Source organism: Rhizobium sp. CFBP 13726 (genome assembly GCF_014841925.1).
In the GTDB taxonomy this organism is placed as follows: domain Bacteria; phylum Pseudomonadota; class Alphaproteobacteria; order Rhizobiales; family Rhizobiaceae; genus Neorhizobium; species Neorhizobium soli.
The window spans coordinates 171105-624366 of record NZ_JACYUU010000002.1; the positions used below are offsets into that span (position 1 = coordinate 171105).

The following is a 453262-nucleotide window of genomic DNA, read 5'->3' on the forward strand; positions in this document are numbered from 1 at the left end:
TCTTCAGGTGGCCGATCCCGCAGCCCTGAAGACTGAATCCGACATCGGTAGTAACGTTAGTTCGCCTAGCTGACCGTGACCGCGCCGTCAGTCATCGCCATCCGGAATAAAGACCTCTTCTCTGACCGACATGACACGACCTACTGGTGGCTGGTGCCGGTTCAGGTGCCGATCGACCATGGTCCGGACATCACCGCTTATTCGTCTAGGAACTAGGATCAGCTCAGCATCGAGCGCTCCACATATCGCGTTCAAAGTCGCAGTTTCCGGATTGGCCTTACCTGCCTCAATCGTCGAAATCTTCCCTTGCGAAATTCCAGCTAGGTCGGCAAGCTTCGCTTGGCTCATATTAGCTGCTTCACGCACGATTCGAAATTTGCTGAAATCGACACCAAAGATCATTGCCCCCTCCCCTCTGATTATTCCGTTTAAGGTATAGTCGAATTCTTTTATACCTTAAACGGAATAATTTGCGCCCAGCTGGTATCGCCTGCGATCTGACATCGGATCGCAAGGCGAGGCGGCAAGAATTTCTCGGGGGCTACAGTTGCTTTCCATGCAGATGGCCATGGATCCCTAACCAATGGGTCTCAAGAGCTTGAACTAAGATTGCCATGTCGCCCTCCCCCAAGTCGACCAGCGTTGAGTTATTGCTGGCTAAATATTCACGAAGGCGGTCGGAGGCGCCAGAACGGTGGTGGTCGGAAGGATTAGGAGTCGAGGGACCGACATGTTGATGCAACAGTTGCTCGCGATCGGGCGTGTCGTTAGTCTTCATGCCTTCCCACCGTCCTCCGGGCCACCATACGGGGCACAGGCGCCGCGATGCGTAAGCTTATTCTGGTCCAGGATGTGACAAGTGAACCTTTCCCTAAAACAGATGCCCTTCAACTCGCTCAAACCAAGCAAAGCTGTACCATTGCCATTTGTGCTGAATTCAAACGTGGTCTGGTCGAGCCCTTCGAACGTTGACTCTGCCTCGCTTTGCCGGTCCGCCTTTACATAGACCGTCGCGCCGACCATGACATGACCAGAAAACAATCGATATCGCCGAGGTACGCCACCCTCGCGGTCGGACCGCAAAAACGCCTCGACCGGTCCTCGATCAACCAGCGGCGTGTTTTCAAGTAACGTCCAGTACGTGAAGGTCGTGGCAAAGGTCAGGTTCGCAAGCAAGGGATCGGCGAAGTCTCGATCTGTGAAGAGTTCGTCCGGCGGGATGGTGAGCGGGGTTTCTCTCGCCTGGTCGTTCATTTGTCTGGCTTCAGGCTGATCTTCAGCGACGAAAACAGCAGTAGCGGAGATAAAAATATCGGCGGAATACATCTGCATCAGCGCAGTTCTCAATTTCACTATCAAAAGTGTCATCGGAAAAATCTGACGGCACAAGGGGCCTGGTCCAGTCTTGCACGTCAAAGCTCGGGCGTTTGTAAAAGAAACCATAGGCCGTAGTTGCAGTTACCGAACGGGAATTCTGGTCCACCGCGATATCGGGATTTCGGGCGGCCAGAAGCAAAATATCCTCTTGACGCCTCGCCGTTTCGCCACGACCATCGTGCTACCTCAACAGGCACTCCCAAAATGCATCCATCAATTATCAAGGGTTCATCGCGTGATGAATACTCGCTGAAACTCGTCGGAGAGACAGGTCGCTAAGTCGCCCAATCAGAACTCTGCTGGAACGATACCTCAACTTTCTGCTCTCCGAGCAAGACAACGCCACCTCGCACCCGTGCTCTAGCTATCTCTCCTTGGCTAGACACGATACCCGCGACATGAGCGCGTGGGCGATTGGTGTGTCTGTCGCGGCGGAGGGCATCGCGAAGCTGCTTCCGCCTCCGCCCGCCCAGGACAATGACGATTTCCTGAAACTTCGGACGGACATCCTAAAGTTTATGGAAGCTGGCGCTTATGAGAAACCACTGCAACGAAGGATCGCGGGAATGATGAAGGGTCTTGATTCCGTTGGACCAAAGGGACTGATGTACGCGCTCGTCCCGTCAGGCCATGCGCTGGATGAAGATGTCAAGGCTTGGAGCGGCCTTCGAAATCAGGCCGTGCATACATCTGGAGGGAAGGCACCGGCAGTCTCTGACAACAGCTTTCAGCAACTAATAGACGCGATACATACAGTCTACCGTCTGCTGCACATGATGACCTTCAGCTTGATCGGATATGAGGGGGATTTCACCGACTATGGGTCGCGCGGCTTTCCCACTCGGTCATTTCCGTACAAGGCCCAGAATGAAGCCAAGGCCAAGACCGCAGTCTAAACCGAGATCAATCTTTACTGACCTCTCTCTGAAGAGACGGCAAGCCAATTGTCGCGGATGAGCGCCAACTTCTTTTTGAGGAACACACGGCCGTCGGGCGGCATGGTGTCGGCTACTAGCATCTAGTCTTTGACCTCGAACGAGTTGAAAAAATCTCGTTCAATATTTTCTAATAACTTGGACACCCCTCGGCCGGATCGATCAAAAGTTCGCACAAAATCGGCTCTGTCGGTTTCAACAAGACTTTTTCCGGTCAGGACAAATCGCCATATTCCAGAGAGGAGGTAGGCCTCATGATTATAGGACTGCGACTCTCGCTGCAGCATTGGCGCAGTAATCCCAAAGAATTCATCGATCTCCTCTGTAGTGAGTGTGCGGCGAAAAGCACGTCGGTAAAACTCAGGCCTTAACACCTGCCAAATAATCAATGAGATGATCGCGGTCTGGTAGCCGAAAGGAAAGTCGCCTAGTTCATTGCTCCTTGGAAGCACCACCAGCCGTGTCAGGATTTTTTCGATATCGCGCAGGGTGAACTCTGTCTGAGTTACTGTTAGCTCCAGATGATCGAGGACGATCTCCCAACTCTTGGATCTATGCCCATTGCATCAGCCGCAGAGCGGAAATATCTTATTTGAGCGCGTAAAACGGCGCCATCGCCGACAAACATGGGCAACTGTATCGACATTGAGATGAAGCGTTTGATGTAATCCGGAGCATTGATACCGGCTCCGTATCGGACGCGCACGATTTGCTCCAGCGCATGCATGTTCACGCCGAGAACAAAATGGACACGTTCTACAGCAAAAAAGTGCTTGATGACCTCCAAGGTCGCAAGCGCATAGTCGGGTCTGCAGCGGTCAAGCTCATCAACAACGATAATCAGAACGGAACCGTCCTTTGTGATCTCGGCTAGAGCGTCCCGAAACTGCTGCATGGCCGCACGTCGACCGTCCTCCCTGCGCCAAAAGGCCTCTACGGCCTCCTCGGCTTGCTTGCCTCCAGCTTCGATGGCCGCATCAATCGCTGGGCCGGTAAGCTCGGTTGCTCCTGCCGTCGCCAACGCGGCGCCGATGCGAAGAAGTGGCCGCGCGACTTTGACAACAACATTCCTGGCCTTTTTCCAGCTAACCCGTTGCTTAGCGCTGGGCAGCCGTTCACCGATTGATCCTGTCAGGCCGATCAAGGGGTCCTCGATAAAATCATTTGCGAACGCGTCGAAGTACACGGTCGTTGCCCGACCACCATTTTCGATGGTGTGTGCACCTACCCATCGTTTCAAGAAGTAAGACTTGCCGCTTCCCCACGCGCCCTCGACGGCTAGAACAACTGGGTCATCGACCTTTTCCAGAAGATCGGATACAGGACATCATCACATCGGTTTTCGAAGCAGCAAACTTATTGGAGCAGAAGCGGCAAGGGACAATCACCAGACAACTCGCTGCATGGGCGGCAATTCACGGATACTACGTGGTGCTGGCTGTCATAGTCGCACTGTGCGGGCTACTGCACTATCGGTTCAGAAAAACCGGATGGCTATGACAGCACCTTTTCAATTTACGGGCCTTCGACGCTTCGAACCTGAGACGTGCTTCCGTTTTCGCCCGTCGTGATTTCCACATCGCCCGGAGAGCCAAGACGATCGTCGGCACGTTCTTCGTCCCGGAGATCATCTTCGTCTATCAGCTCCTGCAGCGTTTCATGATCGTCGTCACCCGCTAGCTCATCCATTGCTTGATCCCAATGCCGTTGAGCAGCGCCCTCCGGTCTTCCTTCCAATTCCCATATCTCAAAGGCGCGTTTCTCGACGCGTTCGTAAAGATCGTCGGCCATTGATCCGTCCTCCTTATCAAGCTTGTTCGGGTTTAAGTCACCAATGACCGTAAGCGACAGGACCGACGGAAGTTCGCTTCTGAGTTCCTGATTGACCGCCGTCGTCCCCTGCGCTGCCAGAGGAAGGTATGGCCAAACCATACATTGGTATGAATGCGACCACTGCGCGAATTACGTAGGTTGGTTCGGAGAGGGCTGCAGCAATCCGAAATGCAGCATTACCCGAGAGGACCGAAATGAGAACTTCCCCTACCGCTGATCAGCAACTTGTTCGGGATGGCATCGATCTTCTTCCCGAGATGGTCGACATCGGTTTGGAGCTTCCGAACGAGGAGACTAAGCGGACAGACGATCTGCTTGACGTAGCTCTACGCGAGACATTTCCCGCCAGCGATCCGATCTCATCCGGACACTTTGAGTAAATCCCCGACAATCGAAGGAAAACCTGAAATGGACCAGACCTTGAAGTCACGCCGCACCGCCGCGCTGAATACACCGAGCAGTCTCAACGATGAGGCCGTCAAGGATATCTCCGCAGCAGCCACTACCCTGCTGGCTGACGTGTTCGCTCTTTACCTGAAGACCAAAAACTTCCACTGGCACATGTCGGGCCCGAATTTCCGCGACTACCACTTATTGCTTGACGAGCACGGTGACGAGCTATTCGGCATGACTGATCCACTGGCCGAACGTGTTCGGAAGCTCGGCGGCACCACTCTTCGATCGATCGGCGACATCGCAAACCGCCAACGTATCAGCGACAACGACGCGGACTATGTGCATCCGCACGAGATGCTGGCCGAGCTGCGCGAAGACAACGGCTCACTGGTGGCCAGCATGCGCTCGCTCCATAACGTGTGAGATGAGCACGGCGACATTGCAACAGCCAGCCTCTTGGAAAACTGGATCGATGAAGGCGAGAAGCGAGTCTGGTTTTTGTTCGAAATCCTCCGCAACACAAACTGACATCGACAGGGACGCGGTCTGACCGCGTCCCCAGCCCCATGAAGTTGACATGCCTGAATTCAGCGAGCCCGAGCCGGACACAGGGCTTGGAATTGTGGTAGGGCGACGGGATATCCGCTCGCCATAGACCCATCCAGCGGTTGGTTGGTATCTGCGTCGATCACGATGAACTCGCTGCCCATCGTGGCTGCCCCTGATGGGTTCCGACCGAGAAACACGTAGCTCTGATCCGAGATCGTCGTGAAACGGCCGGTTGTACAGTTTCCGCTGAATCGGTCGCTCAGCTTGATTGCCAGTTCATCCGCGATGCATTTGTCGGTAACATTCTGGACGTAGTCCCGGCAGAACGCGACCGCGTCTTCCCTGCGGTGTTCGACCGAAATGACCGCGTTCGGCGTATTTAGGCCCGTCCGGGACAGCACGGTGACCTGCATCCCGGCACGGCTACCATAGTAAATCTTGTTCTTGTCCCGACCAGCCGCATCGACCGGCTCGCCCAAAATCACAGACTTGTAGGCTCCAATTGCCTTTGTCATAGCAGATTTGAGGCATTCCGCATCGCTGCCACATGCGTTCCGCTCTGAAAGAAGGGAACGCGTCAGCGGCTTAACGGCTGCTGGAGATGCTTTTCTCGCCTGCCGGAAACCAGCGGCCATTGCATCGTCGAGAGCCGAAAGCTCGTCGTTCAAACATATCGCCCTCTCATCAGCGCTGACAGCCTTCCGGCAATCAAAGCTGGCTGCGGAGGCAGATACAGCGACTATCGCGGGAGACATCCCGGCAGCAACCAGCATTGCCAAGATTACAGTCGCCGCCCATGACATCTTCATGATCAATCACTCCTTGGTTCTTTCTGGGAAGCAAGAAAGAGCTGATGTTGCTCCTTCAGGAAGACCGGCGAGGCGTAATGCTCAATCTTACGACCTTGAAATTGCTTGTAGGAACTGTCGAGAAGCTCGGGGGCGATTTCAACCATGCCTGTTTTAGGGTGGATTGCCAGTAGAAGCTTATCAAACAGAACGTGGATGTCTGCCCTCAGGAGAAGACCGTTGCGAATATCGTTTCGAAGCGCGACGTTCTCTGAAAATGGAATGATATGGGCCGCCTGAAGTACCGCGCCGACCGAGCATCGGCTCACCGGGCAACGACCGTTGTACCGCTTGATCAATGCGTGGCGGAACAGGGCTTGCTCTGGCCTCAACTCTTGACTGCCGAACCTTCGCTCAAAGCCTGCGAGCACTCCCGGTTCATCGAACAGGAGAGCCTTTTGTTCGTCGGACATGTATTCGGTGGTGGCCAGCAACTTCTGGCGTTTCGCCATGAATTCGAGAACAATTCGCCGAAACTCTTCAAGCTCGGCGGTTTCAAGCTCGTAGCTTCGAAGATGGCGATGACTGAGAATATGGTCGATGACTGAACTACCGGAAGAGCCACCTTGCCAACCGCGTAGCTGATAATGTGGGCTCAAGAGGCGGACGTTTGTCAGAACGGCGGTCGTTTCTGCATCGCCTTTAATTACCTCACCAGCGACGCCCTCCGCCGTCAGTCCTGCTCCGAGGCCAAATCCGGGGGCTTCATGTGTCCACACAATTAGCGTATCACCCTTTTGGACAGGTCGCCCCGCACCTCCGGCGATCATCCGGGGATTTGGAAAGCGGACGGATGCCCCTTCCCATTCGGACGCAGCCTTCGGTCTCGGGTTTGCTCCACCAAGGTGGATTTTACAGTTCAGCTTCAGCAAGTATGTAGTCATCGAGATCACCCAAATAAAATTGTCAGGACGAAGCGTCTGCATCCCCGCCGTCGGCTCCGCCATAAATGTCCAACAGCAATTCAGGGTTTGACCCCTCACCTCTAAGCTCTTCGAGGACCTGTTCCAGGATAAGGCCGTACTTTGCGAGAGGCCGCGCTCTGTCCTTGTGTCGCAGGTCTGCAATTGTCTTTTCGACGGCCCGTACGAGTCTATCCGCAACCGGGTCCTGTCCTTCGACAAGGGCAAACGGTTCAACGACTCTCCACCGGAGAAGGCCGACGAGCAGCATCGGCGCATACTGGAATCTCGTGTACGTCGAGCCCAAATTCTCTTCGAATTCACGAAGAACACGCTTGGCGATGCGATCGACGTCTTTCCGGGTCAAAAGTCGAGGCGCAGTGTCAGATCTCGACAGGAGAAACGCCATGGCGGCCGTCTCTTTCTGCCATTTCCACAGATCGACGGTCTTGCCCAAGATTTTGTGAATGGCTTGCAGCTCGAAATTCTGGTTACCGGCGACACGGCCCAATCCCTGGTAGGCGAGTTTCCAGCTCGGGCCCGTCGTGAAGATCGGATGGCCACGGACCTCCTTTTCCCAAGCCTGCAGCAGCCACCCCGACACGTCAGGGGGGCATCGACGAAACTGCCAAGTAAGAAATCGAAAGGACTGGGTGCCTACGGGCTGCCCTTTCAGGCCACGCTGTACCTCGTCCAGTGCACGTTCGACCAGACGATCCAACCTGGCGACCGCAGCCGCACCAACGCCCGAAGGGATCGTGCCGTCGCTGGAGATTGCATATTTTCCCCCGGGCCGCGCCGACAACCGGTTTGCGAGCGCGTTCCAGTCAACGTCGGCACGGTCGACGTTCTTTTCGAGGAGCGTGAAGAGACCATCGCCACGCGGACTATCGTTCCACGCCTCGATGCCACAAGCCAGTACCAACCTGCCAGGAATCGTCGGAGCCGGTCTCTGGAACCCTTCAATCAGGGCGTCCCAGCTTTGGTCCAGCTCCGCCGCACCGTCCCAGTCAACCTGGAACTGATGACCGAATTTCTGCGAATGGACAAGAATCTTGGCTCGGCCTGATGCAGGGCTTTGCTCTACCCAAAGTTCGACCGGCACCGTTTGGTCGACTTTCACCCCGATGTTGACCTCCGCCTTGCGCGGGAACTCGGCCGTTTCTTTCCGCAAGAAAATGGAAAACCGATCCTGCCCCGCTTGTATAGCCAGTCGAGCGGGTTTGGGGCTTCGATACACTTCCCCAGCCGGGAGCGTCTCATCGGAGTCGACAAGGTCATAGCTCTCGACCGCGTCTCGCCTCTGAACAATGGTCGATATCTGGGGCAAGAAATCGAAGTAGATTGGGTCACGTTTGCTCAGGCGCCTTGCGGCAGACAGTGCACCATTAGCGACCGCGTCGACCGGCAGGAGCACAACATCGCGCCCTGCGCTTGAAACGACCGCCGACTTAAATGCTGCTCGGATGGGCCCTTCGGTCAGGGTTTCCAGCAAAATGATGTTGCAGTCGGCGATAGTTTGCCGGAGGTTTGGGAGGTCAGATATCCGCTGGTGATCGATTGTCGACGGAGGGTCCAACACCTGCCAATCTCCATTGCCTTGGCGCAGAACCTCAGCTTCTGGGGGCAGACCGAGAGCAAGGCGTCCGTTTGAGCGAGCCCATTCGAGATGATCCGTGCGATCAACTGGCGAGGCACTAACCACGGCTGCCCTCGCGGCCTCCGCGAGCCCCCGGTATCCCCAGTCAGACCTGAACAGCATACCGGTTGAACGGCGCTCAGGCGCCAAGACGGTGTCGCCGTGGCTTCTTTCGCGGCGGACCCTGAGCTTCTGAACCGTAATGCCGTCGGCGGTTTGGGAAACAATTCCGACCGAATGACCCTCACCAACCGTCCCTTCGTCGATGGCGAAGATCGTTGCGAGGACCGATCGCCAGACCAAGAGCGGGGTCGACACCTTTGCCTTCCGCAATGAGGCGAGGAAGCGCTCCTGGAGCAACTCGCTTGTTTCCGCATGGTCATCTAGACTGGCCACGCCAAAGCTTGCACCGGTCGACATGCCTTTCAGTGCGGCAACCAGGTGTGGGACAGATGGCTCCTCGCCTAAGATATCGAGGACCCTTATCCTTTTTCCAGCGCCCCCGATAAGCCCCCATCCGGCCCCAAGACCGTGGGGAGAAATCGACGCCTGCGCCCCGCCGACGAGACCACCGTCGGCCTTCGCACCGGTTTCCACAACGACGCCGAAGATGCCTCCCTCGATATAGGAACTCTCCACCTCTCTCTCTTCGCCGTCTGGCTCGACGATCCAGTTCCTCGCCGCACTGTCGCGCCAACCGTTCAGGTCGTATCCACACAGCTTTCTCATGAGAACGTCGCGTAGAGTTCGCTCCGCGCGAAAGCTCTGATAGCGTCAAGCCCTTGGCGCAACCCGACGCCAGACGCCTCAAAAGCTATGCCGTCGACCCGTGTGCGACCGCCATTTGAATGACAAAATTCATATCGACCGTAAGAGGGCGTTAAAATCAGGCCGTCACGCAGGACCTCTGTCTGGCCGAACGGCTGTATTTCAACCAGGCGCTCGTTCGCCCGCTCGACCGCATCCTTCAGATCAATGCGGTTCATCGCGTGAGGCGTCCAGACGGCTACTCTACGGGGCATACCGCCCTTCTCGATATCTGTGATGCGAAGGGAAACGTGCGCTCTCGTGAGGGCCAGCATCCGTCCAGGCGCTTCGGGCCTGGACTGGACCTCAACAATTCGACCAGTTTCTTTCAGCCAAAAAACAGCGATTGGTCGATCTTGCTCGAACCACCTTCCGAGCGAGGCCTCTGTCCGCCAGACGATCGGCGACTGTGCGACAAGCTCAGCCTCTTCAAGCTCGCTCAGGGCAAGTACCACGGCTAGAACCGAGAAATCTGTCCAGGTCTCGGCCTGCCAAGCCCAAAGGTCGTCTAAGACCTTATCTTCTTCGAGCAGGCGGCGCCATGCATCGTATATGGCGTTGTAGCTGACATCCTGCATGAGAACATAGTTTGGAACGACGCCAGCTTCCGCGACGCTCACTTCAAGGTCGGCCAGCATCTTTGCAAACGCCTTGCAGAAGCGTCCAAACTGCTCAACCTGTCCGTACCGACGGCTGTGCTTTGCGCGTGGGTGCTCCTGCATCCACTCTCGCGAAACCTGGAACGCTAACCTCGAATATGCGTGGAGCACACGGTTCTCGGGCGTATCGAAATTTTCTCTTCTCACCGTAGCGAGAATTCGCTGGCTGGTGCCCGCCCGTTCCGCGATCGTGCGGCCTGGCTGGCGGACGAGCCATCGCATTGACGCCCGATCCATCTCCTGGACACGATCAAGCGAAGTCAGTTCCCTTGTGCGGCGAAGAACCCGCCTGATGCGTGGCTCTAACGCTTTTAGCCGGGGAAGAACATCCTGTGCCTGGCGCACGATCTCGGCCATTCGAGGATCGTCCTCATTCTCAGCAAGTTCCCATGCATCGCGCAGGCGTGGCCAAACATGCAATGGGTCCTCAAGAGCCTCGCCAAGCTCTTGAACGCGTGCCAGGACTTCATTCATTCGGCGAAGCAATTCCCTCGCCCGTACATCGTCGGGTGTCTCATGTTCCTTGACACCACGCGGCCGAACGGGAAAACCGACCCGCTCCGGACGCTGGGCATCAACCGTTTTTGGATACGGGTGAAGGATAAGCTCCACCGGGCCATCGTGTAACCGGGCAGACATCAGCCGGGAGTGTCCACCACCCCGACCGGGGTCACCGCGAACTTCGGTGACCAGGCAATCGTTGGGGCCGAACGTCGCGTCCGGCACCGACCTGCGATCCCATGGCCTGCCAAGATGAAGCATCAGCGTGAAACCCCATTCCACACAAACTGGCCCGAGCCCTCTTTCGCCGACCTGATCGAATCTTCAATGGCTTTTGCGAGGTAGACATCCTGCAGGGTGTCGCCAACAAAACTCATCAATTCTGAGAATGCATGGTCGTTTCCGTCTTCGACTTCGATACCGCGCAGTTTCGGAAGCAGTCGCATCTCAACCTGATCCGCCAGGGGAACGCGTAGATCTTGCGCACGGTCAAACGAAGAGTAATTAGCAACGTAGCCCATGATCGCTCGGCCCAGACGGTGCCCGAAAGGGCGCTTGAACCCCTTCATGAGGCCCACCATCCGCTCGACGCTGTCCGTGACCAGATGATCACCCTCGACTGAGGAAATGGGTTTAACCCATGACCGCCACCGCATCGCGGACAGGGCTTCTGGCTCCGTAACGACGCCGCCCTGTGCTGTCGTGCGGATCGTCGTTGGAGCAGGGAACCGAAGCACGTTTGCACGGTCTACGACCTTGTCAGAGAGAGACTGTGTGCTTTCGTCCTCGTTCATAGTACCCGCAAAGAGCAGGTTGTATCCGGGGAAAATGCGAGGTGCGTCCAGACCCTTGGGCATCGGAATTTCCAATTCAATCTCCGCGTCCTTGCGCAGGGATTTGTCGCCTACACGGGTTGCCGGAGGTCGGCTCTCAAGGCGGCTTAGAAAGTCGGAGAAATAGTATTCGACACGAGCGAGGTTCATCTCGTCCAACAGGATCATCATCATCTGATCCTTGAACTCGCTCTTTTCGTTGTTCAATACGTCAAGATGGTAGAGCGCCCGTGCCATATCGGTCGGCCGATATCTCTTCTCGATGTAATTGTAGAAGCCCATCAAATCTTGCGGGCTATCCCAACGCGGTTGAACCGGGACCTGCAGGAAGCCGATGCCCATTCCAGCAGCATACTGTCGAGGTAGCTGGCTCTTGCCCGTACCGGAGATACCAGCAAGGACTGCCATCTGCGTCGTGTCATTGGTCTTCATGGCGGTATGGAAGGCGTAGACGATCCGCCGATCGTAGTGCAGGCCATTCTGTTCTAATCGCTGCAGCACTCGCTTAACGGCATCGGCTTCGTTTTCTGCCGCTCGCTTGTTCCAAGCCTTCATCTGCGATAGGACCGGAGGCAGAGCCTTCAATTCCTTGAGCCGCTCCTCAACAGCATCTTCTGTCGCCTGCCCCGCTACCCCGCCCGCCTCGGCGACGTCGTTCTCCATACGCGCAACCTGCGCCAACAAAGTCGTACGGCGGTCTTCAAGGGAAATCACGTCGCCCTCGACCGATCGGAACCGCTCCTCAGCGGAGGCGATCTTTGCGGACGTTTGCGTAAACTCAGCATGGGCAGCTGCGGTTGCCCGGCGCTCGACGCTCAGGCTTTCCTGCATTTGGGCAAGCTGCTCGGTCGCAGCACGCTGAAGGCCCTCGATGCGAGCAACATCGCGACCTAGCTCCTGGGACAAGCTTTCCAATCGCTGAACGCGTTCCTGAGCCTCTCTGAGGTGAACGGCCTCCGAGCGCATTTCGGCGATTTTAGTCTCCAAAGCGGCCTGCTCCCGCTTCATTTCGTCGTTCAAGGCGAACAATCGCTCGGCAGCAGCCAGTCGGTCGTGGACGGCATCGAGGTCGGCGCGAGCGGACGAAAGCTCAGCATCAATGGTCTGCTTCTGGATGATTTCTGCCTCTACCTCCTCCCGAAGAGCCCGGATTTCATCCTTGCGGTCATCTTTCTGCAGCCATTCGGCGTTTAACTCGTCGAGCTGCCGTTTCGTGGCGTCGTAGTCTGCCTGGACATCCGCAATGTTCGCCAACGCTTTCCGCCGCTCGCCCAATTCATTATCGATGTCGCTCAGCGCCATCCTCTTGTCAGCGATTGCCGTTTCCAGCGACTCCAGTGATCTAGTCGGGCCAGCGGCGGTGACTGCCCGGTCATGGAGCACGGCAAAGGTCGTCTGAATGATGATCAGCACTACGACGGTAAGCGCAGCAAAGAGCAGGATCACGATATTTCCAGTCAACATGGCGATGCTCTTCTCTTATGGCTTTGCAGGCTGGACGGTTTCAGGTGCTGGTTGAACCGGAGGAGGTGGAGAAGCGGATGGTGCGGAATCCTTCGATGCCTTCGCATCGTTGAGTGCGGTGATTTCCTGGGTCAAGACGCCCTTCCGACCACTGAGGTTCGCCAACTCATCCCTGACGGAAGTCAGTTCGTTCTGCTTCAACTCCAGCTCTTTCGCCAATTGAGCCTGTTTGCCCTGCAGCTCGGTCACCGCTGTTTCCAAGGTGGCTTTCTCTGCACTTGCCCGATCGATATCTGCCTTCTCGATGCTGTTCTTGGCGCGTAATGCCTGCAGACTAATAACCTCAAGCTTGACGCTATCCCGTTGGGTGGTCGTGGCGGCTAGATCTGCCTGGACGTCGGCCAGCTGTGCCTTCGCGATCGGAAGAGACTTCTGGGCTTCCGCCAATGCGTCCTGAGCGACCTTGAGCCTTCCTTCTGCGGCCGCTGCGTCCGCCCTCGCCCGGTCGGCAGATGCTGTCAGGCTGACAAGGTCACCATTCAGGGACATCCTTTTCGTCTCAAGTGCGCTGACCTGACTTGCGAGATCGGCCCGGTTGCTTTCCTGTCGAGCCATGTCTGCGTCTACTTTGGCGCCCGCAACCTTGGCTTTCGAAGCCTGATCTTGCTGTTTCGCAATGCTCGCGTCCAGGTCCTGCGAGGTACGCTGCTTGTCGCTGATGTCCCTGGTGATCTTGGCGATTTGAGACGTCAGGGCGGCTTGGCGGGCGGTCAAATCGGCCACTTGGCGCTGGCGGTCGTCCAAGTCTTGAAGCTGCTGATTGAGCTTGGCCACCTCTGCTTCCTTATCGCGCCGAACCTTGTCGCTGGCAGCAGCGGCGTCGTCAGCGGTGCTCTTTCGTTCCTGTGCTTGCGATAAATCGCTATTAGTCTGGTCAAGTTTCGATTGATTCGCGGCAATCGTCTTCTGTAGATCAGCATTCTGCGACCGCAGATTAAGTAAGGTCTTTTGAGCCGTTGCGGCTTCCGCAATAATATCGGACGCGGCCTTCGCCTGCTCTTGAGACGCCCGCAACTTTTCAGATCCGTCTGACAGCGATGTCGTCTGCTGCTTGATCTCAGCGTTGAGACGGTCCCGCTGGGCGGTGAGATCAGCTATCGACTTTCGAACGCCATCTGCTTCCACGCTCCGCTGTGAGATTTCGGACAGCACGCCGTCGCGGCGGCCAAGCGCTTCGGCCCGCTCGGTATTGTAGCGTTGAATGTCCGAGCGGACAGCGCCATAATCACGTTCAAGGGCATCGACTTGAAACAACGCAACTGAGACGGCCCCTGCCGAAATTAAACCAAGGGCTAAGGCGACATACGTGAACCGTCGCGATTTAGGATAGTTGTTTTGCGACGCGTTCAATGCATCCCTCCAGGTCCTGAGCTAGTTCGTCTACCCAAAAGCGCTGGACTTTCCAGCCAAGGGATTTCAGCTGATGGTCACGCCAATGGTCACCGATTTTCCTCTTTCCATCAGTATCTGCGTGCCAATGTCGACCATCGACTTCGAGGTCGAGCTTGACATCGCCGCTGCCGAAAAGAGCAAAGTCTAGGCGCCGACCGGCTACTTCAAACTGAGCTATCGGATTAAGACCGCGCTTTCTCAGCGCGGCGTCAACAATTCGCTCCCAATTGCTATCGAAAGTACCCTCACCTACACGCCCTTTCGGCTCGGTCGCAGTTGCAGCGAGCCGCTGCAGGCTTCCGACCTTTCCTGAACGGGCATATGCGAGATCGCCAAATACGTGAGCGACTGCCCGTGCACGGCTGATCGCCACGTTCAAGCGCCGCCAGTCTTTCTGGACAAAAGTCACGGCACTGGTCGCGCTCGAATGCCCCAAGGTTGGAGAGAAGAGAATGAGATCCCTCTCTTGGCCCTGGAAGCTATCGACAGTTCCAACGCGAAGCTCTGCCTTTTCACGCAGCTTTTCACCAATTTCAGCAAAGATCGCTTGTTCCAGTGCGAATACTTGGGGCCGGAACGGAGCGATGACCCCGATGGAGCCGCTATAGGCCTGCTCGATGAGGAGCATGCGAATATGTTGGGTGACGGCAGTAACCTCGGAGCTGTTGACGTTCCCGATCATCGGCGATGTCGGGGCGGGTACGTCAGTCCAAGCTATGCCGGGTTTCATTCCCTTTGGTGATCGGAGCTTACCCTGGTCTCCAGCAACCCGGAGCTGTCCGCCGTAAAAGTGCTCGTTTATGTAACCGACAATATCTGCGGCGGATCGGTATTGATCTCTAAGCATAACCTTCGCTGCACCGGGCGTCAGGTCTGCCAGATCGAAGAGTGACTGACGGCTTTGCGCGAAACGCCCCATTTTAGATACTGGAAGGTCTTGAGCCTGCATCAGATTGCGATCATGTGCGATGCCGAGCTGACTGATGAACGAAAGCTGCTTATTATCTCCCACGACGACCACGCGCTTCGCCCGAGCGAAAATCGGAAGCGCTGATGCGATGTCGCACTGGCTGGCTTCGTCGAAGATTGCCAAATCAAACAAGCTATCAGACAAAGGCACCCGACGTGCTGCGCCGAGGACAGACACAAGCCAAAGTGGCCGATGGCTCACAACCTCTCCGGCCAGGTCAGCTGGTAGCGGTCCGGAATTCTGGGTCAGCTCAAGGTTGGCCAACTCTTCACCCAACCTTCGGCGATCGGACTCGGTTAGGCTGACTTGAGACGCTAGAATCTTAGGGAGCAGCTCTCTGGCGACTTCCCCGATCTCATTCGTGATCGCGACCGGATCACCTTTCACCGTGATGGTTGCCAATTCTCCCCGAAGTTTCGCGAGTCGCTGGTTTAGGGTGGACAGCGTCGCATCCTCACCTGTCAGGTGGCCGTTGGGCTTCGACACCAAGCCAAGGGTTCGCAGCGCGGAACCGAGGAGCCTCGCAAGGACGCCGACCTTAGCGATTGCGACAGCTGGCGCAGCGGGCTCGTTGGACCTGACTTGAAGTGCTTCGATCCGTTCCAGCAGCTCTGCGATTGAGCCATGTATCGCCGAGACATGATCAATTTCGTCAAGAACCCGGTTTCGATTTTGGGCGAGTGTCGAAATCTTAGAACGCAGAACTAGGTCCGGCTCCGCCGCGCCCTTGGACGGTTCACTGACAAGCTCATCAAGGACCCGATCGAAAGATTGGTCAATATCGCGAGAAGGATCGAGGGTCCGAACCAAAAATGGCGACTGCGGAGCGATACCCCCGAGCCGCGATTCGACGGCGTCCAGCGCCTGGTGGTTCTTAGAGGCCACGAGGACGCTTCCGCCGTCAGCAATCACAGATGCCGCGATAGAGACGATCGCCTGGCTTTTGCCGGTTCCGGGCGGCCCGGTTACCACTGTGAGAGGAGCAGTAAGCGCCTGCCTGACCGCATCAATTTGCTCTTTGTTGAGATCACCGGTGTTTATGACCGGCGTCAACCTTTCCGCCGCTGGTGCCTCAAGACCAAGGATTGGCGCCAGGGCAGTAGTCGCCAGCTTTTCCTTCGACCAGGAAGCGATCACATCGAGATCGCGTACGGCACCGGCGGTGAAGGTTGTATCGGTGGGAAGAAATAGAGCCGCTATGTCGTAAACGCCCACGCTGTTTAGATCCAACTCGATCCGCATTTGCTGCCCGGAGATTTTCCCCCGGAACGTGCCTGAAACAGCTTCTTTCAAGCGAGAAAGGAATTCATCCTGCCGTAGACCCAGACCCTCAGCCTGAGCAAAAACTTCGCGCAGGCCTGTTTCCTTCCAGTTGGCGCTCTTCGCAACTCCTTTGATCCAGTCCGGGTTCGCAACGATATCATCGGTATCGATGATTACCTCAAGGTGGGTCGAACTACGCTTCCACTCAGCGCTGATTAAGCCTACCGGCCAAACGACAGGAACACCCTGCTTCTTGCCGACCCCAAGTGGCCATCCGACAGCCAGCGTCTGTTCATTCGCCTCCCGCTTTACGAGCGCTTGGCGAAAATCGTCCGGCAACTCGTCAAGTGGGATGGAGAGGGTCAGCACTTGACCGTCTTCGGGTGTCAGCGGACCAAGTCCCGTGAACAGCTGCCATTGCACAGAGTGCCTATCTTCGACCTGGGTGATTGCTCCTCTTGGGTCTGATCGCAGCGCAGACCTATAATATCGGAGCAATGCGTTCGGGTCGATCGAAACAGAGCCTCCGACTGCCTGCGCGTCGCTTACGACAACGCTCGATGACCGGAATGTCGCGTGGACGGGTCGCAAAAGATCATCATCTGCATGATCGGCCGCTGAGGACTGGGGAGCAGCGGGGATTACAACCTTTCCTGCGGTAGCAACGGGCCGCCATCTTCCATCACGGCCCTTGGCAACCTTTCCTGCTTCACTCAGCGCCGAAAGCTCAGCATAAATTGCCGTGCGCTTGCGCGGGTCGAAGTCGATGTTGAGCAATGCCAACAATTCACTGGTTGTTCTGCCTGTCGGGAAGGCCTTGATTGTCCGAAGTAGTACCGACATGAATGCAAATTACCCCCGCTGCATGCTGGCACACGCAGTATTCCCAATGAATCGTCCCCAAAGCTGAGTGTGCAATTGCGCATTCCGGTGTCAACTATTCACAACCGGAAATAATCACACATTTCTGAGATACTAACGTAAATCGTTCAAGCGTGATCTGAACGCCACAAGTCTTTAGAAGAAGCCACCCAATTTGCTCATGCGGCGACTTGGTTCCGACCGCCCCGCTTTGCCCGGTAAAGAGCGTCGTCCGCTCGTGTCATTACGGCTTCGAAGTCTTCTGCCCCTTCTCCAACAGCGATTCCGATACTTGCTGTAACGGCCATGGATTTTTCACCCCATAGGACGGGTTCTGCTGCCATGCGCTGCCTAATTTGCTCAGCGCGAACTGCAGCCTCCTGCCGACTAGACGTCGCCAGCACGATCCCGAATTCCTCGCCGCCCACGCGGGCGATAAATTCACCCTTTTTCAGCAGCTCGTTGGCTCGCGACACGAAGGTGCGCAAAACCACGTCACCGCCTCCGTGCCCAAAAGAGTCGTTTATCCGCTTGAAGTGATCGAGATCAGCTAGGAGAAGCGTTCGAGCCTCCACAACCTTTCCATTCGGAAATTTACCCAGGAGGCCGACGCGATTCAAAGCTCCAGTCAGTTGATCGGTCGCCGCGAGCTGGGTCAAGGCTGCTCGCACCCTTTCCTCCATCATCGCAAAAAGTCCGACGACAAATGCGTTATTCAGGACAAAATCGCTGACGAGGATTAAAATCGACGAAATTCGGCTGTCCCCGTAGACGAGGTCCAGTACGAGGGAGACGACATAGACAGGAGCGTATGCCAGCAGTACCCAGGCCGTCGCCTTCCTCGCGAATGCAGGGCTATGTCGAAGGAAATATGCTCCTGCTGCTGCGACGTTGACTGCGAGAAGCGCTGTCGCCAGGGAATTCGTTCCGTTCTTGCGCCAACGAAAACTAGGGCAAGATGAAGAATGACTGTCGAAGCAGGACATACAGCGAGAAGCCAATGGAACGGCCGACGGCCGTCGAATGCCCTTGCGCCCGCCCAGCAAAGGGAGATGTTTGTCGATACTGCCGCCAACAGTCCAGCGATGACAAACTCGTTGCGGGTCAGGGTGAAACCGTAGACGGCAGCCGAGATAAGCAGAAGGCTCGCTGCCCAAAGCAAAAGATGCGTTTCGCGACGCCGAAGCCACAAAGCGACCAGCATGCCGCCACAGCTCAAATTTAGCAGAGAATTGCACAAATGAATGGTGGCGTAATCAATCGACATGGGCTCGGGCAGCTCAAAAACACTGGCAGAGCAATATCATTGATGGCTTAACGAAGTTGCCGGGCATCGAACACATGAAGAATATTCTTGCCGATTCATACCTCAGTATAGGCTGAGATAAACTCGATCATTATTTCAAAAAGCGTTGTTGGCAGCGATCATCTCCTTACCGAAGCATGCTCGAAGGGTTGACGGAATGATCCGCAATGCAATGTCCACATTCGCCTTGATAGGAATGGTCGTTTCGGATCCTCAACTTTTGCGGCCATCGATCTACGGGCGCCCATCGATGACAGCGTCGCGACCGCCGCAAATATCGTCCTGACATTCGCAGTTCCAGTTGATCCCGAGCGCTCACACGTTGAAGTTTCGGGCGCCTTTGGCGGTGTTCCCGTTGGCGTACTTCGGCAGGGGCCCCGCATAGAGGATCCAATAGTGCCCCTCACTGAGGGCCTGCCATCAGGCACCTATTCGGTAAATTACAAGGCGACCGCAATCGACGGTTCGAAGATGTTCGGGTCGACTTCGATCACCGTCCCGCCGAGTCCAGCCGCACCAACCGGCGCTGACCTGATGGGTGCAAAATGAAGGCGAGATCAATAAAGAGCCCTGCCCGCCGCTCGTTTCCCGGTCAAAGAGCCCTGGATCAGCAGCGTTACACCCGATTGTTCGTGCCAGCCAACACGAACGGCGCGAACGCACCCAACGCTCGGCCAGTCTCTGACGCCGTAGATTTTCAGGAAGGCCCGTTCGTGGAAACGCCGCTGGCATTTGATGCGGCATTGCCTGTGTTCATCACGCTTTTTCTTACCATGGCCATCGCGGTCGAGCTCCTGGTCCTCCTGCCAATCACAAGAGAAGGCTTGCGATGCCTAACAATCCTTTTTCACTGACCAGAACGCGAGACCGATCCCAATTATTTGCCAAGCCAACGGAATTCTTAGATGGCGGCCTTGCCAGTCTTCTTGTCGTAAAGGCACAGGAGATTGATGGTTGGCTTACCTTTTCCGATTGTTCCTCGAAGCAACACGGCGACCTTCTCTACCGAATCTTCAAAAACTACTGGGGCGCTCGCTTCGGGCGTGTTCATTCTTGACTGGCCGATGCATGTCCCGTTCGCCTTTGCGAACAAGGCATTCCACGCGGCGTCACTAGACGCCTTCGTTGGCATGGCTCTATTGTAAACTGAAGGGGCCAGAGCATGTCGCCGAGCGCGAGCAATGTGGAGACGGCTCGATCCTGACATCAGCCCGATAGCTGGCACCGACTAGAAAGGCACCCTTATACGCTCGGATAATGGACTAGCCTGATTTAGCGTTGGCAGGGTCAACGTGTATCAAAGAAGCCGGACCACGGTGGGGATAGAAGAGTTGGTCGACCTGCAGCGATCTTGGTCTCAGGCTAGCGCTGGAGGGTTGCGTTCATACAGGCGCAGCCCATGCATCTCAAATCCTCGGTAAACGAGAAATCGCAGGTTGTTAGGACTCCGCCATGTCATTTATAAAACGTCTGCTCAAGAAACCCTTCATTTCTGCCGAGCTGCATGCCACGGCGGCGCACCACCTAGCCAAGCCTCCGCTCCCGGATGCGATGTATGAGGCTGCAGCTACAATGGTCGGGAAGAAGGGCGTGTCCCTCCTTGACCACTGGCGCTCGACGTTCTCACTTCAGCTCGATGAGATCGCAGGTCAAAAAACCTGGCATGCTCAGCGGTCCATGCTGTTGAGGATCGTTCTGGTCGAAGAAGGCTGGAGCGACGTTTTTACTTGCACCAATGATATTCCTTCGCCTGAGGTCTGGACGCATCTCGTAGCCGAGAACGAGACGTTCAAGCAATTTCCGAAAGAGACCTGGAAGAGCCTATTGTTGCAGCGATACATCCTTGCCCTCCTGAGCGCGGCATGCCTCATGGAAATCGGTATCAAGAACTATGGGATCGACGGCATTAAACAGCTCGAAACCCGTCTGCACAGCGAATATTACCGAGAGATTCTCAACCTTGACCTCAAAATTGGTGCGATGATCAGAGAGATGATCGACAATTACAGCGACGAGGATGCGATGAACGTCGCGGGACTAAAGGACGATGTCATAAATCCCATCATCGCTGATCAATACAAGGTTCTGGCACTAATTGCCGAGCAGATTGCTAACTCGAAGGTCGACATCGAGACCGTCAAGGATAAATTGGCAGGTCTTGACGCAAAGAAGCGCGAGATTGGGCAAGCCCTGGCGGCCGCAGGATCTACTGCAGTGTAGCACGGGACTAGCTTTAGCCCTGCATAATTGAGTCTTTTCACAACATACACTTGCAACGCTAGCAGCAATGAATAGCCTGCCGGACATCAATCGTGGGGACGGTTTTCGATGACGGGCGGCCAAATTTTAATTTTGATATGCGTGCTTGGGTTTCCAATCTGGTCGGTCGCCGCCTCGGTTATTGCCTGGAAGCAATCTCGACGTCGAAAGGCAGCGGAGACTGCTGTCAGCGCGATGGAAGAGCGGTACCGCCCGATCGTGAACGAGGAGGCGGAAGTTCAGCGGCTCCGAGAAGTAGCCAACTCAGTATCGCTCGATATTTCCAACCTGCGAGCATCGTACAGCGAGAAGAAGGCAGTCTTCGACCGTTTGGCCAAGGAAGTCGCTATCTTCGACGAAAAATTGGCTTTTGCTGAGATGGGCGTTTACGAGCCGCACTTCGACTACACCGACAGCGAGCAGTACAAGCAGGCGGTTCTTGAGAACCGTGAGACCCAGAAGCGTATGGTCTCGAATAAGACCGCTGCCGTAGCTAACACCGAATGGACGGTCAGCGGCAGCAAGGCCAAGGGCCAGACGATGAACAATCGGAACGTGAAGCTCGCACTTCGCGCCTTCAACAATGAATGCGATGCCGCCGTCGCCAACGTTCGCTGGAACAACGCGAACGCTATGGAAAAGCGGATCGTCAATGCTCGCCAGCAGATCGACAACCTGAACGCCACAAACGACATCCGAATCACGGACGAATATCTCCGCCAAAAGCTGATCGAGCTGCAGCTCACCCACGAATATCGCGAGAAGCTTAAGGCCGAACGCGAAGAACGGGCCGAGATGGCGAGAGCCGCTCGCGAGGAGCAGAAATTCCTGCGAGATATGGAGCGAGCCGAAGAGGAAGAGGCCAAGTACCAGAAGCTCCTCGACAAGGCGAAGACGGACGCCAGCAAGGCCGCAGCCGACCAAATCGGCGCCTATAACGAGAAAATCCTGATGCTCGAAAAGGATTTAGCTGACGCGCACGCAAAGTTTGAACGGGCCCAGGCGATGGCCGAGAAAACCCGGTCCGGTTATGTCTACATCATTTCAAACATCGGCTCGTTCGGCGAAGAGGTCGTCAAAATCGGACTTACCCGCCGTCTCGACCCGGCTGACCGAGTCCGAGAGCTTGGCGACGCCAGCGTTCCGTTCGTTTTCGACACCCATGCCATCATCTACAGTGACGACGCCCCCGCTCTCGAACGAGCCCTCCATAACGAATTCCAGAAAACCCGGATCAATGCCCAGAACTTCCGAAAGGAGTTTTTCCGGGTATCGATCGATCAGGTCGAGCAGGCTGTGACGCGACTGGCTCCGGGGGCACCGTTCTTCAAGGACGTCGAGGCTCAGGAATATCGGGAGACGCTCGCCCGCCGAAACGCGATGTTGGCCGCTGTCGAGCCGCCCGAGCTTGTTGCGTTCCCTGCTATGATCTGAGTGACGTGATTCAAACTCCTAAAATCAGGCTTAAACGGCTGTTTCGAATCTCAGATCGAGCTTTCCTTTTAAGGCCTGCAGCTTCCGCGTAAAGCAGTGACTAGCGCGGCATCGTCGCGAGGAAATCGTAGATTATCTGGTCAAGCGCCTCAGATGGGTCATTTTCCCGACTGGAGTCATCAGGGTCTGCTATTTGCGCGTCTTTCAATCTTAGCATAGCCTTAAGCTTCTCGTCATCGAGGAAGATAATCAGCTTACCGTTTTCCCGCATGGCCCCTTGAGCAGCCGCAATTGCGTGGTCGGCAGGTAGCTTTCGACATAGGAGAAAGCAGACTGGCCTCAGAGCATCTACACTTAAATATCGTTCGGTTGTGAAGACCTGCATAGCCCCTATCGGGTCGGTGTAGTTCTTGCACTCAAATACAATCACCCTCGCGCGAAAATCTCTTGCCAATGCTGACCAAAACGGACTTTTAGATCGGACACGGTACGTCAGATCCAGGATGCTTAGATCGTCTTCGAGGCGTGGCTGCCTTTTCACATCGGTAAGTTCGTGACCGAAAATGTAGTTGATTATCTCTTCGCACAGCAGCTCGTACCGTTTTGCCCCATCGCGGCCGCCGACGATATCATCCAGTAGCCGGATTAGTTCTTCCGCTCTGGAAACAGCGGGTTGTTCTACAGCGCTCCGCTCTCGCGCGGAAATCGGCGGACTGCCACCGACCTCACCCGCTTGAAGGATCAACTTAACGGAACCAGCAGCCTCAAACAGATTTTTGAACTCATCATGCAATGGAGTGCCGGAAGTTTCAGCCAATATGAAACTGCGATCCCATATCTCAATGCTGAACTCTTCTTGCGCCCATTCCAGCCTTGCTGGGTCCACGTCCCCTGAAACAATCAATACGACCTTGCTGACATCATCCTTGTATCGAGCTACTGCTGCGGCCCAGTCTCTAAGTTGCTTCAGCCGAATATCCGGTCGATGCGTCCAACGAGCTTCACCACACAAAAGAAGATCGCTCTGGTCGTCAACGCGCCTGGCAATGAAGTCGGGACGAAGCACCCCCATCCTCCCAGCGCCTAAAGTGCGGCTCTCTTTCGAAACATTATAACCCATGGATTCAAGGAGCTGATCTACCAGCTGCTCGAAAAGGTAGCCCCGCAAAGCTTCGTCGGGAGACATCAACACCATCCTAGATAACGAAAAAACTGCTCGACTTTAAAAGCTGGCGTCTGCGGTTATCGATCCAAGCCCGGCTTCCAGCCACGCGTCAGGCCACGTCCCACACAATGGCGAGCAACATCGAGCTGCTGACGGAGATATCGGCAGTCCTCGATCAACGTCCCTGGTCGCTCTCATATCGCCGTCATGCCATGCGATAGCTTCGTCGATCACGGTCGGCTAGGGCTGGCATTCTTTTTCGCAGACATAGCAGCTCCTTGGTCGTCGTTTCTAGGCGGGGACAGGGTTGTTGGTCGTCACTGGATAGTTCGAAGGGCGACTCGTGCGCGTCATGCGGCTTATTGAGAAACCTGACGGACCATTCCGATTCCCGCAACCTTCCTGTCAGTGAAAATTTCTGCTTTTCACCTTCAAGGTATCGATATGAAGATCAGGAATGTAGATGTCTCTGGGCTTGATTGGGTCCCGGCTATCGCCGCCGCCGGGCGACCCATGAGCGAACTCTTCGCCCCTAATGGCGATGGGATGCACCAGACTGTGTGGGCCTGATGGTGATCAGTGCGGCATTCGGTTTCCCTGTCTCGACGAAGACACGCGTTAGGTATGGAGGTCGAATTGGAGTTAGACGGGCTAGTCGCCACATCTGAAAGCCTGCCAAACATTCGCAACGGGATGATTAGCACCATTCCATGCGAACCAGATGCCGCACGAAAGGAGCTGGACAACGTTGGGTTCTCCGATCTCCTCGCGATCTACATGAACTGGGTCGATAGGGTAATCGAACCGCGCCCACGCCGAATTTCCTTCTCACCGCATTTTTGGGATGACCGAGCCGCCGCTCAGGTGACGGAAATCATGGCCATCGCGGGCCGAGCGGGAGCATGCCGAAGCCATAGCCCCACGTCAGGATCCAGAAAACAGTCGACGGAAACCACTGCCCGGTCATTGCCAGTCCGAACGCCGAAGCAGATATCAGCAACGAGGTCCCCACGACGCCGCAATATCGTTTTTGTGACTCATCCATCCTGCGAACAAGTTTCCGAAAAAGCCAGTCGCGCCGAGGCTTGATCGAAGGCAACATGATAATCAAGGTCAAGACCACGAGGACAGCGATGGCTCCAGTGACCCCGAACGCCATCCTCCAACCCAACAAGTTACCGATCACAGTTCCGGTAGGAATTCCGGCAATGGTACCCAACGAAACTCCCGGGCCGATATCACTCTGCTTCGTGAATAAACGCCTGCTTCCAGCAAAGACGCGTGCATTCATTGATTTCACAGCCGAAGTTTTCGCAAGGGGAAAATTTCCCGAGCGGTTAGTGGGAGTCTCGGCTAACCGCTTATCCTTCGATTTTCCTGGCGATCCATTGCCTTAGAGCTTTCAACCTCGATGGCTTCGGTGTCACGTCACCAAGAACGTCGCCAACCGGTTGAGAAGCACCTTGTTTGATATTTGGCAAGCCTGCCATGACTGCTAGAAAACACCGTACATAAGCACGCCTTGCAGCATTGATGTCGATCGGAATCTCGCTGGTGCCCTCATGGACAACCTGCCCGCGATACTCCATCAATTTCTGAACTTCACGGAGTAGCTCCGCATGGTCCGGCTCGTTTGCAAGACATAGAGGTACACGCCGCGCGATCCGGTTTTTCACGCCGCCGCGTTGATAGCCGTCGGTGAGGAGGGTCTCAAAGGCTATTGCAATCGAGACAACTGCTTCATCGGCGTTGCTGGCGCTTCGAAACGATTTGTGAAAGTAACTGATTGAAAGAAAGACCTTTCGCAGAACTCTTGCCCGGGTGGACGTTTTCTCGCCTAAGACCCATTCACTCAGATAGCCATCTTCAAGCGCCCTAAGACCTTTTTGTACCTGCGAAAGCAGTGGCTGCTTTTCTGGGTCAGACCAAGAAGATGGGTCGATATCGACATTCATCTCCGCCAGCGAGACAAGATCGGAGCGGGACACATTCATCGGCGTCCGGAGAGGGTTTAGTTCCGGCTTCCCTTCAGTTGCCTCAAAAACCATGTAATGGTTGAAATCGAGCGTTTCAAAATTGTTCGTCCGCGCGGTACTTAGATTACGGGATTCTCGATTCGTCCGGTCAGTCTGCCCTAATGTCGCAAGCATCTGCACGAGAGCGGTTGCGAGCTGAAGCTTGACCATGATTATGAATTGATTTTCGTAGAATCCACTCGTCGTGCTGCTCATTTTGAGTACAAGAAGCGGGTTCTGCGTCGTCCAAGCGAAATGCTCCCGCGTGAACTCAGATCGAAGTGATCCAGGTAAGGAATGCGTAATTCCGAACGCCGCCCTCGCTCGATCAAGAAATGCCAGTGTGCGGTCGATGTTGTTTGTCTGGGAGGAGAGGATCACGCCTGCATCGCGCAGATCGATGTCGGGAATTGTCAACTTCACAAGCCCAGCAAGCCCGAACCCCTGGATACCGAAGGAATGGATTGGGTATAGGACAAAACCCGGATTGTGCAGCTTCCTGACCAACACGAAGTCGAAGAACTCTTTTACAAGGTCGCCTGCTGTTAAATTCGATGCGAGGTGGAATAGAATACGATCCACCGTACCCGAGCTAAGGAAGACATCGTGAGCCCACAGAGCCTTCAGCAGCTCGTTACGTGTCCCGGCAAGCAATTTTTCAACTCGCAAGTATTCCTTGTTCACCGATACCGCTGACCGATTGGCCCCATGAGCTTCAGCCACTTCACCAGCGGTCACAAACTCGTCGATAAAATCGTCGAAATCAGTGTGTGAATTTAGGAATTTTTGATTGCGTCGAGAGTAACCTTCAAGAGGAGAGACGGCGCCCCTGTCAATTTGTGCGACAAGAGCATTGGACTCAAGATTTTCTGCCATCGGACAACCTGATTTTTCACGCCCTTGTAAGAGTCGCAGACGGCGTTTCTGTCAATTGTCTAAGTCGATTTATTCCTTCAGTTTACCTGAGACCCTGAACTTCCTTCAAATTTTGGTAGAGTCCGTCACAACGATGCTCTGGGACCAAACCTTGGACCGCCGGAAGCTGGAGTTTTCCGGCTCTGATCACGATGGCTGACTGGTTGCACCACCGGGATTATGCAGGGCAATCGGGACGTTATATCCGATGGCCGAGTGAGGGCGTTCCTCGTTATAGTATCGACGCCAAGTCTCCAACTTTTCGCGGGAATCCGCAAGGGTCAGGAACCAATGAGCGTTCAGGCACTCCGACCGCAGCTTGCTGTTGAAGGCCTCGATGAAGCCGTTGTCGGTCGGCTTGCCAGGTCGTGAGAAGTCCAGGGTGACGTTGTTGGCATAGGCCCACAGATCGAGATCACGGGAGATGAACTCGCTGCCGTTATCCACCCTGATCGTCTTCGGATAGCCGGTCTTGCGGCAAATGCCTTCCAAGGTCTGGACGACATCCTCGCCGCGATAGGTGAAGCGTGCATCGGCGGTCGGGCAGTAGCGCGAGTGGGTGTCGACCACGGTCAGGATACGCAGCTTCTTGCCGGTTGCGAGCTGGTCGTGAACGAAGTCCATCGCCCAGACGTCGTTCGGCCCGACAGCCTCCTGGCGATCTTCTCTGAGCTTTGCCTTCACCCGGCGCTTGGGATGCTTGTTGCGCAACTGAAGGCCTAACTCGCTGTAAATCCTACGTGTCTTCTTCATATTGATCTTCCAGCCATCACGGCGCAAATGCACATGAACACGGCGGTAGCCATACCGCACGCGTGTCTCACAAATCTCCTTGATGCGTCGTTCGAGTGGGGCCTGTCCGGTGCGGCGGGACTTGTAGTGGTATGTCGAGGCGTCGAACCTCAGGACCTTGCAGGCCCGTCGGATCGATATCCCCCAGTCAACCAGCATCCCGTCGATCAGCTTGCGCTGCCGGGCAGGCCTCAGAGCTTTCGGCGGATGACGTCCTGGAGCATCTCCCGGTCGAGCGTCAGATCAGCGACAATCTTCTTCAGCCTGGAATTCTCATCTTCCAGAGCCTTCAATCGACATCTCGTCAGGCAGCAGACCCGCATACTTCTTGCGCCAATTGAAATAGGTCGCCTGGCTGATCCCAGCCTTCCGGCAGATCTCGGCCACCGGCACGTCGTCGTCGCCCTGCTTCAAAATGAACGCCTTCTGGGCGTCCGAAAACTTCGATGCCTTCATACTTCCGCTCCTTTTCCCAGCCGGGAAATTAACGCGGAAAACTCCAGTTATGAACTGGTCCAGTTTTTGGGGATCAGAGCAATCATCGCGGAACTCAAATTCACCTTCAATTAGGACAACAGTTCCGCCGCTGTCGAGGCTGACAGCTCGAGCTGACACGCCAGCAAGTGCGGGAGAGCATAAAAACAGCACCACCCACGCAGAAACGATGGCAACATGCGTACGCACAAGATTATCCCCAAAGCCACGGCTAACGATAGCTCAACTGCGAGATAATGCAATCTAGCATAGCAGTGGTGACAGCTCGTTCGAGAGATATCTCAATGCGAAACTGGGTCGACTCGGGGACCTCGCGACGGCGGCTGGATCTCAAGCGGAGCCTATCGCCACTCGTAGCTGAGCTGTGTTGATTTCACTGAGAGCTGACCCGGCGCAGCGTCCGGGTGAACGTTGATGACATGCATGAGGACGCCATCGTTATCGCGGAGCGATCGCCAAAGACCGCCTCAGACCACGCCACGGCGCTCACGCACATACGAGAAGGATCGGAGCTGCTTGGTTGAATACAACCGTTCCTCGAAAGGTAATGCGAAATGCCGGACCCGAGTGCCCTTGATTAGTGCTCGAACCAGTAGCCAGAGCAAAGTTCTTCGCATTCTACGAAGCACTTTTTGAGGACTGCAAACGGCACGGTTTCTCGACGGCCGCCTTTCAACATATAAAAAACCGAAAAAGGATACGGGATGAGATGCCGCTACTCGATCGATGCGGTTTGTCCGGAACCAGATGACCAGATCCGCATTTCAACGACAGCAGGCATCGTTTTGGCTCTCCGGTCGTCCGATGTCTGTATCTTGGTGATGGACGAAAGCTCGTGCGGTGGTGGCTCCTTCCGTACGGGCTTTTTTCATTTGGGTCTGCTACCGCCGATCCCATCGCTGTGCGACGTCCGTTGCCGATCTGACAGACTCAATCCCGATTAGATCGGATGATGGGAAACGATACTCGCCACCGTCTTGGCTTACTAAGTAAAGGCCGTCCGGTGACAACATCACCATCGAGCACAAGAACACACGCTCGACATCTTCTTGGAAGACCGTAACGATGTATATGCTGTCCATGTAGATGCGCCGGTCCCCATGCGATCATCCCACGTAGTCGAAAGACTGGAACAAATCTAGTCTCGCTAGCAAACAACGTCGTTGATTAGATCAATCGAATATGATTGCTACAACGGCTTTAAGATCGAGATCTGATTGCCTGGGATAAGTTGAATAACCTTCTGTGCGTCCATTAGACAGACAGCATCTATGATTGCTTCCGGGTCGAACCCCATGTCGATGAGCGGTGCCCCGATGGCGTAGATGTTGACGTTATCGCCCGGCTTTAAATCAAGCTTCCGCAAGCACTCAATGACAGCTTCCACCGCGTCCATGAAGCGCTACTCCCGAACGAACCGTGGCCGCCAGCCCCTCGCCGCTCCGTAAGAGACGAACTTCGATGCTATCAGTAGCTGTCCATGTAGGAAGGATGCGTCAGCAATGACGTGCCTTAGCGCGGCAACCGCATCGCCTTCGTGCGCGGCCAGTAAGGCTTCCGCATGATCGATCTCAACGTCATTTGTTGTTACGGCTTGGATAATTGCTGACATCTCGCACCTGATCTGGACGGATAATGTTCTTGTTGTGTTCTCTTAACTCACATGAGTCAACGGCTTCTTCCGCACAATTATCAATCGGAACTAAACTGACGGTTTGTCATTTCCTCTACAACCATAGGAAAGACTTCATGCCTTATCTGGCCAGTTCCAAAAGACGCACACCCGCCCCGCCCTCCTTGATCAAGCCTCACCAAAACTATCTAATGACGGTTGTTGTAATGAGCGTGATGATTGCTGCAGTCTGCTTGACTTCCGCGTTCTTGGCGTAAGCGATAGAGCGCTCACTCGCCTCACTACTACAACTCACTGACTAGTTAGCAATTACGAATACTCGCATTAATGGCAGAATTGGTATGGTTCGATCAGGGGTTTGAGATGGCCTTCAGTGAAAACGACGTTCCTAACTTAGGGTTCTACAACTGGAACGTGGTGGATAATTGCCTTACCGGCGATGCGATATTCGCCAGTCTCTACGGGTTCACTTTGGATGAGGTGGTTAGAGGTGTGACCATCGAAGACGTCATGGCACGCATCATCCCCGGTGATCGTGAGAGGGTGGCTTTTGAAGTCAACACCGGCATACTCAGTGGTGAGGCTGGCTCCACCTGCTACACCGTATTTAACGGCTTTTGTTTGAAGAAGGTCATGTAGATTGGCAGATGCCTACACGATACTACGGGCTTGCCTTCATTCTACACAGGTACGATTTTCGAGCGACCGGATCGGCAGCAGGACGTTCCGACAGACGTTTCTGGTCATAATGTCGTGCCGTTCCAGCGACTATCGCGCACGGATGTGCCAGCGCCTTAACAACACCTTAAAAAACCCTTGTTGGCAAAAAGTCATAACTGCGGAACCAGTCACGAACATCTGTAGAATAAACGGGACCCTGCCTCTTTGCGCGGGCTACTCGTGAACCTCGCAACGCGAGAAGGGGTGCGGTTTGCGTCCCCCAAAGCATAAAAATAATGAATTGGGTAAAGGTTAGCTTTGCCACCTTATGCAATGGCTATCCTGAAGGTAACTGCTTGACCCTGCCAGATCCGATCGACACCATTGGATACGACTGCCGATCTCTGCGATCCGCTGTATTGATCTGGATGGCGAAGGGAGAAAACTACATCGGACTGTGTGACCCCGTACCGAACGATATTCCAGGGTTTGAAGTGGTGCACGTCATCAACCGACCACCACGAATTTCGTCAAGATGAGTTTCCAGAACCCCTGCCCAGCAAGGGATTCCGGCTGCTATATGCTCGTTATTTCGTCAGATGCCGGAATAGTGCGTCGTACCGAGAATAAAAATGTCGTCAGATCGAGGAAATCTGAAAACCGCTTGACTGACAGGGCACGTCGCACTTTTCAGCAGATCGAAAAGGGGAAGGCTGTCATGGAGACAGAGCCTTCCAAGTCGGAGGTCCGGGTTTGGCTTCGGACCTCCGAAGGAATATCAACGTTACCCTTAAGAGGCAAGCTTACCAACAGGCTGTTTCAACGATTGGGGACTTGGGAAGGCCAACTTTCATCAGCCTTCCCGTTGAAACGGACGCTTCATGCGGGGAGCATGTTGAGGGCTGCCGTTCCAAGATAGAGACAATGGTTCTGACGTCATACCGCTGAACCATCGTCGCTCGTCGCCATAGCCGGAGGAATCAACTCTCGGCAACAACATAAGCGTAACAATGATCAGTGTGAGGAACAATGGTCAGATACGCTTGGTGGCAACAGAACGCATAAGGTGAGGATTGTAGCGGAGCATGTCGGGAGCAGGTACCAATCACTGGCGACATGCTCGCTGGGCTACTGGTATTGCTGCACCAGAGGCAGCGCGAATATGAGTGGTTGTGGTTAAGGAAGCATTGTGGACTGGAAGCCCCGCTATCTCGCGGGATATAGGCGAAGGGCAAGCCGAATAGCCCTGACCTGCCCTCGCCGTTTGAGAAGATCGCAACTTGTAGGGAACGAAGCTTCAAGCCGTCACGATAGATATGACAACGCCTCACAACCTATCAGTGACGGTCAACCCGAGCAAGAGACAGATAATTACCAGTGGGAACCTTCGTAGCCGCCGTCTCCAACGTGAGGCTGATGATCACCGAGCTAACCAAGAAGGCAATGGCTGTGATCTGATACCTTTGCCTTCTTGGAAGCCGACAACGACCGAGACGTTCATGCTTGAAACGCCCGCCCCGGTCGTCACGCATCTCGGCAAGGCGTTGCCAAGACGCTGACTGGTTATCAGGCTTTTGTTTAAGGAATTATTGCGGGCTCATGACCGGTCTTACCCAACCGGTCGTCGTTTTAGCGGGCATGTCGGTAGCCGGTAACTACCAACTCCAACACGCCCGCTCCACCAGCTGGAAAGGCATCCCAGAGGCATGTCGCCGACCACGAGGGGGTGTCGTGCTGGCAATGCACTTATATTAGAATATCCTAAAAAAGTAACAGCAGCCTTCCTGTGAATGAGGCTCCGCCGTCATCTAGCCATTGAAAGCGTTGTTGATACTTCAGCGTGGCCGCATATCTAAGCAGGACAAGGGAGAGACGGGCATGTGCAACCTCTACAATGTCACGACCAACCAGCAGGCCATCAGGGACTTCATAAGCATCACGCGGTTTCGGGAAGGAAACCTGCCACCGTCGATCAACGTCCACCCGGATCGCGAGGGACCGATCATCCGCGTGGACACCAACGGCGAGCGTGAACTGACGATGTCGACCTGGGGCATGCCAACGCCTGAAGTGCATCTCGACGGTAAGCCAGACCGAGGCGTAACTAACGTTCGCAAGACGTTCATTCCCCACTGGCAGCAGTGGCTCCGCGTCGAGAACCGCTGCCTCGTTCCCGCGACGGCATTCAGCGAGTACGAACAGTCGGCTGACCCGGCCACGGGAAAGAAGCCGCTTCGGTGGTTCGTCGTCGGCGAGGACAAGCCGCTGTTTATGCTTGCAGGCATCCATACGAAGTGGATCGGCTCACGGGGACCGATCAAGGCGCCGCGCGAGGGAGAACACGACCTCTATGCCTTCCTGACGACCGACCCCAACGAGATCGTAAAACCTATCCATCCGAAGGCCATGCCCGTTATTTTGACAACGGAGGAAGAATGCGAGATTTGGTTGACCGCACCGTGGAGTGAGGCGAAGGCCCTTCAACGCCCCCTGCCCGCCGACCGAATGACGGTATTGCCGCGTTACACGGAGGTCGGTGGCCTCGGTAGCTTGCCGACATTGACGAAAGACCTGTTCGGCTGATCTTGCGTGGCCACGTCTCTGCGGTAAATTTGGAGCTGGCTGGATCGGCGCTGTAATAACGACCTGCGGAACGTATGCGACATTCCACGTACGACCGGATAATCTAATCGACCGCCGTACGAACCTTGAGACCCGTAAGGATCTGTTCACTTCGAAGAAAGGCCATTGTCGGAAACGCTAAATTAGGCTTTGTTGTTGGCTAATAAGGGGTCTGTCATGGGAAATATGCACAATGGACTGATCGAAGTCGTACTCAACGGTGCAGGGTTCTACTCCTGGTCTTTGACGACGAACAAGCTTACAGCGGATGCGGCATTCGCGGCTATCTACGAGATAAATGAAGCCGATCTGGCGAAAGGGATTCCAGTCGAATCTATCCTTGAACGTATCGTTGCCGAAGATCGCCCTCGCCTAGCCAAGCGCATCCACGAAGTCATTCTTGGAGGGAAACCCTTCGTTTCGCCCTATCGAATCCTGACAAGAGATGGGAGCATGAGATCCCTACTGAGCATGGGGTCTTGTTCGCACGATGAAGATGGTGTGCCCTCGATCTACTCGGGCATCGTGCTTACAGCAGAGAAGGTCGAGATTGGGCTCGAATCCGCCGGGCTCGAAAGCCACATAGAAGCCGCACTCAATCTCGCGAGGAACGACGGACTTGAACTGACCGAACGCTACTTGTCGTCGGCACTACGGTCGCTCTCTTCTGAAGAATCGTAGAACTTACTCAACTGTCTGAGCACTCGAAGGACCATTTCCCTCTTCTCGATGCGGGCATCCTCATCACCTACGGCACGGATTGAAGCTGTCCGAATTCGTACAATCAACTCCGCCAACTTTTCTTCCTCGTTCATGTGCATACCAATGCTCAGACTTACATGGCCATAGCGTGCATCGCGGTTGAGCTATGGCTGTGACGCAAGTCGTAAGCGAGACAGAACAGCAGTCGAGTTGGCACGGAGTAAAGAGTTCACGCCGATGGGATCGGACGGTTAGTATTATGAAATCGGGTCGTCAGAAGGCCAGTCGTTGGCATGTTCCTTGACGTATCGGGTACCGTCTGCCGCAGAATTGATAATTAGGTTGTCGGACGGTTCGGGGGGCTCGCCCTAACACCAGTGGCTTGATCTGCTGATCGCAGAGTCTGTCCATTCCCTCCTGCTAGTATGTCTTCTTGACGTTCTAACTCGCGCTCGACAACTTCATGGGATCGCTCTGCCGGATCTTGCTCTGCAGTACGGTCTTTTCGATCATTTTATTCTCCTTTCCGCATAAACCGACCCGATCATTTTTCGTTCCCTATAGGAGCGTTGATCATCAGTTGCCGTGCGTCACTCAAGCGACAACGGACTTGGGTTTCCCGGACGGAAGAACGCGAGAGTTCGATAACCGTGCCGTGAAGTGACTCGATGGCTTCTCGACGCCGCCTGCTCGCGGGCGAGATGTTGGCTTTGCGCGTATCCGGGAGTTGGGGGTCAGAGAAGACTTCTGGCACAGAAGAGATACCTCTTCTGCAGACTTCTGAGTGATGAATGACGGTGCGAAACGTAAAGTCGCGGAGCGGTCATGACTGGGCAGGCGAAGGCGAGCCGCCCCGTAGCGGCACGATCCAGTTTCGGGAAGTCACTTTCATACAGAAAGCGGTGTGTCGCAACGCCCGAACCGACCGGGCAAACGGCTCATTTCATTGGCGAGAAGTGAGGCTCGCTGCCCGCATGAAGCGTGGTCCGTCTGCAGCGAGCCTCGGCTGCAGTGCCCGGGGTGGGGCAACCGCAGCACGCAACTGTGGGCCTATCAAATACCGGGCGCAACGGCCAGATCTAGCCCACTGGACGGCTAGGCAAACCTGCGGGATCGAAGGTCAATCGTTCCGGTATTTAGGTCGAGGCAGAGGATGCCGCTGTCAGTCAAACGGTAAGGCTCGACGGAAGCGCAAAGACCGAGAGACGCCAGTTTTTCAACGCAGAGAACGTGCTTCGACCCAAGTCGTCGTGGAAGCTGGCCAGCGAGCATCCGTAGCGTTTCGATCTCGTCCCGTATCAATTCGGGCATGAGTTCCTCTAACGCGCGAATAGAACGACGGTGGTAGATCCGTCAACAACACGATGACGTGTCAACGTATTTGATTGCCCGTAGTTATGGCTTTTGCGGACCAACCTTCAGGTGCATAGCACACCGGACACTGGTCGGTAGGTTGACGTCGTTCTGCATTCGTTCCATTTATTTATCATGGTCGGAAATCTCAGAACACTTGCCGAGGCTGTCAGGCACAACATGGTCGTCGTTGCGACGTGCCGCCCATGCGGTCGTGAGGGCAGGTTTCTGGCCCGGGATCTCGCCCAGTACAAAGGATGGAACGCCAACCCCTGGAAATTGAAGTTCCGGTGCAGTGCGTGCGACGGGACCGACATGAAAATCACTTGCGAGTTGTTCGATCCCGATCCCAGAAGCGTCCAGGTGATCTGGAAGCCGATCGAGATAAAGCGCTGATCGCGACGCAGCGAAAAGCGCCGCCTCGCAGTGTTAAGAGGCCCGCACGAAGCGCTGAAGGCGATTGGATTTCTGTGGCTTCACAGTTGTGGCGCACTCGTCTTTTCGGACGTTACTGTCGGCTCGCCCATCGTTTCCCGTCGCATGAACGCCCAGTCGATCAACTCCGCCATCGCGGGGCCGAGCGCGATGCCCATCCCACTCAGCTCGTACTCCACTCGCGGTGGCACCTGAGGGAAAACGGTCCGGGAAATAATCCCGTCTTTCTCCAGTTCCTTGAGCTGTTGGATCAGCATCTTCTGATTGACGCCCTCGACCCTCCTCTCCAGCTCGGAGAACCTCAGAGGTCCCTTTGCGCCGAAAAGCTGGCAGACGATAACGATTTTCCACTTGCCCTCTAGTACGCGCAGGGCATCCCGAGTGGCGGCTGCCCAAACGAGCTGCTGTTTAGGATCGTCGCATCTCCAATCGCGTTCGATGGCCATACTTACCTCGCAGTGGGCTACCCACTTATTAGTAGGTTCTTGTTGTGCTGACTAGCTACACCTAATCTAGGACGTGAAACAACCGTGAAGGAGTGCAGTCACGTGAAGATAGGAATTCTAGGCGTCGGACACATCGGGAAAACCCTGGTTCGGACCCTCAGCGAAGCAGGGTATGACGTGAAGGTCGCCAACTCGCGCGGCCCGGAAACAATCCCGTCCGAGGTGCTTGCCTCAGGCGGCAAAGCAGTCACCGCCGAGGAAGCGGTCAAAGACGCCGACGCTATTATCCTTTCGATACCGTTGAACCGGATACCTGCTCTCAAGCCACTGCTGGCAGCTGTTCCCCAAGACACCGTGGTGATCGACACCTCGAACTACTATCCGATGCGCGACGAGAAGATCGCCGACATAGAAGAGGGTAAAGTTGAGAGCGTCTGGGTCTCCGAACAGCTCGGCCGCCCCATCGTCAAAGCCTGGAACGCAATTGGTTCGGACTCCTTCGCGAGGAAGGGCAAACCAGCAGGAAGCTCTGGACGTCTCGCCATCCCGGTTGCAGCTGACCGAGAGCGCGACAGAGAGGTGGGCATGACGCTCGTCGAAGATTCCGGACTAGATGCCGTTTACTCGGGCACTATCGCGGAGTCGTGGCGGCAACAGCCGGGCGCTCCTGGCTATTGCACCGACCTCACCCGGGAAGAGATGCCCGACGCGCTGGCGAAGACGGAGAAGGCTCGCTTGCCGAAGCGTCGTGATCTAGCCGTGGCTGTCATCCAGGAACGGGTCGGCGACGCGACGACAAACCCCGATGCGGACTTCGGCGTCCGTGTTAACCGTGCGATCTGCATGTAACATCCGTCAAGGAGGCTGGCTGCGGACGGTGGCCAGCCTCGTCTGCCCGTAGCAGCGCTGGTCTCCCTACCCCTCGAAGCTTCATTCCAGGCTGGATCGCGGCATATGCGGCTAGGCCTCTCTAGGCTTCCGCGCTGAGCGTGCGAGTTCCTCTTGGACATTTAGACGTCGTCTCCAGAACGTCAGAGGCAACATGGCGGTGAGACGACTGCGTTTGTCAACGAGACCTGCGCTCGCTGAATCAGATTCCGAAGATAACCCCTCAAGCCATTGAAAAATGATTCGTTTTGACTCGGAACGAATCACTTCGAATCCGATTGGAGTCGCCAACCGGGTGATTCGGAGTAACGCGTATGGCAGGTCATCGAGCGCAGTGGAAAGGCTTCCTGAAGTTCGGAGAGGTAACGGCGGGTGTGACGCTTTATACGGCAGCCTCCACCTCCGAACGCATCACGTTTAACACGATCAATTCGGCGACCGGCAACCGGGTCAACCGCGTCTTCATCGACAGCGATACCGAAAAGCTGGTGCCGAAGGAAGCCCAGACCAAGGGCTTCGAAATCGAAAACGGCAGGTATCTCGTCATCGATCCAGACGAGGTGGCCGCCACGATCCCGGAGAGTGACAAGACACTCGAAATCGAGGCGTTCATCCCCTGCTCCGACGTCGACGACGTCTACTTCGACAAGCCCTACTACCTCACCCCGGATCGCATGGGCTCGGACGCGTTCGCCGCACTGCGCGACGGCATGAGGAAGTCGAAGGTCGCAGCCATCGCCAGGACCGTCCTCTTTCGGAGAATTCGCACGGTTCTCATCCGTCCCCACGGCAAGGGATTGATCGCCACCACACTGAACTACGACTACGAAGTCCGGTCCAGCGAGAAGGCGTTCGAGGATATGCCGAAGCTGGAGATCGAAGGCGAGATGCTCGATCTCGCCAAGCACATCATCAGCACGAAGAAGGGGACATTCGATCCCGCAACCTTCGACGACCGATATGAGGCGGCGCTCGCCGAACTGGTAAAGGCCAAGGTCGAGGGCAAGGCGCTTCCCACGCGCAAGAAGATAGAGGCCTCGCAGCCGAGCGACCTGTTAGGCGCCCTTCGCGAGAGCGCTGGCTTGCTGAAGGCTGCCGAAACCAAACCGGAACGCACTGCCGCCAATGCCAACGCTGGCACGGGTCGGAAACGTCCGGCGCGTGAGGCGGTCGGGAAGTCCGCCGCTTCGAAGGTCGCCCCACAACGCAAGGCAAGCTAGGAGTTTGACGATGGCGATCCGTCCTTACTGGAAAGGCTACCTCAAGCTTTCTCTCGTCACCTGCCCGGTCTCCATGACCCCTGCGACAAGCGAGAGCGAGAAGGTGCGGTTTCATACGCTGAACCGCGAGACGGGCAACCGTGTNCCACCCGGATCGCGACGGACCGATCATCCGCATGGACACCGAAGGCGAGCGCGAGCTGACCATGTCAACATGGGGCATGCCGACGCCTGAGGTGCATCTCGACGGCAAGCCCGACAGGGGTGTTACGAACGTCCGCAAGACATTCATTCCCCACTGGCAGCAGTGGCTCCGCGTCAAGAACCGCTGCCTTGTTCCCGCGACGGCATTCAGTGAGTATGAACAGACGGCCGACCCGACTACGGGGAAAAAGCCGCTACGATGGTTCGTCGTCGGCGAGGATCAGCCGCTATTCATGCTCGCAGGCATTCATACGAAGTGGATTGGCGCACGAGGCCCGATCAAGGCACCCCGAGAGGGTGAACATGACCTCTATGCCTTCCTTACGACCGATGCCAACGAGATCGTAAAACCTATCCATCCGAAAGCTATGCCCGTCCTTCTGACGACGAAGGAAGAATGCGAGATTTGGATGACCGCGCCATGGAGCGAGGCAAAGTCCCTTCAACGTCCCCTGCCCGCAGACCGAATGATGGTGTTGCCGCGTTACACGGAGGTAGGTGGCCTTGGGGGCCTTCCGACATTGACGAAAGACCTGTTCGGCTGAAGGGTCGTCGAACGGCCGTAGTGAAACAGACATCGCTAAGCGTATAGTCGCGTATCTGTCATGGCTGAGCAGATGAAGGCGAGCCGACCTTGGTGGCGGCGATCCGCTCTTCAAGAGTACCCGCCGTACCGAGGGCAGTATGTCGCTTCGAGCCCCTGGACCGACCGCGCAACCGCTCGTATTAATTTACGAGAAGCGAGGCTCGCCGCCCGCTTGGAGCGTGGTCCGTCCGCAGCGAGCCTCGGCTGCAGGCTAGGACCTCGGGCGGGCAACCGCAGCACGCCATTGTGGACCAATCGCCATACGTGAGCAACGGCCATATCTGACCCTCTGAACGCTAGGCGACCCGGCGGGATCGAAGGTCAACCGTTCCTGTGCTTGCCTCGAGGCAGAGAATGCCTCTGTCCGTCAGACGGTGAGGCTCGACAGAAGCGCACAGACCGAAGGACGCAAGTTCTTCTATACAGAGGACATGCTTCGACCCAAGTCGTCGCGGAAGCTGACCAGCGAGCATGCGCAGCGTTTCAATCTCGTCCGGTATCAATTCGGGCATAGGTCCCTCCAACGCCCGAATAGGACGTCGGTGGTAGACAGGTCAACGACACGATCACGTGTCGACGCATCGGCAATGGCCGCCGTGATTCCCACAGCCGGGTTGGCCGTCAGGTATAACGGACTGCGATGCTGGCTTGTAGGTTGACGCCGTTCTGCATCCGTTCCGATTATTCGTCATGGTCGGGAATCTCAGAACACTTGCCGAAGCCGTCAGGCACAACATGGTCGTCGTTGCGGCATGCCGCCCATGCGGTCGCGAAGGCAGGTTTCTGGCGCGTGACCTCGCCCAGTACAAAGGCTGGAACGCCAGCCCATGGAAACTGAAGTTCAGGTGCAGCGCCTGCGACGGGACCGAGATGAAAGTCACTTGCGAGTTGTTCGATCTCGATCCCAGAAGCGTCCAGGTGATCTGGAAACCGATTGAGATCAAACGGTAAGCCTGCATGACGAAACCACGCTGAATCAAACTCGTAAGATATCCGCTCAAGCCATTGAAAAATGATTCGTTTTGACTCGGAACGAATCACTTCGAATCCGATTGGAGTCGCCAACCAGGTGATTCGGAGTAAAGCGTATGGCAGGTCATCGAGCGCAGTGGAAAGGCTTCCTTAAGTTCGGAGAGGTCACAGCGGGTGTAGCGCTTTATACGGCCGCCTCCACCTCCGACCGCATCACCTTCAACACAATAAATTCGGCGACAGGCAACCGGGTCAACCGCGTCTTCATCGACAGCGAGACCGAAAAGTTGGTGCCTAAGGAAGCCCAGACGAAGGGCTTTGAGATCGAGAACGGCCAGTATCTCGTCATCGACCCAGACGAGGTGGCCGCCACGATCCCGGAGAGCGACAAGACGCTCGAAATCGAGGCGTTTATCCCCTGCTCCGACGTCGACGACGTCTACTTCGACAAGCCCTACTACCTCACCCCCGATCGCATGGGCTCCGACGCGTTTGCTGCACTGCGCGACGGCATGAGGAGGTCGAAGGTCGCAGCCATCGCGAGGACTGTCCTCTTCCGGAGAATGCGCACGGTTCTCATCCGTCCCCACGGCAAGGGCCTGATCGCCACGACGCTGACTTACGACTACGAAGTTCGGTCCAGCGCGAAGGCGTTCGAGGACATGCCGAAGCTGGAGATCGAAGGCGAGATGCTCGATCTCGCCAAGCACATCATCAGCACGAAGAAGGGGACATTCGATCCGGCAACCTTCGACGACCGATATGAGGCAGCACTCGCTGAACTGGTGAAGGCCAAGGTCGAAGGCAAGGCGCTTCCCAAGCGCAAGAAGATAGAGGTCTCGCAGCCGAGCGACCTGCTCGCCGCCCTACGAGAGAGCGCAGGGCTGCTGAAGGCTGCCGAATCCAAACCGGATCGCACGGCTGCCAATGCCAATGCTGACGCTGGTCGGAAACGTGCGGCGCGTGGGGCGGTCGGGAAGTCCGCCGCTTCGAAGGCCGCCCCACAACGCAAGGCAAGCTAGGAGTTTGACGATGGCGATCCGTCCTTACTGGAAAGGCTACCTCAAGCTTTCTCTCGTCACCTGCCCGGTCTCCATGACCCCGGCGACAAGCGAGAGCGAGAAGGTGCGGTTTCATACGCTGAACCGCGAGACGGGCAACCGTGTCGTCTCGCAGTACATCGACTCTGTCACCGGGAAACCCGTTAAGGACCAGAACGAAGCGAAGGGGTATGCCCGTGGTGAGAACGACTACGTTATCCTGAGCGACGATGACCTCGACGCCGTCCAGCTCGACACGGTGAAGACAATCGACATCCAGAAGTTCGTACCGTCGCAAAGCATAGAGTGGATCTACCTCGAAAAACCGCACTACTTGATGCCTGACGATGCCGTCGGCCACGAGGCTTTCGCCGTCATCCGTGATGCGATGAAGGCCGACAATGTCGTCGGTGTATCCAAGCTGGTTATCGGCCGTCGCGAACGGGCGGTCGTGCTGGAGCCACGCGACAACGGCATTGTCCTCTGGTCTCTTCGCTTTGGGGACGAGGTACGGCCGGAAGAGGTGTATTTCGAAGACATAGACGACGAAGCAGAACCCGGCCTGATCCCTCTCGTGCAAAAACTGATCAAACAGAAGTCTGCGAGATGGTCGCCTGAGATGGTGAGCGATCCTATCCAGGAGAGCCTGCTGAAGCTGATCGAGGAGAAGAAGAGAACCCTGAAGCCCACACGGAAGGCCTCGAAGACAAAGGAAGCGCCTGCTCCCGCATCGAACGTGGTCAATATCATGGACGCGTTGCGCAAATCTGTCGCGCACGACCTTAAAAGCAGGAAGGCAATCTGATATGGTCGACCATCCCGAAATCACCCTGTGCGAACCAGCACCGTTTCTCTACCACGAAAACGGACAGATCGCGGTGACCGACGGCTCGCAGGTCTGGTCGGTGATCGTGACATGCGAAGCGATCAGAGCGATTGCCAACCCGCCAGAGATGTCGTTGCGTCGTCTGACGCTTAACGCCAACTTTCTCACTGGTCTGGCTGCTGCCGCGATATCTCGCGGGGAAGATATCGGCGGTAAGGTGTTCGTCAGCGAGAGCGATGTACTTTTTGCGCGGATATTGCCAGTTTCATCGGAGGCGCTCACGCCTCTTCACAGGTGACGATCTGTGCGCGATGCAGAGCTGGCATAGAGGCAGTGGTACAGCTTCTAAGCCTACGGTGACTTTGCCTCGCGGATCGACATGCCCGAACTTCCAAGCTTCCTAGACCCGAAGCGCAACCGGGCAGCAGAACCGTAGTGGGGTAGGTGATAGGACTGAACCCGCAACACAATGGCGACGACATCGATACATGCGTCACTCCAATGCACCGAGTTCGCGAAAGGCCCGGCGTTGATCTTCTAGAGTATCTCCATCGAAGAACACACGAAATGCCTTGCCTTGCGATTTTAAATCCCGAGCAGTCTGTAATGCGTCGGTAAATAGCAGCTTCGGCTCATTTTGAGTATCAATGCCATCAGGGTCGGTCGAACTGAGGGGAATTATCTGGAATGTTGCTGCCATGGTCTCTCCTTGAAGACGTTAGCCTTCATTGCCGTCCGAAACAAAGTTCTCCGAGCCGCTGCTTCGGGGAGCTTCTAAGGCTCTCGCCTGAGGCAGCCATTTGGTCTCTAGGATAGACCCGATGGCCAGGACGACCTCATCAACGCTCCAATTGGCGTCTGCTAGTTCATGAATAAGCGCAACTAGCTTATGATCAATGATCTCCAGCAGTTCGCTATCCTGCGATCGTTCTGGCACCATCCCCAAATCCTCCAACTGCTGAAGTCGAATCGCTGAGGATAGACATACCGCGTGAAACGAAGTCAGTTCTCGATACGCTATCCCACACGGAAACGCTCGTGGCACCTACCGCTTCGGAGTAGACGTGTTGGACGCCTCGTCACCATCGTTCTCTTTGGGGCATTGCTGTTTGTCGTCCTGTCGTTTCAGATCACGCTCGATTGTCTCACGTGAGCCCTCAGCGGGATCTTGCTCCGGGTGTTTCTCAGCTTCACTCACATCATTTCTCCCGTTTTTCGGACGCGTTAATTGGCGTAGAAACAGCAACAAATTTATTGCTTGATAGTTCCGCGGGATAGCCACTTCGCGGCCTGGGCTGCTAGACGGTTCACGTGACTACCGAGTCACTGCATTCGCCCGTCGCGCGTCTCACCTACCGTTGAAATCCGATTGGTGAGAACCACAAGCGATGGCTTCAACGTCGTCGACCTCTCTCCTGCTGTCTGATGATAAGCTAGACGCCGCGGAACACATGTGAAGCCGCTGGGTTTCTGCCCTGATCACGAGACGACGACCATTGCTGACCGGGACCAAGATGAATTCGAAATCCGGTCGTCAGAGGGCATGTCCGTCGGCTCGGCGGCGTGAGCGCGTCCTGCTGGCATGTGTGCCAACTCGGCTACCGGAATTTCCCGACGGCTTTTCTTTGACTTACAGAGACTAGAACAGACCACGGTGCGCTCCAGCATCCTGCTGCCTTGCCGCCCGCGCCCTGCGATGTGACAACGTCCGGACCGCCCTGCTCTGCCCATGCATGGATCAAGTCGTCTCTTCGATCGAGACGGAGATGTCCAGCGTCCCCCTCACAGCTGAAAAAGACCGTACTTCAGCGAGTGGTCGCAAGTTCGTGGATGACCAGGGCAAGACCCGTCTGCTCCCTCACCCACGCCCATCCGTGGTACCACCACCCGCACGGCTTGAACGCCGCCGCTTCGTCTGAGGCAAAAGGGCGATCATTCCTTCGCAAAGATCTGGAGACCATTGCGAGCATATGCTATTCGGGATATTATAATATCCACGAAAGGATATGTATCATGCCGCTCTACATCAAAGATCCTGAAGTAGATACGCTTACCGAAGAGCTGATCCGCTTGACCAAGACATCCAAGGTTGATGCCGTGAAGACGGCGCTTAGGCGCGAGATCGCCAGCCGCAAGGGCAGCTTGCCCATGCGTGAGCGCCTGGCTAAGTCCCTCGCGATGGCGAGGGACGCCGGTCCCTTTGCGCCGGGGGATCACAAACGAGAAACTGACGAAATGTGGGGCGAAGACTGATGCTATTCGTTGACGCTTCCGTGGCCGTCGCAATCCTAGCCGGCGAAGACGACGCCGGCGAGCTGATGCACAGGCTTGAACAGCATGACGGCCCCTTTTACGTGTCGCCGGTGGTTCGCATGGAAGCCTCGCTTTCGCTGACGCGGCGTATGGCCGAGGCGACAGGCCGCGACCGTCCCGCTACGCCTGACATGCTCGCTAAGGCGCGAAGGATGGTCGATCAATTCTTCGCGGACCTTGAAGCCAAGGAGGCCATGATCTCGGGAGATGTGGGGACCAAGGCGCTGGACGCCGCACAGCAGTTCGGGAAGATCGTCAATCACCCGGCGAAACTCAATATGGGTGATTGTTTCACCTATGCCTGCGCCAGAGCCTACCGCACGAAGATCGCTTACAAGGGCAACGACTTTACTGAAACCGATCTCGGCTGGTGACCGTCAAACGCGCGAGGTAGTCATGTCTGGAGATGTATCGCAGATTTTTCTACACATATTCTCCATGCCAATGGGACTAAGGCGAAAGACGCTGGAAAGATGACGACGCGGGCTTTGATATCTTCGACACATATGAAGCTGCGAAGGAGGACGCCCTACAGCTACGGGAAGACAGCGTGCGTCATGGCGAAACTGAGTAGACACCCGTCCACATCGAGAAGCTTGTCCTCGCCCATGAACCGGGAAAATCTGCTGCTTCTATTCAATTCGGGCTTTGGAGGCCGCTGTCACGAGCACGAAGTGTTGGACTCGATCGACTAAAGTCAGCCACGACGAGCGGGCTTTTCACATCCGGCGTGGAGCTCCGAGGAGCAAATCCATTTCCTTGGACGTCAAAACATTGCCGGTTTTCAGAATGTAAGCTGCGATATAGGTCAGCTTCTCATTGACCTTGCGCTCACCCTGCGGCTTGTAATGGAGGATTGCGTGTCGGCTTTCCGCTTCTTGCCTCATCAGAGCGTCGTCAGACTGAGCGGCGTCTGCCATCGCGGGGAGCGTGGCGATGTGCTAATCGATCAACTCCTCAAGGCATGTCTAACGGGGCCACCATCCTTCTCGTCGATTAGGTTTCCGGCAAAGATATCGGCATCCTGTCCAGGTGATCGCTCCAGTTTGGCGTCGGACAGACTGAATTTCTGAACCTTCATTTCTACCTCCCTATTCCCGACTGGAGGTAGTGTGGTGGCCGAGATCAGCAAGGCTGACAGTAGAGGAGACGAAGATCACCAAGAGCTCCACCTTACCGACACTCGAACAGCCATTACACGGAGATCAGAGGAGCGGCGGCGCGCACGATGCTGGACAAGGATCACGTCAAGATTGAATCCCCTTCAGGTATGTGGCTATAGAGATCGGTCGACAGAGCAGCGCTTCGGGAGCAACCATGCTGATACAGGTCAGAGACAACAACGTGGATCAGGCGCTGCGCGTTCTGAAGAAGAAGCTACAGCAGGAAGTCGTGCTGCGGGAGATGCGACGTCGCGAGCACTACGAGAAGCCATGCGAAAAACGTGCGCGAGAGAAGGCCGAAGGTATTCGTCGTGCCCGAAAGCTCGCGCAGAAGAAGCTGAACCGGGAGCTCGGCATAGTCCCTGCGAAGTCGAAGCCGGCCCGAGGGCAGTAAGCGCTCCCGCGCCAATGCACCCCTATTGTACTCGTCGAGTTAGCTGCCGCATATGACTGTCTGCGCGAAGAAGCTTCCATGGCGGACCAGCACTTATTTCGCCAACAGACGTCTCGATGCGAACACTGCATCCATCGCTTCCACGACCGCCTGCTCTACCGACTTCTCGAAGATTACTTCCGGTCTGGTCGCCAGAGCCAGAAATGTCGCTTCGATAAGGGCTTCTTTCTCCGGTCCCGCCAGATGGTATCTAAGCGCGAATCGCCCAAGCAGGGATTGAAGCACGAGCTTGTCGTTGTCCGAAAGACTACGCACGGACCTATTCATTCGAACCTCCCAGGCTACGTCCTCCCGACATCGCCCTTCCACTCAAGACCTGCAATCTACAATAAACGTCGATCGCCACAAGCCCGATGCGGGACGACCGGCAATCGACGACTTAGCCTTTCGACCGCCGCACGGGCTCCAGTTGCTGTGCGGACCGGCACACCGTCTAATGCCTCCTAGCAGCGATTGAGTACGATTTTCCATGCCGGCGAGCTAGCGATTGCTCCAACGCTCTCTAGTCGCTCCCGCCGTGAACGACTTGGCTAGCAGACGCGGAACATATCGAATTCCGATGGGTTTCTCCTGCGGCCACGAGGCGGCAACCATGACAGACCTAGACGAAATCATAATTATGATCGCCGGGGAATGTCAGTCGTCTCGTTCGGCATTCCCGCCACCAAGTGACGGGTGAGCCAAAGCGGCCGCCGGAATTCCCGGCGGCTTTCTTTCCCCTATCGAGAACGGAACAGAACCATGGCCGACACCAAAAATCTCGCAGACCTTTTTCATGACACGCTCAAAGACGTGTACTTCGCCGAAAAGAAGATCGTCGATACCCTACCGTTGATGAACGAAGCTGCCAAGAATGGAAGCCTCAAAGATGCTTTCACCCAGCACCTCGCCGAAACTAAGGTTCACATCGAGCGGCTGGAACAGGTATTCAAGATCATTGGCAAGGATCCTGAGCCGAAGACATGCGCCGCTATCCTCGGCATCACCGACGAAGGCGACGAGATCATGAAGGAATATGCGGGTTCCCCCGCGCTGGACGCAGGGCTCCTGGCTGCGGCGCAGGCTGTAGAGCATTACGAAATGTCGCGCTATGGGACATTGCGGACTTGGGCGCTGGAGCTCGGCTTAAGTGATGCGGCCAGCCTTCTTCAGACAACGCTGGACGAAGAGCAGGCGACCGACTTGACTCTGACTTCGATCGCGACATCTGTCGTCAATCAGAACGCCGAAGGCTGATACGAACTCTACGAGGAAGAGGGGCAGCAGCACAGTGCAGCCCCGCTTCCTCACGGACCAGTAAAGACGCACCAAGCCGCGAGACCACTCATGCCGGACTTCGGGAAAGCCATAATAAGGTACCGAGGTTCCGGGGGAAGACTGCCTCTCGGCTCGCCGGGATGAATGACGGCGAGCCAGTTTCGCCCACACTCTCGCAACGTCCAGCGAACTCCCACGAAGGTTCCTGCAGATTTGTCCATCCCGACGCGCCGGCGGGTGGTTTTCGCGGCACTTCAACGTACAGGTTCCACCTGGCGATCGGACGCCTCCTGGTACGCACGGGGACCCCGATCATCTACACGTCTGCGATCGGCGCCGAACAACTGGACGACCCGCTCGAGATCGTAAAGTTTCGGAATGAACTCGACATGGTCGGCAAGGTCCGCTGCTTCCGGTCGTACTCTCGCAGGCGTCACGACCGTGCGAATTTTTGGCCATCGGCTGCACACCAGACAGGACAGCGCCAACGCATCGAGCCTGCCGGGCATGTTGACGTCGGTGAACACGATGTCGATATCGCTTTGGGACGAGAGAAGCGACAGCGCATCGTCCCATGTGAGGGCCTCTATCGGCTCGAACCCGCATTCTCCGAAATAGTCGGCGAAGGTCATTAGTATCAAGGGTTCGTCGTCGACGACAAGGACAACGGTCTTACCGGTCACGGTCTCGGTCATCTAACATTCAGTCTGGCGCCGCGGGGACCGCTGTTCCCGACATCTTCGATCCGCGGGCCGCGGTTTCTAGCAACACGGTTCTCGAAGCATGAGCTGCAGCTTCGCGGAACTTCAATGCCAGTCTGCTTGGATTTTTTTGTTGCCGAGTTTCGTTGCGGAACGAAATCCGCTCGGTTCTGTCCTCCCGCCACATGAGAGCGGGGGATGGCGTCGCGAGTTTCACGACGTCGTATCGCAACTCCTAACGTTCCATATGGCGGACGTCGAAAACGACGACCTAATCAGCCACATCAACGGCAGACCGACACCCCAACCGGAAAGATTGTCGTGCGCCAGGAGAGACCAGATTGCATACCACGAAGCTTTCGGACGCGGAGATCGCCATGGCCGCGTGCCTCCTGACCGCCATGGGCAACAGGAAGCGTATGCTCATACTCGATATCGTCAGCAAAAACGAGACGTCGGTCGGCAAGCTGGCGGTCATGTTGGGCATGGGACAATCGGCGCTGTCACAGCAGCTGACGATACTGAAAAACGCGGAGCTGGTGCAGACCCGACGCGATGGGCACACCATCTACTACAGAACCGATTCCAAACAGGTCAGGATGATCCTTGCGACGCTCTACGAGCTTTTCGATATCGCAGTCCCCTCGCCTCGCGACGGAGAGATAGCGAACGAGATCCTCGTCACGGGATAAGCGGGGAAGGACGATAACCGGGAATATCGGCATGAACATCATCGGGGACGACTTCTACCCCCTCTAACGGTTGCCCGTCGTGAGAACCATAGACGGCTGGCACTAATGCCTCCGACGGCCAGCGAGCACGGCGACATGGACCAGGACAGCTGTCGAAAGCAGGATCGAAGAAACCAGCGCCGCGACCGATAGCAGTCCCCGGTTTGTGATCTCTACCTCCGCCCTTAGGCCGCTATGCCTGGTTACCATTAACGAGACTTCGGCTCTCTGGACATCATGGATCGGCGAGACACACGGGGCCTGATGCTTCTTCTGATCAACGACATTTGGCCCGCCATCTCTCATTTCTTCAGCTTGTCCTCGACCTTGGCACGGCTGTTGCCGGCTTCCTTTACTGTCTCCTTGACCTTCGCCTTGGACACGCCTTCCTTCTTCGCCTCGTATGCGACCTCGTGGTCCTGCCCTGCGGCGACCCGTGTGCTGTCTTGATTGCGCCCGCGTGTTGTCGTTGCCATCTGAGCCTCCCTGGTTTGAGTGGTCACCGATAACTGTGAAGGATTCGCGAAGTTCCCTGACAGGTGAAGTACGAGCCGGCCGTTCTTTAACCTTTCCGTGGTCTCCTTGCGATCATGGCAAGGAAACCCTCGGATCGCCCAAGACCTCAGAGCCTGAAAATCGAGCCCGACGCGCCGTTACGCGGGGGCCGACGGAAGCCACGCGATCCAAGCCAGCCACAGCTACCACTCGACCCCATGCCCGCCCGCGTCGAGCCTTGTCTCGCGCTTTTGACAAGCAAGCCGCCGGAGGGCCCGGCGTGGGGCTACGAGGTGAAGTGGGACGGTTACCGTGTCGCCGTGCATGTTGAACTCGGCGGCAAGGTCCGCATTCTGACGCGCGGCGGACACGACTGGACCGACCGATTTCCAACCATCGCAAAGGCTGTCAGGGAGCTCGGTCCGGGGACGATGATACTGGACGGTGAGGCTGTCATCCTAGACGAACAGGGGCGAAGCGACTTCAACCTGCTCGTGGCGTCTCTCGGCGGTCGAGGGGGCACGAAGGTGTCGTCGGACACAGTGCTGTATGCATTCGATCTTCTTTATCTCGACGGTCACGACATATCGATGCTGTCTCTTGAGGAGCGTCGCATGCTCCTAGATCCGCTGTGGAGCAACGCCTCGGGCGCGATCCGGCTTTCCGAGATGTTCGAAACCGACGGAGCCTCCCTGTTCTCGAGTGCGGCGGAGCTCGGCCTCGAAGGAATCGTTGCGAAGAGGCTCGACGCGCCCTACAGGCCGGGCCGTGGTGGCGACTGGCGCAAGATCAAATGCGTTCAGGCCGACACCTTCGTCGTCATCGGTTACGAGCCTTCCACTTCGTCCACGGGCGCCATCGGCAGCCTGATGCTCGCGGCACGCAAGGGCGACGATCTGCTCTACGTCGGAAACGTCGGGACAGGTTTTTCGGATGCGGTCGCGCGTCGGCTTAGGAAAGAGCTCGACGCGATCGCTACGAAGCGACCGATAACCCGCGTGAAGGCAAAGTCGGCCGTTTACGTCGAGCCGATCATCGCCGCCGAAATCGAATACCGCGCGTGGACAGGCGATGGAAAACTCCGACATGCATCGTTTAAGGGCGTAAGGGAAGCTTCGGACGAAATCACGATCTACGAAGTCAAAGACTGATCGCTGAATTCGGCAGGCCACTTATCGGCTGGCGCCTTCTCGACAGCAACAGCCAGCTGGTGTTCCTCCTCCAGCGTCGACAGACGCATTCGCGGCATCGATTTCGAATAGCCAACGGACGGCCAACGCACCGTCTACCGTCAGCGCCTTCAAGTGTCCGAACCGGCAGTCGCTGTCCTCAGTCGCAAGTTGACAATTCGTTTTCCAGCTCGAGAAGCCTTGTTCTGTGGCACGAAAGGAAAAATGAATTCTGAGGATCACCCTCGCCGGCAAACCCATGAGCGGCCTCGTATTGCTGGATGATCTCCCGCAGTTCTTGGTGGTCTTTTTCCGGCTTTGCCCTGACGATATCCATGCGACGCTCCTTATCGCAGCTGAGAATTTGCAGCGAGCGAAATTGTTCCAACGGCAACGCCGTATGGATAACAGGTCATAATCGCAGCCGAGCTGTGTCGTTGCCCATCTACAGGTTACGCCGGATTACTTGGAAAGCAGGCGCTACGACCCGATATCCAGCACCGCAGCCATTGGCGCTTCGAACGTCGCCATGAACCCCGTAGGACGATAAGACTTCTCGACGTCCCGTGTCCCAGCGTTCGCCGTCCTGATCAGCCTCGATCCAAATCCGCGCCGGATCGGCTCGGAGACGTGAGGTCCGCCGCTCTCGGGAATTTATCCCGTCGACACCGCCCCCATGCGGAGACCGAATTTGGTCATCATCAGACTTCCTGGAGACAGTGCTTGACGAAGTACGCTAATCGCCTCTCTTTCTCGCGGCCTACCAAGAGCTCCTGGTAGTGATTTCGAAGACCTTCTGCTGTGATCGAACCCACAATCCACTTTTCGAGAGCGTCTAGGTACGTGGGATCGTCCTCGAATTGCAATCCAAGTGCGTGGGCTCTGTTTCGGACCGCTTCGACTATCTCGCGGCGTCTCTCAGTCGTCATATGAACCTCAATGTTTCGCTGACGATAGCAACACTCGTCGAAAATGACAGTAACTCACGATTGTACGGGATCGTACCATGGGCTCTGAAGGGGAACGTCTCTGGCTAGAGATGCTTAAGTCTCAGCGGTCGTAAGGTCCGCCGCCTAAAGCGACCGCAGAGCAGGCGACATTCTCAATCGGAGTGTCGCCTGTTTGCTCCTCATGACAGGAAGCCAGGCGCGTACTGAACTGAGAAGGTGAACCCTAGTACCGCTATAAGTCCCCGCGAGGCGTCAGACACCGTTATGGTGATGCTCTCTGCAGGTGGAAACTTACGAGCCACAAAAATGGCTAACGCGTTATAACCATCGTTCACTGCCGTGTGGGCATTCGCGACGTCAATCTCGACCTCTGCCTCGACACCGTCCTGAATATGCAGAATGAACTTTGGCATGCCATCTCCAGAAATTTAAGATTTCAAGGATGGTCATGAAAACTATCGCTACGCCACAGAATTCCGTACTTTCGCGCCTCAAAACCGTTGGCGGCCGGTTTTCGTGCAAAGATGACGGGGAGTGAATTAATCAGTGTCATTGTCGGGCATGCTCCAGACTAGATGAAGCCCTACGAGCATCTGACATTCAGCCCATGGGCGGCGTACCGGCTCAACGGTACTGGCTGGTCCTTCTGGTTTACGCGTAAGGACGTCGTTAATATCTTCCATTTGGACCATCACCTGCGTTGAACGCTCACTCTCGGGTGAATTTCGGCCGTCATCCCCTCGCCGCTCCATAGCTGAGAACGACGATGCCGTCCTTAGTTGCTCGTGCAGAAAGGACGCATCAGCCATAACTTCACGTAAGGCTGCTACGGCATGGCCGTGGTACGCAGCGAGGATAACTTCTACCAGATCGGTCTCAATCTCATCAGGCGCGTTGGCTTGGGTAGTGTGTATCATCTTCAAACCTGACGTGAGTTGGTTTTGTTCGTGCTATGTTCTCACGCCTCTGATGAACGGAGTCCCCACTATCGACGAGGGAAGTCACAACAGAGGCGGAGCTGAATTGCTCTCGTCACGCCATCAGACTGTAGGGGAATCTATCGTGCTACTTCAAGGCTCGGGTACGCCAATGCGAGTGCGACCTGTCTCACCAAAATGATCAAGCCGTTAGGGGTCCTTGCACTGGTTCGCTTAGCCAGATTCTCGCTGCATGTGGGCTGCCTTGGTATCCGGCTCCAACGACATGCGGCAGGCTGCGATTTGTCGGAGTGTCCAAAGCATGGAACCAGCCATCGACATCCGAGTTCATCGCATTGGACGGCTGCGCTACCGGCGACATCGAGCGCTAGGCCAAAGCCTTCCGGCTCATAGCGCGGCGTACTCCATACTCTATTGGAAGTATCAGTGGCAGCCGATCCGCACTTTCACGAGAACTCGCTTACGCAGCGAGGCTTGGCGGTGTACCAGAAGCAGCTTTCTTCAAAAGCTCGCACAACACAGCGAACCGTCGGTCAGCTTTCGCTAACACGCTTGCGTCCGCAATCGGTAGTTCGATTACGCAGTGGAGCGAACGAGCGAGACTTCGAGCCGCCTTCCGAATCTCCGGAGAAGCCAAAGTTCCGGCCTCCCCGATCTCCATAGCGATTGCATACATTTGCCTATGGCTTTTTGCTTCGAAAGCCGCTGCGAGCCATAATCTCAAATGATCGTTGGTCATAAGCGACTGTACGCCCCAATCCGAGATTGGTTGCAAGATATGTGGTACGTAGTCAACCTAACGTTAACCCATGCGTCGAACGCTCATCGGCGAGACGCGACTGCTATCATGGCAGTCAAGCCAATCATAAGCGCTGCCCGGGTCTGAAAAACCGAATGCGTGAATGTCATCATTCAGCCGAACTGCAGCTCGCCGAGACACAAGCTTTGATCGTTCGAAACAATTTCGGTTTGGCTGCTTTCGGGCAATAGTGGATCAGTGGATTCGTGCATCTCGCAAAGGCGACGGTTGATATCCTCGGCCGCGCTTTTGCCTCACCATGTCCAGGAAGTGCTGTAACGCCTGAGACTGTTCAGCGAACAGGTCGATCCTGAGGCGACCACGGCCCCCTACCCTCCCCCAGCCACGTTCTACCGCGTAGTCTCCGAACAAGGTGGGCTCGATCGACACTCTGTAGAAGCGGCACATGTTGCGACTGTTATCGATGCGGACGAGGTGAACCTGAAACTGTTGGGTGCTCATAGCAGTCAGACTGAGAGATAACCCAATCCAGGTCCAACGACAGTTTTGAATCGGTAAGACGTGATCGATTCACAACGTGAATGTCGGGATCTGGAACCCGCCAGCGCAAAAGCCTCCGGCGCTCATGTCGGAATCGAAGCTGGCGAGAATGGAAGGTCCGGGACCCCTGCAAATTTTCCCTGGGATTTCGAAATTCCTGGGCGAGCTTTCCAAGCTTTCTTTCTTACTCAAACTTTACTCTAATACATCATCGAACCCTATTCCCGGAAGAGCCTTACTGCCCCGCGACAAGGCGGGTTGGCGGACGACGCTGCTGTGGGGTACTTGGCTGCGTCGTCGTCGGGGTTCGAAACTGTTGGCTGGAGACAACTTTATTCCGCCCGGATGACTTTGCAGCATAGAGGGCATGATCAGCCAGACCGAAGGCGCGGTGGAGACCCTGAGGTTCTTCGAGAACGGCTGCAAGGCCACAGCTTACGGTAAATGCGCGATCGATTCCGAGACTTGCCCAGTCACCATGCTCGAACGATACTCTGACGAGATTGCCGATGGTCATGGCAGCTTTTAGGGATGCATTGGGCAGGTAGGCGATAAACTCTTCTCCACCTGCCCTCGCGCTATATCCCGACGTCCCGACGGTTTGCCGCAAAACATCGGCCAGCATGACGATCGCCCGGTCGCCGGTTGCATGTCCATACGTGTCATTGACCTGCTTGAAGTGATCGATGTCGAAGATCAGCGCGACTCCGTACGGCGTGTTGCTCCCGAACTTTCTTTCTATGGCCTTCTCAAAGCCGCGACGGTTGGGGAGGGTGGTCAGATGATCTTTCTCTGCATCGCTGCGGTGGCTGTCGATGGCAGCCGAGGCGATTGCACCAAGTGCGGTGAAGGGGAAGATCATGCAGACGGTGATCGTGGAAACGTGGACGGCTAGATTATAGGCCGAATTGGCGAAATCCCCGAGATCGTTGCTCGATTCCGTGAAGAAGGTAAAGAACACGGTTCTGAGAACGGAATCGAACACGACGATCATGCTTGCCGCCACCAGTCCGATATCGATGTAGCGAGAGGCGCGCAACGCAACGGTAACAACGGCGATCCCAAGCAGGAGCGCAAAGGCTGCATCGGTGAGAAACAATTGCCAGACGAGGCTTTGTTCGACAAACACGAGATAGGCCAGCACCGGCGTATAGACCGCTATCAGACTGCGTCTGGCAAGACGGCAATTCGGCACATCGAAATGCGATAGCAGACCGCTGCCATAGCAATAGGCGGCACCGATGAACACCATGCCGGAACTGAACGCGTCAAACATCGGATGGGTGGAAAAGGTCGACAGCACGAAGCCAAGGGCGGTCTGCGCAAACCCGGCTGCCCAATGCCAGGAGGAGATTACCCGGGCTCGCCAAAGGCACAGGAAGGTCAGCGCGACGATATTGAACAATATCGGCGGCACATAGACCATCAGATTGCTTGCCCCCATCGTGTCCACACGCCCCCGTATGCTGCCCGCAACTGATCGACACGGAGGTTGTAGTGTCGAGAGGTTAAGCTTTTCCTTGCTTGCGGGATATCGGCCGGGCCGTGAACTCGCCGGCGGGTCTGACAAATGACCTGGAAATCTGACGCGGTCAGTCTTGATGACAGGTCTGCGAAATGACAGTCAGGGCTTCAAAATAATCGATTCCGGCGCAAACGCCGTTATAGGGAGTAATGGGGGGAATACGCCAATAAATACCGAACGTCGTTTGCATAGAGAGCGCTATAGGCACTCAGGATGGATCGTCGCCGGGTTCGCCAGGTTCCTTGCGTTCGAGGTGGCGTTTGGGCCGAAACGGAAACAGGCCATCGGCATATTTGCGGATCAGGCCGTCGATGACGTCATAGCTTTCGCGATCGTCAAAACCTTGGGCCTCCAGACCAGTGACGATATCCCTTGAGATCTCTTCGAGGAAGGCGGGGCCTGCCACATCTCCGCTCTTGTGCGCATCAGAGATCGTTTTCCACAAAAGCATCCGGGCAACATCGTCACGTGTCGGTCGGCGCAGGTCCTTGGCCTTGTCGCGCACGCTCTGCTGTCGCGTCCGCTGCTCGGCCGTCTTCGTCCGTTTCGATTTGGCGGCCATGCCTTGAGGTCTCCGGCGGCTGGTTGAGGATCACACCATACCGCTCCGCCAATGTTGACAAAACGGAACGGCACGCTCCCCGCTATAGCGAGACCTCCTTTAAAATCTCTCAAGCAAGGCATACCCGAGGTGGTGGTTACCGGAGGTGGTGATTGCCACACGCGGCGGAACACGCGCACCCGTGGCGCGACACCACCCGCCGCTGCAATCGACATTTTCGAGCGGTGAATCGCAAATTCCGTGTCTGGAATCGCGGGATGGTAAATTGAGATGATGTCTGTCGATTTGCCCACAACGTGTCTCGAAGTGCTGGCAGTTCGCCGGGGACTGGACACAGCCTGCACTGGATTTTGGGTAACGCGGATGACGTTGCGGTTCATGCGGGATGATGCGGTATCTCCTGCCAGCCCTGCCAACTATCGTCGTGGCTAAGCCGGTGCTTCTGTCAAACGCTCGATCCCGAACGTGCCTTTGTGGATGCCGTCGGAATCGCAAATGGTGAGGTCGGAATCGAAATCGCAGACTTCTGAATCGATGACCATGAGGCACGAATCGAAAATCCGGACTTTCGAAACAAAAATGCCGAGTTTTGAATCGACGTCCCGTCATCTGGAATCGAGGTTCCGCAGCCTTTGGACCGCAATGCGCTCACTATGGTTCCAGCATTCCTGGCTCTGCCAGTCCAAGCACCTGCCGGATCTCGCGCCCCTCCATGACACCTCTTTCCTGTAACCGACTGGCAATCTCCAGCAAATCGTTGCAGTGGCTCGTCAACAACTCCAAGGCCAGTGTCTCGGCTGAGATCAGACGCTCGTTGACCCGTGCTGCCAGTTCCCGATCGAGGCTGAGAAGATCGAGACTGCCGGAGGGATTGCGATAAAGAAGCGGATTGATCCTGGAAAATCCGAGCCTCGTCTCGGCCGCCAGAGCATAGTCCGTCGCCTGGGCCAGGTCGCTTGTGTCATCGCCACCGGCTCCGGCAACCACATCGCCAAGCACCATCCGTTCGCTGACCCTCCCCCCAAGCAGGCAGGCCATCGTTTGCCTCAGCCAGGTCTCGGTCTGGGCCATATCGTTTCGGCGGCGCGTCAGCACCTGCCCCAGATTTTCCACGCCGACGGTGACGGACAACACCTCACCGACGCCCAGCAAAGACCAGGCGATGGCATGTCCCGCTTCATGCAGGCAAACGCGCCAGAGGACATCGTCAGGCATTCGCTTGCGTCTCCCCTGAAGCGCGATATCCAGATCCTGCCAGGTCAGCAGTCGCCTTTGCCGTCTGGCAGACTGGCGGGCTTCGCGCACCAGTCGTTCGATATCGGCTCCGGTCTGCCCGAGGGCTCGAACCGCAAGCGGCCGCAGTCCGGCATATGTCGATCTGGTCATGTCAGTCATGGAGAGGCCTCCTGTTCTGGTCGATGGCATTGTCAATATCCGGGTCTGCCGTACCCTCCGACGGTGGCTGGCGCACTTTGATGGGAGTGGCGTTCTTCGCTGCCGGCGGGCGCAATAGGGATTGGCCTGATCGGCTCGTCGGGATTGCCACGGGTACGGTGGTCAGAACATGATCGAGATCACCACCAAGGTGATGTGCCAGGATGCCTGTCAGTGCATCGACATCGGGCATCGGGATAACGATGTGCTTTTCCAGTCGCCCGGAGCGCAACAGCGCCGGATCGATCCGCTCGGGGAAGTTCGTCGCCGCAACGACGATCACGCCTTCGGATTTTAAGGCACCGTCGAGCAGCTCCAGCAGGCGGTTGACCAGCGAGGTCCAGTAATCGTCATAGGCGCGATTGCGATCGCCTCCCCCTACCCGGCTGCCAATGCCATCCAGCTCATCGACCAGCAGGATACACGGGGCGTTGGCTCGCGCGGTCTTGAATGCCGCCGACATGCGCTGCAGGACATCGCCGAGATATCCGGGCTCAAGCCATGACGTCACCGAACTGATCACCAGCGGCACGCGCAGCGAATTGCACAATGCCCGTGCAAACGTCGTCTTTCCGGTCCCGGGCGGGCCGGACAACAAAATTTTGGTGCTCATGTCGCTCCAGTCGATCTCTCCTGCCCGCCATTCAACGAGATCTGTCTTCAGATCCAACGCCCAGGATGTCGCATCTCCATAACCGGCCAGCGTTTCGACACGGAGTGCCGGAGCAGGTCGTTTGCGAACAAATCCCGCAGACGAACCGGTCGAACCAAGGCTCGTGGCTGGTTCTTGCTCCTCAGTGATCACGTCGGGCTGGATCATATCGACAGAGACCTGTGTGTCCGTGGCCGTCCTCTTGCCCCCTGCACTCTTGCGGTGTTGTGTTTCACTGTCGCCATTTGCTTCGTCCTCACTGGCGATCGGGCGGGCCAGGATTTCGAGCGCAGTGAGGATGGTGTCGACAGAGCGTCCTTGCCGGACTGCCAATGTCAGATCGTCGAGATGCAGACGCGACAGATCGAACGGTGTCTGGCGGAACTGCCGGAGCGTTTCTTCAACCGGGATGCCGCAGCAGATCGACAACAGCGAAGCGAGGAAGTCTTCATCGAGCGGTCCGCATTCCAGAACAAGATCGGCTGTCTCGACAATACCGGACATCAGCGCAGTGTCGGTTTCGTCCGCGATCATCACCGGCAGATGCGTTTCGCACAAAATGTTGCTGATCTGCCGACGCACCATCGCTTCCTTCGATTTGGCGATCGCCTTGCCCGACGCGACCGCGACCTTTCGGCGTTTCTTGGCCCTTCGCTTTTCGTCATAGCAGTTGGAAAGCGAGATCAGGTGAAACAGGTCCGCGAGCTTTGCCCAGAAAGGCACGATAATGCCCTCCTCCAATGCCTGGCCAAACCGATGCTCGAACCCGCCGACCGGCGCCTTGATCAGGATGAAGGGGTCCGGTCGCGACAGAGCGTCCCGAAGGTCGGCCATTCCCGCAAGACTTGATCCGACGGCGCGGGCAACGAGCAAGGCGACCGTAACCCTGGTGACGTCAGGCGGTGGAAGAAATGAACGCACCAGTGACAAGAGTGGTCGACTGTCGGACGCGCCACCACTCACCGGACGCACGGGCTCATGGTGGAAAGCACGAGCAGCGGCGACGATTGCACGTCGTGCCGGCCTCTCGTCGGCCGGATCCGGCTCGTAGGGGATGCCGACGATCTGATCTGCCGGGTCAGTCCCACCATCATATGCCTGCGTACCCGTTTGTGAGGATTTCAACAAGCGGGCCACAACCTGGCGGTCCCGCTCAGGATCGCCGGTCAGAAGATTGCGTGGGTCTGCGGCGGCCCAAAGGTTGGTCTTCGCTCCACCGAACTCGCCGATCGTGTGCATATCCAGTAGCTCGACGTTCGCGGCGCTGGCATAAAGATCGAGAATGGCCAGGCGGCGGATGCGGCGCAGGAAAAAGCGCAGCAGTCGTTGTTCAAGGGTTTCTGCCGCGCGAGGCGTGATGTTGCCAACCATCAAGCGCCCTCCCCGTTCAGCTCCGGCAGATCTACAAACCTGGCATTTCCGGTCAGCCATTCGCGCACCATGATCGCGGAGGCATCGCCACGGTCGCATTCCTGCACCAGCCAATGCCGTAGTTGCGTGGGCAGACTGGCCATGCTGATGCCGCGGCGGCGGGCAAAGCGGATCGAAGCGCCGACCACGGCGGCCACATGCAGCGCCCGGTCTTCGTCGGTCTCGACCAGAGCCCCGACCGCGAACTCGATCGCAGCAGTATTGGAGGTCAGACCCGCGATGTATTCAGCTCCGGATGTGTTTGCGGTTTCGGTCTGGGGCTGGCGACGGCGCTGGCCCGGAAACTCGATGATGTTGGTCGGTGTCGTCATGTTGACGTCTCCCATTGGCCGGATGCTGCCCGCATCCCGGCTGAAGCCTGACGGAAAAGGTATGGGTCGGTGCGGTCTCAGCCGTCGGTCACCGCAACCCTGAGCCCGGAACTTTCGCAAAGCCGATACGCGGCATCGTCGCGTGCCCGGCAGTTTTTGCCGGATCGTCATCGTTGGCGGGGCCAAGCGCGGCCGATGATGTTCGCTCATTGGTTTCGTCTGCTGTGGCAGCCCCCTGCCCGCCCCCGCCCGAACGGAGATCCGGCCCGCTGTGAAGCTGTCGTGCCTCTGTCCAGTTCGCGGTGATCTTGTCGCGGAACAGTTCGCGCAGTCGCGTCATCGCTGCACCGGCGCCGTTGATCTCGAGCAGATGATCGAGGTGTCCCAGCGGCCAGATGCCGCCATCGATATCCGTCCTCTGGCTTTCGGCATTGACGATCACTACCCTGACGTCTTCTGCCACCAGACGCCGGTGTTCCTTGTACAACAAGTCCGGAACAACAAGAGCTGCTGCCAGCATCCGGCTCTTGAGCGCTGCAATCCGCGACACCTCGTAGGACGAAAGGCTGCGCTTAACATCGATCACATGCGCAATCCTGGTCGGACGATTGAGGATCAAAAGATCCGGCGTGTAGGATTTGCGCCCGCCGCTATCGGCATCGAGCGTCAGGCTGCGATAGAGATGCACGGCATTCTTCTCGACGAGCTGCATGGCGGCCGGTGTCACGGGAAGACGCAGATTGTCGGTCAGAACGACCAGATCGGGATTGATCAATGCAATCAGGCTGATGCCGCGCTCGAGCAGCTTTCCCTCAAGGATCGGAATGGCGCGCAGGATCGCCGACATGCTGTCGATCCCTGCATCGAGGGCGCCGGCCAGCGCATCGGTCGACAGTGCCGATGTAACCTCGCTGACCAGCTGTTCGAACACGCTCGCCATCGCATCGGGATCGACACTGTGTCGATAGAGGCAGGCCGGTGATGGGGCGAGCATGGTGTTTGGAAGCTGTGGGGCGGATGACGGTGTCGCAGATGATGGTGTCGTGGTCATGGAAATCTCCTTGTGGTGAGGCGATCCGGAACCGGGCACAGGTCTGACGATGCGGAAATAATTTCCGCATCGATCGATCACGACGATCGACAGACAGACAGATGGATAAACTGGCCGGTTGGATGGCTGCGATCAGCGCTCAAGCGTGGGCGTGGGTGCCACAGCCGCAGACGATGCTGACCGGTGCGATCCGGCATGCGAGCTCGGCGGGCAGCCGGCTGGCATCGGTTTCAACAGGAGAAATCTTCAGAAATGCTTCCGGAACGGAAGCGAAGCAGTTATGGGTCGACATAGCCCAAGTCCTTCACAGCAAGGTTGCGGGTCAGGCCCTCGTTCGATGTGTCCAGCATCGGCGGGGGCCGCTAAGTAACTGCAGGAGCACGTTAATCCCGCAGTCCTGTTGATTTAGCCCGGAGAACCCGTTCCGGCAAGCCGGTAGAACGCATCCGGAACAGAAAGAGCCTTGGTATGGTTAACGGCGGACGCGGCGCGAAAATGCCCGGACACCGCGCGGGCAGCCGGGCACAAAATTCGCCATTGTCGGCACGGCGGGTCAAAGCATCTTCGACCTCAGCTCCGGCAACGAGGTCACGCTGGTGGGCAGAATTGTAGCCGCCTCATGCGCGAAAGGATCCGTTTGGAGATCTTCCGATGTACGATCCAGGTCAGTCAGACAGCGGATCCGAATTCGAGCATGACCGTCTCGCGATCCAGGCAGGCCCGAACAAAATCTCGGTGCTCGATCAACTCTGCTGAATGGGCGGTCCAGAACGGATCTGTATCCGGTCGCTCGACGATATGGGCAGTCGCATCGTTCAACGACGCCGCGGAGCCCTTTTCGCAATAGGCCTTCAAGCAGTCAGCGAGCTTCAGAACCAGACACATACGATCCGCCCCGAGGTTGATGAGATCAGCGAGACCCTCCCGGTCGGCCTTTGACATCTGCATGTCAAAGAAGTTGCCGAGGAAACGGTGTGCGTAGACAGCGGCATTCAGCGCCGTGGTATCTGTGTCGAAAAGATCAGGTCGATGCACAAGGACGCAGTCGTGTTCGAAATCGCGTTGATGCACACAGGTCTCTGACAGACCGCGACACCGCTCGATAGCAAGTTCGTGATCTGCCAGCGAGTAGATACCGAAGCTGTTGCGATGGCCGTTGAGGATATCACGCAGCAATGCGTCGCCGTCGGAAACCAGATCAACCGTCAAAGCCTTCGCGTGATAGTGCCTCCGGTTGACGAAAAGCAGAGGTTGCTTGGTTTTACAATACAGGATGTCGTCGACCACGATTAGACGATCACTGCGGTCAGCGAAGGTATCAAGCTGACTTTGGGCAATTTCGTTATCGAGATCCCGGATACCGAGACCCGGCAGGTTAAGAGTATTAGCAGGACGTTTCAGGTCAACGTCCCCATTGAATCCCACAGTACGCCACAGGTCGCGATAAACCGACCAATAGTCGGTAACGTTGATCAGCGGGCGGTTTGACGGATATTGGTGAATGCATAGTGTCGCGCCTTCCTGTGGCACATCACCGGCACTCTGGAAAAACGCGCCATTCAGCGCCCGCAGTTTACCATCAGGCAGGGTCGCGGCAATTGGTGCTTCGTCGGTGTCGATAATCGCAACGTCGATCTCTCTGGTGAGAGTGGCGGTGATGATTTTCCGATTTCGCGCCCGCCGAGGATAGCCCGTGGTGGCGACGGGAATTTCAAAGTTGATGGTGACTGGCACGGCATATTCCTTCAGCGTTTCGGCAGGTGGGGGTTGATCGAGTTGGCCCGCTTTCGGGTTTTCACGGTTCCATGCGCGGCGGCCCGCGGCTTTCCGCAAGAGCCCAGCGCATCGCGTCTCCACGTTCGAGACGAGCACCTCTTGGAGCTTGTTGGGCCATGCCACTGATCGATGTCGCCGAGGTAGGAAAGCACTGGGATCTTTTCTCCCAGCGGTTGAGCGTGTTCCACTCGCCATGGTGCTCGCAGGCTTTGAGCCCGCGAGACGATACCTTGGCAGGCTCGCGCCTCGCCATGCGAGCTTCCCGTACCGCCGGCGACACTGCGCCGGCGGTCTTCTTCTTCCTCCCATCAGACATTCGCGGCACTTTCGGCCTGAACCTCAGGCTCTGGCGCGGAAAGCTCGATAGGTGCGATGGAGGGCACGTTGGCGAGACGCGTTCTTGCCGGTGCCTCCTTGGCATGGTCCCCTGCCCCACCATTGATCTCCTCGTTCAGAAGCCCGTCTGCGACGGCGGCCGTCGCCTGATCAGCGTCATGCTCCGCGGTATCGTTTTCGCCATCATCCGCGATGTCCACAGCGACCTGACCGATCAAGCCGGCAGTGCCGGGGAACGCTTCGCCGAGAACCACGAAACGCAGCGCCGGCAGCGCCGCATCGACGACCCAGTCGTGGAACTCTTCCCGGCCGGGGTAGCGCGGAGAATCCCCAAGACGGGAGATGATCTGCCGTGCCTTTTCCCATTCGACCGGAAGCGGAGCGTCAGAGCCGCGTGGCGAGATCACCGCGCTCAGCAGAATGCCCGCCTTCTGGCAGTCGGCTTCTACCGCTGTTGCAAGCCTGGTTTTCGGGACGTGCTTGCCCTTGCGGATGTCGGCGACGATCAGTTCGACAGCCTTGAGCGAGCGCTTGACGAGCTTGTTGATCACCTCCAGATCTACCTTCACCCTGGCGTCGACGGCACGGCGAAGGCCGTTAGCGCCGCCACCTTCTGTTGCAGCCTTCGCCGGCGTGTCTCCCTTGATCCGCTGCTTGACCTTGCTGACAGTGAACTGCTCGCCCGAAAGGATCCGGCCGAGCAGTTCCGTGATCACTGGCGCATCCGCCGTCGCGATGATCGTCATCACGGTCGGCTTCACAGCGGCAGCGATCAGCAGCTCCTGCTGCTCCACGGTGAACTTCTCGACGCGGATAGTGTGGTTCCACGCATTGCGGACTGTCATTCCGCACTCCAGCTTCAGCCACTTGCCGAAGGACTTTTCCGGCAGCACCGACTTGACGCGAATGAGCTGCCGACCGAGCTCGAGCGCTTCTGCCGCGTCCCGCCGGCCGAGAGAAGCGATGAAGCCGCTCACCTCCGACAGAAGCGGCCGGTGCTCCTCCGGTGCTACGAACGTTTCTGCCGTCTTGCTTGCCTTGGCCTTATTGGCCTTCTGTGTTTTCTGCATCTGGAACTCCTTTGATGCGATTGGGGTAGCCGAAGCACTGGGCAATGCTCCTCGCTGACGCCTCCTGCGAGCGATGGCGTCAAAATGAAGCATTGATGTTGTATGGATCGTCAGACCCTGCCGCGCCGTGCGGACTTACGCCGATGGCAGCAGGGCGCCGACTAGATCACTTCATGACGGGGCGGCTTCGGTCACGCAGCGGTGCTGCCAATGCTCCTGGGTCCGCATGTATGCCGCACGTCGCGCGACCCAGTCGCCACGGACCAAGCAGTCGAGAAAGGCGGTCCGATAGGATGCGATCATCGCATCCTCATGCGCGCTGAGCGCTTTGCCGGACACCTGAGACTGGCGCAGGATGTAAAGGATGAGAGCTGGCAGCGGGTAGAACCACATCGCGACGCGCAAGTTTGACAACATGGTGCCCGCCGGCAAGTCGATCGCGATCGAGCCTGGATTTGCGGTACCGAAACGCAAATACAGTGTGTCATTGGGGTCAGCCACCAGTGCCATACCGTCCAGGCAGAGGTCACCCTTCCGGCCGGAAGTGTCATCGACCAAAGCGCGGGAAGAACCGGGGGCCTCGTGAGCCATGTCTGCCAGTGCCATGATAGCAGGAGAGAAAATCATGCCTTGTCCCTTCCGGTATTGTTGATGGAGTTGCCGTTTCCGCGCGTCTGCTCAGAGTCGCGGGCCGTGCGATTGGCGGCCCGATAAGGCCCGAGCGAGAATGCCCGGTTCCAGCTGTCGCGCAGCCATTCCAGAGCCTCGGAATGATCGCCATGCTCGATCACGTTGATGAACGCCTTGAGCTTCGCATCAACCTTCCCTTGCCAGCCCTCGGCATCAGGATCAAAGCCCGGCAGATGGCGCAAGCTGTGAAGAAGCAGGTCAGGTGTCATGTCGACAAACAACGTCGCCAGCAGATCACCGAGTGTCCTGGATGCAGGCAGTGCGATATAAACGGCGTGCTCGACAGGCTGGCTAAGCACCGCTACGAGCCGAATTCCGTGAAGTGCAGAGACTTCGAGAACGTGTCCCTTCAAGCTCCTGGAGAACTGGCTTGGCCGGAAGGTCGTCGCGAAATCCTGCGTTGCACCACGCGCGGTGTGCAGGTTCCAACGAAGGTGATGGAGGTGTTCATTGGACAGTTTCTTGGTTTTGTGGGTCGAATTTTTGGTCACAGACTCTCCTTCGGCATTTCGATGCCCTACTGAGTGATGGAAATTTGGGTGGGAACCTGCTTGATCGTGAGGATGCGAGCCGGAGCTACACCGGCGCCTAGCCGTGCTGTCCGATCTTACGCACCGCCGCCTCATTGAGACGCTGCCGAGCGATGTCCACGTACGCGCGCTCCTTCTCGATCAGGATCGAGCGGCGTCCATGACCGTTGCAGACGGCTCCAACCGTGCCGGCCCCCGCAAACGGATCGAGAACCAAGTCGCCCGGCGCCGTCAGCGCACGCACGAAGCGTTCGACGAGTGCCTCCGGGAACTGGCACGGGTGCGCGGTTTTTTCGGGATGGTTGTGTTTGACATTGGGGATATCCCAGACGTCGCCGGGATTCTTACCGAGTGGATTTCCGCTCAGCTGCCCCTTCTTCGGTCCCTTGAAGTGACGCTTTCCCGGATATTTTTGCGGCACCCGGATCACATCCAGATCGAAGTGGTAGGTGTCAGATTTGGTAACCCACACGATCGTCTCGTAGCGACCCGAGAGACGGCGCGAGCAGTGCAGACCATGTCCGAAGGTCCACACAACGCGGTTGCGCACTTTCATGCCAAGCGCGCGAAACATCGCAATGAATTCCAGATCGAGCGGAACCACCTCGCCGGCGTGAACATAGTTTCCGAGCTGCCAGCACATCGATCCATGGTCCGACAAAACGCGATGGCATTCGCGGATGATCGGCTTCATCTGTTCAAGATAAGCAGCCAGGGACGTCGAGCGCTCGTACGCCTTGCCAATGTTGTAAGGCGGGCTTGTGAAGATCAGATCGACACTCTTGCTGGGAACCCGAGCCAGGACAGCCTCAGCCTCGCCGTGGCGGATGTCGCAAAGACCGTGCACGAACGAAATGTTTGGCTTGCTGCGGACAACCGCAGGGAGCGGGGTCTCTCCATTATTTGCTGTCGAAGTCGATTTTCTCGGGGGAGGGCCGAGTGGAGTTGACATTAGCGGTGTCGTCAGTCCAATTGTGTGTTTGAGGCATTGCGTCGGCATCCAAGGGCTCCACGTTGTTTGTCCGGTGCCACCTTAAAGCACCGACAGGGGGCCTTGATCCATGCAGAACGTTCACAGCACAAACTGACATTTAAGCAGTTGATATTGCTGTAGAAAATTGACCTTTTAGGTTCCTCACATCGTTTCACACGGATAGCTTTAAGCCTTGGCTAAGCAACTCCCTTGGAGCCTTGTTAGCCTGTGGAGGGTAGACCTTCATTTGAAGCCAGCGAGGTGAATATGACGATTGACTTGACCGCGATGATGACGAGGCCGGTAAACGAGGAAGCCTTAGAGGCTTACAACGATGGAACTGCTGAAAGCAGTGCGGATCTTGAAGATATCTATCCCGACGACCCTCGATTTCCAAAATATCCACGCGAACTTAGGCTTGAAAAACTTCGTGATAAGATCGAACTAGGAGTGCTTATGGGCCGATTGACGCCGGAGGAAGCCGAGCGTCGAGCCGAAAAAATGGGGTTAACCCCGTTTAAGTCTGTGCCCGCGAAAATCTCGGTTGATGGTCTTCCTGACCTCTGGACGCCGGAGATGGCGGCAACATGGATTGCCACTAAAGACCCAATGAAAGCACTTCGTCATCACTTTGAAAGTTGTCAGTCGTCAGCGGTCTGGTTGCGGAACATGCCTGGCCGCTATCATTCTGGTACGGCAAAACTACTAAGTCGGGCCGCTCCGTCGAGGCTTTTCAAACCCGGGTCGATACACGCAAATGGGTACAGTAAGGTATCTCTTACTAAGACAAGCTTTTTCGACAGCTACTACGATTTTGATGGCGAACTATGCGCGTTCCCCCCGTTCCACGAATGGTTCAAGGAGGTGAAGGAACTCCTTGTTGCCGAGCAGATATCTTCCTGGGGAATGGTTTCTGACGATGATCCAGGTCGCAAAATTCGTCCTGATGAATGGAGTTTCGCAAGTTTTCGTCAGGGACGCAGCGGTAAGGTTATTCTTTATATTGGAAGTGCACCAGTTTATGTTCAGATATATTTTCTCGGGTCCGAAATCCTGGAGAAATTTAGTTTGGTGGGTTCGAAGTATCGAGCTTGGCGGACGGATACAAAGGCGCTTCGTTCGTTATCTATGACCAGACGCATTTTGATAGAGTCCATGCAAAAAAGCGACAAATTTGCGCCCGGATTTCCAATTAACCGCTCATCCAAAAAGGAATTAAATCGGGAAATATGGGATTGTATAACAGACGATGGTCTGAAGAAAAAATACGCGATCACAAGCGATCCGAAGTTTTACAACTTCATTGACGAAACGTTTAAAGCGTATTTTGAAGAGAAAGACGCTTGATTACCTCATGGTCCGCCTCCCCTTCCCGGTTCGCTCAATGGAGACGACGAGATCGACGGCTTCGCCGATCACCTCGTGCATGGGCTGCTGGCTGACTTCCGCCGTCAGTTGCTCCAGCCGGCGCAAGGCTGAAATCGCCGTGTTGGAATGAATTGTGGTGACGCGCCGGGATGGCCTGTGTTCCAGGCCTTGAGCAGCGTCAGTGCCGCGCCGTCGCGGACCTCGCCGACAGTGATGCGGTCGGACGCAGGCGCATCGTGCTTTTCAGCGGGCGGGCCATGTCGATAGTATCGCTGGTATGCAGTGACACGGCGTTCTCGGCCGCGCATTGAATTTCGGCGGTGTCTTTCAGGATCACCATCCGATCGACCGGGGTCGCGGTGACGATCTCGGCGATGATGGCGTTGGCGAGTGTCGTCTTGCCCGATCCCGTGCCACCTGAGATGACGATGTCCATCCGAGCGTCGATCGCGCTTCGAATGGCAGATGCCTGGGCTTCGGTCATCACCTTCGACTTCACATACTCGGTCAGTGGAATAAGACGCGAGGCTCGGCGGCGGATGGTGCATGCTGGTCTGGAGACCACCGGCGGTAACAGGCCCTCGAAGCGGTGTCCGCCAATCGGAAGTTCACCAGAGATGATGGGCCGCTCGTCGTTGGTCTCCGACTGCAGCGCATGCGCAACACTGCCGATGACAACTTCGGCTGCGGCGGTGCTAATCGCGCCAGCGGGTGCCAAGCCGTGCCCCAGCCGTTCGATGAAGAGACGGCCGTCCGGATTGAGCATGATCTCGACCACGGTGGCGTCGTCGAGCGCGATGAAGAGCTGGTCACCGAGTGCGCCCTGCAGTTTGCGGACCAGGCGGGGATGGGAGCGCAGTTGGATCACGCAGCGCTCCTGAGCATTGCTCCGTCGGTCCGATGGAACGACTGATAACCTGGCGGGCATACCTGCTCGAAGCTGACGCGGTCGGCCGGCAGGCTCCCGTTAATGGCGATGGTGTTGCCGATCGGAGCAGGTTCGCCGAGACGCCGCATCGGCCATCCCGCTCGCTTCGGGATGCGCTCGAAGCGGAGATCGGTGGCCGTGGCGATTCCGCTGTAGCCGCTCGCCATCGACCATTCGATGATACCGGCATACATGGTGAGCGTCGCAAGATGGAGCTGGCCCCCTCCCCTTCCCGCGGCCAAGGACGTATCGACGCAGAAGCGCGAACTCTCGACCATGCCAGAATGAGGGCGGAGCGAACCGCATCGAGAAGCTGGCGGAAGGTCTGCTCCAGCATTGTCGGGCCAGAAGCTGGAAGGAGACGAACGCAACCTGCGACCGTTCCACGGTCGGCAATTGCCAGAAGATAAGTCGGTCTGCAATCATCGTACTGGTCGCGCTCTTCTCCTGCGGTGTTAGAGACGTCCCAGGCGAGACGTACGCCAAATACCGTCGCTCAAAGACGGTGCATCTGTCTCAGGAAGTCGCGATGGCGCTCTTCACCGCTTGCCTACGTGCAGATCTGCACCTCAGGTGATTCTAGCAACTCGCTGGTCCGGCTCTTAGAAAGGGAGCTCGTGGTGGGCTACGATGAGGAGATTTATGTGCAAATCTGCATTTTGCCGTTGCAGCGCCAACAAGAGAGAACAGGTGGAAATCCTTGAATCATCGTCAGTAAATCGAGTTGAGCTGCTTATCCGACGGAAATTCGTTCACTTCTTGTTAACTCTAATTCTCTTGCAGCACTGATAGAATCGTGCGCTATCTTGAGACGGCATACGCGCGTCTGACGCTTGCAAACCGTCTTGAACTTGAGGCTACATTGAACGTGATCGACAGGCACATAAACAGGGCAGCAACGTCCGCGCATATCACGCAGCGTGCTGAGGCGCTATCTGCGCGACTTCGTGCGGTTGGCGAACGCGCTTTCCCACCGACAGCGCAAAAGTCGCTTCGCTCATTCACTTCTGGTGAAGTTGCCGAAATAGTTGGAATTTCTGATGGGTACCTGCGCCAACTGTCGCTGGATGGTCTCGGGCCCACTCCCGACATTGGTACCGGAGGGCGCCGCTCGTATACCCTTGAGCAGATCAACGAGTTGCGGCGATACCTCGCTGAAGCGCGCCCGAAAGAAGCTGGGCGATTTTGGCCGCGCCGTCGGGAAAGTGACAAACTTCAAATCATCACAGTCGCGAACTTCAAGGGTGGCTCCGCCAAAACGACCACCTCACTTTATCTCGCACAGGGTTTAGCGCTGCAGGGTTACAGGGTTCTCGCAATCGATCTGGATCCTCAGGCCTCGCTCTCCGCGATGTTCGGGTATCAACCCGAGTTCGACGTTGCTGAAAATGCCACCATTTATGGCGCAATAAGATACGACGACCAACGTGTGCCGATGAAGGATGTGATCCGTTCGACTTACTTTACGGGCATCAGCATCGTCCCCGGCAATCTCGAACTGATGGAGTTCGAGCATCAAACGCCGCGCTTCATGCTCCAGAACCGCGGACGGCCGGAGGACCTGTTCTTTAGACGTGTCGCGAGCGCAATCAATCAAGTCGAAGACGAGTACGACATCGTTGTTATTGACTGCCCTCCCCAGCTGGGCTTCCTCACCATGGGCGCTTTGAACGCAGCTACCAGCATGATTGTCACCGTTCATCCGCAGATGGTGGACGTAGCGTCTATGAGTCAGTTCCTTCTCATGACATCGGATCTTGTCTCCGTCATTGAGGAAGCTGGAGGCAAGCTCGATTACGATTTCTTACGCTTCCTGGTTACTCGCCATGACCCGCGAGACGTCCCGGAACAGGAAATCGTCGGCCTGCTTCGTGATGTATTTGGGACGGATGTCATGGCTGCAGCAGCTTGGAAGTCAACGGCGATCGCCAATGCCGGTTTGACCAAACAATCGCTCTATGAGTTGTCGCGCGGCGCAGTCGGGCGGTCGACCTACGACCGCGCCATGGAATCAATCAATGCCGTCAACCACGAAGCTGTCGGTCTAATTAACGATGTGTGGGGCAGATAAACATGCTTCACCCTCAAGAAAATCAACCGCTTACCTTGTTGTCAGCTGACGACACGATGCCGCTGGGTCGGCAAGCGAGATGTTTTGATCGGGGAGACCATAGATGAGCAAACGAACTCAGTCAGTCCGCAATCTCTTTGCCGCTGGGCCAGATGTCGTGCCGACGGCGGAGACCCGCCAACCGATGCAGCGTGTAGCATCAGGCGCGGTGCGGTCCCTGAAGGACACTTTCTCGGAAGTTGAAAGAGACTACGAGGAACTCAAGCGGCAGTTTGCAGAAGGCGCTCTGCCGATTGACCTCGATCCGTCCCTTATTGACCCCTCCCCTTTCGCCGATCGTTTCGCGGACCAAGACCTGTCCGCTCTGGAAGCGCTCAAGACCTCTTTCTCGGAGCACGGGCAGGAGATACCAATCCTCGTTCGTAACCATCCGAGCGAGACAGGCCGCTACCAGATTGCCTATGGCCATCGTCGTGTGCGTGCGGCCAATCAGCTTGGCATCAAGGTCAAAGCTTATGTACGCGAGCTAGGAGACGATCGCCTCGTTGTTGCGCAGGGGATCGAAAACTCTGCGCGCGAAGACCTTACCTTCATTGAGCGCTCAATATTTGCGTTGAAACTCGAAGACGGTGGCTTTGACCGGACGCTCATTCAGACGGCTCTTTCAGTTGATCGCCAAGAGGCATCAAAGCTTATCAACGTGGGCCGAGCAGTTCCCGGCTGGTTGACCGAAGCGATTGGCAGAGCTCCGAAAATTGGCCGCCCCCGGTGGCAAGAGCTTGCTGACATTCTGAAGGCCGACGGCGTCGATGTCAAAGCGCGGAAAGCGACGAATGATAAGTCGTTCAGCCACAAGTCCTCAGATGATCGCTTCATTGCAGTCCTTCGTGCAGTTAAGGCAGTCGATAAGCCGAACTCGGTAAGACCCACGGCCCTAATCGCGAAGTCTGTAGATGGAGAAGAGATTGCGACTCTCGCTGTCACAGGCAAGGTCTGCAAGATCCAAATCGATAGAGATCGAGACGAGGCTTTTGCCAAGTTCGTGATGGATCGTATCCCCGATCTTTACGAGAACTTCCGGAAGACCACGTCCGGCTCCGAGAGCTAGAAAAGGAAGAAACCGCAAAAGAAAAAGGCCCCCAAACGTTGCCGTCATGGAAGCCTCTCTCATTGGTCTAAGCAGCCTGAGAATCGCATTTTCATGAATCACAGTCAAGAGTCTTGGCACCGTTTTGGTGAGCGGATTTCTTTTGCCGATCGAGAGGTAGAAGAAAAATGCATAATGGAAGTGTAACGACGCCCTTCGGGCGGCGGCCTATGACGCTTGCGTTGGTCAGAGCCCAATTCAAGACATCCGAGATTCGGGATGGAAAGTCTGCTGATAAGTGGAAAGTGTACCGTGACGTTTGCGATGCGCGAGCGATTCTTGGTTTGCGCGATCGTGCGCTTGCCGTACTCAACGCTCTCATTTCATTTTTTCCCGAAACGGAACTGAACCACGGCAAAAACCTCGTCGTCTTTCCGTCTAATGCCCAGTTGATCACTCGAGCAAACGGTATCGCGGGCACGACCTTGAGAGAGAACCTAGCTGTGCTGGTAAATGCTGGGTTGATCAATCGCAACGACAGCCCCAATGGCAAGCGTTACGTGAGGCGTGCAAGGGACGGTGCTGTCGAGACCGCTTACGGATTCAGTCTTAGCCCCCTACTTGCAAGGTCGGAGGAATTCGCGCTCATGGCGCAACAGGTTGCCGAAGATGCCCGACGTCTAAAGTTCGTCAAAGAACGCACGACTATCGCCCGCAGGGATGTCAGAAAGCTCATTACTGCTGCGATTCAAGACGGCGCGGCTGGTGACTGGGCGACGATCGAGACCACGTATGTAGCGGCAGTAGGGCGGCTGCGGACAGCCAAATCGAAAACGGACTTTGAAGCAATCCTGGACGAACTGTCGCTTTTGCGTGACGGCGTTCTTAACATACTGCAATGCCAAGTTTTTCCGCAAGAATCCGACACCAGTGATAGCGGTATCCGTCACCACATACAGAATTCAAATACCGACTCTATAACTGAACTTGAACCGAGCTCTGAAATGGAGTTGGGCAAAACGGCCGTGCAAAATCGAAGCCTTCAGGCCGAGCCTTTAAAAGCTTTCCCAATTGGGTTGGTTATGCGGGCATGCCCCGAGATAGAGTCCTACGGGCCGGGAGGCGAAGTCCGAAATTGGAGGGACCTTATGTCGGCCGCGGTGGTTGTGCGCTCGACTTTGGGTGTGACCGCGTCGGCCTATCAGGACGCTTGCGAGGCGATGGGACCCGAAAACGCCGCGGTTGCAATGGCAGCGATACTTGAGCGAGCAGGGCACATCAATTCGGCCGGGGGATATCTACGTAATTTGACATCGAGAACCCGTCGCGGTGAGTTTTCGCTTGGTCCCATGTTGATGGCGCTGCTGAAAGCAAACTCAGGCGGCGAGATGCGGGCCTAAGATAATCCGGCGGTCGCAAAGGTTGAGGGCGTTCAGAAAGCGAACGATGTCGTCAGCTGACAACATCGCAAAGCATTGATTCTATTGATAAAGGACAATGTAGCGAAGACGAGTGATTAAAGTAGCTACCAGCATGCGAACCAGTCTGTCAGAGGCCTACTTCAGCGGAGGATTCTAATCATCGTATGGCCTGTCGCTGACGGTGCGTTAGTCCAGGACAGTCGGATCGACCCACAGGCTGTCGGAGCGAAGGTGCAAGACGCGCGAAATTTATTATCGGCTCGTTTAATCGACGCACTCGCTTCGGAACTTACAAGGAACGGCTCCAGTCTCTCACCTTGGAGCTCCCGTCAAATTTGGTCCGGTTCAGTCCGGCGTTTTTCCGCAGCAATTGTGAACCATCGGATAGCCCTGACCTTAATCCATGCGCATAAAGCTCCCGTGTTCCAGCCCAGCCTACGCCGCTCTATGTTTTGACGATCACATTGGCCGTACTCTGATCCAGTGCCCGCTTCGAAACATTGCCCAAGCGATCGAGCTTTAGAAAATTGCTCCCGCTTTCGATCTTGGCAACCGCAAGCCAGCCACCGAGCGCATCCACAGGACAGCGCTCGTCGGGCGCATACGCTACCATCAAAATTGCCCGGTTGCGGTGCCTACCGTGCGGTTAGGCGTATCGTGGATTTCAGGGCAGTGGAGAAAGAGATGCCCGACAGCCCGCGTTATTTCATCAGCATCGACCAGCTGACGAGCTGCCGTCGCACAGTATTGGCCACATGTGGTACCGAAGATCGAGATTAGCCTTGCTCGTGCAAACCAGCCGGCATCCGTGGCGAGGATCGATGTCGCGCTGTTCCGGTCTGCACAGATGGTTCGCGAAGACTTTCAGAGCCTGGGCTTCTGGTGCAGGCCAGCGGGAGGGAAGCGCTGGTCGCGGAGCGACTAGGCCTGCAGATAGGCAAGGGACGTGAATGCCCGAAGCGTGTTTCTGCTCATGCGCTCGTAGATCCGTTCAGCGGAATTTTCTGAATTGGCTGCAGCGAGACAACTCCTCCTCTTAACCCTGATGGGAAAGACGCGATATAGGATGTTCACGTGCGCTTCGCAGGCTGTAGTTTACCGGTATCCAACAGCCCGAGAGGCCGAGCACGACGAGACATTCAGGCCACTGGAGCGAGCAAGGACATGTATGGGAACGATGACAAATCATCGACAATCGTCGTGTTTGATACGGACTGTGTGCTTTGCTCGTCATGGGTTCACTTCCTCCTCCGTCACGAACGCGATCAGACGATGAGGTTTGTTTCCGCGTGGTCTGACGAGGGAACGCAGATGGCTGCGCGGCACGGACTGACGGCTGATGATCTCGATGAAACTTATCTGGTGATCGAAGGCGATCGCGGACTTGTGCGCTCCGATGCCGGACTGGCCCTGATGTGGCACCTCTCGATGCCCTGGCGCGCTCTTCGCATCCTCTCCATCTTTCCCCGTTCTCTTCGCGACATCGTCTACGCATTCATCGCCCGCAATCGCTACCGCTGGTTCGGTCATCGCGCGCGCTGTTTCGTGCCGCCTCACGGACAAAGCCATAGGTTCGTCAACGGCGCGTGGTCAGCGCCGCGTTCGCCATCTTAAAACGAGGCCCCCGGCAGGCCGGAGCGAGAACCGAGCCACCGGTTTCGGCGACTGGTCGCACTGTTCTAGCAGCATGCGCTGCAGCACGGTCGCCAGCACCAGTCCCGTTTCCATCAGGCCAAAATTCTGTCCGATACAGACACGCGGTCCGGCGCTGAAGGGCAGGTAGGCGTAGGGCGGCCAATCCGGCTCGCGCATGAAGCGGGCAGGCTCAAATCGTTCGGCGTTCTCGAAGACGCGCTCATCGCGTTGCGTGATGTCGGGAATGACCTGAACAAGGTCTCCGCGACGGATCCGATTTCCCTGGATGTCGACATCGCGCAAGGCTTCACGGAGAAAAAGCGTATAGGCGGGCGGAAAAAGCCGTAGAGTCTCGTTGAGTATTGCCGGGATCGTCGGCAGCCGAACGAGGTCGGATTGCAGTTGCGGTGCAATGCGGGCGCCAGAGTGGCAACCACTCCGGAACGGCGTTGCGATAGTCCGCCCAGGACTGGGGAAACCGCTGCTGCAGGTCATTTCGGTGGTGCCAGCACAATGCCTTCCACGAAAATCCAGGCCATGACGGCAGCCGCGGCGATCCATATGTTGTCGAGGAACGCTCCGAGGACGACCCAGGACAACGCTGCCGACAGCTGCATCGGGTTCCGGATATAGCTGTAGATCCCCGTCGTGACCAGCCGCCGCGTCGGGTCGAGTGGTATCGCGGTGCCAAGGCCTTGAACCGCAAGCATCTGCACGGCCGACAGACCGATGACGAAGCTTATCAAAAGACCGATGAACAGACCAGCCCAGCGCCAGGCCGGAAGCCCCGTGATGGGACGCTTATCAGCGAGACGGCTGGGCGGAAGGCGTTGGCTCGCGAGGCGGTCATTCATCCTCTCGCTTTCGGCGGACGCTAAGGATCTCTAAGAGACCTACGCCTAAAGGCAGTTGGTCCTCGGACCATCGAGATTAAAATCAGGCGGGGTGAGAAACAGCGCAATCGGGAGGGTTATGCTCCGTGCCCTCAATGACGCATGAAACCGAACCGATGCACCCGATCATCAGCGGCAGATCGGGATTGAGAGGGGTGGTTCGGAAAGGCAGCAACCTCGGTTCCTCGCTGCAGCCTTGAACAGCAAGTGCAAATCGCGTATTGTCAGACAAAGACCGATAATGTCAGACATTACTGTGATCTCTGGAGACGTCTATGACAAAACAAGGCCGCGAAAAAACCATCACATCGTCGTCGCCCGACGGCGTTCTCACGGCGGCCGCCCGGTCCGCGAAGGCTGGACAGTTTGTAACCGTCAGCAAGGCCCGGTTCGAAGCCGTGATGAAAGCCGCTGAGCATTCCGGCTTGCTGGGTGAAAAGAGCAAGCGGATCGGCGGCCGTATCAGTCCTGCTCTCATTGAACAGGCAAAAAAACATACGGGTATTGAGACAGACACGGATCTGATCGAATTTGCACTGGCAAATGTTGCCCTGGACGACAATTTCGGAGCCACGTTCCGCAAGACGCAAGGTACAGTAGATCCCGATCTGAAGCTGGGTTTCTAATTTGTCGGACTTTGATTTCGACGCGGCGCTCCGCTGGGCTCGGTTTGATCCCTATCGCACTTTAGCAAGACGGCAGGACGAGGAACTCCCGTTCGTCAGTGATCGGGCAGACAGTGGCCAAGATATTCTTCTGGATACGTGTGTCTATATCGACGGCCTGCAGGGACGTGCGCCGGAGGTCGTTGCCGATCTCCTCGATATCAGAATAAGCAATCATTCGACTGTGGCTATTCAGGAGTTGATGCACACTGTCGGCGTCCTGGATCCCAAACACCCCGGCACCAAGGGAGCGGTCCGGCAGATAGGTGTGACCATCATGGACATGAAGCCACACCGTATTTTCGCGCCCGATCCTGACGTGTTGGGGCGGGCCGCACTCCTATCCGGCATGCTGTGCCGCCTTCAGGGCTATGAAAAAGATGCGCGCCTGCGAGCACTTCAGGACTGTGTTCTCTTTCTACAGGCGCAGAAATTGGGCTTTACGGTACTCACAGCCAATGTCAGCGATTTTGACTACCTTCTGCAGTTGATACCCACCGGACGGGCTTTGTTTTACAGAGCTGCGCAGTAGTCCTGAGTTATCAAATGTTAAGGTCTGTTCAATAGCTTCGGCTGGCGCGTAAAGTTGTGCGTACGCGCGATTCTTTGCATATCTCGGCCCAAAAGCTGTTCTGGCAGCATTTGATAGATACGGCCGCGTCTCACTATGGAATAATCGGTTACAGCAAAAGGCGGGCAGCCCGTCCTGTTCGCCTGCTTGCGTTGTTGTAATAACTGGAGGCCTGCTGGACCGATCTATGTCGGGACTGCTCCATTGCTTCTGGCAAGGGAACGCCACGATTGGCAGCCTCCGTGAGATAACCCGACCGCAGCCCGTGCGCCGAAAACTCCCCAGGCTCCAGTCCAGCCATCTCCGCCCGTTGTTTGACGATCTGGTTGACTGCACTCGGCTCCAGCGCGCGCTTCGAAACATTCCCCCAGCGATCGATCTTCCGAAAAATGCTCCCCGCCTCGATCCTTCCGGCCGCAAGCCAGGCATTCAGCGCATCCACAGGTCTACCCGTCAGATAAACGACCTCATCGCTTTCGGCACCTGACGTCTTGGTGCGACCGAGGTGAATGGCGAGAGAGGGGAGGGGAGGGGCCCCCTCGACGGTGATTGGTGGCTCGGCGGTGAGCTGCTCCCTGCGCAGACCGGCAATCTCACTGCGACGCCGTCCGCCCGAGGCAAAAGCCACCATCAGGATTGCCCGGTCGCGGATATCACGAAGGTTGTCGGTGCTGCAGGTCGCGAGCATTTTTGCCAAGACGTCGCCGGTCACCGCCTTGGCGCTTTTGCGTTTCCTTGGCCGCGGTGTCGCGCGGACAGCAAGACGGATCGCGGACTTCAGCGAAGGGGAGGAGAAGACACCCGTCAGCCCGCGCCAGTTCGTCAGCGTCGACCAGCTGGCAAGCCGCCGGCGCACCGTATCGGGCGCATGCGGCCCTAACGATCTGAGAAACCGTTGTTCGCGCAGGCTCTGCTCGACATCAGCCGGCATTCCGTGTTGGGGGTCGATGTCGCGCTGATCAGGCTGCCAGAGATGGTGGGCGACGAATTTCAGAGCCAAGGCTTCGGGTGCCGGCCAGGGGAGGGAGGCACCGGTTGCGGCCAGCGACCAGGCTTGCAGATAGGCAAGGTCGGAGGTGAGCGCGCGCAGGGTGTTTTCGCCCATGCCTTCGTTGACCAGATGGCGCAGCGTTTCGATATCCTGGTCGGTGAGCAATTCAGCCAGTTCGTCGCGGCGGTCGATAGGCAGCACGCTGGCGATGGTGTCGAGCTCGTCGGCCCGGCGATCGACGGCGGTCTTTGAACGGGGCAGCATGGCCATAGCGAACCTCACGATCGACGGTTTCGACGGCCGAGCGGCCAGGGACTTACCGGATTCTTTCTGATTTGCTGCCCGAAATCAATCACCCTCGATAATAGGTACTTATCGAAGGTTAGATCACCAACAGAAAATCATACCATGTGAGGAACTCAAATATTGATATAGCGTTCCTTTAAGAACTCATTTACCATAAAATCAATGGCTTACGATCTCGCGAAAATCAGCATTTCAAACTTGGTTGGGCCCGCTTTTGATGTGGCGGTCGCCCTGACCCGTCTCGACGAGCGTATTGCCCGCTCACCCGTCGGCGCCGGTTTTCTCGAACGCCAAAACTTCGCCGACGCCTGCGCATCGCTTTGGATCGACGGCGAACTCGTCCACCTCGAAGACCTCGTCCTCCACGACGCCTTTCACGATACCCGCACACCCACCCACGAACTCACCATCGCCCGTGACGTTTTGCGAACCCGCCGGCGCATCGGTGGCCAGTCGCCGGACTGGGCTTTGTCGCCGGATGGTATCCGCACTTTGCGACAGACATCGGACATCAATCCCGTCGGCTTCGACGCGGCGGAGCCGGCCAGCGCCACTCAGCGTGCGGGCGTAATAGAATTTTTGGAAGGGGAGGGGGCTGACGGCGACGACGTCGAAAGTCTCCAGGGCGTCGATCTAGCGGCCATCGATGCGGTGCTCGCACGGTCCGAGGCGGCAATCGAGAATGCGACCCGCCCCAACCGCGCCGGCAGCAGCCGCGCCGAAAAGGATCCTCTCGTTTATGACCTCGACTGGGATGAGGATGCCCGGCTCGACGAATGGCGCGGCGTGCTGCGCCAGGCACAAGATCTGCCGGCGATACTGCAGGGGATTGTTGCCCTCGATGCGTGGAGCGAGCTGTCCGTCCTGCAGCACGCGCCCTGGCTCGGCCGTCTGTTAGTTGCATCGATCCTACGGGTAGCCGGCATCACCACCGTGGCCCATCTCGCCGCTCTCAACCTTGGCCTCAAAACAATTCCCGTCGATCGGCGCCGAAGTCGTGATCGGGAAACGCGGCTGCTCGCCATTGCTCAGGGGATTCTGGCGGCCGCCGACATCGGCATGAAAGAGCATGACCGGCTGACGCTGGCGAAAACGATGTTCGAGAGAAAACTCGAAGGACGGCGGACGTCCTCAAAACTGCCGGAACTGGTCGAGCTGGTGATGGCGAAGCCATTGGTGTCGGCCGGGATGGTGGCCAAAACGCTCGAGGTCACGCCACAGGCGGCGCGGCGGATCGTTTTGGAACTTGGCCTTAGAGAGATGACGGGGAGGGGGAGGTTTCGGGCGTGGGGAATCTTATAAGCATAACGCCGCGCGGTCCGACTGACATTGTGCACCCAATTAATACGAAGTATTTGCGCCAAGGCGGAAGGTGGTTGGTCAATCGCTAAGCTTGGTGGACTTCAATGGCGCTCTTCCCACTCCCTTGTTTGTTCACCGCGATACGCGTGGGGATACGCTCCTTCATCGCTTCGACATGGCTGATGACACCCACCTGCCGACCTTGTGACTGGAGGCTTTCCAGTGCATCTATCGCCAAGTCTAGGCTGCCTGCGTCGAGTGATCCGAAACCCTCGTCGATGAACAATGTCGATGAAAGGCCGCCCTTGCCTCCCATTCGTGAAAGAGCGAGCGCAAGGGCGAGGGACACCAGAAAACGTTCGCCACCCGAGAGACTGCGTGTGGCACGGGCTTCATCACCCATATCGCGGTCTTCGACCTGCAGCGCAAGGTCAGCCGCACGGCGCAAGCGGTAACGTGGATTAAGGTCGACAAGATGATGGTTGGCGTGATCGACCAACACGTCCAGCGTGATTGATTGCGCCACCCTGGCGAATTTGTCGCCGCTTCGAGAACCTGCCGCGTGGTTCACGGCCTCCCACACGTCAAGTTCTGATTGTGCCTGTTTGATTTCCGTTTCTAGGTCGGTAAGGGCGGCCCGGGCCACTACATCGCGTTGGAGTTCGCTGTCGATTCCGCCGATGCGTTCGGCCCGCGTACGGATAGCTGCATCGAGTGTGGACAGCGCGTCTGACAACGCTTCCGGGGGCTCTTCCGGCATGCCTGCCGCTTCCGCTTCGGCATGATCCATGCGACGCGAATTCAGCGCGGCGCGGGCTGAAATGACATCGTCGTCAAGCTTGCGAAGACGTTGACGCAGGGCGACGATCTCTGTTTCTTCGAGAGCAAATATTTGGTCCAGATCACCCTGGACCAAATCCAATAGGGCGAATGCATTCGCAAGCGCCGCTTCCGCCGTCTCAAGCGTTTTTTGGGCGCCAGATAATGCATCAGCGGTATTTTCGGCCTTAGCCTGCGCAGCCGCCGAACCATTCATGGCTGTCGCAAAGGCTTGGCGGGCGGTGTCCAATGCAGCTGCCGCCGCTTTGCGCGCTTCGTTGTGGCGGGTTCTATGCGTCGATGTGGCTTCGCCACCTAGGAGCGGCGCACGTTCCGCCTGCAGGCTCTGCAATGCATTCAAACGTGTGGCGACTGCTTCATTGCCCACATCACGGTTTTTGGCGGAATTTTCCGCCCGGCTTTCAGCGGTTGCCATCAGCGGAGCAAGGGAAATGAGTGTGCCCGCGGTTGTTTCGCGGGTTTTGCGCAGTCCGGCGATCTTCAAGACCCGGTTTTCGAGCCGGTCAAAGAGTTCGGGATCCCCCAGTGTTTCGCCAAGTTGCTCCAGCAGCGGCGAAATCGCTTTCGCATGGCGGGTAACTTGTGCCTCGGCAGTTTCGGCCGCGCGCTGGCTGAGCGCGCGATTGCTGGAGGCGAATGCGAGCTTGCTGTTCAGGTCTTCCCGTGCGGCGGCATGGCCTGCAATGATTTTGCGCAGGTCTTCGCGCATGCGGGACACGTCAGCAAGTTTTTGTCGCAGCTCGGCCAGTTTCATTTGAGCTTCAGCCTCTCCGCTCCGTGCGGAGTCCGCCGCAGCCAGTAGGGTGTCGAGCCTGGATACGCCTTCGCCTATTTGACCCGGCAGGGAAGGGCACAGGGGAACTCTCGCTGCCCTGCCCTGTGCTTCCTGCCAATCGGCCAATGCGGTCGTGATTTTTGCATTGGCTGTCTGTGCATTTTTTCCGGCCAGCTCAAGTTCTTTTTGTGCGCCATCCTGAGTACGTTGAGCTGCCGCCTGCTTGTCCCGCGCCGCCTCAACAGCGGCCCGAGCAGCGACAAGGTCGGCACGAAGACTTGCGGCGAGATCCGCCAGGGCACTATCGGCATGTGTCGGGTGATCCTCGGAGCCACAGACCGGGCAGGGGATTCCGGGTTCAAGACGCAGACGGAGTTGTTGGGCAGCTTCGGACACGGCCATGTCGGCGCGCTGGGCGGGAGCGGTGAGGGCGGCGGCCTGCGCGCTCGCCGTTGCCATTGCCTGACCGGCAGAGGCAGCGTCGGTTTTGGCGACATCGATGGCTTCCCTGGCAAGCTTGGCGCTTGTCTCCGCTGCAGCAGCATCCGACCGGGCAAGATTGTGGTCGTGTTCGGCGCGACGCATATCGGCAAGGGCTGTCGCGAGCGTCTGATGCTCCATTCCGCGGCCCGGTGGATGATTGGCTTCGGTGGCGCTCACCATATCTGTATGGTCGATCGTTTCCTGATGAAGTCTCGCTTCCTCCCGCGTGTCCGCCTGTGTCTTGATTGCCAGTTCGGTCAGTGCAAGGGTTAAGTTCCGGATCTGCTCATCATGGGTGGCAATGTCCGTTGTCGCCTGTGTCAGGCTGGATTGCGCTTCGTAGTGCTCGGCAATGTGCTGGCGGGTCTGTGCCCAGCTATCCGCCAATGTGCAATCAGGGGAAAGGCCGGCCAGTTCGGCTTCGGTCACCCGCAGAGTTTCGCGGGTTTCGGTCTCTTCCCGTTGCAAGGTCTGAAATGTATGGAGGGCGTCTGTTGCGTCCTGCTCCAATGCCGCGGTTTGCGAGCGGGAGGCGTCCAGTTCGGACATGGCCGAAAGGATGCGGTTATCCAGCGTGGCTGACTGATCCCAAAGCGGGCCGAATTGCTTGAATCTGTCCTCCTGTGCAGAATGTTCGGCCTCTGCCTTGCAGGCCACGTCTTTCAATACATCGGCATTTGCCACAGCCTCATCAGACAGGATTTTGTGCTTCGCGGCGAGGTCCGTCACCTGTATTACGCGGGTTTTGCTGTTTTGCACTGTCTGCCACGGAGCACGCAGCGGGCCTGCCAGCTCGATGCGCGCAAGCTGGGTGTGATCGGCATCAGCATCGCTTTGATGGGTAACCGCCTGTTCAAGTTCCGCTTCGGCGAGTGTGACCAGCCGGGCTGTTTCAGCATGGCGGGTGTGCCGAGCCAATCCGGCCTGAATTGTCTTTGTTTCCTCGCCTGCCAGGTGATTGGCCTCTAATGCGACAAGCCGTTCCGCCTCCAGTGCCGCACGGCTCTCATCCGTCAGAATGTTGTGGCCCTCGCGTCGCTGTACCAATGCCGAATGCACCCGGCGAGCAGCCTCGGTACGATCATAGATGCGCGATGAGACCGCTCGGTAGAGGCCCGTACCGGTTACCTTTTCCAAAAGGCCGGCACGATCATTGGTGTCGGCGCGAAGAAATGCATCGAAATCGCCTTGTGCGAGCAAGACTGTGCGGCGAAACTCATCATATGAAAAGCCCGTCAGCGCAGCGATTTGTTCGGCGACGATCGAGCTCTGGCCGGCAATGATCTGCCCGTCGGAAGCGCGCGCCAGCGATCGCGAGACGTTCTGCAATTGTCCATCGACCCGATCGCGGGCACGCCGCGCTTGCCAACGAGCAATATAATCCTGCCCGTCGCGTGCGGTGAAACGAACCTCGGCCCAACCCTGTGCGGCGCCGCGGCGCAAGACCGAGCGAGAATCTCTGGCTCTGATGCTCCTGCCGGACGGGTCAGGCACTTCGTCGCTTGCTGATCCTGCAAGACGTGGTGCGTCGCCATAGAGTGCGAGACACATTGCGTCCAGGATTGACGATTTGCCCGCTCCTGTTTCGCCGGTGATCACGAAAAGTCCGGCACCCGCCAGCGGCTCTGTTGTAAAGTCGATAGCGAACGGCTGGGCAAGGCTTGCAATATTCTGACCGGAAATAGAGAGGATGCGCATGAGATAAAAAATTCCCGTTCAGATTTCGGACAGGGCATCGCGAAAGGCGGCCAGATGCGCGGGATCGGGATCGATGCCGTGGGATTGGTTGAAAGCCATAAAAAACAGATCTTCCGGGGACGTATCGGAGAGGCTTGGCGGTGGCGGTTCAGGTGCGGTGACGGCCCCGGGTTTGGTGATCGAAAGGCCGGCAAGGCGAACTGGAAGCGCTTCGATAAGCGCTTCGGCCTCAGCGGCGATCTGGGTTATCGGCCGGTCGGCGATCAGCGAAAGATAAACGAAAGGTTGCGCATGGCGTGGTGTGTCTGGCGACAGATTCAGACTGTGCAGAGCAGACGAGACGTCCGCCAGCGATGCGACACCGTTTTTGGGCAGGCGATGCATTTCTACGGGTCGGGTTAGAGGGATATGCCGCGGTACAAACCCATGATCGAGATCGAGCAGCGTTACACCGTGATCATAGCCAATTTCTGCTGCCGACAAAGGGAAGGGCGAGCCGGAATAACGCACCCGTCCACCGTCAAGCGATTGATGTCGGTGTAAATGGCCGAGAGCGACATAGGATAGAGCGGGCGGGAAGATGTCGGGCGGGACTGCGTGTTCACCACCGATAAGGATACGCCGCTCCGCCCCTTCGGATTCGAGACCACCGGCGCAGGTCAGATGCCCCATGGCAATGAGTGGCAATCCAGCGGCGCGAACCGTCGCGGCATCCGACATCGCTATGTGCAAAGCGCGGACTGCGGCGGTAACCGCGGGTTCGGCTCCGCCTGTCGCACCTAACTGCAGCCCCGGCAGGTCAGCCTGACGCAGGAAAGGCACAGCCAGTACATGCAAGCGAACGACACCCGTGCTGTCACTCAATGGGATGAGGTGCCGGTCAATGTCCACACCACTGACCCCGCGCCGCAATGTGCCCAAAACGTGCACGCCGAGCTCTTTCAATACCGCCTCAGGCGCCTCGAGTCGCTGCGCGGGATCGTGATTTCCGGCGGTCATCACGATTTGCAGCTTGGGATTTGCACGCAAGAAACCCGCGATGGCGGAATAAAGCAATCGCTGTGCTTCGCCCGACGGATTGATGCCGTCAAAAACATCGCCTGCGATGAGCAACACATCAACACGTTCCGTCAAAATTACATCACACAGAGATTCAACAAAAGCCGCGTGTTCATACTGACGAGACCAACCGTTCAGGGTTTGGCCAATATGCCAGTCAGCCGTGTGCAGGATACGCATTGATTGTCTCTCCGGCTTTTTGTCGGACTGCTTCGTGGTAGTGGGGTGGCTCTACACGGAAATTTTCAAAAGTCCTGGACGATCACAACGAGTAATGTTCGGTCAAGGATTGCTGATCCAGAACTATCGCTTCGATGCATACAGTTTGGCCACGTTTTTGTTGATGTAAGAGTTCAAACCGTCACCAGCATCCGCAAGGCGCTTCATCTGTTCAATATGCCTGGCCCCTGCGCTGGCGTAAGTATAGTATATTGGCGCTGGATTCCGCGCTGGAACTCAACTTCAATCCAGTCCCCGCCATAGCGATAGAAAACTACTCCTGAATCGCCGTCAAAGTCGCGATAAGCAGGCATGCCTCACCTCATTTACCTGGGTTGAAAAGATCCAACGTAAGGTCGTCTCGGCGCCGGCTCATCCCTTCACCGAGATGTAGGCACCAATGTTTCGTGTTCCTCAGCTCCTGCCTCGCCTCGAAATGAACCCAACCGCCTCTCGGCATGCGAACGCTGATGACTTCCGTCCTGCAATGGGGGCAAGGGTGATGGTAGGCTCCACGCTTGGATGTTTCATCCGCCGAGTGGCAGACGATGGTCCCGCATACTGAGGTGATCTTCCCGGAGCGAAGACGCCGCGTGTGCGATTTCCTGGGACTCCACCGATGGGTCATCGTGACAGCTCCGTACTCGTTGTTCCGTACGTGTATTTTTTATACGTGTAATTTTTAAATAGACCAAAATACGGAGTCAAGCTAGTTAAATTCCATGAAGATCGATGACCTCAAGTATGCTCAGCGCGAGCGCGTGATTTTTCTGGACAGGTGCTTGACTTGGCGGGGTGCAGCAAATCGGCGGGACCTTATGGAACGGTTTCAGATATCTAGCGCTCAAGCGGCGATTGATTTTCGAACGTACCTGCAGCTTGCTCCGGTTCCACCAGAGTATGACGCTGTGCGGAAGGCCTACATCGCGCGTACAAATCACCAGTCACTGATGCCACCCAGCTTGACGAGCGACTTTGAGGTCTTGGAAGATGCTGAAGACGTCAAAGATGGTTCGGCTTCTGTGCCAAGGCCTTTTCGTCAGGCCGATGCGGCAATCGTGGCCCGACTCTACGATGTGATGAGAACCGGAAAAGCGGTTCATGTTCGATACACATCTTTGACGACAGGCGTCGACGAAGGACAGTGGTTGGTACCGGTGCGGTTCACATCGGATGGAGAGAACGTCCACCTCAGGGCCTTCAGCTTCAAGCACAACGCCTATCGTGAATATCTTCCGATCCGCTTTAGCCCGAAGAGTTCGTTCGACGAACGCCAATTAGAGAGCGCTCTGCCTTTAGATGAAGAGTGGCGCACGCGAGCTCGCATTTTCTTGACCCCGAATGCAGCTCTTTCCTCCGAACAGGCGGCGGTGGTGCGCAAGGAGTATGGTTTTTCAGGTGAGTTTCTAGTGGTAGTGGTTCGTCAGGCGCTGGAATTCTATCTGAAGCGACGATGGCGTCTTGAAGAGAAAAATACACGACTACAGATTGTCAAAACGGAATATGATGTTTGGCCCGAAGGGGGGATCTAGGAATGTCATTAATCAATGAGAAAGGTCGCCTTCTCCAAGCGGCCCCGCTGCGGATTGGAATCTCGACGCGAGCTCTCTTCGATCTTGAGGAAGAGCATGCTGTCTTCATGCGCGATGGCGTGTGGGCATATGCAGAACTCCAGCTGAAACGCGAAGGTCTTCCCATCAACAAGGGCACGGGCTTTGACGTCATCGAGCGGCTTCTCCGACTAAATATCGAAGGCGAGCGCCCATTTGTCGAGGTGGTGCTGCTTTCAAGAAACTCCCCAGATTTGTCGCTACGCGCCTTCAATTCGATCCAGTCTTATGGGCTTGGGATCAAGACAGGAAGCTTCACGAGCGGGCGCCCGATTGGCCCTTACGTTTCTGGTTGGGCAATCGATCTTTTCCTTTCGAACGAAGATGCGGACGTTCGTGCTGCTGTAGGGGCCGGTTCGGCCGCCGCGAAGCTCGGTCCGCCTCCAGTAAATCCAATCGAAATTTCTGAAGACGAAGTTCGAATTGCGTTTGACGGTGATGCGGTCGTATTCAGTGCAGAGTCCGATGAGATCTATAAAAAGCAAGGATTGCCGGCATTCTTGGCGCACGAGCGCGACAACGCCACGAGGCCAATGTCTGGCGGTCCCTTTGGGAACTTCTTGAAGAAGCTTTCGATCCTTCGAGAGATTTACATGGATGATAAGGGCTTCAGCAAAGTTAGAATTGCTATCGTCACAGCACGCAATGCTCCAGCCCATGCACGCGTCGTTCACACTTTGCGCGCATGGGGAACGCCGGCAGACGAAGCGCATTTCGTCGGCACCTTCGAAAAGGCGCCGATTCTCAAGGCATGCGGCGCTCACATCTTCTTTGACGATCAGGAAAAACACGTACTCGGTGCGTCGGCGGTCGTTCCAGCAGGCCACGTTCCGGGCCCCCACCAGGCAGACCATCCAGTCATTCCAGCCGCCTGATTTATCGGTATGTTACCCAACATACTGTGACTGAGACGAATGTGACGCGGGATCATCCTCACCAAAGAACTCGGAAACGTGACCTGTCCTACATTGGACAGGTCACTATCAGTATTTAACAGATTACGCTGAGTTGGAAAACGGGCACCAGGGTCGTCAGTGGCGTGCTGCGACGATGATCACCGGGACAGTGCAGAAGTACAGGTCGAGCATGCAGTCACGCGCCTGCCCGAACGGTGACTGCTTATAGCGCATTGGGTTGGTTCAGTATCTTGGTGTGGCGTGGTAGCGGGTAGTATGTTCAGATTCCTTCATGGCCGGAAGTAGGCATTGAGCTATTTGTATGGTCAAATATTGTGCCTCCGCACCACCTACGCTTTTCCCCCGATTATCAGGTCGCGCAGTCTAGCCACCACTTGCGAGCTGTTTGATACGTCGATGCTTGCAGTCTCGAGGATCGTATCATGGCCGGTGATGCAGTAACGCGAATGAACGGCGTCGTCGGCACCAAGACCGGGATGGTGAGGGTAAAGCAGTGTCAGGCGTGGGGCGAGATAGAGCTGGGCATAGGCCATCATCTGATAGACATCCGCCTGCGAAACACCCTGCTTGGGATCTTCAATCCGAGCAGCGATGCGTTTCCACTTCGTGTCGATAACATGGGCGACCCTGCCACCCTGACGAATGAGGATATCAGGCTTTGTTTGGAACAAGGCGTGTCCGCTGTCCTGCGCGCTTAGGCAAAACAGCCGCCCGCCTTGCAATGAAACTGTGAGCCCCGTTCCCGCTAGCGCCCGGGCGATCAAGCGTCCAACATACTCTTCGAACAGGGCATTCATTTCAAACAGCATCGCTGTGCCCTGACCGGCACCGCCTGTCGTTGTCTGATAACGGTTCTGTAAGAAGAGCCGGGCCATGGCAAAAAGTTCCTGCCAAGACCGGTTGGTGCGGTCGATGACAACCTGTTCCCAGCCCAACGCGGAGATTGGCACGTCCGCGATGTCGGCATAAACGAAAGCTAGCTCACGCAAACGTTGCTGATTGGCGGAACGCCGTGAGATGCGAGTGAGGCACATCACTGCCGCTTTCATAATGCGATTGAGCGGGGTGTCCTCGGACAGGAGATCAAAGCGGCTGGCCAAGCGTGATGGATTGGCAGCATGACGCGTGAACTGACGGGCAATGTCGAGTTGTCCGCGTAAGGTCGGCAGGTCTTCCTCGCAGTTCACATAGCGGCGGGGCATGCCCTTGCGTAAAGCCTCGGTCAACTTGTCGCAGAAGATACGGATCAGGATTTCGAGCAGGGTTTCCCGCTGCCAGGCAATATTGGCAATGACCCCTAGATCGATTTTCAGATCCAGCGCGACCGCCAGCATATGCACTAGGCGCTTGCGGATCGCTGCATTTTGATGATCGGTTGTTTCGCCAGGCGCGACATCAATCTTTGGCAAGATCTCCAGGCTTATATCGCCTGCCGCTAGAATCCCGACGACACCCCGTGCACGCAAGGCATGCCGGCCATGCTCGAGCACGCCGCCACCGCCGCGCCCGGCAAAGGTCGACCGGGCCGCCAGTGCCGCCAGCCTGTCTGCTTGGAGGGCAGGTATCTGACCTTCGTCTTCGCCATAGGGCAGCTTGTCCCACTCGCGAACCGTATAGGCCGGCATCAGGCGGCAAAATCCGAAAAGTCGAAACTGGCTTTGACGCTCCAGCGTATCTTGTCGCCACCAAGTTCATCATCGCCAAAGCCAATGGGCGCAGCCAGCCTTCTGGCCTCGACGAAGCGGGAAGCTTTGGCGTCGGCGCTATCGCCCAGGACAGCTGCCACTTTCGACCAGTCCTCGTAGAAGTATTCAGCCAGAAGCGGAATAACCTTGTGTCGAATGACATCCTCGACATCGGCACGGCTACGGCAATTGGTGAAATATGCGTGGCCGATCTGATGCTCTCTATCGAAGAGATACTCAATCCGTTCGTTGATCGTGTTCAGCAACTTGCACAGGTCTATGCCCTGAAGGTCTGCAGCATCGAGCCCTCTGTTCGCCAAGGCTAGGCGCAGCTTGTCGATATCAGGCATCAGTTCGAGGAACGTGAAGCGGCGGCGTAAGGCGGTGTCGAGCAGCGCGATCGACCGGTCCGCCGTGTTCATTGTGCCAATGATATGGAGGTTGGCCGGTACGCCAAACAAAGTCCCTGAATAGGGAAGTCGGACCCTGATCTCGTTTTCGCAGCCAAGCCGCTTGTCGACTTCGATAAGTGTGATGAGCTCGCCAAAAACTTTGGAAATATTGGCCCGGTTGATCTCGTCGATGATCAGGACGTAAGGTCGGGCTTCCGCGACCGGGCGCTCGGCATGGGGATCAACCACCACCGCTTCGAGGGCATCCCAATCGATCAGGTCTGGATCAAGGCGGTAGACCGATTGTTGGCGGAAATATCGGGCGTAAAAAGGTGCGCGTTCGGCGCCATTTGTATCGCGCCAGATCCAATCTATGCGCCGACGGTGTGGGTGGAAGCTCGCATCCGGATCGAAATAGTAATCGCTGGTTACCCGACCGAAAGCACGGTAACTGTCACGACCATCGGAGATCACGACATAGTCCCCGACTTGGAGTCCTGCGCGGAAAGAGTAGAGCGTTTCGATATTCGGATCCTTCCCGGAAGCATCGGGGTCCTTCTCCTCCTTCCAGGTTTTCCGGATTTCTTCGAAATCGTCGAAGCGCTCATCTGACCAGTCAATATCGCCTCCCCAGCCAAGATGAATCAGGCCATGGTCGAGTCCGTCGCGGATCCGGTCTTCTTGGCTACCGCGTCGACCGAGTGCGATCTTGTAGATTTGGCGCGAACGATCAAGGCGCTTTGCCGGCGCATCACCGGTATCGAGTCGCGCCCTCTCGCTGATGGTCTTGAACACGCCAGCATGGGGTTTGAGACTAAATCCGCCTGATGTGCTTGGACCATCGGTGTCACCTTCCTGTTCGCTCGCTGTCGTCGGTCGAAGTCCTTCAACGAAGTCTTCGTAGGAAAATGATTGGTGGAAGGTGACAAATTCGATTCGTCCCTCGGCAACCAGACGACGATACTCAGCCATCAGTGCATCTCGGTCTTCGCGTAGCGGCTCGGCCACGGCATCGCCAAGGCAAAGCCGCACGGCGTTCAAGGCCGTGGAGTAGGTCTTACCGGTTCCGGGCGGGCCATAAAGGATCAGATTGGTGGCGCGAGACATTTCGGTCAGGGGGGCAAAGGACATGCTTTGGTGGCCTTCCGCTGTAGAGAGCAGGTAGGTGAAGACGGTCGAACTGCTTGGATTTGGCAGCGTGTGCGAAGGCTCTGGAACATTGGCAAGCTTCTGAAACTTCTCGCCGCCGAGCGCGCTGCATATAACGGGGAATGCGTCGCGCAGACCAATGTCGCGGCCGACATCTCCAGCGCGGATTACAGCCTCTGCCATGCCGTTTTCACGGCTCGGTTCTATATAGTAGTTGCGGGCGCAGAGCCGGATGCGATCGGCGTCGCCGATCAGATGCGCATAGCCCTGGGGCGGGGCGACAGGCAAGTTAGCGCCGTCAACGACGATGTATCCAGCATTGTAAAGTCGTGAAGCTGCATCCCCTTTATCCCGCCAGCCGTCATTGAGTTCTGTCTTGCCGCGTAAGAAGCCGACGATGGGTTTGGAGGGATAGATCCGATTGAGCCGCTGGCGCGTCGAGCGCACCCAATTTTCGTGCGGCTCAGCGAATGGCTCGAAACTGGAGACATGCTCACCTGACTGGCGATAGCTGTCATAGGCGTCCATGGCCGCCTCGATCGCCTCGCGCGAAAAAATCACAGCATCCTCTTCCTTGTAATTGTGCACGATCCACAGCGCGCTTTGGATATCGATCATATCGCGCGGCGCCAGACCTCGATCGGCAAACGCCCGGAAGACCGCCTGCATGAAGCGCCTTTCGTCACGATACGTGTCAGCCATGGACGGATGATTAGGAAACCGGCTACCAACAGATTCCAGCCACAGGTCCTGACGTACGGAATGCCGAATGTAGATGCCGTCGTTCGGCGCCAGATGTAGAAGCAGGAATTCGGCGATCTGGCGCGCCGGATCCGGTTTGCCGTCCGGGACGGCTGCAATCCATGTGTCAACAAAACCTTCAAGGGCGGCCGCATGAGATTCAGCCGGTCCAAGCGCAGCATCAATTAGCGCGCGTAAGGCTGGCCAGAGTCTATCGCCGTCGGCATCACCCTTGGCCGACATGGGCCAATAGACACGCCACTGCAGCAGATTGCTTCTGGCAAACACAGTGTTGATTGCATTCGCCAATTCCTGATCGGAGGGACGCTGCGCAATCGTTCTTTTCAGCTCGTCAGCGCTCTCCAGCTTGTAGGTGCGCTCCGCGTCGTCAAATTGAAAGTCCGGTACATCGAACCGTTCGAAAGTTGGAAAAAGGGAGCGTAACCGGTCGATCCAGCGCGTTATCGCAGCCGGGTTGAGAGCCAAGGCGTCGCCCGACTGCGACAACATGCCGAGCACTTGGCGCAAGGCCTCTTCGTCATCGATGGACACGGCCAGACAAGCGCCTTTCCCGAACGCCCAACTGCTATTGAGCCCGGTATGCCTGCCACCCCCAGTTCCTTTGCTTTCGTCGAATGCCCTCGGTCTGGCGGTGATGCCGTTTTCCTCCAAAAGACGTTGCCAGTTGGAACTGAGATAAAAGGTTTGCGCTGAGCCCTCGATACCCCACAGCAGACGCTCACCTGCACCAAATTCGAAGGGCAGCATTTTCTTGGCATGGCCATCGCCCGGGCGTAGGCCGGTGCTGCGGATTATTTCAAGATAATTCTGGCGTTGGGTTGCGTACCTTGAATCATTTTCATCGAGGCGAGCCTCGAATGTCTTCCACATGCACTAATCTCCAAATTCAAGTACGGACGACTTGCTGACATTTGCCAACTCCAATCGCCCATGATCGACCCAGAACACTGCCAGCCCATTTAGTGGATGCTGCGGGAACAACTTTGCCACTAATCCCGCATAGCTAGACAGCTGAGGCCAATACGGACCGAGGCCCTCGCCGATGCCGCCGGATTTGTGATCGATGAGGAGGCACCCCTTTTGACCGATGGCGAGAAGGTCAATTGTGCCTGGGATCTCGGCACCTTGTTGCGTGAAACCGAGAACCGGGATTTCGGCAGCGACGTCCGTATAGCCTTCTGCCGCCAGCCAGTTTTTCAGCGCAGTGGCACGCTCTGAAATCAGCTCGAGTGTATACTCATCCAAAGCCGTGGCAGATGCCAACGCAGAAGTCAGGTCAGGTCGGGTGAGGTAGGTGCGCAATGCCAAATGCAGTGCCGTGCCACGTGCCGCGTCGTTAAGGGTCTTTAACCAAGGCGTGCCAAGAGCGATGCTGTCGGTTTCGGGTACCACTCCTGCGCTTCGGCTTTGCGATGGTTGCAGCCGCCAGGGCGAAAGTGGAATTTCCGCCAGAGGCGTAGCTTGACCAAACCGGAGCGCAACGCCGCCTGCGCCATCGGTATATTCGGTGAAACCCGCAAGCTCTGGCAATTGCTTGATGACCGCAGGGCACTCAATGCCACTCACCGTCAATGAGTTTGTCCCGATCTGGGGCGCGCAGTTGTCTGCAAGAACATGGAAAAGGTTTGTCGCCCCAGGCGCTTCGTTCTCTCGCTCTTTCAGGAAACTCGGCCATTCCAGAACAAGTCGGTCTCGCGCACGGGTGAGGGCAACGTACAACAAATTCTTCGCATTACCCTCAAAATCTGCACGCCGATCTTCGAAAAAGCGGCGCGTAGCCTCAGGAGCTGCGAATCCGGGTGTGTGAACGAGCGCGGCCGAACCAAGCACTATTGCCATATTGTCGAGCCGGTCCAGTGCATCGAAACGTGCCGTCGTGGAACCGGGCCAGTCCTCGATGCCGTTGTCGAATTCAGCGACAACGGTGATTGGCCATTCGCGCCCCTTCGAGGCGTGCCACGTAACAATCTCGACCGCCTCGGCGTTATTGGCGGACGGGTCAGGTCTCCGATCAAAATCCCGCTCACCCGCGCGAGCGTTGAGCCAGCCGAGAAACACCTTTACTGTTTCACCATGGAATCCTGAGGCAGCTTTCAGGTCGCGGTGAGCGTTCTCGAATTCGCTCGCCTCAGCCTCCAGCCGCAAGAGATCTGCGCGCGACCCCGCTGCGTCAGGCTGGCTCTCTGCCCAAAGCCGCAAGCCTGCGACCGACAGCACCAAGTCCAACGCCGTGGTAACAGGCAGACTTGCCACTTGATCGGACAGGGCTGCGAGACGTCTCAGGACCGGGTCGTCTGTCAACCGACCTTCAGTTTGGGCGGAAAGTGTGGCTTGCAGAGAAAGCGGATCGGGGCCAAGCGTACGCAAGACCATCCCGGAATGAACGTCTCCGGGGTTGGCCGCAAACGCAAGTGCCGCTCGTGCCGCGACAATAACAGCGCTCCCAGCCCAGCCGTTCTCGCTGATACGGACTGGGATGCCACGGGCGCGGAGCTCTTCGGCATAGCGGGCAGCTGTGGCGTGCCGGCAGACCAGCAGCGCGATATCCGATGGTCTTGCTGGACGAGCCGTTTTTGTAAAGCGGTCGGTTATTGTTTCCCCATCCTTCAGGATGCCGGCAATGCGCTCGGCGATATGTTCATGTGGTTTTGATGCAGTGCGGACGCCGCGTGATTTAACCGCATTAAGTACCTCTAGTGCCGGACCAGAGATAGAATCGCGCGTCGGCGTCAACGAGTTGTAGCTCTCGGCGAATAGGCCGGCTCCCATCGCGTTGACAAATTGCATCACGGACGGGGTCGATCGCCAGTTACGATCAAGTGGTTGTGTTGCCTGCGGGTTCGCTGCCGCCAGTGCCTGAGACAATCGCGGGTCGGCACCCTGAAACCCCATGATGGATTGCTTCACATCGCCGACCAGCAGCGTGCGGGTCGCATGTGCACCAAGCTGCCACAGGAGGGCGAATTGCACCGGATTGGTATCCTGGAACTCATCGATGATGACACAATCGATCTCATCGAGCACAGCTTGGCGCACAGCGGAATCCGTGCGCAAAAGCCGTTCGGCTCCCGTGATCATGTCCGCAAAATCGATCAACCCCAGGGCTTTTTTACGGCTCTCATAGGCCTCCATCACCTCTTGCGCACAGGCGATCAGGCACGACAGGTGGAGTTTCGCATCAGCAAGAGGTCCGGGGTGGGTGGGCAGTACGTTGGCGGCAGCCATGATGGCGGTGGCAAGATCATCATAACCATCGGGTGTCTTGCTCGTGCGGTTTGACACGAACAGGCTGCGCAGGTCATTCCAAAGCTTCCAGTCTCGATCCAGAAGATCGGGCGAGCGATGAACCCGTTTGAACAGCGCAAGGTTCTTTTCGAGTTTTTCGACATTAGTTTTGGCTGTTATGTGGGCCATGCCGCCTTCCGGGAAGGTGACGAGCATCGTCTGGATAGCTGCTGACAGCGCATTGGTGGCAGCGGTTGGATCTGACAATACCGTGCCATAAACCGTATCCAATCGCGACAGCGCGGGTGCGAGCAGGCCGCGATCGCGGCCTTTGTCTCCAAGACCGCGTAAGAGATCAATCATCGACAGCACCCGGCTGCGCAGAGAGTCCTCGATCGTTTCACCTTTCTGCCAGTTTGCTTCATAGCCAAACCGCTCAGGCTCAGCCTTGATCGGATCCAGCGATTTCGCGTGTGCAAGCGCTTGACGGATCAACAGGTCTCTTTCCGCATCGCCGAGATGGCGTGGTTGCGGTGAGGCACCTGCTGCGAACGCGTGTTCGGTCAGAAGCCTCAGGCCTAGCCCATGGATAGTCGAGACATACGCGCGCTCAACCGCCATAGCTTCAGAAACGAGACCATCCGCGAGGAGCCCGGCACGAATACGTTCACGAAGCTCGCCTGCTGCGGCCTCAGTAAAAGTCACGGCCAGAATACGTTCGGGCTTGACCACACCGCGCTTGATCCAATCAGAGAGCTGGGTCTTGATGCGGTGGGTCTTGCCGGCGCCGGCGCCGGCGGGAACGATCACCAATCCATGATCCATGCTTAATTCTCCTCAATCTGACGAATAAAGGCAGTCACGAGGGCAGAACCATCGGTCAGCGCGTAGGGAGTGAAACCGGCCTCTTTTTTGAAAAAGCTTTCATCCACGGATGTGTTCAATACCACCCGGCCAGCCCCGAGCTCCGCTAGCCGTGCGGTCAGCCTTTCCACTGCGCTGTCACTCACGGCGTCGCCCATGTCTCGAGCGGGGGAGCCTTCGGAAAGCGCTAACCCGGAGGTAAGGAGCCCTCCGTCATTCATCAGGTGATACGCAACAGCAATCCTGCGGCCAATTAACGGATCCATCCCGTCGTTCTCGCGTCGGAGTGGTCGGGAGATCATGTCGCGGTAAAGCCCGGCCTGCAGGTCCCAGGCTGCCTCCATCCGCTTGCGCCGACCAGAAGTGCCGCTTTTCTTGTGGTCGACGACAAGCAGTGTGCCATCTGGCAGCTCGAGGATTACATCTGCCTTGCCATGCAGTTGAATGCCGTGTGCCTCTCCAGCCAGCCAGATTTCATTCCCGACTATCTTTGCATTCAATGCCAAAAGATGATCCCGCCAGCGCAAAGCGGCATGCAGAATTTCACGTTCGAGGCCTCTACGCTCCATCTCCCATGATGGGCTACGCATATATCCGGCATGGCGTGTCAACGCGCGATCATAGGCCTCCGCAACCGCAGCGGCCAGTGTTTCTGGATCTGAGATAGGTTGATCCTTTAAAAAGATATGTTCGAAGACGTCATGGGCGATGTTGCCCTTGGCCATGACATCAAGTTCTTCGGCCGACCAAGACATGTCTTCTGCTCCTATTTCAGCCAGGAACCAGGCAAGCGGGCTGACGAGCAATGTTTCCAGCCGCGAAGGTGATTGCGGCTTTGCTGCTCCTTCATCCGTGCGGCGAAGGGAAAGAAGATCTTGACCGGGAAAGTCCAGAGCCTCGGGCAAATCGAGTTGCGTGGGTAGTGGCGGAAGATGATGATGCGCAATCGGCCAATCAGCTGGCGCGATACGCGATAGGTCGGTGATCAGATCGCTCGCCTCGTCGATGCCATGGATGGACCGTGCAACAAGTGACAGTCCTGCGGAAGGCAGCAATCTGGCGCCAGCGAGATCGCGCCACGGGATCAGAAACGTTACGCTTTCTGAGGTTGCCTGCAGTTGATGATCAAGAATCGCAAGCCCTTGTGCCAGACTCTCGGCCCGCCCGCGCAACGCGAGGCCAGCGAATTTACGAATCACGGAGATTTCGCTGTCCAGAAACATTGGATTGGCGCGTGGGCGTGTTGGATAAAACCCATCGGTGAAGTCGGAGATGATCAAATGGCGGCAGGGGCGCCATGGGCTTTCATGCGCGAGCCACAGACTGACGCCTTCCAGATTGCGGGCTGGATCGGGGCTCGCAGGTGGCATCACCTGAATCCCACGCAGAATTACCTCCCAATCAGGCGAGCCGTCGCCCGGAGGGACCGCGAGCCGGGCTCGAACACGCTCACCTTCGGTAATCTGATCGCAAATACGGTCGAGAAGGAAACGCAATTGCGCCAAACTGCTCGCCGAAGCATGGATATCATCCCACAGTGCTTTATGCGCCGAGTTTGGCGTGAGGATTCCTCCCCGGAAATCTCCGCCCATCAGGATTTCCGCCAAATCTCGCCCAGTCTGAGCAGACCAAGGCATGAGAGGTGAGAGCACGAGGCTTGCCAGTACCATTGCGGGAGTTGGCGGACGTTTCGCGAGTGCCAGATGGAGCGCAGTCTCACCAATGACATCGCGTTTCGGCAGGTCTGCAGGCAGACCGGAAAGCGGTATACCTTGCGCAGAAAAAGCTCGGGCGATCTGGTATGGGCTACCGCCGGTCAGGACAGCAATATCGCGCGCAGGAGTGCCAGCATCGATCAGCGCGCGTGCATGGGCGGCGGCGAAATCTGCGCAGGCCGCAGGATCGCGCAGGCCGTGGAAGGCGAGGCTGCTATCGATTGGGCCAGCCGTGATCTGACCGCTGGCGATTCCGCCTTGTAGTGCGTGCAGTCGGCTGCCAACGGAAGCCGGTCGGTCGCGCGGGGCCGCTGGGACTGAGCCGAACTCACTCTTTAGACGGGCATAGAGCGCCGCCAATGAAGGTGGCGCTAGTGGATCCAGTGAACCTTCGACAACAAGAGTTGGGGTCAAGAAGCATCCATGCGAAAGGTTTAGAACATGGCGCACCGGAGCCAAGCCTTCAGGCAAGGCGTCCCCCAGCTCCCGCCAGAGTCCGACCAATGCCGAGAGATGCTGTTTTGCTCGACTATCAGGCAGACCATCTACTTCAGGTATCCTCAGGTCCGATGTTGCAAAGACCAGATCCTCCAATGCTGCCGTCACTGAGGACATCGTTTCAATTGGCGCATTGGCGAGACTGTCAGACCATACCGGATCGGAGTTGTTGGCGATAACGCGCCCGGGAACCCAGTCGGACGCTTTGGGAGCGACAGACAGTTCCGCTAGACCAGTATCTGTCAGTCTGTAATGCAGTCCGGAGCGTGGATCGGCGACGAGGAACGAATAATGCATAGCAGTCCTTGGGAATGTCTATCTGTTTCAGGCAACATCGTTCGTAACGATGCACAGTATTAATCCGAGATAAGCAAGCGCGTATCGACAGCTTGTAAGTTCGAACATAGTGTGCGTGGGTGTCAATATCTGACATGGTCGTTGTCGAAGGAATTTCGTCGTGTCGTTTTCTAAGTCTCAAGATCTTATCCGACTTGCGCGACTGGCTGCCACCCAGCGGTCTGGGATCAGCCTCAATGAAATTCGCGAGGAATTCGGGATCTCGCACCGAACGGCACAGCGTATGACTGAAGCACTTGAGACTCTTTTTCATAATGTGGAAGTGCGCGTCGGACCTGATCGTCGAAGACGCTGGCGAGTTGATGACCCAATCATGGAAAAGCTGCAACTGCGGCAAGAGACAGCAGTCGAGGCGCTGGAAATCGCGAGCAGAACAGCCCGCAGCGATGGTCGTGTCCGCCACGCTGCAGCGTTAGATGGCCTTCGCGGTGGATTGCTTGCCCGCTTAACCCCAAAAGACGCTCTCCGCACCGAGGCAGATGTCGAAGCGGTTCTTTTGGGAATGGGCTCGGTGGCGCGCCCTGGGCCGCGGGTTAATCTGGTCCCGACTGTGGTCGATGCGGTTATCGAGGCATTGCGGGGACCATTCAGATTGCGGATCAGATACGGAACCAAGGATGCGCCTGAGCGTGTGGTCGAGCCACATGGTTTCTTGCTCGGGCACCGAAGCTATCTCGTGGCACGTCAACCAGAACGCGGCGACGAGATGCGGAATTTTCGAATGGACCGGATACTCAGCGCTGAGAGTTTGGATGAGAGCTTCAGTATCACGTCGGGCTTCTCTCTCGAAGACTACACTGCGAAATCATTTGGGGTCTTTCAGAACCCAAAGCAGTATGACGAGGTTATTTGGCGTTTCGCTCCCCATGCCGCAGCGCGAGCCGCTGAGTTCTCCTTTCACCCGAAGCAGGTCGTAGAGACACAGGAGGATGGAAGTCTCCTGGTTCGCTTTCATGCGGCGGGCTGGCTCGAAATGGCTTGGCACCTTTATTCGTGGGGAAATGAAGTCGAGGTCGTCGCGCCAGAAGGACTGCGTAGCTTCATAAAGGATCATCGAAGAGCCGACTTCGATTCATTGCCTTAGGAATTACCAAACAGTCTATTAGAAAGGTGGGAGCCGGTGATCTCGGTCTTGGGTGACAGTTTTTGACACCCACTTTTGTTACTCTCGAATTGCCCAGATTCGTGGGCATATCGAAGAGGAACAGATTGATGGCAAAGGCAAAAAGAAGCGGCAGCTTTTTCCGCAGCGCAGTTACGGGACGCTTCGTCACCGTAAAGCACGGGCGTGCAAATCCGCGGACCACTGTCCGTGAAGTGGCGGGAGGCGGTAGCACAGGCGGCACTTACAGAAGTGCCATTTCCGGCAGGTTTGTCACTACGAAATATGGAAAGTCGCACCCGCGTTCGACGATCAAAGACAGCTGAATGTCCGGTTTGGAGGGATTTTCAAATGGCTAAATGTACAGCACCGAGCGAAGGCCATCGCTCAGCAAGCGCCGCAGCAAACTGCCCAGCATGCCGCAGCGGCCGGCGTTATGGTGGCTATAACAGCTACAATAGTGGTTATGGGTCGTATTCGTCGTACTCTCCGTCCTATAGCTCTTCGCCAGGAAGCATCAGCGGCGGATCAGGTCGTGTAAGAGCGAAATGGTCGAAATCCAGTTCGTCCATATTATACACACCTGCGGAAGTCCGTGCACTTACACCGATCCGTCAGACTGCTGAGACCAGAGCGCAATTACCTGATCTGCGCGACGTGTTCCTATGTCATGCGTGGGACGATCGGCAGGGTGATGCCAAAACGTTGCACGATATGCTGGAAGCACGGGGTGTTTCAGTCTGGTTCAGTGAAAAGGACATTGCCCTTGGGACGTCATTGCTTCGTGAAATCGACAAAGGCTTGGTAAAGTCGCGGGTTGGGATTGTGTTGGTCACACCAGCATTGCTGCGCCGTCTTCCAGCAGCTGGCGTTGCTGACAAAGAACTTTCAGCACTCCTTGCGACCGAACAGCTCGTGCCGATCGTCCATAACACAACGTACGAGGCTCTTCGAAACGTAAGTCCTCTTTTGGCATCGCGCAGCGGTCTCAGCACCTCTGAGGATACGATGGAAATGGTGGCGGACAAGCTGGCAGAGCTCGTTGCGATTTAGCTTCATTCTGGATAGTTACATGCTGAAAACACAGACCCGACAAGCGAATTGGCGGCGAGCCAATCCGGCCAAATATAATGCTCATCTTGCCGTTCAACGGGCGGTGAAGTGTGGGGATCTGGAAAAGCTAACGTGCGAGGTTTGCGGGGTTGAAGCGGTTGACGCCCATCATGACCGATATGATCAGCCGCTGAAGGTACGTTGGCTATGCCGACTACATCATACCCGTTTACACCACCGCGGTGAGGACCTGTTTCCGCTTCGGCCGCGCGAAAATGCGTAGGCAGATTTTCATGCAGGCGTGGTTGAAAACCTGACATGACAGGAGAATAACCGAGACCTAATAGAAATCAGGCGCAGTTCAGAACTTAAGCAGTAGCGATATAGGTGCCGGTGCCGCTCTGCGGATTGGCGTTCGTTCTGCAGTCTTCGCAACACCACCGCCGTAATAAATAGGACGGCTTTGTTGGCGCCTCTGAGCTTGCTCGTGAAGGCGCGCCGGATACTATCAACAGCAGTTTATGCACGGGAGAATGCTGAATGCTTTCAATGAAGGATTTCCTCACAAAAATCGAAGCAGCGGAACCAGGTCTGCTTGGAAGCAAGGGTGCAAGCCACGAGGTGGTTGGCAGTCGTGTTCATCTCATTTCCAAAGATCATCCAGATGGTGACGTTGAGGTGTGGATCTACCCAAACGCCGATGGCACATTCAGCTACCAGCGCGGAAATGAGGTCGAGATCAGGAACACCATAAATGATTTGATCGAAGCTGTATTCGGCAACGATCCGGGGGAGACTGCAGCAGGTGAATATTGGTGACCATTGGCCTGGTCGGCATAGTCCGCGCCCCCTTTTGATCAGATCCAGAACGCCCGGTTCGGTCATGCTTTGGGTGTTGAGCTGCCCTTTGTTCTTCTGAAGGTTGCAGCTGTTTTCGCTATGCATCCGGATAGTGCTTTCGCCGGTCGCTTTTCATATCCCAAGGCGTACATCCGCTGCCCCACAAGATAGCCAGCTGTAACCGTGCTCTCGTTGTGACTGCCATAGTCGGCGCCCAGTGCGTTTGCGATCTGAGGATCAATCGGCTCAAGTGCTGGACGGCCTCTTGCCGTCGCATCCAGCATGAGTTTTGTGTTTTCAACCGTGTTGATAATCAGTTCTATCTTCCGATAGATGGGGTCGCCTGCTGAGATAGGTGTAGCTTTAATGTAAGGGAGACCAGCAGCCTCTAACTGGGCAAGAATTTCATCTGCTTTGGCACCAGGACGTTTTAGGCAATTTCGATAAAGAGTGTCACGCTGCTCGAGTGTCATACTTTGAAGTTTTACAATCGTGTAAATCATTGGGGGCCTCCAGCTTCGAGTATACAAGAATCATCAACGACTTTCCGAGACTGAATACCATGTCCATTTTTCAGATGATCACCAATACGGTTGATTGCAATCACTGATAGGTTTCAGGATTTAACCCTGCATCCGGGATTGAGTTTGTTTTCGATCAAGCCAGGTCTTGTCGATCGGTTGAAAAGCGCGAGTGTCGGACGGCGCGTGGAGGGCATTATTGCATTTGGTTCGGCGAGGCATCAGAGGTGGGCGCAGCTTCAGCGCTTGACGCCAAGCGACTTCCTATCGTGTCTTGCGAAGCAGGAGTTTCCGATTCGTCGCCGTTTGACTCAATGATTGATGAGGGAGGCTTCCGCCAAGACAAAGCCTTCACGGGTTGTCGGCTTCTGATCTACGGCCGGCAAGAGAGGATTAGATTGAATTAGTTCTTGTTGCCCCTTTGACGGCACTGATTTTCGCGTAGGCGACCAAAGTGAAAGGATGTCTATCATGACTGTACATTGGGGCTTGCTTGCGAAGGAGAACGTACATCCGGCGCGCCGGAGGCTAACCCTCGGCCTTGGTAGAGCGGTCATGCTTTACAATGAGGCTGCCGCTCCCGGACTGGGCGGCGTGTGGTTTATCCGCCAAGCGGCACTTGCGTTGCTCGGCATTCAGGTTGCAACGGAGGTGCCGGACGCTGGCACCAAGATCGCGGTATCAAATGCCATCGAGGCGCTCGCCTGCTGGATCGGCTATGAAGATCAGCGCTGGGAACGCGGCGATTGGCGTTTGCGCGGTCCACGCAAGCTCAGGGTGTTGCAGGAAGCCGGCAAGGCCAAGGATTTCCAAGTCCTGACAGGGGCGTCGGCCTACGTCACGCAGCCCATGCGTATGGGCTGCGTAGAAGCCCTAAGAGGACTCGGTCTGGTCGATGCCGATGGGGTAAGGTACAACAGTTTTTCCGTTAATGCGCGAGGCCGCCTCCTCATTGACGCAGTCTTCGGCGACGGTGGCCCGGGGCAGAAACACCTACCGAAATATCTTCGTGACTGGGTGAAACGCAGCAATGTGAAATTCACCGGGTCATTGCGATCTAAACTGAATCCAACCAGCGATGCAGGGGAGGATGCACGCAAGGTGATGCGTGAAGCGATGGGCTTCGCGAAAAATGCCGGGAGCGGCTTCCAGGATGCAGGCGCACGCCGGCGCAATGCCATGGCGTGGATGCGCAGGATAGATGCTGGAGAGTTCGGCGCAAATCCTCACGCTGACTGGGATGACTGCCCTCATGAAATCGCAAAGGATCACTGGCAGGACCTGCGCGCTGGCGCGGCGCTGCTGCAAACCCGCGATACCGCCATCGATGTCCTGGCGCAAATCGAACAACACCTGATCCGCCAGCCACGTATCGATCTTGGTCGGCCGCTACCCGAAAAAATTCTCGGTGCGCTTAATGCTTGGCGAGAGCAGGCCAGGAGCTTCTGTGCTCTGGACAGCCATGGCCCTAAGGAGGCCGCAAGCGCGGCGGAGGCGTTCTGCGCAGAGGCGCTTCAATCTGACGCTGCCGCAATTACGCTGCTGGTTAAGCGCGAAAACCACATGCTTAGGGTGACAGGCGGCGCGGTCCTGCCCACCGCAGCCTGGAGAAGCGATGCCGCGCTGGCAATTCAAGAGATAGATGCCATCGAAGACGAAACCGAGGATACTATCGACGGCGCGCCGAAGCGCGCGGAGCGCGACCTTCTACCGCCATATATATCTGTACGCATGATCCATCTGCGGCGCCTGACACTCGACTTAGACGGGCGACTTGATACCTATATCCGGGAACAGAGACAGCAATGACGATCGATCCGCACCACCCGTTATCGCTAATCGAGCATGCTGCACCACCAGAAGGAATGCGCGGCCACGCTGGCTGGGTCTGCGGCTTTTCAGCGGATGCCGATTTCATGGACGCCTTCGCTGAGCGATTTACCGGCCTCGGGAAACGGGCTCGCGCCGATCTTGGGCGTACATTCATTTGTCTGTGCCTTGACAGTTCGCAGCCGCAGATACCGCCCGGCGAAGCGCCTGGCGTCTTACATCTACCGGCCCGCAACGAAATACCTCCTTATCGACTGATGCATGCCAAGGTTGCGCTCTTGGCGTTTCGAGATCTGGCTGATGAAAGCAGCTGGGCCCTGCGCCTGCTGGTGGTGACGGGCAACTGGACCCGGCAGACCACTCAGGACAGCATCGATCTGGTCTGGCGGCTGGATTTAACCGCCAATGAGCGGGAGGCCGGAGAGGGCGGGCAGGCATTTTTGGCCGGCTTGGCAGACATGTCGGCAGCGCGGGACTTCTGGCGCTGGTTGCGACAGCATTATCAGTGCGGCCTTTTTGACGACAAGGCTATCGGAGGTAAGGCAGTAGCCACGCAACGTGGTGCCTTTGACGAGATGGATCGCTGGGTTGATGCGATTAGGCCGGACAATGATTTTCCTCCACGTTTCGTCCATACTGCGCAACAGGCGCTCGTCACGCAGCTCGACGAGCGCGTCAGAGTTCAGGCAGGGTCTCAGCGACGCAATACACTGGTTCTCGGCTCTGGTTTCTGGGAGGGCGTACCGGATGACGGCGTCCCGGTTGTCCCAAGTGCAATCATCAATACGCTGACGGATGGTGGTCTGCTGACACGCGGTGCGGAAATCAACCTTGTCGTGGAGAAGGACGGCTGCGCTGCCTTGGCCGACGAAAGCGTCTTCGCCCACATGCAGCAAAAAAGATGGAAGCTTCGTCCCGCCTTAAAATATCCGTTTAAGGGTGGCGAAGATACGCGACGCCTTCACGCGAAGTTTCTCTTCTCGGCCAACTACCAGGAAAGCAGCGACAGATGTACTGCCGCTTGGGTCTATTTGGGGTCTGGCAACTTGACGCGGGCGGGCTTTCTGGACGCGCCGCGGCGAGGCGGCAACCTCGAGGCCGGCATCATCGCGGCCGCTCCCGGCTTACTCTGGAACGAGAGCAAGACGCCAGCCGTCACGCATCTGGGCAAGGTCTTGCCGATCAGCTGGGATCACGAAATCACGGAGGTTTCAGACCTCAAGCCTGGCGACGGGCCGCCTGATCGCGAAACGCGTTTCATCGCTGCACCGATTTCGCATTTGCTATGGACCGAAATGGAGGCGACGGGTCTTCTCACTGTACCGGAGGGCCAAGACGGCTCCGGGATCGTCGTGATCGGGCCCGGCGGCGATCCGATCGCTGTAGATGGTATGGGGCGGTTTCCTTGGCCAGGCGAGCAACCGGCACAGGTTGGTGTGCAGTTCGAGAACCGGCACGCTGGCGGACCAGTTGTTCTGGTCCCCGTGCTGGACATCTTTGGCAGGCTTGCGGCAAGTCCGCTCGAGGCGATCGATATCGAGCGTGCGATCGAGCTTCTTGAGCGCTTTCCAGCATCCCCGGGAGGTGACAATGAGGAAGAGACATCCTCGAGTAGCAGTGACAGTCAGGGGGCGGGGGGTGGCGGCGGTGCCGGGACAGATACTCGCTACGCCATTCGTCGGACAATGCAGCTGATCGAATCGATTGCTGAGCGCCAGACCATGGTGCCTAAAGCGGACTGGTCGTCTTGGACGCAGCGTCTGCAATGCGTTCTTTCGCAACTGGGCAATCTGCCGGGAAACAATCGCCGCAGTGAATTAGGCCGGCCCGCACATGCTGGGCTCCTCGTTCAAGCGTTGGTGAAGCTTAAAACCAATCCGCTCACCTGTCTTCGCCTAGCACCGTTCCTGCCGAACCATGTTGTCCCTGGAAGCAAGGCATTTGAAGATCTGGATGCCGCGCTTGACGCGGTCGAGGCCAATTGGGGCGTAAAGGATTTCTGCGGGTTCGAGGATAGGAGTTCACATGCCGGCTAGAGTAAGCAAGTTTGCTGGCTGGGATGCCGTGGCGAAATCTCTGGGCGCGATGCACGAGCGGCAGCTGGTTCCGTCGAGCTATCTCGACCAAGGCCAGATATACGGTGTCAAAGCTCTTGCAACATCGCTGAAAGACCATGGCGCAGTCCTTGCCGACGAGGTCGGTATGGGCAAAACGCGCATTGCCGTTGCCTTGGCACTTGCAGTGAACCAATGCGGCGGCCGCGTTGCCATCGTCATACCCCCCATCGTTGAACCGCAATGGCGCAAGGAATTCGCCGACACTGGGACGCGTGTCGGAAAGATGCTGAGAAGCTTCGACAACCTGATGGGCGAATATCAGGCCAATGGTCCGTCAAGAATGGAGGAGCCTACGGTTCTGCTCTCCAATCGCTTCGGTGACGTACGAGCAGCTCGAGGGAAGCGTTGGCGAGCAAATCTCCTCAAAAACGTTATCCGGGACTTTGACCCTCATCTCAAGCTGGGCCGAAAGTCTATAGGTTGGCTACATCCGGGTATCCACGCGGCATCTGCCTCGATCTTCGATCGGGCTAAGACATGCCGCCACACGAAAACAGCCGTAGAAAAGATCATCAACGAGTTTCGTGACATCCGTAACCGCGCCGAGCTTGACGACGCCGACTCCGATAGGTTCGATAACCATTCTGAAGAACTGAAACTGCTTGAACGCAGCCTTGGCCTCGCCCTTGGGGCGTTCGATCTGGTCATTATCGATGAGGCACACAAGGCACGTAGCGAGTGGAGCAAGTTGACGGCGCTCTTGGAGAGTGTGCTGCTTCGACGTGGAAAAAGCTTCAGAATGCTGGGGCTCACGGCAACTCCTGTCGAACTAGACGTCTGGCAATGGGAAAATACGCTTCGCCGCGTCGGGATGGATGGCAAAGAATGGGCGAAGATAAAACCTTCGATCTATGAATTTCGAGACGCCGCCGAGGCTGTCAGGCAGCGCTGGCGCAGTGACGAGACGGCTCGCGATCGTTACATCAAGTCCTCTGACGCCTTCCAAAACGCCCTGGCACCTTGGGTCGTGCGTCGGGATAAGCGGCTCGATGACACCATTAAAAGCTTCAACGCTCTTATTAAGGACGGTACCAGTTATCGGAAAGAACGTCCTATTACCGTCGATGCCGATGAGCTGTCGGAAAATTGGCGACAGGTCGTGTTCGCCGCCGAAGCGCTTTCGGTGATCGGCCAGTCAGCCGCCGGAACGACGGAGGCAAGGGCAAGGCTAACGATCAGCAATGGCCATGGCGTGGCGGGCATAGTCGATAAGCTGACGAAACAGATAACAGTGCGCGAGACGGCAGATGAAGAAAAGGCCGATCTTCAGCAGCTCGAAGAAGACCTTGTCAACGATGACTTGCAGTCCTTTGATGAGCAATATGGGAGCAGCAAGCGCAAGCAGCGCGCCGAGTTCTGGAAGGGCGTGTTGAAGGCACCTTTCATCGATGGCGACGCGAGCCTCTATGATCACCCCGTTCTGTCTGCGGCGATCCGCGAAATCGAGGCGCATACCAAGGCCGGTGAAAAGGTGCTTGTTTTCGGTCGCTTCACGCGCCCCATGCGTATCCTAACCGAGCTTTTAAATGCACGGGCTTTGCTGCGGGCGGTTTGCGAGGGAGCACCCTGGCCTCATGGAAGCACGAGCGACAGCGAGCAGGTTTCCCTAAGGGTCGCTGCCGGACAACTTGGCATGGACTACGACCGCCAGGCGATCGACGGATACCTGGGCAGGAAATACAACGACTTCGAAAAACACCGGCAGGCACTCCGCGATCATCTCGATGCACTGATCGACGAAGCGTTTGTAGGCAAGGGATCTAAGTCTGCAGCTTTGTTGAGCGAGATAGGAAGCAGCGAACGGCGATCGGAGTCCGTCGTTTTACTGGCTCGTGCCATCGAGCCACTTCTGCCGACAGACACACCATTGGAACGCGATGCCGTGCTGGCGACGCTCATAGATGTTGTTGACAAGCTTTGGGGAGAAAGCGGAAACGAAAAATGGTCCACTCTGCATGACCTGCTCGAGCAGGAATTCAAGGCACCGCGCGCCTCGTTCGCACGAATGCTCTATGGTAGCACAGCGGTCACCACCCGCCGTCTTGTCCAATTGGCCTTCAACCGGTCAAGAAGCGAACCGCATGTTTTGGTGGCGCAGTCACTTGTCGGCCGTGAAGGTCTGAACCTCCACGAAAGCTGCCGGACCGTTATTCTACTGCACCTTGAATGGAATCCGGCTGTGGTGGAGCAGCAAATTGGCCGTGTCGACCGAAAAAATAGCCACTGGTCCAGAACGTTGGAGGCTGCGAAAGATTTGGATAGCTCGGCCTTGCCAAGAATAGAGTTTCGGCCGGTTATCTTCCGCGGTACCTATGACGAGCATCATTGGTCGATCCTGTCCCGTCGCTGGGACGAGCAGCGCTCACAGCTGCATGGTCAGGTCGCGTCAGAGGCAGACCGTGCCAACCTCACCGATGAAGAACGAGCGTTGCTGAAATCGCTTGAGGAACGGAGTCCTGATTTTTCACCCTTTCCTAAAGGTGATCGCATTTCCCAAGGCGACGGATGTTCTTCCACGCATCGAGCAGATTAAAGCGTATGGACCTGTATGAGATCCTCGTCTCCAATCGTATGCGCGACTGAGAGGGTCGGTATAGAGGATAGACGCGCACCGCACCCGGTCGACATATCATCGTTCAACCCGGTCCCACTATCTCCGGCTGGCGCTTTCGATAAGGCTTCCGTTGGAGAGTAGAAAGGTTGAGAGCCGGGCTGAGGGCGAAAGAACGGGTAATTCTAACCGCGGAACCCGTCTGGCTAATTCAATTGCACCGCTCGACGACGGAGCACTAACTAGTCTCGCTATCCGTTTGAAATCGCGAAATCTTGTTAGCCGTTTCCCGAAACGCCGGTTCGTATCCCTTCAAGGCGGGCATCTCGACAGCATTCCTATACTAGGTTTGGCGAATTGGTATAGCGAGGATCACGGTGCGCAATGCATCGCATTGGCGTAGCGGAGGCGCGCAGCGTCCAGTGGGTAGAGTCGAAGCTTGCTTCCGGGTTGTGACTATACTAGATTTGTTAAAAAGATATAGAGGCCGGCGTGATTAAACAAATTGACCTCATGTTTCGCACCATGGTCGCGGAACTCCAGCAACGGGCATTCGACGATGACTGGGCAGAAGATTTCCCCCCATCGGGTAGATTCGTGCCCGTGGCAGTTAATGGTCGACGTTACTGGTATTTCGACCAACCCGACGGGGAGGGTGGACAGAAGCGTCGGTATGTCGGGCCTGCCGACGACCCCTCGATTTCGGAACGGGTCGAAACCTTCAAGGGTGAGAAGTCAGACTATAAGGCTCGCCGCAAGTACGTTTCCACGCTAACGCGCGAAGCCGGTTTGATGGCCGCTGATCGCTTTACTGGCGATATCGTACAGGCGCTTGCCACGGCCGGTCTCTTCCGGCTGCGCGGTGTTCTCGTCGGCACTGTCGCTTTTCAATGCTACTCGGCATATCTTGGCATCCGTCTGCCTTCGGCGGCGATCCTAACAGGTGATGCAGACCTAGCCCAGGATTTCGCGATCTCCGCCGAGGTGGCAGATTCGCTGCCGCCGATCCTCGATCTCCTAAAAGGGCGTGATCCAACGTTCCGCGCAGTGCCGCATATCAGCGGCAGCTCCCGCTCTCATGCATTCCGGAATCAGAGCGGTTACAGGGTCGAATTCATGACGACAAACAGGGGAGCCGAAGAATATTCGGACAAACCCGTCAACATGCCCGCTCTCGGCGGCGCGTCAGCCGAACCGCTGAGATTCATGGATTTCTTGATCCGCGACCCCGTTCGTTCTATCTTGCTACATGGTGCCGGTATCTCAGTTGTGATCCCTGATCCTTGCAGGTACGCGGTGCACAAACTTATCATTGCCGGTCGCCGCCAGAATGACGCCGGCGGCCAAGCCAAACGAGATAAAGACCTTAGACAGGCGGGAATACTATTCGACGCCCTGCCGGTCACGGGCCACGGGCCATCGCTGGTTGACGCTCTAGAAGAAGCGTGGGATCGCGGACCTGCTTGGAAGCTGGCGATCTCGGACGCAGCCGAAACCATGCACAAGGAATATTGGGGCGCTATCAATCGAATGGTTGGCGTTATCAAGAGATAAAGTTTAGGCCCGCTGGAAAGGAAGGCCCTATGACAATACTCATTCACATCAAGTTGCGCTCGGCCAACCTCTGTAAAAAAGCTCTTCATGCTTTGGCGGCCAGTGCTGTTGCACGACAGCAGGCCCGCCTGAAAAGCGAATGGAATCGAAGGACGCTGTGACCTTAGAGGAAGCAATGGTGCATATCCGTTCAAGACCTAAAAATTTAGGGGACGTAGCCGCCGCTTCCGATGAATCAAGCCTCTGCATCGGTCCGGTTTCAGGCAGCAGATACTAAAACCGTAAAACGAAGCTATCCGTCCTGCTTCTCCTCCCTAGCTGGCCGTCAGACCGTGAACAAGTTCGCGAACCCAGCGGTAGCCCTGATGTCCTTGGCTGCGCTCATGCCATATCAGAGCTACCTCGAAACCTTCCGACAGCCACGGAACTTCCATAACGTCGAGTGAGGGCCCGGCGGTCTGTATTAGGCGCCGTGGCACCAGGGCGACGAGGTCGCTGGACGCAACCATTTCAGGAACGATCAGGAACGAGGCCGCCGAGGCGGCCACCCTTCGCTGGCAGCCCTGTACCGCCAGTAAGGCATCGACCGGCGTAGAGAAGCTTCCGCCGGAAGGGGAGACAATCACCTGTTCGATGCCGGCAAAACCTTCCACCGTCCGCGCGTCCTTGATCCGCGGATGCCCTTTCCGGCCAATGAGAACATAGTTCTCCTTGAACAGGTGCTGAGTACGAAAGTCCCGATGATTTGGATCAGGAGTGGCGATGGCGAAATGGACGTCGCCGCCTGCAAGTTGCCGGGCCAGTGTCGCTGGATTCAGGCGATGAACCGCGACGCGTATTTTGGGAGCTTTCTCGCGCAAAGCTAGGATGAGTGGGATTGCCACAGTGGCCTCGACATAATCCGTACAGGCGATGGCCACCTTCAGCTCCGCGGTCTCCGGGGCGAACCTGTCATGGCTTTGGAGCATCTTGCGGAACTGGTCCAGCGACGCCCGCAATGGTTCCAGCAGCTCAAGCGCCTTCGCCGTCGGTATCATGCCTCGGTGGGCAGGAACGAGCAGCGGGTCCTCGAACAGGTCGCGGAGACGGTTCAACTGGGCGCTGAGGGCTGGCTGGCTCAGGCCAAGCCGAGAGGCCGCCTTCGTGACATTCCGCTCCGCGAGAAGAACTTCCAGGCTGACGAGGAGGTTGAGGTCTATTCGAGATGTATCCATCCCTTGGATGGTAGCACAAAAAAGAATCGATTTCTCAGATACGTTGCAGTCTGCGATGACCATCTCTCAAGGAGCATCAGAGAAGCTCCAACAGGTGATGGAGATCCACATGTTGTTCGAAAGCAAACCCCTGGTCGTGGTGGCTGGCAGCCTTAGCAAGCAGGGCCGCAGCGCCGCAAAGTCCTTGTTGGAAAGCGGGCGGTACCGAGTGCGTGCCCTTACGAGCCGTACCGGTTCCGCCGAGGCACTTCGGTTGGCAGGACAGGGGGCAGAGCTTGTCGAAGTGCCGCTCGCGCTTAACCGCGGAAAGGATCTCGTCAAGGCGTTCCAAGGCGCGCAGATGGCCTTCCTGATGACCCCAGGTGTCGTCCCGCCGGCGGACTACGAGTTCGACATCGGGAAGGAGCTTGCGGACGCCTGTGTTCAAGCCGGCGTCGGCCACATCGTCTTCAGCTCGCTGGAAAACGTGGACAGCATTACAGGTGGAACGAAATTCGCGCCTCACTTCACGGACAAAGCGAGGGTAGAGGCATACATACGCGAGCTTCCGATCCGAAGCTCGTTCATTCAGCTCGCATTCTTCTACACTAACATGCTCGAATACTATGTTCCGCGCAAGGACGGCGACGCGCTGGTTTTTCCGGTCTACCTGCCCGAACATTTTCAAGCTCCGTTTGTCGATCCGCTGACGGCGACCGGGCCCGCGGTCCTTGAGATCTTCGATCACCCGGACATCTATACCGGTCATACCCTGCCGGTCATCGGCGACGTCCTCTCTCCGGCCGAGATGATCGAGACGTTCACCCGCGTCACCGGACGGAACGCGGTCTATGCCTCCGCCTATCGCTCCAAGGAACTGATCAACCACTTTCCCGAGTTTGCGGAAAACGAGGAGCTCGTCCGCGAGATCATCGGTATGGCGGAATATGCGGTAGAGCGCGGTTACTTCCGCAAGGACCGGGATCTCGAATGGAGCCGACGGATCAACCCAGCAAGCCTGAGTTGGGAGCAGTTCCTTAGGACGACGAACTGGGTTGGCGATCGAAAAGCGTTTGGCATTGTCTAGCCGCTAAGGACTGACGGCGACCGTAACCTGGGTGGCCGTCATCCTGCCTGTATTGTCCTCCAGACGCCTTCGAATCAGCGGGTCGCTGGTTGGATCCCTTTAAAGGCATGCGTCGAGAGAAATCGCAGCCGCTGAACATTATACGAAGCTTATGCATAACGGCTGAAGCTTCAGGGAACATATCAAACTTAGGTCGCAAAAGTTCTCGTTCCAACCGCTTAGTAGCCCCGAGCATTATTCGCTCGAACCGGCCACATCATTTAGAATTTCTAACGAGTCGGCAGATAATTCTAAATTGAGCTAATTTCTTATCCAACCTACACTCTTCTTATAGCCGTTGTGGGAGGCGGCTAGGAGGCGCAGGCTACATTGCCGCGTTCCTCGGGAGGAGACACTATCATCGGCGCAACCGTATTCACGGAGGCACATCTGTGCCTGACATCCGGGAAGTGCGTGTGGCTGATGATCGCTCCGGCCGGGCTCTCCAGAACGGTATTCCCCAGCCGAGGATTTTGAAATGAATCTCTACTCACTGCTTTCGCTTCGTGCCGCCGATGGACGTCCTGTCAGGGTCGGCCTGATCGGGGCCGGCAAGTTTGGCTCTATGGTCATGGCACAGGCCCAGAAGATCCTGGGCCTTCACCTCGTTGCCGTCGTTGATCTCGATGTCGGCAAGGCAAAGGAATCGATGAGCCGTGTCGGCTGGCAGAAAGAGCGCTATGCCGCTACCAGCTGCGGGGATGCCATCAAGAACGGCACGACATTTGTCACCGATGATGTCCAAGCGATGTTCGACTGCGGCGAGATCGAATGCGTTATCGAGGCGACGGGCCATCCGATTGCCGGAACCCGTCATGCGCTGGGTGCTATCGAGAGCAACAAACACGTGGTCATGGTAAACGTCGAAGCCGACGTCATGGTCGGACCGATCCTGGCGGAAAAGGCTCGTGCCAAGGGCCTGATCTATTCGATGGCCTATGGCGACCAGCCAGCGCTGATCTGCGAACTTGTCGACTGGGCGCGTGCGACCGGCTTTGAGATCACTTCTGCCGGAAAGGGCATGAATTTCGAGCCGCGCTATCGCTATTCGACACCGGATACGGTCTGGGGACTGTTCGGCTGGACCGAAGAACAGGTGGCCGCCGACAACCTCAATCCGAAACTCTACAATTCGTTTACTGACGGCACCAAGGCGGCGATCGAAATGGCAGCCGTTGCCAACGGAACTGGGCTCGATTGCCCGGATGACGGCCTGGCTTTCCCGCCGGCGGGTTTGCACGACCTGGCGCGCGTGTTCCGCCCGGTCTCCGATGGCGGCCGCATGGCGCGCTCGGGCCTGGTCGATATCGCGGCCAGCCAGGAGCCGGATGGCCGCGAAGTCTTCAACAACATCCGCTACGGCGTCTTCGTCACGTTCAAGGCGCATAATGAATATGCCCGCGCTTGCTTCAAGCAATACGGACTGCTGACAGATCCGTCCGGCTGGTATGCCTCGATGTGGCGTCCGTTCCATATTATCGGCCTCGAGACTTCGATCAGCGTCCTGTCGGCCGTGCTGCGCAACGAGCCGACCGGCTGCTCCAAGGAGTTCCGCGGCGATGCCGTGGCGACTGCCAAGAAGGATATGCAGCCTGGCGAAATGCTGGATGGCGAGGGCGGCTACGCCGTCTGGGCCAATGCCATCCCGGCAAACCGAAGCCTTGATCTTAAGGCGCTGCCAATCGGTCTTGCACACAACGTCAAGCTCAAGCGGCCGATCAAGAAAGACCAGATCGTCTCCTTTGACGATGTCGAAATCGTCAATGATCTCGATGTGGTGAAGCTGCGCCGGGAAATGGAAGATCGCTTCCGCCCGGTCAAGATCGCTGCGGAGTGAGCGTGGACAGTCCCATGAGCCGCCAAGCTTTCGTCGTGATTGCGGAATTCCAGGTGAAGCCGTGCAATCTGCCGGCTTTCCTGGAGGCGGCGCAGGACGACGCCAAACATTCCGTGGCCGACGAACCGGGCTGCCGGCAGTTCGACGTCATCTGCCCGGAAGGCTCGGACGACACGGTTGTCTTCTACGAAGTCTATGACAGCCGCTTGGTTTTCGATGCCCATCTGGAGACGCCCCATCTGGCGCGTTTCCGGGATGCTTTCCCGCCGCTGATCGTCGAAGAGCGCCCGGTGCGCTTCTCGACACGGCAATATCTGTGAGTGGCGAGGATGGACAGATGAACACCACCACGATCGCGGTCATCGGCACCGGCATCATGGGCGCACCCATGGCTGGCCGCCTGGCGGAGGCCGGTTACACGGTCACGGCCTGGAACCGGACATCGGACAAGGCATCGGCGCTGCACGCTCGGGGCGTTGTGCCTGCCAACGGCGCGGTCGATGCGGTGGCGGGCGCCGATGTGGTGATCTGCATGCTGAGCTCCGGCCCGGTCTGCGAAACGGTGCTGATCGATGACGGTGTCATCGCGGCGATGCGGCCCGGATCGATCTTAGCTGTGATGAGCTCGATCCCGGTCGAAACGGCGATTGTCTTGGCAAAGGCTTGTGGTGATCGTGGTATCGCCTGTCTCGACGCTCCGGTTTCGGGCGGGGAGAAGGGCGCCAGGGATGGAACGCTTGCGATCATGGCGGGTGGAGATGAAGCCATCGTTGATCGCCTTCGCCCGCTGTTTTCCTGCCTTGGCCGCGTCACGCATGTGGGCCCGTCAGGCAGCGGCGCTCTGACGAAACTCGCCAACCAGCTGATCGTCGCCTCGACGATCTGTGCGGTTGCCGAGGCCCTGACATTGGCACGGAGCGGCGGCGCGGACCCGGCCCGTGTTCGCGAGGCATTGCTCGGCGGGTTCGCCGATTCAACCGTCTTTCGCCAGCATGGGTTACGCATGGTAGAGGGCAATTTCACGCCTGGCGGTCCGGCGAAATATCAGGTGAAGGATACATCGACGGCATTGGGTTTTGCTCGAAGCCGTGGATTGACGCTTCCGGTCAGCGAGGAGGTTGACCGGCTTTTCGAGGCCATGGTGGATCATGGTGACGGAGAACTCGACCACAGCGGCGTCATTCTCGAACTGCAACGCATGAATGCGGGTGGAGGCAGCTCCGCCTGATCTATCGTCGTGACTATCAAATGGGAGGAATGAAAATGAAACACTTCACAGTTCGCAGCCTGCTGGCTGCAGCCACCATGCTCACCGCATCGTTCGCGCAGGCCGCGACACTGACCTTGTCGACGCCCGATCCGGATACATCCGAAATTACCGTTGCCGCCAACAAATTCGCCGAACTGGTGTCGGCCAAGACCAGTGGCGAACTGACCATCAAGGTGTTCCCGAACGGGACCCTTTATGGTGGCGATCCTTCTGCTGCCGTTAAGCAGTTGTCCGGCGGCTCGCTGGACATGCTGGTCTTGGCAACATCGCTCTATGCAAACTTCAACCCGAAATTCTCGGCCATCTCCATTCCCTATCTGTTTGACGACGAGGCGCAGCTTCGCACCTATCTCTCGGGCGAGCAGGGGCAGGAACTCATCACCGATCTGGGCAAGATCGGCATCAAGGGCATCAATCTCTGGCCGCGGCCTTTCCGCCAGATGACCAACTCGAAGCGCCCGATCGAAAAGCCGGAAGATCTGGTCGGCCTGAAGTTCCGCGTTCCGAACAACCCGCTATGGGTCGAATTCTTCAAGAAGATGGGTGCGGCTCCAACCCCGATGGCATTTGCCGAGGTCTATAACGCCCTGCAGCTGAAGGTCGTCGACGGTCAGGAAAACCCGATCAACGTGCCGCTCAGTGCCAAGTTCTTCGAAGTGCAGAAATATGCGTCGATCACAAACCATATGGCCGACGGTTGGGTGCTTGGGATCAACCCGGCCAAATTCGAAGGCCTGAGTGCGGCGCACAAGAAGGCGATCGAGGAAGCCGGCAAGGAAGCGGAAGCCTGGAAGGTTGCAAACGACGCGGCAACAGCTGAAAGCACGATTGCCGAGCTGCAGACGCGCGGCATGCAGGTCAACCGGCTGACGCCGGAACAGCAGAAGGCTTTCGTCGCAGTCTCGAAGGGGTTGTTCCCGGTGTTTGCCGGTTTGGTGAAGGACCAGGCATTCTTCGACAAGACTGTTGCTGCCGTCGGCAAGAACTGATCCGCACGCACCCACCGGATCGGCCGCATGGTCGATCCGGACAGGAGAACATGCCATGTCCAAAAGCCCATCTGTGTTCGGCAGGGCCCTCAAGGTCACGACCGATTTTGCAGCCGGTATTGCCGTCTTCGGCGTTTTGCTGGTCGTCCTGCTTCAGGTTTCCAGCCGCATTCTTGGTTTCCCTGTTTCGTGGACCGAAGAAGCCACCCGCTACCTGTTCGTGTGGATGATTTTCCTCGGTCTTGCGGCCGGTTTCAGAACGGTTGAAACCGCACGCGTCACCGTCCTGATCGCCATGATGCCGCGTTTCATCCGCCGACTGTCTTTGCCTATCTATGTGGTGAGTTCGGTGATCTTCTTCATCCTGACCGGGTGGACCGGCTATCACCTCGTGCAGCAGCAGCTGATGATGAACGAGACGGCGGCTACGCTTGCCGTTCCGATGTGGATGATCGGCACGATCATGCCGCTCAGTTCTATCCTTGGCGTTCTTGCCATCGTGGAATCGCTGAGAACCCGTCGCGACCTGATCGAGCTTCCGGAGTTCTCGCAAGGCATGCATGAACTCCTCCTCGCGCAAAGTGCGACACAGAATTCGGAGAAGCAGTCATGAGCCTCGTTCTTCTAGCCATCTTCCTAGTCATGAGTGCTTTCGGCGTTCCTCTGGCCGTCGCGCTTGGGCTTGCCAGCGTTGCTGCCATCCTGCTGTTCACCTCGACGCCGATCGATCTTCTGGCGCAGAGCATGTTCTCCGCCATGAACTCGTTCCTGCTGGTCGCCGTGCCGCTGTTCATCCTTGTTGGCGTTCTGATGGAGCGCGGTCGCGTCGCCGAAAAGCTGTTCGACTTCGCCGAAGCCATTGTCGGCTGGCTGCCGGGCGGCCTCGGCCATGTCAATGTCGCATCCTCCGTCATCTTCGGCGGCGTCTCCGGTTCTTCTGTGGCAGACATCGCCTCGATTGGCGCGATCGAGATCAAGGCCATGGAGCGCCACGGTTTCCCCAAGGGTTATGCGGTCGGCATGACGCTGTGCAGCTCGACGCTGTCGTCAATCATCCCACCCTCGATCCTGATCGTGATCGCGGGCTCCATCGCCAATGCCTCGATCGGCACCTTGCTGGTGGCCGGCCTGATCCCGGGCCTGTTCATCGCGTTGATGCTGATGGTCTTCAACCACATCTATGCGGTGCGCCACGGGTACAATCCTCCGACGCCCTTCAACCTGCGCCAGATCGTAACGACCGGCATTGCGGCAATCCTGCCCATGCTGACCCCCGTCATCCTGATGGCCGGCATCGTCGGCGGCTATTTCACGCCCACGGAAGCAGCCGGCATCGCCGTCCTCTACACGCTGTTCCTGTCGGTTGTGCTGTACCGGACGATTTCGGTACGTGACCTGCCGGGGCTCTTCGTCGAAACCGCGCGCACATCCGGCACGATCCTATTCATCGCAGCGACCGCCAAGCTTGCGGCCTGGGTGTTCACTTACGACGGCCTGCCGGCGCAGGTCGCGATGTTCCTAAATGCGATCAGCACGGGACCAACCATGGCGCTGGTGTTGATCTTCCTGTTCCTGATCGTGGTTGGCATGTTCATGGATGCCATCGCCGCGATGTTCATCCTGATACCTGTGCTTCTACCCCCGGCGGTTTCGATTGGTGTCGATCCCATCCATTTCTTGATCGTCATGGTCGTTACGCTGACGTTGGGTCTGGTCACGCCGCCGGTGGGTGTATGTCTCTTCGCCGTGGCGCAGGTTGCGAAGATGTCGATCGAAGACGTCATTAAGGGCTCGCTCGCGCCGATGTCGATCCTCGTGACCGCTATCCTTGCGCTCGTGCTCTTCCCGCAGCTGACCTTGACGCCGATCCGGCTTCTGGGTCTCTACTGAGCGAACGGAAAGCTTAGCCTGTCATGGCACCGAGCGGATGCGCCAATTGCCACGTTTCCCGCTCGGCCCGCAGCCAATCAAGAAACAGTCGCACCTTCTTCTGGCGCAGATGATCGCGGGGGCAGACGATCCACTGCGTCACGATCCGGACCACTGGGGGTGAGGCGACTGGGCAGACAAGCCGTCCGCTTTTCAATTCCTCGCCCATCATCAGCGTGCTTTCGAGCGCAATCCCCATGCCGCGCACGGCAGCATCGATCGCCATATGGCTGCGATCGAAAAGCACCCTGCGCCAGCGTTCTTGCGGCGTGATCCCGGCCAGCGGAAACCAGGTCGTCCACTGCGCCTGCGATTTGGCTGAATGGATAAGGCGCCGCTTCAGCAGATCTTCTGGCGCTTGGCTGCCGGCTTCCGCATAGTCAGGAGAGCAGACGGGGTAAAACTGTTCTTCGGCGATCCCCTCAACAAAGAGACCCGGCCAGCGGCCGTCCCCATGGCGTAACTCTAGATCGACCAGTTCCTGGTTGAAGTCGGTCGGTTCATTCGTGCCGTCCAGACGAATTTCCATATCGGGATGACGGTCGAGAAAATCACCCAGCCGCGGCAGCAGCCATTTGTTGGAAAGCGTCGGCGTGGCACGGATGGTCAGGGTCTCAACTGAGCGAAAGCCGCGGATCGTGCCAGTGGCCTCCTCAATATGCTCGATCTGGTCCGCGATCATAGAGAAATAGCGTTCGCCGGCCTCCGTCAGCGCAATGCCGCGGCCTGCCTTCGCCAGAAGACTGACACCGAGCTGAACTTCAAGGACATGGATCTGCTGGCTGACGGCGGATGGCGTAACACTCAGCTCTGCAGCGGCGCGCGAAATACTGCCGGTGCGTGCCGCCGTGTGGAAGACCAGAATTGCCTTGATTGGAAGCTGCATACTCGTCCACTGCGGTTTGGGCCCAACACAGATCTCTACCTGGACGAAACGAAACGATCACGTCAATATCCGAACCAGAACCAACATTTCGTGGTGTCACTAAATAAGACGGACTATGCACTCTACGGGTTGCAGTTGCCACTGAGTGGCCTGCCAACCTATCTCAAACCCTTTCCTCGAAGAATCAGACAGACCATTGACGTTTTCGTGGCTGTAAGGTCGCTGCTTCAGCCTCGGCCCTAGTCCTCAAGACTCAGGGATTCACTGATGGCCGAGCCAAAGAGCCGGGCGCCTGGATCGGATCAGCGACAGCTGGAGGTAACGTCAGTTGATCAGCACGATTTTCGCGGCATCAACATCTCCCCGGTCGATGTCGGAGAATGCGTCGGCTCCATCAGTCATCGACCGTGTTTCGACCCATTTTAACGCTCCAAGCCGGCCGGACCCAAGGAGCGCGACTGTTTCCCGAAAATCGGCCATCGAATAGCAGTAGGAACCGACGAAGGCGATCTCGCCGAGCGTCAACCGGCGCACGTCCACGCCTTCTGCACCGGGCAGCAAACCAAGATGAACGATAGTTGCGCCGCGGCGCGCCATCTTGAAGGAAGCCTCACGGGTCGCCATTGCGCCGACCGCGTCGAAGATCAGATCGATGGAGGCCGCGGCTGGAGCCTCCGGCCCGTCCGGATCATAGGCGACAATAGCGTTACTGGCTCTCGAAGCTGTTGCGCGTCGTCGGGCGCTGGGTTCTCCCAGCATCACAGCTTCGGCGCCTTGGGAGATCGCCACAAGGGCAGTGGCCAGGCCGATCGCGCCGCCGCCGAGCACCACCACCTTGGCGGCCGATAGTGGTCGGCGCAGGCTTTTTATGCCGATCTGCACCGCGTGATACGAGACCGCAACTGGTTCGGACAACGCCGCCGTTCCAAAATCCATGTGGTCAGGGATCTGCACGAGATTGGCTTCTGGCACTACAACCCGGTCGGAAAATGCCCCGGGGTGCGGCGGCAGGCCGATATTACGCTGCTCCTCGCAAAGCTGTGGCGCGCCGGAAAGGCATTCCGTGCATGTGCCACAGGTCAGTAGCGGATTGACTGTAACCCTCCGGCCGGCCATTGCACCGGTTTCGACGATTCCTGACATTTCATGACCCATGATCATCGGAGGCACGCGCCGAGCGTCATATCCGTGGTAACCGTGCATGTCGGAGCCGCAGATACCACAGGCTTCGACCTTCAGGATTACCTCACCGAACCCTGCTTGGGGCTCCGCCACATCCTGATAGGCCATGCCAGCTTTGCCTAGGTAAACCAACGCCTTCATCGGATCGTCTCTCAACTTTCATGCGACATGCTTCTCGAATGAGGTACTGTATGTCAATAGTTGCTTGTGCGGGCAACGGCAGCAGTTCTTTGCGAGACCGTTAAATAGGTCGGTCGGTATTAGATAAATGGGGTATTGCCACCGGTGCGAGGGTCCTCGACGTTGAGATTGCTAGAATTGGCGGGACTAACACGGTCGAACTCTGGCTTCCAATGCTGGGGCAGCGGCGACGGTTGGCGCTCGTACGCTGGTTGTTGCCGGCGACAACCCCAACCCAGCGCGGCTGGCGGACACGTTTCGTCAGCTCTGACGCTTGCAGCTTGCGCGCGTGCGCTAGCCGCTAGTCACGTCGAAGCATTGCGGGGAATTGGAGGAGCTGATGAGTGGCTTAAAGAAGGTGGCGACGCCACCTTTCAACGCGCAACTGCTGGACCGGTTGATGGAGGAACGAGGACTTGATCTCCTCGTCGTCACCTCGAAGCATAACGTCCAGTACCTGCTTGGTGGTTATCGCTTCTTCATGTTCGACTACATGGACGCGGTCGGTCTGAGCCGCTACCTGCCGGTCCTGATCTACCCGAAGAGCCGCCCGGACCTGACTGCTTATATCGGCAACCCGAATGAAGGTTTCGAGCGCGATCTGGGGAAGCTGTGGCCAACGGTGCTGGACCTGAGGGCGCGGGGGTCGGTCGATGCGATGGAGCACGCGCTCGAGCAGATCGCGGCATCGGGTGTTCCAGTGTCGGCCGTCGGAGCCGAACTAGGCTTCCTTCCGGCCGATGCCTTTGAAATCCTGCGGGCTGGCCTCCCGGATACGACCATCTCAGACTGTGTAGAAGTCCTAGAGGCGATGCGTGCGGTCAAGACGGATCACGAGCTTGGCGACCTGCGCTTTGCTTCGGAAGGCGTGGTCGGCGCCATGTTGGTAACATTTTCCCGCATGCAGCCCGGCCAGACGAAGCACGAGATCGTCGAAATCTTGCGTCAAGAGGAAGTCCAGCGGGGCTTGCTGTTCGAATACTGCCTAATCACTGCCGGTGCCAGCCTAAACCGCGCCCCATCAGATCAGCGACTGAAGGAAGGCGACATCGTCTCGCTCGACTCCGGCGGCAATTATCATGGTTATATCGGTGATCTCTGTCGCATGGGCATTCTCGGCGATCCTTCGGCCGAGCTAGAGGACGCGCTTGCCGTCGTTGATGAAATTCAGCATGCTGCCCGCGTACCGATTAAAAACGGCGCCGTAGGCGGAGATATTTTTGCTGCGACACACCGGCTGACGTCTGTCAGCAGGGAAGGGCGTCTAAGCTTCGTGGCGCATGGTATGGGCTTGATCGCGCACGAAGCACCGCGCCTTCTCGCTGATGGACCAATCCCCTATCTCGCGCCTCACCGTGACCAGGCACTGGAAAAGGGCATGGTTCTGTCGATAGAAACCACCTGGCAGCATCCGCGCTTGGGCTTCATTAAGCTGGAGGACACGGTCATCGTCACGGAAAGGAGCTGCGAGGGTTGCGGCGATTGGGCGCGCGGCTGGAATCGCTGCGGCAGCCGTTGACGGCTCAGCCGAGCAGAGGGCCAAGCTGGTCGAGTGTCGTGCTGCGACCGCCACGGCCCGTGTGGTTACTCAACGACCAGCCTAGTCAGCACTTTTATTAGAGAGCAGGCATGCGGTAGGAACGAGGGCAATTCCGCCATAGATACCAGCCGTACAGTTTGCCACCAGTTTAGGTAGGATCGCACCAGCAGCCTCCGCTGTCTCCTCTTGCTTTATAAGTTGATCTTCTGCAAAGAAGCCGCGAAATCCTTCTGGGATACGAACCGTGGCCATGTCCGCCTGACGAACAACCATGTGTGTCATCTGAAGCTGGATAATCCGATCGACTAACACGGCATGTTCCGTCGCGAGGACAATGTCTTTAACCGCTTCCATCCTTGCTAGTATCGGTAGGAAGTACCCTTTCTGGTAAGCTATCGATAGCTCTCGGCTGAAAAGCGTGGAGCGGTTCGTCAGTACGGGCGAAAAATCAAGCTCCTCCACGAACCCACCGATTACAGCGTCGTCCGGCAGAGCGCGAAGAGCGGCGATAAACTCCTGATTAGGTTTCTTCAGCCCCACTCTTACATCGGCCGCGCCTACTGCGCATACGACGAGCAACGCCATCGCGGATCCGGATAGAATAGTCTGCCTACTCTTGCTTTGCTTTTCGATTTGAAAGAACGGCATGCGGAACAGCCATTCAAGCAAAAGTGGTAGAGCGGTTATGTAAATCAGCAGTTCCATTGCGGCGGTGTAGCGGTTGGGTAGGTGAAGGCGAAACAGCACGATGCCGGCTATGAAAAACCAACCGAGCGAAGCCAGTGCCAGTAGAAGAGGAAGTTGCGACGAAAGCAGTCGCTCCCCCGATGGCCGCAACGTTCTATAAAACAGGATCATCGATCCGCCGAACGCTGCCAGTATTTCGAGGCTCGGTTTAAGGATTGCACCACCCTCGCAGTCGACAATGAAGCTTAGCCTTGATCCGCAGAGAAAGTTGTAGTCCATTTCTGCCGGAAAGATCGCACCCCTGCCACTAGGGCCAAAAGTCGGGATCTGCATCGCTTCCGCCAGCGTAAAGCTCGGCGAGTAAGAACCGCTACTCAGCAGGAATGGAGCTATTCCGCAGATTGTTGCCAGCGCGCTCGATGCGACAAGCAGTAAAGTGAGCCGATCGAGCTTCAGGCGAGGAAGAGGCGCAAATGAAAGAAGCGTTAGGCCGACCAGTGTCGCAGTGGTGATCGCCATCTGCGGGTATGCTCCAGTCAGGAGAAGCTGTGCGATTGCCGTTTGCCAGATCCGCTTGCGAGCCAGACCATCAAGCATCATCAGAAGTAACACAGGCCACAGGGCGCGCGGCGTGCTGGTGACGATAAGGTTGGCTCGCGCCAGATAGTGGAGGACGGCCGCCGTCACCAGAAACCCAACAATGGGTTGACCACCAACAGCCCGGATAAAGCGGAATGTGTAGAAGGAAATAGGGACGAAAATCAGCGTGGGAAATAACTTGGCGAAGGCGACTGGCGAGATTCCGAAAGCCCACGCGGCTCGAAACAGCGCAGAATAAGCCCACGGGCTGACAGCCCTCCAGTAATCAGCAACGAAATCGCCTCGCAGTAGTCCGTCGTTCTCCCACTGTCCCATCCACGAGAGAAACATCCTTGCGTCATCACTGATCGCATCGGTCGGAAAGGAGTAGACCTTTATTGCGAACGAACAGGCGGAGATAAGTCCGAGACTGATTGCAAGTGTACGCCACAAGCGCTCATTGCGTGCCCCCGATACCCGGTCGCGAACAAAGACTGCGATCGCTGACCAAACGCCAGTCCCAGTCGTTTGGCGCGCTTCGTCATCCATCACCGATCTTCCCTGACAGGGGCGGCTTTCATATTGCGATCCGTCAATCCTGCAAAATCAGCAATGAACGGGGCACCAGCGATTGCTGGGATGACATAGCGCAGCGTTGCAAGAACACCGAGGAGGGCAGCCTGCTGCGGTACCAGGTAAGGCGCATAGAAGAATACGATTGCTGTATCTCGCGTGCCCACGCCAGCGAAGGTTAACGGTAGCAGCCCAACCAAAATAGACAGTGTGGCGAATGCGGCATTTGCGAGTAGGGGAACGTGTGCATCCACTGCTTGGCAAAATAGCCAGAATTGAAAAAGATGGGCGCCCCAGATGACAAGAGAAAGAAACAACACACGAGACGCTCTGACCTTACCGAGCCAGAACCAGTGCAACATTTCGTGCCAACTCGCCGCAAAAGCCTCCAAGGCAAGTGTGAACCTTGTAGGTAGAACGCCACCGAGTGAGCGCAACACAAACGGCAAAACGGGCCAAGGTGCGATCAACACGGCGATCGCTAGTGCCGCGCTCGAAACTGGCAACAACAGCCAAAGCATCGTCGGCTGCGTTGCTCCTACGAAGATGATGCCGAAGATGCCCCAAAACAGTAGAGACATCATGTCGACGGCCTTCTCGAGAACGACTATCGCAAGCGAAAGGCTCGCTTTCATGCCATGACGGCGTGACAAGACGTGCGCTTTTGCAAGATCGCCGAGCTTCGAGGGCAAAATCATATTGAGAGTGCTGGCCGCCAAAATTAGCCTGTTCGCTTCCAAAAAGCCCAGGTGTGTTCCGCTGACGATGATCGTAAAGCGCCAAGAAGTGAGAAGTGTCAGCAGTCCAGTAAAAGCCAGACCAGCGATTAGCCAAGCAGGGCGGGTTTGCTGTGCGGCCGCCCATATACTGCGGATATCTATAAAAGTGTAAAGCAGCGCAAGAATGCCAGCGCTGACGATCAGTCCCACCAACTTTTTCATTTCGCATCCATACGGCGCTCGAATGTTAGTGGATTATTGGGTCCAAGACCTGCGAGCGCGTCGTTCAGTGAAATGAATGGCGCAAGCTGATCCTTTTGATAGACTCGCGCCATGATGGTAGTGATCGACGTCTGGTGACCGGAGATTCCGACGAGGCCAACGTCGCTCCATCCCGCGTCGCTTGCGATCGTGTCATGGACTGTCCAACCGCTCTTTGATCTTTCGAAGCGCCTCTCGAAGCGAAAGGGCGCTTCATTCTTGCCCGTGACCAAGAGCTTCTGCAGCGACCGACGAACAAGATCAGGGAAGAAACGTCCAAGGCTTATCATGAGAAGACGAAGGATGACGTTTTTGAAGGGGGTGAGTAGCGCGCTCTTGGCAAAGGTCATCGGTCCGCTTGTAACCACCGACCCTTCAGCAACAATGGCCGCAGCTCCGCCAAGATGTGTCACCGCCGTTTTGCCATCGGACTTGCGGCGAAGGGTAACACCGGTATCGCTGACGGCAAGCTGACCGCCTGAGAAATACTTGTAGACCCCGCCACGCCCGAGGGCTGCAACCATCATGTTCTCGCCCTGACGATCGACGAACAACTGACAAGCCGGAAACCACTTTTCCCCGGATGGCAATGGTGCAGCATCACATGGGTCCAAACAGTTGTTTTGGAGTGTCAGAAGCCAAGCCCACAAGTGATGTCCGATGATCCTGTCGTCAGAATAACAGGGCGTCCTTTGTTCTACCAATGGGCGCATCACTTGCTGGCTGATAGCCTGCGCCATTGGGCTCCACGATGCTGCAATTTCAAATCCGAACGGAAAGAAATTCAGGGTCGAGCGGCTGGAGTACTCGCCGCCTACCGTGCCGTCCGGGTGGACAAAGTGAGCCAGGAAGTTGATTGCTGTGGCAAGCGGCTGACGCAACGCCAAATCCGGGCGTCGGCGATCAAGGTCGGCAAGCAGGCCGATCGTTAGTGAAAGGTAGCCGAGGTCGGCGCCGCCATATTCGTCGAACCAGCCTTCGGTATCTTGCCAAGAAAGAAGACGCTTCAGGCGCTGGTGCATGAACGCGTCAAAGCCTTGTCCGGGAAACCGCCGTTCGGCACTCTCCAGGCAGGCGACGATCAGGGCTTCATGATTGGACAGCCTACCGCTTTCGACATGCTCGGCCAGCCAGCGGGCCCGACGCATCATGAAATTGTCGAGCTCAGGCTCAGGTGGGAGCGCAAGGATCTCGGCACTGCGAAGAATGGCGAACAGAGAAAATGCCGCTGCACCGGCGGCACGCTCGAAAGGGTAGTAGTCGTCGCAAGAACCATCCGGGTGCGATGACCGCGCCGCAAAACGCATGCCGGCGACGATTAATTCCCTGATTTCGGCGCTAGCGTAATAGGGATTTTCCGGTAGCTGCTGCATCGACCAAACGAGCGCAAGCGGCAGTACAAACTCCTGCGACATTCCGCATGGGAAATCGATCATTCGGTAGTGCCAGTACGTCCGATCGAAACAGCCGTAGGTCGGGCTAACGGCAGTTCGGTCGAGCAGCGTTAAGATTTTGGGAATTTCCGGTAGGACCAAAGCACCGATCGACTCCGCGAAACCCTCAGGATGCATGCTTGTCACTCTGTTCACTGAAGCCTACTCCGAAGCGAATACAGCGCAACTGGAACTGAACGTCTTCGCTGAGCTTGCGATTGATCCCATTCAGCTCGCCAATGATCGCGCAAAGCCAGCAGAGGAAAGCGGCAATCAAAGCAACTGCTGCAAATACGAGGCTTGGTACGTGGGAGCGTGTGGACCCGTCAAGATAGAAGGCGAGCCACCTGACGCTCAAAAAGGTCCCGGCGATAAAAGGTAGAAGACCCAGGAGGAAGAAGGACAGGCCCGGTCGGTAGACCAACATCGAGCGGGCAATAGAAAGGCTCGATCTCAAAACGTAGCGTGGAATGCTGCGGACGAGCCGCGATGGCCGTGTTTCGCCGTTCACTCGGATCGGGACAGAGGTTATGCGCGCCCCGGACCGACCGGCTTGGATGATGGATTCGAGGGTATATGTGTAGGAATCGAACACATTTAGCCGCATCGAAGCTTCGCGTGAGAAAGCTCTGAAGCCGCTCGGCGCGTCCGCTACGTCCGCACCCGACGTAAAGCGCACCACCCAACTGCCGAGATGCTGCAACAGCTTCTTGACAGGCGAAAAGTGCTCGATGCTGGCGATAGGGCGGCTGCCTACAACAAAGTCAGCGCGTCCTTCAATGATCGGTCGAACCAGTTCAGGAATATCGGCGGCGTTATATTGATTGTCGGCGTCCGTGTTGACGATAACGTCGGCACCTTCGATGAGCGCGCGCTCGATGCCAGCTCGAAACGCACGCGCCAAACCCCTGTTCGTCTTAAAATCAACGATGTGATCAACGCCGCTCGTTCGCGCGACTTCGACAGTAGCATCAGTGCTGCCATCATTGATCACCAACCATTCGACCTTATCGAACCCCGGAACGACGCGCGGTAAATGAGCAAGCGCTGTCGGAAGCGAGTGTTCTTCATTAAGACACGGAATCTGAATTACTAATTTCATCTGTGCGGCCCCTCCTTCACAAGTGAAAACCTGGCTAAGGTTGTCGACATGTGCCCAATTCCTGATTGAAAGGAGATCGAGCGAGTTGTCAACGATAGGTGCAACTACTCGTTCGGAACAGCAACGCTAGGCGCAAAGATGACACAATTTTTTGGGTCTGGTACAACCACAACGATGCCGCTTGAGATGCGCCCACGGTTTGTGCTCCTGGCAGTAATCAGCTGCCGACGTCACGCTCAATGTTGGCAGCGCGTCAAGGTGGAAAATCCAAGGGCTTTTGGAGATCATTTCGATCAGTTACCCACATGCGCTCGCGCAGTGATATGCAGATACGAAGATCCGTTGTCATGATACAGAGACCTGATGCTTGAGATCGTCACCTATGTCGGATTATTTGTCACGTCGATGGTCTCAGCCTCTCTTGTCCCTCTTCATTCAGAGGTCGCTCTCGTCGGACTCATTTTCACTGAGAGGTTTTCTGCGGTTGGGCTCATCCTGACCGCGTCGCTCGGCAATACAGCCGGCGGTGTGCTGAACTGGCTCATTGGACGAGGTGTAGAGACGTTCCGAAATAGGAGATGGTTTCCTCTCAACGAAAAGCAGCTTAATCGCGCTGCTGGTTGGTACGGAAAATATGGCAAATGGTCTCTTCTTCTAGCGTGGGTTCCGATCGCCGGTGACGGACTGACAGTCATTGCCGGTGTGATGAAGCAATCACTGTTGCCATTTTTGGTCCTCGTGTTTATCGCCAAACTCATGCGCTGCGTGGGGACAGTGCTACTTGCAGCTTATGTCCTCGTGTAAGCCTGCTGGGATCCTCTAAATTCGACGAAGTCCGCATTGGTCTCAACCCGCATTCGGGAACGGACTATTCAGTAGTAGCTGTTACCCCGCAACGATATAGATCAGACCGATTAAAGAGCGAACGATGGCGGAGATTTTTGAGCGTTTCACTGAAAGGCCCGTGACGACATCACAAGGCGATATTCGTATCCGATTTGGCGGGTCCGGCTTTCCCATCCTTCTTCTACATGGACACCCGAGGGAGCGCACCACCTGGTTAAAGGTTGCTCCTCAACTTGCGCGGAATTTTACCGTTGTCTGTGCCGATATGCCAGGTTTTGGAGGGAGCTATCAGCTTGAAACCGTCGCGGCTAGCTCGGGAAAGGTAAAGGCTGCGGCACTACATGAATGTATGTTGGAGCTCGACGGCATGCAACATTCGTTGGAATGTATAGCGATCGCGTCACTCTCACGAGAACGGAAGGCAAGGCTTGAGCAGGTCTTTGGATTAGAGGCAGGCGGTATAGAAACAAGAAAGCCCGCTCGAGAGCGGGCCAGTTCGTCAGAAATGTTATGGGAAGCCGTTACGCCTTATCGACTACGTTTTTAACGGCGTCTTTTGCTTCGCCCTTTGCTTGCTGGGCGTCACCCTTGGCTTCCTGAGCTGCACCTTTTGCCTGCATCCTACGATCATCGGTGGCATCGCCGACCGCTTCCTTCGCCTTACCTGTCAGCTCATTTGCCTTGCCGGAAATCTTGTCTGATGTCGAACCCATGGGATCCTCCTGTATCGGCGGTAGCGCACGTTACTCGAATTGCTACCCGGTCGCGTCGCCGGGGAAGTCCATCGTCGGTCGTTTAACGATCCGCCTACATGAATAACTCTCCACCCCGATCATCGTTCCGAACCATTTAGCCGCGAGATAGGTATGCAGCCTAGTGATGAATTAAAGCCCTCCAGCGATCTTCGTGTCCTGCATAGCATCAACGTTAATACAGTTTACACGTCGAACACGAATTCCAAATGGTCTATGGAAGAGCGGCGTTAAGCTTGGGCAGGCGCGGCCGACACGCATAGGCGGCAGGAACGCCCCCTTTTTGACGGCTGAACGCTGCTCTCCACCCGGCTGCTTCAGATCTACAGCTAACTGCACACTGCCGACTGATAACGTCGTATCTCCAACTGTTCATGAATCCTGTGCGCTGCCAGGTCACTAATTTTCATCCGGCAGGGAGCGGAAAGACGAGTTTTTCGGTTTTACCAGATATCTGGGGAAGCGACCACCGGAACTGCGTAGCTTTCATTCAAAGTAGCGCTGGAGCCGCAAGGAGGCATGCTCGCTCATATCAGCGGACTGTTCTTCGGTCGTCATTTCGTGTTTCCTTCTGCTAAAAGCGCGTTCAACAGCGCCAAGAGAAAACTAAGCCCGAGGGCATGTGGAAATCGATGTGGCTTCGCGGCAAAGAAATATAGACGGCATAGTGTTCAGGCTGCGGCGTGGTCGACGGTCGCTCAAAAAGTCTCCGCGCATACACCGCGCAGGACTATTTCCTCGTCCCGCTCAAGCGGCACCTGGCGAGAACGAGCCAACGACGAAGTTGTAGCGCTGATCATACTTCCACGAACACTTGCCAATCGACCAACCTCACAATAGCTTACGTTATGCGCGGTAGAATTCCCTCTGATGTTCTTCTCCGGCCTGAAGACCTGGCTCTGCTCGAAAGAGTATTTGCGCAGGCAGTGCCGATACACGACACGCATCCCGACGAGCTCGCGATGCTGCTTTTCCGCTTGTTCCAAGAAGGAATGCGAGAAGAGAAGAAACTGCTGGCAGCTGCCGAAGCGTGGTTCCTGTAAGCCAACCTTGCGCCCTTGACCCGATCGAGAGCGAAGAGGTTGCAGATGCGGCTCTGTTACCTTCGCAAGCGGAAAGATCGAACAGTACGATCTGGTCGTCATTGCGGAGGGCGTAGGCTCATCGACCCGCGAACTTGTATTCCCTCGGCAGGCTGACACAGCGTTCCTCCACCAATAAGTTGAATTGTCTTAGGGGTCTTAGTGATTTGATCTCTAATCACGGGTCGTAGGTTCTGGTCCCAACAGGGCGTCGGTATGGGTATTTGCAGTAGGAATTTTTTATTTCGAGCTCAGGCGGACGGCTAGACCACTGAGCGCGACTTCTCGCGGAGGGTTCTCTCAGCTAGGGCGTTCTCGTAAAATTATGACCCGTACTATCACTTAAAGCCCCCAGAACCCCCTGATGTAGCGTCAGATAATTATGCGCAGCAGCAGCTAGTCGACGACGTGCCGCTGATGCAGTTTTTATGCCTCTTAGTCGCAGTTCCGGGAGGGAAGTTTATTGCCTGGATTATGCTGAATAGCCTTAGCTCGATCTGGTGACAGCAATGGCTCGCAACAGAATTATCATTTGAGAGTTGACAACGATCTAATGTTGCGTTCATTTCCTGTTTACCGGAATTAAATTCGGCATACTGGACAAGGTGTAGTGGCAGTTTGTCCAAGCTGGAGGCTCGCTTCCGTCGCCGCGACCGAGATTAGGTGGTGAGGGCAAAATACCGACTCGATTGAAGTTCAAAATTAAAAGGGGAACGCAAGATGAGTGAAAAATTAACTATAACTCGCAGGTCTGCCTTGAGCCTGTTGGGCGCAGGCGCTGCCACTTTCGCAATGCCGACGATCATTCGTCCACGGCCCGCCTGGGCGGCGAACGGCGTCATCAACGTTACGACCTATGACAAGTTTCTCCCGAAGGAATTCGTTGAGAAATTCCAGAGAGACACGGGGATCGAAGTCAGGATCCGGCTGACCGATGACCAAGGCAAGCAGTACAATCTTCTGACTGCCGAAGGCGCAAATCCTTCAACCGACATTGTAACGGTCGCCGGCCACCGCTACTCGCAGTTCATCAGCTCCAAGCTGATTCAGCCGCTCGACACGGCCAAAATTGCAAATTGGAAAAACCTCAACACCGCTTATCAGGACGCGCCTTGGGCACGGGTCGACGACAAGCTCTGGGGTCTGCCGATCCTTGCAGGATATGAGGGCCTTGCCCGCAATGTCGATTACGTCAAGGATGCGCCGAGCTGGCAGATCATGTTTGATCCCGAATACAAGGGACTGACGTCTTATATCGTCAGCGATTTCATGACGATCGCCATGCAGATGCTGGGGCATGATGGTGACTTCGTGACCTATCTCGACAAGGCAGACATCGCACAGAAGGCAACGAACGAAGCCCGCGACCTGCTCATCAAACACAAGGACATGGTCCGCAAGTACTACGATGCGGGTTCGGAAGTGCAGCAGATGTTCATCAACGAGGATATCTATCTTGCCCACTCGTGGTCCGGCCCGGCTGCCAAGCTCATTATGGAAGGGCATCCGATCGAACTGTCTGTGCCAAAGGAAGGCACATTCGGATTCTGCTACACGCTGAACGTCGTCAACAACGCGCCCAACGCTGAGAATGCGTACAAGCTGCTCAATGCGATCCTTGAAAGCCCAGAGGTCGGCGCGGCCATGACCCGCCAGTCGGGGTACAGCTCTACGATCACCGGCGTCGCAGACCTCCTGAACGACCGGGAGAAGCTTGCTTCAACGCTTCCTCAGGAGCAGCTTGATCGCATCATCTTTTTCTCGTCGGTCAATCGCGACATGAAAAACCAGATGATCGATCGTGCGACTGCAGAGGTCAAGGCGGCCTGACAACGCAGGGGCCTGCACGATCCGTGATCCCTTCCGGAGCGCTTCGGCGATCTCCGGGGGATGGTTGGTGATCTTGAGATTTTCAACCTGACCACGCGCGATGACGAACCGCCAGCTTAGGGCTGCGGAAAGTCGAGTTGCTCTAACCGAGATAGTTTCATGGCGGACATCAACAGGATAGCCGGGGATGCGGCAGGACGCGACGCCCCCGTACCCAAATATTCGACCGGCATTGCGCGGATCGTCAACTCCGCAATTTACCAGCACACTCTCGGCGCTGCCGTCGAGTCCCGCATCGGCCGTGTTGTGCTGCTGGCCGGCATCCCACTGGTCTGGCTCGTCACGCTGCATGTCGGTCCGATCTATCAGATGCTGAAGATCAGCCTTCTGTCCCGCTATCCCATCCCGGCGGGTGTGGAAGCGCACTACACGTTCGATAATTATGCGATCTTCTTTCAAGAGTCGCTGTATTTCACACCGTTGATCAAGAGCTTCGTCTTCGCGACGGCAGCGACAGCGATCACACTGATTGTTGTGTATCCTGTGGCGTATTACGTGGCGAAGATTGTCAGGCCCGAAGGTCGCTCAAAGGCATTGCTTCTGCTTCTGGTACCGTTCTGGGCAGGCGAACTGATACGCACATTCTCGGTCATCATGCTTCTGGCGAATCGCGGTGCGCTCAATGTTCTTCTGCGCGAAATCGGTTTGATCGACCGGCCCATTCCGATGCTCTACACGTCTTTTTCACTCGGCTTCGGCCTGATCTATCTGATCTGCCTCTATATGCTTCTGCCGCTCTATTCGGCCATCGAGAAAATTCCATCGCAATATCTGGACGCCGCCGCCGACCTGGGGGCCGGACCGGTCACGCGGTTCCGCCGGATCATTTTGCCTCTGTCCAAGGATGGTATCGTATCAGGTTGCTCGCTGGTGTTTCTGACCTGCATTGGTGTATTTGCGACTCCCATGCTTCTCGGTGGTCCGAATACGGTATTGTTTCCCGAAACCATCAGCGGTTTCTTCCACGGCGCTAGCGACAAGTGGCCGGTTGGGGCGGCATTTGCGCTGATCATGCTGGTAACAGCTCTGATCACAGCCGGCATCTTCATGCGTGTCGTTGGCGGCAAGAAAGGGAGTGCGATCTGATGCGCAGCATGGTTTCCGACGTTCCACGCACAACATTGACTGCAATCTATTGGATCTTCATCCTCTATCTGCTTCTGCCGCTCACCCTGATGATGGCGATGAGCTTCAAGGATGCCAATTTCGTCGCCTTCCCGATCAGCGACTGGACTTTCGACTGGTATGTCAGGGTCATGCAGGACAAGCAGTTCCTCGAGGCCTGTCTCTATTCCATCATGATTGCCGCGGCCTCCACATTGGCGGCGACCACGCTCGGAACATGGATCGCGATGCTGATCGTTTCGAACGGCATTCGCGGCGGGACCTTCATCTTCGCCCTGGCCTGCCTCCCTGCCGTGGTGCCGGGCATGATTTCAGCGATTTCGCTGCGCATATTCATCTCGACCATCGACATGCCGACGGGAACCGCTGCGATTATCCTTGGTCATACCGTGCACGCGGTTCCCTTCGTCGTGGTGATGGCTCTTACCCGGCTTCGTTCCATGCCGGGCAATCTGGTCGATGCCGCGCGCGATCTTGGGGCAGACAGTATCGTTGCCTTTTTCCGCGTGACGCTTCCCTATCTCGGGCCGGCACTTTTTGGCGGCATGATCTTCTGCGTGCTGCTCTCGATCGACGATTTCGTCCGCACCTTCTTCCTGGGTGGCTACCGCCCGACGCTTCCCATGCTGATCTTTGCGAAGGTGCAAGGCGGCATGTCTCCCGAAATCAATGCTATGGCGACGATCGTTCTGGTGGTTACGGCCGCTGTCGGATTGTACGCTGAATTCATCACCCGCCGCGCGAGGACCCGCTAATGGAACCCGTCGTCCAATTTGACAATGTCAGCAAAAGCTACGGCACGCATGTTGCGGTCGACAATCTCAACCTCAGCATCGAGGCGGGAAAATTCGTCACGCTGCTGGGACCCTCCGGCTGCGGCAAGTCGACGTCACTTCGGATGCTTGGCGGCTTCGAGACACCGACATCCGGCCGCATCATGCTGAGCGGCAAGGATGTTACCCGCGTCCCGCCCAACAAGCGCAACGTCAATATCGTGTTTCAGGATTATGCGCTATTTCCGCACATGAGCGTTGCCCGCAACATCGCCTTCGGTCTCGAACTGAAAGGCCTCGACAACCAGAGCATACACCGCCGGGTTTCCGAACTGCTGGAACTGGTTGAGCTGCAAGACTATGCCGGCCGCCTTCCGGCCGAGCTGTCGGGCGGTCAGCGTCAGCGTGTTGCGCTCATGCGTGCGCTTGCCCCGGATCCAGATGTGCTGTTGCTCGACGAACCGCTGTCAGCCCTCGATGCCAAGCTGCGCCAGCAGATGCAGATAGAGCTGAAATCGATCCAGGAAAAAACCGGCAAGACCTTCATGTTCGTGACGCACGACCAGGAAGAGGCGCTGACGATGTCCGATACGATCGTCGTGATGAACAAGGGGCGCATCGAACAGATGGGCGACCCGAACACACTCTATGGACGGCCGGGCTCGGTGTTCGTCGCAAACTTCATCGGCGAGACGAACCTTTTGCGGAGCACGGTGATTGGCTCGGAGGGCAACGAAACGGCGCTGAACTGGAACGGCGTCACCATCAAGGCAAATCCCGGCGGGCTCGCGCCGCGCGTCGGCGAGCATCTCTACGTGGTGTTGCGTCCGGAGGCTATCCACTGCTCGGCCTTCGAGCCGGCAGGCGGCAATCGCATCCAGGGCAAGATCCGTCAGCGTGTATTCAAGGGCAACCATACCTCGCTGATGGTCGAGGTCGAAGGCGGCGCCGTTCTCAACGCGTTGGTTCACCCAAGCGAAGTGGCCCAGTTGGGCAATGAGGATGTCTGGCTCGGCTGGAAGACGGAGACAGCGACCGTCATTCCCGACCGGCATGCGGGCAAATGAAAAGGGTGTCTGCCTCTCAACGAGTGAGACGCCAAGACAGTTCGAGCATTCCATTCGAGCTCCAGATCTATCGGGCGCCGGAGGCGAATCATGGCCTATGATGTACAGACACCGCTCCAATCCGTCTCGAAAAGCTTGGCCGAGCTGGAGCTGCGTGTGCGCGACGACCTTGCATGTCTATGCTATCCGCCCGCGAACTGGGTGGCGCCGACGGTTGGCGAGGCGCAGGTTCACGACGTCGTCGTCATCGGCGGCGGGATGTGCGGTCTGGTGGCCAGCTTCGCGCTGAGGGTTGCCGGCATTGAGAATATTCGCATCTTTGACCGCAACCGGGCGGGCATGGAAGGACCGTGGGTTACCTATGCACGCATGGAAACCCTGCGTTCGCCCAAGCAACTGACCGGTCCGGCTTACGGCATGGCTGCGCTGACGTTCCGTGCCTATTTTACCGCTCGGTTCGGCAATGACGCATGGGTAGCGCTCGACAAGATCCCGCGCCGGATGTGGATGGAGTATCTCTGCTGGTATCGGAAGGTACTGGATCTTCCGGTAGAAAACAGCGTCGAAGTGAAGACGATCAAGCCTGAGGGCGAGCTGATGCGGCTGACGCTTTGCGGCGATGGTGCGCGCGAAAGCTCGGTGCTGGCCCGCAAGGTGGTGATGGCAACCGGCCGCGATGGCATGGGTCGCCCCAGCATACCCGGTTTCGTCAATGATCTGCCGCAAGAATACTGGGCGCATTCGTCTTACGACATCGACTTCGGTGCTCTGCGCGGCAAACGGATCGTGGTCGTCGGCGTTGGCGCCTCTGCGGTAGATAATGCCGCAGAAGCACTGGAGGCGGGCGCAGCCGAAGTACGACACCTCATTCGCCGAAAGGAGATGCCCCGCATCAATAAATTGATGGGCATAGGCTCGTTCGGGTTCACTGCCGCATTTCCAAAGCTCAGCGATGCCAGGCGCTGGCAGATCATGAACTATTCGCTGCGCACGCAGACGCCGGCCCCCCGCGGTTCAACGATGCGTGTCAGCCGGCATCCGAATGCATATTTCCATTTCGACACGGCGGTCAAAAAGGTAAAACTCGACGGCGACGAAATCCTGATCGAGACATCGCAGGGCAAGGCTTTGCGTGCCGATTTCATGATCTTAGGAACCGGTTTCGGGGTCGATCCGCTGGCGCGCAAGGAGCTTGATGGCTACGCGGACAAGATCTTGCTGTGGCAGGACCGCTTCACGCCGCCTCCTGGCGAAGAGAACGCTGATCTGGGCAAATTCCCCTATCTCGCCAATGACTTCACGTTTCTCGAGCGGGAGCCGGGGCAGGCGCCCTGGCTCGCCAACATATACAGCTTCAATTCAGGCGCTGCGGCAAGCCTTGGCAAGGTGAGTGGGGACATCCCCGGCATCAGCGAGGGTGCGGCATGGCTGTCGCGCGAGATTGCCGCCAGGCTCTACGCCGATAGTTTCGAGCAGTATTGGCAACGCCTGCTTGACTACGACACACCCGAATTGCGCGGCGACGAATGGACTGCGTCACCCTTGCCGGATGGCGCGCAGGCCACCGCCCGTAAGCAGGCATAGGAGAACACGGTATGGCTGAAAACGAGGATCTGATTGCCACGATCGTCGGCATCGAGCCGGGTGGCCGATTGGCCGAAGTGGTTGCTGGAAGGGGCGATATCATGGCCTTGACCCAGCAAACTCATGATGGCGCTCTCACTCCCGACGTTCCCGGTGGCATTTCGCATGCCGAGCGGGCGGCACTCGCCTGGCGGATCGCAAAGATCAACGACCAGAAGGCGTTCGAAGACCATTTTGAGGCTATGCTGGAAAAAACCGGCGCGCCCTATGATGCTGCCCGCCTGGCCGATATCTGGTTCGATGGCGGAAGCGATCCCCGGTCGAGGGCGCTGATCCGGCATGTGGACCTGGTCGCACATTCGCCCAAGGATGCGACGCGTGGCGATATCGAACTGTTGCAAAACGCCGGTGTTGCTGACGACGATATCGTGAGGCTGGCGGAGCTTGTTGCCTTCGTCAGCTACCAGATCAGGGTGGCAGCCGGTCTTCAACTGATGCAGGGTTTGGCATGAGCGAGATTGTCCACGAGTTCACCACCGACATTCCTGTTTGGAAGCCTTACGTAAAACCGCTTAATCTCGCCGAGGCGAGCCCAGAGCAGCTCGAAGCGTTGAAGGTTACGCCCTCCAACACCAAAGTTTCAGACTATGTTCTCGTGCTCGCTCATGATGTCGAAACGCTGAAGCACAGAACGCCGTTGTTCAACGCAGTCATGTACGGTCGCGATGGCCTGTCGCGCGCGGAGCGGGAGATCGGGGCTGTCGGCGCTTCTATCGTCAACCGGTGCATCTATTGCGCTGCGGTTCATGCCAGCCGTTACAACCAGTTGACGAAGGATGAAGACGTGATCGCGGCGATTTTCGCCGATGGTGTCGATGCCGAAATCGATCCACGCTTGAAGGCGATCCTCACATTCGCGGTCAAGCTCTCCAAATGCCCTCCCGAAGCTGATGCGGACGATATGGCAGCGCTTGTGGAGGCCGGTCTGCGCGAGGGCGAAATCCTTGATCTCATTCTGTCCACATCTCTGTTCGGATGGGCCAACAGGCTCATGCATACACTCGGCGCGCCGGTCAGGGACTGATTTTTCGCAATGCGTGCAGGTTCGGCAAAAGGGGGAATAGCCGTGTTTTCGATCAATCCGCCCGAAATCGGGCCGCGTTTGCAGGCCTACAGAAAGAAGTTGAACCTGACGCTTGCCCAACTGGCATCGATGTCGGGCGTCTCAAGGTCCATGCTGTCGGAAATAGAACGCGGCAGTGCCAATCCGACCTACGGAACGTTGTGGCACCTCACTCGAGCCCTGGAGATTGATCTCAACAGCCTGATCAGTGGTGCGAGCGAGGAGCGGGGCGGAGGTTCCATCATCGATCTGCAGCCCGGCAACCTGACGCCGACGATCCGAAGTGCGGATGGCAGCTGTACGCTGCAGATCCTGTCGCCGGCCAACATGGTGTCACTGATCGAGTGGTATCTTCTCAGCTTCGAGGCGGAGGGCGAACTGGCAAGCGACCCTCACGGTGCCGGCACGGTCGAGCATCTTCACTGTACGAGGGGCGAGATAGTGGTGCGCAGCGCAGGCAACACGATGATCGTGCGCACGGGCGAGACGGCGCGTTACGCGGCGGACGTGCCTCACGCGCTAAAAAGCGTCGGTCCCGTTGGTGCGAGCGCATTTCTGGTGGTTGCATCTGGAGAAGTCGGGCCGGGGGCACAGCGAACGTCTGTGGGTTCAAAATAAGGATCGGCTTCAATGCCGGTCTGTCATTCGAAAAGAAAAGGAATTTTTCATGCGGGTAGGTATTGTCGGCGCCGGTTCAATTGCATTTGCAACGGCGGCTCTCGTGGAGCAGCAAGGACATGAGGTGATCCTGTGGTCACCCTCTGGAGAGCGGACAAAGGCACTCGCCAACGGTGAAGCCCTTGTGGCCGAAGGCGCGATCGTCGGTACCTTCAAGCCGGCGGCTGCAACGGACGCAGCAGACCTTGTGGCAGGCGCAGACGTGCTGGTCATTGCGCTGCCTGCCTACGGCCATAAGACGGTGCTGGATGCGATCGCACCCTACCTGACGTCCGAGCAGACGGTAGTCTTCAGCTCGCACGCGTCGTTCGGCGCACTCTATCTGTCGCGTCTTGTCGCGGCGCGCGGGATCACCGTCACGATCGTTGCCTGGGGCACAACCGCCGTATCGGGCAGACAGTTGAGCCCGACACTCGTGAAGGTCAACACGGTGCGAAAGCAGGTCGATATTGCAACCATCCCTTCCTCGCGAAGCGCGGCTGGTCTGGCGGTCTGCACGGATCTGTTCGGCGACCGGTTTCTTGATCGCGGTAGCTTGATGGCGATTGCACTTTCAAACCTTAATCCGCAAAATCACATGGGAATTGCGCTTGGCAACATGACCCGCATGGAGCGCGGCGAAAGTTGGAGCCAGGGGCAGAACGTCACACCGAATGTCGGGCGTCTTCTCGAGGATCTCGACAAGGAGCGGATCGCTATTGCCACGAAGCTTGGTCTTGAAGTGCGCGATATCTTCCAGCATTTCCATCTCTCGTTCCATGTGCCGGTCAATTCAATCTCGCACATGAACCAGGAAATGCACGAGGCCGGTAACGGTGGCACGGGTCCAAGTACAGCCGACAGCCGTTATGTGACTGAAGACGTTCCGTTCGGCTTGGTGATGACGGCGAAGCTCGGGCGTCTTGCCGGTTCTCCAGCGGAACTGCATGAATCCGGTGTCCGGATCTTCTCGGCGATGTACGGCCGTGATTTCACGGCGGAGAACGACCTTCTCAACGCTCTTGATCTTGACGCGATGTCGCTGGATGAATTGAAGACCCTTTGCCAAAACGGGTTTGCATCCGCGGCCGCATGACATAGCCGGCCCTGATCTTCGCGTTCGGTCCGGGCAACCGGACCGAACCAGGCGCAAGGTCGAGGTCAGGATAAGGCAGGAGCGCTGAATGCGCTCCTGTTGGTCCCGCTGTATTTCCCAAGCCGCGACGCGGATGCGTCGGAGGCAAACAAGGTTGCATTCAGAATGAGCAACGCATTCCTCGCACATCTCTCCACCGAACTTGCGGGTCTGAGGTCTTCGGGTCTCTACAAGACCGAGCGGGTGATCGTTTCCAAACAGGGCGGCGAGATCGAAGTCGCATCTGGTCGCAAGGTTTTGAATTTTTGCGCCAACAATTATCTGGGCCTTGCCGATAACGCCGAACTGGTGGAGGCCGGCAAGAACGCGCTGGATCGTTACGGCTACGGCATGGCATCGGTGCGTTTCATCTGCGGGACGCAGGAAGAGCACAAGCAACTCGAAGACCGGATTTCGAAGTTTCTGGGATTGGANCGAGGCTTTCGCCGTCATACGTGATGCGATGAAGGCCGACAATGTCGTCGGGGTATCCAAGCTGGTTATCGGCCGTCGCGAACGGGCGGTCGTGCTGGAACCGCGCGACAATGGCATCGTCCTCTGGTCGCTACGGTTCGGGGACGAGGTACGGCCGGAAGAGGCGTATTTCGAAGACATAGACGACGAAGCAGAACCCGGTCTGATCCCCCTCGTCCAAAAACTGATCAGACAGAAGTCTGCGAGATGGTCGCCTGAGATGGTGAGCGATCCTATCCAGGAGAGCTTGTTGAAGCTCATCGAGGAAAAGAAGAGAGCCCTGAAGCCCACACGGAAGGCCTCGAAGACAAAGGAAGCGCCTGCTCCCGCGTCGAACGTTGTCAACATCATGGATGCGTTGCGCAAATCTGTCGCGGACGACCTCAAGAGCAGGAAGGCAATCTGATATGGTCGACCGACCCGAAATCACCCTGTGCGAACCAGCACCGTTTCTCTACCACGAAAACGGACAGATCACGGTGACGGACGGCTCGCAAGTGTGGCTGGTGATCGTGACGTGCGAAGCAATCAGATCGATTGCCAACCCGCCGGAGATGTCGTTGCGACGTCTGACGCTTTACGCCAACTTCTTCACCGGTCTGGCTGCTGCCGCGATATCTCGCGGGGAGAACATCGGGGGCAAGGTGTTCATCAGCGAGAGCGACGTTCTCTCTACGAAGTTGAGCCACAGGCATGTTCTGCACACGACTGCGCGAAGTTCAAAACAACGCTGACATCTAGCTCACGCGGGATGGCTGCCCCTGGGTCGGGTGGTCCGCTTGGCCCGGCCTTCTCCTATGCGCTTGGTTGTGCCGAACGATATTGTAGGGCTTCTCCGGCATCATGAGCGCCGATGTCTATGCCGGATACAGGACCCTGCTCACCCAGAGCGTATCGACCCAAACGTCAAAATTGCGTACTGCTGGGGGCGGTCATTGTTACCTATCCCGGCTTTCGCTAGGGTCGACCGGACACGGGAGCCTACTGATGGATTTGATCGCTGACAGGCTTATGGGGAAAGAGCTGAGGGAAATTCAGCACAAGGCAAGATATAACACGATCATCACTTTTGAAGACGGTGCGATAACGGCTTGGACCGAGGTAAGGATTGACATCGGTTTCGGCGATGATCCTGTTAGAGTTAAAGAATTGGTTTGGTCTGACGAGTGGTGTGAGATTCTTCTCGACGCAGGTACAATACGGATTAGCCGCATCCCGCACTCGCCCAACCCGGAGTGCTTTATCTATGGCTCAACAATCAACCCTGATCTGATGATTGTTGATAGAGGAGAAGAATAGGTCTGCGTCCGGTTGCTGCCTGGCGCTTCGCCGTAGTTGCAGAACTTGCCAAGGGCGTTAGGCAAATTGTAATCTTCAAACGTCGAGCGCCATCATGAGCATTACCGATAAAGAGCAGGCATTTCTCGACAAGTGCGACTGCAAGTTTCCCTACCGCGATGCAGCGAAAGCTGAGGCGCTGATATTCGAAGCTTGCTCGATTTCTTCAAATGCGGCATTTTGTTTGCTGTACGAACTCGTTTGCCCACCAGCGTCTGCACAACTTTCGGGGCCGAAACAAAGGGACTTGCTGGCTTCCTGGACTAGACGAACATCATTTCCCTTGGCCGCTCCGATAGGCGATTTCGCCAAGCGAGTGCTCAATGGCGAAGCGGTATCGCTGGAAATGGGACTGGTCCTAATGCGTGAGGTCGCGGCAGCCGAAGGGCAGTATGGGGCGTTGGCGGTAATTTCTCATCTCGCTTACCGAGTGGCTGAAGAAGCCGAATATGGATTAATTGATACACTTGAGGAAGAAACGAGAGCCCGCTGGATTGAAGCCTGACGGCAGTTTTCGTCGATTGCTGTCTTTAGCTTTGCGCCAGGGGCGGCCGTTGCATCGCATTTTGGTACGATTGATAACGCATCACACTTTCGCAAACGCAGGATGGTTCAGGGGGATGATAACGTGGTCAACGTCTACCGTTTCAAGGCTGGCGATATCAATCACTGCGCGGCTCCGAGTGACGCTGTCATAGCAACTTTCGGTAATATCGCGAATTTCAAGACAATCTTTGGCGGCGGCGTCATTTTCGGGCCGTCTTCAAGTCCCGAATTCTTGGGCGTGTGGGGAAGCCGCAATGCGTCGCGGCTTCATCGTCTACTTAAGGAGGCGCTCGGGCCAGTCGAAATCATGAACTCAGAGCCTCCTGCCCGAAAGACGTTCGCCAGCATAAATGGCTCCAGGCTCACCCGAGCAGAGCGCGATGCTATGATGAAGAGGATTCGAACTCAGTCGGCATTCACTGAAGCCAAACGCCTGTCCAGCGGATACGTGGACGAACATTAGGTCCTAAGGCAACAAACGTTCGTTAGTTACGTGGCTACCCTACCTCGGAGGTAGCTTTGCTGGATACTAATCCATTCCTCCGGAAACGGTTCGTGGTCTTGCTCAAACGACGTCGTGTACTTGCCCCAGCCTTGTAGCTTCCAATATTTTGTCATCACGTCGAAGGTGCTGGAGCCGCGAATTTCACCGACCTTGCAAGCCCCCTTGTTTAGGACAGACCTGAAGCCTTCCCCATAGGGCCAGCCAAGCACAAGCCCGGAAGCATCTGCCCCCCTGCTTCGGCATCGAGCCAGACTTCATGAACCAGCTCTAACTGCATGGTAAGCGCTTTCTCGCTGGCACCTTGACCACGATACTTTCCCCAATCGCGCCTTTGTGGTCATTGCAAATGCATCTTTGACGATCTATCGAAATCGCTGGATAGCATCATCGTCCGCCATGGAGGCTGCCGTGTCATTTCCAGAAGAGAAGCTTTGGGACCAAATCAATGACGGCTGGAGCCGCATGTCCTTCAAGCAGCGTAAGCTTTGGGACGCCATCAAGCGAACGCCAGATGAGTGGACACTCACGGGGTACGGACCTTGCTGGGTCGTAGCGTTAATTGGCGAAACGGTGATTTATTACAATCACTTTGAGTACGGGTTCAACCGGTCGCCGTGGTCTCAATTTGGTGTTGTCGATCTCTATCAGTCCCTGCAGTCAGGACTGGACGAGGCGGTACAAATGCAGCTCGATATCGTTGATACGGGCTACGACGTTGTCCCATGGACGAGCGGTCCAATTGCTGGCGAGTATCTAGGCAGTTAGCTCGCGGATAATGTTTGCTCCAGCAAGCAGACGCGTCCACATATCACCCTGTCCGATAATGCCATGGCAGCAGCTCTTCAATCTGGCTCTGCCTGTGACCGTTGACGATGGCGTTGAGCGTGGCACTCAGGTATGCCAGCGGATCGACGGAATTAAGCTTGCACGTCTCGATGAGCGAAGCGATGGTTGCCCAGTTCTCTGCTCCGGTGTCAATCTCGGCGCGGGAGACTGCTTTGGCAGTCGGCGGCTCCGGTGCGTGCATCTCGACAACGATGGCCGCGAATTCGACTACATCTTGCGGTTCAGGTAAGACCAGCTTGCCTTGCCACGCCAGTGTTCGCCACGACGACAGGTGGTTTGGCTTCAGACCATAGCGTTCCGCGACTTTGTTCACCGTCACACCCGGACGCAAGCTCTCCGAAACAATCCTGGCCTTGCTGTCGTCAGGCCATCGGCGATGAGCCTCATGTCGGTTCCGCCGGGTCGTGAGAACCTCCAATGTAGTGTCCATGGAGAAACCCATTGTCGCTCGTCCATGGAAACTCGATCACAGATCAAGCGACAGCGGGCAATGTGGGGGTAGAACACTGATTACACTGCATGGCAGTTCCTGCGACACAATGTACGCCGTGAGTCATTTATGGAAACAGAGAACGCCTAAGCAACGAGTCGTTGGGCCGAGAACTGCCAAACAATGGATGAAGAGTGAACCGATGCCAGCAAGAATCATGGATTACAGAATTGTTCTAACGGCTTTACGTTACGCCCTGATCGAGATCAGGGCGGCTGAAAACCTGCGAAAAGCACAATCTCTTGCGGACGTATTCCACAACGTCCCAAACGGAATTGCATCGGGCCGCTCGCCTGAGGACATTCGAGCCCACTTAAATCAAACAGCGGCTCGATTAGGTTGCGAAGACTATATCAACGGCCTCTTCGACAGTGCAGTGAAAAATATGGAGAGATAGGGCCTTTCATTCGCACAACGGCAGGAAGGCGACCTTAACCGCTACGCGCAAATTGCGTTCCTCATTCTGAAAGTCTACCTCCAATCCATGCCTTTCGCCTCAAAACTCATTCTCCACTCGCCGGTATCGAATGCATCTCTGCTGGAGGGTTTTGTTGAGCAGTGTCTCGTTGACCGAGTTTCTTTACTGGCCATCTTCGGCCCCGCGTCAGCCGTTCTGGAAGAACAAATAGACCGCCTGGTGATAGGCGACGGATCGCAGCCAGACCGCTTCCTTTGCACTTCATCTCATCCAAACGAGCCGCTCAATGAAGTTCTTGCGATGGTGGACGCTTGGGACGACGGCGAAGGCGGCGCTGTAGAGCAGGTTCATCTTTGACCGGTTTAGTTCTGCAGCTGACCACTACCCTGGTCTCCGTGGCGTAGCCTACGGCGCTACTCCTGTCATAGTTCTGATCATACGTTGTTGACTGCGCTTCTCTAGTCCCGGGAGGGTAAGGTCCCAAGCATACTATCAATCCTACTTTGGCAAGACGCACATCGGACCCCTTCTACCGCCGCCTAGCACTGCTTAACTCGCGCAGTTTCGCAGCTAACATGCCTAAGCAGAGATGCGCCTGCCTGCAACGCTCAAAAATATCAGGCACGAAAATCCCACTACCGCCCTATCGACAAGCGCATGGCAACTTGGTGGCGATGGAACAAACATGTTGCGATGACTCAACCGGCATTGGGATCGACCCAGCTGAACCGTGGCTCGTCTCTCGTGATGACGTCCAGGCAGTCGCCTCCGGTGACGAACAGATAGTGGATTGATCCTGGTAGCACTGCATCAAAGACTTCGCGTTGCGCTGCCCAGAACGGGCTTCCCTGGACCTTGTAAGCGAAGTGGTTGGAGACGTACCCCATCGTTTCCATCCCCTGTTGCTCCAGCGGCAGATGCATTTCATCAATGACCCGGAAGAGTTCGACGTCGGGGAAGAACACCCTCAGGAGCTTACTTTTCCTCGCAACGGAGAAATAAGCCCTCAGTTCCTTCGATCCTGAACAGGTCATTTCCAGACGATCAAGGTCTGCGGCCGTCGCTCCTGCCCCGAGATCAAAATTCATGAGTTCGTATTTGATCATCAAGTGTTGAACTCCCTAACTCATCGAGATTGGGTCATCGTGGTCATGCCGTCGATCCTCTGACTTAGCTGACCAACACGATGGCCGCTATCGTCAACGGGCACAAGCGGAACCAGATTAATGAGTTGCTTCCATGGGGCTACAGGGATCAGTAATGTCGTTATGAGACTTCAGTGGTACTTAGCCGTTGTCGGGTCACAATGTGCGGCTCCTGTGGTGCGATGATAGCGGGCGGAGCCGGGGCAATGGCCACATACCTTAACGCGTACATATTCGTTTTTTCGGCAATGGCTTGCGTTGCCCAATCAACGCCTACAGCTTTCGCTCAAATCGCTGCATCCAATGAGCGGCGTGTCCAAGCCGCTGTCATGCTGGATGGGTTGCAAGAGCCTATCGTCGGTGCAGCCCATTGCAGGATCGATAAAAGATGCGAAATCATTTCTAGATCAGGCGTGAAGGTGGTTGTTACATGGCGTCGCCGGGGGACAGTCGAGTCTGCAGATTTGACTATTGAGTGTCCAAAGGTCTGCTCATTCACATCAGGTCGGTCTAAGGTCACTTTCCAGGGGCAAAGAAAATTCGATCTTTTTCGCGGCGCAGAAAATCCGGTTGAGATCAAGCCGGTATTGAGGCCCAGGATCAAAATTGGGGAAATTTTTCTGATCGTTGGATAAGCGTACTGACGGCTGCAATTCGCGCATTGTTGCCTTTTGCTTGGCAGCGGAGGTCGTTCGCTACGGCAAAAGGTGTGGTAATCCCCAGCCTCAGCGCTTTTCTCAAAGCTTCATCGAAAAACGAACGCTACTCGACGTGTATCTGACACGCTGGGCAGCGTTCCCGAGGCATAGGAACTCAAGAACTTCGTCAAAGGGGCCTATGGGCAGTCAGCTTGCAAGAGAGTGAAATCAACACGGCCGCTGGGTTTAAAGTCGTAAACGTACTGAGCCGACGTGTAACTCCCTCGTTTGAACTGGTCTCTCCAGTGGCTGCAAGCGGGAATTCCAATCGCCGTTTTCAACTCAGAGGAGGTTAAGACAGAAACGCTTTCATCTAGATCAAAGAAGTATCGCACCGCTTTGCCGTCGATCTCAACGCGTTTCATCGTCGTGTAGGTGTCCACTTTCATGGGAAGGCCAGCATTCGCGATGTCGTTTTCGATCACAGGCAGGACGAAGTTGTCAGACACAGGCTTAGATGCGGCAACGGCTACGACAATTAAAAATACTGAAACCTTTCCATTCCTTCTGCCTAGCACAGAGCCTATCGCGCCAGCCATAGCTCCCATCACGCCCGCTACGATTGCGGGAATAAGCCAAGTCGGCCAAGCGGCCATAAACGCAAACATGCCTACCTCATAACTAGTTATCGCGATTAGAACGCATTACGGTTGTAGACGATCAGCGTTACAACAGAAGCCAGTTTTCTGGTCAAGTTGCACTCGCGAGCCGGTTGCTGTTGCTTCTCCTCGGTCGACTGTATCGCAAGAATACTGCCTGTTCCCCAACTTGAATGCCTTGGCGCGACATACGTAAGCGCTACGGCAAGTGAGAGTCAGCTTACTTGCGCTTTTGAGCTGGCCGAGAATGCTTAAATTGATTCGCATATCACCAATATCCGCGTACCGCAGCGAATAGATCGATAAGGCGACAAGCCACTATGGAAGTGGATGTCTCTGCAGATTAGTGGATCGGGCGTCCGTGCAGGATCGTCGGCACGTCGTACCCGAACTGTGCAGCAGCCACCTCGACTATCAGTGTCGCGTCATCATCCCAGTCGGCGAAGACTAGGCCGAAGGGGTCGTTGAGCCGATCTCTCACGTTCAAAATGTCTGTCAAAGAGCTACGTGCCGCGTGCCGACAATTATCTTCAAGGTCGCAAAGAACGTCGATGAGGTACCTGCCTAGAGCGTTATCTACGTAACCTCGGAAGTATTCCTTCGCCAGATGGATCGCGGCGATCCTCCGGAACGCGTCATCCCGGTTCGTGATCCACTGCCGCAACAACGGACGATATTGGTCGGTCATGCCAAGGTAGCGGCACAGCGCCTTGATCGCGTACTCAGCGTAAAGGTTGTTCCCCTCGCCATGCAGATACATCTCCAGCAGCGGAGCGTCTTCAGCAGTGCCGCAGAGGCCTACGACGGAGATGGCCTCTATAGCGCCCGCGCCCTTCTTCCGCAGAATGTTCCTGGCAAGCTCAACTTCTGCTTCTGAGACAGGTCCCTGTTCAAGACCCTTTGCACGGAGGACGACTTTCTCAATGCCAACAGTGTTGTTGAAAGCTTTGGTCGAAGACATCGTACCATGTACGACCGACTCACTCCGAAGTGCAGCAACCTGATGAGGCGATTGGCTGTGATACATCCGCCTTAGTGGCTCTTCGGTTTTGCCACGCAAAGACAATAGCATTTATGTTGGCGCTAGCGGCCAACGGAAGCAACTTCGCTTCGCTAGACGTATAGACCTCACTTACCTCTTTCCCATCGTGGCATTGGCTAAGCCGCTCCAATTGACGCAGGACATACGAATGCAAAAACTGGAGTTAGTTTGAAGCAATGACGAGCGGATGTCTTCGACTACATCAAGCGCTTCTACGATCAGAAACGCCGCGACCCGACACTTTTTAGTTCCAACGACTGCAAGACCAGGGTGAGCTTAGCTCAACCTCGGCTCTTTGAAAGCGGCAGAAGGCCATTGGCCACTTCTTGCACGTACTCACCTCTTGCTGAGAATAAACGCCGCGAGGTCCCGCACGGATTTATCGTGGTCGTTAGCTAGGTGTCTTGCGCATGTGCGTGAAAGTTCTGCGGGAATTGTATGGCGGTCAGCGCATTGCAGGACTGTGCGGCGCACGAAAGCGGAGCGATCTGTGATCGCCATTTTGGCGATCAGTTCCGGCCGCGCGGCAATATCAAGGGGGCGGCTGGTGTATACTGGAACGAGCTTGGTAATGTTGTAGCGCTTGTCGATCCACTTGTGCTCATAACCGGAGCGCCATCGAGCCGTGTTTTGCAGCAGGGTTTCCACGGCAATGGCGCGAACAATGGGGTTTCTGGCGTGAGTGGCGATGTCACTTAGATACGTATCCAGCCACGGGGTCTCCAGCGCAAGCCGGAAGGAGGTTGGCACTGGCCCAGCGGTATTAAACATGAGCAGCGTTGCAAACTCCGCGCCGATATCCGGTCTCGTCATAAGGCTTCTGGCGAGCTTTTGCCCGGCGTCATTCCAACGGCCCCACTCGCTTTGCCGAGGAAACAGCCTAAGCGCGACCTCTGCGAGCACGTGTGGTGGCGTGACGGGCAGCACGCGCTCCACGCAACGGTTGGCGCTTTCGCGCACCTGTACCGCCCAGTCATTCATTCGAAACAGCACGGCTGCCACCCAGAAGGGCGAGACAAGCCCTTGCGTGATCTTCTCCAGCGCCTGTTCACGCAACTGGCCATTGCCATGAAACAGGAACAGAAGCGCCAAACGCGGTGTGTTGTGCAGCTGGTCGCGGTGGGTGAGCGGTGTTACGAGGCTTCTCCAGATTGGCTGGGTTTCGACCGCACCGAACAAGTTTGCCTCGTTGCGAATTGCCCCTGACACAAGAGTGACGCTAAGCGGTGACAGGTCATTTAACAGGCGAACGACCGCCTCCACCTCACCCTGCAGCGCCTTGCCAGTATATAGCTTTTCGCCGACAGCGCTGAGGGCTGCTCTCAGCTCAACACTTAAGATGGAAGGTTTGGTTTTCACGCTGCTGGCTCCCGTAAAGCTGGAGATATTAGCCATGTCCGCCACTTATAACAGTGCGATGGGTTCGTCAGGGTGCAGAGTAATTCTGTAGGCGTAATTACAAAAGCGCCAATAGCCACTATGCGGCTCGAAGATACCTCTTTGCATTCGGTCAACAATGACCGGTTTGGGCCAAAAGCTGCACCGGCGGAGATTAATAACCATCGATTAGCTTTAATGATCAGCGGTCACCTGCCAGCCGCTCGGCAGCTTTGCGCCAATAGCGGTCATCTCGGGTCCGACTTATGTGTAATCCGTTAGGTGTTTTTTAGGACGGGCATCTGGCTTGGGAATTGGCAAAATTACAGGAACCGATGCCCCCTCGATTGCCATTCAGCAGCACTGTGCAACATCACTTGCATCGCTTAAATTCATAACGAACATTCGGAAAATTCGATTGTTGGACTGGACGAATTCAAGACTGCGATCCCATGACCCTAGACCAGTTGCGCATTTTCGCCGAAGTGGCCCGCCATCAGCACATCACCAAAGCCGCCAAGGCGATGCACATGACGCAGTCGGCCGTCAGTGCGGCAATTATCGCGCTGGAGGAACGTCATGGAGTAGCGCTGTTCGACAGGATCGGACGCTCGATCGTTCTCAACCAGGCGGGAACGATCTTTCTCGAACACGCGCTTCAGGTGCTCGCGGAGGCGAAGGCGGCCGAAACCGCGCTAAAGGATTTGACGGGTTTGTTACGCGGTGATCTGTCGGTCATGGCCAGCCAGACCGTCGGTGCCTATTGGCTGCCGTCACGGCTTGCGAGGTTTCATGCGTTTTATCCGGGTCTCGGTATTGATGTCTCAATCGGCAATACGGAGGCGGTGGCGGATGCTGTCGAGACCGGGCGGGTCGAGCTCGGTTTGGCCGAGGGCGTGATCGATCGCTCGACCTTGTCTTCACGCGTGATCGCCACGGACGAGATGATCATCGTCGTTTCACCAACCCATCCCTGGGCCAAAGGCAAAAAGCTGGGCAAGGCGGATTTTGCAGATGCGACATGGGTGCTGCGCGAACCCGGGTCGGGCACGCGTCTCGCCTTCGAGGCGATGATGGCCAAAGAGAAGCTGAAGCTCCAGGCCTTAGATGTTGCGATTGTTCTGCCGGGGAATGAGGCTGTGCTCGTCGCAGTCGAAGCGGGCATGGGGGTAACGCTGACCTCGCGAAGTGCCGCCCAGACAGAACTCAACAGCAACATGCTGGTCGAGGCCAACCATCCTCCGCTTCCACGTCCGTTCTTCCTGATCCGGCACAAGGAACGATATCGCTCGAAGGCAGCCGATGCGTTTGAGACGCTGCTATCAGAGCAGGTCTGATGACCTATCGCGGGCCTGAGACACTCTGGCACGAGCACCGTCGCGACGAGCGGTTGGCCGCACTCGACAGACCGCATACGCGAGCACTGAATGACTACCGAGACCGCCTTCAGCTTGCATCCGGCAGGGATGTGCCGAACTTCGATCCATTCGATGGCGGCGTCCATGCGAGACTGCTGATCCTCCTCGAGACACCCGGGCCAAGTGAGGTCGAATGCCACCGCCGCTTCGTCTCAATCGATAACCCGACCGGCACGGCGAAGAACCTGCGACAGGCGCTGGCTGAGACCGGGATATCGAGAGATAACATCGTTCTGTGGAATGCGGTCCCGTGGGTCCGTGCGACGAGAAAGTCGATCACGGCCAGCGAGCGGCGCGACGGCAAGGAGAAATTTTCTGGCCTCTTACCGCTGCTGCCGGACGTCGAGGTTGCCATTCTCGCGGGATCGGTGGCGAGTGCAGCGATGGAACTGCTCGAGAGTTTCGGTATCAAGGCGATCCTGTCGCCTCATCCGAGCCCGACGCTGATCAATACCTCGATAACGCAGCGTCACCGTCTGCATGAGGCCTTCGAAACGTCGTCCACAATCCTCAATCAATCGAAAATGTCGATTGAAACATCCTGAACTATGCGTTGGAACTGATTGACGTGGTCGCGTATTTTCTCCTCAATAATCAGGAGAGAAGCCATGCAACAGGTTGTTGCCACCACTAAGCCCATCACACACGTCGCAGATGTGCCTATGCAGGGCAATATCATCCGCAACTTTACCCCGAACTGGTTCGCCACCACGATGGGCACCGGTATCCTGTCTGTTGCTCTCGCCCAGTTCCCGGGGCATTTGTGGCTGTTCGCCATGGGCGAGGCGCTCTGGCTGTTCAACATCGTGCTGTTCGCCACCTGCACGGCGCTCTACGCTGCAAGGTGGACGCTCTATTTCCATGAGGCAAGCCGGGTCTTTTCCCATTCGGTCGTATCGATGTTCTTCGGCTGCATCCCTATGGGCCTCGCCACGATCATCAATGGCTTTCTGATTTACGGCATCCCGCATATCGGCGACACGGCGGTAGCAATCGCAACGACGCTGTGGTGGATTGACGTCTCGATGTCGCTTGCCTGCGGCCTCGCCATCCCGTTTATGATGTTCACCCGCCAGTCGCATTCGATCGACCAGATGACCGCAGTCTGGCTGCTGCCGATCGTGGCCAGCGAGGTGGCGGCCGTCAGCGGTGGTCTGCTTCTGCCCCATATCGCCGACGCCCAGACACAGTTGACGGTGCTGATGACCAGCCTGGTTCTGTGGGCCTGTTCGGTCCCGCTTGCCATGAGCGTCCTGGTCATCCTGTTCCTGCGCATGGCCGTCCACAAGCTTCCGCATGTCAACATGGCCGCCTCGAGCTGGCTGGCGCTTGGCCCGATCGGAACCGGAGCCCTCGGCCTTCTCGTGATGAGCCAGACCGGCCCCGCTGTGCTCGCGGCCAATGGATTGGCCAGCGTTGCTCCGGCCTTCGGCGGAGCCAGTTTCCTGGGCGCGATACTTCTGTGGGGCTACGGCATCTGGTGGCTGGCCACTGCCGTCTTGATCACCCTGCGCTACCTTCGCGAGGGCCTGCCCTTCAACATCGGCTGGTGGGGCTACACCTTCCCGCTCGGCGTGTTTTCCGTGGCCACGCTTCGTCTGTCGACGATGGTGCCAATGTCGGCCATCGCAGTCTTCGGAGCGGTTCTGGTCACTGCCCTTGCCTGCATGTGGCTGCTGGTTGCGGCCAAGACGATCAAGGGTGCACTCGACCGCTCCCTCTTTATCGCGCCCTGCCTCAAGGCAGACTGATGATCGAAACACTTCGGCGTCTGCCCATGTCGGAGTGTTTTCTCGAACCGAGCAGGAGAAGATATGACGCTTCGTATTATGGCCGTGATTGTCGGCGGCATTGCGTTGGGATGTGTAGGGTCCGCCAAGGCCGACCCCGTGCAGGGCTTGATGAATCCGGCTGTGCTCCAGGACAGTATCGTTGGAGTGAAGACGGCCCCGGTCACGCTGGTCGTCTATTCCTCCCCGACTTGCAGTCACTGCATCGCCTTCCATGAAAAAGACTTGCCGAAGCTGCAGGAGACGTATGTGGCACCGGGCAAGCTGAAGATCGCCTACCGGCCCTTCGTGCGAAATTCGGCGGATGCCGTCATCTTCATGCTGGCGAATACGCGGGGCCAGGACAGATTCGATGAGACGGTATCGACCTTCATGTCGAAGTCCGATGAGATTGCTTCGGCCTCAAACGCCGAGGATGTGCTGCGCGAGATCGCCGCTAGCATGGGCATCGACCGTGCGGGCTTCGATCGCGCTGTTGCCGATCAGGCCTATCTGGACAAGCTCAATGCCGTGACGACCGAGGCCAGTCAGAAGTTCGGTGTGGCCGGCACGCCATCGTTCTTTGTCAACGGCGAGCGGGTCGAAGTGAAGCGCAGTTTCGACGAGGTCTCCGATGCTATCGCCGCCGCACAAGCCGACTGATCAGAAAGGCCCGATGCAGAGCACCCGGAGCCCAGTCACGGGAACGTGAGCACGGATTGTCCGTCACGTGGGAATGAATCCCGCCTCGGGGGGTTCTTACCCACTCTTGTCGAAAGGAAGACCTCATGCGCGCCAAAGTCACAGTTCTTATCGCAACGGCGGTCGGCATAGGCCTCTGTTCCCTCAGCCCCGCCTTGTCAGAACAGCAGCACCAGCATCATCAGCCCGAACCGGCGGGCGAGAATGAAGCAGCAGATGCGTTCTCGGCAAGCATGAAGGCTGCAATGGAAAAGATGCATGCCGGCATGATGTCGGTTCCTGAGACCGGAAATCCGGACAGGGATTTCCTGGCGCAAATGATCCCGCATCATCAGGGCGCTGTCGATATGGCCAAGGCGGTTCTGGTCAGCACGAAAGACCCGCAAATTCGAAACCTCGCTCAATCGATCATCACCGAGCAGACCTATGAGATTCAACTGATGCACACGATGCTCGATCAGTCGGGCAATCAACCTGCCGCAACTCTGGAGACCGTAAAATGAAACGTTCCATCCTGGTTCTGATGTCCGCACTCGCAGCATCTCCCGCCCTGGCTCTTCCGGACGCCAAGGATCGAGTCTATGCCGCCGACCAGAACAGCAACACGGTTTCCGTCATCGATCCCTCGACGAACACGCTTCTGGGTCTGATCAAGCTAGGTGATCCAAGGCCGAACGTCCTGAGCCCTCTCTACAAGGGCGAGGTCAATGTTCACGGTCTCGGCTTCTCGCCGGACCATAAAACAATCGTTGCTGTCTCCACCGTTACCAATTCGGTGACCTTCATCGATACCGCGACCAACAAGGTGAAGGGTGTGACCTATATCGGCCGCAACCCGCACGAAGCCTTCTTCACACCCGATGGCAAGCATGTCTGGGTGACGGTTCGTGGAGAAGACTACCTGTCGGTCATCGACGCCAAGACGTTCAAGGAGACCGATCGGATCAAGACGGAGAGTGGCCCCGGCATGACGATCTTCGCGCCCGACGGCAAGCGCGCCTTCGTCGCAAACAGCTTCAACCCCGTCGTCCAGGTCTTCGACGTGGCGTCGAAAAAGCTGCTAGCTGCCATCCCGGTCGTGTCGCCCTTCTCGCCGTTCATACAGGTCACGCCCGACGGCAAGGAAGCCTGGCTGACCCACAAGGACGTCGGCAAGGTAACGCGGATCGATACCAAAACCCTCGAGGTCAAGGGTGTTATCGATACCGGCCCGATCACAAACCATCTGGCCTTTGCCAAGACACCCGCTGGCACCCTCGCTTACGTGACCATTGGCGGCGAGAATGTCGTGAAAGTCTACACACTCGACGATGACGCCAAACTGGTCTCCACCATACCGGTCGGTGCGCTTCCGCATGGCATCTGGGGCTCCGGAGACGGCAGCCGTATCTATGTCGGACTGGAGAATGGCGATGCGATCGATGTCATCGACACCGAAAAGCAGACGAAGATCGCCCACATCCCCTCCGGCCAAGCTCCGCAGGCCCTGATCTATGTTCCCGACGCAGTTGTGGGCGGTGATGGCCGTCAAAACTTGGAGCCGCGAAAGGATATGCCCGAGAACATCACCCTCAGGCTCAAGCCCGCAGAGAATATGGAGGGCAGCGGCATGATCGTTTCGCGCAATCTCGGTTTGATCGATATCGTCGACGTCAGCGTTTCCAAGCTGAAGCCGGACACCACTTACACGCTGCTCTTCGAAGGCCAGCCGGAACCGATCGTCGCCTTCAAGACCGATGCCAAGGGAGCCGCGATGGCATCCGCAACCAGCCCCACACGTGCGATCGTCAATGCGGGCGAAGCGTCAACATCTCCCAACGTGATCCTGGTCGAAGGTGCCAAACCATCTAAGGATGCCGTTTTGAAGTCTCGATAGGATTGTCGGTTGGATAGCCGCAGGCGTAGTGCTATTTCGTTAGGCGGCGTGCGCCTGCCGCTATTAAAGCAAGCAGATGACCTGTTTGGGCCAAAAGGCGTCTCCCGCTCTGCGCTAACATTGAACGTTCAAGGCGTACAACGAGGACCGGTGAAGCCGCAAAGGGGCATCAGTTGCTAGATGGCAGGCTGACAAGTCTCAGGCTATTGCACAGTTCGTAACTATCGCCGCCCTGCGGTACCTCCGTAAGCTCGTTGCCCGACCAACTGGGCGTCATGAGATGTCTGTGGTCCCGCTTCTCACGTAGCTTAGAGAGCTCTTCTATCAGAAATTCCAGCCCTTCCTCGTCGAAGCAGATGGCAACCTCGCCTTGATCCAACTTCTCCTTCTCAACCGTCAACAGCATGTACGTATCTCCCTGATATGCTTCGCTCCGAGGCTATCGGACCCCTATCGACTGTGTCGAGACAATGAATGACCGGTTTGGGCCGACAGGCGTCATCACGGCGACGCAGCCGTTGCGATACATTAGTTGACTACGTAACTTGCCTCATTAGACGAAGGAATGGCTGTCATGGGATCATCTGACCAGGTCGAAGTAGTCACTATCCACGTTCGCCTTCTCGATGAGCTAATTCCTGTATGGCGGCCGGTCAAGGCCGAAGCACTGGGCAACGAGTGCTTCGTCATCCTAGCCCAGGAGGTTCCGGAATTTGAAGAGTGGGAGTTTACCCCAGGAGAAACAGTCACTGTTGAAGCTTATATGGACAGGACAGGTGATTACCTCAAAGCCATAGCTCGCTCTTAGTGGCTGGAAGTCAGCTTTGGGCCAGTTGCTGACGTACGGAGCAGCCGCAGTATCGGGGGCTCAGTCACCAGTAAGGCGGTTCTTCCACTTTCCACCGCGAACGGCTCCGAAGATGCTCCCACCCGTATCGACCACCTGCATCTCAGCCGCCCCGTCGACGGCTCCTAGCCGACAGTATGAAGCCAGAGCTATTGTTGACTGAAAACTGGCTGGGAGCGCTAACCACCTCCTCCGGTCTACAGTGAGGGTCGGTGGCCTTCTCCCAAGCTCAAGGGACCAGATGACGTTCTGACTTTTCCAGATTTTTAAGGTGATATCTTGCTTTGCACATATGTTTAGCGGAGGCGTAGGCTGAACCACCGTCTCAGCGCCCGCCGCTGGAGTGGCGGTCTGGATCGAGGTTATTGCTAACAGGATGATAAAATAACGGTGCATGTCTAACGGCTACCACAGGCCGGTTGGTTGACCAACACCGTAGTCCGCTTCGGGCCGAAAGGAGACCTAGACCGCTTTTCGCCAATTCCGGTCATCGGTTGGTTGCAGTCATGCGCTGCGTCGAAAGACGACTTCCTCGCCAAGAGATGAGCCGAGCCACTCAGAAGCTGCATTCTGAATGGTCTGTCGGCGTTCGTCATCTGTAAGGCCGCGTACTTTCGCATCGACTGCATCTGGATGATGCTCGAATACCGAGGGCAACGTAGAAATTGCGTTCGCCACTGGTGAACCTAGATCATCGAAGACGGTCATCGATTTTGTGCCAGAAACCCTCCGTATCTCATCCGCCAGTATAAGGTTGGCTGCTGAGCTGACGATCCATACGTCGCATTCGCTGTCGGCCTTCGTGAGCGAGTAGTTTGGATCAACCGACACTATGATTGGCGCTGCCATGTTTGGCCCTCCACGGAAAAGAAACTTCAGTTCAGAGTCATGCTGTCCGCAATGGGCCGAAAGGCGTCAAGTATCGACTTGAGAAGGCCGGTCCTTGACCGCGACTGCTAGCTGTGGATGTTGTCTATGCATAGCCATTCGTGGAAGAAGAACGCGGACATGCTCAGCCACCCGATGATTTTAATTTTGGTTATCTTGTTGCTCTGGGCGGCATCTTTAGCGGCTATTGTTCTCATTCCGTACGCACCACTCGGTGTATATATTCTTGCTGCCTTAGTCTTCTGGTTGAAGAAATACGTGGAGGTACCAATTTCAGTTCAGCGAGTGTTTTATTCAGCAAAGCCTAACCCAAAGTTTGTCACCGTGATTGCTAAAGTTGCGGGAAAGACCTTGGGTTTCTTAACGCTATTTTTGACGCCGTTTTCCCTGATAGCCGTGTTCGACAACCTTCTCGCCTAGCCAAGAGAGTCTGCATTGCCAAGAAGTATATTGTTGAAGGCGATGTTGCTGACGCGATCAAGAGTTCTCTCCATCTCGGATTGAGGCCCCTCACTCGATGCGGGCTATCTGGAAGAACGGCTGGGAATTTGCTACGAACAGGTAGGCGATCTCCACGCCGCGAATTACTGGTATGGTCGAGCGGTGGAAGGAAATCCGGTGGCAAGACTCGAAGCAGCACAAGCCTACGAACGCCTCGGTAATGTCGGCATCGATTATCTGTTGTAAGTCCGGCTTGGGACGACTACGGTCATAGCTGGGATGTTGAAATTCGCTTAGCGTGGGCGGAAGCTGGCGGGGCCGTCATGATCGAAATGAACATCCAGCTCTACTGGGGTCCCAAGGCTGAAGAGCTTGAGACACTTGTTCTTAAAGCGATTGAGCACCTCGCTGAGATGAAGGGGCTTGGGCCCCCATTCGAGACTTGGGTTCGACCTGGTAAATCTAGGAAGATCGCGCTGGCTGGCCCGGTTATTAACCCGACCGATCCCGAGGAAGTGCGTATGCTCTTTTTGAAGGGACGAAACTGGACAGACTTCCCACCAAGAACCGTTATTCCCGAACTGGGATATCACTTCGGGCTGTGGAATCGGGCCTTTGGTGATGTGGATGCTACATTCTCGATAAGGTGCGGGGTCAACTCAGAGTTCTTGTCGCAGGACGCGCAGAACCTGTTGAATCTAAGGGCCGCCGCACGTGAAGGGCTGCCCTCGGACGATGCTGCGATCAACCAAGTGTTTCTTCGCTTTGCGGATGTCTGGAAGCCACAGAGCGGACGAGCGTGGATCAAACGGATGGCGGCCGAACATACTGTAGCCGCGCTATAGTGTGGCAGAAGAGCGCCGAAGACATACCTAAAATTCTTCATGATGGGTGGACGGCCTTCCCCGACAGACGTTCAAGCATGTTGGGATGGAGACTGCTAGCTCGATAAGTGGCAACATCCGCTCTGGGCTGACAGCCGACCTGGGTAGCTATGCGCCAATAGAAGGCATTCGTTAAATGGTAAACATTGTAGGTTGCCCCCATTGTGATGACTTGCGGATTGGGATCGATGCATCTAGTGCCATGGACGTTGTTGGCAGCGCTGCTATAAGGGTCTCGCGTTTTGAGCGTTTTCAGGTTCAGAAAGACGGACGAAGTTTGGGGGCTAAGGCGTAGCATCGTCCTAGATATGATCGACTGGTGGATCGAGAGCGCCGGTTCTCGGCCCTTTCTCATCAAGTTCAAGCAGAGCTATGATTATGGATACAACCATGGTGACCTCACCGAGGTCGCCGACGCCGACAAGGCTGAATTGCGCGATCTTGTGCAAATGATGCTGAAGTCTGGATACGAGAACCAACTGCGATTGGACCCTGTGGCAACCTCGCACGTGCGAGAAAGCCTAACAGAACTCCAGCGGCTCCTTAACGCCGATCTTGAAGGCACGCCGCTCTATCACAGAGAGACAGGTTGACTTGAGCAGCCTCGGTCTTCTCCATACTCGATGGAGAAAGTAAGGGATGTATAAATTTCACCAACTCAATTGACTGCTTGGGCCGCATTGGGCCGACAGCCGACCTCGGCAGCTTTGCGCCAATTGCGAACATCGTGCCTTTTTTGGTGGAACTCCGAAGTTCAGTAAAAGATTGTCTGCCATGACCAGCAAATGGATTTCGGAAGAGGTTTGGCGCGATGCTTTATGGGTCGCCCGTGAGCAGCTACGAGATTTAAGAGCTAACTGCGGCGACCTGCACGAGATAGCACACAAACGCAGGCAGATAGATCGCATCCGGTCTGCGGGTGATCCTGATTGGCAAGAGCGGGCCGAGTGGGCAGGCTTCACTTTTCCGCCTTCGTCGGACTGAAGGCCGACTGAAGCATTTTGGATGGTGGACAGCTGCGCTACGGTCGCGGACCGCACATCCCACTCATGTATCTCAACTAATTTATCGGTGTCAGATTTAAGCCAATTGCAGACCTCAGGTTTTCGCTGCTACCGTAACGTTTCGCTCCGAAGTGGGCAGTGGGTCCATCATTCGTTCAGCGCAACGTGTTCGTAAGGTCCTCCTGCAGAACCGGAGTTATTAGATGAAGTTGTTTCTTGAGCTGCCTTACGATGCCTCTGGATATGGTGACTTCGGCGTCTCGTACATTGGCACCGAGGCTACGATCCACTTCCAATACCGTAGTGATGGGGCTGAACACGTTGGAGAGCTTCGGTTCGGCTGGTGCCTTTCGATCAACATAAACGGGCAATTAGATAAGCAGATTTCGCTGCCCTATGATCGCGTGATGGTACTCGAAGACCAGATCGGTTTTGATAAGAAGTTCCTACGGTTCGTGGTGATGTTCAGTGGGAGCGACTTCCAGTTCGATGTCTACGCGAAGGAGTGTCGATTTGATCCTGACGTTAGGAAGTCCGATCTCATTCCTGAATTAGGATGATTGCAAAGATGGGGTTAGCCCCCCCTATCAACGGCCGCAAAGGGCCGAAAGACGACGTCGACAAGCGCCACCATTGTTCTATTCGGTTGGCACGTCTAGCAGCCTCAGCCTCTTTTTTGCCTTAGAAATTGCCGCGAGTAGCTCGTCGAGATCAAGAAGATTTGGTCGCTCCACCACGTCATCTATGCTTTTCTGAGGCGAATAAAGGCTGACATCAAACTGTTCGCGACTCCGTTCTTGGCTAATGACCACCAACTCGCCGCTTGTGAAAAGGATTTCGGCAATTAGCTCTTCGTACTTAGTATCTGAACAAATCGTAATATTGTAATTCATGGTTATTTCTTTTGCCGTTGAATTGTCGCGATTTATAGGTTTGTCCGCAACGGGCCGACAGGCGTCATCGCGGCGACGCAGCCGTTGCGATACGTTCATTGACGACGTAACTTGCGTTATTTGGCGGAGAAGTGGCTGTCATGGAATCATCTGACCAGGTCGAAGTAGTCACTATCCACGTTCGCCTTCTCGATGAGTCAATTCCTGTATGGCGGCCGATCAAGGCCGAAGCACTGGGCGATGGGTGCTTCTTTATTCTAGCCCAGGAGGTTCCGGAATATGAAGAGTGGGAGTTTACCCCAAGGGAAACAGTCACTGTTGAAGCTCATGTGGACAGGTCAGGTGACTACCTCAAAGCCATAGTTCGTTCTTAGTGGTCGGAAGTCAGCTTTGGGCCGACAGGAGACAGTGCCGCCATCGGGCAATTTCCTGTTTTTCTACGGGCCTCACATGCCTTCAAGCTCGACGATCTCGGGGCCACTGCAGCGGAACGGCCCTGTTTGTGGTCATGTCTACGGCCTTCGAAGCGTTCTCTTCCACAAAGCGCCGCGCCTCTTTCAGAGTTGCCGGGTACTGCACACCGAGCCGATAATATGGGAGGCCGTTTGAGATCAGGAATGATGCAACCTCCCAGCCCTTCACGTCACCAGATGACGGCGGACGGAAATCTGAGCCAGTGCGGTACGTGACACCAGAGCATCGTGGGCAGGTTTTCTGTGTCGCATCTGCAGGGCGCTTGAAAACTCGTTGGCAGTCGAGACACGCGTATTTGGTGAGCGAGACTTTCATTGGATAACCCAACGTTGGGGTGGTGCCGATAATTGCTCAATGGCGACGTTCTTGCAACTGCGGAACGACCGCTTCGTTCGAAAGCAGTCACGGGCGCAAATCAGTAAACGTCGATAAGCTGTAGCGATCAGCGGTCTTCTACCAGACGAGCCCGAAGCATCGTCAGCCGTCATCAAGGGTATATGACATGCTATCAGACGTTGGCCGTAGGCCGGGCTTTGGACAGGTTGTCGGACGCTGTCACGAACCCTTCAAATGGTGCCATCGCAATGCTTGATAACACCTTCGTTCGTGTGCATCACCTGGCAGCCACGCTTACGACCGAACATCCGCATAGTTGTAGCCGTAAATGCAGCGGTGGTAGATTTCGGAACACTGCCGAACATTAGCCAAGGTGCGAGAACGATATTGATGCCGTGCCGACTAGCTGTTATCAAAGGTGATCGCCATAGATGCGGCGTGCAGTGTCCGCGTTCATTATGTCTATAGACTATAGCTTTGCAGACCGGCCGCGAGGCTGGCCTACCTATGATTTTATTCCTTGCGATCACAACTTTCTCGATCATTCCAGCAATGATTCGGTAGATCACGCCTTGTTCAACATACGAGAAGAAGCCTTCTTGTTCATTGAGGGCTTGGTAGCCGATTCGATTCCTGATTGGTCGAGGGCCTACCGTCACTGGGGCATTACCTGGATAGGCCGAGATACTTGGCTAGATATTCTCGCTCGATTTAATGAACTCCGTCGTGACATAAGAGGGAATGTGCCGTTGAAAACGATAATCAGCAAATACGTCCTGTACTCTAGACTGATGCCGCGCAAACAGAAATTGCACCGGAAAGCCCTGCTGAAATTCCTTGACCGTTTTGAAGAACGGGTGCGGTCAGTGATTCATTGCCATCCGTACTTGCTGATTGGCGGCATTTGACACGTAGCGAAGCGCCGACCTTACGTTGGAGGGTATTGCCAATCTCGCTTGAGGACTGACTGGGAGAAAAATGATGTGTTTTGGGTTGGTAGCTTTGCTGCCATGTATCGCAATCTTCGCATCAACCTTGATCGTTCGCCACGGATTCCGGACATGGATATCTCTTCTGGTTGTTGGAGCAGCACTTGGGCTTGCTCTGTCACCCCTTCGACTCGGAGTAGCTCAGTCATGCCGGATCGATGAAAGTGAGTGTGTCGGGGCGACCGCATACTACTATTTAGTCCTCGCACTATGGACACCCTTTGTTATCGTATTTTTGAGCCGCATAATCGTTGTGAATCGAGCGAAGCGATAGTGCTGGTCATAGTAAGCGGCCGTCGCGCTTACACTATGCGCAACAGGCCGAAGGCCGTCATGACGCTGATGCGCCAGAAGCACAGTTGCTCGAAAGTAGTCATAGGGTTTGTTTCAATACATGGTAGCTTTGAGGCTACCTAAGCAGGTTCCTCCGCAGTGACGCCGAACTCTCCGAGCCAAGCTGACAGCGAACGTATCACAACGATACGCGATCTCATCGAGCTGCGAGACAGCCTTCCGAACCGTCACCAGTCGAAGCTCATTTCTTGGTAAAAGGTCCAGATACTGATGACGGAATCCGGGCGTTCAGACGTACTGTGAAGCGTCAGTAGGATTGGACCTTCCGCAGGGTCGTCCAATGAAAAGCGTGCGAAGATGACCCGGCTGCCGTCTTTGTGCACTCCCACGGCTACCTCGGGTCTTGGTTCAGACATAAGGCCTATTAGTAGTCGGGACGAATCTTCGAACTGTTCTTTTATAGATGCCGTATTCGAAAACTGGGTATCTGTAAGGAACTTGAATCGTTCCCAATCCGCCGTTAATGCCGTCCTGATTACTTCAGACAGTCGCTGCCTTTCCAGCGAGCTTAGCTTATCCATGGATTCCTCAATTTCAGTCGACCAGAAGCGCTTTCTCGTGTCTCAAAAGCGAGAATAGGCGACATCGGACGGCCGATGTATCAGGCTGCTCATCTTAGCTTGAGACGAAACTTCAATGAGCGAAAGAAGGCTTGCGTCATCTCAATCTTGCTCTCGTTGAAGAGCAAAGCAATTGTTTCGTGTCTACCATTATCCGGCGGAAAATAACGCATGGCGAAGTCGTCCGAAAAACGTGTCAACGCCAGCGCCAGATTGATGTTAACTCGGGAATTACTCGGCTCCGTGCTAGTCATCGAACTCACGGACAAGTCCCGCAGTTCATTCAAATCGCTTTTGCTGCAAAGAATCAGGGCATCCCAATAATTTAGAACAAGTCGAGCGGCTTCGTCGTCAAGACACGCATCCTGTAGGCTGACAATGGCACCTAGCCTGGATACGCTGGGAGCCGTTTTCACCTCAAACCGACGATGCTCCAACTGCCTGAGCGAACTCCGGCTAGGTATGACACCGCTATAGGATCGCACTTTGTTAACGCTCCCGGTGTCTTCAGAAAGAATTGAAAAGGGCTGTCCCGGCAGATGTCGCGCCGCGTCTAGAATTGCCGACAACGCGGCGGCCTCGTTACCCAGTTCCAAGTCGTAGATGCGTTCAGACCGGAGTTCTAATACCGCCAGTAGCAGTGGCTGAGGAAACTTCACCGGAAACAAAAATGAATGCACCCGTTCATTATAGTCCGTAGGTCTTATCAACAGCATTGGGGACACTCACCTGCGAAGGTAGATCAGTCTATGAAACGCCAACTAATCATCAGTTCGCTGAGAGCGAAAGGCAACCTCGGCAACTTCGTGTCAATATCAGACCGGCTGAACGTCAGCGGACGTAAGGTAGATCGATCCCTTGCTCGGAACAGACCCGTTCATAGCATGCTTGGATTGCCAATAGATCGTGGAGCAGCACTTCGATCTCGTCACCGAGATCAGCCAGGTCTTGCTTGGCAAGAAGCCTCTGCATTCGGCTGGGAGGTAGGTGCGGAATACTCCGATCAAGCCCGGGCTTCCATCGACGACCGGTAAGCGGTGTTCTCCCCCCATATTTGTGCGCTGTCGCCTGATCCGGCTTACTTGACCGCCACGCTCACCGCCCTCGTCAACGGCCACAGGCAGAACGGGATCGATGGGTTGTTGCCGTGGAGGATTCCAACGAGACATCCGTTCACGATCAGTTTGCAACCTTCATAGTCCTCGATAAGTTTTGGGAATGCAGAATTATCGAGCGGGTATTGATTTGAGGAGCATTCCCATGGCTGAAGAGATACGAGTTGCAATCCAGCGCGAACTTATCGCTGCCGGGGGCACGCCGGATAATCCGATAAACCTGCTTGAGATTGGCGTAACCCTGGTTCAGCAAGGGTTCAATCAGGTCGATATTGCTGTTGCCCTGTATGGCATGGAGGCCAATGGCATCGTCCATCTGATATCGGGTGACCGCGTCGTGCTGTTGAAATCTCTATTGATTGACAACTCTGGTGCTAATGTAAAAAATGCATAAATATCACTATTTCCACGCACATTCACTTGGTTGTCGTAACTTATAATCCTGCTAGATCAAGTGACGACCATTGATACTCGACACGCGGCGTTTGTTTCAAGGAGGGGTAGTGGAGTTTCTAATTTTCACGGCACTTGTTTCGCTACCCTACCTCCTGGGGTGGGTGTTATTGGCGTTCCTCCCAGGTTGGCGGAGTCTGAGCGCTACCACGATAATTTTGGTTGTCCTCATCAGGCTTGTCGCCGATGGAGAATGTTACCAAAAAGGCGGAGTGATGGGAGGACTCTTCGCAATCCTGGCTCTGTTCGGGACGGGGCTTTTTGCCGGAGCTGTGAGTTCTGCACTCAGCATAATATCTCAGAAGACTCCCACACCACGAGTACGCCCAATCTTCGTCCGCCTCGGATGCGCAGCTGTTATCTATCCGCTTTACGCTACTTGGAAGCCGTTTCGTGAGTTAGTATCGGGAATAGCCGTTGGGTGAGAAGCTGTAGCCGACCGCGCGGTCTATTTGATCTTCTGAATACATTCGCGCACCATCAGACTTCCTGGAGACAGTGCTTGACGAAGTACGACAAACGCTTCTCTTTCTCGCGGCCTTCCAATAGCTCTTGGTAGTGGTTTCGAAGATTTTCTGCGGTGATCGATCCCGCAATCCATTCTTCGACAGCGTTTACGTACGTGGGATCGTCTTCGAACTGCAATCCAAGTGAATGGGCTCTGTTGCGGACCGTTTCGAATATGTCGCGGCGTCTCTCAGGCGTCATGTGAACCTCAATGATTCGCTGACGATAGCGACACCCCATGAAAATGACAGTAACTCACGATTGTGGGGGGTCGTATCGTTACCCCTCATGGGGAACGTCTCTGGATGGAGATGCTTGAGCCTCAGCGGTCGTGAAGTCAGCCGCCTAGAGCGACCGCTGGACAGGCGACCCTCTCAAACGGAGCGTCGCCTGTTCGCTCCCGTATGACAGAAATTCCGGCTTGGTGATGTTCCCTACCCACGGAAACGTCCGGGCGACAAAACAGCCGGTGAGTATCCCGATTTCACAGGCGGAGCACGAATGAAAAGCTCAACGATGCCTACTTTCGAACGACATACGACATACCGACAGATCGCGGAGCCGTCTCTTTGAAGCCATATAGCTCATAGAGCTTGTTCGCAGGCACGTCGGCGATGAGGCTGACATAGGCAGTCGCAGGCAGGCTTTTTTCAACGTGCTCCATCAAGGTGGCCATGATGCGTTTGCCGAGACCACGACCTTGATGTTCCGGCAATACAGCTATGTCGGTGATCTGGAAGAAGCATCCGCCGTCACCAATAACTCTTCCCATCCCAACCGCAGCCCCACCTTCCACAACGACGCAACTGAAGACCGTTCCCTTTAAGCCGACCTCAGCGGCCTGCCGCGAAAAAGGCGTTAATCCTGAGCGTTGACGAAGGTTCAGGTATTCCTCGATGGTGGGCGTCCGGCATTCAATCAAAAAGGCTGCGCGATCCTGCTCGTTCATTCATGCTTCCCTTCCAGTATGCGTCGACAATTGCCACCAACATGAACCGCGACCATCGTCGTTGGCTGCCGAATAACGCGTGATCAAAGCCCCCTGTCAATATTCGCATCCTATACTGCGATGGAGTGGCAACCTCGGGTGGTGGGTAGGTTTTGTGGAAGCGGCTCCCTTTTCCTCGACGGATGATCGAAACTGACAGCCCCGCATCTGACCACGTCGGACTGTCTCAAGCACGCTCAACTCTTGAATTCTACACCAGCGATTCTCACATGAACGTATGAGGAACAGGAGCCGTGCTGTCATGATGACTAGCGTTCGAAAGCCGCCATCGAAAACCTCCATTCAAGCCTTGTCCGCTATTGCGCGATATCGGCATCAGCGTCGCTCTGGCCGCGTTTGGCTGATCGGCGACCGGCGAGTTTCAAGTGCAACCGTCGCATCGCTCGAACGGGCCGCATTTTTGAAAGAGATCGCGGTCAACGGAAACCCCGTGCTTGTGATTACGGAACAGGGGAAGCAGGTGATCGCTGACGGAGGTAAGGCAGTCTAAGATCGGTCTTCGCAAATTCATTTTCTTTCGCTCCAGATCGATCTTGTGTCTCGTCGCATGCGCTTATCGGCATGGCCCAAACGGTCACAGCGCAGCCTCCAATGCTGATCCGCAAGAACTGCTCGATCATGCCTGTCGCCTCGGGCTAGAGGGCATCGTCGGCAAAGCTCGCGATAGTTATTATCGATCCGGCCGGAACGGTGATTGGGTCAAAATTAAATGTGTACAATCGGAGGGCTTCTTGATTGTCGGGTACGAGCCGTCAAGCTCGTCGCCGTTCTCGTCGCTCCTGCTGGCTGCGTATCGAAGCGATCAACTGGAGTATGTCGGAAGCGTGGGAACTGGTTTTAAGGCTCGCCAGGCGTCAGACCTCCGGTCGTTGATGGATCGCGTGCCTTGGAAAAGGAAAGAGCCTCCTGTGCCCTACGAAGACAAGCGTAACGTTGTCTGGATCGCGCCGACGTTGATAGCCGAGATTGAATATCGAGCGTGGACGACCAATAGGCAACTACGACATGCCTCGTTTAAGGGGCTGTGAGAGCGGCAAGACAACGCGGAGGTCTACCGCCTCGATAGTGAAAACTAGGAGCAAGCCGTGTAACTTCCGATCAAATATATTCAAATGTGGTGGTGGACCTGCGGTAATGGGCAGAGCAAGTTTAAATAAACTTGCTTGTCTGGAGTTGCCTGATGATCCGCTTCTTCTCGGGCTTCGCCCTACTGATTGTCCTTTCGGTTTTTGTGATCCCGACTTTGTTAGTCGCTACCGGCACTCCCCTGGAGGTCGTTTATGTTGTTCCGTTCGCACTCGGTGTCATCATCACGATAAAGCGCCTTAGCGGAAATGAACCTCGAAAAGGCGACGAACTTGCTACCAAGTTTGGGCTGTTAGTGGCAGAGCGGATTAGTAAGACCTTCGATTTACAGCCTCGGTCAGAGCCTACCAGCGAGGAAAGGCTGATCGCGGCGGCTGTGGGAACAGCTGCTGCTATTGGGCTTGTGGTGGTGGCGTATGTTAGTCAGGCGTCTCTCCGCTGGTATCGCGTTGTATTCGGCATGTGGCTTATTGCTATGTTTGTCGCTTGGGCATTGCGACGGCCGGGCTTGCAACCGCCTACGGATGCCGAGTAGCTTGCTCTGGGCAGCCTGCTATCGTCATGCGATGCGGTATCAGCATTTAAATTTTTGGGCGAAACGTAGGCCGTGAGGACCATGAGCAAACGAAACAGACCAGAATTGCTGATTGGTCGGGTTCTCATGATGACCGGCTTCTTGGTCGAATGGCTCTTTTGGGGCTTCGCAGTGACACGACGTGCTCCATTTCTGTTCGGTGCTATCGGCTCATTCTTCAGTTTTCCCGCATCTCTCTTAATCGATACCCCTCCCATACTGCTTTGGTGTCTATTCTTTGGTGCGACAACATTTCTTTATCCAGGGCGTTTCCTATTATTGGTGGCAGAGCGGCGCATGGATTTCTGGATAGGCTACGGCTACGAGTTGGCAATGTATGAAAAATACAAGTTAAAGCACTTGAGGCAGAGCTGGTGGTTTAGTCGTTGATGAACACTTCCTCGTATAATGCTGCAGTCGTCTCCATGAATTTAGCTCGGCCGCTCTGGCCCGAATGCAGAAATCGGCACCTTTGCGCCAAGATCACTGATCGAGCTGATTACGCGGTTTAGTCGGCATCTGTTACCGCGTTGATGAATTGCTCCGACCTGGCCGTGGCAAGAGATCACAATCCGTAGTAGATGAAGCCAATGAAAATCGAAGAGAGCTTGGTCGTCTTGCGCCGGTGGGAGCGGCGTCACCCCTTCTTAGGCTTCATCGCCTTCATAATCATCTCCTGCACCACCCTGCCGATATTCTTTGGTACGATCTTCCACCTCTTGTGGCCGAAGGGGTTTTGAATAGAACGGCGGTTACCGTTGTTTTGAACCAGAAGGTGTGACCGCGCTTGGCGAAATTCTGGCGCACCGCCGACGTCTAATAAGCTGAGGCACGTTTTGCAAAAAAACACATTTTTGCCGGGACCATTCAAACGCTGGTACTTCGGCGGTTAGAGGGAATAATGAAAGGTGAGCATAGCTCTTCTGCAAAGTCGTTTGTGACCCGGGTACTTGATGCAGCAGGTAGCCTGGCTATCGCCCACCTCGTCGGAACGTATGTGAGTTGCCTGATAGTGTGTGCGCCGGGTGGTTGGGCCGCTCCCATGGCCGCGTGGGTGCTTACAAGCCTAATGCTAATACCTTTGCTTCTTCTGGTCTCGCCATTCGCTGCCGTATTGCTGCTGTTATTGAATCGGTGTCGCGCAAAAAGGAAGAGGACGTTCGCGATAGCCGGGTTGCTCGCTGGACTTTTGGCCCTGGCGACGCTCATGTGGCTTGCGCCGACACTTTCGACTGAACTCCACCCCGCGCTGATGATAGTTGCCGCATCGTCGGGTGGAGCAGCGGGAGGTTTCCTCTACCGCCTTACAACAACCTTACCGAGGTCGCCCAGGCCAGCGACGTCCGCTTAGCGGTAATAGAACTTAGCCTGCTTTCCGCCAAATGCAGATATGGCTAAGGGAATAAGGCCAGCAGATAAATCATCCGCCAGCCAATAAGGCCCAGACACAAGCCAGCAATTGCTCCGACAAGGGCGAACATAAGCAAGCCGAAGATTCCCGCGATTTCGAGGCCACAGACAGCGCCAAGGGTCAACCCTAGTATGCTGAGCAAGATTGTTACCGTCTGTTGTATCCTGTCCATAAGTAACACGTGGGTGTCGCGATGCATATTTTCAACGGCTGCAAAGGGCCGAAAGGCGAGCTGCGCCAACTGTGGTCATTGCTCGTCGAGTAAGATCGCCATGTTAACGGCGTCAAGAAAACGGCCATCGATAAGGACGCTGCGCTTCTGAACACCTTCCTTGAGGAAGCCAACCCTCTCGTAGAGGGCGATGGCCCTTGCATTGTCAGCATGCACAGACAGTTCGATGCGAATGAAGCCCGAAGCTCGGGCCTGCTTCAACGCTGCTAGCATGAGACGCCTCCCTAGACCTTGGCCCCGGTAGGCTTCGATGATACCCATTCCCAGGCTTCCTCGATGTCTATGTGCCGGAAAGAAGTGGCGGGATATATCACACCAGCCAACAACCTCATCTTCTACGGTAGCGACGAAATGCGGGTTTCCTTGCTTGATCATATCTAGGACGAACTTCTGCGTATCTGGAAACGGGAACGCCTCCATCAACGTCAAATATCTCCGCTCCCTGGCCATTAGATCGAGCGCTTTGTGGAAACTCTCGATGTGGTCGGCGGCAGTTGCGGTCACTGCAACAGGCGAAAGGCTTCTTGCCTCTGTAGAGTCCATTTGCTTCCCACCAAAACTTTAATCACATCGCAGTATTTTAAGAGTTGCCATACGCATGGCAATGGCCGGTTCGGGCCGATAGGCGACCCCACTGCCCGCACCTCATCAGGGACGGTAATGCCTGTCCCGTTTCCGGCGAGAAAGTCTGATCCGCACATAGACTGCAATCCCAAAAAGGATGCCAACAGCAGCCCAATAGAACGCCGGGGTGTCTGTGAGCGCAGCCCCTAGAACACCGATCATCAACCCGAGGCTTACATAAGAACCCAATGAAAATCGGCTGTATAGCGAAACATCGAGGAGGATTCGGATGTACGTACTGACAAACTCACGCAAGTTACGAACCTTCCACAGACGTTCAACGACACAACGCAATGACGTTACCGCTCTGACGTTTCCAATTGATTTCAGTTCCCCATCACCCCAATCGAATGTGAAGGGGCGAGTTGGATCGCTTCGCGCCAGAAGCAGTCATCGGTTGGTTGCAGTCATGCGCTGGGTCGAAACACAAGTTCCTCGCCAACAGATGAGCCGAGCCACTCAGGAGCTGCATCCTGAATGGCCTGTCGGCGTTCCTCATTCGTGAGGCCGCGTACTCTCGCATCGACTGCATCCGGATGATGCTCGAAAACCGAAGGCAAAATAAAAATTGCATTCCCAACTGGTGAACCTAGATCATGGAAGACGGTCATCGATTTTGTGCCAGATGCCCTCCGTATCTCATCCGCTGCTATAAAGTTGGCCGCCGAACTGACGATCCATACGTCACATTCGGTGTCGGCCTTAGTGAGCGAGTAGTTTGGATCAACCGACACTACGATTGGCGTTGCCATGTTGGGCCCTCCACAGAAAAAAAGAGACCTTACGACAGAGCCATGTTGTCCGCAAAGAGCCGATAGAAGAGATTGACTGCTTTGCGCAATTGCGGTCATCGGTAGCTTTACTCAACGATCAGAACAATTTCACCGATTTTGACCTTGGGCTCTAATACGAGCAATGTCTCGACACTGCCCTCTCCGTCGCGGAAGAGATCGAATTCTCGCTCGCGCTGGAAAGTGACATTTGACCGGCCAGACGTGGATGAGCATTCCTTTGGGCAATGGATCGTCAAATCGGCAGACTCTACTGCCCCTTGGCGATGAAAATTAACATCAACCTTGAAGCTTGATCCTGAGCCAGCAATGATCTCGCATCTTTTCTCGAACCGGCAGCGGGACCTTGTTTTCGAGCAAACCCATGCGTTAGCCTCCATTGTTGAAGGCCGAGCGATACAGACGCACGGACGCTTGACGCCACCCGTTTCCTGCGGAATCGAAGTATTGCAGATCGTCCGTGCAAGAGCCGAAGACGGCCTTGTGGCGCGGCAATATTACACCGAATTGCTGCCCTGTGTTGATACCGACTGGATTTGGGACACATGGCAGAACATCGAAGCATCCAGAGCGAGGTTTGACGCCGGGAGCAGAGCGGCGATTGAATCGGCTACGGTGTCTACGGGTAACAGCTCGGGCCGAGATCGATGGGCCATCTTCAGCCTGACGCAATCCAGCATATAATTTCATAAATCAGGCACCGTCACGGAAACGATGCCTGATCCGAAATCAGTAATTGGCGCTGTAGACCACAGGTACCCAATCATAATTCGTCTCGTCACGTCGGACATGACCAATACCTGGAAAGGCGTGATGAGCCCCTGCGACCAGATATTTTTGATCTGCCGCTTCGGCGAATGCAATCGCGCGTGATTCTGCAGCTCTTGTCTGGTCGACGTCGAAATCGACCGTAACTTCCGGATGGTCATACTGCAGGACGTCGCCATGAGCGACATCACCCCAGAACACGATCTTCTTGCCCTGGCTTTCCAAGATGATGCCGCTGTGGCCTGGAGTATGGCCAGCCCGCAGCACAGAACCAAAGCCGGGCAACGGGGCGGCGTTGTCTGCAAAGGTTTCGAATTTTTTGGCGTTCACGTAGGGTCCAACGCATCTCTCAGCTTGGTCTATCTGCGGGCCCAGCACCCTGTCAGCCTTGGCCTCTGCATCGGCATTGAGCCAGAATTCGGCTTCCCGATAGTTGACGTGGAGGATCGCGTTTTTAAACACAGGTTCGCCGTTGGCGACGAGCCCGCCAGAATGATCGGCGTGGATGTGCGTAAGAATTACGTCGTCTATCTGATCTACCTTGTAGCCAGCAGCCTCGATATTTGAGACGAGCTTGCCGAGCGACGGCCCCATCAGGTCCCCGGTGCCTGCATCGATGAGAACGAGCTTGTCGCCGGTATTGACCAGAAAGGCATTGACCGAGGTTTCGGCTGAACCCGACTGGAAATGACCAGCGAGATAGGTCTCTGCGTCACTTTCAGTAATGTTCTTATAAATTTTCGCCATTGGCAGATTCACCGTGCCGTCGGACAGTGCGGTGATCTCGTAGGTACCCAATTTCATCCGGTAAAAGCTTGCGGCCTGTTTACCGATCATTGGTGCCTTGGCTAAAGCGGTGGCAGGCAGGGAAGCGATGACACCCGCAGCAAATGCTGCACCGGTGGTGCTGATGAGAAGTGAGCGTCGGGTCTGCATGTATAACTCCAAGTGGTAGAAGGCTTGCGGGAGACGGCCTTGAACTGACCTGAAGACCACGTATGTATCGCTTTATCAGCAATCAAATCGATGTGGCTCATGACAACTATCGATCATTTCAATCTGCGCTCGTTCGACCTTAATCTTCTCGTGGCCTTCGATGCCCTGATGGCAGAAGGAAATGTTACCAAGGCAGCACGGCGGCTTAAGATTCAGCAACCGGCAATGAGCCATTCGTTATCGACGCTCCGGGTTCTATTACAGGACGATCTCTTTATTCGCGTTGGTCAGGTAATGCAGCCGACTGCACGAGCCCGGAGCCTTGCTATCCCCGTGCGCCGCGCCCTTCGTCAGGCGCAGATGGCGTTGACCGGCAGCCAAGCTTTTGACCCCGCGACGGAAGAGCGAACGTTCCGGATTGCCATGTCCCCGGAAATCGAACTGCTGCTAATCCCCGAGTTGACGATGCGCCTACGTCGCGACGCGCCCGGTCTCAAGGTTTTGGCTAGGGTATTTCCGTACGACGCTATGGAGCCGTCCTTAGAGGATGGAAGCATCGATATCGCGGTCGGCTGCACCTATTCGAAGGCAAGCCGCCGTTCTTTCGAGACGCTCTATGAACCCGAGATGGCATGCTGCTTTAACCCTGCGCTGCTGGAGCTTTCGAACCCGGTCGGCCTTGCTGCCTATCTTTCCGCTGAGCACGCCACCATCTCACAAAATGAGACGTTGCAGGGCTGTATCAAGGACGCGCTTGAGATGGCTGGCGTAGAACTGAACGTAATTGCGGCCGCACCTGGCTATATGTCGGTACTCTCGGCGGCGCAGGTTGCGCCGGTAATTGCAACGGTTCCGAGTCGGATCGCTGCTCGCTATGCAGCTCTGCTGGGACTGGAGACAAGTCCACTACCTGTAAACCTAACATTTCCGCCGGTGAAAATGGTCTGGGCAAACCATGCCGATAGCGATCTGGCGAATGGCTGGTTGAGGAAGCAAATCCGAGACAGCCTTACATTCACCGAGGTCGGAAGCCTGGATGAGGACGTATCAATTCAGATAAGCGGCTACAGCATCGTCTCAAATGGTGGTGATGCTGCCGATGGTCTGGTTTCCTGAACCGTTATACCGTCGATGTGTCTGCATAATTTGGGAGTTCGACCTTCTTCGAGTCCCTGAGGTACAAGTTCGAAAAAGTCTTTCGAACAAAAGCTGTCCCGGCTACGCGCATCGTACCACGAAGGACAGCCAGGCCGATACGGGAGTGAGGCCAGAGCATACGAGGCAAAATTTTCGGTACACCTTGCCCTTCCTTTACGAAAGGCCGCATTACGCGTTCGTATGCTGCAAGCGCAGATGGAAGATCATTCGTCTTCGACAATTCGCCTGCCAACACATAGCCACCCACCACCGCAAGCGTCGTTCCAATGCCCGATAATGGCGTGGCGCACCAGGCAGCATCTCCCGTCAGCACCACTCGGCCGTTAGACCACCGATCCATCCGAACCTGCCTCAAGACATCGAAATAGAAATCGTCAGTCTTGAACATGCCGTCCAGAATGCGCGGGAAATGCCATCCTGCATGAGAGAATTTCTCCTTCAGGAAGAGCTTCTGACGCTCGGTGCTCCACTCATTCTCGCCCTCCGGCTTTTTCTGCATACCCATGTATACATGGACATTGTCTTCGCGACCCGGTTTCAGGGTCGCGCCGATCCCCCCGATGGTGTTGTACTGGCGTGAGAATTCGCCGTCATCGGTAATCTTGGGAATGCCGAAATACGCGATAGTGATATCCATCCACTTCGGTTTGTTTTCGTCTGGAAATATCTTCTCCCGGGTCGGCGACCCAACGCCTTCTGCAGCAATCACGACGTCATAGCGTTCGCTTGTGCCGCTTGCGAAGTGCACGGTGACGCCTGAGGCATCCTGCTCCAAAGCGTGTATCGTTTCACCAAACCGATAGGCTACTCGCTGGCTTGCCGGGTCATAGATCATTCGGGCAATGTCGCCGCGCATGATCTCCAGCTCGGCAGTCGGTCCGTCGCCGATATCGGCTACGGCAAACCGCGCAATTGTGTTGTCATTCTCATCTACCCAGTCTGTTCCCGCCTCTCCAGTGGTGAGATCGAGCGCCGATTGCTCCAAGCCCATCCTGCGCAACACTTCGCGGCCAGCCCCGCGAACATCGACGTTTTGGCCACCGTCGCGAAACGCCGGGGCTTTTTCGATAACCGTGACTTCGGAGCCATATCGAGATAGCCACCAGGCCGTCGTGTTGCCTGCGACGCTCGCGCCACTAATGAGGACTCGTTTGGACATACAGATACTCCTGTTGTCCCGTGATTACATCACGCATGATATTAAGTAAACATCACGAATGATATAATCGCCTTTATCGTTCCAGATTGCCGATAAAGCGTTGGAGCATCGCTACGAAAACCACAGCCTCTTCAGGGCTGAAGCCCTGCATCCCTCTCGCATTTGTGTCGAGCAACACCTGTCGCCCAAGCGCTGCCAGTTCTTGGCCGCGTGGCGTGATGATCACTGTTGAGGCACGCTTATTAGCTGGCACGGGGGAACGCTCAATATAGCCTGCCACTTCCAACTTATCGAGTGTCGCGACCATCGCGGGCTGCTTCACGGCCGATGCTTTTACGAGATCCCTCTGCAGCATAGGCCCGCGCCAAGACAACCATAGCAGCGGGCCAAGTAGGGTCAGCGATATACCATGGGATCGCAACGCGTTATCTACCGACCGGTTGAACACTCGTTCGGCATGATTTGCCAAATAGCCAGGAGCCACGGCAGCTTCTGGATGGATGTCTTCGTTTTTCTTCATTCGAATTTTCTGCTGAAATTCATTTAATTTACTACTCTATCGCTGACTAATTGAACCTGCAGTAACTTTCGCATAACGACCTCGGGCCGGTTACTGAACGGTGGCTAGGTCATTGGCTTGCTAAAGAGCTTTAGAGTGAGCCCGTCGAACAAGCTCATCCACCACAGTCCGGACCCGGGGGAGTATCGCACGGGTCGCGGGCCAAACAGCGTTGAACGGCGACTGCACCTGGCACCGTTCAGGCAGCACTTCGACTAGCTCTTTCCGTTCGATGTAAGGCTGCAGAAGAGACTGCGGCATTTGGCATAAGCCGAAACCGGCAACTGCCATATCGATGACCACCTCCCCGTCGCTCACCAGATGGGTTGCAATTGGATCAACTGACTTCACGCGCCCATCGCTCTCGATGAAACGCCAAGGCGCGGCTCTAGATTGCGAGCCTCCGAGAATGCAGGTGTGATTTTGAAGATCGCGTAGGTCCGTGGGTTCCCCTGCATCATCGAGATAGCGCGGTGCCGCGCAAAGAACGAGGCGCTGTGATCCAAGTGGTCGAGCAGCAATGTCAGTTCGGTCAGGCAACTTGCCGAAACGCAGACATAAGTCTACCCCCTCCTCAACAGGGTCGATGACCCTATCCGAGAAGCTCGCCTCCAAGCGAAGGTCGGGGTGGGCCCTGAGAATGTTCAACAGGATCGGCATGGCGATCCGCCGACCGAACGCCGCTGGCATGTCAACCCGTAGTATTCCTCGAACAGTGCTAGCCTTCGACCGCGCAACGTCTTCTGCTGACCGGAGCAGATCGAATGCAGTTTCGGCTTGCCCGAGGTAGGCCTGGCCATCGAGTGTCAGCGATAGCCGACGCGTTGTCCGATGTAGCAGCGTCACGCCAAGTCGACCTTCCAACTGGGCGACCGCCTTCGCGACAGCGGACTTGGTGATACCGAACTGTGTTGCGGCCGCTGTGAATGAGCCAGCCTTCACAACCGCGATAAAGATTTCTACGCCACCAAAAGGGTTCGTAAGAGCCACTTAACACTCGCTCCAATTGACGACTTCAAGTGTACAGTACGACAACCAGAGGGGCAATTGTCTCCAGAAGGCGTTAGGGCCATATCCATACCAACCAAGGAGATTTTGATGTCCCGTTTGTTCGATCCTTTGAAGGTAGGCGCTCTTGAGCTGCCGAACCGCGTCATCATGGCCCCGCTTACGCGCAAGCGCTCTGGCGTTGACCGTGTGCCAAACTCATTGATGGCTGAATACTATCGACAACGGGCTGGAGCCGGGCTGATCCTGAGCGAAGCGACGTCTGTATCTCCGCAAGGCGTAGGCTACTTGGGCACGGCCGGGATATGGAACGATGAGCAGGTCAACGGTTGGCAACACGTCACGAAGCAGGTCCACGATGCCGGAGGTCGCATCTTCCTGCAGCTTTGGCATGTTGGGCGCATCTCCGATCCAGAACTCCTTGACGGCCAGCTTCCTGTTGCGCCCAGCGCAATCGCTGCGGCTGGTCATGTCTCGGGACTACGCCCGAAACGACCTCATCCTGTTCCACGGGCGTTGGAGACAGACGAAATACCTGGCATTGTCGAGGACTTCCGACGGGGCGCGGAGCGAGCAAAGGCCGCTGGCTTCGACGGCGTTGAGCTGCATGCGGCCAATGGCTATCTCATTGATCAGTTCCTGCAAGACAAGACCAACAAGCGTACTGATCGCTACGGTGGCTCAGTCGAGAACCGTGCCAGACTCCTGCTTGAGATCGTTGATGTACTGATCGAAGTTTGGGACGCTGATCATGTCGGAGTGCACCTGCGACCTCGCGGCGAGGAACACGATATGGGCGACAGCAATCCCAAGGCAATTTTCGGCTTCGTCGCCGACGAACTCGCCAGACGGAAGATCGCCTTCATTTTCGTCCGCGAAATTGAAGCCGAAGATAGCCTGCTCGGCGAGATCAAGCGCCGCTTCGGTGGCCCGGTCATCGCCAACGAACTCATGTCCAAGCAAGACGGGGAGCGACTTATCGAGGCGGGAGATGCCGACGCAGTGGCATTCGGTCGCGACTATATTTCAAACCCGGACCTTGCCGAGCGCCTTCGACGGAACCTTCCTCTGAACACACCGAATAGGGACACGTTCTATGGTGAGGGCCCGGAGGGCTACACAGACTACCCCAGACTGGTGCTGTAACTGAGGATGCCGACTCCTCTCGTTTAGACGAATGTCCTGAAGCGACTAGGGGCGACGGCTTTCATTCCATTGCGGCTGTCAACCGCAAACTGAATCACTGTCGTCAACTCTAGAGGTAGAAGTGGTTTGCTGATCACCCCGAGCGCTTTTGGAACGCCATCGCCAAGTATTTCAGGATTTGCCGTCATGAAAACAACGGTGACACCAGCAGTGGCAAGTTCTCGTCCTATATCAGGTCCTGTCGGGCCATCGAGCAAGTTGCAGTCTACAAAGGCGACTTCGATGCGGCCAAACGGCGGAACTTCATCACGGCTTGCTTCAATGCCAACGACGTTAAATCCGAGTTCAATTACTGCATCCTCTGCCAACATGGCCAGGATCGGTTCGTCTTCAACAATGAGTACGTTTGTCACGCTACATTCTACCCCGTTTGGTGCAGAAGCAAAAAGGAGTATGTATTGTTCCGAGGCTTATTCAGATTTTACGCTAAGGTCAGGAGCGCAGGTTCCAAGCCCAGCTGAATAGCGCAACGTCATAGCTGAAGCGCTAAACGGTTCTTGTCACGACCACGGTTTCCGTTTCTAGCTTCTCAAGATTTTCAGTCATTCAGCCGTTGATGCTTAGATGAACAACCTCCGAAACAGTCTACGATTGGACCGTTGCGCCGCTCATCCGCCGCTGAAAGGATGGCAGAAGGGGTAACTTAAAAGTGAACAACCGAATTTCTCCCTTCGACAGCCCGGCCGTACGGAGGCCGAATTTGGTCATCATCAGACTTCCTGGAGACAGTGCTTGACGAAGTACGACAAACGCTTCTCTTTCTCGCGACCTTCCAACAGCTCCTGGTAGTGGTTTCGAAGATTCTCTGCGGTGATCGATCCCGCAATCCACTCTTCGACAGCGTTTAAGTACGTGGGATCGTCCTCGAATTGCAATCCAAGTGAATGGGCTTTGTTGCGGACCGTTTCGAATATCTCGCGGCGTCTCTCAGGCGTCATGTGAACCTCTGTGGCTACATCCAGAACCGGCCTGCCGGACTCTCCCGCGACAGGATTCCTGCCGATGTACGCGGGACACAACGGCTGGTTCTTGCATACCTACCACCAAACACATAGTACGCCTCCCATATTCAAGGAGCCGAAAGCAGAAGACGGCATGATTGCAGTAGATGGCTTGGAGCGCGAGAATGCGGTTTGTGAAAGTAACAGCGTGGATATGGCTTGGCCTGATAGGTGCTGGTTTTGGTCTTGCTGCTTTCGGGCTTGAGAAACTTCCGATAATGTCCGGGCTAATCTGGGGCTGCGCAATCGGCCAATTGTGCGCTGCTAGAGAAATCGCTGCCAACCCAGGCTACGCGGTAAAGGCTAACATTATTGCGTTGTTGCCAGCGTTGATCATAGTAGTGTTGCGATGGTTTTGTTCCGCGCTGCCTCCGACACTCCCGACGCGGTTCAGCACGTAACGCTCCGATTGCCATTATAGTAGAATATGCTAATATTAATTCCGTTATCGGCAGATACCCCCTCTTGCCGATGATGTGCCTCTGGGATGCCGTTTCAGATGGTAAGCGGAGCGTGTCGGAGTTGGTTGTCACCTTCTACCGTCATGCTCCGCTATAACGTTAACCGGTTGCTGAGGCCGGAGATGCGACCCCGCTACAATTCCTTAATCAAAAAGCCTGATAACATGTCAGTGTCTTGGCATCGCCTTGCGGAGATGCTGGACGACCGAGACGGACGTTTCAAGCATGTACGTCTCGGTCGTTGTCGGCGTCCAAAGGTAACGCATCCCGCAATCTATTGAGATTCGCTTACGCAGCGAAACTTGGCGGTGTTCCAGAAGCAGCTTTCTTCAAAAGCTCGCACAACACAGCGAACCGTCGGTCAGCTTTTGCTAAAACGCTTGCGTCTGCAATCGGTAGTTCGATTACGCCGTGGAGCGAACGAGCGAGATTTCGAGCCGCCTTCCGAATCTCCGGAGAAGCCAAAGTTCCGGCTTCCGCGATCTCAATAGCGATTGCATACATCTGCCTATGGCTTTTTGCCTCGATCGCCGCAGCAAGCCATAATCTCGGGTGATCGTTGGTCATAAGCGACTCTACGCCCCACTCCGAAAAATAGTTTCAGTCGTCGCAAGACGTAGTCAACCTCACGCTAACCAATATATTGAACGCTCATCCACGAGACGCGACTGCTATCATGGCAGTCACGGCAATCATAAGCGCGGTCACCCAGACCATCGCCGTTGATAACCCGACCCCCAACGCAAGCAATGAGCGCGACGAATGAGAAGGCGACAGGTCCCGCAGTCTGCGGCACTGTCAGTTTGGCCGATGAAGCGTACGAGCGGACAAGCGCCCATTGTTTGGATCGTTGAATGTCGTCGGGGACGGCACTGCCCTGTTCCAATGTATCGACTGGACTGACCACGCTAATGCGTAGCCGATAAGTTGACCGCAGTACGGAGTCCATCGACTGCCTCTGCGACCCGGACGCGTGCTTCAGGTTGAAGCCCCAGAACTGGACGGGGCGGCTCGAAGCTTCCTACCCCAACTATCTTTGCGATTGCGTACATGACACGAAAGCTTCCGAACTCCTTGAACAGCGACCACAACGGTTCGAACGCCCTGTTGACGCGCTCCGCTTCCTCGGTGTCGCCGGATTGTGCCGCTCTGGTGAGAGCCAAAGCCTCCGATGGAAGAAGCCCTGCGACAACGCTGTACCAGGCGTCGGCTCCTGCCAGCAGCGCGTCGGCAGCACCCCAGTCTCCACTATAGCCAGTCGCAAAAGTAGATGCCGTGTGACGTCGGATAGTGGCCATCTCGGAGGAGTAATCCCCATCGGCGGGCAGCGGCATCTTGATGGCCACGATGTTTGGAACCTTGGCGAGCCTCTCGATCAGTCTAACGCTGAACGTGAATTTCGTGGTGCTTGGGTTGTTGTAGACGCAAAGGGGAAGCTGTCCGACGTCAGCGACTGCCTCGTAGTGCTCGTAGACCTCCTGCTCTGTAAGAGGCGTGTAGGACACAGGAGCAAGGAGCAGACCGTTGGCCCCCGCTTCTCTAGCATCCCTTGCCAACGCCTGAGCCTCGTCTGTTCGCAGCGCACCGACACCGACGATGACGGGTATCTTCCCACCGACCGTCGTCATCGCTGTTTCCACGGTGCGACGTCGCTGATCACGAGACAAAAAAGCGTATCCCCCGGTGCTGCCGAGAAGTCCGACGGAATCCGCGCCCGCTTCCTTGATACGGTTCAGAATGATCGCCAATGCTGACGCATCGACAACGCCAGCGTGGTCAGTGGGAGTGATTGGGAATGCCGACAGGCCTCGAAACAGGGTCATCAGGTTTCCTTCGTTATCAGCGCGAAAGCAAAAGCTTCACGCTTACCGCTCCATACACGACTGCGAGGGTGCCCTCGATCCAGCGGCGGGCGCGACGGTAGATACGGATCATCGGCGCGGTTGAGAACAGCAAAGCGTAACCGCCGATGATGGTTCCTTTGCTTGAAATCAGACGCGACTTAGCAGCTTGAACGCGATCAGCCACATGACGCATCCGATGACGGCTTCGAGAATGCGCCAGGACAACGGTCGGGAAAAGAGGGGTCTCAACCATCTCGCGCCGTATCCAAGGGAAAAGAAGAACAGGAAAGACCCTGTCACCGCCCCAGCGGCGAACTCGAATCGGTGTTCGGGAAACCGTGTCGAGACTGTCCCGAGCAGCACGACCGTATCGAGGTAGACATGTGGATTCAGCCATGTGAGAGCCAGGCCCATTGCCATCGTTTTTGCAAAGCTGGTTGAGAGGCTATCACTAACTTCCAACGCGCTGGAGCCTCTCAACGCCGACATGAAGCTTTTGGCGCCGTACCAGATCAGAAAAGCAGCGCCGCCATACCGCATGACAGGATCGAGCCACGGCAGAACTTCCACGATCTGCTGCAGACTGGTGACGCCGACGACGATGAGGATAGCATCGGAAAGGGCACAGGCCAGGCATACCGCGAAGACGAATTCGTTTCGAAGTCCCTGCTGCAATACAAATGCATTTTGCGCACCGATGGCGACGATCAGGCTCAGCCCTACAGTCATTCCGGTGAAATAGGTCATAAAATCCATATGAACTTGCTCAATTGTCGATGAGGTCCAAGCGGAGATAGACCCACGGTCAGGGTTAGGCTACTTAAACCGTCTAACGTAGTTTAAGTGAAACTAATGATCGATTACTCCGCGCTTCGTGTTCTGTTGGCTGTCGTTCAATCCGGCAGTTTCGAAAAGGCAGCCGCTGCGATGAACGTTACGCCCTCGGCTGTATCGCAACGCATCAAGCAGCTAGAGGAGCGGGTCGGTGCAGCGCTTGTGGTGCGCGGCTCGCCCTGCGTGGCGACAGCAAAAGGCGAACAGCTCTGTCGTCATATGGAAAACGTCGGCATGCTGGAGCACGACCTGTTCGAAGGACTGCCCTCGCTAGCTGACAAAGACAACCCTCGACAACGGGTCACCATAAGGATCGCCACCAATGCCGACAGTCTCGGGACATGGTTCCTGGAAGCGATGTCGGAGTTCTCGAAATCGTCGAGCTACCTTTTGAACATCTCAGTCGACGATGAAGATTACACTGGAGATTGGCTTCAGCAGGGGAAAGTCGTTGCAGCTGTATCAAGTTCGGAAAGGCCTATATCGGGCTGTCGGCGTTTTCCGCTTGGCGCACTTCGATATCACGCGACCGCTAGTCCGCAGTTCATTGCCAGACACTTTGCCGACGGAGTCACACCGGAGGCGTTGGCCGATGCGCCGACGCTGACGTTCAGCCAAAAAGATCGACTTCAATTGCAATGGGTTCGCCGCACACTCGGTGCTGACGTGAATTTGCCGACACATTGGTTGCCATCGACCCAAAGCTTTCTCGACGCCACGCTGATGGGCATGGCGTGGGGGATGAACCCGGCCTTCCTCGCCAGAGACCACTTGTCAGCTGGTCGCCTTGTAGAGCTGATCCCAGATACTTCTCTCGAGATTCCCTTATATTGGCACATCAACCGGTTGGCGGCGGATCGTCTTGCTAAGTTGACATCGACAATCGTGGATGTTGCCAGGCGCTCTCTTGCTCAGGCGGAATGACCGCTCAAGGCGGGTTGCGGTCGTCTATAGAGAAGGATCATCGGTGCGGGTCGGGAAGGAGTGCGTAGCATAGTCGTTTCCGTTCCGCTCATGACGCTCGGCTTGACAGGTTGCGGCCTCTCAGGACGTTTTATCGCTTTCAATCTTTTGTCGTTCATCGGTCTCCCGCGACATTCTCAGCTTTCGCAACCGGTCGGTCTTTTGCTCACGTGCGGCGGCTTCCTTGTCCAGGATTTCGTAGGCCGCACGATCAGTTTCCTCCCGCTTCGCGATTCTATCAGTCTGCTTCATTTCCAACCTCGATTGCCGATCCACCTAACGTAGCGCGACAACGGCGTCTGCCAACTCGCTGTGGGATTGCATTTTGCAGGAAGCCACCGAGACGCCTTCCTCCATGCTGTGTCTCGGGTTACGAGACGCCTGTCGGTATCCAGATCGCCGACCGGTCGTCGCCGTACGCCTTAGCTGTCCCATCGAGAACGCAAGTACCTACCCACGCGCAGACCACTGCATCCAGTGCGTCCTCAAATGCCTTTAGCTCATAGCTTCGGCAACCGAGGTCCGGCAACACAAGGGCCGCCGCAACGCCTTGCAGTTGGCGCTCCAACAAATCCACAATGTGTTGCCAAATCTCAAACAGCTTCTGGCGACGGACCATTTTGGTTTCACCGGGCCAGTATTTGCCAGACTTGGCGTGCTTGTACGGGAGCCTGCGTGCGGCGCTCGCCAGTTCGATCAAAGCAGGATGGGGGTAGACCTCTATGAGGCCGGAAAGTGAGTTTTCCGACGTAAGCAGAGGGTATCCCTCGCGCTGGAATGCTATCTTTAGTTCGTCACTGAGCTTACCCGGTCGCAGTGCGGTTGGGGAGTGAGTGCCCGCGTGTCGGGCGCCATACAACGACGAGATCAGATTATCGGAGGTTCGACGCTCAACTATAGGGACAGTCGATAATGGCATGTCTATCGCAACGATGGTGATCGCGCTCCCAACATCAGATACGGACTTTGCCAGAAGCGCTTGGGGATCGGGCGTTGAGCCGCGATGCCTCGCATTCATAGAAAGATTGTCGCACAGAAATGCGTGGTATGACGACGCGACTTTCAACAGCCGCCACCCTCCTCCGTCGTCAGTCACCAAAGCTACCCCGCTGGGCTCGACATGGGTCCAAGCGGCATCAATGCCAAGAACTGATCTCATCATTGCAGCGCCCTGTCTGGCTCCGGTGACTTAACGGCGTCGAGCATACTCGGAAACATATTTAATAGAATTCTAATGACGGACGTCTGATAGGTGCACCAGGATAACGGTCGCCCGGCCGTTCAATGGTGAGCTTTGACCAATCCGGTTGCAAAGTTCGCCGTCAGAGCCTGCTTCCCAAAATTCACTACGTGCGGATCTCAATCGCCTTGTTGTGTTATTGCGTTCCATCCCGCCATCATCGCGGTGACCATCGCCAAAAGAGCGTCTCGTGAAGCGCCGTCTCTCGCTTGGATGGAGATACCTTGCAGCATCGTCAGATACACCCTAGCAAGACTTGCTACATCGGTGTCGGGCCGAAATTCGCCTGCATCCACCGCAGCCTGGAACTTCTCGTTCAGCATTTGATACGTGCTTTCACGGCCCGCTTTCACTAACTCAGCTAGCTTAGGTGATTCATCCTGGGTAACTATCGCTAAGGTTGACATGCATCCAAGCGGCTGATTGTGATCAGTATAGGCGTTGACGGTACAGGTAAAAAGAGTTTCGACCGTCTCTCGAGCGGTTTTCGCTTCCATAACCTTCAGCCAAATCGGCAAACCGCGAGTTTCGGAAAAGTGCTCCAAGGAAGCCTGATATAGCGCCTCCTTGTTTCCAAACGCGGCGTACATGGAGGGCGAAGTAATGCCCATTGCGGTGCATAGGTCCGCAACTGACGTGCCCACGAAGCCACGTCTCCAAAAAAGCTGCATCGCGACCTCTAAGGCTACATCGCGATCGAAGCCCCTTGTTCTTCCCTTACCCAACCACATACCCCTTTCGGAGGCGCACAACCGAAGTTTGGCTTATCCATGACGATCGCTACAGAAAATCAGCGGTCGCATATAATCTTTTAGCGTCAAGAACTCCGGCTGGCCATAGAAACGCCTTCCCGAAAATGTCATCGGGTCCTCAAGAGTAACGAAGCTGTGAAACGCGGGCGTCCGGCCGATTGGCGAATACAGCCATTATCCGAATGGCCGCTGAGATCGGAATTCCTCGACGCCCTTTAAGATGCAGAGAAATACTGCGTCATGAGTTAGGAATTTCGAGCTTTTGGTTTGGGCCTCCTCAACAATCTCCCAGCTTCTTTCCAGAGAAAGATTTTTGTAATTATCCCAGCTGATAGTTCCTTCGTCCCCGGTCTCGAAAACTTGAAATACCCAATCCAACCCCAGCACACCAAACAGCCAACGGCGCCTGTCTATGTGCCCTGTTGTAAGTGTTGAAGGTACGCTACCATACCAAATAGCGTCGCATCCGAACGAGCCGATAGATTGTAGACGGGATCTGAGCGCATCATCGATCTCGAAGGCGGTGAAGTCGCACGGCTTTTCAGAGTCCGCTGTATCAGCGGACGAACGGGAGCTAACAAACACTTCAGTCGAAATTCCGATATACTCGATGTAAAAAGTGTTGCCCGGAAAATTGCGCCTGTCAACAAACGTAATGGTCATAGAGCGGTAGCGCTCGGAGAGCATTTGGCGAACTGCTGCTGCGTTGAAAATCAGAAAAAAAGGCGACTATTCGTCCTCGTCGTCAACCAAGTTGTACTCTTCTCGGATGTTGCCTTCGGAGACTCCAAATTTTATCTGAAGCACCGCCTTCGACGAGGAGTGAAATGGCGGAAGCAATCGCCGACCTGGCCATTCCCATACTATGGACGGTCTGCTCGCTTACAAATCTCGATCGTTGAAACTCAGGGGCACCTAACCATTCGATAATGTGCTTAAAACGCTAGACATCTTCGTCGAGCTGCACAGTTATGTATTCCATGTCATTCTGAACTAGCTTGCTCTCGCATTTGCGGGCGATCGGCCTGAACTAGACTTCAAGTTTCAGCGGATTGGATTTCGACCAGTTTGGTGAAAGCGGTCTGAAACCTTCCTTGCTCACTAGCGACAGCGAATCAATCTGGGTTTACTTCAGGATGCAAGTAATGTCCAAGGGTCCAAGGACCGCTAGCTCCACGCAGAAGCTTTCAGCTTTACCTTCATGGGTGATGATATCGAAATTTAAAAATCGGGCTCCGGGCATCACCCCCTGCCCTCCGGCGTCGTCTCGATCACAAAACTCGGTCGAAACCCGGTCCACTTGCCGCGTTCACGTTGGTATCCCAACGGATTGCAAATCATACGCGTTTCCGACTGAATGTAATCACAGAAGCGATGGACGTGCCCATGCACCCAAAATGCCGGGCGGCCTTTTTCGATAACGGCAGACAGGTCCGAGGCAAAGGCCGCATTTGACAGCTGTCCCCTGAACCGGGGATCTAAAGATCGTGGTGTCAGGGCATGATGCGTCAGGACCATCGTCGTGCCCTGAAACGGCTCTTTCAACTTTCTCTCGATGTACGCCCGGCTTTCTTTGTGCCTGGAATACAATTCATCGGGCGTGATAAGGCTGCTTCCACCGTGTCCTCCCGACGCCCGGACTGTTCTGAAATCGACCATAACGCGGTAGCAGGCCTCCATCGCTGCTGCCCGTCGCTGATCGATGGGAAGGCGACCCGACGCATGGGCTCGAACAGCGTAGTCGGTCCAAAGCGTCGCGCCGATAATGCGAAGATCCCCTTTTCTGAGTTCGTCGTTTTCAAGGACATGAACGTTCGTACCGGCGATCTCTCGCCTGACATAGTCGAGTGTCTGATCGATGCTTGAGCCGTGATAGTCGTGGTTTCCAAGTGTCATCACGACCGGCATTCGATGGGCGATCTCTGAGAAGACGTAGTTCATGGTCCGCTCAATTGAACCAGCCACGTCACCAGCACAGACGCATAGATCGGCCTCAGGAACATCGAGCATGTTTCCATAGAGCAGGTCTAATGGCGACGAATGCATATCGCTGATCAGCCAGATTTTCATGAACGCACCTCCTTCTTGGAGGCAGTTGTCTGCGATTCTTGCTTGTCGTGACCCCGGCGCTCGTGGAACGAATTCCTGTCCGGAGATCCGTTAGACATTCTCGCTTTGGGCAGCCCTTCCTCAATCTCGGCAAAGCGCTCTGGGGAAAGATACGCTTGCGTATCGATTTCATCAGCTACGGCCAACAAGAGGTCCTGCTCGCGAGCGAGGATTTCATGTCCACGAGCAAGCTCTTGCACCAGAATTTCGTTCACACTTTCAATTAGCCATGGATGCTGTTGCGAGCCCAACTCTTGCCAGCCGCCGCGACTGCCCAATCGAAGCAGCCTGGTGCCCATGCCGTTTTGCGTCTCCATCGCAAGGCCGAGCCTCGTTGCCTCGGCGAGGTCAGCCTCCGCACCATCAGAATGGCTCCCAAAAATAATCCTTTCGGCGGCGATACCAGCGAGAAGAACACAAATTTGATCCCGAAATCTCTGTTCATTTCGAAGCCAGACGGCGGGCACCTCAAATCCCGCTGCCCCAGCCTGCTGCACCTCAAGGCGAGGGTTCAGTTGCCGATGAACGAAGGCTCCTCTAAACTTCCCATACTCCAGTCGAATTCCGACCAGCGAATGACCGGCCTCATGGACCGCTGCGGAGCGCCGGAATGGACCAGCGATGGGGATCAGTGGCGGCAACTGGGTTGTCAGATCTGAGAGAGCGACCACACGCCCTTCGCGTCGAGCCAGCCGTTTGGCGTCCCGGACAAGCTGAGCGAGATCGGCACCTGCCAACGTCTCAGTGCGCGGGCCAAGGTCTCCGAGATGGCTGGGGCCACCTGGCCCCAGAAGCTGTCGAACGATGGCCAGACGGTCCTCTTCATTTGGCAGGTCAATGACGACATGCCTGTCCAAGCGTCCGGGACGACGAACAGCTGGATCAATCTTGTCGGGATGATTGGTGGCACCGACGACGACCACGCCGTCCCGCCCAGCGGTGCCGTCCAGGCACTCAAGCAAAGCATTGACCACCTGACCGGAATAGCTGGCATGGTCGGCCGGAAATGTCGCGCGATCACCAATCGAATCGAGTTCGTCGATGAAAAGGATACTCGGGGCGTCCGACGAGGCTTTGGCAAACTCCTTCCGCATCGCTTTCAAGGTGTCGCCCAAATGGCCGTTGGCCTGCCATTGGGCCACCGATGTCGCCACGAAATTGACCTTGCAGGTATTCGCCAGAGCCCTGGCAAAAATGGTTTTGCCAACCCCTGGGGGCCCACTCAGCAAAAGTCCGCGATCCACGTCCGACCAACTCAGTTTCTCGTTCCGCCATAGATCCAAATCTGACGCGAGCTGAAGCCCCCATGTCTTGGCCATCCCGTAGCCGTGGAGGTTCTCCAGGAACGCTTGTTTATCTTGGCCTAAATCAGTCGTTGTGGCCCTGCCAACAGACGTGGCCTGTAACCTTTTTAGGGCATCAGCTGCTGACCGATTGCGACGCAACGCCGAAAACATGACTTCCGGCGCGAAGCGAAGCAGACTTTCGGCTTGCTTGGAAGTCACTCGTACATCGATGGCAATCTTACATGCTTGGCGAAGATCCTCAGGCGTGATTGGTTCAATCTTGAAAATCGCATCGACTGAAACAACAACGAGTGGCGGCAGATCGGCAACTTCCGAGATCAGGATAGCACGTGTTTTCCCCGACAGATCGCTCTTGTAGTTGTATTCGATCTTGTGGCTTTTTTCATCCGTGCCGATACACAGGATGCCGAACGTATCACGGTCATCGCGCTCGGCCCCGTCGTATAAATAAGCTCCAGCGGCGGCAAGGTAGTCTTTCGCCGTGTATTCGGGCGGGGTCATGAGAGCCACGATTCCGGCCCCCCCAGAGAAAAATGGCTCGAAATTGCTCAATGTTCTGAGGACTGCCAGGTGCAACGAGTAGTGTTTGACTGAGCCGCGAATGGCCTCGTTCAGCTGATTGTTGGGCATGACTTTTCCTTCACTGCCGCAGCAGCGTTAAAAGATTGAGGCGAAAGGATTGTGTGTTTGGAACCAGGATTTGGAACGTGTTAGTCGCGTCGGCGACGGACGACCGTCTCGGGTCCGATCAAGCGCTCGTCGAGATCTATCGTGATGAAACGATGCAGGATCATTGCAGCCAAACCTGCCATGGGCTTTGTTTCGCGAAAAACGATCAGAGCCTCGGCGACCGTCAGGCTGGAGCATTCGTCTAATGCGCCAAGAAGCCGGACCCGGTCGGAGAGCGCTGCTTCGTAACGAGCGTAGCGCATCAGGTCCTTTGCGTTTTTCAACCGGACCGGCGGCAGGTCTGACCGTTTCACCACCTGATAGGCTAGCCCGGCCTCATCAGCCTGTTTCCTGACCCAGTCCGGCGGTGCCTCCTCTCTTGCCCCATCCACAAGGAAGGAACAATCAGCGCGACGAACGTGGAAGTCCGGTCGATAGGTGCGGCCATCGCAAGTGAGGGCAAAAGACCGGCATGACCACGATGAGATATCGTCGTCAACATCAAGAATGCACCCGATATCCCGCGCCAACTGATCCCTGAACAGGACGGGGCCATCGCAGCGGACTGTGCTTAGCGGATAGTAGATTTGAACAGTGTTTAATTGCGCATCAATGCGCGACGAAGAGATGCTCATCATGAACCCTCGATATAGACGCACGGAACTTCGTTCCCCTGGCGGGCAGTTCAGCGGGCTATTCGTATTGTGGGTCGAGCGATCTTGGTCATAGGGAACAGATAGGGAACAATCTCGAAGCTGTCAACAGGAAATTCGTGGGGTAGGCAATGAAGACTCAGCGCCCGAGATTGGCGGCACGCGTTAATTTCCATGTCACCATCTACAAGATGCGCGATGGAAACTCTCATCATGGTTGGAGGTGGGATGGCCGTCAGACCAAATAACATGTCGCGGCTACCTGAAGATCTTGGCCGCAGTTCGTCCAACCCTGTCCTTCAGTCAAGTCTCGCGGCCGCCCTTGAGCAGAAACTCCCGACCGGCATCAGTGACGCGTTCTTTGAATACTGTCACCAGATAACACTCCCCGGCGATCAGGACGCGCGTCTGTCCTGCTCCATCAATATGATGAAGGAAATCGACAATTTCCTTGTCATTCTCAGACAAAGTCAGAGGTTTCTTTGCGCCCATTGCGGAATCAGTACGCGTTTCACACAACTTTCCTTAGCACACAGTCACCGCATCACAGAGGGCGTTTGAATGCCCGGCACACATTTGTAAGGCATTAGGACAATGTTAACCTTCATGAGACAGCGTTAACTCACTACAAGGGAGCGCGTCATGAAAACAGCCTTTGTGCTTGATACGTGCGTGGTGAGCGAAACTTTCCTGCCCCGCCCACGAGAGAAGGTGATGGCATTCCTCGCTTCGGCGGACAACTATTTCATCCCCGCAGGCGTGTTGATGGAACTGCAGATGGGGATCACGAAGGTCTGCGCTACCAGCCCGCTGAAAGCAGTAAGGTTGAGCGCCTGGTACAGCAACTTAAGGCGAGCAGGCATCCCGATAATCGACACCGACGCGGACATCAGTGAAATCTGCGGGATATTATCGGTTGATCCGCGCTTACAGGGCCTGAGGCGCGGCCAGGATTTGCATATCGCTGCCGCCGCCCTGTCTAGGCGCCTGCCGATTGCGACCATGGATGTCGACGACTTCATGCTGATAAACTCGTGCTATCCCCTGCCCGGGATCTACGATCCTCTCTTTGACCGGTGGCATGTTCGGATGGAGCCATTGGCGACACTTTATCCAATCGCATCGCATGAGCGCGACCAGGAACATTCACCGATCCCGGGCATCTGATCTTTTGGCACAACATTTAGCTCAAGACCGTTAAATTTAGCGGCTGCCCCGCCCGTTTACATGTCGATGGAAGAAGCGTCCGTTTTGGTGTCCTTCAGGACGGAGATATTCAACATCTCTGACCAGCCTCGCGAAACACATGTTCAAAGCGCTCTCCGCTTCAGACTAGAGCGCCCTGTTTCGACCGGTAGAAGGTTCCATAGCATTGCAGTCGGCTATTATCCTCCAGCACGACATCCAAGTCGTTGATGTCAAGGTTGCAGTCTCTCCATGCAAGGACACTGACAGAACCACCTCAGAGCAAATCTAACATTCATTAAAACTTTAAGCTGTCCCTTATTGAGACAAAAACTTGCCACGAGATATGTCTCCTCACCTTGCCCAAGAAGGAGACAGAGCATGCCTCAGGTCCAGCCGGAAGACGACCCGCTCCTCAAAGCCCGATTGAAGCGGTCGAGTGAGAATTTTGACCAGCACCGGATGCAGGCGTTCGACACTTCTATAAAGCATCTGGTGGATGATCTTGAACGACTACGGCCGGAAGGCGAAGACTTTGTAAAGACCTTCGTTGCCAACCATGGTGTTCCCAAGCGCCATATCCGAGCCCATCTAAATTTTGAGGCCATTCTTGGGCCTATATCTGCCCAGATGCGCGATGGTCGCCTCGATTTGGAAACTCTGGTCACGCTCTTCGAATTGGGAAAGGCTGCACGCGAAGAAGTGATGCGCTTCGTCGAAGGGGGACATCCTACCGACACTAAAGAGGTTACCCGTATAGCCGCCGATTGGCGGGAAATGCGAAAGACTGACGACGAGGCTTATCATCATGAGACTCTGCGCATACTTGGCAAGGAACGTCTAAGTAAAGTGCGGCGCGAGGGCATCGCCTTCCGGAGAGCTGCCAGCGCCTTACATAAGTTGCTCGTCAGCTACGACGAGCTTCCTCCCGAAGGAAAATCCCCCGCTCGCGCAAAAATCATGCGCCGTGCCGCGACGCTCCACGCTCGCTTTACTACTGAGGTATCCAGGAAAGCCGTTCTGATTGAAGACTGGGGGACCATCACAAATCCTGCCGAACGAAAGTTAACCGAAGCGGAGCATGCCCTTAAGGTTCTCGCAGACGGCGAATTTCATCACACCATCCCGAGTTTCAACCCGAGTGTGGACTTTCCAGCACCTTTTAAGTTTCGGGCACAGGACCTGCCAACCTGGAGTGCCACAGAATCCGTAGGTTTCTTGGCGCGAAAAAAACGACCATCAGCGACCTCAAAACGGCACAACGCGCGACCTGTGACTAAGCTCTCAGCAGTGGAAATTTCTGCAGGTATCGGCGCAAAGGCGTTGGCCTTAAAATCAGCAGGCTTTGTCCTCAACCGGATTTTCGAGAGCAATGCGAAGTCGGTTGATGTCATTAAGCGGAACCGTCCAACGTGGCCGGTGCACCGGTTAGACCTCAACAATTTCGATAACATCCAACAGGCGATGGAGCCCGTCGTTCGTTCCCGCAGGGGAAAACCGTTGGACCTTATCGCCGGTGGCTTGCCGCTGAAGCCATGGCAAGGGAGAGGGACCGATGAAGAGTATCAGGATCAGGCCAACCTCGCATTGATCAATATGGTTGAAGCTTACGACCCGAAAGCGTTCTTCGTGGAGATCGACGAGAAGCTTTTGAAGGATGGACGGATTCAGCTTTTTCAGTGGATGACGACATTCTTCGCCGGGCAACGGTACCACCTCGACGTTTTCGAACTTCCCTATAAACACTATGGAATTCCGCAAAATCGGACCGGACACTATTTGGTCGGCGTCAAGCAAGAGTTCGCCGATCGGCTGAGGCGGCCAATCATCCGACATCCCAAAACGCCCTCAGCAACTGAAATCATCAGCGATGTTGCCTTTCCACACAGGACTGTGCAGGAATCGGCCGAGAAGAAGGTCACAGCTAAGCAGAAAAAGTACGATGATTGGGCTTCCGAGTTTCTCGACAAAGGCCCGACCATAGTTGGAGATTTAAAGGGTGCATGGTCCACGACAAATAAAGAAACCTGGCTGGAGTACAGGATCGATCTGGATGCAACGAAGGGCGATGCTGCGGTCCGGGTCGGAAAACTTCCCGGAACCTCGCTGATACCGCTTACAACCAGTATGATCAAACGATGGCAGGGCATTCCAGACAAGTGGGAAGTTTCCAACGGCAGAAAAAGGAAGGGCGACAGAATTACACTGCACCAGCAGGTGAAGATGCTGTGCGCCGAGACCCCTCCCGTGATCACGCTTGCAGTTGCACGGAGCGTGCATGCCGCCTTGACCGGCGAATATGTTGATCTCGACAGCCCGGGCGCCTTGTCCATAAGTTCTTCCCACTTTATGCATCACCCGTTAGACCCCTACGATGTCGCTGACCCCCGGCAACAGTCGGCGGCGTTATGGAAGAGAGGAGTTCGCGCGATGCTCGGCCTAGATCTGTCACACCTTGTGAAAGACGACTTCGAAGTGTCCGATCTTCCTGATGTAGATAGCGATCCCGAAGGCGTGACGAAACCAGTTAGGTTCAGGCCAACGCCAGGGAAGCGTCAAAAACCCAAGGCTGCTTCCAAGCGAAACCGCCTCAGTCGCTCGTAGATAGCCTTACCCAACTGCTCCAGCTCGTGGGTTTTGACGGAAATCTCCTCGTGGCCGTCCAGCAGGACGGTCACGTCCAGCCCATCTAGGGAAACACGCCAGTTGTGTCCTTCAGGGCAACTGAATACGAAGCTGTCGAAGTCCGGACAACGCTCGCAGCCAATTGCCACGTCCTCGTCGGCAAGCATGGCGTTCTTTATAACGGCGTACGTTCGCGCAAAATTATCGTCGGTAAAATATCCGTCGCGGCTTCTGTCGAGATAAAGCAGACCATGACCACGTAACCATGTCGACAATTTCTCGAAAACAGCTTCACGATCGGCAGTCATCTCGTAGCGCGATTCTGAATTGAGAAATTTCTGATGGACCCAGCCGCTGTCGCCGATCGCTATGTTTTCCCAGAACGTGCCGCACATCTCGGACCCTCTCCAACTTGATGCCGTCGTTGTCGTCATTGCGCAACGCCCCAGCTGGATTTCGACCGGCGAAATGATGTTGCCATCCTTGCTTTTGAATTCGATATAGATGGCGCCGTCGGCGTAACGCTGAATCTTGGGACCGATGCCGAGTTCTTCGAGCAGGGGTCCGAGATGCTCGTTGATTTCCCCGACACGGTTTAGGACATGACTTTTCACTGGAATTCTCCATAGCTGAGTTATGAAGAATTCTCGGCGATACCCATGCAAGTAACTACGCTCTTCTCTCCCTGATATCTTCCAATATTTTTGAGCAATTCCGCTCAATTTACTTCCGAGAAACCATCTAATATTACGGTCTAATGTTGTTTTTCGCGACGACGCATGGACTCGATGCCCAAGTCGTGCAATCGTCCGACCAGTTCATTTGGGATGCGAACGATGCCCCTGCGAATAGGCCACAACTTCTAGAAAAGGCTTCCAGCCCCGTGACTGCGGCCATGGCGTCGCCTTGATGTCTTCTAGTGGTTAGTATCGCGTCGGAGCCAATATCCCATGACTGGACAAGCAGATCAAAAAAAATTCGTTGATCTTCGACCCGTTTCAAAAGGGTATTTTCTATTATTCGCAAGCACTTGCATGGCGCTTGTGCCAAAAACCGTAAAATTCGTCGAAGCAGATTTTACACTGTCTGGCCTTTCAAGCCGCGTCATAAGGATCGCGGAAGCAAGAGTCCAAACCTGCAGTGGAGAAAGTCATGTTGATTTCAGCGACGTCCCGACGGTCCGCGTTTAGCCAAATCCCAGTCACGACCCGCCGTGGAGCATACGTGCCCGTATTTCGGGCGGCGGCGAATCCCGGTGCGCTCAAAATCCAAGGAAGCACGCGTGTTGCGGTTTCCACGGGCAACAACACAAACATCCGAAAACTCGGAATTTTTTGCAGGCAGATTTCGCCCGTCCACCTTTCATGCTTTCGTCCACCTTCCTACACGACTGAGCCCGCACCTTTGGAAGGGCTTATACCCGTCGTTTCGATGATAGCCATTGACGCGCCGATAGCGGCTATCCCGGCCTAACCCACCCGCAACTTACCCGCTGAGTTTCTGACCCATTCAGATGGGCGGCGAAGCATTGCCAAAATTATGGAGAAACCGCATGTCGTCCAGTCGAAAACGTAACGCTTCCAACGCCGCCGATCTTGCCAATTGGCATCCGCCTTTCATTGACGCGACCGCTAACGGGCGGAAGGCGACCGCTGAATTGCCTGCCGCGTTCACGACCGCATTGAAGAAGCTCAAGCGCCTCCGCAAGAGGACGAAGGACAAAATCGCCGCCGATCGCGACGATTGGAAGCGTCACTGCTGACTACCCAACACTGTCCATGGCCAGTCACCACGGCTCTTGGAATGGCAACACCCCTACTTCCCCAGTTCTAAACGGAGTTTCCCAATGTCTGACGACCCTAATTTGAATGAATTGTTCAAGGCACCGTCCCTCAGCCGCGTGCTCAAAAATTTCAGCGAAGAGAGCAGGACGTTGTGCTTTCAGCATGCCTATCGCTGCACCATCTTTCCCGCCCCGACGCTAGCCCGGTTTTACCGGAAGTACGAAGACGCGGCGTCCCGTCATAGCAAAAGGCTTGCGGCTGCGGGCCACGATCCTTTGGACATTGCAACGCGTGGTCAGTTTGACCGTGTCTTCTCGATCATGCGGGTAAAGCGTGGACCGCTTCCAGGCCTGCTCGGGCAGTATCGCACGCGTCTGCAGGAAGAAGCAGTGGAGCCAGCCGTCAAAGCTAAAGGGAGAAAATAAAATGAGGAGCACAAAGGATACCTATCAGTACATGGCGGACCTTGATGGACTGCGGGAATGGTTCGCGCACATCGAACATAACAGTCCCCGGCCCCGCCATATTTCGTCGCGGCTAGCCCTCGTCGGTGAGACGCTCCGATCGCCCCGGTGCACTCATTCAGGTTCGAACAGGCCTCGTCACCGGCTCTAGCCCATTGCCCGGCCGAACTTCTGCGTTCGGCAAAGTCTTCGACCTCTGACGAGGCGGCGTCCGCCTCGTCTCAAGAAACCAGGTATTGGAGGGACGAATGCGTCGCGAACACTACACCAAAGACGTTCTGTACACACTGCGCGAGGGGCGTCAGTTTAACTTCACAGTTCCTGCCGAAGCACATTATCTGCCCCACACCGGCCCGGCTCGTTTCAGCAGACCGGCGCCGTCCTCAGGTATGCGTAAGCAGCCGGAGAAAAACACTTCCGCCCGTCGCGGCACTGCCGTGCATCTTGCGAATAACCAGGAGATGGGCTTTCAAGGCGCCATTGAAATGAACGCGCTGATCATCTTCCAGGTAACCCTCGAAGTGGTTGAGTTCCGAGAAGAATTTCCGAAAGTTGAGTACAGGGGAAGTGACGATAAGCTGCATGAACACACCTTCGACCATTGGCTCCGTCTTAGGGATGGTACGCGGCTTGTCTCGTCCGCGAAGCCCGCATTCCTAGCGAATCGCGGTGGCCTTGCCGACACCCTGCGGGAAATCAAACCCTTTGTCTGCCCTGCTTTCGCCGACGAGATCCATATTCTGACAGAATACAATGTGACCGACGCGGCGGCAAACAGTGCAAGCCGTATTCTCAGGTCCCGGCGATCCCGCAATCAGGCCCATGTGGAAGAAGTCCGGAGTATTGCGAAAGGCATTCGAGGAGCCTTTTACCTTGGGGCTCTTGCGGCGCTCGGGAAGATCGAAGCGGACTACCAGGAAGCTATCTGGGTTCTGATCGACGAGGGTTTTCTTAGACCCCAGTCCGTGATGGACAGCCCTCTCGGCCGAGATTGGATCGTCAGAGCGGGTCAGATCGACGATCACACGTTGTTGTGCGTCGTTCGCGGGTCGGAGTGACAGAACATGACCGCAGCTGGACCGCAGGCGCCGCAAATCAGCCCGACCTATGTACCGCGCTACTTCATTGGTGAAACTGATGCTGTGGAAATTGACGGCAAATGCTTCAGTTTCCGTAGCTCCAACAATTTTGAACATGAGCTGATCGACAGCAACGGGCTTCCACAAAAATTCAGCCACGAGACGATTTACGACCTCTGGTGCCACCGACGCTTCCACATCAAACGCGGTCATTTTGCGGCTGAGCAGGCTGCAGCGAGCAAGCTCGCGAGCGGTTTCACGCTCCAGCAGTTTTCCGAATACAAAATCACAAAGGCGCTCTTCTATACGGCGGTGATCGAGGAGTTGATCCGGTTCGAAGGTAAGAAGCTCAAGGCGCTGACTGATAAGGGCTACAATCGGAAGGCAGGATTTGGTAACAGATGTCTATCGATCCTGATGCCGGTTGCCGAGGGCATCGTAAAGGAAAATTGGAAGGCAAAACGGGGCGGCACGCCCTCGATCGACATCACGCTGCCAAGTCCCGATCACTTCCGAGACCTCATCAACCGGTTCAGGGCAGCGAATTTCGAAGCAGTCGCTATTGTCGATCTCCGGATGGGGCGCAAAGCAGTCGATTATCTCGAAAACGTCCATCCGGACGATGTCGCGCTGTGGTCGGAATACGCTGAGCGCTATTGCAGCCCTCGCAAGCCGCATATCACCGAAATTGCTGACGAGCTGAGGGCCGCCATTGAAGAGCGGAACCTAGCACGCGAAGCTGGAACGCGTGAATTTCAGATGCCGCCGCCGGGCATTCTGACGAAGATGATCAAGGCCAAGGGTCGGTTCTATCTGACCTGGAAACGCTTGGGGCCGAAGGCGGCAGAGAACGAATTCAATATTGTTCATGGCGGTTTGCAGCTCGACCGACTCGGCCAACGCATCGAGATGGACGAGTGGCACGCCAATATCCAGGTACTGCTCGCCAAAGCGGGCGTCTGGGAAACATTGCCGTCTGAACTCAAGAAGGTCATCAAGCGCCAAACACGCCCTTGGCTGACAGTTGCGATCGACGCCGCCTCGCGCTGCATCCTGGCAATTTCCTTCTCGCGGTATGATCCATCTCACCGCTCCGCCCTTCGGGGTTTGGAAATGGCTGTTTCAGACAAAACGCTCATTTCGCTGGCAGCGGGTACTCAACAACGCTGGATCTACGGCCTCATTCCCGAAGTCATTGTTACCGATGCTGGCGCAGGCTTTCGCCACGCTCGCTTTCGCGCCGCGATTTCGACGCTGAAGGCACTTCACATGTTTCCGGTGACGGGCCGCCCTCAGGCCCGTGGGACCATCGAAAGCTTCTTCAACACCTGCGAAAAGCGCTTCCTGCAGTATTTCAGCGGCAGGACGTTCACCAATATCCTCGAACGCGGCGATTACGACTCTGAGAAGAACGCATCTCTTTTGTTCGATGAGTTCTGCCTGTATTTCACCCGGGCGATTTTGGACATCTATCACCAGACTCCGCAGGAAAGCTTGGGTTGGGCAACGCCTGCCGATGTCTGGCTGCGTCTCTCGCACAAATCGTCCATGCTTCCACCAGTCACGGACGAAGAGCGCCGGTTGATCTTCGGAACCCCTGTAAAGGCTGCAATCTCCGACAAAGGAGTGCGAGCTAACGGCCTTCATTACCAGCATCGTCTTCTGCAAAAGCTTCGTTACGACGATCCACGGCTTCCCAAGAAGAATCTCAAGGCTCGCCGCACCGATATCCTTATCGACCGCTTCAATATTTCTCGAATTTCATTCTTCGCCGATGGCGCCTGGCATGAGGCAAAGCCGACGATTGGCTTGCCGGATGGTGTCAGCATTTGGGAGTGGAGCAATGCTGCAGCCGTCTCCATGGCGGAAAATAAGGAAAACGCTGCCCTGCGCCTCTCAATCATGCTGGCTGAAATCAATCGGCAACGTGCCTCGGGAGAAGCCGCAATGTGGCGGTCTGAACTGGGTATGGAAGCCATGACGCCCAAGTCTTTTGATGACATCCAGCGCAGGTACTTCGCAAACGAGGTGGTCGGCGACATGGCCGAAACCAACCCTGTACTCGCTCAGTACGTGTCATCCAGTGATCCCATCGGCCTGCCGCTGAGCGTGATCCGTGACGATAACAAGCCCGAAAACGACGACCCTGCCGATGCTCCAGAGGAGGCCGCCCCCAAGGCTGACCGATCCGCGTTCACACCGTTCCGTCGTCGTTCGCGCGACGACAATTATAAGCCATCCGAAAGCTGAGGTTTCATATGGATAACGCATTCACGAAGCACCAATTCAAATCGTCCGCGCAGGCGATTTATGACCGAATGTCTCCCGAGTTGAAAAGACGCGCCGAAACCATTGGCAGACTCCATTCCTATTACTACGAGACAGCGTTCGACGAGCGGTTTGAGGTCTATTTCGAGGAGATGATGACCAACGTCGTCGCGCAGCTCTTTGGGGGGTCAGGCAAGCAACGAGTCATGTTTGTTATCGGCAACTCCAACAGCGGAAAAACATCACTTGTTCAGCATCACCTGCAGAAGCGCGAGGAGTTGAAGTCATTTCACAATGATGTCGGAGAAGAAGTATCCCCCATCCTCCGCTTTGATGCCCCCAGTAAACCGACTGGGAAAGGCTTGGCGCTCGCGGGACTGGCAGCCCTGGACTATGACGTCGTCGCAAAATCAATGAACGAGTACGAGCTGTACGACCTTCTCGTCAAGCAAATGATCGAGAATGGCAAGGTCATCGCGCACATCGATGAGATGCAGCAAATTGTCAGCGCCAAAAACGACGACAAGATCCAATCCGTCGCCGACATCATCAAGCTGATGGCCCAAGTCCAGGATTATCCCATCCATTTGATCTTCAGCGGCCTCCCATCGATCGCAAACTTCCTGGGTGCTCGCCGCGACCTCCCAAACCGGGACCAGCAGCTGTCCAACCGTTCCCACGGCGTTGTTGAGCTGCCGATACTCAACAGTAACAGCACAGAGGACAAGAACGCTGTGCGGGAGGCGTTGGTTGGCATCGCTGCTGTTGCCGACCTTCGTTTGGGCAAGGACGTCGACGACGATCTCCTGCAGCGGACGATGCATGCCGCAAGCTACGCGTTCGGCTCCGTGCTTGAGTTGGTGAAGAAGACCTTCATCAATGCCGCAACCTATGGAGATAGTGTCGTCACCAAAGGAAACTTCGCAGCCGCTTATTCTCAATGGCGAGGTTGCCTTCCTGAAGAGAACATCTTTCTCGCAGACGATGACATGTGGATCCATATTCACCCGGAAAACTCTGTGTCCCATTTGCTTGCCGACACTGATAGTGCCCAGTCAGAAAAGTCTCCTGGTTCGAATACGACGAGACGCGGGTCGACGAAAAAAAAAGACAAGGGAGTGGTTTGAGTGGCACTCGTCAAATTTCCTATCATGCCATCGGAGCCTTTGGCGTATTTCACGTCCAGGTACGCGCGAAGCAGGGGCGTTCGTCTACACAATTTCATTCGCCATTCGGGAGCGGATGTCAGAAATAGTGCTAGGTACGAACAATCGTGCTCTATTCTTGCGCGATTAACCGGAAATAGATCGACCGACCTGGAGCAACACGCTCAGGTGCGGCAATCATCAAGTTCTAGGCTCTTCGGTCAGTTGCTTTCACCCTACCAGTTGGACCGCGAGCGCCCTCGCTTTTGCCCCAAGTGTGTCGAAGCCGATGTCGAAAATGGGAACGGGAAACTGAGTTCACGTCCCTACTTTCGGTCCTCATGGATGATCACAGCGATCGCCTGTTGTCCGATCCACGATGTCATGCTCGCCACACTTCCGATCAGATACGATTGGTATCGCTGCCCGGACTTCTCGAACGCGATCTACGACAACTGGACGGTGGTTCTGCAAGCGGCTCGCCAACCGGAAATCCGTGTCGCCAGCAACTTTGATCGATATTTCAGCTCCAGGATGACTGGTGGGGATCTGACCAACGAAATCCTTGACACGCTTTCTTACTCGAATGCCATTTCCTTTTGCCGAGAGGTTGGCGCTCTAGATGTTGGAGGTTCTACTGGGAACAGACAACGAAAGTCTAACCACGCTGAAGTTGCAGCGGCCTGCGCAGAGGGCTTGGACTTAATTGCTGGCGGCTTTCCAGCCCTGCGCGATTTACTGCGGCGAGCTGCGAGACACCACACTGCATCGGGCACGGGTTTCGGATCGATACTTCATCACATCGCCGTTAATATGGAGCGGCCTGGTTATCTGAAAATTGCGGAGGTTGCACGCGAAGTAGCGTTCAGTCATACCACAGCGAAACGTGTGCTTGGACAGGCGCGAAGCAACGGGTTCACAATCAGCAGCGCTGTGGACAGGTTCAATATCAATCCGCCAACCGCGCGGAAAATGTTTGGACCGAGTTTGCGGAAGGACAACCCGGTGATCCCTTTCAAAGTGGCAGAGGAACTTGCTTCGAAATGGAATGACAAAATCGGACGGCTGCCACTCAGTAAATTTCTGAACGTCAACGTCGAGGTGCTCGACGAAATCGAACAAGCTGGTCTGTTAGTTCGTCACAAGCTTGGTTCGTTAGCACATCGGGTTTACCTTCGGAGCGAAGTAGATGCATTTTTACTTCGATTGGTGCACCACGCGACGCTTGATCCCGTGCCAGAAATGCAACCCCTTCTGGGGAGCCAAGCTCGGATCTGCAAGGTGTTGAAGGGCATCATCGACGGCACGATGCGTGCGGCTGTTTTGCCTGGCCCTGGTCCTTTTGGGCTAGGAAATCTGCTCGTCCATCGCGATGACCTGTATCGGCAAGCCTACGTCATGCCAGCCGGGACCCAAACAACAGGTCATGTCCAAATGAAGCTCAGAGTAAGCGCCAATCTGCTTACTAAGCTTCGCAGCATAGAGATTATCGAGAGCGTCATTTTCAATGATGAAAAAGGGCGCGAGCGCATCCTGTTCAAAGATGAATCAATCGAGGCATATAATCGGGAGTTCGTTTCAGTCCGCTACCTCGCACGTACGAAAAGCGAGATCGAGCGCGTCGAAAGGCGACTGGTAGGCATCCAGCCCGCTTTCGATTTCGGAGGGACAGATCGGGTTTATCGACGACAGGACATCCCGAAATAGGCAACTCGTGCAGACATCAGTCATCAAGCCCGCCAAGTTGGCGGGCTTTTTTGTTGCCGTCGTGCCCAAACAATCGAAATTCAAGGTTTTTTATATCGACTTATTGAGGAATTTCAAAAGGAGCTTCAAGTGCAAGACGCACTGAAAACATTCACTTATTTTCGTTAATCGTGGACTCCCAAGTGAGCCCACCAATCAGCGGCAATGCCAGCCCGACACACACGACAAGCGCGCCGGCTGCAATCAGCGACGGCAGGGTGAAACTGCCGCTCCGCTCGGCTATAAACCCTGCCACCAGCGGCCCGACGATCTGCCCTGTGCCGAAGGCGGCGGTCATGAAGGCAAAGGCGCGGCGTGGACTTTGCGGCGCAAGCTGGCGCCCGAGCTGCAGCCCGTAAGCGGTAACGACCATGAACGTCGCCCCGAGCAGCAACCCGCCGAACAGCGCACCGGAAACCGCCGGCAGCATCACAGAGCCGAGCACGCCGAGCCACAGCAGCGCGATGGCGGCGCAATAGGCCGCCCCGAGCCCGAGCCGCCTGACGAAGGGCTGCCAGGCAAACAGCGAAACCGTGGCCGCACACCCGGTAACGAACCAGGCCAGAAACTCGACCACCGACCCGGCATTGCCCATCCGCGCAATCGCGACAAGAAAGGTTGCGGTGATCACGTAACCGAAGCCGAACAGGCCATAGGACAGCGTTATCAGCACGAGCGGACGGTTCCAGACGAGCCTGGGCTCGACGGGTACCCGCGTCTCCCCGGCCGGCCGCGGCAATCCGCGCGACACCAGGAGGAAGACAAGAAACGCGATTGCCGCACCCGCAAACCAGTTGATCCGCCACCCGTGCGCCGCATCACCCGCCACCGTGTTGACGATGAAGGCAAGCGCCGAAGACAGCGCGATGCCGGCGCCCACGCCACCGTAATGCAGCATGCCGACAGTCGGACGGCCCGCCGCATGCGGCAGCACCACGGCCGAGGTAAAGATCATCGAAAACGCACTAGCAAGCCCGGCGAGAAAACGGATCACCACAAACACCGTGACCGATGTCGAAAGACCCATGGCCGCCAGAAGAACCGCTGTCGCCAGCAATCCTCCGAGCGCCACCTGCCGCTCGCGACCTGACGCCCAGCCATAGGCCGAAAGCACGGCACCGGCCAGATAACCCGCAAAGTTACCGGCTGCAATCGTACCCGCATCGGCAGCCGAGATCGGGATGCCCGCGATCATCCCCGGCAGCACCGGTGTATAGAAGAACCGGCCGAACCCCATCGCCGCCGCCATAGCGACGCCGCCGGACACGCCGATCATAAGGGGGGTTCGAAGCTGAGGCGTAGAGATCTGCAACATGTCGCCTTATCCCAGCGGCGGTTGCGCTGCACAATGCAGAAATTGTCATCGCTGCGATGACGAGCGCTGATGGGTGGTCGGGCAGTCTCAAATTCGGGTCACCTGCAATCCCATTCCCGACACCACAAATCACGACTTCTGTCGCTTTGCTGACACGAATGACGGGCATTATATGAAGGTCGACAGGGGCTCCGGTGATTCGGATGTCCCGGCCGGCGTTCATTTTAGGAAATCTACGCATCGTACCCTTCGAATGCCGTTTCAGGTGTTCGGATCGATTTTGTAGGGATGATGGAGTTTATATTGATGAACCAGGATCTTACCCGTTCAGACGTGATGTCCGACCCTTTGATCTCGCAGCTGCGCGAGGCCGACCAGATCGGCAACGCGGCGTTTGCCCAGTTGCTGGAAAGCGCTGCCCGTCGCCAGACCAGCCTGATGATGGACAAGCTCAATCAGGAGCGCGCCGACGCTTTCTATCGCAGGCTAGATATCGTCTGCAGCAAACACAAGAAAAGCTGATCGGATCGACCCGGCCGACTCTTCGGCCGGTCTGCTGACAGAGCTAGGATAGCCTAGTCTGCCAGCGTCAGGATCAGCGGCCCGTTGCGCGTCACCACGATCGTGTGTTCGAACTGCACGGTCGGCGCCTTGGGTTCACTGTAGAGCGTCCACGGATCGCTCTTGTCGTCGCCGTCTTCGGCCCATTCGCCGCCGAGAGACAGGAACGGCTCGATGGTAAACACCAGCCCCTCCTCCATGATACGGCTTTCCTGCGGATCCGGCCATGTCGGCACTTCACCCGGCTCCTCGTGCAGCGAGCGGCCGATGCCGTGGCTGGAAAGATTGGTGATCAGCGTATAGCGGTTCTTCTTGGCAAACGCCCCGATCGCGTTGCCGATGCCGGCGATCGGCTTGCCCGTCTTCACCTGCTGCAACCCGGTCCACAGCGCCCGCTTGCCGTCGCGGCACAGTTTCTCGATCTCGCGCTTGACCGGCGGCACGCAGAATGAGGCGCCGGTATCGCCGTAAAAACCATCCTTCAGCGCCGAAACGTCGATATTGACGAGATCGCCCGCCGCAATCGCCCGGTCGCCCGGAATGCCGTGCGCCACTTCCTCGTTGACGGAAATGCAGGTCGCACCGGGAAACTGGTAGTCATGCTCCGGAGCCGACTGCGCGCCACTGTCTTCCAGAAGCTTGCGGCCGATCGCATCCAGTTCGCGGGTGGTGATCCCGGGCTCGAGCGCCTTGCCCATCAGGTCCACCGCGCGGGCGCAAAGCCTGCCGATCTCCTTGAGCTTTGCCAGCTCGTCTTCGTTCGAAATGATCATCCGTCCCGCACGTCCACTCTCTGTGAGGTCGCCGGTTTCGCGCCAACCGCCCGGTCCGTCAATTGGTTTTTGGCGTGCCGATCTCTTTTCTGACGATCGGCGCCACTTTCGTGCCGTAGAGTTCGATGCCGCGCATGATCTGCTCGTGCGGCATCAGGCCGATCGCCATCTGCAGCATGAATCGGCTCATGCCGAACACCGTGTGGGCAGCGATGATCTTTTCCGCCACCAGCTCCGGCCCGCCGATAAAGAGATTGCCGATCGGACCACGGGCCTGGTCGAAATGCGCCCGGTTGGTCGGCCCCCAGCCGCGCTCGCGACCGATCCGGTCCATCACCGAAGCCTGCGGCCCGTAGAACTGCTGGGCAGCGATATCGGTCGTATCGGCGATGAAACCATGGACGGCGATGCTGGTCGGCAGGGCGGCGGCATCATGCCCGGCCCGCGTCGCCGCCTCGCGGTAAAGCTTGAAGAACGGCGCAAAGCGCGGATATTCGCCGCCGATGATGGCGACCGCAAGCGGCAGGCCCATGGCGCCGGCCCGCGCCACCGATTGCGGCGTGCCGCCAACCGCGATCCACACCGGAAGTTGATTCTGCAGCGGCCGCGGATAGACGCCTCGGGCATTGATCGGCGCCCGCTTTTCGCCCTGCCAGGTCACGATCTCATTGTCGCGTAGCGCAAGCAGCAGATCGAGCTTTTCCGAAAACAGGTCGTCGTAGTCGCCAAGGTCATAGCCGAACAGCGGGAAGGATTCGATGAACGAGCCGCGCCCGGCCATGATCTCGGCCCGGCCGCCGGAAATCAGATCGACTGTCGCAAATTCCTGAAACACCCGCACCGGATCTTCCGAAGACAGAACCGTCACGGCGCTCGTCAGCCGGATGTTTTTGGTGCGCACGGCCGCCGCCGCAAGCACCGTCGCCGGTGACGATATCACATAGTCGGCCCGGTGATGTTCGCCGAGCCCGAACACGTCGAGCCCCACCTGGTCGGCAAGCTCGATCTCTTCGAGAAGGTTCGCCAGCCGCCGTGCCGCCTCCCCACCCTTGTTGAGCGTGGTCGGGTCGAGATCACCGAAAGTGTAAAGGCCGAGTTCCATCGTCAGAAGATATCCGGTTGCTGATGCCAGTCACATAGTCACCGGACAGACATCCCGCAAACCGGATTTTCTCGAACGGTTCGTTCGATCAACTCGAGTGGCAAAAAGGGATCCGTTTTCAGACAGTTGAAGGCAAACCCGGATTCGCATCGTCAGCGCTCAGCCATGGCGGAATCAGGATACAAGCGAGACTGCCCAAGCGCTTGATAACCCTCGGCTAAACTACATCGTAGTTTCGTTATGGCGGAGAGTGAGCCGAACACAGGCCAGTTTTGCCATGGCGAGAAAGGTCACGCCAACCTGTCCCAAACTCCAGCCGCTCATTGCTGGATCTCAATCAGGTTATGCCGCGGCGGGAGGCCTCCGAAAACTGCCGAGCCCGCGCCGATTGACCTCGTCAGCTCGGGATGAACGACCATTCCTCTGCTATGAACTCGATCGTCTCGTCGCGGAAATAATATAGGAAATGCCGTGAGTGAACGGTGTCTGCCCCGATCTCGTCCCAAGACACGGCATCGCGGTCAGGGTCGGGACCGACTAGCTCATAGAACTCGCCCCAACGAGGAGCAATACCGCTGTAACGACCATGGCCGTCTACCTTATACCATTCATGATCATTGGTGCTGTCCCAGCGCCAGCGGCTGCAGCCAACAAATCTCAAGGTGCCCCATGTCTCCTCAGATTTCGGACTTGTCTTCGAAAAAAGGCTCAACGCCCTGCGTACACCTGTCGGCTTTTTGTCGGGAACGGTCCTGAACGCGCGGAACCGGACCTTGACGGAGGGGCCCTCAGCCGAAACTTGGGGCTCGGGCGCATTAGGTTCGGCCACCCAACCTCGGCCGAGTTGCAGTTTGACGAACTTGAGCATGGACTACACCTGGCCAAATTGCATAACCGATTCAACCCAATTCGAGAGTTCACGGCCTACATCGTCTTGGCAATCTCGGCCATCTGGTCCGCAACCACGCCCCAGCCTTGCTCGAACCCCAGGTCGCGGTGGGCGATCATGTCTTCCTCGGACCAGTGAACGGAAGTCGCCGTATAGCGTGAGCGTCCGCCGCCGATATCCTCGAACTCGACAATCCCGGTCATGAACGGCTTGGCCGAGGGCACCCACCCGGCGGTATAGGCGTCGGTGAAGACGATCTTCTTGTTCGGCACCACTTCCAGATAGACTCCGGCATTCGGCACCGTTTCGCCTTCCGGCCCCTGCATCAGCACAAAACTCTCGCCGCCGGGGCGAAGGTCGGCGCGCGCCTGCGTCACCTTCCAGGGCAGCGGGCAGAACCACTCGCCGAACCGTTCCGGCGTCGTCCAGACCTTGTAGAGTTTCTCGGCCGGCACATCGAACTCGCGGACGATCTGCAGTGCGTAAGCGGCGTGTGTCATCCGTCTCTCTCCCGTGCGTGTTCAACGTGCTGAGGACATGAGCCTACAACGAATGCGTCGCAAGGGAAGCGCGAATACGAGGTTTTCGGATCTATCGCAGATAGTGGATATGCGGCCGCCCGTGATGCGACGAGGTTTCCACCCGCGCATCGACCGAAAACACGTCCCGCAGAAGTTCCTGCGTGATGATCTCCTCCGGTGTCCCTGACGCGACGATCCTGCCCTGCTGCAGGATGATCAGGCTGTCGCAGAACATCGCAGCGTGGTTGAGATCGTGCAGCGCGATCACGCTCGTCACCGGCAGACCGGCAACCAGCCGCATGAGGCTGATCTGGTGCTGGACATCGAGATGGTTGGTCGGCTCGTCGAGGATCAGTTCCTTCGGCGATTGCGCCAGCGCCCTGGCGATATGCACACGTTGCCGCTCGCCGCCGGACAGGCTCTGCCAGCGGTCGTTGCGCTTTTCCACCATGCCGGAGCGTTCCAACGCCTCACTCACCGCCTCGTCGTCGGCCGTCGACCAGCCCGAAAACATCGACCGGTGCGGAAACCGCCCGAGCTTGACCACATCGATCACGCGCAGACTGGAATTGGTCGTCGCATGCTGCTCCACGAACGCCACCCTCTGCGCGATCGCGCGGCGCCCGATCGTGCCGATATCCCGGCCATCGAGCGTCACTTTGCCCGCATGTGGCGTCTTCAGTCCGGCGATCAGGCGCAAAAGCGAGGTCTTGCCCGATCCGTTCGGCCCGAGCAGCCCAACCATCTTACCCGGTTCGGCCACGAAGGACACGCCGTCGAGAATGGTCTTGCGGCCGATCTTCCAGCTGAGATTTTCCGCTTCGATGCTCATGACGACTTCTGGAACCGGTAGAGAATGACGGAGAAGAACGGCACGCCGACCAAAGCCGTGACGACGCCGATCGGCAGAACCTGCTGCGGGATCAGCGCCCGCGAGGCGATATCGGCGAGCACCATGAAGATTGCACCGACGATGGCGCAGGCCGGCAGCAGCCGGATATGCAAAGGCCCGACGATGAACCGCGCCGCATGCGGCACGACGAGACCGACAAAGCCGATCGTTCCGACCATCGAGACGATCGTCGCCGTCATGATCGCCGTCAGTGCAAACAGCACGATGCGCGCCCGACCGACATTGACGCCGAGCGAGGCAGCCGCCTCGTCTCCGAAGGCAAACGCGTCGAGCACCCGCGCATAGAACAGGCAGACGATCAGGCACACCCCGACGACCACAGACACCAGCATGAATTCCGGCCAGCGCACGCCGCCGAAACTGCCGAGTAGCCAGAACATCACGTCGCGCGCCTGCTGCGCATTGCCGGATGTGGTAACGATATAGGAGGTTGCCGCGTTGAACAGCTGCGATGCCGCAACGCCCGCGAGAATGGTGCGATCCGCCCCGCCCCGCGCGCCGTTCGACAGCAACGCTACGAAAAAGAACGCCGCGAACGCGCCGGCAAAGGCACCGGCCGAAAGCGACACCGTTCCGGCACCGAGGCCGAGAATGACGATTGCCACAGCCCCGGTGGAGGCACCGGCGGAAATGCCGAGCACATAGGGTTCAGCCAAGGGATTGCGCAGCAGCGACTGCATGATGGCGCCAGACAGCGCGAGACCCGCGCCGCAGAAGGATGCGACCAGCGCCCGGCTGAGGCGGTAGTCCCAGATGACCGTCTCGTGGATGCGGTTGAGCGCGATCGCCGTCCAGCCCAGCCGGTTGGTGATCGCGGCATAGGTCGTCGAAAGCGGGATCGGCAGGTCGCCGATCCCGACGCTCACTCCGACCACGAGACCGATGGCGGCGAGCGACGCCAGCAGCAGGCCGAACAGGACGGCAAGCTGCCGCCCGTTCTGCCGGCCCGTATGCCGGCTTTGCTGCGGGATCGGTCGCTGCGTTTCGCTCACTTCAGGAGACCAAGCGCCTTGAGCTGCGAGGCCACCTGTTCGGCGCCGTAGATCGTGCGGATGGTCGGGTTCATCGCCTGACCGTCCATCACCACCATCGCCTTGTTCTTCACCGCCGTGATCTGGCTGACGGCCGGATCGGTGGTCAGGAACTTGATCTTGGCGTCCGGCTTGTCCAGCTCCCAACGGTTGCGGTCGAGATTGGCGACCACGATCACATCGGGATTGGCAGCGATGATGCTTTCCCATCCAAGCGTTGGCCATTCGGCTTCCGCCGTCACGGCATTCTTGCCGCCCAAGAGATCGGCGATGAAGCCGGAGGCCGCGTTCTTGCCGCCGAGATAGGCATCGGCGGTCGGCGACTGGCTGGAGAACCAGAACAGGTAGGAGAGTGTCTTGCCGTCCTTGGCAACGCTCGAACGAAGGGCTGCCTCACGCGCCTTGAAATCGGCGATGACCGCTTCGCCACGCTCGGAAACGTCGAAGATCTGCGAAAGCTCGGCGATCTCCTTATAGAGCAGGTCCATATTCCAAAGCTGGTCGCGGCTGCCGTATTCGTTCTTCACCTTTTCGGTGGAAAGGCAGGTGCTGGGCGAGATATAGGTGGGGACGCCGACTTTCTCGAAATCCTCGCGCTTGGCAACCTTGCTGGTCGGGCCGATCAGGCTCGGCAGCGCGGCGGCGGCAAAATCCGGGTTCTGCGCCAGAATGCTCTCGAATGTCGGGAATTCGACAGTCAGCAGCTTCACCTTGGCATTGGCTTCTTCCAGTTGCGGCAGAACCTTGCTCGGCCAGAAAGCGGTTCCGACCATCCTGTCCTCGAGCCCGAGCATCAGCAGGATTTCCGCGCTGTTCTGGCCAAGTCCGACGGCCCGTTCCGGGGCCTTATGGAAGGTGACGGAAGCGCCGCAATTGTCGATCGTCAGCGGGTACTGGGTTGCCGCCTCGGCAAGATCGGCAGTCGCGAGACCAAGAGCGGCGCAAAGGCCGGAGACGGCCAGAAGAGACTTAATCGCTGTCACGAGAGTGGTTCCCTATTGAAGGACGATGGGCGCACGCGCCCTATATCCACGCCGCCGGATCAAAACAAGATGAATTCAATCATCTTTTGAAGAACAGCCGCCGCGTCACGCTGTCCTACCGACAAAATGCCGCAACGGGGGCTTGTCGGTCTATGATAAATCCCTTAGAGACCGCCGCGGGAGGAGCGAAACACCAACAATTCCGAGGTGGCGATGCCTTCCAAGAACAATAACATTTCGTCCTCCACAAGCGGCATGGCGGTCAGCCGTCGCCAGCTTCTCGGCTCCGCTGCGGGCGGCGCTGCTGCACTTGGCGCAACGACGCTTCCGAGCTGGGCGCAAACCACCTCTCCCGAAAAGACGGTCGACGTTCTCCTCGTCGGCGGTGGCATCATGAGCGCCACGCTCGGCGTTCTCATCTCGCAGCTCGAGCCGACCTGGACGATCGAAATGATCGAGCGCCTCGACAAGGTCGCGATGGAAAGCTCCAACGGCTGGAACAACGCCGGCACCGGCCACTCGGCGCTCGCCGAACTCAATTATTCGCCGATGGACAGCAACGGCAATGTCCAGATCAACCGCGCCATCGAAATCAACGAAGCGTTCCAGGTCACCCGTCAGTTCCTGGCACACCAGGTCGATGTCGGCGTTCTGAAGGATCCGCGCTCGTTCATCAACTCGACGCCGCACATGAGCTTCGTCTGGGGCGAAGACAACACCGCGTTCCTGGCCAAGCGCTTCGAGGCGCTAAAGGCAAGCCCGCTCTTCTCCGGCATGGAATTCTCCAACGATCACGCCAAGATCGCCGAATGGGTTCCGCTGATGATGGAAGGCCGTGACGCGAACCAGAAGCTCGCCGTCACCTGGAGCCCGCTCGGCACCGACGTCGAGTGGGGCGAAATCACCCGCCAGTATGTGGCGCACCTGAAGGCCCAGCAGACGTTCACGCTGCGCACCTCGTCGGAAGTCGACGACATGCAGAAGAACGACGACGGCACCTGGACGGTCAGCTATTCCAACCGTGACACCGGCGCATCCGAGACCGTCAGGGCAAAATTCGTCTTTATCGGTGCCGGCGGCGGCGCATTGCCGCTTCTGCAGATGTCCGGCATTCCGGAAGGCGACGAATATGCCGGCTTCCCGGTCGGTGGCTCGTTCCTCGTCTGCGACAAGCCTGAGTTCGTCGAACGCCACCTTGCCAAGGCCTATGGCCAGGCCGAGACCGGCGCTCCGCCGATGTCGGTGCCGCATCTCGACACGCGCGTGCTCGAAGGCAAGCGCCACATCCTGTTCGGCCCCTTCGCCACCTTCTCGACGAAGTACCTCAAGGAAGGCTCGCTGTTCGATCTGCCGGCTTCGGTCACGCTCGACAACATCTGGCCGATGGTCAAGGTCGGCACCGACGAGTTCGCGCTCGTCCAGTATCTCGCCGGCCAGCTGATCATGTCCGACGAAGACCGCTTCGAAGCGCTCAAGGTCTACTTCCCCAACGCCAAGGCCGAGGACTGGCGCCTGTGGCAGGCCGGCCAGCGCGTGCAGATCATCAAGCGCGATCCCGTCAAGGGCGGCGTGCTGAAGCTCGGCACCGAGATCGTCGCGGCCAAGGACGGCTCGATCGCAGCCCTTCTCGGCGCTTCGCCGGGCGCCTCGACCGCAGCCCCGATCATGCTCGATGTTCTGAAGAAGGTGTTCGCCGAAAAGCTGAAGACACCGGAATGGCAGGAACGCGTCCACACGATCGTTCCGAGCTACGGCCAGAAGCTGAACGACAACCCGGACATGCTGGCCAAGGCATGGGCCGCCACGGAAGCCCGCCTGCAGCTGGCCATCGCCTCCCCGGCGGTCAACGCAGCAGCCGCCGCCAACCCAACGGTAACGCCCGCCGGCGACGTCAAGAAAGTCCCGGACATCGCGTTGTAATCGCGGCGGCCTGGACGGAATGAATGGAGCCGGGTGTCCGCAAGGACGCCCGGCTTTTTCGTGGTGCAATTCGGGCTGACAGCCACGGAAACGTTTCCTCTTTTCCACGGGCAGTCACCGAACTAGGGTGTTCTGGATAGTTCAACCCGAGGATCCCCCATGGCCGATCTTTCCGCTTATCCGATCACCACCCGCTGGCCCGCCCAAAACCCTCAAGTCCTTCAGCTCTATTCGACGCCCACGCCGAATGGCGTGAAGGTTTCGATCATGCTGGAGGAGACGGGCCTGGCTTACGAGCCGCATTTCATCAATATCGGGGCGAACGAGACCTGGGAGCCGGAGTACCTGTCGCTCAACCCGAACGGCAAGATCCCGGCGATCCTTGATCCGGATGGTCCCGGCGGCAAGCCTCTGGCGCTGTTCGAATCCGGTGCGATCCTGATCTATCTTGCCGAAAAGACGGGACAGTTTCTACCCGCCGACCCGGCCGGCCGCTACGAGGCGATCCAGTGGGTGATGTTCCAGATGGGCGGGCTCGGTCCGATGTTCGGCCAGCTCGGCTTCTTCCACAAATTCGCCGGCAAGGATTTCGAAGACAAGCGCCCGCGTGACCGCTACGCCAAGGAGAGCGCTCGGCTGATCCGCGTGCTGGAAACCCGGCTCGCCGGTCGCGACTGGGTGATGGGCGATGAATACACGATCGCCGACATTTCCATGCTCGGATGGGTTCGCAACCTGATCGGCTTTTACGGTGCCGGCGACCTCGTCGGCTATGACGAGCTTGTCCATGTGCCGAAATGGCTGGAACGCGGCCTAGCCCGTCCCGCCGTGCAGCGCGGCCTGGACATCCCGAAACGCCCCGCCTGACATTGTCAGCATGATGCGCTATCTCCTCGGGGTCACCTGAGGAGATGCCGATGCCGAAACTGCCGCTCGATGGGTCCTGCCGCTGCGGCGAAATCCGCTTCCGGATCAGCGCAGCGCCGCTGGTCACGATGGCCTGCCACTGCAAGGGTTGCCAGAAGATGAGCGCCAGCGCCTTCTCCTGCTCGGCCGCCATTCCTGCCGATGGTTTCGAGGTCACAGCGGGAAAGCCTGTCATCGGCGGCATGCATGGCGACGATGTCCATCACTACCACTGCTCGCGCTGCAAGAGCTGGCTCTACACGAAGGCGACAGGGATGGACGGGTTCGTCAACATCCGGCCGACCATGCTGGACGATGCCGACTGGTTTGCGCCGTTCATCGAAACCTTCACCTCGACGAAATTCCCCTGGGCAAACACGGGCGCCACCCACAGTTTTGCGGAATTTCCGCCGATGGACGCTTACGAAGGGCTCGCCAGGGACTACCGGGCGCAGGCCGGGAGCGACGACCGATAACCCCATCGTGAGTGCATCGTGTTCCCGTTGGTGGCGTTGATTAACGCCCTGCTAACCACGACCGACTTGAATGCCGCAGCCGGCCTTAGCTGGCTGCAGCAACGATGGCGGGTTGATGAAAACAAACGGAAAAATCGGAACGCGCGCCAGAAGAGCCTTGCCCGCTCTCCTGGTCCTGATCGCCATCCTGGCACCGGTCGAAACAGGGGGCAGCGTGCCGCAGGCGCAAGCCGCGTTCAACGACGGCTGGAAGAAAGGCCGCTCGACCGGGTTTCCGATCCCCCGCTTTGTGTCGCTGAAATCACGAACGGCGCATATGCGCGTCGGACCCTCGCTGGATCACCCGACATCCTATGTCTATTCCGCCCGCGGCCTGCCGCTTGAAATCATCGAGGAATATGGAAACTGGCGGCGCGTGCGTGACCAGCAAGGCGCGAGCGGCTGGATGTTTGCAGCGCTTCTCTCCGGCAACCGCACCGCCGTGGTCGGCCCCTGGATCAAGGAGACGGTGCCGTTGCGCATCGCGCCCGCATCCGACGGGCGGCCGGTGGCGCAACTGCAAGCCGAGGTGAAACTCGATATCGTCAGGTGCGACGGCCGCTGGTGCCGCGCGCAATTGCAGAACCGGCGGCTTGCCGGCTTCGTCAGACAGGCGGATCTGTGGGGCGTCTATCCCGGCGAAACGATCGAGTAAGGCCTCAGCGCACCACGAAACAGGTCATCGACTTCGCCTGCAGCGAGGCGCAGGCGCTGGCGGCAACCTCCCGGCTGGCAAATCCGACAAACCGTGCGCGAAAATACTCGCGGGCGCCGTCCTTGTAACCCTCGACGCTTGGTGCCGCAGGGCCGAACCCGCCTGCGAGAACCGGCAGCGCCCGCTCCAGCATCGCGGTGGCTGCCCTGCGGCTGCCGGCGGCGGCAACCTGGATGCTCCAGCCTGCGGCGTTCGACGCGGCATCCACCTGCGACGCAGCGCTCGACGCATCGGCGACCCGCACGGAAGGCAAGGGAACCGGCGGTTCGATACCGGTGCGCGACTGGGTTCTGCCGCCGGCACTGGCAGCGACAGTCCTCTGGCTCGACGATGCCATGCCGGGCGAAATCTGACGGCGCGGCTGTTCGGCATAGGAGAGGACCTGGCCCGCCGCCGGAGCTCCCGCCTGGCCCCCAGGCTGGACGCCGGGACGCTTTTGCGGCTCCGCCGTTGCCACGAGCGCACCGCCTGCCGGCCGCATCGGGTTGGTATACTGATCGAGCAGCGCCGCCATCTGGTCGTCGCGCTTGCGGGCGGACTTGCCGCCCATCACCACGCCAATATAGCGCTTGCCGTTGACGACAACGGCGCTTGCGAGATTGTAGCCGGACGCGTTCACGAAACCGGTCTTGATCCCGTCCATGCCGGGATAGCGGTACATGAGATTGTTGTGGCCGCGGATGGTCCGGCCGCGGAACACGAACGACCGCATCGAAAACAGCTGGTACTCGCTCGGATAGTCGCGGATCAGCGACAAAGCCAGGATCGCCATGTCGCGGGCGGTGGTGATCTGGGCCGGATCCGGCAGGCCCGACGCATTGCGGAACACGGTCTTCGACATCCCGAGCGCCCGCGCTTTTGCCGTCATCATCGTCGCGAACCGTTCTTCCGAACCGCCAAGACGATCGCCGAGCGCCGCCGCCGAGTCGTTGGCGGATCGGATGCCGGTGGCAAGCACCGCCTCGCGCACGGACAGCGTCTCGCCGGGCTTCAGCCCCAGCTTGAACGGGATCTTCGACGCCGCGTTCGGCGTCATGACGATCTGCTCGTCCCAGGTCATCCGGCCGCTCTTGATCGCCTCGAAGGTGAGATAAAGCGTCATCATCTTGGTGAGCGACGCGGGGTGGTTGAGCACGTCGCCATTTTCGGACGCAAGAATCTTGCCCGCGCTCACATCATAGATGAAATGCGCGTAACCTGCCTGCGCCTCGGTCCGGCCGGCAGCGACCGCCAAGCATGACACCAGAAAAAACGACAGAACACGCAGCAGCCGAACCATTCTACACCTTCTCGAATTTGCGGTGCGACCATAGGCGAGCGATACCGGCATGAAAATGGCGCTGCCGAATTTTACCCGGTATGATGTGTCTTTTTATGGGACACCGGTCGGACGGCGACCGCGGCCTGCGCTGATCCAATCGGAACGGATCGTCGTGCCAAGATGATAAATAAGCAACCTGTCCGTAAGATACGGCTCAAACTGCCGGCAGACGAAAGCGCGAGAAATAAATCCTGACAGATTGTCGATGAATACATCATTCTGCTAAGAACAGTTCCACAAACCGGAAGCGGTTGACGGGATTGGGGCAGCCATTGCAGACCTATAGAAAAAACAACGACGCCGACAGGCCGGCAAGCATAGTCTTGTTTGCCGCAACGCTTTTGAATACGGCCCTTGCTTTCTCCAACAGCCTACTGTTTCCGGTCAATTCGACTATCGCGTCCGTCGCTCAATTAGCGATTACTGCAGCAGCGATTGCTGTTGCTGTCCTGCGGCGGCCGCAGCTTCCGTTGAGCTTCTGGATCGCCTGCGCCTGCCTTGCTGTCTTTGCACTCTTGGCGTCGATCTGGAACGAGCTCAATTCGAAACATTACTACGACCTGATGGTCATCCCGATCTTCATCATCTTCGGAAGTGTCATCAGGCAATTTCCGTTCAAGGCCTTCAAGCTGATCATCGCTGCGGTCGGTGTCATCTGCTTTCTGGATGCGTTCCTGGTCGGCCTCTATACCACGCTGTTCAATCCCCTCTCGTTCTTCCGCAACACCCGCGTCTGGGTCTCCGACCAGCTCGCCAGCGGCTCGGACGAGATGGGGCTTTATCTCGGCGCCAACCGCGGCGGCGGAAGTTTCTTCGGCTTCCTGACCGATCACCGGATCGGTGGACCGTTTCTGGAACCTCTGTCGCTCGGATATTTCGCAGTCGTCGCCTGCATGTTCTTCGCCGTCTGGTTCCGGCACTACCCCTGGCAACGCGCGGGCGCATTTGCCGCCTGCCTGGTCCTGGCACTGCTGGCCGACTCGCGTGTGCCGTCCGCCATGATCATCCTCTTTTTCGGTCTGTCATGTCTCCAGTCGCATATCAGAATGGCATGGTCGGCTTGGGGTCCGGCCATCGTGCTGGTCGCGGCATTTTTCTTCTACATGATGAGTGATGGCCGGCTTGCCGAGTCCGAAACCCCTCGACGCATCGCCATCACATTCGATGTCGTCACCAGTACCAACATCTTCGAGTTGTTCTCGGGCGCCTTGAACGTGAGCCGGTTCGGCGACAGCGGCATCCTCTATCTCGTCTACGCCGCCACACTCCCAGGCATGCTGCTCTGCCTCTACCTTTTCTCAGGCGTCCTGAGTTCGACCCGCCTGACGCCGCCGATCCTGCCACTGATGGCATCGATCTACATCACCACGACGGCGCTGTTCGGAGGCGCGTTTCTCTCGATCAAGACGTCCGCACTTTTGGGAATCCTGCTCGGAGCAGCATCGGTCGGCGCAGTTCGTTCCAAGTCGAAAGCACGATCGATGCGGAAACAGCCGGCTCCATTCAGTCAACCCGGCTACAAGCCCGACCTGGGAGCGGTCGGTCAACAAGCGACAAATTGACTGGTGCTAGATAAGCAAGAGGGCTGAGGCCACCCCCCCTCACCCCTTCGTCAACGTCCGCCTCACCGCGTCCTTCCAGCCCTTGATCTTGGCAACCCTCGTCTTCGGGTCCATCTCCGGCTCAAACCGGCGTTCTCGCGCCCAGCTTTTGGCAAAAGCCTTGCGGTCTGGCCAGACGCCGGCCTTGGAGCCGGCGAGCCAGGCGGCGCCAAGGGCGGTGGTTTCGAGGATCTTGGGGCGATCGACCGGCGCGTCAAGGAGGTCGGAGAGGCGCTGCATCGTCCAGTCGGAAGCAACCATGCCGCCATCGACCCTCAGCACCGTGTCGCCGCTGCGGGTCTTCCAGTCGCGGCACATGGCATCCAGGAGGTCGCGGGTCTGGTAGCAGACGGCTTCGAGTGCGGCGCGGGCAATTTCCGCCGGTCCCGTCGCTCGTGTGAGGCCGAACATGGCGCCGCGCGCCTCCGCATCCCAGTGCGGCGCGCCCATGCCGGTAAAGGCGGGCACCAGATAGACGTCCTGCTGCGGATCCGCCTTTGCGGCAAGATCTCCCGATTTCGACGCCTTGTCGATGACGCCGATTCCGTCGCGCAGCCATTGCACGGCAGCGCCCGCGATAAAGATCGAGCCTTCCAGCGCATAGGTCGTCTCGCCGTCCAGCCGGTAGGCGATGGTGGTGAGCAGCCGGTTTTTCGAAGGCACCATGTCGCGTCCCGTGTTGAGAACGGCGAAACAACCGGTGCCATAGGTGGATTTCATCATGCCCGGTTCGAAACAGGCCTGACCGATCGTTGCCGCCTGCTGATCGCCGGCAACGCCCAGGATCGGGATCTCGGCGCCGAACAGGGATTTTTCCGTCACGCCGAAATCGTCGGCGCAGTCCTTCACCTCGGGCAGCATGGCAGCCGGGATCTTGAGGATATCAAGCAGCGACTGGTCCCAGGCATTGTCGGCGATATTGTAGATCAATGTGCGCGAGGCATTGGTGGCGTCGGTGACGAAGCTCTTTCCCCCTGTCAGCCGCCAGATCAGAAACGTATCGATCGTGCCGAAGCAGAGTTCGCCCTTTGCGGCGCGCGCCCTCGCCCCCTTCACATTGGACAGCAGCCAGGAAAGCTTGGTGCCGGAAAAATACGGGTCGAGCAGCAGGCCGGTGCGCTTCAAGAATGTCTTTTCGAGACCCTCGCGTTTGAGCTTTTCGCAATAGGATGCGGTGCGGCGATCCTGCCAGACGATGGCGTTGTGGATCGGCTTGCCGGTCTCGCGGTCCCACACGACGACGGTCTCGCGCTGGTTGGTGATGCCGATTGCGGCGATCTGCGATGCCTCAAGGCCTGCGGCCTTCAGCGCCTGTTTGACGGTCAGGAGAACGCTCTCCCAGATCGCTTCCGGATCGTGCTCCACCCAGCCCGATTTCGGAAAGATCTGCGGAAACTCGGTCTGGCCGACACCGGCGATCTGCATTGTTTCGTCAAACACGATTGACCGTGTCGACGTGGTTCCCTGATCGATCGCCAGGATGTAACCCGCCATGCTGCCCTCCCTCACCATTTGCGCGTCGATCACGGTTTGAGCAGATGCCGCCGTCGCCGTCAAACCGCAACTCCCCGCCATGGAGGCTGGAATCGAGCGGGTGCCGCACCGTTATCCACAGGATCAGAGGCGAAACTGCTAAATTTCGCATTTGCCTTTTTGAGCGAGCGCCCTCTTTTGGACGCACCCATAGCTTTATGCGGTCTTTGGACCCCGCAGTGGGACTTGTATCTTCAAAAGGAGCCGGGATGAATCCGACCCCCCCGATGGCGCTGCAGCCTTTCAGGAAATCACTGACGGCCAAGATCTTCATGATCTGCTTTTTGTCCATCCACGTGCCCTTGATCGCCGTGATCGCCTATCTCGCGATCGGTTTCGAAACCCAGCCGCTCACGCTTCTTCTGTTGCTGCTCGGCGCCACGCTGATCGGCACCGTGGCCTGTCTTTCGGGCCTTTGGCTGCTGCTGCGGCCGCTCCGCAGCCTGACGCGCGCGGTCAAAACCTATCGCGACGAAGGTCAGCCGGTGCGGATGTTTTCCAAAGCCGATGATGAGATCGGCGTGCTCGCGACGGCTGTGACCTCGATGGTCGCCGAAGTCGAAACGCTGATGCAGAAGCTGCGCCACCAAGCGATGACCGACCCTTTGACCGGGCTTGGCAACCGCCGCTGGCTGAGCGAACGCGTTGCGCAGGAACTGGCACGCGCCGAGCGCCAGGCGGAACCGATCTCGGTCATCCTGTTCGATCTCGACAAGTTCAAGACCATCAACGACAGTCACGGACACGATGTCGGCGACCAGGTTCTGGTGGCAGCCGGCGAAATTGCCACCAATTATGTCCGCCCCTACGATCTCGCGGCGCGGATCGGCGGCGAGGAATTCTGCATCGTCTTGCCGAAGACGACCGAGACGGAGGCCGCTGATATCGCCGAGCGGTTGCGCGCAGCACTCGCAAAGACCACCGTCACGCCGCTGGCGCAAGGCCGTCTCACCGCAAGCTTCGGCGTCTACCAGGGGGAGGCCGGCGAGAGCTTCGCACAGATGCTGCGGGTGGCCGATACGCTGCTCTACGACGCAAAGCAAGGCGGGCGCAACCGCGTGCGCCAGGCCGCCAGAAACACGGCCGGCAACCCGGCGCGATCCCCGTATCATGCGCAGGCGACCCATGCCGCAACCGGTGCGGGCAAGCCGGCAAACTGAAGCTTGCTGCAAGGGCAAGGCTGGCGCCTGGCCCTTGGTCGCTCCCCTTCTTTCGGATCTCCTTGGCAATTGCCAGGGCGCAAGGTTTGAGCGTACCTTTCCGGTCGAGGCACCGCTCAAGCGCGGGCGCTTTGGCCTCGGGAGGGTTTTATAAAAATGGCAAGAACCGTCGTCGTCACCGGCTCAACGTCCGGCATCGGTCTCGGCATCGCAAAGGGTTTTGCAGCCGCGGGCGATACGGTCGTGATCAACGGCTTTGGAGAAAAGGACGCAATCGAGGCCGCCTGCCGGATGCTCGACGAGGCGGGTGCCGCAACCGTCCTCTACCACCCGGCCGACATGACGAGGCCCGGCGAGATCGAGGATCTGATCCACAGCACGGCGAAGACATTCGGAACGGTCGACGTCCTCGTCAACAATGCCGGCATCCAGCATGTGGCAAAGATCGAGGATTTTCCGCCGGAAAAGTGGGACCAGCTGATCGCCATCCTCCTGTCATCCGCCTTCCACACGATGCGCCACGCGATCCCGCTGATGAAAACGCAAGGCAAGGGCCGCATCATCAACGTCGCCTCCGCCCACGGCCTCGTCGCCTCGCCGTTCAAATCCGCCTATGTGGCCGCCAAGCACGGCATCATGGGCCTCACCAAAAGCGTGGCGCTCGAAGTGGCGCAATCCGGCATCACCGTCAATGCCATCTGCCCCGGCTTCGTGCTGACGCCTCTGGTCGAAAAACAGATCCCCGCCCAGGCCCGCGAAAAGGGCATCAGCGAAGCGCAGGTGCGAGACGAAGTGCTGCTGCGGCTACAGGCTACGAAGGAATTTGTCGCGGTCGAGGACGTGGCCGCCGCGGCGCTGTACCTCGCGAGCGATGCGGCACGAAGCATCACGGGGACGCATCTCTCGATCGATGGCGGATGGACGGCGCAGTAGTTTGGGCGTGGGAGGCGATTGGGAGCGAGTGCAACTGAGGAAACGGCACGTCTCCGCTTCCCTCATTCCGTCTCCCTGCGCGTGCTCTCCGTGGCCGCGCGTTGTCCTCCCCACGACCCTCATCCCTGTGCTTGTCACAGGGATCGAGTCACGCGAAGTCTTTCGCGTTGAAAGGCTCTTCCGCGTCGCGGACGCGACGCTGCTGGATTCCTGTGACAAGCACAGGAATGAGGAGAGTTGGGCGGGTGTTGCAACGGAGACGCTAGGTAGTCGCTGCGGCAGAAAGATCCGGACAACGGTCTCGGCTGAAAGGTTGCCTCCCGCGTCCCCGCCAAAAATATCTCCATCGACGGCGACCGCACTGCGAAGTAGACTTGCGCGAAGCAAGCGATGTGGGCGACGGCGCCCGCCCCCGTTTCCCTCATTCCTGTGCTCGCCACAGGAATCCAGTCACGCGAAGTCTTTCGCGTGGGAAAAGCCCTCCCGCGTCGCGGACGCGACGCTGCTGGATTCCTGTGACGAGCACAGGAATGAGGAGAGTTGCGCGGGTGTCGCGGCGGAGACGTCGGGCGTCGCGTCGCGGCAGAGACTTTGAGCGGATGCCTCGGCATCCGCCGCAATGAAATTGACAGCAGAAGCCGGGAACGGCGGACGAAGGAGACAGATGAGTTCAGCGATCCGCTTCATTCTCAACACGGAAGAGTTGAGCCTTGGAGATTTCGGCCCCACGGAAACGCTTCTCGATTATCTGCGCCTCAGAAGGCGGCTGACGGGGACGAAGGAAGGGTGTGCCGAGGGCGATTGTGGTGCCTGCACGGTGCTGGTGGGGAGGCTGAGCGAACGCGGCATGATCTATGAAAGCGTCAATGCCTGCATCCGCCTGCTCGGATCGCTGCACGGAACCCATATCGTCACGGTCGAACATCTGGCCGCAAAGGATGGCGTTCTGCATCCGGTGCAGCAGGCGATGGTCGACTGTCATGGCTCGCAATGCGGCTTCTGCACGCCGGGCTTCGTGATGTCGCTTTATGGGCTCTGGCTTTCCAACGAACAGCCGTCGCGCCAGGACATCGAAAGCGCCTTGCAGGGCAATCTCTGTCGCTGCACCGGTTACGAGCCGATCGTGAAGGCGGCCGAACAGGTGGCGGAAAGCCGCCCGAGCGCGCTGTTTGATCCGCTGGAACGCGACCGCACCGAAATCATGGGCAAGCTTTTCTCCATGCAGTCGGCGACCGACACAATCGTCGTGGAGAAAGACGGCGCCCGCTCCATCGTTCCGGCCTCGGTCGAGGCCTTTGCCGAAGTCTTTTCCCAAAACCCTGATGCAACCGTCGTGGCCGGTGCCACCGACGTCGGACTGTGGGTGACGAAGCAGTTGCGGCTGCTTGATCCTGTCATCTTCATCAACCACCTCAGCGAGTTGAAATCGATCACCATCGAGGATGGAGGGGTCTCCATCGGCGCCGGCGTCAGTTATGCGGATGCGCAAGGCGTGATGGATGCGGTGGTTCCCGCCATCGGCCGGTTGATCGACCGGATCGGCGGCAGCCAGGTGCGCAACATGGGCACGATCGGCGGCAATATCGCCAACGGATCGCCGATCGGCGACACACCGCCGCCCCTGATCGCGCTGGGTGCCGAACTGACGCTGCGTTCCCATTCCGGTCGCCGCACGATGCCGCTCGAGAATTACTTCATCGCCTATGGCAAGCAGGACCGGCAGCCCGGCGAGTTCGTCGAAAAGATCGTCGTGCCGCGCCCGGCAGAAGACAGCCATTTCGCCGTCTACAAGATTTCCAAGCGCCGCGACGAGGACATTTCGGCGCTCTGCGGCGCGTTTTACCTGATGCTCGATGCGGAAGGGCTGGTCGAGGAGATCCGCATCGCCTTCGGCGGCATGGCGGCAATCCCGAAACGGGCGACCCATGTGGAAGATATGCTGATAGGACAGCCCTGGAGCTGGGGCGTGGTATCGGCCGTGCGCGACGCGTTCGATGCGGATTTCCAGCCCCTGACCGACTGGCGGGCGACCGCTGAATACCGCAGCCTGACCGCCAAGAACCTGCTGACGCGGTTCTTCCTGGAGACCGCCGGAGCACCGAGCGAGATGCACCGGTTCGAGCTGGAGGAAGCATGATGGACAACACAAGCTTTCCGATGAAACCCGTGATCGACGGCCCGATGCATGTGTCGCTGAAGCATGATTCGGCGCACAAGCATGTGACCGGGCAGGCCGAGTATATCGACGATATTCCAGAACCCGCAGGCACGCTGCATGGCGGGCTGGGCCTTGCCGATCGCGCCCATGCGCAGATCGTCTCGATCGACCTCGAAGCCGTGAAAGCAGCCCCCGGCGTCGTCTGGGTGATGACGGCAGAGGATATTCCGGGTGCCAACGACGTCGGCTCGACCGGACGCCATGACGAGCCGCTGCTGGCGACCGATCTCGTGCAGTTCCATGGCCAGCCGATCTTTGCAGTGTTTGCGGAAACGCGCGACCAGGCCCGGCGGGCAGCACTTCTGGCGAAGATCGAGTATAGCGACCTTCCCCACTGGAGCGACATCGCAGGTGCGCGCGACAATGGCGCGCCATTCGTGACCGAGCCGATGACGCTGAAACGCGGCGAGCCTCAAGCCGAGATCGGCAAGCCGCCGCTTCGGGTCCAGGCCTCGATGGAAATCGGCGGCCAGGAGCATTTCTACCTCGAAAGCCACATCGCCTTCGCCATTCCGGGCGAGGATGACGACGTGATCGTCTGGTCCTCCACTCAGCATCCGAGCGAGGTGCAGCATATGGTGGCGCATGTGCTGGGCGTGCCGAACCACGCGATCGAGGTGCGCACGCGACGGATGGGCGGCGGTTTCGGCGGCAAGGAGACCCAGGGCAACCAGTTCGCAGCTCTTGCAGCCGTTGCGGCAAAGAGGCTCAACCGGGCGGTCAAATTTCGGCCGGACCGCGACGAGGACATGTCGATCACCGGAAAGCGCCATGATTTCCGCGTCGATTACGATATCGCCTTCGACGAGGAAGGCCGCATCCACGCGGTCGATGCGACCTATGCGGCGCGTTGCGGCTTTTCCGCCGATCTCTCCGGTCCCGTCACGGACCGGGCGCTGTTTCACGCGGATTCGAGCTATTTCTACCCGCATGTGCACCTGACCTCGCAGCCGTTGAAGACCCATACGGTTTCCAACACGGCCTTTCGCGGGTTCGGCGGGCCGCAGGGCATGCTCGGCGCCGAACGGATGATCGAGGAAATCGCCTACGCGGTCGGCAAAGATCCGCTCGAGGTGCGCAAACTCAATTTCTACGGACAGCCCGGCTCCGGCCGCACCACGACCCCCTATCATCAGGAGGTCGAGGACTGCGTTATCGCCCGCATTGTCGAGGAACTCGAACAGTCGAGCGACTATCAGGCGCGGCGCCAGGCGATCCTTGAGTTCAACGAGCAAAGCCCCGTCATCCGCAAGGGCATCGCGCTGACGCCGGTCAAGTTCGGCATCTCGTTCACGCTCACCGCCTACAATCAGGCAGGCGCCCTGGTGCATGTCTATAACGACGGTTCGATCCACCTGAACCACGGCGGCACAGAAATGGGCCAGGGTCTTTATACCAAGGTGGCGCAGATGGTGGCCGATGTTTTCCAGGTGGATATCGACAGGGTGAAGATTACCGCGACCACCACCGGCAAGGTGCCGAACACATCCGCGACGGCCGCCTCGTCTGGCTCCGATCTCAACGGCATGGCCGCCTACGATGCCTGCCGCCAGATCAAGGAGCGGCTGGTGGATTTCGCCTGCCGGCAGTGGAAGGTGGACAAGTCGGAAGTGGAATTCCTGCCCAACCGCATCCGCATCGGCGGCGACACGGTGCCCTTCGATACATTCGTGAAGGCCGCCTATTACGACCGGGTCCAGCTTTCTGCGGCCGGTTTCTACAAGACGCCGAAGATCCATTGGGACCGGGCGGCCGGAAAGGGCCACCCGTTCTACTATTTCGCCTATGGAGCCTGCGTGTCGGAAGTCTCGATCGACACCCTGACCGGCGAATACATGATGGATCGCACCGACATTCTCCATGATGTCGGCAAATCGCTCAATCCGGCGATCGATATCGGCCAGATCGAAGGCGCCTTCGTGCAGGGCATGGGGTGGCTGACAACCGAAGAACTGTGGTGGGACGCCAAGGGTCGCCTCAGAACGCACGCGCCCTCCACCTACAAGATCCCGCTCGCCTCCGACCGGCCGAAGATTTTCAACGTGCAGCTGGCGGAATGGTCGGAAAATGCCGAACCGACCATCGGCCGCTCGAAAGCCGTCGGCGAGCCGCCGTTCATGCTGGCGATCTCGGTTCTCGAAGCGATCTCGATGGCGGTGGCAAGCGTTGCCGACTATACCGCCTGCCCGAGGCTCGATGCGCCCGCGACGCCGGAAAGGGTGCTGATGGCGGTCGAACGGATGAAGGCTTTGGGGTGAAGCGCGATGCCGCAGCCGTATGAGCCCCAACCATGACCCTGCCGCTTGCCGCGTTTCTCGCCGCCAACCCCGCATCGATCCTCGTCGAGATCACTGAGGCAAAGGGTTCGACGCCGCGTGAGCAAGGTACGTTCATGCTGGTGAGCAGCAGTGCGATCTGGGGCACGATCGGCGGCGGCCAGTTCGAATATATGGCGATCGACAATGCGCGTGCCATCCTGGCAGGCTTGGGCGCAGCGGTGATGGATATTCCGCTGGGGCCTGAGATCGGCCAGTGCTGCGGCGGTCGCACGAAACTCGTGTTTACTGTCGTGACGCCTGAAGTCGCTACGGATCTGCAAACCCGTATCCGCTTCGAAGAGGACACGCGCCCCGAAATCTACCTGTTCGGCTGCGGCCATGTGGGTCTGGCGCTGGCACGCGCCCTCGTGCCCCTGCCCTTTGCCGTCACGGTCATCGAGACACGCGCCGAGGCGCTGGAGGGACTGCCGCTAGAAGTGTCCGCAAGGCTGACCGCCATGCCGGAAGCACATGTGGCGGAGATTGCGCCGGGTGGCGCGGCTGTCATCCTCACCCACGACCATGCGCTGGATTTCCTGATCGCCGAACGGGCGCTTTCGCGGGGAGACCTCGCCTATGTCGGCATGATCGGCTCTGCCACCAAGCGTGCGACATTCTCGAACTGGCTGCAGCGGCAGACGGAGGATCGCGAGACGAGTTCGGCGATGATATCTAGGCTGACGCTGCCGGTCGGCAATATTGCGGCCGATGGCAGCGTCAAGGACAAGCGCCCGGCCGTGATCGCAGCGCTGGTCGCCGCCGAACTGCTGCACTGCGTCCCGGCCCGGCAACCGGTCGAGGACGGGTTGCCGGCACGGTCTTCGGTCTGACACGTATCTCACGGAAAGCGCTGGTAGCGATCCACCTCGGCCCACGCCTCGGAACGGAAGCGACGCTTGACGGTGCTGGGCGAGATCCTCTCGTCGAGCAGACCGAAGGCCCGCAGTTCGTCCTCGCTGACATTCTCCACGTCGCACCGCCGGCGGGCGCCTGCGATCATCGATGTCAAAAAACCCACGCTTGATTTCAGGCGCAGAAATGCAGCGCGCAAACCACTGAACATGGCCGCTTCTCCCTTGTTGAGTCATCACTGATTTGATGTTTGTGCTTGGAAGATGCGCGCAAAAATGCTCCGTTTCCAATGGAACATCCGTCTGTATGGATGAAGAGGGCTTATCCATGAAAATGTCGACGAACTTTCCGCTGAACGCTCTTCGCGTCTTCGAAGCGGCAGCGCGGCACCTGAGTTTCACCAGGGCCGGCGAAGAGCTGGGCATGACGCAGACGGCCGTGAGCTATCAGATCAAGCTTCTCGAGGAGACGCTCGGCGACCAGCTGTTCCTGCGTCGGCCGCGACAGGTGTTGCTGACGACCGCCGGCGAACGGCTGGCACCAAAAATATCGGAAGCGTTCGGCATCATGGACGAGGCTGTGGCGGGAACGAAGGAACTGTCAGAGAGCACGCTGGTCATCCACACGACCGCGACATTCGCATACCGGTGGCTCGCCCCTCATCTCGGCACATTCCAGATGCAGAACCCCGACATCGCGGTGCGGCTCGAAACCTCCCAGACCGTGGTGGACTTCACCCGGACCGAAGCCGACGTGGCGATCCGCAGCGGCACCGGCCACTGGCCGGGACTGACCTCGCATTTCCTGATGAAGAGCGATTTTACGCCGATGCTGAGCCCGGTGCTGGCCGAAACGATCGGCGGCGTTCGCGAGCCGGCCGACATCCTGAAGCTGCGGATCATCGACGCGGGCGATGTCTGGTGGCGGCTGTGGCTTGAAGCGGCCGGCATTCCCGATGCGGATCTCGGGGGACGACCGAACAGTCGTTTCGGGGCACAGGCTTTCGAGGCGGCGGCCGCGATCGCCGGACAGGGCGTGGCGATTCTGAAGCCCGAATTCTACGCCGACGACGTTGCGCTCGGACGACTGATCCAGCCGTTCGAACTCAGGGCCTCGGACGGCAACGACTATTGGTTCGCCTATCAGGAGACGCGGCGGCATTCGAAGAAAATCCGCGCCTTCCGTGATTTCATGCGACTTATGATGCCGAGTTTCCGAGACTGATCATGCTGGTCGTTCAAAAGCCCATGTCGGGTGCGTAGAAACAACGCAACGTGTCTTCCGTCGGATAGAGACAGATGTGATATTCGGAATCGGTGCTGCGACGGGCCTCGCTCTGCGGCAGCTGGAAATCATGGGTGCGGGTGACCAGACGGTGGTCACCCGGCTTCAGGATGATTTCGTAACCGCCGCTTGTGATCCTGACATTCCTGGTCGGGATCCTCTGACAGTCGCCGGTATGATTGTTGCCGTTGCAGCAGTAGGAATCGTACTTGAAGCCGCTCACGGCCTCGTGCGCCCGCCCCTGTGGGGTGGGAATGCTCAACGTGGATACGCCGGATACAAACGCAATCACCGCGCCCGTTGGAAGGCACCGCCTGCTCGGCGTCATGTCACTACGCATAAGCCTGTTCTCCGTTGATGAATGTCATCTCCGGCGACGCGCTCAACGCAATACCCGGCACCGCCGGAGGACTTGCAAAGCTTACAATACGCGAGTCGGCTGGTGCCGCTAAACAAAATAGTGCGGCGCACAACTTGCCTATTAGATTTTTCTTAAGGAACCAACACTCAGGCAGGTATTCAGAGGTGCGAGACCATCCGGTGCAGCTGGGCGGCGATCTTGGCGGCATCGTAGGGCTTGCTGTAGAACACGCTGCGGGCCGGCATATCGTCCTTGCCGAGCTTCACATGGCCGGACACGATGATGATCTCGATCGGCGGCCAGCGGTCGCGCACCATGGCGGCCAGCCGCATTCCGTTCATGCTGCCCGGCATATCGATGTCGGTAAAGACGATGCGGATATCCTTACGGTCCTGGAGAATTTCGACTGCCTGATCGGCACTTCGAGCCTCGACGGCTTCGAAACCGGCTTCTTCTACGAGGTCCGTCGCCATCATCAAGAGCAGCGGTTCGTCCTCAACTACGAGTACGACGTGCCTTGAAGGCGGGGTATGTGATCCCATTCAGATATCTGCCTGCTGGAGCTGAGGGAGAGACGCGTGCATCTGGGCGACGAAGCCCGATGGTTCATAACGAACGCTAACGCCGCCTGTTCCGGCCAGTCCCATACGAATAAGTTTCGATCCAAACCCATTGGCCTGCGGTTCGGCAACCTGGGGCCCGCCGCTTTCCTGCCAGCTGAAGTTGAACGACGAAAGATCGCCCTCGCCTTCCACGTGCCAATTGATGGCAACGCGGCCTGTCGTGTTGGAGAGACTGCCATACTTGATCGCGTTGGTGGCGAGCTCGTGCAGCACGAGCGACAGCGACAGCGTACCCTTGGGTCCAAGCATGATCGGATCGCCGACGATGTCGATCCGCTCGCGCACGGAGAGACGGTCGAGCGTCTTTTCAACGACGTTGGAAACGGGGGCACTGCTCCAGTTACGCTCGAGAAGGATTTCGTGCGCGGTGCTCAGCGCATGCAGGCGACGCTCGAAAGCGTCCACGTGGTTGCGCTCCTTGACCGGACGCAGGGTCTGGGAGGCGATGGCCTGCACCATGGCAAGCGTGTTTTTCAGACGGTGCCCGAGCTCACGCTGCAAAACCATCTGTTCGGCCTCGGCATGCACGCGGGCAATCGCTGCCTGGATGCGATCGCCAAAGCTGCGCAAGAAAGCCAGTTCTTCGGTGCTCCACGCATAGGGATGTGTGTGATGGGCGAACACGACCAGATTGAAACGCCCCTGATCCATGATCGGCACATTGACGAGGACGCGGATATCGAGATCCAGCAGTGCCTGCGCATTGTCGCGGGTTCTCGGGTCCTGCGTGACATCGGGGATGACGACGGGGTTGCCAAGCCTCAGATCGTTGATGAACGAGCCGTAATCACGGAAGTGATGCCGGCCGGAAAGAGACACGACACCGGGCGCCGTCCATTCCGGCTGCATCAGCACCGTCTCGTCAGCAAGGTTGACGATGCCGAAACCGGCGCGGGTGGCATCCAGTGCCTTGGCCATCAGGTCGGCCGCCGCCATCGCCATGGACTCTGTGTCGGTCAGATGATTGAGACGGTCGCCGAAATCGAGCAGAGCCTGGACGCGGGCGGCCGCCCGCTTGATGACTGTGACGTCCTTCACCGCACCGATCATCTTGATCGGCCGTCCGCTCTCGTCGTGAACGAAACTGGCGGTGCGCGAAATCCAGCGGATTCCGACATCCGTGTTGATGCGATACTCGACGTCGAGCGAATCCGTGGCCTCCCGACGGCCGAGGTCGCTCGACTGCAAGCCCCGGTCGCTCTCCACGACCATTCCCTCAAACAGGGAGGACGGATAGATTGGTGCGACGGGCAGATGGAAGATGCGGCAAAAGGCCGGCGACGTCTTGGCCTGACCGGTCTCGATATCCACTTCGAACGTGCCGACGCCGCCAGCCTCCTGGGCAGCCAGCGTCTCGTTTGCAGCGGCCCGCATATGCGATGTCAGGCTCTTCTGCCGGCGAAACAGATCGTCCTTGCGCTGCGACAGCCGGCGCGCTTCAAACAGCGCAATCACCTGGCCTGCAAGCGCGCGCAGTCCTTCGCGCTGTTCGTTGTCGAGACCGTGCGGCCGCGGCACACTGTCGATGACGCAGAGGCTGCCGATGGTGATATTGTCGGGCGTGATCAGCGGTGCGCCCGCGTAAAAGCGGATGAATGGCTCGCCGGTCACCAGCGTGTTGTCGCGCGTGCGCGGATCGTCCTTGAGATCGGGAATGATCAGAAGATCGGAACTGGCGAGCGCATGGCGGCAGACCGACTGGGAGAGCGGCGTTTCAGACGGGCTGAACCCGACACGCGCCTTGAACCACTGGCGTTCCGCATCGACAAGACTGATAAGCGCCACCGGCGCCTTGCAAAGCGCGGTGGCGATCTGGACGATCCCGTCGAACTCCGGTTCAGACGGAGAATCCATGATGTCGTAGGCTTCGAGGGCCTCGAGACGATCGAGAAGGGCGGCGTGTTCGTCGAGATCGGCGATGAGCAAGGGAAACTCTGAAAATTGCAGTTGACGCTAAGATAGGGCGCAAAAATGATTTGTCACCACTGCACGGTCACTGCTGCTGCTCAACCGCGTATACCGCGGGTTGAAACAAATTGCCTAACCGATCATTCATAAGTAACAGCTAAGAAATACGCAGACAGAGACTCACATTCTGGGACATCATGGCCTTGAACGACGACGCGACGCTGCGGCAGATGGCCGGGCTGATGGAAGTTGCAGGCGTCCTGATCGCAGTGTTCGATCAGGACGACAGGCTACGTTTCGCCAATCGTGCGTTCCGGGACGCCTGGTGCCTCGACGAGACCGAAAATCCGCTCTGGTCGGAGATGATGCGCCGCAATTTCCTGTCAGCGCGCGGCACGGTCATCAAGGCGACGGATTTCGAGACATGGCTGCGCTCCACCCTTTCGCGGCGCGGCAAGACCGGCTTTCGCGCCTACGAAACCGACCTTCACGACGGCCGCTGGCTCTGGATGACGGAAACCATGCAGCCGAACGGCTGGATGCTGTGCGTTGCAAGTGACATCACCTCGATGCGCCCCGACGAAAGAACGCTCCGGCAGGACCGCGACGACGCGATCAGGGTCTCCCAGATCGACGAACTGACCGGCATTCCAAGCCGGCGGTTCGCGATGGCAAAGATCGACGATCTGTTGCGCTCGCAAGGTGGCGCGCCGTCGCAGCCGGCCGGATGCCTGGCCGTGCTCGACATCGACAATTTCAAATATATCAACGACCGTTTCGGCCATTCGGTCGGCGATGCGGTGCTGAAGGACTTTGCCAAGACACTGCACAGCCATGTGCGAAAGACCGACGTACTCGGCCGTGTCGGCGGCGAGGAATTCGTGCTGATCCTGCCCAATGCATCACCGGAAAACGCGCTGACGATCGTCGGCAAGATGCTGGAGGCGGTGCGTCACTCGCGGCCCGTCGCGGAACAGCAGAGCTTCCGCTACACGTTTTCTGCAGGCATCGCGTCCGGCGACAGCGGCGATAGCGCCGCCGACCTCTACCGGCGCGCCGACTTGGCGCTCTACGCCGCCAAGATGCGGGGCCGCAACCAGGTCTGCCTTGATCCGGAAACACGCCTGGGACGGGTTACTGCCGCTGTCTGACAGCCTCAGGATGTCGAGTATCTGAGGACACCTGCAATCCCCGAATTTGGATCGGCACCCGTATCGGCCGGATGACGGACGCCGTCCATGACCGTCACTTCGGGGAAATCGAACGGACTGACACCTTCGATGCAGGCGACATTGATGCCGAACTGCTCCGGATTTGAGCGCCGCTGGTGATGGGTATAGATGCCGCAGGTCTTGCAGAAATAGTGTTTCGCAGTCCCCGTATTGAACTGATAGAGCGTCAGGCTGTCCTCGCCTTCAAGGATGGTGAGATCGCTCAGCAGCGCAGAGGCAACGACGGCTCCCCGCATGCGGCAAAACGAGCAGTCACAGCGCCGGATCGTGTTGAACCCATCCGACAACCTGACCCGCAAGCGCACCGCGCCGCAGTGGCACGAGGCATGATGGGGTTCTGCGGTTTCGCTCATGGGTAGCTCCTCGATCCTGATACGCTCGAAAGCTAGTCCGGATGGACGGGCACGGCAACCTCGCCCGCTCCCCTCATTGCCATATGATCTGTATCGGAATGACGGCGGCGTCCGCCCCTCTTCCCTCTCGATCCTTTTTTGCCCAAAGTGCGCTGCAGGGGAACTGAATCGGGAACACACGGAATGTACGAATACGCGATCGCCTGGGAATGGCTGAGCTTTGCAGCGCGCTGGTTTCACGTCATCACTGCGATCGCCTGGATCGGCTCGTCCTTCTACTTCATTGCGCTTGATCTCGGGCTGGTGAAGCGGGCACATCTTCCCGTCGGCGCCTATGGCGAGGAATGGCAGGTGCATGGCGGCGGGTTCTATCACATCCAGAAATACCTGGTGGCGCCGGCGCAGATGCCGGAGCACCTGACCTGGTTCAAGTGGGAAAGCTACGCCACCTGGCTCTCCGGCTTCGTGATGCTGTGCATCGTCTATTATGGCGGCGCAGACCTGTTCCTGATCGACCGCACGGTGATGGACCTGTCATCCCTGCAGGCGATCGGCCTTTCGCTGGCGTCACTCGGTATCGGCTGGGTCATCTATGACCAGCTGTGCAAATCGCCTGTCGGCAAGAATACCTGGGCGCTGATGGGCATTCTCTATGTGGTTCTGGTCGCGATGGCCTGGGGCTACACGCAGATCTTTTCCGGCCGGGCGGCCTTCCTGCATCTCGGCGCCTTCACCGCCACGATCATGTCTGCCAACGTCTTCATGATCATCATGCCCAACCAGCGCATCGTCGTCGCCGACCTGATCGCCGGGCGCACGCCCGATCCGAAATACGGCGCGATTGCCAAGCAGCGTTCGCTGCACAACAACTACCTGACCCTGCCCGTCATCTTCTTCATGCTGTCGAACCATTATCCGCTGGCGTTTGCCACCCATTTCAACTGGGTGATCGCGGCGCTGATCTTCCTGATGGGCGTGACGATCCGGCACTGGTTCAACACAACACATGCGCGCAAGGGCAAGCCGACCTGGACCTGGCTGGTGACGGTGCTCCTGTTCATCACCATCATGTGGCTTTCGACGGTGCCGAAAGTGCTGACCGGCGAGACCGAGATATCGAGCGCATCGGCCATGACGCCGATCCAGCAGACATTCGCATCCGACACGCATTTCGTCGCGGCGCGCAACGTCGTTCAGGGGCGCTGTTCGATGTGCCATGCAGCAGAACCGGTCTGGGAGGGCATCACATTCACGCCGAAATCGGTGAAACTGGAAACCGATGCGGAGATTGCCGCCCACGCCCGCGAGATCTATATCCAGGCCGGCCGGAGCCACGCCATGCCGCCAGGCAACGTGTCCGCCATCAGCCCCGAGGAGCGCCGTCTTCTCGTTGCGTGGTATGAAAGTGCGATAGCGTCGAAATAGAGTTTTAGATGACCGATACCCTGATCCGCGGCCGCCTCCTGTCGTTCAAGCGCGCCCCCCTCGCGATGACCGACACCGACAGCTATCTGTACGAGCACGACGGCGCCCTGCTGGTCTCCGGCGGCCGGATCACCGCAACCGGCGACTACGCGCAGGTCAAGGCGCAGGCGACGGCCGACGTCGAAGAGATCGATCACCGGCCGCACCTCATTCTGCCGGGCCTGATCGATACCCATGTGCATTTTCCGCAGATGCAGGTGATCGCGTCCTATGCCGGAAATCTGCTGGAATGGCTCAATACCTATACATTCCCCGAGGAATGCCGCTTCGTCGAAAGCGATCACGCGACGCGCATCGCCACCCATTTCTACGACGAGTTTCTGCGCCACGGCACGACGACGGCGGTTGCCTATTGCTCCGTCCACAAGACTTCCGCCGACGCCTTTTTCGCCGAGGCGATGAAGCGCAACATGTGCATGGTCGGCGGCAAGGTGATGATGGATCGCAATGCGCCGCAGGGCCTGCTCGATACCGCCGAGATGGGCTATGACGAAACCAGAGCCGTGATTGCCGAATGGCACGGAAAGGGCCGCAACCACGTCGCCATCACGCCCCGCTTTGCCATCACCTCGACGCCGGGCCAGATGAAGGCGGCGGAAGCGTTGGCGCAGGAATTCCCCGACCTGTTCATCCAGACGCACCTCTCGGAAAACCACGACGAAATCAAGTATACTGCCGAGCTCTATCCGGAAGCGACGGACTATACCGACATCTATGCCCGTTACGGCCTGCTGGGGAAAAAGACGCTGCTCGGCCACGCCATCCATCTCTCCGAGCGTGAGGCAGATACGCTGTCGGAAGCCGGCAGCATTGCCGTGCATTGCCCGACCTCCAACCTGTTCCTCGGTTCCGGCCTGTTTCCGCTGAAAGCCTTGAGGAGGCGCGAAAAGCCCGTCCGTGTTTCCGTCGCGACCGATATCGGCGGCGGTTCCAGCTATTCGATGCTGAAGACCATGGACGAGGCCTACAAGATCCAGCAACTGCTGGGCGAACGTCTCAATCCGCTCGAAAGCTACTACCTGATTACCCGCGGCAATGCGGAGGCGCTGGGCATGGAGGCCGACATCGGCACGCTCGACATCGGATCGATGGCCGACCTCGTCATCCTCGACGCCGGATCGACACCCGCAATGCGGCTTCGGATGGAAACGGTGAAGACCCTGCCCGAAGAGCTGTTCCTGCTGCAGACCATGGGCGACGACCGCGCGGTGGTGGAAACCTATGTTGCGGGCAAGGCGATGAAGACGGGGCTCGACGCGTGAGCGGCAACGCCGCGAAATGACATACGAACATCACCGCCATGCGCAACCTGCGCAAGAAACATTAAGAAAAGATCCCGCAATCGCTGCATGTTTGCAGTAATATCTCTATTTAATTGTATTTAAACTATAACTTATTACCCCTGTTCCCTGACAGAACATCCACTGGCAGCCATGAAGGCAGAGCGCAGCTGTCATGCCACGTTAGTTCGCCGGACCAATCGGTCAGTTTATGCATTTGCCCCAGCCCTCCCGGCCGGCACCAGCAAAGCTGATGGAATGACGGCTTCTTTGGACCTCCACGAGGGATATATGTCGTTTCTGAAAAACGCGAGTATTCGCACCAAAATACTGTCTGTGCTCATCCCGCTCTGCGTCGTCGGACTGAGTGCCACAAGCTTCGTTGCAAGCCGCTACAAGGCCGCCGACACCAGCTATTCGGATTTCATCTCTTCGGACAACGTTGCGGCCGTGGAATTTGTGCGCGTCAACCGCAACCTGGCCGCCTCAGGCTACGCCGCCTATCAAATTCTTACATACTCACGCACCGACCCGGCCATGACGACTGCAATAGCTTTCTACAAGGAAAGCAAGACGGCTCTGCTGATGCGCCTCGACACCGTTCAGGCAGGACTGGCGTCGAAAATGCCTGAGGTCAACGGCATCGCCATCCGTGTCAAGGAAGCCCTTGCACTGATCGACAAGGCCGTCGAGGCCGGCTCCTCCGATCGTGACGAAGAGGCCCGCGCGCTGCTTGCGCAGGCGGACCTTCAAATCATGCCGCTCGGCAGGGACATGGTCACTTTGCTGGATCGCTTCAACAAGGGCATTGCCCAGACCAGCGACGAGATGACCGAGACCACCAATGCCCTCATTTTAAAGACGCTCGCAGCGCTGGTCGTCATCTTTGCCCTTGGCATCATCGCCTCACTCATCATCGCGACGAAGGGCATCACCAAGCCGATCGCCAGCCTTCGCGAACGCATGGCATCGCTGGCACGCGGTGAGACGGAGGCCCCTGTCGAAGGTCAGGATCGCCGCGACGAGCTTGGCGCCATGGCGGCAGCCGTTGCCGTGTTCCGCGACAACGCGCTGGAGCGCATCCGCCTCGAACGCGAAGCCGATGCCAACCGCAGCCTGTCCGATCGCGAACGCATCGAACGCGACGCGCAGAAGGCAAAGGACGCAGCTGACACCCAGTTCGCAGTGGACCAGCTTGCCGGCGGACTGGCGAAGCTTGCACAGGGTGATGTCGCCTACCGCCTCGACACGCCGTTCGTCGCGCATCTCGATGCACTGCGCAACAACTTCAACGATTCGGTTGCCAACCTTCAGGAAACCCTGCAGGCCGTCGGCAACAATGCCCGCGGCATCGACGGCGGCGCCAATGAGATCCGTGCGGCCGCCGACGATCTGTCCAAGCGCACCGAACAGCAGGCCGCTTCGGTCGAAGAAACCGCAGCCGCCCTGGAGCAGATCACCACCACGGTGAAGGATTCCAGCAAGCGCGCCGAAGAAGTCGGCAACCTCGTCACCAAGGCCCGTGCCGGTGCCGAGCGTTCCGGCGCAGTCGTCCGCGATGCGGTTACCGCCATGCAGGGGATCGAAAAGTCCTCGGGCGAGATCTCCAGCATCATCGGCGTCATCGACGAAATCGCCTTCCAGACCAACCTTTTGGCCCTGAACGCCGGTGTCGAAGCCGCGCGTGCCGGTGAAGCGGGCAAGGGTTTTGCCGTCGTCGCACAGGAAGTCCGCGAACTCGCACAGCGGTCTGCCAAGGCCGCCAAGGAGATCAAGGAACTGATCACCGCATCGAGCGAGCATGTCCGCTCCGGCGTCCACCTCGTCGGCGAGACCGGCAAGGCGCTGGAAGTCATCGTCGCCGAAGTTCAGGAGATCAACCGCCACGTCAACGCGATCGTCGACTCCGCGCGCGAACAGGCGGTCGGGCTGCAGGAGATCAACACGGCGGTCAACACGATGGACCAGGGCACCCAGCAGAACGCCGCCATGGTGGAAGAATCGACAGCGGCCAGCCACTCGCTTGCCAAGGAAGCAGCCTCGCTGAACGACCTCCTGTCGCGCTTCAACCTCGGCCAGGGCGAAAACCGCTCCACATCGAACGGCCGTCGCGGCCATGCTCCGTCGGCTCCGATGGCCGTATCGGAGGCCTCGCGCCAGACACCATCGCCGGCACGAGCACTCGGCAACCGCATCGCTTCAGCCTTCGGCGGCGGTTCGTCATCGGCCGCGGCACAGGCCCAGTCCTGGGAAGAATTCTGAGGCCCATCCACAAAACCCGACCACAGATTGAGTAAACTACGACGGGCGGCCTTGGCCGCCCGTTTTCCGTTGTGGCGCGACACCTGCGGTGCAGTTGAGAAAACTGCTCCCCCAAACCGACGTTTCCGCTGGCAAGGTCGCCCGGATATGGTAGTTGTCGGACAACCATCGAGGAGGAAGTTTTGCGCATGTCCAAGCCGCTGACCATTGCCGATCTGAAGACCATGGCTCGCCGTCGTGTGCCCAAGATGTTCTTCGATTATGCCGATAGCGGTGCCTGGACCGAAGGCACATACCGTGCCAACGAGGAAGACTTTTCCAGGATCAAGCTGCGCCAGCGGGTGCTTGTCGACATGACCAACCGGTCGCTGGCAACGACGATGGTGGGACAGGCAGCGGCGATGCCCGTGGCACTCGCGCCAACCGGAATGACCGGCATGCAGCATGCCGATGGCGAGATGCTGGCGGCGCAGGCGGCCGAAGAATTCGGCGTTCCCTTCACGCTGTCCACCATGAGCATCTGCTCGATCGAGGATGTGCGCTCGGTCACCACCAAGCCATTCTGGTTCCAGCTCTATGTGCTCAAAGACCGTGGCTTTATCGAACGGCTGATCGGCCGCGCCAAGCAGGCCGGCTGCTCGGCGCTGGTCGTCACCGCCGATCTGCAGATCCTCGGCCAGCGCCACAAGGACATCAGAAACGGCCTGTCGGCGCCGCCGAAGTGGACGCTCAACAGTGCCCTGCAGCTGGCGACCAGGCCGCAATGGTGCCTGGAAATGCTGCGCACCAAGCGTCGCGGTTTCGGCAATATCGTCGGACATGCGAGCAACGTTTCGGACCTGTCGTCGCTTGGTGCCTGGACCGCCGAACAGTTCGACCCGCGCCTCTCCTGGGACGATATCCGCTGGATCAAGGACCTGTGGGGCGGCAAGCTGATCATCAAGGGCATTCTCGACGAGGAAGACGCACGCGCCGCAGCCGATACCGGCGCCGATGCGATCATCGTCTCCAACCACGGCGGCCGCCAGCTGGACGGCGCCCCCTCCTCGATCAGCATGCTGCCGAAGATCGTCGACGCCGTCGGCGACCGCATCGAGGTGCATTTCGACGGCGGCATCCGCTCCGGTCAGGATGTGCTGAAAGCCGTGGCGCTGGGGGCCAAGGGCACCTATATCGGCCGCCCCTTCCTCTACGGCCTCGGCGCGATGGGCAAGCCGGGCGTCACCGCAGCACTCGAAATCATCCGCAAGGAGATGGACATCTCGATGGCCTTGTGCGGCAAGCGAGACATCCAGACCTGCGGCCGCGATATCATCGCCGACGTGAGGTTCTGATTTCTTCTTCTGAGCCTAGGCCCACAATCTGCCGCAGGGCCATGCCTGGGACGACCGCGTGGAGGCCTGGGCAATCCGTGCCGCGAGCATGTCGAGCATTTTCGGCAGGTCATAGGGTTTGGGAATGAACGCGCAGCCGGGTTGAAGCTCGGCTTCGCACAGGACATGACCGCCTGACGTGACGATGACGGCGGTATCCCGGTAGCAGCTGCAGATCAGCTTCATCAGGTCGAAACCGTCGAGGGCGCCGGGCATGTCGATATCGGTAATGACCGCGTCAACGGATCGGGACTGCCCAAGGACGGCCACCGCCTCGAGCACGTTCGATGCCTCGAGAACCGTATAGCCGGCATCCTCCAAAGTGTCTGCCAGATGCAGCCGGATTAGGGGCTCATCTTCTACGACAAGCACGGTACGCTGATACAAAGCCATGTTCGCCTCCGATGTAGTTCGCTCCCTCAACGCCTGCCATCTGATTTCGATGTGTCCCGTCCGTCAGTCTTTGCTAACAATATTAATAAAATGCGAACAATCGCATATTCGCCGCGTCTGCCGGTGGAACCGCGCCCCGTTCCTGCCCGTTCGAAGCCTTGGAGGATGGCCCTAACAGCATCGCTTACAAGGAGAATTTCATGCAGCGCTTCAGCGAAAAAGTCGTCATCGTCACGGGCGCGGGATCGGGCATCGGCAAGGCGACCGCAGAACGGTTTCTGGATGAGGGCGCCTTCGTCGTGATCGCCGGCCGCACCCCCAAAAAGCTCGAGGCGGTTGCAGCGCCCTACCCCACGGACCGCGTTCTCGTGCAGGCCTGCGACATGGCGGACGAGGACCAGGTGAACGATCTGGTCGAGGCCGCGGTCAAGACGTTCGGTCGCGTGGACACTCTCGTCAACAATGCAGGTGTAGCGGTGCAGGGCGATGTGTCATCGCTGTCGACCAGCGACTGGCGCAAGGTGATGGCGACCGATCTCGACGGCGTGTTCTTCGCAAGCCGCGCGGCAATCCCGCATTTGAAGACGACCAGAGGCTCGATCGTCAACGTCGCGTCTGTTTCCGGCACCGGTGGCGACTGGGGCATGGCGGCCTACAATGCCGCCAAGGGTGGTGTCGTCAATCTCACCCGGACGATGGCGCTGGATCACGGCAAGGACGGCATCCGCGTCAACGCGGTCTGCCCGAGCCTGACCCGCAGCGGCATGACGGACAGCATCATGGACAACCAGGAACGGCTGGCCCAGTTCAACGCGCGCTTTGCGCTGGAAGGCCCCTGCGAGCCGGCCGATGTCGCCGCCGTGATCGCGTTTCTGGCGAGCGACGATGCGCGCTTCGTGACGGGCGTCAACCTGCCGGTCGATGGTGGAATCTCTGCCTCCAACGGCCAGCCTCCGAAGTAAGGCGGAGGCCACGGCGAAAAGCGGCTGAGGCTCAGGAGCACCAGCCGGACTTGCCGGCGCCCGGGCGCTTCGCCAATCCCTCGTTGACGAGGATATCGGCAAGCGAGCGGCCGTTGCGGGTGACTTCGCGCAACTGGTGACCATCGACCGCGGCGTCGTTGCCGCGCCAGCTCGCCAGGTCGAACGGGCCGGAATCGAGAAATGCGCGGACTCGAAGCTTGGCATCGCTCGCCTTGATCCGCTCGGCCTCGCAGCGGGGCTTGGCGATGTTGGGGACTTCGACGCCGACCAGCCGGATCTTCTGGCCATGGAAGACGAACCGGTCGGCGGACACGACGCAGTCGTCCTGCTTGGCGGTGCCGCAGAGAAAGAATTTTGCCTCATAGGCGCCGGCGAGCTTTTCGCCCACTCTCGGCGCCCCCGGCTGAGCCGCCGACTGTGCGGCAACCGCGTCGAGCCCCGGCTTGCCGATCGGCGCCGGCGGAATGATCGCGGCCGTCTGGCTCTGGTCAAGCACAGCGGCCGGCCGCGGCGTGACCGGGCGCTGCAGAGGTGCTGCGGCGACGACCGGTTTGGGCGGTACCGGATTGTCATCGCGCGGCACCGGCTTCGAGGCTGTCTGAACGGGCTTTGAAGAGGTGAGACTGCTCACGAAGCGGTGCGCGGCAGTCGAATGATCGTAGAGCGCGATCGAGCCGCCGACCACGACAAGGGCTGCCCCCCAAAGCCAGAGCGAACCGCCCGAACGCGAGGAAGAGCGTTTGGTCCCGGCGCTGCGCTTGCGTTTCGCAGCCGGTTTTGCGCGTGATTGAGCCATCGAATCATCCCCTGTCTCGTCGCAGGGGAGTATCTGGAAGAAGCCTTGCGGAATGGTTTCCGTCGGAATTTTAGCGGTGGATAGAGAATTGAAGGGGATGGGCGCGGCCCGACTGACCCTCACACCCTGCCGGTCGCGAGTGCACTTGCCCAGTCGGGACGGTCGTTTTTCGCGGCGAGCCGGGACATTGCCATGTGGTCGTAGGCCACGGTGCGCAGTGTCGGCACGAAGCCTTTGTCGGTCTTTTCGATCACCGCGTAGGACGCCAGTGCATGGCCCGTTTCGACCTTGTGATAGACGGGGGCATCGTCGTCATAGGCGGGCTGGCCGACGCTGCCGGGATTGACGATCAGCCGGCCATCGGAGAGCCGGACGACACGGGCCACATGGCTGTGACCGCAAAGAATCAGCGACTGCGCGATGCCGTCGGCCAGCGCTTCGATCTCGGCTTGCGGCCGCAGCGTCACGTGGCCGTCCGCAGACACCGTTTCCAGCCAGTAGAGATTGTCGTTCTCAGGCGTCGCGTGGCAGAGGTAAACGTCGTCGCGCCAGACCATGCTGACCGGCAGTTTGCGCAGCCATTCGAAATGCCGCCGTGCCAGCTGCCCGTGCGCGTGCCGATCCGAGGCCGCCAAGGCGTCGGGTGGCGTTTCCAGGAGGTAGCGATCGTGGTTGCCGCGCACGGTCTGCGCTGCGGCCTCATCGAGAAGCAGCAGCAGGTCACCGGTCCGGTCCGCCTCCAGCGGGCCGCTGAAACAATCGCCGAGATTGACGATGTCGCGGATGCCGAGGCTGGCGATATCGTCAAGCACCGCCTGGAGTGCGGCGCAGTTTCCGTGAATATCGGCGATCGCTGCAAAGCGCATCAGCTTCCCCTGTAGGTGGAATAGCCATAGGGCGAGATCAGCAGCGGCACATGGTAATGGGCCGAGACATCGGACATGCCGAAGCGGATCGGGATGACGTCGAGAAATGCCGGCTCGGTCAGCGAGACACCGCGGGCACGCAGATAATCGCCGGCATGGAAGACGAGCTCGTAGGTTCCTACAATGAAGGTGTCGCCGGAAAGGATCGGTCCGTCATCGATGCGGCCATCGGCATTGGTCGTGACCGTCATGAGTTTTTCGCGAACGTCGCCGTCGATGCGGTAGAGGTCGATGACGAGCCCCGAGGCAGGCGCACCGCTCGCGGTATCGAGCACATGGGTGGTGAGGCCGGTCATAGGCTGGGCTCCGTGATGCGATAGGGTTTGTCGAAGAAGAATTCCTCGAGGTTTGCCGCCGTGTTGTCCCGGTCGACGACGAGGAAGTCGCTGACCTCGCTTAGGGCCATCAGCGGATGATGCCAGGTATTGGCGAAATAGTTCACGCCCTGATGCGGCTGCGCCAGAAAGACTTTCGGACGCCCCGGCCGGCCGTCCTCGTCGTCGGAAACGCCCACCAGAAACGGCCGCCCGGAGAGTGGCATGAAACTCTGGCTGCCGAACGGATGCCGCTCCATCATCCCGACCTCGTGCGGAAAACTCCGCGGCTGGCCGCGAAAAATGTTGAAGATCAGCCGCTCGGCCGGCCCGACCACAACTGGTGAGGCAAGCCCGTGATAGCGCTCCGTCGTGCCGTTGTTGATCAGCCGCATCGTCGCCGGATCGGCCTCGATCACATCGCCATAGGCTGCGAAGGCTGCTTTGGTGAGCGGGAGGATGTGGAGGGTTTCGGGGTCGGTCAAATCATTCGCCTTGGGCATGGAAGTTGCGCAGAGAGTGGAGTTGGTCGAGAAGGTCGGGAATGGATGTCTGAACCGTATCCCACAGAGTTTCCACATTGATGCTGCGATAGCCGTGCGCGATGCGGTTTCTCATTCCGCGGATCTTGATCCACGGGATATCCGGATGGTCGGCCACGAATTCGGGAAACTCCTTGGCAAGCTGCATGGAGGCTTCGCCGATCATCAGCAGGTTCATCCCGATGCCCCGCTGCGCGAGAATATTGCCGGCGAAGTCCTCATAGGTCATGCCTGCGACAAACGTCCGGATCTCCTGCCCGATCTCAAGCATTTCATCGATGTAGGTCTGGAGCCGCTCGATGCTCATACAGGCTTGGCTTCCCGCAGTATCCGCTCGCGCAGGCGCTCGGGAAGATCCCCGGGTGTGAGAAGGTCGACATCGGTGCCCGACATCATCTCTTTCAGCTCTTCCAGCAATCCGCCGAGATCAAACAGCGTTGTGCCGGGCAGTGCATCGACGAGGATGTCGATATCGCTATCCGGACGATCCTCACCCCGCGCCACCGAACCGAAGACGCGCGGGTTCGCCGCATTGAAGCGTTTCGTCGCTTCGCGGATAGCCACACGGTTTTTCTCCAGCACTTCCGACGGTCTCATGAGGGCGAGAACTCCTGTTGCGGTCACTATAGGCGAAGGACAGGCAAGGGAAAAGCAAACGCCTCACGTCTCCGGCAAAAGCGCAAGCAACCGCAGATGCGCGATCCTTTCCACCTGGGCGCAGGCGGTCGCAAATTCCTGGTCCGCATCGTTGCCGACGCGGGTCTCGAAGGCGGCGAGGATGTCGTCACGGGTCAGGCCTTTCACGGCGATGATGAAGGGGAAGCCGAATTTGGCGACATAGGCGGCGTTGAGTTCGGTGAAGCGTGCGTGCTCATCTGGGCTCAGACGATCGAGCCCGGCGCCGGCCTGTTCGCTTTTGCTCTCTTCGGTCAGTCCGCCGGCGATGGCGAGTTTTCCGGCGAGATCCGGATGGGCGTTGAGGATGCGGAGCTTCTCCTGCCGGTCCGCGGCGCGAAAGACCGCCACCATCGCTTCATGCACGCCCTTCGCCGTCAAAGGCACGAAGATCATGCCGCCGTCATAGGCGCGCTCGGCGATAAAGGGCGAATGTTCGAACACGCCGCCGAAGGTCGCGACGAAATCGTTGCGGGCGGTCATCGTGCAGCCACCGTGCTTGGGGCCGACACATCTGAGGGCTTGTGATGGGCATGCCAGTGGCGGGCGATCTCGATGCGTTGCGGCAGCCAGACCTTGTCGTGGGAGAGCACGTATTCCATGAACCGGCGCAGCGCCGCCACGCGGCCTGGGCGCCCGACGAGGCGGCAATGCAGGCCGACCGACAGCATCTTTGCCGCCCCCTCCTCGCCTTCCCGGTAAAGTGTGTCGAACGCATCCTTTAGATAGGTGAAGAACTGATCGCCGGTGTTGAAACCCTGCGGCGTGGCAAAGCGCATGTCGTTGGTTTCCAGCGTATAGGGGATGATCAGGAACGGCTTGCCATCCAACCCGGGAACCCAATAGGGCAGATCGTCGGCGTAGCTGTCGGACGAATAGAGGAAACCGCCCTCTTCCATGACGAGCTTCAGCGTGTTGTCGGATGGCTTGCCCTGATACATGCCGTAGGGACGTTCGCCGGTAAGCTCCGTATGCAGCCGCACCGCTTCGATTATGTGTTCGCGTTCCCGCGCTTCGTCGAAATCCTTGTATTCGAGCCAGCGGTAACCGTGGCTGGCGATTTCCCAGCCAGCTTCCTTCATCGCAGCGACAGCCTCAGGGTTGCGGGCCATGGCAAGCGTCACGCCGTAAACGGTGGTCTGCACGTTGAGTTCGGTAAACAGCCGGTGCAGCCGCCAGAAGCCGGCGCGCGAACCGTATTCGTAGATCGATTCCATGTTGAGGTTGCGCTGCCCCGGCCAGGCGGCGGCGCCGACGATCTCCGACAAGAGGTTTTCCGACGCCGGATCATCGTCGAGGATCGAGCTTTCGCCGCCCTCTTCGTAGTTGATCACGAACTGCACGGCGATATTGGCGCCGCCGGGCCATTTCGGATCAGGCGTGTGGCGGCCGTAGCCGACGAGATCGCGGGGGTAGTCTTTTATGGTTATGGGCATGGTCCACCTCGATTATCTCTTGTGGAAGGTAGCCCAGCCTTTCCGCCGATGTCGAGACGGAACGTGATCGCTCAGGCGATCTTGCGGGCGGAAACGCGCCCCATCGGATGCAGCGAATGCACATGGAACGGCGCACCGGGCTCATTCTCGACGAACAGCGCGATATTGGCGATTTCCAGGGGACGCAGCAGATACGGGTTGAAATGGGCGCGCAAGGCGGTTTCGAAACGCGGCATCTCGGCCGCTGTCATCGGGCCGGTCAATGTCATGTGGAAGCGGTATTCTTCCATCACGTATGGGTTGCCCCAGCGATAGAGATTGGAAAACTGCGGCGCCGAAAGATCGCCGGGATCGGCGCGTTCGAGTTCGCCTTCCGAGAGCGGCGCCCGAAACGCATCGAATTCCTGCACGACGGCGCAGGCGAGAAACCGCATCCGCTCGCAAGGCACAGCCGGAACGAGCCCGAAATAATTGCCGAGACGCGCCACTTCGAGAAGCGGCAGTTCGAAAGGATCATGCGATCCCGCAAAGTGCATCAGATCGCGCAGCAGCATCTGTTCGGTAATAGCAGGAGCGAGCCGGAACGGCGCCTTGAGCGTGGCGTGAAAACCGCAGCGGCGCGGCAGCGCGGTATGATAGGCGATCTCGTGCAAACCAAGGTTGCAGATCTCGGGCGGCTCCATCGCCTCGCCGGAATAGGCACTGCGGCCTAGCCATTGCGCCGCGGCAAGCGTCAGCGGATCATGCGCAGGTGGCGTAAAATAGAGTGCGTAGCGCATGCGTCACCTTTTCTGCCCCTGTTCGTTTATTCACGCATGCTCATCAACCCCACGAATTGGGTTACGCGATTTGCGTGACAGATTAACGACGAGAAAGGGCCGAAACGCGCGTTTAACGCGTAGCAACCGCAAGATGATCCGAAAGTATAAAACTCTCGGGTAGCGAGTGCTTCTGGCCGATGACGAAACCGAGCGCAGCATCTGCAAGCCTGTGGGCAAGCCCGAAGCTGACCTTGAAGCCGCCGGTGAGAGCAATGACGCGCGGATGGTCGGGATGCGGACCGACCATCGGCTCCCGACCGATCGCCTTCGGCCGTAGCCCGGCCCAGCGCTCCACCACTTCCGCACCGGAAAGTGCCGGCACGAGCGCGCGGGCGCGGACCAGGAGATCGTCGAGCTTGGCATCGGTGGCAAACGGCGCGTCGAATTCCTCCTCGCTGGTGCTGCCGACCGCCACGTGGCCATCGTCATGGGCGATCACATAGAGCCCGTTGAGAAACAGGATCGGAAGCGACGGATCGATATCGGCCTTCAGCAGCGCCGCCTGCCCCTTCACCGGCTGTCCCAGCGGAACCGAGATGGATGGAGACAGGGGCCCGAGCAGCGGAAACGACTGCGGACCGGCCGCAATCATGCAATGGCCAAAACCGATCGAGCGTCCATCGGAAAACTCGACGCGGTTTGCCACGGGGTCGATCCGCTCCGCCTGCAGTCCTTCGACCAGGCGCACGTGCCGGGCTTTGCCAAGGAAGGCCGCCAGCGCAGCCATCAGATGGCGCGGGGAAACGCGGGCGGCAAACGTGTCGTGCACGATGCCGGCTTCGGTAAAGGCCGGGTCCGGCCATCCGTCGAAAGGCGACGCATCGAGCACATGCCAGTGGAACGGATCGCCGTCGTGCCGCCAGTTGACCTCCGCCTCCTGCTGATGGCGTAGGGCGATGGGTCTGAGATGCGGCTTCGGCAGCGGGATCAGCCGACCGGAGCGGCGATAACCGCAGGACAGCCCGGTCTCGCCTTCAAGCCTAGAAACTTCGTCTTCGAGGGCGACCAGCGCATCGAACTGCGCCTGTTTTTTGTCGTTCCAGCGGTCGGGCACATGCGACATCAGCGCACCCAGAATGCCGCCGCTGGCACCCTGCCCCAACCGTCCGGCTTCGACCAAAAGGGTTCGGATGCCGAGCCGTTCCGCCTTGACCGCAGCCCAGATGCCCATGATGCCGCCGCCGATGATCAGGAGATCGACATGATCGCCGGGGAGATGCGGCATCGCTGGCGATTGACCCCGGGGACCTCGAGGATTATCCGCATCTTCCATGAGCAATCACGATCCCGAAATTGTAAAAGACGACGCCACGCCTGAAGCCCCGGCGCTTGATTGGCATGACGGCGATATGCCGTATTCGACGGAATTTGGCGACCACTTTTATTGCCGCACCGATGGCCGCCTGGAATGCGGCCATGTGTTTCTGGCCGGAAACGGCCTGCCGGAGCGCTGGAACGAGATGTCGCCAGCTGGAGACACGTTCCGGATCGGCGAACTCGGTTTCGGCACCGGCCTCAATGCCTGCGAGACCTGGCGCCAGTGGGAGCTTTTCCGCAAACCCGGCACACGGCTGCATTTCACATCGTTCGAGCTCTACCCGATGCAACGCGACGAGATCGGGCGGGCGCTGGCGCGGTGGCCGGAAATCGATGCTCAACGGCAGGCACTGACGGCTGCGTGGCCGGATGAGCCGAGCGGCCGGATCACCATCGACCTCGACGACCAGACGACGCTGACGGTTGTCTGCGGTCCAGCGCTCGACGGCGTCACGGCTGAAGAGGCAGACTTCGACGCTTGGTTCCTCGATGGCTTCGCGCCGTCGCGGAATCCCGACATGTGGTCGCCGGAGCTGATGCAGGCACTTTTCGACCGCACCCGCCCGGGCGGCACGTTCGGAACCTATGCGGCGGCAGGCTTCGTCCGCCGCAATCTGGCGGCCGCGGGTTTCACCGTGGAGCGCCAGCCCGGCTTTGCGGGCAAGCGCGAGATGCTGCGCGGACGCAAGGACTGAGGCTCTAAGACCTCAGTTGCCATCCAGCGCCGAAACGACGACGGCGCCGTCCAGCCAGTGGCGGATCTTGTTCTCAAGCGCTTCGGGACTGATCGGTTTCGACAAATAATCGTCCATGCCGACCTGGAAGCAGAGTTCGCGGTCGCTTTCGAGCGCATGGGCGGTGACGCCGATGATCGGGACATGCGTGCCGGTCGAGTTTTCGAGTTCGCGGATCTTGCGGGTCGCCTGATGCCCGTTCATCACCGGCATCGACACGTCCATGATGATCACCGCCGGATCGTACTTCTGCCAGGCCTCGACCGCTTCCGCGCCGTTCTTGACGATCTGGAACAGCCAGCCGGTCATCTGCAGGATCTGGGTAAAGACGATCTGGTTGACCTCGTTGTCCTCAGCCACGAGAACATCGAGCGTTGGTTTGACGATGGGAGCGACGGTGTTTTGTTGCGCCACCGGTTCTGCAGGCTTTGAGCCAGCTGTGTCGACGGCTGGAGTAAACGACGCAATGAGCGGCACCGCCTGCCCGGATGCGCGGCGCCGGGTGCGGATGACGCGGACGACGTCGATGATCGTGCTGCGCAAAAGGGCTGCGCGGGCGGGCTTCATCAGATGCGCCTGAACATTGAGCTCGGCAAACATCGTCTCGTCATTGGCCATGTCCATCGACGTCAGGAAGACGATGCCGGTGAAATCGAAGCGCCTGTCGCGCCGGATCGCCTTGGCGCAGTCGAACCCGTTCATCTCCGGCATGTGATAATCCAGCACGACCGTATCGATGACGATGCCGAGCCTAGCGGCTTCCTGCAGGAAGGCGAGGCCTTCAGCCCCGTCTTCAGCGGCCACGGTCTCGAAGCCCCACATGCTCAACTGTTCGGTGAGGATGCGGCGATTGACGGCATTGTCGTCGATCACGAGGACGCGGGCGCCGCTGGTGCTGACCGGCAGCGTCACTTCCATCTTGCGTTCGGCAACCACGGCAAACGGCAGGTTGACGGTAAAGACCGAACCACGGCCAAGCTCGCTCTCGACCTCGACGGAGCCGCCGAACAGCTCGACCAGACCGGAGGTGATCGCAAGGCCGAGCCCCGTGCCTTCATGACGGCGGGTGGACGACGTATCCACCTGGCTGAACTTTTCAAACACCGACCGAAGCTTTTCTTCGGGAATGCCAAGGCCGGTATCCTCGATGCGGATCGACAGCATCAGCTGGTCACCATCGATCGGCCGCGACTTCAAGTCGATGAAGACATGGCCCTTTTCGGTAAATTTGACGGCATTGCCGACCAGATTGGTAACGATCTGGCGGAAACGGCCGGCATCGCCGAGGACCGTTTCGCGCACCGAAACCTCGCCCCGGACGATCAGTTCGATATCCTTGTCGGCGGCGGCCGACGACAGAAGCGTCGCCACGTCCTCGATTGCCTCAACAGGATCGAACGGCGCCTTGCGCAGCTTCATCTGGCCGGCATCGATCTTGGAAAAATCGAGAATGTCGTTGATGATCGTCAAAAGCGCATTGCCGGATTTGACGATGATGTCGACGAAGGTCTTCTGGCGGGTATCGAGGCTCGATTTCGCAAGCAGTTCGGCCATGCCGAGCACGCCGTTCATCGGCGTGCGGATCTCGTGGCTCATGTTGGCGAGGAATTCCGACTTCGCCCGGTCGGCCGCTTCCGCCCGGTTGAGCAGGCGCGTCAGGTCCGCCTCGCGTTCCTTGCTCTCGGTGACATCCGTGAAGACGGCAAGCCAGTGGTCGTCCCCGGTCGGGCGGGCCTCGAGCTGGATCCAGCGGCGGTCCTCGACGCGGAACGAGGTAAATACCGGTTCTCCAGAGGCAACGCTTGCTTCCCATTCGCGCAGCGCCGCGGTCGAGGTACGCGCATCGCCAAGATCGCCGCGTTTTGCGCAGTAGCCAAAGACGTTGCGCCAGCTTTTGCCGATCGACAGCATGTCGGCCGGCATCTCCAGAATGGCGGCAAGCGCATCGTTTGAAAAGATAATCGCGCCGTCGTGCAGGATGAGCAGCCCTTGAGACATTGCGCTGGTTGCGTCGCGCATCAGCGCGCCGTGTTTCTGCAGCGCTTCCTGCGCTTGCCGGATGTCCGCATCGCGCTGGCGCATCGCGGTGATATCGGTATGGCTGATGAGGATCTTGCCATCGGTCAGCTGCGTGCCGGAGATCAGCAGGTAATGACCGCCATGGGTGCGGATCTCGATCGGCGGATGATCGTTGCTGGCTGTCAGTGCGGCGATGCGGGCATTGTAGATCGCATCGAAATCCAGGTCCGAGCCGGCATAGATACCGTTGTCGTAATTGACCTTCATGAAATCCCGGTAGGAACGGCCGGCGAGATCGAAGCGCTTGTCCGTATCCCAGGATGTATAGAAGGCGGGGTTGGCGTATTCGAACACCAGATCCGCATCGAGAATACCGATGCCGACGGGCTGGGCCGACAGGATCGTCTGCAGATCCTGGCTGACCTTTTCCGCCTTTTGCTGCGCTTCCTTGATCAGCGACACGTCCGTGCGCGAGCAGACCAGATAGCGGCTGCCGTCGTCGACCTCGATCGAGCGCAGGCGTGTAAGAACCGGAATGACCGAACCGTCCGGGAAGGTCATATCCTCCGACTTGTCGATCGCCTCGCCGTCCAGCACGCGGGCGTTTTCGTTCCAGAACCGCTCCGCCGCCCAGGGAAACATCTGGGCTTCCGTCTTGCCGAGATAGTTTTCCCGTTCGCTGCCCAGCATTTGCTCGTAGGCGTGGTTGGCATAGGTCAGCTCGTGCTTTTCGTTGCGAACGAACACGGGGGCCGGCAGGTCTTCCAGGATGGCGCGGAAAAGCCCGGTTTCCGCCACCTGGCTGCGCAGCAGCATCTCCTGGTCCTTGAAGTCGGTGACGTCGTGGCGGATGGCGATCAGCAGGCCGTTTTCCAGCCGCTTGTTGAGACTGCGCATCCAGCGACCATCCGGCAGCTTGTCGATCCGCTCGTGATAGGGAACGAGGAAGGCACGGAGACGCTGTTCCACCCACTTCTCGCGCGGCGCAAGCGTTACGGACGCATTGCCGCTTGCGGCACGTTCCCGCTGATCATAGGCGCGGTGGATGATGTCCTCCAGCGCTATGCCCGGCTTGATGACGATGCCGCAGGCATCGAAATGGTCGACAAGCTGCGAATTGCAGTAAACGAGCACATTGTCGCGGTCGTAGATGCCGATGCCCATTTCGAGCATGTCGATCGCGTCGTCGAGAAGACCGTTCTCAAACAGCGAAAACGGCTTCGCCGTCGTCTCGAGCGGCGCGGGGACGCCATTACCCGTTGGGCGCGATGCAGCGCCGACCGGCAGGAAATGGCCGAAGACGTAGGATTGATCGTCTTCCGTCAGAAACCGTTCAATATGGATCTCGTGGGAAAAGATCCCGTCGGCGTTGAACGCCAGCGCCTTTTCTTCGGCACCGAACACCAGGGCGCGGCATTCCTTTTCCTTGCGCTCGTCCTTTTCGCCATCGCTGCCGAGGCTGCGGCTTGTCTGGCCGACGAGCTCCTCCGGGCGAGCGCCGACCATGGCCGCATAGGCGGGGTTGACGGCGACGTATGCGAGCCGGCAGTTCTTGATATAGGCGGGTTCGGGGAGATCCACGATGCGGGCGCAGGCCCGCTCCAGAAACTTGCTTTCCAGGCGTTCGCTCTTCGTGTGCACCCTGCCCCGCTCACTCCCGCGCATGCGGGATCCCACCATTTTTCGGAAACCGACCCGATAACACCATAGCGAGTATTAACAACACGTTGCCCGGAACACAGGGTTGTTTAATATTTGCGTTTTCGCAAGTTCGAATGGAGTGCGGCCGGGGGCGTCTCACGCATCGAGGATCAACGCAATGACACTAAATCGGCAGCATCAGGCAACCTTGGACGCCGACGCCGGTTAACCCTGACGTGAAGCGAACAAAGGAAATTTTCGATGATGAAACTTGTGACGATTGCCACGCTGACGCTTGGCCTTGCAACATCGGCATTCGCTCAAGGTGCATCCGGTGGATCCGCAGGTTCCGGCGCGTCTGGCGCAGGCGCTGCATCCGGAACGAGCAGCGGCACAACCGGCCAGACGCCGTCCAACACACCGTCCAAAACGCCGTCCAATAGCGCCAACGATGGGACGACCACGGGCAGCACGGATTCCAAGAGCATGACGACCGGAAACGGCACGAGCAAAGGCGGCTGCGACACGACGGGTGTCGGTGGCGCACCTTCGGCAACCAGCGGTTCGACCGACGGTTCCGGCACCACGACGAACAACTGCTGATCATCTCCGGCGCCGGGTTCAGACCCGGCGCTTTTTCTTGCCCGCCAAAACCGCCAGACAGCTCGAGCCGCAATTCCTCCCGAAAATTGCCGGGTTTTCGCCGCAATCCAATCTCCGGGCAGACCCTGGGTTGCCGACACCTTTCGAAAAGCAATTTTTCCACGGTGGAGTCTGAATAGGCGTTCAGACTACGGCGATAAAACCTCCATCAATCCGCCGTGATTGAGAGCGACGCTCTGATCGTACCTCGAAACACCACGGGGAAAGGAACCAGGCATGTCGATCATGAAGAAGACCATTACTGCTGGCATTGCGGCTCTCTCGGTCGCCGGCGCACTTGCTGCGACGGCACCGGCAGCGCAGGCCCGCGATCACTACCGTCACCACGGCGACGATGTGCTGCTGGGTGCCGCGGCAGGGATTGCCGGCGGCCTGATCGGCGGCGCGATCGTGTCAGGATCGCAGCGTCCGGTCTATGTGGAGCCGCAATACGAATATGCTCCGCCACCACCGCCGCCGGTCGTCTACCGTCGCGCCTATTATGCCGCACCGCCACCACCACCGCGTTGCCACCATGAATGGGTGGAAAACGAGTATGGCGAAGCCTACCGCGCACGGGTCTGCTACTAGAGCGTCCAGGCGTCCATCAAGATTTGCGATACGGCGGTGCGATGCACCGCCGTATTTCGTTTTGGGCTGCCACTCGGCGCGACCATTGCCTTGGGGATCGCCGTCGGTGTGGCAGCCGCTCGGAGGGCTGACGACGCGAGAAAATCCCCTGTGACGTGAGTGCCTACGGGGTCGCAGCTAGCGGACAGCCTGCGTCGTTTTGCAGAAGAACCTTGACTTTCGGCGGCAAATCAACCAAATGCATGCCAGCTTTCACCTTCCGGCAGCCGCGTGAGCTGCCCCGCGTCCATATTGACAGCGCGAAGAAGGAACAAGGCGCACAGATAGATCGCCCTCGGGATGAGGGTTCAAGCGCTGGAAAGTAATTTCCAACACACAAGTTCCCAAATCACGCGGGGTTCTTGACGCCACAAGCAGCCCGGATGGCATGGTGCCATTTCGGAGCGTCCGCTTTTGGCGCCCCGAAAGGTATTCGACTTGACGAATTTTGAATCTCTTGGCGTGTCCAAGCAGATCGTCGCCACGCTCACCGAGCTTGGTTTTGAAACCCCGACGCCGATCCAGGCCCAGGCAATTCCGCTTCTCCTCGAAGGCCGCGACCTGATCGGCCTTGCGCAGACCGGCACCGGCAAGACCGCAGCTTTCGGCCTCCCGCTGATCGAGCGCCTGATGGCCGACGCGACCCGCCCCGACAACCGCACCACCCGCGCGCTGATCCTCGCGCCGACCCGCGAACTGGTCAACCAGATCGCCGCCAACCTGAAGACCTTCATCAAGGGCCGCCCGCTCAAGATCAATCTCGTCGTCGGCGGTGTCTCGATCAACAAGCAGCAGCTGCAGCTGGAAAAGGGCACCGACATCCTGGTCGCCACCCCTGGCCGCCTGCTCGACCTGATCTCGCGCCGTGCGATCGGTCTGACGACGGTTCGCTTCCTCGTGCTCGACGAAGCCGACCAGATGCTCGACCTCGGCTTTGTGCATGACCTGCGCAAGATCTCCAAAATGGTGCCGAAGAAGCGCCAGACCATGCTGTTTTCGGCCACCATGCCGAAGGCGATCGCCGATCTGGCCGCCGACTTCCTGACCGATCCGGTCAAGGTGGAAGTGACGCCTGCGGGCAAGGCAGCCGACAAGGTGGACCAGTTCGTCCACTTCGTTGCCGGCAAGGGCGACAAGACCGACCTTCTTCGCAAGTCGCTGATGGACAACCCGGATGGCCGCTCGATCGTCTTCATGCGCACCAAGCACACCGCTGAAAAGCTGATGAAGCACTTTGAAAACATCGGCTTCTCGGTTGCCTCGATCCACGGCAACAAGAGCCAGGGCCAGCGCGAACGGGCGCTTAAGGGTTTCCGCGATGGCGAGATCAAGACGCTGATCGCGACCGACGTTGCCGCCCGCGGCATCGATATCCCGGCCGTCAGCCACGTCTACAACTACGATCTGCCTGACGTTGCGGAAGCCTATATCCACCGCATCGGCCGCACGGCCCGCGCCGGCCGCGAAGGCATCGCGATCGCCTTCTGCGCGCCTGACGAAACGATGCTGCTGCGCGACATCGAAAAGCTGATGAACATCGAGATCAAGACGCTGACCGGCGAACGCCCTGAGACGATGAACCGTCCGGTTCGCGCCAACGGCGGCAACAAGGGTGGCGGCGCCAATGCCCGCGGCGGCAACAAGGGTGGCCGTGGCGGCCAGCCTCGTGGCAATGGCGGCGGCGGCGAAGGCCGCGGTGCTGGTGCTGCCGGCGAAGCCCGCGGCCCGCGCCGCGAGCGCCCGGCCCGCAAGCCGTTCTTCGCTGGCGACGGTGCAGAAGCACCAAGAAGCCAGGCTCCGCGTTCGCAGGCTCCACGGCCTGCAGCGGTAAGCGTAGCGCCCGACAACGATCTGTCCTCGACCTCGGATTTCCGTCCGGTCAAGAAGCAGTTCGGCAACCCGGGCGCAAAGCCTGGCGGTCGTCCCGACAACCGTGGCTCAGCCAAGCCAGCCGGTTCCGGCAACCGCGACCATGCGAGCCACGGCGCGCATGAAGCCGGCAGCCAGCGCAAGGCCCATCAGAGCAATGCGGCCGCCGCATCCGGCGAAGCCAAGCCAAACCGGCACACGCCGGCCGCAGCCCCCAAGGGCGACGGTCGCGGCCCGGTCCGCTTCGGCAACGACAACCGCGGCCAGGCCCCCATCGACCAGCGCACCGCCGGCCATCAGGGCCGCAAGCGCACCACGCGCGCTTAACGCGAGACGCGGTTAAGAGAGTTCAGACGGCCGGGAGAAATCCTGGCCGTTTTGTTTGTGGGGTATTGGTATTGGGGGTGGCGCGAGCCGTCTCTTCTCAGCTTCCTGCCACGAAGCGAAGGATGCATTTAGGTGCCGATCGACTTCAACCTCATCCAGCAGATATGACGCAACGGCGTCTTTCAAATGGATTTCATGTACAATAGTATCCCGCAAATGACTGCCGCCTAGACAATCGGGGTGAAATCTTGCTTGGCCCGCTTTTGATTTTCGCGCTGTTTTCAACGGACATGAGCTCGGACCGTTTTTCGATTTCGAGAGATTTGCTTCCGTTTGGCGTTCCCGCTGAGTTTGCCGACGGTCGGTCAGCGATTCTCGCCCCGGAAGAGCTGCGAGCCTGCATCATCAGATATGCTGCTGTCGAAAAGGAGCGGCTCCAGCTGAGCATCAAGCGCTTGGCGCTAGCTGTCGAAGAATCACACGGTGTCGTCAACAAGCAGCGTCAAACGAGTGCTCCGAAAGACAGTTTGGACATGCAACTTGACGAGATCGAGAAATCGGTTGCCGAACAGAACGATTTGACAAAAAACACGCGCGAATTCTTGCGGCTACGAGCCAACTTCTTTGCGGAATATCTTGCCTTTGCCGATGACTGCGGTTCCAAAACGTACCGCTCTTCCGACGTGCGGACGTTGTTTCCAAACGGCGTCCCGGATTGATGTGGTCGGCTGGTGCGGTGACGGCCACAAACAGTCATTGGGGTTGCTGGAATTTATGCATTCCTTACTTTCTCCATCGAGTATGGAGAAGACCCAAGCTGCAGGCAAGGCAAATGCCGCTACAAACAAGCACGATGGGTCGCAAACCGGAGACAAAGTTTCTGATCAGACCGCATCATCGCCGCGATCTACCACTGCTAATGGAACAAGAAACCATGCTTATACCTGGCGTTAAAGACACGATCACTTACACTATTGTTTTGGTAGAAGCGATAATGGTATTATCGTTTTTCAAGCAGTACACGAATATCATATACCTTAGTGGATTGGCGAGTATAGCAGCTGTTGTCACTCTTCGAATAAGGCACGCACGTTATACTTACACCCCGTTTTCAGATAAAAACGATCCTGTCATCAGGAATAAAGAAATAAGATGGGCAATTGTAATTTTCCCAATAATATTTATCGTAGGTCAAAGCTTTAAGGCGGCTGTCTCCCCTGGTGGTTTCGCGCAAGGCAATGTTGGAATCATCATGTTTTTAGCAGCGGCGTTTGCTTGGGCATTGCTTGAAGGATTTCTTCGCATACGAATAAAGTAAGCAATAATTTTAGACATGGGTGAGCATCAGTATTTAGCATTTTCGATGGCTTACTCCTCGAACTATTGCATCGACAGAGTCGCCGGTCGGAATTAAAATTGTTACGCACCCTCCTAGCTGCTGCAACAAAACGGTCTCATCACGGAGCAAAGCTGCCAAGGTCGCCTTTCGGCCCAAAGCGGTCATGATAGAAGTTGCAAAAACCAGAGCAGTGAATAATGATTTTGAGATGGCAATTTGGCAATTCGCGTTTGATCTAATGCCGTCGTCGGCTGTAATTATTAATGGGGCGGTTGCCGTACGAATGACGCAAGCGCAGCTTAATGCTATCGAGCCGCACTTTTCAGCCGCAACAATACAGCTTCTGTTCGAACGAATGGGTTCCATACTGCCTGAAAAGTCATCGTGGAGCCCGAGCTTGCGTATATGGGGTGATGAGAAGACAAACGATGTGCAAGTCTTCCTTGGTGAGCCCGGTATTGAAGGGGTGCAGTTTCGTTTGGACGTTGCCAACCTTTCTATGCCGCTTGTGGCGCAAATTTGCTCACTTGCGCAGGATACAGCATGCGTGTTGGTAACGCGAGACGGCGCAATTGTCCGACCTAATGGGACTTCACTCATTCGGGCAGTCATGCGTTCAAACGCGGCGCGATATGTCCGTGATCCGGAACGTTTCATACGGGAATTCGCCGCAGATCATCCAGAACAAATTTAAAGCGAGGCCGTTGCATCAACGCCTGCTTTCGGCCCTAAGCTGACCTAACAGCTACGCATCGCTCTCGCTTGACGAACTACTTCCTCGTCCTAGTTGCTGCAGCGTTGACAAGATTGGTGGCGCCCGAGTTCGGCAAAGTCGGCGTCCGTCCAAACATTTCTAAAGCTCTTTGTTCTCAACAGGTCCAGCGTTCGTCGGCTTCCTAAGCATAAGTAGAGTGACGATCAGCCGAATTTGTCGTTAGTCATGCCGACACCAGTATCGTCCTTTTCCCGGAACAAGCCGTAGTAGCAATCGGAGCCTACGATCCTATCGTCGTTCCACACCGTCGACAGGTTGACTTCGCAGATTAAGGAGCCGCGTTTGGCGCGGTAGAACCGCTGAATGTAATCTTTGGGGGTCTCGTAGAAATCGCTGGCTGGCTCGATATGGGAAACGCAGGCGCTGAATTCTGCTTGACCTTCTCGGGAATGTACCGCCAGATTTGCAGCGTTCGTCGAAGGAACACACCATCGAGCCGGACCCTTCGTCGTTCTGAGGATGGCAGCCATGTCATCGATACGTCGATGGGCGGAGGTTGGCCAGAACAGCAGGTCGGCGGTTTCCCAAGGCTGCCACAGAGCTAATGCTCCCGACAGTGCTATGGTAAAAACGCACAGCAGCAGATTAATTCTTGAAAGCATGATGATCATTCAAAATGCTGCGCGAGAGTTCTTTGCTCAAACACCCGACTAATCCCTGGTTGGCCAATAGGCTTCGTAGAACGCATGATCCGCAAAGACGCATCCATATTCGGGCGTTGTTGTCGGGCGCTCATATGCCGACGTTAGACTTTCGAAGCAATGACCGCAATTGGCGCAAAGCTGCCGAGGTCGGCTATCGCTGCTCCCAGAAGGTGGGCAACTCGCCCGTCTGCAAGTTGCAAAACATGCGTTTGCAAGTATGATATCGGGATGAAGATAAGGGCGATCAGTGCGGAATTGCTTGGCTTTGAGGAGGATTTGGATTGGACCCATCCTATCTCCGTTTGCATCAAGTTTTCAGACGATACTACAATTAGGTTTCGATGTGCGAGCGACGGCCAGAGCATTGCAACGGATGATCAGCCTCTCCGTGACCCCGTAGACATGGCGGAATGCGGAAGGATCGAGGTCCACGATCTATCTGACCGTCTCACCATTCCGTTCCTTACCTCGGACATCCAAGCAGTGGATCAGATCATCGATGAGAACAACGTCACGGTGGGTGTGGCTTTGATGAGTGACGATGGTCCCATTCTGTGCTTCTGGAACTACGGCGACGAGCTTGGTTATGGCAGTTTTGCTTCAATGGCTGATGAGCATGACTGGGGCGCTAGACCGAAGATTTCCGGCATGGCGCTTTCATTGAGATAACTGCAAGCGACTCACGCTATCTACAAAGTGGCCTGAAGGTCTGCCATTTTTCAACACTATCGGCCCAAAACTGCCCCAGGCTCATTGCCCACGTGCCAGCAATCAGGCCGCTTGCACGGAAGCCAGCTTCATCCCCCACCCCCGCATATCCCCCTACTTCTTCTTATCCTGATCCCGATGCCACTTGATGGCGAAGAACATGCCGGTGCCGAGCACGATGATCTTGAGCGGGAAGAAGACGATCGGGAACCAATCCCACATGTCGCTGATATCCAGGCTTTTGAGTGCATTAACGGGCGTGGCGGAGCAGTACATGAGAACGGCTGCGAACAACATCCGCCATGTTGACGCAGAGGAGGTCGGAGCGAGAGAGGTTCAGCCTCAAATGGCCCTCAGCCCGCCTTCGCCTTGCGGTTCACCAGATACACGCCGAGAACCACGATTGCGGTGCCGGTGACCATGGGGAGGGTCAGGGGTTCGCCAAAGAGGATTGCTGCTTCGACGGCAACGACGGGCGGCACAAGATAGATCAGCGAGGCTGCGCGTGAAACCTGTCCGCGGCGGATGAGGTAGAGGAGCAGTGCGACGGCACCGAGCGAGATGCCGATGACGGACCAGGCCATGGCGGCGAGTGCCTGGGTGGTCCAGTCGAAGCGCATGGGCTCGATCAGATAGGCGACCGGCAGCGTCACGATGAACGCTCCGACATATTGCAGCGTGCCGATGGCAACGAGGTTGCCCTGCTGCAGGTAGCGCTTCTGGTAGATCGTGCCGTAGGTGACCGACCCCATCGCCATGAGATTGAGGAGAAGCGGCAGGCCAAGCCCGGTCATGCCGGCCGACAGGCTTGCAAAAAGCTGCGGCGAGATGGCGATGAAGATACCGGCAAAGCCGAGCGCGAGGCCGAGCTTCTGCCGGCGGGAAAGCGTTTCGCTAAGCAGGAACGGCGCGACCGCCGCCGTCATCAGCGGCTGCAGTCCGGCAATGATGCCCGACAGCCCCGAGGGCACGCCCTGCCCGATCGCATACCAGACGCCGGCGAGATAAAGCCCGTGCAGAAAAATGCCTGAAAGCACCGCATGGCCGATCTCGCGTCCGGTCTTTGGCCACGTGACCCGCAGGGCAAGCCCGAGACAAAGGAAGACGACGGCCGCCAGTGCATGCCGGGCGGCCAGAAAGGTGACGGGGTCCGCATGGGCGGACGCATATTTGGCGACGATCCACCCGGTCGACCACAGGAAAACGAAAACGGCCGGAGCCAGGCGGTCGAGCATTAGAAGGTTCCGGAGAGTGGCTTTGACAAGGCCGGTGGGCGGGAAATGATCCGGCGTCTGATTAGGCTGTGGCGGCGACGCGGTCAAAGTAGAAATACTCACCGTTCCCATCAGCGCATCTGACGGTGTGCGACTAAAATCCGGTCTCCGGTGTGATCAGCGATGAGGCAGTTGCTGCTTTGACGAGCGGTCTTTCTACGACCGAAGATGAGCCGTCGCTAATTCCATCGGCAGTTGCCCTTTTTGATCGTCGTTCAGGCCCTATCTCACCGCATCAGGACGGGTCGTATATTTGTCATACGCAACTGAGCATGGTTCTTGCATTGCCAATGCCGTTGTATTCTTATGACCAAAAATGGGGAACATACCTTTGGCATTTGATGAAATGTTAACCGCGGACGACCAGCCGCGTCTGCCCTATAAGACCTACCACGATTGGTATGCCAGCCAGGATACGGCGCATCTGATCCGCAAGACGCAGGATGCCGAAAACATCTTCCGCAAGACCGGCATCACCTTCGCGGTCTATGGTCATGCCGACAGTTCCGAAAAACTCATCCCCTTCGACATCATTCCCCGCATCATTGCCGCCCGCGAATGGCGCAAGCTCGCGCAAGGCATCGAGCAGCGCGTCGTGGCGCTCAATGCCTTTCTCGACGACATCTACCACAAGCAGGAAATCATCAAGGCCGGCCGCATTCCGCGCGAGCTGATCGAGAAGAACGTGGCCTTCCTGCCCGAAATGATCGGCTTCAAGCCGCCGGGCGGCGTCTATACGCACATTGTCGGCACCGATATCGTGCGCACCGGCGAGGACCAGTTCTACGTGCTGGAGGATAATGCCCGAACCCCGTCCGGCGTCTCCTACATGCTGGAGAACCGCGAAACGATGATGCAGATGTTCCCCGAGCTGTTCACCCTGAACAAGGTGCAGCGCGTGGAGGATTATCCGCGCCAGCTGCGCCAGTCGCTGGCCTCGCTCGCCCCCCCCGGCTGCAAGGGACGGCCGCGTGTCGCGGTGCTGACCCCCGGCATCTACAATTCCGCCTATTACGAGCACTCGTTCCTGGCCGACCAGATGGGCGTCGAACTGGTCGAGGGATCGGACCTTCGCGTCATCGATGGCAAGGTGAAGATGCGCACGACGCGCGGCTATGAGGCGATCGACGTGCTCTACCGCCGCGTCGACGACGATTACCTCGATCCGCTGACATTCCGGCCGGATTCGGCGCTCGGCGTTCCCGGCATCATGGATGTCTACCGCTCCGGCAACATCACCATCGCCAATGCGCCGGGCACCGGCATCTGCGACGACAAGGCGATCTATTCCTACATGCCTGAGATCGTCGAGTTCTATACCGGCCGCAAGGCGCTTCTGGAAAACGTGCCGACCTGGCGCTGCTCGGAAGCCGACAGCCTCAAATACGTGCTCGAGCATCTCGAGGAACTGGTAGTCAAGGAAGTGCATGGATCGGGCGGCTACGGCATGCTGGTCGGCCCGACCGCGACGAAAGCCGAGCGCGCCGAGTTTGCCGCAAAGCTGAAGGCGCGACCAACCAACTACATCGCCCAGCCGACGCTGGCTCTGTCCACCGTGCCGATCTTCGTCAACAAGGGCGTTGCCCCCCGCCACGTCGATCTGCGCCCTTATGTCCTCGTGTCCGACAAGGTGAAGATCATTCCCGGCGGATTGACACGCGTGGCCCTGAAACAGGGTTCACTGGTGGTCAATTCCAGCCAGGGCGGCGGCACCAAGGACACATGGGTACTGGAAGATTGAGGGCGTAAAACATGCTGGGAAGAACTGCAAACGGCCTCTACTGGATGTTCCGCTACATCGAGCGTGCCGAAAACATCGCCCGACTCGTCGATGCCGGCCTGCGCGTCTCGCTGACGCGGGCCGGATCCTCCGACGAGGACTGGCACGGCGTTCTGGAAAGTGCGGGCGTGCGCGATGCCTATAAGCAGGTGCATGCCAAGCTGACGGCAGCCGACGCAGTGGATTATCTCCTGCGCGACACGGCCAATTCGTCGAGCGTCCTGTCCTGTATCGAATCGGGCCGCAACAATGCCCGCATGGTGAGAACCGCCCTGACGCGCGAGACCTGGGAGGCCACCAACGAGGCCTGGCTCGATCTCAAGGCACGGCTTGCGCGCAACCTCAAGGCCACCGAACTGCCGGAACTGATCGACGTCATCAAGCACCGCTGCGCCCTCATCCGCGGTGCCTTTCACGGCTCCATGCTGCGCAACGATCTCTACAATTTCTCGCGCATCGGCACCTTTATCGAACGCGCCGACAACACGAGCCGCATTCTCGACGTGAAATATTACGTGCTTCTGCCCTCCGTCAGCCAGGTCGGCGGCGCACTCGACAATTTCCAGTGGGAATCGATCCTTCGCTCGGTTTCCGCTCACCGCTCCTATGGCTGGGTCTATGACGGCGACTATCAGGCCGGCAATATCGCCGACTTCCTGATCCTGAAAGTTCAGATGCCGCGCTCGCTTGCCTATTGCTACGAAAAGATCGTCAGCAATCTCGGCTACCTGCAGCGGGAATACGCAGAGCGGCACACGGCCCACGACACGGCCGACGCGATCCGCGCGACGCTGACGCGGGGATCGATCACCGAGATCATGGATCACGGCCTGCATGAGTTTCTCGAGGAATTCGTATCGCGCAACAACCAGTTGAGCGCCGAGATTTCGCAAGGCTATCGCTTTTACCAGTAGGACGGGCCGAGTGGCGTCCCTTGAGGATTTGAAACAATGCGCCTGAAGATTTCCCATACGACGGAATATACCTATGATGAACCGCTGCCCTATTCGCTGCAGCGGCTTCGCCTGACGCCGACCGCAGGATCCACCCAGAAGATCATCAACTGGACGGTGAGCGTGGACGGCGCCACGGTTGAGGCAGGCTATGCCGACCAATACGGCAACCGCGTCGAACTGGTGTCGTCGGAAGGCGGCGAGAACACGATCCGCATCGTCGCATCCGGCGAGGTGGAAACCGTGGACAAGGCCGGCGTTTTCGGCACCCATCAGGGGTTCTGCCCGCTCTGGCTGTTTCTCCGCGAAACCCCGCGCACGGCAGCCGGCCCGCTGGTAAAGGCGCTGGCAGAAGGCCTGACCGGCGACAGCGAACTTGCCCGCATGCATGGGCTGATGGAAACGATCCACGAGACCGTAGCCTATACGCCGGGCACCACGACGACGGAGACCACCGCCGAAGAGGCGCTTGCCGCAAAGACCGGCGTCTGCCAGGACCACACCCATATCTTCCTGGCCGCCGCGCGGTTGCGCGATATCCCCGCCCGCTATGTTTCCGGCTATCTGCTTATGGAGGGCACGACCGAACAGGTGGCGACGCATGCCTGGGCGGAGGCGCATATTCCGGGCCTCGGCTGGGTCGGCTTCGATGCGGCCAACGACGTCTGCCCGGACGAGCGCTATGTGCGGCTCGCCACCGGCCTCGACTACCGCGACGCAGCCCCGATCTCAGGCATGCGCATCGGCCGGGTCTCCGAGACGTTCGGCGAAAACCTCAAGGTGTCGCTGACGGTGGAGGATGAGGGCCAGACTCAAGCTGAACGCTCACAGACCCAGGGTTCGCAAAGCCAGAGCGGTGGACAGAGCCAAAGCCAAGGTGGACAGAGCCAGGTCCAGGGCGGGCAAAGCCAGACCACGCAAGGACAAAGCCAGTCGTGACATCGGGATCGGCTGCCTAAGACAGCCGTCGTTGTTTACGTAAATTTAACCGACTCTCCCGCAAGCCCGGCACCATCCAGGCATGATTGTCTGCGCCGATAGCAAGGGAGCGGAAATGCTGCTGGGACAATCGATCTTCCAGTCGGTGCTGACACGGCTGAAGCGCGAGCGCGACGACGACCAACCTGTCGAGGCGGCAGCGGATTTCCGCGTCCGCGGCCTTGGAACGGGTTTCGTCGTCTCGACGACCGACGAGGAACCCGAGACAGGTGCGACTGGCGACACCAACGCCTATTTCGCAGACCTCGCCGACATCTCGGAACTGGAACCGGGAGCCGGCACGCAGCAAGAGATGGAGGCGCAAGCTCCGCCTTCGCCAGGTGATTTGACATCCGAAACCCCGCAGCCGCAGCCGGTCGATCCGGTAGAACCGTCTATACCTGTACACCTGACCCGGTTGACGACGGATGAGATTGCCGGCGAACTTGATATTGTCGACGTCGACACGGAAGCCACGCTCAACGACAAGCGAAGACGGTTTGCCAAGACCAACCATCCGGACGGCGTGGCCGAGCGGTTCCGTCCGGCGGCGACCACGCGGATGCAGATCGCCAACCTGCTGATCGACCAGGCGATCAGGGCGCGGGAAATCCACGCGCGGATGTTCGGCTGATTTTAAGGTTCAGGTCTTGTCGAACGTCCTGTCGGCAGGCCGCTCAGGCGCATTGCGCACCTGCGCATCGTCGGCCAGCGCATCCTGGTCCTGTACAGGGTCGGCCATCGTAACCGGTGCAGCCGGCCGCTTTTCGAGGAACAGCTTGTAGGCCGCATAAAGGCCGAGACCCCCGGAAATGACCGCCCAGGTGACCGAACCGGCATAAAGCTCGAACACAGCCCAGCCGAAGCAGATCGCCGGAATGAGGATCCGCCGCCAGAGCGGCCCATAAAACGGGTGGTTCGGATCGATCATGCGTGCCTGCTCCCTCGCGGCCAGATACGGCCCTGCCCCGACGATATCCCTGTCCCCAGCGAAAATTGCAAGGGATCACTCCCACTTTCCCTCTCCCCGACGCAGCCCCGCGGGACGCCCACGGCCGCTATCTTGCCCACAGGCTGCGATTTCCCGATTTTGCCAATTGATGCCGCAAGCATCCTGGGTTAAGAACCGTCTCATCGGACGAAGCGAGTCATCGCTTTTCGGCATGCACCCGTAGCTCAGCTGGATAGAGTGTTGGATTCCGATTCCAAAGGTCACAGGTTCGAATCCTGTCGGGTGCGCCATTTTCTCTTTAAGTTCCTCCACATGAGAAGCAATCGGTCACCACCAGCCTATGGTGAAAATCTCGTTTTGCTTTACAACCATTAACTTAACGTTAGTCAAGTTTGCGGCACATAGATACCTGAAGTGCTCGATCTAAGATTGTAATAACGACACTCGAGCAGCCCTAGCCTCTCCGGCATAGGGACGGTCTTGCCATGATGGCAGGCACCCTGAGGGGGTTAACCGTAAACGTGATCCGATCATTGCTAGTCTTTCATCGATCTGCGGCGCAGTTCGAAGCGCTAGCCCATGCTTGTGGGGCTCTACGTGACCAGTATTTTGACCAACATCGCTGCAACAAATGCGCTTCAGACCTTGCGCACACTGAATTCGAACATGGAGCGCACGCAACAGCAAGTCAGTTCGGGCCTAAGGGTTCAGACCGCCGCCGACAATGTCGCGTACTGGTCGATTTCGACGACGATGCGATCCGACACCGACGCCATAGCAGCCGCCAGCGATGCGCTCGGGCTCGGCACCGCCAAGGTGGACACTGCCTATCAGGGCATGGAGGCCGTGATCGATGTTCTGGATGAGTTCAAAGCCAAACTCGTCACCGCAAAAGAGACCAGCGTCGACAAGGGGCAGATCCAGCTCGAATTGGACAAGTTGAAAGAGCAGGTCGTCTCCATCGCCAACGGCGCGAGTTTCAGCGGAGAAAACTGGCTGAACACCGACATTGCCGACATCTATGACAACACGATCAACAAGTCGTCCGTGGTGTCAGGCTTCACCCGGACTGCATCCGGGGTATCAGTTCAGAAAATGGAATCTGATCTCTCATCGATTTCTCTGTTCAACACCACCGGTGGCGGCCTGCTTCAAGCCGATGCGCGCGATGCCTATACGGTCGGCGGAATCCGCTATCCGACCTCCTATTCCAGCTACTCCGACGCGACGGTATACTATACCGATGACGGGTCTATGGATTGGATGAACCCGAGACGATCCACTGGCAGTGCCGGCATCTTCGCTCTGAACGATTTCCCGGATGAAGCGCCTCTCGATTTCAAAACGGCCGGTTCGAACATCAGCTTCACACTCCTGCTTGACAAGGAAGTGGAGGACCCAAGCCAGCTTCCCGGGCCCTACTTTGGAGGAGTGAGCACTACGATCACAATCACCAAGGCTGACGTGGACGCCTATGATGCCAGTCTTGGTGGAGTCATATCGACCAACACGCAGTTCGCAGGCGTCCTCAACAGGCAGTTGAATCCACTCGGCGCCTTGGTTTCAGCCGACTCCTTCATGTACGATCCCCCGGATTCAAAAAATCGCGTCCACGATCCCAAGAAAATGAGCATCATGACGCTCCAGAAAAATGGTGACGGATCCTATGTCGGCATCTCGAACCTGAGTAGCACTGGCGTCAGCAACGGTGGTTTGAAAGAGAATTCTGCCTATGGCTTACGTGGGTCGAGCTTAAGCCTCGAGTTCCGAGACTTCACTCTATACAATGACGGCGAGAACGAAGACGGTATCGAGATCAACTTCAATTTCGCGGTCAATGGTGCGTCCCAGAAATCCTATTCCTTTGATCGCACCTATGTGAATACGCTGCTGAACAAGACCGACGGTACGGTCGCGACCGCAGAGGAGATGGAAACTCTGCTGCACTCGCTGCTCGACGCCGATTGGCCAAACCTAGTCATCGAGGCGACGGATGCCACCCACGTCACCATCAAGTCAGATCCCGCAGTCGATCGGAAATGGGGAAGCGGAACAAGCATAACGTTCAGCCAAATCCGCGTCAGCAACGAGCCTCGTCCGGCGCTCGACTTTATCGACATCGACATCGAAGAGAACCCCGACAATATCGACAATTATCTGAGCTACATCGAAACCGCGAAATCGAGGGTTGTCGACGGCGCCGCGTTCCTTGGTTCGCTCCAGCAGCGTCTCGACATGCAGACAAGCTTCAACTCAACCCTCATGGACAATATCGAAAGCGGTGTAAGCCGCCTTGTCGACACGGACATGGAGGAAGCCTCCGCCAGGCTGTCCGCAATCCAGACGCAGCAGCAACTTGCCGTTCAGGCATTGCAGATCGCCAACAGCAGCAGCGAGACGATTATGCAGCTCTTCAACTCCTGAACGCACCTGGAGCGCTGGCCGAAGTTCTTTCACGGATCCAGCCCTCCTTTCATTCTCTGGTCGACATCGTCATGACCAGGCGTTCGGTGGTTCACCGCGGTTCCGCTGTGGCGCGTATCGAGGCCACCCTGCCCTACACCATTGCCACCATCTGGCCGCTCACGGCACCGGACGCCCTCTCGCCGTACAAGGCGATGCCTCAGGCTCCACATCCACCAGCATGTCGTCACACTCGAGACAGGTCATGCAGATCCCGCAGCAATCCTGATCGAACTCCTCCACGGATCTTGGCTGTCGACAGCAGTCGCAGATGGGCGAGCCCGGGCCGGCGACCCGGGTGGGAGACAGAATTTCCATGACGTTGCCATCGCGTGCGTGCGCAGAGGTATCTGCCATCGCAACCTCCCTATTTCAGTTGATGATCATAAGATGGGAGCGACTAGCTCAAGAATCCAGAGAGGGCGTACAGACAGGAAGCACCTGAACCATCACGCGTTTGTTGCGTTCCTTCGGTAGATCTGGAGATGACCGCATGAAACGAACACTCATCGCCTTCGCCCTCTCGCTCGCAACCTCGCAGGTGTTTGCCATGGACAGCCTTTCACACCTCGAATGGAAAAAGCGTGTCCTCATCCTTTTCGGTGACAAGGGCGATGCATCGATTGCAAGACAGGTCGGCATCCTGACATCGCAAAAGGCGGAATTGGCGGAGCGCGGCATGGTTGTGCTGCAGGTTTCCGGAGATGTCGTGGAAACGATCTATGGTGACGCCGACCGGATCGACGCGCGCAGGCTGCGCGCGGAGGCAAATATTGCGGACGGTGCGTTTCATGTCGTCCTTGTCGGCAAAGATGGCGGCGTGAAGCTGAAAAGCGATACGGTCGTCAGCGACGTCGAGATGTTCGACCTGATCGATCGCATGCCGATGCGCCGCGGCGGAAAAGGCTGAATGACCTCAGACGACATTGGGGTATCCGTGGCACGCAACGGCTCCGATTCGTTCAACTTTTCGCGACCATTTCGGAAAACGCGGGCATATCCCCGATCGACATTTGCGTTGCGACGCGTTCACCCTACCTTAGGCGCCTAGGCCATGAATTGAAGGAGACGATGACAGATGAGCGCCGAATTCGGTCCGTACGTGCAGATGGGTAAGCTTGCTCAGGTGATGGCCCACCAGTACCAGAAGGACACCAACCTCGCTTTGGCGCCCCTGCTGTCGCATTACATGGACGAGGTCGAGGTCAACGTGGCCGCCGACAGTTTCAACCACTCCGGTTTCATGAACAATATCCGCGGGCCGCTCAAGGTCACGGCTGACGCAACGACGGACGAGCGGCGCAAGGCGTTCCTGCAGGCCGTCGTGGATGCGCTTCAGGAGCGCATGCAGCGCGTATAGGCCCTGCCGCAGCAGGATTATTCCAAGATTGAGCTCATAAAATCTGATGCAACGCGCCTTTTCGCGCACGTGCCGGCGTTGCGCTGTGCACGGCGCGGATGGTCGTGGAAGACGGAGGGGTTGCCATCAGAATACGGTCTCGGCACAGCTGTTAGGCGGACGATCGGCCTTAACAACCGCCCTGGTCACCGCGTCAGTTCACGAATCGACATACTTGGACACGCAAAATGAGTTCCCATTTCGCGTTTTTATGGTGCACTAGGTCTCAAAGATATTCGAGGGATCGATTCCGGTCCTTTTTGAGAGAGTTTGCGCCATGGAAAATCCGATCCCCCTGAAACGCATTTCCCAAAATGTCGTCTTTCGCAAAGGTGACGTGTTTGTTCTGTTCGGCGAGCTGTTCGGGCGCGGTTACGCGACCGGGCTGATCGAAGAGGCCAAGCGTGCGGGCATGAAGATCGTCGGCATCACCGTCGGGCGCCGCGACGAGAACAACGCGCTGCGTCCGCTGACCGATGACGAACTGCAGGCTGCGGAAACGCAGCTCGGCGGCAAGATCATCAACGTTCCGCTGATGGCGGGCTTTGATCTCGACTCACCGGCCGGCACGCCGACCCCGACCGATCTTCTGGCCGACATGACGCTCGAAAGCTGGCAGACCGACAAACTGGACTGGGATCACATCGAAGCATGCCGCACAGTCGGCGTGGAGCGCTTCCGGAATTCGCTGACGAAAGTCATGGCGATCCTCGAAGACATGATCCCGGCCGGCAAGAATGTCTTCTTTGCTCATACGATGGCGGGTGGCATCCCCAAGGCGAAGGCGTTTCTCGTCATCGCCAACCGCATCTACAAGGGCCGCGGCGCCCGCCACATGTCCTCGCAGACACTGCTCGACAGCGACATGGGCAAGCTGATCCTTGCAAACTTCGACGAGGTTTCCGCCAACACCTATCACCACCTGATCGATCTCAGCACCGCCATCCGCACGCGGATCGAAGCAGCGGGCAACCAGGTGCGCTACACGGCCTATGGATATCACGGCACCGGCATCCTGATCGGTGACGAATATCGCTGGCAGACCTACACCAACTACACGCAGGGCTATGCCAAGATGCGGCTTGAGGATGTAGCGCGCAAGGCCTGGGCCGATGGCGTCAAGGCGACCGTCTACAACTGCCCGGAAATCCGGACCAACTCGTCCGACGTGTTTGCCGGTATCGAACTGCCTCTCATCCCTCTCCTTCTCGCATTGAAGAAGGAAGGCGGCGGCGCTTGGGCTGAAGAACTGTGGCAGGCCTGCCAGGAGCGCCTGGCAGACGGCTACACGGTTGAAGACACGCTGCAGAAGATCATCGATCTTCAGGCAGACGAAGTCATGCAGCCCTTCTACGATTTCAAGCGTTGGCCGATGCCAAACAGCCAGGGCCAGTCCGATCTCACCATCGGCACCTCGGCCGAGATCACGCAGATGCACAAGGATAGCAAGGTTCTGATCAGCGATCTGTTGAGCACGCTGGTCGTCGAGGCAACCGGACAGCTGATCTTTGCGGAAACCTCGAACCCGACCGGTCCTGTCGTGTGGCTCAACCACGACATCGTCGCCCGCAAGCTCAATTCGACCCATGAGTCGAATGCGGATGCAGGCGTGACCGAAAAGGTCAGAATGCTCGCCTGAAAAAGGCCGCTGCACTCCATCGTGCCCGCCGACCCCGCGTCGGCGGCACCATCGATGCAGAGATACTCCCTGACAGTCGCCCGGCATCGCTTTGCCCCTCAGGCCCTAGTCCGGGTCTTGCCCTGACGGTTGCTCCGGCCTACCAAGCCTTGAACGATCAACCACCCTTGATCCGTCTAAGACGCCGGATGGGTGAGGCATGGAAACCGTGATGGCAGACGAGGACAGGCAGACCACATCCGGCGAAACGATTACTCTTTACGAGGCGATCGGGGGTGATGCGACGGTTCGGGCCCTTGCGGCGCGCTTCTACACCCTGATGGATACGCTGCCGGAAGCTGCCCGCTGCCGGGCCGTTCATCCGCAAAGTCTGACGGGAAGTGAAGCGAAGTTCTATGACTATCTGACCGGCTATCTCGGCGGCCCGCCCGTCTATGTGGAAAAACACGGGCACCCTCGCCTTCGCTCGCGCCATTTCGGCGCTGAGATCGGACCGGTGGAGCGCGACGAATGGTTGCTGTGCTTCCGCCGCGCCATGGACGAGACGATCGCAAGCCCGGCCCTGCGCGACATCATCTGGCCGCCGATCGAGCGGCTGGCTCATCACATGCAAAACAGGGAATAGAGCCTTGGCGAGACTCGATAAACTGCGGCCGTTCATTCTCTTTGCGAGCGGTCTGATGGGCGCCTGCGGCGTAGGCCTTGCGGCTGCCGCAAGTCATGGCGGCGATACGCTTTTGCTCGGGTCTGCCTCGATGATGTGCCTGGCGCACGCGCCGGTGCTGCTCGCTCTTTATCTCGGACATCAGCAGATCCGCACAGCGACGCTGGCCGGTCTCATTCTGGGCCTTGGGACGATCGTGTTTGCGGGTGATCTGGTGGCGCGTCATTATCTCGGAAGCCGACTGTTTCCGTTTGCCGCGCCACTCGGCGGCAATCTTATGATTCTCGGCTGGCTCGCAATCGCGATCGGAGCGTTTTTGCGCGCCGAGGACCGGCGCTAGAACGTCCGGGTTTGGCTCGAAGGTATCGATCTCGGCAAAGCCGTATCCTGCGAGCGGTCCATCGCGAGCCGGTAAAGCTCGGTCACCATGCCGTCGCCGCTCTGTTCGGCGAGCTTGTGCAGGACCGCCATCGCGTCGAGATCGCGCCACTCGCGATCGAGAATAGGCTGATCAGGATAACCTGTTTTCATCATTGCGATCCTTGATTGTCTGCAGCGCCCGCTCAAGGCTTGACTTCGACCCGTTGCGCAAGGGGATGAAGGTGACGCCGAACTTCTTGCATCCGGTCTTTACCCGCAGACACGCATCGTGGCTGATACAGTCGATCGGGCAGAACACGCAGTCAACCGAGGGAAGCACCGTATCGATGCGGGAAACCGCCTCGCGCAACCCACCGTCGTGATGGATCAGTTCCGCGCCGTGGCGGGTGGCGATGGCGCGCAGATGGGCCACCTGGCAGTCCCGGCCGCCGACATAGAGAAAGCTGCGGATGTCGACCACTTCCCCGCCGATCCCGGAGGCGCCATTGGCAGCGCTGCGGTTCGAGGATGCCGCAGCATCGGATGCGGCATTGCCGCCACTCGTGTTTTTCCGCTTCTGTTTCTTCGCCATGATGCTCTCCGTATTGGCCCGGAATAATTCGGGGCAAACCCCGTCGTTGGCGCACCATATGAAACTTGAATTTGAGAGTAAAGATTAAAGTCGACTCTTTCACTCATATTAATTGAGGGACACAGCCCGCGTCGTTTTCGACCCACACGCGCGCCGAATGGCAGTTTTTCTGCTCAGTAGCGTATGGCAGCAGACCGTGGTTTTTCGGGGCATCGATAGGCAAGGCCGACGTGGGCTTACAGCTCGATCAACGAAGCCTCGGGATTCACAGCAGTTTTAGCGTACCCTATACTGAGCATTTGCTCAAAACCGAGAATAAATTCAGACCTTGGCGTGTACTGTCAGTTTTCGCCCAAGTCCGGACAAATATTCGCCCGCTATTTTAACCAGCGATTAGCGCAATTACGGCAATAGGTTAGGTGGGCGTCCTCGCGCATGCCGAGAATTGGCGGGTTGGGATGTATTGTTGGGCAAGTTGAAGTGGTGTGCACTATGGCAATTCGGGATATGGCTATTTCGAAGAAACTCGGCCTCGTTACCGTCGTAATGGGCCTTTCTTCTCTTATTATTGCAGGCGTTGCGGGAAGCGGGCTCTATGGCCTGCAAAAGGCAATCATTTCAGTCGGCGCGCGTGAAGAAGTCGCTCGTGAAGCGATGGATCTTCGGGTCGACATTATCGCAATTAGCCGCATGACCTATCAGCTGGCCGCGGCGCCGGACAAAGCCAAGGATTTCCGCATCGACGCCGAAAAGCGCGCCGGCGAAATGCTGGCCCGCCTGCCGAAGATCGAAGCAACCGCAGACGCTGCCGAACAGGATCAGCTGAAGACCGTGAGAGCCGCCCTCGACAGCTATTTCGTCTCGATCCGCAGCATGGTGGACACCGCCGAAAAGAATGCAGCCGACACCGCCGCCATCTCGGCTGCGCTGAAAAAGGCGCTGGATGGCCAGAAGGTCGTCACCGACTCCGTCAAGGTCTACAGCACCTATTCCGGCAAGGAACTGGCTGTGGCCCGCGAAGAAGCCGTTGCGTCCTCGACCACCGCCATGCTGGTTTCGGCGCTGTCGGCCCTCGCCTTCATCATCATCGGCGCCACGATCAGCACGATCGTCGCACGCCGTGGCATCGTTCGCCCCATCCGCGAGCTGACCGAAGCCATGACCCGCCTTGCCAAGGGCGATATGAACATCGATGGCGTCGACGCAAGCCGCGGCGACGAAATCGGCGCAATGGCCCGCGCCGTCGAGGTATTCCATACCAACGCTGTCGCCATGACCGACCTCAAGGCACAGGAAGCAGCCCTTCACGAGCGTTCCAGCGACCTGCAGACGTCGATTTCGAAAGTTGTCGCATCCGCTGTCGCCGGCGATTTTTCCGGCCGCATCCGCAAGGACTACCAGAACGAAGACCTCAACCGCTTTGCATCGGGCGTCAACCAGCTGGTGGAAAGCGTCGACAATGCCGTCACGGAAGTTCGCCGCGTCATCGCAGCGCTTGCCGATGCCGACCTGACCCAGAGCATGAACGGCCAGTTCCAGGGTGCATTTGCCGAGCTTCAGACCAACGTCAACTCGACGATGGACCGTCTCAGCGCCACGATGAGCAACGTGCGCGGCGCAGCCGGCACGATCAATGACAACTCTGCCGAACTGTCTTCGGCGGCAAACGACCTTTCCAAGCGGACCGAACAGCAGGCTGCAGCGCTTGAAGAAACGGCAGCCGCCCTCGACGAGATCACCACGACGGTGCGTGCCGCCTCTGCCCGCGCCACCGAAGCCCGCGACATGGTCTATGAGACCAAGCAGAGTGCGGCAAAGTCGGGCGAAATCGTTCGCAGCGCGGTCACCGCCATGAGCCGCATTGAAGACAGCTCGACGAAGATCAGCCAGATCATCGGCGTCATCGACGAGATCGCCTTCCAGACCAACCTGTTGGCGCTGAACGCAGGCGTCGAAGCCGCCCGCGCTGGCGAAGCCGGTCGCGGCTTTGCCGTCGTCGCTCAGGAAGTGCGTGAGCTCGCCCAGCGCTCCGCCAATGCGGCAAAGGAAATCAAGACGCTGATCAGCGCCTCGGCTTCCGAAGTTGCAGGCGGCGTTTCGCTGGTGCGCTCGACCGGTACAGCACTTGTCGAGATCGAAAGCCTGGTCAACAAGGTCAACGAACATGTGGAATCGATCGCCACGGCTGCCCGCGAGCAGTCGACGGCGCTGGCCGAGATCAACTCCTCGGTCAACCACATGGACCAGATGACCCAGAAGAACGCCGCGATGGTGGAAGAAACGACCGCTGCAAGCGAGACGCTTGCAGCCGAAAGCCGCCAGCTTCAGGCGCTTCTCTCCAACTTCAAGCTGGAAGGTGGCAGCGATCTCGGCGGCATGGCACGCCGGATGCGCGCGGCCTGATAAAAGCCTGGACAATCAGACCGTAAAATCCCGGGGGCAGCGATGCTCTCGGGATTTTTCAATTCGAATCGGCCATCCGGCGATGGCCCGCAACGCTCAGCAGGGTTTCGGCCCCTGTTCCGGCTTGGTGTCGACCAGCGCACTGCTCACTGCTTCTTCATGATACCAGCAGTGGTCCTGCACCGCGACCGGGTAGGTCCCGACCGGCACCGTGGCGCCGTTCTCAAGACGGATCCGTGGCGTCAATGGAAATTGCAGGATCTGCGCTGTCTCACGATGGATGCCAATAACCATCCTATCGCCTCCTCCTCAATGCGCACTCAAACGCATACCAACCAGAGATATGCACATTTTTTGTGCTTTCTGCACTATTTTACATCATTTGCCTGTTCGGCGCTAGGCACGAATGAAATCAAACGAGCTCAGGGCGATATAGTTTCGTCGGCGGAACTCAGACGCGAAGCAGAATTCCTTGTTTCAAGACCCCCGGTGGGTGCGCGAAAAATCGATTGATTTTCAAACGGGCTGAGATGATGGCGTTACAGTCGTCACCCGCAGACATGTAAGCCCGGCCAATCATACGACTTTTTTATCGCGATTTTCGGGCAACGACAAAAACTGGCACGGTATGTGCGTTCTATGTCTCATGCCCGGGATGCAGCGCTTTCGCGTCGCAGTCTCTGGATGGCTCAACCATGAACACCACGGCCTGAGAGATAAAATATGACCAAGTTTAAGCTCGAGTACATCTGGCTCGACGGTTACACCCCCGTCCCGAACCTGCGTGGCAAGACGCAGATCAAGGAATTCGACACCTTCCCGACGCTGGAACAGCTGCCGCTGTGGGGCTTCGACGGTTCGTCGACCAATCAGGCCGAAGGCCGTTCGTCCGACTGCGTGCTGAAGCCGGTCGCCATCTATCCGGATCCGGCCCGCACCAACGGTGCGCTGGTCATGTGCGAAGTGATGATGCCCGATGGCGTTACCCCGCACGCGTCCAACAGCCGCGCAACCATCCTCGACGACGAAGATGCATGGTTCGGTTTCGAACAGGAATACTTCTTCTACGAAGACGGCCGTCCGCTCGGCTTCCCGGAAAGCGGCTACCCCGCTCCGCAGGGTCCGTACTACACGGGCGTCGGCTACAAGAACGTCGGTTCGGTTGCCCGCGAAATCGTTGAAGAGCATCTCGACCAGTGCCTCGCAGCCGGCATCAACCACGAAGGCATCAATGCCGAAGTGGCCAAGGGCCAGTGGGAATTCCAGATTTTCGGCAAGGGCTCCAAGCGCGCCGCCGACCAGATCTGGATGGCCCGCTACCTGCTTCTGCGTCTGACGGAACAGTACGGCATCGACATCGAGTTCCATTGCAAGCCGCTCGGAGATACCGACTGGAACGGCTCCGGCATGCACTGCAACTTCTCGACCAAGTACATGCGCGAAGTGGGCGGCAAGGAGTATTTCGAGGCGCTGATGGCGCAGTTCGACAAGAACCTGCAGGACCATATCGACGTCTACGGCCCGGACAACCACCTGCGTCTGACCGGCAAGCACGAAACGGCTCCGTGGAACAAGTTCTCCTACGGCGTTGCCGACCGTGGCGCCTCGATCCGCGTGCCGCATTCCTTCGTCAACAACGGCTACAAGGGCTACCTCGAAGACCGCCGTCCGAACAGCCAGGGCGACCCCTACGCGATCGCCTCGCAGGTTCTGAAGACGATCTCGGAAGTGCCGCTCGCGAAGTCGGCCGCCGCCTAAGACAAAGCGTCCTCCCAAGGACAACGAAGACGCCGGCCTCGCGCCGGCGTTTTTTTGTTTCGGGGGTTCTGAGAGTAAGGCTCTCCCCGCACGGCCAACCGAGTTCGGCCCTCTCCGCCCTCAGGGCTCACCCCTATCCGCCCTCATCCCCCTGGCCGCCCTCACACCCCTCTCCGCACCCTGACCCCTCTCCGCATCCTCATCCCTGTGCTCGTCACAGGGATCCAGCAGCGTCGCGTCCGCGGCGCGGAAGGGTCTTCTCAGCCCAAGGACTTGGGCTGACTGGATTCCTGTGACAAGCACAGGAATGAGGGAGAGAGGGAGGGCCGCTCGCAACGACGGTTAGCACGGCTGTAGCCGCTGCGGCTCTTTGTATCGTTCTTCTGTACGCCAGGCGCCAATCCCCACTGCCACCCGGGCTAGAGCTCTCCGGTCTCTGGGCTCATCCCTCTCCACCCTCATCCCTGTGCTCGTCACAGGGATCCAGCAGCGTCGCGTCTGCGGCGCGGGAAGGCTCTCCTTAGCCCAAGGACTTGGGATGCCTGGATTCCTGTGACAGGCACAGGAATGAGGGAGTGTATGAGGGACGCCTCGCGAAGACGGCTGCCGCCGGAGATGCAACATCGGCTGCCGCCTAAGACGCAAAGCCCTCCAGGAAGCCCTCAAACCTTCAGCCCCTCCAGAAACAGCCCCTCCAGAAACCGTGCCGCGTCCTCGAAACGGCCCTCGCCGTCCTGGTCGTGGCCGAGGACGGCGCGGACCTGGACGTCGAAATCGGCGTAATGCTGCGTGGTGGACCAGATCGAGAAGATCAGGTGATAGGGATCGCAGGTGCGGATCTTGCCGGCTTTCGACCAGGCGCGGATGACGTCGGCCTTTTCGTCGACCAGGTCTTTCAGCGGGCCTTTCAGTTCGTCCTCGATATGCGGCGCGCCCTGCAGGATCTCGTTGGCGAAAAGACGGCTTTCGCGTGGGAAATCCCGTGCCATTTCGAGCTTGCGGCGGATATAGGAGCGGATTTCCGATGCCGGATTTCCTGTGGCGTCGAAAGCGCGGAGCGGCTCCAGCCAGGTGGAGAGAACCCGGTCGATCAGCTGGCGATGGATCGCTTCCTTGGTGCGGAAATAATAGAGCAGGTTCGGCTTCGACATGCCGGCCGCTTCGGCGATCTGGTCGATCGTCGTGCCGCGGAAACCGCTGACCGAAAACACCTCAAGAGCGGCCTCGAGAATGACCTCTTCCTTCTCCTCCTGGATGCGGGTGCGCCGCTGCGTTTTAGCCGCTCGTGGAATGGCCATCCGTATCCTGCCTTGCAGTCCCAAACGCTGATCCAGATTCGTATCACGAGGCCCATTTTCAGGGCATGTGGCGCGAAAATAGGCGAGTATTTTTCGTGATTTACGGCTTGAGTGGCGGTCGGGACATTGTATGTTTTACCAGTCGGTCAAATTATCGATCACAGACAAAACAAACGCAATGCCGATATTTCAGATCGTGCAAACGTCGGTCTGGAACGCGGCTCAAGCAGGCATAACGGGTGAGGACAGGATGATGGCGGCAGCACCGGGCGAGAACATGCGTGTGAACGGCGACCGGCTGTGGGACATGCTCGAGGAGATGGCAAAGATCGGCCCCGGCATTGCCGGCGGCAACAACCGCCAGACCCTGACCGACGAGGACGGCGAAGGGCGCCACCTGTTCAAGCGCTGGTGCGAAGACGCCGGCATGACCGTCAGCACCGACAAGATGGGCACGATGTTTGCGACCCGCGCCGGAACCGATCCCGATGCGCTGCCGGTCTATATCGGCTCCCACCTCGATACCCAGCCCACCGGCGGCAAATATGACGGCGTGCTCGGCGTGCTGGCGGGGCTCGAGGTTATCCGCTCGATGAACGATCTCGGCGTGAAGACGAAGCATCCTGTCGTCGTGACCAACTGGGCCAACGAGGAAGGTGCGCGGTTTGCGCCGGCCATGCTGGCGTCAGGTGTGTTTGCCGGTGTTCATTCGCTCGACTACGCCTATAGCCGCAAGGATCCGGACGGCAAGACCTATGGCGAAGAGCTGAAGCGGATCGGCTGGCTGGGCGACGAAGAGGTCGGCGCCCGCAAGATGCATGCCTATTTCGAATATCATATCGAGCAGGGCCCGATCCTCGAAGCCGAGCAAAAGCAGATCGGCGTCGTTACCCACTGCCAGGGCCTGTGGTGGCTGGAATTCACGCTGACCGGCAAGGAAGCGCATACCGGCTCGACGCCGATGGACCGCCGCTGCAATGCGGGGCTCGCGTTCGGCCGCATTCTGGAACTGGTGCAGGACGTGGCGATGGCCGAGCAGCCGGGCGCCGTGGCTGGTGTCGGCCAGGCGTTCTTCTCGCCCAATTCCCGAAACGTGCTGCCCGGCAAGGTCGTCTTCACCGTCGACATGCGCACGCCGACGCAGGAAAAGCTCGACCGGATGCGGGCGAAGATCGAGGCTGGCGCAATCGAGATCTGCGAAGCGCTCGGCGTCGGCTGCGCGGTGGAAGCCGTCGGTCATTTCGATCCGGTGACCTTCGATCCGGTTCTGGTCGGCCGGGTGCGCGATGCCGCGGTCAAGCTCGGCTACAGCCATCTGGACATCATTTCCGGCGCCGGCCACGATGCCTGCTGGGCATCCAGACTGGCACCCTCGACGATGATCTTCTGCCCCTGCGTCGACGGCGTCTCGCACAACGAGGCCGAGGAGATCTCCAAGGACTGGGCCGCCGCCGGCTGCGACGTGCTGCTGCATGCGGTGCTGGAAACGGCGGAGATTGTGGCGTGAGGAGATCCGAGCTACACTCGACGCCGGCAACAAAAGCGGAGCCAGCCGCATGTCACCCGCACCGGAAAACCCTGATTTCGAGCCTCTGCGCACAGTCAGCGCGACGCGGAAGCGCCCGTCCGATGACACGCCGGCCGTCAGCTGTCGCCCGATCCGGAAAACTCGTCCATAGCGCGGCATCGCGCCATCAGTGACAGGAGGCAATGACATGGGCAGGCCACGCGAAGTCTCTGAAGAAGAACGCGCCGAGCTGATCCGCAAGGGCTACCGGCCGATCGAGGTTTGGGTGCCGGACTTTACCAGCGAGGCTTATCGATTGCGGGCGGCCCTGCAGGCGAAGGCATCGGCAGAGGCGGATCGCAACGCTGGCATCATAGAATTCACTGACGAAAGCCCTGCTGACGACTGGGAGAAACCGTGAACCTGAAAAGAGGCGACATGGTCACGGCGGCGTTTCAGGGTGACCTTGGCAAGCCAAGACCCGCGGTCATCGTCCACGCCGACGAGTTTATCGAAGGCCACGTCACGCTTCTCCTATGCCCGCTGACGACGTTTCTCTCTGACTCTCCGGATTTTCGACCGACCCTGACGCCCTCGGCGAGTAACGGGCTGCAGGCAATATCCCAGATCATGACCGACAAGCTGACCCACCTCAGAAAGGCGTCGATCCGTCAGATCATCGGGCATCTCGGTGACGACGAGATGCAGCGGCTTGAGAGTGCATTGATCAGTATTATCGGACTTCGGCAGTCGGTGCTGCCGATCGCCACAATCAAATAAGGGAGCGAGCCATGACCACCATCATCAAGAACGGCACTGTCGTGACAGCCGACCTCACCTACAAGGCGGATGTGAAGATCGAAGGTGGTCGTATCGTCGAGATCGGGCCGGATCTCCGGGGCGAGGAAGTCCTGGATGCGTCAGGCGCTTACGTCATGCCGGGCGGGATCGATCCGCATGTGCATCTGGAAATGCCGTTCATGGGCACCTATTCGGCCGACGATTTCGATAGCGGCACGCGGGCGGCGCTTTCGGGCGGCAGCACGATGGTGGTGGATTTCTGCCTGCCCGAGCCGGGTCAGTCGCTGCTTGATGCGCTCAAGCGCTGGGACAACAAGGCGACCCGCGCCCATTGCGACTATTCCTTCCACATGGCGATCACCTGGTGGAGCGAGCAGGTGTTTGACGAGATGAAGGCGTTGGTGCGCAACCACGGGATCAACACGTTCAAGCACTTCATGGCCTACAAGGGCGCGCTGATGGTCAATGACGACGAGATGTTCGCCTCGTTCTCGCGCTGCGCCGAGCTTGGAGCCTTGCCGCTCGTACATGCGGAAAACGGCGATATCGTCGCCGCCATGCAGCAGAAACTGATGGACGCGGGCAATGACGGACCCGAGGCGCATGCCTATTCCCGCCCCGCTTCCGTCGAGGGCGAAGCGACCAACCGCGCCATCATCATTGCCGATACCGCGGGCGTTCCGCTCTATGTGGTGCACACGTCCTGCGAACAGGCGCATGAGGCGATCAGGCGCGCCCGCCAGTCCGGCATGCGGGTCTATGGCGAGCCGCTGATCCAGCATCTGACGCTCGACGAAAGCGAATACGCCCATCCGGACTGGGATCATTCCGCCCGCCGCGTGATGTCGCCGCCGTTCCGCGACAAGCGCCATCAGGATTCGCTATGGGCGGGCCTGGCGGCCGGTTCGCTGCAGGTGGTAGCGACCGACCACTGCGCCTTCACCACCGACCAGAAACGCACCGGGCGCGGCGATTTCCGCAAGATCCCGAACGGCACCGGCGGCCTTGAAGACCGCCTGCCGATGCTGTGGACCCACGGCGTCGAGACCGGCCGCATCACCATGAACGAGTTCGTTGCGGTCACCTCCACCAACATCGCCAAGATCTTGAACATCTACCCGAAGAAGGGCGCGATCCTGGTTGGAGCCGACGCGGATATCGTGGTGCTCGACCCGAAGGCATCAAAGACGATTTCCGCCGCGACCCAGCAATCGGCGATCGATTACAACGTTTTCGAAGGCAAGCATGTGACCGGGCTGCCGCGCTTCACGCTGTCGCGCGGCAACGTCGCCTATGCCAATGGCGAGATCCGCACCAAGCCGGGCGACGGCAAGTTCGTGTCGCGGCCGCCCTTCCCGGCAGTCAGCAGGGCGCTGTCAGCCTGGAAGGAGATCACCGCGCCGCGCAAGGTGGAACGCGCTGGCATCCCGGCATCAGGCGTATGAGCGGCTTGATGACAGCGATACCCCATGGAGCGCAGGCGGGTGGCTCAGTCCACCAGCGCGTCCAGTTCCGGCAGCAGGACCACGCTTTCCTGCTCGTTGGGATCCGTGCGCGCGATGATCGCGGTGCAGGGCGTGCCCGACCGGTTGGCCGGCAGATGCGGAACGCCGGCCGGGATGTACATCAGCTCGCCCGCATGCAGCACGACGTGGTTCTCCAGCCGGTCGCCGTACCAGGTGTCGGCGGAGCCGGAGAGCATGTAGATCGCGGTCTCGTGGGTCTCGTGCAGATGGGCCTTGGCTTTTGCCCCCGGCGGAATGGTCAGGAGATGCATGCAGATGCCCTTGGAGCCGACCGTTTCGGCGGAAATGCCCTGAACATAGGTGAGGCCCTGCTTGCCGTCATAGGCGGCATCGGGCCTGACGATACGGCAGGTCGGTCTTGATGACGTGTCCATTGAAATTCCCCCTCTCCAGCGGAGCCGCGGCCGCCTTCATGGCGCCGACGGCCGGATGTGCAGCGTGATGATACCAGAAAACCCGGCCCTTCAAACGACCATCCACGCTCGCGACGGAGCGCGCCCATGACCTACTCCGTCGTTTCCGCGCGAAAGCTTGGCCTGACATTCGAGACCGGTGACGGGCCGGTTCATGCGCTGTCTGATGTCGATCTCGACGTGAAGAAGGGCGACTTCGTCTCCTTCATCGGCCCCTCCGGCTGCGGCAAGACAACGTTTCTGCGGGTGATCGCCGATCTGGAACGGGCAACCTCGGGCGAAATTCTCGTCAACGGCATGACGCCGGAGGAGGCGCGCAAGAGCCGCTCCTACGGTTACGTGTTTCAGGCGCCTGCCCTCTATCCCTGGCGGACGATCGAGAACAATATCGCCCTTCCGCTCGAAATCATGGGGTATTCGGCGGCAGAACGCGCAAGCCGCATCGAGCGGACGCTCGATCTCGTCAATCTCTCGGGCTTCGGCAAGAAATATCCGTGGCAGCTTTCCGGCGGCATGCAGCAGCGCGCCTCGATCGCCCGCGCGCTCGCCTTCGATGCCGATCTCCTTCTGATGGACGAGCCCTTCGGCGCACTGGACGAGATCGTCCGCGACCATCTGAACGAGCAACTCCTGAAACTCTGGGAGCGGACGCAAAAGACCATCTGCTTCGTCACCCACTCGATCCCCGAGGCGGTCTATCTCTCCACCAAGATCGTGGTGATGTCGCCGCGACCCGGGCGGGTGACCGACGTGATCACCTCGACCCTGCCGAAGGAACGCCCGCTCGATATCCGCGAGACGCCGGAATTCCTGGCGATCGCTCACCGGGTCCGCGAAGGTCTACGCGCAGGGCACAGCTATGAGGAATAGGGATTTGCACTCTTCTCTCACGCTGAAGGCTCGGTCTCTTCCGGCGGCAAAAGGCGTTCATTGGGAGATCTCCCCATGAACGCTGCCTTCCTGCTCTGGCTGTGCGGCGCCATGGCGACATTTCTTGCCGCAGCGACCGCCTCGCGCGCCTATATCGCCTCCAGCAACATCCTCCTGCTCCTGCTGTCGCTGCTGCTCTACTGCGTCGGCAACCTGATGATGGTGAAGCTGATGCGCGAGGGAGGGCTGGGGCTCGCCATCTCCGTTTCGGCGATCGCCCAGCTGCTTCTCATCAACGTCATCGCCTTTGCCGTTTTCGGCGAGAAACTGACGCCGCAGCAGCTGGCCGGCGTCGGGCTCGGGGTCGCTGCCATGGTGCTGATGCTGGTGCCGATGGGGGCGAAGGGCTGATGCACAAGGAAACCCTCTTCCGTCACCGCATCCTGCCCGTCGCAACAGTCGTCCTCGTCATCGTCGCGATCTGGTATGTCGGCGCGTATTTTATGAACGCGCCATTCCAGCGCGATCTCGACCGGCGCGCCGGTGTCACCTCCACGCCGATGGAATTCCTCGGCAAGACGATGTCGCAGCCGAAACCGATCCTGCCGGCGCCGCATCAGGTGGCGTCGAATGTTTTCGAGAACACGTTTCTGCGAAGCGTTTCCTCAAATCGCAGCCTCGTCTATCACGCCTGGGTGACGCTCTCCTCGACGCTTGCGGGCTTCGGTTTCGGAACGCTTCTCGGCATCCTGATCGCGGTCGGCATCGTCCACGTGCGCGCGCTCGACCGCAGCCTGATGCCGTGGATCATCGCGTCGCAGACCGTGCCGATCCTTGCCGTCGCGCCGATGGTGATCGTCACGCTCGGCGCGATCGGGATTTCCGGTCTGGTGCCCAAGGCAGTGATCTCCACCTACCTCTCGTTCTTCCCCGTCGCAGTCGGTATGGTGAAGGGCCTGCGCTCGCCGGAACTGATCCAGCTCGATCTGATGCGCACCTATCATGCCAGCGCCGCACAGACTTTCTGGAAGCTGCGTGTCCCCGCCTCGGTGCCGTTCCTGTTTACCTCGATGAAGGTGGCGATTGCCGCAAGTCTTGTCGGTGCCATCGTCGGCGAGCTGCCGACCGGTGCCGTCGCCGGCATCGGTTCCAAGCTTCTGGCCGGCGCCTATTACAGCCAGACGATCGACATCTGGGCGGCGCTGGTCGCAGGCTCGCTGCTGGCATCGCTTCTGGTCGCGGTGGTCGGGATAGCTGCCAGGATCGTCGACCGCAGCATGGGAGGGAAGCCGACGTGAGCGCGCTGATGCGAACCTCCCTCCTCAAGTCATGGCAGGCCTGGCTATCGCTAGCGCTGTCGCTCGCAGCGCTTGCGGCGCTTCCGCTTCTCGATCCCGATGCGGTGACGCATTTTGCACCGATCGCGCTATTTGCGATCTTCGCCCTGTCGATTGCAGGCGCGGTCGTGTCGTTTATGCCGCTGCCGCCCCTGTTTCTCGCACCCGCGATTTTCGTCTTCTGCCACCTGTCGACCGGCGTCCTGATTGCAGGCCTTGCCGGAAACGAGGGCAAGGCGGCAACGGCGTTCTTCCTGATGATCGCCGCCAACTGGCTGCTGGCATGGCGCTGCGTCAGTCTCCTGTCGGAAATCCGGACCCGTTCCAGGTTTGCGGATGGGCTTCTGGGTCTCGCGATTCCGGCGATCTTCGGCGCTTGGCTGCTGATCCTGTGGGAAGCCCTCACCCGCGGCTTCGGCGTGCCCTTCATCCTCCTGCCGCCACCCTCCTCGATCGGGCTGCGGATTGCAGCGTCGCTGTCGATCCTTTGGGCGGACGTGCAGCAGACCATCTTCAAGGCGGTGCTGGCGGGGTACATCCTCGGCTGCAGCGCGGGCTTCGTGGTGGCGATCCTGGCCGACCGCTTCGCCTTCCTGCGCGCAGGACTGATGCCGATCGGCAATCTGATGTCGGCGCTGCCGATCATCGGCGTCGCACCGGTCATGGTCATGTGGTTCGGTTTCGACTGGCAGTCGAAGGCCGCCGTCGTCACGATCATGACCTTCTTCCCGATGCTGGTGAACACGGTGGCCGGGCTTTCCGCCTCCGGAACGATGGAGCGTGACCTGATGCGCTCCTATGCGTCGGATTACCGGCAGACGCTGATGAAGCTCAGGCTTCCGGCCGCCATGCCCTTCATCTTCAACGCGCTGAAGATCAATTCCACCCTGGCGCTGATCGGCGCCATCGTCGCGGAATTCTTCGGCACGCCGATCGTCGGCATGGGCTTTCGCATCTCCACCGAGATCGGGCGCATGAATGTCGACATGGTCTGGGCCGAAATCGCGGTTGCGGCGCTCGCCGGATCGCTCTTTTATGGCGTCGTCGCCCTTGCCGAGAGAGCAACGACATTCTGGCATCCGTCTAACCGTGGGGGTTAGTCGCTGACGATCCGCATCCCGAAAACGGGGGCGGCAACAAAAGAGGGAAACGACAATGAAAAAGATGATCATGGCACTGATGGCGGGAGCGTTCTCGCTTGCCGCATCCAATGCATTCGCCGCCGACAAGCTGACGCTGCAGCTGAAATGGGTCGCCCAGGGCCAGTTCGGCGGTTATTTCGTGGCCAAGGACAAGGGCTTCTACGAGGAGGAAGGCCTCGACGTGACGATCAAGCCGGGTGGTCCCGATATCGCTCCGGAACAGGTGATCGCCGGCGGCGGCGCCGACGTGATCGTCGACTGGATGGGCGGCGCGCTGGTTGCCCGCGAAAAGGGCGTACCGCTGACCAACATCGCCCAGCCTTTCGCCAAGTCCGGTCTCGAGCTGATTTGCCCGAAGGACGGCCCGGTCAAGACGGAAGCCGATTTCAAGGGCAAGACGCTCGGCGTCTGGTTCTTCGGCAACGAGTATCCGTTCTTTGCCTGGATGAACAAGATCGGCTTGAAGACCGAGGGCGGTACGGATGGCGTGACGGTTCTGAAGCAGAGCTTCGACGTCCAGCCGCTGATCCAGAAGCAGGCGGACTGCATCTCCGTCATGACCTATAACGAATACTGGCAGGCGATCGACGCCGGCTTCAAGGCCGAAGATCTGGTCGTCTTCAACTATACCAAGCTCGGCAACGACCTTCTGGAAGACGGGCTCTACGCTCTCGATACCAAGCTGGCCGATCCGAAGTTCAAGGAGAACATGGTCAAGTTCGTGCGCGCTTCGATGAAGGGCTGGAAATACGCGATCGAGAACCCGGAAGAAGCCGCAGAGATCGTCATGGACAATGGCGGCCAGGACGAGAACCACCAGAAGCGCATGATGGGCGAAGTGGCAAAGCTGATCGGCGACGGCAAGCTGGACATGTCGACCTACGAGCGCACGGTAAAGGCGCTGCTCGACCAGAAGATCATCACCAAGCAGCCGGATGGTGGTTACACGACCGATGTAACGACCGCCGCTCTTAAATAAGCAGGGCCTGATCGAGCCGATCTAACCTGCCGAAAACAGTATATGCCCGGCGCGCTGCCGGGCATATTTTATGGGGCGGTAACCATCACTGATCTTGGTCTTGGCATTTCCGCGAGCAGATTGATTTGCGGCGACGGAAGCCGTAAAAACACGGGACATGAATTTGTCGGGTGACGGACTTGTGGCGGCTTTGGGTCGTCACCACCTCATCAGGAACTGCGCAGGGAGGGGCGCGGATCCCGGACAGCGAAATAAAGACCCTCTGGTGCATCGGAAGTCGTCGCATGTTTCGCATTTCGTCAAAGCTCGCGTTGTTGGCGGCGTCCCTCGCCCCTGCCCTGATCACGCTCCTCGCCTTTCCGGCATTGGCGCAGCAAGCACAGCCGACCGCACCGCAGAAGAACCTTCCGTCGATCATCGTGACCGAGGCCAAAACCCGCCCAATGACCGATAGGGTCATCGCGACCGGTACGATCCGCCCGATCGAGGAAATCTACATCCAGCCTCTGGTCGACGGTCTCTCTATCCGCAGCGTCGATGCAGATGTCGGCGACGAGGTGAAGCAGGACGCGGTTCTCGCAACCCTCAACGACGACTCGCTCATTCTGCAAAAAAGCCAGCTTGAGGCAAACAGGGCCAAGGCCGAGGCCGGCGTCGCGCAATACAAGGCGCAGGTGATCGAGGCCGAAGCCAATCTGGCCGACGCCATCCGCCAGCGCGACCGCACCAGAAAACTCGGACAAAACGGCACCAGCAGCCAGAGCCAGGTCGAACAGACGCAGGCTCAGGTTGAAGTCGCCGAAGCACGGCTGAACGCGGCGAAACAGGCCGTTTCCGTCGGTGAGGCCGACGTCAAGGTCGTCGATGCGCAGATCAAGGACGTCGACCTCAACCTTGCCCGCACCGGCGTCAAAAGCCCGGTTGATGGCGTCGTCACGGCCAAGAATGCGCGGATCGGCGCGATTGCCGCCGGCGCCGGCGAACCGCTCTTCACCATCATCAAGGACGGCGCGATCGAACTCGTGGCCGATCTTTCGGAAACAGACATCCAGAAGGTCAAGCTCGGCCAGAAGGCGATCATCACCATTGCCGGCGGCACACGCAAGATCGAAGGCAAGGTGCGGATCGTTTCGCCCTCCGTCGATGCGACCACCCGCCTCGGCGCCGTGCATATCGTCGTGGATGACGAAAGTGGTGCCCGATCGGGCATGTATGGCAGTGCGGAGATCGTCATCACCGAAACGACGGCGCTGGCCCTGCCGCTCTCGGCCGTGACCACGGCGCCGTCGGGCTCGGTCACCCGCAAGGTGGACGGCGACACGGTCAAGCAGGTCAAGATAGAGACCGGCATCCAGGATGGCGGCTTCATCCAGATCGTCAGTGGCATTGCCGAGGGCGACCGGGTCGTCGCCAAGGCCGGCGCCTTCGTGCGCGACGGCGACAAGATCAACCCGGTCCTGCCGGGCTCAAAGGCTGGCGCCGACAAGGCCGAAGCTGACCGGGCCCCGCCCGCCGCCGTTTCGAATTGAGGACGCGAAGATGAACTTCTCCGCCTGGTCCATCCGCAACCCGATCGCGCCGCTTCTCGGCTTTGCCCTGTTGCTGTACGTCGGCATCCAGTCCTTCTATGCGCTGCCGATCACCCGCTTCCCGAATATCGACGTGCCCGTCGTCTCCGTCACCGTCGTCCAGTCCGGCGCATCGCCTGCCGAACTGGAAGTACAGGTGACCAAGGAGATCGAGGATGCCGTCGCCTCGATCAGCGGCATCGACGAAGTCCAGTCCACCATCACCGATGGCCAGTCGCAGACGGTCGTCGTCTTCCGTATCGAAAAGCCAACGCCCGAAGCGGTGCAGGATACCAAGGACGCGATCGACAAGATCCGCGGCGACCTGCCAGCCGGCATCGAGGAACCGATCGTCACCAAGGTCGATGTCGAAGGACAGGCGATCCAGACATTCGCCGTCTCATCGCCGAACATGACGCTCGAAGAACTCTCCTGGTTCGTCGACGACACGGTGACGCGGGCGCTGGAAGGCCAGGCCGGGATCGGCCGGATCGACCGTTACGGCGGCTCCGATCGCGAAGTGCGCGTGTCGCTCAATCCCGCCAAGCTCGATGCCTATGGCATCACGGCAGCCGACGTGAACCAGCAGATCCGCGGCACCAACGTCAACCTCGGCTCCGGCCGCGGCCAGGTGGCCGGCAACGAACAGACAATCCGCACGCTCGGCGATGCCCGCGATGTGGCGCAGCTGGCCGAGACGTCGATCAGCCTTTCCAACAATCGTTTCGTGCGGCTGTCGGAACTCGGCACCGTCACCGATACCTATGAGGAGCAGAAATCCTTCTCGCGCTTCAACGGCACGCCGGCCGTCACCTTCGCCGTCTTCCGCGCGAAGGGTGCAAGCGAAGTCTCCGTCGCCGAAACCGTGGCGGAAAGCCTCGACGGCGTGCGCAAGGCGCATCCCGACGTTGCGATCGCCATGGTCGACGACTCGGTCTATTTCACCTACGGCAATTACGAAGCAGCCCTTCACACGCTGGTGGAAGGCTCGATCCTTGCCATCATCGTCGTCATGCTGTTCCTGCGCAACTGGCGCGCAACGCTGATCGCAGCCGTCGCCCTGCCGCTGTCGGCGATCCCCACCTTCTGGGTCATGGACTTGATGGGCTTCTCGCTCAACCTTGTCTCGTTCCTGGCGCTGACGCTTGCGACCGGTATTCTGGTGGATGACGCGATCGTCGAGATCGAAAACATCGCCCGCCATATCAAGATGGGCAAGACGCCGTACAAGGCCGCACTCGAAGCGGCCGACGAGATCGGCCTCGCGGTCATCGCGACGAGCTTCACCATCATCGCCGTCTTCGTGCCCGTCTCCTTCATGCCGGGCGTTCCGGGCCAGTATTTCATCCAGTTCGGTCTCACCGTCGCCTTCTCGGTCTTCTTCTCGCTGGCGGTCGCGCGCCTGATCACGCCGCTGATGGCGGCCTATCTGATGCGCGCCGAAGACGGGATGGAAGACCACCACGACAATGACGGCTGGATCATGCGCGCCTACACGCGCCTGGTCACCGGCACGACCCGCAAATGGTACTGGCGCTATGCGACGCTTCTCGGCGCCATCGCCTTCCTCGCCGGCTCGCTCATGCTGCTGAGCAAGGTGCCCGGCAGCTTCCTGCCGCCCGACGATTCCTCGCGCGTCGTTCTCTCCGTCGAGTTGCCGCCCAATGCGACACTGGAAGAGACCGCCGAGACGTCTGAAAAGATCGACCGCGCGGTTCGCGATATCGACGGCGTCGAAAGCGTCTTCGTGCTCGGTGGCGCATCGCCCAAGGGCGATCTTGAACTGCGCCGCTCGACCGTTCGTGTCATCCTCGAAAACATCGACCATTCGCTGATCAAGACGCTGGTCAACAAGGGGCTGGGTAGCCTGCCGCTGATCGGCTCTTCTTTGCCGAAAATGGAAGAACATGGCCGTACCCGTCCGCAATGGGACGTGGAAAAGGACATTTTTGCCGCAATCCGCGATATCCCGGACGTGCGTATCTCGAAGGTCAACGACCGCGCCGAGCGCGAACTGGCGTTCAACTTCCTCTCCGACAACGAGGCGGACCTGAACGATGCGATCGGGCTCCTGGAATCGCGCCTGCGCGCTTCGCCGATCCTTGCCAATGTTTCCTCCGACGGCGCCCTGCCCCGGCCGGAACTGCAGATCCGTCCGCGCATGGCGGAAGCCGCGCGCCTCGGCATTACGCCGCAGCAGATTTCCGAGACCGTGCGCGTCGCGACCATCGGCGATATCGACGCCAATCTCGCCAAGATCAACCTCGATGACCGGCAGATCCCGATCCGTGTCCAGACCTCACTCGATGTGCGGCGTGATCTAGCAGCGATCAAGGCGTTGAAGCTGAGGACCGCAAGCGGTGCCACGGTGCCGCTCACCAGTGTTGCCGACGTGGATTATTCGGAAGGCCCGAGTTCGATCACGCGCAACGACCGCAACCGCGTCGTGGCGATCGGCTCGGATGTGCCCTTCGGCACGGCACTCGACACGTCGTCGGCCGAGTTCAAACGCATCGTCGACGAAACCAACCTTCCGCCATCCGTTCGGCTGGCAGAAAGCGGCGACGCCAAGGTGCAGGCGGAAATGACCCAGAGCTTCGGCAACGCCATGCTGATGGGCCTGCTTCTGGTTCTGGTCGTGCTGATCCTGCTGTTCAAGGACGTCATCCAGCCGCTGACCATCCTGTTCTCGCTGCCGCTTGCGATCGGCGGCGTGGCGGTGGCGCTGATCGTCACCCAGAACGCGCTGTCGATGCCGGTTCTGATCGGTATTTTGATGCTGATGGGGATTGTCACGAAGAACGCCATCCTGCTCGTGGATTTCGCCATCGAGATGAAACGCCACGGACTGGAGCGTGTTCACGCGATGGTCGAAGCCGGCCGCAAGCGCGCCCGCCCGATCATCATGACGTCTATCGCCATGTCGGCCGGCATGTTGCCCTCGGCGATGGGTATCGGCGAAGGCGGATCGTTCCGCGCCCCGATGGCAATCGCCGTGATCGGCGGCATCATCGTTTCCACCGTCCTGTCGCTCCTCGTTGTCCCCGCCTTCTTCCTCATCATGGACGATCTTTCCGGCCTGCTCGGGCGGATCTTCGGTCGCCTGGTCGGCAAGAAAGAAGAGGAGGATTTCGGCCTTTCCAACGAGGAACTGACCCAGGAGAACCGTGACCTCGGCGAGCGGCTTCGCCGGCTGGAACGCGAAAACGGCATCGACCACGATATGCTCAGCGCCTCTGGCGGCGCCAAGGTCCTGCGGCTTCCGCCCATGGCTGCGGAGTAAAATCACCGGTCCGAGCAAGCGATTCCGGGTGGGGCAGGAGACGTCGAAGGGTGCGGAAATGCAAAAGCGCATCCCGATCGCAAAGAATCTTGGACGATTTGATCGACGTCAAAACGCGCTTCGGAGCACGTGTTAATTTAGAATAATTACATTCTAGGAAGCTCCCCGCCAGAAAAGAAGAACGGACATGGGCAACGGCGACATCAAACTCAACAATCGCGACCGCGCGGTTCTCATGAAAACGCCTTTCATGCACGGCCTGACCGGTAACTCGCTGGTCAAGATGCTGTCGGCGATGAGTGTCGAGACAGTGTCCGCCCGTGACCTCATCGTGCGAGAGGGCCAACGTGCCGAAGCGTTTTACTGTGTGCTGAGTGGCTATGTCCGCCTCTACCGGCTGAGCCGAGACGGGCGCGATGCGGATATCCGCATTTCCGCACCGGGAGATACGTTCGGCGAGTGCATGCTTTATGCGGACCGGAAGTATCCCTTTTTCGCCCAGGCCGCAGAGACCTGCACGCTGGTGCGTTTCGACCTGCAGACGGTCAAGGATCTGGCTGAAGAGGATCCCGGTATCTCCCGCGCCGTGATGACGACCCTGTCGCGTCATCTGATCAGCACGATGGACTGTGTTGCCAACGACCGGCTGTTCACGGCGCCGCAACGGGTGGCAAACTACATCCTCAGCCGCTGCCCGGTTGACGGTGGACCGGCAGCGATCCGCCTGCCGTTCCAGAAAAGCCTGCTCGCCGGCATGCTGGGACTGGCTCCCGAAGCCCTGTCGCGCGCCTTTTCGTCCCTGCGCAAGACAGGCGTCACGGTTCGCGGCCGCATCATCCAGGTGGTGGATGTACAGGCGCTGCGGGAGATCTGAACCGTCGAAGCAAGTAACCCGGGAGGCCGGCCCGAGCAGGCCGGCCACTCGCGTCAGCATGGCTTGCCTCAAAGGGTGAGGAAACCGCAGACCTCGTCATTGCGATCTCACAGCCCGCCCTGCGTCTCCAGAAACCGCACCACATGCTCGACGCCCTCGCCGCGCTTGAGGTCGGTAAAGACATGCGGCTTCATCTCGCGCATCCGCGAAGCATCCCTTTCCATCACGTCGATATCGACATCGACGTAAGGCGCCAGGTCCTTTTTGTTGATGATCAGGAGATCGGAGCGGGTGATACCCGGCCCGCCCTTGCGCGGAATTTCCTCGCCCTGGCAGGTGGAGATCACGTAGATGGTGATGTCGGCAAGATCAGGCGAAAACGTGGCCGCCAGATTGTCGCCGCCCGATTCGATGAACACGACATCGAGATCCGGAATGCGCTCGTTGAGACCGGCGATCGCCTGAAGATTGATCGTCGCGTCCTCGCGGATCGCCGTATGCGGACATCCGCCCGTCTCGACACCGACGATCCGGTCAGACGACAGCGCCTGCATCCGCACCAGCGCTTCGGCATCCTCTTTCGTGTAGATATCGTTGGTGACGACGGCGACCGAATATTTGTCGCGCATCGCCTTGCAGAGCTTTTCGGTGAGCGCCGTCTTGCCGGAGCCGACCGGCCCGCCGATCCCGACGCGAAGCGGTCCGTTTGCCGATTTCATGCGGATTATCCTTTCGATTGCTGAAGCAGCTTATCCCGGTCGCTAGGACCGGAACAGCCGCGAATGCTGTGTTTCGTGGCGAAGCGACGCGATCTCCGCCTGCACGGCGGCACCGCCGAGATCATCGAGCGTTGCGCCTTGCGCCTTCTCCGCGACATCGCCGACCAGAGATTCAAGACCGGCCAGAATGCCGACGCCGTGGGCCTGACCGCACACACCAAGGCGGATGCCGGCCGAGACCGATTGCGAGACAGCCGCATGCAGATAGGCGGCGATTGCGCTCGTCTTCGGCACGCCATGGGCCGCCGAGATGGCGCCGACCGCGACCGGAAACGGCACCTGTTTCGGCAAAAGCTGCAGCACAGCGTGCGGCCAGGCGATGGCCGCCGTGACGAAGGCCTGGCCGAGCGATAACGTTTCCGCATGACGCTCCGCCGAGCCTGCCAGCGCCAGACCGAGTTCGGACAGGTCCTTCAACGCATCCCGCTGGTCGACAGCCTCGAACGCGCTCGAAAACAGAACCGCATCGTTCCAGAGCGAACCGTGAAGCAGGATGGTTTCGAGCCAGGATGCGAGATCCGAGGCCGATGTCACCAGCCGATCCGCCACCGCGCGCTCCAGCCCGCCCGACCAGGCAAAGCCGCCGATCGGAAAAGCCGGAGACAGCCATGCCATCAGACGGAGCAAGGCGTGCGTATCTAGCCCCTGCCCAAGCTTACCCTGCAGACCCACGTCTTGCATCATACCGGTTCAGTCATGGGCATGATGACCGTGACTGCCGTGATCATGGCCGCCATGCGCGTGATAGGCGCCGCGGGCCGGCTGGAAGGGTTCGTCAATGTCGGTGACGGTTGCGCCGAGGCCCTGCAGCATGGAACGGATGACGTGATCGCGCAGGATGAGGATACGGCCCTCCTCGATCTGCGCCGACAGGTGCCGGTTGCCGAGATGCCAGGCAAGCTCGATCAGGTGCAGCGGATCGCGCGCCTTGACCTCGAACAGCTTTTCCGGCGCCGCCCGGACTTCCACCGTATCCCCGTTCTCAAGCACCAGCCGGTCACCATGGTGAAACAGCACCGCTTCCTTGAGATCGAGCATCACCATGTCGCCATTCGACAAATGCAGCAGCTTGCGGCGCAGGTGCCGCAGATCATGCGGCAAGGTGACGACATCCACCGGCGGATCGCTGATTTCACCGGCGGGACGATAGGAATGGATATGCTGCATGAAAGTCTCCTTGAAGGCGGCATAATCACCAAGCGCGATGCTCGGCACAAGGCCTAGTTACGCCCCGGCTGCAAAATCCGTGGCCGGGAAAAGCATGGGCCGTCAATTGAAAATCCGGAGCGACAGCGCCAGCAACTGCGGCAGTGGATTCCACAGCCCCGTGCGCAGTCCCGCTGCCCTCAGCGCCCCTGCTGTCCAGGTGTTGCAGCCGACAAGCGCGTTGAACGATCCATGCGCTTCGAAGAAGCGGTCATAGACGCCGTAGCCTGCGCCGGGGATGGGCACGACCTTGTTATCCACCTCCACAAAACTGGCACGAATGAAGTCGGACATGGCTTGGAATTGATCTGCATCGAGATCGAACGCCTGCACGGCCGGATGCGTGTCGTCGATGCCGCCGGCGACATCGACATGCATGACCGAGGAATCGATGGTCAGCGCGCGGAAGGCCGGCATGGGTTTGAGATCGGCCCAGGTCGGCGTTTCCAGATAGAAGGACCGCCCTCCCCAGCCGATCACCAGCCATTCTGCCGCGGGATCGGCGACGGGAATGCCTGATGCTTCCAGAAACGAATAGGACGCCCGCGTTTCCGCATCGAGCGGGATGACGAGATCCGTATGGATCGGGTTCGAAAGAACCAGAATCCGGCGCGTGTTTTCGGAAGCGTGCGGGGGATCCGGCGCAAACAGTGGCCGCGGCACGAATGTGCCAACGGCGACGGCGAGAACGATCAGGATAGCGATTGCCGGGATCGCCAGCAGCAACCGCCTTGCAAGCCTCTTCATGCGCCGTGTCCGGGAAGGTATTGCATCAGAAGAGGAAGTACCGCTGTGCCATCGGCAGAACCGTTGCCGGCTTGCAGGTCAGGAGCTCTCCATCGGCGCGCACTTCGTAGGTTTCCGGATCGACCTCCACATGCGGCGTCAGCGAATTGTGAATCATCGACGCCTTGGAGATGCCGCCACGGGTATTGCGCACAGCGAGAAGCTTTTTAGCGACCCCCAGCCTGCCGACGATGCCCGCGTCGAGCGACGCCTGGGAGACGAAGGTGACGGAGGAATTGGTGCGCAGCTTGCCATAGGCTGCAAACATCGGGCGATAGTGCATCGGCTGCGGCGTCGGGATCGATGCGTTTGGATCACCCATCGGTGCTGCCGCAATCGAGCCGCCGAGCAGCACCATTTCCGGCTTTACGCCGAAAAAGGCAGGGCTCCAGAGCACCAGATCGGCGCGCTTGCCGACTTCGACCGAGCCGATTTCATGGCTGATGCCGTGCGCGACCGCGGGGTTGATCGTGTATTTGGCGATATAGCGTTTGACGCGGAAATTGTCGTTATCACCGGTTTCGTCGGGCAGATGACCGCGCTGGCGTTTCATCTTGTCGGCCGTCTGCCAGGTGCGGATGGCAACTTCGCCGACGCGGCCCATCGCCTGGCTGTCCGACGAGATGATCGAGAAGGCGCCGATATCGTGCAGGATGTCTTCGGCTGCGATCGTCTCCTTGCGGATACGGCTTTCGGCAAAGGCGATGTCTTCCGGGATCGACGGCGACAGGTGGTGGCAGACCATCAGCATATCGAGATGTTCGGCCAGCGTGTTGATCGTGTAGGGCCGCGTCGGATTGGTCGAGGACGGAATGACGTTGGGATTGCCGCAGATCTTGATGATGTCAGGCGCGTGACCGCCGCCGGCCCCTTCCGTGTGGAAGGCATGAATGGTGCGGCCCTTGATGGCGCCGATAGTGTCTTCCACGAAGCCGCTTTCGTTGAGCGTATCGGTGTGGATCATCACCTGCACGTCGAAAGCGTCGGCGACTGTCAGGCAGTTGTCGATGGCGGCGGGCGTCGTGCCCCAGTCCTCGTGCAGCTTCAGCGATGACGCGCCGGCGAGGATCATCTCCTCGAGCGGCGCCGGCAGCGAGGCATTGCCCTTCCCGGCCAGCGCGAGGTTCATCGGAAACGCATCAAAGCTTTCGATCATCCGCTCGATATGCCAGGCGCCGGTGCAGGTGGTGGCAAGCGTACCGTGCGCCGGTCCCGACCCGCCGCCCAGCATCGTCGTGATGCCGGACATCAGCGCTTCCTCGATCTGCTGCGGGCAGATGAAGTGGATATGCGCATCCATGCCGCCGGCCGTCAGGATCTTGCCTTCGCCGGCGATCGCCTCGGTCGATGGCCCGACGATGATCGTCACGCCCGGTTGCGTATCCGGATTGCCGGCCTTGCCGATCGCATGGATACGGCCTTCCTTCAGACCCACATCGGCCTTGTAGATACCGGAGTGATCGACGATCAGCGCATTGGTGATGACAGTATCGACAGCACCCTCGGCCCGCGTTGCCTGGCTCTGCCCCATGCCGTCACGAATGACCTTGCCGCCACCGAACTTGACCTCCTCGCCATAGACGGTGAAATCCTTCTCGACTTCGATGATGAGTTCGGTATCGGCAAGCCGCACCTTGTCACCGGTGGTCGGACCGAACATGGAAGCATAGGACGCGCGGGACATTTTGTAGGGCATGGATGGTCTAGCTCCGAAGCTCGGTGAATTGGGGTGATTTGGCCGCAGCCTTGTCGAAGGTCATCGTCGTGCTGCAACCTTGACGGCGATTGATTTCGCCAATGAGATGGTCCGGAAAATCACCGGGCTGCTCGCGGTAATGATGAAGTGCTGAAACAACAGTCTCCCGATCATCAATGACCACATTTTCGGAATTTAGGAGAGCGACGATCACGTCGATCAACATCTGCTTGGAAAGACGAGCGTGCCGTCTCAGGACCCATACGGATTCTGCAAGCACCACGTGATTGACGAATATCGGCGCATGGTTCGCCGCGATTAGTTTCTCGATCAGTAGCGACTGGTTCCTAGCGTCTTCGGTGCCCACAAAGTCGCTGGCAATCCATCGCAGCAAGACATTGGTGTCGAAGCCGATCATTCTGCATCCCTGTATCCTGCGGCCCTGGCATCATCGATCCAGTGCTTAAGTTCTTCGTCCGTGACCGGCCTCTCCAGTTTGACGATCCCCCGCAAGTCGGCAAACGTGCGACGCTTGGGTCTGATTTCCAACGCACCGTCCTGCGTCGAAATGATATCGACCTGATCGCCTGCCTTTACTCCAAGCTTTGCGAGCGCGTCGTCTGACAGCGTGATCTGATTTCCAGAACTGATTTTGACTGTCTCCGTCATGATCCTCTCCTCATCGATCCGACCGCCATTGCCGCAACAAGGCACCCGCTTCAGTTCCCCTCTTCCGTCAGCTCCTTCAGCTCCTCCGTCCGCTTCGCAGTCAGCCCCGCCTGGCAGCCGTAGATCAGCATCGGTTCCATCGATCCGCCGCGGGCCTGGAAGCCGTAGGAGGCGCATTGGGCGTCTCGGTAGGCGACCCAGGCGCGTTGCGCTGCGACGAGGGCTTTCTCCGCACCTGCCGTGGAGGGATCGGCATCCGCATCACGGGCCCGCATCAGGTCGCGGGTCTTCTTGTATTGCGTGTTGAGAAGCTTGTCCGCGGCGATGAATTCCTGCTCGGCGCAGTAGGTCAGTTCCATCTGGACCTGGGCGTTGTCGCAGTCCACGTCCGGCCTGTCCTCGCCGGATGCCGGAGCATCGATCAGGAGCACGCAGCCACAGGCGGCCAGAAGCGCCAGCGATTTCATAGGGCACCCATGATCTTCTGCTGGAACCCGTAGACCTTGCGGGCGCCGGACAGCGGGATCAGCGTGATCGATCGGGTCTGCCCCGGTTCGAAGCGGACGGCAGTGCCGGCCGGGATATCGAGCCGCATGCCGCGCGCCTTGTCGCGATCGAACGCAAGTCCGTTATTGGTCTCGAAGAAATGGTAGTGGCTACCCACCTGCACCGGCCGGTCGCCGGTATTGGAAACCTCGATCGAGATCGTCGGGGCGCCGACATTGAGTTCGATCTCGCCTGCAACGGTAAAGACTTCACCGGGTATCATGGTCCACCTCCTCAGGCGCTCAATGCTATTTTCGGCTGGGCGAGTTTCGGCGTGCAGCCTTCGGCCTTCAGAACACGCACCGTCGAGGCCGGATTGTTGACGAGTGCGGCGGCCGGGCGGACCGGACGACGCACCAGTTCACCATTGCAATTCGGGCAGATACCGGCAAGCACGCCGCTAGCGCAATCGACGCAGTAGGTGCATTCGAACGTGCAGATCATCGCCTCGCAGCTGTCGGGCGCGAGATCCTTGTCGCAGCATTCGCAGTTGGGGCGCAGTTCGAGAGCCATCGCGAACTCCTCAGCGGATCGGTTCGTGCACGGTGACGAGCTTGGTTCCGTCCGGGAACGTCGCCTCCACCTGCACGTCGTGGATCATTTCGGGGATGCCGTCCATCACCTGGTCGCGGGTGATGACATGCGCGCCCTCTTCCATCAAAGCGGCCACGGAGCGGCCATCGCGCGCACCTTCCACCACATAGTCGGTGATCAGCGCGATCGCTTCCGGATAGTTGAGCTTGACGCCCCGCTCCAGGCGACGACGGGCAACGACCGCGGCCATGGAAATCAGAAGCTTGTCTTTTTCGCGTGGGGTGAGGTTCATGGGCTTCCCGCAATCGGCGTCATCAATGACAAATCAGATGTTCCAGACTTTCGGCACTGGCGCGCCGTTACGCAATACGGAAATTGCCGGTACCAGGATTTTTCTGAGCTCGAACCCGGTCGGTGCGGTGAGACGCGCAACGATCTTGTCGTTGAAGAAGCTGGCCCCGCCGGATGTGGGTCCGAGACAGTCCCGCAGCTTCGGAAACAGAGCTTCTGCCAACGGTCCGGAATAGAACAGCGTTGCGAACGCGACCTGGCCGGAAAGGACGGCGGCTGCTTCCGCCAGTCTCGCGATCTCGCCGTCGAAACGCATTTCTTCTGCATGAATGAGCGAGCCTGCGCGCCGGACACGCCAGCGATCGCGGAAGAAGCCGAGATTGACCGCCTCGCCCATCATCTTGCGACCGAGGATGACGGCTTCGACCGCGAGAAATTCGGAGGTTTCGGCGAGATCCACATCGAGCCTGCGCGTCAGCGACGAACGGTCGAACAGGATGGTTTCCTGCGGCAACCAGTGGACGGAAGCGTTTTCGCCGACGGTGATATGAGTGGAGACGGAGGCCGTGTCTGCGGCCGCCTTGTAGATCTTCTCGTTGGCCTGCGTGGTGACCGAGAGGCGGGTGGAAGCGGATGCGGCGACGGACCAATCGATCACGTCGCCGCCCGTCAGTCCCCCTGACGTGTTGATGAGGATCGCCTCCATTTCAGGCGAAAAGGTTTCCGGAAGGCGTATTTTTGCGCAGCCTTCCTGGAAGAACTGGTCAAGCCGTGTGCGCCCGGCAAACGCCTTGGTTACAAGGCGTCCCGAACCCCTTGCCCGCTGCGGCGGGGTGTCGCCGGCTGAATTCTGCTGCACGTCGTGTCCTGCATGTTGATCTGTGTCGAGCAGTCAGACGCAACAGTCGTGCCAGACTTCGAACCACCGGAGGATTTCGCAGGCGCGGCCGTGGCGACCATATCCGTCGTGTCGGCCTTCGAGAAGAAATCCCACATGCGGAAAGCCGGATCGACATTGGCGTCGAAGGCAGGCTTGGCCGGCACGACGCTCGAAACCTTGGTGACACCGGCAACGCCATCCTTGGCGGCAGCCATCACCGCTTCCCGGGCTTCGGAAGGCCTCGGCCAGTCATGCGTGCCCTTTTCGAACACGTAGGTGGCGATGCGGGCGCCGTTGGTGCAGGTGCCGTACATGGTGTAGGTGACGCCTTCGACAGTCTTTGCGTTGCCGTTGCCCTTGCAGCCGTCGAGATCGGTCCAGCGCTTGATCGCCGTCTTGAAACCATACTGCCAATAGGCGCTGCCGCCGCCGGCATAGGGGTTCTGCGCATCCTTTTCGCCGGCAAAGGCCACGATCGAGATCGGCTTGGCCGGATTGCAGTTGGCGGCATCGGGCCCCCACTTGCCATCGGTCTCGACGGGACGACCGGCGCGCAGCGAATTCACAAAACCTGCCGCGACGAAATCGTCCTGACCGGAGCAGACATAAGCCGACAGCATGCGGCCGCCACCGGAATAACCCGAGGCAAAGATCCGGTTCGGATCGACGCAGAGGTCATCCTTCACCTCTTCGACGGCATCCTCGATAAAGGCGATCTCGTCCTGGCCGCCCTGGGCGCCATTGGGAAGAATAGCCTGGCTCACCTGCACATGCGGAACGTTCCAGCCATAGGTGCCCGGCGCCTTGCCGGACAGGCTGCCTTGCAGCGCCACGGCGATAAACCCGTTCTTTTCGGCAACCTTGTCCCAGGAAGAGCGCTTCAACTGGCCGACCGGATTGGAGTTGCTGCCGTGAAAATCGAACACGACGGGCAGTTTGTCCTTGCCTGTATAGGACGACGGCACGAAGTAGACGGCCTGGCGTTCGATACCGTCGGTCTCGATGGTGACCGGGTGGAGACCCGGCGTCATAGGCTGGCCACAGCCGGCAAAAGCGGCACCTGCGGCCAAGAAAAACGCTCCGGTCGCGGTGGCGCGAAGGGCGGAGCGGGAACGAGAACCAACAATGCGTTCAAAGACCATCAGCGCCTCATCATGGGGTGCGGGGGTTATCTACGATGTTCGGAAGATGCGTTCATCTGCTGTTCATCTAGCACACAGGCCCAGGCTTTGAAACCGCGTTAACGAATAGAAGCCATGCAAACATTGACCCCTAAACAGTTAGGTGTCGCCTTGCTTCTGCCGTATCCAGCGTCTCAGCGGCGCCTTCGTGCACGATCTCGCCACGATCCATAATATAGACATGATCTGCCAGCTCCCGGCAGAAGTCGAGATACTGTTCGACCAGCAGGATCGCCATGCCGGTACTGTCGCGCAGGTAACGGATAGCCCGGCCGATATCCTTGATGATCGACGGCTGGATGCCTTCGGTCGGCTCGTCCAGCACCAGGATTTTCGGCCGCGTGACCATGGCGCGTCCGATCGCCAGCTGCTGCTGCTGGCCGCCGGACAGATCGCCGCCACGCCGTCCGAGCATGGATTTGAGCACCGGGAACAGCGCGAAAATGTCATCCGGGATAAACTTGTCCTTGCGCTCGAGCGGCGCGTAGCCGCTCTCAAGGTTTTCCTGAACGGTCAGCAGCGGAAAGATCTCGCGCCCCTGCGGCACATAGCCGATGCCGTGCTTGGCACGGTGATAGGGCGCCAATCCGTTCAACGTCTCGCCCTGGAAGCTGATCGTACCGGCTGACACCGGATGCTGCCCGGTGACGGCGCGCAACAGCGACGACTTGCCGACGCCGTTACGACCAAGCACGCAGGTGATCTTGCCCATATCCGCCTTGATCGACACGCCGCGCAGGGCCTGTGCCGCACCGTAATGGAGATTGACGTTTTCGACTGTCAGCATGGTCGGTCTCTTTTCTCGTTGTGTCGGCCGCTGGAGTATCGACAAGCTTGCGGCACCCTTTCACCTCCCCCTTGAGGGGGGAGGTCGCAGCGAAGCTGCGGGTGGGGGTGACCGCCGGGATCCCAAAGATCACCCCACCCCGGCGCTTTGCGCCGACCCTCCCCCTCAAGGGGAGGGTAATCCCTCACCGCCCCAGATAATTCTCGATCACCTTCGGATCGTTCGACACGAAATCGATCGAGCCTTCGGCCAGCACCGACCCTTCCGCGAGACACGTCACCTTGACGCCGAGATCACGGATGAAGCCCATGTCGTGTTCCACCACCACGACCGAGCGGGTCTTGGCGATTTCCTTCAGCAGCAATGCGGTCTCGGATGTCTCGGCATCCGTCATGCCGGCGACCGGCTCGTCGACCAGAAGCAGCTTCGGCTCCTGCGCCAGAAGCATGCCGATCTCGAGCCACTGTTTCTGGCCGTGCGAAAGATTGGCGGCATATTCGTTTTTGCGATGCGTCATGCGGATCGTCTCGAGGATCTCCTCGATGCGCGCCTCGTCGTTGGCCGACAGCGTATAGAACAGCGTGCCGAACACGGTGCGCGACCGGTTGAGCGCCAGTTCGAGATTGTCCCACACGGTGTGGCTTTCGAACACGGTCGGCTTCTGGAATTTGCGGCCGATGCCGAGCTGGGCGATATCGGCCTCGTCCTTCTTGGTGAGGTCGATCGTGTCTTCGAAGATCACCCGGCCGGTATCGGGACGCGTCTTGCCGGTGATGATATCCATCATCGTCGTCTTGCCGGCACCGTTCGGGCCGATGATGGCGCGAAGCTCTCCCGGTTCGACCACAAGCGACAGCGAGTTGATCGCCTTGAACCCGTCGAAGGAGACCGAGACGTCTTCGAGATAGAGCAGGCTTTTGGCGCGTGTTTCGGCAATCGTGTTCATCGTCTCACTCCGCTGCCTGAACCTGTCGCGCAACCGGGACCGCCCCGGCATCCCTGCCCTTTTCCGCCTCGACCGCTGCCTTCAGCGCCTTGCGGCCAGCAAAGCCGTGCTGGATGGTGCCGACGATGCCCCGCGGCAGGAACAGCGTGACGGCAATGAACAGGCCGCCCAGCGCAAACAGCCAGATTTCCGGGAAGGCGCCGGTGAAATAGCTTTTCCCGGCATTGACGAGGATGGCGCCGATGATCGGGCCGATCAGCGTGCCGCGCCCGCCGACCGCCGTCCAGACGACGACTTCGATCGAGTTGGCAGGCGCAAATTCGCCCGGATTGATGATGCCGACCTGCGGCACGAACAGCGCACCGGCAATGCCGGCAAACATGGCCGATACGACAAAGGTGAAGAGCTTGATGTTTTCCACCCGGAACCCGAGGAAGCGGACCCGGCTTTCCGCATCGCGCACGCCGACCAGCACCTTGCCGAATTTCGACCGGGTGATGGCCGAGGCGACCAGCAGGCAGAGAGCGAGCATGATGGCCGACATCGCAAACAGGGCTGCACGGGTGCCGCCGGCCTGCACGTTGAAGCCGAGGATTTCCTTGAAATCGGTCAGGCCGTTATTGCCGCCGAACCCCATGTCGTTGCGGAAGAAGGCGAGGAGAAGCGCGTAGGTCATCGCCTGGGTGATGATCGAGAGATAGACGCCGTTGACGCGGCTGCGGAAGGCGAACCAGCCGAAGACGAAGGCAAGCAGGCCGGGCACGACCAGAACCATCAGCATGGCGAAGGCGAAGTGATCGAACCCGTACCAGAACCACGGCAGTTCCTTCCAGTTGAGGAAGACCATGAAATCGGGCAGCAGCGGATTGCCGTAGGTGCCGCGCGAGCCGATCTGGCGCATCAGATACATGCCCATCGCATAGCCGCCGAGCGCAAAGAACGCGCCGTGGCCGAGCGAGAGGATGCCGCAATAGCCCCAGACCAGATCCAGCGCCAGCGCCAGAAGCGCGTAGCAGAGATACTTGCCCATCAGCGCCATCGCATAGGTCGGGATGTGGAGCGCGCTGTCGGGCGACGTCAGGAGATTGAGCGCCGGCACCAGAATGGCGACGCCGAGCAGGATGGCGATCGCGACGACGATCTTGCCTTCGAGTGCACGCAGAATGAAGCCGGTAATCATGCTTCGATCGCCCTTCCCTTGAGCGCGAACAGACCGCGCGGACGTTTCTGGATGAAGAGGATGATCAGAACCAGAACCAGGATCTTGCCGAGAACGGCGCCGACCGAGGGTTCGAGGAACTTGTTGAGCACCCCGAGCGAGAGAGCGCCGACCAGCGTGCCCCAGAGATTGCCGACGCCACCGAACACCACGACCATGAAACTGTCGATGATGTAGCTCTGGCCGAGATTGGGCGAGACGTTGTCGATTTGGCTGAGCGCGACGCCCGCGATACCGGCAATGCCGGAGCCGAGCGCGAAGGTCAGCGCATCGACCCATGGCGTGCGGATGCCCATGGAGGATGCCATGCGGCGGTTCTGGGTGACGGCGCGCATGTTGAGGCCGAAGGCGGATTTCTTCATTACCACCAGCAGCGCGAAGAAGATCGACAGCGAGAAGATCACGATCCACATGCGGTTCCAGGTGATCGTCATGCCGCCGAGCGGAAACGAACCGGACATCCAGGACGGATTGCCGACTTCCTTGTTGGTGGGGCCGAAGATGGAGCGGATCGTCTGCTGCAGGATCAGCGACACGCCCCAGGTGGCGAGCAGGGTTTCCAGCGGCCGGCCATAGAGAAAGCGGATGATGCCGCGCTCCACGACGAAGCCAACGGCACCGGTCACGAGAAAGGCGACCGGCAGCGCAATCGTCAGCGACCAGTCGAACAGGCCGGGCGCGTGACTGCGGATCACTTCCTGCACCATATAGGTGGAATAGGCGCCGAGCATGACCATTTCGCCATGCGCCATGTTGATGATGCCCATCACGCCGAAGGTGATGGCAAGACCGATCGCGGCCAAGAGCAGCACGGAACCGAGCGACACGCCGTACCAGACGTTCTGGGCCAGATCCCAAAGCTGCTGCTCGTTCTGGATGGCTTTGATCGCCGCATCGAGATCGGCTTTCAGGCTCGGATCGATCGTTGTCGAGACGGAACTCAGGATGCCGAGCGCACTGCGCCCGCCAAGATTGCCCATGGTCTGGATGGCGGCGCGCTTTTCGTCGAGCGAGCGGTCGGAGGAGAGCACGGAGACGGCGCGTGCCTCCTCCATGCGGAATTTGACGTCGCGGTCGGTTTCCTTGGCAATCGCAGCCTCGACCAGATCCAGCGCCTCCGCACTCGGCGACAAAAGGATTGCATCGGCTGCCGCAAGACGGACACTGCGATCCGGGCTCATCAGCGTCAGACCGCCAAGCGCTGCACGAATGGCGCGCCGCAGCGTGTTGTTGACGCGGATCTTGGTGACGGCACCCTTGGCCACCTGGCCAGCGCTTTCCGCCGTCACCGGATCGATCAGATCCAGCTGCGAACCGGCGGGTTTGGCCACGAAGACGGCCTTGTCGGCCTTGCGGAAATAGAGATCACCCTCGGCAAAAGCCTCAAGCGCCGGCACAACGCGGATATCGCCACTGGTGGCGATCTGTGCGACGATCGATTCAGCCTGACCGAAATCGGCATCGGCGAGCTGGTTAAACAGCGGCTTCGGATCAGCCCCTTGCGAAAAGGCTGGCGCTGCAAACGAAAAGATCAGAAAAATCAGCGTGAAAAAACGGATAGGCATATCTTTGTCCCCCGGATGGCCGCGTGGGGCGGAGGGCTCGATCGCCCCTCATCCGCCTGCCGGCACCTTCTCCCCGCCAGCGGGGAAAAGGATGATCGTCACGCCCTCACCGCCCCCCGGTCACGCTCTCGCGTGCCCAAGTCCCCTCGCCCCGCTTGCGGGGAGAGGGTTAGGGTGAGGGGCAACCTTAACTATGGCCGAGACTGGATCAGCTGCCGCCCTTGCCGCCGCACTTGCCGGTTGCAACGTTGAAGTTGCCGCAGGACATCGGCTTGCGCCAATCGGAGATCAGGTTCTTGGAGTCCGGCAGGTAATCCGACCATTCGTCACCGACGACGGCAGGGGTTTCCTGGACGATTTCGAACTGGCCATCGGCCTGGATTTCACCGATCAGCACTGGCTTGGTGATGTGGTGGTTCGGCATGACGGTGGAATAGCCGCCCGACAGGTTCGGCACCGAAACGCCGATGATCGAGTCCAGAACCGCGTTCGTGTCGGTCGTCCCGGCGGATTCGACGGCCTTAACCCAGGCCTGGAAACCGATATAGGCGGCTTCCATCGGATCGTTGGTCACGCGCTTTTCGTTCTTGGTAAAGGCGTGCCATTCCTTGATGAAGGACGCATTGACCTCGGCATCGACGGACTGGAAGTAGTTCCAGGCGGCGAGATGGCCGACCAGCGGCTTGGTGTCGAGACCGGCTAGCTCTTCTTCGCCGACCGAGAAGGCCACGACCGGAATGTCTTCGGCCTTGATGCCCTGGTTGCCCAGTTCCTTGTAGAACGGCACGTTGGCATCGCCGTTGATGGTGGAGACGACGGCGGTCTTCTTGCCGGCAGAGCCGAACTTCTTGATGTCGGAAACGATTGTCTGCCAGTCGGAATGACCGAACGGCGTATAGTTGACCATGATATCGGCCTCGGCGACACCCTTCGACATCAGGTAGGCCTTGAGGATCTTGTTGGTCGTCTGCGGATAGACATAGTCGGTGCCGGCGAGAACCCAGCGCTGCACGCCTTCTTCCTTGGCAAGATAATCGACCGCAGGAATGGCCTGCTGGTTCGGAGCGGCACCGGTGTAGAAGATGTTGCGCGAGGATTCTTCACCCTCGTACTGGACCGGGTAGAACAGGATCGAGTTCAGTTCTTCGAAGACAGGAAGAACCGACTTGCGCGACGACGAGGTCCAGCAACCGAACACGGCTGCAACCTTGTCCTGGCTGATCAGCTGACGGGCCTTTTCGGCAAACAGCGGCCAGTCGGAGGCCGGATCGACGACGACGGCTTCGAGCTTCTTGCCGAGAACGCCGCCCTTCTTGTTCTGCTCTGCCACCATCATCAGCATGGCGTCTTTCAGCGTCGTCTCGGAAATCGCCATCGTACCGGACAGCGAATGCAGAACGCCGATCTTGATCGTATCGTCGGCAGCGTATGCGCCCGAAAGCGCCGTGGCGGACATGGCAGCGGCAAGCAGCGCGCCGGTAAGTTTCACCCTGAATGTCATTGGTCGAACCCCTCTTCTTGTTCGTTCAAGCAACCGGAGATTTAACCGTTGCTTAACCGGACTATCGGCTGCTGCACCGCAAAAACGTATACGTCGAATGACGTATCGGGAGGGGTGAACCGGCCCGTTGGAGGGCAAGCCCTCGCCAGTCTGACAGTTTGCTGACAGCGGCACTCAGTAGCCTGTCAGGGCCCCGATGGCATTCTGCACTCGTCAACCAAATACGAGAGGAAACATGCCATGAAAACGAAACTTGCTCTGACGACCTTCGCCGCCGCACTCGCCCTCACCGCTTCGCTGCCACTGTTCCAGGCAGCCGTTCCCTTTGCCGGCACATCCGCAGCCTTTGCCCGCCAGGGTGCGGACGATGGTCCGAACCATGATGCCAATGACGACAAGGGTGGCAAGCGCGGCGGCAAGAGCCGCGACGACGCTGCAACCCATGACAAGAACGACGACAAGGGCGGAAAGCGCGGCGGCAAGAGCAGCGATGACGCCGCGACCCATGACAAGAACGACGACAAGGGCGGAAAGCGCGGCGGAAAGAGCAGCGATGACGCCGCGACCCATGACAAGAACGACGACAAGGGCGGAAAGCGCGGCGGAAAGAGCAGCGATGACTCTGCAAACCACAACAAGAACGACCACAAGGGCGGCACGCGCGGCGGCCACAAATAGGCTTTGTCCGACCACTGTCCGCACCCCCGCCGGATGCCGGCGGGGGTGCGGCCGTTTGCAGCAACATCGCCATCATGGCAGAGTAGTGTTTCGCGGCTCAAAAGCGCTGCCACACAGTCCTATCCGGAGTATCAATGGGCGTGACCCGTCGTATCTGTCTTGCTGCGCTGCTCGCGGCCACACTCGGGGCAGCGATCGTCGCACCCGTTGCGCCCGCATTCGCCAAGGACGGCGATGGCGGCAGCGATGGCGGCGGATCGTCCGGTTCGGGCGGTAGCGGCTCGGGCAATGACGGCGGTGGCGATGATGGCGATAACCACGGCGGCGATGACGATGGCGGTGATGACCACGGCAAGGACGGTGCGGGAAGCCATGACGCATCGGTGGGCGGCTATGGCCCAAACGATTCCGATCGGGCCCGCGATGCGGTTCGCAGCGGTCAGATCATGCCGCTAAAGACGATGCTGAGAAAGATCGACGCCACCAGGTATGGTCGCATCATCGACATCCGTCTCAGCCGCTCGCCGTCGCGCGACGTCTATCAACTGAAACTGCGCGACAACACCGGTGCCATCCGCACCCTGCGGGTCGATGCGAGAAGCGGCTCGCTTCTGGGAGGCGGTTGATATCATGAAGATCCTGCTTGCCGAGGACGACCCCCAGATCGCAGCGCTCGTCGTCGAGAAGCTCAGTCGCGAGGGCTATTTCGTCGAAACGCTGTCGAACGGACCAGACATTTGGGAACGGGGCGAGACAGGCGACCATGCAGCCATTATCCTCGATCTCGGCCTGCCGGGGATGGATGGGCTTTCAATTCTCAAGCGCTGGCGGGCAAGCGGCGTCGATACGCCCATCCTCGTACTGACGGCGCGCGGTTCCTGGATGGAACGCGTCGATGGCTTCGACGCGGGCGCCGACGACTACCTGCCGAAACCGTTTCGCAGCGAGGAGCTGCTCGCCCGGCTGAAGGCGCTGCTTCGCCGAACCGGCAAGGTTCAGGCACGCGTCAAATCGGCCGACCGGTTCACGCTGGACGAGCAGGCCCGCCGTGTGACGTTCGACGGACGCGAGCTGGATCTGAGCCCTCTGGAATACCGCATGATCTCGCTGTTCATCGACCGCCCCGGCGCCGTCCTGACGCCCGCAGAACTTGCAAGCCAGGTTCAGGGCCGCGACGACGACGCCGCCAAGAACGCCGTCGAGGCGATGGTTGCCCGCTTGCGCAAGAAAACTGACAGCGACGCGATCGAGACCCGCCGCGGCTTTGGCTATGTCTTGCCGGAGAAACGCCCGTGATCCGCTCCCTGCGTTTCCGGCTGGCAATCGGCGCCCTGATATCGATCGGTGTGGCCCTGTGGCTCGCCTGGTTCGTGCTTGGTCACCTGTTCGAGGACTATGTTGCCGACCAGTATTCCGCGGAGATGACGGCCGTCTCGGACGCGCTCGGCGCCCGGCTGACAATTCAGCAGAACGGTCTCTCCCTGGCCAGCGAGCCGTCCGACGCACGCTTCCAGATCCCAGCCGGTGGCCTCTACTGGCAAATATCGCCGGCCGACGGGAAACCGCCGCTGCGCTCGCGCTCGCTTTGGGACCAGGAACTTTCGCGGCAGTTGTTTTCTCCCGATCTCTATTGCGGCTTCTACCAGACCGAGGGACCCGATGGTGGCACGATCCTGATCACGGTCAGGGAGATGTCGATCGGCGAAGGCGACGCCCTGCAGCGCTTCACCCTCTACACCGCCTTCTCCAAGAACGACATGGAGGAAGCGCTCGCCACCTATCACCGGCCCCTGGTCATGATGCTGATCGCCATCGGTGCCCTGCTTTTCCTTGCCGCACTCCTGCAGAGCCTCGTCGGTCTGAGGCCGCTTTCCCGCCTGCGCCAGGATGTAGCCGATATCCGGGCGGGTCGCCTGCCGAGCATCGGTGCGCAGGGGCCAAGCGAAGTCACGCCGCTCGTCAACGAGATCAACCTTCTTCTGTCGGAGCGGGAAAATGCCGTCGAGAGGGCGCGCGCCCGGGCAAGCGATCTGGCACATGGCCTGAAGACGCCTCTGACCGTCCTGTCCCATCTCGTCGAGGATCTGCCGGGCGCCCGTCGCGAAACGGCCCTGCAGCAGATCGAGCTGGTGCGCCAGCGCGCCGACCGGCAGTTGCAGGCCGCTCGAATGGGCGTCGAACAGATGGCGACGACATCGCTTCTCGGCATTTCGGGAAAGCTTGTGAGCGTGCTGTCGCCCGTCACCGAAAACCGCGGGATCGACTGGGAGCTCGATATCGATCCGGCGCTCACGGTCCAGGCGGACCCGGCCGACGCAGCCGAAGCGATCGGCAACATTCTCGACAACGCTGTCCGTTTTGCAAGACGGCGCATCGCGCTGACGGCAACGAGGGGCGATGGCGGGATGGTGTTGCTGCGTATCGCGGACGATGGCCCGGGCGTCACGCCGGAGCGTTACGCTTCCATGCTGAAGCGCGGTGTCCGCGGCCAGCAAGAGGAAGACGGCGATGGCGCCGGAACAGGCCTTGGCCTGGCGATTTCCGGCGACATTGCAAATGCTTACGGCGGGAAGCTGAGCCTCTCCCGATCGCATATGGGAGGTCTTGAAGCCGTCCTGTGTCTGCCGGCGACCAAGGAGATCGCGGCATGACGACGGAGAAGACTACTTCTTTTTGGTGTTGCTTTCGGCCGACTTGACCTGCGAACCCAAAGTCGGCGCAGCCGCTGGAGCGGCCTTGTCCTTCTTGGGTTTGCGCGTTTCCTTGTTGCCGCGTACCTGACCCTTGGCCATGACCTATCTCCTCATGTTGATGGTGAAGCATAGCCTCTGATCCGGGTAAAATAGCAAGCGTTATTACACCGGTTTGATAGGGCATTTTCCGACGCCTGATCGCAAACTCACAATCGGACGGGAACAATTCCACGTCTGACGCAATTGCCCCGGATCGATCGAAGCCGTGGAGCATCCCGTGATCAACGACCTCTGGTACAAAAATGCCGTCTTCTATTGCCTCAATGTTGAAACCTTCATGGATTCCAACGGCGACGGCGTCGGCGATTTTCAAGGGGTGCAGCGGCGCCTGGACTACCTCGCCGGCCTCGGCGTAACCGCGATCTGGCTGATGCCGTTCCAGGCGTCTCCCGGCCGCGACGACGGATATGATGTCTCCGACTATTACAACGTCGATCCCCGCTACGGCACGCTCGGCGATTTCGTCGAGTTCACCCACAGTGCCAAGCAACGCGGCATCCGTGTCCTGATCGATCTCGTCGTCAACCACACATCGGACGAACATCCCTGGTTCAAGGAAGCCCGTGCCGACAAGAATTCGCGCTACCGCGACTGGTATGTCTGGTCGAAGACGAAACCGGCCAATGCCGATGAGGGCATGGTGTTTCCCGGTATCCAGAAGACCACCTGGACGCGCGACAAGGCCTCCGGCGAGTACTACTTCCACCGCTTCTACGAATTCCAGCCGGATCTCAACACCGCCAACCCGCATGTGCAGGCGGAAATTCTGAAGATCATGGGCTTCTGGCTGCAGCTCGGCGTCTCCGGCTTCCGCATGGACGCGGTGCCCTTCGTGATCGCCGAAAAGGGCGCCGACGTGAAAAAGCCGAAGGAGCAGTTCGACATGCTGCGGTCCTTCCGCGAGTTCCTGCAATGGCGCCAGGGTGACAGCATCATTCTGGCTGAAGCGAATGTCGTTCCGAAGGAGAACCTGCAATATTTCGGCGACGACGGCGACCGGATGCAGATGATGTTCAACTTCCACGTCAACCAGTCGCTGTTTTACGCGATGGCCAGCGCCGACGTCCGGCCACTGGCAAAGGCGATGAACGACACCAAGGAACGCCCGGCGACCGGCCAGTGGGGCATTTTCCTGCGCAACCACGACGAACTCGATCTCGGCCGCCTGACCGACAAGCAGCGCCAGACCGTGTTCGACAAGATGGGTCCGGACAAGGACATGCAGCTCTACGACCGCGGCATCCGCCGTCGTCTGGCGCCGATGCTCGGTGGCGATCCGCGCCGCCTGAAGCTTGCCTACAGCCTGATGTATTCCCTGCCCGGCACACCGGTTCTGCGCTACGGCGACGAAATCGGCATGGGCGACGACCTGTCGCTGCCCGAGCGCAACTGCGCCCGCACGCCGATGCAGTGGTCGAACGAGCCTCAGGGCGGCTTCACCAAGAGCGACAAACCGATCCTGCCTGTTATCCACGAGGGACCCTACGGCTTCGACCACGTCAACGTCGCCATCCAGCGTCGCGATCCCGATTCCATGCTCAACTGGACAGAGCGGATGATCCGAATGCGCAAGGAGGCCCCTGAGATCGGCTGGGGCACGTTCGAATGCCTCGACACCGGCGACGACGGGGTGCTTGCCATGCGCTACGACTGGCGCGACAACGCGCTGGTGATCCTCCACAATTTTCACAACAGGCCGGTAGAGATCACCTTCGACGTGGGCCTCAAAGATGCGGGCAAGAACCTGATCGATATCGCCGATGCCTCGGACAGCACAGCGGACGACAAAGGCAAGCATCACATCGTGATCGAGCCCTATGGCTACCGCTGGTATCGCGCCGGTGGGCTGGATTATTTGCTGAAGCGAAGCGAGGTGTGAGCGGCGGTAAAACCGCCCTTGCAAAACGCTGCACCAAAGTCGAAACTGCCTAAATATCAGTCTCCCCGATAAAGGCGATCGTTTTTAGGCATGGCAGCACGCCAACGCATCATACCGGTTCGCCGTGAGTACAATCGCTGGGTCGCAAACCAGACGCTGGAAGACTATGCGCTGCGGTTTACCGCAAAGAGCGCGCGCCGTTTCTCATCCAGCCGGATTTCGCAGACGGCGATCGGTGCGATCTCGTTTCTGGCGCTGGAGGCGATCGGCGGGGCGATTACGCTCTCCTACGGCACGACCAACGCGTTTTTCGCCATTCTGGTGGCCGCTCTCGTCATGCTGGTCGTGGGATTGCCGATCAGCCGCTATGCGATCCGCCACGGGGTCGATATCGATCTCCTCACCCGCGGCGCCTCGTTCGGTTATATCGGCTCCACCATCACCTCGCTGATCTATGCGAGCTTCACCTTCATGCTGTTTGCGATCGAAGCGTCCATCATGACCGGCGCGCTGGATCTCGCCTTCGGGATACCGCCCTGGATCGGCTATATCATTTCGGCGGCCGTGGTGATCCCGCTCGTCATCTACGGCGTGCAGCTGATCTCGCGGTTCCAGCTTCTGACCCAGCCGTTCTGGATCATCCTCAACATCCTGCCCTTCGTCTTTATCGCTTTCATGGACTGGCAGAAATTCGACCTCTGGCGCGCCTTTGCCGGCATCGGCCATTCGAACGGAGAAGTCGGCGGGGCGGCGCCGTTTGATCTGGTGGAATTTGGGGCAGCGTCTGCCGTCATTCTGGCGCTGATGCCGCAGATCGGTGAGCAGGTCGATTTCCTGCGCTTCCTGCCGCCGGAAGGGCAGCGCAAATGGCGCCACCGGTTCGCGGTGTTTCTGGCTGGACCCGGCTGGGTTCTGGTCGGCGTGCCAAAACTTCTCGCGGGCTCCTTCCTCGCAGTGCTGACGCTCTCGAGCGCCGTGCCGGTCGAGGACGCGGCCGATCCCGCCCATATGTATCTCGCCGCCTTCGGCTACATGATCCCCAACGAGACCGCGGCGCTGATGCTGATGGCGGCTTTCGTGGTCGTGTCGCAGCTGAAGATCAACGTGATGAACGCCTATGCGGGGTCGCTTGCCTGGTCGAACTTTTTCTCGCGCCTGACCCACAGCCATCCCGGCCGCGTCGTCTGGCTGGTGTTCAACGTCATCATCGCGCTGCTTCTGATGGAGCTTGGCATCTACCGGCTGCTCGAGGAAACGCTCGGCATCTTCTCGATCGTCGCGATGAGCTGGCTCTGCACGATTTCGGCGGATCTGTTCATCAACAAGCCGCTCGGTCTGTCGCCACCCGGCATCGAGTTCAAGCGCGCCCATCTCTATGACGTCAATCCGGTCGGGCTCGGCGCCATGTTTACAGCGACCGGCATTGCGCTGACCGCCCACCTTGGCCTGTTCGGCCCGCTGATGGCGTCGCTCGCCACCTATCTGACACTGACGGCCTTCCTGGTGTCGCCGGCGATCGCCTTTGCCACCAAGGGCAAATACTATCTCGCCCGAAAACCGCGCCAGAGCTGGAAGACATTGGGCTCGATCACCTGCTCGATCTGCGAACACCCGTTCGAGCATGAGGACATGGCCTGGTGCCCGGCCTATGCGGCGCCGATCTGTTCTCTGTGCTGTTCGCTCGACAGCCGCTGCCACGACATGTGCAAGCCGCATGCGCGGCTGAACACACAGATCGGCACCGTGGCGCGCACATTCCTCACCGAAAGCGTCATTGCAAAGCTCACGACCCGGCTAGGCCGCTACGGGATGACGGCGGTGATCTCCATCTCGGCAATCGGTGCCATCCTGTCGCTGATCGCCTATCAGGTAGGCCAGGCAGCGCCTGACAATGCCGATGTCATCTATGGCACGATCCTGATCGTCTTCTTCGTGTTTGCCATCATTACCGGCATCTTCTCCTGGTTCTACGTGCTGGCGCATGACAGCCGGATGGTGGCCGAGGAGGAATCCTCGCGGCAGAACACGCTTCTTCTCAAGGAAATCTCGGCGCACAAGAAGACCGACGCGGCGCTGCAGGATGCCAAGGAAACCGCAGAAGCCGCCAACCGCGCCAAGAGCCGGTATGTGGTTGGCCTGAGCCACGAGCTGCGCACGCCCCTCAACGCCGTACTGGGCTATGCCCAGATCCTGGAGCGCGACGACACCATCCCTGCCCCGCGGCAATCGGCAATCAAGGTCATCAAGCGGTCCGCGGACCATCTTTCCGGCCTGATCGACGGGCTGCTCGACATTTCAAAGATCGAGGCCGGACGGCTGCAGGTCTATTCGAACGAGATCAACATTCAGGATTTCCTCGACCAGATCGTCGAGATGTTCAGCCTGCAGGCGCAGGCGAAGGGCCTTGCCTTCGAACACGTGCGCGCCCGCACGTTGCCGCAATATGTCCGCACCGACGAAAAGCGGCTTCGCCAGATCCTTGTCAACATCCTCTCCAACGCGGTCAAATTCACAGACGAAGGCACTGTTCGTTTCGAGATCGCCTATCGCAGCCAGGTCGCGACCTTCACCGTGACCGATACGGGCCGCGGCATCGCGGAAAAGGATCTCGGCCGCATCTATGAGCCGTTCCAGCGCGGCGAGGCGGAAAGCATACGGCCGATGCCGGGACTTGGGCTCGGCCTGACGATCACGCAGCTTCTGACCAACACGCTCGGCGGCGAAATCTCGGTTGCCAGTACGAAGGGTGAAGGCTCCACCTTCAAGGTGCGCCTCATGCTCTCGGCCATCGAGCGGCCGAATACGACGCCGGAGGCCGAGCGCAAGATCGTCTCCTATACCGGGCCGCGCCGCACCATCGTCGTGGTGGACGACAACCAGGATCACCGCGACCTGATGCGCGAAGTGCTGGCGCCGATGGATTTCGTCATCCTGACCGCCGTCGACGGACCGGAATGCCTGACGCTGATCGAGGGTGTGCGGCCGGATCTTTTTCTGGTCGATATCTCCATGCCCGGCATGAGCGGCTGGCAGCTTGTTTCGCGGTTGCGCGAGGAGGGCCAGACGGCGCCCATGATCATGCTCTCGGCCAATATCGGCGATGGCACGACCGCGGATGCGGGTGGCGAAGGGCATGACGATACGCTGTCCAAGCCCGTCAACCTGCGCCGCCTTGCCGACAAGCTTGCCTCGCATCTCTCCCTCAAATGGGTTTACGAGGACGAAGCACCGGCACTGGCGCTTTCGGCCCTCGTCAAGCAGCCGGTCATCAGCCCCGGGACGGGCCATCTTCAGGATCTGCTGCGGCTCGGTGAAATCGGTTACGTGCGCGGCATCGAAGCCAAGCTCGCGGATCTCGCCACGGACCAATCGCACCGCCCGTTCGCGGAAGAGCTCGGAACCTATGTAAAGGCCTTCGACATGGCCGGTTACATGAAATACCTGGAACGCATGGAGACACAGGAACTGGAAGAACGGGAAAACAACGATGGCTGACGCGACGACACCGCGCGATATCGTCCTCCTGGTGGACGACAGTCCCGACACGCTCGGTTTTCTGACTGAAGCGCTGGAGCAATCCGGCTTTTCGGTGCTGATCGCCACGTCGGGACAGGCAGCCCTCTCGATCGTCGAGCGCATCACGCCCGATCTGATCCTGCTCGACGCCGTGATGCCCGGCATGGACGGGTTCGAGACCTGCCGCAGACTGAAGGCGCATGCTGCAGCTCAGGTGCCCGTGATCTTCATGACGGGCCTGACCGAGACCGAGCATGTCGTCAACGCGCTGGACAGCGGCGGCGTCGATTATCTGAGCAAGCCGATCAATATCGACGAATTGCGGGCGAGAATACGCGTGCATCTTTCCAACGCCCGCTCCGCCCAGAGCGCCCGCGTCGCGCTCGATGCCGCCGGCCGGCATCTGCTTGCGGTCAGAAACGACGGTTCGATCCGCTGGTCGACGCCGCAAGCAACGCGGCTGATGAACGCGGCGACGGAAAGCGACGACGGAATTGCGATCGTCGCAGGCCGCATCGGCGCCTGGATGGCGGAGCGCGATACGGCAGGCTTTGCCCGCAACGCAGCCTTCTCCCTGTCGGAAAACCTGCAGACCAGCCTGCAGTTTGCGTTTCTTGGTGCGATCGGCGCCGACGAATTCCTGTTCCGGCTGTCGGCCGCCGTCATCAAGCGGCCGGACGACGAAATCCTGCGCCAGCATTTCCCGCTGACGCAGCGGGAGTCGGAAGTGCTCTTATGGATCGCCAAGGGCAAGGCGAACAAAGATATCGGCGATATCCTGGGCCTGTCCGCCCGCACCGTGAACAAGCATCTCGAGCAGATCTACATCAAGCTCGGCGTCGAAAATCGCGCCTCGGCAGCGGTCATGGCGGCGAACGTCCTGCACGCAGGCGACCGGCCCGACTAGACGCAAACGGGCCGACCGGGGCCAGACACTTGCAGTCGGCGATGCCAAGGGATAGATCCGCGCGCACCCTCAACGGCTTAGACGAGCCGCATCCGGAACTCCGCAGTCATGACTACACAATCGCCTTCGACGGCACCGACGCCCCACGACGCAGATAACTCCCCGACGGCGGACCGGGTGAGGAAACGCGTCGTCCTGCATTTCCCGGGCTTCGAGCCGCTCGATGCCGGCATGCACCATGCCCGTTATGTGCGCGCAGCGGCCCAGAGCGCCAAGACATGGAACCTGGATCTCCAGACAGGTGAGCTGCAGCGGACCGCAAAGACGGCGTATTTCGACATCACCTGTCGCGCGCGGGGTGCGGGCGACGGCGTCACGCAAAGCCGGTTCTACATCTTCGACCACTGCGCGCTGGTCAACAGCCTGAACGGCAAGCCGCTGCCGCGCCGTATCCTCGACGGCTATCGAAGCGCGCTCCGCATCGTCACCCAGGGCGGCATGGCCGGCTATCTCAGGCATGCGTGGCGGTTCGGCCTGTTTTTCCTGTTTCCATTCCTGCTGGTGGCGGTAGCGCTTGGGCTCACCGCCGTGATCGCTGCCCTGCCCGCGCTGCTCGGGCTCAATATGTTGCATCTGTTGTGGAGCATACCGCTTGGTCTTGCGCTGTTCCGCTACGCCCTCCTCCCCTTCATGGCGCGGTTTCACACGCTGCACCTGTTTGCCGACTGGGAAATGGCCGACGCGATGGGCAATCTCGACAGGCCCGATGTCAACGCCTGGCTGGCGAGCTGCATGGAGGGTGTCCGCGAGGCACTGACTGAGGATGCGGACGAATATCTCATCACGTCGCACAGCATGGGATCGGCTGTCGCGACCCACGTGATCGGCATGCTGCTTGCGGAAAGTCCTGATGCGTTCAGGCGAGGCCCCGCTCGGAGCGAACGCAAGGTGAGCTTCGTGACGCTCGGTGGCGCGATCCTGCAATGCTCGCTGCTGCGACCTGCCGCAACATTGCGCGCCTGTGTCGGCCGCATTGCCCGAGCACCACAGATCTTCTGGCTGGAGGTTCAGTGCCTCACCGACAGCATTCATTTTTACAAGAGCCGCGTCGTGGCGCTGGCAGGACATGAAGATGCACCCCAGGCGACGCTTGCCTTCATCAGGGTCAAGCGGATGATGGCGCCCGAGCGCTACAACAGGATCAAGCGCGATTTCCTGCGCGTGCACCGTCAATACGTTCTGGGATCGGAAGCAAAGTCGAATTTCGATTTCACACTGATGACCGCCGGCCCTCTCCCCGCTGCGCGGTTTGCCAGTTTCACCCCCGAAAGTTTCTGATGGGATTTTCAGGGTTTGAGCTCGGGAAACTTAGAGCTCGATATCTAAACCCTGCAGGCATCAATGCAAAAAGCCCGGCCAATGGCCGGGCTTCCTGTCGAATGATGGTTCAAGCCTTGAAGGCTCAGCCCTGCGGGAAGTAGCTGTACTTGCCGTCCGGCCCCTTCTTCCACTCGTACATGACGTAGCCGGGGAGCTTCGGGTCGCCCTTGGCGTCGAAAGCCATGTCGCCGAGAACGGTCTTGAACGGACCCTTTTCCTTGAGAGCCTTGGCAACGACTTCTGCGTCATCAGGGCTGCCAGCTAGCTTGATGCCTTCGGCGATGACCTGAACGGCTGCGTAGGAATAGAGCGTGTAGGCTTCAGGGTTGAAGCCGGCAGCCTTGAACTTGGCAACCAGTTCCTTGTTCTCAGGACGCAGTGTCGGATCGGGGCCGAACGTGTTCAGCGTGCCTTCGACTGCATCGCCAGCGATCGAGGCCAGTTCGTTGGAGACGATACCGTCACCCGATACGAGCGTTGCCTTGAGGCCAGCATCCTTCGCCTGACGGATGATCAGGCCGGCTTCCGTGTGGAGACCACCCCAGTAGATGATCGAAACGCCGGCTTCCTTCATCTTGGAAATCAGCGCCGAGAAGTCCTTGTCGCCGACGTTGACGCCTTCGCGGATGACCTGCTTCTTGCCGGCCGCGTTGTAGGCTTTCATGGTTTCTTCAGCGAGACCCTGGCCGTAAGGTGTCTTGTCGTCGATGATCGCGATCTTTGCATCGGCGAACTTCTCGGCGAGATACTTGCCGGCGACGCCGCCCTGCTGGTCGTCACGGCCGCAGGTGCGGAACGTGTTCCACAGACCGCGCTCGGTGAAGACAGGGTTGGTTGCTGCAGGGGTGACTTCGAGCATGCCGTTTTCGGCATAGACTTCCTGCGAAGCCGGGATCGAAACGCCCGAGTTGAAGTGACCGACCACATACTTCACGCCATCGGACGCGAACTTGTTGGCAACGGAAATGCCCTGCTTCGGATCGGAAACGTCGTCGCCGAGCGCGATGACCAGCTTTTCGCCGTTGATGCCGCCGGCGGCATTGATATCGGCGATAGCCTGTTCAGCACCCTTCTGCAGCTGCGCGCCGAATGCAGCATTCGGGCCGGTCAGCGGGCCGCCAACGCCGATGATGATATCGGCCCAGGCGTTGCCGCTGAATGCGACCATCGCCGTCAGCGCGACGGCGGAAAGAAGAGACTTCTTCATTGATTTACTCCCAGTTTTTAGGTGAGCGGTTTTTTGGGACCCGGACGCAATACCCACCATCATTGCGCCGGAGAAATGTTCCACCCTCTGGTGTATTCTTATTTGACCCAACCCAATCTGAAGTCAGAAATGAGCGACTGTCAATCTTTCTTCTTCCATGAGAAAGCGGAGACAGGCTGATAGAGCCAGTAGTAGTTCTGAACCATCTGACGGGTGCGGCGAATGCGGAATCCGGAGATGGAAAACGCCATCAGCAGCACCACATCGATGATGTAATGGAACGGGCTGATGAACGGTCCCTGGAACAGCGCGTAATGCATGAACTGCATCGCGACGGCCAGCAGCAGCGTGTAGGCAATGACATGGCCATAGCCGTTCCAGCCTTCTGCGACCGCCTTGCCGGCGCGCCACGCCGTCCAGAAGCCGAGGACCATGACGAGTGCGCGCAGGAAATAACGCACGCCAGTATCGGTTTCGAAAAACAGGCCCTGCATTTCAGTGTCCCCCGGTCGCCGGAATGATGATCATGGTGCTCAATGCCGGCCCCCCTCGAGATAGGCGGCGCGGACTTCGGGATTTGCGAGCAGTTCCTTGCCGGAGCCGGACATCGTCACCTTGCCATTGACCATCACATAGGCGCGATCGGACAGTTTGAGTGCCGCAAACGCGTTCTGCTCGACGAGGAACACGGTGAGCCCCTCTTCCTTGTTCAGCTTCTTGATCGCCTCGAAAATGCCCTTGACGATCAGTGGTGCGAGGCCGAGCGACGGCTCGTCCAGAAGAAGGAGTTTCGGACGCGCCATCAGTGCACGGCCGATCGACAGCATCTGCTGCTCGCCGCCCGACAGCGTGCCGCCGCGTTGGGCCTGGCGTTCCTTGAGGCGCGGAAACAGGGTGAAGATCTTTTCGACGTCCTCTTTGAAATACTTGAGGTTGTCGAGACCGGCGCCCATCTGCAGGTTTTCGTGCACGGTCATGCGCGGAAAGATGCGGCGGCCTTCCGGCGACTGGGCAATACGGCGGCGCGCAATCAGATGCGTCGGCACCTGCGTGATGTCTTCGCCGTCGAAGATGACCTGACCCTTGCGGGCCTGCGGGCTGCCGCAGATCGTCATCATCAGCGTCGACTTGCCGGCACCGTTGGCGCCGATCAGACTGACGATCTCGCCCTTGTTGACTTCGACATTGACGCCGTCGAGGGCCCGGATGTTGCCGTAGTAGGTTTCGACGCCCTGGACTTTCAGAAGGGGTTCACCGGCCATCAGACGGACCCCTCTTCAATAATGCCCTTGTCGAGCTTTTCCTCGATTTCTTCAACTTCATCATCCTCGACGCCGAGATAGGCTGCGATCACCCTCGGGTCGTTCTTCACGTGATCAGGCGTTCCGTCGGAAATCTTCTGGCCGTATTCCAGAACCACGACGTGATCCGAAATCTCCATGACGACGGACATGTCGTGCTCGATCAGGAGCAGCGACGTGCCTTCGTCGCGGATGCCGCGCAACAGCGCGTTGAGCGTCAGCGATTCCTTCGGGTTGAGGCCGGCGGCGGGCTCGTCCAGGCACAGAAGTTCCGGCCCTGTGCACATGGCGCGGGCAATTTCCAGCCGGCGCTGGGCGCCATAGGAAAGATCGCCGGCCGGGTCGTCGGCGCGGTCTGTCAGATCCGCCTTGTCCAACCAGTATTCAGCCTTTTCGATCGCGGCCTTGGCAGCGTTCTTGTAGGTCGGCAGACCCAAGAGGCCGAGGATCGTGTAACCCGAAGCCTTCATCAGCACATTGTGCTGCGCGACCAGCAGGTTTTCGAGAACCGTCAGGCCGGAAAACAGCCGGATGTTCTGGAAGGTACGGGCAACACCCGCGACCTTGTTGATCTCGAAATCGCGAAGGCGTTCCAGAAGGAACTCGCGGCCGTTGCTGCGATGCAGGGTCAGCATGCCCATCGTCGGCTTGTAAAAGCCGGTGATGCAGTTGAACACCGTCGTCTTGCCGGCGCCGTTCGGGCCGATCAGCGCGGTGATTTCGCCGCGCTTGGCTTCGAACGAGAAGTCGTCGATCGCCATCAGGCCACCAAACCGCATCGACAGATGCTCGACCCTCAGGATCGTGTCTTTCGTCATAGTCGTCATATCCGTCGCCATCAGCCGTGGCCTTCCTTGGTGAAGCTGCCGGAGATGGCCTTGCGCTCCTTCAGGAAGGCTGTCGGCTCACGCGAGCCCACGAAGCCACGCGGCTTGAACAGCATGACGATGATCATCGCCAGCCCGAACAGCAGCATGCGGTAGAGTTCCGGGGTGAAGTCGGGGCCGAAGATGATCTTCAGGAACGACATCTCGCGCAGGATCTCGGTGCCGCCGACCATGATGACAGCGGCGATCGCGATACCGGTCAGCGAACCCATGCCGCCGAGAACCACGATGGCCAGGATGACCGCCGATTCCAGGAAGACGAAGCTTTCCGGAGAGACGAAGCCCTGGCGGGTCGCAAAGAACGAGCCTGCAAAACCGCCGAACATCGCGCCCGTGGCAAACGCCGTGAGCTTGGTGGTGACGGTGTTGATGCCGAGCGAACGGCAGGCGATTTCATCTTCGCGCAACGCTTCCCATGCACGACCGATCGGCATGCGACGCAGGCGAATGGTGACGTAGGCCGTCAGCATGCAGAGCGCGAGGATGATGTAGAACAGGAAGATCTTGTAATAGACCGACGAAGCCGACAGTCCCCAGGCCTTGACGAAATTGTTCGGGGAGCCCGTATCGAACGACCAGATGCCGAAGAACGACGCCTTGGCGATGCCCGAGATACCGAACGTGCCCTTGGTGACATCAGTCCAGTTGATCAGAACAAGCCGGATGATTTCCCCGAAGGCGAGCGTCACGATGGCAAGGTAGTCACCCCGCAATCTCAACACCGGGAAGCCGAGGATGACGCCCCAGAGCGCGGCGAGAATGCCGGACATCGGCAGCAGCAGCCAGAACGAGAAGCCGAAATACGATGACAGAAGCGCGTAGGAATAGGCGCCGACCGCATAGAAGGCGACATAGCCAAGATCGAGCAGACCGGCGAGACCGACGACGATGTTGAGGCCCCAGGCGAGCATCACATAGATGAGGATCTGGATGCCGAAGTTGTCGACATATTTCAGCGAGCCCTGCTTGCCGACGATCAGCAGCGACAGGAATGGATAGATGAGCAGGAAGACCAGCGCGAACTTGAGGAAGTGGCGATGGAAGAAGCTTTTCTCATCCGAAATCTCGAGAATGCCGGCTTTTGCCTTGGCAAGTTTACGACGGTCGAGATGGGGCTTGATAAAGGCGACGGTCATGAAGCGACCGACGGCAGCGACTGCCACGAACACTGCAAGCAGGCCCCAGCGGGTGCGCCAGACGAGCTGGTTGTTGATGTCCTGATAGGTCTCGATGCCGACGAACAGGAGGAACATCAGGAAGGCGATGACGCCTGCAAAGATGCCTTCCTTGATCGCCTTGGCCATGACGTTGTTGGGAACGGTTTCCGATACGGTCGCCATGTTACACCTTCTCCACTTCAGGACGACCGAGGATGCCGGTCGGCTTGAAGATCAGCACGAAGGCGAGGATCGCAAAGGTCGCGACATCCTTGTAGGCGATCGAGAAATACGCCGACCACAGGCTTTCGATGAGGCCGATCAGCAACCCGCCGAGAACAGCGCCCGGCAGCGAGCCGATGCCGCCGAGAACGGCTGCGGTGAATGCCTTCACACCCGGAATGAAGCCGTCGTTGAACGAGGCGACACCGTAATACATCAGGTACATGGCACCGGCGACGGCAGCGAGAGCCGCGCCCATGATGAAGGTGATCGAGATCGTCTTGTCGACGTCGACGCCGAGCAGAGCCGCCATCTTGCGATCCTGTTCGGTGGCGCGCTGGGCACGGCCGAGCGGCGTCTTGTTGACGATGTACCAGAACGCGAACAGCAGGATCGAGGTGATCACGACGATCAGGATCTGCTTCAGCGACACCGTGATCGCACCGAAATGATAGGTGTCGGTGACCAGCGGCGGGATCGGCTTGTTGCGCGGACCCTGCGTCACCTGGATGAAGTTCGACAGAAAGATCGACATGCCGATCGCGGTGATCAGCGGCGCCAGGCGGAACGAGCCGCGCAGCGGACGGTAAGCGATCCGCTCGATTGTCCAGTTCCAAAGGCCTGTCATCAGCATGCCGACGAGCAACATCAGCAAAAGCAGCAGCGCCACCGGAATGCCGGCGAAGAAGGATGTGGCAAGCAGGAACACGATCAGGGCGGCAAAGCCGCCGAGCATGAAGATGTCACCATGGGCAAAGTTGATCATGCCGATGATGCCGTAAACCATCGTATAGCCGATTGCCACGAGCCCATAGATGGATCCGAGAGTCAGCCCGTTTATGAGCTGCTGGATAAAATATTCCATATATTTTCCCCTGCGGATGCGATCCTTGGCGGCCGCATCTTTCGCTTGAATGTCCCTGATAGGATCTTCAATTTTTTTGATTCCTACCGGTTTCGATCGAAATGTGAAGTGCAAAAGAAAGAGGCAGACATAATTTCAGTGGCTTTTGCAGCACGTGACGCAAATCCGCTTGGCATTGTTGAAAAAACGGCACGATTTCCACACGAATGGCAAAAACTATAGAGAAATAACCTCTGGTCTGCTTCGGTCTTGGCTTATCCGCTTCTTCAGCTTTCGACGGTCAGGACCGCATGCGCGACCCGTTGGCGTCAAAGATCGGATGCGGCTGAAGCCGGGCGATGAGCATCTCGCCGAGCACCTCGATCTGCCACCCCTCCTCCGTTCGGGAGACCTCTTTCGGCACATAGCCCATGGCAACCGACACGCCGGCGGCATGGGCGTATCCACCCGAGGTCACCCAGCCGCAGACCTGGCCGTCAAGCGAGATCGGCTCGTCGCCGAGCACGTCCGCATCTTTTGCATCGACGACGAAGGTGACGAGACGCAGCGCGCCGCCCTCCGCCTTTTCCTCGATCGCCGCGGCCTTGCCGATGAAATCGGCCTCCTTGCCATAGGCGATGAAGCGACCGAGCCCCGCTTCCACGGGACCGTAAAGCGGCCGGTATTCGCGAGACCAGCTGCCGAAGGATTTTTCGACGCGTAGCGCATTCAAGGCGCGGAGGCCGAACAGGGTGATCCCGAACTCCGCACCGGCTTCCATGATGAGATCGAACAGATAGCGCTGATATTCCGGCTTCATCCACAGCTCGAAGCCGAGATCACCGGTATAGCTGACACGGCCGAGGATGACCGGGGCCATGCCGAGATCGATCTCGACGATGCCCATGAACGGCAGAGCCTGATCCGACAGGTCGAGATGGGTAAGCTTCTGCAGCACATCGCGTGACCGGGGACCCGCAATCGACAGGCCGACCAGACCGAGATTGAGGCAATCGAACGAAACCGAATCGTCATCCGGCAGATGCGTCTCGAACCATCGCATATGAAAGTCTTCGGCAATCCCGGAGCCGATCAGCAGGAACGCATCGTCGCCGAGATTGGCGAGCGTGAAATCGCCGATCAGTTTTCCGGCCTCGTTCAGCATCGGCGACAGCGCCATGCGGCCGACGGCTGGAACCTTGCCCGCGAGAATATGATCGAGCCAGGCATGCGCGCCCTCGCCCCCGATCGAATATTTGGCGAACCCGGATGTCTCCATCAGCCCGACACTATCGCGCACCGCCTTTGTCTCGCGGCCGACATGCTCGAAATCTGTGGAACGGCGCCAGGAAAACGCATCCTCGACGCCTTCAGGCGCAAACCACAGCGGCGTTTCCAGCCCGTAGGACGCGCCGAACACTGCACCCCTCGCCTTCAGCGCGTCGTAGATCGGCGTCGTCAACAGTGGCCGCGCAGCCGGCAGTTCCTCGTTCGGGTAGCGGATCGAGAAGCGGCGGGAATAGTTTTCGCGCACCTTCGCATTGGTATAGGCAAGCGACGCATAGTCGCCGTAACGGGTCACATCCATGGCGAACACGTCGAAGCCGGGATCGCCCTCGACGATCCAGTTGGCAAGCGCCAGCCCGACGCCGCCGCCCTGGCTGAACCCGGCCATGACAGCGCAGGCCGACCAGAAATTCGTCATGCCGCGCACGGGGCCGACAAGCGGGTTGCCGTCTGGCGAAAAGGTGAAGGGCCCGTTGATGATCGTCTTGATGCCGGCATTGTTGAAGGCCGGGAAATGCCGGAAGCCAACCTCCAGCTCGTTCGTGATGCGCTCCAGGTCCTCGGCCAAGAGTTCGTGGCCGAACGTCCAGGGCGTCTCGATCGGCGACCAGGGCCGGCAGTCCTTTTCATAGGTGCCCATCAGCATGCCGTTGCGTTCCTGGCGAATGTAGATCTCGCCGTCGAAATCGACGCAGTGCATCAGCTCGCGACCGGACGTCTTGTTGAAGTCGATGACCTCGGGCATGTCCTCGGTGATCAGATACATGTGCTCCATGGCCAGCACCGGCAGTTCCAGCCCGACCATGCGCCCCACTTCACGGGCCCAGAGACCGGCCGCATTGACCACATGTTCGCAGCGGATCTCGCCCTTGTCCGTGATCACGCGCCAGGTTCCGTCGGGACGCTGCACCAGATCCTCGACCTTGGTGTGCAGATAGATCTCGGCACCGTTCTTCTTGGCCGATTTCGCATAGGCATGGGTTGTGCGGTAGGGGTCGAGATGGCCCTCATGCGGATCGAACACGGCGCCCACGAACTGCGTCGGGTCGAGCAACGGCATCATCGCATGCGCTTCCTCGACCGAGACGAGTCGCGCTTCACCGTTTGCATACTTGCCCTTGGCAAGCAGCGACTTGAACCAGTCGAAGCGCTCCGGCGTCGCCGCCAGCATGAGGCCGGAGGTCATGTGCAGGCCGATGTCCTGACCGGAATAGGCCTCGATCTCCTTGTAGAGTTCGACCGTGTATTTCTGCAGCTTGGCGACGTTCGGATCGCCGTTGATCGTATGCATGCCCCCCGCCGCGTGCCAGGTGGAGCCGGAGGTAAGTTCCGAACGCTCGAGCAACACGACATCGCTCCAGCCGAGCTTGGTCAGATGGTAGAGGACCGAACAACCGACGACACCGCCACCGATGACGACAACTCGAGCATGGCTTTTCATGGATCCCGTTCCCCTAACTTGATGCCTGTTTGGGGTGAGCCTAGAACCTCCCGGGAAATGCCAATAGGCTGTTCTGCGAACCCGGATTTGTCGTTTCCGACATAGTCGCTGTTCGTTTCGCGCCATCTTGCGACCGGAGCCTGAAACTAATTTTTCAATCGCCGCGTATGCCTTGTCATGAACGCCACGCAACAGGGAATAGCGCCATGACAAACGTGCTGAGCTTCGATGAACTGGTAGGCAGCGTATTGACCACGATGCGCGACGCGACACCGCGCAAGACAATCGAGTTCGGCGTGATCCAGGGCTTCTGCCGCGATTTCGCCGAGGACCTCGCCCCCGAATTCGTCGACCTCCTGAACCGCGTCGAAGGCCTTTCCAGTCTCGTCCCGGCGCTCGAAAAGCGGCCGGACCTCGTCATGGCAGCATCCGAAGAAAAGGGTCTCTGGAGCTTCGTTCGCGAGAAGCACTGAGGCGCTTCGATGCTCAGACCGCTGACAACCCTGAAGAAGCTCATTTGACGATTGCGATACCCTATCCTCCCTCATCCTCGCCCTTGTGGCGAGGATGAGGGAGTTTGGGCAACCGCCCACCACCGTCACCCGCCCGAAAACGATGCCGTCAGGGCGAATTCGCGGCCCATTTCCATCAGCTCCTCGTAGACCGAGCCAGCGAACGACCGGGGCGTGATGATCTCGAAGGCATCGGGGCCGGTGCGCGCCAAATTCACTGCGACGTGGCCGAACAGCATGTTTGCGGAATGCCCCTGCGCAAACGCCTGCGGATGCAGATCGACGCCGACGCATTTTGCAAGGATCTGCCGCACGCTGGGTCCCGAAATCGCCATCAGCACCTTGCCGTCGCTCTGATCAACGACGGAGGCGCCGGATATTTCGGATAAGTGACCGGTAACGGTCTCTGAGCCTGCGGTGAGCGACACCGCCAGCCATTCCGCCGGGCCGCAGAAGCGCGGCGCGATATCCGGGGCAGCCTTGAGTGCTAGGCCCACGGCCTGCTCCTGGCCCGCATGGGCAAGCACCGAAAAGATCACCGGCCGCCGCGCGACGGACAGGTGGTTGGGGTTGGCGCTCGTCTCGAAGCCCAGGATGTGATCTTCGAGCGCATGGCGGTGGAGAAGTGTCAGAGCCATCGTCATGCCCTCAAAGATGCTGTTTTGTGTTTTGCGGATCGACAAAGACCGGCAGGCAGACTTCCGCCGCGACTTCGGTGCCGCGAAGTCCATCCCAGACAGTGATCTTCTCCCCGATCCGCTCGCGGCCGGATTTGAGAAGGCCGAGACCGATCGTGTGTCCGAGCGTCGGCGAATAGCAGGCTGATGATACGAAGCCCTGGTCGCCCGCAAGCGTCGCGGCGGCGCCGTCCTTGAGCAGATGGGCGCCGGCCATGAATTCCTTGTCCGTTTCCAGAGGCTTCAGGCCGACGAGTTGGAGGCGATCGGCGGCGGTGAGGCCGAAACGGGTCGAGAGACGCTTGCCGATGAAATCCGGCTTGGTCATCGCCATCATTTTCCCGTAACCGACATCGTCGGCCGTGGTCCGGCCTTCCAACTCGCTATGGGTGACGAAGCCTTTTTCGATGCGCAGGACATTGAGCGCCTCGACGCCGTAGGCACAGATACCGTCCTCGCGGCCTGCCTGCATGATCGCATCGGCCACGGCTTCGCCATAGCCTGCGGGTACCGCCAGTTCGTAGGCGAGTTCGCCCGAAAACGAGATGCGGAACAGGCGCGCCTTCAGCCCGCCCTTGAGCGTGACGACCTTCGCACCGAGAAACGGCATCGCCGCATCGGAAATGTCGTCTTCCACGATCCGGGCAAGGATGATCCGCGCCTTCGGTCCGGCAAGGGACATCTGCGCCCACTGGTCGGAAGAAGAGACGAAGCGCACGTCGAGATGAGGCCAGAAAGTCTGGCTCGCAAATTCCAGATGCGCCATCACTTCGGCCGCATAGGCTGTCGTGGTGGTCATCACGTAATGGTTTTCTGAAAGGCGGCTGGTCGTGCCGTCGTCGAACACCATCCCATCCTCGCGCAGCATCAGGCCGTAACGCGCCTTGCCGAGCGGCAGCTTCAGGAAGGCGTTGGAATAGACCCGGTTCAGGAATTCAGCAGCGCCTGTGCCGAAGATTTCGATCTTGCCGAGCGTCGAGACATCGCAGAGACCGGCATTTTCACGCACATTGCGCACTTCGCGGTCGACGCTGTCGCGCCAGGTCTTTTCTCCGTCGCGCGCGAACCAGGATGAGCGGTACCAGAGGCCACTTTCCACGAAGGTCGCGCCGTTCTTCTTCGCCCAGCCATGCAGCGGCGAGGTCCTGACCGGCGCTGCATGCTCGGCCCGCGACGTGCCGGCAAGCGCACCCATCGAGACCGGCGTGTAGAACGGCCGGAAGGTCGTGGTGCCGATTTCGGCCGGTGATACGCCCCGCATGGCAGCGACGATGCCGATCGTCGCGACATTGCCGAGCTTGCCCTGGTCGGTCGCCATGCCTGTCGTGGTATAGCGCTTGGTATGCTCGATATGCCGGAAACCCTCGCGCTGCGCGAGACCGAGATCGCTGACATGCACGTCGTTCTGGAAATCGACGAAGGCCTTATCCTTGGCCCCCGGCACATACCAGAGTGGCGCGAAATCAGGATCGTATTCGCCCTCAACCTCGGGAATATTGGCCGCGTAGGCGGCAAAGCCGAGTTCGGTTGCGAGTGCCGCTGCCTTGGACGCCCCGTCGCGAAGGCAGGCGGCGATGGTGTCGGCACCGCCTGCCGAGCCGGCAGCGACAAAGCTTGCGCCTACATCCGGTGCCAGAAACGCCTTCGCCGCGTCCGACCAGACGGGCTTGGCACCGCGCTGGCACATCAGATGCACGATCGGCGACCAGCCGCCGGCCATGGCCAGCGCATCGCAGGCGATCTCTTCCTCGAAACCGGCCCGCTCCGCCAGCAGCGCATCGATGCGGTTGCGGCCCCTTGTGGCGACGACGGCACCACCATGGATGACACGAATGCCGTAGGGTGCCGGATCGGTGGACGCGGCGCGCGCATCGATGATCGCGGCAACCTCGACGCCACGGGCGGAAAGATCGGCCGCCGTGCGATAACCCGAGCCACCGTTGGTGAAGACGGCGACCTTGGAGCCGACGGCGACGCCGTAGCGGTTGAGATAGGTGCGCGCCGCATTCGCGGTCATTACGCCCGGCCGGTCGTTGCCGCCGAACACGAGAGGCCGCTCTTCGGCACCGGAGGCGAGGATCGCCCGCTTGGCGACGATGCGCCAGACACACTCGACCGGCAGATCCGGCGACGGCGTTTCCACGTGCTTCTGCACCCGCTCGACGGCGCCGAACACCATGTCGTCATACCAGCCGAACACGGTCGTGCGCGGCATCATCGTGACATTTGGAAAGGACGCTAGCTCCTCGACCAGACCCGCGGCATAGTCGCTCGCCGCCTGCCCGCCGATCACGACGTTTTCGGATAGCAGCGAGCCCCCAAAGCGGGCACTTTCATCGGCAATCAGCACACGCGCACCGGCGCGGGCGGCAGAAAGTGCCGCCATCAGGCCGGCAGGCCCTGCGCCGACAACCAGCAGGTCGCAATGCGCCCAGGCTTTCTCGTAGCGATCCGGATCCGCCTCCATGGTCAGCTTGCCGAGCCCGGCAGCACGGCGGATCACAGGCTCGTAGAGCTTTTCCCAAAGCATCGCCGGCCACATGAATGTCTTGTAGTAGAAGCCGGCGCCCAGAAAAGGCGACAGCAGGCCGTTGACCGCTCCCATATCGAAGGCGAGCGAAGGCCAGCGGTTCTGGCTGACGGCGGTGAGGCCGTTGTAGAGCTCGGCGACCGTCGCGCGCACGTTCGGCTCGGAACGGGCGCCGCTACCGATCGTCATCAATGCATTCGGCTCGGCGGAACCTGATGTCACCGGGCCACGCGGGCGGTGATACTTGAAGCTGCGGCCCATCAGCATCTGGTCGTTGGCAATCAGCGCCGAGGCGAGCGTATCGCCGTCGAACCCGGTATAGCTCTTGCCGTCGAATGTGAATGTCAGGGGATTGGCCCGGTTGACGAGACCACCGGCATCGAGGCGATAGGCGCTCATCGGCTCCCCTCCCTCGACGCTTGCGCATCCGTCACCCCGAAAACCTCATGCGTGAGATTGTCGCGATCGACCACCAGCCAGCGGCGGCAGCCGGCCGCGTGATGCCAGTACTCCTGATATCTGCCTTTGGGATTGTCGCGGACATAGACATAGCGGTGCCAGGCCTCGTCCTTTTCGGACGCCGACGGGCGGGCAATCACGGCACCGCGAACCGAAAACTCTTCCTTCGGCCGCGTTCCGCAATGGGGGCAGGTAATCAGGCTTGCCATGTCTTGATCTCGGTCTTTGTTCTCGGTCTTCGTCTCGGTGCGGATACGGCTCAGTGCATGTTCGGTTGCGGGCCTTTGCCGCCCTCGTCGAGCACATAGCCCCGCTCGAACCGGTCGAGCCGCATGAAGCGCGAGACGTGATGGGTTTCGTTCTTGGCGATCAGATGCGCGAAGCAGAAGCCAGAAGCCGGCGTGGCCTTGAAGCCGCCGTAGCACCAGCCGGCGTTGAGATAGAGATTGTCGATCGGCGTGCGGTCGATGATCGGTGATCCGTCCATCGACATGTCCATCACGCCACCCCAGGCCCGCAGCGACTTGGCGCGCGAAAGTCCGGGGATCAGCGACACGCCCTCCTGCATCGTCTCCTCGACGGTCGCAAGATTGCCGCGCTGAGCATAGGAGGAATAGTAGTCGATATTGGCACCGAACACGAGACCGCCCTTGTCCGACTGCGAGATGTAGAAATGTCCCGCGCCATAGGTGATGACGTTGTCGATGACAGGCTTCAGCCCCTCCGACACGAAAGCCTGCAGCACATGCGTCTCGATGGGCAAAGCCAGATCCGCCATCCGCCCGACCGTCGTCGTGTTGCCGGCAGCGGCCAGCGCCAGCCGGTTGCAGCCGATAAAGCCCTTGGTCGTCTCGACGCCCTCGACTTCGCCGCCCGGTCCACGGCGAATGCCCGTCACCTCGCAATGCTGGATGATATCGACACCTCTCGCATCGGCACCCCGTGCGTAGCCCCAGGCGACCGCATCGTGACGCACCGTGCCGCCGCGCTTTTGCAGGAGACCGCCCATGACGGGAAAGCGGCCGTGGTCGAAATTAAGATAGGGCGCGAGCCTTCGCACCTGTTCGCGGTCGAGCAGATCCGCATCGACGCCGTGAAGCCGCATCGCATTGCCGCGACGCGCGTATTCATCGCGCTGGCCGTCGGAATGGAAAAGATTCAGCACGCCACGCTGCGACACCATGGCATTGTAGTTGAAGTCCCGCTCCAGCCCTTCCCACAACTTCAAGGACATCTCGTAGAACGGATTATTGCCTTCCAGCAGGTAGTTGGACCGGATGATCGTGGTGTTGCGGCCGACATTGCCCGACCCGATATAGCCCTTCTCGATCACAGCGACATTGGTGATGCCGAATTCCTTGGCAAGGTAGTAGGCCGTCGCCAGACCATGCCCGCCACCGCCGACGATGATCACATCGTAATGCGGTTTCGGCTCCGGCTCGCGCCATGCCGGCGTCCAGCGCCGGTTGCCCGAAAGCGCCTGCTTGATGATCGATAAGGCGGAATATCGCATGCCGTGTTCCCGTGCTCGTTGCGCCCACATTCGCACATGCGGACGAAGAAACAAGGGCAATCGGGACATCAGAACGCCTCTTTGAAGCCATGGCGAGACAAGCCCCCACACCGTTGCCGTCCCGCCACGCCGGACGTTGCGGGCGCCGATTTTGGCGCAGGCACGTATTATATTTCAGTCACTTAACACGAGTTACATCCTCACGCGCGGGCACGGCCGTAAAATCCACGCGACCAACACTGGCCAACCTTTGGGAGCGCGACATGCCCGATACGACCACCCAACTCGACATGCCCTTCATCCTGCCGTCCCAGGCGCAAAAACACATCACTCACAACGAGGCGCTGCTTGTTCTGGACACGCTGGTGCATCTGACAATCCTCTCCGAACTGTCGGCTCCGCCGACGACGCCGGCCGAGGGCAATCGCCATCTGGTCGGCGCTGGCGCAACCGGTGAATGGACGGGCAAGACCGGGTGCGTCGCCGCCTGGCAGGACGGCGCCTGGACCTTCCTGACCGTGAAGACGGGATGGCGGGCATGGTTTGCGGAAACTTCTCGCCTGCGGGTCTTCGACGGCGCTACCTGGCGGGATGTTCCGCTGCCGGATCAGGGCACCCTGAGCCTGCTCGGCATAAACGCTGTCGCCGATGCCACCAACCGATTGTCGCTGTCGTCTCCTGCAAGCCTCTTCAACCATGCCGGCAACGGTCACCAGATCAAGATCAACAAAGCGGCCGCAACCGACACCGCATCGCTGCTGTTCCAGTCCAACTGGACCGGGTTCGCAGAAATGGGGCTTGCCGGAAACACCGAATTCTCCATCAAGATCAGCGACGGCACCACCTGGCGCACGGGTCTCGCCATCACCCCGACAGGTCGTGTCAGCCGACCCAACCAGCCGGCAGCGCGCGCCTATCGCACCGGCACCACATTCACGCCGACATCAGGACAGCAGAGCGGCTTTACCACCTACGCCCTCAACCAGGGCAGTTTCGGACTTGGGGCTTCGGCCGCCGGCGGCGGCAACGGGATCACGGTTCCAGCAGCCGGCATCTACCTCGTCACCCTCAATCTTGTCGTCACCACATCGTCGGGACACGGAGCGGTGCTGCTGCGCAACGGTACGGAAACACTGATGACCCTCACCGGCATAACGGGTGGTGCGCAGTCGCAGAGTGCGAGCGGCGTGTTTTCGCTGAGCGCAGGCGATAGCCTGACGCTTCAGCACTCCGGCACCGCACAGGTGACACTGGGTGCCGGCAAGACGGAGCTCTCGCTGACCCTGCTCTGACCAAAATCGACGTGGCCGATTATCGCAATTTCAGTTGCAAAGATCGGCCATTTTACCCGCGCGGTGGCCACAATGTGTCCTCTTCCGGAGCAACCATGAAATAAAACAAGAAATTCATCACTTAAGACAACTCTAACAATGCCTTGTTTTAAAAGGTTTTTGTCGGCTCGAATCAAGTGAATTGCGACCAATGCGGGTTTGGCCACAAATGGCGCGTCTCGTTTAGTCAAATGTTAAAACTGCCCCGGTAGGCTCTCGTTTGTGGTCTTGCGTTGTGTAGAGAGTCCAATGACCGAAATGATACGTCCCCGAGTTAAATATGTCATCGGTCCCGATGGCAGCCCGCTTACGATTGCGGATCTTCCGCCGGCCAATACGCGCCGCTGGGTTATCCGTCGTAAGGCAGAGGTTGTCGCCGCGGTTCGCGGCGGCCTGTTGAGCTTGGAAGAAGCCTGCGAGCGTTATACGCTCACCGTCGAAGAATTCCTGTCCTGGCAAGCGTCTATCAACGACCACGGCCTGGCCGGTCTTCGGACCACCCGCATTCAGCAGTACCGCCATTAGGCGAAGTCAGCAGACCACTGTTCATCGGTAAAATCGAAGTGCCGTTGCCTCACCGCAGCGGCACTTTTTATTTGCCCTGGTTTGAAACTTACCGGGACAAGGACGGTTCTCGCCGCGCCAGTTGCGGCAATATGCCGGCGATGATCGCCGAAGCCGCATAGAACCACAGGCCGGGTTGCGTTACTGCCTGCGCGAGGCCGGATGTCTTGGCCGCAAACACCACGAGTGCCACCAGCATCACATCCATCATCGACCATTTTGCAAGATGCGGCATCACGCGCGCAAAAAATCCCGGCTGACGATTGCCGCGAAAGGCTTGCGCGCCGAGCGCCATAAGCTTTGCAACCGGGAAGACGATCGAGAACAGTCCGACGATCAGCGAAAGCGCAACATCGCCCTGCCCCCAAAGAGCCGAAACCAGTTCGACCAGCGACGGCGTCTCGCGGAAAAAATACAGGCGGTCGAAGCGAATGATCGGCAGGGTCAGACCCAGGGCCAGAAAAACACAAGCGACGGGATAAAGCGAAAACCAGATGAGCCTTCTCATCGGGCACCCATAGCAAAGCTTGGGCCACACGTCTGCCCTGCCGCTCCGTGGAAAAAGTCGAAAAAGCAAAAACGGGGGCACCGGTCCGCGGTCCCCTCGTCAAAGTCCTCTCGCTATCGTGTGATGCGCTCGGCTGGCAACCAGCCGTAAGGCATCAGGCGCGGGCGCGCATACCGGTGTCGCGCTCTTCGAGCGCCGACGCCTTTGCAAATTCGGCTTCCGCCTCTTCCAGCGCAAGCTCGGCGGCATCCTGCTGGATCCGAAGTTCCCGGATCGAGACTTGCAGATTGTCGGCCCGCTGGCGGGCAGCCTTGGCAAAAGTTGGATAGGCGAAGTGATTCGGGTCAGAAATTCCCGATTTCTTCTCCTCGACGGTGATCTGGTGCTCCAGTTCCTTCGCCATTCTTTCGAATTCGGCCATCATCGTCTGCAACTGCTGCAGTTGACGACGCTTTTCGTTAACCTGAAAGTTCTTCAGGCGAACAAGATTGTCACGCGATTTCATACGCAATACTCCGTGGATAGCGAGACCCAGGCCGGTAAACCCCTGTTCAATACAGTGCGAGGCTCAAAAAATTTCCGAGGCGTTAACAAATTTGGCGCCGCGTTAACCTTTCATTTACAGGCATCATTAACAATAAGCCTGATCATTTAAGGGTCGGTAAATGCCAAGGCCGGTTTTCGGTCACGACAATGTCGGAGTCGTTTGAATCACTTAGCGGGGTTTCCTCCTCCGCTGAATCAAGCTGGCGATGGCCAATCCTTAAAGTAAAACAGGCTGCTACTAATTTTGCTTAACAAAATGATGCACCTTGCCAGGACCGCTCATAATTTGTTAACCAGTTTCTGGCAGCTTCCAAATCAGGCTCAGTCTGGATCCGTATCGAGTAAGGGGGCATCGGTAACCTTACGCGGCGGTAAAGGGGAAAATTATGCGGGTTCTACTCATCGAAGATGACAGCGCGACGGCCCAGTCGATCGAGCTGATGCTGAAATCGGAAAGCTTCAACTGCTATACGACCGACCTTGGCGAAGAAGGCGTCGACCTTGGTAAGTTGTATGACTACGATATCATTCTTCTTGACCTCAATCTCCCCGACATGTCGGGTTATGAAGTGCTTCGCACTCTGAGATTGTCAAAGGTCAAGACGCCAATCCTGATCCTGTCGGGCATGGCGGGCATCGAAGACAAGGTACGAGGCCTTGGTTTCGGCGCTGACGACTACATGACCAAGCCGTTCCACAAGGACGAACTGGTTGCACGCATCCACGCCATCGTTCGCCGTTCGAAGGGCCATGCCCAGTCGATCATCATCACCGGCGAACTGATCGTAAACCTCGACGCCAAGACCGTCGAAGTCGGCGGCCAGCGTGTGCACCTGACGGGCAAGGAATACCAGATGCTGGAGCTTCTTTCGCTCCGCAAGGGGACCACGCTCACCAAGGAAATGTTCCTCAACCACCTTTATGGCGGTATGGACGAGCCGGAACTGAAGATCATCGACGTCTTCATCTGCAAGCTGCGCAAGAAGCTCGCAAATGCGGCCGGTGGCGCGAACTACATCGAGACTGTCTGGGGCCGCGGCTACGTGCTGCGCGAACCTGACAATGTCGAGCTCGCAGAAACCGCCTGAGCCTGAAAACTTTTCCCTATCCCGGATTGAAGAGCACCCGCGCAAGCGGGTGTTTTTGCGTTTGAGGATTGCCGAGGTGGAAGCGCTGAGGATCGACGCCTTAGCGCGGTGTCCGGATCAAGTTTCCATAAACACGGTTCGAGCTTGTTGCCACTCAACCCAGCAGTTCTCAGGATCGATGTCGAGATAGCCGCGCTGCTCGTCCATTTTCTGAGCAACATCACGGGAAACTGCGATGACCTCACACGTGTCGGTGATCTCGAGGACCTCGTTTTCCGTCAGAGGGCTCCCCTTCGCTCTCTCGCTTTGAAGTAGCGTCGCGATGAGACTGGGTACGGGGTAGAGAACGAGAAGTTCGTCTTCGCTCACAGGACACCTCCGAGACGCGGCTTCACTCAGCGCACGCTGCAAACGCTGAAACTATCAAGCCGCAACAGCGAAGCCGCCGAACACCGATGTCAGGATCTTGCGGTCGAAAGGTTTGAGGAGAAAATCGCTGGCGCCAGCGCGTTTGCCGGCCATCATCTTCTTCAGGTCCGTCTCGATGACGCAGTAGAAGATCTTGACGTCCTTGCCGCGATCCATTGCCCGGACGGAAGCGATCAGACCGAGCGCGTCGTCGAGGCCTGCATCGACGATCAGGAAGTTCGGCAAGGTTGCACGGCAGCCGGTCAGTGCTTCCTGCGCAGTGCCCGCTTCGGAAACCAGAAAGCCGATCTCCGAGAGAATGCGCTTGCCCACTTTGCGCACGATGTCCGAACTGTCTGCAATCATCATTCGCTGCATCGTGTTTCCCCTGATGCTGTGCCCGTCCCTAGGCAACATCCACCATGACCCGAATGAAGCTAAGAAAGAGTTACGCGTCAGGCGCAGCGCGAAAAGCGCGGGCCGCCTCAAGGCAACCCGCGCTTTTCACACGTCAGAGCGCTTGATCGGGTCTCAGACCTTTTCGGAAACGGCCGGCACTTCGGCAGGGACGGTTTCCGCGATGAAGGTGATCTTGTCTTCAGACACCACGTATTTCAAATCCATGCCGCATTCGTCGGCCAGCAGAACCGTGTAATAGGGCTGGATCGTGTGGGCATCGACCGCCTCTTCCATGGCACCCGACAGCACTTCGACGAATTTCGCCGGCACGCGCATCATCCGGCCTTTGATGGTGATGATGAACTTCGCGTCGAATTCCGGGTTTTCGAGTGTCACATCGAGAGAGCCGCCACGCGGAATGCCGCCGTAAGCGACAGTGAAGAGGTTGAGGAGCAGCTTGACCCGGTTCTTCGGGATGATGGCGCGCGGGCCGTTCCAGGAGACTTCCGTCTTCTTTTCGGCGACCGCGAACTCCTTGGCAGCCTTTTCGGCCTCTCCCGTATCGATCGAGGCACCAACAGAGCCGGAGGCGCCGAAAGCAAGCCGCGCGAATTTCAGACGCACCGAGGCGTTCATGGCCGATGTACGGATCAGGTCGAGCGCATCCGCGTCGGCGGCTCCCTCATCGAGAAGCTCCAGGCCATTGTTGATGGCTCCGACCGGCGAGATGATATCGTGGCAGACCCGGCTGCAGAGGAGAGCTGCCAGATCCGGACCGCCGAGGGTTAGATTGGGATTTTTAGGCATGCGTGTCTCCGGCTGGATGAAAATATTCCCTCGCGCATGTGCCACAGCAACATTGCGCGGGGATTGTCGACGGTCAATGTGTATAGGTGCCGCCATAATGACACCATTTGTGGTAAACCGATTGTTAACGTCATGCCGCCAAGATAGAGGCGGCTTAAGCATGACGCTTGATAACGGAAGATTTAACAAACGGACTTCAATATGCGCCGCCAGAACCTTTCCGCCTTCGCTCGCTTTGCCACCGCTTTCGTGGTCATGGCAACCGCTTTCTGTGTCACAATCGAAAGGGCATCCGCCCAGCAGAATGCTTCGCAGTATTCGATGCAGGAAATTGTCGATGCCGGCCACGGCTTTTTCGGCTCCACCAGCGGCGGTCTCGCCAAGGTGGTGGAAAACGCTTTCTCGAAATACGGCCTGCCCAACGGTTACATTCTCGGCCAGGAAGGCTCCGGCGCCTTCATCGCCGGCCTGACCTATGGCGAAGGCCAGCTATACACGAAAAACGCCGGACAGCATCCGACCTACTGGCAGGGCCCATCGCTCGGCATCGATTACGGCGGCCAGGGCACCCGCGCTATGATGCTGGTCTATGACCTGCCGACGGTCGATTCGCTCTATGCCCGCTTCGGTGGCGTTTCCGGCTCGGCCTTCGTGGTCGCCGGCGTCGGCATGACGGTCCTGCGCAACAACAACGTGATCCTGGTGCCGATCCGCACCGGCCTTGGCGCCCGTCTCGGCATCAATGTCGGCTATCTGAAGATGACCCGCGAAGCCACCTGGAACCCCTTCTGAGCGGCAGGCAGACGCCTCCACCGGGCGAGCCCACTTGCCGGGTGCAGGCGCCCGTGCTTAAAAGAGCCTGTCCGCTCCAGACACAAAGAACGGCTTTCCGTGATCCAATACGCACTCCTGTTTGGCCTGGGTTTCCTCAGCGCGGCGCTGCTTGCCATCCTGATTTCGCCGGCGATCCACAGGCGGATCGTGCGCTACACGGAAAACCGCATCCGCGCGACACTGCCGATCAGCCCTGAGGAAGTGCGTGCCCAGCGTGATATGGCACGTGCCGTCTATGCGGCGGAAAACGCCCGGACCTTTCAGGAACTGATCCAGGCGCGCGAGAAAAACACCCGCCTGATGCTCGATATCGAGGCGCTGAACGCGACCATCCGTACCCTTGAAGACGACCGGCAGGACCTGAAGATGCAGGCCGACACGCTGGATGTCGAGGCTGCCGCCACCCGCTCGCGTCTTCGCCAGGAAGACAGCTATATCCAGGAGCTGAAGGTGGCGCTGGAACAGTCCCACGACGACCTGCGGATGCGCGATGTCGAGATCGGCGAACGCCAGCAGCACGTTGCCCGGCTGATTGCCGATACTGACAATTTCCGCATCGACCTCTCGTCTCATGCCGCCGAGATGGAAGGCCTCAAGGCCCGGATCGGCAATCTTCGCGACGAACGCGAGACGCTGCGCACGGAAATCCGCGACATGACCACCCGCGCCAAGGAAGCCGAGGGCAAGGTCAAGTTGGAAGAGCAACGCCGGATAGCGCTGCAGGAAAGGCTGGACCGGGAGATCGCCGAGGGTGCCGACAGGGCAGAGGCGCTGGACCGCCGTCAGCAGGAAATCGAAAGACTACGCGAAAAACTGAAAACGGCCAATGCGGAAGCCCGCGACGCGAGCCGCGCCCTGCGCAAAACCGGGTCGCCAGCCGGATCAAAAGTGAAGTCGAATTCAGGCAAGATCAACACGCCCGGTCCCGAAGACATCCAGGCGGCGCATCTCCTCGAGGAGGGTGTGTTAGCCGTCGCCCGCCCGACGGGCATGGACCCAGAGCCCACCATGATGACAGCTGCGATGATGACGCCGGCCATGATCGATCTCGCAGACGATGCCCGCAACCGGGCGACCGCGGTGTCGGAACGGCTTTTAAAGAGCCGCGATGGCGCTAACGATGCAGCGCTTCGGCAGGAGCTTGCAACCATCGCTGCAAGCCTTGTGGCGCTCACGGCCGCGCGCGAAGGCAAGGCCTCGCCGATCAATACGATTTTGTCGGGCAAATCCGGCAACAGCGAGCGCGAAAGCCTCGCTGCCAGGGCCAAGAAGGCCATGGCGAAACTGAACGAGCAGTCGTCATCCTGAACGACACCTGAAATCCCTAGAGCCGGCCCTGCCGCATGGCGATCTCGTAGAGCGCGATACCGGTCGCGGTTGCGGCGTTGAGACTGTCCAGTCCCGGCATCTGGGCAATGCGCGCGGTCTTGACTGCGGAGAGGATATGCGCCGGCAGTCCGTCGCCCTCGGTTCCGGTGATCAGTGCCATCTTCGGATGCGCCGGTACGTCGCGGATTTCGGCGTGTCCGGCAGGCGATAAGCCCCAGATCGCGAAGTCGCGCGACATCAGGGCGTCCAGAAGCTCCGTCATCGTCCCGGTGCGTGCGTAGGGCACCGAGAGCACGGAGCCGACAGATACCCGCAGCGACTTTCGATAGAGCGGATCGCAGCAGGCGGCATCCAGCAGCACCGCATCGGCGCCGAACGCGGCCGCATTGCGGAAGATCGAGCCGATATTGTCGTGGTTGGAAATGCCGAAGGCCGCAACGACCAGCGCCTTTTCCGGCAGGTTCTGCAGGAGGTCCGCAATCGACGGCTCCTCAGCCCTGCGACCGATCGCCAGCACGCCGCGGTGGAGGTGGAAGCCGACAATCCGGTCGAGAACGGCAGAGGATGCGACATAGACCGGGACATCGTCAGGGAAACGGCCAAGGATGTCTTCCAGCCCGGACACCCGGTTTTCGAGAAGCAGCAGCTTTTCCGCGACGAACCCGGACTTGGCCCTGTGGGCCTGCGCCAGCATGCGCAGCACGACCGTACCCTCGGCGATAAACCGTCCGCCCCTGCCCGTCAGGTCGCGATCGCGGACCGCCTGAAATTCGGCGATCCGCGGGTCGTCCGCATCCTCGATGCGGATAGGCTCCATCACGGACCGGTGGCGATCGTCACGTCGGCGACGATCCGGCCGAGCACGATGTCGAACACGAACACCTTGCGGGCGCCGTTCAGCTGGCCGAGGAAGACGAGCTGGCTGCCGGACATCGACACATTGTCGATTTGGAAACCGGTCGGCAGTGCGGCGGTGGCCTTCAGCGGCTGGTCGGACGGGACGGTGAAACTTCCGGACGTCGCGACCGTTGCGGGGCCGTCTGCGGGACGCTGGGAGATCTTGTAGACAATCGCGGCGAGGACCGCCATAAAGCAGACAAACAGGATCCCGCCCGAAACGAGCTGCAGAAGCACCATCTTCCGGCGGATTCTCTCCATCGCCGGATCAAGCGGCTCTTCCTTTTCCTCGACTTCTGGTTGGGGCATGAATTGTCCTTATGCGTGCAAGATTGCGAATTGACGGAAACCGGAATGAACGACCCCTTTAAACAAGCCGAAGCCCCGAGGAAAGTCCTGACTGCCGATGAGGCAGCAGAAGGGCGGTTGGATGCGTGGCTGACACAGGTTCTGGACGGCGAATTCTCCAGAAACCGCATCAAGGCGCTGATCGAACAGGGTGTCGTCACTCTGAACGGCAAGGCCTGCACGGAGCCAAAGAAAAAGGTGTCCCCAGGCGATCAAATCGAGATCACATTGCCGGAACCGGAGGATCCCGAACCCAAGGGCGAGGATATTCCGCTCGATGTTCTCTATGAGGACGAGGACCTGATCGTCATCGCCAAACCGCCGGGTCTCGTCGTGCATCCGGGCGCCGGCAACTGGACGGGGACCCTCGTCAACGCTCTGATCCACCATTGCGGCGACACTCTTTCCGGCATCGGCGGCGTCAAGCGGCCGGGCATCGTCCACAGGCTCGACAAGGATACGTCGGGCGTGATGGTTGCCGCCAAGAACGATCTGGCGCATCGCCACCTCGCCGACCAGTTTGCCGACCATGGCCGTTCCGGTCCGCTGGAACGCGCCTATATGGCCGTCGTCTGGGGCCGCCCGAAAGGTTTGAAGGGCACGATCGACGCACCGCTCGGCCGTGCCGGTGGCGACCGCACGAAGCGCGCCGTCACCCGCGAGAATGCCGTGGACGCGCGCGAGGCGGTGACCCATTACGAGGTGATCGAGCGTTTTCACGAGACGCCCGAGGCAACCTCGCTGGCGGCCCTGATCGAATGCCGTCTGGAAACCGGCCGCACGCACCAGATCCGAGTCCACATGGCTCATATCGGCCATCCCCTCATCGGCGACCTCGATTACGCCGGTGGCTTCAAGACCAAGGTCAACAAGATCCCCGAGCCCGCCCGCACCGTCGTCAGCGCCTTCCCACGCCAGGCGCTGCACGCCTATCTGCTTGTGTTCGAACATCCCCGCACCGGCGAGGTGATGGAATTCGAGGCTCCGATCCCCGACGACCTGGAACAGTTGATCGAAGCCCTGCGGCAATGACGGCCTGACCGTCGCCGGAAGTCCGGCCGATCATTACGCAATTGTAATGTCATAACGTTGGTGTGAACGCTTGAATCGCTGTTCCGCCACACTTATCTGACACTTGCATTGGTGCGGGGTCGGGAACGATCCGCGCCATAATCGGTTCGCCGTAAGGGCAGATGAAATCTGCCGGGAACCGACAACGATCGGAAAGGGGTGCTTCATGGCCCGTAACAATCTGCCTTCGATTACCGCCGGCGAAGCCGGTCTCAATCGCTATCTCGATGAAATCCGCAAATTCCCGATGCTGGAGCCGCAGCAGGAATACATGCTCGCGAAGCGTTACGCTGAGCATGGCGACCGCGCTGCCGCACACAAAATGGTGACGAGCCACCTGCGTCTCGTCGCAAAGATCGCCATGGGCTATCGCGGCTACGGCCTGCCGATCGGCGAAGTCGTGTCGGAAGGCAATGTCGGTCTGATGCAGGCCGTCAAGAAATTCGACCCGGAACGCGGCTTCCGTCTGGCGACCTATGCAATGTGGTGGATCAAGGCCTCGATCCAGGAGTACATCCTGCGCTCCTGGTCGCTGGTCAAGATGGGCACGACCGCCAACCAGAAGCGGCTGTTCTTCAACCTGCGCCGCCTCAAGGGCAAGATCCAGGCGATCGAGGAAGGCGATCTGAAGCCGCACCAGGTGACCGAGATCGCCACCAAGCTGAACGTATCCGAGGAAGAAGTGATCTCGATGAACCGCCGCCTCTCCGGCGACGCTTCGCTCAACGCCCCGATCCGGGCTGCTGAAGGCGAAGCCGGCCAGTGGCAGGATTGGCTGGTTGACGATCACGAGAGCCAGGAAGCGGTTCTGATCCAGCAGGACGAACTCGACACGCGCCGCCGCATGCTCGGCAAGGCACTTGCCGTGCTGAACGAACGCGAACGCCGCATCTTCGAAGCCCGCCGTCTGTCGGAAGACCCGGTGACGCTCGAAGAACTGTCGACCGAGTTCGACATCAGCCGCGAACGCGTCCGCCAGATCGAGGTCCGCGCCTTCGAAAAGGTGCAGGATGCGGTACGCAAGGAAGCCCTCGCCCAGGCCCAGGCATTGCGCGTCGTCGACGCGTAACGAGAGACACCAGCACTCGCAGACCGAAGGCCGCATTTTGCGGCCTTTTTCTTTGACCGGAGCCATGGGAGTTCGCCACGGGAGGCTGGAAATGGAAAAGGGCCGCTTTCGCGACCCTTCTCGTATGACCTATGTCCTGCGGCCGGTCGATTACTGGCCCGTCTGGCCGCCGGCCTGGCCCCATTCGCGGATGGCCTCGTTGAACGCCTTCTCGCCCTCAGGCCCCTTCTGGAGCGTGAACAGCGCGCGGCGTCCGTTGCGATAGGCGACCGGGATGTCGATCCAGTTGCGGGTGCGCAGCAGCTCCATATTGGTGTTGCGAGCATCCGGGAAGTCGTTGAGCGCGATCATGTGGAAGTCGTCGGTGATCTTGGCCGGAACCGCGATCAGGGCGTTGCCGCGATCCTGCTCGGATGTCTTCATCGCAATGCGCTGGACGCTGTCGATGGCACCGCCCTCGAAGTCCGGCGGGACGGCAAAGACGATCTCGATCAGATGGCTCGCGGGCAGCGACGGATCCGAGTTGCGCTTGAACGTCACAAGCGCGGTCAGACCACGACCGGGTATGGTGATGCGGGCCTGGACTTCAGCCTGAGGCGGACCGCCGTTGGAACCCGGCTCGCGCTGCAGAGACCAGGAAACGCTCCCGTCGATCGCGGTCGGCGCGGTCTGGCCAAGACGTTCTTCATAGAGGAACATCTTTTCGCCGGAGACAGCAGGGGTCGCTGCCGGATTGGCGTCGGGGGCAGGCGCTGCAGGTGCGCCCGGCGCGGTTGCAGCCGTCGCGGCAGCACCAGGCGCCGCAGGCGGCGTGGTCGGCGGGGCGTTGAGCTGCGCCACCGACTGCCCTTCGGCGTTCTGGGCAAGGCTTCCGGCCGAACCCGGACCTTCATCCACCTCTGTGCCATCCGGCATCAGACGCTGGGTGAATTTCGGGCTAGCGGTCGAACCGTCCGCGGCTGGCGGCGGGCTCGTCTGACCGGCGGGCTGGCCATTTGCCTGCTGCGTCGAAGGCGTCGGGTTGGCCGGCGCTGTTGCCGGAGCCGTCGTTGCGTTCCCGGAGGCCGGTTGCGAGGTCGCGGGCGTTTCAGCGGTCGAGACCGCCGTGTCCGTCGAGGAAGACGGCATGAAGCCTTCGACCATCTCGCTCAGCGCGTCGCGGTTCATCCAGGCGGCATAACCAGCGCCACCCAGCAGCAGAAGGCCGACCAGTCCGAGTGCGAGGCCACCGTAATTGCGCTTGCGCGTCGTCGTCACCCGGTATGGCTTAGCCGGGGTCGGCATCAGGTCTTCGAGATTGTCATCCGACTGGGCCTGTCTCGGGCTCGAGGCGGCAGCGCCGGCGCCGGCAATTGCCGCGCCCTTGCTGTACCCGATCAGGTCATCCAGATCGCTCCAGGGATCCTTCTCGTGATCCTTGCCGGCAGGTTTTTGTGCCTGCTCATCCGCTTTTGCGTCAAGCTGGTAGCCCGCGAAGAAATCGTCGCTGTCGTCTTTGCGCCCGGTCTCCGTCCCGGTCTGGCCGAAACTTGGGAGCTCAGCGACCGATGGCATGCGAACTGCATCGGCAGAAACATGGGTTTCCTGGTCGAAATGCGCGTCGACGCGATCACCACTGTGAAGATCGGCCTGCGGCTGGTGCTGATGGACCGGCTCGACGGGACCGGCCGGCACCAGTTCCGGAACGTCGTCCCAGGCGGCTGCGGCGGTGTTTTCGGAATGCGCCGGCTCATGCCAGGTGGGCTCTTCGAAGAGCGGCGCATGTTCCGTGCGCGCTGGCTCCGCACTGGTCTGCGGTGGCCACTGGACGTGGGCGACGTCATCGTCCTGACGGGCAGCCGAGTAGGGAAGATCGTCATCCCGCTCGTTTGCAACAGGCTCGTCGACAGTCCCGGGATACTGCTCGATCGGCGCGTCGACGGAATGTGCCCGGCCGTCATCGGCCACAGGTTCGTTGTGGACCTGCTCATCGCGTTCACCGACGGCAGCGACATCGCCGACCGGCCATCCAACTTGATGAACAGTGTCCTGCTCCTCGGACGGCGCAGGCTCTTCGTAAAGCGGACGCTCTTCGTAGGCCGTGCGTGCCTCATACGTCTCCGGCTCTACAGCCGGTTCGTAATGGGCAACGTCAGGTTCGCGTTCTTCGGCTGCAACAGGAGCAACAGGCTCGTGCCGTTCCTCATAGAGCGGAGGCTCGTCATACGAATAGCCAGCCGGCTCGGTAGCGGCGAGCGGTGCTGCCTGTTCGGGCTCTTCGCCCGGAGCGGGTGCCGGTTCCTGCTCGGGCTCCGCTGGAGCCGGCAACACCGTCTCTTCAGCGGGCGCAGGCTGGCCGGCGGCAAATTCGTCGTCGGCAAAACCAGCCTCGTTCTCGAACGGCGCCAGCGCCTCCGCGTGCTCGCTCTCGACTTCGACGATCGCCGTTTCGAGCTTGTCCATCTGCCGCCGAAGCATTTCTTCCGGCGGCCGCGGCTTCATGTTCTCGAGCTGCCGTTGAACGGCACCACGCGCTTTTTCATATACTTTCGCGCGGGCTTCAGGCGAGTTTGTCGCCAGACCATCAACAGCGCGGCGGATCACCGCTACAAAATCTGCCATCAGCACTTCTCATTGTCGCCGGGCTCAAGCCGGCTGAATGGATAATCAATAGTTGACATTAATCTTCAAACGGGTCCGTCACAAGTATGGTGTCGTCGCGTTCCGGACTTGTGGAAAGTAGCGCAACTGGCGCGCCAATCAATTCCTCCACCTGACGAACGTATTTGATAGCCTGTGCCGGCAGGTCCGCCCAGGACCTTGCACCAACGGTCGATTCCTTCCAGCCTTCCAGCGTCACGTAGATCGGCTCGACCCGAGCCTGTGCCGCCTGGCTTGCGGGAAGATGGTCGATCCGCTGGCCGTCGAGCATGTAGCCGACGCAGATCTTCAGTTCTTCCAGACCGTCGAGAACGTCGAGTTTCGTCAGCGCGATCCCGGTGATGCCGTTGGTCGCGACCGACTGGCGAACCAGCGCCGCGTCGAACCAGCCACAGCGACGCTTGCGACCCGTGACGGTGCCGAACTCATGGCCCTTTTCACCGAGGAACTGGCCGATCTCGTCATGGAGTTCGGTCGGGAACGGGCCTTCACCGACGCGCGTCGTGTAGGCCTTGGTGATGCCGAGGATGTAGCCCAGCGAGCCCGGGCCCATGCCGGAACCGGCAGCAGCCTGGCCGGCAACAGTGTTCGACGACGTCACGAATGGATAGGTGCCGTGGTCGATGTCGAGCAGCGAGCCTTGCGCGCCTTCGAACAGGATGCGCGAGCCCTTGCGGCGCTCCTTGTCGAGCAGTTCCCAGACGGTTTCGCGGAACGGCAGAACCTGTTCGGCGACCGAGGTCAGTTCCTGCATGATCGTCTCATGGCTGACTTCCGGCTCGCCCAGACCGCGGCGCAGCGCGTTGTGATGGGTGAGGATGCGATCGACCTTGGCCGACAGCGTATCGAGGTCGGCGAGATCCATGACGCGGATCGCACGACGGCCGACCTTGTCTTCGTAAGCCGGGCCGATGCCGCGGCGGGTGGTGCCGATCTTGGTGCCGGTGTTGGATGCCGCATCTTCGCGCAGGCCGTCAAGCTCGCGGTGCAGCGACAGGATCAGCGTCGCGTTGTCGGCGATGCGCAGCACGTCCGGGGTGACCTTGACGCCCTGCCCGTCGAGCTTTGCGATTTCAGCGACCAGCGCGTGCGGATCGACGACGACGCCGTTGCCGATAACCGAAAGCTTGCCGCGGACGATACCGGAGGGCAGTAGCGACAGCTTGTAGCTGACACCGTCGATGACGAGCGTATGGCCGGCATTGTGGCCGCCCTGGAACCGAACGACGATATCCGCCCGTTCAGAGAGCCAGTCGACGATCTTGCCCTTGCCCTCGTCACCCCACTGCGAACCAACCACGACTACATTCGTCATCTTTGCTTTCCTGCGTTTCGGGCCTGCCCTTCAAGCACGCCACGGCGCCGCGACAGCACCGCTGCTCTGAGACAGCGGCGTTGCGAGCGCCAGATAGAGTTCTCTCCCACAAGGGCGCTCGTCCGAAACCGCGCCGGACCCGCCCCTGCAAACGCGCGCATCTATAATGCCTTGGCCCGAGGAAAGCGACCTGTTTGTGAATGCTGGACGGTTTTTGCGTGACAATTTGCAAATTCCCACGCTATGGCCCACGCCAAGCGTTCCGGCCAAGGTCGGCGCCGACGAAAGACGATAGGGCAAGGACGGGCCGTCGATACGGCACGCGGAGGAGATTATCGTGTACCGCAGAGCCTATATCTTCCTGATCGTCGCGACGCTGTGCTGGGGCGGCAATGCGGTCGCGGGCAAGCTTGCCATCGGTCATATCAGCCCGATGCTCCTGACCTTCTGGCGATGGGCGTTTGCGACCGTCATCATTTTCGCGATCTCCATACCCGATCTTCGCCGCGATTGGCCGGTGATCCGGTCGAACCTGCCGCTTCTCGCCTTTCTCGGCCTCGTCGGCTACGTCGTCTTCAATGCGGCGCTCTACACCGCGGTCAATTACACCACGGCGATCAACGTCACCGTCGAGCAGACGCTTATTCCGGTGCTGATCTTCCTGTTCAATTTCGTGCTGTTCCGGATGAAAGTATCCTGGCTGCAGATCGTCGGCTTCGCGCTGACCCTGATGGGCGGGCTTTTGACGGCAGCCCATGGCGACCTGTCGACCATCGTCACGCTCAGCGTCAATTTCGGCGATGCGGTCATGATGATCGCGATCGTCGCCTATGCGGTCTATACGGTGGCGCTGCGTTTTCGCCCGGCCATCAGCTGGCGCAGCCTGATGGCAATCCCGGCGCTGTTCGCCCTGCTCGGCAGCATTCCCGCCGCCGCGTGGGAATATTCGGCTGACCGAATGATCTGGCCGGACGCCAACGGCTGGATCATCGCAGTCTACACCGCCGTCTTCGCATCGCTGATCGCGCAGGTGCTCTATATCCGCGGCGTCGAGGAGATCGGTGCCAACCGGGCCGGCCTGTTCATCAATCTGGTGCCGGTTTTTGGCACCCTGCTTTCGGTGATCGTGCTTAACGAAAACCTGCAGGCATTCCACATCGTGGCGCTGGTTCTGGCGCTTGGCGGCATAGCCATCGCAGAATGGGGAAAGCCCGCACAGCGATAGACGCGGGCGGGCGACAACTTGGAAAAAAAGGGCCGGCAGCGTCAGGGCACGTCGACGCCACCGGCCAGCAGGGTCAGTGAGCTTTAGATATCGTAATGGTCGGCAGTTGCAGCTGGCTCAGGCAGAGCATCGCTAGCCTTCGTGGTCTCGGTCATCGTCTGGGCAGTCCTGTCGACCGTCAGGCCGCCATGCGAGAGCACGATGTTGCCGCGCGGCGTTGCAACAACCAGGACCCGTTCGATCCGGCCCTCGTCGTTGAGAGCGTAGCCGATCGTCAGGTTGCGGCTATCCCAGCCGATGGAAACGAGATGGTCGCGCTTGAGATCGGCGCAATCGAGGCAGAGATCCTGATCGACCGCGAGGTCGTCGGCGAACGTGTCGAGATAGCCGTCGACGACTGCAAGCGTGCCGTCGACCGCGTCGTTGACGCGCTTCAGCTCAACGGCCTGGTCGATGGTAAATTCGGAAATCGTGTTGGAGCCTTCAGCGCCATGGGTACGGTTCTGGGCGACCTGCATGTGGAGAGCGGAAACGCCTGAGAGCGAGCGGGCAAACGAGCCCGGACCTGCAGCATTGGCTTCCTTGCCTGCAACCAGCGCGGTCAGTACGATCGCGGAAATGATGAGCTTCTTGATCATGGCCCGTACCCTGTTTGGCGGATGGCTCTGTTGCCATCTCGTTTCGTTATGGGACGACCATACGCAGCCAGGTTTGCGGCGCGCTTAAACGAATAGATGCAATTTTATTGAAATCCATTTTTTTCCCGCGCTGGCACACAAAAGGAATTGCCGCGCAATAGCTGGAACCAACGGCACCTGGGGCGGTTTGGTAACTGTGAGGACAACAAGAAGGAAACATTCCCATGAGCATTAAACTATTCACCGTCGCAGCCCTTTCGCTCGGTCTCGCAACCTCGGCTTTTGCACAGACCAGCGGCTCCGGTTCGGGCGGCAATGACGGATCCGGAAGCACCGGCAAGTCGATGCCGATGTCCGGTGTCGAACAGACCGCGCCGACAACGTCGCTGCCGGGCGTGGATTCGTCCTCGACCAACAGCACATCCGGCACAACGCCATCGACCAACTGCCAGGCAGGCACGATGAAGGATCCGGGCGTGGCTTCCGGCAACAACTCGAATCCGGGCGCCAGCACCAACACTGGTACCGCCGGTGGAGCCATGATGACCATGGAAACCAATCCAACTTGCTGATCGCCCTCTGGCGTATCGCAGACATGATCAAGGCCGCTCCATTGAGCGGCCTTTTTCTGTCGTTATCGGGGCTTCCGCGAACGCCCCTGTTACTGCGCTATAAAACTTCTCTGCGCAGTTCGTGTATGTGAAAACATACTCATGAATTGGAGAGATCTTCGTGCTATGTGTGCAGGCCGAGGCAACCGATCGGGCAACCTGGATGAAGCCGATGATCAACCGCATTTTATGGGCGCTGGCAGCCCTCGCCTACGGTGTCGCCACCGTGGTCGCGTTTATCGTGCTTTTGCCCGCAGCGCTGATCCAGTCAGCCTTCTCGAAAAAAGCGACGGTCGAGGACCGCGAAAGATACCTCGACGATTAGTCCTCGTCTCCGCAACCCTTCAATGTCGACGATCGCAAACCATCGCACGGAAGCGAGTAGACGAAGCCTTTGGGCTGCTTTCCGGGCCGTTAAACTTTTCGTTAAGTTTTAGTGGCATTGTTCCAATCTGAAACCTCAGAGATAGAGCCTTAAGTCCAAGCCTGAAAGAACGCGCGATGCGTAATGCGTTTTACATCGCCCTTCTGATGATGTCCCTCACGGCTTGCGCCTCCGCGCCGAGCCGGATCGGAGATGCCTGCGCGATTTTCGAGCAGAGAGACGGGCTTTTCAACAACTGGGCCCGCCAGGCGCGCGCAGCAAGCCGCGAATACGGCGTGCCGGTCCCGATCCTCATGGCGACGATCTACGTCGAGTCGAGTTTCCGCGCCCGCGCCCGCCCGCCGCGCAAATATGTGCTCGGCATCATCCCGTGGGGCCGTATCTCTTCGGCCTATGGCTACGCACAGGCGCTGGACGGAACCTGGGACGGTTACCGCAAATCGACGGGTCGCTGGGCCGCCAGCCGCAGTGACTTCGGCGATGCCATCCGCTTTGTCGGCTGGTATCACCACCAGAGCCATATCCGGAACAACATCCCCCTCAGCGATACCTACAACCTCTACCTCGCCTACTATACCGGCCACGGCGGCTATGAGCGCGGCCAGTTCGGCGGCGGGGTTCGCCAGACCGCAAAGAAATCTGCCGCCATGGCAGCCAGATACGAGGCGCAACTGCGCCGTTGCGGATACTGAACCTTGGTTCCCGTGCAGGCTAAGCTGCACACGGCCTAATAGCCGACAACGATGCGGGTGTTAGCGGTTCCATACCGGCTCGTCAGCGCGAAAAAGGTTGCGGCATTTTCCGGATGCAGCCTGATACAGCCATGGGAGGCTGGTCGACCGAGGCGCTTGGTATCGAACGTCGCATGCACGGCATAGCCGCCATTGTAGAACACGGCGAACGGCATTGGCGCGTTGTCGTACTTGCGCGACCTGTGGCTCCTTGAGAGCCATTTTGCGCTCCAGCTGCCGAGCGGCGTGCTGTAGCCTTTCCGAGCGGTCGATACCGGCCACCGGTAGACATCAACACCGTCTTCGCTCACCGTCATCGTCTGGGACGACAGGCTGACGCTGGCGACCAGGCCGGCGGACAGTGCGGACGACGCAAAGACAAGCGCACACGAAAACAGTGCAGCTCCAACCATGTAGTGGCGCATGAAATGTCCCCCGGAAAGCCCCTTACCCTGAAAGGACATCATCACTTTGCGAGAAACGTTTCAATATAGTCTAGCGTGCCCGTCGTTGATTATTTCGAATTTTGTTTAATCGGCACAGTAAATTTCGAAAACAAGGCATCACTGACAAGATTATTACCATTTGATCCTGATAGTATCGTGGCAAAGCGAGATCCGCCCTAAAATACCTTTGCAGCCGTCACCTCGACCTCGACCAGAAATTCCGCGCGGGTGAATCCGCCGACGATGATCAGCGTCGAGACTGGCTTTGGGTCGAGCGTGAAACGATCGCGCACCGCCATGTAGGCCTGGAAGTCCTCGCGCCTCGTCACGAAGCCGGAAATGCGGATGACGTCGGCATAGGTCATCTTGGCCTCGTCAAGGATCGCCCCAATCGCCTTAAAGCAGAGTTCTGCCTGGGCGGTAACATCGGCCGGGATCGCATCGTCAAGGCCAATGCCGAGCTGGCCCGAGGTGACCAGCAGACTGGCGCCTGGCGGCACGAGCAGACCGTGATTGTAGGCGCCGAACGGCTGACGGACGGATGGCGGATTGAATGTCGTCTTCATCGAGGAGTGCTACTCTCTTCAAAGCATGGCAATGGCGCACTAGACCTCTCAACGGCCGACGCTGCAAGCCAACCCTCCCCTGAAAACGAGCCTGGGACGGGGCAAAGAGCAGGCGACCTGATCCCTTGCGGCCTCAATGCCTGATGGTATGATCGCAGCGACGAAGATACGGGGTTGGGGATGGCGCAGCAAACAATTCAATGGTGGCGCTATCCGCGGCTGGCGCTTGGCATTCTTGGCAGCGACAAGTCGTTTCGCAAAAACCCGCTGATCGGCCATCCGCACCTGAACGAGCTCGGCCTGCATCGGGAGCGGGTGCGGATAGCCGCTCGGATGGCAGACTACCGTCGCCGCATCCTGGGGTCACAGGTCAGACCGGAGGAACGCAGCGCGTTTGATCGCGACGGGTTCGTGATCCGGCAAAACGCATTGCCGCAGGACGTCTTCCTGCGCATCCGCGATTTCCTCAAGAGCGAGCCTCTGCCGGCACGCGAGATGCGGCAGGGACAGGCGGTGACGCGGATGATTCCGATCGGCCCGACAGCGCTGAAGCGCCTGCCGGATCTGGCTCGCTTCAGCCACAACGAGTCGATCGCCGGCCTCCTGCGCTATGTCGGCGGTGCCGGCGGCGATCCGATCCACTTCATCCAGACGGTGATTGCCGAACCGGCGCTGGCCAAGGCCGATCCGCAGACCGCACTGCACGCGGACACGTTTCACTCGACCTCCAAGGCCTGGCTGTTTCTCGATGATGTGGAGGCGGACAACGGTCCGTTCGTATTCGTGCCGGGCAGCCACAAGCTGACGGAAAAGCGGATCGAATGGGAATATCGGCAAAGCCTGATCGCCAGTACGGACAACCGCGCCCATCACGCGGACGGATCATTCCGCATCACGCCGGAAGAGCTGACCACGCTTGGTGATTTCGAGCCGAAGAAGGTGACGGTGCCGGCCAATACGCTTGTCGTTGCCGATACCTATGCGTTCCATTCGCGCGCGGTCAGCTTCAAGCACACGATGCGGGTGGAACTGCATGCCTATCACCGCACCAATCCGTTCTCACCGCTGCCCTTCTCACCGCTGAGCCTGGTTCCCGGCCTGCACGACCGGCGCCTCGATCTCTATCTGGGCCATTCCGACCGCAAGGCAAAGCGCGCCGGCAGAAGGCCGACATGGCAGGATGTCGGAGAGTGCACGGCCTATTCCGAGCCGCATATCTGACAGATCGCCGAGCCGGCGGATATGCGGGCTCGGCTGATCTGTTTACTCGCTACGGGCGCCGTAGGGCGCCAGGAACGTCTTGATCGCTTCGATCTCGTTCGGGCGAATCTCGTGGCCGCTGGCATGCCATTTTAGCGTCACCTCGTCACCGGCCGCGCGGAGATAGTCGGCAAGTGCCTGCGTCTGCGGAACCGGGCAGATCGGATCCCGCTCGCCGGCGGTGATCAGCGCATGCGCCTTTTCGCCCGTCGTCCGCTTAGGCGGGGTGAACGGGATGAGCGGATGCATCAGCACGCCCGCCTCGAACAGGCCGGGCCTTTCGATCATCACATTGGCGAGAATGTTGGCGCCGTTCGAAAACCCGAGGCCAAGCACGGTCGAGGATTCGTAGCGGTCGCGATTGGCCTCCACGAACTCCGACATCCGCTTGGTTGCACGGGCGAGGTCATCGAGATCGTAGACCCCTTCTGCCTTGCGTCGGAAAAAGCGCGCAGCCCCATGCTCGGCGACGTCGCCGCGCGGAGAGACGATCGTAGCACCCGGCACGAGCCGGCTCGCGAAATCGAAGAACTGGTTCTCGTCGCCGCCGGTGCCATGAAAGGTGAACAGGATCGGCGCACCGGGAGCACCGGGCCGCGCCCGGTGCTCATAACTGTCGAAACTCATCGTATCTCTCCTTAAGCCAGCGGCTCCAGATGCCCTTCGAGCACTGAGCGCATATGCTCGTGCTGGGTCGGCAGCTTCAGGGCCTCGCCCAGATGCGCGGTATCTTCGTCGCGATCGAAACCGGGTTCATTGGTCGCGATCTCAAACAGCACGCCACCGGGGGTGCGGAAGTAGATGGCCCAGAAGTAATCGCGGTCGATCACCGGCGTGACCTGGTAACCCGTATCCATCAGCGCCTTGCGGACTTCGAGCTGCTTTTCACGGTTTTCGACCGCAAAGGCCAGATGGTGCACGGAGCCAGCCCCGAGACGGGCGCCTGCAATGTTCGGCATTGTCTCGACGTCGATGAAGTCGGCGCCGTTGCCGCCGGGCATGCCGAAGCGGGTGACACCGTCTCTCGCATCAACCTGTTCATAGCCCATGAACTTCAAAAGCTCGGCATTGGCACCGTCGTCGCGCAGTCGGAGCGAAGCAGAGTGAAAGCCGCGGATCGCCTCGTCGGCACCGACGCCGTTGCCCGTCCACTGGGCGCGGTCGTCATCCTTGACTTCGACCAGTGCGAAACCGTCGCCGTCTGGACCTGCAAACTGCAGGCGCTTTTCGCCAAAGGCTTCGTCGGCCTTCAAACCATCGGCACCGGCTTTGGTCAGACGATCCGTCCAGTAGCCGAGCGAGCCCTGCGGTACAGAGAATACGGTCGTGCCCACTTCGCCTGAGCCGGGGCGGCCCCTGGCGATATGCGGGAACGGGAAATAGGTCATGACCGAGCCGGGCGTGCCGATTTCGTCGCCGTAATAGAGATGATAGACGTCAGGCGCATCGAAGTTGACGGTCTTCTTGACCCGGCGCAGGCCGAGCGTATCGGTGAAGAACCGGTTGTTGGTGGACGCGCTGGCCGCCATCGACGTGACGTGGTGGAGGCCCTTGATCTGGGTAATCATGTCAAACCCCTTTTCAATTTGTCGGCTCGGGAGCGAGCCGTTGTCTGGGGTGATAATTGGTGATCGGATGCGAATTGGATAGAGGATCACATCCGAACGGATTGTTCATTTTTCGTTGACGAGGTTGCCTAAGCGTTCACCACTCAGACGGTTTCCGGCAGCTGCCAGTCGACAGGATCCTTGCCGATGGAATGCAGATACTCATTCGCCTTGGAAAACGGCTTGGAGCCCAGAAACCCGTTATGGGCCGAGAGCGGCGACGGGTGGGCGGACTTGATGACGAGATGCCGTTCCTCATCGACAAAGGCCGCCTTCTTCTGGGCATAGGCTCCCCAGAGAATGAAGACGACGCCGTCGCATTCCTCGTTGACGGTGCGGATGACCGCATCGGTAAAGCGCTCCCAGCCCTTGCCCTGATGCGCGGCGGCCTTGCCCTCTTCCACGGTCAGCACGCTGTTCAAAAGCAGCACGCCCTGTTCGGCCCAGTGTTCGAGAAAACCGTGCTTTGCCGGCGCGATGCCGAGATCCGCTTCCATTTCCTTGTAGATGTTGACGAGTGACGGCGGGATACGAACACCGGGCCGGACGGAGAAGCACAGGCCATGTGCCTGTCCTTCGCCGTGATACGGGTCCTGTCCGAGGATCACCACCTTCACCTCATCGAGCGGCGTCAGGTCAAGTGCGCGAAAATACTCCGAACCCTTTGGAAAGATGAGCTTTCCCGCCTTCTTCTCGGACACAAGGAAGCTCTTGAGATCGGCCATATAAGGATCCTCGAACTCTGTTTCGAGCGCGAATTTCCAGGTTTCCTCGAGCTTGATATCGCCGTCCGCCATACAGGTGTCCTTTAGGTGAAACGTCCGCCGCGCTGGATGACTTCGGTCCTGTAGCCATCCGGATCGGTGACGAAGAAGAATTTTGCAAACGGCCGGCCTTCATGCGGCATGTCCGCAAGCTTGCCCACCGTCAGGCCCAGTTCGGAGAAGCGCTTGTGTTCCGCCTCGACTTCCTCGACCGTCACCGCCAGATGGCCGTAACCGTCTCCAAGGTTGTAGGGTTCAGAACGATTGCCGTTGACCGTCAGTTCCAGTTCGAAACCGGTTTCGAGATTGGAGAGGTAGATCAGCGTGAACCCGTCGAACGGCCTGCGATCGGCGACCTTCAGGCCGAACGCCTTGTCGTAGAACTCGACGGACCGCGCTTCGTCGAGCACGCGGATCATCGAATGCACCATCTTTGCCATCGGAGCGCTCCTTAACGAAGGATGTGGTTGGACTTGGAATGCCAGTCCCAGGCTGAGCGGATGATGTCTTGCAGGGAATATTGGGGCTCCCAGCCGAGCACGGCCTTGGCCTTGTCGTTGTTGGCGACGAGCGAGGTGGAATCGCCTTCGCGGCGCCCGACATATTCGACCGGGAACGGCTTGCCCGACACGTCGGAAATGGCGTCCAGCAGTTCCTTCACAGTGGTGCCGGTGCCGGTGCCAAGATTGAGCTCGACCGTATCGCCGCCCGCGAGCAGGTAATCGACGGCGCGGACATGCGCGTCGGCCAGATCGAGAACATGGATATAGTCGCGGACGCAGGTACCATCACGCGTGTCGTAATCGTCGCCGAACACCTTGAAGCCTTGGCGGCGGCCAAGCGCTGCCTCGATGGCAAGCGGGATCGCATGGGTCTCGGGCGTATGCCATTCGCCGATCCGGCCTTCGAAATCGGCACCGGCGGCGTTGAAATAGCGCAGCATGACCGATCTCAGGTCCTTGTAGGTGCCGTAGTCCTTCAGCGCCTGCTCGATGATGAATTTGGTGCGGCCGTAAGGGTTGATCGGCGCCTGCTTGTGCGTCTCGTCCATCGGCACCCGGTCTGGAAGACCGTAAGTTGCGCAGGTCGAGGAGAACACGAAGGCCTTCACGCCGGCGTCGATCGCGGCCGACAGAAGCGTCAGCGCACCGATGACATTGTTGTCGTAGAAGCCGACCGGGTTCTTGACGGATTCGCCGACTTCGATCAGCGCGGCGAAATGCAGGATGGCGTCCGGCTTGTGCTTGGCCAGCACTTCGTCGAGCCGTGCACGGTCGCGGATATCGCCCTGTTCGAGCTCGCCCCAACGCACGAATTCCGCATGACCGTTGGAAAGATTGTCGAAAACGACGGGCTCGTAACCCCGGTCCGCCAGCACGAGGCACGTATGGGACCCGATATACCCTGCCCCACCAACGACAAGCACCTTTTTTTTAGACATCATCGCTCCTGCTTCTTCGAAATCGGCGGCACTATACCGACAGGGTTTCAAATGGGAAGGGTAGAGGCCATATCAGGGGTCCCGCTCCCCATGGCAGAACACCAGACAGCATCCCCGTGCAGTTGATTCTTTACATGAAGACGGGCGCCGCGAACTTGTCTATCCTTGTCAGCAGATTCCCGTAGGTCCTTTGATGCGTTACATCTTTCTCAGTCTCGGCTGGCTGTTCGTGGGGCTTGGCGTGATCGGCGCCTTCCTGCCGATCCTGCCGACGACGCCATTCCTGCTGCTGGCCGTCGCCTGCTTTGCGCGCTCGTCGCCAAAGCTGGAAGCCTGGCTGATGGACCATGAGACGCTGGGCCCGCCGCTCAGGAACTGGCGCGAGCGCGGCGCTATTTCGCGAAGGGCAAAGGTCACGGCGATCTCGCTGATGGCCGTCAGCTATACCGGCTTCTGGTTCGGCTCGCACCCGGCAGCCTGGCTCGCCATTCTGGTTGCCGCGCTGATGATCGGCCCGGCCATCTTCATGCTGACGCGACCGGACGCCTGAGCTAGCGATGCCGCGACTGCGGCAGAACGTAAGGCACATGCGCTGCCGGCACGCGACCGACGGCACCGGCGATGCCATAGACGGAAGCAATCATCTCGTCGCTCACGGTGTCATGGCACGGACCTTCCGCCACCACGCAGCCGTGGTTCAAAACCACCAGATGGTCGGCAAATTCCGCAGCGAGGTTGAGGTCGTGCAGGATGGCGAGAACCATGCCGCCGGCAGCCGCGAAATCGCGGGCCGTTTCCAGCACCGAGATCTGGTGGCCGAGATCGAGGCTGGCGGTGGGCTCGTCGAGAAACAGCGCGCAAGGCACGCCGTCGACCACCGGCCTTGGCACCTGCGCCAGCGCGCGGGCAAACTGGACGCGCTGCTGCTCGCCGCCCGACATCGACGGATAGGGCCGGCTTTCGAAACCGCGCAGGCCCACCCGTGCCAGAGCCTTGCGCGCTTCTTCGTCCGGATTGAGCGACCCATGAGCGACCGCTCCCATGCGAGCGATCTCCAGCGCCGAGAAGGGAAAGGCCAGCTGCGTCGCCTGCGGTAGCACCGCTCGGCGCCTCGCCAGATCGGCCGGCTTGCAGGCCGCCACATCGGCACCGTAGTAGGAAACATGACCGCTATCCGGGACCATCTCACCGGACAGGACCTTCATCAGCGTCGATTTTCCGGCACCGTTCGGGCCAATCACCACGCTGAAACGGCCGGGCTCCAGCGTTAGGCTGACTTGATCGATCAGCTTGCGACCGGCGCGGCTGACGGTGACGTTTTCTGCCCTGATCATGTTCATCCTCATGGCAAATCTCGCATGCCGATGCCGTTGCGTCCGATCAGCAGGAACAGAAAGACCGGTGCACCGAACAGCGCGGTGATCACCCCGATCGGCAGTTCCGCAGGTGCTGCAACGGTGCGCGCCACCGCATCGGCGATCAGCAGAAGCGCGCCGCCGCCGAGCGCCGAGCCCGGCAGCAGAAACCGATGCGACGGCCCCATCGCAAGGCGCAGCAGATGCGGCACCACGATGCCGACGAAGCCGATCGAGCCGGCAACGGCAACCGTGGAGCCGCAGGCGGCAGCAACCGCGACGATGACGATCCGCTTCAGCCGCTGCACCGGCACGCCCATGTGGAAGGCCGCCGCATCGCCAAGGACCAGCGCATCGAGACCGCGTGCCACGAAGGGAATGATGGCCATGACGAAGACGATAAACGGAAGGATCGACAGCACCCGCCCGTAGGTGGCACCGCCGAGCGAACCGAGGCTCCAGAACGTGATGTCGCGCAACTGCCGGTCATCGGCCATGACGATCAGAAGGCCCATGAAGGCGCCCGACAGGGCACCGATCGCGATGCCGCAAAGGATCAGCGCCGTGGTCGAGGTTCGTCCGTCGCGGGTGGCGATGACATAGAGCATCCAGGTGTTGATCAGGCCGCCGAAGAAGGCCATCAGCGGCAGGAACTGGTTTCCGAGCAGCATCGAGACCGGGGCAAGCACCGTGCCGCCGAGTACGATCGCCAAGACCGCCGCAAGGCCTGCACCGGATGTGACGCCAACGATGCCGGGATCGGCAAGCGGATTGCGAAACAGGCCCTGCATCATCGCGCCCGATACGGCGAGCCCCGCGCCGACCAGAAGGCCGAGCGCCGTGCGCGGCAGGCGGACGGCTTCGAGGATGACCCGTTCCTGGGTGGTGAGGCTGTCGCCGTTGCCGGTCAGGTAGGTGAAGAGATCGCGAAGGCCGACGCCGGTCGGGCCAACGCCGAGCGACAGAAGGCAGGCGGCGATCAGGAGCACTACGAGAAGGACGATGACCAGCACGCCCTGCGACGTGCGATCGCCCTCGCCCGTGTTGCGAAACGGCATGGCCAGCGTCTTCATCATCAGTGCATCGCATCCGGATAGAGTTTTTCGGCAAGCGCCCGGCCGGCGTCAGGCGTGCGCGGACCAAAGCCCAAGAGCAGCAACCCGTCCATCGAGATCAGCGCCTTCGACGCAGCGGCCGGCGTCGTCTGCATCGACGGCAGCGCGAACATCTCATCCGGCGTGGTCGAATGGTCGCCCCGCGACATGGAGAGGATCACATCAGGAGCCGCGGCAATCACCGCCTCGTCGGACAGTGGCTTATAGCCCTTGATCGAGGGCGCGGCATTGACGCCACCTGCCATCTCGATGATCGCGCCGGCTTCCGTATCGGCACCCCCCGCCATCAGCCGCCCGTTGGCGACGGAGAGAACGAACAGCACCTTCTTCTTTTCGCCGGCAATCTTCACCACATCGGCAGCAAGCGCCTTCAGTCCGTCCTCGGTGTTTGCGGCAAGTACCCCCGCCTTGTCGGCAAGGCCGACGGCCGCACCGACGTCGCGGATCTTCTGGCCGATCTTTGCCGCATCCGGCGGTGTCGGGATCACCACGACAGGGATCTCGCTGGCCTTGAGGATTTCCAGCACCGGTGGCGGACCGGACCCCTCTTCCATCAGGATCAGATCAGGTTTCTGGCCGAGAATGCCTTCGGCAGAGAGTGCCCTGATATAGCCGACGTCAGGCTTGGAATTTGCGGCGGCAGGATAGGAACTGGTGGAATCTCGCGCTACAATACGGTCCTCGGCGCCCAGATCGTAGAGGATTTCGGTGATCGTGCCGCCGATCGAAACGATGCGTCGAGCATCCGGATTGCCCATGTCCGATGCCGTAGCACTGCCGAAAGCGACCGCAGAAGAGACGACGGCAAGCGCAATCAGATGTGCAAACCTTGGTGAGGAAGACCGGAGAGAGAAAACCATGAGACCCGCCCTTTTGATAACAGAGGGCAATCTCGGTTGCGATGCGATCCGCTCCAGCCGCCCTATAACTTGAGTTGACTAGACAAGTTTTTTCCGGTTTTCAAGACAGGCAACAAGAGATAACTTGAGTGCGAAGTGAAACTTATGTGAGGATTGATTCCATGTACATCGCCATGAACCGTTTCCGCGTCGTGCCGGGCTTCGAGCAAGCGTTTGAAGACATGTGGAAAAGCCGCCAGGGCCGGCTCGCAGAAGTGCCAGGCTATGTCGAGTTTCACATGCTGAAGGGACCGAAGGCCGACGATCATACGCTCTACGCCTCCCATACCATCTGGGAAACCGTCGAGCATTTCCAGGCCTGGACCAAGTCCGAACAGTTCCGCGCGGCCCATGCCAATGCCGGCCAGAACCGCGGCAAGGTGGAATACCTCTCCGGCCCTCAGTTCGAAGGTTTCGAAGTCATCATCAGTGAAGACAAGAACGGCGTCCGCGCCGCCGACGCAGCCTGAGGTCCGCAATGGACACCCACTCGGAGATCGCACCCGACCGCCGCGAACGCGCGCTCAAAGCCCTCTCAGAAAAGCCCGACGGCGTCGTTGAATCGATTGCAGCAGGCGCCGATGTGACGGCGGCAGAAATCCTGGCAGTCCTGCCGGAGGGGTCGGCCGTCATTGCCGGCAAGGAACGCTTCGACGAAATCTGGTCGGAGCTGACCACCTGGGGCGTCGTGCTGTTTCTCGTTCACACGGAGGACGTGGTGGCCGAGATCGACGGCATCCTTCCGGCCGGATCGGAAAGCCACGGCTGGTTCAACATCCACGGCGACAGCCCGATCGGTGGCCACATCCGCAAGGACAACTGCGCCTCTATCACCTTCGTCGACCGTGCGTTCCATGGTCGCCGTTCCTGCTCGGTCTGGTTCATGAACCAGAAGGGCGCCGCCATGTTCAAGGTTTTCGTCAAGCGCGACGCTGGCCGCGAACTGATGGCGGATCAGCTGGTGAAATTCGAGGCTTTGCGCGATCGTTACGCGAGCCTGTAAGTGATGTAGGTTCGGATTGGATAATTTCCGAACCTACACGATTTGCGCAGCAGCGCGGATCAGCGGACAACAGGCTCCTTAAAGAGCCGGCACCCATTTCCAGAACACGCCTTCCAATCTTTCCGGGTAATATTTGAACTCGCACTCAAGTTTTCGGCCGTAGGTTTCGGCCTGCGACAACGCCTCGGCACTGACAGGGCTCATGCCCGTGCCTGGCGCAAACCAGTCTTCCAGAAGATCTTCCGGCACATAGATGCCGGTCCTCAGAGGCAACGCCGTTAAGGCAGCATCGAGTTCTGCGGGTATCGTCCGTGGCGCCATTGTTTCATCCCTTCGATCGTTGATTGGAATCGAGCTCGATCTGTGAGCTTTCAGGAGGTTGTCCGTTTACAAGAATGCCCCACTGACACCGTTGCGTCGAGAAGAAATGGCGCCCGCGGTTCCCGCTCGCCCGCTGCCGACGGCATGAGCGCACAGGCAGAATGGTTCAATCTAGCCAAAAGCGCTCTGGACCCTAAGTTGGATAGAGGTGGGTGCAGCGTGTGCTAACCAATGAGGATAATGTCATGAAAATCGTCGCCTTCTCTGCCGGCCTTCTGGGACTTGCCCTGGCGCTCAGCAGTTGCACGACCGCCGGCGCCAGTGGTGGCGGATCTGACATTGCCCCGATCAAGGGGAGCATCACCTATGGCGGCCAGCCGCGTTCGAAGCTGACCAAATCCCCCATCGGCAGCACGTTTCCGCATGAGTTCATCGACCAGTTCGGCGACCGGGTGAGCGAGACCTATGTGATCGAGCCGGACCGCAGCCTGCGCATCATCGATCGGCACGTGATTTCAGAGTCTTTCTCCGACTAGAGGGCGCCCCGCGATCGACTTTCGTCGGGCGAGGCAGATTGACGCGCCTCACGCGCGCCTCTTGTGGGTTGCAGCCGTTGCACTTATTCCGTGTCGGGTAGATCGACATGGCATGATTGGGAGGCAACATGGCAGACGACGGGAACTGGGCGCCGCTTTCGCCTTACGCAACGGGCGTGCGAGGGCGCTGCCCGCGCTGCGGCCAGGGCCATCTCTTCAAGGGCTTTCTGACGATCAGGCCGCGATGCGAAGCGTGCGGGCTTGATTACGCCTTTGCGGATCCCGCAGACGGTCCGGCCTTCTTCGTGATCTGCTTTGCCTGCGTGCCCTCGGTGGCACTCGCAGTGTGGATCGAGACGGTGTTTTCGCCGCCGTTCTGGGTGCATCTTCTCATCTCTCTCCCCTTCCTGCTTCTGACCTGCATCCTGCCGTTGCGACCGCTGAAAGGCTGGCTTGTCGCCAGCCAATATATCTACCGGGCGCGGGAGGGCAGATTGCAAGGAAGCCCGAACGACGTCTGATTCTGGTGCGACCGGGTGGTCTCCGACTGCCGCTCGTCGCGCGAGTACCGGAACAATTTCCCGCGCCAACCATTCGACATGACAAGCAAGGAGCCTGTCATGCCGGAAATGCAAGAGACTGAGACGGAAGCACAGCGGCGGTCGCTGGCGCTTGAGGGCGCAATGCTGCTGATGATCGACGGCCTTGCCGCAAGAGGCACCATTTCGGTGGATGAGGCAGAAGACATGCTTCGCATCCTGTCCACAAGCTCCGACGGATCGGCCCTCCGAGCCAACAATTCCCTGCGCGTCGTCAACCAGCTGAAGCGGTTGCGCCGGGGCGATGGCAGTGCAGCACCCGGCGCCTGAGGCGGACTCACATCTGTCGACGCAGAGATCACGTTTTCAGGAACCTTTTTTACGCCTCACCGTTCACCTCCCAACAGCAAAAGGAGACACTATCATGAATAGCATCGTATGGTTGGTAGGCGCAGTCGTCATCGTAATCGCGGTTCTGAACCTCGTTGGATTTGCTTGATTTGATTGCCCTTTTCCACTGAACTTCACGTTCAGGTGGAGAAACAAAAAGGCGCCGGTTCTGATCGAACCCGCGCCTTTTTCGTATTGGTGACGTCCCGCCTGGGTGGGTTACTGCCCGCCGTCACTTCGGCGAGCAGTGTGATTAGATGAGGGCTCGCCTATTCGGCAGTCAGCAGTGCAAACGGATGATCGGCAAAGGCGAGGTTGACGGCGATGCTGTCCTTGGCCTCGACGTCCTTGCCGGTGGAGAGATCGCGGTAGCGACGGTTGGCGAGCTGTGTAGGCAGCTCCACTTCCGTCTCCGCCCAGCGCTCGCCCCGTGACGGATAGACGTCGCCGTTGAGCGCGCCGAAGACCAGCCGCGGTACGATCACGATCACGGCTTGATCGCCATCGGTGCGGGCGAAGGCCAGGATGTTTTCGGCCCGGTTTCCGGTCGCCTTGAGCGGCATGTAGTCGCCCTTGCGGAACAGGTCCGGCGCGTCGCGACGCTGGTGCAGCAGACGCTGGATCAGGTGCTGTTTCAGCCGTCCGCTCAACCATCCGTCCTCTGTCGAGGAGTCCGGATTGTCGTTCTCCGCAGGGAGGTCCTGCAGCATGGCGAAATCCGGTTCGCGACGGTTGTCGGGGTCGACAAGGCTGAAATCGAGGGCTTCACTGCCCTGATAGATGTCAGGCACGCCCGGTGCCGTCAGCTTGACGATCGTCTGGGTCAGGCTGTTGACCAGACCGGCCCGGATGAAGGGCTGGAGCGCCGAGGAGAAGTCCGCCAGGAATTCCTGGTTTTTCGGCGACAGCATGTAACGGGCGTAGTCGAGCACAGCTTTTTCGTACGCCTCGTTGCTGTCACCCCAGTTGGTGCGCAGCTTGGCTTCCTTGATCGACTTCTCGACATAGGCAAGGAAACGCTCCTCGAGTGCCTTGAGGCCGCTCTCGTCCTTCGGCTGCAGCATCGTCGGCCAGACGCCTGCGAGCGCCTGATAGAGCATCCATTCGACCGCAGGCTCCGGTGCCGGGCCATCATCCAGCGAGACGACCTTCGTCGCGTTCATCTTGCGCCAGCGGGCAACGCACTCCGCCCAGAGTTCGGGCGCCTCGGTCAGCACGTAGAGACGGGCACGGGCATCTTCGCCGCGCTTGGTGTCGTGCGTGGATGTCCCAGACAGCGCATCCGGCTGGCGCTCTAGCCGGGTCTCCATGTCATGATGGAATCGCTCGATCGAGAAATCGCGCGGCAGCGGTTCGGCACCGACTTCGTTGAGTGCAAGCGCCATATGCTGACGGAAGAACAGCGTGTCCTCGACGGACTTTGCCATCAGCGGGCCGGTCAGCTGCTGGAAGCGGGTGCGGAAATTCGCCGCATCATGAGAGGCCTTCTCGGAGACGTCGTTGCCGAGGATGCGGGTGATCAGATCGAGGCCTGCTTGATCCGGCGCATTCGGTCCCTGTTTGACCTTGTCGACGACGCTCTTCAGCATCTCGTGGCCCTCCGGCGGCAGACCTGCTTCCGTCCCATAGGTCCGGTAGACCGGGAATGCGACCAGCAGTTCTCGCAGTGCCGACCTCGTGGTTTTCTCGTCCACGCTGATGCCATCCGTGTTGGCGATCGCGACAGCAAGTTTCAGCAGCGTCGTGAACTCGCCCTCGAAGTTCTTGTCGGCCATCAGAAGCTTGGCAGCGCGCAGTTCGGCCGGCATGTCGACCGGCTTGCCGACGACGTCGTCATAGGCTTTGCGCAGACCGGCGATCTTTGCGCCGTCCACAAGAGCGTCGGACAGCGAGGCGATGAACTCGTAACCCGTCGTGCCTGAGATCGGCCAGTCACTCGGGATGTGCTCACCTTCGCCGAGGATCTTTTCAACGGTGATGTAGCAATCGGGACCAGCTTCCTGGCGCAGAAGCTCGATATAGGCCTTCGGATCGGCGAGACCGTCCACGTGGTCCACGCGCAGACCGTCGACGGCGCCGGAGTGAACCAGTTCGAGGATCAGGCGGTGGGTGTCGTCGAATACCTGTTTGTCTTCGACGCGGACGCCGGCAAGGCCGGTGATCTCGAAGAAGCGGCGGTAGGAGAGATCGCGCGGCGCTTCCCGCCACGACATCAGCCGGTACGGCTGGCGCTCGTGCAGTTCGACAAGTGATGCCTTGTCGGTGAGCTTGGTCACCTCGGTCTCGCGGCCCTGATAAGTTTCCGGCGCGAGCGGATAGTAGCTGTCGTAATAGGCAAAAGCCGGCTTGCCGGTCTTCGGGTCGGGCTTCACCGAGATATCGCCATTGGAAAGTGCGGTCTCGAACGAGTCGCCGAGGAAAGGCAGCGTCAGCGGGCGCGACCAGTTGATGTCGAAATGCTTTGCGAACCGACTGTTCTGGCCATTTTCAATAACATCGCGCCACCACGTGTTTTCAAGCGATGCGGCCATGTGGTTGGGCACGATATCGAGGATCAGGCCAAGACCTGCGTCCTTCAACGTTTTCACCATGCGATCGAAGCCTTCGCGACCACCGATCGAGGGTTCGATCTCGTTGGCGTCGGTCACGTCATAGCCATGGGTTGACTCCGACGTGGCCGTGAAGATCGGCGACGCGTAGAGGTGGCTGATGCCGAGCCGCTTCATGTAAGGCACGAGCTCGCTCGCGCTATCGAAAGTCATGCCGTTGCGGAACTGGATACGGTAGGTAGCTGTCGGGATGGTCACTTGATGTCTCCGGCGGGCGCGAGGCGGACTATGATAGAGTTCTGGGGCAGATCCGGCGTTTCGGACGGCCAGGCAAAGAGCGTCTCACCCGGCAGATCGGGAAGCGGCTGCGCCTTTTCGCCGATGTTGAGCGCGATCGACAACGTTCCTTTCGGGAAAGTCCAGCTAACGGCCAGGAAGCCCTCGCCGGTCTTCAGAACCTTGCCCGAGTTGCCGGTGGCCGTTGCAAGCATCGGCACGATGTGCTGCTGGCGAAGGGAAAGCAGTTCCTTCGTCAGCGCAAGCCACTCCTTGCCATCGCGGCTATCGTGCTTCTTCCAGTCGAGCTTGGAGGCGTCGAAGGTCGTCTTGGCATTCGGATCGGGGACGACATCGCCCTCGTGGCCGGCATGGCCCTGGAATTCCTTCGCGCGGCCCTCGCGCACGGCCTTGGCAAGGTCGCCGTGGAAATCGGTGAAGAAGAGGAACGGATTCGTCTCACCATATTCCTCGCCCATGAATAGAAGCGGAATATGCGGCGAGAACAGAAGCGAGGCGTAAAGGACCTTGGTGCGATCGGCACCGGCAAGCTCGATCAGACGTTCGCCCTCGGCGCGGTTGCCGACCTGGTCGTGGTTCTGGATGAAATCCACAAAAGCGACGGGCGGCTGGCCTGCGCTTTTCACGCCGCGCTTTTCGCCGGCATGCGGCGAGACTTCGCCCTGATAGGCAAACCCTTCGGCCAGAACCCGGGCGACGAGCTTTTCCGGCTGCTTGGCGAAATCCTCGTAATAGGCGTGCGTTTCGCCGGTCGCGAAAACATGGACGGCATTGTGAAAGTCGTCGTTCCACTCCGCGGTAAACAGAGGTGCGTTGCCGTCTTCGTCGCGCGGATGCAGGTCGATGATGTTGCGGGCGTCCTCGGTCGTCAGGTGGATCGGCCGGTCGGTAATCTCGGCGCGGATGCGCTCGGCGATCTCGTTCAACACGTGGCTGTCGGAAATATCCTCGATCTGGTCGATCGCATCGAAGCGAAGGCCGTCGAAATTGTATTCATGCAGCCAGTAGAGCGCGGCCTCAACGATGTAGCGGCGGGTCGCATCGACGTCATAGGCGATGGCCGCACCCCACGGTGTCTGACGCTCCTTGTGGAAGAAGTCGGGCGCCAGAAGCGGCAGATAATTGCCCTCGGGGCCGAAATGATTGAGCACGAGGTCAAGCACGATGGAGATGCCATGCGCGTGAGCGGCATCGACGAAGGCTTTGACATCATCTGGTGAGCCATAAGCGGCATGCGGCGCATAAAGAAGAACGCCGTCGTAACCCCAGCCACGGTTGCCGCCGAACTGCGCAATCGGCAGGATCTCGACCATGGTGATGCCGAGTTCGGCGAGATAGGGCAGCTTCTCAATCGCGGCGCGGAACGTGCCGTCAGGGGTGAAGGTGCCGACATGCATCTCGTAAACGACGGTTTCTTCCCAGGGGCGCCCAGTCCACTCCGGTGTCTGCCAGTCGTAGCTGGTCGGATCGATGACAAGCGAAGCGCCATTGACCTCGGACTTCTGGGCACGGGATGCAGGATCGGCGACAACGGTACCATTGGCCAGCACGTAGTTGTATTCCGCGCCTGGTTCGACGCCGGTTGCCAGGACCTCGAACCATCCGTCGTCGCTGCGGCTCATCTCGGCATCCTTGCCGTTGAGACGGAGCACGACCGTTTCCTGGCCCGGAGCCCAGAGACGGAACCTTACCTCGCCAGCAGCGACATATTCCGCTCCCCAGGTTTTCGGAAAGCTTCGGAGTTCGGCGACGGCATTGACGTCCGACATGGGGTCCCTTTCATCAGGTTGAGAGCGACCGGCAAACGAGTGAAAGGCGTGACAGTTCCATCATGGAACAGGCAAACCTTTCACGATCAGTGATTTTCGCAGGCTGATGTTTTTCAGCCTGGAAAGCGCTCAGAGATCGAGCAGCGCATAAGGCCGACCTGTCGGCTTTTCGATATGCGAAGCAACGTTATAGACCGGCGCGCCGCCCGGCGTCCTGCCTTCGTAGCGGCCGCGGTGGGCATGGCCGTGGACAACGGCCTTGACCGGGAAGCGGTCGATCGTTTCGGCCAGACGCGACGAGCCCAGGAAGGGGAAGATTTCCTCCGGTTCGCCTTCCACCGTCTCGCGGATCGGAGCGTAGTGGAGCACGACCATGGCGCGTTCGGAGCGAACCTGACGCAGCGCGTTTTCGAGCCGCATCGTTTCCTCGACGCTTTCGGCCACCATCGCCTTGATCGCCGGCTCGCCGAAGGAACCCAGCATGTGACGCCCGAAGCCACCGGCAAAACCCTTGGCTCCGGCGAAACCGACGCCGTTGATTTCGACTGCCTGACCTTCGAGAAGGTGAACGCCGGCGTCCTTCAGGATGTGGGTGACTTCCTCGACGCAGCCACATTCATAATCGTGGTTGCCGAGTACGGCGACCATCGGGATCGAGCATGAGCGCAGATCGGCGGCAAGCAGTTCGGCTTCCTTGACCTTGCCGAGGTCTGTCAGGTCCCCGGTCAGGACCAGAATGTCCGCCTCCTGCGAGATCTCGGCAAACAGGTCCTTGTAGGATTCCGAGCCGTGTTCCTTGACGTGGAGATCGCCCATGGCGGCAATGCGCTGCAGGCCCTCAGGCTTCTTGCGATCGCTTTTCTGTTTTTCGGCAGCCTTGTCAGACTTGCTCATACCGGGCCTCCTTCCAAAGTTTTTTCATCGACGCCCGCGCGCAGTTCTCCTTCGCCACCGACGTCGGCAAAACCCCATTCCTTGACGTCGATCTCGAAATCGATGCGGCTGAACATGCGGCCACGGCAGACCTTCATCTGCGGCAGGGGCAGTTCGCGCTGCGCCTTTAGGCGGTCGAGAAGCTCGTCGAGCAGCCAATCAGGAACCTTGTCGCGCTCGGTCGGGTAGATCCAGCGGAAGTTGAGAAGGTGGATCAGCAGCACTTCCCAATGCACTTCCATATGGTTGAGCAGCCGCTCCCAGTCGATCTGGTCATGGGCGCGCAGGATCGTGTGGACGATGTCGCCGCCGTCGTAGCGGTGACGAAGCTGGACGAAGCATTTCGACCAGATCAGCTCCGTCGGGGCGATAATACGGACCTTGTGGCCGTTCATCTCGATCTGTCTGGCATTCTCGAACCAGCTGTCGCTGATCGGCATCGTGCCGTTGGAGGCTGCAAAGATCACATCGAAGAAGTGCTTGCCCTTCTTGACCTTGCCCAGCCAGCGGTCGTCCTCGACTTCGATCTCGTATCCCTTCTGCTTGAAATGCGAGAGGATCCGGGCGTAGTCGCCGGCCTTGCAGAAGATATCGAGATCCTTGGTCTGACGGGTAATGCCGGTATAGGCGCTGAGCGCGAACGTGCCGGCCAGAAGGAACGGGATGTGGCAATCGACCAGATCCTCCAGCGCCACGGCAACGAAGGCCTCCGCATCGGCATCGGCCAGAAACGGTGCCGCCTTGACCTCGAGATCGGGCATTGCCTGGAGCGGATGGGGCGGCGTTTCCCGCGCCGCCGTCGGTGCGGGGGCGAGCCCATGGCGCTTTTCTACATCGGCATTCATCGGTTTTCTCCGAATGTCAGTGGGTAGCGGGAACAGCGCGTTTTCCCGCTGTTTCCCGCCTGAGCGTCAGGCTCAGCCTCACGGCTTTTCCTGGTTGTCCGCATTGGCCATCGGGCTTGGGCGTCCGTCCGGCTGGTCACCGTCTTCGCGCTGGTCGATGTCTTCAAGATCGGTCTTGACCATGAAACGGTCGATTTCGCCGCGACGCGCGGCTTCGCGCACGGCTGCCGGGTTGGTCGTTTCCATCTGCTCGCTCAATTCGTCACGAACCGGTTCGCGCGCCTTGTCGTCTTCGTGCTTTTCGTTTTCCATCATGGTCTCCTTTGACGTCGTCAGGCCAGCAATGTGGCGAGCCGGTGGGGAAACCGCCGAGACGCTGCAGAGGTTCCGTGCTGTCGGGAACCGGGACACGGTTTGCCAAGTTTTAAGCGGAAACGAAGGAGGACGACATGCCGGCAAAATCAAGTGCGCAGCAAAAGGCAGCAGGCGCCGCGCTTTCCGCAAAGCGCGGCGAGACCAAGAAATCGGAACTGAAGGGCGCGTCGAAAAGCATGGAGAAGTCGATGAGCGAAAAGCAGCTCGACGAACTGGCCTCCACGAAACGCAAGGGAAAGCCGGAACACGCTTCCTGAAGCTGGAGCGGCAATGTCTTCTCCTTTTGCACGAATCCGTTACACCTCTGATCCCAGGTGAACGGATAAAGGATGAGCACTGTGACCAAGTCTTTCGGATCAATGTCGATTGCCGAGCTTTCGACGCTTTTGCAGCTTGGCAAGGTCGATGCGGTTGAAGTGACCGAATCGGTCCTGTCGGCGATTGAATCCTATTCCGACAAGGCCGTGTTCGTGACGCTTCTGCGGGACCGTGCGCTTTCCGAAGCCCAAGCTGCGTCAAAGCGCCTGCGCGAAAATCGCTCGCTCGGCATTCTCGATGGTATCCCGATCGCCTGGAAGGACTTATTCGACATCGAAGGCCTTTCGACCACGGCAGGCTCGAGCGTGATGGCCAAAGATCCGGCGGCGACCAAGGATGCAGCGGTCGTCGATCTCCTGAAACAGGCCGGCATGGTCGCGATCGGCCGCACCAACATGAGCGAATTCGCATTTTCGGGCATCGGCATCAATCCGACCTACGGCACGCCGGAAAATCCGCGCTCGACAGACATGCCCCGCGTGCCGGGCGGATCGTCGTCAGGTGCTGGCGTGGCCGTGGCCGCTGGCCTCGTGCCGGTTGCCATGGGGACCGACACGGGCGGCTCGGTCCGCATCCCGGCTGCCTTCAACGGCGTCGTCGGCTACAAGGCGACCCGTGGCCGATATGCCATGGACGGCGTCTTCCCGCTGGCGAGAAGCCTCGATTCGCTGGGACCGCTTTGCAATACCGTACAGGACGCCGTGTGGATCGACGCGGCAATGCGGGGTCTCGGAACGCCGCTGACGCCGCGAAAGCCCACGCAGACGCTCGATATCGTCATCCCCACCAATGGCGTATTCGACGGCGCCGAGCCGGGTGTGGTCGAGGCGTTCGAGGCAGCGATCGAGAGGCTGGCAGCAGGCGGTGCCCGCATCACCCGCCTCGCCTTCCCGTCCTTCGACGAGCTGCCGCAACTGATGGCGAAATACGGACCGATGGTGACGGCGGAAGCCTTTGCGCTCCATCGAGAACGACTGGCGGGTGCGGATGCTGGCGGAATGGACCCGCGCGTCGTTGCCCGCACCAGGCTTGGCGAAAAGACCACGACCGCCGACTATCTCGCAATCATCGATGCTCGCGCCCGGATGACGGCAGAGACCGAGGCACTGATCGCCGGTCGCCTCGTCGCCTTCCCCTCCGTCGCCCATGTGGCACCAGCCATTGCGCCATTGAAGACCGACGACGAGGCGTTTTTCGCGGTCAACGGCAGGACGCTGCGCAATACCGGCTACGGCAATTTCCTCGACTGGTGCGGCGTGTCGATCCCCTGCGGAACCGGCGAAGCCGGCATGCCGGTCGGATTCCTCCTGTCGACGGTTGCTCACGACGACGAGATGCTTCTCACTGCTGCCATGGGCCTGGAAGAGGTGATCCGGGGCTGACCCCGGATCATTGTTTCGCAGGCCTCAGAACCCTTCGAGCACGATCTTGCCGCGGGCTTTGCCGCTTTCCAGCGTGGCATGCGCCTTCTTCAGGTTTTCCGCATTGATCGGGCTCATCACATCGGTGACGGTGGTGCGGATCCGGCCGGCATCGATCAGTGCGGCGACTTCGTTCAGAAGCTCTCCCTGCTCGTCCATGTCGGCCGTTTCATAGATCGACCGGGTGAACATCAGCTCCCAATGCACAGAAAGAGCCTTGCGCTTGAAACCGGTGATGTCGAAGGTTTCCGGATCGTCGATCAGCCCGAACCGACCCTGCGGCGCGATCAGTTCGATGATCTCCTTCGTATGACGTGGCGTTTCGGTCGTCGAGAAGACGAAACCGGGCGCGCCGATCCCGAGCGCCTTCACCTGTTCGGCGATCGGCCTGGAATGATCGATGACGTGATGGGCGCCCAGTTCCTTGACCCAGGCCTGGGTCTCCGGCCGTGACGCCGTGGCAATCACGGTGAGGTCGGTCAGAGCCCGGACAAGCTGGATGGCGATCGATCCGACACCGCCGGCACCACCGATGATGACGATCGCATTGGCTGCACCCGGAACCGGCTTTTCGATATCGAGCCGGTCGAACAGCATTTCCCAGGCGGTAATCGCCGTCAGCGGCAGGGCGGCCGCCTGCGCATTCGAGATCGACTTCGGCTTGTGGCCGACGATCCGCTCATCGACCAGATGAAACTCGCTGTTGGCGCCCTGCCGGATCAGCGAACCCGAGTAGAACACTTCGTCGCCCGGCTTGAAGGCGGACACGTCATCGCCGACTTCGACCACCTCGCCCGCCACATCCCAGCCCAGCACCTTCCACTGGCCGTCTTCAGCCGAGACGTTCTTGCGGATCTTGTAATCGACCGGATTGACCGAAATCGCTTTCACCGCAACGAGAATATCCCGCCCCGTCGCCTTTGGCCGGTCCAGTTCGACATTTTCAAGCGCGTCGTCCCGATCAAGCGATCCGGCAGTTCTGTAGGCTATGGCTTTCATGGCGTTCTCCTTTGCTTGCAGAATTGATGTAGGCTTCATATGGCGCTATGATCATCCAAAGCCAATACGCACAAAAACAGCCTATAGTGTCAAAAAGGATACCGTGATGGCCAAGGCCCACCATACCAGGTTCGACTGCAGCCCCGGCTGCTCGGTGGAAGCGGCGATCGGCCTGATCGACGGCAAGTGGAAGTCCGTCATCCTGTTTCATCTGTTGGACGGCACGCTGCGCTTCAACGAAATCCGCCGCCAGATTCCCGCCGTGACCCAGCGCATGCTGACCAACCAGCTACGCGAGCTGGAGGCGGACGGGTTGATCACTCGCAAGGTCTATGCGCAGGTGCCGCCCAAGGTGGAATACAGCCTCTCGCCGCTCGGCCTCACCATCAAACCGATCCTGACCGCGTTAAAGGCCTGGGGCGACGAGAATATCGGGCTCTACGGCAAGCCGAAACAGACCGCGACCGATGTGCAGGCGGCGTCGATTCCGGCCTGAAAGAGGGCCTGACCTGCTCCGCACCAGCTACGGGGACTATCGCAGAGAGACAGGATCGGCGGGGGCAAGACGTTGATCAGCGACTGCGATAATCGTTTCCATAGGGGGCAACGTTGAGACTTTCCGTACTGATCCGGGGCAACAATTACATCGAGAAGGACCGTTTCGGCCTGCCGATGGATGCGCGCAAGAACATCGACTCGATCATCGAGAACATTGTCGCGCCGGTGCGTGAAAGCAATCCCGATGCGAAAATTTACCTCGCCACCTATGACAGCCCGGCCCTGGCCGAGCTTCAGGATAAGCTTGGACCGTGCGAGCTGATCAAGCTGGATGCGCAGGGCAGCTCGCAGATCGAGACCTACAAGGAAGGCCTCAAGCACGTGTTCGCCCAAGACGAATACGATGCGCTCGCCGTGATCCGCTTCGACCTGCAGTTCAGGAAGAAGATCACGGACTGGAATGTCGATATCAGCCGCGACAGCATCTACTTTCCTTTCAAGGAATACAAATCCTACTGGCGTGACCACTGGCGCGTCGGCGACGCCGTGCATGTGATCGGCAAGAGCGCGATTTCACATTTCTACAATGCCATGATCATGAACCAGCTTTCGGGTCGCGCTCACCTGCATCTGATGTACTATTTCCTGCGCACCATGCACGCAAATCTGCGCTTCATCGAAGACGGCTACTTCGATTCCAACACGCTGTTTGCCAATCCGGAATGCGACAACCCGCTCTACAAGATCTTCAACCGGCCGCGACTGACCACGCCGTCGCCGTCGATGGGCATGCAGCTCGGCGAAATCCAGGCCGAATAGGCGTTTCGACCTTGCCCGCGGTCGGGCGCGGACGCTGGAAATTGACCTGTTTGACAGCTTGGCACCAGCTTCAAGCCTTAAGGTTTCAGGCACTAGATCAACTGCAAACTTTTATTTTGGATACCGCCGCAGATGCTCAATATCGTCGTGCCGATGGCAGGTCATGGAAGCCGCTTTGCAAAAGCCGGCTACACGCTTCCAAAACCACTTCTGCCCGTGCATGACGTCGCGATGATCCGCCTCGTGATCGAGAACCTAAAGCCTTATGTCGAGCATCACTTCATCTTCATCTGCCAGGCATCGCATGTGAGGGACTACGGTCTCGACGCGCATCTGCGCCAGTGGGCGCCGGGTTGCGATATCTATCTGGTCGAAACCGTCACCGAGGGCGCCGCCTGCACCGTACTTCTGGCGCGCGACGCCATCGACAACGGCAACCCGATGATGATCGCCAACTGCGATCAGTATGTCGATGTCGACATCAACGCCTACCTTGCCGCCGCAGACGGTCTCGATGGCCTGATCATGACCATGTCGGACGACGATCCGAAGTGGAGCTTTGTCTCCTTCGGCGACAACGGCTTTATCGACAACGTCGTCGAAAAACAGGTGATCTCCAACCATGCCACAGTCGGCATCTACAATTTCGGCAAGGGATCGGATTTCGTCGCCCATGCCGACCGGATGATCGAGCGCGACTTCCGCGTCAACGGTGAGTTCTACGTGGCTCCCGTCTACAATTTCATGATCGAGGACGGCATGAAGATCGGCGCCTACTCGATCGGCTCCGTCGACAAGGGCATGCACGGCCTCGGCGTTCCCGAAGATCTTGAGAGCTTCCGCAATCTGCCGCTGTCTCTGAGAGTGACTCAGTCCATCAAGGAACCGGCATGATCCAGATCCTCAGTCATCGGGGATACTGGAAATTCCCCGAAGAAAAGAACACGGTCGAGGCCTTCGTCCGGTCGTTCTCGCTCGGCTACGGCACCGAGACCGATGTGCGCGACTGCCTCGTTGGCGGCAAGCCGCGGCTGGTCATCTCGCACGACATTCCGAACGGTACCGAAATCTCCTTCGCTTATCTTCTGAGCCTCGCCAGACAGCACGGGTCTCCGACGCTTGCACTTAATATCAAGGCCGACGGGCTGCATGATATGCTGGCCGAAGTGCTGACCGCCGAAGGCTACGACAACTATTTCTTGTTCGACAGCTCGGTTCCGGACCTGATCCAGGGCGTGAAGCGCGGCATGACCTCGTTTACCCGACTGAGCGAATACGAGCGCGTCCCTTCGCTTTACAGCGAACCCGGCATCACCGGCGTCTGGCTGGACAACTTTCTGCCCGGCCGCTGGTACGAAGCGCCGCTGGTCGAAAAACTGCTGGATGACGGCAAGCTGGTCGCGCTGGTCGCGCCCGACCTGCATCGCCGGCAAGACGAATACGAACCTTTCCTGCACTGGCTGGTCTCGTCCGGCCTGCGCGATCGCGAAGGGCTGATGATCTGCACCGATTTTCCCGAGAAAGCCAAGGAACTGCTGCGCGTATAGCGCAAGGTCTGGCGCACGAGGTTTGATGACGATGATTAAGGCTGTAATTTTCGACATGGATGGCGTGCTGATCGATGCCCGCGAGTGGCATTACGAAGCGCTGAACCGAGCGCTGGAACTGTTCGGCTTCACCATTCCGCTGCACGAGCACCTGACCACGTTCGATGGCCTGCCGACCCGCACCAAGCTGCAGATGCTGACTGCCACCCGCGGCCTTCCGGAATCCCTGCACGGCTTTGTCAACGAGATGAAGCAGCGCTATACGACCGAGCTGATCCACACCAAGTGCAAGCCGGTGTTTCGCCAGCAATACGCGCTCGCGCGGCTGCGCGGCGAAGGCTACCGTCTCGGCGTGGCCTCGAACTCCATCCGCAGCACCGTCAACCTGATGATGGCGAAGGCCGGCCTCGAGGACTACCTGGAGTTCCAGCTCAGCAACGAAGACGTGAGCGTCGGCAAACCCAGCCCGGAAATCTACCTGAAGGCCATCGGCATCCTCGGCCTTTCGCCCGAGGAATGCCTGATCGTCGAGGACAACGACCACGGGATCCGGGCAGCACGTGCCTCCGGTGCCCATGTCATGGTCGTCAACGACGTCTCCGAGGTGAACTACCAGTCGATCTGCAAGTCGATCGACAAGCTGCAGGCATCGTTCGAGCTTCCGGCATTGCAGGTGGTCGCATGAACATCCTGATCCTGATGGCGGGCGAGCCCCGCATCCTTTCCGCAGACAGCTTCCCGACCCCGCTGGTCGAGGTGGACGGCATGCCGCTGGTGCAGCGCCTGCTCGAACAATGCGCGCGCATCACCGGCCACCGGGTGATCATCGCGATGCAGGAAAAGGAACTGCGCCGCTACCATCTCGACGACGTCGTCCGCCTGATCGATCCGACCGCCGAGATCGTTGCCGTCAAGGACAAGACCCAGGGTGCGGCCTGCACCGCACTGCTTGCCGCCGGCAGCATCGACAATGACACCCCGCTTCTGATCCTCAACGGCGACGAATTCCTGACCGTTCCGATGGAAACCATCATCGCCGATTTCAGCCGGCGCCAGCTCGATGGCGGCACCGTCACCTTCCGGTCGGTCCACCCGCGCTATTCGTTCGTCCGGCTCGACGAGCGCCAGATGGTGGTCGAGGCGGCCGAAAAGCACCCGATCAGCGACAATGCGACGGCGGGCTTTTACTACTTCCGCAAAGGGTCCGATTTCGTCAAGGCAGCCAAGGCCGCGATCCGCAAGGATGCCCGGCACAACGACATGTTCTATGTCTGTCCGGTCTATAACGAGCTCGTTCTCAAGGACAAGAAGATCGGCGTCTACCCGATCGACGCGAAGGACTATCATCCGATCAAATCGGACCGCCAGCTGAGCGAACTGTCGATCTGAGAGGGCAAGATGAGCGAAACCTCCTATAATCTCGACGACATGATCGGCGGCTGGTTCGTCGGCGATTTCGATCCGAGCGTTGTCAAGACCGACGCGTTCGAAGTGGGCGTCAAGAGCTACAAGGCGGGCGATCGCGATGCCCGGCACTACCACAAGATCGCCCGGGAAATCACGCTCGTCGTCTCCGGCCGTGTCCGCATGCTGGACAGGGAATGGGGCGAAGGCAGCCTGATCGTCATCGAGCCCGGCACGGTCAACGCGTTCGAAGCGCTGACGGACGCGACGCTGACGGTGGTGAAGATACCGAGCGCGAAGAACGACAAGTATCTCGTCGACTGACGTAGAACCCCCACCTCTCAGCAAACGAAATCAGTGGGTTAAGGCAACCTATTGAACGGATCCTTGCGCGCCGGGCCGGGATACTGCTTGCAAAGCCTTGACGGACGGCTCTGCGTTCGCGACGATCTCCATCCCGCTAAACCACAGCGAAACGCTGGCACGAGCCCTCAAAGCTCAGCCGCAAATCATTCGATCGGAGACATTCATGGCCGAACTCTCAACCCAGGCGTTCAATCCCGAGACGCTGGCCGAGAGCCTGATCACGCTGCGCAAGGAAGGCCGCAAGGCGCCGTCCGCAAGCTTTGCCCTGCCTCAGGATCTGAGCGCCGGCATGGCGGCACAGAACGCCGTGGCACAGAGGATCGGCGCCAGCGCGAAGATGATCAAGGTCGCGATGTCGACGGACAAGCAGCCGGTGATCGCGCCGCTGTTCCCTTACGTGGAGACGACCAGCGAAGCGAAGCTTCCCTATTCCCCCGGCACACGGTTTGAAGTCGAGATCGCCGTCAAGCTCGGCGCGGATCTGCCGGTAAGATCCGAAGCCTATACAAGGGCGGAAGTGCTGGACGCGGTGGCGGATGCCTATCTCGGTTCGGAACTGCTTGTCACCGCAGTCGAGGAAGGCGGCAGCGTTTCCTTCCCGCTCTACCTCGCCGACCGCATCGGCAATGGCGGCTTTGCGCTCGGCCCGAAGGTCCCGAAGACGCTGATCGACACGGTTGGCGGGCTTGTCCTCAAGGTCACCCACGACAGCAGCCCGGTCTATGACGGACCAGTGGCCCATCCGGTCGGAGACGTGCTCGCCTGGCTGGTTGCCTATGCCAATGACGCCGCACGCCCGGCCACATCCCTCACTTCGGGCATGGCGGTGACGACAGGTGCGCTTTCGGGCGCAATGCCGCTGCCCGGCGCCGGACGCGTCGTGGTGGAACTCGAAGGCGGTTATCAAATGAGCGTCCTGCTCTCGGCCTAACCGGAAATCTGCAGCACGCGACCCCAAAGCTCGCGTGCTGCCTTCATGACTTGAGGATCACGGGCAGGTGTTGACCGGTGCTGCCTTGACGATCGGGAAGCAGCCTTTCCACTGTTCGGTGCGCGCCGGCCATGGCGTCAGCGTCTTCGGGCTTTCCTTGAGCTGAAGTACGCCGAGGGCCTGCAGATCCTTCACCCGGCCGTCGAGATATTCCTTGATCACCGAAATCTTGCCGTCCTTGACATGCGCGATCCAGACATCATTGACGACCTGACGGCTGCCGCGCTGGAACGTGCGGAACTGCAGCTCGACCGCGATGCGGCCGGTCGTCGTATCGATGAAGAACGCGTCCTCCGGAAGGTAGATGCTCGTATCCTTGGCCGCCTTGCAGAACGTGTCGAGGTCGGCGAGCATCTTGTCACGGCCGGTGATGCTGCTGGTCGGATAGGAGAAGGCCACGTCCTCGGTGACCGCGTTCGTCATAAGGTCGCGGTTGCAGGATGCCCAGGCGGATGCGAGGTCGAAGACCAGGTTCTCCATGGCGGCACGCGCGGGATCGGTGGACGGCGTTCCCGCAAAAGTGACGCCGGGACGGATATCCGCAGCCTGTGCTGTCCCAACGGAGGCGACGACGAGAGCGGCGGAAAGCGTTTTGAGCACGAAGCTGCGCAGATGGAAGGTCATTGTGAGTTCCCCGTTGTTGTTCGTTTATCGAACTTGTGTTCGGATATAAGTAGAAAAGCGCAAATTCTGGTGCAGCGCAATATACTCGTGACGACATCAGCCTGATTTCCGTCAGGACACTCCGAGTGCCGCATCCGCGACATTCCGTATCAGGCAGGCCGTGGTGACCGGTCCGATACCATCGGGCACATGCGTCACCGTTACGTTGCGACCGGCAACCGAGTCGAGATCGACATCGCCGATGAGCCCGACCGGGCCGCGATTGATCGAGACATCAAGCACGATCGCGCCATCTTGCAAATGCTCGGAACCGATCAACCCGGCAACACCCGCCGCGGTGACGACGATATCGGCGCGGCGCGTATGAGCCGCCAGATCCCGTGTCGCCGCATGCGCAATCGTGACGGTCGCCTCCGCGTCGAGCAGCAGGTTGCCGAGCGGTCGACCGACGATCCGCGATGCCGTAACCAGCACGATCTCGCGTCCCCTGAGCGAACCGGCCAGCGCCTGCGCCATCAGAAGACACGCCTTCGCCGTCGCCGGCGGGCGGGTCATGGCACCGAGCGCCAGATCACCGGCGTTGAGGGGGTGCAACCCGTCCACGTCCTTGTCCGGCCCAATCAGAAGCGCAGCCGTGCGCGCATCCATGCCCGCCGGCAACGGATAGAGCGTCGCGACTGCGTCGATCTCGGCCAGCGCTGCCAGTTCTTCCAGTCGCGCCGTGAGGCTCTCGACGTCCGACGGATAGGCTTCGAGCTGCAGATCTATGCCGACCTCCTGCGCGCTGACCTGCTGACGACGGGCATAAGCGGCCATGCCGGGATTGCTGTCATCGAGCAGCACGACGCAGCGAACCGTCCGACCACTTGCCGAAATGCGCCGCCGTGTTTCGGCATTGATCCCGGCTGCAATTTCGAACCCGGTGACGATCTCAAGCATGTGACTTCCCTAGAGTGTGGAGCCGATCTGCCCGGCGCAGACCTTGAGCCGTGAAGCCATTTCGGAAAGCGCCGCCTCGTCATACTGTCCATGCTCGAAGATGATCGACACGGCACCGACGACCTCGCCGATGCCGGGGTGAAACACGGGGGCCGCCAGCGATGCGACGCCGCTCACATATTCGCTATCGGTCAGCGCATAGCCGCGCTCGCGGATCTGTTTCAGCGCGTCCTCCAGGCGATCCCGGTGGGTCTCGGTCTGGTCGGTATGGGCAGAGTAGGCGGCACTGTCGAGGATCGCATCCAGCCGGACGGTATCGAGGAATGCGAGGATCGCCCGCCCCGAAGCTGTCGGCAGCAACGGCACCCGCGTGCCTGTCGTGACCCGGTTGAGCGTGAATTTCGACGGTAGGAAAGCATGGGCGACATAAACGGCATCCGTCTCGTCCAGCATCGCATAAGACACGGACTCGCCGACCTCCTGCGCCGCATTGCGCAGCACCGGCTGGATGATCTGCGGAATGCCCCGGCCCTCGATAAAACCCTGGCTCAGCCGCAGCACATGGGGGGTCAGCTCATAGCGGCCGCGATCGCAGGCGAGATAGCCAAGCTGCTCCAGCGTCCGCACCAGCCGCCGTGCAACGGCGCGGTTGAGCTGGACCTTGTCGGCAATCTCGCTGATCGTGATGGCGCGATCCTTCGCATCGAAGGCAAGCAGGACGGCCAGCCCCTTGGCGAAGGTCAGCGAGACTTCCTTGTCGTTTTCATCCAGCACCGGCGCTCCTTCCAGACCCGAGGTTGAACTCGTTTGCCTATCTTTTCCGCACCGCAACATTTTTCACCTTGACGAACCGGCGACATAAGTTACGATTTAGCGAACAATTGCTCGATAAGCGAACAAACCATGCCGTTTCAGTTTTGGCAAGACCTCAAGACCACCGATTTCGCAGCCATCGACAAAGGTCGCGCTGTCGCGGTCCTGCCTGTCGGCGCGACGGAGCAACACGGCCCGCACCTGCCGCTGGCCACTGACAGCATCCTTGCCGAACGCATGGCGATCGAGGCAGCGCGGCTCGTCGAGGATGCAGCCGTCTACATCCTTCCGACCATCGCTTACGCCAAATCCGACGAGCACCTGTCCTTTCCCGGCACGCTGACACTCGATGCCACGACGCTTCTGGCAACCCTCACCCAGATCGGTCACGGCGTTGCCCGCGCCGGCTTTCGCAAGCTGGTGTTTCTGAATGCCCATGGCGGCAACGTTCCGGTTCTGCAGATCGCGGCGCGAAGCCTGCGGCTGGAAACGGAGCTGTTCGTGGTATCGGCAGGATGGATCTCGATGGGCTTTCCGCCGGGCCTCGTCTCGCCGCTCGAACAGCGCGACGGCATCCATGGCGGACTGGTCGAAACCGCGGCCATGCTGCATTTCCGGCCCGATCTGGTCGACCTGAACGAAGCCCGCAGTTTCGTGCCGGCCTCGGCAGCCGTCGCCGAGAACAACGACGTCCTTCGCCTGCTCGGCCCGATCAGCGTCGGCTGGGTCGCGGAGGATCTGCACCCGGCAGGAGTCGCCGGCGATGCCGCATCCGCAACGCCTGAGATCGGCGCCGCCATCGTTGCCCATGCGGCAACCCGTTACGCCAAGCTTCTGGACGAGGTCGCGGCGCATCCGGGCATGGCAGCCATCGGGACACAACCACTATGAGCGCCGTTATGCTGCCCTTCGGCGAAGCCCTACTTACCATCCGCAATCTTCGCGCACCCGCGCCGCTGGTCGATGGCCTTCCCCACCACGCAGCAGACAGCAGAAGCGGCCTCGTCACCTTCGACGTCACGATCCGCGACGGTCGTTTTCATGCGCCAAGCTCAAGCGAGCGCGAGTGGGATGCGCAGGGACGCCTCGCTTTGCCCGGCTTCATCGACATGCACGTCCATCTCGACAAGGCTTTCACTTCAGAGCGAACCGGGTTTTCCGACAACGGCCTTGCCGGAGCTGTCGAACTGGCGATGGCCGACGCGCCCAACCGGACCGTCGAGGATATCGCGGAGCGCATGGACCGCGCGCTCAACAAGGCCGAACAGCATGGCACGGTCGCGCTGCGCACCCATCTCGATACGTTCGAGGAACCCGAAAACAGCCCTGCCTGGATCGCCTTCAGTGAAATCCAGTCCGCCTGGAAGCACCGGCTGACCCTGCAGGCCGTCGCCCTGATGGCATTGTTTCGGGTGGAGCAGGACGATTTCGATCGACGCTGCGCGCAAATCGCGAAGCGCGACGGCGTGCTCGGCGCCTTTATCGGACCGGGCAGCGCCACGCCGGAGCGGATCGACAGGCTGTTTCTGGCAGCCGCAAGACACGGGCTCGACCTCGATCTTCACGTGGACGAAACGACGGACGCATCCGCTGACGGCCTTTCGCTCGTCGTCGAAACGGCCCTGCGGCACAAGTTTGCCGGACGCATCGTCGCCGGACATTGTTGCGCGCTTGCCCAAAAGCACGAACCCGAAGCGCAGGCCCTGATCGCCGGCATTGCCGAAGCCGGCATCCATGTCGTGGCGCTGCCGCTCACCAACGGCTTCCTGCAGGACCGCAAAACCGGCCGCACGCCGCGTCTGCGCGGCCTTGCGCCGGTCACCGAACTGCGCGCCGCCGGCGTCAACGTCGCCTTCGCGTCGGACAACGTGCAGGACGCATTCTACCCCTACGGCGATTTCGACATGCTGGATGTGATGCGCCAGGCGCAGTTCCTGGGCCAGCTCGAAGGCGATCCCGCCGGCTGGGCCCCCGCCTGCAATGCAGGACCGGCGGCCGCCATGGGTCTCGACGGCGCCGGCATGATCCGCGCCGGCGGACCGGCGGATGCTATCCTCTTCGAGGCAACCAGCTGGACCGACCTTTTCTCCCGAACGAACACCGCCCGCACGGTTTTGCGCAACGGCAAAGCCTTGGGTGCTGCCACTGCCGAGGCAGTCGGGATCGAACGGAGGCGCGCGTGAGTGCAGATCTCGAAGCCTGCCGGACAGCGCTCGCCCGGTTCGATATCGACGACAATCCGCGCACGGTTCAGCAGAAAAGCCGGGACTTCTACTGGTATAGCCCAATCCTGAAGGATCTCCTGAAAGACGTCTGCGGCGATCTGGTTGTTGCGCCCCGCAGCGAGGCCGAGGTGATCGAGATCCTTTCGATCTGCCACCGCTGCAACGTGCCCGTCACCGTCAGGGGTGCCGGAACCGGCAATTACGGCCAGTCCATGCCGCTGCAGGGCGGCGTCGTTCTGCATATGAAACACATGAACGAGGTCGTTCGCATCGGTGAAGATCATCTCGTTGCCCAAGCCGGCGCCGTCATGGCGGATCTCGAACAGGCGGCGCGCGAAAATGGCCATGAAATCCGCCTGTTTCCCTCCACCACGGCAACCGCGACGCTCGGCGGTTTCATCGCCGGCGGATCGAGCGGCGTCGGCGCCATCCGCTGGGGCGGCCTGCGCAACCCCGCCAATATCCGCCGCCTGCGTCTCGTGACGATGGAGGCAGAGCCTCGTGTCCTCGACCTTGTCGGCGACGACATTGCCAAGGCGGCACACGCCTACGGCGTCAACGGCGTCATCATCGAGATCGAGATCCCGGTCGACCCGGCCGGAGACTGGGTCGACGTGCTGATCGGCGCACCCGATTTTGCCTCCGCGAACCGTCTTGCCTTTCGTCTCGGTGAAGATGACGCGATCACGCTGCGCATGCTTTCGACCTTCGAAAGCGCCATCCCCGATCGCTATTTTACCCGGCATGCACCGTTCCTGAAATCCGGCGAAGCCCTGGTTGCGGTCATGGTTGCAAGACAGGATCTCGATAGGCTGGTGACCGCAGTCGAGGAAGACGCCGGCGCCGCCATCCGCTTCCGCGCCGACCGCGATGGTGCCGGCATGCGCCTGCCTCCGGCCTATGAGCTGGCCTGGAACCACACGACGCTTCGGGCAATCAAGATCGATCCGTCGATCACCTACCTGCAGATGATGCTGCCGCAGGACGATCTCTACGGCGCGATCGACCGCATCGCTGAAACCTTCGGCGATGAGCTGATCCTGCATTTCGAATTCACACGGTTTTCCGGCAAGGTCGCCGCCGTCGCCATGCCGCTGCTGCGCTATGAAGGCACTGAGCGGCTCGAAGAGGTGGTCGAGATCCTCGAAACACGGCTGGGCGTCACGGTGTTCAACCCGCATCGGGTGACACTCGAGGAAGGCGGCATGAAACGCACCGATCCGGCCCAGCTCGAATTCAAGCGCCAGACGGATCCCAAGGGCCTGCTCAACCCCGGCAAGATGATCGCCTGGACGCATCCTGACTGGGTCCCCGCTCCCGGCCGCATCTTCCTTTTCAACCGATAACGAGAATTATGGACCGATGAAGGTACATGTCATTTACGCCCACCCGCTGAAGGAAAGCCTCGCCTCGCGCCTGCACGCTACGGTCGTTGCGAGCCTCCTTGAGGCCGGGCATACGGTGGACGACCTGGATCTTTACGCGGAAGGGTTCGATCCGGTTTTGTCGGCGGAGGATCGGCGCGACTATCATGACCTTTCCATCAATCGCAGCCGCGTCGCGCCCTATGTCGACCGGCTGATGTCCTGCGATGCACTGGTTCTTTGCCATCCAGTGTGGAATTTCGGCTGGCCGGCGATCCTCAAGGGCTATTTCGACCGGGTGTTTCTGCCCGACGTGTCGTTCAAGCTGCAGGACGGACAGCTTTCGCCGGGCCTTACCAATATCCGCAAGCTCGCGACCGTCACCACCTACGGCTCGAAACGCTGGCGTGCGATGGTTCTCGGCGATCCGCCACGCCGCAACGCCACCCGCTTCCTGCGCGTCGTCTGCAATCCGCGGGTCAAGGTGAAATATCACGCGCTCTACGATATCAACAACGTCACCAATGAGCGCACGGAGGCCTTCATCGAGCAGGTCCGCATGTCCATGCTGCGGTTTTGAGAGACGGGTCTGAGATGAGAAAAGGGGATTTGTCATGACGGGATCGCCGACAGTCGCCGCCACCGATATTGGTGCACGTCTCCATCCGCCCCTGCCCGGCGGCAATGCCGTCGTGTTCGAAAAGGTCTCGATGACGTTCCCGGATGGAACGAAAGCGCTCTCCGATGTCGACCTTGCCATCGGACATGGCGAGTTCGTGTCGATCGTCGGCCCGTCCGGCTGCGGAAAATCGACGCTGCTGCGGATCGCGAGCGGCCTGTCGAGCCACAGTTCCGGCGATGTCTGGGTCGATCGGCAGCAGCTCGGCTATACGTTCCAGGATGCGACCCTGCTGCCATGGCGGCGAGTGCAGGGTAATGTCGAACTGCTGATGGAGCTGCGCGGTTACCCGGCCGCGAAGCGCCGCGAAATCGCCAAGGAAAAGATCGAGCTCGTCGGCCTTTCCGGCTTCGAGGCCCATTTTCCGCGAAGGCTTTCCGGCGGCATGCGGATGCGCGCCTCGCTGGCGCGGTCCTTGGCGCTCAATCCCAATGTCTTCATGTTCGACGAACCGTTCGGCGCGCTCGACGAGATCACCCGCGAACGGCTGAACGACGAGGTGATCGACCTTCATTGCCGCGAAGGTTTCACCGGCATCTTCGTCACCCACTCCATTCCCGAGGCCGTCTACATGTCGAGCAAGGTCGTGGTGATGTCGCGCCGGCCCGGCCGCATCATCGATACGCTCGACATCGGCTTTCCCTTCCCGCGCCAGCCCGAGCTGCGTTACGAGCCGGAATTCTCGAAACTGTGCGGAGCGGTATCGCGTGCCCTTCGCCATGCCATAGAGGCCTGAGCGCCATGTCGGATCCCATTGTCGCCTCTTACAAATCCCCGCCGCTGAAGGCACAGGTCGAACGCTACAGCCCCGTCCCGCTTGCACCGGCGCCAAGCGTCGGTCGCCGCCTCGTCTTGAGCTTCGCACCACCTCTCCTCCTCGGCATCCTGATCGTTGCCGCCTACGCGCTGATCCGGGCGGACCTTCCGGCCCATCGCCAGTTTCTGATGCCGAGTGCGGAAGGCCTGTGGAACCAGGCATTCGGCATTGCGAGCTTCCGCACCGAGCTGCTCGTGCGGGCGCTGACCACGATCTCGATCGCCCTTGCGGGACTTGCCGTCTCGATCCCCGTCGGCATCATGCTCGGCATCGTCATGTTCCGCGTCTATGCGCTGGAAAAGGCAGTTTTCCCCTACCTCGTGGCGCTGCAGTCGATCCCGATCATGGCGATCATTCCGCTGATCCAGAGCGCGCTCGGCTTCGGCTTTCTGCCCAAGGTGCTGATCGTCGCGCTGTTCACCTTCTTCGCTATCCCGACAACGCTGCTGCTCGGCCTCAAAAGCGTCGACCGCAATATTCTCGAATTGTTCAAGCTGCAGAATGCCTCCTGGTGGGTGATGCTGCGCAAGGCCGCGCTGCCGTCTGCGGCACCGACGCTGTTTGCGGGCCTGCGGATTTCCGGAAGCCTCGCCGTCATCGCCGCGATCGTTTCGGAACTGTTCTTCCTGTCCGGCAAGGGAGGTCTCGGTCAGCTGCTGATGAACGCCAAGATCGATTTCAAATACGAGCAGATGTATGCCGCGCTGATCGTCGCCTCTGCCCTGTCGATCACCGTCTACCTGACCTTCAACTGGCTCGGGAACCGGCTGTTTGCGCATTGGCACGAATCGAGCGACAGGCAACGCTGACACCGCCGCTGAACTGACCTAGAAAAAAAGCAATCAGGGGAAAAAAAATGACAAATAAACTGACTGCCACACTGACCACCGCAGTGGCGATCACCACGTTCGCAACGGCTTTGTCTACAGCAAACAGTGCGACTGCCGGCGAGTTCGCCAAGGGCCGCTACACGACGCCGCTTGCCGATGTCTGCCCCAGCCCGTTCATCATCCAGAAAGACTGGCTGGCCCAGGCCGAGCAAGGTCCGCTCTATCAGCTGATCGGCTCGGGCGGAGAGATGACGTCGGGCCAGTATACCGGGCCCCTCGGCGCGACCGGCATCGAGCTGACCATCCTCGAAGGGGGCGGCGGGCTTGGCATGGGCGACGGCGAGACCGCCTACTCAGCGCTCTACATGGGCAATTCCAAGGCAGGCGTCACGCCGCATCTCGGCTATCAGGAACTGGACAACGCCTTCATCTTCTCTAAGCGCTTCCCCGTGGTCGGCGTCATGGCACCGCTCGACATCGCCCCGACGGTTCTCCTGTGGGACAAGGCCACCTACCCTGACGGCTTCAAGTCGATCGCCGATCTCAAGACCTTTGCGGAAAGCGGCAAGGGCAAGATCTACGTCTCGACCATCAAGCGCACCTTCGGCCTCTACCTCGTCGAGCAGGGCGTCCCCGCGGATGTGTTCGTCGAGGGCTATCGCGGCGACGGCGAGAATTTCGTCACCAACAACGGCACATGGCTGAACCAGGGTTTTGTCACCAGCGAAGTCTACAAGTTCGAGCACGGCAACAACTGGGGCAAGCCGATCGGCTACCTCAACATGAACGACCTCGGCTATCGCAACTACACCGGCATGCTCTCCGTCGCGACGGCTAGAATGGAAGAGCTTGCACCGTGCCTCGCAAAGCTCGTCCCGCTTCTGCAGCAAGCAACTGCCGACTATGCCAGGGATCCGGCCGAGGCAAACAAGGTGATCGTCGACTTCAACGCTGCCGGTCACGCTGCCAGCTGGTGGAAGACCGCGCCGGAGCTGATGGCCTATGCCGCAAAGACGATGGTCGACACCGGCATTATCGGCAACGGCCCCAACGCGACGATCGGCGATTTCGACATGGACCGTGTCGCCGAGATGCTCAAACTGGTGAAGCCCCGTTTCGACGAGCGCGCCGATCCGGATGTGAAGCCGGATCAGGTCGTCACCAACCGCTTCATCGATCCCTCGATCGGTCTGAAATGAGCGTGACCCTGCCGAGAATGACCGCAACACTGCTGGATGGCGAAGCCCTTGCCGCCCGGCTGCGGCGCGAGATGGCAGCAGAGGTTGCCGGTCTTCGCGCGCGCGGCATTGCGCCGAAGATGGTGACGGTGCTGGTGGGAGACGATCCGGCCAGCGCCACCTATATCGGTCGCAAGCACGCAGACTGCGCCGAAGTCGGTATCGAAGCGATCGACCTGCGCCTTCCCTCGGATACGACCACCGAAGCCCTGCTCGAACGGATTGCCGCCGTCAATGCCGACCCCGCCATTTACGGGCAGATGGTGCAACTGCCGCTGCCGCCTGACATCGACGAGACGAAGGTGATGACCGCCGTGTCGCCGGCCAAGGATATCGACGGCCTGCATCCGCAAAACCTCGGCCTCCTTCTGGCGGGAAAGCCGGGCCTCCTGCCCTGTACCCCGGCCGCCATCCTCGCGCTTTTGCAGGGCAATGCCGTTCCGCTTGCCGGCCGCCGGGTGGCCATCATCGGCCGCGGCCAGCTCGTCGGGCGCCCGCTCGCCATGCTCCTCTCGGCCAAGGGAATCGATGCGACGGTGACCCTGCTGCATAGCGGCTCGCGGGATATCGCCGAGGACGTCAGGCGCGCCGATATCGTCATCGCCGCCCTTGGCCAACCCGGTTTCGTCACCGCAGACATGGTCAAGCCCGGTGCCGCCGTCGTCGGCGTCGGCATCAGCTACGGCACCGATGGATCGATGATCTCGGATGTGGCAGCCGATGTCGCTGAGGTCGCAGGCTGGGTGACACCGCCGCACGGTTCGGTTGGCGCGCTCACGCGTGCGATGCTCTTGCGCAACCTCCTGCAGATCGCCGCCGCCTAGACTGGCTCACATCAGGAACTGGATATGCAGCCGGCCGTGATGCGGTGATGTCGAAACATGGGCTTCAACGCCGAACACGTCGGCGATCATCTGCTCGGTCAGAATATCGGTAGGCGAACCGCAGGCGACCAGCCGTCCCTCCGAAAGCACGGCGATCACATCGCAGAACCGGGCGGCGAGGTTGAGATCGTGGATCGCGACGACCGTCGTCAGCGGCAGCTCCGAGACGAGCCGCAGGATGTCGATCTGGTGCTGGATGTCGAGATGGTTGGTGGGTTCGTCGAGGATCAGCACCGACGGCGACTGTGCGAGCGCCCGGGCCAACTGCACGCGCTGACGCTCTCCCCCCGACAGCGTATGCCAGAACTGCTCGCAGCGATCATCCAGCCCGACGCGCACCAAGGCTTCGGTCACGATCCGGTCGTCCTCTTGCGTCCACGGCGACAGCGCCGACCGGTATGGCGTGCGTCCAAGCCGGACCACGTCGATGACGGTGACATTTGCTTCGGTTGCCGAATGCTGTTCGACAACGGAAACGCGCCGGGCGAGCTCGCGTCGTGCGAAACCGCTCATCGGCTTTCCGTCGAGCGTGACCTTGCCGGCGGCGGGCGCCCTCAGACCCGCCAGCAGTCGGATCAGTGACGACTTGCCGGAACCATTAGGCCCGATCAACCCGAGCGTCCGGCCCTCATCGACCGAAACCGTCACTTCATCGACGATCACCTTGCGCCCGGCAAGCCACCGGACGGCGGTTGCGGCCAAGACCGGGGCGGAGACGGGATCGGTTGTCATGCGACCCTCCTTGCCCGGTAGAGAATGACGCAGAAGAAGGGAACGCCGACCAGCGCCGTCACCACCCCGATCGGCAGGATCTGCGGTGCGATAACGATGCGCGACACGATATCGGCGAGCACCATGAACAACGCTCCGATCAGCGCACAGGCTGGCAGAAGCCGGATATGGCCGGGACCGACGATAAACCGGGCCGCATGCGGGATGACCAGCCCGACAAAGCCGATCGCACCCACCATGCTGACGATCGTCGCCGTCATCAGCGCCGTGACGAGCAGCAGCACCACGCGGACCCGCCGGACGGCGATGCCGAGCGAACGGGCCGCATCCTCGCCGAAGGTAAACGCATCGAGCGCTCGCGCATGCCAGATGCAGACGATGAGCCCGATGGTGACGACCGATGCAGCCAGCGTCACCTCCGGCCAGCGGACGCCGGCAAGGCTGCCGAGCAGCCAGAACATCACGCTGCGCGCCTGTTCGGCATTGGCAGAGGTCGAGACAATGTAGGAGGTGAGCGCATTGAACAATTGCGAGGCGGCAACCCCGGCAAGAATGGTCCGGTCCGCCGTCTGGCGTCCGCTCGACAGCATCACCACGAAGACAAAGGCGATCAGCGCGCCGACAAAGGCTCCGGCGGAAAGCGAGATCGCGCCCGCGCCAAACCCGAGCAGCATGACGCTGACCGCACCGGTCGATGCTCCAGCCGAAATGCCGAGAACATAGGGTTCGGCCAGCGAGTTCCGCAGCAGCGACTGCAGGATCGCCCCCGACAGCGCCAGTCCGGCGCCGCAAAACGCCGCGACCAGCGACCGTGACAGGCGATAATCCCAGATCACCGCTTCCTGGATGCGCGGCAGTGCCATGGCGGTCAGACCGAGCCGGTTCGTCACCGCCGCAATCGTCGTCTCCATGGGAATGGTCATCTCACCGATCGCCACACCGGCGACGATGGCGACGAGAAGCGCTGAGAGCACCAGGAACACGCCTGCGGCACCTAGCGCCCAACGTCCGATACGGGATCGCGTCACTTGGGGCGCCTGGGCAGGTCGGGCAAATTCGCCTCATCGACGATGGCGGAAAAAGGGAAAGATATCATCTCCCGCCGCACCCTAGTTCGCAAGGCCGAAGGACTGGATGTCCCGGGCGAGTGTCTCGATGCCCTCGATCGTGCGGATCGTCGGGTTCATCGACTGGGCGTCCATCATCACGAAACGTCTGTTTTTCACAGCGTCCAGCTGGCTGACGACGGGATCGGTTTCGAGGAACTTGATCTTCACGGCCGGATCATCCGCGGCATAGCGGCGACGGTCCATGGTGGCGACGACGATGACGGAGGGGTTGGCCTCAGCAATCGTTTCCCAGCCCACCAGCGGCCATTCTTCTTCCGTCGTCACCACATTGCGGGCGCCGATCGTTTGAAGGATGTAGGCCGGTGCGCTGTTCTTGCCGGCGATAAAGGCATCGCCCTTGGTTTCCTTGCTGGAATACCAGAAGACGATCGGCAGGTTCTTCGTCTCCGCGCCCTTGATCGATGCGACGGCTGCGGCTTCGCGCCGTTTCAGGTCTGCGATCAGGGCGGTACCCTTATCCTCGACATCGAAGATCTTCGAAAGCTCTGAAATTTCGCGGTAGATCAGGTCCATCTTGAACAGTTCGTTGCGAACGCCATCCCCGCCATCGACATTGGTCTTCGCGACGCAATCGGCGGGCGAGACATAGGTGTTGATGCCGAGATCGGAAAACTGCTCGCGCTTGCCGACGGATCCCATCGGCCCGACATGCCACTCGAACTCCGCAGCGACCAGATCCGGTTCGAGACTGACGACCGATTCAAAGCTCGGGTCGTTGTCGGCAAGCCGTTTGATCTTCGCATCAACTCCGGCATAGGGCAAAAGCACCGGCCCGACCCAGACGGCAGTGCCCGCCACCTTCTCGGCCAACCCGAGCGAATAAAGCACTTCGGTCATGCCCTGACCGATCGAAACGATCTTCTCGGGCGCTTTTTCGAACGTGACGGGGCGGCCGCAATTCTCGATCGTCAGCGGGTAGCTGGTCGGCGCGGCAAAGGCGAATGTGGGAAGTGCCGCAACTAAGGCGGCGATAAGCCCTGACTTCATGTCCTGTCCTTTGGTGATCGGAAAAAAGGGCAGGACGAGGCCGCAGAACGGCTCGACGTCGACATGGCGCACGAGCGCATTGCTTGCGTCATAATCATCTCCCTGCCGGAACCCCTCGTCCGGTGTTGGTTGTCCATGCCACGGCAGGTCTCCTGACTTGCGGCTCGAACGCCTTCCATCGCCTTCCCGATCGGATGATCAGTGGTATCGATGGCTGGCTCGCCGCTTACAGTTGCGAGGGCAGTCGCGGACTTGGCCCGAAAGCCTCACCGCATTCCCTTTTCATCTGCGATTGCAGAACCGTAGCGCCCCAACTGATAGGGAACACGCCGATGCTTGTCCAGAGCGATCCCCGCGCGATCTCTGCCGTTGCCGAATGTAATAATATAACATACCAATTTACGCAACGGTCTATTTTGGATTGGTCGCGACCGTCGTGAGGCGCTCAATTCAGGGATGCTGTACATTAAATTGCGATGACATCGCCCTCACCCTACTCCTGCCTCTTTGGCCTGACAGCGCTCTGGTCTATGACCTTGCGGACAGATAGCCTGCGGGGCGATTCGCCGTCCTTCTGGTATGGGACGACCGGAAGGAGCTGAAGGAGACGAAGATGACGGATATTAAGAGCGGCTTGACCGAATTGAAACCGCAGATAACCGTGATCGGTGTCGGAGGCGGTGGCGGTAACGCGATCAACAACATGATCACGGAAAATCTCCACGGCGTGGAATTCATCGCCGCCAATACGGATGCCCAGGTTCTGGCAACATCCAAGGCGTCGCGCCGAATCCAGCTGGGTGCGCAGGTGACCGAAGGTCTCGGTGCTGGCTCGCTGCCGGATATCGGCCGCGCGGCCGCCGAAGAGTCGATCGACGAGATCATGGATCATCTCGCCGGCTCGCACATGTGCTTCGTCACCGCCGGCATGGGCGGTGGAACTGGAACCGGCGCTGCGCCAGCGATTGCACGCGCAGCACGCTCTGCCGGCATCCTGACGGTCGCGGTTGTCACAAAACCCTTCTCGTTCGAAGGGCATCGCCGCATGAAGACGGCCAACGAGGGTATCGAAGCCCTGCGTGAAGCCGCCGATACGGTCATCGTCATTCCGAACCAGAACCTGTTTCGCATTGCCGACGCCAAGACCAGCTTCGCCGACGCCTTCATGATCGCGGACCGCGTGCTTTTTTCGGGCGTCAGCTGCATCACCGACCTGATCGTCAAGGAAGGCCTGATCAACCTCGACTTCGCCGACGTGAAATCGGTGATGAAGGGCATGGGTCGTGCGATGATGGGAACCGGCGAGGCATCCGGCGATGGCCGCGCGCTGATCGCCGCCGAAGCCGCAATCGCCAATCCGCTGCTCGACGACATCTCGATGAAGGGCGCCAAGGGCGTGCTCATCTCGATCTCAGGCGGTACCGACATGACACTGTTCGAAGTCGATGAAGCTGCGAGCCGCATCCGTGACGAAGTCGAAGCCGAGGCCGACATCGTCGTCGGCGCGATCTTCGACAAGAACCTCGACGGCAAGTTCCGCGTGTCGGTCGTCGCAACCGGCCTCAACGGCAACCAGCAGGGCTCTTCGTCCTCTACTGCGCAGTACTAAGACCAGACTCAGCCAATAAAAAAACGCTCCGTGGATATCCGCGGAGCGTTTTTTGTTTGTCGGACCCGAAGCCGGTCAGCTTCTCGGCTTGAGGTTCTCAGGATCATAGAGCGGCTTGTAACCGACCGCTGCGACTTCCACCGGGAAGGCCTCGTTGAAATAATCCACCGTCAGTTTCCGGCCGACCTGGCAATGCGACCAGGGCAGATAGGCGAGCGCGATGTTCCGGCCGATGGTCGGGCCGTAGGCGATCGAGGTCGTATAGGAACGCCGTCCAAGGTCGTCGATTAGAACCTCGCCCGTGTCCGGATCCATCACCGGCAGCGAGCCGACCGGATAGCGGGCGACACCGGACGCATCGACATTGTCGGTCATCACGAGCGTGCAGAGCATCGCCGGCTGATGGTCGCGGGCCTTGTATTCGAGATGTTTCGCCTTGCCGCAGAAATCCGCTTCCTTGACCTTCGGACGGGCAAGATCGGCCTCGATCAGGTTGTACTGGGTCAGGAGATCGCCGTTCTGCAGGCGCAGGCTCTTTTCCAGGCGGCGTGAGTTGGCATAGGTCTCGACGCCGAAGGCCATCACGCCGGTGGCACGCAGCGCATCCCAGACGGCAACGCCGTCCTCGTATTTCATATGCAGTTCCCAGCCCTGCTCGCCCACATAGGAGATGCGGAACGCCGTGACATGCTTGCCGGCGATCTCGATCGGCTTGATCGCGGCGAAGGCGAAGTTCTCGACATCGAGACCTTCAGGGTCGGCCACGACCTTCTTGAGGTTTTCGCGAGCGTTCGGGCCCCAGATGCCGATGGTGATGAACTTTTCCGAGACATCGGTAATGGTGACGTCGAGGCCACGATCCTGCGCGACACGCTTCATGTAGAGCAGGTCCCGCGGCCCGGCATCGGCGCCGTTGACGAGACGGCCGCGATCAGCCAGGCGGAAGACGGTGAAATCGGCCCGCACCATGCCCTCGTCGTCGAGGAAGTGGGTGTAGATGCCCTTACCGATATTGCCGTCGCCGCCGATCTTGGCCGCACACAGCCATTCGAGCAGCTCGACATGATCGGGCCCCTCTATATCGACCATGTGGAAATGCGAGAGGTTGACGATGCCGCAATCCTCGCTCATCGCCAGATGCTCGGCATTCGACACGCGCCAGAAGTGGCGGCTGTCCCACTCGTTTTCGCGCGTCGGAACCCGGTCGCCGTATTTCTCCAGCAGATGCTCGTTGGCGGCGTAACCGTGGGCACGCTCCCAGCCGCCGAGCTCCATGAAGTAACCGCCCAGTTCCTTTTCGCGATCGTGGAACGGCGAGCGCTTGGCGCCGCGGCCCGTCGCATAGGGTTCGCGCGGATGAACGGCCGGGAAATAGATCTTCTGGGCAGCCTCGAAGGTGCGGCCCTCGATGAACTCTTCCGTCAGCTGATGCGGATAGAAGCGCGCGTAATCGATCGAGTTGTGGTCGATCTCGGTGCGGCCATCGGTCATCCAGTCGGCGATCAGCTTGCCATAGGCTGGGCCGTCCTTGACCCAGATGGCAACGCAGTACCAGAGCCCGCGCACCTTCTGGCTTTCGCCGCAGGAGGCACCGCCGCCGGCCGACACCTGCAAGAGACCGTTGAACGAATGCCCTTCGTTATAGCCGAGCTCGCCGAGGATCGGCGTCAGCTCGATCGCCTTTTCCAGCGGCTCGATGATCTGTTCCATGTCGAGATCGCGCTGCGACGGCGACAGCCGCGCTTCGTGCTTCTCAAGAATGTCGCGGGGATGACAGAGGCGCGGATGGGTGGTCTCGTAATAACCCCACTCGATCTGCCCGCCTTCGGTCGTCTTCGGATCGCCGGTGTCGCGCATATAGGCCGAATTGCCCTGGTCGCGCAAAAGCGGATAGCCGATTTCCTTGCCGGTGCCTTCGAACTCGTTATAGGGCCCGAAAAAGGTCAGCGGATGATCGACCGGCATGACCGGCAGATCCTCGCCCGCCATCTCGGCAATCAGCCGGCCCCAGATGCCGGCGCAGACGACGACATGGTCGGCCATGATCGTGCCGCGGTGGGTGACGACGCCCTTGATGCGGCCGCCCTCGATAATCAGAGACTGCGCCGCCGTATTGCCGAATACCTTGAGCTTTCCGGCCTTCTCGGCGGCGTCCACCAGCTTGCCGGCGACTGTCTGCGAGCGCGGAATGACGAGACCGGCATCCGGATCAAACAGACCGCCCTGCACCTGATCTTCCTCGATCAGCGGGAACATCGCCTTGATCTCGGACGGCGAGACGTAATGCGCCCGGGTGCCGAAGGCCTTGGCAGAGGTCAGCTTGCGCTTGATCTCTTCCATCCAGGCATCGTCGCCGGTGCGCGCGACTTCGAGACCGCCGATGCGGGCGTAGTGCCCCATCTTCTCGTAGAAATCGATCGAATACTGGGTGGTCCAGACCGACAGGTAGTCATGGCTGGTCGTGTAGCAGAAGTCCGAGGCATGCGCGGTCGACCCGATATCGGTCGGGACCCCAGACTTGTCGATGCCGACGATATCGTCCCAGCCGCGCTCGACAAGGTGATGCGCGATCGACGCACCGACGATGCCACCGAGCCCGATGATGACGACCTTAGCCTTTTGCGGAAATTCTGCCATTGCATGCCCCAACCGAGTGAAGCCGCGATACTAGAGGGACAGACGCGACAGGTCACCTCAGATTACGACATCAAAAACTGTTGCAGCGCCACGCACGCCCGAAGAGGTATATGAGGAACTTCTTGGCCCCTTCTCCTGTTTAGCACTCGATAAAATGGTAACAGGGGCAATCACATGAAATTCAGAGCATTGAAGGCGGTGACCGCTGTCGGTCTTGCCTGCCTGATGCTGGCGGGCTGCGTCAGCGAAGGCGGCACCTACACCGAGTACCGTTCGTCCGATCGCTACGACCGGTTCAACCGTTACGACGGTCCGAACTACCGTTACCGTCATCACCGCGACCGCGATCGCCACCACGGCCGTCACGACGGCCGCCGGCCCGACCGTGACAACGATCGCCCGCACCGGGACTGGAACCGCGGCGACCGCCCGGAGCGCCCCGGCTACATCCGCAACGACCGAGACGGCCGCAATGATCGGGGTGGTCGCGATGGCCGTGACCGTTCCAGCGGTCGTGGCGGACCGGACCGTTCAGACCGCGGCTCAGGCGGCGATCGCGTCGTCGTCCCGCAGAACTAAAGTGATCCGTCATCGACGCGATCTCGTACCATGTATGGCATAAACCAACGGAGGAACTATCCATGAGCATATTCAGCAAGATCAAGGACGCCATCTTCGGTCATCCTGCAGCAGCAGCACCGGCTTCGCCAACAGGCGCCGAGCCGACACCGACGTCCATGGCAACGCCAGAACCTGCTGCGACGACGGCCCCGCCGGTCGGCGGAACAGCCCAGGCTGCTCCGAAGACCGCAGGCGCACCGCCGGTCGCAACTCCAGGCTCGACCTCTGCCACGATGCAGACCGTCGATATCGCACCGGTCCTCGACGCAGCCGTCAAGAAGAGCGGCCAGAAGCTCGACTGGAAGCATTCGATCGTCGACCTGATGAAGGCCCTCGGCATGGACGCAAGCCTTTCGGAGCGCAAGGAACTGGCCGACGAACTCGGCTACACCGGCGACCAGAGCGATTCCGCCACGATGAACATGTGGCTGCACAAGGCGCTGCTGAAGAAGCTGTCCGAAAACGGCGGCAAGGTGCCTGCCGAACTTCTCGACTAATGGTTTCGGGCGCTCCACTGCGGGCGCCCGAACTTCTATCTCATGAAAACTGCTTGCGATTCCCGTCATCCGGACGGTTGAGACATGACGAAGGCCCGGCTGAGACCGGCTTCCGCGTCATGTCTCAGTAGGCGAGAGACGTACTCCAGAGAAAAATGTCCTGCTGGTCGGTATCCGTCAGTCGATCGGCATCAGTCTCCTCGACCTTCTGCGTCTCGAGCCGTGGCAATGCCTCAGCTTCTTCTTTTCGGTCACCGGCCAACTGCCCTGTCGATCCGAACAGATCGATCCCAAATATCGAAAAGCCGCCACCAATCATCACGCTCTCCATTCCTTCCCGATCTTTGATGTGTAATGTCGCGTCAGAGGGAGTCGTGAACAATATTGCCTGCGAGAACACTGGACTAAATTTAGCCGCGCCAAGGGATAAACGTGCTCCGTTTCCGATGCCTAGGAAAAAGCCCGTTTTTGCAAGCGCAGCGCCTATCGATTTTTGATTCAACGACGTACCGTGCGAGTTTAAAAGAGCGGCCGCGTCTAACCGAAGTGACTGACAGTGACAGCATCGACGACGTCTGAACGGCCTGAACCAACACGATCTTCAATCGCCATTATCGGCGGCGGCGTGACCGGGGCAGCGGTCGCTTACCATCTGGCGACCGGCCACAAGGCGGACGCCGTCGACATCACCATTTTCGAGCCGCGTGCCGAAATCGGCAGGGGCCTCGCGTACGATACGCGGGACCCGGTGCACCGGATCAACGTCCCGGCAACGCGAATGAGCATACTTCCTGGCGATCCCGAGCATTTTTCGAGATGGATGGAAACGACCGGCTCCGTTGCGGAGGATGAGGCGGCATTTCGCGCTGATGGCAACGTGTTTCCGCGCCGGGGCATCTTCGGAAACTATGTCCTGTCCAACCTTCAACCTCTTTTGGCATCCGGAGCCGTCCGCCATATCTGCGCCGCGGTGACCGGCGTCGAAAAGCGGCACGACCAATGGCATGTCACCGATACCACCGGGCAGACGCTGGTTGCCGATATCCTGGTGATCGCTGCCACCCACCCTGCTCCGGTTGCCCCACGCTCCTTGAGACGACTGGCCGAGCATCCGCGCTATGTCGCGGACCCGACAGCGCCGAACGCATTGGCGCCGATCCGGGCCGACGATCGGGTCCTCGTCGTCGGCAACGGGCTGACCTCCGCGGATGTCATCGCCTCGTTGAAGCGTTGCGGGCATAGCGGCAGCATTACTGCCCTTTCGCGCCGTGGCCTGCGCTCACGCGGACACGCCACCTTTGCGCAGGAACCGTTCGGCGACTTTCTCGACCATCCCGCCACAAGCGCATCCGAGATCCTGTACCGCGTGCGGGCCGCGATCAGGGAAGCGCAGGCAGAGGGTCAGACCTGGCATGCGGTTCTCGACCAGTTGCGCTCGCAAGGCGGCGGCATCTGGAAGCATCTGCCGCTCGAGGCACGCCGCCGGATCGTGCGACACCTGCGTCCCTATTGGGACGTCCACCGCTTCCGGATTGCGCCGCAGGTGGAAGACGTGCTCGACGCGGAGGCGGCAGCCGGCAGGCTCGACATCCTCGCCGCAGGCATCGTCGACGTCAGCACCGACGGAGACATCATCGATGTCACCATCAAGCGGCGCGGGAAGAATGGTGTCGAAGTCCGCCAGTTCGATGCCGTCGCGGTCACGACCGGCCCGGCCCACGGCAACGTGCTGCAGAGCCAGCAATGGCTGCGGCAACTCGGCGATCACGGCTTTCTGCACCTCGATCCGACGGGGCTTGGTCTTTCCTGCAACGAGCAGTCCAACGCGATAGACGCGGATGGCAAGTCCGAACCAAGGCTTTTCATCGCCGGACCGCTGGCACGCGGTCATTTTGGCGAGCTGATGGGCTTTCCGCAGGTTGCGGAACATGCGCTGCTCGTCGCCGATTCGATTGCAGCAAACCTCTGAGCTCACCGCCATACGGAGCCGGCTGAGAGCCGGCCCCTCGGTTCACTGAAATCAGCGGCCGGTGACCCGTATCGCGCCTGCTTCGCCAAAACTCTTCTGCACCGCCGCCATCTTGCTCTCGGTGATATCCGCCGAAACCTCGATCTCGCCCTCCAGCGGGCCATCGGTGCGCTCTCCGCCATCATGCGACGCATCGCCACCCGACGGAGCGGATCCGACCGTGTTGTCGGCACCGACGGACTGGATGAAGATATCCGGACGCGAGATACCGTGCTGCTGAACCAGATGTTCGACCGCAAGGTCTGCGGCCGCACGGGTGTCGAAAGTCGCTCGAATGGTTGTCGTGCTGTCGTCAGCCATGAAACTGTCTCCTGTTGATAGATCACCAGAAGCAAACGCCTTCAAAGCCCGCTTGTTTCCCTCATGCACAGGAAGCTGGGCAGAGAGCTTGGATATTTGTCGCAAGACTGCTATGTTCTCTTTTTGTTTCTATCTCATCCAGCAAACTCGCATGAATGTCACGGTTCCCATATCCACCCGCAAGATCATCCATGTCGACATGGATGCGTTCTATGCATCCGTCGAGCAGCGCGACAATCCTGACCTGCGCGGCAAGCCGCTGGCGGTCGGCGGTTCCGCGGCACGCGGCGTGGTGGCCGCCGCAAGCTACGAGGCACGCGTGTTCGGCGTCCACTCCGCCATGCCCTCCGTCACTGCCAAGCGCAAATGCCCGGATCTGATCTTCGTGCCGCCGCGCTTCGAGGTCTACAAGTCGGTGTCCCGGCAAATCCGCGAGATCTTTGCGGAATACACGCCGCTGATCGAACCCCTGTCGCTCGACGAAGCCTATCTCGACGTTACCGAGAACCTGAAGGGCATGGAGATCGCCACCGAGATCGCGCTGGAGATCCGTGCCAAGATCAAGCAGGTCACCGGCCTCAATGCATCGGCCGGCATCTCCTACAACAAGTTCCTCGCCAAGATGGCAAGCGACCTCAACAAGCCGAACGGCCAGGCCGTGATCACGCCAAAGAACGGTCCGGGCTTCGTGGAATCGCTGCCTGTCAAGAAATTCCACGGCGTCGGGCCGGCGACTGCCGAGCGGATGAAGAAATACGGCATCGAGACCGGTGCCGACCTCAAGTCGAAGTCGCTGCAGTTTCTCGCCGAAAGTTTTGGCAAATCCGGACCCTATTTCTACGGCATCGCACGCGGCATCGACGAGCGCCAGGTGCGTCCCGACCGCATCCGCAAATCCGTCGGCGCCGAGGATACGTTCGTTGAGGATATCGACGCCCTCGACCTCGCCACGGCCGAACTGAAGCCGCTCGCCGAAAAGGTCTGGCGCCACTGCGAAGCGCATCGCATTTCGGGCAAGACCGTCACCGTGAAGATCAAATATTCCGACTTCACCCAGGCGACACGCAGCCGCACGGCGTCCCTCCCCTATGCAAGCGTCGCGGAAGTGCTGGCGGCGGCATCCGGGCTCCTGGCTACCGTCTACCCTTTCCGGCGTTCGGTAAGGCTGCTGGGCGTATCCCTCTCTTCGTTGGTCGGCGCCGGGCCGGATGACGTGGAACAACCGCAGCTCGGTCTCGATTTATAATCGACAAGCACACAAAGAGCGCGGCCAATAAGCGTCGACAAGGACTTCGACATGAGCAATCCCACCATCCGCGTCATCGACCTTGAGACCGGCGGCAACGGACCGAACGACGTCTGCGAGATCGGCTGGCAGGATGTCACCCTAGGGGCAGACGGAAGATGGCAGATTAACGAGGACCGCGGTGCGCTTCTGGTCAATCCCGGCCGTCCGATGTCGCCCGACACGATCGCGATCCATCATATCCTCGACAGCCATGTCGCCGACGCGCCGTTCTGGAAGGATATCGCACCGACTGTCCTGCGTCCCCCGCACCGGATCGAAGCGCTTGCCGCCCATCGCGCCGCCTTCGAACAGCGATACTGTACACCGCGGCTAACGGGCGGCCTGCCCTGGATCTGCACCTGGAAATGCAGCCTGCGGGTCTGGCCCGAACTGCCGCGGTTCTCCAACCAGATGCTGCGCTACCTGCGCATGCCCGAAGGTCTGGTCCACGAGATCGGCCTGCCGGCGCATCGCGCCATGCCTGATGCCTATGTCACGGCGCACCACCTGCGCGACCTCCTCAACGAGGCATCACTCGAAGAACTCCTGGCCTGGAGCAGCGAGCCGGGTCTGCTGCCGCGCGTGCCGTCAGGCGCGGATCGCGGCAAGACCTGGGACCGAATCAGCGAAGATGCGCTTCGGGACCTCGCGGAAGACCGGGATATCGATATCCGCTTCAGCGCCCGCACCGAACTGACGCGCCGCGGTGAACAACCACAGCCCGCCGCCGTTGACCCGCCACAGGGGACGCTCCTGTAATCGGTATGGCGAAAACCGGGGTTGGACGATGAGCGAGACGTATCCTGACACACCCGACGGCAAATACTTCGTCGTCCGCGGCAGGCTCTGGCGTCGAAGCAACCCGGCGCTGGACGCGGAGACGCGTCAACGCCTGGTCTCGGACCTGATGTCGGCACGCCGGGCCGTCCGCGATGCGAAAGGCAAACCCGACGCGATGGCCGAAGCGCGCCGGCGGGTCGACGATGCCAAGGTTCAGCTTGGCGAACGCGGCCCTGTCTGGTGGGATGACGGCGAGCCCGATCTCAACCGGCAGATGGCCAAGAACACGCCCTATGCGGACTGGTTCGCGAAACTGAAGGATTGATATCGCGGGCCCGGATCCCAGATCTCGGCTTCAAAGACCCGTTCGAAACCTGGCCCGGAAGGTTCAATCCCAGTGAAGACGCTTCAGCCGCTGATCCTGACAGCCCGTATTGCGGAAGGCGACAAAGCGCCTTTCGATCTGTTGCGGAAAACCCATTTCCCGCCGGACCGGAATTTCCTCGATGCGCATCTGACGATGTTTCATCGGCTACCCGGCGAATATACGGAGCGGATCGTCGAGCACCTCAAACGGGTCGCCGAGGCTGGGTCATCGATCAAAGCCGAGGTCAGCGGCGTCCGCCATCTCGGTGCGGGCGTCGCCTTCACGATCGACAGTGCCGCGCTTCAGGATGTGCGAGCCCGGTTGAAGGAGGCCTTCCTACCATGGCTCGGTCCGCAGGATATGCAGAAATGGCAGCCGCATATCACGATCCAGAACAAGGTATCGAAGGACCGGGCCGACCGGCTGTATCAGCAGCTCCGCGCGACGTTTCAGCCTCACACCATCGAGATTACAGGTGTTGATCTGTGGAAATACCTCAATGGACCCTGGCAGCATGAATCCTCCGCGATATTTGCGGAAGATCGAGACGCCGTTGTTTTCGGTCGCGATCAGAGCGAGTGTGCCGGCGTCCAAAGCCATATCAAGGAATGAAAACTGATGCCCGGAGCGTTCAAATCTATCTTCGTCCTCGCCTTCGATCTCGATGAGAGAGGGCAGACCGTTCCGGCGTTCGCGGTAAGGGAAGCACAAGACGAGACGGCTGCGATCGATGAGGCCCGCGAACTCGGCGATCGACATGCCGGAGCGGTTGTCTGGAAGCGCGAGGCATCGCCAGCTGTCGGGGAGGAAGGCGAACCGGTGATTATCTTTGAAACCGGAACGATCGGCGATTTCAACTGAGACGCCAGCCCGTCTATTCGGGCCGCAGAAGAATGGCGGACGGTTGCCCGTCCGCCATGAAGATTACATCTGAACCTTGGCATTGTCGCCCATGTCGGGCTTCGAACTGGAAACGGCGGCTGCCGCCATCTTGATGTAGCTGATGACTGTGCCAGGGCTATCCCAGTATTCCGCTGCTGACGGCGTGATCTTCAGGACGCGGATCGAAGGATCCTCGGGGCTGTCCCACCAGGCCTTTGCCGGTGTCGCCCAGAGGTCGCGGATCTTCTCGCGATCGTTCTGCACTTCTGCCGTCGCCGAAATGGACACGTATTTCTGGCCCTTGGAATCGGCAAACGCCAGGCAAACGTTCGGGTAGCGCGCGATTTCCTCGTCCTTGTGGCTTGCCACATCCGTCAGGAAGTAGAACGCATTCTCAAGACGCTCCGCATAGGCCGCCATCGGACGTGCCCGCAGATCCGTACCCGACTGGGTCGTGAGCATGCAAAATCCGATCTTTTCCGCAAGGTCCCAGACCTTCTCGTGTTCGTCTTCGATGTGAGCCATGCGATTTCTCCTTTTGATGACGCGGGTCAACTGGCGAGCTTGGCTTCTGTTCCAGACCCGCCGATATCTTGCACCGGAAACGTGCAGCGGCAGGAACAGGATGACCGGGGCGCCGTTAATCTAACTCAAGGTCCGATCTCGTGAGCGCCTGCAACGGCGCTTGAACGAGGTTGAGGCGACTTGGCAGACACTGACGAAACGGGAAGGAACCGGTTCATGACCGATCAGGAAACCTCGACCAAGAAACTCGCGATGAAATATCTCGAACTCGGCGGCACGCGCCGTGCAAAGCTCGACGACAATATCGCCGACGTCCGCAAGTGGGATGACGAACCGGCCGAGGCAGACGAGTTCTGGAAGACGCAGATCGAACCGCTCGAAGCCGCGCGCCTGCGCGAAGTCGAAACCCATCTTCCGACCATCAACTCAGACTAACGACGCCTACCCATTACCGTGGAGTTCGGGCATAGTGCGATGAAGAAGCGACCTACACGCGCGTATCTCGGATATGTCAGACATGGCCGGCACTGAAACCAGTCTTCTCGCATCGCTGCCGAACGGGTTCCGGGCGGCAGTGATCGGGGCAAGCGGCGGTATCGGTTCCGCGATCTGCGAGTGTCTGCAGAACGAGCCGCATCTCGGCGAACTGATCGCCTTTTCCCGCAGCCGCGACGGTCTGGACTTCGCCGACGAGACGAGCGTGGCGGACGCCGCAGGCTCGATCTCGGCAAAGCCGATCCACCTCCTCGTCTGCGCGACCGGCATCCTGACAACCGATGGCCGTGGGCCGGAAAAGTCCCTGCGGCAACTCGATCCCGAAACGATGATGGCGCAGTTCCGCACCAACGCCGTCGGCCCGGCGCTCGTCGCGAAACATTTCCTCCCGCTGCTTGATCGCGAAACCCGCTCGATCGCCGCATTCCTGTCGGCCCGCGTCGGATCGATCGGCGACAACAGGCTCGGCGGCTGGGTGTCCTACAGATCGGCCAAGGCGGCGCTCAACCAGATCGTCCGCACCGTCGCGATCGAGTACAGCCGCACCCACCCGGCAGCGGTCATCACCGCGATCCATCCGGGCACGGTCCGCACGGGTCTCTCAGACCCCTATTCACGCGGTCACAACACGGTCAACCCGGAACAGGCGGCAGCGTCGATCCTCTCAACGCTCAACAGTCTCGCCCCGGAAAATTCCGGCTCCTTCGTCGCCTATGATGGAAGCAGTATTCCCTGGTAAGATAGAGCGGTCAGGGTTTAGCTGATGCCGCGCGCTCCGCGACGCGCTGCCGGATTCTCGCGGCCATCGCCGGATCGACCGGGTTGTAGACCATCATGCCGAGATCCGGCCGACCGTCGACGGAGAATGCGGAATATTCCAGCTCGACCGTGCCGAGATCCGGATGTTCGATCCGCTTCAGGCCATCGCTTTGAAGCCTCACGTCGTTTTCACCCCAGAATGCCGCAAATTCCGGACTGGACTTCGAGAGCTCGTCGACGAGATCCGAAACCTCCGACATTGCGCCGGCCCGCGCGGCATCGGCGCGAAAGGCGCCGACGACAAACCGGGCGAGCCCTTCCCAGTCATGTTGCTTGGCGCGGAGCGACGGGCTCGAGAAAATCTGTCGCAGGAGGTTTCGCTGGCCTTCGGGCAGTTTCCCGTAGTCGGTCAGAACCACGGCCGCCGCCGCATTCCACGCCACCACGTCCCATGTCGCGGTCTTGACGAAAGCGGGGCTCGCATCGAGCGTATCGAGCAAACGCTGGAGCCGTGGCGTAATCCCGTCCGTAGACTTGTAGCGAACCTCCGGCGGCCGTCCGAGACCGAGCATGAAAAGGTGTTCGCGTTCCGGCTCCGTCAGCATCAACCCGGAAGCGATCCGGTTCAGGACGTCAGCCGAGGGCGCGCCGCCGCGGCCCTGCTCGAGCCACGTGTACCAAGTCGGGCTGATATTGGCGCGTTGAGCAACCTCCTCCCGGCGAAGCCCCGGCGTCCGCCGTCTTCCCGAAAACCCGAAGGCACCAGGGTCGAGCCTCGTGCGGCGGTCTTTCAGAAACGCTGCCAATGAATTCGGCGTGATGTCCGGCATCGATACCCTGTTAGCAATTATACCCTGATACGGTCACTACTTTAACGGAATAACAAGAGCGCAGATAGTCCCGGTGTCAAAGCAACTGGAGAATGACAATGCGTGTATTTCTCACCGGTGCCACGGGCTTCATCGGCTCGGCGCTGGTTCCTGAACTTCTCGACGCGGGCCACGAAGTCATCGGCATGACCCGCTCGCAGGCAGGCGCCGAAAAGCTGATCGCATCAGGGGTCGAGCCACATCTGGCGACGCTCGAAGACCTCGAAAGCATAGAACGCGGCGCCCGGAATGCAGACGCTGTCATCCATACGGCGTTCGACCACAACTTCGAACGGTTCACCGAGAATTGCGAACAGGACCGGCGGGTCATCGAAGCGCTGGGATCAGCCCTTGCCGGTTCCGAACGCCCGCTGCTGATCACCTCTAGCATCGCGATGGGCGCGCGCGGCAAAGGCGAGCTCGCTGTCGAAGACGTCTTCGATACGGATCACCCAAACCCGCGCATTGCTTCTGAGCGCGCTGGAAACCGGCTTCTGGACGGAGGGATCAACGTCTCCGTGCTCCGTCTGCCGCAGGTCCACAACACGTTCAAGCAGGGCCTCATCTCGCCGCTCCTCGACATTGCCAGAGCAAAAGGCGTTTCAGCTTACGTGGGGGACGGAACGAACCGCTGGTCGGCCGGTCACCTTGGCGATGTTGCGCGCCTCTACCGCCTTGCCATAGAGAAAGCGGAACCCGGTGCGCGCTATCACGCGGTCGGCGAAGAAGGCGTGGAGATGCGCCTTATCGCGGTAGCGCTGGGTCGCGGCTTGAATGTCCCTGTTGTTTCCATCTCAGCCGACGAGGCTTCGGAGCATTTTGGCGCGATCGCACGGTTCGTCGGTCTCGACATGAGGGCATCGAGCGCAAAGACACAAGCAAAGCTCGACTGGCACCCGACCGGCCCGACGCTGATCTCCGACCTCGATGCGATGGTCTATTGATGGACTAGCCCGCAAAGCGCGCTAGCGCCTCATTGGATGAGGAGGACTGCAAGCGACAGGGCGAGCGCCGGAAGCATGACGACGGCGCCCAGCTTGAGAAAGCTCAGGGCGCCGATGTGCAACCCTTCGCGCTTCAGCGCCGTCAGCCACAGAATGGTCGCGAGCGACCCGGTAACCGAGAGGTTGGGGCCGAGATCGACGCCGATCAGCACCGCGCCGGCAATCTTGTCGGACACATGCGCCAGCTCCACGGCGCTTCCGGCAACGAGGCCGGCCGGCAGATTGTTGACGAGATTGGAGCCGAGCGCCACGACCGTGCCGGCGAACGCTGCCGTCTGGGCGGGATAAAGCGAGGCATTCTGGGTCAGCTGATGCGCCAATGCATCGATCAGGCCCGTCCGGTTCAGGGCTTCGACCACGACGAACAGGCCGGCGACGAGCGGCAGCACGCTCCAGGACACGCCCTTCAGCGTTTCGACAGGGCTCTGCCGGGTGATCGCGAGAACAGCCGCCGTCGCGATGCAGCCGGCCACAAAGGTGGGCAACCCGAGATCGAAATGCAGCGCCGATGCGCCGAGCAGCAGGACCGCCGTCGCGCACAAGGCAATCCCCGTCAGCCTTGCGCTATGCGACAGCGGCACGCTTTCAACCACGGGGGACACGCTGTCGGCCGCGATGGTCGAGCGCTGCGTCCAGTAAAGCGCGATAAACGTCACGACGATTGAGACGATCGAGGGAAGACCGAACGTGGCGAGCCAGCGCGACAGAGGCGGCATCGTTCCGCCGCCGAAGATCACCAGATTGGCCGGGTTGGAGATGGGCAGCACGAAGCTTGCGGCATTGGCGATGAAGGCGCAGATGAGAAGATAGGGCATCGGATCCTTCACCTTTGCCGTGCGGCACGCCGCATAAACGGCAGGCGTCAGCACGACCGCGGTCGCATCGTTCGAAAGGAACGCGGTGACGACGATGCCGACCCCATAGATCAGGACGAACAATCGCTTCGGCGAGCCTTTTGCATAGGCGGTCGCAATCGATGCCAGCCAGTCGAACAGCCCTTCTCGTCTCGCAAGTTCCGATAAGAGCATCATGCCGATCAGGAACAAGTAGACGTCGAGACCCTTGGCGACGCCGGCCCAGGCATCCCAGGGGGCGATCAGGCCGAACGCCAGAAGCAGCGATGCGCCAAGCACGGCCCATATCGCTTCCGGCCAGGCAAACGGCCGGGTAATGACGCCGAGCGCTGTCAGGCCGGCGATGCTCCAGGTCATGGTCAATGCGTTCATGGATGGTCCAACCGAAACGATTATGGTGCGACAGGGATCTCGCGATCGTCTCCTGCCTTGTTCGCACCTTTTTGGGAAGGGGCAATGCTCTTGCGCCCGGCGAGAAAGGCGGCAACGGCAAGCGCTGCAACGCCGCCATGCACCCAGTAGGCGAGCGCATAGCCGCCGACATCAGTCAGCCAGCCGGCCACCACATTGCTCAGCGATGCGCCGATGCCCTGAACGGTCATGACCGCAGCCAGTCCGACATTGAAACGACCGGTCCCCGCAAGGATCCGTTCCGCCGCAATCGGGGTCGCGATACCGATCAGGCCTGCGCCAACTCCATCGAGGATCTGCACCGGATAGATCACAGCGAAATTGCTAAAGGAGCCCGCAATCGCACCGCGGATCGGCAATGCAAGCAGCGCGATGAGGAAGACCGTCGCCAGCCCGAACCGCCGGATCAGGAAAGGCGCCGCTAAAGCCATGACGATCATCGACAGCTGCGACACGCCGGTCGTCACCGCCGTCGTCTGAAACGGCGTCCCGAGATGGATCGAGAAGTCCTGGGCAATGAGGCGGCTGATCGGCGCGTTGCCGAAGTGGAAGATCATCAGCGTCACGGCAAGCAGGATCAGCCCCTTGCTGCCCACTAGGACGGAATAGCCGGAGGGACCCGGCGCTCCATCGTCATGCGCCAGACCGCGCGCCGCGTTGTGATTGATCCGCTCCGGGTCGATCGCAAGCGCTGCCAGAATGGCGGCGACCGCCGTGACGATCATCAATCCGATGACACCGCTGACGCCGAAGTAGACCGTCGCTAAATAGATGCCGGCGAGCGAGACAACGTTGCCGAGATGGTTCCAGAATTCGTTTCGCGACACCTGACGGGAAAACGCCTTTTCGCCGACAAGGCCAAGCGTCAGCCCCATCAGCGCCGGACCGACGACGGCGCCAACGATGGCGGTTGCCGACTGGCCGCCGAACACCGATGCGTTTCCGGGGCTGGCAAGCGTCCACAAGGCTGCCGCCGTCACCAGGATCACCGGGATGATGATGAGCGTGCGTTTACGCTTGGAGGCATCCACCCACGCCCCAAACAGCGGCGTGGCGATCATTCCGAGTACACCGCCAAGCGTGGCGATGAAGCCGAGCGTCATCGGCGACCACCCGTGGGTGGCGAGAAACCCGTCGAGAAACGGTCCAAGCCCGTCGCGGGCGTCGGCGAGAAAGAAGTTGAGGACGGCAAGTGCCACCAGGGATCGATCAGTCAGGCCTGTCTGTAGGGTGGATCGCATGCCAGCCTCGCTTCATCATGCTACATGCTTGAAAATTGTGGCGTCCAACGCCGGTGGCGGACGCGGGGTTCCAGCGTGCCCGAAAGAAGATCGGGCAACGCTTTCCCGTTACAACCCTGCCGTCAGGGCTCCGCCACCAGGTTTTGCAACCAGGGCTTTACCCTTTTGGCGCAGGGGGTGTCGGCATATCACCGCGCGGACCGTCATGCGGAGGGTCGCCGGCCGGGCCATGAGGCGGAGGGCCGCCCGCCGGTCCGTGACGCGGAGGGCCGCCGGCCGGGCCGAGCGCTTCCATGCTGCCGTCCTGGCGAACGATATAGGTCGCGTGCAGGAAGCCGTTGTCGAAGCGACCCTGGACACTGACGGCTTCGTTGAGATCGACAAGCTTGCCGTCGTCACCCGATGGCCCGGTTTCAACCAGTGCCCGTCCGCTGTCGTCCTGAACGACGAACTTGTTGCCGAATACCTCGGCTACCGTCCCCTTAACCGTCACCAGGCTGTCCTCCTTGACGGCGGAGATGGCGACCGGGTTCATGGGCGCAAGCTCGACGCTGGGCCCGGTCAGCTTCATTGCGCCGGCTCCGGCTGCGGCCCCGATGGCAAGGATCGCCAAGGCAGTGACGCCGAAGGTTGCCATACGCCGGTTGCCGGTCTTGTGCGGGGGCTTGGGTGCATGCGGCTTGTCGGCCGGACCATCCTTCTGATCGACGGTCGTGTTGTTGTCCGAAATTGACATGGTCTTCTCCTGTTTCTGTATGCCAGGAGAGATTTATCAGTCGACGACCGATAACAGCCTGAACCTTGTGGTTCAGTTTGAGTTAAGCCTTGCCGCCATAGGACAGCGTCTCTCCACCACGGCAAACGGGTTGCACATGCGCGTACTTCTGGTCGAAGACGACACCGATCTTTCCAAACGCATCGCAGCCAGCCTGCGGGCCGAAAGTTTTGTCGTGGACATTGCAAAGAACGGCGAGGATGCCGAGCACGCAGGCCTGACCGAACTCTACGACGTTGCCGTTCTCGATCTGGGCCTACCGAAGATCGATGGCGTTTCGGTTCTGAAATCGTGGCGGGCCGCGGGCCGCACCCTCCCCGTCCTGATCCTGACCGCCCGCGACGGATGGCCGGACAAGGTCGAGAGCTTCAAGGCGGGCGCCGACGATTTCCTCACCAAGCCGTTCAAGATCGAGGAACTGGTGCTGCGCATGCGCGCCCTCGTCCGGCGCGCGACCGGCCATGCGTCCTCCAAGATTCTTTGCGGTCCGTTGGAGTTCGACGCCCAGCTCGGCACGTTCGAGTTCAACGGCCTGTCGCTGAAGCTGACCGCGCTGGAATGGCGCGTGCTCTCCTGCCTCATCCTGCGCAAGGACGTCATCGTCGATCGGCGCGAGCTGATCGAGCGCGTCTACGAAGGCGATGCCGAGGTCGATTCCAATTCGATCGAGGTGATCGTCGCGCGACTGCGCCGTAAGATCGGCGCGGAACTGATCGAAACGGTTCGCGGCCGCGGCTACATGCTGACGGCAGCGCCATGACCGGGCTCAACCTATCCGGCCAGGCGTCGATCGCCCGGCGGCTCGCCGGTTTTTCCATCATCTTCGTGACGGCGACGGTGATTGTCGCATCCGTCATTCTCTACCTGATCGTGGCGGGCGTGGTGAGGGAGCAGATCGATCAACGGCTTGACACCCAGATCGAGGGATTGCGAAATGCACTGACCACCGACAGCGCCGGCGACGTCGTCCTCTCTGCAGACCTCGACGGCCCGCCATTCGATCGTCCGCGCTCCGGATGGTACTGGCAGGTGTCCGACGATCAGACCCGCATAACCTCCCGCTCGCTGGCCGAGGAAACCCTGGAAAGCCCGCCTCGCCCTTTCGACTGGCGCCACGCGGCGAAGCCCAAGCCACTTCCGGCCGATCGTGTCGCCTTCCGCGACGAGACACTGTATCTGCGAACGCTGGAAACGATGGTCGGAGATCGGACGGTCGAGATCATTGCATCGGCGCCGCAATCCGCCCTGAGCGCACCCGCCGGGCGGGCATTGTTGTGGCTGGTTCCCGCCATGCTTCTTTTGGGTGGCGTGCTCGTCGGCGGCATCCTGCTGCAGGTCCGCTACGGGCTTCGACCGCTCAGACAACTGACCTTAGATATTGCATCCATTTCCGCAGGCGTTTTGCCGCGTTTGCCGGATCAGGACGTCGAGGAGTTGCAGCCCGCATCCCGCGAGATCAACCGCCTCGTGGACAAGAATGCCGAGAGGCTCGCCGAAACACGCCTGCATTTCGCAAACCTCGCGCACGGCCTGAAGACCCCCGTTGCAAGCCTGCAATTAGCCTTGAACGGCGCCAACGATCCCACCAACGAGATGCGCGATCTGGTCGACAGGATCGACCAGCGCATCCGCCATCATCTCGCCCGTGCCCGCAAGACTGCCTCCAGCGGCACCGTTTCGGCAACGCAGGTGAACCCCCGCATAGACGATCTCGTGCTTGTCATGTCGCGCATCCACGCCGACCGGGCCATCTCGGTGCAATGCACGATCGAGCCAGCGTTATCAGTTGCCTGTGCGGCCGAGGATTTCGACGAGATCGTCGGCAATCTCCTCGACAACGCGTTCAAATGGGCTGGCAGCCTTGTCGCGATCGATGCCCGCATGGACGGACGCTCGATCGTCATCACGCTCGAAGACGATGGCCCCGGCATCTCCAACGATACGATCGAGAAGGCATTTCTGCCGGGTGTGCGGATGGATGAGACGGTCGCTGGAGATGGGTTCGGCCTGACGATCGCCAATGAACTCGCACAGCTCTATGGCGGAAAGATTGCGCTTCGCAATCAAGACGATAAGGGACTGCGCCAAACCATCACATTGCCGAAAACGGCTACAGGATCGTCACCCGTTGCAGCTTGAACCGTCTTCTCCCCCGACCCTGGAACAACAATGACCGCCCCGTTTCCGGAGCGGCCATAGTTTCAAACGTCTCGACATTCGCCCGGCCTGCTGAGACGCAGGCTCCAGATGCTGCCCGCCTCAGTGAGCCGCGACGAGCTTCGTCACGTGCATCTTGTGCATTTCAAGCTCCGGCAGAGTTTTGGCCGCGAACTCCTTGACCGCCGCATCGTCACCGCCCTTGGCATAGGTCGCAAACAAGCTGACCGCTTCCATATGCGCTGTTGCCTGCATGTCGATATAGAGCGGCTCGAAGTCCTGGTCAGAAGCACCCTTCAGCATTTCAAGCATGGCCGCGTGCTTTGGCGACATAACCGGTGCCTCGTCTCCAAGCTTGGCCGCCTTTTTGAGGTCTTCGCCCGCCATCGTATGATCCTTGATCATCTCTGACGCGAACTTCTTCACGTCGGCATCCTTGGCCTTTTGTTCGGCGAGCTTGCTCGACTCGATCTCGAAGGCGTTGGAGCTGGTGACGGCTTTGACGAAGGAAGCCTTGTCGACGTTGAACGCGGCCGCGGCCTTGTCGGCGCTGGCAGGCTCTGCCGCAAAGCTTGCCGAGGACATCAGAAGCGAGAGCGATACGAGCGAGGCTGAAATCATCTTGTTCATAGGGGCTCTCCTTACTTGGCTTTGTCGAAGGCTGCGGTGAGATCGGCGACCGCGAGATCCAGTGCCTGCTTGGCTTCCGGAACGACCTTGCCCATGCCGAAGAACTCGTGTGTCACGCCGTTATAGGTCTTGGTATTCACCGGAACGCCGGCGTCCTTGAGCTTGGACGCATAGGTTTCACCGTCGGACCGCAGCGGATCGATCTGGGCGAGGATCACGGTTGCCGGAGCAACGCCTGCAAGGTCCGAGCGACCGTTGAGGTTAATGCGCGGGTCCTTGGTCTCATCCATGGACGTGACCGTGTTCTTGACGAACCATTCCATATCGGCCTTGCCGAGCGGCTTGGCATTGGCATTTTCCTTGTAGGACGACGTTTCCATGTCGTTGCCGGCGACCGGATAGACGAGAAGCTGGTGAACCGGCTGCTTCGCCTTCATCTCCTTGGCCATCAGGGCGACGTTGGCCGCGAGGTTGCCGCCGGCGCTTTCGCCTGCAACCGCGATCTTGTCGGAGTTGCCGTTCATGTCGTGAATGTTCTCGACAACCCACTTATACGCCGTCCAGGCATCGTTATGAGCAGCCGGGAACTTGTGCTCGGGCGCATGACGATACTCAACCGATACGACGATGGCTTTAGCGCCGAGCGAAAGGGCGCGCGGTGCGCCGTCATAGACGTTGATGTCGGCAACCACCCAGCCACCGCCGTGATAGTAGACGACGACGGGGAACGGACCCTTGCCGGCCGGCATGTAGACGCGCGCGGCGATACCGCCTTCAGCCGTCGGAATGGTGATGTCCTTGGTGGTCACCTGCGCTTCGGGATTGGACGACAGGCGCTTTTCCCACTGGACAGCCTTCGCAGCATCGGCAGGGCTTGCCTGTGTGCGAGCTTCCGGAACGCTCAAGCTCGAAAACGGCTTGGCGTCTAGCGCACCAAGCTTGTCGAGCACGGCCTGCATATCTGTGGTGGGTTTTGCCATCTCCTGCGCAAACGACGGGGCGGCAAGCGGGGCGGCCATTACCAGTGCGAGAGGAAGTGCTTTCGCAAACATTGAGGACTTCATGTTGGGTCTCCGGTTTAGATGGCTAGCTAACCGGGACGATGGCCTTATGTTCCAGATAATGTTGTTTTTTCAGATACTAATCTACAGATGCTGATTTTCGGCGGACACCGCTTGCGGGATGCGGCGACGGCGAGTTGCGGCCAAAACCGACAGGCGACCGTTGCCGGCCGCCTGCGATAGTTGTCAGATAGATTTACTGGTGGGCGGCGTTATTCCAGAGCCGTCCATCACATTTTCCCAATCGAACGACTTCCGTTTTCGATCAGGTGCGGATCGTAAAATCGACGTCGACGCTTGCCTTGATCGCGTTGGAATACGGGCAGATGTCGTGGGTTACCTCGACGAGCTTCTGTGCGTCGGCTTCCGACATACCCGGCAGATAAACATCCAGGGCAGCGGTGATGCCAAAGCCACCTTCCGAGCGCGGGCCAATGCCGACGGTTGCATCAACGGTCGAACCATCCGGAACCTTGGTCTTCAGCTGCGTAGCGCCGACGCGCAGGGCGCCGAGGAAGCAGGCCGAATATCCAAGTGCAAACAGCTTCTCCGGATTGGCGCCATCACCACCGGGGCCACCGAGTTCCTTCGGCACGACCAGCTGCAGTTCTAGCGTCCCGTCGGAAAGCGCCGTCTTGCCGTCACGGCCACCGCCGGATGCAGTTGCGCTGGTCTTGTACTTCGCGTCGACAGACATAGTCTTCTCCTGGGTTGGGGCGGATCAATTTTCTTAATTCGCAACTCAATTGCACGCCATTGATATCGCGCTCGGCAGTGCATGTCAATTGCTTGCAATTACCTTGCGCACAATATAGATTGCGCTAATGACAGATATTCCTGAAAAACCGGCATCGGTCGAACTCGACCAAATGCTGTGCTTCGCCGTCTATAGAGCCGAACAGGCCTTCAACCGGGTCTACCGGACTGCGCTGGCGCCGACGGGGCTGACCTATCCGCAGTTTCTCACGATGAAGCTTCTGTGGAGCGAGGGCAGCCTTTCCGTGGGCGAGATCTCGCTAAGGCTCGGCGTCGATTCCGGCACGACCACGCCATTGATCAAGCGGCTTTCGCTGATGGGTCTCGTGACAAAGATGCGCAGGGACGACGACGAGCGCCGCGTCGATATCTACCTGACGGAAAAAGGCCGCGCCCTGCAGGAGAAGTCGGACGCCGTGACGAAGTGCATCGTTGATGCCGTCGGCATGGATCAGCCTCAAGTCAACGCGACCTTGGCGACCATAAACGCTCTCAGCGCGAAACTGAGTGGAACCACGTCCGACCTCTAAGGACGCAGGCGCACGACACCCTCCTCAAAACAGGCTCACGGGATCGTGCCCTTCCCGGATCCGTCAACTGTCTCATCTACGTCCTCGCCGGACACGATCGACAGGAGGATGTCATGTCGGACACCAATTCACTGCCGCCACCGCCCGACCTTTGCGAGACGGTCTTTTCTGCCTGCGAGGACAAAGCCGGCCTTCCCCTCAGTAAGATGATCATTCTCGGCATGCTTGCCGGCATTTACATCGGCTTCGGTGGACTGTTTGCGACGGTGGCACTGGCTGGCGCCGACAGCCTTCCCTTCGGCGTCGCGCAGATCCTCGCCGGCACGGTGTTTTCGCTTGGCCTCGCACTGGTGATGATCGCCGGCGCGGAATTGTTTACCGGCAACACACTGATGATCGGTCCGGTGGTTGCCGGACGGATCCCCGCTGGACGGGCGGCGGGGGCGTTGACGACTGTCTATCTGGCCAACTTCGCCGGTTCGATTGCGCTTGCTGTCGTCGCGGTTTTCGCCGGCTTGCATGAGGCCGGCGACGGAGCGGTCGGTCGCGCGGCATTCAAGCTTGCTGAAACGAAGACTGCCAAGGGGTTCGCAACAACGCTTGCAAGCGGCATCCTTGCCAACACGCTTGTCTGTCTCGGTGTCTGGCTGGCCTATGCGGGCCATACGGTCACGCAGAAGATTTTCGGTCTGCTTCTGCCGGTCGCAGCGTTCGTCGCGGCAGGCTTCGAGCACTCCATCGCCAACATGTATCTGCTGACCTATGCCACTCTCGTCCAGGGCATGCTTGAACCCTCGACGGCGCTGTTGGGCATCAGCGACATCTTCGGCAACTTGCTGCCGGCAACGATCGGGAATGTGATCGGCGGAGCCTTCGTGGCCCTCGCCTATTCTGCGGCTTACGGAAAGCCGGCTAAGAAGTGACCTCGGCTCAGAGGGTCTTGAGCAGTCTCAAAAGAGCAAGCATTTCCAGAGGGCTGCGACGCTTGAAGGCGATGTAGGTCGGCTCTTCGGCGCCATGGAACCGGCGCTTGAATGCCGCCTGTCCCTGCAGGTTGAAGATCCTCTTGTTGATGGCCGGCGACTTGTAGGCATATTCGAACCTGCCGCGCCAGAACGCGCTTTCCGCAAACCCGCTTGTCGTGATCGCCGCAAGGGGCGAAAGCCCAAGCGTCACCAGCGACCTGCCCTCTTCCCTGAAGCGGTCCGTCGCAAACTTCGTCAGACCGATCTCGGCATGCGGGGTCGTCCCCGTCTTCTTCCGCTTGAACGTGGACGTGTATCCCGTCACCTGCCCCGCATCGAAAATCGGATCGAAATCGAGCACGGCGATCGTTTCGCCTTGCGGATCGAGGATCAGGAACCGGCGCATATGCGCCGACAGCTCGGCTTTGAACGGCCTGTTCAGGAAACACATTTCCCGCCGACGGACGATGCGGCCAGCGCGCCATTCTTCGGAAACGGCCTTGATCTGGTCGGGCCTAGCCAGACTGCCGTCACACTCGACAATCCGGTAACCGTTCTTCACCAGCCACCGCTCGGAATAGCGGACCGTCTCGTTCTTCTTTCCGGCAAACGAATGCTCATTAAGCACGAGACGAGTATCGACGCCCATCTGATTGATCCGGTAGCCGAGCCGAGACAGTGTCTCTGCCGTCTGCCGGCCGATCTGCACGAAACAGGGACGTTCGGCCGCTGCGACGAAATCGGACACGTACCGGGCACGATCGGCCTTGTCGGCGACAGGATCGCCCAGGGCAAACATGTGCCCCATCTTCGTCGCGTAGGCGATATATCCCTTGTCGTCGCCGAAGTGGCTGAGGTTCTTCTGAACCGCCGTCGAATACGCCAGCGAGAAGTCGCCGTGTTGCCGGCAAAGCTCCATCCTGCGTTCATCTGACAACTGAGCGGACGCGAGATGCGGAAGGCCACGGTCAAGAACCGAGTCGATGTACCCGCGGAGGCCTGCCATACGATTTTCCTCAAAGTCGATGTCCGCACTTTTGGCACGCGCGTCTTACGGTACATAGAGATATTCTAAACTGGGAGGGCATCTCCCCGCTGTTTCAGGATTGGGTGTTGCAGCAGCGCATGTTTTTCAGCATTGTCTGGCCATGAATCTGCCCGCTGAGCCTCTCCAAATCGAAGATGTCGTGGTCATTGGTGCCGGGCTTTCTGGAATGACCGCCGCCTATGAGCTGGGAAGGCGCGGCATCCGCGCCCGAATCATTGCCCGTGAAGAGCAGGTCGGATCGACCTGGCGCAAGCGCCATCCGCAGCTCTCTCTCAACACGCATCGCGACATTTCCCACATGCCGGGGCTGCAATACCCGAGCGGAACCTCGGCTTTTCCAAAACGCGACGTGGTGGCCGAGCATCTGGCACAGTTTGCCCGTGACAACGCCCTTGATATTGAACACGGCGTTTCGGTTGAGGCGTTGAGCAGACGCGACGGCGTCTTCCATCTTGCAACATCCGCTGGTCCGGTTTTGTGCCGCAACGTCGTGGTCGCCACAGGACGCGATGGCGATCCGTGGCAACCTCTGTTCAAGGGTGCGGAAAACTTCGGCGGACAAAGCATACACGCTTGCGACTTCGGGGATGCGAAGCAGTACCGGGGAAAGCGGGTGCTGATCGTCGGCGCCGGCAATTCGGGGTTCGACATTGCCAATCACCTGGCGAAGGTCGATCTGGCCGACTGCTGGTTTTCCGTTCGCACCGGTTCATCGGTTCTTCCCAAGCGTTTGTTCGGCGTGGCCGTCCATAAATTCTCGCCATGGCTGGCACGTCTTCCCACGCCTTTGGTCGATATCGCGATCTCGCTGACGGAACGCATGGCCTTCGGGGATCTGACCAAGCTCGGGTTTCCCAGATCATCGCACAAGGCCGCAACGCGGCTTGCCCGCGATCATGTGGCGATCCCGGTGGATGACGGCGCTATCAAGGCCGTACGTGAAGGCCGCATCAAGGTTGTCGGCGAAGTTGTCGAATTCACGCAAGCCGGCACCGTTCTGCACAAGAACGGCGTGGTGACAGCCCCGGATGTGATCATCTACGCGACCGGTTACGGCGCGCACCATCAATCGCTTCTTGGCGAGCTGGCCATCGAGAACGGTCACGTCCCATCCCCGAGCGGCCCTGATATTCCGGGCCTCTGGTTCATCGGTATGACGCCGGGCCTTATCAGCTATTTTCACAATGCCAGAGAAGAAGCAGTCGAGATGGCCGCCGCGATGCGATCGCGCTTGGACACGGACGCGCGCTCAGGCCGTTGACACAGAGTTTTGCCAACCGGTGATGCGGCGGACAACGGCCCCATGGAACATTTTGCCGTGCCCACCCATTCCTGACTGAGCCTCTACAGTCTTGTAGCAGCCGAATGGGAGATATCATGGACGATAACAAGAACGCTCAGGAAGCCGTCGAAGAAACTGGCAAGAAAGCGCCGGCGACATCGGATAGCCCCGCCGCCGGTCCGCACGCCAAGCCTGAACTGATGGATGAGAGCAAGACGCCTGGCACAGGCTCGTTGCCGGATACGGATGACGAGAGCGTTTCGCCGGGCGGCGGCTGAGGACCGCGAAAATAATGACAAAAAGCCCAGCGCAGGCATTGCAGGATGAAAGCGCCGAGTGGTTCGCGTCCCTTGAGCCGGTCAGGCCTCAAGACATGGTCGGCCTGTGGAGAGGCCGAGGCCACCCGTCCGGCCATCCGCTCGATGGCGTCCTTGAAAACCTGCGCTGGTTCGGAAAGCGCTTCCATCCGGACGGGCGGGCTGATGCGCTGCTGTTTGAAGGCGCACCGGGCAGGTTGGTTGCAGTCGACCCGAAAGTGTTTCCCATCCGGTGGGCGATCCGGCTTGCAAGGTTCGGCCGCACCTCGAGCGCCGTGAACCTGTTTTCCCACATACGCCCGCGCGTGCGCGCAAAATCCACCACCGCATCCCTGGAAAACAGGATGGATCGCGACGTGTTGACTGCTGCGATGGTCTACGACCAGCAACCGATTACCGACATGTTCCGGCGGATCTCCGATACAGAGATCGCAGGCAAGATGATCGTCGAAGGCGACCCACGCCGGTATTATTTCCGTCTCGAGAAAGTCGTCGATTGACCGCTGCGCAAACGGTCCTCGCCGCTTGCGATCACAACCACATTGGTCGGGCGGAACAAGGTGAACAACACAGGGTTATCTCTGCACTTCAACCCTGATGTGGAACGCCTCATGAAATCTCTCGCCATTGCCTATGTGGCTACTCTCGTTTCCTTTCTCGCAATCGACGCTGTGTGGCTCGGCCTTGTTGCCGGCAAGATGTACCGGGAAAAACTCGGCGACCTCATGCTTCCCTCTCCCAATCTCGGGATCGCTGCGATCTTCTACCTCTTCTTCGCGGTTGCGATCGTCATCCTGGCGGTAAAACCAGGTCTCGATGGAGGGTCCTTGTGGGTTGCGATCGGATGTGGCGCATTGCTCGGTCTGGCCGCCTACGGCACCTATGACATCACCAATCTCTCGACGCTGAAAAACTGGCCGGCCTCGCTTGTCGTCATCGACATGATCTGGGGAACAGTCCTGACGGGCATCGCCAGCGCCTGCGGTTACATCGCCGCCCGCTCCATGAGCTGAGCTTGATCCGCTCAGTCCGCCCCCGTACGAAGCAGCTCCGTCGTTGCTCCCTGCTTCCCAGCCATTGGAAGCAGGGGAAAGTTATGATTTATGAGCGGCCGTAGAAGACTCTTCTAGCACTTGGAACAAACGACCGGTAACCGCGTTGCTGTGCGCGCGCTGATGAAGGACGGTAAGGAATTGACGCTGGAAACCAATCCAGAGTGTCGAAATCTATTCGACGTATATGACTGGGAATCCTCAGATATCGGCCCGAAGGATCGCTGGGCCGTGGAGTTGCGGACTCTGGTGAACGTCATGCTCGGGTCGCTGCAACCGATGCTGATCGTGTGGGGCCCTTCACAGACCACGCTCTACAACGACGGCTACGCCGAAATGTGCGGCAAGCGGCACCCGGCCGCATTCGGAAAACCCTTCGGCGAACTGTGGCACGACATCTGGGATCAGGTGGAGCCGATCATTTCTACAGCCTATGCCGGACAAGGTACGTCGATGGACGATATCGAGTTCGTCATGCATCGCAACGGCGTTCCCGAAGAAACACATTTCGCCTTTTCCTACACGCCGGTCCGAGACCCCTGGGGAACGGTGCTGGGAATGTTCTGCGCCTGCACCGAGCAGACATCGACCGTGGCGGCACGAAACGCCGAACGGACTCTGCGGGAGCGCTTCGAGCAGGTCTTCGAGCTCAGCCCCGGCGGTATCGCCATGCTGACCGGACCCAATCACGTCTTTGAATACGCCAACGAAGTGTACTACTCGATGATCGGCAGCGGCCGCGACATCATCGGCAAGACCGTCGCCGAGGCCGTGTCGGAAGTGGTCCGCCAGGGTTACATCGACATCCTCGACAGAGTTTACCAGACGGGCGAACCCTTCGTTGCGAAAAACCTTCGGATCGAATTGAACAGAGGAACCGCCGGCGAAAAGCAGGACCGGGTCATCGATCTCGCCTATCAGCCCATGGTGGAGGACGACGGCAAGGTCATCGGCATTCTCGTTCAGGCAATCGATGTCACGGAGCTTCGAGCGGAGGAGGAAAAACAGGCACAGCTGTCGCATGAACTGGGGCACCGCCTGAAAAACCAGCTTGCAATGGTGCAGGCGATCGCATCGCAAACGCTTAGAAATTCGACAGACCTCGCCAGCGCCAGAGTCCGCCTTTCGGACCGGATCGCCGTCCTCAGCGCCGCCCACGATACCATTCTGCTAGGCGGTATGGGCGCCTCGACTGTCACGCAGCTCGTCGACAAGATGACGTCCCTTCATGACGACCCTGCAAATCCCCGCATCACCGTTACAGGCACGAATATCAAGGTCGGCTCGCGCCCTTCCCTCTCTCTCTCGTTGATCCTGCACGAGCTGGCGACGAATGCGGTCAAATACGGAGCCCTTTCGCTTCCGGACGGGCGGGTCAATATCCAGTGGAAGATCGCCGGCCCGAAATCGGATCGTTTTGAACTCATCTGGACCGAGACAGGCGGGCCGCCGGTGCAACAACCCGAAGGCCCCGGTTCCGGTTTGCGTCTGATCAATGCCGGGCTTAACGGGACCGCAGACAGTACCGTCGCCTTCACATTCCAGCCTTCAGGTCTCACCTTCCGAATTGACGCAGACCTCCAGGGTTTCCAGCAGGAACATTGATGAAACATCATCCCATCCTCGTGGTCGAAGACGACGGCCTGATCCGCATGGATCTGGCGGACGTCCTCAGCGACAGCGGCTTCGATGTGGTCGAAGCCGCCAATGCCGATCAGGCGCTTGCGCTTCTGGAGGCCGGCATTCCGGTCAAGGCGATGCTGACGGATATCGACATGCCGGGATCGATGAACGGCATCAAACTCGCAAACCTGACGGCTTCGCGGTGGCCGGAATGCAGAATCATCGTCATCTCTGGACGTTTCTCGCCCGATCAGGGTAGTTTGCCGCAGGGAGCACGCTTCCTGTCGAAACCGATCTCGGAACGCCAGCTCAGCGTCGCGCTCTTCGAATTGGGATTATCTTCAACGATCTGAATGAGGTACATCGAGATCGCCCACCGCGAAAGAACCACGAGATGACAAGACCTCTGTCCAATATTGGCAACGGCCGGATGGCGAGGCTGACGGCTGAATACGACTGGTCGCCAACATCGCTGGGACCGATTTCGTCATGGTCCGAAGCGCTGACCTCTGTCATCGAAATGATGCTGGGCCAAAAGCATGCGATCTGCGTGTTCTGGGGGGAGCAACTCAACATCCTCTATAACGATGCCTACGCACCGCTTCTGGGCGCAAAGGAAGCCGGCGCCCTCGGTCAGCCTGCCAAACAGGTCTGGTCGGAAATCTGGCCGGATATCGAGCCTTTCGTCAACCAGGCGCTGTCGGGAGATGGAACCTGGGCCGAGGAACTTCCTCTGACGATGCGGCGCAACGGATACGACGAAGAGACCTTCTGGACCTTTTCCTACAGCCCGCTCTACGAGAAGGGCGAGATCAAGGGCATGATCAACATCGCCCTCGACGCAACGCCGGGAGTGCTCGCCCGCAGGAACCAGCGCGCATTGCAGCGCGAGCTGGTACACCGCGTCAAGAATACGCTTGCGGTAACAGCCGCGGTCGTTTCCTCGACGCTGCGTCAGGCAAGCAGCCTCGACCAGGCAAGGGCCACCGTCTCGGACCGGATCGCCGCGCTTGGGAGCGCGCAGGAACTTCTGCACGATTCTGCCGACAACACCCCCGTCCGGGGGATCGTCGAGGCAGCCCTTGCAGCGCATCTCGATCGGTCCGATCGTGCGGTGATCTCCGGGCCGGACCTCTACGTGGCATCGCAGCAGGCGATCGGACTCTCGCTCGCGGTCTACGAACTTGCGACAAACGCCGTGAAATACGGCGCCTTATCCACAGAGACCGGGCGGATCGGAATTTCGTGGGAAGTCACAGCGGACGGGACGTTCCATCTGGTCTGGCAGGAAACCGGAGGCCCACCCGTAATGGCTCCGGCCAGGACGGGATTTGGATCACGGCTGACCAACAAGATCGTGCCCGCGTATTTTGAAGGCGAAGGCAAGACCCTCTACAATTTCGACGGCGTGCGGTTCGAGCTTCATGGCAAGATCCAGACCGGGCGCCTGAACAGCGCCCGGGAGAACGCTGCCGCCCTGGTCTGACGGGGCTTCGGCAAACGGGATTTGGCCGCGATGACGATCTCGACATAAAGTCAGGCGGGCTCAACGTCGCTCGGCGTTGCATCCACCGCACGGGTATCGACTTTGGCGACAAGCTCGCGAGGATCGAAATAGGCCCGGAACGACTTGATCTTTTCGCCATCGCTTTCGAGAACGCTGACGCCTGAATAGGCCACGGACTGCCCCTCGACAACCGCGTCACTGCGCCATTCGAGTATGGCGACGCCATCGGTTTCGACGACGTTGATGAATTCGGACTCGATCGTCGAAAACGCGGCGCGATAGGCAGTCCAGAATGTCTGTGCGGCTCCCGACTCGGCTGAATCATGGATCGACAACGGGTTGGACAGGACAGCATCGTCGCGGAACAGGCGGGCGATAGTATCGACGTCGCTGGACTTTTCCAGACGATGAAGGGCAGCGATGAAATTGTCGGCCAGTTGGGTCATATCGGTTCCTTCTTGGATCTTGCAATTTGAACCAGCACCGGACGATGATGTTCCAGACAAAGACGAAGCGCATTCCGGAGGAGGTCGTCATGACGGTCGTGCGAAAGGGTGGATGCCTCTGCGGCAAGGTGACATTCAGTGTGTCGGGCGAACCCACGCGGGTTGGGCTCTGTCACTGTACCGACTGCCGTCAGGAGAGCGGATCGGCTTTCACCTATTTCGGCATCTGGCCTGCTCATGCTTTCTTGAGTGAAGGAACGACGGCCGAACATGGGGGACGGCGCTTCTGTCCGTCTTGCGGTTCACGGCTTTTCGTCTGCGACGAGCACGAAGCCGAGGTCAAGCTCGGAAGCCTGCGCGACGCGCCTTCGGGTATCGTGCCGACCTACGAACTCTGGATCAAACGACGGGAGCGATGGCTTGTCGCGCTGCCGGACGCGGAGCAGTTTGACGAGGACCGACCTTAGCGGGCAGTGCCCCGCGCCTGTTGCTAGCGATCAAACCGGTCGCGCAGAAAAAGCACGGCTTGCCTCGCCTCTTCGGACGAGATCGTGTGCCCGACCTGGGGATAGAGTTTCAAAGTAACGTCGTAACCCGCGCCCCGCAGCTGGCCGGCGGCGGCAACGGATGCCACGGACGGGATCGTCTGATCCGCCTCGCCATGCATCAGAAGAACCGGTATCTTCGAGGCCGAGGCCTTGGGCGGCAGCGGCAACAGGCCGGCGATACTGATGACTGCGCCGACCTTCCAGCGCCCGGAGGACACGGCGTCCAGCGCCATGATTGCACCCTGAGACACGCCGACAAAGGCGACACTTTCCAGATCACCTTTGAAACCTTCGCGTTCGACGATGCCGGCCATCAGCTTGTCGAAAGCCTTTCTCGCGCCCTCAATACGGTCCGGCCGCAGCACCTGATCGTCGACCGCAAACCACTGACGACCGCCGGACCGATGCGCAAACGGCGCATCCGGCGCGACGAACCGCGTGTCCGTCAGGCTTGACTGCCAGGAACTGCCGATGGCCGCCATGACCGAACCGGAGCCTCTGATGCCGTGCAGGAAAATCACCAGACGACGCGGTTTCGTTTGAGAGGTTTTGATGGCAACGGCTCCTTTCGCCTGATCGACAAGAGGGACGCCCGCCTCGATCGGCCCTGCAACCGGTTTTGGCGCGCGCAGGTCAGCGCGCGTTCCTGAGGCATCCAGGGCATGAGCCGGGCTGGACAGAAGCATCATCAAGAAGATGGATGCAGATGTGAACGGGACGGCGAAGTTCAGGCGCGGCATGGGTATTCCTGATTGATCTCCCCCGAAACCACAGCCATCCCAAATCGTTCCGGAAACCCGCGGCAACGATTGCCCCTCGGCGATTACACTTTCGTGTAGTGACCCGATCGACTTTGGGACAGTTGGCACCATCGGCGGCGCCGAAACAACGCCATGCGATCAGACCGCGGCAACGGTTCCGGCGCGGACATGACAGGCGGCCTCCCTGCCCGGCCCGGTCGAGACCAGCGGCGGGTGCGTCACATGGCAGATATCGACGGCCAGAGGACAGCGGGTCACGAACTTGCAGCCTTTGGGCGGGTTGGCAGGGCTCGGAAGATCCCCCTTCAGCACGATCCTCTGCCGCTTTCGCTGCGCTACAGGATCTGGAAGCGGCACCGCCGACAAAAGGGCTTCCGTATAGGGATGCACCGGGCGCGCAAACACATCGTCCGTCCGGCCCGTTTCGATCAGATGCCCGAGATACATGACCGCAACCCTGTCGGCAAAATGCCGGACGACGGAGAGGTCGTGGCTGATGAACAGGTAGGACAGACCGAACCGCCTCTGCAGATCGAGAAGCAGGTTGAGGATCTGCGAGCGGATCGAAACATCGAGGGCGGACACAGGCTCGTCGAGGATGAGCAGTTTGGGGTTGAGCGCCAAGGCCCTCGCGATCACGATCCGCTGTCGCTGCCCGCCCGAAAACGCGTTCGGCTTGCGCTCCGCATGCTGCGGATGCAGTCCAACGAGAGCGAGAAGCTCGGCAACGCGCTCGGCCCTCTCTGCAGCATTGCCGACACCGTGGATCGCCAGCGGCTCGCCGATGCTCTCGCCGATCGACATTTTCGGATTGAGAGCGGAAACCGGATCCTGGAAAACGATCTGCACCTCGCGGGACAGAGCGCGCCTCGAGGCGGTCTCGCCATGAACGATAGGCTTGCCCTCGAACAGGATGCTGCCTGCCGACGGTTTGGTCATGCCCAGAATGGCCGCGCCAAGCGTGGACTTCCCGCAGCCGGACTCGCCCACCAGAGCGACGCTTTCGCCGTGGGCGATGTCGAGATCGATACCGTCGACCGCTTTGACGAACCCGGTCGGACGTCCGAGCAGGCCGCCGCGGATGGGAAAATGCACCTTGAGGCCGGACAGCGACAGAAGCGGTTCAGTCATAGCATTTCTCCGACCCGTTCCGAATGCCAGCAGGCGGCACTGCCCTCGTCCCGGCGAGGCGCAAGCGGCGGGATTTCGTCGAGACAGTGCTGGTCCGCCAGCGGACAGCGCGGGCTGAAGCGGCAGCCGACCGGCCACTGGCCGATATCGGGCACAAGCCCCTCGATCGTCGGCAGCAACGCCTTCGGCTTTCCGTCCAGCCGCGGGATGGTCGATAGCAGCAGCCGCGTATAGGGATGTTCCTCACGCGCGAAAATCGTATCGACCGGCGCCTCCTCGATGACCCGCCCCGCATACATAACCGCGACCCGGTCGGCCATGTCGGCAACGACGCCCATGTCATGGGTGATCAAAAGTATGGCAGTTCCGGTCTCGTCGCGCAGCCTCTTCATCAGGTCGAGGATCTGCGCCTGAATGGTGACATCAAGCGCCGTGGTCGGTTCGTCGGCGATCAGCAGTTTGGGTTTGCAGATCAGCGCCATGGCAATCATCGCCCGCTGGCACATGCCGCCCGAAAGCTCGAACGGGTATTGGCCGGAGCGGATTTCCGGCTCGGGGATACCCACCTCTTCCAGCATGGCGATCGCCGCACGGTGGGCGGCTTTGCCGTCGAGCCCGCGATGCACGACGAGGCTTTCCTCGATCTGCCGGCCGATCTTCATCAGCGGGTTGAGCGAGGCGACCGGCTCCTGGAAGATCATCGCAAGATCATTGCCGCGAAGCTGCCGGCGTTTGGCTTCCGGCACCGTCAGCAGGTTTTCTCCGCTGAACAGGACGCGGCCGCCATCGACCCGGGCGACTTTTGGCAGCAGGCCCATCACGGAAAACGCCGTCATCGACTTTCCGCAACCGGACTCGCCGACGACGGACAGGATCTCGCCCTGATCGACGTGGAAACTGACGCCATCGACCACCGGCTGCGCGCCGATCGAAACCCTGAGGTCGTCAACCACAAGCACAGGTCCGGTCATGTGCGCTCCGCTCCGACGGCCGCAAGCGGATGGTTGGGGTGCGCCATCCCGATATTCTCTGCGCCGTCGCGAAGAACCGCTGACGGAATGGAGAAATTCACCGGATAGAGCGTATCGGCAATGATCTCGACCGGAAACTCCTCGCCGAGTCGTGATGCTACATCGGGTTTCGCCTTGTCGTTGACCCGCAGTGTGACGCCGCTCGCATCGATCCGCGGCGCATGCATCGCCTCTTCCAGCGACATGCCGAAGGCCGCCACATAGGAGAGGATCTGCGCCACCGCCGGCATGATCTGGCGTCCGCCGGCAGCCCCGAGAGCAAGCTTCGGCCGCCCGCCCTTTGTTGCGATGATCGGGCACATGTTGGCCAGCGGCCTGGCATTGGCGGCGATCGAATTGGGCTGGCCCGGGCGCGGATCGAACCACATCATGCCGTTGTTCATGAGGAGGTCGCTGGACGGCAGAACCACTTTCGAGCCGAAGCGCGACAGAAGCGTATTGGTAAGCGAGACCATTGTGCCATCGCGATCGACAACGCTGATATGCGTGGTGCAGCTTTCTCCGCTGCTGCCGTGGCCGAGCGTGCGCAAGCGATGTTCCGAGGCGCGGCGAATGGCGCGGCCAAACGCAAGCGCTGTCTGGCCGGAAAGCGGGCCGTCCTGCGGCAACGTTCCGTCAAGCTCGGATAGAGCCTCGACGAGCGTCGGACCGCCGGAAAGACCCGGCATCGCATTGATCGTCATGCCGCGGTAATCGACCTGGAGCGGATCGGACCAACGCGGCTGGTAGTCGCGCATTTCGGCAAGGTCGATCGGCGATCCACCGGCGTTGAGATCGCTGACGATCGATGCCGCGGTTTCGCCCTCGTAGAAATCGCGCGCACCGGCCTTTGCCAGTCGTTCCAGCATGGCGGCCTTGCGCGGCATCGGGACCGTGCTGCCCGGTCCGATTTCCTGTACGCGCGGCGCACGGCCATCCTTCAGAAACAGCTGCGACGATGCCGGGAAGCGTGCGAGGCCTTCCGTATCGATGGCGAGACAGAGCACCGTGAACCAGTCGAGCGCGAGGCCACGGCGGGCATGGTCGATCGCCGGCTGCAGCGCCTCGGCAAAGCTGATCGTGCCGAACCGTTCCAGTGCCTCCGACAGGCCGGCAATGGCACCCGGAAGGCAGATGGAGCTGTAGCCGATCAGGTTGCGATCATCGCGCACCTGCGGCCAGTCGAACCAGTCTCCGTCCCGGCCCGCCACGACAGGATAATCGGCAGGATCGATGTTGCGCGACGAGCGGACGTTGAAATCGAGCGTATCGACCCGACCGTCTTGCCCGTCGGCCCGCAGCAGGAACCCGCCACCGCCGACGCCCGAAAGCCAGGGCTCGACGACGCTGAGCGTCAGTGCAGTCGTGACGGCCGCGTCCATGGCATTGCCGCCCCGCGACAGCACATCGGCGCCGCTTTCCGCTGCCATCCAGTTCTGGCAGGCGACGAGCCCGCCTGCACTGCGCCGCTCGCCCTTCTGGACGTTCCAGTGTTCACCCATGGCTATGTCCAATATCCTGTCCGAACCTGCGGGTTCCGATCGCCTCGGGAGCCTTGCCATCAACGGCAAAGCGGCCGGCATTGCCGGATGTGGCGTGGTGGTGAGCAATCTCGGCGGCCGTTGCGATCCAGGTGGCCATTTCGGCCGTGATCGTATCGAGCAGCTCTTCGAGAAGCGCGATGCGCTGGGCGCGGCCGGAAATCCAGTCATGCACCGTCAGCGTGAACAACCCGCCGAAGCGGTGCAGCGCCTGCCATTCCGCGATCCAGTCCTGCAGCACGGCGCGGCCGGATTGATAGGGCCACTTGTCGCGGCCTCCCCCTTCGAACTTGAAGAAGATCGCATCGTCGAGCGCCCATTGCACGGGGATCTCGACCACGCCGTCGATCTCGTAGGGGTGATCGAAGCCCGAGAGCGAGGAATCGTAGGCCAAGCCCACACGACGCAGCTCACGCAGCATATGCGGCGTCATCTCCCAGGCCGGTGAGCGGAAACCGACAGGTTTCACGCCGGTCTCCCGCGTCAACAGTTCCAGGCTGGCTTCGAGCGCGCCGGTGAATTCGTCGTCGGAGACTTCCGAGACGATCTCGTGGAAATAGCCGTGCAGACCGATCTCGTGGCCGCCTTCGAGAATGGCGGCAAGCATCTCGGGGTTGGTCTCGGCCGTCAGCGCCGGGACGTAGAAACTTGCCTTGGCCTCATAGCGGGCGAACAGGTCGAGCAGTCGGTAGATCCCCGTGCGCGGACCGAAGCGGCGAATTTCGAGCGTGCCCATCCGGTCCGGCACATGGTCCTTGTGCGCCCACATGAACGGCACATGTGCATCGACATCGACCGACAGCAGCACTGCCGACTGCTTGTCTTGCGGCCACTCATAGGCTGGCCAGGGGGACTTTATCTGCAGGGGATTTGACATCCGACCTCGCTTGGAACGCGCTTGTTACAGCGCCTTTTTCTTTGCCTGGAAAACGACCTGGGAGCCGATCGAATTGCCGCCGTCGACGGTCAAGGTCGCGCCGGTCATGTAGGCGCCGCCCGCTGACGTGACGTAGAGAACCGCCGACGCGACATCCTGCGCGGACGACGTTCTGCCAAGCGGTATGGAGGCCGTGACCGTGTCGATATGATCCTGCGCCAGCGCGCTGACATCGCTGCCGGAAATGAACCCCGGCTCCACCGCATTGACGCGGATCCCGTATTCAGCGAGTTCCAGCGCAAAACCCTTGGTCAGGCGATCAAGTGCGGTCTTGGAAGTGCAGTAGGGAACCACCGTCGTGCGCATTTTCCGCGCGGCACCAGACGAGATGTTGACGATCGAGCCCGGCTTGCCTGCGCTGATCATCTGCTTGGCAAACAGCTGCGACAACAGGAACGGCGCGCGCAGATTGACGCCCATGATGTCGTCCCAGTCATCGATCGAGATGTCGAGCAGGAACCCCGACGGATAGATGCCGGCATTGTTGACGAGGATATCCGGCGCGCCCCAGCGTCCCGAAACCTGTTCAGCAAATGCGGTCATCGAGCCGGTATCGGTGAGGTCGGCGGCGATCGCCACATGGCCGGTTCCCGGCAGCGTCGCCAGTTTCGCCTTAAGCTTTTCGGCATCGCGGTCGGTCAGGCAGACCTCGGCTCCTTCGCGCGCAAACGCATCGACGATCCATCCACCGATAATGCCGCAGGCACCTGTGACGATGACCTTCTTGGCCTTGAATTCATTTTCGAAACTCATGAAGTACTCCTATCGCCCACGCGGATCGAGGCGGTCGCGGGCATGATCGCCAATCAGGTTGATCGAGAGAACCAGCAGAAACAGCGCCAGTCCCGGAAATGTCGCGATCCACCAGGCGGACCCGACATAGTTGCGGCCGGTGGAAAGCATTGCGCCCCAGCTCGCCGTTGGCGGCTGCACGCCGAGGCCGAGGAACGAAAGTCCGGCCTCGAACAGCACCATCAGGCCGAACTCGAGCGTCGCAACGACGATCAGGCCGCCGGCGATATTGGGAAGGATGTGGCGCCACAGCAGCCGGAACCACCCGGCGCCCATGAACCGCGAGAGCCTGACATAGGGCATGTTAGCGACCGACAGCGTCTGGCCGTAGGCGACGCGCGCATAGCGAGGCCACCGCGTCAGGGCGAGCACGATGACTACGTTGGAAAGGCTCGGGCCAAGGACCGCAACCGTGATGATTGCCAGAAGAATGGCAGGCACCGACAACACGATATCGACCAGCCGCATGATGATGGTTTCGACCCAGCCGCGGTAGAAGGCGGCGATCATGCCGAGCGCGCTTCCGAAAATGCCCGACAGGATGACCGAGGCGAAGGCAACCAGCAGCGACACCCGTGCGCCATAGATCGTCCGGCTGAGAACGTCACGGCCGAGTTCATCCGAGCCGAGATAATAGACCAGGCCCCGGCTTTGGAAGCCAGGCGCCTTCAAGCGCGCCAGAAGGTTCTGGGCATTGGGATCGAGAGGCGCCACGAGAGGCGCAAAGATCGCCATCAGCACCAGAGCGACCAGAATGGCGGCAAAGGGCACCACGGTCCACGGCATGCGCCGTGACCGGGACGCCGCGCGCGGTGCGGGAGTGGATACTGCCATCAGGCGCTCCCTTCGATGCGGATGCGCGGATCGATGATGCTGTAGAGCAGATCGGCGACAAGGTTGAGAACGATGGCCGTGATGGCGCCAAGCAGAACGACGCCCTGAACCAGCATGAAGTCGCGCGCGTTGATGGCCTGCACGGTCAACTGGCCGAGCCCCGGCCACGCAAACACCGTCTCGACGATCACGGCACCCGCGAGCAGATTGGCGATTTCGAGAGCTGCAACGGTTACCACCGGGATCGCGGCGTTTCGCAGCAGATGGCGCATCACGATGCGGATCATCGGCAGTCCCTTGGCGTGGCCGGTGCGGACATAATCCTTTTCCAGTTCATCCAGCACCGCGGTGCGCGAAACACGGGCGAAGGTCGCCATGGAGAGAAGACCGAGTGCGATCGACGGCATGATGATGCTTGGCCAGTCGCGAGCGCCGGATGGCGGCAACCAGCCCAGCCACACTGCAAACACCATGATCATCAGGATGGCGCTCCAGAATGTCGGCATCGACTGTCCCGCCAGAACCACGCCCATCATCGCCTTGGCATCCGCCGAGCCGCGGCGGACGGCCATCGCGACACCCAGGGGGATGCCGACGCCGAAGGCGACAACGAGCGCGCCGCCGGCCAGCATCAGCGTATAGGGAAGACGGCTGGCGATCAGCGTCCAGACCGGCACGTTCTGGACATAGGAGCGGCCGAAATCGAAGGTCAGAAGCGCGCCCATATATTCGAGATACTGGACCGAAAGAGGCCGATCGAAACCGAGCGACGCCCTCAGAGCTTCGATATCCGCCTTGGTGGCGTTTTCAGGCACCAGCAGCAGAACGGGATCCCCCGCAAGCCGCTGCAGAAAGAAGATCAGCGTCATCACGCCGATAATGGCGATCAGGGCCTGGAACGCGCGCTTGAGGAAGAATGCCGGCAATATTGCAGTCCACTTCGTGACTTGCGGGCAAAACGGCCCCGAAACCGGGGCCGGCCCTGAACCGAAATCAATCGGTCCACTTCATCCGGTTGAGAAACAGGCTTTCGTTTGCCGTCGGCTGCCATTCGAGGTTTTTCGCTGCGCCGTAGATGATCGCCGCCTGATAGATCGGCACCATCGGCACCTCCTCAACGACGTAGGTGCTGACCGTCTTGTAGGCTTCGAGACGCTTCTTCTCATCCAGCGTGTTGCGGGCGTCTTCCAGCAGCTTGTCGATCTTCGGGTCGGCGATCGAAGCCCACGCGCTGGATGAATGCAGCAGCGAGAACAGTACGCCATCAACATCCTGGCAGGCGCAGGACCAGCGCCCGAAGGAGATAGGCGGCTGGCTTGCCGGCGCACTCTGGGCCTTCTTGAGGTAGGTCGCCATATCCGTCATCTCGATGTTGACGGTCAGACCGGTATCGCTGATCATCTGCGCCACCGCCTGGACGATGCGCTGGTCGAATGTCGGAGATGTCGCGAAGGCGACCGACTTGCCGGCCGCACCCGCTTCCTTGATCAGGCGCTTGGCCTCGTCCAGATCGTAAGGGTAGCCTTTGAGGCCTTCCACGTAACCGAAATGCGCTGATGTCGCCATCTGGTCGAGCGGCTTGTCGACGCCACCCAGAAGACCATCGACGATCCCCTGCTTGTCGATGGAGCGGGCGACCGCTTCGCGCACGCGCTTGTCGTTGAATGGCGGCAGATTGGGGTTGAGCTTCACATAGCCGATCCGCTCGGTCAGAACCGATAGCGGCTTGGCGGCACCTGAGCTCTTGAGCTGCTCGGAGAGATCCGCATCGAGGCCGACGACGAGGTCGCTGGCGCCCGCTTCGAGGTTTGCAATGCGCGTGGCGGCATCCGGCACGGCGCGGAATTCGGCGGTCGGGAACACGCCCTTCTCACCCCAATAGTCGTCGTTGCGGGCAAGTGAAACCGAAACGCCGCGCTGCCATGCGGTGAACTTGTAGGGACCGGAACCAACAGGCGCGGCATTGAAGCCGTCATTGCCCTTTTCCTCGACGACGTGCTGCGGCACGATCGACAGCTTGACGAGCTGGGCGAGCAGCACCGGATAGGCGCCATCCGTCTTCAACGTTACTTCGTGTTCGCCGGTCGCTTCCGCCGACAGGATCTTGTTGAACTGGCCGAGCTGCGGGCTGGCGAATTTCTTGTCGATGATGCGGTTAACGCTGAACGCCACGTCTTTGGCGGTCAGCGGCGTGCCGTCGTGGAACTTGACGTCGCTGCGGATCGTGAAGACGATTTCGCTGTCGGACGAATATTTCCACTCGGTGGCGATCTGCGGCGCGATGGCACCGGCATCGTCACGGGTGACGAGATTGTCGAAGATATTGCGGTAGACGTAATAGCTGTCCGGGTTCCACTGCTTGTGCGGATCGAGCGACGAAGGCTCGTTGACGAGATCAACGACCAGCTGATCCTTGGCCATTGCCTGGGACAGGACCATTGGCGAACAGGCCAGAAGCAGGCCTGCCAGAGAGGCGCGCATCGAACGACTGACTATCATCATCTACAATGTCCTTGTTTTTCCAGTGGGCGGTTGAGGTCGCTGATTGCGACCCGGTTTATCTTTGTTCGCGGCGCGACGGCCGGACTTGCGGCCAACCATCGCGTCGGTTTCGAGAAAGCGATCGAGCAGATAGGCTTCCAGCGCCGCGTTGGCGGACGCGAGATGTGCGATTGCATCGGCGGTGCGGCCCTCGACGAGAGCCTCCGCGAAAGACGAAAACCTCGTCGGCAGAAATTTTGCGCGCCCGCTCCGCTCGAAGAAGTTCACGAGCCTGTTGGAGCGATCCCAGAGGTCCGCAAGAAAACCCGCGACGACAGGCATGCCGAGGGCGTTGACGAGGAGATCCAGCATGTCCCGCTCGCAGCGACGAATGGTGGGCAGCACATCGCCAACCAGATCCGGCCGCTGCAGCAGCGCCATATGCATCTGGGACAAGGTGGTCAGCCGCCGTTTGGCGGCGTCGTCGAGAGCAGCCGAGCACAATATCGGATCAAGGTGGCGGCGGGCGGCAATCAGCTCGCGGATCTCGGCTGCCGAAACCGGCGCGACTTGCCAACCGCTGCGGGCAGTCGAGGATACAAGCCCACTCGCCTTCAGCCGCGCCAGTGCGGCGCGTACGGCACCGCGACCGAGCGCGAATTCGGTGGTCAGCGAAGTCTCCGACAGACGCTCTCCCGGCATCAGAACGCAACCGACGATCGCGCTCCTCAACGCCCGTTCCGCCACTCCCGCCTTGCCTTCCGGCGGCGCGGGAGATGCATATGCATCTGTATCCAACATTGCGATCTGCCCTCTCAGATGCAAAGTCTGACATCCCAGTTTGCGTTGGGAAAGCGATAATTTTCCAATCTGGTACGCAAACCGAAGTAATTGTGCCAAAATGCTGAAACCAGCGCTTAAAAGCGCGGTCGCCGAATACCCAAGCCCTAAAACGACAAAACCCGCCGTGGTGAACGACGGGTCTGATCAATGGTCTGGTAGCTCGTTTACTTCTTGGCAGAGCCGCCACGGGGCGACGCCTTGCGGCCCTGGCTGTGCGCGCCGGTCGTCTTGGCATCATAGCCTTGGCCGTGATTTGTGCCACCGAGATGACCACCGCCGCTGGTATTCGCAATCTGTCGCTCAGCCTTCTTGAGAAGCAGCGCCGCATCGGTCTTTTTCATGATTGTCTTTCGGTATGTTTAGAATGAAAAAAGGCCGGGCAAAATTGCACCGACCTTCCTCATCGTCGCTTCATTCACCGGTGCCAGTACATCCGTGGTCAAAGGTAGGAAGCGAAAGCGGCAGTTGCGAACATCGAATAGCCCGACGCTCATCAGCAATGCCGATGCGCAGACCATGTCATGAGAATGTGTTCCTAACAAGTTGGAGGCACAGTCTTTGCCGACACAGCCAAATGAGAGCGTTTCGTCTGTGTTTCGTACAACGCACAGCATCGGCCAAGTCTCAGCCAACAACGGCATTGACGCTAGAGACCCGGCGGACCATTTATCCCTGATGCCAAAACAAAAGACGAATGAGGCGCCGGAACTGTTTAAACAGTGGCCCCTGCCTCCCAAGGCGACGCTCGGCTCGGCGGTCCGCGCCAAGGGGATCCTGCTGGAGATCCGCGCGCGGCTGCCTGCCGCTTCGCGCAAGTTGCTGGATCTCGATGGAGGCAGCCTTGTGCTTGCGATGCCCGAGACGTCGAAGACCGAATTTCGTTTTGTGTCGGGCGTTGTCAGCCAAGCGCTCGTCGGCATCGAAAGCCTCGCCGTGATACCGCGCGAAATCCAGGATATCCTGACGATCTCCCCGACCGAGCGACTTCGTTGGCTCACCGATGGCCGCTTGCCCAGCGCCGGAACTCGCACCGTGCGGCTGGCGGGACGCGCGAAGAAGATCACCTTCCATGTCTTCGATCCCCGCCTCGTCGAAGAGCTGCTCGACGGTGGCACGGTCGACGAGTGGCGTGAGGACGACAAGGCGATGGCGGCGGAAAACAGACGGCGGGCCGCGCTCAAGACGAAGCTGACCCGATCGCTGAAGACCGCCGCCAAACGCCAATCGACGGCTGGAAAAACGGCTGATGACAACGAGGGCGCGGGCCTGTCGGGCTGGGAAGAATTCGGGCGCGACGGGTTGCTCGGATAGTCCCACAGCCTTCGATCTCCCCGCGCACGGACGGCCGCTACGAGGTCCTCACAGATTCGTGTCCTGGAAAGACGGGTACACGGCTCCATTTACGCACGCTTGCACCACATCCGTCATGCATTGGGCCGGTATTGATCATCGCATTCCTGAAATTCGTTCACATCACCACGATTGCCATCTGGGCAGCCGGGTTGATCAGCCTGCCGGGCCTTTACGTGCAACGTGCCCATGTGAAGGATAAGGATGCGCTTTACCGTCTTCAGATGATCGTACGCTACGCCTATGTGGCGATCATTTCGCCCGCGGCTTTCGTGGCGGTGGCCAGCGGCACGGCTCTGATTTTTGGACAGCAGACGTTTGCTGGCTGGTTTTCGATCAAGCTGCTGTTCGTTGGCCTGCTTGCCATCTTGCATGTCCTGACCGGCCTGATCATCATCCGGCTTTTCAAGGAGGGGGAGACGTATCCCGTCTGGCGCTTTGTTGCAACAACCATCGTCACCACCGCGGTCGTCGGAGCAATCGTTTTCGTCGCACTCGCCAAACCGTGTATCGGACTGGAATTGCCCGGCGAATTCATGCGCCCGGGCGGCCTGCGCACGCTGGCCGAACGCATCAGTCCTTGGCCGATACCATGAGGCCGACACCATGATCGAAAATCAGCTTGCCGCCATGCCATCCAGCCATGCCCGTCATGATGCAGGTGAGCAGAGACACAAGAATTCCATGCGGCAACACGTCGCCGGCGCCAGTGACCCGCAGACCCCAGTTGAGGCCGGCGCAGGCGATCAGCGTCACCGCGGCGATCGCATGTGCCCAGCTGGCGACGCGGCCGCGAATGCCCGGCACCGACAAAAGTTCGATCGTGCCGACGGCACCGGCTGCGAGACCGAAGAAGAAGACGCCACCGGAACTCCAGAGACCGGCCCGCAGCCAGAACGGATCGGCGGACCACCAGAACAGCGCATCGACCGCAAGCGTTATGAAGGCAAGGGCGATCGGGAAGTGCACGCTCATCGCATGCAGCGGGTGCCCGGCGACGGCAATTGCCGAGCTGGCATCCTTGTCCCTGACATCGGCCACGACCGGGTTCGTCGTTTCTGTATCGTCTTTCATTACGTCCCTCCGTTCGCAGGGCAAATCCATCAGGTCCGCACTTGGTTCCGCGTCCTCGCGCTGGTCTCTGTTTCTGCAGCGCTCAGCAGTTGCACCGGCGACCTCTCGGCGCTCGACCCCGCCGGACCATCCGCGGGTTCGATTGCGCAGCTGTGGTGGGTCATGCTGTGGGGGTCTGTCGTCCTCTTTACCCTCGTCGTCGGGCTCTTTGCCGCCACCCTGTTTCGGCCGCATTTTGGACGCGGCCTCTCCCAGAGCGGCTGGATTGTATGGGGCGGCCTCGTTCTTCCCCTGCCCGTCCTCACCGCACTGACCTTATATGCGTTTTCCCAAGGCGAATTTCTGTTGAGCGGCGGCAGCGCGAAGACAGAGGACGTGCTGGAGGTCAGGGCTGTCGGCAGCATGTGGCAATGGCAGTTCTCCTACCCGTCCCTGCCGGGCAGCCGGACCGCAACAGGCCTCCTGCATATTCCGGCGGGCCGAACTATCGAAATCATCGCCGAAAGCGAGGACGTCATTCACAGTTTATGGGTTCCCCGCCTCGGCGGCAAGATCGATGCCGTTCCCGGCCATGCCAACCGGCTGCGCATCCGCGCCGACCAACCCGGACGATATGGCGGCGTCTGCTCGGAATATTGCGGCACCGGACATGCCGGCATGCGTTTCGAGGTGCGGGCGCACACGGCTGACGATTTCGAAAAGGCAATCATCGGGGAACTCGCCCGATGACCGACCCCACGTCGCCCGGGCACGACCCGATTGCGCTGCATCGCGCGCTGGACCGCTTATGGGCTGGAAAGCCCGGCTGGGGTCGTCTCGCCGCCGTCAACCACAATGTGGTTGGCGTCCGTTTCATGCTGACCGCTCTCGTGTTCTTTGCGATCGGCGGCATCCTGGCAATGTTGATCCGCACCCAGCTTGCCTCCGCCAACAGCGTGTTCATGGACGCCGAGACCTACGGGCAGGTGTTCACGATGCATGGCACCATCATGATGTTCCTGTTCGCGATCCCCTTCTTCGAGGGCATGGCGATCTACCTCTTGCCGAAACTGCTCGGCACCCGCGACCTCGCCTTTCCCCGTCTCGGGGCCTACGGCTACTGGTGCTACCTGTTCGGCGGCATGATCCTGATCGGCGCGCTGATCGGCGGCGTTGCGCCCTCCGGCGGCTGGTTCATGTACACGCCGCTATCTTCATCGGTCTATTCTCCCGGAATCAATTCCGACGTCTGGCTGCTCGGCATCACCTTCGTGGAGATCTCTGCCCTCTCCGCTGCCGTCGAGATCATCGTGACGATCGTGAAGATCCGCGCCGCCGGCATGTCGCTTGACCGGATGCCGATCTTCGCCTGGTACATGCTCGTGGTCGCAACCATGATGCTGGTCGGATTTCCGCCGCTCATCCTCGGATCGATCCTGCTCGAGGTGGAACGCGCCTTTGACCTGCCGTTCTTCGACCCCACGCGAGGCGGCGATCCGCTTTTGTGGCAGCATCTGTTCTGGCTGTTCGGTCACCCGGAAGTCTACATCATCTTTCTGCCCGCAGCCGGCGCGATCTCGACCATTCTCCCCGTGCTCTCAGGCACGCCGCTCGCGGGTTACCGGGTGATTGTCGCGGCCATCGTATCGATGGCGTTTCTGTCCTTCGGCCTCTGGGTGCATCACATGTATACGGTCGGCATACCGCATGTGGCGCTCTCCTTCTTCTCGGCGGCGAGTGCGCTGGTCGCCGTGCCGACGGCGGTCCAGATCTTCGCCTGGCTCGCCACCATGGCGCATGGACGCCCGCGCTTTTCCATTCCGATGCTGCATATTTTCGGGTTCTTCTTCGTCTTTGTCATCGGGGGCCTGACGGGGGTTATGCTGGCCATGGTGCCGTTCGACTGGCAGGCCCACGATACCCATTTCGTCGTTGCCCACCTGCATTACGTTCTCGTCGGCGGCTTTATCTTCCCGATGCTGGCGATGGCCTATTACTGGCTGCCGCATCTGACCGGAAAACAGCCCGTTCAACACCTGTCGAATGCGGCGTTCTGGATGATCTTCATCGGGTTCAACGTCACCTTCTTCTTCATGCACCTGACCGGTCTTCTCGGCATGCCGCGGCGTGTCTTTGAATATCCAACCGAGTTCGGATGGGAGACCCTGAATTTCATCTCGTCGATGGGAAGCTTCATCATGGCGATGGGGTTTGCGCTGGTGGCGCTCGATTTCATCCTTCTGTTCAAGTTCGGTCGGCCGTTCAGACGAAATCCCTGGAAGGCCGGCACGCTGGAATGGGCGATGCCGACACCCCCTCCGTCCTACAGTTTCGCTTCCATTCCGCGGATCGACAAACGCGCAGATCTGCTCGATCCCAATACGCTCGGCCCCTACCTTGCGGCTGGACGCGGTTATCTCGGCATGCCCCGCAATGATCGCATGGAAGTGCTGGGCGTGGATCCGATAACGGGAGAGCCTGACCAGGTGGTGATGCTGCCGCGCCAGACATACCTGCCGCTCTGGACCGCGATCGCCACAGGCGCATTTTTCCTGATGATGCTGTTCAAGCTCTATTGGGCAACGCCCCTGGCGCTGATCTCCATCATCGCCTGCTTCTGGCTTTGGACACGCCGCGACCCCCTCCCCGTCGAAAACGATCTCGTTCCGATCGGGCATGGGTTAAGCGTGCCGGTTCACCTCCATGCGAGCACGCCGCCATCCTATCTGGCGATGGTTCTCACGCTTGTCGCTGATGCGACGCTCTACATATCCCTGTTGTTCGGCTGCCTTTTCCTGTGGGTTTCCGCCCCCAACTGGCCGCCGGCCGGCTTTGTCGTCGACGTGAAGCTGTTGGCGCTCGCCGTCGGCGGAATGATCATGAGCTGTGTTGGAGGTCGTCTCGCCGCACGTCGCAACGGGGCAGTGACGGTGGGCAGCGCGCTGGCGCTGCTCGGACACCTGATCTCGACCGGGCTGTTCCTCGCCATCGCGTTGCTGGTCCTCCCCGCGCCGTCAGGCCATGCCGCGATCGCCTCCATGTTCGTGATCTTCATCTATGCAGCCCTGCACGGGACCATCGGCGCGGTGTTTGCGGCCCACGCTCTCTGGACGAGCATCGGAAACAGGAAGGCTATTCTCTCCCTTGATCTCCGGATTGGCAGGCTCTGGCATGACTATACGGCAGCAGCTGGCATCAGTGCCGCGGCATTCTATCTGGCTCTGCAAAGCCTGATCGGCGAAGGGGGCCTATAGATGCGCCATCCGCTTCTGCTTGCTATCTCGGCGTTCGTGGTCTGGAGTGGTGCATTCCTGACGATCTACGCGGTTCAGGCGACCGGCTGCAGCCTGGACTGGCAGAGTGGCAACCTTGGAGCCTGGACATCGCCGCTCCGGCTGCTGTTGATAACGATGATGATCGCCAGCGTTGCGGCGGTTGTCGTCATCCTGCTGCGCCAGTTACGACCGCGCCTGAAGGCACCGGTTTCCGAGACCTCCAGCTTTATCAACGGGGTTGCGATCTACGTATCGATCGCCGCCCTGTTCTCGACCGCCTTCTGCTTCACCGGCGTCGTCTGGCTGACACTGTGTTCAGCCTGACGCGATCCGGTCATCTGGCATTCAGATCGATGCCACGGTGGAAACAGTCTCGCCCATCTGGGCGGCGAGGAAATGCCTTGCGCGGCTGATCCGGCTCTTCACCGTACCGACGGCGACATTGCATTTATCGGCTGCAACGTCATAGGACTGGCCGTCCTCAATCACCAGCTTGTAGGCATCCCGGTACGTCTCCGGCATCGCCATCAATGCCCGGTCGAACTCGCTCTTGCGGATGGCCCACTCCTGGGGCGAAGACGCTGCAGGCATGAGGTGCTCGAGATTTTCGGTTCCGATGCTCATGCGCTTTGCCCGCTGAAAGGCGGTATGATGGGTGTTGCGCATGATGGTGAACAACCATGATTTGAGGTTGGTCCCGGTGGCGAACGAAGGCAGCGCCGCGAGGCCCCGGAGCAAGGTTTCCTGGACAAGGTCGTCAGCATCGGTCGCGTTTCGATGAAAGCGCATCGCAAAGCGCCTCAGCGCTGGAATAAGTGCTACGACTTCGTGGTGCAATCTGAGATCGGCATCCATTCTCGTCTCCTCCTACTAGAGGTAACTCAAGTCGCAGTTGCGCTCATCGTTCCGTTCGATGACGCCCAATCCGGGAAGGGTACGTTAACGTACGTAGGTAGGTGACCGGATGCCGGTCTATGGCGCCCGAGACTGGCGCACCGGAACCAACGAGAGAACCGCCAGTTGCTACTCCATTCGAGCAACACCTGGAGCAACCATGTCCGAACTTACGCTGCACGACCTGTCGAAGAAGATGGCAAAGCTGGACTTTGCCATGCTGACCACCACGACATCATCAGGCAATCTCACTTCGCGGCCGATGAGCAACAACGGCGACGTCGAGTACGACGGCGACAGCTATTTCTTCGCCTACGAGCAGTCGAGAAAGATTGCGGAAATCCGCGCCGACAGCGCAGTCGGCCTTACCTATACGGGCGCAGTCGGCATGCTGGGTGGTTCGCCGCTTTTTGTCGGCGTTGAAGGCTCGGCAACGCTCATCACCGACAAAGCGACATTCAAGGATCACTGGACCAAGGACCTCGACCGGTATTTCCCGGAGGGGATCGACACCCCTGGTGTCGTGATGATCCGCGTGACGGCTAAGACGATCCGCTATTGGGACGGCAGCGACGAAGGCCAGATCTCGCTGTAAGCTGATCTGTCCCCAAGTGGGATGGCATTACGACTTGGGCCCGGTGTTTCCACCGGGCCCAAGTGCGTTTCGGGATAATGTTATCGGGCGACCCGTTACGCTGCACGCTTCGGCAGCCGCCAGTTGGGCCGCGGGAAGTGGCAGGTATAGCCATTGGGGATTCGCACCAGATAATCCTGATGCTCAGGCTCCGCCTCCCAGAATTCTGCCTCAGGCACGACTTCCGTCACGACCTTGCCCGGCCAGATACCGGACGCATCCACATCGGCGATCGTGTCAGCGGCAACATTCTTCTGTTCGTCACTGGTGAAGAAGATCGCGGAGCGATAGCTCGAGCCGACGTCGTTACCCTGCCGATTGCGGGTGCTTGGATCGTGGATCTGGAAGAAGAACTCCAGCAGGTCGCGGTAGGTCGTCTTGGTCGGATCGAAATTGATCTCGATCGCCTCCGCGTGACCCTCGTGATTGCGATAGGTCGCGTTTGCAACACTTCCGCCCGTATAGCCCACGCGTGTGGATTGGACACCGGGAAGCTTGCGGATCAGATCCTGCATTCCCCAAAAGCAGCCGCCTGCTAAAACTGCGCGTTCGGTTGTCATGATGTATCTCCTGTTCGTCCGTCTCGCCAATATATGGTGTCGCCTTCCGCATTTAACCAGACGGCTCGAACGACCGATCGCAACACTTGTCGGTAAACGAGCAGAGCAGTGGAACTGTGCAACCCGCCGTCAATTCGGGAACCTTGCAGGAGAAAACGCAATGTCTGATATCGACGACATCCACGGTGACAAATTCTCGGACACCTCGATCAGCGAGACAAGGGTTGGGCAATCGGTCGAAAGCGAGGCCCAGATCAAAGACGCGTCGGTGACGACCACGCCAGGCGAAACGCTCAACATCTACAGGCTCGAACCGACCGCCCGTAGCGACGATCCGCGGTGGCAGAATGCTCCCATGCAGGGCGCAGTCACGGTTGCCGCAAGGACTGCCGGAGATGCACGGATTGTCGCGACCAGCCAGGAAGTTGACTTCCAGCAAGTTGACGCAGCGCCTGCCGAAGGCGTCAGCACCGACTTCGCCAGCGCGTTCCGGGACGAAAAGCTCTACACCGTCATTGAAATTGCGCGTGGCCGAACCGATCTCTCTCGCGGCGTCATCGACGCCGGTGGTGTGATCGAGACGATCAAGCCGCTTCAGGACTAAAAACCAAAAACCTTTGCCGGGAGATTGCAATCATGGGCCTTTTTGACGCATTTCTGGGCCATGGATCGACGGTCGACCCGGCGGACCTGAACAAGCGCCTCGATGGCGTGCTGATCGATGGAGAACAGCCGCAACTCGCCTTCAAACTCATCCGCGATTTCTTCGTCTTCACCCAGTATCGCATCATTATGGTCGACATCCAGGGGATGACGGGAAGTAAGGTCGACTACATGTCGATTCCCTACCGGTCGATCACCCGGTTTTCGGTCGAGACTGCGGGAACGTTCGATCTGGATTCGGAGCTGAAAATCTGGGTATCGGGTAGCGACAGCCCGATTGCCAAAACGCTGAAAAAGGGCACCGATGTGCGCGGCATACAGCGCGCGCTCGCGACCGGTATCTTCCGTTAAACTCAAGGTATCAAACTGACAATGCGGCTGAATGCACGGTACGCGCCCGGTGCTTCGCCGCATCCTCTTTATGCTTACAAGGGAATGGCCTGCGGCAGATGCCGCAGGCCATTCGATTGATTAGCCGTTCGGGCGAATCACGACCTTGACGCAGCCGTCCTGCTTGTCGCGGAACGTCTTGTAGGCCTCCGGACCTTCCTCAAGTCCGATGCGGTGCGTGATCAGGAATGACGGATCGATCTTGCCATCCTGGATCAGCTTCATCAGCGGCTCAAGATAACGCTGAACGTGGGTCTGACCGGTCTTGAGGGTCAGGCCCTTGCCCATGAAGGCGCCCAGCGACGTCGGAACGGCCGGACCGACAAACACGCCGGGAAGAGAGACCGTACCACCGGGCCGGCAGGCGAGGATTGCCTGGTTGAGCGCGTAAGGACGCTCGGTTGCCGACAGCTTGGTCTGAAGCGTTTCCATCACGCCACCGGCGCCATGGCTCTCAAGACCCACCGCCTCGATGACCGCATCCGGCCCAAGACCGTTCGTCATGTCGAGAATGCGCTGCTGCAGATCCTCATCCGCATAGTCAAGCGTCTCGGCACCGGACTGTTGCGCAAGCGCTAAGCGCTCCGGCACGGTGTCGATCGCAATCACGCGCTCTGCACCGAGCAAGAACGCCGACTTGATCGCAAACAGGCCGACCGGACCACATCCGAACACGGCAACCGTCTGGCCCTGCTTGATGTCGCAGTTTTCGGCCGCCATGTAGCCTGTCGGGAAGATGTCGGAGAGGAACAGGACCTGTTCATCGGTCAATCCATCCGGCACCACGATCGGCCCGACATCGGCGTAGGGAATGCGCAGGTACTGGGCCTGGCCGCCCGGGATCTGGCCGTACATTTCCGAGAAGCCGAACAGGCCGGCCGTCGGATAGCCGATCTGCTTGGCCTGCATCGCGCCGTTGGGGTTGGATCGTTCGCAAAGCGAGAACTGACCCCATTTGCACTGACGGCACTCGCCGCAGGAAATCGTGAACGGCACGACCACGCGGTCGCCGACCTTGAGCTTCGAGTTTCCGCGGCCGACTTCGACCACCTCACCCATCGTTTCATGGCCCATCACGTCGCCTGCGTGCATGCCGGGAACGAAACCACCATAAAGGTGAAGATCCGAGCCGCAGATGGCGCAGCTCGTGACCTTGATGATCGCATCGCGGTCATGCTGAATGATTGGATCGTCTACTTCTTCGCAGCGGATATCACCGCTGCCGTGCCATGTAAGAGCTTTCACGTTCTAACCTCCGGTCGTGTTGCATTCGCGTTGGTGTTCATGCGCATGTTCATGTTCAAGGTTGCCCGCTGCCACCGGCAGCACCGTAGATCTGTCCCGTCGAGAAGCTTGCGCCGTTGTCGGCAAGCTGGACGTAGATCGACGCAAGCTCGGCAGGCTGACCCGGTCGGCCGAGCGGCGTATCGCCACCGAACTCGACCAGCTTTTCCATCGTCGCACCGCCCGACACCTGCAGCGGCGTCCAGACCGGGCCCGGCGCAACGCCGTTGACGCGGATGCCTTTCGGGCCGAGCTGCTTGGCCATCGACTTCGTGAAGCTCATGCCGGCCGCCTTGGTGATGGCATAGTCGACCAGGTTCTCGGACGGATCGTAGGCCTGTTCGGACGTCGTCTGGATGATCGACGATCCCGGCTGCAGATGCTTGAGCGCCGCCTTGGTCAGCCAGAACATCGCGTAGATGTTCGTCTTCATCGTCGCGTCGAAGGCTTCGGTGGTGATATCCGACAGCGACTGGGACTGCTGCTGACGGCCCGCATTGTTGACCAAAATGTCGAGACCACCCAGAGCCTTTGCGGCATCTTCGACAAGCTTCACGCAGAATGCCTCGTCGCGCAGATCGCCGGGAAGTGCGATGCCCTTGCGACCTTCCTTTTCGATCAGGGCGATGACTTCTTTGGCATCCGGCTCTTCATCGGGAAGATAGTTGATCGCGACATCGGCACCCTCGCGGGCATAGGCGATGGCAGCCGCACGGCCCATCCCGGAATCGCCGCCGGTGATCAGAGCCTTGCGACCGGCCAGCCGGCCCGAGCCCTTATACGAGGTCTCGCCGTGATCCGGCTTCGGCGTCATCTTACCGGCCAAACCTGGGAATGGCTGGGTCTGCTTCTGAAACGGAGGCTGCGGGTACTTGGTCGTCGGGTCTTCCATAATGGATGCCTTTACAGTCGTATCTTGAGAAAATGCCGGCAACGCCGAAGCGGCGAGCGCCGCTGTGGTGGACGCAAGCATGTGTCGGCGCGAAAGAATGAGCGGTGGGAATGTCGGCACGATAATGTTCCTGGATTATAACCCAAGAACTAAGGTGGACGGGGAGTGTTCCCACATTCGCCTGTCTATCTTCACGGGAGGCTTCGTTCAGCCACCAGACCAGGCGTAATCCATGCAAAGAATGCACCGGCCGCAGCTCTGCCGCCGGTGCAATATGTCAGTGGTTCAGCGGATACGGCTGAGAAGCTGTCCGGCGATCAGCGGAACGGCAGCCGTCCCCACAGGTCCAAGCCGCAACCGTTGTGCAAGCCGACCAAGAACGAAGGTTGCCGTGGCGGTTCCGATCAGCTTCACCCACGAATTTTCTGGGGTCTGGGAGGACGGCGATGCACGCCGGGTCTGGCCCTCGCCTTCGATCTCGGCAATCCGGTTGCGCAGATAGACGACTTCCCGACGCAGCCGTTCCATTTCGGCTTCGCTGCCGGACATGGCCCCGGCCGATGCGCCGCGCTCGCCATAGGCGACGTCGTCCAACTCGTCGAGATGTTCATTGAGAAGAGCGGTGCTTTCGAACCCGCGTGCTTTGATATTGGTCATGGTTGTCCCTCAGATCGCGCTTGGAGCATAGATACGGTTGTCGACGTCGAACCGGTTCTGCTGAAGCCAGCCGTCGATATAGGCGGCGACCTCTTCCCAGCCGGGTTCACCGCAGATGTAGTGGCCACGGTTGGGGAACTCGCGGAAGTCGGTCACGCTGCCGGTATTCTCGTAGGCCTTGAAATTCTTCTCGTTGAGATCGGCGGGAATGATCTCATCCTTCTCGCCGGCAACCAGAAGCAAAGGTTCATGCGGACGGCTGAGATCGATCTTGCCGGACGAACCCATGCAGTCGCGCAGAACGTTGCGGCTGTCGTGGGTCGCCGTCTTCTGGAACTCGACAGCCGCCTGCTCTTCCGATAGCGTGTTGGCGAAGGAGCCATGGAACGTCTTTGCGTCCATGTAGACCGGCTCATCACCCTTCAGCGGATTGGTGATGATGGCGCTGTTCTTGATGAAGCCCCAGTCGAAATCGAGCATGGCATTCGGCGCAACCGACGAGATCGCCACTGCACCCGAGACGTGGCCATCCGCGAGCAGCTTCTGCGCGATGAGACCTCCGACAGAGTGACCGATGACGACAGGCTTATCGAGGCCTGCGACCGCCGATTTGATGGATGCATAGATGGCATCGAGGCTCAGCTCACCGAGCCCGGCTGGCGGGTTGTCGCGCAATGCCTTCGGATCGCCATCGTGGAGAGGCCATGCCGGGGCGCTGCAGTCGTAGCCTTTGTCGCTGAAGTAGCGAACCCAGTTGTCCCAGCTTTTGGGATTTTGAAACATGCCATGCACGAAAACGATCTGCGTCATCGATAATCCTCTCTTTTCTGAGAGAGAGGAACCGAAAACCCGCGCCGTTGTTCCCACGCGCTGAAAGACTTGGGCAAGCAGATCGCAGATTGCTGAGTCCAGAGCTGTAAGGCCAGTCGTGCGACTGGCCTTATGCGATGTCGCCCCGGATGGGGTATGCCGGGATTACGCTCCGAACGCACCGTCGATCGTGTGCATTGCCCCGGTCACGAACCCCGCCTCCGGGCCGGCGAGCCAGGCGACCATTCCAGCAACCTCTTCCGGACGACCGTGGCGCTTGATCGCCATGAAGCTGTGCATCAGGTCTTTCATCGGTCCGTTTTCCGGATTGGCATCCGTATCGATCGGCCCCGGCTGAACGACGTTGATGGTGATGCCGCGTGGCCCGAAATCGCGCGCCAGCCCGCGGGCCAGTCCCTGCAGGGCAGACTTGCTCACCGCATAGGAGGCCATGCCCGGAATGGGCATCCGGTCACCATTGACGGAACCGATGACGATGATCCGCCCGCCGTCCGGCATCTGACGCGCCGCTTCGACCGAGGCGTGATAGGGCGCATGGATATTGATCCGGAAAAGCCGGTCGATCGCGTCCGGATCCTGTTCAAGCGCATCGCCGAAGACAGCAATTCCGGCATTGACCACCAGCACGTCCAGCGGGCCGCTTTCTCGCACCCGGGCAATCACGGCATCGCGGCTGGAGCTGTCGGTCTGAACAGCCGTAGTCTTGGTCTCTGCCGCCAGCTCATCCGCCGCCGCGCGAGAGCCGGCATAGGTGAAGGTCACGTTGGCACCGTCGTTTGCAAACCGCCGCACGATGGCGGCGCCGATACCCCGGCTACCGCCGAGAACCAGAACGGATTTTCCCTGAAAAGTCGTCATCTGAGATCCTTGAGAAATACAGTAATGACTGCTACATAAATCATCAGGGTTCATCGTCAAGGTATTTTGTAATAATGACTACAGATATTCCGCGTACCCGCGGTCGCCCACGTCGTTTTGATGCTGACCAAGGTGTGGAGATCGCCCAAAAGCTGTTCCATGCGCGCGGCTATGATGCCGTGGGGGTTGCCGATGTCACGCAGGCACTCGGCATCAATCCGCCGAGCTTCTATGCCGCCTTCGGCAACAAGGCCGGCTTGTACGCGCGCGTTCTTGAACGCTACTCGCTAACGGCGGCGATTCCGCTTGCTGATATCCTGAGGCCCGACCGCCCGGTTGCCGAATGCCTTGCGGCCGTGCTGGAAGACGCCTGCCGGCGCTATGCGGCCGACCCGGCTACCGCCGGCTGTCTCGTTCTGGAGGGAACCCATTGCGATGATCCGGAGGCACGCGCGGCGACCCGTGCATTGCAGGCAGCAGCGGAGGATGTGATCCGCGGCTTTATCGCAGCGCGGCATCCGGAAAAGGCGGAAAGCGTGACCGATTTCGTCTCGACCACAATGACCGGCCTCTCCGCCAAGGCCCGCAGCGGATTGGAACTGGACCGTCTCCTGGCCATTGCTCGCCTGGCCGGACGGGTCCTGGCGCAAGAGCTTGCGGATTGATCATCGCCGCTGCGGTCGGGCCTGCAGCGACGGAACGCGATTGCTGCGCACCCATCGGGTGGCACGCAGCAATCAACTCAAATGATCTACGTCGCGCTATCAGGCGCCGGTGACGCGCCAGATGACGTCGCCGACATCGTCCGCCATCAGCACGGCACCGTCGGCTGCCAGCGCCACCCCGACCGGGCGGCCGAAGGAGTGCTTTTCGTCCTTCGACAGGAAGTCGGTGAGGATTTCGCGCGGCATTCCCACGGGCTTGCCGTTCTCGAACGCGACGAAGGCGAGCTTGTAGCCGGAAAGCTTGGAGCGGTTCCACGACCCGTGCTGGCCGATCGCCATCCCCGCCGGAAAGCCGGGAAGCGTGCCCGCGGGCAGCCAGCAAAGCCCGAGCGACGCCGTATGACCGCCCAGCGCATAGTCTGGCTGCTGCGCGGATGCCACCTTTGCGGCATCCTGCGGCACCCGGTCGTCCACCACCCGGTTCCAGTAGCAATAGGGCCAGCCGTAGAACCCGCCGTCGCGGACCGATGTCAGATAATCCGGCGGCGTCTCGTCACCCAGGCCGTCGCGTTCGTTGACAACCGTCCACAGCATGCCGCCTTCAGGCTCGAACGCCATGCCGACGGGATTGCGAAGACCACCGGCAAAGATGCGCGACTGGCCCGTCTGAAGGTCGTATTCGTGAATGCAGGCGCGGTTTTCTTCCACGCCCATGCCTTCGTCGGCAATATTACTGAGCGATCCGACGGCGACAAAAAGCTTGGTGCCGTCCTTGCTGACGATCAGGTTGCGCGTCCAGTGTCCGCCGGGCACCAGATCCATCAGCTTTTTCGGCTGCGCAGTAATCTTCGTCGCGCCGGCCTCGTAGGGATAGGCCAGAAGCGCGTCACTTGCTCCCACATAGAGCGTGTCACCGACAAGCGCGATACCATAGGGCTGGCGAACGTTTTCGATATAGGCGAAACTTTGCTCGGCCACGCCGTCGCCATCGGCGTCGCGCAGCAGCGTCACGCGGTTGGGGCTGTCGCCGGAAGCGCGCGCCCGCTGCATCGTCGCCGACATCGCATGGTCGAACAGGCTGCGCGGATTGCCCCGCTCGCCCATCGATTCTGCCACAAGCACATCGCCATTCGGCAGAACATGCATGTTGCGCGGATGCACAAGCCCGCGCGCAAAGGCGTTGACCTTGAGGCCCGCCGCAGCCGTCGGCTTGTGATCGCCCTCCCAGCCCTTGGCTGTCGGCATCTTCAAGGTCGGGATCTTGCCCTGCGGCTTTGCGGCCGGAATGGCAGGCGTCGTGCCGAACACCGGCTGCCGCGGGCCATCCCCCGAATGACGAATGAGAACAGCGCCCTGGCCGATAAAGGCGACGACGCGGGCAAACAGAGAAGGCTCAGTCATGGGGGAACTCTGACATTGAGGAATCCGAAGAGCAGAACGCTAAAGCCTTTATGCAACAGACACTAGAGGGCAAAGGCACAATTTATCAGAGCATCCACCACCACTCGGGTTGCCGCCCGGGTGACCCTTCGGCCACCGGATGCGGCCGCCTTCAGCCTATGGCTGAAGGCCTGCACAGCGCGCGGTGTTGCGAATATGCGTTTCCATTTCGCTCTTCGCCAACGCCGCATCATTCGATCTCAGGGCCGCAATGATGCGCCGGTGCTCGGCGATCGACTGTCGCATGCGCTCGGGATCCGTCATCGGGATCGGTTGCCGCTGGGTTTCGGTGACCTGATCGCGCACCGTCTGGTAGAGCGCCTTCAGCATGGTATTGGCGCAGGCCGAAACGATCGTGCCGTGGAAATCGAGATCCGCCTCGACGTTGGCAAGCAGGTCCTGGCGGGCCCAGCAATCCTCCATCGTCTGCGTCGCCAGTTCCATCTTCTCGAGTTGCGCCTGCGACAGGCGCCCCGCGGAGAGACGCGCGATCTCGCCTTCCAAAAGGATGCGTGTCTGGAACACGTCGAACACAGAATAGCTGTCGGAGTAACGCCATGGCGCCATGTGACCCGACTGGCTCATGCCTCCGTCCGAGGCCGAGCTCGAACCCGCCGTCACGAACGTGCCGCGACCGGCTTCGGTCTTCAAAAGGCCCAGCGTTTCCAGGGTCAGAAGCGCCTCGCGCAACGATGCCCGGCTGATCCCGAACTTTTGCGAAAACTCACGCTGCGACGGGATTTTTTCGCCGGCCTTCAACTGGCCGGCCTGGATCATGGTCTGGATTTCGCGGGCCACCGACTGCGGAACGAGCGTTTTGTTGAGCATGCGAACCTATTACAGCTGGGCCCCTGCGGCCTGTCAGATATATTTTCCCCGAGCTATCTTGCAAAGCCCAAAGTGCCGTGCTTGTTTGGTCGGACTGGTCTGACCAGTTAGACCAACATAGATTGCGTCTCATCATAAAAACAAGGGGTTCTTCAATGCTACATGCGTCACGCATCAAAACCACCGTTCTCGCCGGCCTGTTTACAGCGCTTGGCGCAATCGGCGTTCACGCTGCCGATCTTACCGTCGGCGCCAATATCGGCAATGTGCCCTGGGAATTCGAAGACGCCAGCGGCAAGGTGACGGGTTTCGAGATCGATCTGGTCAACGAAATCGCCAAGCGCCTCGGCAAGACCGTCGAATTCGTCAACACGCCGTTCAACGGCCTGTTCCCGGCGGTACAGTCGGGCCGCATCAACATGGCGGTGTCGTCGATCACCATCACCGAAAAGCGCCTGCAGTCTGTGTCCTTCGCCCAACCCTATTACGACAGCGACCAGTCGCTGACCGTAACGGCCGCTTCCGGCATCACCGGCCTCAAGGGCATGAGCGGCAAGGTCGTCGGCGTCGATACGGGCTCGACCGGCGACATGTGGGCAGACAGCCACAAGGGCGAATACAAGCTCGGCGAAATCCGCCGCTTCGAAGGCCTGCAGCCGGCCATGCTCGATCTCGTTGCCGGCCGCGTCGATGGCTACATCTCCGACATCCCGGCCCTGCTCTACTACGCCAAGGACAAGCCGGAACTGAAGGTCGTCGAGCGCATCCCGACCGGCGAGAAATACTCGATCATGTTCAACAAGGGCGATCCGCTGGCAACCGAAGTCAACGCGGTCATCACCACGCTCAAGGGCGAAGGCTTCATCGCCAAGCTGCACCAGACATGGTTCGGTGCCAAGGCCGAAGACACGACCTCGACCGTCGCCGTCCTCGACATGCCGAAGGCCAAGTAAGGCTCACCCGAACAAGCTTGAATTGCATCCGGCGGAGCGCCAAACGCTCCGTCGGCTTGCCAAGGGAGCCGATCCGGCATGAACCTTCTCAATACATTCTTCAACATACCGGTCTTCCTGAACAGTCTGCCGCAGCTGCTCTGGGGTCTGGTCGTCACGCTGCAGATCGGCATTACCAGCATCCTGGTCGGCCTCGCCGGCGGACTGTTTCTGGCGGTGGCAAGGCTTTATGCGCCGGCATTCGTTCAGGTCCTGATCCGCATCTATATCGACATCTTTCGCTCGATACCGCTGCTGGTTCTGCTGATCGTCGTCTACTACGCCCTCCCCTTCGTCGGCATCCGCCTGTCGCCGTTTCTGTCGGCCGTGACCGCGCTGTCGCTCGTCTCTGCCGCCTATACCGCCGAGATCTTTCGCGCCGGCATCGAGGCCATTCCGCACGGGCAGTTCGAGGCGTCGGCAGCGCTGGGCCTGTCGGGTCGGAGCACGATGATGGATATCATCCTGCCGCAGGCGATCCGCATCGTCATTCCGCCGCTCACCAACAATTGCATCAACGTCATGAAGGATACGGCCCTTGCCTCCGTCGTCGCCATGCCGGATCTTCTCAAGCAGGCGACCCAGGCACAGGCGCTCAACGCCAACCCGACGCCGCTGATCGGGGCCGCGCTCATCTATATCGCGCTGCTCTGGCCGATGGTGGCCGTCGTCGGACGTCTTGAAAAGCATTACAGCCGGGGGAAACGCTGATGGCGAAGACAACCGGCCCCCTGATCTCGATCCGCCGCCTGAACAAGGCCTATGGCACATTCACCGTTCTGCACGATATCGATCTCGATGTGGCCGAAGGCGAAGTGGTCTGCATCATCGGCCCCTCCGGCTCCGGCAAATCGACGCTGATCCGCTGCATCAACCACCTAGAAGCCTTCTCGCCCGAAAGTACCATCACCGTCGACGGCACCCGCGTCGCGCCCGGCCCGGCGCTTGCGAAAGTCCGCGCCGAAGTCGGCATGGTGTTTCAGTCGTTCAATCTCTTCCCGCATATGACGGTGCTGAAAAATGTCATGCTGGCACCGATGCGCGTCAGGAAGGCATCGCCAGAAGACGCCGAGCGCAAAGCCCGCGAACTGCTGGCACGCGTCGGTATTTCCGAACAGGCGGAAAAGTTTCCGGGCCAGCTTTCCGGCGGCCAGCAGCAGCGCGTGGCAATTGCCCGCGCGCTTGCCATGGAACCCGACGTACTGCTGTTCGACGAGCCGACCTCTTCGCTCGATCCGGAAATGGTCGGCGAAGTGCTGGACGTGATGCGCAAGCTCGCCGGCACCGGCGTCACCATGATCATCGTCACCCATGAGATGGGCTTTGCCCGCCAGGTCGCAGACCGGGTGATCTTCATGGATGCGGGACGCCTTGTCGAAGCGGGCACGCCTGCCGAGATCTTCGACAATCCTAGGGAAGAACGGACACGCAGCTTCTTGCGCGCCGTGCTCAATCATTGACAAGAACAACAAACGCAGGACTACAGGGATGAACACCAAATCTCCACTCGATCTCGATTACGTGCGCAGCCAGTTCCCCGGCCTCGCCCGCGGCTGGACGCTGTTCGACAACGCCGGAGGGTCGCAGATCCTTAAAGGTGCCGTTGAGCGCATCAACACATTCCTGATCGAGAAGAACGTCCAGATCGGCGGCTCCTACGCCGTCTCGCAGGCGGCAGCCGCCGCACTCTACGAATCGCGCACCGCGGCCATGCATCTGGTCAACGCCTCGCGTCCGGAAGAAATCGTCTTTGGCGCTTCCACCACTCAGCTGCTGCAGAACCTTGCCCGCGCCATGCAGAGCCAGCTCTCGCCGGGCGACGAGATCATCGTCACCGTCAGCGATCACGAATCCAATATCGGCCCCTGGGACCGGCTGCAGGAGCGCGGCATCACGCTGAAGTTCTGGCCACTCAACAAGGACACGCTGACGCTTGATCTCGCCGACCTTGCGCCGCTGATGAGCGATCGCACCAAGCTCGTCTGCGTCACGCACGTGTCGAACATCCTCGGATCGATCAACCCGATCAGAGAGATCGCCGACTTCGTCCATGCCCGTGGCGCGAAAATCTGCGTCGATGCCGTGGCCTATGCCCCGCACCGCGCCGTCGACGTGCAGGCGCTGGATGTCGATTACTACGTCTTCAGCCTCTACAAGACCTATGGTCCTCACTACGCGCTGATGTATGGCAAATACGATCTGCTGGCCGAGCTCGACACGCTCTACCATTACTTTTATGGCAAGGACAAAGTGCCGGGCAAGCTGGAACCGGGCAACCCGAACTACGAGCTCGCCTATTCGACCTGCGGCATCGTCGATTACCTGACGGCGCTCGGCGAACAGGCCGGCGAGACCGGCACCGTGCGCCAGAAGATCGAAGCGGCCTTCGCAGCGATCACCGCCCAGGAAAACCTGCTGGTGGAACGCCTTCTCGCTTACCTTCGCACACGCAACGACTGCCGCATCGTCGGCCAGACGACGAACAGCGGTAGCACGAGGGTCCCGACGATCGCGTTCCGCTTCGATGGCCGCGACGCTGGCGAAGTCTGCAAGGCGATGGACGGCGAAAAGATCGCCATCCGTTTCGGCGATTTCCACTCGCGCCGGCTTGCCGAATATCTCGACCTGACCGACCACAGCGGCATGGTTCGCGTCTCGATGGTGCACTACAACACGCTGGAAGAGCTCGATCGCTTCACCGCAGCGCTCGATCGGATCCTCGCGACCGACGCCGGCCGCGCGGCCGCCGCCGCTTGAAGAAGGGAACGGATCATGCGCTTCGATACGGTCATCAGACACGGCACGGTGGTTACCGCCAGCGACACATTCGTGAGCGATGTGGGCATCAAGGATGGCCGCATCGCTGCCCTTGCGGCGGAACTCACTGACGCCGACGAGGTGATCGACGCGACCGGCCTGTTCGTCCTGCCGGGTGGTATCGACAGCCATGTCCATCTGGACCAGCCGTCCGGAGACGGCATCGTCATGGCAGACGACTTCGACTCGGGCACCCGGTCGGCGGCGATCGGCGGCAACAGCACGGTTCTGGCCTTCTGCATGCAGGAGAAGGGCCAGAGCCTGCGCGAGGCGCTGAAGATCTATCACGCCAAGGCAGACGGCAAATGCCATGTCGACGTCGCCTTCCATCTGGTCATCACCGATCCGACCCCTGAGGTGCTTGGACAGGAACTGCCGGCGCTTGTCGAGGACGGCTACACCTCGCTCAAGGTGTTCATGACCTATGAGGGTCTGCGGCTGCGCGACGACGAGATCCTGGCCACGCTCGACACCGCACGGCGCACCGGCGCGCTGGTCATGGTCCATTGCGAAAACGAGGATGCGATCCGCTACCTGATCGGCCGGCATGAGGAAGAAGGCAAGGTCGCGCCAAAATTCCATGCCACGACCAGGCCGATCGCGGCTGAACGCGAAGCCACCCACCGGGCGCTATCACTGGCCGAAATCGTCGATGTGCCGATCGTCATCGTCCACGTTTCAAACCGCGAGGCGATGGAAGAGATCCGCCGCGCCCGTCAGCGCGGCCAGAAGATCGCCGGCGAAACCTGCCCGCAATATCTGATGCTGACGGCCGATGATCTCGACCAGACGGAGATGGAGGGCGCCAAATTCGTCTGCTCGCCGCCGCCGCGCGACAGGGCCAGCCAGGATGCCTGCTGGGAGGGACTGGAACAGGGCGTCTTCGACCTGTTCTCCTCCGACCACTGCCCTTTCCGCTTCGACGATCCGGAAGGCAAGCTCAACGACAAGGGCAAGCGGAATTTCCGCTGGATCCCGAACGGCATACCGGGCGTCGCCACCCGTCTGCCGATCCTGTTTTCCGAAGGCGTCATGAAGGGCCGCATCGACATCAACACGTTCGTTGCCGTGACCTCGACCAATCATGCCAAACTCTACGGTCTCTATCCCCGCAAAGGCACGATCGCGATCGGCGCCGATGCAGACATCGCGCTTTGGGATCCGGACAAGCGCGTCACCGTCACGAACGACCTCCTGAAACACGGCGCGGACTATACGCCCTATGAAGGGCTCGATATCCGCGGCTGGCCGGTGCAGATGCTGCTGGGCGGCAGGACCATCGTCAAGGACGGAGAGCTGACCGGGCCCGAAAGCCGCGGCCGCTATCTCCCGCGAAACCGCTCGTCCCTGACATCGAGCCGCGGTTCAACTTGAGGCGTTGCACAACCTGCAACGCCTTTCGCTGGCCACCACGTCTGCCTGACGATCCGAGCGTGACTTGGCCGCCGCTACGAGGCGGCGGAGCCCGCAAGCAAGCGGTGATTACTTCGTCACCGTGAGGGTCGCATGCATGCCGGCTTCGTAATGGCCCTTGATGTTGCAAAAGAGCATATACGTTCCGGGGACAAGCTTGGCCTTCAACTGGCCATCGGCACCGGGCTTCAGATCGGCGACTTCGCCAAGGCTTTTCAGCGTCTTCTCATCGACGCGATGTTTGGCCTTGACCACGGTGAGTGTCTGATCTGGCGACTTCAACTTGACGAGCACCATTTCGTGCTCCTCGGTCGTCGCGTCGTTGTGGACCATAAACGTTGTGTCGCCTGCCGGAACGGTCGTCTGATCCATCGTCAACGTCATCGGCTCACCCGCTTCGCCGGACTCGACAACCTTGACCATAGAGGCGGCCAGTGCAGGCGTTGCAGCAACGAAAAGGACAAGTGCAATAGCGGTGTTTCGGATTGTGAGCATGGGTTTACCTCCGGTTGTCATCACCGGATGGGTATGACGGCAAGCTGACAGCGGCCTGAACGAATTGGAGCTTGTTCTCGCCGCCTACCGGAGCAGGCCGTTACATCGTGGCCACCTTATGCGCGTCGAGAATGACCGCGATGTCTTTGCTGTGAACGACACAATTGCGCCCGGACGCCTTGGCAACGAACAGCGCCTTGTCGGAGGCCTTGTAGAGATCCTCGAACGTAGGGTAGTCCTCCTGGTCCGCAACGCCACCGGACACCGTGATATCGACCTGCCTTTTGCCCGCTTGTATGGGCCGCGCAGCAATCAGGGCCCTGCAGCGGTGCGCGAGCGAGAGACGCTCCGTCGGCGAAAGCGCTGACACGAGGACTGCGAACTCCTCACCACCGATCCGGGCAACGGCACGACTTTGCGAAAAGATCTCGGCGAGCTGATGCGCAACTGCGATGATGGCCTGGTCCCCGATATCGTGGCCAAAGCGGTCGTTGATCGCCTTGAACTTATCGATATCGAACAGGATGAGAGAAGATGCGGCGGGAGCGCGCGTCACCTCATCCAGGAACGCTCGCCGATTCATCAGCCCCGACAACATGTCCGTCCGGCTCAAATGCTCGAAAGCCGCCCGGGAGATCGTGAGGTGATGAATTGCTAGACCAACGATATAGACGATCGAAAATGTCAGCGCCGATGCAACGACAGTCGAGATGATAACCCCAACTGTTGCCGCGGGCACGACGTCATACGGCAGCCATCCCAAGGCATGAAGCGTGTAGTGGGCCGCAACGTTGAGAATGTCGGCAACAACGGTGACGCAAACGGTCATGAGCAATGCGAATGCGAGGACTTTGCGTCGCGTCTCGAACCGGTCCGACGCACAGGCCTGCTTGATGTAGCGGTCGATCAAAGCAAGCATGCGGTAATTCCAATACGGTTCGAAACGACCACGCGGACGCGCCTGGCGGCTTTCAGCTCGCCACACTGAACTACAAACGCGTTGAGACTTCGTGAATCCGAACACAAGTTAATTCGCGATTAAGTGTCGCAAATAATTCTCGCATTTCCTCATCAAACTGATGCAGCCATGGAACATTGGCGTGGTCGTGGGAGCCCCTGCCGGTAATCAAACGTCAGAAGACCGGGGATCCGGCTGGGGCCATCTGTGCAGTGCTTCACGGCCAGCGTCGGTGAGGCCGTAGACGCCTCTGTCGAGCCGCTCGAACCATCCATACACGTTGGAAAGCAGGATCTTGCCGGCATCCGGGGCAACCGCCCTGATATCGCGCACGCGGGACGGACCGTTGGAGACCATGGCGGCGCAGCTAAGCGCCTGCTGGCGATAGGCGGTCATGACGGGAACCCGCGTACTGCCGCCCAGCACGGGATCGCCGCGTCTCTTCTGGTGTTCGCGCATCAGCCTGGAACGTCGTTTCGGATTGGTCCGCGGCATCGGCGACACGGAGCCGACGATGACGCTCACATCTCCTGCGGCCGAAACGCCGAGAATACCGATGCCAAGCCGGCGGCAGAGGTCGCGGTAGCGCTTGTCCGTTTCGCGGCCCTTGCCCTTGAGCGAAAGCTTTGCCGCAATCCAGACCTCGTCCGCAACAGCCGCCCTGTCGACCGCTTGGAGAATAAGCTCCAGATTGAAGCTCAGCTTGAGCTCGCAGATGACGACGACGGTGGGATCGCCCTCGCTCAGGCCGACGAGATCACAGCCGCCGACTTCGCCCTTCACCACATAGCCTGCAGTCTCGAGGAAGGATTTGACCGGTAGATAGAGGGAGGTTTCCATGGATGCGCATCACAGTCGGGAATCAGGCTGCAGACATACACCGATCAACCGGCCAGATCACCCCGCGGCCGGATTTCAGCTTTCGGCCAGCCGGTAGCCGACGCCCGTTTCGGTCAGGATGTATCGCGGCTGGTCGGGCATTTCCTCGATCTTCTGGCGGATCTGGCGCACGTAGATGCGCAGATACTGGATGTCGGTGACCTCCCCCCAGACCTGATCGATCAGGTACCGGTGGGTCAGCACGCGCCCCGCATGCTGCACGAGGATTCGCAGGATGTCGTATTCCTTGCGGGAGAA

At 59.0% G+C, this 453262-nt stretch carries 447 protein-coding genes, 1 tRNA gene, 16 pseudogenes and 1 riboswitch (1 of these 465 running past the window's edge); of the genes and pseudogenes, 235 read left to right on the top strand and 229 right to left on the bottom strand.

The window, feature by feature from the left end:
- Positions 1–87: 87 nt before the first annotated feature.
- The 3 genes from IFT66_RS07845 to IFT66_RS07855 all read right to left on the bottom strand — a co-directional run bounded on the left by IFT66_RS07845 (position 88) and on the right by IFT66_RS07855 (position 1368).
- Entirely contained in the window at positions 88–402 is a 315-nt protein-coding gene (locus IFT66_RS07845) for a helix-turn-helix domain-containing protein (RefSeq protein WP_192077249.1), read from the bottom strand.
- Positions 403–541: 139 nt separating this feature from the next.
- A complete protein-coding gene (locus tag IFT66_RS07850; RefSeq protein ID WP_192077250.1) occupies positions 542–778 on the bottom strand; it encodes a hypothetical protein in 237 nt (78 codons plus the stop codon).
- The gene (locus IFT66_RS07855) at positions 775–1368 is read right to left on the bottom strand and encodes a hypothetical protein (protein ID WP_192077251.1); all 594 of its coding nucleotides are present in this window, start codon (positions 1366–1368) and stop codon (positions 775–777) included. The genes IFT66_RS07850 and IFT66_RS07855 overlap by 4 nt, the downstream gene beginning before the upstream one ends.
- A 407-nt stretch (positions 1369–1775) precedes the next feature.
- On the opposite strand from IFT66_RS07855, the gene IFT66_RS07860 reads away from it, so the two are divergent.
- Positions 1776–2273: a hypothetical protein gene (locus IFT66_RS07860; protein ID WP_192077252.1), complete on the top strand. Its 498-nt coding sequence runs from the start codon at positions 1776–1778 to the stop codon at positions 2271–2273.
- Positions 2274–2823: 550 nt separating this feature from the next.
- Here IFT66_RS07860 and IFT66_RS07865 read toward each other — a convergent pair.
- Positions 2824–3621: a KAP family P-loop NTPase fold protein gene (locus tag IFT66_RS07865; protein WP_192077923.1), complete on the bottom strand. Its 798-nt coding sequence runs from the start codon at positions 3619–3621 to the stop codon at positions 2824–2826.
- An 8-nt stretch (positions 3622–3629) separates the two neighbouring features.
- Between IFT66_RS07865 and IFT66_RS23470 the strand changes: the two are divergent.
- A pseudogene (locus IFT66_RS23470) lies at positions 3630–3812 on the top strand (magnesium transporter); the annotation flags it as partial.
- Between the two features lie 15 nt (positions 3813–3827).
- Here IFT66_RS23470 and IFT66_RS07870 read toward each other — a convergent pair.
- Positions 3828–4103, bottom strand: coding sequence for a DUF2934 domain-containing protein (locus IFT66_RS07870; RefSeq protein ID WP_192077253.1), 276 nt, complete (start codon positions 4101–4103; stop codon positions 3828–3830).
- Between the two features lie 450 nt (positions 4104–4553).
- Between IFT66_RS07870 and IFT66_RS07875 the strand changes: the two are divergent.
- Positions 4554–5069: pseudogene (locus IFT66_RS07875) on the top strand (Dps family protein).
- A gap of 59 nt (positions 5070–5128) precedes the next feature.
- On the opposite strand, the gene IFT66_RS07880 reads toward IFT66_RS07875, so the two are convergent.
- The 8 genes from IFT66_RS07880 to IFT66_RS23835 form a co-directional block, all read right to left on the bottom strand.
- On the bottom strand, positions 5129–5899 hold the full coding sequence (locus IFT66_RS07880) for a lysozyme inhibitor LprI family protein (protein ID WP_192077254.1): 771 nt from the start codon (positions 5897–5899) through the stop codon (positions 5129–5131).
- 2 nt (positions 5900–5901) lie between these two features.
- A complete protein-coding gene (locus tag IFT66_RS07885; RefSeq protein WP_192077255.1) occupies positions 5902–6864 on the bottom strand; it encodes an HNH endonuclease in 963 nt (320 codons plus the stop codon).
- A complete protein-coding gene (locus IFT66_RS07890) occupies positions 6845–9208 on the bottom strand; it encodes a hypothetical protein (RefSeq protein WP_192077256.1) in 2364 nt (787 codons plus the stop codon). Before IFT66_RS07890 ends, IFT66_RS07885 begins: the two co-directional genes overlap by 20 nt.
- Positions 9205–10419, bottom strand: coding sequence for a DUF2357 domain-containing protein (locus IFT66_RS07895; protein WP_249406395.1), 1215 nt, complete (start codon positions 10417–10419; stop codon positions 9205–9207). Before IFT66_RS07895 ends, IFT66_RS07890 begins: the two co-directional genes overlap by 4 nt.
- Before the next feature lie 287 nt (positions 10420–10706).
- A complete protein-coding gene (locus tag IFT66_RS07900; protein WP_192077258.1) occupies positions 10707–12743 on the bottom strand; it encodes a chromosome segregation ATPase-like protein in 2037 nt (678 codons plus the stop codon).
- Positions 12744–12758: 15 nt separating this feature from the next.
- The gene (locus IFT66_RS07905) at positions 12759–14153 is read right to left on the bottom strand and encodes a hypothetical protein (RefSeq protein ID WP_249406396.1); all 1395 of its coding nucleotides are present in this window, start codon (positions 14151–14153) and stop codon (positions 12759–12761) included.
- The gene (locus IFT66_RS07910; protein ID WP_192077259.1) at positions 14125–17271 is read right to left on the bottom strand and encodes an AAA domain-containing protein; all 3147 of its coding nucleotides are present in this window, start codon (positions 17269–17271) and stop codon (positions 14125–14127) included. The genes IFT66_RS07905 and IFT66_RS07910 overlap by 29 nt, the downstream gene beginning before the upstream one ends.
- A 197-nt stretch (positions 17272–17468) precedes the next feature.
- Positions 17469–18527, bottom strand: a complete 1059-nt coding sequence (locus tag IFT66_RS23835; RefSeq protein WP_192077260.1) for a diguanylate cyclase — start codon at positions 18525–18527, stop codon at positions 17469–17471.
- A 314-nt stretch (positions 18528–18841) separates the two neighbouring features.
- Here IFT66_RS23835 and IFT66_RS23895 point away from each other — a divergent pair, with 314 nt between their 5' ends.
- The 4 genes from IFT66_RS23895 (at position 18842) to IFT66_RS07935 (ending at position 22288) form a co-directional block, all read left to right on the top strand.
- Complete coding sequence (locus IFT66_RS23895) at positions 18842–19144, top strand: copper resistance protein CopC (RefSeq protein WP_446737895.1); 303 nt, start codon at positions 18842–18844, stop codon at positions 19142–19144.
- Positions 19141–19449 carry a hypothetical protein gene (locus tag IFT66_RS07925; protein WP_192077261.1) on the top strand — a complete coding sequence of 103 codons (309 nt, stop codon included), beginning with the start codon at positions 19141–19143 and terminating at the stop codon, positions 19447–19449. Before IFT66_RS23895 ends, IFT66_RS07925 begins: the two co-directional genes overlap by 4 nt.
- A 598-nt stretch (positions 19450–20047) precedes the next feature.
- The gene (locus tag IFT66_RS07930; RefSeq protein WP_192077262.1) at positions 20048–20815 is read left to right on the top strand and encodes a hypothetical protein; all 768 of its coding nucleotides are present in this window, start codon (positions 20048–20050) and stop codon (positions 20813–20815) included.
- A gap of 108 nt (positions 20816–20923) precedes the next feature.
- Positions 20924–22288, top strand: a complete 1365-nt coding sequence (locus tag IFT66_RS07935; RefSeq protein WP_192077263.1) for a DUF4041 domain-containing protein — start codon at positions 20924–20926, stop codon at positions 22286–22288.
- A 100-nt stretch (positions 22289–22388) separates the two neighbouring features.
- Here the strand turns inward: IFT66_RS07935 and IFT66_RS07940 are convergent, their stop codons facing one another.
- The 4 genes and pseudogenes from IFT66_RS07940 to IFT66_RS07955 all read right to left on the bottom strand — a co-directional run bounded on the left by IFT66_RS07940 (position 22389) and on the right by IFT66_RS07955 (position 29066).
- Positions 22389–23474 (bottom strand): restriction endonuclease, encoded by a 1086-nt coding sequence (locus IFT66_RS07940; RefSeq protein ID WP_192077264.1) that lies wholly within the window; start codon positions 23472–23474, stop codon positions 22389–22391.
- Between the two features lie 1340 nt (positions 23475–24814).
- Positions 24815–26344, bottom strand: a complete 1530-nt coding sequence (locus tag IFT66_RS07945) for a HEPN domain-containing protein (protein WP_192077265.1) — start codon at positions 26342–26344, stop codon at positions 24815–24817.
- 186 nt (positions 26345–26530) lie between these two features.
- Positions 26531–27631 (bottom strand): annotated as a pseudogene (locus IFT66_RS07950) (IS3 family transposase).
- Positions 27632–28859: 1228 nt separating this feature from the next.
- Positions 28860–29066: a hypothetical protein gene (locus IFT66_RS07955; RefSeq protein ID WP_192077266.1), complete on the bottom strand. Its 207-nt coding sequence runs from the start codon at positions 29064–29066 to the stop codon at positions 28860–28862.
- A 564-nt stretch (positions 29067–29630) separates the two neighbouring features.
- Between IFT66_RS07955 and IFT66_RS07960 the strand changes: the two genes are divergently transcribed.
- From IFT66_RS07960 to IFT66_RS07970, 3 genes are all read left to right on the top strand, one after another.
- The gene (locus tag IFT66_RS07960; RefSeq protein ID WP_192077267.1) at positions 29631–29942 is read left to right on the top strand and encodes a hypothetical protein; all 312 of its coding nucleotides are present in this window, start codon (positions 29631–29633) and stop codon (positions 29940–29942) included.
- A gap of 1899 nt (positions 29943–31841) precedes the next feature.
- A complete protein-coding gene (locus IFT66_RS07965; RefSeq protein ID WP_192077268.1) occupies positions 31842–32546 on the top strand; it encodes an SOS response-associated peptidase in 705 nt (234 codons plus the stop codon).
- 216 nt (positions 32547–32762) lie between these two features.
- The gene (locus IFT66_RS07970; protein ID WP_192077269.1) at positions 32763–33266 is read left to right on the top strand and encodes a PAS domain-containing protein; all 504 of its coding nucleotides are present in this window, start codon (positions 32763–32765) and stop codon (positions 33264–33266) included.
- 1850 nt (positions 33267–35116) lie between these two features.
- Here the strand turns inward: IFT66_RS07970 and IFT66_RS07975 are convergent.
- Positions 35117–35521: a winged helix-turn-helix transcriptional regulator gene (locus IFT66_RS07975; protein WP_192077270.1), complete on the bottom strand. Its 405-nt coding sequence runs from the start codon at positions 35519–35521 to the stop codon at positions 35117–35119.
- Positions 35522–35605: 84 nt separating this feature from the next.
- On the opposite strand from IFT66_RS07975, the gene IFT66_RS07980 reads away from it, so the two are divergent.
- The 4 genes and pseudogenes from IFT66_RS07980 to IFT66_RS07990 all read left to right on the top strand — a co-directional run.
- Positions 35606–36370, top strand: a complete 765-nt coding sequence (locus IFT66_RS07980) for an NAD(P)-binding domain-containing protein (protein WP_192077271.1) — start codon at positions 35606–35608, stop codon at positions 36368–36370.
- Between the two features lie 353 nt (positions 36371–36723).
- Positions 36724–37629 (top strand): non-homologous end joining protein Ku, encoded by a 906-nt coding sequence (ku, locus tag IFT66_RS07985; RefSeq protein ID WP_192077272.1) that lies wholly within the window; start codon positions 36724–36726, stop codon positions 37627–37629.
- A 10-nt stretch (positions 37630–37639) separates the two neighbouring features.
- Positions 37640–37773, top strand: a pseudogene (locus IFT66_RS23900) (Ku protein); the annotation flags it as partial.
- A gap of 1 nt (position 37774) precedes the next feature.
- A pseudogene (locus IFT66_RS07990) lies at positions 37775–38378 on the top strand (SOS response-associated peptidase); the annotation flags it as partial.
- A 722-nt stretch (positions 38379–39100) separates the two neighbouring features.
- Here the strand turns inward: IFT66_RS07990 and IFT66_RS07995 are convergent.
- On the bottom strand, positions 39101–39484 hold the full coding sequence (locus IFT66_RS07995; protein ID WP_207105879.1) for a hypothetical protein: 384 nt from the start codon (positions 39482–39484) through the stop codon (positions 39101–39103).
- 23 nt (positions 39485–39507) lie between these two features.
- On the opposite strand from IFT66_RS07995, the gene ku (IFT66_RS08000) reads away from it, so the two are divergent.
- From ku (IFT66_RS08000) to IFT66_RS08010, 3 genes are read left to right on the top strand one after another with little or no spacing between them, the layout of a single operon-like run.
- On the top strand, positions 39508–40413 hold the full coding sequence (gene ku / locus IFT66_RS08000) for a non-homologous end joining protein Ku (RefSeq protein WP_192077274.1): 906 nt from the start codon (positions 39508–39510) through the stop codon (positions 40411–40413).
- A gap of 10 nt (positions 40414–40423) precedes the next feature.
- The gene (ku, locus tag IFT66_RS08005; protein WP_192077275.1) at positions 40424–41236 is read left to right on the top strand and encodes a non-homologous end joining protein Ku; all 813 of its coding nucleotides are present in this window, start codon (positions 40424–40426) and stop codon (positions 41234–41236) included.
- A gap of 1 nt (position 41237) precedes the next feature.
- Positions 41238–41555, top strand: a complete 318-nt coding sequence (locus tag IFT66_RS08010) for a hypothetical protein (protein WP_113112096.1) — start codon at positions 41238–41240, stop codon at positions 41553–41555.
- Between the two features lie 195 nt (positions 41556–41750).
- Here IFT66_RS08010 and IFT66_RS08015 read toward each other — a convergent pair whose 3' ends face one another.
- A complete protein-coding gene (locus IFT66_RS08015; RefSeq protein ID WP_092665011.1) occupies positions 41751–41957 on the bottom strand; it encodes a hypothetical protein in 207 nt (68 codons plus the stop codon).
- Between the two features lie 1313 nt (positions 41958–43270).
- Between IFT66_RS08015 and IFT66_RS08020 the strand changes: the two genes are divergently transcribed.
- Both IFT66_RS08020 and IFT66_RS08025 read left to right on the top strand, forming a co-directional pair.
- Entirely contained in the window at positions 43271–43510 is a 240-nt protein-coding gene (locus IFT66_RS08020) for a type II toxin-antitoxin system VapB family antitoxin (protein WP_012653071.1), read from the top strand.
- On the top strand, positions 43510–43944 hold the full coding sequence (locus IFT66_RS08025; protein ID WP_113112094.1) for a type II toxin-antitoxin system VapC family toxin: 435 nt from the start codon (positions 43510–43512) through the stop codon (positions 43942–43944). The genes IFT66_RS08020 and IFT66_RS08025 overlap by 1 nt, the downstream gene beginning before the upstream one ends.
- 345 nt (positions 43945–44289) lie before the next feature.
- On the opposite strand, the gene IFT66_RS08030 is transcribed toward IFT66_RS08025, so the two are convergent.
- Both IFT66_RS08030 and IFT66_RS23480 read right to left on the bottom strand, forming a co-directional pair.
- The gene (locus IFT66_RS08030) at positions 44290–44457 is read right to left on the bottom strand and encodes a hypothetical protein (protein ID WP_192077276.1); all 168 of its coding nucleotides are present in this window, start codon (positions 44455–44457) and stop codon (positions 44290–44292) included.
- 83 nt (positions 44458–44540) lie between these two features.
- Positions 44541–44651, bottom strand: a pseudogene (locus tag IFT66_RS23480) (ethanolamine utilization protein); the annotation flags it as partial.
- A 236-nt stretch (positions 44652–44887) separates the two neighbouring features.
- On the opposite strand from IFT66_RS23480, the gene rpsU reads away from it, so the two are divergent.
- A complete protein-coding gene (rpsU, locus tag IFT66_RS08035; RefSeq protein ID WP_113112093.1) occupies positions 44888–45127 on the top strand; it encodes a 30S ribosomal protein S21 in 240 nt (79 codons plus the stop codon).
- A 93-nt stretch (positions 45128–45220) separates the two neighbouring features.
- Here the strand turns inward: rpsU and IFT66_RS08040 are convergent, their stop codons facing one another.
- Positions 45221–45454, bottom strand: coding sequence for a hypothetical protein (locus IFT66_RS08040; RefSeq protein WP_092664994.1), 234 nt, complete (start codon positions 45452–45454; stop codon positions 45221–45223).
- A 474-nt stretch (positions 45455–45928) separates the two neighbouring features.
- On the opposite strand from IFT66_RS08040, the gene IFT66_RS08045 reads away from it, so the two are divergent.
- On the top strand, positions 45929–46423 hold the full coding sequence (locus IFT66_RS08045) for a YciE/YciF ferroxidase family protein (RefSeq protein ID WP_192077277.1): 495 nt from the start codon (positions 45929–45931) through the stop codon (positions 46421–46423).
- 275 nt (positions 46424–46698) lie between these two features.
- Here IFT66_RS08045 and IFT66_RS08050 read toward each other — a convergent pair whose 3' ends face one another.
- Positions 46699–47139, bottom strand: a complete 441-nt coding sequence (locus IFT66_RS08050) for a response regulator (RefSeq protein ID WP_192077278.1) — start codon at positions 47137–47139, stop codon at positions 46699–46701.
- Positions 47140–47486: 347 nt separating this feature from the next.
- Here IFT66_RS08050 and IFT66_RS08055 point away from each other — a divergent pair, with 347 nt between their 5' ends.
- Positions 47487–47837: an ArsR/SmtB family transcription factor gene (locus IFT66_RS08055; RefSeq protein ID WP_162728439.1), complete on the top strand. Its 351-nt coding sequence runs from the start codon at positions 47487–47489 to the stop codon at positions 47835–47837.
- Between the two features lie 341 nt (positions 47838–48178).
- Here the strand turns inward: IFT66_RS08055 and IFT66_RS08060 are convergent, their stop codons facing one another.
- A complete protein-coding gene (locus tag IFT66_RS08060) occupies positions 48179–48352 on the bottom strand; it encodes a DUF3606 domain-containing protein (protein ID WP_092664982.1) in 174 nt (57 codons plus the stop codon).
- A 114-nt stretch (positions 48353–48466) separates the two neighbouring features.
- Here IFT66_RS08060 and ligD point away from each other — a divergent pair, with 114 nt between their 5' ends.
- Positions 48467–49522: a non-homologous end-joining DNA ligase gene (gene ligD, locus IFT66_RS08065; protein ID WP_192077279.1), complete on the top strand. Its 1056-nt coding sequence runs from the start codon at positions 48467–48469 to the stop codon at positions 49520–49522.
- A 178-nt stretch (positions 49523–49700) separates the two neighbouring features.
- On the opposite strand, the gene IFT66_RS08070 is transcribed toward ligD, so the two are convergent.
- The 15 genes from IFT66_RS08070 to IFT66_RS08140 all read right to left on the bottom strand — a co-directional run bounded on the left by IFT66_RS08070 (position 49701) and on the right by IFT66_RS08140 (position 65048).
- Complete coding sequence (locus IFT66_RS08070; protein ID WP_162728438.1) at positions 49701–49877, bottom strand: hypothetical protein; 177 nt, start codon at positions 49875–49877, stop codon at positions 49701–49703.
- 792 nt (positions 49878–50669) lie between these two features.
- The gene (locus IFT66_RS08075) at positions 50670–50903 is read right to left on the bottom strand and encodes a hypothetical protein (RefSeq protein ID WP_113112088.1); all 234 of its coding nucleotides are present in this window, start codon (positions 50901–50903) and stop codon (positions 50670–50672) included.
- Between the two features lie 1519 nt (positions 50904–52422).
- Positions 52423–52689: a WGR domain-containing protein gene (locus IFT66_RS08080; protein ID WP_092664966.1), complete on the bottom strand. Its 267-nt coding sequence runs from the start codon at positions 52687–52689 to the stop codon at positions 52423–52425.
- Between the two features lie 274 nt (positions 52690–52963).
- A complete protein-coding gene (locus IFT66_RS08085) occupies positions 52964–54172 on the bottom strand; it encodes a GGDEF domain-containing protein (protein WP_092664963.1) in 1209 nt (402 codons plus the stop codon).
- A 289-nt stretch (positions 54173–54461) separates the two neighbouring features.
- Positions 54462–54815, bottom strand: coding sequence for a hypothetical protein (locus tag IFT66_RS08090; RefSeq protein WP_092664961.1), 354 nt, complete (start codon positions 54813–54815; stop codon positions 54462–54464).
- A gap of 651 nt (positions 54816–55466) precedes the next feature.
- Entirely contained in the window at positions 55467–56210 is a 744-nt protein-coding gene (locus IFT66_RS08095; RefSeq protein ID WP_192077280.1) for a hypothetical protein, read from the bottom strand.
- Positions 56203–58272, bottom strand: coding sequence for an ATP-binding protein (locus IFT66_RS08100; protein ID WP_192077281.1), 2070 nt, complete (start codon positions 58270–58272; stop codon positions 56203–56205). The genes IFT66_RS08095 and IFT66_RS08100 overlap by 8 nt, the downstream gene beginning before the upstream one ends.
- Entirely contained in the window at positions 58272–58643 is a 372-nt protein-coding gene (locus tag IFT66_RS08105; protein WP_113489997.1) for a hypothetical protein, read from the bottom strand. Before IFT66_RS08105 ends, IFT66_RS08100 begins: the two co-directional genes overlap by 1 nt.
- Positions 58644–58731: 88 nt before the next feature.
- Complete coding sequence (locus tag IFT66_RS08110; RefSeq protein WP_192077282.1) at positions 58732–59694, bottom strand: hypothetical protein; 963 nt, start codon at positions 59692–59694, stop codon at positions 58732–58734.
- A 139-nt stretch (positions 59695–59833) separates the two neighbouring features.
- Positions 59834–59986, bottom strand: a complete 153-nt coding sequence (locus IFT66_RS08115; RefSeq protein WP_162759575.1) for a hypothetical protein — start codon at positions 59984–59986, stop codon at positions 59834–59836.
- Positions 59987–60363: 377 nt separating this feature from the next.
- Positions 60364–61593 carry a hypothetical protein gene (locus tag IFT66_RS08120; RefSeq protein WP_162759576.1) on the bottom strand — a complete coding sequence of 410 codons (1230 nt, stop codon included), beginning with the start codon at positions 61591–61593 and terminating at the stop codon, positions 60364–60366.
- A gap of 185 nt (positions 61594–61778) precedes the next feature.
- The gene (locus tag IFT66_RS08125) at positions 61779–62876 is read right to left on the bottom strand and encodes a hypothetical protein (RefSeq protein WP_192077283.1); all 1098 of its coding nucleotides are present in this window, start codon (positions 62874–62876) and stop codon (positions 61779–61781) included.
- Positions 62877–63047: 171 nt separating this feature from the next.
- The gene (locus tag IFT66_RS08130; protein WP_192077284.1) at positions 63048–63503 is read right to left on the bottom strand and encodes a hypothetical protein; all 456 of its coding nucleotides are present in this window, start codon (positions 63501–63503) and stop codon (positions 63048–63050) included.
- Positions 63500–64057, bottom strand: coding sequence for a hypothetical protein (locus IFT66_RS08135; protein ID WP_113469583.1), 558 nt, complete (start codon positions 64055–64057; stop codon positions 63500–63502). Before IFT66_RS08135 ends, IFT66_RS08130 begins: the two co-directional genes overlap by 4 nt.
- Positions 64058–64154: 97 nt before the next feature.
- Positions 64155–65048, bottom strand: coding sequence for a DNA-methyltransferase (locus IFT66_RS08140; RefSeq protein WP_113469584.1), 894 nt, complete (start codon positions 65046–65048; stop codon positions 64155–64157).
- Between the two features lie 288 nt (positions 65049–65336).
- On the opposite strand from IFT66_RS08140, the gene IFT66_RS08145 reads away from it, so the two are divergent.
- Positions 65337–66416, top strand: coding sequence for a hypothetical protein (locus IFT66_RS08145; RefSeq protein WP_192077285.1), 1080 nt, complete (start codon positions 65337–65339; stop codon positions 66414–66416).
- Here IFT66_RS08145 and trbB read toward each other — a convergent pair.
- Both trbB and traI read right to left on the bottom strand, forming a co-directional pair.
- Positions 66417–67305, bottom strand: a pseudogene (gene trbB / locus IFT66_RS08150) (P-type conjugative transfer ATPase TrbB). It abuts the gene before it with no gap.
- Positions 67302–67876, bottom strand: a pseudogene (gene traI / locus IFT66_RS08155) (acyl-homoserine-lactone synthase). The pseudogenes trbB and traI overlap by 4 nt, the downstream one beginning before the upstream one ends.
- A 351-nt stretch (positions 67877–68227) precedes the next feature.
- Here traI and repA point away from each other — a divergent pair.
- The 4 genes from repA (at position 68228) to IFT66_RS08175 (ending at position 73558) form a co-directional block, all read left to right on the top strand.
- A complete protein-coding gene (repA, locus tag IFT66_RS08160) occupies positions 68228–69436 on the top strand; it encodes a plasmid partitioning protein RepA (protein ID WP_092665045.1) in 1209 nt (402 codons plus the stop codon).
- Positions 69437–69539: 103 nt separating this feature from the next.
- Positions 69540–70544, top strand: a complete 1005-nt coding sequence (repB, locus tag IFT66_RS08165; protein ID WP_092664926.1) for a plasmid partitioning protein RepB — start codon at positions 69540–69542, stop codon at positions 70542–70544.
- Between the two features lie 167 nt (positions 70545–70711).
- Positions 70712–71923 (top strand): plasmid replication protein RepC, encoded by a 1212-nt coding sequence (gene repC / locus IFT66_RS08170; RefSeq protein ID WP_092664923.1) that lies wholly within the window; start codon positions 70712–70714, stop codon positions 71921–71923.
- Between the two features lie 1185 nt (positions 71924–73108).
- The gene (locus tag IFT66_RS08175; RefSeq protein WP_092664920.1) at positions 73109–73558 is read left to right on the top strand and encodes a thiol-disulfide oxidoreductase DCC family protein; all 450 of its coding nucleotides are present in this window, start codon (positions 73109–73111) and stop codon (positions 73556–73558) included.
- Here the strand turns inward: IFT66_RS08175 and IFT66_RS08180 are convergent.
- On the bottom strand, positions 73535–74140 hold the full coding sequence (locus IFT66_RS08180; RefSeq protein ID WP_192077286.1) for a cytochrome P450: 606 nt from the start codon (positions 74138–74140) through the stop codon (positions 73535–73537). The genes IFT66_RS08175 and IFT66_RS08180 overlap by 24 nt on opposite strands.
- A complete protein-coding gene (locus tag IFT66_RS08185; protein WP_092664914.1) occupies positions 74071–74433 on the bottom strand; it encodes a methyltransferase family protein in 363 nt (120 codons plus the stop codon). The genes IFT66_RS08180 and IFT66_RS08185 overlap by 70 nt, the downstream gene beginning before the upstream one ends.
- A gap of 314 nt (positions 74434–74747) precedes the next feature.
- Between IFT66_RS08185 and IFT66_RS23485 the strand changes: the two genes are divergently transcribed.
- Entirely contained in the window at positions 74748–75098 is a 351-nt protein-coding gene (locus IFT66_RS23485) for a hypothetical protein (RefSeq protein ID WP_249406397.1), read from the top strand.
- A gap of 1 nt (position 75099) precedes the next feature.
- Complete coding sequence (locus tag IFT66_RS08195; RefSeq protein WP_113469588.1) at positions 75100–75669, top strand: type II toxin-antitoxin system VapC family toxin; 570 nt, start codon at positions 75100–75102, stop codon at positions 75667–75669.
- A 148-nt stretch (positions 75670–75817) separates the two neighbouring features.
- On the opposite strand, the gene IFT66_RS08200 is transcribed toward IFT66_RS08195, so the two are convergent.
- A complete protein-coding gene (locus IFT66_RS08200) occupies positions 75818–76969 on the bottom strand; it encodes a site-specific integrase (protein WP_192077287.1) in 1152 nt (383 codons plus the stop codon).
- A 198-nt stretch (positions 76970–77167) separates the two neighbouring features.
- On the opposite strand from IFT66_RS08200, the gene IFT66_RS08205 reads away from it, so the two are divergent.
- Positions 77168–78307 carry an RHE_PE00001 family protein gene (locus tag IFT66_RS08205; protein WP_192077288.1) on the top strand — a complete coding sequence of 380 codons (1140 nt, stop codon included), beginning with the start codon at positions 77168–77170 and terminating at the stop codon, positions 78305–78307.
- A gap of 85 nt (positions 78308–78392) precedes the next feature.
- Here the strand turns inward: IFT66_RS08205 and IFT66_RS08210 are convergent, their stop codons facing one another.
- Positions 78393–82103 carry an AAA family ATPase gene (locus IFT66_RS08210; RefSeq protein ID WP_192077289.1) on the bottom strand — a complete coding sequence of 1237 codons (3711 nt, stop codon included), beginning with the start codon at positions 82101–82103 and terminating at the stop codon, positions 78393–78395.
- Between the two features lie 18 nt (positions 82104–82121).
- Entirely contained in the window at positions 82122–83342 is a 1221-nt protein-coding gene (sbcD, locus tag IFT66_RS08215) for an exonuclease subunit SbcD (RefSeq protein ID WP_192077290.1), read from the bottom strand.
- 761 nt (positions 83343–84103) lie between these two features.
- Here sbcD and IFT66_RS08220 point away from each other — a divergent pair.
- Together IFT66_RS08220 and IFT66_RS08225 are read left to right on the top strand one after the other, a co-directional pair.
- Positions 84104–84913, top strand: a complete 810-nt coding sequence (locus IFT66_RS08220; RefSeq protein WP_192077291.1) for a hypothetical protein — start codon at positions 84104–84106, stop codon at positions 84911–84913.
- A gap of 2 nt (positions 84914–84915) precedes the next feature.
- Positions 84916–85866, top strand: coding sequence for a 5'-nucleotidase (locus IFT66_RS08225; RefSeq protein ID WP_192077292.1), 951 nt, complete (start codon positions 84916–84918; stop codon positions 85864–85866).
- Positions 85867–86237: 371 nt separating this feature from the next.
- On the opposite strand, the gene IFT66_RS08230 is transcribed toward IFT66_RS08225, so the two are convergent.
- Genes IFT66_RS08230 through IFT66_RS08245 form a run of 4 tightly spaced genes read right to left on the bottom strand, consistent with a single transcriptional unit; the run spans position 86238 to position 96495 of the window.
- A complete protein-coding gene (locus IFT66_RS08230; RefSeq protein WP_192077293.1) occupies positions 86238–87533 on the bottom strand; it encodes an McrC family protein in 1296 nt (431 codons plus the stop codon).
- On the bottom strand, positions 87533–90766 hold the full coding sequence (locus IFT66_RS08235) for an AAA family ATPase (RefSeq protein ID WP_249406398.1): 3234 nt from the start codon (positions 90764–90766) through the stop codon (positions 87533–87535). Before IFT66_RS08235 ends, IFT66_RS08230 begins: the two co-directional genes overlap by 1 nt.
- 3 nt (positions 90767–90769) lie before the next feature.
- Positions 90770–93946: a UvrD-helicase domain-containing protein gene (locus tag IFT66_RS08240; RefSeq protein ID WP_192077294.1), complete on the bottom strand. Its 3177-nt coding sequence runs from the start codon at positions 93944–93946 to the stop codon at positions 90770–90772.
- Between the two features lie 2 nt (positions 93947–93948).
- A complete protein-coding gene (locus tag IFT66_RS08245; RefSeq protein WP_192077295.1) occupies positions 93949–96495 on the bottom strand; it encodes a PD-(D/E)XK nuclease family protein in 2547 nt (848 codons plus the stop codon).
- Between the two features lie 160 nt (positions 96496–96655).
- On the opposite strand from IFT66_RS08245, the gene IFT66_RS08250 reads away from it, so the two are divergent.
- From IFT66_RS08250 to IFT66_RS08260, 4 genes are all read left to right on the top strand, one after another.
- Positions 96656–97639, top strand: a complete 984-nt coding sequence (locus IFT66_RS08250) for a WYL domain-containing protein (RefSeq protein WP_192077296.1) — start codon at positions 96656–96658, stop codon at positions 97637–97639.
- 369 nt (positions 97640–98008) lie between these two features.
- Entirely contained in the window at positions 98009–98710 is a 702-nt protein-coding gene (locus IFT66_RS08255) for a toll/interleukin-1 receptor domain-containing protein (protein ID WP_192077297.1), read from the top strand.
- A gap of 19 nt (positions 98711–98729) precedes the next feature.
- On the top strand, positions 98730–98993 hold the full coding sequence (locus tag IFT66_RS23490; protein WP_249406400.1) for a hypothetical protein: 264 nt from the start codon (positions 98730–98732) through the stop codon (positions 98991–98993).
- 257 nt (positions 98994–99250) lie between these two features.
- Positions 99251–99529: a hypothetical protein gene (locus IFT66_RS08260; protein ID WP_192077298.1), complete on the top strand. Its 279-nt coding sequence runs from the start codon at positions 99251–99253 to the stop codon at positions 99527–99529.
- A 62-nt stretch (positions 99530–99591) separates the two neighbouring features.
- Here IFT66_RS08260 and IFT66_RS08265 read toward each other — a convergent pair whose 3' ends face one another.
- On the bottom strand, positions 99592–100053 hold the full coding sequence (locus tag IFT66_RS08265) for a hypothetical protein (protein WP_192077299.1): 462 nt from the start codon (positions 100051–100053) through the stop codon (positions 99592–99594).
- 573 nt (positions 100054–100626) lie between these two features.
- Here IFT66_RS08265 and IFT66_RS08270 point away from each other — a divergent pair.
- The 5 genes from IFT66_RS08270 (at position 100627) to IFT66_RS23720 (ending at position 108284) form a co-directional block, all read left to right on the top strand.
- A complete protein-coding gene (locus IFT66_RS08270; protein ID WP_192077300.1) occupies positions 100627–101880 on the top strand; it encodes a hypothetical protein in 1254 nt (417 codons plus the stop codon).
- Positions 101877–103937 carry a hypothetical protein gene (locus IFT66_RS08275; protein WP_192077301.1) on the top strand — a complete coding sequence of 687 codons (2061 nt, stop codon included), beginning with the start codon at positions 101877–101879 and terminating at the stop codon, positions 103935–103937. Before IFT66_RS08270 ends, IFT66_RS08275 begins: the two co-directional genes overlap by 4 nt.
- Positions 103927–106551, top strand: a complete 2625-nt coding sequence (locus tag IFT66_RS08280; RefSeq protein WP_192077302.1) for a DEAD/DEAH box helicase family protein — start codon at positions 103927–103929, stop codon at positions 106549–106551. The genes IFT66_RS08275 and IFT66_RS08280 overlap by 11 nt, the downstream gene beginning before the upstream one ends.
- 513 nt (positions 106552–107064) lie before the next feature.
- On the top strand, positions 107065–108123 hold the full coding sequence (locus tag IFT66_RS08285) for a nucleotidyltransferase family protein (RefSeq protein WP_342344772.1): 1059 nt from the start codon (positions 107065–107067) through the stop codon (positions 108121–108123).
- 29 nt (positions 108124–108152) lie between these two features.
- On the top strand, positions 108153–108284 hold the full coding sequence (locus IFT66_RS23720; protein ID WP_274604808.1) for a hypothetical protein: 132 nt from the start codon (positions 108153–108155) through the stop codon (positions 108282–108284).
- Between the two features lie 153 nt (positions 108285–108437).
- Here IFT66_RS23720 and IFT66_RS08290 read toward each other — a convergent pair whose 3' ends face one another.
- Positions 108438–109400 carry a LysR family transcriptional regulator gene (locus IFT66_RS08290; protein WP_249406401.1) on the bottom strand — a complete coding sequence of 321 codons (963 nt, stop codon included), beginning with the start codon at positions 109398–109400 and terminating at the stop codon, positions 108438–108440.
- A gap of 46 nt (positions 109401–109446) precedes the next feature.
- Here IFT66_RS08290 and IFT66_RS08295 point away from each other — a divergent pair, with 46 nt between their 5' ends.
- The 7 genes from IFT66_RS08295 to IFT66_RS08325 all read left to right on the top strand — a co-directional run bounded on the left by IFT66_RS08295 (position 109447) and on the right by IFT66_RS08325 (position 116428).
- A complete protein-coding gene (locus IFT66_RS08295) occupies positions 109447–110403 on the top strand; it encodes an NmrA/HSCARG family protein (protein ID WP_192077304.1) in 957 nt (318 codons plus the stop codon).
- 517 nt (positions 110404–110920) lie between these two features.
- A complete protein-coding gene (locus IFT66_RS08300; RefSeq protein ID WP_192077305.1) occupies positions 110921–112279 on the top strand; it encodes an NAD(P)H-dependent oxidoreductase in 1359 nt (452 codons plus the stop codon).
- Between the two features lie 14 nt (positions 112280–112293).
- On the top strand, positions 112294–112599 hold the full coding sequence (locus IFT66_RS08305; protein ID WP_192077306.1) for a putative quinol monooxygenase: 306 nt from the start codon (positions 112294–112296) through the stop codon (positions 112597–112599).
- A gap of 17 nt (positions 112600–112616) precedes the next feature.
- Positions 112617–113507, top strand: coding sequence for an NAD(P)-dependent oxidoreductase (locus IFT66_RS08310; protein ID WP_192077307.1), 891 nt, complete (start codon positions 112617–112619; stop codon positions 113505–113507).
- Between the two features lie 35 nt (positions 113508–113542).
- Entirely contained in the window at positions 113543–114538 is a 996-nt protein-coding gene (locus IFT66_RS08315; RefSeq protein WP_192077308.1) for a DctP family TRAP transporter solute-binding subunit, read from the top strand.
- 55 nt (positions 114539–114593) lie between these two features.
- On the top strand, positions 114594–115151 hold the full coding sequence (locus tag IFT66_RS08320) for a TRAP transporter small permease (protein ID WP_192077309.1): 558 nt from the start codon (positions 114594–114596) through the stop codon (positions 115149–115151).
- The gene (locus IFT66_RS08325) at positions 115148–116428 is read left to right on the top strand and encodes a TRAP transporter large permease (RefSeq protein ID WP_192077310.1); all 1281 of its coding nucleotides are present in this window, start codon (positions 115148–115150) and stop codon (positions 116426–116428) included. The genes IFT66_RS08320 and IFT66_RS08325 overlap by 4 nt, the downstream gene beginning before the upstream one ends.
- Positions 116429–116441: 13 nt before the next feature.
- Here the strand turns inward: IFT66_RS08325 and IFT66_RS08330 are convergent, their stop codons facing one another.
- Together IFT66_RS08330 and IFT66_RS08335 are read right to left on the bottom strand one after the other, a co-directional pair.
- Positions 116442–117353, bottom strand: a complete 912-nt coding sequence (locus IFT66_RS08330) for a LysR substrate-binding domain-containing protein (protein ID WP_192077311.1) — start codon at positions 117351–117353, stop codon at positions 116442–116444.
- 324 nt (positions 117354–117677) lie between these two features.
- The gene (locus IFT66_RS08335) at positions 117678–118676 is read right to left on the bottom strand and encodes a zinc-dependent alcohol dehydrogenase (RefSeq protein ID WP_192077312.1); all 999 of its coding nucleotides are present in this window, start codon (positions 118674–118676) and stop codon (positions 117678–117680) included.
- 367 nt (positions 118677–119043) lie between these two features.
- Here IFT66_RS08335 and IFT66_RS08340 point away from each other — a divergent pair, with 367 nt between their 5' ends.
- On the top strand, positions 119044–120234 hold the full coding sequence (locus tag IFT66_RS08340) for a M24 family metallopeptidase (protein ID WP_249406402.1): 1191 nt from the start codon (positions 119044–119046) through the stop codon (positions 120232–120234).
- An 81-nt stretch (positions 120235–120315) separates the two neighbouring features.
- On the opposite strand, the gene IFT66_RS08345 is transcribed toward IFT66_RS08340, so the two are convergent.
- The 4 genes from IFT66_RS08345 to IFT66_RS08360 are packed head-to-tail and all read right to left on the bottom strand — an operon-like array spanning position 120316 to position 125609.
- Positions 120316–122070 carry a hypothetical protein gene (locus IFT66_RS08345; RefSeq protein WP_192077313.1) on the bottom strand — a complete coding sequence of 585 codons (1755 nt, stop codon included), beginning with the start codon at positions 122068–122070 and terminating at the stop codon, positions 120316–120318.
- The gene (locus tag IFT66_RS08350) at positions 122070–123035 is read right to left on the bottom strand and encodes a lysylphosphatidylglycerol synthase transmembrane domain-containing protein (RefSeq protein ID WP_192077314.1); all 966 of its coding nucleotides are present in this window, start codon (positions 123033–123035) and stop codon (positions 122070–122072) included. The genes IFT66_RS08345 and IFT66_RS08350 overlap by 1 nt, the downstream gene beginning before the upstream one ends.
- Positions 123032–124645 (bottom strand): hypothetical protein, encoded by a 1614-nt coding sequence (locus tag IFT66_RS08355; RefSeq protein ID WP_192077315.1) that lies wholly within the window; start codon positions 124643–124645, stop codon positions 123032–123034. Before IFT66_RS08355 ends, IFT66_RS08350 begins: the two co-directional genes overlap by 4 nt.
- The gene (locus tag IFT66_RS08360; protein WP_113166020.1) at positions 124635–125609 is read right to left on the bottom strand and encodes a glycosyltransferase family 2 protein; all 975 of its coding nucleotides are present in this window, start codon (positions 125607–125609) and stop codon (positions 124635–124637) included. Before IFT66_RS08360 ends, IFT66_RS08355 begins: the two co-directional genes overlap by 11 nt.
- Before the next feature lie 363 nt (positions 125610–125972).
- Between IFT66_RS08360 and IFT66_RS08365 the strand changes: the two genes are divergently transcribed.
- Together IFT66_RS08365 and IFT66_RS23905 are read left to right on the top strand one after the other, a co-directional pair.
- Positions 125973–126413: a YqaA family protein gene (locus IFT66_RS08365; RefSeq protein WP_192077316.1), complete on the top strand. Its 441-nt coding sequence runs from the start codon at positions 125973–125975 to the stop codon at positions 126411–126413.
- Positions 126414–126537: 124 nt separating this feature from the next.
- Entirely contained in the window at positions 126538–127002 is a 465-nt protein-coding gene (locus IFT66_RS23905; RefSeq protein WP_446737875.1) for an alpha/beta fold hydrolase, read from the top strand.
- On the opposite strand, the gene IFT66_RS08370 is transcribed toward IFT66_RS23905, so the two are convergent.
- A complete protein-coding gene (locus IFT66_RS08370) occupies positions 126977–127168 on the bottom strand; it encodes a CsbD family protein (protein ID WP_192077317.1) in 192 nt (63 codons plus the stop codon). The genes IFT66_RS23905 and IFT66_RS08370 overlap by 26 nt on opposite strands.
- Before the next feature lie 1841 nt (positions 127169–129009).
- Here IFT66_RS08370 and IFT66_RS08375 point away from each other — a divergent pair.
- The 16 genes and pseudogenes from IFT66_RS08375 (at position 129010) to IFT66_RS08450 (ending at position 141271) form a co-directional block, all read left to right on the top strand.
- Complete coding sequence (locus IFT66_RS08375; protein WP_192077318.1) at positions 129010–130119, top strand: extracellular solute-binding protein; 1110 nt, start codon at positions 129010–129012, stop codon at positions 130117–130119.
- 159 nt (positions 130120–130278) lie between these two features.
- Positions 130279–131265: an ABC transporter permease gene (locus IFT66_RS08380; protein WP_192077319.1), complete on the top strand. Its 987-nt coding sequence runs from the start codon at positions 130279–130281 to the stop codon at positions 131263–131265.
- The gene (locus tag IFT66_RS08385; protein WP_192077320.1) at positions 131265–132059 is read left to right on the top strand and encodes an ABC transporter permease; all 795 of its coding nucleotides are present in this window, start codon (positions 131265–131267) and stop codon (positions 132057–132059) included. The genes IFT66_RS08380 and IFT66_RS08385 overlap by 1 nt, the downstream gene beginning before the upstream one ends.
- Entirely contained in the window at positions 132059–133144 is a 1086-nt protein-coding gene (locus IFT66_RS08390) for an ABC transporter ATP-binding protein (protein ID WP_192077321.1), read from the top strand. Before IFT66_RS08385 ends, IFT66_RS08390 begins: the two co-directional genes overlap by 1 nt.
- Before the next feature lie 90 nt (positions 133145–133234).
- Positions 133235–134728, top strand: a complete 1494-nt coding sequence (locus IFT66_RS08395; protein WP_192077322.1) for an NAD(P)-binding domain-containing protein — start codon at positions 133235–133237, stop codon at positions 134726–134728.
- A gap of 11 nt (positions 134729–134739) precedes the next feature.
- Positions 134740–135240, top strand: a complete 501-nt coding sequence (locus tag IFT66_RS08400; protein WP_192077323.1) for a CMD domain-containing protein — start codon at positions 134740–134742, stop codon at positions 135238–135240.
- Positions 135237–135812, top strand: coding sequence for a peroxidase-related enzyme (locus tag IFT66_RS08405; RefSeq protein ID WP_192077324.1), 576 nt, complete (start codon positions 135237–135239; stop codon positions 135810–135812). The genes IFT66_RS08400 and IFT66_RS08405 overlap by 4 nt, the downstream gene beginning before the upstream one ends.
- A gap of 42 nt (positions 135813–135854) precedes the next feature.
- The gene (locus tag IFT66_RS08410; RefSeq protein WP_342344758.1) at positions 135855–136469 is read left to right on the top strand and encodes a helix-turn-helix domain-containing protein; all 615 of its coding nucleotides are present in this window, start codon (positions 135855–135857) and stop codon (positions 136467–136469) included.
- Between the two features lie 49 nt (positions 136470–136518).
- A complete protein-coding gene (locus tag IFT66_RS08415; protein WP_192077325.1) occupies positions 136519–137604 on the top strand; it encodes an NAD/NADP octopine/nopaline dehydrogenase family protein in 1086 nt (361 codons plus the stop codon).
- Between the two features lie 165 nt (positions 137605–137769).
- A pseudogene (locus tag IFT66_RS08420) lies at positions 137770–138077 on the top strand (aminotransferase class I/II-fold pyridoxal phosphate-dependent enzyme); the annotation flags it as partial.
- A gap of 1 nt (position 138078) precedes the next feature.
- Positions 138079–138523 (top strand): annotated as a pseudogene (locus tag IFT66_RS08425) (Ku protein); the annotation flags it as partial.
- A 1-nt stretch (position 138524) separates the two neighbouring features.
- The gene (locus tag IFT66_RS08430; protein ID WP_192077326.1) at positions 138525–138851 is read left to right on the top strand and encodes a hypothetical protein; all 327 of its coding nucleotides are present in this window, start codon (positions 138525–138527) and stop codon (positions 138849–138851) included.
- A 253-nt stretch (positions 138852–139104) separates the two neighbouring features.
- Positions 139105–139416, top strand: a complete 312-nt coding sequence (locus IFT66_RS08435) for a hypothetical protein (RefSeq protein ID WP_192077327.1) — start codon at positions 139105–139107, stop codon at positions 139414–139416.
- 94 nt (positions 139417–139510) lie between these two features.
- Complete coding sequence (locus IFT66_RS08440; RefSeq protein ID WP_192077328.1) at positions 139511–139960, top strand: hypothetical protein; 450 nt, start codon at positions 139511–139513, stop codon at positions 139958–139960.
- A gap of 123 nt (positions 139961–140083) precedes the next feature.
- Positions 140084–140464 carry a hypothetical protein gene (locus IFT66_RS08445; RefSeq protein WP_192077329.1) on the top strand — a complete coding sequence of 127 codons (381 nt, stop codon included), beginning with the start codon at positions 140084–140086 and terminating at the stop codon, positions 140462–140464.
- 450 nt (positions 140465–140914) lie between these two features.
- On the top strand, positions 140915–141271 hold the full coding sequence (locus tag IFT66_RS08450; RefSeq protein ID WP_192077330.1) for a hypothetical protein: 357 nt from the start codon (positions 140915–140917) through the stop codon (positions 141269–141271).
- 43 nt (positions 141272–141314) lie between these two features.
- Here IFT66_RS08450 and IFT66_RS23500 read toward each other — a convergent pair.
- Both IFT66_RS23500 and IFT66_RS23505 read right to left on the bottom strand, forming a co-directional pair.
- Positions 141315–141482, bottom strand: a pseudogene (locus IFT66_RS23500) (transposase domain-containing protein); the annotation flags it as partial.
- A gap of 87 nt (positions 141483–141569) precedes the next feature.
- Positions 141570–141794, bottom strand: a pseudogene (locus tag IFT66_RS23505) (transposase); the annotation flags it as partial.
- A 205-nt stretch (positions 141795–141999) separates the two neighbouring features.
- On the opposite strand from IFT66_RS23505, the gene IFT66_RS08465 reads away from it, so the two are divergent.
- Both IFT66_RS08465 and IFT66_RS08470 read left to right on the top strand, forming a co-directional pair.
- The gene (locus tag IFT66_RS08465; RefSeq protein ID WP_192077331.1) at positions 142000–142239 is read left to right on the top strand and encodes a hypothetical protein; all 240 of its coding nucleotides are present in this window, start codon (positions 142000–142002) and stop codon (positions 142237–142239) included.
- Positions 142240–142326: 87 nt separating this feature from the next.
- A complete protein-coding gene (locus tag IFT66_RS08470; protein ID WP_192077332.1) occupies positions 142327–142617 on the top strand; it encodes a hypothetical protein in 291 nt (96 codons plus the stop codon).
- A 341-nt stretch (positions 142618–142958) separates the two neighbouring features.
- Here IFT66_RS08470 and IFT66_RS08475 read toward each other — a convergent pair whose 3' ends face one another.
- Positions 142959–143366 carry a hypothetical protein gene (locus IFT66_RS08475; RefSeq protein WP_192077333.1) on the bottom strand — a complete coding sequence of 136 codons (408 nt, stop codon included), beginning with the start codon at positions 143364–143366 and terminating at the stop codon, positions 142959–142961.
- Positions 143367–143611: 245 nt separating this feature from the next.
- Between IFT66_RS08475 and IFT66_RS08480 the strand changes: the two genes are divergently transcribed.
- Positions 143612–144040 carry a hypothetical protein gene (locus IFT66_RS08480; RefSeq protein ID WP_192077334.1) on the top strand — a complete coding sequence of 143 codons (429 nt, stop codon included), beginning with the start codon at positions 143612–143614 and terminating at the stop codon, positions 144038–144040.
- 200 nt (positions 144041–144240) lie between these two features.
- Here IFT66_RS08480 and IFT66_RS08485 read toward each other — a convergent pair whose 3' ends face one another.
- The 3 genes from IFT66_RS08485 to IFT66_RS08495 form a co-directional block, all read right to left on the bottom strand.
- Positions 144241–144711: a hypothetical protein gene (locus tag IFT66_RS08485; RefSeq protein ID WP_192077335.1), complete on the bottom strand. Its 471-nt coding sequence runs from the start codon at positions 144709–144711 to the stop codon at positions 144241–144243.
- A 334-nt stretch (positions 144712–145045) separates the two neighbouring features.
- On the bottom strand, positions 145046–145663 hold the full coding sequence (locus IFT66_RS08490) for a hypothetical protein (protein WP_192077336.1): 618 nt from the start codon (positions 145661–145663) through the stop codon (positions 145046–145048).
- 417 nt (positions 145664–146080) lie between these two features.
- Positions 146081–147139: a hypothetical protein gene (locus tag IFT66_RS08495; protein ID WP_192077337.1), complete on the bottom strand. Its 1059-nt coding sequence runs from the start codon at positions 147137–147139 to the stop codon at positions 146081–146083.
- Positions 147140–147573: 434 nt separating this feature from the next.
- Here IFT66_RS08495 and IFT66_RS08500 point away from each other — a divergent pair, with 434 nt between their 5' ends.
- The 6 genes from IFT66_RS08500 (at position 147574) to IFT66_RS08525 (ending at position 152886) form a co-directional block, all read left to right on the top strand.
- Positions 147574–148458: a LysR family transcriptional regulator gene (locus IFT66_RS08500; protein ID WP_192077338.1), complete on the top strand. Its 885-nt coding sequence runs from the start codon at positions 147574–147576 to the stop codon at positions 148456–148458.
- Positions 148458–149084, top strand: coding sequence for a uracil-DNA glycosylase (locus tag IFT66_RS08505; protein WP_062455364.1), 627 nt, complete (start codon positions 148458–148460; stop codon positions 149082–149084). Before IFT66_RS08500 ends, IFT66_RS08505 begins: the two co-directional genes overlap by 1 nt.
- 63 nt (positions 149085–149147) lie before the next feature.
- Complete coding sequence (locus IFT66_RS08510) at positions 149148–150290, top strand: TDT family transporter (protein WP_062455362.1); 1143 nt, start codon at positions 149148–149150, stop codon at positions 150288–150290.
- Positions 150291–150368: 78 nt separating this feature from the next.
- A complete protein-coding gene (locus IFT66_RS08515) occupies positions 150369–150971 on the top strand; it encodes a DsbA family protein (RefSeq protein ID WP_162238138.1) in 603 nt (200 codons plus the stop codon).
- Between the two features lie 125 nt (positions 150972–151096).
- A complete protein-coding gene (locus IFT66_RS08520; RefSeq protein ID WP_082476265.1) occupies positions 151097–151513 on the top strand; it encodes a DUF305 domain-containing protein in 417 nt (138 codons plus the stop codon).
- Positions 151510–152886, top strand: a complete 1377-nt coding sequence (locus tag IFT66_RS08525; protein ID WP_062455357.1) for a YncE family protein — start codon at positions 151510–151512, stop codon at positions 152884–152886. The genes IFT66_RS08520 and IFT66_RS08525 overlap by 4 nt, the downstream gene beginning before the upstream one ends.
- A 169-nt stretch (positions 152887–153055) precedes the next feature.
- On the opposite strand, the gene IFT66_RS08530 is transcribed toward IFT66_RS08525, so the two are convergent.
- Positions 153056–153292, bottom strand: a complete 237-nt coding sequence (locus tag IFT66_RS08530) for an Imm32 family immunity protein (RefSeq protein ID WP_192077339.1) — start codon at positions 153290–153292, stop codon at positions 153056–153058.
- Between the two features lie 168 nt (positions 153293–153460).
- On the opposite strand from IFT66_RS08530, the gene IFT66_RS08535 reads away from it, so the two are divergent.
- On the top strand, positions 153461–153694 hold the full coding sequence (locus tag IFT66_RS08535) for a hypothetical protein (protein WP_192077340.1): 234 nt from the start codon (positions 153461–153463) through the stop codon (positions 153692–153694).
- Between the two features lie 543 nt (positions 153695–154237).
- Here the strand turns inward: IFT66_RS08535 and IFT66_RS08540 are convergent.
- Positions 154238–154582: a hypothetical protein gene (locus tag IFT66_RS08540; RefSeq protein ID WP_192077341.1), complete on the bottom strand. Its 345-nt coding sequence runs from the start codon at positions 154580–154582 to the stop codon at positions 154238–154240.
- A 159-nt stretch (positions 154583–154741) separates the two neighbouring features.
- On the opposite strand from IFT66_RS08540, the gene IFT66_RS08545 reads away from it, so the two are divergent.
- The 4 genes from IFT66_RS08545 to IFT66_RS08560 all read left to right on the top strand — a co-directional run bounded on the left by IFT66_RS08545 (position 154742) and on the right by IFT66_RS08560 (position 157510).
- Positions 154742–155041: a hypothetical protein gene (locus tag IFT66_RS08545; protein ID WP_207105880.1), complete on the top strand. Its 300-nt coding sequence runs from the start codon at positions 154742–154744 to the stop codon at positions 155039–155041.
- A gap of 344 nt (positions 155042–155385) precedes the next feature.
- A complete protein-coding gene (locus tag IFT66_RS08550) occupies positions 155386–155907 on the top strand; it encodes a hypothetical protein (protein ID WP_192077343.1) in 522 nt (173 codons plus the stop codon).
- A gap of 347 nt (positions 155908–156254) precedes the next feature.
- The gene (locus IFT66_RS08555; RefSeq protein ID WP_192077344.1) at positions 156255–156539 is read left to right on the top strand and encodes a hypothetical protein; all 285 of its coding nucleotides are present in this window, start codon (positions 156255–156257) and stop codon (positions 156537–156539) included.
- 614 nt (positions 156540–157153) lie between these two features.
- Positions 157154–157510 (top strand): hypothetical protein, encoded by a 357-nt coding sequence (locus IFT66_RS08560; RefSeq protein WP_192077345.1) that lies wholly within the window; start codon positions 157154–157156, stop codon positions 157508–157510.
- Between the two features lie 78 nt (positions 157511–157588).
- Here IFT66_RS08560 and IFT66_RS08565 read toward each other — a convergent pair whose 3' ends face one another.
- Complete coding sequence (locus tag IFT66_RS08565; protein ID WP_192077346.1) at positions 157589–157843, bottom strand: hypothetical protein; 255 nt, start codon at positions 157841–157843, stop codon at positions 157589–157591.
- 140 nt (positions 157844–157983) lie between these two features.
- On the opposite strand from IFT66_RS08565, the gene IFT66_RS08570 reads away from it, so the two are divergent.
- The gene (locus tag IFT66_RS08570) at positions 157984–158217 is read left to right on the top strand and encodes a hypothetical protein (RefSeq protein ID WP_192077347.1); all 234 of its coding nucleotides are present in this window, start codon (positions 157984–157986) and stop codon (positions 158215–158217) included.
- An 867-nt stretch (positions 158218–159084) separates the two neighbouring features.
- Complete coding sequence (locus tag IFT66_RS08580) at positions 159085–159561, top strand: hypothetical protein (protein WP_192077348.1); 477 nt, start codon at positions 159085–159087, stop codon at positions 159559–159561.
- A 1045-nt stretch (positions 159562–160606) separates the two neighbouring features.
- Here the strand turns inward: IFT66_RS08580 and IFT66_RS08585 are convergent.
- Positions 160607–161272 (bottom strand): hypothetical protein, encoded by a 666-nt coding sequence (locus IFT66_RS08585; RefSeq protein WP_192077349.1) that lies wholly within the window; start codon positions 161270–161272, stop codon positions 160607–160609.
- Positions 161273–161816: 544 nt separating this feature from the next.
- On the opposite strand from IFT66_RS08585, the gene IFT66_RS08595 reads away from it, so the two are divergent.
- Positions 161817–162065: a hypothetical protein gene (locus IFT66_RS08595; protein WP_192077350.1), complete on the top strand. Its 249-nt coding sequence runs from the start codon at positions 161817–161819 to the stop codon at positions 162063–162065.
- A 1086-nt stretch (positions 162066–163151) separates the two neighbouring features.
- Here IFT66_RS08595 and IFT66_RS08600 read toward each other — a convergent pair.
- Complete coding sequence (locus tag IFT66_RS08600) at positions 163152–163580, bottom strand: GNAT family N-acetyltransferase (protein ID WP_192077351.1); 429 nt, start codon at positions 163578–163580, stop codon at positions 163152–163154.
- A gap of 791 nt (positions 163581–164371) precedes the next feature.
- Here IFT66_RS08600 and IFT66_RS08605 point away from each other — a divergent pair.
- From IFT66_RS08605 to IFT66_RS08615, 3 genes are all read left to right on the top strand, one after another.
- Positions 164372–164668: an ATP dependent DNA ligase gene (locus tag IFT66_RS08605; RefSeq protein ID WP_446737876.1), complete on the top strand. Its 297-nt coding sequence runs from the start codon at positions 164372–164374 to the stop codon at positions 164666–164668.
- Positions 164669–164820: 152 nt separating this feature from the next.
- A complete protein-coding gene (locus tag IFT66_RS08610; RefSeq protein WP_062455375.1) occupies positions 164821–165261 on the top strand; it encodes a hypothetical protein in 441 nt (146 codons plus the stop codon).
- A gap of 81 nt (positions 165262–165342) precedes the next feature.
- Positions 165343–165690, top strand: a complete 348-nt coding sequence (locus IFT66_RS08615; RefSeq protein ID WP_192077352.1) for a hypothetical protein — start codon at positions 165343–165345, stop codon at positions 165688–165690.
- Positions 165691–166958: 1268 nt separating this feature from the next.
- On the opposite strand, the gene IFT66_RS08620 is transcribed toward IFT66_RS08615, so the two are convergent.
- Both IFT66_RS08620 and IFT66_RS08625 read right to left on the bottom strand, forming a co-directional pair.
- Positions 166959–167486: a GNAT family N-acetyltransferase gene (locus IFT66_RS08620; RefSeq protein WP_192077353.1), complete on the bottom strand. Its 528-nt coding sequence runs from the start codon at positions 167484–167486 to the stop codon at positions 166959–166961.
- 488 nt (positions 167487–167974) lie between these two features.
- Positions 167975–168319: a hypothetical protein gene (locus IFT66_RS08625; protein WP_192077354.1), complete on the bottom strand. Its 345-nt coding sequence runs from the start codon at positions 168317–168319 to the stop codon at positions 167975–167977.
- Positions 168320–168667: 348 nt separating this feature from the next.
- Here IFT66_RS08625 and IFT66_RS08630 point away from each other — a divergent pair, with 348 nt between their 5' ends.
- Entirely contained in the window at positions 168668–169042 is a 375-nt protein-coding gene (locus IFT66_RS08630; RefSeq protein ID WP_192077355.1) for a hypothetical protein, read from the top strand.
- 45 nt (positions 169043–169087) lie between these two features.
- Here the strand turns inward: IFT66_RS08630 and IFT66_RS08635 are convergent, their stop codons facing one another.
- On the bottom strand, positions 169088–170062 hold the full coding sequence (locus IFT66_RS08635; RefSeq protein WP_192077356.1) for an MBL fold metallo-hydrolase: 975 nt from the start codon (positions 170060–170062) through the stop codon (positions 169088–169090).
- 99 nt (positions 170063–170161) lie between these two features.
- On the opposite strand from IFT66_RS08635, the gene IFT66_RS08640 reads away from it, so the two are divergent.
- Entirely contained in the window at positions 170162–171178 is a 1017-nt protein-coding gene (locus tag IFT66_RS08640; RefSeq protein WP_192077357.1) for a LysR substrate-binding domain-containing protein, read from the top strand.
- A 4-nt stretch (positions 171179–171182) separates the two neighbouring features.
- Here the strand turns inward: IFT66_RS08640 and IFT66_RS08645 are convergent, their stop codons facing one another.
- The 3 genes from IFT66_RS08645 to IFT66_RS23515 all read right to left on the bottom strand — a co-directional run bounded on the left by IFT66_RS08645 (position 171183) and on the right by IFT66_RS23515 (position 173928).
- Positions 171183–172379, bottom strand: a complete 1197-nt coding sequence (locus IFT66_RS08645; protein WP_192077358.1) for an FAD-dependent monooxygenase — start codon at positions 172377–172379, stop codon at positions 171183–171185.
- Positions 172380–172452: 73 nt separating this feature from the next.
- On the bottom strand, positions 172453–172899 hold the full coding sequence (locus IFT66_RS08650) for a MarR family winged helix-turn-helix transcriptional regulator (protein WP_062577410.1): 447 nt from the start codon (positions 172897–172899) through the stop codon (positions 172453–172455).
- A 120-nt stretch (positions 172900–173019) separates the two neighbouring features.
- The gene (locus tag IFT66_RS23515; protein WP_192077359.1) at positions 173020–173928 is read right to left on the bottom strand and encodes a LysR substrate-binding domain-containing protein; all 909 of its coding nucleotides are present in this window, start codon (positions 173926–173928) and stop codon (positions 173020–173022) included.
- 108 nt (positions 173929–174036) lie between these two features.
- Between IFT66_RS23515 and IFT66_RS08660 the strand changes: the two genes are divergently transcribed.
- Entirely contained in the window at positions 174037–175092 is a 1056-nt protein-coding gene (locus tag IFT66_RS08660; protein WP_192077360.1) for an alkene reductase, read from the top strand.
- Between the two features lie 23 nt (positions 175093–175115).
- Here IFT66_RS08660 and IFT66_RS08665 read toward each other — a convergent pair whose 3' ends face one another.
- The 6 genes and pseudogenes from IFT66_RS08665 to IFT66_RS08685 form a co-directional block, all read right to left on the bottom strand.
- On the bottom strand, positions 175116–175505 hold the full coding sequence (locus tag IFT66_RS08665; protein ID WP_342344759.1) for a response regulator: 390 nt from the start codon (positions 175503–175505) through the stop codon (positions 175116–175118).
- 357 nt (positions 175506–175862) lie between these two features.
- On the bottom strand, positions 175863–176090 hold the full coding sequence (locus IFT66_RS08670) for a hypothetical protein (RefSeq protein WP_192077361.1): 228 nt from the start codon (positions 176088–176090) through the stop codon (positions 175863–175865).
- A gap of 812 nt (positions 176091–176902) precedes the next feature.
- Positions 176903–177181 (bottom strand): hypothetical protein, encoded by a 279-nt coding sequence (locus IFT66_RS08675; protein WP_192077362.1) that lies wholly within the window; start codon positions 177179–177181, stop codon positions 176903–176905.
- Between the two features lie 341 nt (positions 177182–177522).
- The gene (locus tag IFT66_RS08680) at positions 177523–178437 is read right to left on the bottom strand and encodes a dihydrodipicolinate synthase family protein (protein WP_192077363.1); all 915 of its coding nucleotides are present in this window, start codon (positions 178435–178437) and stop codon (positions 177523–177525) included.
- 16 nt (positions 178438–178453) lie between these two features.
- Positions 178454–178591: pseudogene (locus tag IFT66_RS23525) on the bottom strand (LysE family translocator); the annotation flags it as partial.
- Positions 178592–178605: 14 nt separating this feature from the next.
- A complete protein-coding gene (locus IFT66_RS08685) occupies positions 178606–179214 on the bottom strand; it encodes a LysE/ArgO family amino acid transporter (RefSeq protein WP_192077364.1) in 609 nt (202 codons plus the stop codon).
- A gap of 96 nt (positions 179215–179310) precedes the next feature.
- Here IFT66_RS08685 and IFT66_RS08690 point away from each other — a divergent pair, with 96 nt between their 5' ends.
- Positions 179311–180216 (top strand): LysR family transcriptional regulator ArgP, encoded by a 906-nt coding sequence (locus IFT66_RS08690; RefSeq protein WP_192077365.1) that lies wholly within the window; start codon positions 179311–179313, stop codon positions 180214–180216.
- 120 nt (positions 180217–180336) lie between these two features.
- Here the strand turns inward: IFT66_RS08690 and IFT66_RS08695 are convergent, their stop codons facing one another.
- From IFT66_RS08695 to IFT66_RS08730, 8 genes are all read right to left on the bottom strand, one after another.
- Positions 180337–180507 (bottom strand): hypothetical protein, encoded by a 171-nt coding sequence (locus IFT66_RS08695; protein ID WP_192077366.1) that lies wholly within the window; start codon positions 180505–180507, stop codon positions 180337–180339.
- 118 nt (positions 180508–180625) lie between these two features.
- Positions 180626–181417: a DUF429 domain-containing protein gene (locus IFT66_RS08700; protein ID WP_249406404.1), complete on the bottom strand. Its 792-nt coding sequence runs from the start codon at positions 181415–181417 to the stop codon at positions 180626–180628.
- A gap of 197 nt (positions 181418–181614) precedes the next feature.
- Positions 181615–182226 carry a TetR/AcrR family transcriptional regulator gene (locus tag IFT66_RS08705; protein ID WP_342344760.1) on the bottom strand — a complete coding sequence of 204 codons (612 nt, stop codon included), beginning with the start codon at positions 182224–182226 and terminating at the stop codon, positions 181615–181617.
- Between the two features lie 195 nt (positions 182227–182421).
- Positions 182422–182934 (bottom strand): hypothetical protein, encoded by a 513-nt coding sequence (locus tag IFT66_RS08710; protein ID WP_192077368.1) that lies wholly within the window; start codon positions 182932–182934, stop codon positions 182422–182424.
- A gap of 555 nt (positions 182935–183489) precedes the next feature.
- Positions 183490–184317, bottom strand: a complete 828-nt coding sequence (locus tag IFT66_RS08715) for a metallophosphoesterase (protein ID WP_192077369.1) — start codon at positions 184315–184317, stop codon at positions 183490–183492.
- Complete coding sequence (locus IFT66_RS08720) at positions 184314–186293, bottom strand: AAA family ATPase (protein WP_192077370.1); 1980 nt, start codon at positions 186291–186293, stop codon at positions 184314–184316. The genes IFT66_RS08715 and IFT66_RS08720 overlap by 4 nt, the downstream gene beginning before the upstream one ends.
- An 80-nt stretch (positions 186294–186373) precedes the next feature.
- Positions 186374–186970: a hypothetical protein gene (locus tag IFT66_RS08725; RefSeq protein ID WP_192077371.1), complete on the bottom strand. Its 597-nt coding sequence runs from the start codon at positions 186968–186970 to the stop codon at positions 186374–186376.
- A 318-nt stretch (positions 186971–187288) separates the two neighbouring features.
- Positions 187289–187477 carry a hypothetical protein gene (locus IFT66_RS08730; RefSeq protein ID WP_192077372.1) on the bottom strand — a complete coding sequence of 63 codons (189 nt, stop codon included), beginning with the start codon at positions 187475–187477 and terminating at the stop codon, positions 187289–187291.
- 150 nt (positions 187478–187627) lie between these two features.
- Here IFT66_RS08730 and IFT66_RS08735 point away from each other — a divergent pair, with 150 nt between their 5' ends.
- On the top strand, positions 187628–188152 hold the full coding sequence (locus IFT66_RS08735) for a PIN domain-containing protein (RefSeq protein ID WP_192077373.1): 525 nt from the start codon (positions 187628–187630) through the stop codon (positions 188150–188152).
- A 399-nt stretch (positions 188153–188551) separates the two neighbouring features.
- Positions 188552–190774, top strand: a complete 2223-nt coding sequence (locus IFT66_RS08740; RefSeq protein WP_192077374.1) for a DNA cytosine methyltransferase — start codon at positions 188552–188554, stop codon at positions 190772–190774.
- Here the strand turns inward: IFT66_RS08740 and IFT66_RS08745 are convergent.
- Entirely contained in the window at positions 190726–191409 is a 684-nt protein-coding gene (locus tag IFT66_RS08745; protein WP_192077375.1) for a hypothetical protein, read from the bottom strand. The genes IFT66_RS08740 and IFT66_RS08745 overlap by 49 nt on opposite strands.
- 938 nt (positions 191410–192347) lie before the next feature.
- Here IFT66_RS08745 and IFT66_RS08750 point away from each other — a divergent pair.
- From IFT66_RS08750 to IFT66_RS08775, 6 genes are all read left to right on the top strand, one after another.
- A complete protein-coding gene (locus IFT66_RS08750) occupies positions 192348–192557 on the top strand; it encodes a hypothetical protein (protein ID WP_207105881.1) in 210 nt (69 codons plus the stop codon).
- 84 nt (positions 192558–192641) lie between these two features.
- Positions 192642–193004, top strand: coding sequence for a hypothetical protein (locus IFT66_RS08755; RefSeq protein ID WP_192077377.1), 363 nt, complete (start codon positions 192642–192644; stop codon positions 193002–193004).
- Positions 193005–193291: 287 nt separating this feature from the next.
- Positions 193292–194101: a hypothetical protein gene (locus IFT66_RS08760; RefSeq protein WP_192077378.1), complete on the top strand. Its 810-nt coding sequence runs from the start codon at positions 193292–193294 to the stop codon at positions 194099–194101.
- A gap of 6 nt (positions 194102–194107) precedes the next feature.
- On the top strand, positions 194108–196372 hold the full coding sequence (locus IFT66_RS08765; RefSeq protein ID WP_192077379.1) for an integrase catalytic domain-containing protein: 2265 nt from the start codon (positions 194108–194110) through the stop codon (positions 196370–196372).
- Positions 196373–196380: 8 nt separating this feature from the next.
- Positions 196381–197517, top strand: a complete 1137-nt coding sequence (locus IFT66_RS08770) for a TniB family NTP-binding protein (RefSeq protein ID WP_192077380.1) — start codon at positions 196381–196383, stop codon at positions 197515–197517.
- Positions 197518–197541: 24 nt separating this feature from the next.
- A complete protein-coding gene (locus tag IFT66_RS08775) occupies positions 197542–199242 on the top strand; it encodes a TniQ family protein (RefSeq protein WP_274604837.1) in 1701 nt (566 codons plus the stop codon).
- Positions 199243–199393: 151 nt separating this feature from the next.
- On the opposite strand, the gene IFT66_RS08780 is transcribed toward IFT66_RS08775, so the two are convergent.
- Positions 199394–200596, bottom strand: coding sequence for a YbfB/YjiJ family MFS transporter (locus IFT66_RS08780; protein ID WP_249406407.1), 1203 nt, complete (start codon positions 200594–200596; stop codon positions 199394–199396).
- Positions 200597–200902: 306 nt separating this feature from the next.
- On the opposite strand from IFT66_RS08780, the gene IFT66_RS08785 reads away from it, so the two are divergent.
- On the top strand, positions 200903–201118 hold the full coding sequence (locus IFT66_RS08785; RefSeq protein ID WP_062455558.1) for a hypothetical protein: 216 nt from the start codon (positions 200903–200905) through the stop codon (positions 201116–201118).
- Between the two features lie 53 nt (positions 201119–201171).
- Here the strand turns inward: IFT66_RS08785 and map are convergent, their stop codons facing one another.
- The 7 genes from map to IFT66_RS08820 form a co-directional block, all read right to left on the bottom strand.
- Positions 201172–201930 carry a type I methionyl aminopeptidase gene (gene map / locus IFT66_RS08790; protein WP_192077382.1) on the bottom strand — a complete coding sequence of 253 codons (759 nt, stop codon included), beginning with the start codon at positions 201928–201930 and terminating at the stop codon, positions 201172–201174.
- Between the two features lie 58 nt (positions 201931–201988).
- On the bottom strand, positions 201989–203032 hold the full coding sequence (locus IFT66_RS08795) for an LLM class flavin-dependent oxidoreductase (RefSeq protein ID WP_192077383.1): 1044 nt from the start codon (positions 203030–203032) through the stop codon (positions 201989–201991).
- A gap of 397 nt (positions 203033–203429) precedes the next feature.
- The gene (locus IFT66_RS08800; protein ID WP_192077384.1) at positions 203430–203900 is read right to left on the bottom strand and encodes a hypothetical protein; all 471 of its coding nucleotides are present in this window, start codon (positions 203898–203900) and stop codon (positions 203430–203432) included.
- A gap of 56 nt (positions 203901–203956) precedes the next feature.
- Positions 203957–204421, bottom strand: a complete 465-nt coding sequence (locus IFT66_RS08805) for an SRPBCC family protein (protein WP_192077385.1) — start codon at positions 204419–204421, stop codon at positions 203957–203959.
- Between the two features lie 91 nt (positions 204422–204512).
- Positions 204513–205274, bottom strand: coding sequence for an ABC transporter ATP-binding protein (locus IFT66_RS08810; protein ID WP_192077386.1), 762 nt, complete (start codon positions 205272–205274; stop codon positions 204513–204515).
- The gene (locus IFT66_RS08815; RefSeq protein WP_175487249.1) at positions 205271–206272 is read right to left on the bottom strand and encodes a FecCD family ABC transporter permease; all 1002 of its coding nucleotides are present in this window, start codon (positions 206270–206272) and stop codon (positions 205271–205273) included. The genes IFT66_RS08810 and IFT66_RS08815 overlap by 4 nt, the downstream gene beginning before the upstream one ends.
- A gap of 71 nt (positions 206273–206343) precedes the next feature.
- Positions 206344–207369 carry an ABC transporter substrate-binding protein gene (locus tag IFT66_RS08820; protein ID WP_113110787.1) on the bottom strand — a complete coding sequence of 342 codons (1026 nt, stop codon included), beginning with the start codon at positions 207367–207369 and terminating at the stop codon, positions 206344–206346.
- 255 nt (positions 207370–207624) lie between these two features.
- On the opposite strand from IFT66_RS08820, the gene mqo reads away from it, so the two are divergent.
- The 4 genes from mqo (at position 207625) to IFT66_RS08840 (ending at position 211365) form a co-directional block, all read left to right on the top strand.
- Positions 207625–209289, top strand: a complete 1665-nt coding sequence (gene mqo / locus IFT66_RS08825; protein ID WP_192077936.1) for a malate dehydrogenase (quinone) — start codon at positions 207625–207627, stop codon at positions 209287–209289.
- A 159-nt stretch (positions 209290–209448) separates the two neighbouring features.
- Positions 209449–210156, top strand: coding sequence for a glutathione S-transferase N-terminal domain-containing protein (locus IFT66_RS08830; protein ID WP_174196380.1), 708 nt, complete (start codon positions 209449–209451; stop codon positions 210154–210156).
- A gap of 44 nt (positions 210157–210200) precedes the next feature.
- Positions 210201–210671: a GFA family protein gene (locus tag IFT66_RS08835; protein ID WP_192077387.1), complete on the top strand. Its 471-nt coding sequence runs from the start codon at positions 210201–210203 to the stop codon at positions 210669–210671.
- Between the two features lie 157 nt (positions 210672–210828).
- Entirely contained in the window at positions 210829–211365 is a 537-nt protein-coding gene (locus IFT66_RS08840; protein ID WP_062455533.1) for an SH3 domain-containing protein, read from the top strand.
- Between the two features lie 4 nt (positions 211366–211369).
- On the opposite strand, the gene IFT66_RS08845 is transcribed toward IFT66_RS08840, so the two are convergent.
- Positions 211370–212704 carry a D-alanyl-D-alanine carboxypeptidase gene (locus IFT66_RS08845; RefSeq protein WP_192077388.1) on the bottom strand — a complete coding sequence of 445 codons (1335 nt, stop codon included), beginning with the start codon at positions 212702–212704 and terminating at the stop codon, positions 211370–211372.
- A 512-nt stretch (positions 212705–213216) separates the two neighbouring features.
- On the opposite strand from IFT66_RS08845, the gene IFT66_RS08850 reads away from it, so the two are divergent.
- Positions 213217–214308: a hypothetical protein gene (locus tag IFT66_RS08850; RefSeq protein ID WP_192077389.1), complete on the top strand. Its 1092-nt coding sequence runs from the start codon at positions 213217–213219 to the stop codon at positions 214306–214308.
- Between the two features lie 39 nt (positions 214309–214347).
- Here the strand turns inward: IFT66_RS08850 and glpK are convergent, their stop codons facing one another.
- Positions 214348–215841 carry a glycerol kinase GlpK gene (gene glpK / locus IFT66_RS08855; protein WP_192077390.1) on the bottom strand — a complete coding sequence of 498 codons (1494 nt, stop codon included), beginning with the start codon at positions 215839–215841 and terminating at the stop codon, positions 214348–214350.
- Between the two features lie 248 nt (positions 215842–216089).
- Between glpK and IFT66_RS08860 the strand changes: the two genes are divergently transcribed.
- The 5 genes from IFT66_RS08860 to xdhC all read left to right on the top strand — a co-directional run bounded on the left by IFT66_RS08860 (position 216090) and on the right by xdhC (position 223339).
- Entirely contained in the window at positions 216090–217040 is a 951-nt protein-coding gene (locus IFT66_RS08860) for a GGDEF domain-containing protein (RefSeq protein ID WP_192077391.1), read from the top strand.
- Positions 217041–217196: 156 nt separating this feature from the next.
- Positions 217197–217973 (top strand): 3-hydroxybutyrate dehydrogenase, encoded by a 777-nt coding sequence (locus tag IFT66_RS08865; protein WP_192077392.1) that lies wholly within the window; start codon positions 217197–217199, stop codon positions 217971–217973.
- Between the two features lie 664 nt (positions 217974–218637).
- Entirely contained in the window at positions 218638–220110 is a 1473-nt protein-coding gene (xdhA, locus tag IFT66_RS08870; RefSeq protein ID WP_192077393.1) for a xanthine dehydrogenase small subunit, read from the top strand.
- Positions 220110–222449: a xanthine dehydrogenase molybdopterin binding subunit gene (gene xdhB / locus IFT66_RS08875; RefSeq protein WP_192077937.1), complete on the top strand. Its 2340-nt coding sequence runs from the start codon at positions 220110–220112 to the stop codon at positions 222447–222449. The genes xdhA and xdhB overlap by 1 nt, the downstream gene beginning before the upstream one ends.
- Before the next feature lie 32 nt (positions 222450–222481).
- On the top strand, positions 222482–223339 hold the full coding sequence (xdhC, locus tag IFT66_RS08880) for a xanthine dehydrogenase accessory protein XdhC (protein WP_192077394.1): 858 nt from the start codon (positions 222482–222484) through the stop codon (positions 223337–223339).
- 8 nt (positions 223340–223347) lie between these two features.
- Here the strand turns inward: xdhC and IFT66_RS08885 are convergent, their stop codons facing one another.
- Positions 223348–223572, bottom strand: coding sequence for a hypothetical protein (locus IFT66_RS08885; protein WP_192077395.1), 225 nt, complete (start codon positions 223570–223572; stop codon positions 223348–223350).
- A gap of 116 nt (positions 223573–223688) precedes the next feature.
- Between IFT66_RS08885 and IFT66_RS08890 the strand changes: the two genes are divergently transcribed.
- Positions 223689–224585, top strand: coding sequence for a LysR substrate-binding domain-containing protein (locus IFT66_RS08890; protein WP_249406409.1), 897 nt, complete (start codon positions 223689–223691; stop codon positions 224583–224585).
- 13 nt (positions 224586–224598) lie between these two features.
- On the opposite strand, the gene IFT66_RS08895 is transcribed toward IFT66_RS08890, so the two are convergent.
- From IFT66_RS08895 to IFT66_RS08905, 3 genes are all read right to left on the bottom strand, one after another.
- Positions 224599–224907, bottom strand: coding sequence for a hypothetical protein (locus tag IFT66_RS08895; RefSeq protein ID WP_199864795.1), 309 nt, complete (start codon positions 224905–224907; stop codon positions 224599–224601).
- 257 nt (positions 224908–225164) lie between these two features.
- Positions 225165–225548 (bottom strand): response regulator, encoded by a 384-nt coding sequence (locus IFT66_RS08900; protein WP_184653649.1) that lies wholly within the window; start codon positions 225546–225548, stop codon positions 225165–225167.
- Positions 225549–227555 carry a GAF domain-containing protein gene (locus IFT66_RS08905; RefSeq protein ID WP_192077397.1) on the bottom strand — a complete coding sequence of 669 codons (2007 nt, stop codon included), beginning with the start codon at positions 227553–227555 and terminating at the stop codon, positions 225549–225551. It abuts the gene before it with no gap.
- Positions 227556–227734: 179 nt separating this feature from the next.
- On the opposite strand from IFT66_RS08905, the gene IFT66_RS08910 reads away from it, so the two are divergent.
- Positions 227735–228688 carry a GGDEF domain-containing protein gene (locus IFT66_RS08910; protein ID WP_446737877.1) on the top strand — a complete coding sequence of 318 codons (954 nt, stop codon included), beginning with the start codon at positions 227735–227737 and terminating at the stop codon, positions 228686–228688.
- Between the two features lie 5 nt (positions 228689–228693).
- Here IFT66_RS08910 and IFT66_RS08915 read toward each other — a convergent pair whose 3' ends face one another.
- Complete coding sequence (locus tag IFT66_RS08915) at positions 228694–229122, bottom strand: GFA family protein (protein WP_184653653.1); 429 nt, start codon at positions 229120–229122, stop codon at positions 228694–228696.
- 183 nt (positions 229123–229305) lie between these two features.
- Between IFT66_RS08915 and puuD the strand changes: the two genes are divergently transcribed.
- The 4 genes from puuD (at position 229306) to IFT66_RS08935 (ending at position 235483) form a co-directional block, all read left to right on the top strand.
- On the top strand, positions 229306–230547 hold the full coding sequence (gene puuD / locus IFT66_RS08920; RefSeq protein WP_192077398.1) for a urate hydroxylase PuuD: 1242 nt from the start codon (positions 229306–229308) through the stop codon (positions 230545–230547).
- Positions 230548–230555: 8 nt separating this feature from the next.
- Entirely contained in the window at positions 230556–231869 is a 1314-nt protein-coding gene (guaD, locus tag IFT66_RS08925; RefSeq protein WP_192077399.1) for a guanine deaminase, read from the top strand.
- A gap of 309 nt (positions 231870–232178) precedes the next feature.
- Positions 232179–234149 (top strand): methyl-accepting chemotaxis protein, encoded by a 1971-nt coding sequence (locus IFT66_RS08930; protein ID WP_192077400.1) that lies wholly within the window; start codon positions 232179–232181, stop codon positions 234147–234149.
- 188 nt (positions 234150–234337) lie between these two features.
- Positions 234338–235483: an alpha-hydroxy acid oxidase gene (locus IFT66_RS08935; protein ID WP_192077401.1), complete on the top strand. Its 1146-nt coding sequence runs from the start codon at positions 234338–234340 to the stop codon at positions 235481–235483.
- Between the two features lie 15 nt (positions 235484–235498).
- On the opposite strand, the gene IFT66_RS08940 is transcribed toward IFT66_RS08935, so the two are convergent.
- On the bottom strand, positions 235499–235915 hold the full coding sequence (locus IFT66_RS08940; protein WP_249406410.1) for a response regulator: 417 nt from the start codon (positions 235913–235915) through the stop codon (positions 235499–235501).
- Between the two features lie 200 nt (positions 235916–236115).
- Here IFT66_RS08940 and IFT66_RS08945 point away from each other — a divergent pair, with 200 nt between their 5' ends.
- Positions 236116–236877, top strand: coding sequence for an SDR family NAD(P)-dependent oxidoreductase (locus tag IFT66_RS08945; RefSeq protein WP_192077402.1), 762 nt, complete (start codon positions 236116–236118; stop codon positions 236875–236877).
- A 31-nt stretch (positions 236878–236908) separates the two neighbouring features.
- On the opposite strand, the gene IFT66_RS08950 is transcribed toward IFT66_RS08945, so the two are convergent.
- The 10 genes from IFT66_RS08950 to IFT66_RS08995 all read right to left on the bottom strand — a co-directional run bounded on the left by IFT66_RS08950 (position 236909) and on the right by IFT66_RS08995 (position 243681).
- Positions 236909–237694 carry a hypothetical protein gene (locus IFT66_RS08950; protein ID WP_192077403.1) on the bottom strand — a complete coding sequence of 262 codons (786 nt, stop codon included), beginning with the start codon at positions 237692–237694 and terminating at the stop codon, positions 236909–236911.
- A 119-nt stretch (positions 237695–237813) separates the two neighbouring features.
- Positions 237814–238560 (bottom strand): metallophosphoesterase family protein, encoded by a 747-nt coding sequence (locus IFT66_RS08955; protein WP_192077404.1) that lies wholly within the window; start codon positions 238558–238560, stop codon positions 237814–237816.
- On the bottom strand, positions 238560–238916 hold the full coding sequence (gene uraH, locus IFT66_RS08960; RefSeq protein ID WP_192077405.1) for a hydroxyisourate hydrolase: 357 nt from the start codon (positions 238914–238916) through the stop codon (positions 238560–238562). The genes IFT66_RS08955 and uraH overlap by 1 nt, the downstream gene beginning before the upstream one ends.
- Positions 238913–239437, bottom strand: a complete 525-nt coding sequence (locus tag IFT66_RS08965) for an ureidoglycolate lyase (protein WP_192077406.1) — start codon at positions 239435–239437, stop codon at positions 238913–238915. Before IFT66_RS08965 ends, uraH begins: the two co-directional genes overlap by 4 nt.
- The gene (locus IFT66_RS08970; RefSeq protein WP_192077407.1) at positions 239421–239783 is read right to left on the bottom strand and encodes a HepT-like ribonuclease domain-containing protein; all 363 of its coding nucleotides are present in this window, start codon (positions 239781–239783) and stop codon (positions 239421–239423) included. Before IFT66_RS08970 ends, IFT66_RS08965 begins: the two co-directional genes overlap by 17 nt.
- Positions 239780–240073, bottom strand: coding sequence for a nucleotidyltransferase family protein (locus IFT66_RS08975; protein WP_062582764.1), 294 nt, complete (start codon positions 240071–240073; stop codon positions 239780–239782). The genes IFT66_RS08970 and IFT66_RS08975 overlap by 4 nt, the downstream gene beginning before the upstream one ends.
- Before the next feature lie 63 nt (positions 240074–240136).
- Positions 240137–240634: a 2-oxo-4-hydroxy-4-carboxy-5-ureidoimidazoline decarboxylase gene (gene uraD / locus IFT66_RS08980; RefSeq protein WP_174196363.1), complete on the bottom strand. Its 498-nt coding sequence runs from the start codon at positions 240632–240634 to the stop codon at positions 240137–240139.
- Positions 240631–241587, bottom strand: a complete 957-nt coding sequence (puuE, locus tag IFT66_RS08985; RefSeq protein WP_199864796.1) for an allantoinase PuuE — start codon at positions 241585–241587, stop codon at positions 240631–240633. The genes uraD and puuE overlap by 4 nt, the downstream gene beginning before the upstream one ends.
- A gap of 71 nt (positions 241588–241658) precedes the next feature.
- A complete protein-coding gene (locus IFT66_RS08990; protein WP_192077408.1) occupies positions 241659–242366 on the bottom strand; it encodes a DUF1045 domain-containing protein in 708 nt (235 codons plus the stop codon).
- Between the two features lie 112 nt (positions 242367–242478).
- Positions 242479–243681, bottom strand: coding sequence for an NAD(P)/FAD-dependent oxidoreductase (locus IFT66_RS08995; protein ID WP_192077409.1), 1203 nt, complete (start codon positions 243679–243681; stop codon positions 242479–242481).
- Here IFT66_RS08995 and mnmD point away from each other — a divergent pair.
- Positions 243680–244420, top strand: coding sequence for a tRNA (5-methylaminomethyl-2-thiouridine)(34)-methyltransferase MnmD (gene mnmD / locus IFT66_RS09000; protein ID WP_192077410.1), 741 nt, complete (start codon positions 243680–243682; stop codon positions 244418–244420). The two genes, IFT66_RS08995 and mnmD, sit on opposite strands and share 2 nt — an antisense overlap.
- A gap of 12 nt (positions 244421–244432) precedes the next feature.
- Here the strand turns inward: mnmD and IFT66_RS09005 are convergent, their stop codons facing one another.
- Positions 244433–248143, bottom strand: a complete 3711-nt coding sequence (locus IFT66_RS09005; protein WP_192077411.1) for a response regulator — start codon at positions 248141–248143, stop codon at positions 244433–244435.
- Positions 248144–248380: 237 nt separating this feature from the next.
- Here IFT66_RS09005 and IFT66_RS09010 point away from each other — a divergent pair, with 237 nt between their 5' ends.
- The 6 genes from IFT66_RS09010 to IFT66_RS09035 all read left to right on the top strand — a co-directional run bounded on the left by IFT66_RS09010 (position 248381) and on the right by IFT66_RS09035 (position 253620).
- The gene (locus IFT66_RS09010; protein WP_062455440.1) at positions 248381–248722 is read left to right on the top strand and encodes a hypothetical protein; all 342 of its coding nucleotides are present in this window, start codon (positions 248381–248383) and stop codon (positions 248720–248722) included.
- 276 nt (positions 248723–248998) lie between these two features.
- Positions 248999–249352 carry a hypothetical protein gene (locus IFT66_RS09015; protein WP_062455439.1) on the top strand — a complete coding sequence of 118 codons (354 nt, stop codon included), beginning with the start codon at positions 248999–249001 and terminating at the stop codon, positions 249350–249352.
- Positions 249353–249829: 477 nt separating this feature from the next.
- Positions 249830–251587 carry a DEAD/DEAH box helicase gene (locus tag IFT66_RS09020; RefSeq protein ID WP_192077412.1) on the top strand — a complete coding sequence of 586 codons (1758 nt, stop codon included), beginning with the start codon at positions 249830–249832 and terminating at the stop codon, positions 251585–251587.
- Between the two features lie 248 nt (positions 251588–251835).
- The gene (locus IFT66_RS09025; protein WP_192077413.1) at positions 251836–252306 is read left to right on the top strand and encodes a hypothetical protein; all 471 of its coding nucleotides are present in this window, start codon (positions 251836–251838) and stop codon (positions 252304–252306) included.
- A 113-nt stretch (positions 252307–252419) separates the two neighbouring features.
- Positions 252420–252905, top strand: a complete 486-nt coding sequence (locus IFT66_RS09030; RefSeq protein ID WP_192077414.1) for a hypothetical protein — start codon at positions 252420–252422, stop codon at positions 252903–252905.
- 184 nt (positions 252906–253089) lie between these two features.
- Positions 253090–253620: a hypothetical protein gene (locus tag IFT66_RS09035; protein ID WP_062582744.1), complete on the top strand. Its 531-nt coding sequence runs from the start codon at positions 253090–253092 to the stop codon at positions 253618–253620.
- A gap of 224 nt (positions 253621–253844) precedes the next feature.
- Here the strand turns inward: IFT66_RS09035 and IFT66_RS09040 are convergent, their stop codons facing one another.
- Complete coding sequence (locus IFT66_RS09040) at positions 253845–254312, bottom strand: hypothetical protein (protein WP_062582741.1); 468 nt, start codon at positions 254310–254312, stop codon at positions 253845–253847.
- A gap of 261 nt (positions 254313–254573) precedes the next feature.
- On the opposite strand from IFT66_RS09040, the gene IFT66_RS09045 reads away from it, so the two are divergent.
- The gene (locus tag IFT66_RS09045) at positions 254574–255014 is read left to right on the top strand and encodes a hypothetical protein (RefSeq protein WP_062582740.1); all 441 of its coding nucleotides are present in this window, start codon (positions 254574–254576) and stop codon (positions 255012–255014) included.
- A gap of 392 nt (positions 255015–255406) precedes the next feature.
- On the opposite strand, the gene IFT66_RS09050 is transcribed toward IFT66_RS09045, so the two are convergent.
- Positions 255407–256288 carry a DMT family transporter gene (locus tag IFT66_RS09050; protein ID WP_192077415.1) on the bottom strand — a complete coding sequence of 294 codons (882 nt, stop codon included), beginning with the start codon at positions 256286–256288 and terminating at the stop codon, positions 255407–255409.
- 370 nt (positions 256289–256658) lie between these two features.
- Here IFT66_RS09050 and IFT66_RS09055 point away from each other — a divergent pair, with 370 nt between their 5' ends.
- From IFT66_RS09055 to IFT66_RS09070, 4 genes and pseudogenes are all read left to right on the top strand, one after another.
- The gene (locus tag IFT66_RS09055; protein WP_062582734.1) at positions 256659–258068 is read left to right on the top strand and encodes a circularly permuted type 2 ATP-grasp protein; all 1410 of its coding nucleotides are present in this window, start codon (positions 256659–256661) and stop codon (positions 258066–258068) included.
- Between the two features lie 11 nt (positions 258069–258079).
- Positions 258080–259021: an alpha-E domain-containing protein gene (locus IFT66_RS09060; RefSeq protein ID WP_062455418.1), complete on the top strand. Its 942-nt coding sequence runs from the start codon at positions 258080–258082 to the stop codon at positions 259019–259021.
- Positions 259022–259057: 36 nt separating this feature from the next.
- Positions 259058–259882 (top strand): annotated as a pseudogene (locus tag IFT66_RS09065) (transglutaminase family protein); the annotation flags it as partial.
- A gap of 232 nt (positions 259883–260114) precedes the next feature.
- Positions 260115–260672, top strand: a complete 558-nt coding sequence (locus IFT66_RS09070) for a hypothetical protein (protein WP_192077417.1) — start codon at positions 260115–260117, stop codon at positions 260670–260672.
- Between the two features lie 9 nt (positions 260673–260681).
- On the opposite strand, the gene IFT66_RS09075 is transcribed toward IFT66_RS09070, so the two are convergent.
- Positions 260682–260969: a DUF3329 domain-containing protein gene (locus tag IFT66_RS09075; RefSeq protein ID WP_192077418.1), complete on the bottom strand. Its 288-nt coding sequence runs from the start codon at positions 260967–260969 to the stop codon at positions 260682–260684.
- Between the two features lie 234 nt (positions 260970–261203).
- Between IFT66_RS09075 and IFT66_RS09080 the strand changes: the two genes are divergently transcribed.
- From IFT66_RS09080 to IFT66_RS23915, 3 genes and pseudogenes are all read left to right on the top strand, one after another.
- A tRNA-Arg gene (locus IFT66_RS09080) sits at positions 261204–261280 on the top strand.
- Between the two features lie 307 nt (positions 261281–261587).
- Positions 261588–262130 (top strand): annotated as a pseudogene (locus IFT66_RS23910) (flagellin N-terminal helical domain-containing protein); the annotation flags it as partial.
- A gap of 789 nt (positions 262131–262919) precedes the next feature.
- Entirely contained in the window at positions 262920–263414 is a 495-nt protein-coding gene (locus IFT66_RS23915; protein WP_446737896.1) for a flagellin, read from the top strand.
- A 159-nt stretch (positions 263415–263573) separates the two neighbouring features.
- Here IFT66_RS23915 and IFT66_RS09090 read toward each other — a convergent pair whose 3' ends face one another.
- Entirely contained in the window at positions 263574–263810 is a 237-nt protein-coding gene (locus IFT66_RS09090) for a hypothetical protein (RefSeq protein ID WP_192077420.1), read from the bottom strand.
- 136 nt (positions 263811–263946) lie between these two features.
- On the opposite strand from IFT66_RS09090, the gene IFT66_RS09095 reads away from it, so the two are divergent.
- From IFT66_RS09095 to IFT66_RS09115, 5 genes are all read left to right on the top strand, one after another.
- Positions 263947–264363 carry a DUF4174 domain-containing protein gene (locus IFT66_RS09095; RefSeq protein ID WP_192077421.1) on the top strand — a complete coding sequence of 139 codons (417 nt, stop codon included), beginning with the start codon at positions 263947–263949 and terminating at the stop codon, positions 264361–264363.
- Positions 264364–264531: 168 nt separating this feature from the next.
- Positions 264532–264813: a hypothetical protein gene (locus tag IFT66_RS09100; protein WP_062455296.1), complete on the top strand. Its 282-nt coding sequence runs from the start codon at positions 264532–264534 to the stop codon at positions 264811–264813.
- A gap of 316 nt (positions 264814–265129) precedes the next feature.
- Complete coding sequence (locus tag IFT66_RS09105; RefSeq protein WP_192077422.1) at positions 265130–266491, top strand: enoyl ACP reductase FabMG family protein; 1362 nt, start codon at positions 265130–265132, stop codon at positions 266489–266491.
- Between the two features lie 199 nt (positions 266492–266690).
- Positions 266691–267116 (top strand): group II truncated hemoglobin, encoded by a 426-nt coding sequence (locus tag IFT66_RS09110; protein WP_244476126.1) that lies wholly within the window; start codon positions 266691–266693, stop codon positions 267114–267116.
- Positions 267117–267171: 55 nt separating this feature from the next.
- Positions 267172–267495 (top strand): DUF423 domain-containing protein, encoded by a 324-nt coding sequence (locus tag IFT66_RS09115; protein ID WP_082476311.1) that lies wholly within the window; start codon positions 267172–267174, stop codon positions 267493–267495.
- Here IFT66_RS09115 and IFT66_RS09120 read toward each other — a convergent pair.
- Together IFT66_RS09120 and IFT66_RS09125 are read right to left on the bottom strand one after the other, a co-directional pair.
- A complete protein-coding gene (locus tag IFT66_RS09120) occupies positions 267492–267689 on the bottom strand; it encodes a hypothetical protein (RefSeq protein ID WP_192077423.1) in 198 nt (65 codons plus the stop codon). The genes IFT66_RS09115 and IFT66_RS09120 overlap by 4 nt on opposite strands.
- A pseudogene (locus IFT66_RS09125) lies at positions 267667–267990 on the bottom strand (DUF2325 domain-containing protein); the annotation flags it as partial. The pseudogene IFT66_RS09125 and the gene IFT66_RS09120, both read right to left, overlap by 23 nt.
- A 624-nt stretch (positions 267991–268614) precedes the next feature.
- On the opposite strand from IFT66_RS09125, the gene IFT66_RS09130 reads away from it, so the two are divergent.
- Entirely contained in the window at positions 268615–270510 is a 1896-nt protein-coding gene (locus IFT66_RS09130; RefSeq protein ID WP_244474102.1) for a methyl-accepting chemotaxis protein, read from the top strand.
- Positions 270511–270606: 96 nt separating this feature from the next.
- Here the strand turns inward: IFT66_RS09130 and IFT66_RS09135 are convergent, their stop codons facing one another.
- Complete coding sequence (locus IFT66_RS09135) at positions 270607–270804, bottom strand: DUF2735 domain-containing protein (RefSeq protein WP_062455286.1); 198 nt, start codon at positions 270802–270804, stop codon at positions 270607–270609.
- Between the two features lie 429 nt (positions 270805–271233).
- Here IFT66_RS09135 and IFT66_RS09140 point away from each other — a divergent pair, with 429 nt between their 5' ends.
- Entirely contained in the window at positions 271234–272268 is a 1035-nt protein-coding gene (locus tag IFT66_RS09140) for a glutamine synthetase beta-grasp domain-containing protein (RefSeq protein ID WP_062455284.1), read from the top strand.
- Positions 272269–272930: 662 nt separating this feature from the next.
- Here IFT66_RS09140 and IFT66_RS09145 read toward each other — a convergent pair.
- Positions 272931–273566 (bottom strand): TetR family transcriptional regulator C-terminal domain-containing protein, encoded by a 636-nt coding sequence (locus tag IFT66_RS09145; RefSeq protein WP_192077424.1) that lies wholly within the window; start codon positions 273564–273566, stop codon positions 272931–272933.
- 253 nt (positions 273567–273819) lie between these two features.
- On the opposite strand from IFT66_RS09145, the gene IFT66_RS09150 reads away from it, so the two are divergent.
- The 4 genes from IFT66_RS09150 to hydA (IFT66_RS09165) all read left to right on the top strand — a co-directional run bounded on the left by IFT66_RS09150 (position 273820) and on the right by hydA (IFT66_RS09165) (position 277319).
- Positions 273820–275073 (top strand): Zn-dependent hydrolase, encoded by a 1254-nt coding sequence (locus tag IFT66_RS09150; RefSeq protein ID WP_192077941.1) that lies wholly within the window; start codon positions 273820–273822, stop codon positions 275071–275073.
- A 208-nt stretch (positions 275074–275281) separates the two neighbouring features.
- On the top strand, positions 275282–275494 hold the full coding sequence (locus tag IFT66_RS09155) for an antitoxin MazE-like protein (RefSeq protein WP_192077425.1): 213 nt from the start codon (positions 275282–275284) through the stop codon (positions 275492–275494).
- Positions 275491–275853, top strand: coding sequence for a type II toxin-antitoxin system PemK/MazF family toxin (locus IFT66_RS09160; RefSeq protein ID WP_342344761.1), 363 nt, complete (start codon positions 275491–275493; stop codon positions 275851–275853). The genes IFT66_RS09155 and IFT66_RS09160 overlap by 4 nt, the downstream gene beginning before the upstream one ends.
- An 11-nt stretch (positions 275854–275864) precedes the next feature.
- Positions 275865–277319, top strand: coding sequence for a dihydropyrimidinase (gene hydA, locus IFT66_RS09165; RefSeq protein WP_062455272.1), 1455 nt, complete (start codon positions 275865–275867; stop codon positions 277317–277319).
- A 44-nt stretch (positions 277320–277363) separates the two neighbouring features.
- Here the strand turns inward: hydA (IFT66_RS09165) and IFT66_RS09170 are convergent, their stop codons facing one another.
- The gene (locus IFT66_RS09170) at positions 277364–277774 is read right to left on the bottom strand and encodes a cupin domain-containing protein (protein ID WP_113165702.1); all 411 of its coding nucleotides are present in this window, start codon (positions 277772–277774) and stop codon (positions 277364–277366) included.
- Between the two features lie 126 nt (positions 277775–277900).
- Here IFT66_RS09170 and IFT66_RS09175 point away from each other — a divergent pair, with 126 nt between their 5' ends.
- The 8 genes from IFT66_RS09175 to IFT66_RS09210 all read left to right on the top strand — a co-directional run bounded on the left by IFT66_RS09175 (position 277901) and on the right by IFT66_RS09210 (position 287866).
- Entirely contained in the window at positions 277901–278683 is a 783-nt protein-coding gene (locus tag IFT66_RS09175; protein ID WP_062582706.1) for an ABC transporter ATP-binding protein, read from the top strand.
- Between the two features lie 75 nt (positions 278684–278758).
- Positions 278759–279094 carry a hypothetical protein gene (locus IFT66_RS09180; protein ID WP_192077426.1) on the top strand — a complete coding sequence of 112 codons (336 nt, stop codon included), beginning with the start codon at positions 278759–278761 and terminating at the stop codon, positions 279092–279094.
- Positions 279094–279981 carry an ABC transporter permease gene (locus IFT66_RS09185; protein WP_192077427.1) on the top strand — a complete coding sequence of 296 codons (888 nt, stop codon included), beginning with the start codon at positions 279094–279096 and terminating at the stop codon, positions 279979–279981. The genes IFT66_RS09180 and IFT66_RS09185 overlap by 1 nt, the downstream gene beginning before the upstream one ends.
- 8 nt (positions 279982–279989) lie before the next feature.
- A complete protein-coding gene (locus tag IFT66_RS09190) occupies positions 279990–281120 on the top strand; it encodes an ABC transporter permease (RefSeq protein WP_192077428.1) in 1131 nt (376 codons plus the stop codon).
- Between the two features lie 55 nt (positions 281121–281175).
- On the top strand, positions 281176–282141 hold the full coding sequence (locus IFT66_RS09195) for an ABC transporter substrate-binding protein (RefSeq protein ID WP_092660161.1): 966 nt from the start codon (positions 281176–281178) through the stop codon (positions 282139–282141).
- A gap of 284 nt (positions 282142–282425) precedes the next feature.
- The gene (locus tag IFT66_RS09200) at positions 282426–283670 is read left to right on the top strand and encodes an efflux RND transporter periplasmic adaptor subunit (protein ID WP_082472011.1); all 1245 of its coding nucleotides are present in this window, start codon (positions 282426–282428) and stop codon (positions 283668–283670) included.
- A gap of 10 nt (positions 283671–283680) precedes the next feature.
- Positions 283681–286992, top strand: coding sequence for an efflux RND transporter permease subunit (locus tag IFT66_RS09205; protein WP_113165708.1), 3312 nt, complete (start codon positions 283681–283683; stop codon positions 286990–286992).
- Between the two features lie 187 nt (positions 286993–287179).
- Complete coding sequence (locus tag IFT66_RS09210) at positions 287180–287866, top strand: Crp/Fnr family transcriptional regulator (protein WP_192077429.1); 687 nt, start codon at positions 287180–287182, stop codon at positions 287864–287866.
- 107 nt (positions 287867–287973) lie between these two features.
- Here the strand turns inward: IFT66_RS09210 and ureG are convergent, their stop codons facing one another.
- The 18 genes from ureG to urtA form a co-directional block, all read right to left on the bottom strand.
- Positions 287974–288585: an urease accessory protein UreG gene (gene ureG / locus IFT66_RS09215; RefSeq protein WP_192077430.1), complete on the bottom strand. Its 612-nt coding sequence runs from the start codon at positions 288583–288585 to the stop codon at positions 287974–287976.
- A gap of 42 nt (positions 288586–288627) precedes the next feature.
- The gene (locus IFT66_RS09220; protein WP_249406412.1) at positions 288628–289329 is read right to left on the bottom strand and encodes an urease accessory protein UreF; all 702 of its coding nucleotides are present in this window, start codon (positions 289327–289329) and stop codon (positions 288628–288630) included.
- A gap of 6 nt (positions 289330–289335) precedes the next feature.
- The gene (gene ureE, locus IFT66_RS09225; protein ID WP_192077431.1) at positions 289336–289812 is read right to left on the bottom strand and encodes an urease accessory protein UreE; all 477 of its coding nucleotides are present in this window, start codon (positions 289810–289812) and stop codon (positions 289336–289338) included.
- A gap of 102 nt (positions 289813–289914) precedes the next feature.
- Complete coding sequence (locus IFT66_RS09230) at positions 289915–290598, bottom strand: TIGR02117 family protein (RefSeq protein WP_192077432.1); 684 nt, start codon at positions 290596–290598, stop codon at positions 289915–289917.
- A 25-nt stretch (positions 290599–290623) separates the two neighbouring features.
- Positions 290624–292333, bottom strand: coding sequence for an urease subunit alpha (gene ureC, locus IFT66_RS09235; protein ID WP_192077433.1), 1710 nt, complete (start codon positions 292331–292333; stop codon positions 290624–290626).
- A 7-nt stretch (positions 292334–292340) separates the two neighbouring features.
- Positions 292341–292751 (bottom strand): PIN domain-containing protein, encoded by a 411-nt coding sequence (locus IFT66_RS09240; RefSeq protein ID WP_192077434.1) that lies wholly within the window; start codon positions 292749–292751, stop codon positions 292341–292343.
- Positions 292748–293002, bottom strand: a complete 255-nt coding sequence (locus IFT66_RS09245) for an AbrB/MazE/SpoVT family DNA-binding domain-containing protein (protein ID WP_192077435.1) — start codon at positions 293000–293002, stop codon at positions 292748–292750. The genes IFT66_RS09240 and IFT66_RS09245 overlap by 4 nt, the downstream gene beginning before the upstream one ends.
- 50 nt (positions 293003–293052) lie before the next feature.
- Positions 293053–293469, bottom strand: a complete 417-nt coding sequence (locus IFT66_RS09250; protein WP_192077436.1) for a lysozyme inhibitor LprI family protein — start codon at positions 293467–293469, stop codon at positions 293053–293055.
- Entirely contained in the window at positions 293466–293771 is a 306-nt protein-coding gene (locus tag IFT66_RS09255; protein ID WP_062455246.1) for an urease subunit beta, read from the bottom strand. The genes IFT66_RS09250 and IFT66_RS09255 overlap by 4 nt, the downstream gene beginning before the upstream one ends.
- 11 nt (positions 293772–293782) lie before the next feature.
- Positions 293783–294061 (bottom strand): DUF1272 domain-containing protein, encoded by a 279-nt coding sequence (locus tag IFT66_RS09260; protein ID WP_113165711.1) that lies wholly within the window; start codon positions 294059–294061, stop codon positions 293783–293785.
- A 10-nt stretch (positions 294062–294071) separates the two neighbouring features.
- Positions 294072–294374 carry an urease subunit gamma gene (locus IFT66_RS09265; protein WP_062455242.1) on the bottom strand — a complete coding sequence of 101 codons (303 nt, stop codon included), beginning with the start codon at positions 294372–294374 and terminating at the stop codon, positions 294072–294074.
- A 33-nt stretch (positions 294375–294407) separates the two neighbouring features.
- Positions 294408–295232, bottom strand: coding sequence for an urease accessory protein UreD (locus IFT66_RS09270; RefSeq protein ID WP_192077437.1), 825 nt, complete (start codon positions 295230–295232; stop codon positions 294408–294410).
- Positions 295169–296323 (bottom strand): alpha/beta hydrolase family esterase, encoded by a 1155-nt coding sequence (locus IFT66_RS09275; protein ID WP_192077438.1) that lies wholly within the window; start codon positions 296321–296323, stop codon positions 295169–295171. Before IFT66_RS09275 ends, IFT66_RS09270 begins: the two co-directional genes overlap by 64 nt.
- 202 nt (positions 296324–296525) lie before the next feature.
- Positions 296526–297221 (bottom strand): urea ABC transporter ATP-binding subunit UrtE, encoded by a 696-nt coding sequence (urtE, locus tag IFT66_RS09280; protein WP_113109896.1) that lies wholly within the window; start codon positions 297219–297221, stop codon positions 296526–296528.
- Positions 297222–297405: 184 nt separating this feature from the next.
- The gene (gene urtD / locus IFT66_RS09285) at positions 297406–298167 is read right to left on the bottom strand and encodes an urea ABC transporter ATP-binding protein UrtD (protein WP_192077439.1); all 762 of its coding nucleotides are present in this window, start codon (positions 298165–298167) and stop codon (positions 297406–297408) included.
- A gap of 4 nt (positions 298168–298171) precedes the next feature.
- Positions 298172–299347, bottom strand: a complete 1176-nt coding sequence (gene urtC / locus IFT66_RS09290) for an urea ABC transporter permease subunit UrtC (RefSeq protein ID WP_113165716.1) — start codon at positions 299345–299347, stop codon at positions 298172–298174.
- Positions 299344–300951, bottom strand: a complete 1608-nt coding sequence (gene urtB, locus IFT66_RS09295; protein ID WP_192077440.1) for an urea ABC transporter permease subunit UrtB — start codon at positions 300949–300951, stop codon at positions 299344–299346. Before urtB ends, urtC begins: the two co-directional genes overlap by 4 nt.
- A 208-nt stretch (positions 300952–301159) precedes the next feature.
- Entirely contained in the window at positions 301160–302452 is a 1293-nt protein-coding gene (gene urtA / locus IFT66_RS09300; RefSeq protein ID WP_192077441.1) for an urea ABC transporter substrate-binding protein, read from the bottom strand.
- Between the two features lie 240 nt (positions 302453–302692).
- On the opposite strand from urtA, the gene IFT66_RS09305 reads away from it, so the two are divergent.
- The 4 genes from IFT66_RS09305 (at position 302693) to IFT66_RS09320 (ending at position 305781) form a co-directional block, all read left to right on the top strand.
- Positions 302693–303130, top strand: coding sequence for a hypothetical protein (locus tag IFT66_RS09305; protein WP_192077442.1), 438 nt, complete (start codon positions 302693–302695; stop codon positions 303128–303130).
- A 134-nt stretch (positions 303131–303264) separates the two neighbouring features.
- Complete coding sequence (locus IFT66_RS09310; RefSeq protein WP_192077443.1) at positions 303265–303756, top strand: PepSY domain-containing protein; 492 nt, start codon at positions 303265–303267, stop codon at positions 303754–303756.
- Positions 303757–303760: 4 nt separating this feature from the next.
- Positions 303761–304426 carry a response regulator transcription factor gene (locus IFT66_RS09315; RefSeq protein ID WP_192077444.1) on the top strand — a complete coding sequence of 222 codons (666 nt, stop codon included), beginning with the start codon at positions 303761–303763 and terminating at the stop codon, positions 304424–304426.
- Complete coding sequence (locus IFT66_RS09320; protein ID WP_192077445.1) at positions 304423–305781, top strand: ATP-binding protein; 1359 nt, start codon at positions 304423–304425, stop codon at positions 305779–305781. Before IFT66_RS09315 ends, IFT66_RS09320 begins: the two co-directional genes overlap by 4 nt.
- Positions 305782–305793: 12 nt before the next feature.
- Here the strand turns inward: IFT66_RS09320 and IFT66_RS23730 are convergent, their stop codons facing one another.
- Positions 305794–305922 (bottom strand): hypothetical protein, encoded by a 129-nt coding sequence (locus IFT66_RS23730; RefSeq protein WP_256413792.1) that lies wholly within the window; start codon positions 305920–305922, stop codon positions 305794–305796.
- 178 nt (positions 305923–306100) lie between these two features.
- Between IFT66_RS23730 and IFT66_RS09325 the strand changes: the two genes are divergently transcribed.
- From IFT66_RS09325 to IFT66_RS09340, 4 genes are all read left to right on the top strand, one after another.
- Positions 306101–307762 (top strand): alpha-amylase family glycosyl hydrolase, encoded by a 1662-nt coding sequence (locus IFT66_RS09325; protein WP_192077446.1) that lies wholly within the window; start codon positions 306101–306103, stop codon positions 307760–307762.
- A 90-nt stretch (positions 307763–307852) separates the two neighbouring features.
- A complete protein-coding gene (locus IFT66_RS09330; protein WP_192077447.1) occupies positions 307853–311257 on the top strand; it encodes a hybrid sensor histidine kinase/response regulator in 3405 nt (1134 codons plus the stop codon).
- Entirely contained in the window at positions 311250–312185 is a 936-nt protein-coding gene (locus tag IFT66_RS09335) for a response regulator transcription factor (protein WP_174196322.1), read from the top strand. Before IFT66_RS09330 ends, IFT66_RS09335 begins: the two co-directional genes overlap by 8 nt.
- Before the next feature lie 108 nt (positions 312186–312293).
- The gene (locus IFT66_RS09340; protein WP_249406413.1) at positions 312294–313523 is read left to right on the top strand and encodes a hypothetical protein; all 1230 of its coding nucleotides are present in this window, start codon (positions 312294–312296) and stop codon (positions 313521–313523) included.
- 124 nt (positions 313524–313647) lie between these two features.
- Here IFT66_RS09340 and IFT66_RS09345 read toward each other — a convergent pair whose 3' ends face one another.
- The 7 genes from IFT66_RS09345 to IFT66_RS09375 all read right to left on the bottom strand — a co-directional run bounded on the left by IFT66_RS09345 (position 313648) and on the right by IFT66_RS09375 (position 321911).
- Complete coding sequence (locus tag IFT66_RS09345; protein ID WP_062455215.1) at positions 313648–314772, bottom strand: branched-chain amino acid ABC transporter substrate-binding protein; 1125 nt, start codon at positions 314770–314772, stop codon at positions 313648–313650.
- 140 nt (positions 314773–314912) lie between these two features.
- Complete coding sequence (locus tag IFT66_RS09350; RefSeq protein ID WP_062455213.1) at positions 314913–315266, bottom strand: DUF6867 family protein; 354 nt, start codon at positions 315264–315266, stop codon at positions 314913–314915.
- A 39-nt stretch (positions 315267–315305) separates the two neighbouring features.
- The gene (locus tag IFT66_RS09355; RefSeq protein ID WP_062455212.1) at positions 315306–316034 is read right to left on the bottom strand and encodes an ABC transporter ATP-binding protein; all 729 of its coding nucleotides are present in this window, start codon (positions 316032–316034) and stop codon (positions 315306–315308) included.
- On the bottom strand, positions 316034–316912 hold the full coding sequence (locus IFT66_RS09360) for an ABC transporter ATP-binding protein (RefSeq protein WP_062455210.1): 879 nt from the start codon (positions 316910–316912) through the stop codon (positions 316034–316036). The genes IFT66_RS09355 and IFT66_RS09360 overlap by 1 nt, the downstream gene beginning before the upstream one ends.
- A complete protein-coding gene (livM, locus tag IFT66_RS09365; protein ID WP_184653801.1) occupies positions 316912–318300 on the bottom strand; it encodes a high-affinity branched-chain amino acid ABC transporter permease LivM in 1389 nt (462 codons plus the stop codon). The genes IFT66_RS09360 and livM overlap by 1 nt, the downstream gene beginning before the upstream one ends.
- Before the next feature lies 1 nt (position 318301).
- Positions 318302–319204 carry a branched-chain amino acid ABC transporter permease gene (locus IFT66_RS09370; RefSeq protein WP_062455207.1) on the bottom strand — a complete coding sequence of 301 codons (903 nt, stop codon included), beginning with the start codon at positions 319202–319204 and terminating at the stop codon, positions 318302–318304.
- A gap of 280 nt (positions 319205–319484) precedes the next feature.
- Positions 319485–321911, bottom strand: coding sequence for a GcvT family protein (locus tag IFT66_RS09375; RefSeq protein ID WP_192077448.1), 2427 nt, complete (start codon positions 321909–321911; stop codon positions 319485–319487).
- Positions 321912–322117: 206 nt separating this feature from the next.
- Between IFT66_RS09375 and IFT66_RS09380 the strand changes: the two genes are divergently transcribed.
- Positions 322118–322384 carry a hypothetical protein gene (locus IFT66_RS09380; protein ID WP_062582644.1) on the top strand — a complete coding sequence of 89 codons (267 nt, stop codon included), beginning with the start codon at positions 322118–322120 and terminating at the stop codon, positions 322382–322384.
- Positions 322385–322509: 125 nt separating this feature from the next.
- Here the strand turns inward: IFT66_RS09380 and IFT66_RS09385 are convergent, their stop codons facing one another.
- Genes IFT66_RS09385 through IFT66_RS09400 form a run of 4 tightly spaced genes read right to left on the bottom strand, consistent with a single transcriptional unit; the run spans position 322510 to position 327602 of the window.
- Complete coding sequence (locus tag IFT66_RS09385) at positions 322510–323061, bottom strand: sarcosine oxidase subunit gamma (protein WP_192077449.1); 552 nt, start codon at positions 323059–323061, stop codon at positions 322510–322512.
- Between the two features lie 10 nt (positions 323062–323071).
- Complete coding sequence (locus tag IFT66_RS09390; RefSeq protein ID WP_192077450.1) at positions 323072–326029, bottom strand: sarcosine oxidase subunit alpha family protein; 2958 nt, start codon at positions 326027–326029, stop codon at positions 323072–323074.
- Positions 326026–326298, bottom strand: coding sequence for a sarcosine oxidase subunit delta (locus tag IFT66_RS09395; RefSeq protein WP_192077451.1), 273 nt, complete (start codon positions 326296–326298; stop codon positions 326026–326028). Before IFT66_RS09395 ends, IFT66_RS09390 begins: the two co-directional genes overlap by 4 nt.
- Positions 326299–326348: 50 nt before the next feature.
- Entirely contained in the window at positions 326349–327602 is a 1254-nt protein-coding gene (locus tag IFT66_RS09400) for a sarcosine oxidase subunit beta family protein (protein WP_192077452.1), read from the bottom strand.
- A 263-nt stretch (positions 327603–327865) separates the two neighbouring features.
- On the opposite strand from IFT66_RS09400, the gene IFT66_RS09405 reads away from it, so the two are divergent.
- Positions 327866–328894 carry a DUF2793 domain-containing protein gene (locus IFT66_RS09405; protein WP_192077453.1) on the top strand — a complete coding sequence of 343 codons (1029 nt, stop codon included), beginning with the start codon at positions 327866–327868 and terminating at the stop codon, positions 328892–328894.
- Positions 328895–329182: 288 nt separating this feature from the next.
- Positions 329183–329458: a CtrA inhibitor SciP gene (sciP, locus tag IFT66_RS09410; RefSeq protein ID WP_062455190.1), complete on the top strand. Its 276-nt coding sequence runs from the start codon at positions 329183–329185 to the stop codon at positions 329456–329458.
- Positions 329459–329546: 88 nt separating this feature from the next.
- On the opposite strand, the gene IFT66_RS09415 is transcribed toward sciP, so the two are convergent.
- Positions 329547–330005 carry a paraquat-inducible protein A gene (locus IFT66_RS09415; RefSeq protein WP_192077454.1) on the bottom strand — a complete coding sequence of 153 codons (459 nt, stop codon included), beginning with the start codon at positions 330003–330005 and terminating at the stop codon, positions 329547–329549.
- A 154-nt stretch (positions 330006–330159) separates the two neighbouring features.
- Positions 330160–330510 (bottom strand): hypothetical protein, encoded by a 351-nt coding sequence (locus IFT66_RS09420; protein ID WP_062455186.1) that lies wholly within the window; start codon positions 330508–330510, stop codon positions 330160–330162.
- 427 nt (positions 330511–330937) lie between these two features.
- Here IFT66_RS09420 and ctrA point away from each other — a divergent pair, with 427 nt between their 5' ends.
- Complete coding sequence (ctrA, locus tag IFT66_RS09425) at positions 330938–331639, top strand: response regulator transcription factor CtrA (RefSeq protein WP_062455185.1); 702 nt, start codon at positions 330938–330940, stop codon at positions 331637–331639.
- Between the two features lie 117 nt (positions 331640–331756).
- Here the strand turns inward: ctrA and IFT66_RS09430 are convergent, their stop codons facing one another.
- From IFT66_RS09430 to chpT, 3 genes are all read right to left on the bottom strand, one after another.
- Positions 331757–332008, bottom strand: coding sequence for a hypothetical protein (locus IFT66_RS09430; RefSeq protein WP_174196315.1), 252 nt, complete (start codon positions 332006–332008; stop codon positions 331757–331759).
- 54 nt (positions 332009–332062) lie between these two features.
- Positions 332063–332425, bottom strand: coding sequence for a response regulator (locus IFT66_RS09435; RefSeq protein ID WP_062455181.1), 363 nt, complete (start codon positions 332423–332425; stop codon positions 332063–332065).
- Positions 332426–332578: 153 nt separating this feature from the next.
- Positions 332579–333253 carry a histidine phosphotransferase ChpT gene (chpT, locus tag IFT66_RS09440; protein ID WP_192077455.1) on the bottom strand — a complete coding sequence of 225 codons (675 nt, stop codon included), beginning with the start codon at positions 333251–333253 and terminating at the stop codon, positions 332579–332581.
- 255 nt (positions 333254–333508) lie between these two features.
- Here chpT and IFT66_RS09445 point away from each other — a divergent pair, with 255 nt between their 5' ends.
- A complete protein-coding gene (locus IFT66_RS09445) occupies positions 333509–334045 on the top strand; it encodes a DUF1134 domain-containing protein (RefSeq protein WP_062457827.1) in 537 nt (178 codons plus the stop codon).
- Positions 334046–334144: 99 nt separating this feature from the next.
- Positions 334145–335395, top strand: coding sequence for a hypothetical protein (locus IFT66_RS09450; protein WP_192077456.1), 1251 nt, complete (start codon positions 334145–334147; stop codon positions 335393–335395).
- A 16-nt stretch (positions 335396–335411) separates the two neighbouring features.
- Here the strand turns inward: IFT66_RS09450 and IFT66_RS09455 are convergent, their stop codons facing one another.
- The gene (locus IFT66_RS09455; RefSeq protein ID WP_192077945.1) at positions 335412–336233 is read right to left on the bottom strand and encodes a TrmH family RNA methyltransferase; all 822 of its coding nucleotides are present in this window, start codon (positions 336231–336233) and stop codon (positions 335412–335414) included.
- Positions 336233–336622: a hypothetical protein gene (locus IFT66_RS09460; protein ID WP_092660094.1), complete on the bottom strand. Its 390-nt coding sequence runs from the start codon at positions 336620–336622 to the stop codon at positions 336233–336235. The genes IFT66_RS09455 and IFT66_RS09460 overlap by 1 nt, the downstream gene beginning before the upstream one ends.
- Positions 336623–336667: 45 nt before the next feature.
- Here IFT66_RS09460 and IFT66_RS09465 point away from each other — a divergent pair, with 45 nt between their 5' ends.
- On the top strand, positions 336668–337693 hold the full coding sequence (locus IFT66_RS09465; protein WP_192077457.1) for an RluA family pseudouridine synthase: 1026 nt from the start codon (positions 336668–336670) through the stop codon (positions 337691–337693).
- Positions 337694–337898: 205 nt separating this feature from the next.
- A complete protein-coding gene (rpoH, locus tag IFT66_RS09470; RefSeq protein WP_062455169.1) occupies positions 337899–338801 on the top strand; it encodes an RNA polymerase sigma factor RpoH in 903 nt (300 codons plus the stop codon).
- A gap of 150 nt (positions 338802–338951) precedes the next feature.
- Here rpoH and IFT66_RS09475 read toward each other — a convergent pair whose 3' ends face one another.
- Together IFT66_RS09475 and IFT66_RS09480 are read right to left on the bottom strand one after the other, a co-directional pair.
- Positions 338952–341402: a hypothetical protein gene (locus IFT66_RS09475; protein ID WP_192077458.1), complete on the bottom strand. Its 2451-nt coding sequence runs from the start codon at positions 341400–341402 to the stop codon at positions 338952–338954.
- Between the two features lie 58 nt (positions 341403–341460).
- A complete protein-coding gene (locus tag IFT66_RS09480) occupies positions 341461–342756 on the bottom strand; it encodes an adenylosuccinate synthase (protein WP_062455165.1) in 1296 nt (431 codons plus the stop codon).
- A gap of 337 nt (positions 342757–343093) precedes the next feature.
- Between IFT66_RS09480 and IFT66_RS09485 the strand changes: the two genes are divergently transcribed.
- Positions 343094–343981: an EamA family transporter gene (locus IFT66_RS09485; RefSeq protein ID WP_192077459.1), complete on the top strand. Its 888-nt coding sequence runs from the start codon at positions 343094–343096 to the stop codon at positions 343979–343981.
- An 83-nt stretch (positions 343982–344064) separates the two neighbouring features.
- On the opposite strand, the gene IFT66_RS09490 is transcribed toward IFT66_RS09485, so the two are convergent.
- A complete protein-coding gene (locus tag IFT66_RS09490) occupies positions 344065–344619 on the bottom strand; it encodes a transglutaminase-like cysteine peptidase (RefSeq protein ID WP_192077460.1) in 555 nt (184 codons plus the stop codon).
- 224 nt (positions 344620–344843) lie between these two features.
- Between IFT66_RS09490 and IFT66_RS09495 the strand changes: the two genes are divergently transcribed.
- The 3 genes from IFT66_RS09495 (at position 344844) to IFT66_RS09505 (ending at position 346307) form a co-directional block, all read left to right on the top strand.
- Entirely contained in the window at positions 344844–345191 is a 348-nt protein-coding gene (locus tag IFT66_RS09495) for a hypothetical protein (RefSeq protein ID WP_062582620.1), read from the top strand.
- Positions 345192–345351: 160 nt separating this feature from the next.
- On the top strand, positions 345352–345555 hold the full coding sequence (locus IFT66_RS09500) for a hypothetical protein (protein WP_139283786.1): 204 nt from the start codon (positions 345352–345354) through the stop codon (positions 345553–345555).
- 176 nt (positions 345556–345731) lie between these two features.
- The gene (locus IFT66_RS09505; RefSeq protein ID WP_062455153.1) at positions 345732–346307 is read left to right on the top strand and encodes a transglycosylase SLT domain-containing protein; all 576 of its coding nucleotides are present in this window, start codon (positions 345732–345734) and stop codon (positions 346305–346307) included.
- A 35-nt stretch (positions 346308–346342) separates the two neighbouring features.
- On the opposite strand, the gene IFT66_RS09510 is transcribed toward IFT66_RS09505, so the two are convergent.
- The gene (locus IFT66_RS09510) at positions 346343–346759 is read right to left on the bottom strand and encodes a L,D-transpeptidase (protein ID WP_371816180.1); all 417 of its coding nucleotides are present in this window, start codon (positions 346757–346759) and stop codon (positions 346343–346345) included.
- Positions 346760–346968: 209 nt separating this feature from the next.
- Positions 346969–347358, bottom strand: coding sequence for a RidA family protein (locus IFT66_RS09515; protein WP_062582616.1), 390 nt, complete (start codon positions 347356–347358; stop codon positions 346969–346971).
- A gap of 180 nt (positions 347359–347538) precedes the next feature.
- On the opposite strand from IFT66_RS09515, the gene IFT66_RS09520 reads away from it, so the two are divergent.
- Positions 347539–348579 (top strand): phytanoyl-CoA dioxygenase family protein, encoded by a 1041-nt coding sequence (locus IFT66_RS09520; protein WP_192077461.1) that lies wholly within the window; start codon positions 347539–347541, stop codon positions 348577–348579.
- Between the two features lie 42 nt (positions 348580–348621).
- Here the strand turns inward: IFT66_RS09520 and IFT66_RS09525 are convergent, their stop codons facing one another.
- From IFT66_RS09525 to galE, 5 genes are all read right to left on the bottom strand, one after another.
- Complete coding sequence (locus tag IFT66_RS09525) at positions 348622–349245, bottom strand: alpha/beta hydrolase (protein ID WP_192077462.1); 624 nt, start codon at positions 349243–349245, stop codon at positions 348622–348624.
- A gap of 11 nt (positions 349246–349256) precedes the next feature.
- Positions 349257–350186, bottom strand: a complete 930-nt coding sequence (locus tag IFT66_RS09530) for a VOC family protein (protein WP_192077463.1) — start codon at positions 350184–350186, stop codon at positions 349257–349259.
- Positions 350187–350329: 143 nt separating this feature from the next.
- A complete protein-coding gene (ung, locus tag IFT66_RS09535; RefSeq protein ID WP_192077464.1) occupies positions 350330–351022 on the bottom strand; it encodes a uracil-DNA glycosylase in 693 nt (230 codons plus the stop codon).
- Positions 351023–351033: 11 nt separating this feature from the next.
- Positions 351034–351429, bottom strand: a complete 396-nt coding sequence (locus tag IFT66_RS09540; RefSeq protein ID WP_192077465.1) for a VOC family protein — start codon at positions 351427–351429, stop codon at positions 351034–351036.
- Positions 351430–351440: 11 nt separating this feature from the next.
- Positions 351441–352430 carry a UDP-glucose 4-epimerase GalE gene (gene galE, locus IFT66_RS09545; protein ID WP_192077466.1) on the bottom strand — a complete coding sequence of 330 codons (990 nt, stop codon included), beginning with the start codon at positions 352428–352430 and terminating at the stop codon, positions 351441–351443.
- A gap of 193 nt (positions 352431–352623) precedes the next feature.
- On the opposite strand from galE, the gene IFT66_RS09550 reads away from it, so the two are divergent.
- Positions 352624–352980, top strand: coding sequence for a YbaN family protein (locus IFT66_RS09550; RefSeq protein WP_062582604.1), 357 nt, complete (start codon positions 352624–352626; stop codon positions 352978–352980).
- Between the two features lies 1 nt (position 352981).
- On the opposite strand, the gene IFT66_RS09555 is transcribed toward IFT66_RS09550, so the two are convergent.
- From IFT66_RS09555 to IFT66_RS09565, 3 genes are read right to left on the bottom strand one after another with little or no spacing between them, the layout of a single operon-like run.
- Positions 352982–353764 (bottom strand): heme ABC transporter ATP-binding protein, encoded by a 783-nt coding sequence (locus IFT66_RS09555; protein ID WP_192077467.1) that lies wholly within the window; start codon positions 353762–353764, stop codon positions 352982–352984.
- An 8-nt stretch (positions 353765–353772) separates the two neighbouring features.
- Positions 353773–354861, bottom strand: coding sequence for a FecCD family ABC transporter permease (locus tag IFT66_RS09560; protein WP_192077468.1), 1089 nt, complete (start codon positions 354859–354861; stop codon positions 353773–353775).
- Entirely contained in the window at positions 354861–355760 is a 900-nt protein-coding gene (locus IFT66_RS09565; RefSeq protein ID WP_192077469.1) for a heme/hemin ABC transporter substrate-binding protein, read from the bottom strand. Before IFT66_RS09565 ends, IFT66_RS09560 begins: the two co-directional genes overlap by 1 nt.
- A gap of 161 nt (positions 355761–355921) precedes the next feature.
- Here IFT66_RS09565 and IFT66_RS09570 point away from each other — a divergent pair, with 161 nt between their 5' ends.
- The gene (locus IFT66_RS09570) at positions 355922–356269 is read left to right on the top strand and encodes an antibiotic biosynthesis monooxygenase family protein (RefSeq protein WP_062582599.1); all 348 of its coding nucleotides are present in this window, start codon (positions 355922–355924) and stop codon (positions 356267–356269) included.
- Positions 356270–356277: 8 nt separating this feature from the next.
- Complete coding sequence (hutX, locus tag IFT66_RS09575; RefSeq protein WP_062582596.1) at positions 356278–356802, top strand: heme utilization cystosolic carrier protein HutX; 525 nt, start codon at positions 356278–356280, stop codon at positions 356800–356802.
- Positions 356803–356880: 78 nt separating this feature from the next.
- On the opposite strand, the gene IFT66_RS09580 is transcribed toward hutX, so the two are convergent.
- Positions 356881–357123, bottom strand: coding sequence for a hypothetical protein (locus IFT66_RS09580; protein WP_062455136.1), 243 nt, complete (start codon positions 357121–357123; stop codon positions 356881–356883).
- 245 nt (positions 357124–357368) lie between these two features.
- On the opposite strand from IFT66_RS09580, the gene IFT66_RS09585 reads away from it, so the two are divergent.
- The 3 genes from IFT66_RS09585 (at position 357369) to IFT66_RS09595 (ending at position 358528) form a co-directional block, all read left to right on the top strand.
- On the top strand, positions 357369–357659 hold the full coding sequence (locus IFT66_RS09585; protein ID WP_062455134.1) for a hypothetical protein: 291 nt from the start codon (positions 357369–357371) through the stop codon (positions 357657–357659).
- A gap of 128 nt (positions 357660–357787) precedes the next feature.
- Positions 357788–358180, top strand: a complete 393-nt coding sequence (locus IFT66_RS09590; protein ID WP_062455132.1) for a DUF983 domain-containing protein — start codon at positions 357788–357790, stop codon at positions 358178–358180.
- 99 nt (positions 358181–358279) lie between these two features.
- Positions 358280–358528 carry a hypothetical protein gene (locus tag IFT66_RS09595; protein WP_139283784.1) on the top strand — a complete coding sequence of 83 codons (249 nt, stop codon included), beginning with the start codon at positions 358280–358282 and terminating at the stop codon, positions 358526–358528.
- Between the two features lie 329 nt (positions 358529–358857).
- Here the strand turns inward: IFT66_RS09595 and treY are convergent, their stop codons facing one another.
- From treY to IFT66_RS09620, 5 genes are all read right to left on the bottom strand, one after another.
- Entirely contained in the window at positions 358858–361395 is a 2538-nt protein-coding gene (gene treY, locus IFT66_RS09600; protein WP_192077470.1) for a malto-oligosyltrehalose synthase, read from the bottom strand.
- The gene (treZ, locus tag IFT66_RS09605; protein WP_192077471.1) at positions 361392–363203 is read right to left on the bottom strand and encodes a malto-oligosyltrehalose trehalohydrolase; all 1812 of its coding nucleotides are present in this window, start codon (positions 363201–363203) and stop codon (positions 361392–361394) included. Before treZ ends, treY begins: the two co-directional genes overlap by 4 nt.
- Before the next feature lie 129 nt (positions 363204–363332).
- Complete coding sequence (locus IFT66_RS09610) at positions 363333–364019, bottom strand: metallophosphoesterase family protein (RefSeq protein ID WP_062457815.1); 687 nt, start codon at positions 364017–364019, stop codon at positions 363333–363335.
- 74 nt (positions 364020–364093) lie between these two features.
- On the bottom strand, positions 364094–364897 hold the full coding sequence (locus IFT66_RS09615; RefSeq protein ID WP_062457812.1) for a nucleotidyltransferase family protein: 804 nt from the start codon (positions 364895–364897) through the stop codon (positions 364094–364096).
- Positions 364898–365059: 162 nt separating this feature from the next.
- Positions 365060–365296 carry a hypothetical protein gene (locus tag IFT66_RS09620; RefSeq protein WP_162238003.1) on the bottom strand — a complete coding sequence of 79 codons (237 nt, stop codon included), beginning with the start codon at positions 365294–365296 and terminating at the stop codon, positions 365060–365062.
- A 134-nt stretch (positions 365297–365430) separates the two neighbouring features.
- Here IFT66_RS09620 and IFT66_RS09625 point away from each other — a divergent pair, with 134 nt between their 5' ends.
- Both IFT66_RS09625 and IFT66_RS09630 read left to right on the top strand, forming a co-directional pair.
- On the top strand, positions 365431–365613 hold the full coding sequence (locus IFT66_RS09625; protein WP_062582591.1) for a DUF3008 family protein: 183 nt from the start codon (positions 365431–365433) through the stop codon (positions 365611–365613).
- A gap of 81 nt (positions 365614–365694) precedes the next feature.
- Positions 365695–367056 (top strand): amidase, encoded by a 1362-nt coding sequence (locus IFT66_RS09630; protein ID WP_192077946.1) that lies wholly within the window; start codon positions 365695–365697, stop codon positions 367054–367056.
- Between the two features lie 24 nt (positions 367057–367080).
- Here IFT66_RS09630 and IFT66_RS09635 read toward each other — a convergent pair whose 3' ends face one another.
- Positions 367081–368094 (bottom strand): zinc-binding alcohol dehydrogenase family protein, encoded by a 1014-nt coding sequence (locus IFT66_RS09635; RefSeq protein WP_192077472.1) that lies wholly within the window; start codon positions 368092–368094, stop codon positions 367081–367083.
- Positions 368095–368200: 106 nt separating this feature from the next.
- Between IFT66_RS09635 and IFT66_RS09640 the strand changes: the two genes are divergently transcribed.
- The 8 genes from IFT66_RS09640 to IFT66_RS09675 all read left to right on the top strand — a co-directional run bounded on the left by IFT66_RS09640 (position 368201) and on the right by IFT66_RS09675 (position 373659).
- Entirely contained in the window at positions 368201–368590 is a 390-nt protein-coding gene (locus IFT66_RS09640; protein ID WP_062455119.1) for a winged helix-turn-helix transcriptional regulator, read from the top strand.
- Positions 368591–368703: 113 nt separating this feature from the next.
- Positions 368704–369411, top strand: a complete 708-nt coding sequence (locus IFT66_RS09645; RefSeq protein ID WP_062455117.1) for a hypothetical protein — start codon at positions 368704–368706, stop codon at positions 369409–369411.
- 132 nt (positions 369412–369543) lie between these two features.
- Positions 369544–370305 (top strand): glycosyltransferase family 2 protein, encoded by a 762-nt coding sequence (locus tag IFT66_RS09650; protein WP_192077473.1) that lies wholly within the window; start codon positions 369544–369546, stop codon positions 370303–370305.
- Positions 370302–370958: a hypothetical protein gene (locus IFT66_RS09655; RefSeq protein ID WP_192077474.1), complete on the top strand. Its 657-nt coding sequence runs from the start codon at positions 370302–370304 to the stop codon at positions 370956–370958. The genes IFT66_RS09650 and IFT66_RS09655 overlap by 4 nt, the downstream gene beginning before the upstream one ends.
- A 25-nt stretch (positions 370959–370983) precedes the next feature.
- Positions 370984–371643: an HAD family hydrolase gene (locus IFT66_RS09660; RefSeq protein ID WP_174196299.1), complete on the top strand. Its 660-nt coding sequence runs from the start codon at positions 370984–370986 to the stop codon at positions 371641–371643.
- A complete protein-coding gene (locus IFT66_RS09665) occupies positions 371640–372347 on the top strand; it encodes a glycosyltransferase family 2 protein (RefSeq protein ID WP_192077475.1) in 708 nt (235 codons plus the stop codon). Before IFT66_RS09660 ends, IFT66_RS09665 begins: the two co-directional genes overlap by 4 nt.
- A gap of 9 nt (positions 372348–372356) precedes the next feature.
- Positions 372357–372686 carry a cupin domain-containing protein gene (locus IFT66_RS09670; RefSeq protein ID WP_062455109.1) on the top strand — a complete coding sequence of 110 codons (330 nt, stop codon included), beginning with the start codon at positions 372357–372359 and terminating at the stop codon, positions 372684–372686.
- A 205-nt stretch (positions 372687–372891) separates the two neighbouring features.
- On the top strand, positions 372892–373659 hold the full coding sequence (locus IFT66_RS09675) for a 2-keto-4-pentenoate hydratase (protein ID WP_192077476.1): 768 nt from the start codon (positions 372892–372894) through the stop codon (positions 373657–373659).
- A gap of 57 nt (positions 373660–373716) precedes the next feature.
- Here the strand turns inward: IFT66_RS09675 and IFT66_RS09680 are convergent, their stop codons facing one another.
- From IFT66_RS09680 to IFT66_RS09690, 3 genes are all read right to left on the bottom strand, one after another.
- On the bottom strand, positions 373717–374343 hold the full coding sequence (locus IFT66_RS09680) for a nuclear transport factor 2 family protein (protein WP_199864799.1): 627 nt from the start codon (positions 374341–374343) through the stop codon (positions 373717–373719).
- Positions 374344–374454: 111 nt separating this feature from the next.
- Entirely contained in the window at positions 374455–375282 is an 828-nt protein-coding gene (locus IFT66_RS09685) for a bifunctional 5,10-methylenetetrahydrofolate dehydrogenase/5,10-methenyltetrahydrofolate cyclohydrolase (RefSeq protein ID WP_192077477.1), read from the bottom strand.
- Between the two features lie 9 nt (positions 375283–375291).
- The gene (locus tag IFT66_RS09690) at positions 375292–376056 is read right to left on the bottom strand and encodes an IclR family transcriptional regulator domain-containing protein (RefSeq protein ID WP_192077478.1); all 765 of its coding nucleotides are present in this window, start codon (positions 376054–376056) and stop codon (positions 375292–375294) included.
- A gap of 129 nt (positions 376057–376185) precedes the next feature.
- Here IFT66_RS09690 and IFT66_RS09695 point away from each other — a divergent pair, with 129 nt between their 5' ends.
- Genes IFT66_RS09695 through IFT66_RS09730 form a run of 8 tightly spaced genes read left to right on the top strand, consistent with a single transcriptional unit; the run spans position 376186 to position 384072 of the window.
- Positions 376186–376986 carry a creatininase family protein gene (locus IFT66_RS09695; protein WP_192077479.1) on the top strand — a complete coding sequence of 267 codons (801 nt, stop codon included), beginning with the start codon at positions 376186–376188 and terminating at the stop codon, positions 376984–376986.
- Positions 376983–378278 carry a cytosine deaminase gene (locus tag IFT66_RS09700; protein WP_192077480.1) on the top strand — a complete coding sequence of 432 codons (1296 nt, stop codon included), beginning with the start codon at positions 376983–376985 and terminating at the stop codon, positions 378276–378278. The genes IFT66_RS09695 and IFT66_RS09700 overlap by 4 nt, the downstream gene beginning before the upstream one ends.
- A complete protein-coding gene (locus tag IFT66_RS09705) occupies positions 378275–379666 on the top strand; it encodes an FAD-binding protein (RefSeq protein ID WP_192077481.1) in 1392 nt (463 codons plus the stop codon). The genes IFT66_RS09700 and IFT66_RS09705 overlap by 4 nt, the downstream gene beginning before the upstream one ends.
- Before the next feature lie 16 nt (positions 379667–379682).
- Entirely contained in the window at positions 379683–380264 is a 582-nt protein-coding gene (locus tag IFT66_RS09710; RefSeq protein WP_192077482.1) for an NAD(P)H-dependent oxidoreductase, read from the top strand.
- Between the two features lie 34 nt (positions 380265–380298).
- Positions 380299–381099, top strand: a complete 801-nt coding sequence (locus tag IFT66_RS09715) for an ABC transporter ATP-binding protein (protein WP_192077483.1) — start codon at positions 380299–380301, stop codon at positions 381097–381099.
- A gap of 5 nt (positions 381100–381104) precedes the next feature.
- Positions 381105–381989 (top strand): ABC transporter permease, encoded by an 885-nt coding sequence (locus IFT66_RS09720; RefSeq protein ID WP_192077484.1) that lies wholly within the window; start codon positions 381105–381107, stop codon positions 381987–381989.
- A gap of 47 nt (positions 381990–382036) precedes the next feature.
- Positions 382037–383209, top strand: coding sequence for a hypothetical protein (locus IFT66_RS09725; protein ID WP_199864800.1), 1173 nt, complete (start codon positions 382037–382039; stop codon positions 383207–383209).
- Positions 383210–383211: 2 nt separating this feature from the next.
- A complete protein-coding gene (locus IFT66_RS09730; protein ID WP_199864801.1) occupies positions 383212–384072 on the top strand; it encodes a tetrahydrofolate dehydrogenase/cyclohydrolase catalytic domain-containing protein in 861 nt (286 codons plus the stop codon).
- 6 nt (positions 384073–384078) lie between these two features.
- Here IFT66_RS09730 and IFT66_RS09735 read toward each other — a convergent pair whose 3' ends face one another.
- From IFT66_RS09735 to IFT66_RS09745, 3 genes are all read right to left on the bottom strand, one after another.
- The gene (locus IFT66_RS09735; RefSeq protein WP_192077485.1) at positions 384079–384864 is read right to left on the bottom strand and encodes an ABC transporter ATP-binding protein; all 786 of its coding nucleotides are present in this window, start codon (positions 384862–384864) and stop codon (positions 384079–384081) included.
- On the bottom strand, positions 384861–385892 hold the full coding sequence (locus IFT66_RS09740; protein WP_192077486.1) for an iron chelate uptake ABC transporter family permease subunit: 1032 nt from the start codon (positions 385890–385892) through the stop codon (positions 384861–384863). Before IFT66_RS09740 ends, IFT66_RS09735 begins: the two co-directional genes overlap by 4 nt.
- A gap of 81 nt (positions 385893–385973) precedes the next feature.
- The gene (locus IFT66_RS09745) at positions 385974–386981 is read right to left on the bottom strand and encodes an ABC transporter substrate-binding protein (protein ID WP_192077950.1); all 1008 of its coding nucleotides are present in this window, start codon (positions 386979–386981) and stop codon (positions 385974–385976) included.
- A gap of 125 nt (positions 386982–387106) precedes the next feature.
- Positions 387107–387301, bottom strand: a riboswitch (cobalamin riboswitch).
- Between the two features lie 293 nt (positions 387302–387594).
- Here IFT66_RS09745 and ftsZ point away from each other — a divergent pair.
- Complete coding sequence (gene ftsZ, locus IFT66_RS09750; RefSeq protein ID WP_192077487.1) at positions 387595–388590, top strand: cell division protein FtsZ; 996 nt, start codon at positions 387595–387597, stop codon at positions 388588–388590.
- Positions 388591–388665: 75 nt separating this feature from the next.
- Here ftsZ and IFT66_RS09755 read toward each other — a convergent pair whose 3' ends face one another.
- Positions 388666–391227 carry a GcvT family protein gene (locus IFT66_RS09755; protein WP_192077488.1) on the bottom strand — a complete coding sequence of 854 codons (2562 nt, stop codon included), beginning with the start codon at positions 391225–391227 and terminating at the stop codon, positions 388666–388668.
- Positions 391228–391401: 174 nt separating this feature from the next.
- Here IFT66_RS09755 and IFT66_RS09760 point away from each other — a divergent pair, with 174 nt between their 5' ends.
- Together IFT66_RS09760 and IFT66_RS09765 are read left to right on the top strand one after the other, a co-directional pair.
- Positions 391402–391806 (top strand): hypothetical protein, encoded by a 405-nt coding sequence (locus IFT66_RS09760; protein WP_192077489.1) that lies wholly within the window; start codon positions 391402–391404, stop codon positions 391804–391806.
- Between the two features lie 62 nt (positions 391807–391868).
- Positions 391869–392345, top strand: a complete 477-nt coding sequence (locus IFT66_RS09765) for a DUF3597 domain-containing protein (protein WP_062455081.1) — start codon at positions 391869–391871, stop codon at positions 392343–392345.
- Positions 392346–392469: 124 nt separating this feature from the next.
- Here IFT66_RS09765 and IFT66_RS09770 read toward each other — a convergent pair whose 3' ends face one another.
- The gene (locus tag IFT66_RS09770) at positions 392470–392847 is read right to left on the bottom strand and encodes a hypothetical protein (protein WP_192077490.1); all 378 of its coding nucleotides are present in this window, start codon (positions 392845–392847) and stop codon (positions 392470–392472) included.
- Positions 392848–392901: 54 nt separating this feature from the next.
- On the opposite strand from IFT66_RS09770, the gene IFT66_RS09775 reads away from it, so the two are divergent.
- Positions 392902–394314: an FAD/NAD(P)-binding protein gene (locus IFT66_RS09775; RefSeq protein WP_192077491.1), complete on the top strand. Its 1413-nt coding sequence runs from the start codon at positions 392902–392904 to the stop codon at positions 394312–394314.
- 51 nt (positions 394315–394365) lie between these two features.
- On the opposite strand, the gene IFT66_RS09780 is transcribed toward IFT66_RS09775, so the two are convergent.
- Positions 394366–394674 (bottom strand): hypothetical protein, encoded by a 309-nt coding sequence (locus tag IFT66_RS09780; RefSeq protein WP_062455075.1) that lies wholly within the window; start codon positions 394672–394674, stop codon positions 394366–394368.
- Between the two features lie 151 nt (positions 394675–394825).
- Here IFT66_RS09780 and dinB point away from each other — a divergent pair, with 151 nt between their 5' ends.
- The 5 genes from dinB (at position 394826) to IFT66_RS09805 (ending at position 397970) form a co-directional block, all read left to right on the top strand.
- Positions 394826–395920 carry a DNA polymerase IV gene (gene dinB, locus IFT66_RS09785; protein WP_192077492.1) on the top strand — a complete coding sequence of 365 codons (1095 nt, stop codon included), beginning with the start codon at positions 394826–394828 and terminating at the stop codon, positions 395918–395920.
- Positions 395921–395971: 51 nt separating this feature from the next.
- Positions 395972–396721, top strand: coding sequence for a DNA polymerase III subunit epsilon (locus tag IFT66_RS09790; protein WP_192077493.1), 750 nt, complete (start codon positions 395972–395974; stop codon positions 396719–396721).
- A 28-nt stretch (positions 396722–396749) separates the two neighbouring features.
- A complete protein-coding gene (locus IFT66_RS09795) occupies positions 396750–397067 on the top strand; it encodes a hypothetical protein (RefSeq protein WP_192077494.1) in 318 nt (105 codons plus the stop codon).
- 72 nt (positions 397068–397139) lie between these two features.
- A complete protein-coding gene (locus tag IFT66_RS09800; protein WP_192077495.1) occupies positions 397140–397721 on the top strand; it encodes a 2'-5' RNA ligase family protein in 582 nt (193 codons plus the stop codon).
- Positions 397722–397727: 6 nt separating this feature from the next.
- Positions 397728–397970, top strand: coding sequence for a hypothetical protein (locus IFT66_RS09805; protein ID WP_192077496.1), 243 nt, complete (start codon positions 397728–397730; stop codon positions 397968–397970).
- 63 nt (positions 397971–398033) lie between these two features.
- On the opposite strand, the gene IFT66_RS09810 is transcribed toward IFT66_RS09805, so the two are convergent.
- Positions 398034–398516, bottom strand: coding sequence for a pyridoxamine 5'-phosphate oxidase family protein (locus IFT66_RS09810; RefSeq protein WP_062455064.1), 483 nt, complete (start codon positions 398514–398516; stop codon positions 398034–398036).
- Between the two features lie 216 nt (positions 398517–398732).
- On the opposite strand from IFT66_RS09810, the gene IFT66_RS09815 reads away from it, so the two are divergent.
- The gene (locus tag IFT66_RS09815; RefSeq protein ID WP_062455061.1) at positions 398733–398951 is read left to right on the top strand and encodes a hypothetical protein; all 219 of its coding nucleotides are present in this window, start codon (positions 398733–398735) and stop codon (positions 398949–398951) included.
- Between the two features lie 82 nt (positions 398952–399033).
- Positions 399034–399750 carry an SDR family oxidoreductase gene (locus IFT66_RS09820; RefSeq protein ID WP_249406414.1) on the top strand — a complete coding sequence of 239 codons (717 nt, stop codon included), beginning with the start codon at positions 399034–399036 and terminating at the stop codon, positions 399748–399750.
- A 10-nt stretch (positions 399751–399760) separates the two neighbouring features.
- Here IFT66_RS09820 and IFT66_RS09825 read toward each other — a convergent pair whose 3' ends face one another.
- Positions 399761–400600, bottom strand: a complete 840-nt coding sequence (locus tag IFT66_RS09825; protein WP_192077498.1) for a helix-turn-helix transcriptional regulator — start codon at positions 400598–400600, stop codon at positions 399761–399763.
- 98 nt (positions 400601–400698) lie between these two features.
- Here IFT66_RS09825 and IFT66_RS09830 point away from each other — a divergent pair, with 98 nt between their 5' ends.
- Positions 400699–401583: an SDR family oxidoreductase gene (locus tag IFT66_RS09830; RefSeq protein ID WP_192077499.1), complete on the top strand. Its 885-nt coding sequence runs from the start codon at positions 400699–400701 to the stop codon at positions 401581–401583.
- Between the two features lie 29 nt (positions 401584–401612).
- Here the strand turns inward: IFT66_RS09830 and IFT66_RS09835 are convergent, their stop codons facing one another.
- The 3 genes from IFT66_RS09835 to IFT66_RS09845 form a co-directional block, all read right to left on the bottom strand.
- Positions 401613–402869, bottom strand: a complete 1257-nt coding sequence (locus IFT66_RS09835; RefSeq protein WP_192077500.1) for an arsenic transporter — start codon at positions 402867–402869, stop codon at positions 401613–401615.
- A 20-nt stretch (positions 402870–402889) separates the two neighbouring features.
- The gene (locus tag IFT66_RS09840) at positions 402890–404149 is read right to left on the bottom strand and encodes an MFS transporter (protein ID WP_113109833.1); all 1260 of its coding nucleotides are present in this window, start codon (positions 404147–404149) and stop codon (positions 402890–402892) included.
- 157 nt (positions 404150–404306) lie between these two features.
- Positions 404307–404885 carry a hypothetical protein gene (locus IFT66_RS09845; protein ID WP_192077501.1) on the bottom strand — a complete coding sequence of 193 codons (579 nt, stop codon included), beginning with the start codon at positions 404883–404885 and terminating at the stop codon, positions 404307–404309.
- Between the two features lie 136 nt (positions 404886–405021).
- Here IFT66_RS09845 and IFT66_RS09850 point away from each other — a divergent pair, with 136 nt between their 5' ends.
- Together IFT66_RS09850 and IFT66_RS09855 are read left to right on the top strand one after the other, a co-directional pair.
- Positions 405022–405684 carry a response regulator transcription factor gene (locus IFT66_RS09850; RefSeq protein ID WP_192077502.1) on the top strand — a complete coding sequence of 221 codons (663 nt, stop codon included), beginning with the start codon at positions 405022–405024 and terminating at the stop codon, positions 405682–405684.
- Complete coding sequence (locus IFT66_RS09855) at positions 405681–407063, top strand: sensor histidine kinase (protein ID WP_192077503.1); 1383 nt, start codon at positions 405681–405683, stop codon at positions 407061–407063. The genes IFT66_RS09850 and IFT66_RS09855 overlap by 4 nt, the downstream gene beginning before the upstream one ends.
- Before the next feature lie 120 nt (positions 407064–407183).
- Here the strand turns inward: IFT66_RS09855 and IFT66_RS09860 are convergent, their stop codons facing one another.
- From IFT66_RS09860 to IFT66_RS09870, 3 genes are all read right to left on the bottom strand, one after another.
- A complete protein-coding gene (locus tag IFT66_RS09860) occupies positions 407184–407711 on the bottom strand; it encodes a DUF4142 domain-containing protein (protein ID WP_249406415.1) in 528 nt (175 codons plus the stop codon).
- A gap of 11 nt (positions 407712–407722) precedes the next feature.
- Positions 407723–408775: an alpha/beta hydrolase gene (locus tag IFT66_RS09865; RefSeq protein WP_199864802.1), complete on the bottom strand. Its 1053-nt coding sequence runs from the start codon at positions 408773–408775 to the stop codon at positions 407723–407725.
- Between the two features lie 262 nt (positions 408776–409037).
- Positions 409038–409469, bottom strand: a complete 432-nt coding sequence (locus IFT66_RS09870) for an organic hydroperoxide resistance protein (protein WP_062582523.1) — start codon at positions 409467–409469, stop codon at positions 409038–409040.
- Positions 409470–409596: 127 nt separating this feature from the next.
- Here IFT66_RS09870 and IFT66_RS09875 point away from each other — a divergent pair, with 127 nt between their 5' ends.
- Positions 409597–410058, top strand: a complete 462-nt coding sequence (locus tag IFT66_RS09875; protein WP_082472002.1) for a MarR family winged helix-turn-helix transcriptional regulator — start codon at positions 409597–409599, stop codon at positions 410056–410058.
- A gap of 113 nt (positions 410059–410171) precedes the next feature.
- Positions 410172–410981, top strand: coding sequence for a formate/nitrite transporter family protein (locus tag IFT66_RS09880; RefSeq protein WP_192077504.1), 810 nt, complete (start codon positions 410172–410174; stop codon positions 410979–410981).
- 7 nt (positions 410982–410988) lie between these two features.
- Here the strand turns inward: IFT66_RS09880 and IFT66_RS09885 are convergent, their stop codons facing one another.
- Entirely contained in the window at positions 410989–412029 is a 1041-nt protein-coding gene (locus tag IFT66_RS09885; RefSeq protein WP_192077505.1) for a phosphatidylglycerol lysyltransferase domain-containing protein, read from the bottom strand.
- Positions 412030–412171: 142 nt separating this feature from the next.
- Between IFT66_RS09885 and IFT66_RS09890 the strand changes: the two genes are divergently transcribed.
- The 7 genes from IFT66_RS09890 (at position 412172) to IFT66_RS09920 (ending at position 417831) form a co-directional block, all read left to right on the top strand.
- Positions 412172–413332, top strand: a complete 1161-nt coding sequence (locus tag IFT66_RS09890) for a flavin-containing monooxygenase (protein WP_092659990.1) — start codon at positions 412172–412174, stop codon at positions 413330–413332.
- 116 nt (positions 413333–413448) lie between these two features.
- Positions 413449–413631 (top strand): hypothetical protein, encoded by a 183-nt coding sequence (locus tag IFT66_RS09895; RefSeq protein WP_062582515.1) that lies wholly within the window; start codon positions 413449–413451, stop codon positions 413629–413631.
- Between the two features lie 14 nt (positions 413632–413645).
- Positions 413646–414170, top strand: coding sequence for a GXWXG domain-containing protein (locus tag IFT66_RS09900; protein WP_062582513.1), 525 nt, complete (start codon positions 413646–413648; stop codon positions 414168–414170).
- Positions 414171–414281: 111 nt separating this feature from the next.
- The gene (locus IFT66_RS09905) at positions 414282–414683 is read left to right on the top strand and encodes a DUF2177 family protein (RefSeq protein ID WP_092659988.1); all 402 of its coding nucleotides are present in this window, start codon (positions 414282–414284) and stop codon (positions 414681–414683) included.
- Positions 414684–414953: 270 nt separating this feature from the next.
- Positions 414954–416327, top strand: coding sequence for a PAS domain-containing protein (locus IFT66_RS09910; RefSeq protein WP_207105882.1), 1374 nt, complete (start codon positions 414954–414956; stop codon positions 416325–416327).
- Positions 416327–416698 carry a response regulator gene (locus tag IFT66_RS09915; RefSeq protein WP_062455024.1) on the top strand — a complete coding sequence of 124 codons (372 nt, stop codon included), beginning with the start codon at positions 416327–416329 and terminating at the stop codon, positions 416696–416698. Before IFT66_RS09910 ends, IFT66_RS09915 begins: the two co-directional genes overlap by 1 nt.
- 41 nt (positions 416699–416739) lie before the next feature.
- The gene (locus tag IFT66_RS09920; RefSeq protein WP_245341542.1) at positions 416740–417831 is read left to right on the top strand and encodes a sensor histidine kinase; all 1092 of its coding nucleotides are present in this window, start codon (positions 416740–416742) and stop codon (positions 417829–417831) included.
- Between the two features lie 50 nt (positions 417832–417881).
- Here the strand turns inward: IFT66_RS09920 and IFT66_RS09925 are convergent, their stop codons facing one another.
- Positions 417882–418298 carry a nuclear transport factor 2 family protein gene (locus IFT66_RS09925; RefSeq protein ID WP_174196267.1) on the bottom strand — a complete coding sequence of 139 codons (417 nt, stop codon included), beginning with the start codon at positions 418296–418298 and terminating at the stop codon, positions 417882–417884.
- A gap of 47 nt (positions 418299–418345) precedes the next feature.
- On the opposite strand from IFT66_RS09925, the gene IFT66_RS09930 reads away from it, so the two are divergent.
- The gene (locus IFT66_RS09930; protein WP_446737898.1) at positions 418346–418765 is read left to right on the top strand and encodes a GFA family protein; all 420 of its coding nucleotides are present in this window, start codon (positions 418346–418348) and stop codon (positions 418763–418765) included.
- Positions 418766–418788: 23 nt separating this feature from the next.
- On the opposite strand, the gene IFT66_RS09935 is transcribed toward IFT66_RS09930, so the two are convergent.
- The 11 genes from IFT66_RS09935 to IFT66_RS09985 all read right to left on the bottom strand — a co-directional run bounded on the left by IFT66_RS09935 (position 418789) and on the right by IFT66_RS09985 (position 429517).
- Positions 418789–419586 carry an alpha/beta hydrolase gene (locus tag IFT66_RS09935; RefSeq protein WP_249406416.1) on the bottom strand — a complete coding sequence of 266 codons (798 nt, stop codon included), beginning with the start codon at positions 419584–419586 and terminating at the stop codon, positions 418789–418791.
- Between the two features lie 159 nt (positions 419587–419745).
- Positions 419746–420738: an ABC transporter ATP-binding protein gene (locus tag IFT66_RS09940; protein ID WP_192077507.1), complete on the bottom strand. Its 993-nt coding sequence runs from the start codon at positions 420736–420738 to the stop codon at positions 419746–419748.
- The gene (locus IFT66_RS09945) at positions 420735–421709 is read right to left on the bottom strand and encodes an ABC transporter ATP-binding protein (protein WP_192077508.1); all 975 of its coding nucleotides are present in this window, start codon (positions 421707–421709) and stop codon (positions 420735–420737) included. Before IFT66_RS09945 ends, IFT66_RS09940 begins: the two co-directional genes overlap by 4 nt.
- On the bottom strand, positions 421706–423250 hold the full coding sequence (locus tag IFT66_RS09950) for a gamma-glutamyltransferase family protein (RefSeq protein ID WP_192077509.1): 1545 nt from the start codon (positions 423248–423250) through the stop codon (positions 421706–421708). Before IFT66_RS09950 ends, IFT66_RS09945 begins: the two co-directional genes overlap by 4 nt.
- Positions 423243–424166: a polysaccharide deacetylase family protein gene (locus IFT66_RS09955; RefSeq protein ID WP_192077510.1), complete on the bottom strand. Its 924-nt coding sequence runs from the start codon at positions 424164–424166 to the stop codon at positions 423243–423245. Before IFT66_RS09955 ends, IFT66_RS09950 begins: the two co-directional genes overlap by 8 nt.
- A gap of 24 nt (positions 424167–424190) precedes the next feature.
- Positions 424191–424979 carry an SDR family NAD(P)-dependent oxidoreductase gene (locus tag IFT66_RS09960; RefSeq protein ID WP_192077511.1) on the bottom strand — a complete coding sequence of 263 codons (789 nt, stop codon included), beginning with the start codon at positions 424977–424979 and terminating at the stop codon, positions 424191–424193.
- Between the two features lie 9 nt (positions 424980–424988).
- The gene (locus IFT66_RS09965; protein WP_446737878.1) at positions 424989–425852 is read right to left on the bottom strand and encodes an ABC transporter permease; all 864 of its coding nucleotides are present in this window, start codon (positions 425850–425852) and stop codon (positions 424989–424991) included.
- Positions 425852–426778 carry an ABC transporter permease gene (locus tag IFT66_RS09970; protein WP_062460129.1) on the bottom strand — a complete coding sequence of 309 codons (927 nt, stop codon included), beginning with the start codon at positions 426776–426778 and terminating at the stop codon, positions 425852–425854. The genes IFT66_RS09965 and IFT66_RS09970 overlap by 1 nt, the downstream gene beginning before the upstream one ends.
- Positions 426779–426845: 67 nt before the next feature.
- Complete coding sequence (locus IFT66_RS09975) at positions 426846–428354, bottom strand: ABC transporter substrate-binding protein (protein ID WP_192077512.1); 1509 nt, start codon at positions 428352–428354, stop codon at positions 426846–426848.
- Entirely contained in the window at positions 428355–429134 is a 780-nt protein-coding gene (locus tag IFT66_RS09980; RefSeq protein ID WP_192077513.1) for a GntR family transcriptional regulator, read from the bottom strand.
- Positions 429135–429340: 206 nt separating this feature from the next.
- Positions 429341–429517 (bottom strand): hypothetical protein, encoded by a 177-nt coding sequence (locus IFT66_RS09985; RefSeq protein WP_165699875.1) that lies wholly within the window; start codon positions 429515–429517, stop codon positions 429341–429343.
- Positions 429518–429851: 334 nt separating this feature from the next.
- Between IFT66_RS09985 and IFT66_RS09990 the strand changes: the two genes are divergently transcribed.
- Both IFT66_RS09990 and IFT66_RS09995 read left to right on the top strand, forming a co-directional pair.
- Complete coding sequence (locus IFT66_RS09990) at positions 429852–430487, top strand: hypothetical protein (RefSeq protein WP_192077514.1); 636 nt, start codon at positions 429852–429854, stop codon at positions 430485–430487.
- Positions 430488–430678: 191 nt separating this feature from the next.
- Positions 430679–431122, top strand: coding sequence for a CopD family protein (locus IFT66_RS09995; RefSeq protein ID WP_249406417.1), 444 nt, complete (start codon positions 430679–430681; stop codon positions 431120–431122).
- Here the strand turns inward: IFT66_RS09995 and IFT66_RS10000 are convergent.
- Positions 431100–431600: a DUF2231 domain-containing protein gene (locus tag IFT66_RS10000; protein ID WP_062460587.1), complete on the bottom strand. Its 501-nt coding sequence runs from the start codon at positions 431598–431600 to the stop codon at positions 431100–431102. The genes IFT66_RS09995 and IFT66_RS10000 overlap by 23 nt on opposite strands.
- A 60-nt stretch (positions 431601–431660) precedes the next feature.
- Between IFT66_RS10000 and coxB the strand changes: the two genes are divergently transcribed.
- From coxB to IFT66_RS10015, 3 genes are read left to right on the top strand one after another with little or no spacing between them, the layout of a single operon-like run.
- Positions 431661–432329 carry a cytochrome c oxidase subunit II gene (gene coxB, locus IFT66_RS10005; protein ID WP_274604840.1) on the top strand — a complete coding sequence of 223 codons (669 nt, stop codon included), beginning with the start codon at positions 431661–431663 and terminating at the stop codon, positions 432327–432329.
- A complete protein-coding gene (gene ctaD, locus IFT66_RS10010) occupies positions 432326–434833 on the top strand; it encodes a cytochrome c oxidase subunit I (protein WP_192077516.1) in 2508 nt (835 codons plus the stop codon). Before coxB ends, ctaD begins: the two co-directional genes overlap by 4 nt.
- Positions 434834–435178, top strand: coding sequence for a hypothetical protein (locus tag IFT66_RS10015; protein WP_092659962.1), 345 nt, complete (start codon positions 434834–434836; stop codon positions 435176–435178). It abuts the gene before it with no gap.
- Positions 435179–435199: 21 nt separating this feature from the next.
- Here the strand turns inward: IFT66_RS10015 and IFT66_RS10020 are convergent, their stop codons facing one another.
- A complete protein-coding gene (locus IFT66_RS10020) occupies positions 435200–435709 on the bottom strand; it encodes a sigma-70 family RNA polymerase sigma factor (protein ID WP_062460596.1) in 510 nt (169 codons plus the stop codon).
- 199 nt (positions 435710–435908) lie between these two features.
- Between IFT66_RS10020 and IFT66_RS10025 the strand changes: the two genes are divergently transcribed.
- Positions 435909–436343 carry a pyridoxamine 5'-phosphate oxidase family protein gene (locus tag IFT66_RS10025; protein ID WP_113165509.1) on the top strand — a complete coding sequence of 145 codons (435 nt, stop codon included), beginning with the start codon at positions 435909–435911 and terminating at the stop codon, positions 436341–436343.
- A 95-nt stretch (positions 436344–436438) separates the two neighbouring features.
- On the opposite strand, the gene msrA is transcribed toward IFT66_RS10025, so the two are convergent.
- On the bottom strand, positions 436439–436942 hold the full coding sequence (msrA, locus tag IFT66_RS10030) for a peptide-methionine (S)-S-oxide reductase MsrA (RefSeq protein ID WP_062460601.1): 504 nt from the start codon (positions 436940–436942) through the stop codon (positions 436439–436441).
- 160 nt (positions 436943–437102) lie between these two features.
- On the opposite strand from msrA, the gene IFT66_RS10035 reads away from it, so the two are divergent.
- Both IFT66_RS10035 and IFT66_RS10040 read left to right on the top strand, forming a co-directional pair.
- The gene (locus IFT66_RS10035; RefSeq protein WP_192077517.1) at positions 437103–437546 is read left to right on the top strand and encodes a hypothetical protein; all 444 of its coding nucleotides are present in this window, start codon (positions 437103–437105) and stop codon (positions 437544–437546) included.
- Between the two features lie 32 nt (positions 437547–437578).
- The gene (locus tag IFT66_RS10040) at positions 437579–437956 is read left to right on the top strand and encodes a PH domain-containing protein (protein WP_174196258.1); all 378 of its coding nucleotides are present in this window, start codon (positions 437579–437581) and stop codon (positions 437954–437956) included.
- 120 nt (positions 437957–438076) lie between these two features.
- Here IFT66_RS10040 and IFT66_RS10045 read toward each other — a convergent pair whose 3' ends face one another.
- The 5 genes from IFT66_RS10045 to bdcA form a co-directional block, all read right to left on the bottom strand.
- Positions 438077–439240: a zinc-dependent alcohol dehydrogenase gene (locus tag IFT66_RS10045; RefSeq protein WP_062460610.1), complete on the bottom strand. Its 1164-nt coding sequence runs from the start codon at positions 439238–439240 to the stop codon at positions 438077–438079.
- Between the two features lie 55 nt (positions 439241–439295).
- Positions 439296–440252 carry an SDR family oxidoreductase gene (locus tag IFT66_RS10050; RefSeq protein ID WP_192077956.1) on the bottom strand — a complete coding sequence of 319 codons (957 nt, stop codon included), beginning with the start codon at positions 440250–440252 and terminating at the stop codon, positions 439296–439298.
- A gap of 204 nt (positions 440253–440456) precedes the next feature.
- On the bottom strand, positions 440457–440828 hold the full coding sequence (locus IFT66_RS10055; protein WP_192077518.1) for a hypothetical protein: 372 nt from the start codon (positions 440826–440828) through the stop codon (positions 440457–440459).
- 9 nt (positions 440829–440837) lie between these two features.
- A complete protein-coding gene (locus IFT66_RS10060) occupies positions 440838–441638 on the bottom strand; it encodes an alpha/beta hydrolase (protein WP_192077519.1) in 801 nt (266 codons plus the stop codon).
- A 165-nt stretch (positions 441639–441803) separates the two neighbouring features.
- Positions 441804–442517 (bottom strand): SDR family oxidoreductase, encoded by a 714-nt coding sequence (gene bdcA / locus IFT66_RS10065; RefSeq protein WP_192077520.1) that lies wholly within the window; start codon positions 442515–442517, stop codon positions 441804–441806.
- Between the two features lie 74 nt (positions 442518–442591).
- Between bdcA and IFT66_RS10070 the strand changes: the two genes are divergently transcribed.
- Entirely contained in the window at positions 442592–443182 is a 591-nt protein-coding gene (locus IFT66_RS10070; RefSeq protein ID WP_192077521.1) for a TetR/AcrR family transcriptional regulator, read from the top strand.
- A 99-nt stretch (positions 443183–443281) separates the two neighbouring features.
- On the opposite strand, the gene IFT66_RS10075 is transcribed toward IFT66_RS10070, so the two are convergent.
- Both IFT66_RS10075 and IFT66_RS10080 read right to left on the bottom strand, forming a co-directional pair.
- The gene (locus IFT66_RS10075; RefSeq protein ID WP_062582477.1) at positions 443282–444583 is read right to left on the bottom strand and encodes a PQQ-dependent sugar dehydrogenase; all 1302 of its coding nucleotides are present in this window, start codon (positions 444581–444583) and stop codon (positions 443282–443284) included.
- A gap of 156 nt (positions 444584–444739) precedes the next feature.
- Positions 444740–445450, bottom strand: coding sequence for a FadR/GntR family transcriptional regulator (locus IFT66_RS10080; protein ID WP_192077522.1), 711 nt, complete (start codon positions 445448–445450; stop codon positions 444740–444742).
- 155 nt (positions 445451–445605) lie between these two features.
- Between IFT66_RS10080 and IFT66_RS10085 the strand changes: the two genes are divergently transcribed.
- From IFT66_RS10085 to hydA (IFT66_RS10105), 5 genes are all read left to right on the top strand, one after another.
- Entirely contained in the window at positions 445606–446403 is a 798-nt protein-coding gene (locus IFT66_RS10085) for a transporter substrate-binding domain-containing protein (protein ID WP_062582473.1), read from the top strand.
- A 78-nt stretch (positions 446404–446481) separates the two neighbouring features.
- Positions 446482–447153: an amino acid ABC transporter permease gene (locus IFT66_RS10090; RefSeq protein ID WP_113165500.1), complete on the top strand. Its 672-nt coding sequence runs from the start codon at positions 446482–446484 to the stop codon at positions 447151–447153.
- The gene (locus IFT66_RS10095) at positions 447153–447902 is read left to right on the top strand and encodes an amino acid ABC transporter ATP-binding protein (RefSeq protein ID WP_274604811.1); all 750 of its coding nucleotides are present in this window, start codon (positions 447153–447155) and stop codon (positions 447900–447902) included. The genes IFT66_RS10090 and IFT66_RS10095 overlap by 1 nt, the downstream gene beginning before the upstream one ends.
- Positions 447903–447930: 28 nt before the next feature.
- Entirely contained in the window at positions 447931–449199 is a 1269-nt protein-coding gene (locus IFT66_RS10100; RefSeq protein WP_192077523.1) for a cysteine desulfurase-like protein, read from the top strand.
- Between the two features lie 15 nt (positions 449200–449214).
- Positions 449215–450633: a dihydropyrimidinase gene (gene hydA / locus IFT66_RS10105; RefSeq protein WP_192077524.1), complete on the top strand. Its 1419-nt coding sequence runs from the start codon at positions 449215–449217 to the stop codon at positions 450631–450633.
- Between the two features lie 108 nt (positions 450634–450741).
- Here hydA (IFT66_RS10105) and IFT66_RS10110 read toward each other — a convergent pair whose 3' ends face one another.
- The 4 genes from IFT66_RS10110 to IFT66_RS10125 form a co-directional block, all read right to left on the bottom strand.
- Positions 450742–451167 (bottom strand): plastocyanin/azurin family copper-binding protein, encoded by a 426-nt coding sequence (locus tag IFT66_RS10110; protein WP_192077525.1) that lies wholly within the window; start codon positions 451165–451167, stop codon positions 450742–450744.
- 100 nt (positions 451168–451267) lie between these two features.
- A complete protein-coding gene (locus IFT66_RS10115; protein ID WP_113165496.1) occupies positions 451268–452086 on the bottom strand; it encodes a GGDEF domain-containing protein in 819 nt (272 codons plus the stop codon).
- 207 nt (positions 452087–452293) lie between these two features.
- Entirely contained in the window at positions 452294–452965 is a 672-nt protein-coding gene (locus IFT66_RS10120; RefSeq protein WP_192077526.1) for a DUF2161 domain-containing phosphodiesterase, read from the bottom strand.
- Between the two features lie 75 nt (positions 452966–453040).
- On the bottom strand, positions 453041–453262 hold the 3' end of the coding sequence (locus tag IFT66_RS10125) for a response regulator transcription factor (RefSeq protein WP_174196249.1). The gene runs 468 nt beyond the window's last position; only the last 222 of its 690 coding nucleotides appear in the window; the start codon falls outside the window, past its right edge; it ends in the stop codon at positions 453041–453043.

Excerpts from the sequence above, each read along its gene's own strand:
- IFT66_RS07845 (WP_192077249.1), bottom strand. The coding sequence starts at position 402 with ATGATCTTTGGTGTCGATTTCAGCAAATTTCGAATCGTGCGTGAAGCA.
- IFT66_RS07850 (WP_192077250.1), bottom strand. The coding sequence starts at position 778 with ATGAAGACTAACGACACGCCCGATCGCGAGCAACTGTTGCATCAACAT.
- IFT66_RS07855 (WP_192077251.1), bottom strand. The coding sequence starts at position 1,368 with ATGACACTTTTGATAGTGAAATTGAGAACTGCGCTGATGCAGATGTAT.
- IFT66_RS07860 (WP_192077252.1), top strand. The coding sequence starts at position 1,776 with ATGAGCGCGTGGGCGATTGGTGTGTCTGTCGCGGCGGAGGGCATCGCG.
- IFT66_RS07870 (WP_192077253.1), bottom strand. The coding sequence starts at position 4,103 with ATGGCCGACGATCTTTACGAACGCGTCGAGAAACGCGCCTTTGAGATA.
- IFT66_RS07880 (WP_192077254.1), bottom strand. The coding sequence starts at position 5,899 with ATGAAGATGTCATGGGCGGCGACTGTAATCTTGGCAATGCTGGTTGCT.
- IFT66_RS07885 (WP_192077255.1), bottom strand. The coding sequence starts at position 6,864 with ATGCAGACGCTTCGTCCTGACAATTTTATTTGGGTGATCTCGATGACT.
- IFT66_RS07890 (WP_192077256.1), bottom strand. The coding sequence starts at position 9,208 with ATGAGAAAGCTGTGTGGATACGACCTGAACGGTTGGCGCGACAGTGCG.
- IFT66_RS07895 (WP_249406395.1), bottom strand. The coding sequence starts at position 10,419 with ATGAATGAAGTCCTGGCACGCGTTCAAGAGCTTGGCGAGGCTCTTGAG.
- IFT66_RS07900 (WP_192077258.1), bottom strand. The coding sequence starts at position 12,743 with ATGTTGACTGGAAATATCGTGATCCTGCTCTTTGCTGCGCTTACCGTC.
- IFT66_RS07910 (WP_192077259.1), bottom strand. The coding sequence starts at position 17,271 with ATGTCGGTACTACTTCGGACAATCAAGGCCTTCCCGACAGGCAGAACA.
- IFT66_RS07925 (WP_192077261.1), top strand. The coding sequence starts at position 19,141 with ATGAAGGCGAGATCAATAAAGAGCCCTGCCCGCCGCTCGTTTCCCGGT.
- IFT66_RS07930 (WP_192077262.1), top strand. The coding sequence starts at position 20,048 with ATGTCATTTATAAAACGTCTGCTCAAGAAACCCTTCATTTCTGCCGAG.
- IFT66_RS07935 (WP_192077263.1), top strand. The coding sequence starts at position 20,924 with ATGACGGGCGGCCAAATTTTAATTTTGATATGCGTGCTTGGGTTTCCA.
- IFT66_RS07940 (WP_192077264.1), bottom strand. The coding sequence starts at position 23,474 with ATGTCTCCCGACGAAGCTTTGCGGGGCTACCTTTTCGAGCAGCTGGTA.
- IFT66_RS07945 (WP_192077265.1), bottom strand. The coding sequence starts at position 26,344 with ATGGCAGAAAATCTTGAGTCCAATGCTCTTGTCGCACAAATTGACAGG.
- IFT66_RS07955 (WP_192077266.1), bottom strand. The coding sequence starts at position 29,066 with ATGGACGCGGTGGAAGCTGTCATTGAGTGCTTGCGGAAGCTTGATTTA.
- IFT66_RS07960 (WP_192077267.1), top strand. The coding sequence starts at position 29,631 with ATGGCAGAATTGGTATGGTTCGATCAGGGGTTTGAGATGGCCTTCAGT.
- IFT66_RS07965 (WP_192077268.1), top strand. The coding sequence starts at position 31,842 with ATGTGCAACCTCTACAATGTCACGACCAACCAGCAGGCCATCAGGGAC.
- IFT66_RS07970 (WP_192077269.1), top strand. The coding sequence starts at position 32,763 with ATGGGAAATATGCACAATGGACTGATCGAAGTCGTACTCAACGGTGCA.
- IFT66_RS07975 (WP_192077270.1), bottom strand. The coding sequence starts at position 35,521 with ATGGCCATCGAACGCGATTGGAGATGCGACGATCCTAAACAGCAGCTC.
- ku (WP_192077272.1), top strand. The coding sequence starts at position 36,724 with ATGGCAGGTCATCGAGCGCAGTGGAAAGGCTTCCTGAAGTTCGGAGAG.
- ku (WP_192077274.1), top strand. The coding sequence starts at position 39,508 with ATGGCAGGTCATCGAGCGCAGTGGAAAGGCTTCCTTAAGTTCGGAGAG.
- ku (WP_192077275.1), top strand. The coding sequence starts at position 40,424 with ATGGCGATCCGTCCTTACTGGAAAGGCTACCTCAAGCTTTCTCTCGTC.
- IFT66_RS08010 (WP_113112096.1), top strand. The coding sequence starts at position 41,238 with ATGGTCGACCATCCCGAAATCACCCTGTGCGAACCAGCACCGTTTCTC.
- IFT66_RS08015 (WP_092665011.1), bottom strand. The coding sequence starts at position 41,957 with ATGGCAGCAACATTCCAGATAATTCCCCTCAGTTCGACCGACCCTGAT.
- IFT66_RS08020 (WP_012653071.1), top strand. The coding sequence starts at position 43,271 with ATGCCGCTCTACATCAAAGATCCTGAAGTAGATACGCTTACCGAAGAG.
- IFT66_RS08025 (WP_113112094.1), top strand. The coding sequence starts at position 43,510 with ATGCTATTCGTTGACGCTTCCGTGGCCGTCGCAATCCTAGCCGGCGAA.
- IFT66_RS08030 (WP_192077276.1), bottom strand. The coding sequence starts at position 44,457 with ATGAGGCAAGAAGCGGAAAGCCGACACGCAATCCTCCATTACAAGCCG.
- rpsU (WP_113112093.1), top strand. The coding sequence starts at position 44,888 with ATGCTGATACAGGTCAGAGACAACAACGTGGATCAGGCGCTGCGCGTT.
- IFT66_RS08040 (WP_092664994.1), bottom strand. The coding sequence starts at position 45,454 with ATGAATAGGTCCGTGCGTAGTCTTTCGGACAACGACAAGCTCGTGCTT.
- IFT66_RS08045 (WP_192077277.1), top strand. The coding sequence starts at position 45,929 with ATGGCCGACACCAAAAATCTCGCAGACCTTTTTCATGACACGCTCAAA.
- IFT66_RS08050 (WP_192077278.1), bottom strand. The coding sequence starts at position 47,139 with ATGACCGAGACCGTGACCGGTAAGACCGTTGTCCTTGTCGTCGACGAC.
- IFT66_RS08060 (WP_092664982.1), bottom strand. The coding sequence starts at position 48,352 with ATGGCAACGACAACACGCGGGCGCAATCAAGACAGCACACGGGTCGCC.
- ligD (WP_192077279.1), top strand. The coding sequence starts at position 48,467 with ATGGCAAGGAAACCCTCGGATCGCCCAAGACCTCAGAGCCTGAAAATC.
- IFT66_RS08070 (WP_162728438.1), bottom strand. The coding sequence starts at position 49,877 with ATGGATATCGTCAGGGCAAAGCCGGAAAAAGACCACCAAGAACTGCGG.
- IFT66_RS08075 (WP_113112088.1), bottom strand. The coding sequence starts at position 50,903 with ATGCCAAAGTTCATTCTGCATATTCAGGACGGTGTCGAGGCAGAGGTC.
- IFT66_RS08080 (WP_092664966.1), bottom strand. The coding sequence starts at position 52,689 with ATGAGCACCCAACAGTTTCAGGTTCACCTCGTCCGCATCGATAACAGT.
- IFT66_RS08085 (WP_092664963.1), bottom strand. The coding sequence starts at position 54,172 with ATGGGGGCAAGCAATCTGATGGTCTATGTGCCGCCGATATTGTTCAAT.
- IFT66_RS08090 (WP_092664961.1), bottom strand. The coding sequence starts at position 54,815 with ATGGCCGCCAAATCGAAACGGACGAAGACGGCCGAGCAGCGGACGCGA.
- IFT66_RS08095 (WP_192077280.1), bottom strand. The coding sequence starts at position 56,210 with ATGACTGACATGACCAGATCGACATATGCCGGACTGCGGCCGCTTGCG.
- IFT66_RS08100 (WP_192077281.1), bottom strand. The coding sequence starts at position 58,272 with ATGGTTGGCAACATCACGCCTCGCGCGGCAGAAACCCTTGAACAACGA.
- IFT66_RS08105 (WP_113489997.1), bottom strand. The coding sequence starts at position 58,643 with ATGACGACACCGACCAACATCATCGAGTTTCCGGGCCAGCGCCGTCGC.
- IFT66_RS08110 (WP_192077282.1), bottom strand. The coding sequence starts at position 59,694 with ATGACCACGACACCATCATCTGCGACACCGTCATCCGCCCCACAGCTT.
- IFT66_RS08115 (WP_162759575.1), bottom strand. The coding sequence starts at position 59,986 with ATGTCGACCCATAACTGCTTCGCTTCCGTTCCGGAAGCATTTCTGAAG.
- IFT66_RS08125 (WP_192077283.1), bottom strand. The coding sequence starts at position 62,876 with ATGCAGAAAACACAGAAGGCCAATAAGGCCAAGGCAAGCAAGACGGCA.
- IFT66_RS08130 (WP_192077284.1), bottom strand. The coding sequence starts at position 63,503 with ATGATTTTCTCTCCTGCTATCATGGCACTGGCAGACATGGCTCACGAG.
- IFT66_RS08140 (WP_113469584.1), bottom strand. The coding sequence starts at position 65,048 with ATGTCAACTCCACTCGGCCCTCCCCCGAGAAAATCGACTTCGACAGCA.
- IFT66_RS08145 (WP_192077285.1), top strand. The coding sequence starts at position 65,337 with ATGACGATTGACTTGACCGCGATGATGACGAGGCCGGTAAACGAGGAA.
- repB (WP_092664926.1), top strand. The coding sequence starts at position 69,540 with ATGAGCAAACGAACTCAGTCAGTCCGCAATCTCTTTGCCGCTGGGCCA.
- repC (WP_092664923.1), top strand. The coding sequence starts at position 70,712 with ATGCATAATGGAAGTGTAACGACGCCCTTCGGGCGGCGGCCTATGACG.
- IFT66_RS08175 (WP_092664920.1), top strand. The coding sequence starts at position 73,109 with ATGTATGGGAACGATGACAAATCATCGACAATCGTCGTGTTTGATACG.
- IFT66_RS08180 (WP_192077286.1), bottom strand. The coding sequence starts at position 74,140 with ATGGATCGCCGCGGCTGCCGTCATGGCCTGGATTTTCGTGGAAGGCAT.
- IFT66_RS08185 (WP_092664914.1), bottom strand. The coding sequence starts at position 74,433 with ATGAATGACCGCCTCGCGAGCCAACGCCTTCCGCCCAGCCGTCTCGCT.
- IFT66_RS23485 (WP_249406397.1), top strand. The coding sequence starts at position 74,748 with ATGACAAAACAAGGCCGCGAAAAAACCATCACATCGTCGTCGCCCGAC.
- IFT66_RS08200 (WP_192077287.1), bottom strand. The coding sequence starts at position 76,969 with ATGGCCATGCTGCCCCGTTCAAAGACCGCCGTCGATCGCCGGGCCGAC.
- IFT66_RS08205 (WP_192077288.1), top strand. The coding sequence starts at position 77,168 with ATGGCTTACGATCTCGCGAAAATCAGCATTTCAAACTTGGTTGGGCCC.
- IFT66_RS08210 (WP_192077289.1), bottom strand. The coding sequence starts at position 82,103 with ATGCGCATCCTCTCTATTTCCGGTCAGAATATTGCAAGCCTTGCCCAG.
- sbcD (WP_192077290.1), bottom strand. The coding sequence starts at position 83,342 with ATGCGTATCCTGCACACGGCTGACTGGCATATTGGCCAAACCCTGAAC.
- IFT66_RS08220 (WP_192077291.1), top strand. The coding sequence starts at position 84,104 with ATGAAGATCGATGACCTCAAGTATGCTCAGCGCGAGCGCGTGATTTTT.
- IFT66_RS08225 (WP_192077292.1), top strand. The coding sequence starts at position 84,916 with ATGTCATTAATCAATGAGAAAGGTCGCCTTCTCCAAGCGGCCCCGCTG.
- IFT66_RS08230 (WP_192077293.1), bottom strand. The coding sequence starts at position 87,533 with ATGCCGGCCTATACGGTTCGCGAGTGGGACAAGCTGCCCTATGGCGAA.
- IFT66_RS08235 (WP_249406398.1), bottom strand. The coding sequence starts at position 90,766 with ATGTGGAAGACATTCGAGGCTCGCCTCGATGAAAATGATTCAAGGTAC.
- IFT66_RS08240 (WP_192077294.1), bottom strand. The coding sequence starts at position 93,946 with ATGGATCATGGATTGGTGATCGTTCCCGCCGGCGCCGGCGCCGGCAAG.
- IFT66_RS08245 (WP_192077295.1), bottom strand. The coding sequence starts at position 96,495 with ATGCATTATTCGTTCCTCGTCGCCGATCCACGCTCCGGACTGCATTAC.
- IFT66_RS08255 (WP_192077297.1), top strand. The coding sequence starts at position 98,009 with ATGGCTAAATGTACAGCACCGAGCGAAGGCCATCGCTCAGCAAGCGCC.
- IFT66_RS23490 (WP_249406400.1), top strand. The coding sequence starts at position 98,730 with ATGCTGAAAACACAGACCCGACAAGCGAATTGGCGGCGAGCCAATCCG.
- IFT66_RS08260 (WP_192077298.1), top strand. The coding sequence starts at position 99,251 with ATGCTTTCAATGAAGGATTTCCTCACAAAAATCGAAGCAGCGGAACCA.
- IFT66_RS08265 (WP_192077299.1), bottom strand. The coding sequence starts at position 100,053 with ATGATTTACACGATTGTAAAACTTCAAAGTATGACACTCGAGCAGCGT.
- IFT66_RS08270 (WP_192077300.1), top strand. The coding sequence starts at position 100,627 with ATGCTTTACAATGAGGCTGCCGCTCCCGGACTGGGCGGCGTGTGGTTT.
- IFT66_RS08275 (WP_192077301.1), top strand. The coding sequence starts at position 101,877 with ATGACGATCGATCCGCACCACCCGTTATCGCTAATCGAGCATGCTGCA.
- IFT66_RS08280 (WP_192077302.1), top strand. The coding sequence starts at position 103,927 with ATGCCGGCTAGAGTAAGCAAGTTTGCTGGCTGGGATGCCGTGGCGAAA.
- IFT66_RS23720 (WP_274604808.1), top strand. The coding sequence starts at position 108,153 with ATGACAATACTCATTCACATCAAGTTGCGCTCGGCCAACCTCTGTAAA.
- IFT66_RS08290 (WP_249406401.1), bottom strand. The coding sequence starts at position 109,400 with ATGGTCATCGCAGACTGCAACGTATCTGAGAAATCGATTCTTTTTTGT.
- IFT66_RS08295 (WP_192077304.1), top strand. The coding sequence starts at position 109,447 with ATGTTGTTCGAAAGCAAACCCCTGGTCGTGGTGGCTGGCAGCCTTAGC.
- IFT66_RS08300 (WP_192077305.1), top strand. The coding sequence starts at position 110,921 with ATGAATCTCTACTCACTGCTTTCGCTTCGTGCCGCCGATGGACGTCCT.
- IFT66_RS08305 (WP_192077306.1), top strand. The coding sequence starts at position 112,294 with ATGAGCCGCCAAGCTTTCGTCGTGATTGCGGAATTCCAGGTGAAGCCG.
- IFT66_RS08310 (WP_192077307.1), top strand. The coding sequence starts at position 112,617 with ATGAACACCACCACGATCGCGGTCATCGGCACCGGCATCATGGGCGCA.
- IFT66_RS08315 (WP_192077308.1), top strand. The coding sequence starts at position 113,543 with ATGAAACACTTCACAGTTCGCAGCCTGCTGGCTGCAGCCACCATGCTC.
- IFT66_RS08320 (WP_192077309.1), top strand. The coding sequence starts at position 114,594 with ATGTCCAAAAGCCCATCTGTGTTCGGCAGGGCCCTCAAGGTCACGACC.
- IFT66_RS08325 (WP_192077310.1), top strand. The coding sequence starts at position 115,148 with ATGAGCCTCGTTCTTCTAGCCATCTTCCTAGTCATGAGTGCTTTCGGC.
- IFT66_RS08330 (WP_192077311.1), bottom strand. The coding sequence starts at position 117,353 with ATGCAGCTTCCAATCAAGGCAATTCTGGTCTTCCACACGGCGGCACGC.
- IFT66_RS08335 (WP_192077312.1), bottom strand. The coding sequence starts at position 118,676 with ATGAAGGCGTTGGTTTACCTAGGCAAAGCTGGCATGGCCTATCAGGAT.
- IFT66_RS08345 (WP_192077313.1), bottom strand. The coding sequence starts at position 122,070 with ATGGATGACGAAGCGCGCCAAACGACTGGGACTGGCGTTTGGTCAGCG.
- IFT66_RS08350 (WP_192077314.1), bottom strand. The coding sequence starts at position 123,035 with ATGAAAAAGTTGGTGGGACTGATCGTCAGCGCTGGCATTCTTGCGCTG.
- IFT66_RS08355 (WP_192077315.1), bottom strand. The coding sequence starts at position 124,645 with ATGCATCCTGAGGGTTTCGCGGAGTCGATCGGTGCTTTGGTCCTACCG.
- IFT66_RS08360 (WP_113166020.1), bottom strand. The coding sequence starts at position 125,609 with ATGAAATTAGTAATTCAGATTCCGTGTCTTAATGAAGAACACTCGCTT.
- IFT66_RS08365 (WP_192077316.1), top strand. The coding sequence starts at position 125,973 with ATGCTTGAGATCGTCACCTATGTCGGATTATTTGTCACGTCGATGGTC.
- IFT66_RS23905 (WP_446737875.1), top strand. The coding sequence starts at position 126,538 with ATGGCGGAGATTTTTGAGCGTTTCACTGAAAGGCCCGTGACGACATCA.
- IFT66_RS08370 (WP_192077317.1), bottom strand. The coding sequence starts at position 127,168 with ATGGGTTCGACATCAGACAAGATTTCCGGCAAGGCAAATGAGCTGACA.
- IFT66_RS08375 (WP_192077318.1), top strand. The coding sequence starts at position 129,010 with ATGAGTGAAAAATTAACTATAACTCGCAGGTCTGCCTTGAGCCTGTTG.
- IFT66_RS08380 (WP_192077319.1), top strand. The coding sequence starts at position 130,279 with ATGGCGGACATCAACAGGATAGCCGGGGATGCGGCAGGACGCGACGCC.
- IFT66_RS08385 (WP_192077320.1), top strand. The coding sequence starts at position 131,265 with ATGCGCAGCATGGTTTCCGACGTTCCACGCACAACATTGACTGCAATC.
- IFT66_RS08390 (WP_192077321.1), top strand. The coding sequence starts at position 132,059 with ATGGAACCCGTCGTCCAATTTGACAATGTCAGCAAAAGCTACGGCACG.
- IFT66_RS08395 (WP_192077322.1), top strand. The coding sequence starts at position 133,235 with ATGGCCTATGATGTACAGACACCGCTCCAATCCGTCTCGAAAAGCTTG.
- IFT66_RS08400 (WP_192077323.1), top strand. The coding sequence starts at position 134,740 with ATGGCTGAAAACGAGGATCTGATTGCCACGATCGTCGGCATCGAGCCG.
- IFT66_RS08405 (WP_192077324.1), top strand. The coding sequence starts at position 135,237 with ATGAGCGAGATTGTCCACGAGTTCACCACCGACATTCCTGTTTGGAAG.
- IFT66_RS08415 (WP_192077325.1), top strand. The coding sequence starts at position 136,519 with ATGCGGGTAGGTATTGTCGGCGCCGGTTCAATTGCATTTGCAACGGCG.
- IFT66_RS08430 (WP_192077326.1), top strand. The coding sequence starts at position 138,525 with ATGGTCGACCGACCCGAAATCACCCTGTGCGAACCAGCACCGTTTCTC.
- IFT66_RS08435 (WP_192077327.1), top strand. The coding sequence starts at position 139,105 with ATGGATTTGATCGCTGACAGGCTTATGGGGAAAGAGCTGAGGGAAATT.
- IFT66_RS08440 (WP_192077328.1), top strand. The coding sequence starts at position 139,511 with ATGAGCATTACCGATAAAGAGCAGGCATTTCTCGACAAGTGCGACTGC.
- IFT66_RS08465 (WP_192077331.1), top strand. The coding sequence starts at position 142,000 with ATGGATTACAGAATTGTTCTAACGGCTTTACGTTACGCCCTGATCGAG.
- IFT66_RS08470 (WP_192077332.1), top strand. The coding sequence starts at position 142,327 with ATGCCTTTCGCCTCAAAACTCATTCTCCACTCGCCGGTATCGAATGCA.
- IFT66_RS08475 (WP_192077333.1), bottom strand. The coding sequence starts at position 143,366 with ATGATCAAATACGAACTCATGAATTTTGATCTCGGGGCAGGAGCGACG.
- IFT66_RS08480 (WP_192077334.1), top strand. The coding sequence starts at position 143,612 with ATGGCCACATACCTTAACGCGTACATATTCGTTTTTTCGGCAATGGCT.
- IFT66_RS08485 (WP_192077335.1), bottom strand. The coding sequence starts at position 144,711 with ATGTTTGCGTTTATGGCCGCTTGGCCGACTTGGCTTATTCCCGCAATC.
- IFT66_RS08490 (WP_192077336.1), bottom strand. The coding sequence starts at position 145,663 with ATGTCTTCGACCAAAGCTTTCAACAACACTGTTGGCATTGAGAAAGTC.
- IFT66_RS08495 (WP_192077337.1), bottom strand. The coding sequence starts at position 147,139 with ATGGCTAATATCTCCAGCTTTACGGGAGCCAGCAGCGTGAAAACCAAA.
- IFT66_RS08500 (WP_192077338.1), top strand. The coding sequence starts at position 147,574 with ATGACCCTAGACCAGTTGCGCATTTTCGCCGAAGTGGCCCGCCATCAG.
- IFT66_RS08505 (WP_062455364.1), top strand. The coding sequence starts at position 148,458 with ATGACCTATCGCGGGCCTGAGACACTCTGGCACGAGCACCGTCGCGAC.
- IFT66_RS08510 (WP_062455362.1), top strand. The coding sequence starts at position 149,148 with ATGCAACAGGTTGTTGCCACCACTAAGCCCATCACACACGTCGCAGAT.
- IFT66_RS08515 (WP_162238138.1), top strand. The coding sequence starts at position 150,369 with ATGGCCGTGATTGTCGGCGGCATTGCGTTGGGATGTGTAGGGTCCGCC.
- IFT66_RS08520 (WP_082476265.1), top strand. The coding sequence starts at position 151,097 with ATGCGCGCCAAAGTCACAGTTCTTATCGCAACGGCGGTCGGCATAGGC.
- IFT66_RS08525 (WP_062455357.1), top strand. The coding sequence starts at position 151,510 with ATGAAACGTTCCATCCTGGTTCTGATGTCCGCACTCGCAGCATCTCCC.
- IFT66_RS08530 (WP_192077339.1), bottom strand. The coding sequence starts at position 153,292 with ATGCTGTTGACGGTTGAGAAGGAGAAGTTGGATCAAGGCGAGGTTGCC.
- IFT66_RS08535 (WP_192077340.1), top strand. The coding sequence starts at position 153,461 with ATGGGATCATCTGACCAGGTCGAAGTAGTCACTATCCACGTTCGCCTT.
- IFT66_RS08540 (WP_192077341.1), bottom strand. The coding sequence starts at position 154,582 with ATGGCAGCGCCAATCATAGTGTCGGTTGATCCAAACTACTCGCTCACG.
- IFT66_RS08545 (WP_207105880.1), top strand. The coding sequence starts at position 154,742 with ATGCTCAGCCACCCGATGATTTTAATTTTGGTTATCTTGTTGCTCTGG.
- IFT66_RS08550 (WP_192077343.1), top strand. The coding sequence starts at position 155,386 with ATGATCGAAATGAACATCCAGCTCTACTGGGGTCCCAAGGCTGAAGAG.
- IFT66_RS08555 (WP_192077344.1), top strand. The coding sequence starts at position 156,255 with ATGATCGACTGGTGGATCGAGAGCGCCGGTTCTCGGCCCTTTCTCATC.
- IFT66_RS08560 (WP_192077345.1), top strand. The coding sequence starts at position 157,154 with ATGAAGTTGTTTCTTGAGCTGCCTTACGATGCCTCTGGATATGGTGAC.
- IFT66_RS08565 (WP_192077346.1), bottom strand. The coding sequence starts at position 157,843 with ATGAATTACAATATTACGATTTGTTCAGATACTAAGTACGAAGAGCTA.
- IFT66_RS08570 (WP_192077347.1), top strand. The coding sequence starts at position 157,984 with ATGGAATCATCTGACCAGGTCGAAGTAGTCACTATCCACGTTCGCCTT.
- IFT66_RS08580 (WP_192077348.1), top strand. The coding sequence starts at position 159,085 with ATGCGGCGTGCAGTGTCCGCGTTCATTATGTCTATAGACTATAGCTTT.
- IFT66_RS08585 (WP_192077349.1), bottom strand. The coding sequence starts at position 161,272 with ATGCTGTTGATAAGACCTACGGACTATAATGAACGGGTGCATTCATTT.
- IFT66_RS08595 (WP_192077350.1), top strand. The coding sequence starts at position 161,817 with ATGGCTGAAGAGATACGAGTTGCAATCCAGCGCGAACTTATCGCTGCC.
- IFT66_RS08600 (WP_192077351.1), bottom strand. The coding sequence starts at position 163,580 with ATGAACGAGCAGGATCGCGCAGCCTTTTTGATTGAATGCCGGACGCCC.
- IFT66_RS08610 (WP_062455375.1), top strand. The coding sequence starts at position 164,821 with ATGATCCGCTTCTTCTCGGGCTTCGCCCTACTGATTGTCCTTTCGGTT.
- IFT66_RS08615 (WP_192077352.1), top strand. The coding sequence starts at position 165,343 with ATGAGCAAACGAAACAGACCAGAATTGCTGATTGGTCGGGTTCTCATG.
- IFT66_RS08620 (WP_192077353.1), bottom strand. The coding sequence starts at position 167,486 with ATGGACTCTACAGAGGCAAGAAGCCTTTCGCCTGTTGCAGTGACCGCA.
- IFT66_RS08625 (WP_192077354.1), bottom strand. The coding sequence starts at position 168,319 with ATGGCAACGCCAATCGTAGTGTCGGTTGATCCAAACTACTCGCTCACT.
- IFT66_RS08630 (WP_192077355.1), top strand. The coding sequence starts at position 168,668 with ATGATCTCGCATCTTTTCTCGAACCGGCAGCGGGACCTTGTTTTCGAG.
- IFT66_RS08635 (WP_192077356.1), bottom strand. The coding sequence starts at position 170,062 with ATGCAGACCCGACGCTCACTTCTCATCAGCACCACCGGTGCAGCATTT.
- IFT66_RS08640 (WP_192077357.1), top strand. The coding sequence starts at position 170,162 with ATGACAACTATCGATCATTTCAATCTGCGCTCGTTCGACCTTAATCTT.
- IFT66_RS08645 (WP_192077358.1), bottom strand. The coding sequence starts at position 172,379 with ATGTCCAAACGAGTCCTCATTAGTGGCGCGAGCGTCGCAGGCAACACG.
- IFT66_RS08650 (WP_062577410.1), bottom strand. The coding sequence starts at position 172,899 with ATGAAGAAAAACGAAGACATCCATCCAGAAGCTGCCGTGGCTCCTGGC.
- IFT66_RS08660 (WP_192077360.1), top strand. The coding sequence starts at position 174,037 with ATGTCCCGTTTGTTCGATCCTTTGAAGGTAGGCGCTCTTGAGCTGCCG.
- IFT66_RS08670 (WP_192077361.1), bottom strand. The coding sequence starts at position 176,090 with ATGACGCCTGAGAGACGCCGCGAGATATTCGAAACGGTCCGCAACAAA.
- IFT66_RS08675 (WP_192077362.1), bottom strand. The coding sequence starts at position 177,181 with ATGACCAACGATCACCCGAGATTATGGCTTGCTGCGGCGATCGAGGCA.
- IFT66_RS08680 (WP_192077363.1), bottom strand. The coding sequence starts at position 178,437 with ATGACCCTGTTTCGAGGCCTGTCGGCATTCCCAATCACTCCCACTGAC.
- IFT66_RS08685 (WP_192077364.1), bottom strand. The coding sequence starts at position 179,214 with ATGGATTTTATGACCTATTTCACCGGAATGACTGTAGGGCTGAGCCTG.
- IFT66_RS08690 (WP_192077365.1), top strand. The coding sequence starts at position 179,311 with ATGATCGATTACTCCGCGCTTCGTGTTCTGTTGGCTGTCGTTCAATCC.
- IFT66_RS08695 (WP_192077366.1), bottom strand. The coding sequence starts at position 180,507 with ATGAAGCAGACTGATAGAATCGCGAAGCGGGAGGAAACTGATCGTGCG.
- IFT66_RS08700 (WP_249406404.1), bottom strand. The coding sequence starts at position 181,417 with ATGATGAGATCAGTTCTTGGCATTGATGCCGCTTGGACCCATGTCGAG.
- IFT66_RS08705 (WP_342344760.1), bottom strand. The coding sequence starts at position 182,226 with ATGTGGTTGGGTAAGGGAAGAACAAGGGGCTTCGATCGCGATGTAGCC.
- IFT66_RS08710 (WP_192077368.1), bottom strand. The coding sequence starts at position 182,934 with ATGCTCTCCGAGCGCTACCGCTCTATGACCATTACGTTTGTTGACAGG.
- IFT66_RS08715 (WP_192077369.1), bottom strand. The coding sequence starts at position 184,317 with ATGAAAATCTGGCTGATCAGCGATATGCATTCGTCGCCATTAGACCTG.
- IFT66_RS08720 (WP_192077370.1), bottom strand. The coding sequence starts at position 186,293 with ATGCCCAACAATCAGCTGAACGAGGCCATTCGCGGCTCAGTCAAACAC.
- IFT66_RS08725 (WP_192077371.1), bottom strand. The coding sequence starts at position 186,970 with ATGATGAGCATCTCTTCGTCGCGCATTGATGCGCAATTAAACACTGTT.
- IFT66_RS08730 (WP_192077372.1), bottom strand. The coding sequence starts at position 187,477 with ATGGGCGCAAAGAAACCTCTGACTTTGTCTGAGAATGACAAGGAAATT.
- IFT66_RS08735 (WP_192077373.1), top strand. The coding sequence starts at position 187,628 with ATGAAAACAGCCTTTGTGCTTGATACGTGCGTGGTGAGCGAAACTTTC.
- IFT66_RS08740 (WP_192077374.1), top strand. The coding sequence starts at position 188,552 with ATGCCTCAGGTCCAGCCGGAAGACGACCCGCTCCTCAAAGCCCGATTG.
- IFT66_RS08750 (WP_207105881.1), top strand. The coding sequence starts at position 192,348 with ATGTCGTCCAGTCGAAAACGTAACGCTTCCAACGCCGCCGATCTTGCC.
- IFT66_RS08755 (WP_192077377.1), top strand. The coding sequence starts at position 192,642 with ATGTCTGACGACCCTAATTTGAATGAATTGTTCAAGGCACCGTCCCTC.
- IFT66_RS08760 (WP_192077378.1), top strand. The coding sequence starts at position 193,292 with ATGCGTCGCGAACACTACACCAAAGACGTTCTGTACACACTGCGCGAG.
- IFT66_RS08765 (WP_192077379.1), top strand. The coding sequence starts at position 194,108 with ATGACCGCAGCTGGACCGCAGGCGCCGCAAATCAGCCCGACCTATGTA.
- IFT66_RS08770 (WP_192077380.1), top strand. The coding sequence starts at position 196,381 with ATGGATAACGCATTCACGAAGCACCAATTCAAATCGTCCGCGCAGGCG.
- IFT66_RS08775 (WP_274604837.1), top strand. The coding sequence starts at position 197,542 with ATGCCATCGGAGCCTTTGGCGTATTTCACGTCCAGGTACGCGCGAAGC.
- IFT66_RS08780 (WP_249406407.1), bottom strand. The coding sequence starts at position 200,596 with ATGTTGCAGATCTCTACGCCTCAGCTTCGAACCCCCCTTATGATCGGC.
- IFT66_RS08785 (WP_062455558.1), top strand. The coding sequence starts at position 200,903 with ATGAACCAGGATCTTACCCGTTCAGACGTGATGTCCGACCCTTTGATC.
- map (WP_192077382.1), bottom strand. The coding sequence starts at position 201,930 with ATGATCATTTCGAACGAAGACGAGCTGGCAAAGCTCAAGGAGATCGGC.
- IFT66_RS08795 (WP_192077383.1), bottom strand. The coding sequence starts at position 203,032 with ATGGAACTCGGCCTTTACACTTTCGGTGATCTCGACCCGACCACGCTC.
- IFT66_RS08800 (WP_192077384.1), bottom strand. The coding sequence starts at position 203,900 with ATGCTCAAGTTCGTCAAACTGCAACTCGGCCGAGGTTGGGTGGCCGAA.
- IFT66_RS08805 (WP_192077385.1), bottom strand. The coding sequence starts at position 204,421 with ATGACACACGCCGCTTACGCACTGCAGATCGTCCGCGAGTTCGATGTG.
- IFT66_RS08810 (WP_192077386.1), bottom strand. The coding sequence starts at position 205,274 with ATGAGCATCGAAGCGGAAAATCTCAGCTGGAAGATCGGCCGCAAGACC.
- mqo (WP_192077936.1), top strand. The coding sequence starts at position 207,625 with ATGGCGGTCAGCCGTCGCCAGCTTCTCGGCTCCGCTGCGGGCGGCGCT.
- IFT66_RS08830 (WP_174196380.1), top strand. The coding sequence starts at position 209,449 with ATGGCCGATCTTTCCGCTTATCCGATCACCACCCGCTGGCCCGCCCAA.
- IFT66_RS08835 (WP_192077387.1), top strand. The coding sequence starts at position 210,201 with ATGCCGATGCCGAAACTGCCGCTCGATGGGTCCTGCCGCTGCGGCGAA.
- IFT66_RS08845 (WP_192077388.1), bottom strand. The coding sequence starts at position 212,704 with ATGGTTCGGCTGCTGCGTGTTCTGTCGTTTTTTCTGGTGTCATGCTTG.
- glpK (WP_192077390.1), bottom strand. The coding sequence starts at position 215,841 with ATGGCGGGTTACATCCTGGCGATCGATCAGGGAACCACGTCGACACGG.
- IFT66_RS08860 (WP_192077391.1), top strand. The coding sequence starts at position 216,090 with ATGAATCCGACCCCCCCGATGGCGCTGCAGCCTTTCAGGAAATCACTG.
- IFT66_RS08865 (WP_192077392.1), top strand. The coding sequence starts at position 217,197 with ATGGCAAGAACCGTCGTCGTCACCGGCTCAACGTCCGGCATCGGTCTC.
- xdhA (WP_192077393.1), top strand. The coding sequence starts at position 218,638 with ATGAGTTCAGCGATCCGCTTCATTCTCAACACGGAAGAGTTGAGCCTT.
- xdhB (WP_192077937.1), top strand. The coding sequence starts at position 220,110 with ATGGACAACACAAGCTTTCCGATGAAACCCGTGATCGACGGCCCGATG.
- xdhC (WP_192077394.1), top strand. The coding sequence starts at position 222,482 with ATGACCCTGCCGCTTGCCGCGTTTCTCGCCGCCAACCCCGCATCGATC.
- IFT66_RS08885 (WP_192077395.1), bottom strand. The coding sequence starts at position 223,572 with ATGTTCAGTGGTTTGCGCGCTGCATTTCTGCGCCTGAAATCAAGCGTG.
- IFT66_RS08890 (WP_249406409.1), top strand. The coding sequence starts at position 223,689 with ATGAAAATGTCGACGAACTTTCCGCTGAACGCTCTTCGCGTCTTCGAA.
- IFT66_RS08900 (WP_184653649.1), bottom strand. The coding sequence starts at position 225,548 with ATGGGATCACATACCCCGCCTTCAAGGCACGTCGTACTCGTAGTTGAG.
- IFT66_RS08910 (WP_446737877.1), top strand. The coding sequence starts at position 227,735 with ATGGCCTTGAACGACGACGCGACGCTGCGGCAGATGGCCGGGCTGATG.
- IFT66_RS08915 (WP_184653653.1), bottom strand. The coding sequence starts at position 229,122 with ATGAGCGAAACCGCAGAACCCCATCATGCCTCGTGCCACTGCGGCGCG.
- puuD (WP_192077398.1), top strand. The coding sequence starts at position 229,306 with ATGTACGAATACGCGATCGCCTGGGAATGGCTGAGCTTTGCAGCGCGC.
- guaD (WP_192077399.1), top strand. The coding sequence starts at position 230,556 with ATGACCGATACCCTGATCCGCGGCCGCCTCCTGTCGTTCAAGCGCGCC.
- IFT66_RS08930 (WP_192077400.1), top strand. The coding sequence starts at position 232,179 with ATGTCGTTTCTGAAAAACGCGAGTATTCGCACCAAAATACTGTCTGTG.
- IFT66_RS08935 (WP_192077401.1), top strand. The coding sequence starts at position 234,338 with ATGTCCAAGCCGCTGACCATTGCCGATCTGAAGACCATGGCTCGCCGT.
- IFT66_RS08940 (WP_249406410.1), bottom strand. The coding sequence starts at position 235,915 with ATGGCTTTGTATCAGCGTACCGTGCTTGTCGTAGAAGATGAGCCCCTA.
- IFT66_RS08945 (WP_192077402.1), top strand. The coding sequence starts at position 236,116 with ATGCAGCGCTTCAGCGAAAAAGTCGTCATCGTCACGGGCGCGGGATCG.
- IFT66_RS08950 (WP_192077403.1), bottom strand. The coding sequence starts at position 237,694 with ATGGCTCAATCACGCGCAAAACCGGCTGCGAAACGCAAGCGCAGCGCC.
- IFT66_RS08955 (WP_192077404.1), bottom strand. The coding sequence starts at position 238,560 with ATGCGCTTTGCAGCGATCGCCGATATTCACGGAAACTGCGCCGCACTC.
- uraH (WP_192077405.1), bottom strand. The coding sequence starts at position 238,916 with ATGACCGGCCTCACCACCCATGTGCTCGATACCGCGAGCGGTGCGCCT.
- IFT66_RS08965 (WP_192077406.1), bottom strand. The coding sequence starts at position 239,437 with ATGCCCAAGGCGAATGATTTGACCGACCCCGAAACCCTCCACATCCTC.
- IFT66_RS08970 (WP_192077407.1), bottom strand. The coding sequence starts at position 239,783 with ATGAGCATCGAGCGGCTCCAGACCTACATCGATGAAATGCTTGAGATC.
- IFT66_RS08975 (WP_062582764.1), bottom strand. The coding sequence starts at position 240,073 with ATGAGACCGTCGGAAGTGCTGGAGAAAAACCGTGTGGCTATCCGCGAA.
- uraD (WP_174196363.1), bottom strand. The coding sequence starts at position 240,634 with ATGACCGCCCGCAACGATTTCGTCGCGACCTTCGGCGGCGTGTTCGAA.
- puuE (WP_199864796.1), bottom strand. The coding sequence starts at position 241,587 with ATGCCCATAACCATAAAAGACTACCCCCGCGATCTCGTCGGCTACGGC.
- IFT66_RS08990 (WP_192077408.1), bottom strand. The coding sequence starts at position 242,366 with ATGCGCTACGCACTCTATTTTACGCCACCTGCGCATGATCCGCTGACG.
- mnmD (WP_192077410.1), top strand. The coding sequence starts at position 243,680 with ATGAGCAATCACGATCCCGAAATTGTAAAAGACGACGCCACGCCTGAA.
- IFT66_RS08995 (WP_192077409.1), bottom strand. The coding sequence starts at position 243,681 with ATGGAAGATGCGGATAATCCTCGAGGTCCCCGGGGTCAATCGCCAGCG.
- IFT66_RS09005 (WP_192077411.1), bottom strand. The coding sequence starts at position 248,143 with ATGCGCGGGAGTGAGCGGGGCAGGGTGCACACGAAGAGCGAACGCCTG.
- IFT66_RS09010 (WP_062455440.1), top strand. The coding sequence starts at position 248,381 with ATGATGAAACTTGTGACGATTGCCACGCTGACGCTTGGCCTTGCAACA.
- IFT66_RS09015 (WP_062455439.1), top strand. The coding sequence starts at position 248,999 with ATGTCGATCATGAAGAAGACCATTACTGCTGGCATTGCGGCTCTCTCG.
- IFT66_RS09030 (WP_192077414.1), top strand. The coding sequence starts at position 252,420 with ATGCCGCTACAAACAAGCACGATGGGTCGCAAACCGGAGACAAAGTTT.
- IFT66_RS09035 (WP_062582744.1), top strand. The coding sequence starts at position 253,090 with ATGATAGAAGTTGCAAAAACCAGAGCAGTGAATAATGATTTTGAGATG.
- IFT66_RS09040 (WP_062582741.1), bottom strand. The coding sequence starts at position 254,312 with ATGATCATCATGCTTTCAAGAATTAATCTGCTGCTGTGCGTTTTTACC.
- IFT66_RS09045 (WP_062582740.1), top strand. The coding sequence starts at position 254,574 with ATGAAGATAAGGGCGATCAGTGCGGAATTGCTTGGCTTTGAGGAGGAT.
- IFT66_RS09050 (WP_192077415.1), bottom strand. The coding sequence starts at position 256,288 with ATGCTCGACCGCCTGGCTCCGGCCGTTTTCGTTTTCCTGTGGTCGACC.
- IFT66_RS09060 (WP_062455418.1), top strand. The coding sequence starts at position 258,080 with ATGCTGGGAAGAACTGCAAACGGCCTCTACTGGATGTTCCGCTACATC.
- IFT66_RS09070 (WP_192077417.1), top strand. The coding sequence starts at position 260,115 with ATGCTGCTGGGACAATCGATCTTCCAGTCGGTGCTGACACGGCTGAAG.
- IFT66_RS09075 (WP_192077418.1), bottom strand. The coding sequence starts at position 260,969 with ATGATCGATCCGAACCACCCGTTTTATGGGCCGCTCTGGCGGCGGATC.
- IFT66_RS23915 (WP_446737896.1), top strand. The coding sequence starts at position 262,920 with ATGGAAACTCTGCTGCACTCGCTGCTCGACGCCGATTGGCCAAACCTA.
- IFT66_RS09090 (WP_192077420.1), bottom strand. The coding sequence starts at position 263,810 with ATGGCAGATACCTCTGCGCACGCACGCGATGGCAACGTCATGGAAATT.
- IFT66_RS09095 (WP_192077421.1), top strand. The coding sequence starts at position 263,947 with ATGAAACGAACACTCATCGCCTTCGCCCTCTCGCTCGCAACCTCGCAG.
- IFT66_RS09100 (WP_062455296.1), top strand. The coding sequence starts at position 264,532 with ATGAGCGCCGAATTCGGTCCGTACGTGCAGATGGGTAAGCTTGCTCAG.
- IFT66_RS09105 (WP_192077422.1), top strand. The coding sequence starts at position 265,130 with ATGGAAAATCCGATCCCCCTGAAACGCATTTCCCAAAATGTCGTCTTT.
- IFT66_RS09110 (WP_244476126.1), top strand. The coding sequence starts at position 266,691 with ATGGAAACCGTGATGGCAGACGAGGACAGGCAGACCACATCCGGCGAA.
- IFT66_RS09115 (WP_082476311.1), top strand. The coding sequence starts at position 267,172 with ATGGGCGCCTGCGGCGTAGGCCTTGCGGCTGCCGCAAGTCATGGCGGC.
- IFT66_RS09120 (WP_192077423.1), bottom strand. The coding sequence starts at position 267,689 with ATGATGAAAACAGGTTATCCTGATCAGCCTATTCTCGATCGCGAGTGG.
- IFT66_RS09130 (WP_244474102.1), top strand. The coding sequence starts at position 268,615 with ATGGCTATTTCGAAGAAACTCGGCCTCGTTACCGTCGTAATGGGCCTT.
- IFT66_RS09135 (WP_062455286.1), bottom strand. The coding sequence starts at position 270,804 with ATGGTTATTGGCATCCATCGTGAGACAGCGCAGATCCTGCAATTTCCA.
- IFT66_RS09140 (WP_062455284.1), top strand. The coding sequence starts at position 271,234 with ATGACCAAGTTTAAGCTCGAGTACATCTGGCTCGACGGTTACACCCCC.
- IFT66_RS09145 (WP_192077424.1), bottom strand. The coding sequence starts at position 273,566 with ATGGCCATTCCACGAGCGGCTAAAACGCAGCGGCGCACCCGCATCCAG.
- IFT66_RS09150 (WP_192077941.1), top strand. The coding sequence starts at position 273,820 with ATGGCGGCAGCACCGGGCGAGAACATGCGTGTGAACGGCGACCGGCTG.
- IFT66_RS09155 (WP_192077425.1), top strand. The coding sequence starts at position 275,282 with ATGGGCAGGCCACGCGAAGTCTCTGAAGAAGAACGCGCCGAGCTGATC.
- hydA (WP_062455272.1), top strand. The coding sequence starts at position 275,865 with ATGACCACCATCATCAAGAACGGCACTGTCGTGACAGCCGACCTCACC.
- IFT66_RS09170 (WP_113165702.1), bottom strand. The coding sequence starts at position 277,774 with ATGGACACGTCATCAAGACCGACCTGCCGTATCGTCAGGCCCGATGCC.
- IFT66_RS09175 (WP_062582706.1), top strand. The coding sequence starts at position 277,901 with ATGACCTACTCCGTCGTTTCCGCGCGAAAGCTTGGCCTGACATTCGAG.
- IFT66_RS09180 (WP_192077426.1), top strand. The coding sequence starts at position 278,759 with ATGAACGCTGCCTTCCTGCTCTGGCTGTGCGGCGCCATGGCGACATTT.
- IFT66_RS09185 (WP_192077427.1), top strand. The coding sequence starts at position 279,094 with ATGCACAAGGAAACCCTCTTCCGTCACCGCATCCTGCCCGTCGCAACA.
- IFT66_RS09190 (WP_192077428.1), top strand. The coding sequence starts at position 279,990 with ATGCGAACCTCCCTCCTCAAGTCATGGCAGGCCTGGCTATCGCTAGCG.
- IFT66_RS09195 (WP_092660161.1), top strand. The coding sequence starts at position 281,176 with ATGAAAAAGATGATCATGGCACTGATGGCGGGAGCGTTCTCGCTTGCC.
- IFT66_RS09200 (WP_082472011.1), top strand. The coding sequence starts at position 282,426 with ATGTTTCGCATTTCGTCAAAGCTCGCGTTGTTGGCGGCGTCCCTCGCC.
- IFT66_RS09205 (WP_113165708.1), top strand. The coding sequence starts at position 283,681 with ATGAACTTCTCCGCCTGGTCCATCCGCAACCCGATCGCGCCGCTTCTC.
- IFT66_RS09210 (WP_192077429.1), top strand. The coding sequence starts at position 287,180 with ATGGGCAACGGCGACATCAAACTCAACAATCGCGACCGCGCGGTTCTC.
- ureG (WP_192077430.1), bottom strand. The coding sequence starts at position 288,585 with ATGAAATCGGCAAACGGACCGCTTCGCGTCGGGATCGGCGGGCCGGTC.
- IFT66_RS09220 (WP_249406412.1), bottom strand. The coding sequence starts at position 289,329 with ATGATGCAAGACGTGGGTCTGCAGGGTAAGCTTGGGCAGGGGCTAGAT.
- ureE (WP_192077431.1), bottom strand. The coding sequence starts at position 289,812 with ATGCAGCATATCCATTCCTATCGTCCCGCCGGTGAAATCAGCGATCCG.
- IFT66_RS09230 (WP_192077432.1), bottom strand. The coding sequence starts at position 290,598 with ATGAAGAGGCTTGCAAGGCGGTTGCTGCTGGCGATCCCGGCAATCGCT.
- ureC (WP_192077433.1), bottom strand. The coding sequence starts at position 292,333 with ATGCCCTACAAAATGTCCCGCGCGTCCTATGCTTCCATGTTCGGTCCG.
- IFT66_RS09240 (WP_192077434.1), bottom strand. The coding sequence starts at position 292,751 with ATGATCGGCTTCGACACCAATGTCTTGCTGCGATGGATTGCCAGCGAC.
- IFT66_RS09245 (WP_192077435.1), bottom strand. The coding sequence starts at position 293,002 with ATGACGGAGACAGTCAAAATCAGTTCTGGAAATCAGATCACGCTGTCA.
- IFT66_RS09250 (WP_192077436.1), bottom strand. The coding sequence starts at position 293,469 with ATGAAATCGCTGGCGCTTCTGGCCGCCTGTGGCTGCGTGCTCCTGATC.
- IFT66_RS09255 (WP_062455246.1), bottom strand. The coding sequence starts at position 293,771 with ATGATACCCGGTGAAGTCTTTACCGTTGCAGGCGAGATCGAACTCAAT.
- IFT66_RS09260 (WP_113165711.1), bottom strand. The coding sequence starts at position 294,061 with ATGGCTCTCGAACTGCGCCCCAACTGCGAATGCTGCGACAAGGATCTC.
- IFT66_RS09265 (WP_062455242.1), bottom strand. The coding sequence starts at position 294,374 with ATGAACCTCACCCCACGCGAAAAAGACAAGCTTCTGATTTCCATGGCC.
- urtE (WP_113109896.1), bottom strand. The coding sequence starts at position 297,221 with ATGCTGACAGTCGAAAACGTCAATCTCCATTACGGTGCGGCACAGGCC.
- urtD (WP_192077439.1), bottom strand. The coding sequence starts at position 298,167 with ATGAACACGATTGCCGAAACACGCGCCAAAAGCCTGCTCTATCTCGAA.
- urtC (WP_113165716.1), bottom strand. The coding sequence starts at position 299,347 with ATGATTACCGGCTTCATTCTGCGTGCACTCGAAGGCAAGATCGTCGTC.
- urtB (WP_192077440.1), bottom strand. The coding sequence starts at position 300,951 with ATGCCTATCCGTTTTTTCACGCTGATTTTTCTGATCTTTTCGTTTGCA.
- urtA (WP_192077441.1), bottom strand. The coding sequence starts at position 302,452 with ATGACATTCAGGGTGAAACTTACCGGCGCGCTGCTTGCCGCTGCCATG.
- IFT66_RS09305 (WP_192077442.1), top strand. The coding sequence starts at position 302,693 with ATGAAAACGAAACTTGCTCTGACGACCTTCGCCGCCGCACTCGCCCTC.
- IFT66_RS09310 (WP_192077443.1), top strand. The coding sequence starts at position 303,265 with ATGGGCGTGACCCGTCGTATCTGTCTTGCTGCGCTGCTCGCGGCCACA.
- IFT66_RS09315 (WP_192077444.1), top strand. The coding sequence starts at position 303,761 with ATGAAGATCCTGCTTGCCGAGGACGACCCCCAGATCGCAGCGCTCGTC.
- IFT66_RS23730 (WP_256413792.1), bottom strand. The coding sequence starts at position 305,922 with ATGGCCAAGGGTCAGGTACGCGGCAACAAGGAAACGCGCAAACCCAAG.
- IFT66_RS09330 (WP_192077447.1), top strand. The coding sequence starts at position 307,853 with ATGGCAGCACGCCAACGCATCATACCGGTTCGCCGTGAGTACAATCGC.
- IFT66_RS09335 (WP_174196322.1), top strand. The coding sequence starts at position 311,250 with ATGGCTGACGCGACGACACCGCGCGATATCGTCCTCCTGGTGGACGAC.
- IFT66_RS09340 (WP_249406413.1), top strand. The coding sequence starts at position 312,294 with ATGACTACACAATCGCCTTCGACGGCACCGACGCCCCACGACGCAGAT.
- IFT66_RS09345 (WP_062455215.1), bottom strand. The coding sequence starts at position 314,772 with ATGAAGAAGTCTCTTCTTTCCGCCGTCGCGCTGACGGCGATGGTCGCA.
- IFT66_RS09350 (WP_062455213.1), bottom strand. The coding sequence starts at position 315,266 with ATGCAGGGCCTGTTTTTCGAAACCGATACTGGCGTGCGTTATTTCCTG.
- IFT66_RS09355 (WP_062455212.1), bottom strand. The coding sequence starts at position 316,034 with ATGGCCGGTGAACCCCTTCTGAAAGTCCAGGGCGTCGAAACCTACTAC.
- IFT66_RS09360 (WP_062455210.1), bottom strand. The coding sequence starts at position 316,912 with ATGGCGACGGATATGACGACTATGACGAAAGACACGATCCTGAGGGTC.
- livM (WP_184653801.1), bottom strand. The coding sequence starts at position 318,300 with ATGGCGACCGTATCGGAAACCGTTCCCAACAACGTCATGGCCAAGGCG.
- IFT66_RS09370 (WP_062455207.1), bottom strand. The coding sequence starts at position 319,204 with ATGGAATATTTTATCCAGCAGCTCATAAACGGGCTGACTCTCGGATCC.
- IFT66_RS09375 (WP_192077448.1), bottom strand. The coding sequence starts at position 321,911 with ATGAAAAGCCATGCTCGAGTTGTCGTCATCGGTGGCGGTGTCGTCGGT.
- IFT66_RS09380 (WP_062582644.1), top strand. The coding sequence starts at position 322,118 with ATGACAAACGTGCTGAGCTTCGATGAACTGGTAGGCAGCGTATTGACC.
- IFT66_RS09385 (WP_192077449.1), bottom strand. The coding sequence starts at position 323,061 with ATGGCTCTGACACTTCTCCACCGCCATGCGCTCGAAGATCACATCCTG.
- IFT66_RS09390 (WP_192077450.1), bottom strand. The coding sequence starts at position 326,029 with ATGAGCGCCTATCGCCTCGATGCCGGTGGTCTCGTCAACCGGGCCAAT.
- IFT66_RS09395 (WP_192077451.1), bottom strand. The coding sequence starts at position 326,298 with ATGGCAAGCCTGATTACCTGCCCCCATTGCGGAACGCGGCCGAAGGAA.
- IFT66_RS09400 (WP_192077452.1), bottom strand. The coding sequence starts at position 327,602 with ATGCGATATTCCGCCTTATCGATCATCAAGCAGGCGCTTTCGGGCAAC.
- IFT66_RS09405 (WP_192077453.1), top strand. The coding sequence starts at position 327,866 with ATGCCCGATACGACCACCCAACTCGACATGCCCTTCATCCTGCCGTCC.
- sciP (WP_062455190.1), top strand. The coding sequence starts at position 329,183 with ATGACCGAAATGATACGTCCCCGAGTTAAATATGTCATCGGTCCCGAT.
- IFT66_RS09415 (WP_192077454.1), bottom strand. The coding sequence starts at position 330,005 with ATGAGAAGGCTCATCTGGTTTTCGCTTTATCCCGTCGCTTGTGTTTTT.
- IFT66_RS09420 (WP_062455186.1), bottom strand. The coding sequence starts at position 330,510 with ATGAAATCGCGTGACAATCTTGTTCGCCTGAAGAACTTTCAGGTTAAC.
- ctrA (WP_062455185.1), top strand. The coding sequence starts at position 330,938 with ATGCGGGTTCTACTCATCGAAGATGACAGCGCGACGGCCCAGTCGATC.
- IFT66_RS09435 (WP_062455181.1), bottom strand. The coding sequence starts at position 332,425 with ATGCAGCGAATGATGATTGCAGACAGTTCGGACATCGTGCGCAAAGTG.
- chpT (WP_192077455.1), bottom strand. The coding sequence starts at position 333,253 with ATGCCTAAAAATCCCAATCTAACCCTCGGCGGTCCGGATCTGGCAGCT.
- IFT66_RS09445 (WP_062457827.1), top strand. The coding sequence starts at position 333,509 with ATGGCAACCGCTTTCTGTGTCACAATCGAAAGGGCATCCGCCCAGCAG.
- IFT66_RS09455 (WP_192077945.1), bottom strand. The coding sequence starts at position 336,233 with ATGGAGCCTATCCGCATCGAGGATGCGGACGACCCGCGGATCGCCGAA.
- IFT66_RS09460 (WP_092660094.1), bottom strand. The coding sequence starts at position 336,622 with ATGCCCCAACCAGAAGTCGAGGAAAAGGAAGAGCCGCTTGATCCGGCG.
- IFT66_RS09465 (WP_192077457.1), top strand. The coding sequence starts at position 336,668 with ATGAACGACCCCTTTAAACAAGCCGAAGCCCCGAGGAAAGTCCTGACT.
- rpoH (WP_062455169.1), top strand. The coding sequence starts at position 337,899 with ATGGCCCGTAACAATCTGCCTTCGATTACCGCCGGCGAAGCCGGTCTC.
- IFT66_RS09475 (WP_192077458.1), bottom strand. The coding sequence starts at position 341,402 with ATGGCAGATTTTGTAGCGGTGATCCGCCGCGCTGTTGATGGTCTGGCG.
- IFT66_RS09480 (WP_062455165.1), bottom strand. The coding sequence starts at position 342,756 with ATGACGAATGTAGTCGTGGTTGGTTCGCAGTGGGGTGACGAGGGCAAG.
- IFT66_RS09490 (WP_192077460.1), bottom strand. The coding sequence starts at position 344,619 with ATGATCAAGAAGCTCATCATTTCCGCGATCGTACTGACCGCGCTGGTT.
- IFT66_RS09495 (WP_062582620.1), top strand. The coding sequence starts at position 344,844 with ATGAGCATTAAACTATTCACCGTCGCAGCCCTTTCGCTCGGTCTCGCA.
- IFT66_RS09505 (WP_062455153.1), top strand. The coding sequence starts at position 345,732 with ATGCGTAATGCGTTTTACATCGCCCTTCTGATGATGTCCCTCACGGCT.
- IFT66_RS09510 (WP_371816180.1), bottom strand. The coding sequence starts at position 346,759 with ATGGTTGGAGCTGCACTGTTTTCGTGTGCGCTTGTCTTTGCGTCGTCC.
- IFT66_RS09515 (WP_062582616.1), bottom strand. The coding sequence starts at position 347,358 with ATGAAGACGACATTCAATCCGCCATCCGTCCGTCAGCCGTTCGGCGCC.
- IFT66_RS09520 (WP_192077461.1), top strand. The coding sequence starts at position 347,539 with ATGGCGCAGCAAACAATTCAATGGTGGCGCTATCCGCGGCTGGCGCTT.
- IFT66_RS09525 (WP_192077462.1), bottom strand. The coding sequence starts at position 349,245 with ATGAGTTTCGACAGTTATGAGCACCGGGCGCGGCCCGGTGCTCCCGGT.
- IFT66_RS09530 (WP_192077463.1), bottom strand. The coding sequence starts at position 350,186 with ATGATTACCCAGATCAAGGGCCTCCACCACGTCACGTCGATGGCGGCC.
- ung (WP_192077464.1), bottom strand. The coding sequence starts at position 351,022 with ATGGCGGACGGCGATATCAAGCTCGAGGAAACCTGGAAATTCGCGCTC.
- IFT66_RS09540 (WP_192077465.1), bottom strand. The coding sequence starts at position 351,429 with ATGGCAAAGATGGTGCATTCGATGATCCGCGTGCTCGACGAAGCGCGG.
- galE (WP_192077466.1), bottom strand. The coding sequence starts at position 352,430 with ATGTCTAAAAAAAAGGTGCTTGTCGTTGGTGGGGCAGGGTATATCGGG.
- IFT66_RS09550 (WP_062582604.1), top strand. The coding sequence starts at position 352,624 with ATGCGTTACATCTTTCTCAGTCTCGGCTGGCTGTTCGTGGGGCTTGGC.
- IFT66_RS09555 (WP_192077467.1), bottom strand. The coding sequence starts at position 353,764 with ATGATCAGGGCAGAAAACGTCACCGTCAGCCGCGCCGGTCGCAAGCTG.
- IFT66_RS09560 (WP_192077468.1), bottom strand. The coding sequence starts at position 354,861 with ATGATGAAGACGCTGGCCATGCCGTTTCGCAACACGGGCGAGGGCGAT.
- IFT66_RS09565 (WP_192077469.1), bottom strand. The coding sequence starts at position 355,760 with ATGGTTTTCTCTCTCCGGTCTTCCTCACCAAGGTTTGCACATCTGATT.
- IFT66_RS09570 (WP_062582599.1), top strand. The coding sequence starts at position 355,922 with ATGTACATCGCCATGAACCGTTTCCGCGTCGTGCCGGGCTTCGAGCAA.
- hutX (WP_062582596.1), top strand. The coding sequence starts at position 356,278 with ATGGACACCCACTCGGAGATCGCACCCGACCGCCGCGAACGCGCGCTC.
- IFT66_RS09580 (WP_062455136.1), bottom strand. The coding sequence starts at position 357,123 with ATGGCGCCACGGACGATACCCGCAGAACTCGATGCTGCCTTAACGGCG.
- IFT66_RS09585 (WP_062455134.1), top strand. The coding sequence starts at position 357,369 with ATGAAAATCGTCGCCTTCTCTGCCGGCCTTCTGGGACTTGCCCTGGCG.
- IFT66_RS09590 (WP_062455132.1), top strand. The coding sequence starts at position 357,788 with ATGGCAGACGACGGGAACTGGGCGCCGCTTTCGCCTTACGCAACGGGC.
- IFT66_RS09595 (WP_139283784.1), top strand. The coding sequence starts at position 358,280 with ATGCCGGAAATGCAAGAGACTGAGACGGAAGCACAGCGGCGGTCGCTG.
- treZ (WP_192077471.1), bottom strand. The coding sequence starts at position 363,203 with ATGTCGGACGTCAATGCCGTCGCCGAACTCCGAAGCTTTCCGAAAACC.
- IFT66_RS09610 (WP_062457815.1), bottom strand. The coding sequence starts at position 364,019 with ATGGGCGATCTCCACGTCAAGGAACACGGCTCGGAATCCTACAAGGAC.
- IFT66_RS09615 (WP_062457812.1), bottom strand. The coding sequence starts at position 364,897 with ATGCCCGATCTCGAGGTCAAGGCGGCACCGTTTCTGGCCGATGCCGAT.
- IFT66_RS09620 (WP_162238003.1), bottom strand. The coding sequence starts at position 365,296 with ATGATGGAAAACGAAAAGCACGAAGACGACAAGGCGCGCGAACCGGTT.
- IFT66_RS09625 (WP_062582591.1), top strand. The coding sequence starts at position 365,431 with ATGCCGGCAAAATCAAGTGCGCAGCAAAAGGCAGCAGGCGCCGCGCTT.
- IFT66_RS09635 (WP_192077472.1), bottom strand. The coding sequence starts at position 368,094 with ATGAAAGCCATAGCCTACAGAACTGCCGGATCGCTTGATCGGGACGAC.
- IFT66_RS09640 (WP_062455119.1), top strand. The coding sequence starts at position 368,201 with ATGGCCAAGGCCCACCATACCAGGTTCGACTGCAGCCCCGGCTGCTCG.
- IFT66_RS09650 (WP_192077473.1), top strand. The coding sequence starts at position 369,544 with ATGCTCAATATCGTCGTGCCGATGGCAGGTCATGGAAGCCGCTTTGCA.
- IFT66_RS09655 (WP_192077474.1), top strand. The coding sequence starts at position 370,302 with ATGATCCAGATCCTCAGTCATCGGGGATACTGGAAATTCCCCGAAGAA.
- IFT66_RS09660 (WP_174196299.1), top strand. The coding sequence starts at position 370,984 with ATGACGATGATTAAGGCTGTAATTTTCGACATGGATGGCGTGCTGATC.
- IFT66_RS09665 (WP_192077475.1), top strand. The coding sequence starts at position 371,640 with ATGAACATCCTGATCCTGATGGCGGGCGAGCCCCGCATCCTTTCCGCA.
- IFT66_RS09670 (WP_062455109.1), top strand. The coding sequence starts at position 372,357 with ATGAGCGAAACCTCCTATAATCTCGACGACATGATCGGCGGCTGGTTC.
- IFT66_RS09675 (WP_192077476.1), top strand. The coding sequence starts at position 372,892 with ATGGCCGAACTCTCAACCCAGGCGTTCAATCCCGAGACGCTGGCCGAG.
- IFT66_RS09680 (WP_199864799.1), bottom strand. The coding sequence starts at position 374,343 with ATGACCTTCCATCTGCGCAGCTTCGTGCTCAAAACGCTTTCCGCCGCT.
- IFT66_RS09685 (WP_192077477.1), bottom strand. The coding sequence starts at position 375,282 with ATGCTTGAGATCGTCACCGGGTTCGAAATTGCAGCCGGGATCAATGCC.
- IFT66_RS09695 (WP_192077479.1), top strand. The coding sequence starts at position 376,186 with ATGCCGTTTCAGTTTTGGCAAGACCTCAAGACCACCGATTTCGCAGCC.
- IFT66_RS09700 (WP_192077480.1), top strand. The coding sequence starts at position 376,983 with ATGAGCGCCGTTATGCTGCCCTTCGGCGAAGCCCTACTTACCATCCGC.
- IFT66_RS09710 (WP_192077482.1), top strand. The coding sequence starts at position 379,683 with ATGAAGGTACATGTCATTTACGCCCACCCGCTGAAGGAAAGCCTCGCC.
- IFT66_RS09715 (WP_192077483.1), top strand. The coding sequence starts at position 380,299 with ATGACGGGATCGCCGACAGTCGCCGCCACCGATATTGGTGCACGTCTC.
- IFT66_RS09720 (WP_192077484.1), top strand. The coding sequence starts at position 381,105 with ATGTCGGATCCCATTGTCGCCTCTTACAAATCCCCGCCGCTGAAGGCA.
- IFT66_RS09725 (WP_199864800.1), top strand. The coding sequence starts at position 382,037 with ATGACAAATAAACTGACTGCCACACTGACCACCGCAGTGGCGATCACC.
- IFT66_RS09735 (WP_192077485.1), bottom strand. The coding sequence starts at position 384,864 with ATGACAACCGATCCCGTCTCCGCCCCGGTCTTGGCCGCAACCGCCGTC.
- IFT66_RS09745 (WP_192077950.1), bottom strand. The coding sequence starts at position 386,981 with ATGAAGTCAGGGCTTATCGCCGCCTTAGTTGCGGCACTTCCCACATTC.
- ftsZ (WP_192077487.1), top strand. The coding sequence starts at position 387,595 with ATGACGGATATTAAGAGCGGCTTGACCGAATTGAAACCGCAGATAACC.
- IFT66_RS09755 (WP_192077488.1), bottom strand. The coding sequence starts at position 391,227 with ATGGCAGAATTTCCGCAAAAGGCTAAGGTCGTCATCATCGGGCTCGGT.
- IFT66_RS09760 (WP_192077489.1), top strand. The coding sequence starts at position 391,402 with ATGAAATTCAGAGCATTGAAGGCGGTGACCGCTGTCGGTCTTGCCTGC.
- IFT66_RS09765 (WP_062455081.1), top strand. The coding sequence starts at position 391,869 with ATGAGCATATTCAGCAAGATCAAGGACGCCATCTTCGGTCATCCTGCA.
- IFT66_RS09780 (WP_062455075.1), bottom strand. The coding sequence starts at position 394,674 with ATGGCTGACGACAGCACGACAACCATTCGAGCGACTTTCGACACCCGT.
- dinB (WP_192077492.1), top strand. The coding sequence starts at position 394,826 with ATGAATGTCACGGTTCCCATATCCACCCGCAAGATCATCCATGTCGAC.
- IFT66_RS09790 (WP_192077493.1), top strand. The coding sequence starts at position 395,972 with ATGAGCAATCCCACCATCCGCGTCATCGACCTTGAGACCGGCGGCAAC.
- IFT66_RS09795 (WP_192077494.1), top strand. The coding sequence starts at position 396,750 with ATGAGCGAGACGTATCCTGACACACCCGACGGCAAATACTTCGTCGTC.
- IFT66_RS09805 (WP_192077496.1), top strand. The coding sequence starts at position 397,728 with ATGCCCGGAGCGTTCAAATCTATCTTCGTCCTCGCCTTCGATCTCGAT.
- IFT66_RS09810 (WP_062455064.1), bottom strand. The coding sequence starts at position 398,516 with ATGGCTCACATCGAAGACGAACACGAGAAGGTCTGGGACCTTGCGGAA.
- IFT66_RS09815 (WP_062455061.1), top strand. The coding sequence starts at position 398,733 with ATGACCGATCAGGAAACCTCGACCAAGAAACTCGCGATGAAATATCTC.
- IFT66_RS09820 (WP_249406414.1), top strand. The coding sequence starts at position 399,034 with ATGGCCGGCACTGAAACCAGTCTTCTCGCATCGCTGCCGAACGGGTTC.
- IFT66_RS09825 (WP_192077498.1), bottom strand. The coding sequence starts at position 400,600 with ATGCCGGACATCACGCCGAATTCATTGGCAGCGTTTCTGAAAGACCGC.
- IFT66_RS09830 (WP_192077499.1), top strand. The coding sequence starts at position 400,699 with ATGCGTGTATTTCTCACCGGTGCCACGGGCTTCATCGGCTCGGCGCTG.
- IFT66_RS09835 (WP_192077500.1), bottom strand. The coding sequence starts at position 402,869 with ATGAACGCATTGACCATGACCTGGAGCATCGCCGGCCTGACAGCGCTC.
- IFT66_RS09840 (WP_113109833.1), bottom strand. The coding sequence starts at position 404,149 with ATGCGATCCACCCTACAGACAGGCCTGACTGATCGATCCCTGGTGGCA.
- IFT66_RS09845 (WP_192077501.1), bottom strand. The coding sequence starts at position 404,885 with ATGTCAATTTCGGACAACAACACGACCGTCGATCAGAAGGATGGTCCG.
- IFT66_RS09850 (WP_192077502.1), top strand. The coding sequence starts at position 405,022 with ATGCGCGTACTTCTGGTCGAAGACGACACCGATCTTTCCAAACGCATC.
- IFT66_RS09855 (WP_192077503.1), top strand. The coding sequence starts at position 405,681 with ATGACCGGGCTCAACCTATCCGGCCAGGCGTCGATCGCCCGGCGGCTC.
- IFT66_RS09860 (WP_249406415.1), bottom strand. The coding sequence starts at position 407,711 with ATGAACAAGATGATTTCAGCCTCGCTCGTATCGCTCTCGCTTCTGATG.
- IFT66_RS09865 (WP_199864802.1), bottom strand. The coding sequence starts at position 408,775 with ATGAAGTCCTCAATGTTTGCGAAAGCACTTCCTCTCGCACTGGTAATG.
- IFT66_RS09870 (WP_062582523.1), bottom strand. The coding sequence starts at position 409,469 with ATGTCTGTCGACGCGAAGTACAAGACCAGCGCAACTGCATCCGGCGGT.
- IFT66_RS09875 (WP_082472002.1), top strand. The coding sequence starts at position 409,597 with ATGACAGATATTCCTGAAAAACCGGCATCGGTCGAACTCGACCAAATG.
- IFT66_RS09880 (WP_192077504.1), top strand. The coding sequence starts at position 410,172 with ATGTCGGACACCAATTCACTGCCGCCACCGCCCGACCTTTGCGAGACG.
- IFT66_RS09885 (WP_192077505.1), bottom strand. The coding sequence starts at position 412,029 with ATGGCAGGCCTCCGCGGGTACATCGACTCGGTTCTTGACCGTGGCCTT.
- IFT66_RS09890 (WP_092659990.1), top strand. The coding sequence starts at position 412,172 with ATGAATCTGCCCGCTGAGCCTCTCCAAATCGAAGATGTCGTGGTCATT.
- IFT66_RS09895 (WP_062582515.1), top strand. The coding sequence starts at position 413,449 with ATGGACGATAACAAGAACGCTCAGGAAGCCGTCGAAGAAACTGGCAAG.
- IFT66_RS09900 (WP_062582513.1), top strand. The coding sequence starts at position 413,646 with ATGACAAAAAGCCCAGCGCAGGCATTGCAGGATGAAAGCGCCGAGTGG.
- IFT66_RS09905 (WP_092659988.1), top strand. The coding sequence starts at position 414,282 with ATGAAATCTCTCGCCATTGCCTATGTGGCTACTCTCGTTTCCTTTCTC.
- IFT66_RS09915 (WP_062455024.1), top strand. The coding sequence starts at position 416,327 with ATGAAACATCATCCCATCCTCGTGGTCGAAGACGACGGCCTGATCCGC.
- IFT66_RS09920 (WP_245341542.1), top strand. The coding sequence starts at position 416,740 with ATGACAAGACCTCTGTCCAATATTGGCAACGGCCGGATGGCGAGGCTG.
- IFT66_RS09925 (WP_174196267.1), bottom strand. The coding sequence starts at position 418,298 with ATGACCCAACTGGCCGACAATTTCATCGCTGCCCTTCATCGTCTGGAA.
- IFT66_RS09930 (WP_446737898.1), top strand. The coding sequence starts at position 418,346 with ATGTTCCAGACAAAGACGAAGCGCATTCCGGAGGAGGTCGTCATGACG.
- IFT66_RS09935 (WP_249406416.1), bottom strand. The coding sequence starts at position 419,586 with ATGCCGCGCCTGAACTTCGCCGTCCCGTTCACATCTGCATCCATCTTC.
- IFT66_RS09940 (WP_192077507.1), bottom strand. The coding sequence starts at position 420,738 with ATGACTGAACCGCTTCTGTCGCTGTCCGGCCTCAAGGTGCATTTTCCC.
- IFT66_RS09945 (WP_192077508.1), bottom strand. The coding sequence starts at position 421,709 with ATGACCGGACCTGTGCTTGTGGTTGACGACCTCAGGGTTTCGATCGGC.
- IFT66_RS09950 (WP_192077509.1), bottom strand. The coding sequence starts at position 423,250 with ATGGGTGAACACTGGAACGTCCAGAAGGGCGAGCGGCGCAGTGCAGGC.
- IFT66_RS09955 (WP_192077510.1), bottom strand. The coding sequence starts at position 424,166 with ATGTCAAATCCCCTGCAGATAAAGTCCCCCTGGCCAGCCTATGAGTGG.
- IFT66_RS09960 (WP_192077511.1), bottom strand. The coding sequence starts at position 424,979 with ATGAGTTTCGAAAATGAATTCAAGGCCAAGAAGGTCATCGTCACAGGT.
- IFT66_RS09965 (WP_446737878.1), bottom strand. The coding sequence starts at position 425,852 with ATGGCAGTATCCACTCCCGCACCGCGCGCGGCGTCCCGGTCACGGCGC.
- IFT66_RS09975 (WP_192077512.1), bottom strand. The coding sequence starts at position 428,354 with ATGATGATAGTCAGTCGTTCGATGCGCGCCTCTCTGGCAGGCCTGCTT.
- IFT66_RS09980 (WP_192077513.1), bottom strand. The coding sequence starts at position 429,134 with ATGTTGGATACAGATGCATATGCATCTCCCGCGCCGCCGGAAGGCAAG.
- IFT66_RS09985 (WP_165699875.1), bottom strand. The coding sequence starts at position 429,517 with ATGAAAAAGACCGATGCGGCGCTGCTTCTCAAGAAGGCTGAGCGACAG.
- IFT66_RS09990 (WP_192077514.1), top strand. The coding sequence starts at position 429,852 with ATGCCAAAACAAAAGACGAATGAGGCGCCGGAACTGTTTAAACAGTGG.
- IFT66_RS10000 (WP_062460587.1), bottom strand. The coding sequence starts at position 431,600 with ATGAAAGACGATACAGAAACGACGAACCCGGTCGTGGCCGATGTCAGG.
- ctaD (WP_192077516.1), top strand. The coding sequence starts at position 432,326 with ATGACCGACCCCACGTCGCCCGGGCACGACCCGATTGCGCTGCATCGC.
- IFT66_RS10015 (WP_092659962.1), top strand. The coding sequence starts at position 434,834 with ATGCGCCATCCGCTTCTGCTTGCTATCTCGGCGTTCGTGGTCTGGAGT.
- IFT66_RS10020 (WP_062460596.1), bottom strand. The coding sequence starts at position 435,709 with ATGGATGCCGATCTCAGATTGCACCACGAAGTCGTAGCACTTATTCCA.
- IFT66_RS10025 (WP_113165509.1), top strand. The coding sequence starts at position 435,909 with ATGTCCGAACTTACGCTGCACGACCTGTCGAAGAAGATGGCAAAGCTG.
- msrA (WP_062460601.1), bottom strand. The coding sequence starts at position 436,942 with ATGACAACCGAACGCGCAGTTTTAGCAGGCGGCTGCTTTTGGGGAATG.
- IFT66_RS10035 (WP_192077517.1), top strand. The coding sequence starts at position 437,103 with ATGTCTGATATCGACGACATCCACGGTGACAAATTCTCGGACACCTCG.
- IFT66_RS10040 (WP_174196258.1), top strand. The coding sequence starts at position 437,579 with ATGGGCCTTTTTGACGCATTTCTGGGCCATGGATCGACGGTCGACCCG.
- IFT66_RS10050 (WP_192077956.1), bottom strand. The coding sequence starts at position 440,252 with ATGCTTGCGTCCACCACAGCGGCGCTCGCCGCTTCGGCGTTGCCGGCA.
- IFT66_RS10055 (WP_192077518.1), bottom strand. The coding sequence starts at position 440,828 with ATGACCAATATCAAAGCACGCGGGTTCGAAAGCACCGCTCTTCTCAAT.
- IFT66_RS10060 (WP_192077519.1), bottom strand. The coding sequence starts at position 441,638 with ATGACGCAGATCGTTTTCGTGCATGGCATGTTTCAAAATCCCAAAAGC.
- bdcA (WP_192077520.1), bottom strand. The coding sequence starts at position 442,517 with ATGACGACTTTTCAGGGAAAATCCGTTCTGGTTCTCGGCGGTAGCCGG.
- IFT66_RS10070 (WP_192077521.1), top strand. The coding sequence starts at position 442,592 with ATGACTACAGATATTCCGCGTACCCGCGGTCGCCCACGTCGTTTTGAT.
- IFT66_RS10075 (WP_062582477.1), bottom strand. The coding sequence starts at position 444,583 with ATGACTGAGCCTTCTCTGTTTGCCCGCGTCGTCGCCTTTATCGGCCAG.
- IFT66_RS10080 (WP_192077522.1), bottom strand. The coding sequence starts at position 445,450 with ATGCTCAACAAAACGCTCGTTCCGCAGTCGGTGGCCCGCGAAATCCAG.
- IFT66_RS10085 (WP_062582473.1), top strand. The coding sequence starts at position 445,606 with ATGCTACATGCGTCACGCATCAAAACCACCGTTCTCGCCGGCCTGTTT.
- IFT66_RS10090 (WP_113165500.1), top strand. The coding sequence starts at position 446,482 with ATGAACCTTCTCAATACATTCTTCAACATACCGGTCTTCCTGAACAGT.
- IFT66_RS10095 (WP_274604811.1), top strand. The coding sequence starts at position 447,153 with ATGGCGAAGACAACCGGCCCCCTGATCTCGATCCGCCGCCTGAACAAG.
- IFT66_RS10100 (WP_192077523.1), top strand. The coding sequence starts at position 447,931 with ATGAACACCAAATCTCCACTCGATCTCGATTACGTGCGCAGCCAGTTC.
- hydA (WP_192077524.1), top strand. The coding sequence starts at position 449,215 with ATGCGCTTCGATACGGTCATCAGACACGGCACGGTGGTTACCGCCAGC.
- IFT66_RS10110 (WP_192077525.1), bottom strand. The coding sequence starts at position 451,167 with ATGCTCACAATCCGAAACACCGCTATTGCACTTGTCCTTTTCGTTGCT.
- IFT66_RS10115 (WP_113165496.1), bottom strand. The coding sequence starts at position 452,086 with ATGCTTGCTTTGATCGACCGCTACATCAAGCAGGCCTGTGCGTCGGAC.
- IFT66_RS10120 (WP_192077526.1), bottom strand. The coding sequence starts at position 452,965 with ATGGAAACCTCCCTCTATCTACCGGTCAAATCCTTCCTCGAGACTGCA.